At 39.1% G+C, this 461,373-nt stretch carries 456 protein-coding genes, 1 other RNA gene, 17 pseudogenes, 4 riboswitches and 2 other annotated features (1 of these 480 cut by a window edge); of the genes and pseudogenes, 369 read left to right on the top strand and 105 right to left on the bottom strand.

Annotated features, from left to right (window positions below; translation table 11 throughout):
• From PB1_RS13675 to PB1_RS13640, 8 genes are all read left to right on the top strand, one after another.
• Positions 1-822, top strand: the 3' portion of a protein-coding gene (locus tag PB1_RS13675; RefSeq protein ID WP_004437718.1) for a polyprenyl synthetase family protein. 72 nt of this gene lie to the left of the window's left edge; only the last 822 of its 894 coding nucleotides appear in the window; the start codon falls outside the window, past its left edge; the stop codon is at positions 820-822.
• A gap of 197 nt (positions 823-1,019) precedes the next feature.
• Complete coding sequence (dxs, locus tag PB1_RS13670; protein WP_004437713.1) at positions 1,020-2,915, top strand: 1-deoxy-D-xylulose-5-phosphate synthase; 1,896 nt, start codon at positions 1,020-1,022, stop codon at positions 2,913-2,915.
• Positions 2,916-2,918: 3 nt separating this feature from the next.
• Positions 2,919-3,761 carry a TlyA family RNA methyltransferase gene (locus tag PB1_RS13665; protein WP_004437710.1) on the top strand — a complete coding sequence of 281 codons (843 nt, stop codon included), beginning with the start codon at positions 2,919-2,921 and terminating at the stop codon, positions 3,759-3,761.
• 301 nt (positions 3,762-4,062) lie between these two features.
• Positions 4,063-4,512 (top strand): transcriptional regulator AhrC/ArgR, encoded by a 450-nt coding sequence (gene ahrC / locus PB1_RS13660; RefSeq protein WP_004437708.1) that lies wholly within the window; start codon positions 4,063-4,065, stop codon positions 4,510-4,512.
• 16 nt (positions 4,513-4,528) lie between these two features.
• Positions 4,529-6,217: a DNA repair protein RecN gene (gene recN, locus PB1_RS13655; RefSeq protein WP_004437705.1), complete on the top strand. Its 1,689-nt coding sequence runs from the start codon at positions 4,529-4,531 to the stop codon at positions 6,215-6,217.
• A 115-nt stretch (positions 6,218-6,332) separates the two neighbouring features.
• Positions 6,333-7,631, top strand: a complete 1,299-nt coding sequence (spoIVB, locus tag PB1_RS13650; protein WP_004437702.1) for a SpoIVB peptidase — start codon at positions 6,333-6,335, stop codon at positions 7,629-7,631.
• 290 nt (positions 7,632-7,921) lie between these two features.
• Positions 7,922-8,713: a sporulation transcription factor Spo0A gene (gene spo0A / locus PB1_RS13645; protein ID WP_004437700.1), complete on the top strand. Its 792-nt coding sequence runs from the start codon at positions 7,922-7,924 to the stop codon at positions 8,711-8,713.
• 152 nt (positions 8,714-8,865) lie between these two features.
• Positions 8,866-9,603 (top strand): glycerophosphodiester phosphodiesterase, encoded by a 738-nt coding sequence (locus tag PB1_RS13640; RefSeq protein ID WP_004437696.1) that lies wholly within the window; start codon positions 8,866-8,868, stop codon positions 9,601-9,603.
• Positions 9,604-9,661: 58 nt separating this feature from the next.
• On the opposite strand, the gene PB1_RS13635 is transcribed toward PB1_RS13640, so the two are convergent.
• Positions 9,662-9,919 (bottom strand): DUF2627 domain-containing protein, encoded by a 258-nt coding sequence (locus PB1_RS13635; RefSeq protein ID WP_004437694.1) that lies wholly within the window; start codon positions 9,917-9,919, stop codon positions 9,662-9,664.
• Positions 9,920-10,163: 244 nt separating this feature from the next.
• On the opposite strand from PB1_RS13635, the gene PB1_RS13630 reads away from it, so the two are divergent.
• From PB1_RS13630 to PB1_RS13575, 12 genes are all read left to right on the top strand, one after another.
• Positions 10,164-12,236 (top strand): sigma-54 interaction domain-containing protein, encoded by a 2,073-nt coding sequence (locus PB1_RS13630; RefSeq protein WP_004437691.1) that lies wholly within the window; start codon positions 10,164-10,166, stop codon positions 12,234-12,236.
• Positions 12,237-12,369: 133 nt separating this feature from the next.
• Positions 12,370-13,272 carry a phosphate butyryltransferase gene (gene yqiS, locus PB1_RS13625; RefSeq protein WP_004437688.1) on the top strand — a complete coding sequence of 301 codons (903 nt, stop codon included), beginning with the start codon at positions 12,370-12,372 and terminating at the stop codon, positions 13,270-13,272.
• A 30-nt stretch (positions 13,273-13,302) separates the two neighbouring features.
• Entirely contained in the window at positions 13,303-14,400 is a 1,098-nt protein-coding gene (bcd, locus tag PB1_RS13620; protein WP_004437685.1) for a branched-chain amino acid dehydrogenase, read from the top strand.
• A gap of 137 nt (positions 14,401-14,537) precedes the next feature.
• Positions 14,538-15,647 (top strand): butyrate kinase, encoded by a 1,110-nt coding sequence (gene buk / locus PB1_RS13615; protein WP_004437681.1) that lies wholly within the window; start codon positions 14,538-14,540, stop codon positions 15,645-15,647.
• Between the two features lie 14 nt (positions 15,648-15,661).
• A complete protein-coding gene (gene lpdA / locus PB1_RS13610) occupies positions 15,662-17,083 on the top strand; it encodes a dihydrolipoyl dehydrogenase (protein WP_004437679.1) in 1,422 nt (473 codons plus the stop codon).
• A gap of 84 nt (positions 17,084-17,167) precedes the next feature.
• Positions 17,168-18,163 (top strand): thiamine pyrophosphate-dependent dehydrogenase E1 component subunit alpha, encoded by a 996-nt coding sequence (locus PB1_RS13605; RefSeq protein WP_004437675.1) that lies wholly within the window; start codon positions 17,168-17,170, stop codon positions 18,161-18,163.
• A gap of 12 nt (positions 18,164-18,175) precedes the next feature.
• Complete coding sequence (locus tag PB1_RS13600; RefSeq protein WP_004437671.1) at positions 18,176-19,159, top strand: alpha-ketoacid dehydrogenase subunit beta; 984 nt, start codon at positions 18,176-18,178, stop codon at positions 19,157-19,159.
• A 40-nt stretch (positions 19,160-19,199) separates the two neighbouring features.
• Positions 19,200-20,507 (top strand): dihydrolipoamide acetyltransferase family protein, encoded by a 1,308-nt coding sequence (locus tag PB1_RS13595; protein WP_004437667.1) that lies wholly within the window; start codon positions 19,200-19,202, stop codon positions 20,505-20,507.
• Positions 20,508-20,823: 316 nt separating this feature from the next.
• A complete protein-coding gene (locus PB1_RS13590; RefSeq protein WP_004437664.1) occupies positions 20,824-22,704 on the top strand; it encodes a methylmalonyl-CoA mutase subunit beta in 1,881 nt (626 codons plus the stop codon).
• Positions 22,694-24,892 carry a methylmalonyl-CoA mutase gene (gene scpA / locus PB1_RS13585; RefSeq protein WP_004437659.1) on the top strand — a complete coding sequence of 733 codons (2,199 nt, stop codon included), beginning with the start codon at positions 22,694-22,696 and terminating at the stop codon, positions 24,890-24,892. Before PB1_RS13590 ends, scpA begins: the two co-directional genes overlap by 11 nt.
• Positions 24,889-26,016, top strand: a complete 1,128-nt coding sequence (gene meaB, locus PB1_RS13580) for a methylmalonyl Co-A mutase-associated GTPase MeaB (RefSeq protein WP_004437657.1) — start codon at positions 24,889-24,891, stop codon at positions 26,014-26,016. The genes scpA and meaB overlap by 4 nt, the downstream gene beginning before the upstream one ends.
• 310 nt (positions 26,017-26,326) lie before the next feature.
• Complete coding sequence (locus PB1_RS13575) at positions 26,327-26,764, top strand: BrxA/BrxB family bacilliredoxin (protein ID WP_004437654.1); 438 nt, start codon at positions 26,327-26,329, stop codon at positions 26,762-26,764.
• A gap of 113 nt (positions 26,765-26,877) precedes the next feature.
• Here the strand turns inward: PB1_RS13575 and PB1_RS13570 are convergent, their stop codons facing one another.
• The gene (locus PB1_RS13570) at positions 26,878-28,029 is read right to left on the bottom strand and encodes an iron-containing alcohol dehydrogenase (RefSeq protein WP_004437651.1); all 1,152 of its coding nucleotides are present in this window, start codon (positions 28,027-28,029) and stop codon (positions 26,878-26,880) included.
• A gap of 156 nt (positions 28,030-28,185) precedes the next feature.
• Between PB1_RS13570 and PB1_RS13565 the strand changes: the two are divergent.
• Positions 28,186-28,641 (top strand): annotated as a pseudogene (locus PB1_RS13565) (transporter substrate-binding domain-containing protein); the annotation flags it as partial.
• A 101-nt stretch (positions 28,642-28,742) separates the two neighbouring features.
• Here PB1_RS13565 and prli42 read toward each other — a convergent pair.
• Positions 28,743-28,838 carry a stressosome-associated protein Prli42 gene (gene prli42 / locus PB1_RS17565; RefSeq protein ID WP_174269860.1) on the bottom strand — a complete coding sequence of 32 codons (96 nt, stop codon included), beginning with the start codon at positions 28,836-28,838 and terminating at the stop codon, positions 28,743-28,745.
• A gap of 169 nt (positions 28,839-29,007) precedes the next feature.
• Here prli42 and mce point away from each other — a divergent pair, with 169 nt between their 5' ends.
• The 7 genes from mce to PB1_RS13530 all read left to right on the top strand — a co-directional run bounded on the left by mce (position 29,008) and on the right by PB1_RS13530 (position 36,744).
• Complete coding sequence (gene mce, locus PB1_RS13560; protein WP_004437646.1) at positions 29,008-29,430, top strand: methylmalonyl-CoA epimerase; 423 nt, start codon at positions 29,008-29,010, stop codon at positions 29,428-29,430.
• A complete protein-coding gene (locus tag PB1_RS13555) occupies positions 29,423-30,973 on the top strand; it encodes an acyl-CoA carboxylase subunit beta (protein ID WP_004437643.1) in 1,551 nt (516 codons plus the stop codon). The genes mce and PB1_RS13555 overlap by 8 nt, the downstream gene beginning before the upstream one ends.
• A gap of 65 nt (positions 30,974-31,038) precedes the next feature.
• On the top strand, positions 31,039-32,157 hold the full coding sequence (locus tag PB1_RS13550) for a M20/M25/M40 family metallo-hydrolase (protein WP_004437640.1): 1,119 nt from the start codon (positions 31,039-31,041) through the stop codon (positions 32,155-32,157).
• 143 nt (positions 32,158-32,300) lie between these two features.
• Complete coding sequence (locus tag PB1_RS13545; RefSeq protein ID WP_004437636.1) at positions 32,301-32,786, top strand: chemotaxis protein CheW; 486 nt, start codon at positions 32,301-32,303, stop codon at positions 32,784-32,786.
• A 115-nt stretch (positions 32,787-32,901) separates the two neighbouring features.
• Complete coding sequence (locus PB1_RS13540) at positions 32,902-34,185, top strand: DNA polymerase IV (RefSeq protein ID WP_004437633.1); 1,284 nt, start codon at positions 32,902-32,904, stop codon at positions 34,183-34,185.
• A gap of 122 nt (positions 34,186-34,307) precedes the next feature.
• Positions 34,308-35,717, top strand: a complete 1,410-nt coding sequence (gndA, locus tag PB1_RS13535; protein WP_004437630.1) for an NADP-dependent phosphogluconate dehydrogenase — start codon at positions 34,308-34,310, stop codon at positions 35,715-35,717.
• 109 nt (positions 35,718-35,826) lie between these two features.
• Positions 35,827-36,744, top strand: a complete 918-nt coding sequence (locus tag PB1_RS13530) for a DUF1002 domain-containing protein (protein ID WP_004437628.1) — start codon at positions 35,827-35,829, stop codon at positions 36,742-36,744.
• Between the two features lie 146 nt (positions 36,745-36,890).
• Here PB1_RS13530 and zwf read toward each other — a convergent pair whose 3' ends face one another.
• Positions 36,891-38,390: a glucose-6-phosphate dehydrogenase gene (zwf, locus tag PB1_RS13525; RefSeq protein WP_004437625.1), complete on the bottom strand. Its 1,500-nt coding sequence runs from the start codon at positions 38,388-38,390 to the stop codon at positions 36,891-36,893.
• Positions 38,391-38,652: 262 nt separating this feature from the next.
• Here zwf and rnz point away from each other — a divergent pair, with 262 nt between their 5' ends.
• Positions 38,653-39,585 carry a ribonuclease Z gene (gene rnz / locus PB1_RS13520; RefSeq protein WP_034645662.1) on the top strand — a complete coding sequence of 311 codons (933 nt, stop codon included), beginning with the start codon at positions 38,653-38,655 and terminating at the stop codon, positions 39,583-39,585.
• A 464-nt stretch (positions 39,586-40,049) separates the two neighbouring features.
• Here the strand turns inward: rnz and namA are convergent, their stop codons facing one another.
• Together namA and proC are read right to left on the bottom strand one after the other, a co-directional pair.
• Entirely contained in the window at positions 40,050-41,069 is a 1,020-nt protein-coding gene (namA, locus tag PB1_RS13515) for an NADPH dehydrogenase NamA (protein WP_004437620.1), read from the bottom strand.
• A gap of 262 nt (positions 41,070-41,331) precedes the next feature.
• Entirely contained in the window at positions 41,332-42,168 is an 837-nt protein-coding gene (gene proC, locus PB1_RS13510; protein ID WP_004437618.1) for a pyrroline-5-carboxylate reductase, read from the bottom strand.
• A 526-nt stretch (positions 42,169-42,694) separates the two neighbouring features.
• Between proC and PB1_RS13505 the strand changes: the two genes are divergently transcribed.
• Together PB1_RS13505 and PB1_RS13500 are read left to right on the top strand one after the other, a co-directional pair.
• Complete coding sequence (locus tag PB1_RS13505; RefSeq protein WP_004437615.1) at positions 42,695-43,657, top strand: MBL fold metallo-hydrolase; 963 nt, start codon at positions 42,695-42,697, stop codon at positions 43,655-43,657.
• 14 nt (positions 43,658-43,671) lie between these two features.
• Entirely contained in the window at positions 43,672-44,463 is a 792-nt protein-coding gene (locus PB1_RS13500; RefSeq protein WP_004437612.1) for an SDR family NAD(P)-dependent oxidoreductase, read from the top strand.
• 254 nt (positions 44,464-44,717) lie between these two features.
• Here the strand turns inward: PB1_RS13500 and PB1_RS13495 are convergent, their stop codons facing one another.
• A complete protein-coding gene (locus PB1_RS13495; protein ID WP_034645367.1) occupies positions 44,718-44,912 on the bottom strand; it encodes a YqzH family protein in 195 nt (64 codons plus the stop codon).
• A 174-nt stretch (positions 44,913-45,086) separates the two neighbouring features.
• Here PB1_RS13495 and PB1_RS13490 point away from each other — a divergent pair, with 174 nt between their 5' ends.
• The 5 genes from PB1_RS13490 to PB1_RS13470 all read left to right on the top strand — a co-directional run bounded on the left by PB1_RS13490 (position 45,087) and on the right by PB1_RS13470 (position 49,852).
• On the top strand, positions 45,087-46,346 hold the full coding sequence (locus PB1_RS13490) for a Y-family DNA polymerase (RefSeq protein WP_004437607.1): 1,260 nt from the start codon (positions 45,087-45,089) through the stop codon (positions 46,344-46,346).
• A 26-nt stretch (positions 46,347-46,372) separates the two neighbouring features.
• On the top strand, positions 46,373-46,708 hold the full coding sequence (locus PB1_RS13485; protein WP_004437604.1) for a YolD-like family protein: 336 nt from the start codon (positions 46,373-46,375) through the stop codon (positions 46,706-46,708).
• A 75-nt stretch (positions 46,709-46,783) separates the two neighbouring features.
• Positions 46,784-47,110 (top strand): iron-sulfur cluster biosynthesis family protein, encoded by a 327-nt coding sequence (locus PB1_RS13480; RefSeq protein WP_004437601.1) that lies wholly within the window; start codon positions 46,784-46,786, stop codon positions 47,108-47,110.
• Positions 47,111-47,480: 370 nt separating this feature from the next.
• Positions 47,481-48,812 carry a cytochrome ubiquinol oxidase subunit I gene (locus PB1_RS13475; RefSeq protein ID WP_004437599.1) on the top strand — a complete coding sequence of 444 codons (1,332 nt, stop codon included), beginning with the start codon at positions 47,481-47,483 and terminating at the stop codon, positions 48,810-48,812.
• A 23-nt stretch (positions 48,813-48,835) separates the two neighbouring features.
• On the top strand, positions 48,836-49,852 hold the full coding sequence (locus tag PB1_RS13470) for a cytochrome d ubiquinol oxidase subunit II (protein ID WP_004437597.1): 1,017 nt from the start codon (positions 48,836-48,838) through the stop codon (positions 49,850-49,852).
• 210 nt (positions 49,853-50,062) lie between these two features.
• Here PB1_RS13470 and PB1_RS13465 read toward each other — a convergent pair whose 3' ends face one another.
• The 5 genes from PB1_RS13465 to PB1_RS13450 form a co-directional block, all read right to left on the bottom strand.
• Positions 50,063-51,475, bottom strand: coding sequence for a glycoside hydrolase family 18 protein (locus PB1_RS13465; RefSeq protein WP_004437595.1), 1,413 nt, complete (start codon positions 51,473-51,475; stop codon positions 50,063-50,065).
• 195 nt (positions 51,476-51,670) lie between these two features.
• A complete protein-coding gene (locus PB1_RS16620) occupies positions 51,671-52,648 on the bottom strand; it encodes a polysaccharide deacetylase family protein (protein WP_004437593.1) in 978 nt (325 codons plus the stop codon).
• Between the two features lie 719 nt (positions 52,649-53,367).
• Positions 53,368-54,306, bottom strand: coding sequence for an alpha/beta hydrolase (locus tag PB1_RS13455; protein ID WP_004437588.1), 939 nt, complete (start codon positions 54,304-54,306; stop codon positions 53,368-53,370).
• Between the two features lie 214 nt (positions 54,307-54,520).
• Positions 54,521-54,652: a hypothetical protein gene (locus PB1_RS18345; protein ID WP_004437586.1), complete on the bottom strand. Its 132-nt coding sequence runs from the start codon at positions 54,650-54,652 to the stop codon at positions 54,521-54,523.
• A 76-nt stretch (positions 54,653-54,728) separates the two neighbouring features.
• The gene (locus PB1_RS13450) at positions 54,729-55,634 is read right to left on the bottom strand and encodes a hydroxymethylglutaryl-CoA lyase (protein ID WP_004437584.1); all 906 of its coding nucleotides are present in this window, start codon (positions 55,632-55,634) and stop codon (positions 54,729-54,731) included.
• A 207-nt stretch (positions 55,635-55,841) separates the two neighbouring features.
• Here PB1_RS13450 and PB1_RS13445 point away from each other — a divergent pair, with 207 nt between their 5' ends.
• From PB1_RS13445 to PB1_RS13435, 3 genes and pseudogenes are all read left to right on the top strand, one after another.
• The gene (locus PB1_RS13445; RefSeq protein ID WP_004437582.1) at positions 55,842-56,531 is read left to right on the top strand and encodes a CoA transferase subunit A; all 690 of its coding nucleotides are present in this window, start codon (positions 55,842-55,844) and stop codon (positions 56,529-56,531) included.
• 22 nt (positions 56,532-56,553) lie between these two features.
• Positions 56,554-57,224, top strand: a pseudogene (locus tag PB1_RS13440) (3-oxoacid CoA-transferase subunit B).
• Between the two features lie 578 nt (positions 57,225-57,802).
• Positions 57,803-58,252, top strand: a complete 450-nt coding sequence (locus PB1_RS13435) for a hypothetical protein (RefSeq protein WP_004437577.1) — start codon at positions 57,803-57,805, stop codon at positions 58,250-58,252.
• Between the two features lie 105 nt (positions 58,253-58,357).
• On the opposite strand, the gene PB1_RS13430 is transcribed toward PB1_RS13435, so the two are convergent.
• Positions 58,358-58,798, bottom strand: coding sequence for an RrF2 family transcriptional regulator (locus PB1_RS13430; RefSeq protein WP_004437575.1), 441 nt, complete (start codon positions 58,796-58,798; stop codon positions 58,358-58,360).
• A 271-nt stretch (positions 58,799-59,069) separates the two neighbouring features.
• On the opposite strand from PB1_RS13430, the gene hmpA reads away from it, so the two are divergent.
• Together hmpA and PB1_RS13420 are read left to right on the top strand one after the other, a co-directional pair.
• On the top strand, positions 59,070-60,266 hold the full coding sequence (gene hmpA / locus PB1_RS13425; RefSeq protein WP_004437569.1) for an NO-inducible flavohemoprotein: 1,197 nt from the start codon (positions 59,070-59,072) through the stop codon (positions 60,264-60,266).
• A 187-nt stretch (positions 60,267-60,453) separates the two neighbouring features.
• Positions 60,454-60,699, top strand: coding sequence for a YqkE family protein (locus tag PB1_RS13420; protein ID WP_004437565.1), 246 nt, complete (start codon positions 60,454-60,456; stop codon positions 60,697-60,699).
• 491 nt (positions 60,700-61,190) lie between these two features.
• Here the strand turns inward: PB1_RS13420 and PB1_RS13415 are convergent, their stop codons facing one another.
• Complete coding sequence (locus PB1_RS13415; protein WP_004437563.1) at positions 61,191-62,114, bottom strand: aldo/keto reductase; 924 nt, start codon at positions 62,112-62,114, stop codon at positions 61,191-61,193.
• 275 nt (positions 62,115-62,389) lie between these two features.
• On the opposite strand from PB1_RS13415, the gene PB1_RS13410 reads away from it, so the two are divergent.
• The 17 genes from PB1_RS13410 to PB1_RS13330 all read left to right on the top strand — a co-directional run bounded on the left by PB1_RS13410 (position 62,390) and on the right by PB1_RS13330 (position 77,869).
• The gene (locus PB1_RS13410) at positions 62,390-62,947 is read left to right on the top strand and encodes an NUDIX domain-containing protein (protein WP_004437560.1); all 558 of its coding nucleotides are present in this window, start codon (positions 62,390-62,392) and stop codon (positions 62,945-62,947) included.
• Positions 62,944-64,107: an endonuclease Q family protein gene (locus PB1_RS13405; RefSeq protein WP_004437558.1), complete on the top strand. Its 1,164-nt coding sequence runs from the start codon at positions 62,944-62,946 to the stop codon at positions 64,105-64,107. Before PB1_RS13410 ends, PB1_RS13405 begins: the two co-directional genes overlap by 4 nt.
• 183 nt (positions 64,108-64,290) lie before the next feature.
• Positions 64,291-64,932, top strand: coding sequence for a stage II sporulation protein M (spoIIM, locus tag PB1_RS13400; RefSeq protein WP_004437555.1), 642 nt, complete (start codon positions 64,291-64,293; stop codon positions 64,930-64,932).
• Positions 64,933-65,108: 176 nt separating this feature from the next.
• On the top strand, positions 65,109-65,564 hold the full coding sequence (fur, locus tag PB1_RS13395) for a ferric iron uptake transcriptional regulator (protein ID WP_004437552.1): 456 nt from the start codon (positions 65,109-65,111) through the stop codon (positions 65,562-65,564).
• 130 nt (positions 65,565-65,694) lie between these two features.
• Positions 65,695-65,922, top strand: a complete 228-nt coding sequence (locus tag PB1_RS13390; RefSeq protein WP_004437550.1) for a YqzK family protein — start codon at positions 65,695-65,697, stop codon at positions 65,920-65,922.
• Between the two features lie 7 nt (positions 65,923-65,929).
• Positions 65,930-66,823: a site-specific tyrosine recombinase XerD gene (xerD, locus tag PB1_RS13385; RefSeq protein ID WP_004437547.1), complete on the top strand. Its 894-nt coding sequence runs from the start codon at positions 65,930-65,932 to the stop codon at positions 66,821-66,823.
• Positions 66,824-67,015: 192 nt separating this feature from the next.
• Positions 67,016-68,200 (top strand): phosphopentomutase, encoded by a 1,185-nt coding sequence (gene deoB, locus PB1_RS13380; RefSeq protein ID WP_004437545.1) that lies wholly within the window; start codon positions 67,016-67,018, stop codon positions 68,198-68,200.
• Between the two features lie 45 nt (positions 68,201-68,245).
• Positions 68,246-69,550 (top strand): pyrimidine-nucleoside phosphorylase, encoded by a 1,305-nt coding sequence (locus PB1_RS13375; RefSeq protein WP_004437543.1) that lies wholly within the window; start codon positions 68,246-68,248, stop codon positions 69,548-69,550.
• A 123-nt stretch (positions 69,551-69,673) separates the two neighbouring features.
• On the top strand, positions 69,674-70,843 hold the full coding sequence (locus PB1_RS13370; RefSeq protein ID WP_004437540.1) for a D-alanyl-D-alanine carboxypeptidase family protein: 1,170 nt from the start codon (positions 69,674-69,676) through the stop codon (positions 70,841-70,843).
• A gap of 251 nt (positions 70,844-71,094) precedes the next feature.
• On the top strand, positions 71,095-71,445 hold the full coding sequence (gene spoIIAA, locus PB1_RS13365) for an anti-sigma F factor antagonist (protein ID WP_004437538.1): 351 nt from the start codon (positions 71,095-71,097) through the stop codon (positions 71,443-71,445).
• Positions 71,446-71,447: 2 nt separating this feature from the next.
• Positions 71,448-71,888, top strand: coding sequence for an anti-sigma F factor (gene spoIIAB, locus PB1_RS13360; protein ID WP_004437536.1), 441 nt, complete (start codon positions 71,448-71,450; stop codon positions 71,886-71,888).
• Positions 71,889-71,900: 12 nt separating this feature from the next.
• A complete protein-coding gene (gene sigF / locus PB1_RS13355) occupies positions 71,901-72,659 on the top strand; it encodes an RNA polymerase sporulation sigma factor SigF (protein ID WP_004437534.1) in 759 nt (252 codons plus the stop codon).
• Positions 72,660-72,808: 149 nt separating this feature from the next.
• Positions 72,809-73,429, top strand: a complete 621-nt coding sequence (locus tag PB1_RS13350) for a stage V sporulation protein AA (protein WP_004437531.1) — start codon at positions 72,809-72,811, stop codon at positions 73,427-73,429.
• Positions 73,419-73,841, top strand: coding sequence for a stage V sporulation protein AB (locus PB1_RS13345; protein ID WP_004437528.1), 423 nt, complete (start codon positions 73,419-73,421; stop codon positions 73,839-73,841). Before PB1_RS13350 ends, PB1_RS13345 begins: the two co-directional genes overlap by 11 nt.
• Positions 73,842-73,904: 63 nt before the next feature.
• Positions 73,905-75,380: a spore germination protein gene (locus tag PB1_RS13340; protein ID WP_004437526.1), complete on the top strand. Its 1,476-nt coding sequence runs from the start codon at positions 73,905-73,907 to the stop codon at positions 75,378-75,380.
• Between the two features lie 411 nt (positions 75,381-75,791).
• The gene (gene lysA / locus PB1_RS13335; RefSeq protein ID WP_004437524.1) at positions 75,792-77,111 is read left to right on the top strand and encodes a diaminopimelate decarboxylase; all 1,320 of its coding nucleotides are present in this window, start codon (positions 75,792-75,794) and stop codon (positions 77,109-77,111) included.
• Positions 77,112-77,497: 386 nt separating this feature from the next.
• Positions 77,498-77,869 carry a GNAT family N-acetyltransferase gene (locus tag PB1_RS13330; protein WP_004437521.1) on the top strand — a complete coding sequence of 124 codons (372 nt, stop codon included), beginning with the start codon at positions 77,498-77,500 and terminating at the stop codon, positions 77,867-77,869.
• 43 nt (positions 77,870-77,912) lie between these two features.
• On the opposite strand, the gene PB1_RS13325 is transcribed toward PB1_RS13330, so the two are convergent.
• Together PB1_RS13325 and PB1_RS13320 are read right to left on the bottom strand one after the other, a co-directional pair.
• Entirely contained in the window at positions 77,913-78,461 is a 549-nt protein-coding gene (locus PB1_RS13325) for a DUF309 domain-containing protein (protein WP_034645652.1), read from the bottom strand.
• Positions 78,462-78,573: 112 nt separating this feature from the next.
• Positions 78,574-78,669: a YjcZ family sporulation protein gene (locus tag PB1_RS13320; protein WP_004437515.1), complete on the bottom strand. Its 96-nt coding sequence runs from the start codon at positions 78,667-78,669 to the stop codon at positions 78,574-78,576.
• Between the two features lie 200 nt (positions 78,670-78,869).
• Here PB1_RS13320 and PB1_RS13315 point away from each other — a divergent pair, with 200 nt between their 5' ends.
• From PB1_RS13315 to PB1_RS13240, 17 genes are all read left to right on the top strand, one after another.
• A complete protein-coding gene (locus PB1_RS13315) occupies positions 78,870-79,637 on the top strand; it encodes a segregation/condensation protein A (RefSeq protein ID WP_004437511.1) in 768 nt (255 codons plus the stop codon).
• On the top strand, positions 79,624-80,208 hold the full coding sequence (scpB, locus tag PB1_RS13310; protein WP_004437509.1) for an SMC-Scp complex subunit ScpB: 585 nt from the start codon (positions 79,624-79,626) through the stop codon (positions 80,206-80,208). The genes PB1_RS13315 and scpB overlap by 14 nt, the downstream gene beginning before the upstream one ends.
• Positions 80,209-80,411: 203 nt before the next feature.
• Positions 80,412-80,900: a YpuI family protein gene (locus PB1_RS13305; protein WP_034645649.1), complete on the top strand. Its 489-nt coding sequence runs from the start codon at positions 80,412-80,414 to the stop codon at positions 80,898-80,900.
• A gap of 138 nt (positions 80,901-81,038) precedes the next feature.
• Positions 81,039-81,929 (top strand): superoxide dismutase, encoded by an 891-nt coding sequence (locus PB1_RS13300; RefSeq protein WP_004437505.1) that lies wholly within the window; start codon positions 81,039-81,041, stop codon positions 81,927-81,929.
• Positions 81,930-82,046: 117 nt separating this feature from the next.
• Positions 82,047-83,195 (top strand): D-alanyl-D-alanine carboxypeptidase family protein, encoded by a 1,149-nt coding sequence (locus PB1_RS13295; RefSeq protein ID WP_004437502.1) that lies wholly within the window; start codon positions 82,047-82,049, stop codon positions 83,193-83,195.
• Positions 83,188-83,775, top strand: coding sequence for a nucleoside recognition domain-containing protein (locus tag PB1_RS13290; protein ID WP_004437498.1), 588 nt, complete (start codon positions 83,188-83,190; stop codon positions 83,773-83,775). The genes PB1_RS13295 and PB1_RS13290 overlap by 8 nt, the downstream gene beginning before the upstream one ends.
• Positions 83,776-83,780: 5 nt before the next feature.
• Positions 83,781-84,314, top strand: coding sequence for a spore maturation protein (locus PB1_RS13285; protein ID WP_004437495.1), 534 nt, complete (start codon positions 83,781-83,783; stop codon positions 84,312-84,314).
• A gap of 236 nt (positions 84,315-84,550) precedes the next feature.
• A complete protein-coding gene (gene rluB, locus PB1_RS13280; RefSeq protein WP_004437492.1) occupies positions 84,551-85,270 on the top strand; it encodes a 23S rRNA pseudouridine(2605) synthase RluB in 720 nt (239 codons plus the stop codon).
• A 184-nt stretch (positions 85,271-85,454) separates the two neighbouring features.
• Positions 85,455-85,979, top strand: a complete 525-nt coding sequence (gene resA / locus PB1_RS13275) for a thiol-disulfide oxidoreductase ResA (RefSeq protein ID WP_004437490.1) — start codon at positions 85,455-85,457, stop codon at positions 85,977-85,979.
• A gap of 19 nt (positions 85,980-85,998) precedes the next feature.
• Positions 85,999-87,627, top strand: coding sequence for a cytochrome c biogenesis protein ResB (gene resB / locus PB1_RS13270; protein WP_004437487.1), 1,629 nt, complete (start codon positions 85,999-86,001; stop codon positions 87,625-87,627).
• 11 nt (positions 87,628-87,638) lie between these two features.
• Positions 87,639-88,820, top strand: coding sequence for a c-type cytochrome biogenesis protein CcsB (gene ccsB, locus PB1_RS13265; protein ID WP_004437485.1), 1,182 nt, complete (start codon positions 87,639-87,641; stop codon positions 88,818-88,820).
• Positions 88,821-88,920: 100 nt separating this feature from the next.
• Positions 88,921-89,637, top strand: a complete 717-nt coding sequence (locus tag PB1_RS13260; RefSeq protein WP_004437481.1) for a response regulator transcription factor — start codon at positions 88,921-88,923, stop codon at positions 89,635-89,637.
• The gene (locus tag PB1_RS13255; RefSeq protein ID WP_004437478.1) at positions 89,634-91,418 is read left to right on the top strand and encodes an ATP-binding protein; all 1,785 of its coding nucleotides are present in this window, start codon (positions 89,634-89,636) and stop codon (positions 91,416-91,418) included. Before PB1_RS13260 ends, PB1_RS13255 begins: the two co-directional genes overlap by 4 nt.
• Positions 91,419-91,664: 246 nt before the next feature.
• On the top strand, positions 91,665-92,216 hold the full coding sequence (gene sigX / locus PB1_RS13250) for an RNA polymerase sigma factor SigX (RefSeq protein WP_004437475.1): 552 nt from the start codon (positions 91,665-91,667) through the stop codon (positions 92,214-92,216).
• Positions 92,191-93,420, top strand: coding sequence for a hypothetical protein (locus PB1_RS13245; protein ID WP_004437473.1), 1,230 nt, complete (start codon positions 92,191-92,193; stop codon positions 93,418-93,420). Before sigX ends, PB1_RS13245 begins: the two co-directional genes overlap by 26 nt.
• A 252-nt stretch (positions 93,421-93,672) precedes the next feature.
• A complete protein-coding gene (locus tag PB1_RS18340) occupies positions 93,673-93,804 on the top strand; it encodes a hypothetical protein (RefSeq protein WP_004437470.1) in 132 nt (43 codons plus the stop codon).
• A gap of 176 nt (positions 93,805-93,980) precedes the next feature.
• Positions 93,981-94,793, top strand: a complete 813-nt coding sequence (locus PB1_RS13240; protein ID WP_004437467.1) for a histidinol-phosphatase — start codon at positions 93,981-93,983, stop codon at positions 94,791-94,793.
• Between the two features lie 61 nt (positions 94,794-94,854).
• On the opposite strand, the gene serA is transcribed toward PB1_RS13240, so the two are convergent.
• On the bottom strand, positions 94,855-96,429 hold the full coding sequence (gene serA / locus PB1_RS13235; protein ID WP_004437464.1) for a phosphoglycerate dehydrogenase: 1,575 nt from the start codon (positions 96,427-96,429) through the stop codon (positions 94,855-94,857).
• A 286-nt stretch (positions 96,430-96,715) separates the two neighbouring features.
• A riboswitch (FMN riboswitch) is annotated at positions 96,716-96,856 on the top strand.
• A 254-nt stretch (positions 96,857-97,110) separates the two neighbouring features.
• Between serA and PB1_RS13230 the strand changes: the two genes are divergently transcribed.
• Positions 97,111-97,692 (top strand): ECF transporter S component, encoded by a 582-nt coding sequence (locus PB1_RS13230; RefSeq protein ID WP_004437462.1) that lies wholly within the window; start codon positions 97,111-97,113, stop codon positions 97,690-97,692.
• Between the two features lie 174 nt (positions 97,693-97,866).
• Here the strand turns inward: PB1_RS13230 and PB1_RS13225 are convergent, their stop codons facing one another.
• Positions 97,867-98,115 (bottom strand): 4Fe-4S domain-containing protein, encoded by a 249-nt coding sequence (locus PB1_RS13225; RefSeq protein ID WP_004437461.1) that lies wholly within the window; start codon positions 98,113-98,115, stop codon positions 97,867-97,869.
• 268 nt (positions 98,116-98,383) lie between these two features.
• On the opposite strand from PB1_RS13225, the gene PB1_RS13220 reads away from it, so the two are divergent.
• From PB1_RS13220 to rpsA, 19 genes and pseudogenes are all read left to right on the top strand, one after another.
• Positions 98,384-99,475, top strand: coding sequence for a YpbB family protein (locus PB1_RS13220; protein WP_238533134.1), 1,092 nt, complete (start codon positions 98,384-98,386; stop codon positions 99,473-99,475).
• A complete protein-coding gene (locus PB1_RS13215) occupies positions 99,466-100,959 on the top strand; it encodes a RecQ family ATP-dependent DNA helicase (protein ID WP_004437455.1) in 1,494 nt (497 codons plus the stop codon). Before PB1_RS13220 ends, PB1_RS13215 begins: the two co-directional genes overlap by 10 nt.
• A gap of 13 nt (positions 100,960-100,972) precedes the next feature.
• A complete protein-coding gene (locus PB1_RS13210) occupies positions 100,973-101,578 on the top strand; it encodes a CPBP family intramembrane glutamic endopeptidase (RefSeq protein WP_004437453.1) in 606 nt (201 codons plus the stop codon).
• Positions 101,571-102,215, top strand: coding sequence for a LysM peptidoglycan-binding domain-containing protein (locus PB1_RS13205; protein ID WP_004437449.1), 645 nt, complete (start codon positions 101,571-101,573; stop codon positions 102,213-102,215). Before PB1_RS13210 ends, PB1_RS13205 begins: the two co-directional genes overlap by 8 nt.
• A 114-nt stretch (positions 102,216-102,329) precedes the next feature.
• Positions 102,330-102,788, top strand: coding sequence for a YpbF family protein (locus PB1_RS13200; protein WP_004437447.1), 459 nt, complete (start codon positions 102,330-102,332; stop codon positions 102,786-102,788).
• Between the two features lie 195 nt (positions 102,789-102,983).
• Positions 102,984-103,382, top strand: coding sequence for a hypothetical protein (locus PB1_RS13195; protein ID WP_004437446.1), 399 nt, complete (start codon positions 102,984-102,986; stop codon positions 103,380-103,382).
• 72 nt (positions 103,383-103,454) lie between these two features.
• Positions 103,455-103,595: pseudogene (locus PB1_RS18215) on the top strand (metallophosphoesterase); the annotation flags it as partial.
• A 153-nt stretch (positions 103,596-103,748) separates the two neighbouring features.
• On the top strand, positions 103,749-104,336 hold the full coding sequence (locus PB1_RS13190) for a genetic competence negative regulator (protein WP_004437444.1): 588 nt from the start codon (positions 103,749-103,751) through the stop codon (positions 104,334-104,336).
• A gap of 334 nt (positions 104,337-104,670) precedes the next feature.
• The gene (locus PB1_RS13185; RefSeq protein WP_004437441.1) at positions 104,671-105,948 is read left to right on the top strand and encodes a Glu/Leu/Phe/Val family dehydrogenase; all 1,278 of its coding nucleotides are present in this window, start codon (positions 104,671-104,673) and stop codon (positions 105,946-105,948) included.
• Positions 105,949-106,091: 143 nt separating this feature from the next.
• The gene (locus PB1_RS13180) at positions 106,092-107,069 is read left to right on the top strand and encodes a YpdA family putative bacillithiol disulfide reductase (RefSeq protein ID WP_004437437.1); all 978 of its coding nucleotides are present in this window, start codon (positions 106,092-106,094) and stop codon (positions 107,067-107,069) included.
• A gap of 4 nt (positions 107,070-107,073) precedes the next feature.
• Positions 107,074-108,036, top strand: coding sequence for an asparaginase (locus PB1_RS13175; RefSeq protein WP_004437432.1), 963 nt, complete (start codon positions 107,074-107,076; stop codon positions 108,034-108,036).
• 216 nt (positions 108,037-108,252) lie between these two features.
• The gene (prsW, locus tag PB1_RS13170) at positions 108,253-108,975 is read left to right on the top strand and encodes a glutamic-type intramembrane protease PrsW (protein WP_004437430.1); all 723 of its coding nucleotides are present in this window, start codon (positions 108,253-108,255) and stop codon (positions 108,973-108,975) included.
• A gap of 63 nt (positions 108,976-109,038) precedes the next feature.
• Entirely contained in the window at positions 109,039-109,875 is an 837-nt protein-coding gene (gene sleB, locus PB1_RS13165) for a spore cortex-lytic enzyme (RefSeq protein ID WP_004437428.1), read from the top strand.
• 12 nt (positions 109,876-109,887) lie between these two features.
• The gene (gene ypeB, locus PB1_RS13160; RefSeq protein WP_004437425.1) at positions 109,888-111,237 is read left to right on the top strand and encodes a germination protein YpeB; all 1,350 of its coding nucleotides are present in this window, start codon (positions 109,888-109,890) and stop codon (positions 111,235-111,237) included.
• A gap of 223 nt (positions 111,238-111,460) precedes the next feature.
• Entirely contained in the window at positions 111,461-112,123 is a 663-nt protein-coding gene (locus PB1_RS13155; protein WP_004437422.1) for a flagellar brake protein, read from the top strand.
• A gap of 61 nt (positions 112,124-112,184) precedes the next feature.
• Complete coding sequence (locus PB1_RS13150; RefSeq protein WP_004437420.1) at positions 112,185-112,364, top strand: YpfB family protein; 180 nt, start codon at positions 112,185-112,187, stop codon at positions 112,362-112,364.
• Positions 112,365-112,476: 112 nt separating this feature from the next.
• A complete protein-coding gene (gene cmk, locus PB1_RS13145) occupies positions 112,477-113,157 on the top strand; it encodes a (d)CMP kinase (RefSeq protein ID WP_004437416.1) in 681 nt (226 codons plus the stop codon).
• Entirely contained in the window at positions 113,154-113,735 is a 582-nt protein-coding gene (locus PB1_RS13140) for a lysophospholipid acyltransferase family protein (RefSeq protein ID WP_004437413.1), read from the top strand. Before cmk ends, PB1_RS13140 begins: the two co-directional genes overlap by 4 nt.
• Before the next feature lie 155 nt (positions 113,736-113,890).
• The gene (gene rpsA, locus PB1_RS13135; RefSeq protein WP_004437410.1) at positions 113,891-115,030 is read left to right on the top strand and encodes a 30S ribosomal protein S1; all 1,140 of its coding nucleotides are present in this window, start codon (positions 113,891-113,893) and stop codon (positions 115,028-115,030) included.
• Between the two features lie 263 nt (positions 115,031-115,293).
• Here rpsA and PB1_RS17160 read toward each other — a convergent pair whose 3' ends face one another.
• Complete coding sequence (locus tag PB1_RS17160) at positions 115,294-115,437, bottom strand: YpzI family protein (protein ID WP_004437404.1); 144 nt, start codon at positions 115,435-115,437, stop codon at positions 115,294-115,296.
• A gap of 107 nt (positions 115,438-115,544) precedes the next feature.
• Here PB1_RS17160 and PB1_RS13130 point away from each other — a divergent pair, with 107 nt between their 5' ends.
• From PB1_RS13130 to PB1_RS12975, 32 genes are all read left to right on the top strand, one after another.
• Entirely contained in the window at positions 115,545-116,153 is a 609-nt protein-coding gene (locus PB1_RS13130) for a YphA family membrane protein (protein WP_004437400.1), read from the top strand.
• Positions 116,150-117,040 carry a YIEGIA family protein gene (locus tag PB1_RS13125; RefSeq protein WP_004437397.1) on the top strand — a complete coding sequence of 297 codons (891 nt, stop codon included), beginning with the start codon at positions 116,150-116,152 and terminating at the stop codon, positions 117,038-117,040. The genes PB1_RS13130 and PB1_RS13125 overlap by 4 nt, the downstream gene beginning before the upstream one ends.
• Positions 117,041-117,042: 2 nt before the next feature.
• A complete protein-coding gene (locus PB1_RS13120) occupies positions 117,043-117,228 on the top strand; it encodes a capping complex subunit for YIEGIA (protein ID WP_034645356.1) in 186 nt (61 codons plus the stop codon).
• 162 nt (positions 117,229-117,390) lie between these two features.
• Positions 117,391-118,701 carry a ribosome biogenesis GTPase Der gene (gene der / locus PB1_RS13115; protein ID WP_004437392.1) on the top strand — a complete coding sequence of 437 codons (1,311 nt, stop codon included), beginning with the start codon at positions 117,391-117,393 and terminating at the stop codon, positions 118,699-118,701.
• A 20-nt stretch (positions 118,702-118,721) separates the two neighbouring features.
• The gene (locus PB1_RS13110; RefSeq protein ID WP_004437389.1) at positions 118,722-119,768 is read left to right on the top strand and encodes an NAD(P)H-dependent glycerol-3-phosphate dehydrogenase; all 1,047 of its coding nucleotides are present in this window, start codon (positions 118,722-118,724) and stop codon (positions 119,766-119,768) included.
• Between the two features lie 255 nt (positions 119,769-120,023).
• Positions 120,024-120,224, top strand: coding sequence for a DUF2768 domain-containing protein (locus PB1_RS13105; RefSeq protein WP_004437384.1), 201 nt, complete (start codon positions 120,024-120,026; stop codon positions 120,222-120,224).
• A 26-nt stretch (positions 120,225-120,250) separates the two neighbouring features.
• Complete coding sequence (locus PB1_RS13100; RefSeq protein WP_004437383.1) at positions 120,251-120,961, top strand: hypothetical protein; 711 nt, start codon at positions 120,251-120,253, stop codon at positions 120,959-120,961.
• 250 nt (positions 120,962-121,211) lie between these two features.
• A complete protein-coding gene (gene spoIVA, locus PB1_RS13095; RefSeq protein ID WP_004437380.1) occupies positions 121,212-122,690 on the top strand; it encodes a stage IV sporulation protein A in 1,479 nt (492 codons plus the stop codon).
• A 338-nt stretch (positions 122,691-123,028) separates the two neighbouring features.
• The gene (locus PB1_RS13090; RefSeq protein ID WP_004437377.1) at positions 123,029-123,301 is read left to right on the top strand and encodes an HU family DNA-binding protein; all 273 of its coding nucleotides are present in this window, start codon (positions 123,029-123,031) and stop codon (positions 123,299-123,301) included.
• Positions 123,302-123,582: 281 nt separating this feature from the next.
• Complete coding sequence (gene folE, locus PB1_RS13085) at positions 123,583-124,149, top strand: GTP cyclohydrolase I FolE (protein WP_004437373.1); 567 nt, start codon at positions 123,583-123,585, stop codon at positions 124,147-124,149.
• Between the two features lie 44 nt (positions 124,150-124,193).
• Complete coding sequence (gene mtrB, locus PB1_RS13080; RefSeq protein WP_162139928.1) at positions 124,194-124,448, top strand: trp RNA-binding attenuation protein MtrB; 255 nt, start codon at positions 124,194-124,196, stop codon at positions 124,446-124,448.
• 194 nt (positions 124,449-124,642) lie between these two features.
• Positions 124,643-125,482, top strand: a complete 840-nt coding sequence (locus PB1_RS13075) for a heptaprenyl diphosphate synthase component 1 (protein ID WP_004437368.1) — start codon at positions 124,643-124,645, stop codon at positions 125,480-125,482.
• 7 nt (positions 125,483-125,489) lie between these two features.
• Complete coding sequence (gene menG, locus PB1_RS13070; protein WP_004437366.1) at positions 125,490-126,200, top strand: demethylmenaquinone methyltransferase; 711 nt, start codon at positions 125,490-125,492, stop codon at positions 126,198-126,200.
• A 92-nt stretch (positions 126,201-126,292) separates the two neighbouring features.
• Entirely contained in the window at positions 126,293-127,255 is a 963-nt protein-coding gene (gene hepT / locus PB1_RS13065; RefSeq protein ID WP_004437361.1) for a heptaprenyl diphosphate synthase component II, read from the top strand.
• Positions 127,256-127,349: 94 nt separating this feature from the next.
• The gene (gene ndk, locus PB1_RS13060) at positions 127,350-127,796 is read left to right on the top strand and encodes a nucleoside-diphosphate kinase (protein WP_004437358.1); all 447 of its coding nucleotides are present in this window, start codon (positions 127,350-127,352) and stop codon (positions 127,794-127,796) included.
• A gap of 162 nt (positions 127,797-127,958) precedes the next feature.
• Positions 127,959-128,735: a CheR family methyltransferase gene (locus PB1_RS13055; RefSeq protein ID WP_004437355.1), complete on the top strand. Its 777-nt coding sequence runs from the start codon at positions 127,959-127,961 to the stop codon at positions 128,733-128,735.
• A gap of 179 nt (positions 128,736-128,914) precedes the next feature.
• Positions 128,915-130,084 carry a chorismate synthase gene (aroC, locus tag PB1_RS13050; RefSeq protein WP_004437353.1) on the top strand — a complete coding sequence of 390 codons (1,170 nt, stop codon included), beginning with the start codon at positions 128,915-128,917 and terminating at the stop codon, positions 130,082-130,084.
• The gene (gene aroB / locus PB1_RS13045; RefSeq protein ID WP_004437351.1) at positions 130,084-131,172 is read left to right on the top strand and encodes a 3-dehydroquinate synthase; all 1,089 of its coding nucleotides are present in this window, start codon (positions 130,084-130,086) and stop codon (positions 131,170-131,172) included. Before aroC ends, aroB begins: the two co-directional genes overlap by 1 nt.
• On the top strand, positions 131,173-131,535 hold the full coding sequence (gene aroH / locus PB1_RS13040) for a chorismate mutase (RefSeq protein ID WP_004437349.1): 363 nt from the start codon (positions 131,173-131,175) through the stop codon (positions 131,533-131,535).
• 158 nt (positions 131,536-131,693) lie between these two features.
• A complete protein-coding gene (hisC, locus tag PB1_RS13035) occupies positions 131,694-132,791 on the top strand; it encodes a histidinol-phosphate transaminase (protein ID WP_004437347.1) in 1,098 nt (365 codons plus the stop codon).
• A gap of 19 nt (positions 132,792-132,810) precedes the next feature.
• The gene (locus PB1_RS13030) at positions 132,811-133,917 is read left to right on the top strand and encodes a prephenate dehydrogenase (protein ID WP_004437344.1); all 1,107 of its coding nucleotides are present in this window, start codon (positions 132,811-132,813) and stop codon (positions 133,915-133,917) included.
• Positions 133,918-133,970: 53 nt separating this feature from the next.
• Positions 133,971-135,233: a 3-phosphoshikimate 1-carboxyvinyltransferase gene (gene aroA, locus PB1_RS13025; RefSeq protein WP_034645641.1), complete on the top strand. Its 1,263-nt coding sequence runs from the start codon at positions 133,971-133,973 to the stop codon at positions 135,231-135,233.
• Between the two features lie 127 nt (positions 135,234-135,360).
• A complete protein-coding gene (locus PB1_RS13020; RefSeq protein WP_004437340.1) occupies positions 135,361-136,263 on the top strand; it encodes a hypothetical protein in 903 nt (300 codons plus the stop codon).
• A 13-nt stretch (positions 136,264-136,276) separates the two neighbouring features.
• Positions 136,277-137,539, top strand: coding sequence for a tetratricopeptide repeat protein (locus PB1_RS13015; protein WP_004437339.1), 1,263 nt, complete (start codon positions 136,277-136,279; stop codon positions 137,537-137,539).
• A gap of 44 nt (positions 137,540-137,583) precedes the next feature.
• Positions 137,584-138,132, top strand: coding sequence for a ReoY family proteolytic degradation factor (locus PB1_RS13010; protein ID WP_004437336.1), 549 nt, complete (start codon positions 137,584-137,586; stop codon positions 138,130-138,132).
• 173 nt (positions 138,133-138,305) lie between these two features.
• Complete coding sequence (locus tag PB1_RS13005; RefSeq protein WP_004437335.1) at positions 138,306-138,770, top strand: YpiF family protein; 465 nt, start codon at positions 138,306-138,308, stop codon at positions 138,768-138,770.
• A 148-nt stretch (positions 138,771-138,918) separates the two neighbouring features.
• Complete coding sequence (locus PB1_RS13000) at positions 138,919-139,425, top strand: Rieske (2Fe-2S) protein (protein WP_034645351.1); 507 nt, start codon at positions 138,919-138,921, stop codon at positions 139,423-139,425.
• A 3-nt stretch (positions 139,426-139,428) separates the two neighbouring features.
• The gene (gene qcrB, locus PB1_RS12995; protein WP_004437331.1) at positions 139,429-140,103 is read left to right on the top strand and encodes a menaquinol-cytochrome c reductase cytochrome b subunit; all 675 of its coding nucleotides are present in this window, start codon (positions 139,429-139,431) and stop codon (positions 140,101-140,103) included.
• 60 nt (positions 140,104-140,163) lie between these two features.
• The gene (locus PB1_RS12990; RefSeq protein WP_004437330.1) at positions 140,164-140,931 is read left to right on the top strand and encodes a menaquinol-cytochrome c reductase cytochrome b/c subunit; all 768 of its coding nucleotides are present in this window, start codon (positions 140,164-140,166) and stop codon (positions 140,929-140,931) included.
• 82 nt (positions 140,932-141,013) lie between these two features.
• A complete protein-coding gene (lhaT, locus tag PB1_RS12985) occupies positions 141,014-141,610 on the top strand; it encodes a lipoprotein heptaprenylglyceryl N-acetyltransferase LhaT (protein WP_004437327.1) in 597 nt (198 codons plus the stop codon).
• Between the two features lie 76 nt (positions 141,611-141,686).
• Positions 141,687-142,481 (top strand): sporulation protein YpjB, encoded by a 795-nt coding sequence (gene ypjB / locus PB1_RS12980; RefSeq protein ID WP_004437326.1) that lies wholly within the window; start codon positions 141,687-141,689, stop codon positions 142,479-142,481.
• A 122-nt stretch (positions 142,482-142,603) separates the two neighbouring features.
• On the top strand, positions 142,604-143,278 hold the full coding sequence (locus PB1_RS12975; RefSeq protein ID WP_004437324.1) for a zinc metallopeptidase: 675 nt from the start codon (positions 142,604-142,606) through the stop codon (positions 143,276-143,278).
• Between the two features lie 30 nt (positions 143,279-143,308).
• On the opposite strand, the gene PB1_RS12970 is transcribed toward PB1_RS12975, so the two are convergent.
• Complete coding sequence (locus PB1_RS12970) at positions 143,309-144,181, bottom strand: YitT family protein (RefSeq protein ID WP_004437322.1); 873 nt, start codon at positions 144,179-144,181, stop codon at positions 143,309-143,311.
• A 216-nt stretch (positions 144,182-144,397) separates the two neighbouring features.
• Between PB1_RS12970 and PB1_RS12965 the strand changes: the two genes are divergently transcribed.
• From PB1_RS12965 to PB1_RS12885, 18 genes are all read left to right on the top strand, one after another.
• Positions 144,398-144,730: a nucleotide pyrophosphohydrolase gene (locus tag PB1_RS12965; RefSeq protein ID WP_004437320.1), complete on the top strand. Its 333-nt coding sequence runs from the start codon at positions 144,398-144,400 to the stop codon at positions 144,728-144,730.
• 18 nt (positions 144,731-144,748) lie between these two features.
• Entirely contained in the window at positions 144,749-145,549 is an 801-nt protein-coding gene (gene dapB / locus PB1_RS12960) for a 4-hydroxy-tetrahydrodipicolinate reductase (protein WP_004437318.1), read from the top strand.
• 15 nt (positions 145,550-145,564) lie between these two features.
• On the top strand, positions 145,565-145,972 hold the full coding sequence (gene mgsA, locus PB1_RS12955; protein WP_004437311.1) for a methylglyoxal synthase: 408 nt from the start codon (positions 145,565-145,567) through the stop codon (positions 145,970-145,972).
• Position 145,973: 1 nt separating this feature from the next.
• Positions 145,974-146,690: a bacillithiol biosynthesis deacetylase BshB1 gene (gene bshB1, locus PB1_RS12950; RefSeq protein ID WP_004437309.1), complete on the top strand. Its 717-nt coding sequence runs from the start codon at positions 145,974-145,976 to the stop codon at positions 146,688-146,690.
• Positions 146,687-147,841, top strand: a complete 1,155-nt coding sequence (gene bshA, locus PB1_RS12945; protein WP_004437308.1) for an N-acetyl-alpha-D-glucosaminyl L-malate synthase BshA — start codon at positions 146,687-146,689, stop codon at positions 147,839-147,841. The genes bshB1 and bshA overlap by 4 nt, the downstream gene beginning before the upstream one ends.
• Positions 147,825-149,021 carry a CCA tRNA nucleotidyltransferase gene (locus PB1_RS12940; protein ID WP_004437307.1) on the top strand — a complete coding sequence of 399 codons (1,197 nt, stop codon included), beginning with the start codon at positions 147,825-147,827 and terminating at the stop codon, positions 149,019-149,021. Before bshA ends, PB1_RS12940 begins: the two co-directional genes overlap by 17 nt.
• A complete protein-coding gene (locus PB1_RS12935; RefSeq protein WP_004437306.1) occupies positions 149,006-149,998 on the top strand; it encodes a biotin--[acetyl-CoA-carboxylase] ligase in 993 nt (330 codons plus the stop codon). The genes PB1_RS12940 and PB1_RS12935 overlap by 16 nt, the downstream gene beginning before the upstream one ends.
• Before the next feature lie 227 nt (positions 149,999-150,225).
• Positions 150,226-151,059: a 3-methyl-2-oxobutanoate hydroxymethyltransferase gene (gene panB, locus PB1_RS12930; RefSeq protein ID WP_004437305.1), complete on the top strand. Its 834-nt coding sequence runs from the start codon at positions 150,226-150,228 to the stop codon at positions 151,057-151,059.
• Positions 151,059-151,910 (top strand): pantoate--beta-alanine ligase, encoded by an 852-nt coding sequence (gene panC, locus PB1_RS12925; RefSeq protein ID WP_004437304.1) that lies wholly within the window; start codon positions 151,059-151,061, stop codon positions 151,908-151,910. Before panB ends, panC begins: the two co-directional genes overlap by 1 nt.
• Before the next feature lie 12 nt (positions 151,911-151,922).
• A complete protein-coding gene (panD, locus tag PB1_RS12920) occupies positions 151,923-152,306 on the top strand; it encodes an aspartate 1-decarboxylase (RefSeq protein ID WP_004437303.1) in 384 nt (127 codons plus the stop codon).
• Between the two features lie 132 nt (positions 152,307-152,438).
• Positions 152,439-155,249 (top strand): ATP-dependent DNA helicase DinG, encoded by a 2,811-nt coding sequence (gene dinG / locus PB1_RS12915; protein WP_004437302.1) that lies wholly within the window; start codon positions 152,439-152,441, stop codon positions 155,247-155,249.
• A gap of 195 nt (positions 155,250-155,444) precedes the next feature.
• Positions 155,445-155,615 carry a YpmA family protein gene (locus PB1_RS17155; RefSeq protein WP_004435220.1) on the top strand — a complete coding sequence of 57 codons (171 nt, stop codon included), beginning with the start codon at positions 155,445-155,447 and terminating at the stop codon, positions 155,613-155,615.
• Between the two features lie 12 nt (positions 155,616-155,627).
• Positions 155,628-156,101 (top strand): cell wall elongation regulator TseB-like domain-containing protein, encoded by a 474-nt coding sequence (locus PB1_RS12910; RefSeq protein WP_004437301.1) that lies wholly within the window; start codon positions 155,628-155,630, stop codon positions 156,099-156,101.
• Between the two features lie 24 nt (positions 156,102-156,125).
• Positions 156,126-157,319: a pyridoxal phosphate-dependent aminotransferase gene (locus PB1_RS12905; protein WP_034645637.1), complete on the top strand. Its 1,194-nt coding sequence runs from the start codon at positions 156,126-156,128 to the stop codon at positions 157,317-157,319.
• Positions 157,320-157,473: 154 nt separating this feature from the next.
• Positions 157,474-158,769: an asparagine--tRNA ligase gene (gene asnS, locus PB1_RS12900; protein ID WP_004437298.1), complete on the top strand. Its 1,296-nt coding sequence runs from the start codon at positions 157,474-157,476 to the stop codon at positions 158,767-158,769.
• Between the two features lie 133 nt (positions 158,770-158,902).
• Positions 158,903-159,607: a DnaD domain-containing protein gene (locus tag PB1_RS12895; protein WP_004437296.1), complete on the top strand. Its 705-nt coding sequence runs from the start codon at positions 158,903-158,905 to the stop codon at positions 159,605-159,607.
• A gap of 47 nt (positions 159,608-159,654) precedes the next feature.
• On the top strand, positions 159,655-160,311 hold the full coding sequence (gene nth, locus PB1_RS12890; protein ID WP_004437294.1) for an endonuclease III: 657 nt from the start codon (positions 159,655-159,657) through the stop codon (positions 160,309-160,311).
• The gene (locus PB1_RS12885) at positions 160,308-160,826 is read left to right on the top strand and encodes a YpoC family protein (RefSeq protein WP_004437291.1); all 519 of its coding nucleotides are present in this window, start codon (positions 160,308-160,310) and stop codon (positions 160,824-160,826) included. Before nth ends, PB1_RS12885 begins: the two co-directional genes overlap by 4 nt.
• Before the next feature lie 27 nt (positions 160,827-160,853).
• Here the strand turns inward: PB1_RS12885 and PB1_RS12880 are convergent, their stop codons facing one another.
• Both PB1_RS12880 and recU read right to left on the bottom strand, forming a co-directional pair.
• Positions 160,854-163,658, bottom strand: coding sequence for a PBP1A family penicillin-binding protein (locus tag PB1_RS12880; protein WP_004437288.1), 2,805 nt, complete (start codon positions 163,656-163,658; stop codon positions 160,854-160,856).
• A 44-nt stretch (positions 163,659-163,702) separates the two neighbouring features.
• Positions 163,703-164,308, bottom strand: coding sequence for a Holliday junction resolvase RecU (gene recU, locus PB1_RS12875; protein ID WP_004437284.1), 606 nt, complete (start codon positions 164,306-164,308; stop codon positions 163,703-163,705).
• 118 nt (positions 164,309-164,426) lie between these two features.
• Between recU and PB1_RS12870 the strand changes: the two genes are divergently transcribed.
• The 3 genes from PB1_RS12870 to PB1_RS12860 all read left to right on the top strand — a co-directional run bounded on the left by PB1_RS12870 (position 164,427) and on the right by PB1_RS12860 (position 166,303).
• Entirely contained in the window at positions 164,427-165,425 is a 999-nt protein-coding gene (locus PB1_RS12870; protein ID WP_004437280.1) for a DUF2515 domain-containing protein, read from the top strand.
• 163 nt (positions 165,426-165,588) lie between these two features.
• Entirely contained in the window at positions 165,589-165,849 is a 261-nt protein-coding gene (locus PB1_RS12865) for a hypothetical protein (protein ID WP_004437277.1), read from the top strand.
• A gap of 88 nt (positions 165,850-165,937) precedes the next feature.
• A complete protein-coding gene (locus tag PB1_RS12860; protein WP_004437275.1) occupies positions 165,938-166,303 on the top strand; it encodes a YppE family protein in 366 nt (121 codons plus the stop codon).
• Positions 166,304-166,382: 79 nt separating this feature from the next.
• Here the strand turns inward: PB1_RS12860 and PB1_RS12855 are convergent, their stop codons facing one another.
• Positions 166,383-166,592, bottom strand: coding sequence for a YppF family protein (locus PB1_RS12855; RefSeq protein ID WP_004437273.1), 210 nt, complete (start codon positions 166,590-166,592; stop codon positions 166,383-166,385).
• Positions 166,593-166,978: 386 nt separating this feature from the next.
• Between PB1_RS12855 and PB1_RS12850 the strand changes: the two genes are divergently transcribed.
• Positions 166,979-167,515, top strand: a complete 537-nt coding sequence (locus PB1_RS12850; protein ID WP_004437270.1) for a YppG family protein — start codon at positions 166,979-166,981, stop codon at positions 167,513-167,515.
• 167 nt (positions 167,516-167,682) lie between these two features.
• Here the strand turns inward: PB1_RS12850 and PB1_RS12845 are convergent, their stop codons facing one another.
• Positions 167,683-168,156: an Hsp20/alpha crystallin family protein gene (locus tag PB1_RS12845; RefSeq protein WP_004437269.1), complete on the bottom strand. Its 474-nt coding sequence runs from the start codon at positions 168,154-168,156 to the stop codon at positions 167,683-167,685.
• A 195-nt stretch (positions 168,157-168,351) separates the two neighbouring features.
• Here PB1_RS12845 and hcp point away from each other — a divergent pair, with 195 nt between their 5' ends.
• Positions 168,352-169,638, top strand: coding sequence for a hydroxylamine reductase (hcp, locus tag PB1_RS12840; RefSeq protein ID WP_004437264.1), 1,287 nt, complete (start codon positions 168,352-168,354; stop codon positions 169,636-169,638).
• A gap of 57 nt (positions 169,639-169,695) precedes the next feature.
• Here hcp and PB1_RS12835 read toward each other — a convergent pair.
• Positions 169,696-170,388, bottom strand: a pseudogene (locus PB1_RS12835) (Crp/Fnr family transcriptional regulator).
• 189 nt (positions 170,389-170,577) lie between these two features.
• Here PB1_RS12835 and PB1_RS12830 point away from each other — a divergent pair.
• The 7 genes from PB1_RS12830 to PB1_RS12805 all read left to right on the top strand — a co-directional run bounded on the left by PB1_RS12830 (position 170,578) and on the right by PB1_RS12805 (position 179,245).
• A complete protein-coding gene (locus PB1_RS12830) occupies positions 170,578-172,881 on the top strand; it encodes a DEAD/DEAH box helicase (RefSeq protein ID WP_004437255.1) in 2,304 nt (767 codons plus the stop codon).
• A complete protein-coding gene (locus tag PB1_RS12825) occupies positions 172,871-174,139 on the top strand; it encodes a ribonuclease H-like domain-containing protein (protein ID WP_004437253.1) in 1,269 nt (422 codons plus the stop codon). The genes PB1_RS12830 and PB1_RS12825 overlap by 11 nt, the downstream gene beginning before the upstream one ends.
• Positions 174,140-174,499: 360 nt before the next feature.
• On the top strand, positions 174,500-174,859 hold the full coding sequence (locus tag PB1_RS12820) for a spore coat protein (RefSeq protein WP_004437251.1): 360 nt from the start codon (positions 174,500-174,502) through the stop codon (positions 174,857-174,859).
• Between the two features lie 271 nt (positions 174,860-175,130).
• A complete protein-coding gene (gpsB, locus tag PB1_RS12815) occupies positions 175,131-175,433 on the top strand; it encodes a cell division regulator GpsB (protein ID WP_004435170.1) in 303 nt (100 codons plus the stop codon).
• Positions 175,434-175,514: 81 nt separating this feature from the next.
• Positions 175,515-175,913: RNase P RNA component class B (rnpB, locus tag PB1_RS17150), an RNA gene on the top strand.
• Positions 175,914-176,025: 112 nt separating this feature from the next.
• Positions 176,026-178,098 carry a sensor domain-containing protein gene (locus PB1_RS12810; protein WP_004437248.1) on the top strand — a complete coding sequence of 691 codons (2,073 nt, stop codon included), beginning with the start codon at positions 176,026-176,028 and terminating at the stop codon, positions 178,096-178,098.
• Between the two features lie 13 nt (positions 178,099-178,111).
• Positions 178,112-179,245, top strand: a complete 1,134-nt coding sequence (locus PB1_RS12805) for a THUMP domain-containing class I SAM-dependent RNA methyltransferase (RefSeq protein WP_004437245.1) — start codon at positions 178,112-178,114, stop codon at positions 179,243-179,245.
• Positions 179,246-179,388: 143 nt separating this feature from the next.
• On the opposite strand, the gene PB1_RS12800 is transcribed toward PB1_RS12805, so the two are convergent.
• On the bottom strand, positions 179,389-180,594 hold the full coding sequence (locus PB1_RS12800; protein WP_004437242.1) for a nitrate/nitrite transporter: 1,206 nt from the start codon (positions 180,592-180,594) through the stop codon (positions 179,389-179,391).
• Between the two features lie 296 nt (positions 180,595-180,890).
• On the opposite strand from PB1_RS12800, the gene nirB (PB1_RS12795) reads away from it, so the two are divergent.
• The 12 genes from nirB (PB1_RS12795) (at position 180,891) to PB1_RS12755 (ending at position 196,477) form a co-directional block, all read left to right on the top strand.
• The gene (gene nirB, locus PB1_RS12795; protein WP_004437240.1) at positions 180,891-183,251 is read left to right on the top strand and encodes a nitrite reductase large subunit NirB; all 2,361 of its coding nucleotides are present in this window, start codon (positions 180,891-180,893) and stop codon (positions 183,249-183,251) included.
• A 44-nt stretch (positions 183,252-183,295) separates the two neighbouring features.
• Complete coding sequence (gene nasC, locus PB1_RS12790) at positions 183,296-185,440, top strand: assimilatory nitrate reductase catalytic subunit NasC (RefSeq protein WP_004437237.1); 2,145 nt, start codon at positions 183,296-183,298, stop codon at positions 185,438-185,440.
• Between the two features lie 224 nt (positions 185,441-185,664).
• Entirely contained in the window at positions 185,665-188,079 is a 2,415-nt protein-coding gene (gene nirB, locus PB1_RS12785; RefSeq protein WP_004437236.1) for a nitrite reductase large subunit NirB, read from the top strand.
• A 39-nt stretch (positions 188,080-188,118) separates the two neighbouring features.
• Positions 188,119-188,445 (top strand): nitrite reductase small subunit NirD, encoded by a 327-nt coding sequence (nirD, locus tag PB1_RS12780; RefSeq protein WP_004437235.1) that lies wholly within the window; start codon positions 188,119-188,121, stop codon positions 188,443-188,445.
• A gap of 129 nt (positions 188,446-188,574) precedes the next feature.
• The gene (gene cobA, locus PB1_RS12775) at positions 188,575-189,354 is read left to right on the top strand and encodes a uroporphyrinogen-III C-methyltransferase (RefSeq protein ID WP_003351043.1); all 780 of its coding nucleotides are present in this window, start codon (positions 188,575-188,577) and stop codon (positions 189,352-189,354) included.
• Positions 189,354-189,509, top strand: coding sequence for a hypothetical protein (locus PB1_RS18205; RefSeq protein WP_004437231.1), 156 nt, complete (start codon positions 189,354-189,356; stop codon positions 189,507-189,509). Before cobA ends, PB1_RS18205 begins: the two co-directional genes overlap by 1 nt.
• Positions 189,496-189,657 carry a hypothetical protein gene (locus PB1_RS18200; protein ID WP_004437228.1) on the top strand — a complete coding sequence of 54 codons (162 nt, stop codon included), beginning with the start codon at positions 189,496-189,498 and terminating at the stop codon, positions 189,655-189,657. The genes PB1_RS18205 and PB1_RS18200 overlap by 14 nt, the downstream gene beginning before the upstream one ends.
• Complete coding sequence (locus PB1_RS18630; RefSeq protein ID WP_004437226.1) at positions 189,638-189,718, top strand: NAD(P)-dependent oxidoreductase; 81 nt, start codon at positions 189,638-189,640, stop codon at positions 189,716-189,718. The genes PB1_RS18200 and PB1_RS18630 overlap by 20 nt, the downstream gene beginning before the upstream one ends.
• 328 nt (positions 189,719-190,046) lie before the next feature.
• The gene (locus tag PB1_RS12770; protein WP_004437224.1) at positions 190,047-191,396 is read left to right on the top strand and encodes a glucose-6-phosphate isomerase; all 1,350 of its coding nucleotides are present in this window, start codon (positions 190,047-190,049) and stop codon (positions 191,394-191,396) included.
• Positions 191,397-191,740: 344 nt separating this feature from the next.
• A complete protein-coding gene (locus PB1_RS12765) occupies positions 191,741-193,660 on the top strand; it encodes an ATP-dependent DNA helicase (RefSeq protein WP_004437223.1) in 1,920 nt (639 codons plus the stop codon).
• Positions 193,661-193,801: 141 nt separating this feature from the next.
• Positions 193,802-195,313: a carboxypeptidase M32 gene (locus tag PB1_RS12760; protein WP_004437222.1), complete on the top strand. Its 1,512-nt coding sequence runs from the start codon at positions 193,802-193,804 to the stop codon at positions 195,311-195,313.
• 222 nt (positions 195,314-195,535) lie between these two features.
• A complete protein-coding gene (locus tag PB1_RS12755) occupies positions 195,536-196,477 on the top strand; it encodes a DMT family transporter (RefSeq protein WP_004437221.1) in 942 nt (313 codons plus the stop codon).
• Between the two features lie 22 nt (positions 196,478-196,499).
• Here the strand turns inward: PB1_RS12755 and PB1_RS12750 are convergent, their stop codons facing one another.
• The 3 genes from PB1_RS12750 to PB1_RS12740 are packed head-to-tail and all read right to left on the bottom strand — an operon-like array spanning position 196,500 to position 198,805.
• Positions 196,500-198,155, bottom strand: coding sequence for a b(o/a)3-type cytochrome-c oxidase subunit 1 (locus tag PB1_RS12750; protein ID WP_004437220.1), 1,656 nt, complete (start codon positions 198,153-198,155; stop codon positions 196,500-196,502).
• On the bottom strand, positions 198,155-198,631 hold the full coding sequence (locus PB1_RS12745) for a cytochrome c oxidase subunit II (RefSeq protein ID WP_004437219.1): 477 nt from the start codon (positions 198,629-198,631) through the stop codon (positions 198,155-198,157). The genes PB1_RS12750 and PB1_RS12745 overlap by 1 nt, the downstream gene beginning before the upstream one ends.
• A gap of 24 nt (positions 198,632-198,655) precedes the next feature.
• A complete protein-coding gene (locus tag PB1_RS12740; RefSeq protein ID WP_004437217.1) occupies positions 198,656-198,805 on the bottom strand; it encodes a cytochrome c oxidase subunit 2A in 150 nt (49 codons plus the stop codon).
• 419 nt (positions 198,806-199,224) lie between these two features.
• Positions 199,225-199,326, top strand: a riboswitch (purine riboswitch).
• A 130-nt stretch (positions 199,327-199,456) separates the two neighbouring features.
• Between PB1_RS12740 and PB1_RS12735 the strand changes: the two genes are divergently transcribed.
• The 8 genes from PB1_RS12735 (at position 199,457) to PB1_RS12700 (ending at position 209,225) form a co-directional block, all read left to right on the top strand.
• Positions 199,457-200,053, top strand: coding sequence for a xanthine phosphoribosyltransferase (locus PB1_RS12735; protein WP_004437215.1), 597 nt, complete (start codon positions 199,457-199,459; stop codon positions 200,051-200,053).
• On the top strand, positions 200,050-201,363 hold the full coding sequence (locus PB1_RS12730) for a nucleobase:cation symporter-2 family protein (protein WP_004437213.1): 1,314 nt from the start codon (positions 200,050-200,052) through the stop codon (positions 201,361-201,363). The genes PB1_RS12735 and PB1_RS12730 overlap by 4 nt, the downstream gene beginning before the upstream one ends.
• Positions 201,364-201,477: 114 nt before the next feature.
• Positions 201,478-201,648, top strand: coding sequence for a hypothetical protein (locus PB1_RS17840; protein WP_004437212.1), 171 nt, complete (start codon positions 201,478-201,480; stop codon positions 201,646-201,648).
• Between the two features lie 515 nt (positions 201,649-202,163).
• A complete protein-coding gene (locus tag PB1_RS12720; RefSeq protein WP_004437208.1) occupies positions 202,164-203,249 on the top strand; it encodes a type III polyketide synthase in 1,086 nt (361 codons plus the stop codon).
• Positions 203,249-203,812 (top strand): isoprenylcysteine carboxyl methyltransferase family protein, encoded by a 564-nt coding sequence (locus PB1_RS12715; RefSeq protein ID WP_004437207.1) that lies wholly within the window; start codon positions 203,249-203,251, stop codon positions 203,810-203,812. Before PB1_RS12720 ends, PB1_RS12715 begins: the two co-directional genes overlap by 1 nt.
• 355 nt (positions 203,813-204,167) lie before the next feature.
• Positions 204,168-207,839: a dynamin family protein gene (locus tag PB1_RS12710; RefSeq protein WP_004437197.1), complete on the top strand. Its 3,672-nt coding sequence runs from the start codon at positions 204,168-204,170 to the stop codon at positions 207,837-207,839.
• A gap of 209 nt (positions 207,840-208,048) precedes the next feature.
• Positions 208,049-208,240 (top strand): hypothetical protein, encoded by a 192-nt coding sequence (locus PB1_RS12705; protein ID WP_004437194.1) that lies wholly within the window; start codon positions 208,049-208,051, stop codon positions 208,238-208,240.
• A gap of 100 nt (positions 208,241-208,340) precedes the next feature.
• Positions 208,341-209,225 carry a 5'-3' exonuclease gene (locus tag PB1_RS12700; RefSeq protein WP_004437192.1) on the top strand — a complete coding sequence of 295 codons (885 nt, stop codon included), beginning with the start codon at positions 208,341-208,343 and terminating at the stop codon, positions 209,223-209,225.
• Positions 209,226-209,601: 376 nt separating this feature from the next.
• Here the strand turns inward: PB1_RS12700 and sspL are convergent, their stop codons facing one another.
• Positions 209,602-209,739: a small, acid-soluble spore protein L gene (gene sspL, locus PB1_RS12695; protein WP_004437190.1), complete on the bottom strand. Its 138-nt coding sequence runs from the start codon at positions 209,737-209,739 to the stop codon at positions 209,602-209,604.
• Between the two features lie 147 nt (positions 209,740-209,886).
• Between sspL and PB1_RS12690 the strand changes: the two genes are divergently transcribed.
• Both PB1_RS12690 and PB1_RS12685 read left to right on the top strand, forming a co-directional pair.
• Positions 209,887-210,354 carry a divergent PAP2 family protein gene (locus PB1_RS12690; protein ID WP_004437183.1) on the top strand — a complete coding sequence of 156 codons (468 nt, stop codon included), beginning with the start codon at positions 209,887-209,889 and terminating at the stop codon, positions 210,352-210,354.
• A gap of 192 nt (positions 210,355-210,546) precedes the next feature.
• The gene (locus tag PB1_RS12685; RefSeq protein WP_004437182.1) at positions 210,547-210,828 is read left to right on the top strand and encodes a DUF6123 family protein; all 282 of its coding nucleotides are present in this window, start codon (positions 210,547-210,549) and stop codon (positions 210,826-210,828) included.
• Between the two features lie 355 nt (positions 210,829-211,183).
• Here the strand turns inward: PB1_RS12685 and PB1_RS12680 are convergent, their stop codons facing one another.
• Positions 211,184-212,107: a DMT family transporter gene (locus PB1_RS12680; RefSeq protein ID WP_004437180.1), complete on the bottom strand. Its 924-nt coding sequence runs from the start codon at positions 212,105-212,107 to the stop codon at positions 211,184-211,186.
• A gap of 7 nt (positions 212,108-212,114) precedes the next feature.
• Positions 212,115-212,516 (bottom strand): reverse transcriptase-like protein, encoded by a 402-nt coding sequence (locus PB1_RS12675; protein WP_004437179.1) that lies wholly within the window; start codon positions 212,514-212,516, stop codon positions 212,115-212,117.
• 136 nt (positions 212,517-212,652) lie between these two features.
• Between PB1_RS12675 and PB1_RS12670 the strand changes: the two genes are divergently transcribed.
• Both PB1_RS12670 and PB1_RS12665 read left to right on the top strand, forming a co-directional pair.
• Positions 212,653-213,309: a reverse transcriptase-like protein gene (locus PB1_RS12670; RefSeq protein ID WP_004437176.1), complete on the top strand. Its 657-nt coding sequence runs from the start codon at positions 212,653-212,655 to the stop codon at positions 213,307-213,309.
• A 17-nt stretch (positions 213,310-213,326) separates the two neighbouring features.
• A complete protein-coding gene (locus PB1_RS12665) occupies positions 213,327-213,512 on the top strand; it encodes a zinc-finger domain-containing protein (RefSeq protein ID WP_004437174.1) in 186 nt (61 codons plus the stop codon).
• Positions 213,513-213,618: 106 nt separating this feature from the next.
• Here PB1_RS12665 and cspD read toward each other — a convergent pair whose 3' ends face one another.
• Positions 213,619-213,819 carry a cold-shock protein CspD gene (gene cspD, locus PB1_RS12660; protein WP_004437171.1) on the bottom strand — a complete coding sequence of 67 codons (201 nt, stop codon included), beginning with the start codon at positions 213,817-213,819 and terminating at the stop codon, positions 213,619-213,621.
• Positions 213,820-214,076: 257 nt separating this feature from the next.
• Here cspD and PB1_RS12655 point away from each other — a divergent pair, with 257 nt between their 5' ends.
• The 12 genes from PB1_RS12655 to PB1_RS12600 all read left to right on the top strand — a co-directional run bounded on the left by PB1_RS12655 (position 214,077) and on the right by PB1_RS12600 (position 226,419).
• Positions 214,077-214,361, top strand: coding sequence for a hypothetical protein (locus PB1_RS12655; protein ID WP_004437168.1), 285 nt, complete (start codon positions 214,077-214,079; stop codon positions 214,359-214,361).
• A 201-nt stretch (positions 214,362-214,562) separates the two neighbouring features.
• On the top strand, positions 214,563-215,489 hold the full coding sequence (locus PB1_RS12650) for a metal ABC transporter solute-binding protein, Zn/Mn family (RefSeq protein WP_004437167.1): 927 nt from the start codon (positions 214,563-214,565) through the stop codon (positions 215,487-215,489).
• 14 nt (positions 215,490-215,503) lie between these two features.
• Entirely contained in the window at positions 215,504-216,253 is a 750-nt protein-coding gene (locus PB1_RS12645; RefSeq protein WP_004437165.1) for a metal ABC transporter ATP-binding protein, read from the top strand.
• Between the two features lie 10 nt (positions 216,254-216,263).
• Positions 216,264-217,196 (top strand): metal ABC transporter permease, encoded by a 933-nt coding sequence (locus PB1_RS12640; RefSeq protein WP_004437163.1) that lies wholly within the window; start codon positions 216,264-216,266, stop codon positions 217,194-217,196.
• Complete coding sequence (locus tag PB1_RS12635; protein ID WP_004437161.1) at positions 217,186-218,067, top strand: metal ABC transporter permease; 882 nt, start codon at positions 217,186-217,188, stop codon at positions 218,065-218,067. The genes PB1_RS12640 and PB1_RS12635 overlap by 11 nt, the downstream gene beginning before the upstream one ends.
• A gap of 166 nt (positions 218,068-218,233) precedes the next feature.
• Positions 218,234-218,593: a hypothetical protein gene (locus PB1_RS18195; protein WP_004437159.1), complete on the top strand. Its 360-nt coding sequence runs from the start codon at positions 218,234-218,236 to the stop codon at positions 218,591-218,593.
• A gap of 317 nt (positions 218,594-218,910) precedes the next feature.
• A complete protein-coding gene (locus tag PB1_RS12625) occupies positions 218,911-219,423 on the top strand; it encodes a hypothetical protein (protein WP_004437157.1) in 513 nt (170 codons plus the stop codon).
• 573 nt (positions 219,424-219,996) lie between these two features.
• Entirely contained in the window at positions 219,997-221,382 is a 1,386-nt protein-coding gene (locus tag PB1_RS12620) for an FAD-binding oxidoreductase (RefSeq protein ID WP_004437154.1), read from the top strand.
• 259 nt (positions 221,383-221,641) lie between these two features.
• Positions 221,642-223,813 carry a DNA topoisomerase III gene (locus PB1_RS12615; protein WP_004437152.1) on the top strand — a complete coding sequence of 724 codons (2,172 nt, stop codon included), beginning with the start codon at positions 221,642-221,644 and terminating at the stop codon, positions 223,811-223,813.
• A gap of 381 nt (positions 223,814-224,194) precedes the next feature.
• Positions 224,195-224,962: an NRDE family protein gene (locus tag PB1_RS12610; RefSeq protein ID WP_004437151.1), complete on the top strand. Its 768-nt coding sequence runs from the start codon at positions 224,195-224,197 to the stop codon at positions 224,960-224,962.
• Between the two features lie 93 nt (positions 224,963-225,055).
• Entirely contained in the window at positions 225,056-225,475 is a 420-nt protein-coding gene (mntR, locus tag PB1_RS12605) for a transcriptional regulator MntR (protein ID WP_004437148.1), read from the top strand.
• Between the two features lie 251 nt (positions 225,476-225,726).
• Positions 225,727-226,419: an AIM24 family protein gene (locus tag PB1_RS12600; RefSeq protein ID WP_004437145.1), complete on the top strand. Its 693-nt coding sequence runs from the start codon at positions 225,727-225,729 to the stop codon at positions 226,417-226,419.
• Between the two features lie 120 nt (positions 226,420-226,539).
• Here PB1_RS12600 and PB1_RS12595 read toward each other — a convergent pair whose 3' ends face one another.
• Both PB1_RS12595 and metA read right to left on the bottom strand, forming a co-directional pair.
• Positions 226,540-227,667 (bottom strand): MGDG synthase family glycosyltransferase, encoded by a 1,128-nt coding sequence (locus PB1_RS12595; protein ID WP_004437143.1) that lies wholly within the window; start codon positions 227,665-227,667, stop codon positions 226,540-226,542.
• A gap of 174 nt (positions 227,668-227,841) precedes the next feature.
• Complete coding sequence (metA, locus tag PB1_RS12590; protein WP_004437142.1) at positions 227,842-228,750, bottom strand: homoserine O-acetyltransferase MetA; 909 nt, start codon at positions 228,748-228,750, stop codon at positions 227,842-227,844.
• Between the two features lie 176 nt (positions 228,751-228,926).
• Here metA and PB1_RS12585 point away from each other — a divergent pair, with 176 nt between their 5' ends.
• The 21 genes from PB1_RS12585 (at position 228,927) to PB1_RS12485 (ending at position 249,709) form a co-directional block, all read left to right on the top strand.
• Positions 228,927-230,615, top strand: a complete 1,689-nt coding sequence (locus PB1_RS12585; protein WP_004437140.1) for a formate--tetrahydrofolate ligase — start codon at positions 228,927-228,929, stop codon at positions 230,613-230,615.
• 38 nt (positions 230,616-230,653) lie between these two features.
• Complete coding sequence (locus PB1_RS12580) at positions 230,654-231,184, top strand: hypothetical protein (RefSeq protein WP_004437138.1); 531 nt, start codon at positions 230,654-230,656, stop codon at positions 231,182-231,184.
• A 440-nt stretch (positions 231,185-231,624) separates the two neighbouring features.
• A complete protein-coding gene (locus PB1_RS12575) occupies positions 231,625-232,473 on the top strand; it encodes a DegV family protein (RefSeq protein ID WP_004437136.1) in 849 nt (282 codons plus the stop codon).
• A gap of 81 nt (positions 232,474-232,554) precedes the next feature.
• Positions 232,555-233,202, top strand: coding sequence for an HD domain-containing protein (locus PB1_RS12570; RefSeq protein ID WP_004437135.1), 648 nt, complete (start codon positions 232,555-232,557; stop codon positions 233,200-233,202).
• The gene (locus PB1_RS12565) at positions 233,199-235,082 is read left to right on the top strand and encodes an ABC-F family ATP-binding cassette domain-containing protein (protein ID WP_004437133.1); all 1,884 of its coding nucleotides are present in this window, start codon (positions 233,199-233,201) and stop codon (positions 235,080-235,082) included. The genes PB1_RS12570 and PB1_RS12565 overlap by 4 nt, the downstream gene beginning before the upstream one ends.
• Before the next feature lie 133 nt (positions 235,083-235,215).
• Positions 235,216-236,370 (top strand): conserved virulence factor C family protein, encoded by a 1,155-nt coding sequence (locus PB1_RS12560; RefSeq protein ID WP_004437132.1) that lies wholly within the window; start codon positions 235,216-235,218, stop codon positions 236,368-236,370.
• A 295-nt stretch (positions 236,371-236,665) separates the two neighbouring features.
• Entirely contained in the window at positions 236,666-238,378 is a 1,713-nt protein-coding gene (gene ilvD, locus PB1_RS12555; RefSeq protein WP_004437130.1) for a dihydroxy-acid dehydratase, read from the top strand.
• Positions 238,379-238,456: 78 nt separating this feature from the next.
• Positions 238,457-238,891, top strand: coding sequence for a BrxA/BrxB family bacilliredoxin (locus PB1_RS12550; RefSeq protein WP_004437129.1), 435 nt, complete (start codon positions 238,457-238,459; stop codon positions 238,889-238,891).
• 92 nt (positions 238,892-238,983) lie between these two features.
• Positions 238,984-239,760 carry a class I SAM-dependent methyltransferase gene (locus tag PB1_RS12545; RefSeq protein ID WP_004437127.1) on the top strand — a complete coding sequence of 259 codons (777 nt, stop codon included), beginning with the start codon at positions 238,984-238,986 and terminating at the stop codon, positions 239,758-239,760.
• Between the two features lie 457 nt (positions 239,761-240,217).
• Complete coding sequence (locus tag PB1_RS12540; RefSeq protein WP_034645343.1) at positions 240,218-240,826, top strand: YpjP family protein; 609 nt, start codon at positions 240,218-240,220, stop codon at positions 240,824-240,826.
• Between the two features lie 215 nt (positions 240,827-241,041).
• Positions 241,042-241,842, top strand: a complete 801-nt coding sequence (locus tag PB1_RS12535) for a TerC family protein (RefSeq protein WP_004437124.1) — start codon at positions 241,042-241,044, stop codon at positions 241,840-241,842.
• Between the two features lie 482 nt (positions 241,843-242,324).
• The gene (locus tag PB1_RS12530) at positions 242,325-243,026 is read left to right on the top strand and encodes an anthrax toxin lethal factor-related metalloendopeptidase (RefSeq protein ID WP_004437123.1); all 702 of its coding nucleotides are present in this window, start codon (positions 242,325-242,327) and stop codon (positions 243,024-243,026) included.
• Positions 243,027-243,129: 103 nt separating this feature from the next.
• Complete coding sequence (locus PB1_RS12525; RefSeq protein ID WP_004437121.1) at positions 243,130-243,924, top strand: thymidylate synthase; 795 nt, start codon at positions 243,130-243,132, stop codon at positions 243,922-243,924.
• Positions 243,921-244,406 (top strand): dihydrofolate reductase, encoded by a 486-nt coding sequence (locus PB1_RS12520; RefSeq protein ID WP_004437119.1) that lies wholly within the window; start codon positions 243,921-243,923, stop codon positions 244,404-244,406. The genes PB1_RS12525 and PB1_RS12520 overlap by 4 nt, the downstream gene beginning before the upstream one ends.
• A 237-nt stretch (positions 244,407-244,643) precedes the next feature.
• Positions 244,644-245,912, top strand: a complete 1,269-nt coding sequence (gene ilvA, locus PB1_RS12515; RefSeq protein ID WP_004437117.1) for a threonine ammonia-lyase IlvA — start codon at positions 244,644-244,646, stop codon at positions 245,910-245,912.
• A gap of 145 nt (positions 245,913-246,057) precedes the next feature.
• The gene (gene tatA / locus PB1_RS12510) at positions 246,058-246,249 is read left to right on the top strand and encodes a twin-arginine translocase TatA/TatE family subunit (protein WP_004437115.1); all 192 of its coding nucleotides are present in this window, start codon (positions 246,058-246,060) and stop codon (positions 246,247-246,249) included.
• A gap of 67 nt (positions 246,250-246,316) precedes the next feature.
• Complete coding sequence (gene tatC / locus PB1_RS12505) at positions 246,317-247,063, top strand: twin-arginine translocase subunit TatC (protein WP_004437113.1); 747 nt, start codon at positions 246,317-246,319, stop codon at positions 247,061-247,063.
• A 151-nt stretch (positions 247,064-247,214) separates the two neighbouring features.
• Positions 247,215-247,466: a DUF2535 family protein gene (locus tag PB1_RS12500; RefSeq protein ID WP_004437111.1), complete on the top strand. Its 252-nt coding sequence runs from the start codon at positions 247,215-247,217 to the stop codon at positions 247,464-247,466.
• A gap of 146 nt (positions 247,467-247,612) precedes the next feature.
• Positions 247,613-248,191 carry an SCO family protein gene (locus tag PB1_RS12495; protein ID WP_004437109.1) on the top strand — a complete coding sequence of 193 codons (579 nt, stop codon included), beginning with the start codon at positions 247,613-247,615 and terminating at the stop codon, positions 248,189-248,191.
• Between the two features lie 100 nt (positions 248,192-248,291).
• The gene (locus tag PB1_RS12490) at positions 248,292-249,125 is read left to right on the top strand and encodes an SGNH/GDSL hydrolase family protein (protein WP_004437108.1); all 834 of its coding nucleotides are present in this window, start codon (positions 248,292-248,294) and stop codon (positions 249,123-249,125) included.
• Between the two features lie 5 nt (positions 249,126-249,130).
• Positions 249,131-249,709, top strand: coding sequence for a YpmS family protein (locus PB1_RS12485; protein WP_004437106.1), 579 nt, complete (start codon positions 249,131-249,133; stop codon positions 249,707-249,709).
• 102 nt (positions 249,710-249,811) lie between these two features.
• On the opposite strand, the gene PB1_RS12480 is transcribed toward PB1_RS12485, so the two are convergent.
• Positions 249,812-251,185, bottom strand: a complete 1,374-nt coding sequence (locus PB1_RS12480; protein ID WP_004437105.1) for an RsmF rRNA methyltransferase first C-terminal domain-containing protein — start codon at positions 251,183-251,185, stop codon at positions 249,812-249,814.
• Positions 251,186-251,398: 213 nt separating this feature from the next.
• Here PB1_RS12480 and msrA point away from each other — a divergent pair.
• A pseudogene (gene msrA, locus PB1_RS18190) lies at positions 251,399-251,932 on the top strand (peptide-methionine (S)-S-oxide reductase MsrA); the annotation flags it as partial.
• Between the two features lie 15 nt (positions 251,933-251,947).
• Complete coding sequence (msrB, locus tag PB1_RS18185; protein WP_238533143.1) at positions 251,948-252,373, top strand: peptide-methionine (R)-S-oxide reductase MsrB; 426 nt, start codon at positions 251,948-251,950, stop codon at positions 252,371-252,373.
• A gap of 114 nt (positions 252,374-252,487) precedes the next feature.
• Here the strand turns inward: msrB and PB1_RS12470 are convergent, their stop codons facing one another.
• Together PB1_RS12470 and PB1_RS12465 are read right to left on the bottom strand one after the other, a co-directional pair.
• A complete protein-coding gene (locus PB1_RS12470) occupies positions 252,488-253,078 on the bottom strand; it encodes a DUF502 domain-containing protein (RefSeq protein ID WP_004437102.1) in 591 nt (196 codons plus the stop codon).
• Positions 253,079-253,191: 113 nt separating this feature from the next.
• Positions 253,192-254,277, bottom strand: coding sequence for an SGNH/GDSL hydrolase family protein (locus PB1_RS12465; protein WP_004437101.1), 1,086 nt, complete (start codon positions 254,275-254,277; stop codon positions 253,192-253,194).
• A gap of 196 nt (positions 254,278-254,473) precedes the next feature.
• On the opposite strand from PB1_RS12465, the gene PB1_RS17135 reads away from it, so the two are divergent.
• Positions 254,474-254,638: a YjcZ family sporulation protein gene (locus PB1_RS17135; protein ID WP_004437098.1), complete on the top strand. Its 165-nt coding sequence runs from the start codon at positions 254,474-254,476 to the stop codon at positions 254,636-254,638.
• A 224-nt stretch (positions 254,639-254,862) separates the two neighbouring features.
• On the top strand, positions 254,863-256,329 hold the full coding sequence (locus PB1_RS12460) for an NAD(P)/FAD-dependent oxidoreductase (RefSeq protein ID WP_004437097.1): 1,467 nt from the start codon (positions 254,863-254,865) through the stop codon (positions 256,327-256,329).
• A gap of 233 nt (positions 256,330-256,562) precedes the next feature.
• Here PB1_RS12460 and PB1_RS12455 read toward each other — a convergent pair whose 3' ends face one another.
• Entirely contained in the window at positions 256,563-256,853 is a 291-nt protein-coding gene (locus tag PB1_RS12455) for a restriction endonuclease subunit S domain-containing protein (RefSeq protein WP_004437096.1), read from the bottom strand.
• Positions 256,854-257,515: 662 nt separating this feature from the next.
• Between PB1_RS12455 and PB1_RS12450 the strand changes: the two genes are divergently transcribed.
• From PB1_RS12450 to PB1_RS12405, 10 genes are all read left to right on the top strand, one after another.
• Positions 257,516-258,871, top strand: a complete 1,356-nt coding sequence (locus tag PB1_RS12450; RefSeq protein WP_004437091.1) for an aspartate aminotransferase family protein — start codon at positions 257,516-257,518, stop codon at positions 258,869-258,871.
• The gene (locus tag PB1_RS12445; protein WP_004437089.1) at positions 258,872-259,570 is read left to right on the top strand and encodes a CoA transferase subunit A; all 699 of its coding nucleotides are present in this window, start codon (positions 258,872-258,874) and stop codon (positions 259,568-259,570) included.
• Positions 259,549-260,208, top strand: coding sequence for a 3-oxoacid CoA-transferase subunit B (locus PB1_RS12440; RefSeq protein WP_004437087.1), 660 nt, complete (start codon positions 259,549-259,551; stop codon positions 260,206-260,208). The genes PB1_RS12445 and PB1_RS12440 overlap by 22 nt, the downstream gene beginning before the upstream one ends.
• A 191-nt stretch (positions 260,209-260,399) precedes the next feature.
• Entirely contained in the window at positions 260,400-261,656 is a 1,257-nt protein-coding gene (locus tag PB1_RS12435; protein ID WP_034645338.1) for a peptidase, read from the top strand.
• A 44-nt stretch (positions 261,657-261,700) separates the two neighbouring features.
• A complete protein-coding gene (gene ablB / locus PB1_RS12430) occupies positions 261,701-262,555 on the top strand; it encodes a putative beta-lysine N-acetyltransferase (RefSeq protein WP_034645633.1) in 855 nt (284 codons plus the stop codon).
• A gap of 75 nt (positions 262,556-262,630) precedes the next feature.
• On the top strand, positions 262,631-264,034 hold the full coding sequence (locus PB1_RS12425; RefSeq protein ID WP_004437082.1) for a sigma-54 interaction domain-containing protein: 1,404 nt from the start codon (positions 262,631-262,633) through the stop codon (positions 264,032-264,034).
• 111 nt (positions 264,035-264,145) lie between these two features.
• A complete protein-coding gene (gene kamA, locus PB1_RS12420) occupies positions 264,146-265,573 on the top strand; it encodes a lysine 2,3-aminomutase (RefSeq protein WP_004437079.1) in 1,428 nt (475 codons plus the stop codon).
• A 39-nt stretch (positions 265,574-265,612) separates the two neighbouring features.
• A complete protein-coding gene (locus PB1_RS12415; RefSeq protein WP_004437077.1) occupies positions 265,613-265,897 on the top strand; it encodes a YokU family protein in 285 nt (94 codons plus the stop codon).
• Positions 265,898-266,104: 207 nt separating this feature from the next.
• Positions 266,105-266,326 (top strand): YozE family protein, encoded by a 222-nt coding sequence (locus PB1_RS12410; RefSeq protein ID WP_004437075.1) that lies wholly within the window; start codon positions 266,105-266,107, stop codon positions 266,324-266,326.
• A gap of 246 nt (positions 266,327-266,572) precedes the next feature.
• Positions 266,573-267,259: a hypothetical protein gene (locus PB1_RS12405; protein WP_034645629.1), complete on the top strand. Its 687-nt coding sequence runs from the start codon at positions 266,573-266,575 to the stop codon at positions 267,257-267,259.
• A gap of 10 nt (positions 267,260-267,269) precedes the next feature.
• On the opposite strand, the gene PB1_RS17835 is transcribed toward PB1_RS12405, so the two are convergent.
• Complete coding sequence (locus tag PB1_RS17835; protein ID WP_004437073.1) at positions 267,270-267,440, bottom strand: hypothetical protein; 171 nt, start codon at positions 267,438-267,440, stop codon at positions 267,270-267,272.
• A gap of 142 nt (positions 267,441-267,582) precedes the next feature.
• On the opposite strand from PB1_RS17835, the gene PB1_RS17130 reads away from it, so the two are divergent.
• The 3 genes from PB1_RS17130 to PB1_RS12395 all read left to right on the top strand — a co-directional run bounded on the left by PB1_RS17130 (position 267,583) and on the right by PB1_RS12395 (position 269,352).
• The gene (locus tag PB1_RS17130) at positions 267,583-267,756 is read left to right on the top strand and encodes a YozD family protein (RefSeq protein ID WP_004437071.1); all 174 of its coding nucleotides are present in this window, start codon (positions 267,583-267,585) and stop codon (positions 267,754-267,756) included.
• Positions 267,757-268,064: 308 nt separating this feature from the next.
• Complete coding sequence (locus PB1_RS12400; RefSeq protein WP_004437070.1) at positions 268,065-268,835, top strand: sporulation protein; 771 nt, start codon at positions 268,065-268,067, stop codon at positions 268,833-268,835.
• A 208-nt stretch (positions 268,836-269,043) separates the two neighbouring features.
• On the top strand, positions 269,044-269,352 hold the full coding sequence (locus tag PB1_RS12395; RefSeq protein ID WP_004437068.1) for a hypothetical protein: 309 nt from the start codon (positions 269,044-269,046) through the stop codon (positions 269,350-269,352).
• A gap of 199 nt (positions 269,353-269,551) precedes the next feature.
• Here PB1_RS12395 and PB1_RS17830 read toward each other — a convergent pair whose 3' ends face one another.
• Positions 269,552-269,695: a hypothetical protein gene (locus PB1_RS17830; protein WP_004437066.1), complete on the bottom strand. Its 144-nt coding sequence runs from the start codon at positions 269,693-269,695 to the stop codon at positions 269,552-269,554.
• 14 nt (positions 269,696-269,709) lie between these two features.
• Positions 269,710-269,832 (bottom strand): hypothetical protein, encoded by a 123-nt coding sequence (locus tag PB1_RS18335; RefSeq protein ID WP_004437064.1) that lies wholly within the window; start codon positions 269,830-269,832, stop codon positions 269,710-269,712.
• A gap of 156 nt (positions 269,833-269,988) precedes the next feature.
• On the opposite strand from PB1_RS18335, the gene deoD reads away from it, so the two are divergent.
• From deoD to PB1_RS12360, 7 genes are all read left to right on the top strand, one after another.
• Positions 269,989-270,693 carry a purine-nucleoside phosphorylase gene (gene deoD, locus PB1_RS12390; RefSeq protein ID WP_004437061.1) on the top strand — a complete coding sequence of 235 codons (705 nt, stop codon included), beginning with the start codon at positions 269,989-269,991 and terminating at the stop codon, positions 270,691-270,693.
• 150 nt (positions 270,694-270,843) lie between these two features.
• Positions 270,844-271,692, top strand: coding sequence for a D-Ala-D-Ala carboxypeptidase VanY (locus tag PB1_RS12385; RefSeq protein WP_004437059.1), 849 nt, complete (start codon positions 270,844-270,846; stop codon positions 271,690-271,692).
• Between the two features lie 95 nt (positions 271,693-271,787).
• Positions 271,788-273,257, top strand: a complete 1,470-nt coding sequence (locus PB1_RS12380) for a lmo1851 family serine protease (RefSeq protein WP_274413139.1) — start codon at positions 271,788-271,790, stop codon at positions 273,255-273,257.
• 144 nt (positions 273,258-273,401) lie between these two features.
• Entirely contained in the window at positions 273,402-274,406 is a 1,005-nt protein-coding gene (locus PB1_RS12375; RefSeq protein ID WP_004437054.1) for an LCP family protein, read from the top strand.
• A gap of 165 nt (positions 274,407-274,571) precedes the next feature.
• Positions 274,572-274,949 (top strand): hypothetical protein, encoded by a 378-nt coding sequence (locus PB1_RS12370; RefSeq protein ID WP_004437052.1) that lies wholly within the window; start codon positions 274,572-274,574, stop codon positions 274,947-274,949.
• A 14-nt stretch (positions 274,950-274,963) separates the two neighbouring features.
• Positions 274,964-275,377, top strand: coding sequence for a MarR family winged helix-turn-helix transcriptional regulator (locus PB1_RS12365; RefSeq protein WP_238533133.1), 414 nt, complete (start codon positions 274,964-274,966; stop codon positions 275,375-275,377).
• A 72-nt stretch (positions 275,378-275,449) separates the two neighbouring features.
• Complete coding sequence (locus PB1_RS12360) at positions 275,450-276,274, top strand: hypothetical protein (RefSeq protein WP_004437048.1); 825 nt, start codon at positions 275,450-275,452, stop codon at positions 276,272-276,274.
• Between the two features lie 150 nt (positions 276,275-276,424).
• Here the strand turns inward: PB1_RS12360 and PB1_RS12355 are convergent, their stop codons facing one another.
• Complete coding sequence (locus PB1_RS12355) at positions 276,425-276,667, bottom strand: hypothetical protein (protein ID WP_004437046.1); 243 nt, start codon at positions 276,665-276,667, stop codon at positions 276,425-276,427.
• Between the two features lie 94 nt (positions 276,668-276,761).
• Between PB1_RS12355 and PB1_RS12350 the strand changes: the two genes are divergently transcribed.
• From PB1_RS12350 to PB1_RS12305, 11 genes are all read left to right on the top strand, one after another.
• Positions 276,762-277,025 carry a hypothetical protein gene (locus PB1_RS12350; protein WP_004437044.1) on the top strand — a complete coding sequence of 88 codons (264 nt, stop codon included), beginning with the start codon at positions 276,762-276,764 and terminating at the stop codon, positions 277,023-277,025.
• A gap of 214 nt (positions 277,026-277,239) precedes the next feature.
• Positions 277,240-278,133, top strand: coding sequence for a YncE family protein (locus tag PB1_RS12345; protein WP_004437043.1), 894 nt, complete (start codon positions 277,240-277,242; stop codon positions 278,131-278,133).
• Positions 278,130-278,810 (top strand): response regulator transcription factor, encoded by a 681-nt coding sequence (locus PB1_RS12340; RefSeq protein WP_004437040.1) that lies wholly within the window; start codon positions 278,130-278,132, stop codon positions 278,808-278,810. The genes PB1_RS12345 and PB1_RS12340 overlap by 4 nt, the downstream gene beginning before the upstream one ends.
• On the top strand, positions 278,807-280,210 hold the full coding sequence (locus PB1_RS12335; protein ID WP_004437038.1) for a sensor histidine kinase: 1,404 nt from the start codon (positions 278,807-278,809) through the stop codon (positions 280,208-280,210). Before PB1_RS12340 ends, PB1_RS12335 begins: the two co-directional genes overlap by 4 nt.
• A gap of 34 nt (positions 280,211-280,244) precedes the next feature.
• Positions 280,245-280,715 (top strand): FixH family protein, encoded by a 471-nt coding sequence (locus tag PB1_RS12330; protein ID WP_004437037.1) that lies wholly within the window; start codon positions 280,245-280,247, stop codon positions 280,713-280,715.
• A gap of 169 nt (positions 280,716-280,884) precedes the next feature.
• On the top strand, positions 280,885-281,349 hold the full coding sequence (locus tag PB1_RS18180; protein WP_004437034.1) for a hypothetical protein: 465 nt from the start codon (positions 280,885-280,887) through the stop codon (positions 281,347-281,349).
• Positions 281,350-281,356: 7 nt separating this feature from the next.
• Positions 281,357-281,707: a hypothetical protein gene (locus PB1_RS18175; protein WP_004437032.1), complete on the top strand. Its 351-nt coding sequence runs from the start codon at positions 281,357-281,359 to the stop codon at positions 281,705-281,707.
• Positions 281,708-282,105: 398 nt separating this feature from the next.
• Positions 282,106-282,324, top strand: a complete 219-nt coding sequence (locus PB1_RS12320) for a DUF1659 domain-containing protein (RefSeq protein WP_004437030.1) — start codon at positions 282,106-282,108, stop codon at positions 282,322-282,324.
• Positions 282,325-282,359: 35 nt separating this feature from the next.
• Complete coding sequence (locus PB1_RS12315; RefSeq protein WP_004437029.1) at positions 282,360-282,578, top strand: DUF2922 domain-containing protein; 219 nt, start codon at positions 282,360-282,362, stop codon at positions 282,576-282,578.
• Between the two features lie 66 nt (positions 282,579-282,644).
• The gene (locus PB1_RS12310; protein ID WP_004437028.1) at positions 282,645-282,788 is read left to right on the top strand and encodes a YvrJ family protein; all 144 of its coding nucleotides are present in this window, start codon (positions 282,645-282,647) and stop codon (positions 282,786-282,788) included.
• Positions 282,789-283,303: 515 nt separating this feature from the next.
• Positions 283,304-284,011: a CAP domain-containing protein gene (locus tag PB1_RS12305; RefSeq protein ID WP_004437026.1), complete on the top strand. Its 708-nt coding sequence runs from the start codon at positions 283,304-283,306 to the stop codon at positions 284,009-284,011.
• Positions 284,012-284,064: 53 nt separating this feature from the next.
• Here PB1_RS12305 and PB1_RS12300 read toward each other — a convergent pair whose 3' ends face one another.
• Positions 284,065-284,547 (bottom strand): Hsp20/alpha crystallin family protein, encoded by a 483-nt coding sequence (locus PB1_RS12300; protein WP_034645329.1) that lies wholly within the window; start codon positions 284,545-284,547, stop codon positions 284,065-284,067.
• 166 nt (positions 284,548-284,713) lie between these two features.
• Here PB1_RS12300 and PB1_RS12295 point away from each other — a divergent pair, with 166 nt between their 5' ends.
• Complete coding sequence (locus PB1_RS12295; RefSeq protein ID WP_004437021.1) at positions 284,714-285,487, top strand: SDR family oxidoreductase; 774 nt, start codon at positions 284,714-284,716, stop codon at positions 285,485-285,487.
• 85 nt (positions 285,488-285,572) lie between these two features.
• Here the strand turns inward: PB1_RS12295 and PB1_RS12290 are convergent, their stop codons facing one another.
• The 4 genes from PB1_RS12290 to PB1_RS12275 all read right to left on the bottom strand — a co-directional run bounded on the left by PB1_RS12290 (position 285,573) and on the right by PB1_RS12275 (position 290,074).
• A complete protein-coding gene (locus tag PB1_RS12290) occupies positions 285,573-286,934 on the bottom strand; it encodes an MATE family efflux transporter (RefSeq protein WP_004437020.1) in 1,362 nt (453 codons plus the stop codon).
• 230 nt (positions 286,935-287,164) lie between these two features.
• Positions 287,165-287,725, bottom strand: coding sequence for a GNAT family N-acetyltransferase (locus PB1_RS12285; protein WP_004437017.1), 561 nt, complete (start codon positions 287,723-287,725; stop codon positions 287,165-287,167).
• A 306-nt stretch (positions 287,726-288,031) separates the two neighbouring features.
• Entirely contained in the window at positions 288,032-289,159 is a 1,128-nt protein-coding gene (locus tag PB1_RS12280) for an amidohydrolase (protein WP_004437016.1), read from the bottom strand.
• Positions 289,160-289,294: 135 nt separating this feature from the next.
• Positions 289,295-290,074, bottom strand: coding sequence for an undecaprenyl-diphosphate phosphatase (locus PB1_RS12275; RefSeq protein ID WP_004437015.1), 780 nt, complete (start codon positions 290,072-290,074; stop codon positions 289,295-289,297).
• A gap of 189 nt (positions 290,075-290,263) precedes the next feature.
• Between PB1_RS12275 and PB1_RS12270 the strand changes: the two genes are divergently transcribed.
• Positions 290,264-290,596: a DUF4870 domain-containing protein gene (locus tag PB1_RS12270; RefSeq protein WP_004437013.1), complete on the top strand. Its 333-nt coding sequence runs from the start codon at positions 290,264-290,266 to the stop codon at positions 290,594-290,596.
• Between the two features lie 95 nt (positions 290,597-290,691).
• Here the strand turns inward: PB1_RS12270 and PB1_RS12265 are convergent, their stop codons facing one another.
• Positions 290,692-291,186 (bottom strand): CBO0543 family protein, encoded by a 495-nt coding sequence (locus PB1_RS12265; RefSeq protein WP_004437011.1) that lies wholly within the window; start codon positions 291,184-291,186, stop codon positions 290,692-290,694.
• 280 nt (positions 291,187-291,466) lie between these two features.
• Here PB1_RS12265 and PB1_RS12260 point away from each other — a divergent pair, with 280 nt between their 5' ends.
• From PB1_RS12260 to dapF, 10 genes are all read left to right on the top strand, one after another.
• Positions 291,467-292,204, top strand: a complete 738-nt coding sequence (locus PB1_RS12260; protein WP_004437008.1) for a hypothetical protein — start codon at positions 291,467-291,469, stop codon at positions 292,202-292,204.
• Between the two features lie 12 nt (positions 292,205-292,216).
• On the top strand, positions 292,217-293,926 hold the full coding sequence (locus PB1_RS12255; RefSeq protein ID WP_004437007.1) for a GMC family oxidoreductase N-terminal domain-containing protein: 1,710 nt from the start codon (positions 292,217-292,219) through the stop codon (positions 293,924-293,926).
• A 343-nt stretch (positions 293,927-294,269) separates the two neighbouring features.
• The gene (locus tag PB1_RS12250) at positions 294,270-295,061 is read left to right on the top strand and encodes a hypothetical protein (RefSeq protein ID WP_004437005.1); all 792 of its coding nucleotides are present in this window, start codon (positions 294,270-294,272) and stop codon (positions 295,059-295,061) included.
• 261 nt (positions 295,062-295,322) lie between these two features.
• Positions 295,323-295,889: a redoxin domain-containing protein gene (locus tag PB1_RS12245; RefSeq protein ID WP_004437003.1), complete on the top strand. Its 567-nt coding sequence runs from the start codon at positions 295,323-295,325 to the stop codon at positions 295,887-295,889.
• Positions 295,890-295,996: 107 nt separating this feature from the next.
• A riboswitch (FMN riboswitch) is annotated at positions 295,997-296,145 on the top strand.
• Positions 296,146-296,298: 153 nt separating this feature from the next.
• Entirely contained in the window at positions 296,299-297,414 is a 1,116-nt protein-coding gene (gene ribD / locus PB1_RS12240) for a bifunctional diaminohydroxyphosphoribosylaminopyrimidine deaminase/5-amino-6-(5-phosphoribosylamino)uracil reductase RibD (RefSeq protein WP_004437002.1), read from the top strand.
• On the top strand, positions 297,399-298,049 hold the full coding sequence (ribE, locus tag PB1_RS12235) for a riboflavin synthase (protein ID WP_004437000.1): 651 nt from the start codon (positions 297,399-297,401) through the stop codon (positions 298,047-298,049). The genes ribD and ribE overlap by 16 nt, the downstream gene beginning before the upstream one ends.
• Positions 298,050-298,067: 18 nt before the next feature.
• A complete protein-coding gene (locus PB1_RS12230) occupies positions 298,068-299,261 on the top strand; it encodes a bifunctional 3,4-dihydroxy-2-butanone-4-phosphate synthase/GTP cyclohydrolase II (RefSeq protein WP_004436999.1) in 1,194 nt (397 codons plus the stop codon).
• An 18-nt stretch (positions 299,262-299,279) separates the two neighbouring features.
• The gene (ribH, locus tag PB1_RS12225) at positions 299,280-299,747 is read left to right on the top strand and encodes a 6,7-dimethyl-8-ribityllumazine synthase (RefSeq protein WP_004436997.1); all 468 of its coding nucleotides are present in this window, start codon (positions 299,280-299,282) and stop codon (positions 299,745-299,747) included.
• A 35-nt stretch (positions 299,748-299,782) separates the two neighbouring features.
• Positions 299,783-300,592: a HipA family kinase gene (locus tag PB1_RS12220; RefSeq protein WP_004436995.1), complete on the top strand. Its 810-nt coding sequence runs from the start codon at positions 299,783-299,785 to the stop codon at positions 300,590-300,592.
• 58 nt (positions 300,593-300,650) lie between these two features.
• A complete protein-coding gene (gene dapF, locus PB1_RS12215; RefSeq protein ID WP_004436993.1) occupies positions 300,651-301,634 on the top strand; it encodes a diaminopimelate epimerase in 984 nt (327 codons plus the stop codon).
• A gap of 122 nt (positions 301,635-301,756) precedes the next feature.
• Here dapF and PB1_RS12210 read toward each other — a convergent pair whose 3' ends face one another.
• The gene (locus PB1_RS12210) at positions 301,757-303,583 is read right to left on the bottom strand and encodes a DNA ligase D (RefSeq protein ID WP_034645323.1); all 1,827 of its coding nucleotides are present in this window, start codon (positions 303,581-303,583) and stop codon (positions 301,757-301,759) included.
• 287 nt (positions 303,584-303,870) lie between these two features.
• Here PB1_RS12210 and ku point away from each other — a divergent pair, with 287 nt between their 5' ends.
• The 4 genes from ku (at position 303,871) to PB1_RS12190 (ending at position 307,218) form a co-directional block, all read left to right on the top strand.
• Positions 303,871-304,701, top strand: coding sequence for a non-homologous end joining protein Ku (gene ku / locus PB1_RS12205; protein WP_004436989.1), 831 nt, complete (start codon positions 303,871-303,873; stop codon positions 304,699-304,701).
• Positions 304,702-304,853: 152 nt separating this feature from the next.
• On the top strand, positions 304,854-306,509 hold the full coding sequence (locus tag PB1_RS12200) for a glycerol-3-phosphate dehydrogenase/oxidase (RefSeq protein WP_004436987.1): 1,656 nt from the start codon (positions 304,854-304,856) through the stop codon (positions 306,507-306,509).
• Positions 306,510-306,624: 115 nt separating this feature from the next.
• Positions 306,625-306,825, top strand: a complete 201-nt coding sequence (locus PB1_RS12195; RefSeq protein WP_004436986.1) for a cold-shock protein — start codon at positions 306,625-306,627, stop codon at positions 306,823-306,825.
• Positions 306,826-307,014: 189 nt separating this feature from the next.
• A complete protein-coding gene (locus PB1_RS12190; RefSeq protein WP_004436984.1) occupies positions 307,015-307,218 on the top strand; it encodes a cold-shock protein in 204 nt (67 codons plus the stop codon).
• Between the two features lie 323 nt (positions 307,219-307,541).
• Here the strand turns inward: PB1_RS12190 and PB1_RS12185 are convergent, their stop codons facing one another.
• Positions 307,542-308,771 (bottom strand): IS110 family RNA-guided transposase, encoded by a 1,230-nt coding sequence (locus PB1_RS12185; protein WP_003351428.1) that lies wholly within the window; start codon positions 308,769-308,771, stop codon positions 307,542-307,544.
• 432 nt (positions 308,772-309,203) lie between these two features.
• Between PB1_RS12185 and PB1_RS12180 the strand changes: the two genes are divergently transcribed.
• Positions 309,204-309,485 carry a YkvA family protein gene (locus PB1_RS12180; RefSeq protein ID WP_004436982.1) on the top strand — a complete coding sequence of 94 codons (282 nt, stop codon included), beginning with the start codon at positions 309,204-309,206 and terminating at the stop codon, positions 309,483-309,485.
• 217 nt (positions 309,486-309,702) lie between these two features.
• Here the strand turns inward: PB1_RS12180 and PB1_RS12175 are convergent, their stop codons facing one another.
• Positions 309,703-309,882: an H-type small acid-soluble spore protein gene (locus PB1_RS12175; protein WP_004436981.1), complete on the bottom strand. Its 180-nt coding sequence runs from the start codon at positions 309,880-309,882 to the stop codon at positions 309,703-309,705.
• Positions 309,883-309,947: 65 nt separating this feature from the next.
• Positions 309,948-310,583, bottom strand: coding sequence for a DUF421 domain-containing protein (locus tag PB1_RS12170; RefSeq protein WP_004436979.1), 636 nt, complete (start codon positions 310,581-310,583; stop codon positions 309,948-309,950).
• 215 nt (positions 310,584-310,798) lie between these two features.
• Here PB1_RS12170 and PB1_RS12165 point away from each other — a divergent pair, with 215 nt between their 5' ends.
• The 7 genes from PB1_RS12165 to PB1_RS12135 all read left to right on the top strand — a co-directional run bounded on the left by PB1_RS12165 (position 310,799) and on the right by PB1_RS12135 (position 317,292).
• On the top strand, positions 310,799-312,571 hold the full coding sequence (locus tag PB1_RS12165; protein ID WP_004436977.1) for a SulP family inorganic anion transporter: 1,773 nt from the start codon (positions 310,799-310,801) through the stop codon (positions 312,569-312,571).
• 13 nt (positions 312,572-312,584) lie between these two features.
• Positions 312,585-312,938, top strand: coding sequence for an ArsR/SmtB family transcription factor (locus PB1_RS12160; protein ID WP_004436975.1), 354 nt, complete (start codon positions 312,585-312,587; stop codon positions 312,936-312,938).
• Between the two features lie 702 nt (positions 312,939-313,640).
• Complete coding sequence (locus tag PB1_RS12155; RefSeq protein ID WP_004436970.1) at positions 313,641-314,192, top strand: OsmC family protein; 552 nt, start codon at positions 313,641-313,643, stop codon at positions 314,190-314,192.
• Between the two features lie 85 nt (positions 314,193-314,277).
• Positions 314,278-314,553: a VOC family protein gene (locus PB1_RS12150; RefSeq protein WP_004436968.1), complete on the top strand. Its 276-nt coding sequence runs from the start codon at positions 314,278-314,280 to the stop codon at positions 314,551-314,553.
• A gap of 188 nt (positions 314,554-314,741) precedes the next feature.
• Positions 314,742-315,734, top strand: coding sequence for an aliphatic sulfonate ABC transporter substrate-binding protein (locus PB1_RS12145; protein ID WP_004436966.1), 993 nt, complete (start codon positions 314,742-314,744; stop codon positions 315,732-315,734).
• Between the two features lie 14 nt (positions 315,735-315,748).
• Positions 315,749-316,516 (top strand): ABC transporter permease subunit, encoded by a 768-nt coding sequence (locus PB1_RS12140; RefSeq protein ID WP_004436964.1) that lies wholly within the window; start codon positions 315,749-315,751, stop codon positions 316,514-316,516.
• Between the two features lie 20 nt (positions 316,517-316,536).
• A complete protein-coding gene (locus PB1_RS12135; RefSeq protein WP_004436962.1) occupies positions 316,537-317,292 on the top strand; it encodes an ATP-binding cassette domain-containing protein in 756 nt (251 codons plus the stop codon).
• A gap of 342 nt (positions 317,293-317,634) precedes the next feature.
• Here the strand turns inward: PB1_RS12135 and PB1_RS12130 are convergent, their stop codons facing one another.
• Positions 317,635-318,219 (bottom strand): DJ-1/PfpI family protein, encoded by a 585-nt coding sequence (locus tag PB1_RS12130; protein ID WP_004436961.1) that lies wholly within the window; start codon positions 318,217-318,219, stop codon positions 317,635-317,637.
• A 185-nt stretch (positions 318,220-318,404) separates the two neighbouring features.
• On the opposite strand from PB1_RS12130, the gene PB1_RS12125 reads away from it, so the two are divergent.
• The gene (locus tag PB1_RS12125; protein WP_004436959.1) at positions 318,405-318,902 is read left to right on the top strand and encodes a GNAT family N-acetyltransferase; all 498 of its coding nucleotides are present in this window, start codon (positions 318,405-318,407) and stop codon (positions 318,900-318,902) included.
• A 470-nt stretch (positions 318,903-319,372) separates the two neighbouring features.
• Here the strand turns inward: PB1_RS12125 and PB1_RS12120 are convergent, their stop codons facing one another.
• Entirely contained in the window at positions 319,373-321,190 is a 1,818-nt protein-coding gene (locus PB1_RS12120) for an ABC transporter substrate-binding protein (RefSeq protein ID WP_004436954.1), read from the bottom strand.
• Positions 321,191-321,629: 439 nt separating this feature from the next.
• Here PB1_RS12120 and PB1_RS12115 point away from each other — a divergent pair, with 439 nt between their 5' ends.
• From PB1_RS12115 to PB1_RS12085, 6 genes are all read left to right on the top strand, one after another.
• A complete protein-coding gene (locus tag PB1_RS12115; RefSeq protein WP_004436951.1) occupies positions 321,630-322,583 on the top strand; it encodes an alpha/beta hydrolase in 954 nt (317 codons plus the stop codon).
• 643 nt (positions 322,584-323,226) lie between these two features.
• Positions 323,227-323,883, top strand: coding sequence for a DUF2306 domain-containing protein (locus PB1_RS12105; protein ID WP_004436946.1), 657 nt, complete (start codon positions 323,227-323,229; stop codon positions 323,881-323,883).
• A gap of 93 nt (positions 323,884-323,976) precedes the next feature.
• Positions 323,977-324,756: a CPBP family intramembrane glutamic endopeptidase gene (locus tag PB1_RS12100; protein ID WP_004436944.1), complete on the top strand. Its 780-nt coding sequence runs from the start codon at positions 323,977-323,979 to the stop codon at positions 324,754-324,756.
• Positions 324,757-324,994: 238 nt separating this feature from the next.
• Entirely contained in the window at positions 324,995-325,465 is a 471-nt protein-coding gene (locus PB1_RS12095; protein ID WP_004436942.1) for an SAM-dependent methyltransferase, read from the top strand.
• A gap of 341 nt (positions 325,466-325,806) precedes the next feature.
• Entirely contained in the window at positions 325,807-326,055 is a 249-nt protein-coding gene (locus PB1_RS12090) for a hypothetical protein (RefSeq protein ID WP_004436939.1), read from the top strand.
• Positions 326,052-326,363 (top strand): aspartyl protease family protein, encoded by a 312-nt coding sequence (locus PB1_RS12085; protein ID WP_004436938.1) that lies wholly within the window; start codon positions 326,052-326,054, stop codon positions 326,361-326,363. Before PB1_RS12090 ends, PB1_RS12085 begins: the two co-directional genes overlap by 4 nt.
• An 87-nt stretch (positions 326,364-326,450) precedes the next feature.
• Here PB1_RS12085 and PB1_RS12080 read toward each other — a convergent pair whose 3' ends face one another.
• The 7 genes and pseudogenes from PB1_RS12080 to PB1_RS12055 form a co-directional block, all read right to left on the bottom strand.
• Entirely contained in the window at positions 326,451-326,645 is a 195-nt protein-coding gene (locus tag PB1_RS12080) for a hypothetical protein (RefSeq protein ID WP_004436935.1), read from the bottom strand.
• A 132-nt stretch (positions 326,646-326,777) separates the two neighbouring features.
• Positions 326,778-327,086 (bottom strand): annotated as a pseudogene (locus tag PB1_RS18170) (AGE family epimerase/isomerase).
• 421 nt (positions 327,087-327,507) lie between these two features.
• A complete protein-coding gene (locus tag PB1_RS12075) occupies positions 327,508-328,299 on the bottom strand; it encodes an ExeA family protein (protein WP_003350381.1) in 792 nt (263 codons plus the stop codon).
• A pseudogene (locus PB1_RS12070) lies at positions 328,299-329,588 on the bottom strand (transposase); the annotation flags it as partial. The gene PB1_RS12075 and the pseudogene PB1_RS12070, both read right to left, overlap by 1 nt.
• A 132-nt stretch (positions 329,589-329,720) precedes the next feature.
• On the bottom strand, positions 329,721-329,906 hold the full coding sequence (locus PB1_RS12065) for a hypothetical protein (RefSeq protein WP_004436931.1): 186 nt from the start codon (positions 329,904-329,906) through the stop codon (positions 329,721-329,723).
• 162 nt (positions 329,907-330,068) lie between these two features.
• Complete coding sequence (locus PB1_RS18625) at positions 330,069-330,662, bottom strand: DUF6431 domain-containing protein (protein ID WP_420796280.1); 594 nt, start codon at positions 330,660-330,662, stop codon at positions 330,069-330,071.
• Positions 330,598-330,930: a hypothetical protein gene (locus tag PB1_RS12055; RefSeq protein WP_004436926.1), complete on the bottom strand. Its 333-nt coding sequence runs from the start codon at positions 330,928-330,930 to the stop codon at positions 330,598-330,600. Before PB1_RS12055 ends, PB1_RS18625 begins: the two co-directional genes overlap by 65 nt.
• Positions 330,931-331,219: 289 nt before the next feature.
• Here PB1_RS12055 and PB1_RS17555 point away from each other — a divergent pair, with 289 nt between their 5' ends.
• From PB1_RS17555 to PB1_RS12040, 3 genes are all read left to right on the top strand, one after another.
• Entirely contained in the window at positions 331,220-331,378 is a 159-nt protein-coding gene (locus PB1_RS17555) for a hypothetical protein (RefSeq protein WP_004436923.1), read from the top strand.
• 326 nt (positions 331,379-331,704) lie between these two features.
• Positions 331,705-332,046, top strand: coding sequence for a darcynin family protein (locus tag PB1_RS12045; protein WP_004436917.1), 342 nt, complete (start codon positions 331,705-331,707; stop codon positions 332,044-332,046).
• A gap of 310 nt (positions 332,047-332,356) precedes the next feature.
• The gene (locus tag PB1_RS12040) at positions 332,357-332,611 is read left to right on the top strand and encodes a hypothetical protein (RefSeq protein WP_004436915.1); all 255 of its coding nucleotides are present in this window, start codon (positions 332,357-332,359) and stop codon (positions 332,609-332,611) included.
• Positions 332,612-333,318: 707 nt separating this feature from the next.
• On the opposite strand, the gene PB1_RS18620 is transcribed toward PB1_RS12040, so the two are convergent.
• The gene (locus PB1_RS18620; RefSeq protein WP_238533141.1) at positions 333,319-333,438 is read right to left on the bottom strand and encodes a hypothetical protein; all 120 of its coding nucleotides are present in this window, start codon (positions 333,436-333,438) and stop codon (positions 333,319-333,321) included.
• A gap of 229 nt (positions 333,439-333,667) precedes the next feature.
• Here PB1_RS18620 and PB1_RS12035 point away from each other — a divergent pair, with 229 nt between their 5' ends.
• From PB1_RS12035 to PB1_RS17115, 10 genes are all read left to right on the top strand, one after another.
• Positions 333,668-335,134, top strand: coding sequence for an alkaline phosphatase family protein (locus PB1_RS12035; RefSeq protein WP_004436911.1), 1,467 nt, complete (start codon positions 333,668-333,670; stop codon positions 335,132-335,134).
• Between the two features lie 132 nt (positions 335,135-335,266).
• Positions 335,267-335,890 (top strand): GDSL-type esterase/lipase family protein, encoded by a 624-nt coding sequence (locus tag PB1_RS12030; RefSeq protein WP_004436909.1) that lies wholly within the window; start codon positions 335,267-335,269, stop codon positions 335,888-335,890.
• Between the two features lie 85 nt (positions 335,891-335,975).
• Positions 335,976-337,091 carry an MGDG synthase family glycosyltransferase gene (locus PB1_RS12025; RefSeq protein WP_004436907.1) on the top strand — a complete coding sequence of 372 codons (1,116 nt, stop codon included), beginning with the start codon at positions 335,976-335,978 and terminating at the stop codon, positions 337,089-337,091.
• 544 nt (positions 337,092-337,635) lie between these two features.
• Positions 337,636-338,826 (top strand): glycosyl hydrolase family 18 protein, encoded by a 1,191-nt coding sequence (locus tag PB1_RS12020; RefSeq protein ID WP_004436903.1) that lies wholly within the window; start codon positions 337,636-337,638, stop codon positions 338,824-338,826.
• A 186-nt stretch (positions 338,827-339,012) separates the two neighbouring features.
• Positions 339,013-341,070, top strand: coding sequence for a thioredoxin domain-containing protein (locus PB1_RS12015; RefSeq protein ID WP_004436901.1), 2,058 nt, complete (start codon positions 339,013-339,015; stop codon positions 341,068-341,070).
• Between the two features lie 547 nt (positions 341,071-341,617).
• Positions 341,618-342,052, top strand: coding sequence for an Rrf2 family transcriptional regulator (locus tag PB1_RS12010; RefSeq protein ID WP_004436899.1), 435 nt, complete (start codon positions 341,618-341,620; stop codon positions 342,050-342,052).
• A gap of 219 nt (positions 342,053-342,271) precedes the next feature.
• The gene (locus PB1_RS12005; protein WP_004436898.1) at positions 342,272-342,667 is read left to right on the top strand and encodes a DoxX family protein; all 396 of its coding nucleotides are present in this window, start codon (positions 342,272-342,274) and stop codon (positions 342,665-342,667) included.
• A gap of 117 nt (positions 342,668-342,784) precedes the next feature.
• Positions 342,785-343,210 carry a DoxX family protein gene (locus PB1_RS12000; RefSeq protein WP_004436896.1) on the top strand — a complete coding sequence of 142 codons (426 nt, stop codon included), beginning with the start codon at positions 342,785-342,787 and terminating at the stop codon, positions 343,208-343,210.
• Positions 343,211-343,634: 424 nt separating this feature from the next.
• Entirely contained in the window at positions 343,635-344,549 is a 915-nt protein-coding gene (gene pfkB / locus PB1_RS11995; RefSeq protein WP_004436894.1) for a 1-phosphofructokinase, read from the top strand.
• Positions 344,550-344,699: 150 nt separating this feature from the next.
• The gene (locus PB1_RS17115) at positions 344,700-344,942 is read left to right on the top strand and encodes an AzlD domain-containing protein (protein ID WP_238533132.1); all 243 of its coding nucleotides are present in this window, start codon (positions 344,700-344,702) and stop codon (positions 344,940-344,942) included.
• Between the two features lie 241 nt (positions 344,943-345,183).
• Here PB1_RS17115 and PB1_RS11990 read toward each other — a convergent pair whose 3' ends face one another.
• Positions 345,184-345,687, bottom strand: a complete 504-nt coding sequence (locus PB1_RS11990) for a hypothetical protein (RefSeq protein ID WP_004436892.1) — start codon at positions 345,685-345,687, stop codon at positions 345,184-345,186.
• Between the two features lie 324 nt (positions 345,688-346,011).
• Here PB1_RS11990 and PB1_RS11985 point away from each other — a divergent pair.
• The 3 genes and pseudogenes from PB1_RS11985 to PB1_RS11980 all read left to right on the top strand — a co-directional run bounded on the left by PB1_RS11985 (position 346,012) and on the right by PB1_RS11980 (position 348,463).
• A pseudogene (locus PB1_RS11985) lies at positions 346,012-346,828 on the top strand (DUF2935 domain-containing protein).
• A 318-nt stretch (positions 346,829-347,146) separates the two neighbouring features.
• On the top strand, positions 347,147-347,230 hold the full coding sequence (locus PB1_RS18615) for a putative holin-like toxin (protein ID WP_420796301.1): 84 nt from the start codon (positions 347,147-347,149) through the stop codon (positions 347,228-347,230).
• A gap of 465 nt (positions 347,231-347,695) precedes the next feature.
• Complete coding sequence (locus PB1_RS11980; RefSeq protein ID WP_004436890.1) at positions 347,696-348,463, top strand: alpha/beta fold hydrolase; 768 nt, start codon at positions 347,696-347,698, stop codon at positions 348,461-348,463.
• Positions 348,464-348,722: 259 nt separating this feature from the next.
• On the opposite strand, the gene PB1_RS11975 is transcribed toward PB1_RS11980, so the two are convergent.
• Positions 348,723-349,988, bottom strand: coding sequence for a bacillibactin exporter BcbE (locus tag PB1_RS11975; RefSeq protein ID WP_004436888.1), 1,266 nt, complete (start codon positions 349,986-349,988; stop codon positions 348,723-348,725).
• Positions 349,989-350,134: 146 nt separating this feature from the next.
• Between PB1_RS11975 and PB1_RS17550 the strand changes: the two genes are divergently transcribed.
• From PB1_RS17550 to trpA, 9 genes are all read left to right on the top strand, one after another.
• Positions 350,135-350,293, top strand: coding sequence for a hypothetical protein (locus tag PB1_RS17550; RefSeq protein WP_004436886.1), 159 nt, complete (start codon positions 350,135-350,137; stop codon positions 350,291-350,293).
• On the top strand, positions 350,259-350,393 hold the full coding sequence (locus PB1_RS18610; RefSeq protein WP_081485637.1) for a 3-alpha domain-containing protein: 135 nt from the start codon (positions 350,259-350,261) through the stop codon (positions 350,391-350,393). Before PB1_RS17550 ends, PB1_RS18610 begins: the two co-directional genes overlap by 35 nt.
• A gap of 61 nt (positions 350,394-350,454) precedes the next feature.
• Positions 350,455-350,708 (top strand) — a binding site (T-box leader).
• 201 nt (positions 350,709-350,909) lie between these two features.
• Positions 350,910-351,385: a binding site (T-box leader), on the top strand.
• 74 nt (positions 351,386-351,459) lie between these two features.
• The gene (trpE, locus tag PB1_RS11960; RefSeq protein ID WP_034645613.1) at positions 351,460-352,845 is read left to right on the top strand and encodes an anthranilate synthase component I; all 1,386 of its coding nucleotides are present in this window, start codon (positions 351,460-351,462) and stop codon (positions 352,843-352,845) included.
• On the top strand, positions 352,842-353,453 hold the full coding sequence (locus PB1_RS11955) for an anthranilate synthase component II (protein WP_004436878.1): 612 nt from the start codon (positions 352,842-352,844) through the stop codon (positions 353,451-353,453). Before trpE ends, PB1_RS11955 begins: the two co-directional genes overlap by 4 nt.
• On the top strand, positions 353,425-354,450 hold the full coding sequence (gene trpD / locus PB1_RS11950; RefSeq protein ID WP_004436876.1) for an anthranilate phosphoribosyltransferase: 1,026 nt from the start codon (positions 353,425-353,427) through the stop codon (positions 354,448-354,450). Before PB1_RS11955 ends, trpD begins: the two co-directional genes overlap by 29 nt.
• On the top strand, positions 354,451-355,239 hold the full coding sequence (gene trpC / locus PB1_RS11945; protein ID WP_004436875.1) for an indole-3-glycerol phosphate synthase TrpC: 789 nt from the start codon (positions 354,451-354,453) through the stop codon (positions 355,237-355,239).
• Positions 355,236-355,856 carry a phosphoribosylanthranilate isomerase gene (locus PB1_RS11940; RefSeq protein ID WP_004436874.1) on the top strand — a complete coding sequence of 207 codons (621 nt, stop codon included), beginning with the start codon at positions 355,236-355,238 and terminating at the stop codon, positions 355,854-355,856. Before trpC ends, PB1_RS11940 begins: the two co-directional genes overlap by 4 nt.
• Positions 355,856-357,061, top strand: coding sequence for a tryptophan synthase subunit beta (trpB, locus tag PB1_RS11935; protein ID WP_004436872.1), 1,206 nt, complete (start codon positions 355,856-355,858; stop codon positions 357,059-357,061). Before PB1_RS11940 ends, trpB begins: the two co-directional genes overlap by 1 nt.
• The gene (gene trpA, locus PB1_RS11930) at positions 357,058-357,840 is read left to right on the top strand and encodes a tryptophan synthase subunit alpha (RefSeq protein WP_004436870.1); all 783 of its coding nucleotides are present in this window, start codon (positions 357,058-357,060) and stop codon (positions 357,838-357,840) included. Before trpB ends, trpA begins: the two co-directional genes overlap by 4 nt.
• A gap of 100 nt (positions 357,841-357,940) precedes the next feature.
• Here the strand turns inward: trpA and PB1_RS17105 are convergent, their stop codons facing one another.
• From PB1_RS17105 to PB1_RS17905, 3 genes are all read right to left on the bottom strand, one after another.
• A complete protein-coding gene (locus PB1_RS17105; protein WP_081485627.1) occupies positions 357,941-358,138 on the bottom strand; it encodes a hypothetical protein in 198 nt (65 codons plus the stop codon).
• A 182-nt stretch (positions 358,139-358,320) separates the two neighbouring features.
• Positions 358,321-358,422 (bottom strand): YjcZ family sporulation protein, encoded by a 102-nt coding sequence (locus PB1_RS17100; RefSeq protein ID WP_081485626.1) that lies wholly within the window; start codon positions 358,420-358,422, stop codon positions 358,321-358,323.
• A 93-nt stretch (positions 358,423-358,515) separates the two neighbouring features.
• On the bottom strand, positions 358,516-358,656 hold the full coding sequence (locus tag PB1_RS17905) for a YjcZ family sporulation protein (RefSeq protein ID WP_004436869.1): 141 nt from the start codon (positions 358,654-358,656) through the stop codon (positions 358,516-358,518).
• Between the two features lie 522 nt (positions 358,657-359,178).
• Between PB1_RS17905 and cdaS the strand changes: the two genes are divergently transcribed.
• The 9 genes from cdaS (at position 359,179) to PB1_RS17825 (ending at position 367,278) form a co-directional block, all read left to right on the top strand.
• A complete protein-coding gene (gene cdaS / locus PB1_RS11925; protein WP_004436867.1) occupies positions 359,179-359,778 on the top strand; it encodes a sporulation-specific diadenylate cyclase CdaS in 600 nt (199 codons plus the stop codon).
• A gap of 180 nt (positions 359,779-359,958) precedes the next feature.
• The gene (locus PB1_RS11920) at positions 359,959-361,110 is read left to right on the top strand and encodes a glycerate kinase (RefSeq protein ID WP_004436865.1); all 1,152 of its coding nucleotides are present in this window, start codon (positions 359,959-359,961) and stop codon (positions 361,108-361,110) included.
• 249 nt (positions 361,111-361,359) lie between these two features.
• A complete protein-coding gene (locus PB1_RS11915; RefSeq protein WP_004436864.1) occupies positions 361,360-361,701 on the top strand; it encodes a hypothetical protein in 342 nt (113 codons plus the stop codon).
• Between the two features lie 353 nt (positions 361,702-362,054).
• The gene (locus PB1_RS11910) at positions 362,055-362,888 is read left to right on the top strand and encodes a glycerophosphodiester phosphodiesterase (protein ID WP_004436863.1); all 834 of its coding nucleotides are present in this window, start codon (positions 362,055-362,057) and stop codon (positions 362,886-362,888) included.
• A 397-nt stretch (positions 362,889-363,285) separates the two neighbouring features.
• Positions 363,286-365,058 (top strand): ABC transporter ATP-binding protein, encoded by a 1,773-nt coding sequence (locus PB1_RS11905; protein WP_004436858.1) that lies wholly within the window; start codon positions 363,286-363,288, stop codon positions 365,056-365,058.
• 47 nt (positions 365,059-365,105) lie between these two features.
• Positions 365,106-365,990, top strand: a complete 885-nt coding sequence (locus PB1_RS11900; RefSeq protein WP_004436856.1) for a hypothetical protein — start codon at positions 365,106-365,108, stop codon at positions 365,988-365,990.
• A gap of 158 nt (positions 365,991-366,148) precedes the next feature.
• On the top strand, positions 366,149-366,835 hold the full coding sequence (locus PB1_RS11895; RefSeq protein WP_004436854.1) for a response regulator transcription factor: 687 nt from the start codon (positions 366,149-366,151) through the stop codon (positions 366,833-366,835).
• A complete protein-coding gene (locus PB1_RS11890; protein ID WP_004436850.1) occupies positions 366,792-367,121 on the top strand; it encodes a DUF1700 domain-containing protein in 330 nt (109 codons plus the stop codon). Before PB1_RS11895 ends, PB1_RS11890 begins: the two co-directional genes overlap by 44 nt.
• Positions 367,114-367,278: a hypothetical protein gene (locus tag PB1_RS17825; protein WP_004436849.1), complete on the top strand. Its 165-nt coding sequence runs from the start codon at positions 367,114-367,116 to the stop codon at positions 367,276-367,278. Before PB1_RS11890 ends, PB1_RS17825 begins: the two co-directional genes overlap by 8 nt.
• Positions 367,279-367,348: 70 nt before the next feature.
• Here PB1_RS17825 and PB1_RS11885 read toward each other — a convergent pair whose 3' ends face one another.
• The 4 genes and pseudogenes from PB1_RS11885 to PB1_RS11870 form a co-directional block, all read right to left on the bottom strand.
• On the bottom strand, positions 367,349-367,951 hold the full coding sequence (locus PB1_RS11885) for a response regulator transcription factor (RefSeq protein ID WP_004436847.1): 603 nt from the start codon (positions 367,949-367,951) through the stop codon (positions 367,349-367,351).
• A pseudogene (locus tag PB1_RS11880) lies at positions 367,948-369,101 on the bottom strand (sensor histidine kinase). Before PB1_RS11880 ends, PB1_RS11885 begins: the two are co-directional and overlap by 4 nt.
• Before the next feature lie 7 nt (positions 369,102-369,108).
• A pseudogene (locus PB1_RS11875) lies at positions 369,109-369,845 on the bottom strand (ABC transporter permease).
• Positions 369,845-370,750: an ABC transporter ATP-binding protein gene (locus tag PB1_RS11870; RefSeq protein ID WP_034645610.1), complete on the bottom strand. Its 906-nt coding sequence runs from the start codon at positions 370,748-370,750 to the stop codon at positions 369,845-369,847. The pseudogene PB1_RS11875 and the gene PB1_RS11870 overlap by 1 nt, the downstream one beginning before the upstream one ends.
• A gap of 268 nt (positions 370,751-371,018) precedes the next feature.
• A riboswitch (TPP riboswitch) is annotated at positions 371,019-371,128 on the top strand.
• Positions 371,129-371,231: 103 nt separating this feature from the next.
• Between PB1_RS11870 and PB1_RS11865 the strand changes: the two genes are divergently transcribed.
• The 11 genes from PB1_RS11865 (at position 371,232) to PB1_RS11815 (ending at position 381,150) form a co-directional block, all read left to right on the top strand.
• Positions 371,232-372,224, top strand: a complete 993-nt coding sequence (locus PB1_RS11865) for an ABC transporter substrate-binding protein (protein ID WP_004436840.1) — start codon at positions 371,232-371,234, stop codon at positions 372,222-372,224.
• Positions 372,225-372,236: 12 nt separating this feature from the next.
• Positions 372,237-372,527, top strand: coding sequence for a thiamine-binding protein (locus PB1_RS11860; protein ID WP_004436839.1), 291 nt, complete (start codon positions 372,237-372,239; stop codon positions 372,525-372,527).
• Complete coding sequence (locus PB1_RS11855) at positions 372,527-373,294, top strand: ABC transporter permease (protein WP_004436837.1); 768 nt, start codon at positions 372,527-372,529, stop codon at positions 373,292-373,294. Before PB1_RS11860 ends, PB1_RS11855 begins: the two co-directional genes overlap by 1 nt.
• Positions 373,291-374,046 carry an ABC transporter ATP-binding protein gene (locus PB1_RS11850; protein ID WP_004436835.1) on the top strand — a complete coding sequence of 252 codons (756 nt, stop codon included), beginning with the start codon at positions 373,291-373,293 and terminating at the stop codon, positions 374,044-374,046. Before PB1_RS11855 ends, PB1_RS11850 begins: the two co-directional genes overlap by 4 nt.
• Positions 374,030-374,818: a TatD family hydrolase gene (locus PB1_RS11845; protein WP_004436834.1), complete on the top strand. Its 789-nt coding sequence runs from the start codon at positions 374,030-374,032 to the stop codon at positions 374,816-374,818. The genes PB1_RS11850 and PB1_RS11845 overlap by 17 nt, the downstream gene beginning before the upstream one ends.
• Before the next feature lie 93 nt (positions 374,819-374,911).
• Positions 374,912-375,661 (top strand): Cof-type HAD-IIB family hydrolase, encoded by a 750-nt coding sequence (locus tag PB1_RS11840; RefSeq protein WP_004436832.1) that lies wholly within the window; start codon positions 374,912-374,914, stop codon positions 375,659-375,661.
• Positions 375,662-375,963: 302 nt separating this feature from the next.
• Positions 375,964-376,230, top strand: a complete 267-nt coding sequence (locus PB1_RS11835; RefSeq protein WP_004436831.1) for a phage holin — start codon at positions 375,964-375,966, stop codon at positions 376,228-376,230.
• 169 nt (positions 376,231-376,399) lie between these two features.
• Positions 376,400-376,591 carry a hypothetical protein gene (locus tag PB1_RS11830; RefSeq protein ID WP_004436828.1) on the top strand — a complete coding sequence of 64 codons (192 nt, stop codon included), beginning with the start codon at positions 376,400-376,402 and terminating at the stop codon, positions 376,589-376,591.
• Between the two features lie 309 nt (positions 376,592-376,900).
• Positions 376,901-377,884: a Gfo/Idh/MocA family protein gene (locus tag PB1_RS11825; protein WP_004436827.1), complete on the top strand. Its 984-nt coding sequence runs from the start codon at positions 376,901-376,903 to the stop codon at positions 377,882-377,884.
• Positions 377,885-378,086: 202 nt separating this feature from the next.
• Positions 378,087-379,715: an MDR family MFS transporter gene (locus PB1_RS11820; RefSeq protein WP_004436826.1), complete on the top strand. Its 1,629-nt coding sequence runs from the start codon at positions 378,087-378,089 to the stop codon at positions 379,713-379,715.
• Positions 379,716-380,196: 481 nt separating this feature from the next.
• Complete coding sequence (locus PB1_RS11815; protein ID WP_004436825.1) at positions 380,197-381,150, top strand: MBL fold metallo-hydrolase; 954 nt, start codon at positions 380,197-380,199, stop codon at positions 381,148-381,150.
• A gap of 79 nt (positions 381,151-381,229) precedes the next feature.
• Here the strand turns inward: PB1_RS11815 and PB1_RS11810 are convergent, their stop codons facing one another.
• On the bottom strand, positions 381,230-381,511 hold the full coding sequence (locus PB1_RS11810; RefSeq protein ID WP_004436823.1) for an AbrB/MazE/SpoVT family DNA-binding domain-containing protein: 282 nt from the start codon (positions 381,509-381,511) through the stop codon (positions 381,230-381,232).
• A gap of 371 nt (positions 381,512-381,882) precedes the next feature.
• On the opposite strand from PB1_RS11810, the gene PB1_RS11805 reads away from it, so the two are divergent.
• The 5 genes from PB1_RS11805 (at position 381,883) to PB1_RS11785 (ending at position 385,932) form a co-directional block, all read left to right on the top strand.
• Positions 381,883-382,338 carry a PTS sugar transporter subunit IIA gene (locus PB1_RS11805; protein ID WP_004436822.1) on the top strand — a complete coding sequence of 152 codons (456 nt, stop codon included), beginning with the start codon at positions 381,883-381,885 and terminating at the stop codon, positions 382,336-382,338.
• Positions 382,339-382,377: 39 nt separating this feature from the next.
• Positions 382,378-382,659: a PTS sugar transporter subunit IIB gene (locus PB1_RS11800; protein WP_004436820.1), complete on the top strand. Its 282-nt coding sequence runs from the start codon at positions 382,378-382,380 to the stop codon at positions 382,657-382,659.
• Between the two features lie 23 nt (positions 382,660-382,682).
• Positions 382,683-384,053, top strand: coding sequence for a PTS ascorbate transporter subunit IIC (locus PB1_RS11795; protein ID WP_004436818.1), 1,371 nt, complete (start codon positions 382,683-382,685; stop codon positions 384,051-384,053).
• A 126-nt stretch (positions 384,054-384,179) separates the two neighbouring features.
• On the top strand, positions 384,180-384,812 hold the full coding sequence (locus tag PB1_RS11790; protein WP_004436816.1) for a TetR/AcrR family transcriptional regulator: 633 nt from the start codon (positions 384,180-384,182) through the stop codon (positions 384,810-384,812).
• A gap of 190 nt (positions 384,813-385,002) precedes the next feature.
• Complete coding sequence (locus tag PB1_RS11785; RefSeq protein ID WP_004436814.1) at positions 385,003-385,932, top strand: NAD-dependent epimerase/dehydratase family protein; 930 nt, start codon at positions 385,003-385,005, stop codon at positions 385,930-385,932.
• Between the two features lie 98 nt (positions 385,933-386,030).
• Here the strand turns inward: PB1_RS11785 and PB1_RS11780 are convergent.
• From PB1_RS11780 to PB1_RS11775, 3 genes and pseudogenes are all read right to left on the bottom strand, one after another.
• Positions 386,031-386,378: pseudogene (locus tag PB1_RS11780) on the bottom strand (Dps family protein); the annotation flags it as partial.
• A 12-nt stretch (positions 386,379-386,390) separates the two neighbouring features.
• Positions 386,391-386,519 carry a hypothetical protein gene (locus PB1_RS18330; protein ID WP_004436810.1) on the bottom strand — a complete coding sequence of 43 codons (129 nt, stop codon included), beginning with the start codon at positions 386,517-386,519 and terminating at the stop codon, positions 386,391-386,393.
• 225 nt (positions 386,520-386,744) lie between these two features.
• Positions 386,745-387,902: an iron-containing alcohol dehydrogenase gene (locus PB1_RS11775; protein ID WP_004436809.1), complete on the bottom strand. Its 1,158-nt coding sequence runs from the start codon at positions 387,900-387,902 to the stop codon at positions 386,745-386,747.
• A 500-nt stretch (positions 387,903-388,402) separates the two neighbouring features.
• Between PB1_RS11775 and PB1_RS11770 the strand changes: the two are divergent.
• Positions 388,403-388,839 (top strand): annotated as a pseudogene (locus PB1_RS11770) (GNAT family N-acetyltransferase).
• 195 nt (positions 388,840-389,034) lie between these two features.
• On the opposite strand, the gene PB1_RS11765 reads toward PB1_RS11770, so the two are convergent.
• The 4 genes from PB1_RS11765 to PB1_RS11750 form a co-directional block, all read right to left on the bottom strand.
• On the bottom strand, positions 389,035-389,247 hold the full coding sequence (locus PB1_RS11765) for a hypothetical protein (RefSeq protein ID WP_004436805.1): 213 nt from the start codon (positions 389,245-389,247) through the stop codon (positions 389,035-389,037).
• 187 nt (positions 389,248-389,434) lie between these two features.
• Positions 389,435-390,604 (bottom strand): ZIP family metal transporter, encoded by a 1,170-nt coding sequence (locus PB1_RS11760; RefSeq protein ID WP_004436803.1) that lies wholly within the window; start codon positions 390,602-390,604, stop codon positions 389,435-389,437.
• 14 nt (positions 390,605-390,618) lie between these two features.
• Positions 390,619-391,482: a multicopper oxidase domain-containing protein gene (locus tag PB1_RS11755; RefSeq protein WP_004436801.1), complete on the bottom strand. Its 864-nt coding sequence runs from the start codon at positions 391,480-391,482 to the stop codon at positions 390,619-390,621.
• 464 nt (positions 391,483-391,946) lie between these two features.
• Positions 391,947-392,285, bottom strand: coding sequence for a hypothetical protein (locus PB1_RS11750; RefSeq protein WP_004436799.1), 339 nt, complete (start codon positions 392,283-392,285; stop codon positions 391,947-391,949).
• Positions 392,286-392,802: 517 nt separating this feature from the next.
• On the opposite strand from PB1_RS11750, the gene PB1_RS11745 reads away from it, so the two are divergent.
• The gene (locus PB1_RS11745; RefSeq protein WP_004436797.1) at positions 392,803-393,726 is read left to right on the top strand and encodes a cation diffusion facilitator family transporter; all 924 of its coding nucleotides are present in this window, start codon (positions 392,803-392,805) and stop codon (positions 393,724-393,726) included.
• Here the strand turns inward: PB1_RS11745 and PB1_RS11740 are convergent.
• Complete coding sequence (locus tag PB1_RS11740) at positions 393,723-394,043, bottom strand: ArsR/SmtB family transcription factor (RefSeq protein ID WP_004436795.1); 321 nt, start codon at positions 394,041-394,043, stop codon at positions 393,723-393,725. The genes PB1_RS11745 and PB1_RS11740 overlap by 4 nt on opposite strands.
• 177 nt (positions 394,044-394,220) lie before the next feature.
• On the opposite strand from PB1_RS11740, the gene PB1_RS11735 reads away from it, so the two are divergent.
• Positions 394,221-394,958, top strand: a complete 738-nt coding sequence (locus PB1_RS11735) for a ZIP family metal transporter (RefSeq protein ID WP_004436793.1) — start codon at positions 394,221-394,223, stop codon at positions 394,956-394,958.
• A gap of 226 nt (positions 394,959-395,184) precedes the next feature.
• On the opposite strand, the gene PB1_RS11730 is transcribed toward PB1_RS11735, so the two are convergent.
• Positions 395,185-397,146, bottom strand: a complete 1,962-nt coding sequence (locus PB1_RS11730) for a hypothetical protein (RefSeq protein WP_004436792.1) — start codon at positions 397,144-397,146, stop codon at positions 395,185-395,187.
• Positions 397,147-397,650: 504 nt separating this feature from the next.
• On the opposite strand from PB1_RS11730, the gene PB1_RS11725 reads away from it, so the two are divergent.
• Positions 397,651-398,913 (top strand): Nramp family divalent metal transporter, encoded by a 1,263-nt coding sequence (locus PB1_RS11725; protein ID WP_162139930.1) that lies wholly within the window; start codon positions 397,651-397,653, stop codon positions 398,911-398,913.
• A 137-nt stretch (positions 398,914-399,050) separates the two neighbouring features.
• Here the strand turns inward: PB1_RS11725 and PB1_RS18160 are convergent, their stop codons facing one another.
• The gene (locus PB1_RS18160; RefSeq protein ID WP_337999024.1) at positions 399,051-399,530 is read right to left on the bottom strand and encodes a PCYCGC motif-containing (lipo)protein; all 480 of its coding nucleotides are present in this window, start codon (positions 399,528-399,530) and stop codon (positions 399,051-399,053) included.
• A gap of 214 nt (positions 399,531-399,744) precedes the next feature.
• Here PB1_RS18160 and PB1_RS11715 point away from each other — a divergent pair, with 214 nt between their 5' ends.
• The gene (locus PB1_RS11715; protein WP_004436786.1) at positions 399,745-400,113 is read left to right on the top strand and encodes an ArsR/SmtB family transcription factor; all 369 of its coding nucleotides are present in this window, start codon (positions 399,745-399,747) and stop codon (positions 400,111-400,113) included.
• Positions 400,106-402,244 carry a heavy metal translocating P-type ATPase gene (locus PB1_RS11710; RefSeq protein WP_081485623.1) on the top strand — a complete coding sequence of 713 codons (2,139 nt, stop codon included), beginning with the start codon at positions 400,106-400,108 and terminating at the stop codon, positions 402,242-402,244. The genes PB1_RS11715 and PB1_RS11710 overlap by 8 nt, the downstream gene beginning before the upstream one ends.
• A gap of 338 nt (positions 402,245-402,582) precedes the next feature.
• On the opposite strand, the gene PB1_RS11705 is transcribed toward PB1_RS11710, so the two are convergent.
• Positions 402,583-403,086, bottom strand: coding sequence for a DinB family protein (locus PB1_RS11705; RefSeq protein ID WP_004436782.1), 504 nt, complete (start codon positions 403,084-403,086; stop codon positions 402,583-402,585).
• A gap of 222 nt (positions 403,087-403,308) precedes the next feature.
• Between PB1_RS11705 and PB1_RS11700 the strand changes: the two genes are divergently transcribed.
• From PB1_RS11700 to merA, 6 genes are all read left to right on the top strand, one after another.
• A complete protein-coding gene (locus tag PB1_RS11700; protein WP_174269865.1) occupies positions 403,309-403,641 on the top strand; it encodes an ArsR/SmtB family transcription factor in 333 nt (110 codons plus the stop codon).
• Positions 403,642-403,661: 20 nt separating this feature from the next.
• Entirely contained in the window at positions 403,662-404,957 is a 1,296-nt protein-coding gene (locus PB1_RS11695) for an arsenic transporter (RefSeq protein WP_004436779.1), read from the top strand.
• A gap of 47 nt (positions 404,958-405,004) precedes the next feature.
• Positions 405,005-405,424: an arsenate reductase (thioredoxin) gene (arsC, locus tag PB1_RS11690; RefSeq protein WP_004436778.1), complete on the top strand. Its 420-nt coding sequence runs from the start codon at positions 405,005-405,007 to the stop codon at positions 405,422-405,424.
• A gap of 55 nt (positions 405,425-405,479) precedes the next feature.
• Positions 405,480-406,397, top strand: coding sequence for a membrane protein (locus tag PB1_RS11685; RefSeq protein WP_004436777.1), 918 nt, complete (start codon positions 405,480-405,482; stop codon positions 406,395-406,397).
• Between the two features lie 216 nt (positions 406,398-406,613).
• Positions 406,614-407,015, top strand: a complete 402-nt coding sequence (gene merR / locus PB1_RS11680) for an Hg(II)-responsive transcriptional regulator (RefSeq protein WP_004436775.1) — start codon at positions 406,614-406,616, stop codon at positions 407,013-407,015.
• Positions 407,016-407,044: 29 nt separating this feature from the next.
• Positions 407,045-408,685 (top strand): mercury(II) reductase, encoded by a 1,641-nt coding sequence (gene merA / locus PB1_RS11675; protein WP_004436773.1) that lies wholly within the window; start codon positions 407,045-407,047, stop codon positions 408,683-408,685.
• Between the two features lie 314 nt (positions 408,686-408,999).
• Here the strand turns inward: merA and PB1_RS11670 are convergent, their stop codons facing one another.
• The 3 genes from PB1_RS11670 to PB1_RS11660 form a co-directional block, all read right to left on the bottom strand.
• Positions 409,000-409,299 carry a hypothetical protein gene (locus tag PB1_RS11670; RefSeq protein ID WP_004436771.1) on the bottom strand — a complete coding sequence of 100 codons (300 nt, stop codon included), beginning with the start codon at positions 409,297-409,299 and terminating at the stop codon, positions 409,000-409,002.
• A gap of 210 nt (positions 409,300-409,509) precedes the next feature.
• Entirely contained in the window at positions 409,510-410,196 is a 687-nt protein-coding gene (locus PB1_RS11665; RefSeq protein ID WP_004436770.1) for a response regulator transcription factor, read from the bottom strand.
• Positions 410,193-411,569 (bottom strand): sensor histidine kinase, encoded by a 1,377-nt coding sequence (locus tag PB1_RS11660; protein WP_004436768.1) that lies wholly within the window; start codon positions 411,567-411,569, stop codon positions 410,193-410,195. The genes PB1_RS11665 and PB1_RS11660 overlap by 4 nt, the downstream gene beginning before the upstream one ends.
• 489 nt (positions 411,570-412,058) lie before the next feature.
• On the opposite strand from PB1_RS11660, the pseudogene PB1_RS17080 reads away from it, so the two are divergent.
• A pseudogene (locus tag PB1_RS17080) lies at positions 412,059-412,286 on the top strand (C39 family peptidase); the annotation flags it as partial.
• Between the two features lie 25 nt (positions 412,287-412,311).
• On the opposite strand, the gene PB1_RS18325 reads toward PB1_RS17080, so the two are convergent.
• The gene (locus PB1_RS18325; RefSeq protein ID WP_004436764.1) at positions 412,312-412,440 is read right to left on the bottom strand and encodes a hypothetical protein; all 129 of its coding nucleotides are present in this window, start codon (positions 412,438-412,440) and stop codon (positions 412,312-412,314) included.
• 548 nt (positions 412,441-412,988) lie between these two features.
• Here PB1_RS18325 and PB1_RS11650 point away from each other — a divergent pair.
• From PB1_RS11650 to PB1_RS11640, 3 genes are all read left to right on the top strand, one after another.
• A complete protein-coding gene (locus tag PB1_RS11650; protein ID WP_004436762.1) occupies positions 412,989-413,348 on the top strand; it encodes a P-II family nitrogen regulator in 360 nt (119 codons plus the stop codon).
• A 5-nt stretch (positions 413,349-413,353) separates the two neighbouring features.
• Positions 413,354-414,670: an ammonium transporter gene (locus PB1_RS11645; RefSeq protein ID WP_004436760.1), complete on the top strand. Its 1,317-nt coding sequence runs from the start codon at positions 413,354-413,356 to the stop codon at positions 414,668-414,670.
• A 389-nt stretch (positions 414,671-415,059) separates the two neighbouring features.
• A complete protein-coding gene (locus tag PB1_RS11640) occupies positions 415,060-416,070 on the top strand; it encodes a F510_1955 family glycosylhydrolase (RefSeq protein ID WP_004436757.1) in 1,011 nt (336 codons plus the stop codon).
• A 67-nt stretch (positions 416,071-416,137) separates the two neighbouring features.
• Here PB1_RS11640 and PB1_RS11635 read toward each other — a convergent pair whose 3' ends face one another.
• The gene (locus PB1_RS11635) at positions 416,138-417,766 is read right to left on the bottom strand and encodes a multicopper oxidase family protein (RefSeq protein WP_004436756.1); all 1,629 of its coding nucleotides are present in this window, start codon (positions 417,764-417,766) and stop codon (positions 416,138-416,140) included.
• Positions 417,767-418,263: 497 nt separating this feature from the next.
• On the opposite strand from PB1_RS11635, the gene PB1_RS11630 reads away from it, so the two are divergent.
• The 3 genes from PB1_RS11630 to PB1_RS11620 all read left to right on the top strand — a co-directional run bounded on the left by PB1_RS11630 (position 418,264) and on the right by PB1_RS11620 (position 421,320).
• Positions 418,264-418,608, top strand: a complete 345-nt coding sequence (locus tag PB1_RS11630; protein ID WP_004436752.1) for a metal-sensitive transcriptional regulator — start codon at positions 418,264-418,266, stop codon at positions 418,606-418,608.
• A gap of 15 nt (positions 418,609-418,623) precedes the next feature.
• Positions 418,624-418,830, top strand: coding sequence for a copper chaperone CopZ (copZ, locus tag PB1_RS11625; RefSeq protein ID WP_004436751.1), 207 nt, complete (start codon positions 418,624-418,626; stop codon positions 418,828-418,830).
• A 75-nt stretch (positions 418,831-418,905) separates the two neighbouring features.
• Complete coding sequence (locus tag PB1_RS11620) at positions 418,906-421,320, top strand: heavy metal translocating P-type ATPase (protein ID WP_004436749.1); 2,415 nt, start codon at positions 418,906-418,908, stop codon at positions 421,318-421,320.
• Between the two features lie 646 nt (positions 421,321-421,966).
• Here the strand turns inward: PB1_RS11620 and qoxD are convergent.
• Genes qoxD through qoxA form a run of 4 tightly spaced genes read right to left on the bottom strand, consistent with a single transcriptional unit; the run spans position 421,967 to position 425,851 of the window.
• A complete protein-coding gene (gene qoxD, locus PB1_RS11610) occupies positions 421,967-422,272 on the bottom strand; it encodes a cytochrome aa3 quinol oxidase subunit IV (protein ID WP_004436746.1) in 306 nt (101 codons plus the stop codon).
• A 1-nt stretch (position 422,273) separates the two neighbouring features.
• Entirely contained in the window at positions 422,274-422,879 is a 606-nt protein-coding gene (gene qoxC, locus PB1_RS11605; RefSeq protein ID WP_004436744.1) for a cytochrome aa3 quinol oxidase subunit III, read from the bottom strand.
• The gene (gene qoxB, locus PB1_RS11600) at positions 422,869-424,845 is read right to left on the bottom strand and encodes a cytochrome aa3 quinol oxidase subunit I (protein WP_004436742.1); all 1,977 of its coding nucleotides are present in this window, start codon (positions 424,843-424,845) and stop codon (positions 422,869-422,871) included. The genes qoxC and qoxB overlap by 11 nt, the downstream gene beginning before the upstream one ends.
• A complete protein-coding gene (qoxA, locus tag PB1_RS11595) occupies positions 424,835-425,851 on the bottom strand; it encodes a cytochrome aa3 quinol oxidase subunit II (protein ID WP_004436741.1) in 1,017 nt (338 codons plus the stop codon). The genes qoxB and qoxA overlap by 11 nt, the downstream gene beginning before the upstream one ends.
• Before the next feature lie 354 nt (positions 425,852-426,205).
• Here qoxA and PB1_RS11590 point away from each other — a divergent pair, with 354 nt between their 5' ends.
• Both PB1_RS11590 and PB1_RS11580 read left to right on the top strand, forming a co-directional pair.
• A complete protein-coding gene (locus PB1_RS11590) occupies positions 426,206-426,547 on the top strand; it encodes a metal-sensitive transcriptional regulator (protein ID WP_004436739.1) in 342 nt (113 codons plus the stop codon).
• A 186-nt stretch (positions 426,548-426,733) separates the two neighbouring features.
• On the top strand, positions 426,734-427,885 hold the full coding sequence (locus PB1_RS11580) for a cation:proton antiporter (RefSeq protein ID WP_004436734.1): 1,152 nt from the start codon (positions 426,734-426,736) through the stop codon (positions 427,883-427,885).
• 502 nt (positions 427,886-428,387) lie between these two features.
• Here the strand turns inward: PB1_RS11580 and PB1_RS11575 are convergent.
• On the bottom strand, positions 428,388-429,740 hold the full coding sequence (locus PB1_RS11575; protein ID WP_004436733.1) for an amino acid permease: 1,353 nt from the start codon (positions 429,738-429,740) through the stop codon (positions 428,388-428,390).
• A 498-nt stretch (positions 429,741-430,238) separates the two neighbouring features.
• Between PB1_RS11575 and PB1_RS11570 the strand changes: the two genes are divergently transcribed.
• Complete coding sequence (locus PB1_RS11570) at positions 430,239-431,654, top strand: amino acid permease (protein WP_004436731.1); 1,416 nt, start codon at positions 430,239-430,241, stop codon at positions 431,652-431,654.
• A 140-nt stretch (positions 431,655-431,794) separates the two neighbouring features.
• Here the strand turns inward: PB1_RS11570 and PB1_RS11565 are convergent, their stop codons facing one another.
• Positions 431,795-432,043 carry a hypothetical protein gene (locus PB1_RS11565; protein ID WP_004436729.1) on the bottom strand — a complete coding sequence of 83 codons (249 nt, stop codon included), beginning with the start codon at positions 432,041-432,043 and terminating at the stop codon, positions 431,795-431,797.
• Positions 432,044-432,248: 205 nt separating this feature from the next.
• Between PB1_RS11565 and PB1_RS11560 the strand changes: the two genes are divergently transcribed.
• From PB1_RS11560 to PB1_RS11505, 13 genes and pseudogenes are all read left to right on the top strand, one after another.
• Positions 432,249-432,980 carry a DsbA family oxidoreductase gene (locus PB1_RS11560; protein WP_004436727.1) on the top strand — a complete coding sequence of 244 codons (732 nt, stop codon included), beginning with the start codon at positions 432,249-432,251 and terminating at the stop codon, positions 432,978-432,980.
• Between the two features lie 246 nt (positions 432,981-433,226).
• Entirely contained in the window at positions 433,227-434,141 is a 915-nt protein-coding gene (locus PB1_RS11555) for a nucleoside hydrolase (RefSeq protein ID WP_004436725.1), read from the top strand.
• Positions 434,142-434,647: 506 nt separating this feature from the next.
• A pseudogene (locus PB1_RS17075) lies at positions 434,648-434,839 on the top strand (heterocycloanthracin/sonorensin family bacteriocin); the annotation flags it as partial.
• Positions 434,775-434,978, top strand: a complete 204-nt coding sequence (locus tag PB1_RS18605) for a hypothetical protein (RefSeq protein ID WP_004436724.1) — start codon at positions 434,775-434,777, stop codon at positions 434,976-434,978. The pseudogene PB1_RS17075 and the gene PB1_RS18605, both read left to right, overlap by 65 nt.
• Before the next feature lie 138 nt (positions 434,979-435,116).
• A complete protein-coding gene (locus tag PB1_RS11545; RefSeq protein WP_004436722.1) occupies positions 435,117-437,081 on the top strand; it encodes a putative thiazole-containing bacteriocin maturation protein in 1,965 nt (654 codons plus the stop codon).
• The gene (locus PB1_RS11540; protein WP_004436721.1) at positions 437,078-439,024 is read left to right on the top strand and encodes a TOMM precursor leader peptide-binding protein; all 1,947 of its coding nucleotides are present in this window, start codon (positions 437,078-437,080) and stop codon (positions 439,022-439,024) included. Before PB1_RS11545 ends, PB1_RS11540 begins: the two co-directional genes overlap by 4 nt.
• Positions 439,025-439,046: 22 nt before the next feature.
• Positions 439,047-440,621, top strand: coding sequence for a SagB family peptide dehydrogenase (locus PB1_RS11535; RefSeq protein ID WP_004436719.1), 1,575 nt, complete (start codon positions 439,047-439,049; stop codon positions 440,619-440,621).
• 396 nt (positions 440,622-441,017) lie between these two features.
• Positions 441,018-442,040 carry a LacI family DNA-binding transcriptional regulator gene (locus PB1_RS11530; RefSeq protein WP_004436715.1) on the top strand — a complete coding sequence of 341 codons (1,023 nt, stop codon included), beginning with the start codon at positions 441,018-441,020 and terminating at the stop codon, positions 442,038-442,040.
• 140 nt (positions 442,041-442,180) lie between these two features.
• Positions 442,181-442,852, top strand: coding sequence for a deoxyribose-phosphate aldolase (gene deoC / locus PB1_RS11525; protein ID WP_155816431.1), 672 nt, complete (start codon positions 442,181-442,183; stop codon positions 442,850-442,852).
• 52 nt (positions 442,853-442,904) lie between these two features.
• Entirely contained in the window at positions 442,905-444,197 is a 1,293-nt protein-coding gene (gene fucP / locus PB1_RS11520; protein WP_004436711.1) for an L-fucose:H+ symporter permease, read from the top strand.
• 129 nt (positions 444,198-444,326) lie between these two features.
• Positions 444,327-445,340, top strand: coding sequence for an aldose 1-epimerase family protein (locus PB1_RS11515; protein ID WP_004436709.1), 1,014 nt, complete (start codon positions 444,327-444,329; stop codon positions 445,338-445,340).
• 12 nt (positions 445,341-445,352) lie between these two features.
• A complete protein-coding gene (gene rbsK, locus PB1_RS11510; RefSeq protein WP_004436708.1) occupies positions 445,353-446,273 on the top strand; it encodes a ribokinase in 921 nt (306 codons plus the stop codon).
• Positions 446,274-447,002: 729 nt separating this feature from the next.
• A complete protein-coding gene (locus PB1_RS11505; RefSeq protein ID WP_034645299.1) occupies positions 447,003-448,640 on the top strand; it encodes a hypothetical protein in 1,638 nt (545 codons plus the stop codon).
• Positions 448,641-449,416: 776 nt separating this feature from the next.
• Here the strand turns inward: PB1_RS11505 and tnpC are convergent.
• From tnpC to PB1_RS18600, 4 genes and pseudogenes are all read right to left on the bottom strand, one after another.
• Positions 449,417-450,999 (bottom strand): annotated as a pseudogene (tnpC, locus tag PB1_RS11500) (IS66 family transposase).
• A 78-nt stretch (positions 451,000-451,077) separates the two neighbouring features.
• Entirely contained in the window at positions 451,078-451,419 is a 342-nt protein-coding gene (gene tnpB / locus PB1_RS11495) for an IS66 family insertion sequence element accessory protein TnpB (protein ID WP_274413072.1), read from the bottom strand.
• An 8-nt stretch (positions 451,420-451,427) separates the two neighbouring features.
• The gene (tnpA, locus tag PB1_RS11490; protein WP_003350562.1) at positions 451,428-451,754 is read right to left on the bottom strand and encodes an IS66 family insertion sequence element accessory protein TnpA; all 327 of its coding nucleotides are present in this window, start codon (positions 451,752-451,754) and stop codon (positions 451,428-451,430) included.
• 405 nt (positions 451,755-452,159) lie between these two features.
• Positions 452,160-452,303: pseudogene (locus PB1_RS18600) on the bottom strand (DEAD/DEAH box helicase family protein); the annotation flags it as partial.
• Positions 452,304-452,497: 194 nt separating this feature from the next.
• Here PB1_RS18600 and PB1_RS11480 point away from each other — a divergent pair.
• Positions 452,498-452,728, top strand: a complete 231-nt coding sequence (locus PB1_RS11480) for a UPF0236 family transposase-like protein (RefSeq protein WP_004436694.1) — start codon at positions 452,498-452,500, stop codon at positions 452,726-452,728.
• A 184-nt stretch (positions 452,729-452,912) separates the two neighbouring features.
• Here the strand turns inward: PB1_RS11480 and PB1_RS11475 are convergent, their stop codons facing one another.
• Positions 452,913-454,115, bottom strand: coding sequence for a DNA cytosine methyltransferase (locus tag PB1_RS11475; protein ID WP_004436692.1), 1,203 nt, complete (start codon positions 454,113-454,115; stop codon positions 452,913-452,915).
• A 693-nt stretch (positions 454,116-454,808) separates the two neighbouring features.
• Between PB1_RS11475 and PB1_RS11470 the strand changes: the two genes are divergently transcribed.
• From PB1_RS11470 to PB1_RS17920, 3 genes are read left to right on the top strand one after another with little or no spacing between them, the layout of a single operon-like run.
• Positions 454,809-455,645 carry a hypothetical protein gene (locus PB1_RS11470; protein ID WP_004436690.1) on the top strand — a complete coding sequence of 279 codons (837 nt, stop codon included), beginning with the start codon at positions 454,809-454,811 and terminating at the stop codon, positions 455,643-455,645.
• A gap of 1 nt (position 455,646) precedes the next feature.
• Positions 455,647-456,105, top strand: a complete 459-nt coding sequence (locus PB1_RS17925; RefSeq protein WP_202946740.1) for a DUF262 domain-containing protein — start codon at positions 455,647-455,649, stop codon at positions 456,103-456,105.
• 33 nt (positions 456,106-456,138) lie between these two features.
• Complete coding sequence (locus tag PB1_RS17920; protein ID WP_202946739.1) at positions 456,139-456,723, top strand: hypothetical protein; 585 nt, start codon at positions 456,139-456,141, stop codon at positions 456,721-456,723.
• Positions 456,724-457,191: 468 nt separating this feature from the next.
• On the opposite strand, the gene istB (PB1_RS11460) is transcribed toward PB1_RS17920, so the two are convergent.
• From istB (PB1_RS11460) to PB1_RS17725, 5 genes and pseudogenes are all read right to left on the bottom strand, one after another.
• Complete coding sequence (gene istB / locus PB1_RS11460) at positions 457,192-457,914, bottom strand: IS21-like element helper ATPase IstB (RefSeq protein WP_004436687.1); 723 nt, start codon at positions 457,912-457,914, stop codon at positions 457,192-457,194.
• Entirely contained in the window at positions 457,911-458,168 is a 258-nt protein-coding gene (locus tag PB1_RS11455; protein ID WP_004436686.1) for a hypothetical protein, read from the bottom strand. Before PB1_RS11455 ends, istB (PB1_RS11460) begins: the two co-directional genes overlap by 4 nt.
• Positions 458,169-458,192: 24 nt before the next feature.
• Positions 458,193-458,963, bottom strand: coding sequence for an IS21-like element helper ATPase IstB (istB, locus tag PB1_RS11450; protein ID WP_004436685.1), 771 nt, complete (start codon positions 458,961-458,963; stop codon positions 458,193-458,195).
• A pseudogene (gene istA, locus PB1_RS11445) lies at positions 458,963-460,557 on the bottom strand (IS21 family transposase). The gene istB (PB1_RS11450) and the pseudogene istA overlap by 1 nt, the downstream one beginning before the upstream one ends.
• 39 nt (positions 460,558-460,596) lie before the next feature.
• Positions 460,597-461,058 carry a Mu transposase domain-containing protein gene (locus PB1_RS17725; protein ID WP_004436683.1) on the bottom strand — a complete coding sequence of 154 codons (462 nt, stop codon included), beginning with the start codon at positions 461,056-461,058 and terminating at the stop codon, positions 460,597-460,599.
• Positions 461,059-461,373 lie beyond the last annotated feature (315 nt).

Raw genomic sequence — 461,373 nt, 5'->3', positions numbered from 1 at the left:
ATTGAACGTCTCAATGCTCCATCCATTATAAAGGAATCAATGCTTTACTCGCTTGAGGCAGGCGGAAAGCGGATCAGGCCATTATTATTGTTTGCTACTCTCCATGCATTAGGCCATGACAGCAAAAAGGGGTTGAATACTGCAGCAGCAATCGAAATGATCCATACGTACTCCCTTATTCATGACGATTTGCCAAGTATGGATAATGATGATTTTCGCCGCGGAAAACCTACAAACCATAAAGTATTTGGAGAAGCATTCGCGGTATTGGCCGGGGATGCCCTTTTGACATACAGTTTTCAAATGATCAGTGAAACTCCGGAAGAATATGCTGCAGCTGACACAAAGCTGAATCTTATAAGAGAGCTTTCAAAAGCAGCCGGGGCAGAAGGTATGGTCGGCGGACAAGCTGCCGATATTGAAGGGGAAGGAAAACAGCTTGATTTGAGCCAGTTAGAGTATATTCATCATCATAAAACGGGAAAGCTTTTGGCATACAGTGTTTTAGCAGGTGCAATGCTTGCAGGGGCAAATGATGAACAAATGAAAGATCTGTCACAGTTTGCTTTTCACTTAGGGCTTGCTTTTCAAATTCGCGACGATATTCTCGATTTAGAAGGGCAGGAGGAATTAATCGGCAAGCCGGTTGGAAGCGATGCAAATAATCAAAAAAGCACATATCCTTCCCTTTTATCCATGGAGGGGGCAAAAGAAGCGCTTACAGACCATATTGGCAAAGCGAAGGCTTATTTGAAAAGCTCAAGCCTTTCTACCTCATTGCTTGTAGAAATCACCGAACTTGTCGCTGCAAGAGACCATTAAATGATCATCATTTGATGACATAAAACTTTTATGGTATAATAAGATAAAATATTGTGTTCATTGCCGTTATCACGTTTGTGTTAGCGGCTATTTTTTAAATAAAATCAATGGAAGCAAGGGAAATCCTTGCTTTTCTTGAGGAAAACAAGAATGATAAATGACAGTGATAAAAGAACATGAAAGTGAGTGATCCGTCAATGGATCTATTATCAATTAAAGACCCTTCCTTTTTAAAGGAGCTCTCAAATAAAGAATTGGAAGTGCTTAGTAAGGAAATCAGGCAATTCTTAATCGAAAAATTGTCAGTAACCGGAGGCCATATCGGACCGAATCTTGGTGTTGTAGAATTAACTATTGCTTTGCATAAATGCTTTGACAGTCCAAAAGATAAAATAATTTGGGATGTCGGGCATCAATCGTATGTACATAAAATTTTGACAGGCCGTGCCAGTCAGTTCGATACCCTCAGGCAATATAAAGGGCTGAGCGGTTTTCCGAAAAGAAATGAAAGCGTTCATGACATTTGGGAAACGGGACATAGTTCAACGTCTCTGTCTGCAGCTATGGGAATGGCTATTGCGAGAGATCTTAAAAAGGAAAAATCGTATATCGTTCCTGTCATAGGCGATGGAGCGCTGACAGGCGGAATGGCTTTGGAAGCATTAAACCATATCGGCCATGAAAAAAAAGACATGATTGTTATTCTGAATGATAATGAAATGTCGATTGCTCCAAATGTGGGAGCCTTACATAATATTTTAGGAAGGCTTCGAACTGCCGGCAAATACCATTGGGTAAAAGATGAGCTGGAAATGCTATTAAAAAAGATTCCTGCTGTCGGAGGCAAGCTAGCATCGACTGCTGAAAGAATAAAAGACAGTTTAAAATATATGCTTGTTTCGGGAATCTTTTTTGAAGAACTCGGTTTTACATATTTTGGACCGGTCGACGGACATAGCTTTGAGGATTTATTTGAAAACTTGAACTATGCGAAGAAAACGGATGGACCTGTCTTACTCCACGTCATCACGAAAAAAGGAAAAGGTTACTATCCTGCTGAGAATGATAGATCAGGGACATGGCATGGGACAGGTCCTTATAAAATTGAAACAGGCGACTTTTTAAAACCTGTTAATGCTCCGCCTGCCTGGAGCGAGCTCGTCAGTGAAACTGTCCGAAAAATAGCTCGGAAAGATGAACGAGTTGTTGCGATTACTCCTGCAATGCCTGTAGGTTCTAAATTGGAAGGGTTTGCCGGTGAGTTTCCGGACCGCATGTATGATGTCGGGATTGCCGAGCAGCACGCGGCAACGGTTGCAGCAGGATTGGCTGTGGAAAATATGAAGCCATTTTTGGCGATTTATTCAACCTTTTTGCAAAGAGCATATGACCAGGTTGTCCATGATATATGCCGCCAGAACTTGAATGTTTTTATTGGCATTGACCGGGCAGGATTGGTCGGAGCGGACGGCGAAACACACCAAGGTGTCTATGACATTGCATTTTTAAGGCATTTGCCAAATCTTGTGCTCATGATGCCTAAGGATGAAAATGAAGGGCAGCATATGGTGAATACTGCCTTAAAATATGATGACGGCCCGATCGCCATGCGTTTTCCGCGAGGGAACGGGATCGGCGTTCCGATGGATGAAAAGCTGCGTACGATTCCGATTGGAACATGGGAAGTTTTACGGGAAGGTAAAGATGCCGCTATCTTTACTTTTGGAACAACAATTCCAATGGCAATGGAAGCAGCAGTTTTAATGGAAAAGCAAGGAATTGCCGTAAAGGTTGTCAATGCCCGATTTATAAAACCGCTTGATGAAAAAATGCTCCATGCCATCTTAAATGAAAACATTCCAATTATTACGGTTGAAGAAGCTGTATTACAAGGCGGATTCGGAAGCGCTGTTCTTGAATTTGCCCATGACCATGGTTTTCATGAAGCAAAAATTGACCGGATGGGAATTCCTGATCAATTTATTGAACATGGCAGCGTAAATAAGCTTCTGGAAGAAATCGGACTGACGACTGAAAATCTCGTCTTAAAATTGAAAACAATGGTTAGAAAGAAACAAAAAAGGGCTCAATGAAAAATGAAAAGTAAAAAAGAACGATTAGACGTATTATTAGTTGAAAGAGGGCTTTTTGAAACAAGAGAAAAAGCGAAAAGAGCGATCATGGCCGGTCTCGTATACAGCAATGAAACCCGCCTTGAAAAACCGGGCGAAAAAGTAAGCTCTGATATTCATCTGACTTTGAAGGGAAATGTCCTTCCTTATGTGAGCAGAGGCGGACTAAAGCTTGAAAAAGCATTAAAAGAGTTCAATATTGACGTACGCGGGAAGGTCATGATCGACATCGGTGCTTCTACAGGTGGATTTACTGATTGCGCTTTGCAACACGGGGTTAAATTAACATATGCATTAGATGTCGGCTACAACCAGCTTGCATGGAAACTTCGCCAAGATGAACGAGTGATTGTGATGGAGCGAACAAACTTCCGCTATGTTACACCTGCAGATCTTAAAGAGGAAATGCCTGATTTTGCAACAATTGATGTATCTTTTATCTCATTGAAACTTATTTTGCCAGTGCTGAAGACTTTGCTTGTTCCAAATAGTGATGTAATTGCCCTTGTAAAGCCTCAGTTTGAAGCCGGCAAAGAACAAGTAGGAAAAAAAGGAATCGTTAGAGATCCAAAAGTACATGAAAACGTGCTGGAACAAATAATTGATTTCTCTCTCGGACTCGGCTTTCATGTCAAAAATCTTTCCTTTTCACCGATTACAGGCGGAGATGGGAATATCGAATTTTTGCTCCATTTGTATTGGGAAGGTGAAAAGGATCGCGGTGAAAACTTTTTATCAGTTTTACCGGCCGATGTTGTACAACATGCACATCAAGAATTAAAATCGAAAAAAACAAACGAGGAATAAGCACAACGCTTATTCCTTTTTTAAAAGGATTTTTTGCAAACTTTTCAGCTGTTGCATTAAAAGGAACATTTGTTCTATAATGAAAAAGAAAATCTACGGGATTGCTTTTTTCCGTGATTACACGCTTCGCTTGATGAGTCAAAACATCCGGCAACTCACGGGTATTTAAAGTTAACAACCTTTTAGAAATTAGTAGAAAAGAGCATAAAAGAAATGTACAAGAATTCGGAATTCGGCTAACATAATAGTAGCTATATACAAAAATTGTCGATGTTTGATCCTTACTAGAGGTGATTTTGAAATGACTAAAGGACAGCGCCATATCAAAATTAGAGAAATTATTGCCAATAATGACATAGAGACTCAGGACGAGCTTGTAGACCAATTGAAAAAAGCAGGTTTTAACGTCACCCAGGCAACAGTATCCCGGGACATAAAAGAGCTTCACTTAGTAAAAGTTCCTTTAATGGATGGAAGATATAAATATAGTCTGCCTGCTGATCAGAGATTCAATCCATTACAGAAGTTAAAACGTGCTCTTATGGATGCTTTTGTAAAAATTGATGCAGCAGGACATCTTCTTGTCATGAAAACTCTTCCGGGAAACGCAATGGCAATCGGAGCATTAATCGACAACCTTGATTGGGAAGATATTTTAGGAACGATTTGCGGTGACGATACAATCTTAATTATTTGCAGAACACCTGAAGATACAGAAATCGTTTCAAATCGATTTCTTGAAATGCTCTAATATGAGGTGACGATTCTTGCTAAGCGAACTATCCATTCGAAATTTTGCCATTATTGAATCCCTCTCAATATCTTTTGAAAAGGGCTTAACCGTTTTAACGGGAGAGACGGGGGCTGGTAAATCGATTATCATCGATGCAATTCATTTGTTAGTCGGCGGTAGAGGGTCTTCCGAATTTGTCCGCCATGGAGAGGATAAAGCAGAAATCGAAGGGCTTTTTCTTTTGGATGATGAAAGCCATCCGTGTTATGAAAAAGCAAGAGAATTCGGCATTGAGATTGAAGAAGGAATGATTGTTTTGCGGCGGGATATTTCCAAGAATGGAAAAAGTGTATGCCGAATAAACGGGAAACTGGTGACGATTTCTGCATTGCGGGAAATTGGAAGCACCTTAATTGATATTCACAGCCAGCATGAACATCAGGAATTAATGGACGAAACAATGCATTTGCCTTTGCTTGATCAATTTGGAGCAGAGGAAATTTTCCCTGCTGTTAAGGAATACCAAGAAGTTTACCGGGCATATGAAAAAACAATGAAAAAACTGAAAAGCCTGAATGAAAATGAACAGCAAATGGCTCACAGACTTGATTTAATCCAATTTCAATTAGAGGAAATTCAAGCTGCCGATCTCAAACTGAATGAAGATGAAGAGCTTTATGAAGAAAAAAGAAGGCTCAGCAATTTTGAACGAATATATGAAGCCATGCAATTAAGCTATTCAGCACTTCAAGGAGAACAAAAAGGATTGGATTGGATCGGCCTTGTAATGAGCCATCTTGAAGATGCGGCTGAATTGAATCCTGCTTATAAGGACCTTTTCGAAACGGTTTCCAACTGTTATTATGCGCTTGAAGATGTTTCCCATACACTTAGGAACGAACTTGAATTGCTTGAATTTGATCCTGAGCGGTTGAATGAAATCGAAGACAGGCTGAATGAAATTAACGCGCTCAAACGTAAATACGGGAAAACAATTGCTGAAGTACTTGAATATGCAGCAACGATTGAAGAAGAGATTGAAACACTGCAAAACAAAGAAACACATATCGGGCAATTGGAAAAAGACCTAGCTTCATTAAGAAAAGATTTATTAGTTGAAGCGAAAAATGTAACAGAACTGCGAAAGAAATATGCAAAAAAACTGACGAAACTGATTCACCAGGAATTAAAAGACCTTTACATGGCCAAAACTGTTTTTGAGGTAAAAATCGAATCGGATGAAAGCAATTTTACGAAAAAAGGCATAGATAATGCTGAATTTCATATTTCCACTAATCCCGGCGAGCCATTAAAGCCATTGTCAAAGGTCGCGTCAGGTGGCGAGCTTTCAAGAATTATGCTGGCGTTAAAGAGCATATTCTCGAAACACCAAGGTGTTACTTCAATCATTTTTGATGAAGTGGATACAGGTGTGAGCGGAAGGGTTGCCCAGGCGATCGCAGAAAAAATATACAAAGTTTCTATCGGCTCTCAAGTGCTTTGCATTTCCCATCTTCCTCAAGTAGCCGCAATGGCGGATACTCATTTGTTTATTGCAAAAGTAACGAAGGGTGGAAGAACCATTACTTCGGTAACTCCTTTATCAGATGCTGAAAAAATTAAGGAAATCGGCAGAATGATCTCGGGTGTTGAAATTACGGATTTAACGAAAAAGCATGCAGAAGAATTATTGTTGCTCGCCAACCAAATAAAAACAACTTGAAAAGCTATCCATTCCCGGATAGCTTTTTTATGGTTCCAGCGGTTATAAATGAGTTGTAAGCAGGCAAAATTAAAGATGTAGCCATTTTGAAGTATGTGGACTAGAAGCGAGGAGAGTGAAGGTTTTGAAATATGAACTGCTGAAAAAAATAATTGGTGGAATTCTCCTTGTTTCATTAGTAGCCATCGGGTTTTCGAAACCGATGCAGGAATATGTAAATATTCCGCAAAAGATAACTCTTTTTGAAGGGCAGCATTTCAGTCTGCCTAAGGCTGTCAATGTTTCAGCTTCTTTGTCTGCTGATAATAAAAGTATTGCACTTGAACAAAACCGGCATTCATTATCCCTTCAGGCAAATAGTCCTGGAAAAAATGAAATGATGTTAGAAATAGCCGGTTTTCCCATTAAACAGGTCGATGTAGATGTATTAAAGGATTTTAGAGTAATTCCTGGAGGACAATCAATTGGAATTAAGTTGAATACTGTTGGTGTTTTAGTGGTAGGGCACCATCAGATTGATACAGAGGAAGGAAAAGTTTCTCCCGGTGAAATTGCAGGCATTAAAGTCGGGGATATTATTACAGAAATTGATGGCAAACGTATTGAGAAAATGGCAGACGTTGCTCCGCTAGTGCAAAAAACAGGCAATGAAGGAAAGCCTTTAGATATTGTAATTAATCGAGAAAATCAAATAATCAAAACAAAGTTGAAGCCCATGAAAGACAAAAAAGAAAAAACATATAAGCTGGGGCTTTATATACGTGATTCAGCTGCGGGGATAGGGACAATGACTTTTTATCAACCTGAATCAAAAAAATACGGTGCTTTAGGGCATGTCATTTCTGACATGGACACAAAAAAGCCAATTGTCGTCGAGGATGGGCAAATTGTCCGTTCAACTGTCACTTCAATTGAAAAAGGGAGCAACGGAGATCCGGGAGAAAAGCTGGCACGGTTTTCAACTGACCGCGAAGTTATTGGAAATATAAGCAGAAACAGTCCGTTTGGGATTTTTGGAAAACTAAACAAAGAATTAAAAAATGGAGTATTGGATAAACCTCTTCCAATCGCATTATCACATCAAGTGAAAGAAGGTCCTGCACAAATTTTAACGGTTGTAAATGATGATGAAGTTAACCTCTTCGATATTGAAATTGTCAGTACAATTCCGCAAAAATTTCCGGCAACAAAAGGGATGGTTATTAAAGTAACTGATCCAAAGCTTCTTGAAAAAACAGGCGGAATCGTTCAAGGAATGAGCGGAAGCCCGATTATTCAAAATGGCAAACTTGTTGGAGCAGTTACCCATGTCTTTGTAAATGATCCAACTTCAGGTTATGGAGTCCATATTGAATGGATGTTAAATGAAGCAGGAATCGATATATATGAAAAACCTCGAGAAAAAGCTTCATAAATGTTTTGGACGCAAAAATAGGCGGAATTCCGCCTATTTTTGTCGTTTTCAAATATGGTAAAATATAATTAAAGATTTTTCGACAAAAGCAAAAATAATTAAATGTCAAATAGCGAAATACGTCGAAAATAAAAGAAATTTAAAGAAAAAATAAGGTTAAGGTCCTTTTTTTAGAAAATATAAAAAAACAAGAGGAATTTTAATTGCATTGTCGAAATTGTCATTTAGAATAAAAAATAAGATAAGATAGGAAAAGAGACCATTAAGTGGAATCAGGGAGGAAACAAAAATTGAAAGAAATTAAAGTCTGTGTCGTGGATGACAATAGAGAACTTGTAGGTTTGCTTGAAGAATATATATCTTCGCAAGATGATATGGAAGTAGTCGGTGTGGCACATAACGGACAGGAATGCTTGGATTTGCTTGAAGAAACGGATCCTGATGTACTTGTTTTAGATATCATTATGCCTCATTTAGACGGGCTGGCTGTGCTCGAAAGACTTCGAACATTGAAAAAGAATCCTCTTCCAAATGTAATCATGCTGACAGCCTTCGGCCAGGAAGATGTAACAAAAAAAGCAGTAGACCTTGGAGCATCCTATTTTATTCTAAAACCGTTTGATATGGAAAATCTGGCTAATCACATTCGCCAAGTAAATGGGAAATCTAACACACTTATACGAAAATCTTCTGCACCAAGTCACCGCCCTCAAACTGAGCAAAAACCAAAAAACCTGGAAGCAAGCATTACAAGTATCATACACGAAATTGGTGTTCCTGCGCATATTAAGGGATATTTATACTTGCGGGAAGCCATTTCTATGGTCTTTAATGATATTGAACTGCTTGGTTCAATTACAAAAGTGCTTTATCCGGATATCGCAAAAAAATACAATACAACAGCCAGCCGTGTTGAAAGAGCAATCCGTCATGCGATTGAAGTTGCTTGGAGCCGCGGCAATATTGATTCAATTTCATCTCTTTTCGGCTATACAGTAAGCATGTCAAAAGCAAAACCTACAAATTCTGAATTCATTGCGATGGTAGCTGACAAGTTAAGGTTGGAACATCGAGCTTCTTGAGAAGAATTGTTTAATCATTTGAAATTATTGATTCTATTTTCTTTGAGGCTGACCCAAAATCAAAAAAGCGAAGCACTTATCGGTCAGCCTTTTTTCAATGGAAAAGCATAAAGTATGAAAACCGCGTCATTATTTAGAAGGAGCAGGTAACAATGACAATGATTTTTGCGCATCGCGGCTATTCTGCAAAATTTCCTGAAAATACGATGCAGGCATTCATTGAAGCGGAGAAAGCGGGAGCAGATGCTTTGGAAATAGATGTTCAGCTTACAAAAGATGGAGAAGTCGTCATTATACATGATGAGAAGGTTGACAGAGTAACAAACGGCCAAGGATATGTAAAGGAATTCACTTATAAGGAATTGAGAAAGCTCGATGCCGGTTTTCATAAGAAAACTACAGCCAAAATGGAACCTATTCCTTCGCTGGAGGAACTCTTAGAGTGGATGACAACTAATCGGCTTATTTGCAATATTGAGCTTAAGAACAATTTTTTTCCTTATGAGGGAATAGAAGAGAAAGTAATAAAAATGGTGAGAAAATATAATCTTTCGAACCGGATTATTATTTCTTCATTCAATCATTACAGCATTGTTTACAGCTACCGGCTTGCTCCGGAAATTGAAATTGCACCATTATACTCAGAGAACCTTTATATGCCATGGGTTTATGCCAAATCGATTCGTGCGAAAGGAATCCATCCAAAACTCATTACAGCAACAGATGAAGTGATTCTAGCGAGCATTGAAAATGGAATACAGATAAGGCCATATACGGTAAATAAGGAGGATGATATGAAGCGGTTGTTTTCGATTCGATGTTCGGCTCTAATTACCGATGAACCAAAAAAGGCAATGAAAATACGGCAGCAGATTCAATCCGCTATCTGATTTGGCGTAAAACTGACAAAAGAAAAGGGCCGATCCTTTAAACGAAAGGGTCGTCCCTTTATTTTTTCGCGCCACAACCAGATTGCCTCTGAAATCTTTTCTGTACTTTATTTCTTTTCCTGTCCCGGTGCAAAATAAAACCTGCCACAAACCCCAAACCTGCCAGAAAAAGAAGCAGCCCGGCTAAAAATTGCAGCCAGAGAAACGGAAAGGGAGTCTGCAAAATACCAAACACCATATCCCTCATCAATTTTATACCGATGGCTGCGAAAATACCCGGAATCAGCAATATGAGTAATGCTATTATTCTGCTCATAAATAATCCCTTCAATCTTTGTCTATTTTCACGAAATATAAAATTCAAGCACTGTATACAATTTGAATGGAATTTGTCGCAATATTTTGGTTCTAATCGCGGCGCATTTACTCCTTTTGTTTCTTACGAAAATGATAAATCATCTTTGGAATTTGTCAAGGAAGATAAATAACCTTAAAATGAATTTGAAAAATGTTGCAGGGCAAATATGAAAATTATTTCATAAAAGATGGAGTGGAACCATATGCAAACAGCGATGATCGTTGGAGCAGGCAAAGGCGGAATTGCCATTTTAAAAATATTAAAAGAAACAGCCATCCTCGATGTAAAAGTGATTGTTGACAATAATCCTGATGCACCAGGAATATTAATTGCAAAACGTGAAGGGATTAAAACAGGGACAGATTGGCGTGATTACATTTCTGAAAAGGTTGACATCATTTTTGAAGTGACTGGAAAAAAAGAAGTATTCACAGCTTTAAGGGATGCTAGAAGCAAAGATACAATTCTTATTCCGGGAAGCGTTGCTTTTCTCATTGCAAAACTTTTCGAAGAAAAAGAAGAATATATTGAAAAATTCCGTAATGAAAATTATAAACATGATTTGATTTTTAATTCAACCGATGATGGAATGGTAGGAATTGATAATCAATGCAAAATAATTTTATTTAACAAAAGTGCGGAAAAAATAATTGGAATTCCACAAGCGGAAGCAAAGGGGAAACATATTTATGAGGTAATTCCGACTAGCCTGCTTCCAAGGGTATTAGAAACAAGAAGAATTGAAGCGAATCAGGAACTGATATTGGAAAATGGTTTGAAAATAATTACAACTCGAATACCAATTGTTGATGAAAATGATCAATTGATCGGCGCATTTTCTGTTTTCAAAGATATTACCGAAGTTGTCAATCTTGCAGAAGAAGTAACAAATCTTAAAGAAATTCAAACAATGCTTCAAGCGATTATTCATTCAAGCGATGATGCAATCTCTGTAGTTGATGAAAAAGGCAGGGGAATCTTAATTAATCCTGCTTATACAAGGATAACAGGCTTAACGGAAGAGCAGGTGATCGGAAAACCTGCTACTGCAGATATTTCCGAAGGGGAAAGCATGCATATGAAAGTGCTGAAAACTAGAAGAGCAGTACGCGGAGTTGCCATGCGCGTTGGCCCGATGAAAAAAGAAGTTGTTGTAAATGTTGCGCCTATTATTGTCGATGGAAAGCTTAAAGGAAGCGTCGGTGTTATCCATGATATGTCGGAAATCCAAAACTTGAACAGGGAGCTTAACCGGGCCCGGCAAATCATCCGAACGTTAGAAGCAAAATACTCGTTTGAAGATATTATAGGGCAATCAGAGGAAATGAAAATTGCTATTGAACAAGCAAAATTGGGTGCAAAAACACCGGCTACCGTCCTTTTAAGAGGCGAGTCAGGTACGGGAAAAGAACTGTTTGCCCATGCAATCCATAATGCAAGTGACCGAAAATATAATAAATTTATCCGAGTCAATTGTGCTGCTTTATCAGAGTCGTTGTTGGAAAGTGAATTATTCGGCTATGAAGAAGGAGCTTTTTCCGGAGCAAAGCGCGGCGGAAAAAGAGGTTTTTTTGAAGAAGCAAACAACGGCAGCATTTTTCTTGATGAAATTGGAGAACTTAGTGCAAATACACAGGCAAAGCTCCTGAGAGTGCTTCAGGAAAATGAAATTGTTCGCGTTGGCGGTACAAAATCAATTCCGATTAATGTTCGTGTCATCGCTGCCACGAATGTAAATCTAGAAAAAGCCATTGCGAAAGGAACTTTTAGGGAAGACTTATACTACCGGCTTAATCGGATGCCGATCCATATTCCTCCTCTCAGAAGAAGAAAAGAAGATATCCCGCTTTTATGCGTACGGCTTATTCAAAAAATCAATCAGGATTACGGACGCAACGTAGAAAGCATTTCCGAACGTGCGATGGAACAATTGATGGCTTACGATTGGCCGGGCAATGTGAGGGAGCTTGAGAATGTTCTTGGAAGAGCGATGATCTTTCTTTACTATTCGGAAACGGAAATTGATTTATTCCACCTTCCGGAGTTGAAAGGTAAGCCGACTGACGAAACAAGAGTACCAGAACCAGCACATCAAGAGCTTTTTGAGGGATCTCTGAACGAGCAGCTTGAAAAATATGAAGAAAAAATCATCAGGCATGTACTGATTAAATGTAATGGCAATAAGACACAAGCTGCAAAAACTCTTGGAATTTCCGTTCGTAACTTGTATTACAAATTGGAGAAGTATCGTATTGAAAATAATAGCATGCAATAAATTTCATAGTGAGAAAAAAATTGCATGAATAAAAAGTGGTAAATAAAGCGTTTTCATTTCGAAAAATTGGCACGTTTCTTGCATAATTAGTATAATGAGTGCTGCGTCTATGTGAAAGGGGTTTTAGCTCATAATGAAATTGGATACGCTGATCGAAAAAGCAACCCAATCAAAAAAACAAATGGTAGCAGTTGCTGCAGCTGATGATGAAGAAGTCATCGAAGCAGTTTCTATGGCACTTGAGCAAAATTTGGCTGATTTTTTGCTGTTTGGAGATAAAGAAAAAATCCTCAAATTTATGAATAAAAACTATTCTGGTATGGAAAAAAATGAGAATCTCAAAATTATTCATGCGAATACGAATGAACTTGCAGCTGAACATGCTGTAAAAGCTGTAAAGCTAAATGAAGCGAACGTGTTAATGAAGGGTAATATTCCGACAGCAACAATTTTAAAAGCGGTGTTGAACAAGGAATTTGGTTTGCGAACAGGAAATGTGCTTTCACATGTAGCAGTTTTTGAAGTGCCCGGTTATAACCGATTTACAATTGTCACTGATGCAGCCATGAATATCGCTCCAGACCTTGAGCAAAAAGCAAAAATTATAAACAATGCTGTTATGGTGGCAAAAGGGATAGGGATTGAGATGCCAAAAGTAGCCCCGCTGGCAGCTGTTGAAATGGTAAACCCTTCTATGCAAGCGACGCTTGATGCTGCTTTGCTGACCCAAATGAACCGCAGGGGACAAATCAGCGGTTGCATTATTGACGGACCTCTCGCGTTGGATAATGCAGTTTCAAAATATGCAGCAGAACATAAAGGAATTGGCGGGGATGTTGCAGGACAGGCTGATATTTTATTAGTTCCGACAATTGAAGTTGGAAATGTACTTTATAAGTCATTAATTTATTTTGCAAATGCAAAAGTCGGTGCTATTATTGCAGGTGCAAAGGCCCCAATTGTTTTAACTTCAAGAGCAGATAGTGCCGAAAGCAAACTATATTCACTTGCATTGGCTCTATGCTCTGCAAAATAGAATACGCGAGCGCGGTGGAGGAAATTTACAATGAAGATTTTTCAATATTTAGAGAAATATGATTATGAACAACTAGTTTTTTGCCAAGACAAACAATCAGGATTAAAAGCCATAATTGCGATCCATGATACAACGCTTGGACCGGCTTTAGGCGGCACACGCATGTGGACTTATGATTCAGAAGAAGAAGCAATTGAAGATGCGCTGCGATTAGCACGAGGAATGACATATAAAAACGCTGCTGCCGGCTTGAATCTTGGCGGAGGAAAAACAGTAATTATCGGCGACCCTCGAAAAGATAAGAACGAAGAAATGTTCCGAGCATTTGGCCGTTATATCCAAGGGTTAAATGGCCGTTATATCACAGCTGAGGATGTTGGCACCACTGTTGCAGACATGGATCTTATTCATGAAGAAACCGATTATGTAACAGGCATTTCACCGGCATTCGGATCTTCCGGAAATCCATCGCCTGTAACAGCATACGGAGTTTACCGAGGTATGAAAGCCGCAGCTAAAGAAGCTTTTGGAACAGATTCATTAGAAGGAAAAGTAATTGCTGTTCAAGGTGTTGGAAACGTCGCATATAACCTGTGCCGCCACCTTCACGAAGAAGGTGCACAATTAATCGTGACTGATATCAATAAGGAAGCAGTTCAACGTGCAGTCGAAGAATTTGGCGCCAAATCGGTTGAGCCAAATGAAATTTATGGAGTTGAATGTGATATTTATTCACCATGCGCTCTAGGCGGCGTCATTAACGATGAAACAATTCCTCAAATTAAAGCAAAAGTTATTGCAGGTGCAGCCAATAACCAATTAAAAGATGCTCGCCACGGAGATATCATTCACGAAATGGGAATTATCTATGCTCCAGATTATGTTATCAATGCCGGCGGAGTAATCAATGTTGCCGATGAGCTTTACGGCTACAATCGTGACCGTGCGATGAAAAAAGTGGAAATGATCTACAACAATATTGAAAGAGTTATTGAAATTGCAAAACGTGATAGTATACCAACATACAGGGCTGCAGACCGCATGGCAGAAGAGCGGATTGAAAGAATGCGCAATTCACGCAGTCAATTTCTGCAAAATGGCCATCACATATTAAGCCGCCGTAAATAAAAATTTTATGGAAAAACGCTGGATGAGATTTCAGCGTCTTTCCCTATTTATTTTCATATACCTTAATAAGGAATTAATATTAATGAAATTTTTTTAATTCATACAGTGTTTGTTCTATTTAATTGGAGGTTACGACGTTGCAAGAAAAAACATATCGGATTCTTGTCATCAATCCTGGTTCTACATCAACGAAAATAGGAGTTTTCGATAATGAGATGTCCGTTTTTGAAAAAATAATTCGACATGATGCAGAAATGATCAATTCTAGTGATGAAATTATTTCTCAATATGAATTTCGAAAAAAAACCATTCTTGAATCACTGGATAACGAAGGCATTAATATTTCAAAGATAAGTGCCGTATGCGGTCGAGGCGGTTTGTTAAGGCCAATAGAGGGAGGTACATATGCCGTAAATGAACAAATGATATCTGATCTTCGTGAAGGCTATGCGGGACAGCATGCTTCCAACCTTGGCGGAATTTTGGCATACGAGATTGCTTCAGGCTTAAACGTTCCTGCTTTTATTGTGGACCCAGTAGTCGTAGATGAACTTGACCCGATTGCCCGAATTTCCGGATTTCCACTTATTGAAAGAAAAAGCATCTTCCATGCGCTTAACCAAAAATCGGTAGCGCGAAGAGTTGCTAAAGAATTAGGAAAGAAATATGAAGAATTGAATCTGATTGTTGCACATTTGGGAGGCGGTATAACTGTCGGCGCCCATAAAGAGGGAAGAGTGATTGATGTTAATAACGGTCTTGACGGGGATGGCCCGTTCAGCCCTGAACGGACCGGCACCGTGCCTGCAGGAGATTTGGTCAACCTTTGTTTCTCCGGTGTCTATTATAGGGAAGAAATCATGAAAAAACTTGTCGGACAGGGCGGCCTTGCTGCATATCTTGGTACAAAGGACGCGGTAAAAGTGGAAAAAATGATCGAACAAGGCGATAAAAAAGCAGAACTCATTTATTTTGCAATGGCGTACCAAGTTGCAAAGGAAATCGGCGCTGCAAGTGCAGTTTTAGCCGGTAAAGTACATGCAATTATTTTAACGGGCGGTCTTGCATTCGGGAAACAATTTGTAAATACAATCAGTGAACGTATTAATTGGATCGCGGATGTAATTGTCCATCCAGGTGAAAATGAACTGCAAGCATTGGCAGAAGGAGCTTTGCGGGTATTGCGCGAAGAAGAAGAAGTAAAGGAATATCCAGGAAAATTAAAACATGCAGAGCTCGTAAATTAGAGGAGGAATGATAAGTGGCTCAAGAATATGATTTAGTGATCCTTGGCGGCGGTACCGGTGGTTATGTTGCAGCCATTCGCGCCTCACAGCTCGGCCTTAAAACAGCCGTTATTGAGAAAGAAAAGTTGGGAGGAACTTGCTTGCATAAAGGATGTATTCCGAGTAAGGCTCTTCTCAGAAGCGCAGAAGTATTTGCGACTGCGAAGCGCGGAGAAGAATTTGGCGTCATGGCGAAAGAAGTCAGCATTAACTTCGGCAAAGTACAGGAGCGGAAAAATAAGATAGTTGGCCAGCTTTATCAAGGAGTCCAGCATCTGATGAAGCAGGGGAAAATCGATGTTTACAAAGGTACTGGCCGAATTTTGGGACCGTCTATTTTTTCACCAATGCCAGGTACAATTTCCGTTGAGATGAACAATGGGGAAGAAAATGAAATTGTTATTCCTAAAAATGTAATCATTGCAACCGGATCGCGACCACGTACTCTTCCAGGATTAGAACCGGACAGAGAGTTTGTTTTAACTTCTGATGAAGCTCTTGAAATGGAATTTCTCCCTAAATCGATCATTATTTTGGGCGGAGGTATCATCGGTATTGAGTGGGCATCCATGCTTTCAGACTTCGGTGTTGATGTAACGGTTATAGAGTATGCGGAACGTATTATTCCAACTGAAGATAAAGAGATTTCTAGAGAAATGCATCGCCAGATGAAAAGGAAAGGCGTAAAAATTGCAACAAGTGCCAAAGTTCTCCCTGAAACTCTTCAAAAAGGCGGAGGGGTAATCATTTCCGCCGAAGTAAAAGGCGTGCAAAAAGAATTTAAAGCAGAAAAAATTCTCGTTTCTGTTGGGCGCCTGGCAAATGTTGAAGGAATAGGACTTGAAAATACAGAAATACAAGTTGAAAATGGCTGTATTGCAGTGAATGAATACTTTCAAACGAAAGAATCTCATATTTATGCAATTGGCGATTGTATCGGCGGCCTGCAGCTTGCCCATGTTGCAGCCCGTGAAGGAATTGTTGCTGTTGAGCACATTGCCGGCCAAAATCCATCTCGTATTGATTATAGTCTTGTGTCAAAATGCATTTACAGTAATCCGGAAGCAGCAAGCGTAGGTTTTTCGGAAGATGAAGCTAAAGAAAAAGGCTACAAAGTTAAAGTGGGCAAATTCTCTTTCCGTGCAATTGGAAAGGCGCTTGTATTCGGGGAATCAGATGGCTTTGTTAAAATTGTCGCAGATGAAGAAACAGATGATATCCTTGGAGTTCATATGATTGGTCCACACGTAACAGACATGATTTCTGAAGCAGGATTGGCGCGCGTCCTAGATGCATCCCCTTGGGAAGTTGCCCATACAATACACCCGCATCCAACATTATCAGAAGCGATCGGAGAAGCCGCACTCGCAGTAGACGGAAAAGCAATCCATTCTTGATTTGTGGGGTCAGGCCCGCTCCGCGTTAAAGCGTTAAAGCAATGTGGGCCAGATCCCGGATATTGATTTAGGAGGTTAAGTGAAATGGCTGAAAATCGGCATAATGTTTTAGGTTTAAGCGATGATAATGTGTTGGAAATGTATGAAACTATGCTTTTGGCGCGCCGTATTGATGAACGCATGTGGCTTTTAAACCGTGCTGGAAAAATTCCTTTCGTCATTTCTTGCCAAGGTCAAGAGGCAGCACAAGTTGGTGCAGCGTTTGCACTTGACCGTGAAAAGGACTATGTCTTGCCTTATTATCGTGATATGGGTATTGTTTTAACTTTTGGTATGACTGCAAAAGAATTGATGCTTTCCGGATTTGCAAAAGCTGAAGATCCTAACTCCGGTGGCCGCCAAATGCCCGGGCATTTCAGCAAAAGGAAAAACCGCATTGTGACAGGTTCATCTCCGGTTACAACGCAAGTTCCCCATGCTGTTGGGATCGCATTGGCAGGACGTATGGAAGGGAAAGATCTCGTTGCATTAGTAAGCTTTGGTGAAGGCTCGTCGAACCAGGGAGACTTCCATGAGGGTGCAAACTTTGCGGGAGTTCATAAATTGCCAGTTATTTTCATGTGCGAAAACAACAAATATGCTATTTCTGTTCCATATGAAAAACAAGTAGCTTGCGAAAAGGTATCCGACCGTGCGATCGGTTATGGAATGCCCGGCTTTACTGTGGACGGAAACAATCCTCTCGAAGTTTATAAAGCTGTTAAAGAAGCGGCAGACCGCGGACGCCGCGGTGAGGGACCTACATTAATTGAGGCGATTACCTATCGTTTAACCCCTCATTCTTCAGACGATGATGACCGTAGTTATCGTGCTCCTGATGAGGTAGCGGCAGCAAAAACGAAGGATCCGATTATTACTTTTGGAGCTTACTTAAAAGAAGTCGGAGTAATGACCGATGATTTGGAAAAAGAAGTTAATGACCGTGTTATGAAAATAGTAAATGAAGCGACAGACTATGCTGAGAATGCGCCGTATGCGGAACCGGAACACGCGTTGAAACATGTTTATGCTGAGAAGTAAGGGGGAACGAACATGGCGGTAATTTCCTATATTGATGCAGTAACAATGGCAATCCGTGAAGAGATGGAAAGAGATCCGAAAGTCTTCGTATTAGGTGAAGATGTTGGAAAAAAAGGCGGAGTTTTTAAGGCAACTCAATGTCTCTATGAAATATTCGGTGAAGAACGGGTAATTGATGCTCCTCTTGCAGAATCGGCAATCGCTGGTGTTGGAATCGGAGCGGCTATGTATGGCATGCGGCCGATTGCTGAAATGCAATTTGCAGATTTTATTATGCCTGCAGTTAATCAAATAATTTCTGAGGCTGCTAAAATCCGCTATCGTTCAAACAACGATTGGAACTGTCCAATTGTCATTCGAGCTCCTTATGGCGGCGGGGTTCACGGCGCTCTTTACCATTCACAATCGGTTGAGGCAATATTTGCAAACCAGCCGGGCCTGAAAATTGTCATGCCTTCCACACCGTACGATGTGAAAGGTTTATTAAAAGCAGCAATTCGTGATGATGACCCGGTATTATTCTTTGAACATAAACGTGCATACCGCCTGATCAAAGGCGAAGTGCCTGAAGATGATTATGTACTTCCAATCGGCAAAGCTGATGTTAAACGCGAAGGAGAAGACATTACTGTGATAACATACGGTTTATGTGTTCATTTTGCGCTTCAGGCTGCAGAAAGATTGGCGAAAGAAGGCATTTCCGCTCACATTCTGGATTTAAGAACCGTTTATCCTCTTGATAAAGAAGCGATTATTGAGGCAGCTTCAAAAACCGGCAAAGTCCTTTTAGTTACAGAAGACAATAAAGAAGGAAGCATCATTAGTGAAGTTTCCGCAATTATTGCAGAAAACTGCTTATTTGATCTAGATGCGCCGATTAAACGACTTGCAGGTCCGGATATACCGGCGATGCCGTATGCGCCGACAATGGAAAAATTTTTTATGGTTAATCCTGATAAAGTTGAAAAAGCAATGCGCGAACTTGCAGAGTTTTAAAAAGAGCACAGAAATGCAACTCAAAAAGGAGGTTTAACCATTGACTATAGAACAAATCAAAATGCCTCAGCTTGGAGAAAGTATAACAGAAGGAACGGTTAGTAAATGGTTAGTTTCTGTTGGAGATAAGGTAAACAAATACGACCCGCTTGCGGAAGTGATGACTGATAAAGTAACTGCAGAAGTTCCATCTTCTTTTACAGGAACGATTAAAGAACTGATTGCTGCTGAAGGAGATACATTACAAGTAAGCGAAATAATTTGTACGATTGAAGTAGAAGGCGGATATTCAGATGAAGCTAAGGAATCAAATGAAGGGAAAGGTGAAGAAAAACCGAAGCAAGGAGCATTTATCACCGCAGGATATGAAAATAAAGCCCGCTATTCACCGGCTGTCCTTAAGCTTTCTCAAGAACATGGCATTGATCTTTCCAAGGTTAAAGGAACGGGTGCAGGAGGCAGGATTACCCGTAAAGATCTGAAAAAATTAATTGAATCTGGAAATACTCCAAGTCTAGTCAATAAACCAGCAGCTGGCCAAGATGAGCCTGCTCAAGCAGCACAACAGAGAGTATCAGAATATCCGGATTTGAAACAACCAGCTGATAAGCCAGCAGCACCGGCTTCTAACATTTCGACAGTTCCAGGCGATATTGAAATTCCAGTTACAGGCGTACGCAAAGCGATAGCAGCCAATATGGTCCGCAGCAAACATGAAATTCCGCATGCCTGGACAATGATCGAGGTCGATGTAACAAACCTTGTTGAGTACCGCAACTCCATTAAAGAAGAATTTAAAAAGAAAGAAGGCTTTAATTTAACTTACTTTTCCTTTTTCGTGAAAGCAGCTGCCCAGGCTCTTAAAGAGTTTCCGCAAATCAACTCGATGTGGGCAGGGGATAAAATCGTTCAAAAGAAAGACATTAATATTTCAATCGCGGTTGCTAGAGACGACGCTTTGTATGTTCCGGTTATTAAACATGCTGATGAGAAGACGATTAAAGGGATTGCCCGCGAAATATCCGAACTTGCGGCAAAGGCTAGGGCAGGCAAGCTGAAATCAGAAGAAATGCAAGGGGGAACATTTACTGTCAACAATACAGGTTCGTTTGGTTCAGTCCAGTCTATGGGAATTATTAATTATCCTCAGGCAGCATTGCTTCAAGTTGAATCCATCATAAAACGTCCGGTTGTTATGAACAATGGTATGATTGCTGTTCGTGATATGGTGAATTTGTGTATGTCCCTTGATCATCGGGTGGTTGACGGTTTGATTTGCGGAAAATTCATGCAGCGCGTAAAAGAGATTCTTGAAAATATATCCAAAGAAAATACCTCGATTTATTAATCTATCTGATTTGAAAGAGGGTGTCTCATAAGGGTCTGACCCTTGGACTTTTGAGGCAGCCTCTTTTTCTAAAATATAAACTGTCTTTTACGCATTAACGCATCACCGCAGTGCGGGTCAGGCCCTCAACGCTTTAACGCTTTACCGTAGTGCGGGCCTGTCCCTCAATCCTTTAAAGTGTTAAAGTGGTCGTTGCGGCTTTCAAGTTTATATACTAAAATAATAATTGTACATAAATAATTTGAATTTTACTACAGTTTTTTGGCCTCGTCTATACTAGAAGGGAGGGAATGCTGCCGGATACTGGCAGCGCAAGATGACAATCAACGAAATGAAAAATGAACAATTTCCGGCTTTCTCAATAGATGAATGGAAAGAGGCAGCAGAAAAAAATTTAAAAGGAAAACTGCTAGATTCACTTTCAAGATGCACATATGAAAACATTAAATTGAAACCGCTTTACTCGGCAGAGGATGAGGTCGATTGGGAAACATCCCAATTTCCCGGCTTCCCGGACTACAGAAGAGGGATCTATTCTCTTGGTTATAACCAGTCTGAATGGTACGTCGCCCAGACGATTCAATATAAAAATATAGATGAATTGAAAACAAGTCTTTCGTCTTCGCTGGATAAAGGGCAGACATCCATTTCTTTTGAAGTTCAAACAGACACGGCAGGTCGCCTTAAGGAAATCATCGGTAATATTTATGAAAAAAATCCTTTCAGCGTAAATGCAAAATTATTTCAATATGTTTTTATTGAGGCCCTTCTCGATATTGCAGGAGATTCCGCAGAAAAAATTACAGGCTTTACAGGAATGGATCCTATCGCTGTTTTAGCAGAACAAGGGACTCTGCCAATAAAGATAAGCGAGCTTTACGACCAATGGGCAGAACTTATAAAAAAAGCTGATCAAAACATGCCTCATTTAAAAACAATCCTCGTTGATACGACTCCGTATCATAATGGAGGAGCTAGTGCTGTTCAAGAACTTGCCGCCGGCCTATCTGCCGCCGTATTCCACATCCAGGAACTGCTTGACCGGAAACTTTCCTTGGAAAAAATTTTATATAAGATCGTATTTAAATTTTCCATAGGGGCAAATTTTTTTATGGAAATAGCGAAACTTCGCGCTGCGAGGATGATTTGGAACAAAATAACAGAGGCGTATGGTGCATTGCCTGAAAACCGAAAAATGATTATTGCTGCTGAAACTTCAAAATTTACGAAAACGGCATATGATCCGTATGTGAATTTGCTCCGCAGCGGAAATGAGGCATTTGCTGCTGTACTCGGCGGAATCCAATACTTGCATGTAAGCCCGTATAATGAACCGGAAAACAATTTTTCGTCTTTTTCAGACAGAATTGCACGAAATACACAGCTGATTTTAAAAGAAGAAGCCCATCTGAATAAAACGGTGGATCCGGCCGGAGGTTCATGGTATGTAGAACATCTAACCAATGAACTTGCAGAAAAATCGTGGGAGCTTTTTCTGCAAATTGAAGATCACGGCGGGATTTTTGAAGCGCTGAAATCCGGGTGGCTACAACAGCAAATAAGCGAAATTCGTGAAAAAAGGCAGATGGATGTTTATACAAGAAAACAAAGCATTATCGGTACAAATATATATGCCAACCTTGATGATAAGCCACTCCAGTTGCCTGAAGAGCCTGAAAATGTTTCAGCAACAGACATAAAAGAAACGGTGGAGCCAATCCCGCAAATCCGTTTATCGGAGCCATTCGAAAAACTCCGCCGCCGCTCAGAGCAACTGGCTGATCAATTGGGAAGAAAGCCGGCGATTGGATTGATTTGCCTCGGTGCGCTAAAACAGCACAAAGCACGGGCAGATTTTATTACAGGATTTATTGCCCCAGGAGGGATTGAAGGAAAGCAAAGCGGAGAAATCAATTCGACCGAACAAGCTTTTTCTTTTATTAAGGAAACAGGTTTTGAGCACTATTGTTTATGCGGCAGCAATGAACAGTATGCGGAAACAGGTATGGAACTTGTCCGGGAAATTAAGAAACTTTTCCCATCCATTAAGCTTTTCTTAGCCTGCCTGCCGGATGTAGGCGGGGAGAAAGATTGGCGTTCCAGCGGCATCGACGAGTTTATCCATGTAAAAAGCAATTGTTACAAAGTCGTTTCTGGCATTTTAGAGGAAATGGAGGCGAGAATGCATGAAGAATAAACCTGACTTTAAAAAAATTTCCCTTTTTGAAAATCAATCCATTCCTACAGAGCAGGAATGGAAAGCAAAAGCGGAAGAAGAAATCGGGCGATCCATAGAAGATTTGCTTTTCGAAACAAATGAGCAAATAAGAATTAAACCATTGTACACGAAAGCAGATCGAAACGGGCTTAAGCATTTAGACGATAAACCGGGGCTGCCTCCCTATACGCGCGGTCCATATCCGACCATGTATGTAAACAGGCCATGGACTGTCCGCCAATATGCAGGTTTTTCAACAGCTGAAGAAAGCAATGCTTTTTACCGCCGCAATCTGGCGATGGGGCAAAAGGGGCTGTCCGTAGCTTTTGATTTGGCAACCCACCGCGGCTATGATTCAGATCATCCCCGTGTAGTCGGTGATGTCGGAAAAGCAGGAGTAGCCATCGATTCCATTCTGGACATAAAGACGTTGTTTGATGGAATTCCTCTCGATCAAATGTCTGTATCAATGACAATGAACGGTGCCGTTCTGCCGATAATGGCTTTTTATATTGTGACTGCGGAAGAGCAGGGGGTAAGCCAGGAAAAGCTTTCGGGAACGATCCAAAACGATATTTTAAAGGAATATATGGTCCGCAATACATATATTTATCCGCCTGAAATGTCGATGAAAATTATTGCCGATATTTTTGAATATACGTCAAACTATATGCCAAAGTTTAACAGCATCAGTATTTCAGGCTACCATATGCAAGAGGCGGGAGCACCGGCTGATATCGAATTGGCTTATACACTTGCAGACGGGCTTGAATATGTGAGAACCGGTTTAAAAGCCGGGATTGAAATCGACTCATTTGCTCCGAGGCTGTCATTCTTCTGGGCAATCGGGATGAATTATTTTATGGAAGTTGCGAAAATGAGGGCAGCCCGCCATATTTGGGCAAAAATGATGAAATCGTTCAATCCGAAAAACCCGAAATCAATGGCGCTTAGAACGCACTCGCAAACTTCGGGCTGGAGTCTTACAGAACAGGATCCTTTCAATAATGTAGTCAGAACGCTGATTGAAGCCCATGCTGCAGCAATGGGTCATACACAGTCTCTTCATACGAATGCTCTTGATGAGGCAATAGCGCTGCCGACTGATTTTTCAGCTAGGATTGCCCGCAATACGCAGCTGTATTTGCAGGAAGAAACCGGGATTACGAACGTAATTGATCCATGGGGTGGATCTTATTATGTTGAAGCCTTAACAAATAAGCTGATCGAACGGACGTGGGAACATATTGAAGAAATCGAAAATCTCGGCGGAATGGCGAAAGCAATTGAAACAGGGCTGCCAAAAATGCGAATTGAGGAAGCTGCGGCCAGACGACAAGCCCAAATCGATTCAAGAAAAGAAACGATCATTGGTGTTAACCGATACCGCCTTGAAAAAGAGGATCCAATTGAAATATTAGATATTGATAACACAGCAGTGCGGTTGAGGCAAATTGAGAAGCTGAAACAATTGAAGGCAACCCGTAATGAACAAAAAGTGCAAGAAGCACTTCAGGCAATTACGGATTCAGCGAGGTCCGGAAAAGGCAATTTGCTGGAGCTTTCTGTACAGGCGGCGAGAGCAAGGGCTACATTAGGGGAAATCTCCTATGCGATTGAAAAAGTAGCAAGCCGGCATAAGGCTGTGATTCGCTCCGTCAGCGGCATTTACAGTTCGAACTTTTCAAATGAGGAAGAAATAGCTGAAGTTAAAAAGATGACCGATGAATTTTTAGAAAATGAAGGCAGAAGACCGAGAATATTAATTGCAAAGATGGGCCAAGACGGACATGACAGAGGAGCAAAAGTCATTTCCACCGCATTTGCGGATCTTGGATTTGATGTTGACATCGGACCGCTATTTCAAACACCGGAAGAAACTGCTTTGCAGGCAGTTGAAAATGATGTTCACGTAGTCGGGATCAGTTCATTGGCCGCGGGGCACAAAACACTTCTGCCGCAATTGGTTGCCGAATTGAAAAAGCTCTGCAGAGAAGATATTCTCGTTGTTGTAGGAGGAGTCATTCCGGCGCAAGACTATCAATATCTTTATGATCATGGAGCAGCTGCTATTTTCGGGCCGGGGACGGTTATACCTGTTGCAGCCCGAAAAATAATAAAAGCAATATATGAACAGCTCGGCTATGAGGAAGTGGCAAATGAATGAGCAGAGATATGAAGCCTAAATGGTCTGATCCTGAACGCCCGGACGCATTTTCTTCTTACGTTCGCAAAGGTGTAGAAACGGAGGCGGAAGCGGCTGTTTTTCAAAAAAGCGGCCGTTTCCAAAAAAAAGGTTCCGGCGGCCCGACTGTTGCAGAGTTAACAAAAGGAGTGCTGGAAGGAAACAGAGGTTTGCTTGCCCGAGCGATTACATTAATTGAAAGCAATGCTGAACGGCATTTTTCACAAGCTCAGGAGCTTCTCCAAAATCTTCTTCCCTATACGGGAAAATCGATTCGCATCGGAATTACGGGTGTTCCAGGAGCAGGAAAAAGTACGTTTATCGAATCGTTCGGAACCTTCCTTTGTGAACAAGACTACCGTGTTGCCGTCCTTGCGGTCGATCCAAGTTCAAGTTTAACCGGGGGAAGCATACTCGGGGACAAAACAAGAATGGAAAAGCTTGCAAGGAATCCGCGTGCTTTTATCCGTCCTTCACCTTCGGGCGGAAAACTCGGAGGCGTTCATCGCAAAACAAGAGAAACAATGCTCTTATGCGAAGCTGCCGGTTTTGATGTAATTCTTGTCGAGACAGTCGGAGTTGGACAGAGTGAAGTCATTGTCAGGGATATGGTCGATTTCTTTATGCTTTTAGTGTTAACAGGAGCTGGTGACGAGCTTCAAGGAATGAAAAAGGGCATCATGGAACTTGCAGATGCGGTAATTGTTAATAAAGCAGATGGACTAAATAAGAAAGAAGCGGAAAAAGCAAAAGAAGAATATAACCGTATTTTGCATATTCTTCAGCCCGCCACGAAAGGCTGGGAAACAAAAGCATACACTTGTTCAGCACTTTACAGTACCGGGATTGCCGAAATTTGGAATGAAATCGAAAAATTCAAAAAACAGACGAAACAATCCTGCGTTTTCGATGACAGGCGCAGAAAGCAAACGAAGGAATGGATTTATTCGATGATTTCAGATCAGCTCCATTACAGCTTTTTTCGTCATCCAGACATAAAAAAACAGCTTCCGAAAATCGAAAATGAAGTAATTTCCGGGGATCGGACTGTTGCTTCTGCTGTGGAAGAATTATTTAAGATTTTTAAACAATCGGAACATAAATAGATCTGTGTTTTACAGCTCTTTTTTCAAATATTTGCAAAAAAAGCGGCTGACTCAAAAGGGTCTGACTCGCTCCAACAATGACAATATAAAGTATGTTTTTTAGTGTTTGTCAATATATTGTATTGGAGAGGTCTGACCCATTACTTTTGAGTCAGCTTCAAAAAACTAGGGAATATTGGGGATCCAGCTGTATTTATCTTTTACTCTTTGTTCGCTTCGTTAAACTTTTATCAGGCAAATTTCTTTGTCTGAATGGAAAACGTGGTATATTGTAAGTAACCCTATATTATTACTTATAAGGAGCGATCGTATGAACATCGATTTTAATTTATTTATGAATGATGTTGTTCGCCAGGCCCGCCAAGAAATTGTAGATGCCGGTTATACAGAATTAAAAACGCCGGAGGAAGTTGAGGCTTCATTTGCGAAGAAAGGGACTACTTTAGTGATGGTAAATTCCGTATGCGGCTGCGCCGGCGGAATTGCTCGTCCTGCTGCTCGTCATGCTTTACACTATGATAAACGGCCTGACCATTTAGTTACGGTTTTTGCCGGCCAAGATAAGGAAGCAACTGAGAAAGCGAGAAGCTATTTTACAGGTTATCCGCCATCCTCTCCTTCATTTGCTTTACTAAAAGACGGGAAAATTTGCACAATGATCGAACGTCATGAAATTGAAGGACATGAGCCAATGGAAGTTGTGATAAAATTACAAAAAGCATTTGATGAATATTGTGAAGAAGTATAGTTCTTAAGCTCCGGTTGTCCGGGGTTTTTTTATTAATCTATGTCTACTGTTTAGTCTAGAAATCACGAAAAAGCGTCTCTTGAAATTCAAGAGACGCTTTTCCAAAATGATTATTACAGAGCGTTTTTGATGATTTGTTGAATGTCTTGAACCGTAGGGACACGAGGGTTGTCTAGAGTACATACATCTTGCATTGCGTTGTTTGCTAATAATTCGATATCTTCTTCTTTTACGCCCATTGCTTTATAGCCTGATGGAATACCGAAGTTTCTGTTGTAGCGTTCAAGCGCTGCAATTGTTCTTTCTGCAGCAGATGCAGTGCTTAAGCCAGAAACATTCTCGCCTAAAAGCTCAGCAATGTGTGCGAAGCGTTCAGTACGAGCAATTAAGTTGAATTGGCAAACATGTGGCATTACAACTGAGTTACAGATTCCGTGTTGTAATTTGTAAACTCCACCTACTTGGTGAGAAATAGAGTGTACTAATCCTAAACCTCCGTTATTAAATGCCACTCCTGCCATGTATTGTGCATAAGCCATTGCTTCACGTGCTTCGATGTCTTCTCCATTTGCAACCGCTTTTGGTAAGTATTCATTAATGAGTTTCATTGCTTGAATCGCAAATGCATCAGTAACTGGTGTAGCACGTTTTGCAACATATGCTTCAATTGCATGGGATAATGCATCCATACCAGTTGCTATTGTTAATCCAGCTGGTTTTTTCACCATTAATTCTGGGTCAACAATTGCTACAGTTGGTGTAATTTTTTCATCAATAACCGGCATTTTTACTTTACGTGCAGAGTCTGTAATAACCGCAAGAGATGTTGTTTCACTTCCAGTACCAGCTGTTGTAGTGATTGCAATCTGTGGAACGACTTGTTTTTCTACACTATTTACACCTTGATAGTCGTTGATTCTTCCGCCGTTTGCTGCAACTAAGCCGATTCCTTTTGCTGTATCGTGAGAGCTGCCCCCACCGATAGAAACAAGTGCATCACATTTTTCTTGTTTGAATACCTCTACGCCTTCATGAACTTGTGTATCTGCTGGATCTGGTTGAGCTTTAGGAAAAATTACAACATCAAGGCCAGCTTCACGAATGTTTTTAGCAACTTCTTCTGACAAACCTGTGCTGTGAAGGAATGCGTCTGTAACGATAAGTGCTTTCGTAGCTCCAATAGCTTTTAGTCTTGCACCTACTTCCTTTACAGCGCCTCGTCCAAATACAGTGGATGATGGAATGAAAAATTTTGTTTTAGTCATTTTTTCTACCTCCTATTTTATGTAATTGCTTACAATGCTAGTTTAAATCCTAATATATGTGTTTGTCAATATAGTTTTTGTAAAATTCTCATTTTTCTAAATAATTTTTTTTCAAGGAGCAAGATTGCTTGATTGTAGGATAGAGTATTTGCTAGCATAATCGGGTTTGACGTTGATCTGGCAAAAGCGATTGCCGGAAAACTTGGATATGTAGTAAAGGTGAAGGATATCGAATTCAGCGGTCTTGTTCAAGCGTTAAAATCAGGCCAGGTAGACTTTGTTTTAGCAGGGATGACACCAACAGAAGACCGTAGAAAGAATGTTGATTTCAGTGATATCTATTATAATGAGAAACATATGATCGTACCAAAAAAACAGCGGCATTGAAAGTATAGAAGATTTATAAGGAAAAACTGTTGGTGTTTAATTAGGATCTATTCAAGAAGGAAAAGCGGAAGAAATCAGAAAAAAAGTAGAAATTAAAATTGAAAACCACATCGACCGTGTTTTGTTCCTTGACGGAGGAATTTTAGTTGAGGATGCCCCTCCTGAAGATTTTTTAACAATCCAAAGAGCAAGCGTGCCGAGGGTTTCTTGGAAAAAATACTTTAGTTCAATTAGGTTATACTAATAAAGGACTGTTCACAACGAACAGTTTTTTATTATTTCCATGCTATTTCTATTCATTGGAAGACTATCAGAAAATCGTTATGTTAAAAGAACATTGAAAGGCCTGTAATGAGAGTTGAAGCAAGCATGATGAAAATCATCAAATAAACAATCAGTTTTCTCATTTTTCGATTAGACAAAACAATCATCCTCCAGAAAATCAATAAATTCTCTGTCTATATATTACTAGGAATTGCAAAATCGAACAACCGCTCAGTTTTTGAAAGATTTTCGACATTTTTTTAGTATAATTAGTATAATAAATAATAAAAACATTTTTAATAGAGTAAATTTTATGGAGGGGAGCAGATGATTAAAAAAGTTGATCATATAGGGATTGCTGTAAAATCTTTAGTTAAAACGCTTTCATTTTATACGGAAGTTCTTCGCCTTGAACTGCTTGGGATCGAAGAAATAGAAAGCGAAAAAGTAAAAGTTGCATTCCTGAAAGCTGGTGAAACAAAGCTTGAATTATTAGAACCTACTGCGAAAGACAGCCCGGTCGCAAAATTTATCGAAAAGCGCGGAGAGGGGATCCATCATGTTGCTCTCGGTGTTGAATCCATTCAGGAGCGAATTAATGAAATAAAGAGTAAAGGGATCACGATGATTAATGACCGGCCAAAAACAGGGGCAGGCGGGGCTCTTGTCGCTTTTATGCACCCAAAATCAACAGGCGGCGTATTGTATGAATTTTGCGAAAAGAAAGGATTGAACGAGCAGCATGGCTGATATTTACGAAAAGATAAATGAATTGTACGACCGCCGCCGCGAAGTCGAAATGGGCGGGGGCGATGAAAAAATCGAAAGGCAGCATGAAAAAGGAAAATTAACAGCCCGTGAAAGAATCGATCTTTTAGTAGATCCGGGAACGTTTGTGGAGTTAAATCCGTTTATTGAACACCGCTCGACTGATTTTGGCCTTGATAAACAAAAAGGACCCGGAGACGGAGTGGTAACAGGCTACGGTAAAGTAAACGGACGCCCGGTTTTTTTATTTTCACAAGATTTTACCGTTTTTGGCGGAGCTTTAGGGGAAATGCATGCTAAGAAAATTGCACATGTGATGGATTTGGCAGCAAAAAATGGTGCACCGTTTATCGGGTTAAATGATTCAGGGGGGGCGCGAATTCAGGAGGGTGTCGTTTCCTTAGACGGATACGGACATATTTTTTACCGCAATGTGATTTATTCCGGTGTCATTCCGCAAATTTCAGTTATAATGGGCCCTTGTGCCGGAGGAGCTGTTTATTCGCCGGCAATTACAGATTTTGTATTTATGGTTGAAAAAACAAGCCAGATGTTCATTACCGGGCCAAAAGTAATTGAAACAGTGACAGGGGAAAAGATCTCTGCCGAGGATCTTGGGGGTGCGAGAGTTCACAATTCAATCAGCGGAAACGCCCATTTCAGTGCAGAAAAGGAAGAAGAAGTTATTGAGATGGTTCGCAAGTTTTTAAGTTACCTTCCGCAAAATAATGAAGAAAAACCGCCGAGATTAAAAGCGGAAAATTCGGATGATTACCGCCCGGATTTAACCGATGTCATTCCTTTTGACGCGGTCCGGCCATATGACGTAAGAAGTGTGATCAACCAAGTTGCAGATGAAAACTCTTTCATGGAAATACACAAAGATTTTGCGAAAAATATCGTTGTCGGTTTTGCTCGAATTAAGGGAGAAGTTGTAGGCCTTGTATGCAATCAGCCGAAGTTCATGGCCGGCGGGCTTGATATTGACAGTTCTGATAAAGCGGCCAGATTTATTCGATTCTGCGATTCTTTTAACATTCCAATCATTACGTTTGAAGATGTGACCGGCTTTTTTCCGGGCGTTAAACAGGAACATGGCGGGATAATTCGCCACGGGGCAAAGATTTTGTATGCTTATTCAGAAGCAACGGTCCCGAAGCTGACCGTTATTTTGCGGAAAGCTTATGGAGGAGCCTATGTTGCATTAAACAGTAAAGCGATCGGAGCTGACTTGGTGTTCGCTTGGCCAAATGCGGAAATCGCCGTGATGGGTCCTCAAGGTGCGGCGAATATTATTTTTGCTAAAGAAATTCAAAACAGTGAGAATCCGGAACAAACTCGGCGGCAAAAAATTGAGGAATACCGGGAGAAATTTGCAAATCCATATGTCGCGGCGAAAATGGGAATGGTCGATGATGTCATCGATCCGCGTGAGACAAGAATCAAGCTGATTCAGGCTCTTGAAATGCTGAGAAACAAAAAAGAATCCCGCCCGCGCAAAAAACATGGCAACATTCCGCTATAATTGCCTGATTGATTCAATAATAGGTATACTGAATTAGTGAGCAAATTTCAGGGGGTATACAATGCATGATTAATCAGGAACGATTATTGAATGAGTTTTTGGAATTGGTCCAAATTGATTCAGAAACAAAATATGAAGCGGAAATAGCAAAAGTTCTAAAGGAAAAGTTTACGGAATTAGGACTGGATGTTTATGAAGACGATACAACTGCACAGACGGGCCATGGTGCCGGCAACTTGATTTGTACGCTGCGGGGCACAAAAGACGGTGTGGATCCAATCTATTTTACTTCCCATATGGATACAGTTGTTCCGGGAAAGGGTGTCAAACCTTCGATTAAAGATGGATATGTTGTGACTGACGGTACAACGATTTTAGGTGCTGATGATAAAGCCGGACTGGCAGTCATGCTTGAAACAATACGGGTATTAAAGGAACGAAACATTCCGCACGGCACGATCCAATTTATTATCACTGTCGGTGAAGAATCAGGTTTAGTGGGGGCAAAAGCGCTTGATTCATCGTTAGTGAAAGCGAAATATGGTTATGCGCTTGACAGCGACGGGAAAGTTGGCAATATTGTCGTTGCTGCACCAACCCAAGCAAAGATTTCAGCCGTTATCTTAGGGAAAACTGCTCACGCCGGCGTAGCTCCTGAAAAAGGCGTCTCCGCTATTACGATTGCTGCAAAGGCCATTGCGAAAATGCCGCTTGGGCGAATTGATGAAGAAACAACTGCAAATATCGGCCGTTTTGAAGGCGGAACTCAAACGAATATTGTTTGTGACCGGGTAAATATTTTAGCTGAAGCTCGCTCACTCGTGCCTGAAAAAATGGAAGAACAAGTTCGGAAAATGAAAGAAGCATTTGAAAGGACTGCAGAGGAAATGGGCGGTAAAGCGGAAATTGAAGTTCAAGTCATGTATCCGGGATTCAAGTTCGGCGAAGGTGACCATGTTGTGGAAATTGCACGAAAAGCGGCTTCAAAAATTGGCAGGAGCTGTGAGTTGTTGAAGAGCGGCGGGGGAAGTGATGCAAATGTCATTGCCGGATTTGGCGTTCCGACTGTTAACCTTGCAGTCGGCTATGAAGATATTCATACAACCAACGAAAAAATGCCAATTGAAGAGCTCAACAAGCTGGCTGAGATGGTGATTGCTATCATAGAGGAAGTCGCGGCATAATTTAAACTATTGGAGAGGACCACATGAGGTTCTCTTTTTTTCTCGAAAAAATCGGAGCTGCCTCATAGACAAAGCAGTCCTATTGTTTGTAAGATGACTATAGGGAAAAAAATGGCTGGGGAAGAAAGAAGGTGAGTTTAAAAATGAGCGAAATAAACAAGGCCGTTGTCTTTCGGGTTGGCAGCGAAGAATATGCATTTCCAATTCAGTATGTCATTTCAATTGAAAAAATGGAGAGAACAACTCCAATTCCACATTTGCCCGAATATGTAAAAGGAATTGTGAAAGTCAGAGGAGAGTTGATCCCAGTTGTTGATTTTGAAAATATCTTATATAACCGCCAATTAGTAATCAATGAAGGAACGAGATTAATCGTTTTACATACACCGGAGATGTCTCTCGGCGTTCTCGTGAATGAAGCAAAGGAAATTGCTGAAATCCCTTCAGACAATCTGAAGCAAATTGGTTTAATTGCCTATCAAAAAACAAGTTATTTTACCGGTGTAGCCAACCTTGACAAGCGCTTAATAACCGTTATCGACCCTTTAAAACTCATTCAATCGCTTGAAGGAATCCGTGAGATACAAGAATATATGAAAACACAAGCAAGACCTGAACAGCATTCTTAGTACTGCTGTTCTTTTTATTCTATTTTATACTCGGAGTCTTTTTCCGCACCATTTTTCATATATCATTGATTCTTTTGGTAAAATAACAATAGAACATTTGTTAGGAAGTGCAGGAATGAAAGAAATGGTTCCGAAAAAAGGGCGAGTGATTCTGCATGTTGATATGAATAGTTTTTATGCCTCCGTCGAAATGGCATTTGACCCTTCCTTAAAAGGCAAACCCCTTGCCATTGCGGGAGACGTGGAAGAAAGAAGGGGAATTATCGTAACTTGCAGCTATGAAGCCAGAAAATTCGGGGTAAAAACGGCCATGCCTTTATGGGAAGCTAAGAAACTTTGCCCGCAGCTTATTGTGATGAAGCCTAACTTTGAGCGATATCGTGCTGCTTCCATTAGAATATTTGAAATTATGCGCCAATATTCCGATCTCGTTGAACCTGTTTCGATTGATGAAGGTTATATGGATATTACTGAAAGCGATGAGTTTGGAACGCCGATTGAAATTGCCAGAACGATCCAAAAGAGATTACTCGAACAGCTTGATCTTCCGTGCAGCATCGGGATTTCACCAAATAAATTTCTCGCCAAAATGGCCTCCGATATGAAAAAGCCCCTTGGGATCACGATACTCCGCAAGCGAGATGTTCCGAATGTCCTCTGGCCCCTTGATGTTGGACAAATGCACGGCGTCGGCAAAAAAACGGCAGAAAAGCTTGCGAAAATCGGGATCAGAACAATCGGTGATTTAGCAAATGCGAACGAGATCCAACTTAAAAATCTTCTTGGGATAAACGGTGCAAGATTAAAGGAGCGGGCAAACGGCAATGACAGGCGTTTAGTAGACCCGGAATCTGTGTCTGATTTTAAAAGTGTCGGGAATTCAACGACTCTGCCGAAAGATATCTCCAATCAGCAAGTTTTGTTTCAAGTCTTTGATGGATTGGCGGAAAAAGTTGCAGCCCGATTAAAAAGGAAAAAGGTTTTAGCTGCTAATATTTCCATTACCATCCGGTATAAGGATCGAAAAACAATCACAAGAAGCAAAAAATTGAGAAATCCTGTCAGCCAAAAGGATGAAATTAGTCAGGCGGCAAAAACTCTGTTCCTCAAACATTGGAACGGAGATCCAGTCAGACTGTTAGGGATCACCGGTACGGATTTGCAGGAAAAAGGGTATGCAGTTAAGCAGCTTGATCTATTTTCATTTGAAAAAGAGGCAAAAAAAGAGCCGCTGATCCATGCTCTTGAAAAACTTCGCGAAAAATACGGAAAGCATATTATTGAAAATGCCGGTGCAAAAGCAGATATCGATATAAAATCAAAAATAGGAACTGATACAAGTTTTAACAAGGACTTTCTTCAAACTTTTACAAATGGAGAAAAAAATAAAAAACAATAAGGGGGGAGCGTTTTCTCCAAAGAAAGGTTTCATTGGTTGCAACTTATTTTGAAAATTGCTAAAGTAAAAGTGGATTTTTCAAAACATTAGGTAATTTTATTACAAGAAGGGACGTTAGAAAAATGACGAAACAGCAAATTGGTGTAATCGGTTTAGCTGTAATGGGGAAAAACCTCGCGTTGAACATTGAAAGCAAAGGCTATACAGTGTCTGTTTACAATCGTTCCCGTGAGAAAACCGATAATATGCTAGCCGAAACAAAAGGAAAAAATATTGTTGGTACATATTCGATTGAAGAATTTGTTCATTCGCTCGAAAAACCAAGAAAAATTTTAATAATGGTTCAAGCCGGTGCAGGAACAGACGCAATAATCGAACAATTGAAGCCGCACCTTGATAAAGGTGATATTTTAATTGACTGCGGAAATGCTTTCTTCGTTGATACACAGCGCCGTAATAAAGAATTAAGCGAACATGGAATTCATTTTATCGGTACGGGTGTTTCCGGCGGGGAAGAAGGTGCTCTGAACGGTCCGTCCATCATGCCCGGCGGTCAAAAAGAAGCATATGATTTAGTGGCTCCAATTTTTAAAGACATTGCTGCAAAAGTCAATGGTGAACCTTGTACAACATACATTGGCCCTGATGGTGCCGGCCATTATGTGAAAATGGTTCATAACGGAATCGAATACGGAGATATGCAGCTTATTTCGGAATCTTATTTCCTTTTAAAGCATGTACTCGGATTAAATGCCCAAGAATTGCATGAAGTATATGCCGAATGGAATAAAGGTGAACTTGACAGCTATTTGATTGAAATAACAGCTGATATTTTTACAAAAATAGATGGAGAAACAGGCAAGCCGATTGTTGATGTTATTTTAGATACAGCCGGACAAAAAGGAACCGGCAAATGGACAAGCCAGAGCGCCCTTGATTTAGGAGTACCGCTTCCTATTATTACGGAATCAGTGTTCGCACGATTTATCTCTGCGATGAAAGAAGAACGTGTTGCAGCTAGCAAGCAGCTTCGCGGTCCAAGTGCCAAGACATTTACAGGGGATAAAGAAGTGTTCATCGAATCAGTCCGGAAAGCTCTGTACATGAGCAAAATTTGTTCCTATGCGCAAGGATTCGCGCAAATGAGGGCGGCATCTGATGAGTATAATTGGGATCTCAAATATGGAGAAATTGCGATGATTTTCCGCGGCGGCTGCATCATCCGCGCGCAATTCTTGCAAAAAATCAAAGAAGCATACGACCGTGACCAAGGCCTAAAAAATCTTCTTCTTGACCCATACTTCAAAGAGATTGTCGAAAGCTATCAAGATGCACTTCGCGAAATTATCAGCGTTGCTGTTCAAAACGGTATCCCGGTTCCCGGTTTTTCTGCGGCATTGTCTTACTATGACAGCTACCGAATGGAGACACTGCCTGCCAACCTCATTCAGGCGCAGCGCGACTATTTCGGTGCTCACACTTACCGGCGCATTGATAAAGAAGGAAGCTTCCATACTGATTGGATGAAGTAATAGGAAATAGCAGCGCATCATTTGTGGTGTGCTGTTTTTTTGTAACTTTTTTCTGTCTAAACCAGTCAATAAATATAGAATTCTTATTAAAGAAAAGGAGATTGCTAAAATGTTTAAACGTTTTATGAAATGGGGAGTAGTCGCAGCAATATTCACTTTTGTCTTTAGTTTGGGAAACATGGCTTATGCCGCAAACGGGGACAGCGATGAAGAAAGCATTAATGAAAAATTCGGCCTTCCCATTGTTGTTTACGGTGAAGCATTATCCGTTGCTCAAAAAGAAGAGGTTAGAAAACTATTAGGTGTTAAAGATACAAGCAAAGTAAAAGAGATTACCGTAACAGGCAAGGATCTTGTCACTTATATTAATGGAGACCCTCATTCCAATATGTATTCATCAGCAAAAATTACAAGAAAGGAAAAAGGTGAGGGTCTTCTTGTTAAACAAGTTACACCGGAAAACATTACGGAAGTAACAAATGAAATGTATGCCAATGCCTTGTTGACGGCGGGGATTGAAGATGCAGTTGTTGAAGTCGCTTCCCCGGTGAAAGTAAGCGGACACTCCGCTCTCGTTGGAATTTATAAAGCATATGATAACGGGGAAGGAACGGAGTTGAATAAAGAGCGTACGGAAGTGGCGAATGAAGAATTAAGCCTTGCCACAAACCTGGCTAAGAAAGAAGGGCTCGACCAGGACAAAGTAAGTGAGCTTTTAACAGAAATTAAAAAGGAAATTGCAAAACAAAATCCGGCGACTAAAGAAGAGATCGAACAAATTATTGATGAAAAAATAAATACGCTTGAAATCCAATTAAGCCCGGAAGACCGTCAGCTGCTCATTGATCTTTTTGAAAAAATGCGCAATCTTAACATTAATTTTGATAACGTCCAATTACAGCTCGATGACTTGACAAAAGACATCCACAAACGAATTGAAGAGACGGTCGGAGACAAAGGCTTTTTAGATGCCGTTTCTAATTTCTTTAAAGAACTGATAGAAACGATAAAAAGTATATTTTCCTAAGCAAGGGGATTTTTCCCTTGTTTTTTTGTTTAAAAATGGTAAAGAGGTGTCTCATAAGGGTCTGACCCCATGTTCATTATGTCCTATATATTGTGTTATGGGGTCTGATCCTTTGGTTTAAGACAGCCTCTTTTATTTAAAAAACATTAACATATTTCTACATCAAAATCTGTGACCGGCCACCAGAAGAAGCCGTCTTTCTCCAACAGCTCGGCTGCCGCTTTTGGACCCATTGTACCGGCTTCATAGTTAGGGAAGCTCGCCTCTTTTGTATTCTCCCATACTTCAGAAATTTTATCGGTAAAGCTCCATGATAAGGCCACTTCGTCCCAATGGGTAAAGTTTGTAGCATCACCGCGCAGGCAGTCATACAAAAGCTTTTCGTAAGCTTCAGGGGTGTTCATTCCGTCGGCTCCTTTATTCGAAAAGTTTAATTTTACCGGAGTAGTCTCCATATTTTGTCCCGCTTTTTTTCCGTTTAAATGAAGGGTAATTCCTTCTTCAGGTTGAATATGGATAACGAGCAAATTCGGGTTTAAAGTTTGATCCGTTTGATAATACAAATTCATCGGAATATCTTTAAACTGGATAACAATCTTTGTCGATTTTGCTTTCATCCGCTTTCCGGTTCGAATATAAAAAGGAACTCCGGCCCAGCGGAAATTATCGATTATCAATTTGCCTGCTACATACGTTTCCGTATTTGATTCTTTATCCACCATCGGTTCTTCCCTGTATCCCGGCACCGTTTCTCCATTAATTTTGCCGCTTCCGTATTGGCCTCTGACAAAATAGTCATTGACTTCTTCAGCTTTCAACTGGCGCAAAGCCCGCAGCACTTTTACTTTTTCAGAGCGGATTTCGTCTGTCGTTAAGCGGATCGGCGGTTCCATCGCTAAAAGTGCGACCATCTGCAGCATGTGGTTTTGGACCATATCTCTTAAAGCGCCGCTTTTCTCGTAATAGCGGCCGCGCTCCTCAACACCAAGAATTTCACTTGATGTTATTTGAATATTTGCAATATATCTGTTGTTCCATAGCGGTTCAAAAATCGCATTCGCAAATCGGATCTCTTCAATATTTTGAACCATTTCCTTACCGAGGTAATGATCGATCCTGTAAATCTCCTTTTCTGAAAAAGCAGTTCGAATCTGCTTGTTCAGTGCTTTGGCAGACTCGAGATCATGACCGAACGGTTTTTCAATCACGAGGCGTTTGAAGCCTCTAACATTTGTGATTCCGTCTTTTTTCAAATGTTCAGCAATTGTCCCAAAAAACTCTGGCGCCATTGCAAGATAAAAGATTCTGTTTCCTTCCAAGCCATAATTTCTGTCAAGTTCCTCAGCCAACTGATTTAAGGCAGTATAGGAACTTGAGTCAGTTACGTCATGTGAATGATAGTAAAATCTTGAAATAAAATCATTGACATCTGACGGATTAACATTCGATGTATCGATCGAATTTTTCACGGTTGTTTGAAAATCGTTGGCGGAAAGCGGCCTTCTTGCCACGCCGATCACTGCAAACCGTTCCAGTTTCTTTTTTGTATACAAGTTATAAAGGGATGGGAACAATTTTCGTTTTGCCAAATCTCCTGTTGCTCCGAAGATCATAATAAGTGCAGTAGGTTTTCCGTTCTGTTTCACGATTTATGGACCTCTCTTTTATTTTTTCGAAATATGTACAAAAACTAAAGACTATTCAAGTATAAAATTTTATAGGTTTCATGCTCACTTAGCAAATGTTTCTTACCTGATTAGTTTTTCTACTTTTAGTTGGAACTATGCAATTCCAGCTGCTTTCTTTATAAGTGTGGTATAGTTGAATGTAACAAAAATCTTCGTATCCGATGTCATGAAGTGCTTTGGTTTTATCTATATTCGGCAGTTTTTGAAAGGATTGAAGGAAATGGATGTTTTTTTCTTAGGGACAGGTGCCGGCGTTCCTGCCAAGTTAAGAAATGTCACTTCTATTGCTTTAAAGCTGTTAGAAGAGCGGGGCGCCATATGGCTGTTTGATTGCGGGGAGGCAACACAGCATCAAATCTTGCATACGTCAATTAAACCGAGAAGAATTGAAAAAATATTTATAACCCATCTTCACGGCGACCATATTTACGGCTTGCCGGGTCTGCTTTCAAGCAGGTCATTTCAAGGCGGTGAAACAGAGGTTGTTTTATACGGGCCGAAAGGGTTAAAGGAATATGTGTACATAAGTTTATCTGTAAGCCAGACGTTTTTAAAATATCCGCTGAAAATCGTTGAAATAGAAGAAGGTGTTGTTTTTGAAGATGATCAATTTACCGTAGAAACCCGGCTGCTTGATCATGGAATACCATCTTACGGATACCGGATTATCGAAAAAGACAGGCCAGGAACACTATTGGCAGATAAACTGATAAAGGCCGGCATCAAACCGGGGCCTGTTTACAAGAAGATAAAAAATGGCGAATCTGTTGTTCTTGATGATGGAACGGTACTTGAGGCGGCCGATTTTCTCGGTCCCCCCCAAAAAGGGAGAGTCGTTTCCATCCTTGGAGATACAAGAGTATGTGAAAATGCTGTCCAATTAGCGAGAGATGCCGATTTGCTGGTTCACGAAGCTACATTTTCAAAAGGCGAAGAAAGAATGGCATACGAGTATTTTCATTCGACCACTCGCCAGGCTGCAGAAACGGCAGTAAAAGCAAATGTCAAGAAATTATGTTTAACACATATCAGTTCAAGGTATAACCGGGACGATTGGCTTGAATTAGTCAAGGAGGCAAAGGAAATTTTTCACGACACTGAGATTGCCGAAGATTTTAAAGAAATTCATATCCTTTCTAAAAAGGAGAGTTGAAGCGGATATCTAGTGAAAAGGTTAGGGAACATGGCGCCCTAACCTTTTGTTTGGTTTAATGCAGGAATGCCTTGGTAAATCAGACAAATGTTTTTGGATTTGTTAAGCTCTCTTAATGGAGATTTTATCTTAAGAAGTTTTTGATGATAAATTTCATTCTCTGTAACAAGATTAAGGGAGGTTATAAACCATTATTTTGAGATTTGAGCCTTTATTTTAATTTATGAGCCTTTATTTTGAAATATGAGCCCTTATTTTAATTTAAGAGCCTTCATTTTAAGATATGAGCCTTTATCTCGATTTATGAGCCGTCAATCTAATATATGAGCCTGTAATTTCGTTTATGAGCCGAGAATCACATTTATGAGTTTCCATTCCAATTTAGTAAATAAGAAAAGCCGGGTTTGCCCGGTCCTTTTCTTATTCTGATTCAGCGCTTGGATGGATTCATCAATATTTTTAAATTAAATCCAACCCCGCTCATATTGCTTTGGTGCTTCAATTTCAACACCAAGCTCTTTTGCGGCGGTTCTTGGCCAATATGGGTTTCTTAGCAGTTCCCGGGCGAGAAAAATAAAATCAGCACGGTCATTTTGCAGAATTTCCTCGGCTTGAAGGCCGGAAGTGATTAACCCGACAGTTCCTGTCAAAATGTCGGCTTGTTGTTTAATTTTTTCGGCAAACGGAACTTGATAACCCGGATAAACCTTTATGCGCGCGGGAACAAGGCCGCCTGAGCTGACATCAATAAGGTCGACTCCCTGTTTTTTCATCCATTGGCTTATCACAACATAATCGTCTATTGATAAGCCTTCATCATGATAATCGCTTGCAGACACTCTGACGAAAAGAGGGCCGCCCCAAACGGATTTTACTTCATCAATGACTTCACTTAAAAAGCGGTAACGGTTTTCCGGCGAACCTCCATATTCATCCGTACGTTGATTGGATAAAGGCGATAAAAATTCATTGATCAGGTAACCATGGGCTGCATGTATTTCAATTACATCAAATCCCGCTTTTTTTGCACGCTCTGCTCCCTTTTTAAACGCATGAATAGTCTCTTTTATTTCTGCTGTTGTCATTTCTTTTGGCGTTTTCATTTGTTCGTTGAACGGGATGGCAGACGGCGCAACGATTTCTCCTTCTACCGTAGATTTTCGTCCGGCATGTGCGATTTGGATCCCGGTTTTCGCACCATGCTCTTTTATTAAATCTGTTAACTTCTTCAGCCCGTCAATATGGTCATCGCTCCAAATCCCCAAATCCTGAGCAGAAATTCGGCCTTGTGGAGTAACGGCAGTGGCTTCTACCATTATTAGCCCGACTTGCCCGACCGCTCGGCTTACGTAGTGTGTATAATGCCAATTTTGGACTTTGCCGTCCTGATTGTGGCTGGAATACATGCACATAGGCGACATAACGATTCGATTTTTAAATGTTGTGTTTTTGATCGTAAATGGTGAAAACAGCTTTGCTTCCAAACGAATTGCCTCCATTCCTTTTCGTATATTTTAAGTATAGCAGTGCTGTATTGAAATAGGAAAAGAACAGCTCAACCGTTTTTCGCAAGTTGTTTAATCGGTATTTTGTTCTCTTTCAAACTTTTTTATCTCGCATTAACGGGCTGCAAGCTCCCCGCTTCGTGGATTAGAGGATTCAAAAAAGCTAAAGTGGGGGATGAAAGAATCCCCCACTGAAGGAAGTTGCTTTATTTGTCAAGGACTTTACTTATCGTAAATGTGACTACTGCTTTACTGTTACTGCTTCCTTTAACATGCTCCCAAGGCGTTTTGAATGGGCGGTTGCTTCTTTAATGCAGGATATAAAAGCATGCTGAACATTGTGGGCCTCAAGAACTTTAATGCCGGCTTCTGTTGTTCCGCCCGGACTAGTTACTTCCCGGCGCAGCTGCTCCGGCGATTTTGATGATTTCGTCAGCATTTCCGCTGCTCCGAGCAGCGTTTGCACAATTAATTGTTTTGCAACTTCTTTTTCAAGTCCAATTTCAACAGCGCTTTTTTCCATCGCTTCGACAAAATAATAAATATAAGCCGGGCCGCTTCCGGACAGGCCGGTTACTGCATCAAGTTGTTCTTCTTCAACAAAAGTTGTCAGCCCGATTGTTTCAAACATTTGTTTTACGATTTTCTTTTGTTGATCCGTAACCATTTTATTAACAGCTATAGCGGTTGCAGATTTCCCGATTGCTGCAGATGTATTCGGCATCGCTCTTACGATTGCCAGGGATTTGCCGGAAAGTTCTTCAATACTGGAAATCGATATTCCTGCCAAAACGGAGATAATCAGCATATCTTCTGTTAAGTAATCTTTAATACGGGTAATGGCTTCTGCAGCGTCTTTCGGCTTCATCGCTAATATTACTGCATCTGCATTTCTGAACAATTCTTCTGAATTGTAAGAGGTATTCACGCCATAATCCCGGTTCATGCGGTTTAGCTTGTTGTCATCTTTTCGATTTGTCACCCATATTCCGTTCTTCTCTATCAGGTTGCTCTTCAGCATTCCCGAGATCATTGCTTCCGCCATCGAACCTGATCCGACAAAAGTAAGCTTCTTCATTTTGTTCCCTCCTGTATCTTTTATTTCAACATTCTGGATTTTTTGAAAACAAAAAAGACCTTGCATCCGTAAAGGACGAAAGGTCTATCTTCCGTGGTACCACCTTCATTCACCTTTTCAACGGTAACAAGTCTGGTTAATAGAAAAGGTGCAGCTCTGATCCGATAACGCCGGATATGCGTTTAGGTTTGCCTAACAGCTCGTAAGGTAGGTTCAATGGTCAAGAGGGCGGTGAAGCCTTTCAGCCGATGAGCTTCACTCTCTTTCGCCGTTTTCCATCTACTGGCCTTACTCATTGCTTCGTTACATAATAGTTTTAATTGTGATTATGCAAGAAAACATCCTTATCTGTCAAGTAGGACCTTGCACTATTTTTTAAATTATCTTAAAAAAAGTTATGTGAAAATAATGACAATTTACAAAAAGAGCGATAAACTAATTAATGTATTTTAGAATATGCACGACTGGATGCTTTTATACAAATAATGGACTTATACAAATATAACAATTTAAGGAGTTTAAAACAATGACTGAATGGAAGAGCGGAATTGCAAAGATTACCTTGCCGACGCCATTTGCGGTCGGTGACGTTAATGTTTTCTTGATAAAAGGGGATCGGCTGACCCTTGTTGATGTCGGTCCGAAAACTGAATCAGCATGGGAAGCATTGAAAAGCCAGCTCAATGATTTGAAATTAAATCCAGAAGATATTGAACAAGTTATTTTGACGCATCACCACCCGGACCACTCTGGTTTGCTTGACTGCTTTCCGCCGTCATTGGATGTATACGGCCACTATTTAAACGAGAGATGGATAAACAGGAATCAATCCTTTCTTGAGGAGCATGATGACTTTTATCGAAAGCTTTTTGCCGAATTTGGCATTCCCGAAAAGTTCTTTTCTTTTATTGATATAATGAAAAAGTCACTGAAATTTTCATGCAACAGGTCTCTCACCGGAACGCTGACCGAAGGCGGAAATCCGCCCGGCCTGGACAATTGGGAAGTACTTGAAACACCGGGCCATGCACAGAGCCATATTGCGCTATGGCGCAAAAAAGACGGGGTTTTAATTGGCGGAGACTTATTATTGGCATCGATTTCCCCGAATCCTTTGCTTGAGCCCCCGCTGCCAGGCATGACCGAGCGTCCAAAGCCTCAGCTTCAATATAATAATTCGATAAAACGGCTGTTTGATCTTCCGATTGAACGGATGTATACGGGACATGGCACGGATATTACGGACGTTCATCAATTGGTGGAAAAAAGACTGGAGCGCCAGCATGAAAGGGCGATGCAAGTAAAAAAATGGCTTGAAAAAGAAGAGTTGACTGTGTTTCAGATTTGCAAGCGTCTATTCCCGGCCGTTTATGAACGGGAATTACCGCTCACAATTTCAGAGACTATCGCCCAGCTTGACTATTTAGACTCATTAGGTGAGATTGATATTATGAAAGACAATCAAACTTATATTTTTAAAGATAAATGAGGTGACCTGAAGCATTGGAAAGATTAAAAGGCAAAAACATCATCATTACCGGGGCATCAGGAGGAATTGGCGCGGAAATTGCCGCGCTTTGTGCCGAACGGGGAGCAAATCTGGTCTTGCTTGCCCGAAGCATTGATAAACTGGAAATTTTGAAGAAAAAGCTTGAAGATCAGCACTGTGTCCAAGTTTATGTTTATAAGCTAGACGTGTCCGATACTGATCAAATTCAGGAAATATTCCAAAAAATATTCGAAGAAATCGGCCGGGTCGATGTTTTAATTAATAATGCGGGGTTTGGAATTTTCCGTGAAGCACATAAAATGACGATCGATGAAATGAAAGGGATGTTCAATGTCAATGTGATCGGGCTGATGGCTTGCACAAGCATGGTGCTTCCGAAAATGAGGGGGCAGCGTTCCGGCCATATCATCAACATTGCCTCCCAAGCCGGAAAAATTGCTACGCCGAAATCAAGTGTTTATTCAGCAACGAAACATGCTGTTCTTGGGTTTTCAAACAGTTTGCGGATGGAGCTTGCCGATTATCATGTGTATGTGACCTCAGTCAATCCGGGGCCGATTGCGACCAACTTTTTTCAAATTGCCGATGAGAAAGGTACATACGTTCAGAATGTCAAGAGAATTATGCTTCAGCCTGAATATGTAGCCAGAAAAGTCGTTGACAAAATTTTTACCCCTGTCAGGGAAATTAACCTTCCCCGCTGGATGAATGCGGGAAGCATATTTTATACGTTATTTCCGCGGTTATTTGAGAGGCTCGGCAAGAAAGCATTTAATCAAAAATAGGGAAACAAAAAATATTTTTTACGGGTTCCGGCGCGATAACGGCGACTTTTCGGATATATCGACCACTTTCCCGTTTATATCGACCACTTTTCGGATATATCGACCACTTTCCCGTGTATATCGACCACTTTTTCAGATATAACGGCCATTTCCCGTATGCGACCCATATACTGATTATGAGAAACCGCTGCTGGCGATTTCTTCACTTTTATTCGATTTTTTTGCGAATAAAAGTGAAGAAATGCCTCCTCATCTCACTCTGTTAAGTATTCATAAACAACATCATTGACGATTGTATACAAATTACCAAGCGGCTCCTCTTCTATCAAATCCATCACTTTTTGATAAAGCTGTTCGCATTCTTTTTCGCTTAACGGAAGCGACTCGCGGTTATGCCCGTATTGCTTGAAACAATTTTCGATCATTTTTATCACAAATTTTTTCTCCATTGCTTGCACCTCAAGTTCGATTATACCGCTTCCCGGAAAAAGTGCCACACTGGCAAGAAAGCCGATTTCAAGAAATTCGTCGTAAAATTTCCATTGAAATCGAACGCATATTCGATTAATGTATGGGTATAATGATATAGAACTGATGTTCGATTATTTTAGGAGGACGGGATCATGGTTGATTACAGCAAGATGCCGCACAATAAAATTTTATGCATTGATATGAAAAGCTTTTATGCAAGCTGTTCCGCTGTCATGCTTGGTCTTGATCCGCTTGAATGTTACTTGGCTGTTGTCGGGAATGTAGAACGGGAGGGAAGTGTCGTTCTTGCCGCATCTCCCCGGCTGAAAAAGGAATTCGGCGTTAAGACCGGTTCCCGGTTGTTTGAAATTCCCGATGATCCTCGTATCCAACTAGTAGAGCCGAAAATGGCGACGTATTTGCGGATTTCCACTGAAATTACCCGCGTATTTCACCGTTACGTCCCGAAAGAAGCGATTCATACTTACAGTGTCGATGAGAGTTTTATCCAAGTAGACGGCGTTGTTGATCTCTGGGGTGATCCGATGACCATTGCGAAAAAAATCAGGGATGACCTAAAACGGGAGTTTCAGCTGCCGTGCGCGATTGGCATCGGTCCCAACATGCTTATGGCAAAGCTGTGTCTTGATCTTGAAGCGAAAAAACATGGGATTGCCGAATGGACGTATGATGATGTGCCAAAAAAACTGTGGAACGTTTCCCCGCTCCGGGAAATGTGGGGAATCGGCAGGCGCGTCGAGAAAACGCTCAACAGCATGGGAATTTTCACAGTCGGGCAATTGGCCCGCTACGATTTGAAATCACTTGAAAAAAAATTCGGAATCATGGGGAACCAGCTTTATTATCATGCATGGGGAGTCGATCTTTCCGATATCGGGGCGCCGATTATGGAAGGGCAGATCAGTTTTGGAAAAAGCCAGATCCTATTGCGTGACTACAAGGAAGAGCATGAAATTAAAGCTGTCATATTGGAAATGTGTGAAGAGGTGGCGAGAAGAGCCCGAAACCACAAAAAGGCGGGAAGAACGATCAGCTTTGGCCTCGGCTACAGCCAGGATGAATTCGGCGGCGGCTTTTACCGATTCCGGACGGTTAAGCAGCCGACAAACGTAACAATGGATCTTTACCGGGTTTGTCTGGAGCTTTTTCATGAATTTTATGAAGGAAAAACGGTTCGAAAAATTTCTATTTCGCTTGGAAACATCGTTGATGATAATCAAATGCAGCTCAGCCTGTTTGATTTAAACGGCTGGAAAAAGCACGAACTCGGTTATGCTGTCGACCGTATTCGAAGCCGGTTTGGATCAGGGGCATTGCTGCGGGCTGTTTCCTATACGGAAGCCGGAACAGCAAGACACCGGGCGACTCTCGTTGGCGGCCATAAAATGTAAATGAACTGGAGTGAGGTGGAGAAACGATGATACGGGACCGGGGAAGGATAAAATGGACATCGATGATGCTTCCTGAACATGTAAAGCTGCTCAGAGACTGGGCAAAGGAAGATATGTACGAGAACAAAATCGAGCCTGATGAACAGCAGCTTGAAGTGATGAATGAAGTGATGGCAGAAGCAATGGAGTTTGGAAAAAGCGTGGCAATTACGTATTACAGGGGACGGAAGTATCAGCTCGTCATCGGCACTATTCATTATTGGGATGAAACAGCCAAAAAACTCCATGTGGTCGACCGCTTTGAAGAAGTGCACCAGATTGAAATTTCAAGTATTGCTAATGTCCGGTTTGCAGATGAGTAGAAAAGCGAGGTGGAAAAAGAAAAGCGGAGCTCAAAATGCTATAATAAGGTCATACAACAAGGAAGGAGCATTCAAGTGGAAATCACATTAACAGAAGAGGCTGCCAGTAAACTAGATGAGAAAACGGCGGGAAAAACAGGTTATTTAAAGCTAAAATACGATACAAACGGGTGCGGCTGCGCAGTAAACGGTGTAACGGCTCTTTGGTTCGTCAGCGAAACAGACAGTGACGACGAAGAGATTGTCACAAACAGCAGGAGTATTTTTGTAGAGAAGTCGGCAAAAGTTTTGCTGGATGAAAAAATGAAAATTGATTTTTTAGAAAGTGCCAATTGTTTTCAATTAAAAAGTTCGGGCGAGATCATAAACGGAAGAATGAGCTTTATTGATAAAACAATATAATAAAAATAAGATCAGGCGGGGCTGGCTTAAAAGGATCTGACTCCCTCCAAAATTGACAATATATAGAATGTCTTTATTACTGTTTGTCTATATTGTATTGGAGGGATCTGACTCTCAGCCCCGTTTTTTTGTGTGTCGAACAATATCAACAGGCGAGTGAAATGCACCTTATATTAAACCCTTATGCGATATTCTGATGAGTCCGGGGTAAGGTACTCTGTCCAAGACGTAATCCTGACTTTATGAATGTTTGTTACAAAAAATTCGTGAAATCTGTCACAAAGTGTTCAAAGCTTGGTAGCTCATAAGGGAAAACACGCTTTATACTATGAATATAGTGAAAACGATTAAATGGAGAGGTGTGGAGCATATGGAATTTGATAATGTCATGCTAAGCCGCATATTAACTACTTTAACGTTATCCTTCCACATTATTTTCGCAACAATTGGGGTTGGCATCCCTTTAATGGTTTCGATTGCGGAATTTATTGGAATTAAAAAGAACGATTCCCATTATTTACTTCTTGCCAGACGCTGGACACGCGGGTTTGTCATCACGGTAGCGATCGGAGTAGTTACCGGAACATGTATTGGTTTGCAGCTTTCGCTCTTATGGCCGAGCTTTATGAAGATTGCGGGACAAGCGATTAGTTTACCTTTATTTATGGAAACATTCGCCTTCTTCTTTGAAGCCATTTTCTTAGGAATTTATTTATATACGTGGGATCGGTTTAAAAACCCGCTTTATCATTGGATGTTATCAATTCCTATTGTGCTCGGAGCCTCAATGTCTGCATTCTTTATTACGACTGTCAATGCGTTTATGAACACACCGCAAGGCTTCCAAATAGTAAATGGTGTCATTAAGACGTTAGACCCCATCGAAGCCATGTTTAATCCGGCAACACCAACGAAAACCTTTCACGTGTTGGCAACTGCTTACGTGACATCTGCTTTCATACTTGCCACGATTGGAGCATTCCAAATTTTAAGAGGAAAAAATACAGAGTATACGAGAAAAGCTTTGCACTTAACAGTTGCATCAGCCTTTATTTTCGCCATACTGACAGGAATCGCAGGCGACTTGTCCGCGAAGTTCCTGGCAAAGTACCAGCCTGAAAAATTAGCTGCGATTGAATGGCACTTTGAAACGGAAAAAGGAGCCGATCTTGTTTTATTCGGTGTATTAGATGAAGAAAAACAAGAGGTTAAATATGCCATTCATTTGCCGAAGATGTTAAGCTTTTTATCTTTCAGCAATTTTGACGGGGAAGTAATAGGATTAAATGAGTTTCCAAAAGATGAAATTCCTCCACTATATATACACTATTTGTTTGATATTAAAGTAATGTTTGCTATGTTTATGGTCCTTATATCTTTCTTATATGTTGTTTTTTCCAAATGGAAAAAAGAATGGATGCATCATAAGTGGCTGCTGCGTGCGATTGTTCTTTGCGGCCCTTTAGCGATGATTTCCATTGAACTAGGTTGGTTTTTGGCGGAAGTTGGCCGTCAGCCGTGGATTTTAAGAGGATATATGAAAGTATCGGAAGCAGCAACAACCTCCAACGGAGTAGGAGAGATGTTGTGGCTGTTCTTTGGCTTATATGCACTGCTAGCCATAGTTTGTACAATTGTGCTTCGCAAAATGTTTATCAACAACCCGGCTGAAGCAGAGCTTGAATATCGATTCCGCGATTAATCCGGGAAAGGAGGATTCTTAAGATGGAAATTCAACTGGTAGGTATAACTGTTCTTTGGCTGTTTCTTTATGGGTACTTAATTGTTGCTTCCGTTGATTTTGGTGCTGGTTTTTTTGCATATTATGGAAAAATCACAAAACAAGATCATATTATGAATAAGCTTATCAGCCGTTACTTATCACCTGTATGGGAAGTAACGAACGTATTTTTTGTCTTTTTCTTTGTCGGAATTGTCGGATTCTTTCCTGATACAGCATATTATTTTGGAACAGCCTTGCTTGTACCGGGAAGTATTTCACTCGTTTTATTAGCGATTCGCGGTTCTTTTTATGCATTCAATAACTACGGAGCAAAAGATAATAACATTTATATGTTTTTATATGGAGCAACAGGTCTGCTGATTCCTGCCTCGTTATCAACTGCTCTGACGATTTCGGAAGGAGGTTTTATTGAAAAAAGAGGAGACAAATTGGTTTTCTTAGCTAAAGAATTATTTACAAATCCTTATTCTTGGAGTGTCGTCATTTTGGCGATTGTGTCGGTCTTATTTATAAGTGCAAGCTTCCTTACGTATTATGCGGACAGAGCAGATGACCATAAGGCGCTTGAGCTTTTGCGCGGATTTGCCCTTTTTTGGAGCCTGCCGACGATTTTGGCAAGTTTCTTAGTGTTTGTTACGTTAAGACAACATAATTTCACTCACTTTGAAAATATTCTCGATCGTTACTGGTGGATGTTTGTGCTTTCTTTGATTTGTTTCATCATTGCATCTATGTTGATCTGGATGCGCCGAAATTACGGGACGGCCTTTATCTTCGTAATGTTTCAATTTTTCTTCGCGTTCTTTGGCTATGGGGCATCCCACTTGCCGCATCTTTTATACCCTTATGTCACCGTTTACAGCGGCTATACGAATGAGACAATGGGGATTGCGCTTGTTATCGCATTTATTTTAGGTTTATTGCTTTTAATCCCATCGATTATTTTGCTGATGCGTTTATTCTTGTTTGATGCAGACTATGTTAAAGGGAAAAGATGATCCCATTATTTACATTTAGATGAGTATTATTGATAAAAAAATTGAGAAATGAACAGGCAGGCCATCGAAAAATGGGCCTGCTTTTTTTAATTGTATGATGGTTTGAAACGCCGGAGATAGGAAAAGGTAGCAAATTGATATTGCTGACAAAAATGTTCAGCCAGAGTTCGACAGTAAATAAGCACTTTTATATGTCTGTTTCAAAATATATTAACTTAATTTCCGTATCCGAAAATTGTCTTCAAGTAAGATCCAATTTTGCGGGAATGGATAACCGATTACCCAATAGCTAATTCCACGCAAACCGTAATCTTTCACTGCATCAAATTTTGCTTGGGCGCTGCGTGCATCTTCAAACCAAACTTCATGAGTACGTCCTTGTTCATCTACATACCGATAAAATGGGGATTGGGTTGTACGGTCATACTGAATTACAGCGCCGTGTTGCACTGCCCTGCGAACAGCTTCCTGCATATCAAATGTTTCTGCTTCCTGGCCCTGAACGTGGGGAAGAAGCCAGTCGCGAGCATACAACTGGAAGCCCATAAAAATTTTATTTCTTGGAATGACAGTTACGGCATAATCCAAAACACGTTTGATTTGATTAAGAGGAGATATCGACTGTGGAGGTCCTAATCTATATCCCCATTCGTATGTCATTAGAATGACAAAGTCGACAATCCTTCCATGAGCAGCATAGTCGTGTGCTTCATATAAAAGTCCTTTTTGTTCGGAACTTGTTTTAGGCGCAAGTGCAGTGGAAACGAAATAGCCTTCTTGATGCAATCGGTCAACTGCACGCTGCAGAAATTGATTATACAACTCGCGATCGGCTGGATAAATATTCTCAAAATCAACGTTTAAGCCGCGATAGCCTTTATTTCTCATTGTGTTAACAATATTGGTTAATAACCGATTTTGCAACTCTGAACTTGAAAGGATTGTATGAGCCAGTCGTGACCCCGGATCTCTATAGGTAAAATTTGTAATAGACATCATTGGAACAACTCGTTCAGCCAGAGAGGCTTGAATGATCGGCGTGTCATTAATCGCATCTAGACCGCCGTCTGTTCTCATGATGTAAGCAAAAGGGGATGCGTAGGTTAAATGATCACCAACTTCACGAACATTTCTAGCTCCTTCTTCCCCAATGTTGATAGTATATGCATTTACATCGATGACTTGTTTAGGAAAAGGAATCGTTAACGCCATTCCCGGATAAATAAGATCAGGATTTTGAATTTGGTTTGTTCTGATTATTTCCTGAACGGTTGTCCCATACCGTTGAGCAATTTGCCGTAAGCTTTCTCCGGGTTGAACGGTATGCACACGAGCCGGAATGTATAAAACCAATCCCGGATAGATCCTAGAAGGGTCGCTAATTTGGTTTGCTTGAACAATGGCTCCGACTGAAACCCCATATCTTTGCGCAATTTGCCATAACGTTTCCCGGGCTCGAACGGTGTGCTGACGAGCAGCTACAGGAATTACTAGGGACAGGCCTATAAGTAATCGATTAGGATCAGGTAGTTTGTTTGCATCGACAATTTGTGAAATACTCACACCATAACGATTAGCTATCTGCCATAACGTCTCCCCTCTTTGAACAACATGAATAATCATAAGTAATAAGAACCTCCCCGATTAGGTCATATCCCTAATGTATGCTGAACATATACATTATGAAACTGTGAACTAGAAAAATGCCTTGGGAGGAATTTGTCCGTTTAAATAAGAAGTATTATTAAGGCAAACAAAAAGTAAAAAAAGAAGGATAAAAATATCCTCCTTCATTTTTACTATTTGGTTTGATCAATTCTATTTTCCTATTAATTCATTAACTGTTACAAACTCATAACCCTGTGCACGTAATTCGTCAATCATTTGAGGTAATGCCTCAACAGTTCCGTCTAATTTACCCGGGACGCGGAAGTTGTGTTGGAGAACAATGCCCCCCGGAACCACATTTCGGTGTACTCTTGATAAAATTTCTTCAGAAGACGCTCCGCTCCAATCAATTGTATCGATTGTCCACATAATTGTTCGATATCCAAGATTATAAAGCTTCTCTGCCTGTTCGTCTTTTAAAAAGCCGTACGGTGGACGGAATAAATTTGGTTTATATCCTGTAATTTTCTCGATTTCTACGGAAGTTGATTCTACATCATTTATCAATTGCGATTCTGTGAAATTGCCTAGTTTCCCGTGATCCCAACTATGATTTCCAATGACGTGGCCTTCTTTGTAAATTTGTTTAAGCAATTCAGGAAAAGCTTTTGCCTGCTGCCCTACCACGAAAAAGGTGGCTTTGACACCTTTTTGCCGCAAAATCTCCAATATTTGCGGAGTGTAAATGTCTTCAGGACCATCGTCAAAAGTAAGGGCAATCCTTTTTTTGCTTGAATTTCCCATGTAAATCATTCTTGTCTGGGTTTTATCCGGAATATTTACAACTTGTCCGGGAAAAATCCGGGCAGGATCTTTGATTTGCGGGTTTGCAAGTTTCAGTTCGGACATAGAAACACCGAGCTTAACCGAAATTTTATAGAATGTATCACCTGAAATCACTTTATAAGTACTAGAAGCCGGAACTTCTAATTTTTCTCCCGGTTTTATTGCCGTGTACGTCAATTTGTTCAGGTTTACTAATTTTTCTACTGTTGTTCCATATTTTGAAGCAATTTTCCATAATGTATCCCCTGGTTGTACTGTATAAGTTGCAGCCTCCGCTAGATTTCCAAAAAGAAAAACACATACCAAGGAAAGCAATACCAATCTAGTAATTTTTTTAAACATACGTTCACCTCCAATGTTAGGGTCACACTGCCTCTAATTATAGAGGTGATATTAAATAGTTACATTAATTAAATTATGGTAAATTACTTGTTGCTACCTAAATCATGAATTCTCCGGGAAGAGGTCGTTCCTAGAATACAAGAATTCGATGAGAAAAGAATTATATTTTCCAGTATTTTGATAATATTCATTATTTGAAAATTAAAGTATAATTTTTTTCAATTATCCGGATAATACATAACTACAGAAGGGAAGAGCACAGGATATGTCTTCAGCATTTCGATCGTTCTATCGTCATGTTGCACTGTTTTTGTCATTTTATCTTATTTTTAGTTTCATAGTGTCCAATTTTGCAAATGCAGCAGGAAATCATTAACAAAAGGGATATTCGACTAAGGCTGGTTCACGAATTGGGAAAGAAAGACTACGGATGCAGGAAGCGGACCGATTACCTACGTTGATGAAGACAGCACCCGCCATATTTTTAGAGAAAAAATTGGAGGCGGATACGAAGCTGGCGGCGGCGTATACTTGCTTTAGTCAAGAACAGTGATGGCACATATACGATAACGGAAACGGACGGCACGAAAACAACCTTTAACAATAATGGCAAAATCATCTCGATTGTGGACACAAATTTTTCAAGGAGCCCTATGCCCTTGAGGTCGCTTCGGTCCTGCCAATGAATATGCTTTTAAATATGATTATTTCTTTCCTTTTTAATAAGACAAGTATTCCGTTGTCGGATATTTTCGATGAACAAATTCCTGCAAAAATTCATCAATCATCTTTTCATACTCTTCCTTATTCTCATTAAAAGATTGGGCATGAACACCGTTTGCGGCCATGAAAAGCTTTTTCGGCCCTTTTTTTCGTTCATACAGTGTTTCTGTCATCGTTGGCAGTATAAAGTCGTCTTTCTTGCTATGAATAAATAAGACCGGATTTTTTATATTTTCAATAACCGATATTGGCGAAACTTCCCCGATGGAATATTTATCGCGTACCCGCAAAAACAGATCAGCAACAGGCAAAAACAGCTTCGAAGGGAGCTTGAATTCCATTTTTAGCCGGTAGGCGAGCTGTTCCTTAAAATCGGAGAACGGGCAATCAGCAATGTAGAAATTGGCACCGTCTTCAAGCATTCCGGCATACAAAAGCATCGTTGCGGCCCCCATTGATTCCCCGTGAATTCCAAGAAGAATTTCAGGTCCTTTTTCTGATTTCAGCCAATCAACAACAGCTTTTAGATCAAACTTTTCGTAGTGGCCGAAGCTGGTCGTTTTTCCGCCGGATTCTCCATGGCGGCGATGGTCATAGATGAGGACATTAAATCCCCGTTCTAAAAATAGATTCATGTACTTGATCGAATTTATTTTGTTTTCCGTTACTCCATGGCTGATGATCATATATTGATTTGTATAGTATGGTTCTACCAAAACTGCTTTAATGAAGTAGCCGAAAGGGGAAGAGATCAATATTTCCCGTTTTGGCAATTTTTCATATTCAGACAGGTTTAGCCGACCGGCTTTTTTTTCCCGGTCAAGAATGAACGTATCCTCTTTCTTTTTTATGTACATCAGGCGGTTTGTAAAATAAACGCCGATTGATGATAGAAAAATAAGAAAAGAGAAAAGGAAACGGAATGCCTTTTTCAAAGACGATCCCTCCGCAAATGTAGTCTTCTTTATTTTACCATTTTTCAGGCGGATAAAACATAATAATTCTAAAACGAAAAAGAGACTGACTCATAGGCAAAGGGTCAGACCCCTCCAATACAACATATAGACAAACTGATAAAACCATTCTATATATTGTGATTGTTGGAGGGAGCCAGACCCTTATGAGTCAGCCTCTTATTGCGCGCATTTTTTATTGTTTAGCATTCTGCCGTTTTGTCGGGTGGATTGCTTTTTCAAGTTCTTCTGCAGCGATTGTTTGTTTTACTGTATCAGCGACAGGCTTTCCCTTTTGGCTGTAACCTTTTTCTCTTTTATCGGTCATCGTCATTCTCCCTTCAAGTTCGTCTTCACTTTATAAGATGAGTTAACTCATGAATGCTTATTCATCAAAAATTTATTTATTCAGGTTGAGTGTTAAGCCAGTAATAGGTGCTTTCAATCGGGCGGGAAAGATGAGGCCGGATAATTTCAATCGCGTGCAGAATTTTTTCTAGATCAATGCCGGTCCGGATACCCATCCGCTCAAGCATGTAAACAACATCCTCTGTTGCTGCATTTCCCGCCGCACCGGGTGCAAAGGGACATCCACCCAGACCTCCGGCAGATGTATCAAAACGGGAAATCCCTGCCTGCATCGCAGCGAAAATATTCGTTAAGGCCATATTCCGCGTATCATGAAAGTGGGCTGTCAGAAAAGTGTCTGGAAACGCTTTCGTTAATTTTGAAAATAAAGAATAAGACTCATGGGGAGCCGCCATGCCGATCGTATCTGCTACGCTCAGCTCGTCAGCACCTGCAGCAACAAACTCTTCGCAAAGCTTGATTGTGTCCTCTTCAGAAATTTTTCCTTCATAAGGGCAGTAAAAGGCTGTTGAAATACAAGCACGGACAAAATATCCTTTCTCTTTCAGCTCTTTAATCATCGGGTTTACTTCATTCATACTTTCCTTCGTAGTTTTATTAATATTTTTTTGATTAAAGCTGTTGGAGACCCCGACGAACAAAGCGACTGCCTTGCAGCCGGTCATATATACACGGTCAATCCCCTTCCGGTTTGGTGCAAGCACAATGTTTCTTGTTTCATCATCAAGACACTCTTCCACAATTTCGCCCGCATCACTCATTTGCGGAACCCATTTCGGAGAGACGAAAGAAGTAAGTTCCATTTCTTTCAAGCCGGCAAGCCTTAAAGCGTTAATAAACTCCTTTTTTGCGTCAGTAGGTATAAAATTTTTTTCATTTTGAAGCCCGTCTCTCGGTCCAACTTCAATAATTGTTACATGTTCGGGCAAATGCAGCGTCATGTTTCACCCTCCTGTTCTCATAAATTATTTTAGAGGGAATAAATTTAAAAAAGCAAGAATAATAAAAATTTTCGCAAAATTAATGTGAAATGAAAGTGCTGGAGTAGACCAGAAGATTATGTGAATCGGTCCTGTTTTAGAGACAATTATAGAAATATAGTAAACTTTATTAAAATTAGGAAGCGTTTTCAATAGGAGTGAATGCGAATGAAGAAAATATGCACATCCTTCCATGAGGCAGTAGCTGACATTCATGACGGCGCCACACTTATGGTCGGCGGTTTCGGTCTTTGCGGAATACCGGAAAACCTTATCCTGGCCCTGGTTGAAAAAGGTGTGAAAAACTTAACGGTCATTTCAAATAACTGCGGCGTAGACGATTGGGGACTTGGACTTCTTTTGAAAAACAAACAAATCAAGAAAATGGTCGGTTCTTATGTGGGGGAAAATAAAGAATTTGAGCGGCAAGTATTGAACGGTGAGGTCGAAGTTGAATTAATTCCTCAGGGAACACTTGCGGAAAAAATCCGGGCAGGCGGAGCGGGAATTCCGGCGTTTTTCACCCCGGCTGGTGTCGGCACTCCGATTGCGGAAGGAAAAGAAACAAGAGTGTTTAACGGAAAAGAATATCTTCTTGAAGAAGCGCTTACTGCAGATTTTAGTCTTGTCCGCGCCTGGAAAGGAGACAAAATGGGAAATTTGATTTATCACAAAACGGCAAGAAACTTTAATCCAATGATCGCGGCAGCAGGAAAAGTGACAATCGCAGAAGTTGAAACACTTTATGAAACAGGGGAACTTGATCCGAATTTCATTCATACGCCAAGCATTTACGTTCAGGTATTGATTGAAGGAGAACAGGAGAAGCGGATTGAACGGCTTACAGTAAAAAAATAGTTTTTATGAAAGGAGAGAAAACATGAGCAAAGACAAAGCGGCTGTTCGTGAAAGGATTGCCAGACGAGTGGCAAAAAAGAAATTGAAAATGGCTTTTATGTGAACCTTGGAATTGGAATGCCGACTCTTGTAGCCAACTATATTTCGAAAAATAAGGAAGTTGTGCTTCAGTCGGAAAACGGCCTTCTTGGCATTGGTCCGTATCCTGAAGAAAATGAAGTCGATCCTGACTTGATTAACGCCGGAAAAGAAACCGTAACGGCAATCCCGGGTGCTTCGTATTTTGACAGTGCCGAATCGTTTGCCATGATTCGCGGAGGGCATATTCATCTCGCCATCCTCGGAGGAATGGAAGTTTCCGAGAGAGGCGATCTCGCCAATTGGATGATACCCGGCAAAATGATCAAAGGAATGGGCGGGGCAATGGATCTTGTCCATGGAGCGCAAAAGATTATTGTGATCATGGAGCACTCGAATAAAAACGGCGATTCTAAAATTTTGAAAGAGTGCAGTTTGCCTCTTACAGGAAAGGGAGTTGTAGACCGGATAATTACAGAGCGGGCCGTTATCGATGTAACAGAATCCGGTCTGAAGCTTGTAGAAGCGGCAAAAGGCTTCACAATTGAAGATATTGTAAATTCAACCGAACCTGAATTGATCATCGATGAAACGGTTTTGACTGACGCTTTCTAGTATTTTTTTATGTAAAAGGCAGGGTGTAATAATCCTGCCTTTTTGTTTTAGTCTTTAAAGTAGCTAAAGAGAAAAATAACCGCTCCTAAGCTATTTTGTCTTATAAGGTTTATTTAACAATACCCATCTCATGTGGTCTTCCCACTTCCCATTCCTTTAGAAATTCTTTATTCCTTTGGTAATAATTTAATACTGTCAAAGCAAAGGTTTCATCTAGTTTCATATAATCTCATAAAAAAGTCTCCCGCAATATTAGTATATCACGTTCTACTACCGGTTCATTTTTTTTCTAGAGTTATTAATCATTAGCTTTACTATATAACATAACACTTTCCTTTTTTACCTACCAATTAATGTAAAAGCAGTTAATTTCTTTTTTTGAATTAATATGCCAGTATCGCCCCTCATTAATTTCGCTTTTCCTTTTTTCTTTTACGAAAGAAATAAATAATAACAGCAAAATTTTAATAAGAGTTAAATTGATATTTTATGAATTTTGAATTTTCTTACCTAATTAAAGGAATTTATAAGGAATTACAGAATAACTATTGATCATTCTTGTAGTTAAAAGGAGGTATTTGGATATTAAAAAATGGATTGTAAACTTCTTGGTATTTTCCTTTTTCACTTTGCTATTGATTGGTTGCCGCAGTGATTTAAAACAACTAACGAGAGTCGATGTTCAAGAAGTGAAATCAGACGGAAGTTATAGCCAAGCTGTAATGATTACAGATAAAGACACGGTGAATATGTTAAATAAGATATTTGAAAAAATTGAATGGGAACAATATGTAGAGGCAAAGATGTCGAGAAAAGAAGATGTAAAAGCTATTCTTTTCTTTGAGATTGACGAAAATATGCTTGAGAAATTGGTTGAATATTTGATATGGTTCAATCAGGAAAATGGAACAGCAACCATTATTAGTTCCGATGAAACAGAAAACTTTGGAATTTTAGACAAAGATCATGCCAAGGAACTAAAAAAGGTATTATTTAATTCAATAAAAGAGCATGGAATTGGTAGTTAAAAGAAAGCAAAAGCGTACATCTTCAATACTGTACGCTTGATTTCTTAGTATAGTCAGGTGTTGTTATGGCGGCGATGTAAATTTCCCTCCGATTTTTTCTATAATTTACGTTTTAGAACGTAAAAGCTGCTGGAGCTCGTCTTTGTTTTGAGTCAGATCTTCTAATGTATACCCTTTTAAGACAGTGATGAATGCTTGAAGTGCTTCATAAAAAGCATGTTTTAATTTACAAGAGGGTGAGATGAGACATTGATTTCCCTCGCGATGAAAACACTCTACCACGTGAAAATCTTCCTCTGTGTGGGTTACGACTTCCCCGATATTGATGTCGCGGGGATGCTTTGCAAGTCGTATGCCGCCGTTGCGTCCCCGGATCGTCTCTATAAGACCAAGCTTTCCGAGCTCATGAATAACTTTCATTAAATGATTTTTTGAGATGTGATAGGCTTCTGCAATCTCTTTAATATTGCTTAATTCATGATCTTTTTTTAATGCCAGATATAATAAAACACGAATCGAGTAATCCGTATAATTTGTTAATCTCATTTCACTAACCCCTGGTTCATTTAAGGTATCCTTATCATAGCATTTTTTCCTAACTATTAGTAAGGTTTACGCTCTCCTAATGAGAAATAAGCTGCTAATAAATATATTAACTTTGGCAAAGAATTAAGAAAAGCAGCCGCTGTTTTCATCATAATCACATTAGAAATTGTGACATTTTTTTTAAAGATGTATATAAAATATATCTTTTTACTTCAAATTCTTTTACTATAAAGATGTATTTAAAATGCATATTTAAAAAGGATGAGTGAAAATGTTAAGTGCGAAAACGATTGAAATTATAAAAAGTACTGTTCCTGTATTGGAAAAACATGGTGAAGAAATTACAAAGCGTTTTTATGCGACGATGTTAAAGGCGCATCCGGAACTTTTAAATATTTTTAACCATACGAATCAAAAAATAGGCAGACAGCAATCAGCATTAGCTAATGCGGTTTATGCATTTGCGGTTTATATTGACCAGATTGAAAAAATCATGCCTGATGTGAAACTAATTGCTCATAAACATCGCAGCCTCGGAATTAAACCGGAGCATTATCCAATCGTAGGAAAATATTTAATTTTAGCGATCAAAGATGTATTAAAAGATGCAGCTACAGATGAAATCATTCAAGCTTGGACAGAAGCATACGGTGTTCTGGCAGATACATTTATTTCTATTGAGAAAGAGATGTATGAAGAAGTAGAAAGCAAAGAAGGCGGATGGAGAGATTTCAAAGAATTTTATGTTGCAAACAAAATAAAAGAAAGTGATGTTATTACATCCTTTTATCTAAAACCAAAAGACAGTTCAAAGGTAGCTTCTTTCATGCCGGGTCAGTATATTAGTGTCCGCGTCAAAATACCGAGCAGCGAGTATACACAAATTCGCCAATACAGTTTATCTGATGCTCCGAATGGAGAGTATTATCGCATTTCGGTTAAGCGCGAAGCAGAAGAACACAAACCAAAGGGAGTAGTTTCTAATTACCTGCATAACTTTGTAAATGAGGGAGATACAATTGAAGTAAGTGTTCCTGCAGGTGACTTTGTTTTAAATATGGAGAGTAAAAAGCCTCTTGTACTTATCAGCGGCGGAGTAGGGATTACACCATTAATAAGTATGTTAAAGGTTGCTTCAAAAGAACAGCCGGAACGTGATATCACATTTATCCATGCAGCAAGAAATGGACAATATCATGCTCTTCGTGAAGAAGCATCTTCATTAGGTGCAAAAGTTCTTTTCTGCTATTCCGAACCGACTGAAGAAGATAAGCTTGCGCAAAACTTTGATAAAGAGGGATACATTACGTCTGAATGGCTGAAAGAAGTAATTGAAAACAAAGATGCTGATTACTATATGTGCGGACCTGTTCCATTTATGAAAGCCATTTATCAAGCATTAGTAGATATTGGCGTGAAAAAAGAAGCAATTCATTACGAATTCTTCGGGCCAAGTATGAAACTATAACATAAAAGATTTTGCTCCTCTAAGAGAAGAATCGAAAAAGAGCTTACAGTGTACACTGTGAGCTCTTTTTAATCATATTTAATGTGCAATATATATGACAAACAACTTTTGTGAGTATCTCCCTGTCATTTTTTATAAACATGATGATATAATATTTTTCAAATTATTTGGTAGTGAGGAATGAGGAATGAAAAGACAACCATCCAATCATAAACCGAAAAAAGATGAAAGCATGGTTACGTTAGGCGATATGCTGAATCAAGATTTGATGAAGCAATTAAAAGAAAAACAAAAAGAACTGAAGGCAGAAGAAGAACGAAGACAGAAAGAAGAAGAACAAAGAAAAAGGGAAGAACGGCGCCAGCGGGAAAAAAATAAATCATTTGAAGAACTGCTTTCAGAAAGCAATTTAAACTGGAAGGACTTTAAATAATGTTGAACCTATGAAAAGAGAGGAAGTGGTTCATTTATTGAAAAGTGGCTCATAAATGTTTAAAACTGGCTTATAATTTATTAAAAGTGGCGCATAAACCAATGATAAAAGGCACATTTAATCTGAAAATTGCCAGGCTGAACCCGAATCTATCGTCAGGCTTGGCATTTTTAGTCTATCGACACCTTCGTAATTCGTTTTAATGTAGGTTATGAGCCCTTATTTTGAAATATGATCCTTTATTTCTAAATATGAGCCGTTATTTTAATATATGAGCCCTTATTTCAAAATATGAGCCTTTGTTTCATTTTATGAGCCATCGATCTGATATAAGCTTTAACCTTCACCAAAACTTGAGGATATTATACATTTGTTTCATTTTATGAGCCAACAATATGAAACTAAGAGACTATCATTTCATTCATGAGCCGTCGAACCGATTCTATTTCAATCTAAATATTATAAAAGAAAACCAAGTTCTTTTTTTAACATTATCGATGTTGATCATACTTGTTTAGTTTTGTTAAAGATTGGATTAGCTCCACTTCCTCCTGTGAAAGCGGCTCGCTCATGACAGCACGCACATTTTCTCTTACTTGCTGCACGGAGCTGGCGCCGGCAATGACCGCAGCGACGGCAGGATGGGACAGATCGTATTGTAAGGCGATTTCAGTAAGAGGACGGGAACCCGCAGCCTTTTCTTTTAAAGCTGTCAGGACTTGTTCTAATTCTTGATAACTGTAGTCCAAATATCCATTTTCTTTCACTGATTTTGAAGCTTTTTCAAGCATTTTGCCGCTTAGCAAGCCTTTTGCAACAGGTCCCCGAGCAACTACGCTTATTTGATGGTTATTTAATAGTGAAAGCGCCTCTTCTTCAGGACGGCGGTCCAAAATGCTGTACTGCATCATAACGGAAACAATATTTGACCTTTTCACATACTCCCGGATTACATTCGGGCGTATTGATGAAATTCCGTAATATCGGATAATCCCTTCCGCTTTTAATTCTTCGAAAGCTTCGATTGTCTCATCAATCGGATCGTCAATTGTTCCGCCGTGGAGCTGGAAAAGGTCAATATAATCAGTCCCAAGCCGTTTTAAGCTTCGCTTCGCAGCTTCTTTTATGTACTCTTTTGAAGGATCCCATCTCCAGCTCGTTTTGTCGTCATTCCAGCGATTTCCTGCTTTTGTTGCAATGATCACTTTTTCACGGACGTCTTTTAATGATTGACCGACGATTTTTTCATTCTCGCCGAAATCATACAAATCGGCTGTATCAAAATAATTGACGCCCTCCTCAAGGGCAGCCTCAATTATTTCTCTTGCTGCTTTTTGGTCCGTTCCAAGGGACATGCATCCAAGACCGAGTTTGCTCACCATCAAGTCTGATCTTCCCAGCTGTTTTTTTTCCAAAAAAATTCACCTCGTTTCATATCTTTTATTTCATTTTATCGAACAATCCGAAACAACCACAAATGAATTGGCTTTTTTGGTTGGTTTAGAAGAGATAAAATAATCTTCAGACAATTGGAATTTATTTTAATATTTTTACGCTATTTTCTCAAGCTTTTCCTGCCGTCTCAAACTTTTTTAATTTGAACTTATATTTTTTATTCTATACTCCATTAACTAATGTATGGTAAAATGTATGGACACAAAATTTATGAATAGAAAAGGAGTGTAGATAAATGGGAAAATTATTTGAGGAAAAAACGATAAAAACAGAACAAATTTTTTCGGGAAGAGTTGTCAAATTGCAAGTAGACGATGTTGAGCTACCAAACGGACAAACATCAAAGCGGGAAATTGTTAGGCATCCTGGTGCTGTAGCTGTAATCGCAGTAACAAATGAAAATAAAATCGTGATGGTGGAACAATACCGGAAGCCACTAGAAAAATCAATAGTTGAAATTCCTGCCGGTAAACTGGAAAAAGGTGAAGATCCGCGTATTACCGCATTGCGCGAGTTAGAAGAGGAAACGGGATATCAATGCGAACAGATGGAATGGTTGATCTCTTTTGCGACCTCTCCTGGTTTTGCGGATGAAATTATTCATTTATATGTAGCAAAAGGACTGTCCAAAAAGGAAAATGCAGCAGGACTGGATGAGGATGAGTTTGTCGATCTTATTGAACTGACACTTGAGGAAGCGCTTCAATATATAAAAGAACAGAGAATCTACGATTCAAAAACTGTAATTGCCGTTCAATATTTGCAGCTTCAAGAGGCTCTCAAAAATAAATGAACCTTTTTTATGTAGATCTGCATATCCATATAGGCAGAACACAATCCGGGAAAGCCGTTAAAATAACCGGTGCAAAATCACTGACATTTACAAACATGATCACGCATGCGAGAGACGAAAAAGGACTTAACATGATCGGTGTCATCGACTGCCATTCACCTGAGGTTTTGGAGGAAATGCACTCATTATTAGAGCAAGGTTATTTGACAGAATATTCGGACGGCGGATTGATGTATGACGGCATGGCCATAATCCCAGGTTCGGAATTGGAAGTTTTTGATGCGAATTGTAAAGGACCAATCCATGTGCTTTGCTTTTTTTCAGGATGGAATGCCATGAGCATTTTCTCAAGATGGCTGAAACATCATGTGAAAAACATAAATCTCAGCTCACAAAGAATTTATGTATCGGGAAAAGAATTGCAGCATAAAGTAAAAGAACTGGGCGGGCTGTTTATTCCCGCCCATGTTTTTACCCCTTTTAAAAGCCTTTATGGAAGCGGTGTCGAGCGATCTTTGGCAGAAGCGTTTTACCCCGACTTGATCGATGGAATTGAACTTGGCTTGAGTGCTGATACATCAATGGCAGACCAACTTGGAGAATTGCACGAATATCCGTTTCTCACAAACTCTGATGCTCATTCCCTCGGCAAAATCGCTCGGGAATATCAGATTATTCAAATGAATGATCCTTCATTTGCAGAGCTGAGGAAAGCATTACAAGGTGAAGGAAAACGAAAGATCATTGCAAATTACGGGATGGATCCTCTACTTGGAAAATACCACCAAACGGTCTGTGCTAAATGTTTTTCATCTGTTGATATTGAAAGCAAAAGGTGCAGTCATTGCGGTCATTCTAAAATAATAAAAGGGGTATCCGACCGGATTCATGAATTGAAAACAGCAAAAACAGGTCCTAAAGGCAGACCACCATACATACACCAAGTACCGCTTGAATTCATTCCGGGTCTTGGTCTAAAATTGCGGGCAAAACTTCTCGGCCATTTTGGTACAGAAATGGCAATTCTTCATGAAGTTCCTTTTTCTGCTCTAAAGGAAGTCGTCCCGGAAAAAATCGCAACATTTATAATGAAAGCCCGTGCCGGAGAATTAACTTTACAAGCAGGCGGTGGAGGAAAGTACGGTAGGATATCCGAATAGCTCAAAAAAAAGGTTTTAACGCTTTAAAGGATTGAGGGCCAGACCCGCGCTGCGTTAACGCGATAAAGCGTTGAGGGCCAGACCCCCGTTGAAGAAACATGCCCAAAATTTCCTCATAGTTTAGGTTATACATTTGATAGACAAGCATATGAATTTAATAACCGATTAATAGGAGGAAGGGCAATGAAGAAAAAAATGTACCAGAACGCTGCTGCCATCCATTTTCGCGAGCATTCCTCAATTTATTTATTTATCATAGTTTTGTTCTTGATGGGGGTTATTTTTGGTGCAATCGTTGTCAATAGCTTAAGTTTCAGTCAAAAAGAAGATTTATTTTATTATTTGTCACAGTTTTTTGACCAGGTTTCCGATGGCAAGGTGGCGGAAGCAAATGATTTATTTTTCCAAAGCTTTTTTCATAACAGTAAATTTATCGGGTTAATATGGGTGCTTGGAATATCCATTATTGGTCTGCCTGTCATCTTAATTTTATTATTTATAAAAGGATTGGTCATTGGATTTACTGTCGGCTTTCTCGTAAACCAAATGGGATGGGATGGTTTCATCCTTTCATTTCTTTCCGTTCTTCCGCAAAATTTGATTATAATTCCGATCTTTATTATTACTGCAACACTGTCGGTTAGCTTTTCTTTAAAAATGATTCGCAGGCAATTTCTTAAAAAAATCACCCCGCCTGTTATGCCGTTATTTGGCCGATATGTCCTTGCATTTTTCCTGGCTGTCGTACTCATTTCAGCTGCAGCAGGGATTGAAGCATATATTTCTCCTGTTTTGATGAAGGCGATTGTAAGTTCAGGAAAATGAACAAATAGATGGAACTGCTCTTTGCCGGGCAGTTCTTTTGTTTATATATATGTAATATATTTTATAATTACTCTTAAATAAAAAGAATTATTTTTTCTTATTTATAATTATTTTATTTTGAATCTATCTTTCTATCTGTTATAATGATAATGACAGTGCAAGGGAGGGCCTTCGGAATGGAAACCAGAATCGATAGAATAAAAAAACAGTTGCATACGTCAAGCTATAAATTAACGCCTCAGCGTGAAGCGACAGTCCGTGTTTTGCTTGAACACGAAGAGGATCATTTGAGCGCGGAAGATGTATACCTCCTCGTTAAAGAGAAGTCGCCTGAAATCGGTCTTGCTACTGTATACCGCACATTGGAACTTCTGACGGAGTTGAAAATAGTCGACAAAATAAATTTTGGCGACGGTGTTTCCCGGTATGATTTACGCCAGGAGGGTGCTGACCATTTCCATCACCACTTAGTATGTATTGAATGCGGAGCCGTAGATGAAATTCAGGAAGATTTACTTGAAGATGTAGAAGCAATAGTAGAGAGGGATTGGAAATTTAAAATTAAAGACCATCGCTTAACATTTCACGGCATTTGTCATCGATGCCAAGAAAAAGAAAATAAACAAGAATAAAGCCTTTTCTAATATGGAAAAGGTTTTCTTATTTTTCAGTTAAAGCAACCGACACCTCAAAAAACAGGTATAATTCTTGTCCAATTTGGCATACCTTTTACTATTAGATTGATGTTTTGGAGGATCGGTTATGAAATCTTGGCTGAAGCTCGTTTTTCAAACGGTTAAAGTGTTTATTTTGTTCACAGGATGCACAATTCTTTTTTATTATGGTATTATGTGGATAAATCAAGAATATCAAAATTATCACCGCTACGATGAACCGAAAGGAGCGGCAGTCAAGGTTTCCGGTTATGAATCGGGCAAGGACGCTTCCTGGCTGGACCGCTTGAAACTTTTTTATTTAAATGGGGAGTAATGAATATATGGAAGACCGTTTGAAAGACTTTATGCATTTCCTCATTGTAGAAAAAGGTTTGGCTAAAAATACGATTGTTTCTTATGAACGGGATTTGAAAAGTTATTTAAAATACTTAAAAAACATTGAAACAATTACAGATTTGAATCTTGTACAGCGAACACATATTGTTCATTTTCTCAAGTATTTAAAAGACCAAGGCAAATCTTCGAAAACTCTTGCAAGGCATGTGGCATCTGTCCGGGCTTTTCATCAGTTTTTGCTGAGGGAAAAAGCGGCAGACCATGACCCAACTGTACATATTGAATCTCCGCAACTTGAGCGAAAACTGCCGAAAGTATTGACCCTCGAAGAAGTTGAAACATTGCTTAATGCGCCTCGGCTGGACAACCATTATGGGCTTAGAGACAAAGCAATGCTGGAATTGCTGTATGCAACAGGCATCCGTGTCAGTGAGTTAATTGGCCTTAATGTTGGAGATATCCACTTGACAATGGGATTTGTCCGCTGTATTGGAAAAGGAAACAAAGAAAGAATCGTTCCGCTCGGAAGAACGGCAGCTAAAGCGATTGAGAGCTATTTGAATAACGGACGAAGAAAATTTATGACAAAAAAGAGTACAGAGGAAGCTTTATTTTTGAACCATCATGGAAAACGGTTAACGAGGCAAGGTTTTTGGAAAATATTAAAACGTCTGGCAAATGAAGCGGGAATCGAAAAAGAATTGACTCCCCATACACTGCGTCATTCATTTGCTACCCATCTTCTTGAAAACGGTGCTGATCTTCGTGCAGTTCAGGAAATGCTCGGGCATGCGGATATTTCTACAACGCAGATCTATACCCATGTGACAAAAACAAGATTGAAAGATGTTTATAGCCAATTCCATCCACGCGCATAGGAGATTCATAGAATTTCAAAAAGCTGCCTTAAAATTTGGCAGCTTTTTATATCTTTATCTTTCGGTTATTTGTAAAATAAATATTATGAGATCAGACTTCCGACGAATATAACATGGTTAATCGATAAATAAGAGGGAAACATTACTTATATTGAATTTCATGTGACGTATTCAGAATAAGGAGGAAAATAAATGGATTCATTTACATATAAACGAATATTCTTAATTGTCATGGACTCGGTCGGCATCGGAGAAGCACCCGATGCTGAAAAGTTTGATGATAAAGGTGCTGATACGCTAGGCCACATAGCTGAAAAAATGGGCGGCCTCAATATGCCGAACATGGGTAAGCTCGGGCTTGGCAATATAAGAGAAATTAAAGGGATTGAAAAAGCGGAAAAACCTCTTGCGTATTACACAAAAATGAAGGAAGCATCAAGCGGCAAGGACACAATGACAGGACATTGGGAAATAATGGGATTGTATATTTCTACACCGTTCAAAGTATTTCCTGATGGTTTTCCTGCTGAACTAATTTCTGAGCTGGAATCGCGTACAGGAAGGAAAGTAATTGGAAATAAACCGGCAAGCGGAACAGAAATTATTGAAGAACTTGGCGAAGAACATATGAAAACCGGGTCATTAATCGTCTATACTTCTGCAGATTCCGTACTTCAAATTGCAGCTCATGAAGAAATCATCCCAATTGAGGAGCAATACAAAATTTGCAAAATCGCCAGGGAGCTCACTCTGGATGAAAAATACATGGTCGGACGGGTAATCGCAAGACCTTTCGTAGGAGAGCCGGGCAGCTTTAAAAGAACATCCAATCGTCATGATTATGCGCTGAAACCTTTCGGCCGCACGGCCATGAATGAATTAAAGGACTCCGGATTTGATGTGATTGCGATCGGAAAGATATCAGATATTTATGACGGAGAGGGCGTTACAACATCATTGCGGACTGGTTCAAATATGGATGGAATGGATAAGCTTCTCCAATCATTTGATATGGATTTTACAGGACTGAGCTTCCTAAATTTAGTTGATTTTGATGCAATTTACGGGCATCGCCGCGATCCGATAGGATATGGAAAAGCGCTTGAAGAATTTGATGCAAGACTCCCTGAAGTATTTTCGAAAATGAAGGAAGATGATTTATTAATTATTACAGCTGACCATGGGAATGATCCCGTTCATAAAGGGACTGATCATACCCGTGAATATGTGCCGCTTCTCGTTTATTCAAAACAATTTGCGGAAGGAAAAGAGCTGCCTGTTCGTGAGACGTTTGCAGATATCGGCGCAACGGTAGCTGATAATTTTCATGTAAAAATGCCGAACTACGGAACAAGTTTTCTCGGTGATTTAAAATAATGAAAGAAATAGGGAAATAAGGTTCGGAAGAAGTGGTGATGAACGATGAGAATGGTTGATTTAATTGAAAAAAAACGCGACGGAAAAGAACTGACGACAGAGGAAATTCAGTTTATTATTAAAGGTTATACAGATGGATCGATTCCTGACTATCAAATGAGTGCATTGACAATGGCCGTGTACTTTCAAGGCATGACGGAAAGAGAACGAGCTGATTTAACGCTGGCAATGGCGGAATCAGGAGATCAAATCGATCTTTCGAAAATAGAAGGAATTAAAGTTGATAAACATTCAACAGGGGGAGTCGGTGATACGACAACGCTTGTTCTTGGGCCTCTTGTAGCATCTGTCGGTGTACCTGTTGCGAAAATGTCCGGCCGCGGACTTGGACATACCGGGGGAACGATTGATAAGCTGGAATCAGTTCCGGGCTTTCACGCAGAAATTGATAACCAAGAATTTATTGATCTCGTCAATAAGAACAAAATAGCTGTCATCGCCCAAAGCGGGAACTTAACTCCGGCTGATAAAAAACTTTACGCTTTAAGAGATGTAACCGCAACAGTCGATAGCATTCCTCTTATTGCAAGCTCGATTATGAGCAAAAAAATCGCCGCAGGTGCAGACTGCATTGTATTAGATGTGAAAACAGGTGCGGGAGCTTTTATGAAAACGCTTGAAGATTCCCGGGAACTGGCAAGGGCAATGGTCCGGATCGGCAACAATGTCGGCCGGAAGACAATGGCTGTTATTTCGGATATGAGCCAGCCGCTCGGTTTGGCGATCGGAAATGCATTGGAGGTAAAAGAAGCAATTGATACGCTGAAAGGGGAGGGGCCGGAAGATTTGACGGAACTTTGCCTGACTCTCGGAAGCCATATCGTCCTCCTTGCCAAAAAAGCCAATTCATTGACGGAAGCAAGGCAAATGCTCGAGAAAGCAATAGAGGACTGCTCTGCGCTTGAATCGTTAAAAAGATTCTTAAGCTCTCAAGGGGGAGATGCATCGGTGGTGGATGACCCATCGAAGCTTCCGCAAGCAAAATACACTTTTGAACTTGAGGCGAAAGAAGACGGTTTTGTGTCAGAAATCGTTGCTGATGAAGTAGGAACAGCAGCCATGCTTCTCGGTGCAGGCAGAACTACAAAAGAATCTTCCATTGATTTGGCAGTAGGCCTCGTCCTTCGCAAAAAAATTGGCGACCATGTGAAAAAAGGAGAATCATTGGTCACAATCCACAGCAATTTTGAAAATATAAACGAAATAAAAGAAAAATTATATGTAAACATCAAAATAACGCCTGAAATAATGAACCCGCCAAAATTGATTCATGAAGTAATTACTGAATAAGAATTTATGGAAAAAAACCAGGGAAATTGGCATCCCTGGCTTTTTTATTTTAATCAAGGAAATAATTGTATAAAAATGTTTCTAATGGAAAAAATGGAGTTATAAAGAATGGAGGGTTATGCCATGAAACGAATATTCTCTATGATGGTTATCTCATTTTTAATGTTTTCCGCTTTTTCAACCATTGCTTTTGCGGAAGAGAAAAACAATGTACAGCTAGTTGATAACGTCCGGTCTGCTATATTAATTGAACGGGATACTGGAACAGTATTGTTTGAGAAAAATATTCATGAAAAATTGCCGCCTGCCAGCATGACTAAGGTAATGACAATGTTGTTAATTATGGAGGCTATAGACGAAGGAAAACTAAAAATGAATGAGAAAATCCGGACAAGTGAATATGCATCCTCAATGGGAGGTTCGCAAATATTTCTTGAACCGGGTGAAGAAATGACTACCGAGCAAATGCTCCAAGGAATCGCAATCGCTTCAGGAAACGATGCCTCTGTTGCAATGGCAGAAAGGATTGCAGGATCGGAAGAAGCATTCGTCGATATGATGAATAAAAAAGCAAAGGAATTAGGCTTGAAAAATACAAAATTCCAAAATGCAACAGGCTTGCCTGCGAAGGATCATTACAGTACAGCATATGATATGGCCATGATGGCAAAAGAACTTTTGAAGTATGATCAAATAACGAAATTTACGGGTACATATGAAGGATACTTGCGTGAAAACACGGATAAAAAATTTTGGCTGGTAAACACAAATAAGCTCGTTCGTTTTTATCCGGGAGTAGACGGGTTGAAGACCGGTTTTACTAATGAAGCAAAATATTGTTTGACGGCAACTGCCAAAAAAGACGGCATGCGCGTGATTGCTGTTGTTTTTGGTTCTCCAACTTCTAAGGAAAGAAATGCACAAGTAACGAAATTGCTTGATTATGCTTTCAGCCAGTATGAAACACATCCGATGTACAAACGGCAGCATATCATGGGTAAGGCAAAAGTAAGCAAAGGAAGTATGAAAACAGTAGAAGCTGTGACAAGTGAACCAATTTCACTGTTAACGAAAAAAGGCGAAAACATTAAGAGCGTTAAAAAGGAAGTTGCCATTAATGACAATATAAAGGCTCCAGTCAAGATAGGAGACGAAATAGGTTCAATTAAACTAATCAAAGATGGGAAAGTTCTTGTCGAGAGTCCACTTGTTGCGAATAAAAACGTTGAAAAAGCTACATGGTGGCAGCTTTTTAAACGGTCATTTGGAATGTTCACAAATTCCGGCGTTTAATGTTGTCGAATTCAGCCTAAATAATTCTACTTTTAGCGAATTCTAACTAGTTTTGTATTAAAGGAAGGATATAAAACATTCAATCGCGAATGACTCACTATAAGGTGGCGGCACTTTCATAAGCAGAAAAGAAATATATGCTAATGATAGTCGTTAAACAACCTGTCGGGTTAATGGCCGTAATTTTTTCTTCATACAACGGGGAAAAAGCGCGGTCAGTTAAACTTGATACCAGAAAAGGAGGCCGTATAGTGAGTCTTAACATTGAAATGGAAGTGAAGAATGACGTTCTTTGCATTCGCTTAAGCGGAGAGCTTGACCACCATACTGCAGATCATCTTCGTGAACGAGCAGCAAAAGCAATTGAGGAGTATCAAATTCGTCATATTGTCTTAAACTTGGAGCACCTCTCCTTTATGGACAGTTCGGGGCTTGGAGTCATTCTCGGGAGATATAAACAAATCAAACAAAACCACGGCGAAATGATTGTTTGTGCAATTTCCCCATCTATTGAAAGATTATTCGACATGTCCGGCTTTTTTAAAATTATTCGGTTGGAGCCGACGGAAGAATATGCTTTGCAAAGATTGGGGGTTGCCTGACAATGAAAAATGAAATGCATTTGCAATTCAGTGCTTTAAGTCAAAATGAATCATTTGCGAGAGTAGCTGTAGCAGCTTTTATCGCCCAGCTTGATCCGACAATGGATGAATTGACTGAAATTAAAACGGTTGTTTCAGAAGCTGTTACGAATGCGATTATTCATGGGTATGAAAATGATCCGAAAGGGATAGTTTATATTTCTGTGTTCATTGAAGACAGAATTGTTGAGATGACAATAAAGGATGAAGGGGTAGGCATTAAGGATATTGAAGAGGCTAGACAGCCTCTATTCACGACAAAGCCTGAATTGGAGAGATCAGGCATGGGATTTACCATAATGGAAAATTTTATGGATGAGGTTGAGGTTCATTCGCAGCCTGGCAGTGGAACGGAAATCCGTTTGAGAAAGCTTTTATCAAAGAGCAAAATGCTATGCAATTAAGGAGTCTTGCTTATGGATGTGGAGGTCAAAAACGGTAATAGTCAAACCTACCTTAAAGACAATGAAGTCAAGGAATTAATAAAAAAGAGCCAGGCAGGAGATCAGGCATCCAGGGATTTGATTGTTCAAAATAATACGCGCCTCGTTTGGTCTGTCGTGCAAAGGTTTTTAAATCGAGGCTATGAACCCGATGATTTATTTCAAATAGGATGCATTGGCCTGCTCAAGTCGGTTGATAAATTTGATCTTTCCTATGATGTAAAGTTTTCTACTTACGCAGTTCCGATGATCATTGGAGAAATTCAAAGATTTATACGTGACGACGGAACTGTCAAGGTCAGCAGGTCTCTTAAAGAAATAGGAAACCGTATCCGTAAAGCAAAGGATGAACTATCAAAGAGACTGGGGCGAATTCCGACAATCACAGAATTATCCGATTATTTGGAAATCGCGCCGGAGGATATTATCCTTGCCCAGGAAGCGATCCGAACTCCTGCTTCAATACATGAAACTGTGTATGAAAACGATGGGGATCCAATCACCTTATTGGACCAAATTGATGATGGAGATGAAGGAACGTGGTTTGACAAAATCGCTTTAAGAGAAGCAATCCGCGAACTGGATGAACGGGAAAGACTAATCGTTTACCTAAGGTATTATAAAGATCAAACGCAGTCAGAAGTAGCAGCAAGACTCGGCATATCACAAGTGCAAGTATCAAGGCTGGAGAAAAAAATCCTTCAGCAAATGAAAGACCGTATGGAAGATTAATTCCATACGGTTTTTTGCTTATTGACATTATTTTTATATGTATCATGATTTATCAAATATTTCCTTACAGAGCAATTTTTGGCCTTCATGAAAAAAAGCAAGAAACTAATACTATTTATGAGGAAATTCATGTGTGGGAAGTGATTGTAATGGAAAATACGATCTACATTCGCATGAGAAGCCGAATTCAAGCCAATCCGGAACAATCCGTATTTCTAAAAGATATTGCCCAAATTATTGCGGATGAAACGCTGATCGGCAGGCTGGAACAAATTCAGATTTACCAAATCACAAAAGAAGACAGAAATATGATTGTAATCGACGTGATGAAAGTAATCTCATACATTAAAGAAGAATGTGGCAACTTGGAAGTTCAGACGATAGGACCGACACAAACAATTATTGAAGTGATCTATAAAAAAAGCGGGGTATCTGTTCCGCTTTTTGCGTTAATCTGGTTTTTGTTATTTTTCGGGTCCGCATTGGCGATCATGAATTTTCATGAAGATGTCAGCATGCAAAGCGTTCATCAGAAGATTTTTTCCATCATAACCGGCAAAGAAGTAAAGAAGCCATTATTATTTCAAATACCTTATTCAATTGGATTAGGACTTGGAATGATCCTTTTTTTCAATCACATATTTAAGAAGCGAATCAATGAAGAACCAAGCCCTTTAGAAGTGGAAATGTTTAATTACCAGCAAAATTTGGATCAATACGTCATTATGTACGAAAATAAAGAAAATCAAAAGAAATTAAATGATTATTAATAGTCTTTTTGTTATTATTATCGGCTTTGCTGGTGGTTTAACAGTGGGGGCTGGATTCGTAGCGTTCTTAACAGTTCTCGGAATTATTCCGAGGCTAACACAGCTTTCAAAAACTATGAATATGATTCGCTTTTACGAATGGGCGGTTGTGATTGGCGCCGTGTCTGGAGCACTCGCTACATTAAGAGATCCTTGTTTCTCGCTTGCAGCTTTCTTTTTGATTCCGCTTGGTCTTGCGGGAGGGATTTTTATTGGTTTGCTTGCTGCTGCATTGACCGAGGTATTAAATGTATTTCCTATTCTGGCTAAAAGAGTGGGGGTTCAAGAAAAGATTATTTCTCTCTTGATGGCAATCGTTTTCGGTAAAGTATTCGGGTCTTTATTCCAATGGATATATTTTGTCGACCGGTAGCTTTGCAAAACAAGATTAAAATGAGAAAAGCGGTTGATCTAATTTTGGAAAGGAATGTATTTCATGACAAAAAGGGAAGAAGTTAAAAAGCCGTTGCCTGGGTCCGTTGATCAAATTGAAAATTATATGAAACAGCATATCGGTCTTGGCGAAAGTTTTGATCTTGGTGTCAGGAAACTGAAACTCTTACGAAAAGATGTCCATATCTACTATGTGAACGGTCTTTGCGATACCCAATTTATTATTGAAATTGTTGAAGAGCTTGTTGCGATCAATGATCAGGAAAAAATGTCAACCAACCTTTTCAGAATTATTGAAAATCGCCTTGTCCATCAATCAGTTCAACCGATAAAAACTCTTGATGATTTAGTCCTTCAGGTTCTTTCTGGATTGATCGTTGTTGTTGTAGATGGAGAAAAAACGGGTTTTGTCATCGATGTCCGAAGCTATCCGGGCCGCCAGCCGGAAGAACCGGACACTGAAAAGGTTGTGCGCGGGTCGCGCGATGGATATGTTGAAAATATTATTGTCAATACGGCCCTTACAAGAAGAAGAATCCGAGATGGAAGACTTCGTTTTGAAATCTATAAAATCGGCGAAAGATCAAAAACAGACATCGCAATTGGTTACATCAAAGATATTGCAAGTCCGGATCTAATAAATATTATACGCAAAGAAATTCAGGCAATAAAGATAGATGGCCTTACGATGGCAGATAAAACCGTTGAAGAATTTCTGCTGAAGCAAGGATATAATCCTTATCCACTTGTCAGATATACAGAGAGAGCGGACGTCGCTGCGACTCATTTATTGGAAGGACACGTTCTTATTTTCGTTGATACATCACCAAGTGTTATTATTACTCCTACGACGTATTTTCATCATTTGCAGCACGCTGAGGAATACAGGCAATCCCCTGCGGTAGGAACTATGTTAAGATGGATTCGATTTATAGGGGTTATCGCATCATTGTTCCTGCTCCCATTATGGTTATTATTTGTATTAGAACCGTCTATGCTTCCTGAAAAGATCGCATATGTAGGACCAAATGAACATAGCAACATTCCGGTTGTTGTACAATTATTCATTGCTGATATTGGAGTGGAGTTTTTAAGAATTGCCGCCATTCATACGCCGACTCCTTTATCAACGGCTATGGGTTTAATTGCCGCTGTTTTGATCGGTCAGATTGCGATTGATGTCGGCCTTTTTGTACCGGAAGTGATTTTGTATATTTCTGTAGCTTCTATTGGAACCTTTTCAACACCAAGCTATGAATTAAGTATAGCCAATAAAATGGTTAGACTGTTTCTTTTAATTGCAGTTGCGATGTTTCATGCACCCGGCCTGATAATTGGAATTACAGCTTTTATTCTTTTCTTAGCAAATATTCGTTCATTAAATACTCCTTATTTATGGCCATTGCTCCCATTTAATCCAAAGGCGTTTTTACACATCCTTTTTCGCCGGGCTGTTCCCGGGTCAAAAATACGTCCAAGCATCATTCATACAAAAAATCGTTACCGACAACCGACGTAAGAAAAGCGGAAGCATGATGATAATTGAAAAGAAAATGTGCATAAGTTTTAAACTCCCAACCCCTAACATGGAAATAACTTTCATTATAAAACAGAACCAACACAATAAGGCGGTGTGAGCGAAGCCAAGCTCTAAATATTTACGAAGCTAAACAAGTATCTTGCTAAAGATAAGTTGCCATTTCTATCTTTGTTAGCGTAGCTCCGCCCCTTTTCCATAGAAAAAAGTATTAATTGCGAATTTTCTCTTCTTATGGTAAGTTTGTTTTTATTAAAGACTCTATTAAAGGATAGAAACAAAAAGATACTTTACTTGAAAGATGCTGTCTATTTGTTTATATTCTTAATAATTAATTTCCAAATTAATATTCGGGAATCGACATATCGAAAGATAAGGGGAATGGGAGCTGAAATGTATTTTCATGGCACAACAAAAGTAAATGGTAAGGGACATCTTGAAATCGGCGGAGTGGACACAATCGAACTTGCACAAAAGTATGGAACTCCTTTGTATGTATACGACGTTGCGTTAATTCGCGAGCGGGCAAGAGGATTTAAAAATACTTTTGATGAGCTGGGTGTGAAAGCTCAAGTTGCTTATGCAAGCAAAGCATTTTCAACAGTAGCAATGATTCAGCTTGCAGAAGAGGAAGGCTTGTCACTGGATGTTGTCTCAGGCGGAGAACTTTATACAGCATTGACCGCAGGTTTCCCTGTCAACAAGATTCATTTTCATGGCAATAATAAAAGCAAGGTCGAACTGGAAATGGCATTGGAGCACCAAATAGGCTGCATCGTTGTGGATAATTTCCATGAACTGGAGCTTATTGATTCCATTTGTTCCGAGATGAATCGAAAGACAAACATACTATTAAGAGTGACGCCCGGTATTGAGGCTCATACGCATGACTATATTTTAACGGGACAGGAGGACTCTAAATTTGGGTTTGACCTTCAAAACGGCCAGGCTGAAAATGCACTTCAAATTGCATTAAATTCACACTTTATGGATGTTTTAGGGGTTCATTGCCATATTGGTTCACAAATTTTTGAGACTACCGGATTTGTTTTGGCAGCAAAAAAGATCTATGAAAAATTAAAGGACTGGAAGGAAAGGCTGTCATATGAGCCAAAAGTATTAAATCTAGGTGGCGGATTTGGTATCCGCTATACAGAAGAAGATGATCCGATTCCGGCCTCACAATATGTAAAAGAAATTATTGCGGAAGTAAAGAAACAAGTTTCTGCCTGTTCCATGAATATGCCGGAGATTTGGATTGAACCGGGACGTTCACTCGTTGGCGACGCTGGAACAACTTTATATGAGATCGGTTCAAGAAAAGATGTCCCTCACGTCCGGAATTATTTGGCTGTAGACGGAGGTATGAGTGATAATATTCGTCCCGCCTTATACCAGGCTAAATATGAAGCGGTATTGGCAAATAAACCACTTGCGAAACAGGAGGAAACTGTTTCTATCGCCGGCAAGTGTTGTGAATCCGGAGATATGCTTATTTGGGATTTGCCTCTTCCTAAAGCGGATAGTCAAGATATACTTGCTGTCTTCTGTACCGGAGCATATGGTTATTCAATGGCAAATAACTATAACCGGATTCCAAGGCCGGCCGTAGTATTTGTTGAGAACGGGGAATCAAGGCTTGTTGTGAGACGTGAAACATTTGAGGATCTTGTCCGCTATGATCTGCCCTTAAAAGAAAAAGTAAGAAATTGAGCTGCCGGTTCTCGGCAGCTTAATTTCTTACTGAAAGATGGATTATTATTGCATTTTAGTGTAGAATAATGGACAGCTTATGTATCATTACAGGCTGGGAGGAAGCGTTTCGTTTATGAAAAAAAGCAATTGGTTATTGTTTTCTTTTATTCTTGCCTTATCTTTAATATGGGGTTGTTACTACTGGTTCTTCCTTGCGCCATCACAATGATATAAAATAAACTTGATAAAAAATTGAAGAAATGACATTATTTTTGTATGATAAGGACAATTACAAGACACATCATAACAAAATCCAACATATAATAAATGTCAAAGTTGAACAAATGAAATACAATTTTAAATACGGTCGAACAAAAGTTCGAATTCATTAATGAGGGGTCATTATGTTAATACGTTATAAGAAAGCATTTGAAAAAATAGCAATGGGCCTTTTATCCTTTATGCCTAATGAGAAGGATTTGAAGAAACTTCAGCAAACGATGAAGCAGTATGAAAACGATAAAGGCCGCCAGTTGTTTCTGTGGAAGGAAGGGGAAGATATTATCGGACTTATAGGTGTACTCGTGGTTAATGATTATGAAGTCGAAATACACCATATATCCGTAAACCCTTCACACCGTCATCAAGGAATCGGCAAAAGTATGGTAAAGGCATTAAAAGACTTTTACCCAGAAAAAGAATTGATACCAAATGAATATACAGCATCTTTCATGCATAAATGTGATATTAGTCTTCAGAATGAGGATGGCTCATAAGGGTCTGGCTTTCTCTGGCAATGAACATATAAGGAATGGTTAATTAGTTGTTTGGAGGTGTCTGACCCTCAGCCTCTTTTTTTTGTCGATTTAGCTTGGCGATTTCCCGTTCTTTTATGACCGAACTCCTGTCTCTTAACAAATGTCTGTTTATAAGAAATTCATTCGTTAAATCACTGCTCTTGCACCAGATAAAACCTTTTCTATTGCACTCTTTAACACAGGCGGCCTGTAATAATTCATCGACTATAGGAAGATTATAGCTTCTGTACGTTTTTTTGGATTTAATGTTTTCTAAGTGCTTTGAAAGAATTGTTATAAGTTTGCCGGAATCAATGCCAAGCTGAGACAATTCATTTTTCTTTTTTTTAAAGATTTTTAAGGATTTTTCAAGCGTCCGACAGGCTCCGCTGAAATTATTGCGTCTATGATGATAATTGGCTACTGCCATTAAAATCAATCCAACCCAAACGGAGCCTTTATCCCCTTTTGTAACTTTTTTCCAATATCCCTCTAATATTTCATGGCATTCAAAATAGTCTCGATCTCCATGAAAATGAGTAAGAAATTGAATATACTCTTTTGAATACATATATTCACTCCCTTGCAAAGGTACATATAAGTTTAACACATTCCAATCCGGGAATGAAAAAGAAAATGCCCGGATTTGCCCGGACATTTTTTGTTCGCTTCCGCTTATCTATTTAAAACCAAGAAGCACCGACAATAATTAGCAGAATAAACAAAACAACGATTAATGCAAAACCATTTCTAAAGCCGTAGCCTTTTCCATCAGACATAGATATACCTCCTGTTGGGTCTATTTCTTTATTCAGTGACATCATATGTTTGTCATGGATAATTTGTATGGGCGGATGGATGAAAAAATCACGAGAGAGCGATTTATAGATCAAATTTCTATTGGACAACATTAGCCTATCCTCTATACTAATAATAGCCGCAGCTGTTTGCTGCAAATTACGATTTTGGTGGGTAATTTATGCAATATAAAGTAAAGATTGATGCTTTTGAAGGACCGCTTGATTTGCTCCTTCATCTCATTAATCGGCTTGAAATTGATATTTATGATATTCCGGTAGCAGATATAACAGAACAGTATCTTTTGTACATACATACGATGAAGGAACTCGAGCTTGATATTGCCAGCGAATATTTAGTTATGGCTGCCACTCTGCTTGCGATCAAAAGTAAAATGCTTCTCCCAAAACATGAAGAGGAACAGTTTGGTGACAATTTTGAAATGAGCATGGAAGAAGATCCAAGGGATGAACTTGTAGAGAAACTGATCGAATATCAAAAATATAAAGAGGCGGCAAAATCGTTAAAGGAACTTGAGACAGAGCGGGGCCTGATGTTTACAAAAGCTCCAAGCGATTTATCGGAGTATATAAAAGAAGCGGCTAACGAAAAACTGGATCTTAATGTCACTATTTACGATCTGGGTAGTGCCTTTCAAAAACTTTTGCGAAGAAAAAAAATCCAAAAACCTCTGGCAACGAAAATTTCCAAGCAGGAAATTTCCATTGAAAAAAGGATGGCAGAAATCATGGAGGATTTACACCATTTCAAAGGGCGAAAAAGTTTTTTTGACCTGTTCCCTTCCCTGGAAAAGGAGCATATCGTCGTAACATTTTTGGCTATTCTTGAATTAATAAAACGGAATGAAATAAATGTGGAACAGGAGCAAAATTTTGCAGAGATTTTTGTTTTTTCAATGGAAGGAGTAGAAACGGTTGGAAAACATTAATTGGAAAGGAATTGTTGAAAGCCTTTTATTTGCCGCAGGGGATGAAGGGCTTTCTTTAAAGCAAATTGCAGATGCTCTTGAAGTAGAGGAACAGAAAGCTCAAGGAATTCTTAATGAATTGAAGAAGGAATATGAGGAAAATAACTCAAGAGGAATTATGCTTGTACCGCTGGCAGGAACCTATCAGCTAGTAACGAAAAAAGAAAATGCGGTTTATTTAAAAAAGCTTGTGGAATCAAAAGGCAGTGCCTATCTTTCTCAGGCAGCACTAGAAACTTTGGCAATCATCGCATATAAACAGCCAATTACCAGAGCTGAAATTGAAGAAATTCGCGGTGTGAAAACAGAGCGTCCGATTCAGACTTTGACAGCAAAGGCACTGATCAAAGAAGTTGGAAGATCGGAAGGGACAGGAAGAGCAATTTTATATGGAACAACAAAGGAATTTTTAAATTATTTTGGATTAAAAAGCATTGAAGATCTTCCTCCTCTTTCCAAAAATGTAGAGGAAAATTTGGCACAAGGAGAAGCAGACTTGTTTTTTGAAAAGTTTCAAGAAATAGATTCTTGACTTTTCTGACATATTTGAAGCAATTTTATGATAAAATATATTTAACTATTAAGGACGCTTCATCCTATGAAAATTTAGACATCGCAATTCTCCCCGATGTTTTCGGGTCAATGGAAAATAAACGGGGTTTCAAACTGCGTTCTTTGCTTGAATTTATCGTTCAGCCGCAACAATTTTTTTCTTTGATATTCGGGGGTGCAAAGATGGGGAATACGATTGTTAAAAATCAGGTTGAAGAAGTAAAGAACTTTTTGGAAAAAACGGTGTCAGAATTGGAGCAGTTTCTAAATGAGACGACCCTGTCAAGATTAGAAAGAGAGTTCCCGGGCGACGCAGAATATTATAAGGTCATCCTTTCCCATTTTCGTAAATTGCTTGTCCATTGCGAAGAAGGTTTGGATGCATGCAAGGTCATCATCAATAGCGAACCTTTTTCAAAAGGAGCCGCTGAAAAAATTCTTTATCGGATTTATCATCAATGTATTGAAGAATTTTTCTCTCCTAAAAACGACGTCTGGTATGAAGACAGCCGATCTGCCTATACCGGTAAAAATTCAATTAAAATGCGGAAAGAGGTACCTGACAGCATAAGCGCAGTTCTAAAAGGTCTTGAAGGAGATTTTCAGCGAATTCGGGAAGAACTGGAGTATTATGAGACCGATTATCGGACAAAAATGATTCAGTCGAAATAACGAACTTGGTAAAGGGTCTGACTCATAAGGGTCTGACCCTTGCTTTTTAGTCAGCCCATTTCTAAAAAAGAATAAAGAATGTTTTTTTCACCCGCTTCATACGATGAAAAAGTAACGACTAGGAAAGCGGGGATTCGGATGAGCAGTTTTGAAGATTATGTAAAAAACGTGTTTGCATGGAATCATCAATTGAGAGAATTTTTGGAATCAGAACAAGTTGCCAAAGATGAAGAGATCTGGTCGAGACTTGATACGTTCACAGAAATTATTGAGGGGATTCGCAACCCGCTTTCACCGGAAGAACTTGCTCGTCTCCAGTTACAGGTTGAAGAGCTGCACGATGAGATGGAACGCTATTTTGCTGAACGGCGGCAGGTTGGATCGAACTGGATCCGCGAACCGTCTGTTGCAATCGGAAAACATCAATTGCCTCCTTTGCCTTACCAATATAACGCTTTAGAACCATATATTTCAGAAGAGATCATGAGACTTCATCATGATAAACACCACCGCTCTTATGTTGAAGGATTGAACAAAGCTGAAACGGCGCTGCAAAAAGCAAGAGAATCTGGGGATTTTTCTCTTGTAAAACACTGGTCAAGAGAACTTGCCTTTCACGGTTCAGGACATTACTTGCATACGGTTTTCTGGAATAATATGACTCCAAACGGAGGTGGAAGGCCCAGAGGAAAACTGCTCTCGGAAATTGAAAATTATTTTGGAAGTTATGAAGCTTTCAAAAAGCAATTTTCTGAAGCTGCGAAACAAGTAGAAGGTGTTGGCTGGGCACTTCTTGTTTGGTCTCCGAGGTCGAGGCATTTGGAAATTCTTCAATCCGAGCTTCATATGCTATTAACCCAATGGGATACCATTCCACTGTTGGTTCTTGATGTTTGGGAGCATGCCTATTATTTGCAATATGAAAACAGACGTGCAGAGTATGTTGAAAATTGGTGGAAAATTGTAAACTGGCGCAATGTCGAAGAGCGGTTTGATAAAGCTGAAAAATTAAAATGGAGACCATTTTAACCATATTAATTTACAAAATGAACGAAAACCTATAAGAGGGTTTTCGTTTTTTATGCATTTCATAACTGGACAAGGCATAGACTTGTACAAACAATTTAAAGAGACGAGGTTTATAGAATGATCGGAAAGTGGAAACGAGCAATCTGTTTTCTCATAACGTCTTTGCTATGGTTAAATATCCCGCAGAAAATTGAAGCTTCTGTTTCTGTTAGTGCTTCCTCGGCCATTTTGGTTGAGCAGGATTCTGGCAGGATTTTATATGAGAAAGATGCTTTTACGAAGAGGAGAATTGCCAGTATTACAAAAATCATGACTGCCATTCTTGCGATCGAGTCAGGTAAGCTTGATGAAACCGTTAAAGTTTCGGAGCGGGCAGTAAGAGCAGAAGGATCTTCGATTTTTTTAAAACCGGGTGAAAAGATTAAATTAGAAGATTTAGTGTACGGATTAATGCTGAGATCTGGCAATGACGCAGCGGTAGCAATAGCCGAACATGTTGGAGGAAGCATTGAAGGGTTTGTCTATTTAATGAACAAAAAAGCGGAAGAAATTGGTATGTCAAATACTCATTTCGCTAATCCGCACGGGCTTGATGACCATGAGGATCATTATTCTACTGCATATGATATGGCATTATTAACAAGGTATGCCATGATGAACAACAAATACCGGGAAATATCCGGGACAAAGATTTACCGAGCTCCAAACCCGGATGAAAGCTGGGATCGGATATGGCGAAATAAAAATCGTCTGTTAACGGAGATGTATGAGTATTGTACAGGGGGAAAAACAGGTTATACGAAACGAGCAAAGAGAACACTCGTTACAACCGCCGAAAAGGATGGAATGAATCTGATTGCTGTTACTTTAAATGGGCCGGATGATTGGAATGACCATATCCAAATGTATGAAATGGCGTTTAACTTATATAAATTAGCTGAAATTTTACCGAAAGGTACTGTAAAAGGCGTGAGAAATTCATTTTATAAGAATAATTTATACTTAAATCATCGGGTTGTGTTTCCGGTAACTGAAGAGGAAAAAGACAAGGTAAGAGTAGAATATAAATTAATCAAACCTGATAAAAAATGGGGAAAGGAATGCGGCGTCCCTTACATAGCCGGCAAGGCGATTGTATATTTAGATGAAAAAATCGTGTCAAGCCAGCCAATATATTATCGCATTCCGGAAAAGAAAGATGAATCGTTTTTTGATTTTTTCCGCAATATATTCACTTCAGTTATAGGTGTTAAAAGCAATGGTTAACTATATCTGGGTATTTATGATGGTAATCGGAATTGTCTTTGGCATGATAAATGGAACTATGAATGAAGTCAATGAAGCAATATTTAAGGGAGCAAAGGAAGCTGTCACACTTTGCATTGGACTTATAAGCATTCTTGTGTTTTGGCTAGGCATGATGAGGATTGCCCAAGATTCGGGACTGTTAGTTAAACTGTCTTTGCTCTTTCGGCCTCTAGTCAAACGATTATTCCCGGAAGTTCCTCCCGATCATCCTGCAATGGGTTATATCCTTTCGAACATGATCGCAAACATGTTCGGACTTGGTAATGCAGCAACGCCGTTGGGCATTAAAGCGATGGAACAATTAAAAGAATTAAATGGGGGTAAAAACAGTGCGAGCCGATCCATGATTACCTTTTTGGCCATAAACACCTCGAGTATCACTTTGATCCCGACAACTGTGATCGCCATTCGCATGAATTATCATTCTCTGAATCCGACAGATATCGTCGGACCGACATTAGTTGCAACATGTTGTTCTGCAGTGGGAGCTGTTTTGATTGACCGTTATTTTTATTATCGGCGAAGCCGTAAAGGATGAATGTGATGGAAATTATATCAGTCATTTCGCTCTGGATTATTCCGGTGCTCATCGGATCAATCTTAATTTATGGAACATACAAGCAAGTTCCTACTTACGAAAGTTTTGTAGAAGGCGGGAAAGAAGGGATCAAAATTGCTGTATCCATTATTCCGTTTTTGGTCGGAATGCTCGTGGCCATATCGGTCTTCCGTGCATCCGGAGCACTTGAATTCCTGATGAACTTAATCAGGCCGGGAATAAAGGCAATCGGAATTCCGCCTGAAATTGTTCCCCTTGCCATCATCCGGCCTATATCCGGGAACGCGGCGTTAGGAATGACAAGCGACTTAATTGCAGCATACGGTCCTGATTCTTTTATTGGAAGGCTTGCTGCAGTTGTACAGGGAAGTACAGATACGACCTTTTATGTTTTGACTGTTTATTTTGGCGCGGTCGGCATAAAAAAAATGGGCGATGCTTTGAAAGTTGGATTGCTGGCTGACCTCATCGGTTTTGCAGCAGCATTTGCCGTTGTGACGTTTATTTTTGGAAAATAATAAGACAAGAAAAAGGGATGGCTCATAAGGGTCTGACTTCCTCCGACAAAGACAATAGATAGAATGTTTTGCTAGTGTTTGTCTATATGTTGTAATAGAAGGGTCTGGCCTTTGATTTTAAGCCAGTCCCTTTTTTATTGCCATTAAAAGCGGGAACACTTTGATTTCAAGCTAAATTGTGTCATAATTCATAAGGATAAAACGAAATTTGCTGACCATTCAAAGAGGTGACAGAAATGGAAAGGCTTCAAAAAGTAATTGCTCATGCAGGTGTCGCTTCAAGGCGAAAGGCAGAAGAGCTGATTCTTCAAGGAAAAGTGAAAGTGAACGGAAAAGTGGTGAAAGAATTAGGGGTAAAGGTCAGCCCCTCTGATAAAGTAGAAGTGAATGAAATACCAATCGAGAAAGAAGAGCCGGTTTATTTTCTTTTTTATAAACCGAGGGGAGTGCTTTCCAGTGTAAGAGATGATAAAAAAAGAAAAGTAGTGACGGATTTTTTTCCGGATATAAAGCAGCGGGTCTATCCTGTCGGCAGGCTGGATTATGATACATCAGGACTATTGCTTTTGACAAATGACGGGGAGTTCGCCAACCTCCTCATGCACCCCCGAAATGAAATCGAAAAAGTGTACGTCGCAAAGACGAAGGGAATACCATCGAAAGAAAAACTAAAAAGCTTGGAGAAGGGCATTCATCTAGAAGATGGAAAAACTGCCCCTGCAAAAACAAAACTGTTATCGCTTGATAAAAGAAAGCAAACAGCTATTATTGAAATCACGATACATGAAGGTCGCAACAGGCAGGTGCGCAGAATGTTTGAAGCGATCGGACATTCAGTCCTAAAACTTAAACGCGAACGCTACGGTTTTCTGACGCTCCAAGGTTTAAAAGCCGGGGATATAAGGGAACTGACTCCCCATGAGGTTAAACAGCTTAGAGCTCTTGCACAAAAATAAACGAAAGGAAAGTTCAAATAACTTTCACACTTCTATTTTAATTATTAACAAAGTGTGTACCATGATTAATGTTATAATAATCTGAAGAATGTCACAAAAAAGGGATTTATGTCTTTAGCGCGCCTATCCAAGCAACACTTTTCCGTATGCGTTTGCACAAAAGAATTCGGAGGGTAATGGTATCATGAAAAAACAACGTTTGATTATTCGAACTTTGATTTTAATTGTATTAGGGGCTGCTGTTGCCTATACAATTTATGCAAACTTTAAAAAAGATGAAATTGAAAAAGTAGCGATTGGTGAAAGAGCGCCCGATTTTGAGTTAACAGATTTAAACGGGGAAAAACACCGTCTTTCCGATTATGAGGGACAAGGCGTGTTTTTGAATTTTTGGGGGACGTGGTGTAAACCGTGCGAAAAAGAAATGCCATATATTAACAATCAATATGAAAAATTCAAAAAACAGGGTGTTCAAGTATTAGCAGTAAACGTAGGTGAATCAGATTTTGCTGTGAAGAAATTTGCAGAAAAATATAAGTTGGATTTTCCGATTGTGATCGATGAAAGCGGGGATGTCCAAACTGCATTTAGAATAAATCCGCTTCCGGCAACTTTCCTGATAGATAAGGAAGGAAAAGTCATTAAATATCACAAAGGGGAACTAACCGAAGAAATGGTTAACGATTTTATGGAGCAAATAAAACCATAAGTTACAGGGAGTTTTTATTATGAATCAAGTAAAATGTGAATGCGGGCACGTAAATCCGCACGGCACCGTATTATGCGAAGCCTGCGGAAAAGTACTCGAGGAGCAAGAGAATGATAAAACACTTGTCGATATGCGTTATGAGGGAAGCGCAAGGCGGTCACAAACCTATAATAAATCGATCATCGATAAAGTTTGGAATTTTTTTTCATCAGTAAAAGTCGGGGTTTGGCTCATTGTTATTACTTTAATTGCTTCAGCACTTGGCACGATTTTGCCACAGGAAATGTACATTCCACCGGTTATGCCTGCCGCAGAATACTATAAAGACCAATACGGCTGGTTTGGAAAATTATATTATGATCTTGGATTCCATAATTTATATAGTTCATGGTGGTATCTTGCTTTAATAGCCTCAATCGGAATTTCACTCGTTATCTGCAGCCTGGACAGGGTAGTTCCGTTGTATCGCGCTCTCAAAAATCAGCGAGTTACAAGACATGAAGGATTTTTAAAGCGTCAGCGGTTGTTCGGAATTACGGATGCTTCAGCTGTTAACGATAAAAATTTAGAGAAAGTAAAGGCTCGGCTGAAAAAAAGACGATACAATATCAGAGAAGAAAACGGTAATATTCTTGCTGAAAAAGGACGTTTTTCCCGTTGGGGTCCGTATGTCAATCATGTTGGATTAATCATTTTTTTAATTGGCGCTATGCTCCGGTTTGTCCCCGGCATGTATGTTGACGAGGTCCTCTGGATCCGTGAAGGGGAAACAAAGGTCATCCCTGAAACGAACGGAGAGTATTATTTATACAACGATAAATTTAAGGTAGAAGTTTATGATAAGGAAAAAGATAATGAAGTATTTAAAGAAGCGATCGACCGGGCCGGTATGGTTGTAAAAAATTATCAATCCAATGTTACCCTTTACAAGAAAAAGGGTAATACAGTGGCGGGGGAAAAGCCTGAACTTGAAAAAGTAAAAGATTATGGAATTCGTGTAAATAAGCCGTTGAAGTTTGAAAAATTTGCTGTCTATCAAGTTGACTACAAGTTAGATGAATTAAACAAGATGACATTTAAGTTAATTAACAAACAGACAAAAAAGGAATACGGAACAGTTATAATTGATTTGTATGACCCTAAAACTAAATATGATCTTGGAAATGGATATTCCGTTGAGCTATTAAGCTATTTTCCTGATTTTGAATTTGACGAGAACAATGAGCCTGTAACGAAGTCAAGGATTCCCAACAATCCCGCTTTCGTTTTTAAAATGTTCACTCCCGATAAGCTTGAAGGAGAAGTCAGTTTTGTTGCAATTCAACAAACGATTGAGCCATTTGGAAATAATGAATATAAAATGGCATTTAGCGGGGTTGAAACAAAAAATGTTTCAGGATTAACGGTCCGAAAAGATTTAACTCTCTGGATAATTAGCCTTGGCGGTGTTATTTTTATGATAGGCGTCGTACAGGGAGCATACTGGAACCACCGCCGGATATGGATTCGAAAAATTGGTGATGAAGTATGGGCAGCTGCTCATACAAATAAAAACTGGCACGGTCTTAAAAGAGAAATACAAACGGTATTTGCTGACACTGGAATAAAGGAACCGGAAGATCAGCTGCAATCCGATAATAAAAATTAGGAGGGAACCAGGTGGCAGCACTCAGCTCTAATTTGCTTTATACTGCATTTATACTTTATTTAGTCGCTATCGTGTTTTTCGCTGGCTCTATTAAAGATAAAAAATCTGTTGAAAAGGGTACTAACCGCTGGGCGAAAATTGGCCTCGGGATAACGATGATCGGTTTTCTTTCCCAATTAGGATATTTTATAGCAAGATGGATTGCGGCAGGTCACGCTCCTGTCAGCAACCTGTTCGAGTTTACAACCTTTTTTGGGATGTGCCTTGTACTCGCATTTATCGTTATATATTTCATTTATAGAACATCTCTTTTAGGGGTATTTACACTTCCTGTGGCAGTACTGATTATTGCCTATGCAAGCATGTTTCCAAGGGATATTTCTCCGTTGATTCCAGCGCTGCAAAGCGACTGGCTTCATATTCATGTAACGACTGCTGCGCTCGGCGAAGCAATTCTGGCTATAAGTTTTGCAGCAGGACTGATCTATTTAATTAAGTCAGTTGATCAGTCGAAAGGAAGCAAGAGGACGTTTTGGCTCGAAGTTGTATTGTTTGGATTAATCGTTACACTCGGATTTGTTGCTGTATCGACTGCTTTTTCGATTGCAGATTATAAAGCTGCATTTCATTGGATCGATAAAAATGGAAAGGAAACAACAATCGATTATACAATTCCTGCAATTACCGGACCGAACGAAGGCGAACTTGTCACAAAGGGCAAGTTTGAACCGCTTGTTGAAATGCCTGCTTTTATTAACGCAAAAAAATTAAACACAGTGATTTGGTCGTGTGGAGCGGGAATTGTCTTATATGGTTTGCTCCGCTTAATTTTGCGGCGGCGGATTGCTGCAGCTTTACAGCCGCTCGTTAAAAATGTTAATTTAGACCTCGTTGATGAAATCGGATACCGTTCTGTGTTGATCGGTTTTCCGGTGTTTACACTCGGTGCCTTGATTTTTGCGATGATTTGGGCGCAAATAGCTTGGACAAGATTTTGGGGCTGGGATCCGAAAGAAGTTTGGGCTCTTATTACATGGTTGTTTTATGCAGCATTTCTCCATCTTCGCCTTTCAAAAGGCTGGCATGGTGAAAAGTCCGCTTGGCTTGCTGTAATCGGGTTTGTCATCATCATGTTTAATCTTATCGCAGTTAACCTTGTTATTGCCGGACTGCATTCTTACGCAGGCACTTAAAGGCAATTCGCTGTTAGAAAGTCTTCACATTCACCGGGGTGGGGGCTTCTTTGCAATATCATAACGCTACTAATAAAACTGTCTGTAAGGGGATATGGATATGGAAAAAGATGTTAAGATCTTAGTAGTTGATGATGAGGAAAGAATCAGACGTCTGTTGAAAATGTATTTGGAGAGGGAGAATTATATAATTGAGGAAGCGGAAGACGGCAATGAAGCATTAGCGAAAGCACTCGGAAGTGAATATGATCTCATAATTCTTGACCTGATGATGCCAGGAAAAGACGGAATTGAAGTATGCAAGGAATTAAGGGAGAAAAAAGCTACACCTGTTATCATGTTAACAGCAAAAGGAGAAGAAGTGAACAGGGTTCAGGGCTTTGAAGTTGGCACAGACGACTATATTGTAAAGCCTTTCAGCCCTCGGGAAGTAGTTCTCAGGGTTAAAGCATTGCTGCGCAGATCATCTAATACAAGCTACTTAAAAACAGACACGACAACGAAAGATATTATTGTATTCCCTCATTTGACGATAGATAACGATGCACACCGCGTTCTTGCAGATGGAAAAGAAGTCAGCTTGACACCAAAGGAATATGAATTATTACACTTTCTGGCAAAATCACCTGATAAAGTATTTGACAGGGAACAGCTTTTAAAAGAAGTATGGCATTATGAGTTTTTCGGAGATTTAAGAACAGTAGACACGCACGTAAAAAGATTGCGTGAAAAATTGAATAAAGTATCTGAACAGGCAGCGAAGATGATTGTTACAGTGTGGGGAGTAGGCTATAAGTTTGAGGTTGTCAATGAATGATGTTGTGGCGGAGTGTAGTTGGCAAGCTATGGATCACCATTATTTTTCTAGTTTCTTTTGTTTTATTTATTCTGACAGTCATGCTTCTTGGCTATTTTGAAAACTATCATATCGAAGAAACGGAAAAAGGATTAACGGAAACAGCAAACAGAATTTCTCAAGTTCTTGAAGAACATGCTCCTGAAGAATTTGAAATAAGCCTTGAAATCTCTTGGAAAATGATAGATGAAGTGACTAAGGCAGTGGTTGTAAGGGATAAAGACCATGCTTACTTTTCTCCTAATACTGAATCTGGACAACATTTGCCGTTAAATGTTTTCTTGAATGAAAAAAATTTATCACCGGTATTTCATGGAAAAAAATTCGTCAAGAGCATTTATTCTCCACCGAAGAAAGGTAAAGAGGATGATGAAGAGACGCAAATTTTAATTATCGGTGTCCCGATTCAGTTTGATAGTGAAAAAGGCGCTGTCTTTATTTACCAATCTTTAGAAGTTATGCAAGAGACCACCCGTACAACGACAAAGTTTATTTTTCTTGCGGCAGGAGTTGCGTTTGTTTTAATAACTAGCTTTGCGTTTTTCCTCATAACAAGAATAACATCTCCATTGAGAAAAATGCGGGAAGCCGCTTTTGAGGTGGCTCGCGGAAAGTTTGATACAAAAGTTCCGATCATGACCCATGATGAAATCGGTGAACTTGCGACTGCCTTTAACCAGATGGGTAGACAGTTAAAGTTTAATATGAATGCTTTAAGCCAGGAAAAAGAACAGTTAGCCAGCATATTAAGCAGTATGGCAGACGGAGTTATTACCTTTAATCGCGACGGTACGATCTTGATCACTAATCCGCCGGCAGAGCGTTTCTTGCAAAATTGGTATTTTGAACAAGATGAAACCCATTCTAATAAAGAGGCAGTTCCCTCAGAGGTAATGGAGCTATTTCAACTGGCGGTTAATACTGAAAAAGAGCAAGTTCGAGAAATTTCAATTCAGGGCCGTTTCTGGGTTATTATTGTGAGTCCGCTTTATAACAATGAGTATATTAGAGGCGCTGTAGCAGTTATCAGGGATATGACAGAAGAGCGTAAACTGGATAAACTCAGAAATGATTTTATTGCAAATGTTTCACATGAATTGAGGACTCCAATTTCGATGATGCAGGGGTACAGTGAAGCCATCGTTGATGACATGGCAAGTACGGACGAAGAGAAAAAAGAAATGGCAAAAGTTATCTATGATGAATCATTGCGAATGGGACGCCTCGTTAATGAATTATTGGATCTTGCAAGAATGGAAGCAGGGCATTTCCAACTTACGATTGAAGAAGTAGTAATTGAGCCGTACATTCAAAGGATTATCCGGAAGTTTCAAGGTTTGGCTAAAGAAAAGAATATTCATTTAAGCTTCAAATTAAACAACGAACAAACAACATACCGTTTTGATCCCGACCGAATCGAACAAGTCTTAACAAATTTAATCGACAATGCGATCAGGCATACCCCTAATAAAGGATCTGTAACAGTTGCAGTAGATGCTGATGAACAGGGTCTGCACGTTGAAGTAAGCGATTCAGGTTCTGGTATTCCGGAAGAAGACTTGCCGTTTGTATTCGAGCGATTTTATAAAGCGGATAAAGCCAGAAAGCGCGGATCCGGTACAGGACTCGGACTTTCGATCGCAAAACATATAATCAATGCTCATAAAGGCCATATATCTGTTCGAAGCAAACTTGGCCACGGTACGACATTTTCCTTTTTGATTCCACGAAATATCGAATAAATTCTTGTTTTGTGACGATTAGTCTTGATCCACGGGAAACATTGCAAAAATTTTTATCAGCCTCTGTCATTAAGGCAGGGGTTGTTCTTATTTCTTTGAAAGAACAAATGGTGAAACACTCTAAAAAAATCATGAGGAAAGAATTACCTTTAGGCTCTTTCTTTTTCACTTGAAAAAGTCTATATTTATAGATGTAACTTTTTATACATAGATTTCGACTATTATTTCAAACGGGGAGGAGAATCGATGGACTCCGTTTTTGAAGAACTCTATTCCAAATATCATCAGGATGTTTTTCAATTCTTATATTATATGGTAAAAAATCGTGAACTAGCTGAAGATCTTGTTCAGGAGGTTTATATAAGAGTACTAAAGTCATATAAACGGTTTGAAGGGAAAAGCAGTGAAAAAACATGGCTCTTTTCTATCGCCAGAAATGTAGCGATTGATTTTTTTCGAAAACAAAAGGGATGGAAACAACGGTTATTGGAGAAATTCGATTGGTCAACGCAGCAAGTCAAAGACGAACATCCAATACCCGAAGAAGTCGCTTTGCAAAATGAAGAAATCCGATCTCTATATGATTGTCTCGATAAATGTTCAGTTGATCAGAAAATGGTCATCGTTATGCGCTATCTTCATGAATTATCCATAGCGGAAACAGCTGAAGCTTTAGGCTGGACTGAAAGCAAAGTAAAAACGACACAGCACAGGGCATTGAAAATATTGAAGAAAGAAATGGAACAATTAGCCGAAAAGGAGGTGGCAATTTGTGAAAAAGTCAGTGTGGACCGATAAAGAACTCGAAGAATTACTTCTGCAGCTGCCGAAAATATCCGATAATCGAGATCCGCGCGACATCTATCAAAATATTGCCCTGAAGGCTAAAAAGAGGAAAAGACAGATGTGGATAATGCCCAGTCTTGCTGCTGCAGCCGCTGTGATTCTATTTATTATTCTTGCTCCTAACTTAATAAATTGGCAGGAGCCGTCACAACAATACATGAGTCTGAATTCAGCCACTTCAAATGAAAACATGGAAATGGCCCGAAATGATAATACTGCAGCTATTGAGGATAAGAGTAAAGATGTTTCTTTCCAGGAAGACAATCCTGTAAAATTTGAAGCCGATGAGAATAATCCTTCCAGTGAAAAGACATTGGCGGATGATGTTGAACGAACTGCAGTATACGAGGAAGATTTACAAGGAAAAGAGCTGCTGACTTATGCGATTCCGGATGCAAATGGCCAAAATATTGTTCCGGTCAGTGTTCTTGTTCAAAAAGAAGACAATAAAACTTGGTTTGATCAATTTAAGGAAACAATGGCCGATCTGAAAGAAGAAGAATGGGGCCTTAGTGAATATTACCCTTTGCATGCAAATCTTGCTTATGACTCTCTGAAAAAGGTCTTAAATGTCGATGTTCCCCGAGATCATCAATATGGATTCGGTTCAGCAAGTGAAATTATGTTTAAAAGCTCCCTTTTAAGCTCTTTTGTTGACGGTGACAAAGTAGAAAAGATCACATTCACAACCGAGAATGAAAAGGGAATTGTTTTAGGAAATGATGAAATTACAGAGCTAGTTGTTGAAAAATCAAGCACCCCTGCACACGGTTATTTGTTTTTATACCCGGCTAAAGGAAAAAAACCTTTCATTGTTCCTACACCGGATGAGTATGAAACAATTAATGAAGCGTATGCGGCAATGAGAAAAGAATTGGAAACTCACCAGCTTAAACCTTCACTTTCAGAAGGACTGCAATTTGAAAAAGTGGTACCTGATAATAATGGCACTTTATCTATTTTTCTTACTAAATCCACTAATGCAACTGATTTACAGGAAATGGTGTTTTCCATTGAAGCGATTTTACTTACGGCAAAAAATTTCGGTTTTAAAGCTGTCAAGGTTGAAAATCCTCCTGTTAAAAATATAGGACCGTTTGATTTGTCAAAAGAACTTCAAGTTCCGGTCGCGGCAAATAAGCTCTCAATTGAATAACAATGAGACTGTCTCATAAGGGTCTGACCCCAAACGTATTTATCAATATATAGCACTTTTATCCAACTTGTTATGGGACCATTGGGCTTTTGAGACAGCCTCATTTCTTTTCCTTTTTTTCATAAAATTGATGGAATGCTCCAAATACTAACAAAAGTGCTTTATGTGAATACTCCCAACCTTACAATCGTTCTAACAGAGTACAAGCTGTCATATTGTAATTGGGAGAGTACATTCGTTAGGAGGAAAAACATGCTGGATTACATAAAGAGGTTTTTAATTGCGGGAATAATCGCTTTTTTTGTAAGCTTATTATTTCTGGGAGGAAAACTGGCCCACGCAGATATGATGGAAGATGGAGCGCTGACATCGCACTGGTTATAGCCTGCTGAAGGAACTTTAACAGATCTATTTGGGACGAGACAAGGTTTACATAATGTTTGAGAGAAGATACTATCAGAAAAAAGTTTGATAATCTATTTTCTTTTTTTTAAAATTCTTGCTGCTTATCCTTTTTAAAAGTATAATGAGTAAAAAAATTGGGAGAGGAATTAGAACATATGCTGACAGATTATCATAATCATTTGGAAAGAGGAACGCTTACCCTCGACTATTTAAAAAAATTCACTGGTACGGCGAAAGAAAAGGGCATCGAACATTTCGGCATTTCCGAACATGCCTACCATTTTTATCAAACAGCAGATATTTTACAGAACCCATGGGTAAATGAGCGTAGATATTATGATATGGAAGATTATGTAAAACTTTTTTATCAAGCATGGAACGAGGGAATTGATGTAAAAATGTCAATTGAAATGGATTATACGCCCGGAAAGCATTCGGAAATGGAAAAGTTCATAAAACAATACGAGTTTGATTATGTGATCGGTTCCATTCATTGGATTGATGATTTTGGAATTGACCTTGCAGAGTACAGAACCGAATGGGATAAAAGGGATTTGTATGATATTTATGAAAAATATTTTGATCAAGTAATTACACTTGCTCAATCGAATTTGTTTGATATTGTAGGTCATCTCGACCTTGTTAAAATTTTTAAGTATGTTCCGGAAAATGAAGAGTTCTTGCTGGAACAATATGATAGGGCGACGACTGCTTTGGCTGAATCTAAGACTTGTGTGGAAATCAGTACAGCCGGTCTTAGAAAGCCGGTCGGGGAGTTGTACCCGGATCCGAGATTATTAAAAATGTGTTTTCAGAAAGGAATTCCGATTGTTTTATCTTCTGATGCCCATGTTCCGGAGCATGTTGGCGCAGATTTTGACCAAGCTGTTCGTTTTGCGAAAGAGACGGGCTATCAGACAATCATGACGTTTTCAAAAGGAGAAAGAATAGAATATCCACTAGGATAACAATAGAGAGGGGCTGACTCATAGCATATGAATCAGCCTTATGTATTTAATAGCTTGTTGATTAGAGTATGATTGGATTAATGGATACTATATCATCAAGTTCCTGCAACAATTTAACTTTCTCATCATCAAGCGGTTTGTCACAAGATAAGACCATAATCGCTTCCCCACCGGCCTCTTTTCGGCCGACCTGCATCGTTGCAATATTAATATGATGGTCACCAAGAATTTTTCCGACCCTCCCGATTACTCCCGGTCTGTCTATATGCTGAATATAGAGGAGATTTCCATCAGGGAAAAAGTCTATATTAAAATCATTTATATATACAATTCTTGGTCCATAATTTTCAATAAAGGTTCCTCTTATTGAATAATCATGATCATCGCCCTTAATTGTGACAGAAATGCAGTTCGAATAACCGAATGTATTCGAAGAAATTTTTTCTCCGACTGTAACTCCACGTTCCTTTGCTGTAATCATAGCATTAACTTCATTTACATTTGCATCTATACGGTTTTTAAAAAACCCTGAAAGTAATGCTTTTGTTAAGTAGGAAGTCTCAAGATCGACAACAGAACCTGAATAAGTAACAGATATTTCATTTACGCCTTCTTTGACGCATTGAGACAGCATCGATCCTATCTGTTTGGCCAAATGATGGAACGGCCGGATTTTTTCATATATATCTTTTGACATAGCCGGCAGGTTAATTGAGTTTAAAACTGGTTTGTCTTCAAAGAACATCTTAACTTCTTTCGCAACCTGGGTCGCAACATTTAGCTGAGCTTCTTTCGTTGAGGCGCCAAGATGCGGAGTAACAATCACATTGTCAAATTTAAATAAAGGATTTTCCCCTGGCGGCTCTGTTTCAAAAACGTCCAGAGCTGCACCGGCAACATGCCCGTTTGCTATAAACTTGGCAAGTGCCTTTTCGTCAATAATGCCGCCTCTGGCACAGTTCAGGAGAAAAACACCCTTCTTTGTTTTGCTTAATGTTTGTTCATTTATTAGCCCTTTTGTTTTAGGAGTTAAAGGTGTATGCACGGTGATGATATCAGCATTCATTAATACGTCATCGATTGAACCTGATATTATTCCCATTTGTTGTGCACGTTCTTTTGTTAAAAATGGATCAAATACATGCACGGACATGCCAAAAGCTTTTGCCCGTTTGGCAATTTCTGATCCAATCCTGCCCAAGCCGACAATGCCAAGTGTTTTTCCAAATAGCTCAGTGCCAACAAACGCATTCCTTTTCCATTCCAAATTTTTAACCGATTGATGAGCCTGAGGGATTTTTCTCATCAATGAAGCCATCATCGCAAAAGTATGCTCAGCAGCTGAAATCGTATTCCCGTCTGGAGCATTCACCACAATGATTCCCCGCTTTGTGGCAGCCTGTACATCAATATTGTCAACTCCTACACCTGCACGGGCTATAATCTTTAATGACGGCATTTTTTCCATAAGTTCTTCCTCTACTTTTGTAGCACTTCGTACTAATAGAGCCTCAACTTTGTCGAGAGGAACTTCCGGATCGTCAACTTTCTTCTGGATGATTTCGGCATCTTCCATTTCAAGCAATGGCGCAAGCCCTTCCTCACTGATTGCGTCTGATACTAAAATATAGTGCATTTCCATACCACCTGTCTATGTTTTGAAGAACAATTTTCTGCTATTTTACAAGACGAACATTTATCTGTCAATTTAAAATATTGTTCCGTTTTATATTGTAAACTTTTTAAAGCTTGAATGGACAATATTTACTATTTTTTTAAATATTTTTAAAGTATGTAAAAGCTAATGATTTTATAATTATTAAGAAAGAATGTTCGGCTTTTAATGAAGATCGAATGATAATGTCACAATACTTCCCAAAAAGAACTTTTTTCAGTATAATAAGTTTTGAAAAAATAATATGATCTATCTTCGGGGCAGGGTGTAATTCCCGACCGGCGGTGATGAGGCATTCTCTAAGCCCGCGAGCCTAATTGATATGATTTAGGCAGGATTTGGTGAGATTCCAAAGCCGACAGTATAGTCTGGATGGGAGAAGATGGAGGTTCTGCGGACGTTCAAAAAATAAAGGAAATTGAACGTTTATTAAGTGTGCCTTCCAATGAGGCTGTCTCAAAGCCTAAGGGTCAGACCCCATAACACAATATATAGGACATAATTTTGGATAAATGTGCTATATATTGATAAATGCACATGGGGTCAGACCCTTATGAGACAGCCTCTTTCATTTTAACGGGCTGCATTAAATGCTGAACCTTTCTTCCTTCAATGAGATGGATCTCAAAAGGAGAGAGGAACATGAAAAAATTAAACACGAAGACTATAGTTACGGTGGGAATGCTAAGTACGATTGCATATGTTTTGATGCTTTTGAATTTTCCGATTCCGCCATTTCCAAGTTTTTTATTGATCGATTTCAGTGATATTCCTGCAATGATTGCTGCACTTGTTTTTGGACCGGCTGCCGGGATACTTGTTGAATTAATAAAAAATATTCTGGATTATTTGATGAAAGGGAGCCCGACAGGCGTACCTGTAGGACATATTGCGAATTTCGCTGCCGGAATCATTTTCATCTTGCCGACCTGGTTTGTCTATAACAAACTTAAAACAAAAAAAGGCATGACAATTGCTTTGGTGACCGGAACAATTGTAATGTCTGTCCTTATGAGTGTTTTAAATTATTTTGTCATTTTGCCGGCATATACATTTTTCTTGAACGCACCTGCAATGTCTGCTCCTGAAACGAGACAATTGATTGTTACGGCTATTCTGCCATTTAATATTATAAAAGGCTTCCTTTTGTCAATCGTCTTTATGCTGATCTTCTCACGCCTGCAATCGTTGATCGGCAAGCAAAATGTATATGAAAGTATTTAACAATAGAGGCTGAATCATAAGCAAAGGGTTAGACCCCTCAATACAATATATAGACAATCAATTGTCTTTGTCGGAGGGTGTCAGCCTCTTATTATGAGTCAGCCTCTTTTTAATGAAAAACCCCTTCTAAAAGAAGGGGTGCCAGTAACTTAACTATAAAAATTCATCAAATTTTTATTCGAATTTTGTTGGGTCGCCATCGAATGGCTCGTCTGCAACTTTAATGGAGTCAGTTGGACAGCCTTCGAAAGCATCCATCATATCATCGATCAAAACATCAGGGATTTCTACGATGCCTTGGTTATCATCGAGAGTTACAAATGCAATGCCGTCGTCATCATAATCATAAATATCCGGCGCTGCAGCTCCACATGCACCACATGCGATACATGTTTCTTTGTCAACAATTGTATATTTTGCCATGATAAAACCTCCCAGTCAATAAACGAGTTATTCTATCGTCATCCATTTGAAATAATGGAGCCGTATTCCTCATCCCTATTGTAAAACTGTGTAAAGAACTTTTCAATAGAAAATCTATTGAGAATCCTTATCATAACAGGGTTTTTTCATTTATACCTTTCTTGATAAAACATTAATCATATTCATGTTAAAATAAATGAACATAAAAAGCATCAAAAAAACTTTCTTACAATATTATTACCATCATGATGCGGAAAAGTTATGAAACATGAATTATGGAAGGATAGGTGATGAAATGACGGCCACCTGCCTGGAATTAATCATTTTATATTGCTTAAAGAAAATTAACGGTGAGAGAACGATTTATTCAATTTATCATCTCTTAAAAGGGAAAAAATCATCCCAGACCATACAGGATACCCACTTGTTTCAGCTTTATCCATTCTTTCAAGCTTTTCCATCTATTACAAGGATTGAGATTGAAGAAATGGTTCGAAAATTTGAAAAAGAAGGCTGGATTGAAAAAAAGAATGACCAATATTTTTTCTTAACGGAAAAAGGAAGAGACATGCTTGATGAAGAACTTCATAGAAAACCCTTCCCCGAATTTTTAAACGGGTGGAAGTATCACAATGTCACGGAACTTTTTTGGGAGCGCCTGTCCTTATTTGTGCAAGTTTGTTCAAATTTAATCAATCGAAAGCCGGATTATGTTCCCGTTCAAAAGAAAAAAGAAACTCTTTACTGGCTCAAGAATTTTATAGCGAAACAAGAAAAAGATCGATTCCTTCTTGCTGAACAGCTTTACAATGAGTTAACAGCTTATTTCGAAGCATATCATCAAATCGAGCCTGCCATCCTTGTCATTAGGTTCACTGGATATAACAGAATCGGGTTAACGGAACACCAGGCAGCTGAAAAACTGGGAATGGAACATACATATTACCGCGTGTCTTTCTTAAACCTTCTACACTATATGATTGAAACGATTACAAAAAGCCCGGCCCGGTTTCCGTTATTACATTCCCTTATACAGAAGGCAGGCAAATTCATACCCCTTACTAATTCGGCAAAAAAGACGTATGAACTTCTTAATACCGGTATGCCGTTGGAAAGAATAGCTCAAGTACGAAATCTAAAAAGGAGCACAATAGAGGACCATATTGTGGAAATTGCTTTAAATATGAAAGATTTTGATATCAGTCCTTATGTAGATCGCTCAAAACAAACAAACATAATAAAAGCTGCAGAAAAAGTTTCATCGAAGCAGTTGAAGCACATCCGTACACAAGCGGGAAATGCAAGTTATTTTGAAATTCGGTTAGTCCTTGCGAAATATGGTGATCAAAAATGCAACTAAATGAATTACTCAAGGAATATTTCCATTTCAACTCCTTTAAACCGGGGCAAAAGGAGACGATTACCTCTGTTTTAGAAGGTAAAGATACGCTGGCTATGCTTCCGACAGGTACTGGAAAATCATTATGTTACCAGCTTCCCGCTTATATATTGCCTGGTCAGGTAGTCATCGTCTCTCCTTTATTATCACTTATGCAGGATCAGGTTGAACAAATGATGAGGCGAGGGGAAAAGAGTGTTGTTGCTCTGAATTCATTTCTCTCACCGCTTGAAAGGAGAGACGCTCTTTCTGGACTGGAAAAATATAGGTTTATCTTTGTTTCTCCTGAAATGTTGAAAATGGAACATATTATTAAACGATTACAAATGATCGATATATCCTTATTTGTTGTGGATGAGGCCCACTGCATCTCTCAATGGGGATATGATTTCAGACCGGATTATCTTACACTTGGAGAAATAAGGGGAAAATTAGGGAATCCTCTCACTCTAGCTTTAACAGCCACTGCAACAAAAGAAGTCAGAAAGGACATTAAAGATTCCTTGCGTATACAAAATTGCAATGAATTCATTTATTCTGTTGACCGCCCAAATATCGCTTTAGCGGTTGAAAAAGTCGAAGATCTCAAAGAAAAGAATGAACGTGTATTAGAGATTGCAAGGGAATTACAAGGCCCGGGAATCATTTATTTTTCATCGAAAAAAATGGCCGAACAAATGGTTTCTTTCTTAAAGGAGAAAAATATCGGGAATATTGCGGCTTATCATGGAGGCATGGACCAGGAGAATCGGATTTTGATTCAGCAGCAATTTATTCATAATCAACTTGATATCATTTGTGCTACAAGCGCATTTGGCATGGGGATCAACAAAGAAAATATCCGATTTATTATCCATTATCATATGCCTCTCCAGCTTGAATCCTATCTTCAGGAAATTGGCCGCGCGGGGCGTGATGGAAAAGAAAGTATAGCGATTTTATTATATTCCCCGGGTGATGAACAACTTGCATTTCAGCTGGCAGAAGGCGAATTGCCGGAAGAAATCCAAATCGATCGCTTGCTTTCCTGGCAAAAATCGAACCCGGACAATCGTTCAAATTTTGCTGAATATGAGAATGAAATCAGCATGGTTTGCGGGTTTAACGAAATTCAGTGGCGTATCGTTCATCACTTTTTAGACCGGATCGATTTTTCTTTCAATGGATGGGAAACTGAATTTATTCATTTTAAGAGATTTATAGCAGATCGCGGTTCGATGAAAAGGAAAAAAGTTTGGGAAATGAGAAATTGGATCGAGGCGGATACGTGCCGGAGAGACTTGATCTTGAAATATTTTAATGAAACACCGACAATGAAAGCAGATCATTGCTGTGATGTATGCGGAATTCATTACAATCAATTTTTTAAACTGCACAAAGAAAAATCTCTTGCAAATTCTTCTTTTGACTGGAAAAATTATTTAGCAGAGATTCTTTTAAAATAAGTGAGCGGATGATATGAAAAATAGGTATAAAGATTTAATTAGCGGACTTGACACGAAAGAACTGATTTTTCATTTATATGCTACGCAAATATTACTATTAACGATATCAGTCATTTTAGGTATGATATTGTTTGACAGCTTTTCTGCATTTTTCGACTTATTTCATTTTGCTGATTTTAATATTTTATTAGTCGGCGGCACAGCCGGACTGATGATTGTTTTCATAGATTTGCTGTTAATGAAGCTGTTGCCTTCTTCCTATTATAATGATGGCGGGCTCAATGAACGGATTTTCGCCGGAAAGTCGGTTCCGCATATTGCTTGGATTGCAGCTTGTATTGCAATAAGTGAAGAATTATTATTTCGCGGAATAATTCAAACCCATTTTGGGCTCGTTGTTTCAAGTGTTATTTTCGCACTCGTTCACTACCGTTATTTATTTAATTGGTTTTTATTTTTGAATATTGCAATACTAAGCTTTTTTATCGGTTTCATTTTTGGATGGACAGATAATTTACTCGTCACAATCTTTATGCATTTCTTAATCGATTTTCTATTAGGTGTATGGATAATGGTTAAGAAAAAACAGAATGAACAGGAAGGGATATTCCATGAATAGAGAAGATCCTTACAGAGATCAAGCTGAAAAGCTGAGACAAAGAATTGAGCGGGTTCCAATTGAAAATGAAGAAAAATCGGGAAAACTTCCGCCTCGCAGTGAAATTCACCGCAATAAAAAGAAGAAAAATAAATGGAAGCTGAAATATCCGGTCATCCGTCTCCTTGTCTTGTTTTTTATCCTATTGCCAATTACGATTTATAGCGCTTATACATATTTGGAAGGACAAAAATTTTCAGGAAAGAAAGAAGTAATTGGCAATGGTGCTGAAGGATATGAACCGATTGAATTAGAAATAAGAAAAGATCCTTTGAATCCAAATACGGAAAAGGAAACAAAGAAAAGCTCGCTTAACAATGCAGATCATGAAGAAGAGAAGAAAATCGCTTTAAGTGATTCCATAATAAAAAGTCATTCTTCATCTGCTGAAAATGCAGCAGCGGTGCTTGAAGGAAATAAAGATTCTGGACCGAAGACAATCATTTATCATACTGTTCAACCAAATGAAACTTTATTCCGGATTGCGATAAAATACTATAATTCAAAAGCAGGAATTGATATCATTCGAGATGCGAATGGAATTCAAGGAAACGAAATACAAGCAGGGCAAGTATTGGAAATTCCGCTGGAAAAATGAGGGTGAGGGTCCGGCTCCTCTGTTGGGGGGGCTGGCCCTTTTTTTCTAAAAATCATATCTATCCGGACAGGTTCATACAATTTTAATATAGAAAAAGGTGAAGGGGGAGGATGAATGGAGCCGCCAATCTTGATGCTTGATGATCGGACGGATCAAGCAACGAAAGAAATGCTTGAGAGCGTTGTAAAACGGAAACGAAAATTTGACAGCTATAAAAATAGGCATTTATTTGTAATGTGGTTAACGATCGCTCTTGGTTTTTTCTTTTTTATCTATTTGTACTACACGGTAATGCAGCCATATTCTTATTCTTTTGCAGCAATGTTTTCTGCGTTTGTGAATAAATCTGTAAATTTTTATTTCCTTGTCATCTTCGTCGGCATTTATGGATTGATGAATTTATTAAGGGAGAAAAGAGAGAAAGCAGAAAAAGAATTTCATGCATTAAGGTGTGAAATTATAGATAAAAGCAAAGATTTATGGAAAAAAGAAGATGAATGGAAAAACCGCCATATAGTATTTGAAATGATGAAAAAAAAATATGATATTAACTTATACCATGAGAATAAATAGGAGGATGCATCTTGACTGCTGCTTTCTCTTATTTATTATCCAGATTAAATCCACCGGTCTTACGAAGAAAGAGCAATGCAAGACGCCCATATTCATAACTTGTTAACATTCTCTCCTTAAAATGAATTTGTCTACTAAAACAGTGAGCAAATTCTAAAAATCCCCCTCATACAAATGTTATGGGAGGGATTCTTTATGTTGAAGAAATTGATTCAATTAGGACTGGGTTTCATATGCGGCTATTTATTTATTAATTGGATGCCGATTCAATATCCTTTTCTTATTTCTGATTTTTTTTCTGAGTTCGTTTTGGATCCGCTTGAATTTTTAGTGGCTGCCATAGCATTTCTTATCGGATTAATCGCAAATGGGTATCTGTTCCGGGAAGGAATCGAAAAAACATTTGCTTTTATCCGCAGAAAGAATGTTTCTTTTTATGAAATAGCAGTTAATTACAGTGTCATATTCAGTTTTTTAATAATGACACGTTATGGGATTTGGCAGACGATTGTCCTTTTTTGTTTTTCTCTTCTATATGGTATGATTTCCATAGATTATAAAAATACCATACTTGCTAAAAATAATAAATTGTAAATTGGGGGCACTATGGAGTTTCTTATTATCCTTTTTTTTTGCTTTTTTCCCTTCTTTATATGATAAAAGAAATTTAGTCCATATGAAAAAGGAAAAGTAAAGAAACTGAAACAAACAACTGTTTTAATAAGCAACGGCTATGGAACAACTCTTCTGCCACTGCGTTTAAGGGCGAAATCTGAAACGCATCTAATTTCACTAAAAAATGGTTAAAGCATATTAAGTTTACACAAAACTTCAATAAATATATAATCATGATAAACAACATGACTCAAGGGGCGTATGAGCTAAGGAAGACAATTCACCAACAATCAAATTATTCATAAACTAAAACAAGAGCTTTTGTTCACGGCAGGGGGCATGATCATGCGCTTGGAACGGTTAACTTATAATAAAATAAAAATCTTTCTTACTTTTGACGATTTAACTGATCGAGGTTTGACAAAGGAAGATATTTGGAAAGATTCCTTGAAATGGCAACAACTTTTCCACGATATGCTTGAAGAGGCAAGCAACGAGTTTGGTTTTGAAATTCATGGTTCAGTAGCTGTAGAGGTTTTCTCTCTTCATGCACAAGGAATGGTTATGATTGTTACGATGGAGGAGCAGGATGAGGAAGAGGAATCTTTAGGAGACGGATTCATTGAAATGCAAGTGACAGCTGTCGATGGTAATGAAGGTGTTTTATTTGAGTTCGAAAATATTGAAGAAATTATTCAGTTGGCGATCCGTCTTTTTTCCATGAATATATTTGGCGGAAATTTATATTCGATGAATGGTCGCTATTTTCTGTTGATGAATAATATTTCTTCAGCAGATTTGAATAAAACGATCTCCATATTAGCTGAATATGGTTCTTCATCAATCATCAGCATTCACCGGCTTTTAGAATATGGGAAAGAAATTATAAAGGATAAGGCGGTAGAGACCTTCGTTCATTTTTTTTCGAAATGATGAGAACGGGAAATGCCGTCTCTTTTTTTATTTTCTCCTGCATCTTTTCTGTGTAAGAAAATACTTAATTTAAGGAAAGCTATATATTAAGAAATTCATTTTTTCTGTAAACGGCACTTTCAATAATCGTACTACTCGTTTTTCAATAAAGTGTGAACATAAGAAAATTATCGGTAAATTACTTAAACAAAGGGATTGAAAGCGAGTTTATTAAGTAATCAAAAAATGCGGATAAGTGCTGTATTTTTATCTTGCATAAAATAACCAAAAGTGTATACTATGTCATGAAAGCGGACAACATCCGTGAATAGTGATATCTTTAGGAGGTTTACAAATGGTAGCCGAGAAAGGTACTGAAAATATAAATAGGGAGGACAAACATGACGTCTTAAAGTCAACTCAAACTGTCATTCATAGGGCTTTGGAAAAGCTTGGTTATCCCGAAGAAGTTTACGAGCTCCTTAAAGAACCTTTACGCATGATGACAGTTAAAATTCCGGTTCGTATGGATGACGGTTCTGTAAAAGTCTTTACTGGCTACCGGGCCCAGCATAATGATGCGGTTGGTCCAACTAAAGGAGGTATTCGCTTCCATCCAAATGTAACTGAGAAAGAAGTTAAAGCACTTTCGATTTGGATGAGCTTAAAGTGCGGGATCGTGGATTTGCCTTACGGGGGAGGAAAAGGCGGTATTGTTTGTGATCCAAGAAACATGTCGTTCCGCGAATTGGAGCGGTTAAGCCGAGGTTACGTCCGGGCAATCAGCCAGATTGTTGGGCCGACGAAAGACATTCCTGCACCGGATGTATTTACAAATTCGCAAATTATGGCATGGATGATGGATGAGTACAGCCGGATTGACGAGTTTAATTCTCCGGGGTTTATCACGGGTAAACCGCTTGTGCTTGGAGGCTCACACGGCCGTGAAACTGCAACGGCAAAAGGTGTTACAATTTGTATCCGTGAAGCAGCAAAGAAGAAAGGAATCAATCTTGTTGGTGCCCGCGTCGTTGTACAGGGCTTTGGCAATGCCGGAAGCTTCTTATCAAAATTTATGCATGATGTCGGTGCAAAAGTAGTCGGCATTTCTGATGCTTATGGGGCATTGTATGATCCGAACGGCCTTGATATTGATTATTTGCTTGACCGCCGCGACAGTTTTGGAACGGTTACAAAATTGTTTAATAATACAATTACGAATAAAGAACTTTTGGAATTGGATTGCGATATTTTAGTACCTGCCGCTATAGAGAACCAAATTACTGAAGAAAATGCACACAATATCCGTGCTAGTATCGTGGTTGAGGCAGCAAATGGTCCGACAACGTTAGAAGCAACCCAAATTTTGACAGAACGGGGCATTTTGCTTGTTCCTGACGTTCTCGCTTCTGCAGGCGGAGTGACGGTTTCTTATTTCGAATGGGTCCAAAATAATCAAGGCTATTACTGGACTGAAGAAGAAGTCGAAGAAAAATTAGAAAAAGTAATGGTCAAAGCTTTTAATAATATATATGAAACTGCTCAAACACGCAGAGTTGACATGCGCCTTGCAGCATATATGGTCGGTGTTCGCAAGATGGCAGAAGCTAGCAGGTTCAGAGGCTGGGTTTAATAATTGAATAGAAAATAGAAGTTTCTTTTATAAATTTGATTCTTCATTGAAACTTGAACGAGAATCTCCTATCATTAATTGATGGGAGTTTTTTTAATTAAAAAGTTCATTTGCTCGAATTTTTTGTTAAGGAGTGAACATAGATGAAATACGAAGACGCAATTATTGTTGGAGCAGGACCTTGCGGGCTTGCTGCTGCCATTTCTCTAAAAGAAATCGGCAAAAATCCGCTTATTATTGAAAAAGGGAACATCGTAAATGCCATTTACAATTACCCAACTCATCAAACTTTTTTTAGCACAAGTGAAAAACTTGAAATCGGCAATGTTCCATTCATTACAGAAAACTATAAGCCTAAACGAATTCAAGCACTTGCCTACTATCGGGAAGTGGTAAAACGGAAAAATTTAAGGGTTCATTCCTTTGAAAAGGTTACCTCAATTTCCAAACAAGACAACGGCATGTATATTGTTCAATCAGAAAAGAGCATGTATACGGTTCCTTATGTTATTATTGCAACCGGTTATTATGATCACCCAAACTACATAAATGTTCCGGGTGAAGATTTGCCAAAGGTATCCCATTATTTCAAAGAGGCGCATCCGTATTTCGATCAGGATGTTGTTGTCATTGGCGGGAAAAATTCAAGTGTTGATGCCGCTCTTGAACTCGTTAAGGCAGGTGCTAGAGTAACTGTCCTTTACCGTGGAGAAAGCTATTCTCCGAGCATTAAACCATGGATATTGCCTGAATTTGACTCACTCGTTCGAAAGGAAATCATCAAAATGGAGTTCCGGGCTCATGTAAAACAAATTACTGAACAAACGGTTGTGTATGAAAAAGATGGCAAGGAATATGAAATTAAAAATGATTTTGTCTTTGCTATGACCGGCTATCATCCGGATCATGGGTTTTTAAGGGCAATCGGCGTTGAGATTGACGGAGAAACTGGCAGGCCTGTATATGATTTAGAGACAATGGAGACGAATATAAAAGGTATTTTTATTGCAGGAGTCATTGCGGCCGGGAACGATGCAAATGAAATTTTTATCGAAAATGGAAGGTTTCATGGTGGACAAATTGCAAAAGCTATTTTGAATCGAGAAAAAGAGGGAAGATGAACATATGAAAAAAGTTGCGTTGCTTTCGACTGGAGGGACGATTGCAAGCAAAAAAACGGAGAGCGGGCTGCTGTCGTCCGGTGAATTGTCAGGTGAAGAACTAGCCAGTCTGTGTCGTTTGCCCTCTGATATTGAAATTGAAATACACAGTGTTTTTCAGCTTCCGAGCATGCATATCGGGTTTGATAAACTCATTGTCTTGAAAAAGAAAATTGAAGAAGTTTTTAAAGATAAAACTGTGTGCGGGGTTGTTGTTACTCATGGTACAGATTCGTTGGAAGAAACGGCTTACTTTTTGGATTTAACGGTAACTGACAGCCGACGGGTTGTCGTTACCGGTTCACAACGTTCTCCGGACGATTTAGGAACAGATGTCTATTCAAATCTTCGCAATTCGATCTATGTTGCAGTTGACGAAAGTTTAGAAAATGTTGGAACGGTGATTGTTTTTAATGAACGAATTTGGTCGGCCAAATATGCAAAGAAAGTACATGCCTCAAACCTTCAAGGTTTCGAATCGTTCGGATACGGATATTTAGGCATCATTGATAATGATGTCGTCAGTGTCTATCAAAAGCCGCTGATTCGGGATTGTTATGAAATCGGGGATAAGCTTCCTGAAGTGGATATTATTAAATGTTATGCCGGTGCAGACGGGAAATTTATCCGCCATGCAGTAGATTGCGGGGTGCAAGGGATTGTTCTTGAAGGGGTCGGAAGAGGACAGGTTTCTCCATTGATGGTAGATGATATTGATTATGCTATTAAAAAAGGTGTGAAAGTTGTAGTTACGACGAGTGCTGAAGAAGGGCAGGTTCATACTTCATACGACTATAGGGGCAGTGCATATGATCTAAAACTGCGCGGAGCCGTCCTTGGTAAGGATTATGACTCTAAAAAAGCAAGAATCAAACTTGCAGTGTTAATGTCAGCGGGAGAGGACATCGAAAAAGGATTTCGAATCTAGCACGCGATCTTTATAGAGGGTCAGGCCCGCACCGCGTTAAAGCGTTAATGCATTGAGGGTCAGGCCCGCAGTGCGTTAAAGCGTTAATGCTTTGAGGGTCAGGCCCGCAGTGCGTTAAAGCGTTAAATTCTTCTTTTCCGATAATGGAAAATTGCATTTTCTTTCGGCTTATAACATGGTACGATTAAGGAAACGGATTGAAATGAGTGACAGCTAATGCTGGGAATATTATCTGCCGGGTTTGCTCCCGGTTTGGCATTGTTAAGCTATTTCTATTTAAAAGACGAATACGAAACTGAACCCCTTTCTATGGTTTTCAAAACTTTTATATTTGGGGCTATACTTGTGTTTCCAATTTCATTTATCCAGTATGTATTGGATACGGAACATCTTATACAATCAGGAATAATAGAAGCTTTTCTTTCAACAAGTTTGCTTGAAGAATTTTTTAAATGGTTCATCTTGTTTTTCACAGTATATCAGCATGTCGCTTTTGACGAGCCATATGACGGGATTGTATACGGTGCATCTGTTTCTCTTGGTTTTGCCACCGCAGAAAACATCTTATACCTTGTATCAAATGGACTTCAACATGCTCTTGGAAGAGCGCTTTTGCCTGTATCAAGCCATGCTTTGTTCGGGGTCATAATGGGATATTACATTGGCAAAGGAAAATTCTCGGGAAATTCGAAGTCTAAATGGATTTTATTGTCACTCGGACTCCCTCTTATTTTGCATGGAATTTATGACTATATTTTGATTTCTCAAAAAGACTGGCTGGTATTAATGTTTCCTTTTATGATTTTCTTGTGGTGGCTAGGCTTGCGAAAAGTGAAAAATGCTCATGCATTAAGTACAAAACATTTTGAAGCACAAATAAAAGTACAAAAAAACTCTTCATTTATGAAAAATGAAGAGTTTTTTCTTTATATTGAATAAAAATCCAGTAGCTACAAAATATATGGTTAATGCAATATGAATTACATCTGGGGGTAACAAACAATGAATAAAAAGCTACTGGCAATGAGGCTGTTTGCTATTTTCTCCGCTTGTGTACTTCTGTTTCCTTTAGAAGGAAACAATCATGCGGACGCCTTCTCAAACCAGGTTATCCAGCATGGCGCTGTCGGAGATGATGTAATCGAATTACAAGCCCGTCTTCAATATTTAGGTTTTTATAACGGAAAAATAGACGGGGTATTCGGGTGGAGCACGTATTGGGCTCTAAGAAATTTTCAATATGAGTTTGGCCTCCCGATAGACGGCTTGGCAGGGACGGCAACGAAACAAAAACTCATCAAAGCATCGAGGTATAATGAGCAATTTGTAAAGGAGCAAATCAAAAAAGGCAATAAATTTTCCCATTATGGAGGAGTATCGCTCGAAAAACAAAAAAAGCCTTCCGGGGGCAGACAGGCGAACCGGAGAGGCGGGGATGCCGCGAGGGCGCAAAGAGTAACTGCAACAAACACGCCAAATGGTTTTTCATCAAATGATATTCAATTAATGGCCAATGCCGTTTACGGTGAAGCAAGAGGTGAACCATATGTTGGACAAGTTGCAGTTGCAGCAGTTATTTTAAATCGTTTGGAATCCCCTTCGTTTCCGAATACAATTTCAGGGATCATTTTTGAACCTGGTGCATTTACGGCTGTAGCCGACGGGCAAATCTGGCTGACGCCTAATGAAACGGCAAGGAGAGCAGTTCTAGATGCAATTAATGGCTGGGATCCGACCGGCAATGCCCTCTATTATTTTAATCCTGATACAGCTACTAGTGCATGGATTTGGTCGCGGCCTCAAATAAAACAGATCGGAAAACATATTTTCTGTAAATAGGGGTGATGAACTTTGCTTAGAGGAATATTAATAGGTGTCTTAGTGGTAGGAATAGCAGGTACAGCCTACTGGGGATATCAGGAGCATCGGGAGAAAAATGCCATTCTCTTAAATGCTGAAAACAATTATCAGCGAGCCTTTCATGATTTGACATATCAATTAGACCTTTTGCATGATGAAATTGGAACGACATTGGCTATGAACTCAAAAAAATCACTTTCTCCGGCTCTTGCTGAAGTCTGGAGAATTACATCTGCTGCTCACAGCAATGTCGGCCAATTACCGCTGACGCTTCTGCCTTTTAATAAAACAGAAGAGTTTCTCGCCAAGATTGGCGATTTTAGTTACAGAACTGCTGTAAGAGATTTGGAAAAGGAACCGTTATCAGATAAAGAGTATAAAACACTTCAAAATCTATATAAACAATCGGCAGACATTCAAAATGAACTGCGGAAAGTACAGCATCTTGTGCTTAAAAATAACCTTCGCTGGATGGACGTTGAATTGGCGCTTGCTACGGGAAAGGAAGCAGCTGACAATACGATTATCGATGGCTTTAAAACAGTTGAAAAAACTGTTGAAGGGTATTCAGAAACGGATTTTGGTCCCGCTTTCGTCAATTTGCAAAAAAGGGACGAGAACTATAAGTATCTTGAAGGAAAAAATATCTCAAAAAATGAAGCGGTGAAAATTGCAAAGAAATATGCTTCTCTTGGAAATGATGTAAATGTAAAAGTCTCAGAGAACGGAAAAGGCTCTGGATATGGATTTTACAGTGTAACGATACAAGATCGGAAAAATAATATTGAAGCCAGCATGGACATTACGAAAAAAGGCGGATATCCAATTTGGTTTATTTTATCAAGGGATGTTAATAAACAGAAAATAAGCTTAAATGAGGCAAGCAATCGAGCGATTAATTTCTTAAAAGAAAATGAGTTTAAGAATATGGATCTTTTTGAAAGCGCCCAATATGACAATGTTGGTGTATTTACATTTGTCGCAAAACAGGATGATGTTAGAATCTATCCAGACAGCATTAAAATGAAGATTGCGCTTGATAATGGAAAAGTCATTGGTTTTTCGGCAGAGGATTATTTAAAATCGCATCATACAAGGAAACTTCCAACTCCTGCACAATCTATTGCAAATGCGAGAACAAAGATCAATCCGAACGTTAAAATAATGGAAGAAGGTAAGGCTGTCATTATGAATGACTTGAACCAGGAAGTTCTCTGTTATGAATTTCTCGGGACTTTAGGTGATGACACGTACCGAATTTTCATTAACTCGGAGAGCGGTGTTGAGGAGAAAGTGGAAAAATTAAAGAATTCCGAACCAATCTATGAAGATGTTGTTTAAAAGAAAGCGGCCCAAAAGGATCATTCACATCCTTTTGGGTCTTTGATTTTAATAATTTTTTTCTTTATTTAAGCCAAGCTTTCTGATTATAATGAAAAAGAACAATCCATTTAAGGGGGCCAGACCCTCAATGGTTTAACGCGTTAACGCGGTGCGGGTCTGGCCCTCAATGGTTTAACTCGTTAAAGATTTTTATTATTATACAGAGGAAGAGTGACGCATCGTGTTAAAAATTGGCGATACTTTAATGCTTGAACCAAAGTATTCGAACGTTATCGAAACATATAAATGCAAAATTGCAGATTTGATAGGCAGCGATTTATACATTGATTATCCGGTTAATACGATCACAAAACGGCCCGTTTTTTTGCTTGACGGAACACAATTAAAAGTCACATTCGTCGGAGATGACGGTTCCGTATATTTGTTTGAATCTGAAATTAAGGGGAAGGTTAAGCAAAATATACCAATGCTAATATTATCCTACCCTGGCAACGAATATTTGATAAAGATACAGCGCCGCCAGTATGTGCGGGTAGAAACTCCTGTAGATGTCGCTGTTTATCCGTTGAACGGGGAATTTCAGCCGTTTACTGCCCTCACTGAAGATATTAGTGCCGGAGGGGCTGCAGCAATTTTGACAGGAAAAAGCGAATTGTTAAGGGAAGGCATGATTGTAGAGGCGACTTTTGTTCTTCCGTTTCAGAGCGGAGAATACCATTATAAGACTTTTAGGAGCCGTATTGTCCGTATTGCAGATGTAAGTGAAGATAGAAAAAAAATTTCTTTGCAATTCACGGAAATCACCGGACAGGATCGGCAGCTCCTGATTCGTTTTTGTTTTGAAAGGCAGTTGGATATAAAGAAAAAAGGATTAATTGGTTAATGAATAAATAAATCTTATCGCTCCCATAATAAGAATAAGTATTATCGATAGGAGCGGATTAATGAAGACGTTTGAAAGGATTCTTATGAAAGTAATTGTTATTCAATTAATCTGTTTGCTTTTAGTACAGCTGTTTTTTCATAAACTAAATATTTTTCCAGAATTAAAGCAAATAACACAATATGAAGGCGTCAGTGAAAACAATTTTACACAAATACTTGAAACGTTTCAGGGACAGTAAAAACAGGCAGGTATCACCTGCTTTTTTATATTTTTAAAAACAATGTTCTTGGTCAAGTATTTCGATTAATTGTGGTAAAATAAAGTGAAACATCTTGAGTGTAGGAGGAAGTATGGACAAAAGGATTTCAATTGCTATTGACGGGCCTGCGGCTGCAGGAAAAAGTACAGTTGCCAAAATTGTGGCAGAAAAGCTGTCATATTTATATATCGATACCGGTGCAATGTATCGTGCATTAACTTATAAAGCGATTCAGCAAAAGGTGGATATCCAGAATGAAGCAGAGTTGATGGATTTGCTGCTTGACACAACGATTGAATTAGTTCAGGAGGAAAAAGGGCAGCTAGTTTTTCTTGATGGAGAAAATGTTACTGATGAAATTCGGACAAGCGAGGTGACAAACTCCGTCTCTATCGTTGCAAAACATAGAAAAGTGCGTGAAGAAATGGTGAAAAGGCAGCAGAAGCTGGCTTCCGGTGGAGGAGTAGTCATGGACGGGCGCGACATTGGAACGCATGTACTTCCACATGCTGAGGTGAAAATTTTTCTTTTAGCAAGCGTAGAGGAAAGGGCCCAAAGGCGCCATCAGGAAAATCTTCAAAAAGGATTTTCTTCAAATTTGGAGAAATTAAAAGAAGAAATTGCTAAACGTGATAAAATTGATTCAGAACGGGAAGTGGCTCCTCTAAGAAAAGCAGATGATGCTTTCGAGATTGATACAACTTCCCTATCGATTGAACAAGTGGTGGACAAAATCATGGCATTGGTAGAAGAAAGGATCGGGTCAATTTGACGTTTTACAGTTTTGCAAAAGCGATTGTATCTTGGATTTTAAAGCCTATCTACCGAATTCAAGTAATTGGCATAGAGCATTTTCCCAAAGATGGAGGAGTGCTTCTTTGCGCGAATCATCTCGATAATCTGGATCCTCCAGTTGTCGGAATAACCGCTCCTCGACCGGTGCATTTTATGGCAAAAGCCGAGCTTTTTTCTGTTCCGGTGTTAGGGAGAATCGTGGGAAATTTAAACGCATTTCCTGTTAAAAGGGGAATGAGCGATCGCGAAGCCTTGCGAAAAGGTCTGTCAATCTTAAAAGAACGAAAAGTTTTAGGACTTTTTCCTGAGGGATCAAGAAGCAAGACAGGCGAATTAGGCCAAGGCCTGGCAGGGGCAGGTTTCTTTGCTCTCCGGTCGGATGCCCATGTTGTTCCTTGTGCAATTATCGGTCCATATAAACCTTTTAAGAGATTAAAAGTAATTTACGGAAAGCCGATTGATTTTAAAAATCTGCGTGAAAATAAAGCAACGGCGGAACAAGCCACTGAATTAATTATGGAAGAAATCCGCAAACTGATAAATGAGCATAAGTAAGTATTCATGCTTGACAAAAAAAACTATTTGTAAGAAGTTAGTAAGAAGAGGTTTTAGAAAAATTCTTTGAACTCAATCTTGTTTTTAAAATGTGGTGATTCCATCACATTGCTTATATTCATTTGAGCAGTGACTGGATTAAGGAGGAGTTACATATGTCAGAAGATATGAATCAAGTAGAAGCAACAATTTTTCAAGTAGGAGTCAAGGTAAAAGGAAAAGTAATAAAAGTAGAAGAAAAACATGTCCTTGTCAGCGTTGAAAACAGCAAGCTTGATGGCATCATTCCAATCAGTGAGCTTTCAAGCCTTCACGTTGAAAAAGCGGAAGATGTTGTTTCCGACTTAGATGAACTTGAACTTGAAGTAATAAAAGTAGAAGAAGAAGCATTAATTCTTTCAAAAAGGAAGATTGATGCGGAAAAAGCATGGGATGACCTTGAGAAAAAATTTGAAAGCGGAGAAATTTTCGAAGCTGAAATTAAGGATGTTGTAAAAGGCGGTCTTGTCGTAGACTTGGGAGTACGCGGATTTGTACCCGCCTCTCTAGTTGAAGACCACTTTGTTGAGGACTTTTCTGATTATAAAGGAAAAACACTAACTTTCAAAATTGTAGAGCTTGATAAAGAAAAAAATCGTTTAATTCTTTCACACCGCGCAGTAGTCGAAGAAGAAAAAATCAGACAAAAACAAAGCCTGCTGGAATCTTTACAGCCTGGTCAAGTATTGGAAGGAACAATTCAAAGGATAACAGATTTTGGAGCATTTGTAGATATCGGCGGTATTGACGGCCTCGTTCATATTTCGCAATTATCCCATCAGCATGTTGAAAAACCATCTGATGTTGTTGAAGAAGGCCAGAAAGTAAATGTGAAAGTACTAAGCGTAGATCGCGATAAAGACCGTATATCCCTTTCAATCAAAGAAACTCTTCCTGGTCCATGGACAAATATCTCAGAAAAGGCACCTAAAGGAAGTATACTTGAAGGTACAGTAAAGCGCCTTATTTCTTATGGTGCTTTCGTAGAAGTATTTCCGGGTGTGGAAGGACTTGTACACATTTCGCAAATTTCTCATAAACATATTGGAACACCACATGAAGTTTTAAAAGAGGGTCAAACGGTACAAGTGAAAGTGCTTGATGTGAATGAAGAGCAGCAACGGCTTTCATTAAGTATCAAAGAGCTGCAGGAAAGAGAACAGGCAGCACCGGCTGATTACGAACTTCCTGAAGAATCAAAAGGATTTCAGCTTGGTGAAGTAATCGGTGATAAATTAAAAAATCTCAAAAACTAATGGTGATTTAACTTGTCAAGACCAAAAAGGAAATGGGATCATATAAAATACGCACTAAAAACAGGTCAGAAGCGGCTTTCCGGTTTTGATGATATTTAATTTGTCCACCAAAGCTTGCCGGATATTTCCTTGGAAGGATTGTCATATCGGGGGCAACCCATCACTGGCTTTCTGAACGGGGAATTAATACAAAAAAATACAGCCAATACAGGAATTAAAGAGCTCCGCTAATTAGCGGCAGCTCTTTTTTGCTATCATTATATTTAGCTATATTTCCCGTCGTTTAAAGATCGCGCTTCTTCTGGGCTTTGCAATTTTGATGCACCTGGATAGTGTAGAGCCTGGTCACGGTCCGATTCCACTCTGCCGCTTTTTCTAAGACGTTTTTCCTGCCGGTCTTTACCCACCATACCACCTCCTATCCTTTAACATAATTCACACAGGAAAGTTTATACCCGGAAAGTTTAAGGTACATAATATTTTGTCATAATGGTAATGATAGGAGGTAGTATAATTGGATGGGGCTTTCTTTTATTGGTTTTGCTGGCTTATATGGGTGGCGGCCACTTTTTTATTGGATAATAAAAATAAATATCGTTATACCGTATCAAAAAGGCTGCTTGTCATCATAATCTTGTCTCCTATTCACTTTTCTGTCTTTCACTTTCAAGTTTACGCAGCAGTTGTTTTCATTTTTTTCTCAATCATGATGGATATTTCAAGACTGAGAAACGGGACAATTCTTTATTTTTTTATATCTTCTTTTATTATAATGCTTGCTTATGTCAGTTTCCTTATGTTTGAGTTATACGATCCGGTATGGGTAATTATAAATCGTGATTGGCTGCTCGCTTTTATTTTAATATATTTAACTATTGTGCTTCAGTCTGATGTTCGGATGAGAATGTATACAATGCTGGCGGGCATTGTACAAGGAGAACTGCTTTATGCATTTGTCTTGCGTCAAAATGGATTAATTTACCCGATCGGGTCACTGGAATTTCTTGATCTTGCAACATTGGCAGTTGCCATTCTGCTATTGTGGAGCGGCCTCAAATTTACGGCAGCTTATTTTAACACTTATTTTAACCATTTTGAAAAGGAGAAACATAAATCATCATGAATGAATATACACTGCCTATTATATTTGGAGTGATCGTCGGGACACTGACAAGAATCTACTTGCTGAGGACTGATTACCGGCAATATCCGACTTACTTGCATGGCAAAATTATTCATATTGCATTGGGATTTATTGCTGCAGGGCTGGGAACGGTAGCAGTACCTGCCATGCTAGAAGAAGAGTATACAGCAATAACGTTTTTGACGCTTGCTGCATCTCAGTTTCGGGAAGTACGCAATATGGAAAGAAATACATTGACCGAACTTGACAGCTATGAACTTGTCCCGAGGGGAAAGACATATATTGAGGGGATTGCGATCGCGTTTGAAAGCAGAAATTATCTTGTCATTTTTACATCTCTCATAAGTACGTTTGCATATATTTTTTTAAATATTTGGGCGGGAATTGCAGCAGCAGCTGTTGCATTCATCATATCAAAGTATTTGATGGCCGGGGGACAGCTAAAAGACATTGTCGATATTGACTATGTTGAACCAAAGTTTGAAGGGGCAGGATTGTATGTGGATAACATTTATATTATGAATATCGGTTTGCCTGAACGCCGGGAAGAGGTCCTCCGCTATGGTATGGGATTTATTTTAAAGCCTAAAAACTTCAATGCCCGGTCTACAATTGCCAACCTCGGACAGCGTCAGGCGATACTTCATGACGTCTCAAATGCGCTTGGTGTATACCGCGATTCCGGCACGCCTGCACTTGTTCCGCTGGCAAAAAGAGACTTGAATGACGGAAGGGTTGGGATTTTCATATTGCCGCAGGAAAAGAATGTGGAAAAAGCTTTAAAGATCATCGGATTAGTTCCAACCCTCGAAAATGCAATCAGAATGCCGACAGAGAGATATAAAGCTAAGGAAGGCAGGGGTTAGGCATGATGCTCGAAAAATTTATTCTTGCAGTTGTGACAACAGATCCAAATAAAGTTCCAAGCGGAGCGGCTGTTTTCCATTGTGAATCAAAAAAAGAAATGGAACAAGTATGTACGAATTTAGAAGCAATCTTAGACGGCATTGCCCATGCAGTTACAGAAGAACTTTTCATTATTGTAAAACATTGACAAATATTCCATAGTTTTAAGTTTCCATTGCTTGTTATCAATCTCTTTGTTAAACTTATGAAGTTAGACCCTTCTAGCATCTGAAGGGTTCTTTCTTATGTTTATTAAGAAAAAAATCAAATGAAACAAACATTTTAATTTATATATGAAAGGATGAAATGCATGGCGAAACCAGTTGTAGCCATTGTTGGCCGTCCTAATGTAGGAAAATCAACAATTTTTAACCGTATTGCCGGCGAGCGGATATCGATAGTCGAAGATATACCGGGTGTAACCCGTGACCGGATTTATAGTTCAGCTGAATGGTTAACACACGATTTCAATATCATCGATACGGGTGGCATTGATATCGGAGATGAGCCTTTTCTTGAACAAATCCGCCAACAAGCTGAAATTGCAATTGATGAAGCAGATGTCATCATTTTTATCACAAACGGACGGGAAGGGGTTACCGCGGCAGACGAAGAAGTTGCGAAAATCCTGTATAAATCGAAAAAGCCTGTTGTTCTTGCCGTAAATAAAGTCGATAATCCTGAAATGCGCGATCAAATTTATGATTTTTATTCTCTTGGTTTTGGCGAACCGATTCCAATTTCCGGCACCCATGGACTTGGATTGGGAGATTTACTCGATGAAGTAGCAAAACACTTTCCGAGCAGGCACGATGAGGATTATGAAGAGGATGTTATTAAGTTTAGTTTAATTGGCCGGCCAAATGTGGGCAAATCTTCACTTGTAAATGCTTTACTGGGGGAAGAACGCGTAATCGTAAGTGATATTGCCGGTACAACAAGAGATGCAATTGATTCCCATTACACGTATAACGGACAGAAATACGTCATAATTGATACAGCTGGAATGCGCAAAAAAGGGAAGGTTTATGAAACAACTGAAAAATACAGTGTTTTAAGAGCATTAAGAGCAATTGAACGATCAGACGTTGTTCTTGTTGTATTGAATGGGGAAGAAGGGATTATTGAACAGGATAAGCGGATTGCAGGATATGCACACGAAGCAGGCCGGGCAGTTGTTATTGTCGTTAATAAGTGGGATGCAGTTGAGAAAGATGAAAAAACGATGAATGAGTTTGAAAAAAATATTCGCGATCATTTTCAGTTTTTGGATTATGCTCCGATCGTCTTCTTATCAGCTAAAACAAAAAAAAGACTGCACACATTATTGCCAATGATTAATATGGCAAGTGAAAATCATGCACTCCGCGTTGAAACTAGCGTACTGAACGATGTCATCATGGATGCGGTGGCCATGAATCCAACGCCGACAGACAAAGGCAGAAGGCTGAAAATCTATTATACTACTCAAGTAGCTGTAAAGCCTCCGACATTTGTCGTTTTTGTTAATGATCCGGAGCTGATGCATTTTTCTTATGAGAGATTTCTCGAGAATCGAATCAGGGATGCATTTGGTTTTGAAGGTACACCAATCAAAATTTATGCGAGAGAAAGAAAATAAGGTAAAGGTTGTGGTATGAAATGGAACGGCAAAGAGAAAAAGTAGCTGTGATCGGAGCAGGAAGCTGGGGAACAGCTCTAGCGATGGTACTTGCCGATAACGGTCACGAAGTCAGGATTTGGGGACATAAGCATTCTCAAATAGAAGAAATCAATCGGGAGCATACAAATCAAAAATATTTGCCTGGCATATACTTGCCGGAATCTATTATCGGATTTTCTTCTCTCAAAGAAGTTTTGAAAGATATTGAAGTGATGATTTTAGCCGTACCAACAAAAGCGATCAGGGAAGTTCTCGGGAAACTAAGGGATATTCAAGAAACACCGTTAACAATTGTCCACGTCAGCAAAGGAATTGAGCCGGATACATTGCTTCGCATATCAGAAATGATTGAAGAGGAAATGCCTGACACTCATTTAAAAGATGTTGTTGTTCTTTCCGGGCCGAGCCATGCTGAAGAAGTAAGCCTCCGGCATCCTACGACTGTAACTGTTTCTTCTAAAAATATGAATGCTGCAGAAAAAATTCAAGATTTATTTATGAATCAAAATTTCCGGGTATATACAAATCCGGACATGATCGGCGTTGAGATAGGAGGAGCACTTAAGAATATTATTGCACTCGCAGCCGGAATTTCAGACGGAATCGGCTATGGCGATAATGCAAAGGCTGCTTTGATCACAAGAGGCCTTGCAGAAATAGCCCGGCTCGGTACAAAAATGGGTGCCAATCCGTTAACATTTTCAGGCCTGGCCGGAATTGGCGATTTAATTGTTACATGTACAAGTGTTCATTCCCGAAATTGGCGAGCCGGGAACCTTCTCGGGAAAGGGAAGAATCTTGAAGAGGTATTAAATAATATGGGAATGGTTGTTGAGGGGGTTCCCACTACTAAGGCGGCCCATCAGCTTGCAAGAAAATACAGCGTCAAAATGCCGATTTCCGACGCTTTATTTAATGTTTTATTTAATGGTGTGAACCCAAAAGATGCAGTAGATACGTTAATGGCCAGGGTAAAAACGCACGAAATGGAAGATTTGGTAAATGTTCTTGACTTAAAAGAATAACAACGCGGACTTAGACAAAATATTATTTCTTAATATATAGGCATTAGAGGATGCGATTGTATTGCAATTCGCATACTATGCAACGAAGCAAACTGGTAAATTGAACTGGGTATTTGGGTATTTTAGTCGAAATAGGCTGAAATAAAGGTGCTGCCCCTCCCTTTATTTCAGTCATTTTTTTGTCTCTAAATGAATGATGTTGTTTTTTGGTTTTACACCTATGATATAATACATACCTGTAAAGGAGTGGTTAATATGTCACCTGCTTTAATGAAAATGTGGATTTCCTTTGGTGCAATGGGTTTTATGGTTTTATCTATTATCTTTATTTATTTCAGCCGGTATAAATTAAAAGGCGTGTTTCGATTCATAACTGCACTGATTGCGTATGTTTTATTGATACTTTCGGGAATCATTATTTTTTTAATCGTGTTCAGCGGGCCTGCCAGTGAATAATACATATATTAAAGGATTGATGTTTTGTGAAAAAAGGTATGCTTTGTTCCTTGATAGTCATTTTTTCTGCGATACTCTCAGGCTGCATGTATCCGAAAGAAAAGCTTGCTGAAAATCAAGTGCCGTATGATGATCAAGTGCAATCCGTACAAAGTGCCGTTGATCGCTTTCAGAAAGATAATGGCGGAATATTGCCAATAAAAACAAGAGATTCATCAACACCAATTTATCAAAAATATCCGATTGATTTCCAAAAAATTGTGTCGAAATATATAGCAGAACCTCCGGGCAACAGCTATGAAAGCGGGGGGGTTTTTCAATATGTCCTTGTGGATGTCGAAACAAATCCAACGGTGAAAATATTCGATCTAAGAATCGCAGAAACTATTAGAGAAATAAATTTGCGGATTAAAGCATCGGGGTATCCTCCATATAAAGAAAAATTAGCAGAAAATGTGTATTCTATTGATTTCAAGAAACTGGGCTATAAGGAAGAACCGGTTGCTACAAGTCCATATTCAAATCAAAATTTGCCTTTCATTGTAACCGGAAATGCCGAAGTAATTGTTGATTATCGGAGTGACTTATATAAAATGCTGCAATCGACAAAACATTCTTATAAACCGGGTGATGATATTCGGGAATTATTAGTGAAGAATTCCGTTTTTGTGCCGGCATATTCGCTGCCTTATACAATTGATCCAAAAACAAATGAACCAATCTTTTTGGTGAAATAGTCATAACCCTTCTTCTGCAAAATATAATGTAAGGAGAAGGGTTTTTCTCTTTTTAAATCTTTAAATCATTTGAAATTAACGAAAGAAAATAATCGATTTATGTAAAATTGATAAGAGTTTCTGATAAGGAGGCAAAAAATTTTAGAAAACAGGCATATCATAATAGGACAACATCATAAACATATAATGTCAAAAAATTAGCAAAGATGGATAATATTATCCCACTAACTCATTCGGGAGGGGAGATCACTTGGAAAAGGTAGATATTTTTAAAGATATTGCCGAGCGGACAGGCGGCGATATTTATTTAGGTGTTGTAGGCGCAGTTAGAACAGGTAAATCTACTTTTATAAAAAAATTCATGGAACTTGTAGTTTTACCAAATATAAGCAATGAAGCAGACCGTGCCCGGACACAGGATGAACTTCCGCAAAGCGCAGCCGGTAAAACCATTATGACAACAGAACCAAAATTCGTTCCAAACCAGGCCGCAACCGTTCATGTTGATGAAGGTTTGGATGTAAATATCCGTCTTGTTGACTGCGTCGGCTATACAGTACCCGGAGCGAAAGGGTATGAAGATGAAAACGGGCCGCGCATGATTACGACTCCATGGTATGAAGAGCCGATTCCATTCCATGAAGCAGCAGAAATTGGAACAAGAAAAGTGATACAGGAGCATTCGACGATCGGTGTCGTTATTACAACGGACGGCACAATTGGCGAAATTCCGCGAGAAAATTATATTGAAGCGGAAGAGAGGGTAATTGAAGAACTGAAAGAGGTAGGCAAACCGTTTATCATTGTCATAAACAGTGCCCAGCCTTACCATCGAAACACAGAAGCACTCCGCAGCCAATTAATTGAAAAATACGATATACCTGTACTGGCAATGAGTGTAGAAAGCATGCGTGAAAGTGATGTCTTAAATGTTCTTCGCGAAGCTTTATACGAATTCCCTGTGCTAGAAGTGAATGTGAATCTTCCCAGCTGGGTAATGGTCTTGCGTGAAAACCATTGGTTGCGTCAAAACTATCAAGAAGCTGTCAAGGAAACGGTTAAAGATATTAAGAGATTAAGAGATGTGGACCGGGTTGTACATCAGTTCAGCGACTTTGAATTCATTGACCGTGCAAGCCTTGCCGGAATAGAAATGGGGCAGGGAGTTGCTGAAATTGATTTATTCGCCCCGGATGATTTATATGATGAAATCTTAAAAGAAATCGTCGGGGTTGAAATCCGAGGAAAAGATCATTTGCTCGAACTTATGCAGGATTTTGCCTATGCAAAAGCGGAGTATGACCAAATCTCTGATGCTTTAAAAATGGTAAAACAAACCGGCTATGGAATTGCCGCTCCGTCCATAACAGATATGAGCCTTGATGAGCCGCAAATCATCCGCCAAGGACCACGGTTCGGTGTTCGCCTGAAAGCTGTAGCTCCATCCATTCATATGATTAAGGTCGATGTAGAATCTGAATTTGCACCGATCATTGGATCGGAAAAGCAAAGCGAAGAATTGGTCCGTTATTTAATGCAAGATTTTGAGGAAGACCCGCTGTCCATCTGGAATTCAGATATTTTCGGCCGAAGTTTGAACTCAATCGTCAGAGAAGGAATTCAGGCAAAACTTTCGTTAATGCCTGAGAATGCCCGATACAAATTAAAGGAAACTCTCGAGAGAATCATAAACGAAGGCTCAGGCGGACTAATAGCCATCATATTATAGGAATAAGACTCCTCTAGGGAGTCTTTTTTGTTATCGGTCTTTACAAAAATGTTTCGAAAAAGAAAACATTACCATTATTTCATGAATATTTCTTGATATGCGCAAATGAATATGATAATCTTTTAACAGAATTCATGTTGTGGGGGGCTCTAACCCTTATGATTAAAGGGTTTTTGCCAAAAATTGATTGAAAACTGGCTCGTAATCATTTAATATAAGGGCTAAGTTAAACAAATATATTCCACAATGTATAGAATTCGGTAATTTTGTTTAGAAATGTAGGTAAGAGACTTACTTTTACTGAATTTACCTTGATTTTTTGGGAGGAGGTGAAAGGCATGAATAAGACAGAACTAATTAATGCAGTTGCAGAAGCTGCTGAGTTATCTAAAAAGGACGCTACTAAAGCAGTTGATGCTGTTTTTGATGCAATCTTAGATGCTTTAAAGAATGGTGATAAAGTACAATTAATCGGTTTCGGAAACTTTGAAGTACGTGAGCGCGCTGCCCGTAAAGGCCGGAATCCTCAAACCGGAGAAGAAATCGAAATTGCTGCCAGCAAAGTACCTGCTTTCAAACCAGGTAAAGCGCTTAAAGATGCCGTCAAATAATTACATACAAGTGCTTAAAACTATGCTTAGCAAAAGGCTGCGGAATTCCGTGGCCTTTTGTATTTTTAATCTACTCTTGCTTAGAATCGCCTAGTTCTTCCCAGGGCTAAAATGGGCGGCTCGCGCAATAGGTTAAGCTACTAATAAATCTTCTATTTTGCTTGTACTGAAATGGTTATGCTAATATAGATGGTAATGACAAAATTAAAAGCGGAGCAGTAGAATTAAAGCTGGGTTCGCTTGCAAATTATTGTATTGAATTAAAAGTAGGAGGATATGTGATGTCGAACTTCAATCGTGCCCAAATTGAAGAAGCGGTGCGTTTAATATTAGAAGCTATCGGAGAAGACCCGAATCGTGAAGGTTTGCTTGATACTCCAAAACGTGTAGCAAAAATGTACGAGGAGGTGTTTGCCGGTTTAAATAAAGATCCAAAAGAATATTTTGAAACAGTTTTTGGAGAAGAACATGAAGAATTAGTGCTTGTTAAAGATATTCCTTTCTATTCCATGTGTGAACATCATCTTGTTCCATTCTTCGGACATGCACACGTTGCTTATATTCCAAGAAATGGGAAAGTAACCGGTCTGAGCAAACTTGCGAGAGCTGTTGAAGCAGTTGCCAGAAGGCCGCAGCTGCAGGAGCGGATTACTTCGACGATTGCCGACACAATAATGGAAAAGCTTGACCCTCATGGAGTAATGATAGTTGTAGAAGCGGAACATATGTGCATGACAATGAGGGGAGTAAAAAAACCGGGATCGAAAACGGTCACTTCTGCTGTGCGCGGAATTTTACAAAACGATGCACGTGCAAGGGCTGAAGTGCTCTCTTTAATCAAGAATTAATTTCATAAATAATATAAGCTCTAATAGCTTTATCATTTTCGACAATGATTGTAGGGGTGAAGAAAATAGAAAAGAAGAGCAGCTTTCAAAACGGGGAATTTGTTGTTATAAAGGCATTGGATGACGGTGTAAACGTGATCGGCTTAACAAGAGGAACTGACACGAGATTCCATCATTCAGAGAAGTTAGACAAAGGTGAAGTAATGATCGCCCAATTTACTGAGCATACTTCAGCAATCAAAATCAGAGGGCGCGCAAAAATTATGACTTCCAACGGGGAAATTGAAAGCGGGAATTAATATCTGATTTTAATAATTAATGTTAAACATAATTAACAATTTCGAAAGTTTTTTATTTTCTGAAACCACAAACACAATTTTTTTTATGGTATAATTGTCTCTGCTTTTAATGTATGATGATTGGGTAAATGCTTATCTATTTCAATAAATTGCGAACTGTCTTTATATGGATATACATAAATTGGGAAGCAAGGGTGATTGAATTGCAAGACATACAAATAAAACTGACAAAAATTAAAGAGCAGATTATGCAAAACGTCTCACATCCATATTTGCTGAAATATATTCAAGCTCCCACGGTCGATGAAGATAAGCTGCTCTTGCTTGTTTCCCTTATGGAACATTTGAATATATCAAATGATGAGATGGAAAGTTATGTCTTAACAACGATGCTTATTCAAATTGCCCTTGATACCCATGAACATGTAACGGAAAACAAAAACAAGGAAGATACTTATCACAGCTTGAAAAATCGCCAGCTTACTGTTTTAGCTGGTGATTATTACAGCGGTCTATATTACAAGCATTTATCAGAAATAAACAGTATTGGTGTAATCAGGACATTGGCAGCAGGGATAAAGGATGTAAACGAGCACAAAATTTCCGTCTACCAAAAGGATTCTGACGGTATTGATAAATTAATGAACAGTATAAAGATGATTGAGTCCTCTTTGTTTGAAAAACTGACAGAGTATTTTCAAGCGGATGTCTGGGATGAATATGCCTCAAACCTGTTATTTTTAAAACGTCTTATCAATGAGAAAAAGAAATTTTTACATGCAGAGGCATCTATATTATTTGAGGGATTAAAAAAACTTGTATTTCCAAAAAATGATCAGTATTTGTCAGAATTATCCAATGAGCAGCAGCGGTTCTTATTGCTGATTTGTGATCGTTACATTGAATTTGCGAAGCATTTAATTGAAAAAGGAATTAAAAAATTACCTTTCCTGAATGAACTTTTGAAGGAAAGAACATTATTTATTTTGAACCAGCATCATACGCTGGCGAAAACTTTTGTGGAAGAAGGGTAAGAATAACATGCATCAATCTAAAGAAGAGCGTGTTCATCATGTCTTTGAAAAAATCTATCAAAATTACGACAAGATGAATTCTGTTATCAGTTTTCAACAGCATAAAAGATGGCGTAAAGACACGATGAAAAGAATGAATGTCCAAAATGGCAGCAAAGCTCTGGATGTATGTTGCGGCACGGGGGATTGGACGATTCCCCTTGCTGAAGCTGTCGGCCCCGAAGGCGAAGTTATCGGCCTTGATTTCAGCAAAAATATGCTTAAGATTGCGGAAGAAAAAGTCAGCAGCAAAAATTTAAATCAAGTTTCACTTATCCACGGAAACGCAATGGAGCTTCCGTTCCCTGACCAATCCTTTGATTATGTTACAATTGGCTTCGGCCTAAGAAATGTCCCTGATTATATGCAAGTGTTAAAAGAAATGAACCGGGTGTTAAAACCCGGAGGTATGGCAGTCTGCCTCGAAACTTCACAGCCGACATTGTTTGGTTTTAAACAGCTGTATTATTTTTATTTCCGGTTTATAATGCCGTTCTTCGGAAAAATTTTTGCGAAAAGCTATGATGAGTATTCCTGGCTTCAGGAATCCGCACGCGAGTTCCCTGGAATGAAAGAACTTGCAGAAATGTTTCAAGAAGCGGGCTTTATAAAAGTACATTATAAGCCATACAGCGGAGGGGTAGCCGCTGTTCATTTTGGATCAAAAAGAGATGCCTGACCCATTACCGAGCGGCCGGGCATTGATATTTTTTAATGCCTTATTTAATCAGGTAACAGAAAATGACAGGAAATTAAAGCTGGGTGGATACAATGAAATTAAAAATGATGTATTCATTTTTGAATTCGGATTTAAATATCGTTGAAAAAGAGCTGGAGGAGACAATACAGTCAAAGTCCCCTTTATTGCGTCAAGCATCCCTGCATTTATTGCAGGCCGGGGGGAAAAGAATTCGCCCAGTTTTTGTGTTGTTGGCAGGAAAGTTTGGAAATTATGATATCAATGTAATCAAAAATGTTGCTGTTGCTCTTGAACTGCTTCATTCGGCTACACTGGTACATGACGACGTAATTGACGATGCCGAACTCAGGAGAGGAAAACCGACGATAAAAGCAAAATGGGATAACCGGATTGCCATGTATACGGGAGACTATATTTTAGCCCGATCTCTTGAATTAATGACAAAAATCGAGAACCCTCTCGCCCATAAAATACTTTCGCATACGATTGTTGAAGTTTGCATTGGGGAAATTCAACAAATTAAAGATAAATACAGATTTAACCAGAATTTAAGAGACTATTTGCGGCGCATCAAAAGAAAAACGGCTTTGTTAATAGCTTCCAGCTGTCAATTGGGAGCGATTGCGGCCGGAGTAGATGAAGAAATCCATAAAAAGCTTTTTCGCTTTGGCTATTTTGTTGGCATGTCCTTCCAAATAACCGATGATGTGCTTGATTTTACCGGGACAGAAAAAGACCTAGGCAAACCCGCAGGCGGGGATTTGTTGCAGGGAAATATTACACTGCCGGTTTTATTTGCAATGAAAGACGAGAATATCCGAAAAAAAATTGAAAGAGTACATGAAAGTATGGACCGTGAAGAGCTTAATGAGTTATTGTCGATTATTAAAAATTCGGGTGCGATTGAAAGCTCTTTAGCAGTAAGCGACCGTTATTTGGAAAAAGCATTGTTAATTTTAAAAGAACTGCCTGACAATAGAGCGAAAAAAGCACTGCGGGATATAGCGAAATTCATTGGAAAACGTAAATTTTAGAAGTTGCGGAATTGTCTAAACAATGGTAATATTTTTCATGGTATTGTCAAATTGCGGACAATCTATTATACATAACTTTTTTAGGAGTGAGCATATGGAAAAGACATTCTTAATGGTCAAACCAGATGGCGTACAGCGCAACTTGATCGGAGAAATTGTTGCCCGTTTTGAAAAAAAAGGTTTCCAATTAGTTGGAGCAAAACTAATGAGCATTTCAAAAGAACTTGCTGAGAAGCATTACGGTGAGCATAAGGAGCGTCCATTCTTTGGAGAGCTTGTCGACTTTATTACTTCCGGACCGGTTTTTGCCATGGTATGGAAAGGAGAGAATGTGATTGCAACTGCACGCCAAATGATGGGATCGACAAACCCGAAAGATGCAGCACCAGGAACAATCCGGGGTGATTTTGGCCTGACGGTAGGAAAGAATGTTATTCACGGTTCTGATTCGCCAGAAAGTGCACAACGTGAAATTGCCTTATTCTTCAATGAATCAGAATTAGTGGAATACTCAAAACTAGTAAACGAATGGATTTATTAATAAATCTGACGTTCGGCAACCCGAGCGTCTTTTTTGTATCCGCTTCCAGTAAAGGTTATTTTGTAAAAAATTTGTGGAAAAAATGCTTCATTGCCCATTGTTTTCCGTTATACTAAATTTGTTAAACAGATATTTTTTGATATGGCTAGAGGAGAATTACTAATGTCTCAAGATTACCTGGAATTTATCAGCAACATTAAAAGGAAAACAGGGATCGACTTAGCTTTATATAAAGAAACACAAATGAAAAGAAGGCTGACTTCCCTTTATGAGAAAAAAGGATATAACTCATTCCATGAATTTTTCCTTGCAATGAATAAAGACTGTCAGCTGATGAATGAATTTTTGGATAGAATGACGATTAATGTTACTGAATTCTATCGAAATCGAACGAGATGGGAAGTACTTGAAAAGCAGATATTGCCGAAGCTTCTTAATCGCAATAGAAGGTTGAAAATATGGAGTGCGGCTTGTTCAACAGGTGAGGAGCCGTATACGATCGCCATGATTATGTCGAATTTTTTGCCTCTCCGGCAAGTTCATATTTTGGCAACGGACATTGATAAGAATGCAATAGCCAAAGCGAAAATTGGAGTATATCCAGAAAGGTCTTTAAATGAAATTCCTCCGGAAATGAAAAAAAAGTATTTCACTAAAAGCCAAGATTTTTTCCATGTTTCCGATGAATTAAAGAAAACAGTCACTTTTAAGAAACATAATTTACTAAAAGACCCGTTTGGAGGACCGTACGACCTGATCATTTGCCGAAATGTATTAATTTATTTTACAGAAGAAGCGAAAAATGAGCTTTATAAAAAATTTAGTGCAGCTTTAAATCCCGGGGGAATCTTTTTTGTTGGAAGTACTGAACAAATTTTTAACCCGGGACAATATAATTTTGAAATAGAAGATACATTCTTCTACAGGAAAATGGAATAAATTTAAGGGCCGCTTGCAAACAGGGCCTTTTTTCTTTCCACATTTTTTAACAATGAAACCAATCATTATCAAAGGATAATAAAATTATTTTAATAATTTTGAATGATTGACTATTTTTATTTTTAAGCATGTGTTATATTTGTACATAATCCTTTAACGAGTTGAAGGGGGAAAGTATAATGAGATATTTAACAGCTGGCGAATCCCATGGACCTCAGCTTACAACGATTATAGAAGGATTGCCATCAGGGATGCCTTTAGTTGCAGAGGATATTAATATTGAACTCGCCCGAAGGCAGAAAGGCTATGGGAGAGGCCGGAGAATGCAAATTGAAAAGGATACAGTGGAAATACTTGGCGGGGTTCGGCACGGATATACGCTAGGTTCACCTGTAGCACTGGTTGTCAAAAACGATGACTGGCAGCATTGGACAAAGATAATGGGCCAGGAACCTCTTAGTGATCATGAAGAGGAAATCAAGCGGAAAATTTCTCGCCCCCGTCCCGGACATGCAGATTTGAATGGAGGTATTAAATACGGTCACAGGGATATGCGAAATGTATTAGAGCGTTCCTCAGCGCGGGAGACGACTGTACGGGTAGCAGCCGGGGCTGTTGCAAAAAAATTATTGTCTTTACTTGGAATTGAAGTTGCTTCACACGTGATTGAAATCGGAGGAATTAAAGCTGAAAACTCTTCATACAGCTCTATTGCGGATTTAAAAGAGAGATCAGAAGATTCGCCTGTCAGGTGTCTTGATGATGAAGCTGCCAAAAAAATGATGGCAGCGATTGATGAGGCAAAACAAAATGGCGACTCGATCGGAGGAGTTGTAGAAGTAATTGTGGAAGGGATGCCTGTCGGTGTAGGAAGCTATGTACATTATGACCGAAAGTTGGATGCCAAACTTGCGGCAGCCATTGTCAGCATTAATGCATTTAAAGGAGTCGAGTTTGGCATCGGCTTCGAAGCTGCCAGGAAACCCGGAAGTGAAGTTCATGATGAGATTGAATGGAACAGCAGCCAAGGGTACATACGGAAGACAAACAGGCTCGGCGGATTTGAAGGAGGAATGACAACCGGTATGCCAATAGTTGTCCGGGGGGTCATGAAGCCGATTCCTACCTTATATAAGCCGCTTCAAAGTGTGGACATTGAAACGAAAGAACCGTTTTCTGCGAGTATCGAGAGATCTGACAGCTGTGCAGTGCCGGCAGCCGCAGTAGTCGCCGAAAATGTTGTTGCTTGGGAACTTGCGGCAGCCATTGTCGAACAATTTTATGCAGACCGTTTTGATGCATTATTAGAATCAGTGAACCGCCATAGAGAATATGCGAGGGAGTTTTAATGGAAACGATATGGATTCGAACACAATCAAGGCAGTATCCGGTGTTTGTCGGTCAGAATGTAATAGAAACACTGCCTTCTTTTATTCACGATCATTTTTCCTATGCAACTTCGCTCTTGATTATAACAGATGAAACCGTTGGAGGACTTTTTCTTCCCCGGATGACTTCGCTGCTTAAAGATTTCCATCCTGAAACTTATGTCGTACCTGCCGGGGAAAAAGCAAAAACTTTTGATATATATTACAGCTGTTTAACTTTTGCACTCGAAAAAAAGCTTGATCGAAAGTCGCTAATCATTGCTTTTGGCGGAGGAGCCGTTGGTGATTTGGCAGGTTTTGTTGCTGCAACATTTATGAGAGGAATTCCTTTTATTCAAGTCCCGACAACGATCCTTGCACATGACAGTGCGGTAGGAGGGAAGGTAGCAATCAATCATCCGCTTGGCAAAAACATGATCGGAGTTTTCTTTCAGCCGGAGGCTGTGTTTTATGACATCGAATTTTTGTCAACTCTTCCTCCTGAAGAAAAAAGGTCTGGCTTTGCTGAAGTTGTTAAACACGGCCTTATAAAAGATAAAGAACTATTTGAGTGGCTTCAAGCCAATATAAAGTCGCTTGAAAATGTTTCGAATAACGACTTGCAATTTATGCTATCCAGAGGGATTAAAGTAAAAGAATCGATCGTTTCAGAGGACGAAAAGGAAACTGGGATAAGAGCATTCTTGAACTTAGGGCATACTCTTGGACACGCCATTGAAGCGGAAATAGGCTATGGAAAAATCACACATGGTGAAGCAGTTATCATCGGAATTTGTTTTGCTCTTCAATTGAGTAAAAGAGAGCTCGGTTTTTCATATAAAAAAGATGAATTCATGCAATGGTTAAGGGCTTTAGGCTATAAGACAGACTTCCCGAATCATCTTTCTGCAAAAAAATTGTTAAATCGGATGAAAATGGACAAAAAAACCGTTAGACAAAAAATCAGGTTTGTTTTACTGGAACAAGTTGGCCGACCGGTCTTAAAAGAGTTGGAAGATGAACGATTAATGGCTCATCTTGAACATTTTCGGGCAGGGGGTGGTGTGTAAATGATCAGAGGATTAAGAGGTGCAATCACAGTTAATGAAAACACGGAAGAGGAGATCATTTCAGCAACAGAAAGGCTTTTACGTCAGATGATTGAAAAGAATCGTATTCAGCCTGATGATGTTGCTTCGGTTTTTTTTTCTGTTACAGATGAAATTTCGGCTGTGTTTCCGGCAAAGGCTTTGCGCCATTTGGAAGGCTGGACGTATGTTCCTGTTATGTGTATGAGAGAAATACCTGTTCCATCAGCTTTGTCACATTGCATCCGGGTAATGATGCATGTAAATACTGATAAGGCTCAAGATGAAATGATTCATATTTACTTAGAGGGTGCAGTTCATTTGCGGCCCGATTTAAAAAAGTAATGGCAAATACTATTGAGATTTCGTTTTTTACATAAAACTCCATAAAAAAATTGAAAAATACCTCTCGATACTACTTATTTAGAATATGACTATTTCTAAAATTAATTTTATACTTTAATTATGATAATATACAAAAGTGTTTAGAAGAGGTGAATTTGATGAAATGGAAAGAGCAATTATTAACTCTTGCTCCCTATCAGCCTGGAAAATCGATAGATGAAGTAAAAAGACAATACGGCCTTGAGAAAATTGTTAAGCTTGCTTCAAATGAAAATCCTTTTGGATGTTCAGTAAAAGTGGCTGAAGCTTTAAAAAATGCGCCCGTTTCTTTTGCGATCTATCCTGATGGTTATGCCACTGATTTAAGAAATAGCCTTGCAGCATTCTATAAAGTAGCACCTGAGCAATTAATTCTTGGGAACGGTTCGGATAATCTTATTCAAATCATCTCAAGAGCAATTTTGGGAAAAGGCGTGAATACGGTCATGGCCGTTCCAACCTTCTCTCAGTATAAACATAATGCGGTTATTGAAGGTGCTGAAATAAGGGAAGTTCCTTTAGCAAATGGACATCATGATTTAGAAGGAATGTTGTCAAGAATCGATGCGAATACCGGAGTCGTCTGGGTCTGCAACCCTGACAATCCGACTGGAACGTATATTCCAAAAGATAAACTTTACGCATTTTTAGAAATGGTTCCGAAGGATGTTTTGGTTGTCCTTGATGAAGCTTACAATGAATATGTAGTAGCAGATGAAGGTTATCATGTCAATGAACTAGTTTCACAGTTTGAAAATGTAATTGTTTTAAGGACGTTCTCCAAAATATACGGCCTTGCAAGTTTGCGGATTGGATACGGAATTGCGGCTTCTGATACCATACGGGCATTGGAGCCGGCAAGAGAGCCGTTCAATGTGAATACAATTGCCCAGAAAGCTGCCACTCTTGCATTGGAAGATCAAGAGTTTATTCAATTTTGCAAACAAAAAAACAGAGAGGGGCTTGAGCAGTTTTATCAATTTTGCCGGGAAAGCAATCTTGATTACTATCCTTCTCAAACAAATTTTATATTAATTGACTTTAAGACTGACGGGAATGAAGTCTTTCAATTTTTATTGGAAAAAGGGTATATCGTTCGATCAGGAAAACCTCTCGGATTTCCGACATCAGTTAGGGTGACAGTCGGATCGAAAGAACAAAACGAAGGCGTTGTTGAAGCCATGAAGCAGTTCTTAACAATAAAAACTCTATCATAAATCAAAAGGCGGTGATTTCTTGGAAGGCCGCGCATTTATTATAGGCTTAGGATTAATTGGCGGTTCGATCGCTCTTTGCATTAAAGATAAGCATCCGGAGTCAATGGTCATTGGTTATGATATAAGCCAAAAACAAAGCAAGCTGGCAAAAATGCTCGATGTAGTAGATGAAACAGCGGAAACTATCGAAGAAGGAGCGAAGAGCGCGGACTTGATTGTGATTGCTACACCGGTGACTCAGGCAGAAGAGATTATCTCCGCTTTGGCCCGAATGGATTTGAAAAATGGAGTCATTATTACTGATACTGGAAGCACGAAAGAAGAAATTGTTAAAAAAGCATCCTGTTTAAAGGATAAGGGCTATACTTTTATTGGCGGACATCCAATGGCAGGTTCTCATAAAAGCGGTGTGACTGCCGCAAAAAAGATCCTTTTTGAAAATGCCTTTTATTTATTAACGCCCGACAAAGATACTCCCGAGGAAGAAGTAACGAAAATAAAAGAGTGGCTGAGCGGAACAAATGCAAAATTTCTTATTCTCCCGCCCGCTCAGCACGACTACTTAACTGGTGTAGTCAGTCATTTCCCGCATATTATTGCTGCGTCCCTAGTTCATCAGGCTTACCGGTCAAGCAGAAATCAAGAGTTAATTCCCCGGCTTGCAGCCGGGGGGTTTCGCGATATTACCAGGATTGCTTCCAGCAGCCCGGCTATGTGGAGAGACATTTTGCTCCATAATCGATCCATTCTTCTTAGATTGCTTGATGAGTGGCAGGAAGAAATGGAGAGAGTAAAAAAGATGCTTCTGGAATGCAGGCATGAAAGAATATTTGATTATTTTTTAAGCGCCAAACAATTTCGCGATGAATTGCCGAAAAAAGAGAAAGGGGCTATCCCGGCATTTTATGATTTATTTGTTGATGTCCCTGACTATCCCGGCGTTATTTCGGAGATCACCGGTTATTTAGCGCAAGAGGAGATAAGCATTACAAATATACGCATATTAGAAACGCGAGAAGAAATTTACGGAGTCCTTGTTATTAGTTTTCAAACAGAGGAAGATAGGATGAGGGCGGAAAAATGCATTAGGCATTATACCGATTACGAAACTTCAATCGGTATTTAATTTTCTTACCAGAGGAGGGTCAAGAAGTGGGAGCACGCCGTTTAGACAAAAGCATGAGCGGTTTGAAAGGTACCGTGAAAGTGCCGGGTGATAAATCGATATCTCACCGGTCTGTTATGTTCGGAGCGATAGCAAAAGGTACAACTTCCGTAACGAATTTTCTTTTAGGTGAAGACTGCCTGAGTACGATTGCATGTTTTCGCAAGCTCGGTGTTTCCATAGAACAAAAAGGGAATCAATTGCAAATAGTTGGAAACGGTTTTGATGGGTTGATGGAGCCTGCTGACGTCCTTGATGTAGGTAATTCAGGGACAACTATACGCTTATTGCTGGGGATTTTAGCCGGAAGACCTTTTCATGCTGCACTGATAGGAGATGAATCAATCGGGAGAAGACCGATGACAAGGGTTACGAAACCTTTGGCAATGATGGGCGCACACATTGATGGCCGCAGCTGCGGAGAGTTTACTCCTCTGTCAATCAGAGGCGGAAACTTAACGGGCATAGATTATCAGTTACCTGTAGCAAGTGCGCAAGTGAAATCGTCGATATTGCTCGCCGGCCTCCAAGCAGAAGGTACAACGACTGTAGTTGAACCGTCGAAATCGAGAGACCATACCGAAAGGATGATTCGCCAATTTGGCGGAGAAGTGGAAGAAAGCGGACTAACTATTAGGATAAGAGGCAGCCAGAGCTTAACTGCGTCAAAAGTAGAGGTGCCGGGTGACATTTCATCAGCAGCTTTCTTTATGGCAGCCGCCGCGATTACGCCTAACAGTGAACTGTTGCTTAAGGACGTTGGGTTAAATCCGACGCGGACGGGAATAATTGATGTTTTGAAAGAAATGGGGGCAGATATAACCGTAATGCCTAAAGATTCAGAGGGATTTGAACCTTTAGGTGATATTATCATCAAAACATCAAACTTAAAGGGTGTCGAAATAAAAGGGGATATCTTGCCCCGCCTTATTGATGAAATCCCGATTATCGCCCTATTGGCTACTCAGGCAGAAGGAACGACGGTTATTAAGGACGCCCATGAATTGAAAGTGAAAGAAACAAATCGTATTGATACAGTTGTAGGGGAACTTTCCAAGCTTGGAGCATCAATTGAAGCGACAGACGATGGCATGATCATCCACGGAAAATTGCAGTTGGAAGGCGGCATTGTTTCCTCCCATGGCGACCACCGGATTGGAATGATGCTTGCAGTAGCTGCTCTTATTTGCAAAGAAGAAGTATTTCTCGAAAGAGACGAGGCAATTTCTGTTTCCTATCCCGGATTTTTTAGAGATTTACATAGTGTAATGAAATAAGGAGGGTCTGGCCCTAAAGGTAAAATGTTGTACCTTATGGGTCAGCCTTTCTTATTTTCAACGAAAATAAAGTCATATTTTCATAAAATGAACATAGCTTGTCATAAGACCGTAAAGAGGTGGTTTTATGACATATATTATTTCAAATGCAAATCTGTTATTTAATGGGAAGTTGCAAAAAATTTCTTTTCTCGTGAAAAGATCACAAGTGGTGTCGGTTAAAAATAATTTTAACAAATTCCGCTTTATGCAAATGGATTTAGGTCAATATTTAATGACTCCCTCTTATGTTTTTTTTGATCAAAACCTTCCTGTCAAACAGCCCTTCCCGGAAATGAAGGAGTATTTTATTAACCATTTTATTTTGAAAGGCTGTACGACTGTTTTTACGTTAGAATCCATCTCCTATGAATATGAATTAATTAATAAAGTGAAACGAATGAAGGCTAAGCTTGCTGGTAGTCCGATCGACTTCGTTTTAGGGGTTAAAATACCGTTAAACCTTCTGACCGTAACATTTATTAGACACTGCAAAAAAGAAAAGATTCCGGCTTTATTTATTGAAATAACGAAAATCGATGAGCTCTTTACCATCCCTTGGGGCTGGATCCGCGAAGCAATGTTTCCTTACAACAGTCCGCTTATTCCAGTTTTTCAAATTGAAAACACCAGGGACAGAAAACAGGCAAAATTCATCTGGTCTCAGCTGATGAAGCAGGAAAAGTTACCTTTTATCGATGAAGAACTAACAGAACATGAGCCTCTTCCGGTCTCTGTCCTAAAAAAAACAGGCATTTATCCATTAAAATCCTATTTACATCAAGGTGGGGAAGTCAGTTATAATTTATATTTAAACAGCCGGAAAATCACGATGATTGAAGAATTGGATTTGTTTCATTATCATAATGATAGACTGCTTGTAACGGTTCACAAGGGAAATGTTATTCGTGCAGGCAGCAATGTATTTTATCGGCCGGGGTTTGGTGAAGATGTTACCGTAAAAACTCCGTCATACTTTATTTCCGGTTAGAAAGGATTTGTAAATGAGTAAAGTTGAAAGAATTATCTCTTTAATAGAAAACAGTCAACATAAAGAAGCATTAAATCTTTACAAAGAAATATTGAACACAGGGTCTGACGAAGAAAAATTTATCCTTTCAGAAGAATTGTTTCAATTCGGTTTCTTGGAAGAAGTAAAATTATTGCTTGAGAATCTGCTGGAAACATACGGTGATGAAGGCGAACTTCTTGTCATGCTGGCTGAAGTGTATTTAGAACTGGGGGATGAGGAAAAGGCGATTCTGTTGCTTGAAAAAATTAGCGCGGAAGATCCAAGTTATCCGCAATCTCTTTTACTTCTTGCAGATTTGTATCAAATGAATTGCCTTTACGAAGTAAGCGAGCAAAAATTGCTGAAGGCGAAACGCATTCTGCCGGATGAGGTTGTTATTGATTTTGCCCTCGGAGAGCTGTATGCAGAAGAAGGAAAATTTAATGAAGCAATAAAGGCTTATGAAGCTGTTTTAAAATCGGAAACGGAAATTGCCGGTGTAAATATTCACCGCCGTATAGCCGAGATGTTAAGTTCTTCAGGAGCATTTGAAGAGGCGCTTCCATATTATGAAAAAGCTCTTGATGAGAAACTTGAAATTGATACCCTTTTCGGCTATGCTTTTACAGCGCTTCAAGCCGGTTTTAATAAAACGGCCATTGAAAAGTTTTTAGAATTAAAAGAATTGGACCCTGAGTATCACTCATTATATTTGTATTTGGCAAAAGCGTACGAAAGAGAAGAAGATCTTGAAAACAGTTTGAAAGCAGTAAAAGAAGGAATTAAATATGATGAATACAATAAAGATCTATTTTTTTACGGCGGGAAATTGGCGTTAAAGCTCGCTGATGAAGAAGAAGCTGAAAAGCTGTTAAGAAAAGCGCTTGCCCTAGATCCCGGCTTTACCGAGGCCGCATTGACTCTGAATAAGCTGTTGTTAAAACAAAGCCGATATGAAGAAGTCCTTGAAATTGCAAGATCTCTGGAAGCCCAAGGGGAAGAGGAGCCGCAAATCATTTGGGATGAAGCTGTAGCACTTCAGAATCTTGAAGATTATTCACAGGCATTAAACAAATATGAACTCGCATATACTTTTTTTAGGAATCATCCAGATTTTTTAACTGATTACGGATATTTTTTAATGGAAGAAGGTAAACGAGCTGAAGCTGTCGAAATTTTTAGTGAATTAGCAAAAAATGATCCAACCAATGAGGAGTACCTCGATATTTTGGATCGCCTTTCAGATGAATATTAAACATTTCTTTCTGAAAAAGTAATCATGCAGAGGAGGGAATTAATATGACGGCCCCTGTTTCTGTCAACGAGAAGAAAGATTTTATTCGCTGGTTTTTAAACCATTATCAACTAAAAAGAAGAGAGTGCGTATGGATCTTAAACTACTTAATGAGCCATGATCAGCTTATGGAAAAGGTTCATTTTGTGGAGCAGGCACAATTTTGTCCTAGAGGGCTTGTAATGTCCACACACTGTGTAGATGAAGTGCCATTCCGCTTCTATAAAGAAAACGTCATGACAACAGATGCGGAGAAATCATTCCATGATATCCGTTTGAACCGGGACGAGGAAATATACATTCAATTAAATTTCCATGCATCTTATAAGGCCCCTCAGTATGCAGCAGTAATGGAAGAAAACCCGTATATGCCGAAAAAACTTCAAATAACAGAAAAAGACAGGATCATTGCAGAGCGCTTCCTTTTGGAAAGCATTCAGCGCTTTCAGGAGGAAAAGCTGCTCCAGCTGATTGATAAAGCTCTTGATGAGCAGGATGAAGAAGCGTTTCGACAGCTTACGGCACAATTAAAAATGATGAAAAAACAATCATAACGAGAGGCTGGCTCATAAGGGTCTGACTCCCTCCAACAATGTCAATATATTGTATTGGAGGGGTCTGACCCTTTGCTTTTGAGCCAACCCTTTTTTTATTTGAATTTCATTTTATCTTCGTTTATGAAATGGTATGATTAAAAAGGAATTTGGTGAAGATTGGAGTGTGGACGATGAAATGGATCCCGCAAGACATTGATCAGTATTTGCAGGCAAAAGAATATGTCGATACGGCTGTTTTGCCCCTTTTGCCTGTTTCGTTTGATGCGGATATAAAACAAACTGCTTCGATGACTGAATTTATTACACTATTAAGCATTCAGCTGGAAAGGCAGTTTAAAGGCAGGCTGTTGCTTCTTCCCGGTTTTTCGTATTTAAAAAGCGTTGAAGAGGACAAGCTTGTGGAAAATTTAAGAGTTTGGGAAACAGAAATTCTTCAAAAAGGGTTTAAATATTTTTTTTATGTAACATCGGATTCGCAATGGAAAACGAGTGAAAAAGCTTTAAATGGGTCGTTAATCTGGATCCCTTCATTGCCGCTAGAGAATATGGATGAACAATATAAAAAGTCAATTTTAGAAGATCAGGTCAAACAATTGTTAAATGTTTTTATTCAAAAATGGCGGGAAAATGAATAAGTGGGAGTATTGTTGTACACTTGCTTTTTTTTAGGTACAGTACTATATTGACCTTGTGTAATTAATGATATATCATTGTTATGTCCTAGTTTTATATGTGTTGAAATATGTCCGTTGGACTGATTTTCATGATAGAGGGGGGAAAAGCATGAGCAAGCATCGAGTTTCCAGGCGTCAATTCCTGAGTTATACGCTTACCGGTGTAGGCGGTTTCATGGCTGCAGGAATGTTAATGCCAATGGTTCGTTTTGCTGTTGATCCAGTCCTGCAAGACAAAGGCGGCGGGGATTTCGTGCCAACTGACAAAAAAGTAGACGAAATTACAACTGAACCAACACGTGTAGACTTCACATTCACACAGAAGGATGCCTGGTATGAATCTGAAGTAACGAATACAGCTTGGGTTTATAAGGACGAGAAAGGTGAAATTGTTGCACTTTCTCCTGTTTGTAAACACTTAGGCTGTACTGTTGACTGGAATACGGACAAGTCTAATCCAAACCATTTCTTCTGTCCGTGCCACTATGGTTTATACACGAAAGACGGTACAAACGTTCCAGGCACGCCGCCGACAGCACCGCTGGATGTGTATGAATATCGTGTAAAGGATGGATATTTGCAAATCGGGAAAGCAAAACCGCGGAAGGGGGCGTAATGATTGTTAAACAAAATATATGATTGGGTCGATGAACGTTTAGATATTACGCCTTTGTGGCGTGATATTGCAGACCATGAAGTTCCGGAGCATGTAAACCCTGCACACCATTTTTCAGCATTTGTTTACTGTTTCGGCGGATTAACATTCTTCGTAGTTGTGATTCAAATCCTTTCTGGTATGTTTTTAACAATGTATTACGTACCAGATATTAAGAATGCTTGGCAATCTGTATACTATCTTCAAAATGAAGTAGCATTCGGTCAGATTGTCCGCGGAATGCACCATTGGGGAGCAAGTTTAGTTATCGTAATGATGTTTTTACATACGCTTCGCGTATTTTTCCAAGGAGCTTATAAGAAACCCCGAGAATTAAACTGGATCGTCGGAGTATTAATTTTCTTCGTTATGTTAGGTTTAGGTTTTACAGGATATTTGCTTCCTTGGGATATGAAAGCTTTGTTTGCGACAAAAGTAGGTCTGCAGATTGCGGAATCCGTTCCGCTTATCGGTACATGGGTGAAAGTTTTGCTTGCCGGTGATGAGAGCATCGTCGGAGCCCAAACGCTTACCAGATTCTTTGCGATTCACGTATTTTTCTTGCCGGCTGCATTGCTCGGTTTAATGGCTGCGCACTTTATCATGATCCGCAGACAAGGTATTTCCGGTCCTTTGTAAGCCGATCAAGCAACGTTAAAAAGATTGTCCGATGTTTTGAAAAAGGAGGGGGATTGCTCGATGCATCGTGGAAAAGGTATGAAGTTCGTAGGAGACTCCCGTGTTCCTGCGGAACGCAAGCCTAACATTCCGAAAGATTATTCGGAATACCCTGGAAAGACTGAGGCTTTCTGGCCTAACTTTCTTCTGAAAGAATGGATGGTAGGTGCAGTTTTCCTCGTCGGCTTTTTGTGTCTGACAGTCGCTCACCCTTCTCCGTTAGAAAGGGTGGCAGATCCGACTGATACAGCTTATATCCCATTGCCAGACTGGTATTTCTTATTTTTATACCAATTATTAAAATACACATATGCTTCAGGTCCTTATAATGTTATTGGCGCGATTGTCATTCCCGGGCTTGCTTTCGGTTCGTTGTTGTTGGCGCCGTTTATTGACCGGGGGCCTGAACGCCGTCCGACTAAACGTCCTTTAGCAACAGGATTTATGCTGTTGGCTTTAGCTTCGATCATTTTCTTGACTTGGCAAGCTGTTGCACATCACGACTGGGAAGCGGCAGAGCAGCAAGGAAAGATTGTAGCTGAAGCAGATATTGACAAGGAAGCGGAAGGATACAAAATTTACGAAGCTCAAGGCTGTATTAACTGTCATGGAGCTGAATTATCAGGCGGTGCCGGTGCTCCTGCACTAATTGATACCGAATTGAAACCTGAAGAGGTGGCTGACATTGCCAAAAACGGAAAAGGAAAAATGCCGCCTGGTATGTTCAAAGGCACTGATGAAGAACTGAAAAAACTTGCAGAATTCATCTCTAGCATTAAAAGCAAATAATCAATGAAAAAAGCTGGCTTTTCGCCAGCTTTTTTTAATATGATAATATTGTATCATACATATTGAAATGAGGAAAAAATTGATGAAGTGGATTTATCCGTTTATTGCTAGCAGGGCTTTTTTATGGTGTTTGCTTCTCATCAACATTGCGGGAACGATTTATGGCTACCATTGGTACAAGTGGCAGCTTGTTGATACGCCTGCGATCTTCGTGCCATTTGTTCCGGACAGTCCGACAGCCAGCTTGTTTTTTGTTTTTGTACTAATCGCTTTTCTTTTGAACAAGAACTGGCCATTATTCGAGGCACTTGCAATTGTCACTTTGCTTAAATACGGAATTTGGGCAGTTATTATGAATTTATTGGTTTTTACCGTAAAAGGAGAACTCGATTTTGAATCGTACATGTTAATTTTTTCCCATCTGGGAATGGCAATTCAAGGAGTTTTATATGCTCCGTTTTACCGGATCAAAATGCTCCATTTAATTATTACTGGAATTTGGGTGCTGCACAATGAAATCATTGACTATGTGTTTTTACAAATGCCTCGTTATCCTGTTTTGCATCTATACTTGCAAGAAATAGGGTACTTTACGTTTTGGCTCAGTATTGCATCACTGTTCCTTGCTTATTATTATTGTGTAAGGCCCGGCAGATTTACTTTAGAATTAAATTCATAATCGATGATTGATAATTTCTGGTCTAACCTTGTCCAAGCCCACATACATTTTATTAGATATTGTAGGGGGGACAAGAATGAGAGCAATTGCTGCCATAGTCATGCTGGCTGTTTTCCTGCTGGCACCATTCACAGTATTCGCAGAACAAACGCCGCCTATAGATAAGCTTGATGAAATTTCAGATGAAGCTTTGCAAATGGTAAAATTAAGAAGATATGACGATGCAAAAATAATACTGGAGTATTTTTCAAAACAGTTTTTAACGTTTACTATTAAGGAAAAATCATTATCGATGGATGAGTTGAGAATTATAACGGTTGCTCATAAAGATGCCCTGGAAGCAACCGTCAGTGCAGCAATGCCATATGAAGAGAGAATAAATCGTGTTACTAAGTTCCGGCTTGTTGTTGATGCTGTTACTTCCACCCATCAGCCTTTATGGGCAGAAATGGAAGGACCGATTATGTCGGCATTTAACAGTGTGAAACAATCTGTATATAATGGGGACAATGAACATTTTCACTCTAATCTGAATTCATTTTTATCTCTTTATGAAGTCATCTATCCGAGCATGAGACTTGATATTCCGCCTGAAAGAATGGAAAAAGTTGATGCCAGAGTTAATTTCATTGATCAATTCCGCCCACAAGTGCTTTCACAGGCTTCAAGCCAACAGGAGCTTGAGGCGTTGCAATTAGATTTGCAAAAGATTTTTGATGAGATGAACGAAGATGAAGCAGATCCGTCCCTCTGGTGGGTAATGATTTCAACCGGAAGCATTATTATACTAACATTGTCTTACGTTGGTTGGAGAAAATATAGAGGCGACCGTGAAAAGGAAAGGAACAGGTCAAGAGAGCTAAAAGATTGACCCTTAACAACACATTTATTACAATAAAATTAGAAGCAGGGATTAACATTTTTCAAAGTTTATTTGCTGTTTAGGCGGGATCTATCTGCATTAGGATCAAAAGTTAAAAATGGAGGTTGAAAATGTATCTACTTTACTTCGCTGTCATTATACTTGTACCTCTCTTGGCGCAGCTGAAAGTGAGCGGAGCTTATAAAAAATATTCGCGCGTTCCTTCGTCATCGCAGATGAGAGGTGCTGAAGTAGCGAGAAAGATTTTAGACGCGAACGGACTGTATCATGTTGGTGTCGAGGAAACAGGAGGATATTTAAGTGACCATTATGATCCTCGCACTAAAACGGTTAGATTATCTTCCGCCAACTATCATGGGCATTCCGTTGCAGCAGCTGCGATTGCTGCACACGAAGTGGGCCATGCAATTCAGGACCAGCAAGATTACGCATTTTTGCGTTTCCGCCATGCGCTTGTCCCTGTTGCAAATATCGGTTCAAATTTTGCCTGGATTCTTATTATGATTGGTATTTTTGCTCAATTGAGCGGAATGTTGCTTTTAGGAATTATTTTTATGGCATCAGCCGTGCTTTTCCAGGTTGTTACTCTTCCGGTTGAGTTTAATGCTTCCAACAGGGCAATGGATCAAGTCGTTTCCCTTGGCGTTATTCGGAATGATGAAGAACGGGAAACGAGAAAAGTATTGAATGCAGCGGCTTTAACATATGTTGCCGCAGCAGCAGTTGCAGTACTTGAACTAGTTCGCTTAGTATTGATTTTTACAGGAATGACGAGAGAGGAATAAGATAAGGCTGACTCATAAGGGTCAGCCTCTTTATCTTACCAGCGGCATTTTATTTTCATCAAGTGTAAAGCCTTCACCTAGTACATCATGAACAACGCTGACTGATACAAATGCGTGCGGATCAACGGAAGTAATCACATTTTTCAGCTTTACGATTTCATTTTTTGCAACTACACAATAGAGTACTTCCCGTTCTTTCTTCGTAAATGAACCGTACCCTTTTAACACAGTAACTCCCCGATCCATTTCTTTCAATATTCTGTCGGCAATTTCTTCATTGTGATCAGAGATAATCATTGCACCTCTGGCTGAGTAAGCGCCCTCTTGCATAAAATCGATCACACGGGCTCCTACAAATACTGCCACTAATGTATACATAGCTTCCTGATACGTTAAGTAGAAGACGAGCGATAAGGTAATAACAACAGCATCGAACAAAAACATCGTTTTCCCCATGCTCCAGCCGATGTATTTGTGGGCCAGCCTGGCAATAATATCGACGCCTCCTGTTGTGCCGCCAAATCGGAAGATGATTCCGAGGCCTATTCCGATGAATACGCCCGCAAACAGGGCGGCAAGCACCATGTCATTATTAAGCGGCATATGCACCGGAAAACGCTGAAAAATCCAGAGAAAAACTGAAACGCTGATCGTCCCGATAATCGTATATAAAAACACATTTCTCCCGAGAAGCTTCCAACCAATAAAAAAAAGAGGAATGTTTAATATTAAATTTGTATATGAAGGATCCAAATCAAACAGGAAAAATAATAATAAGGTGATACCGGTAAATCCGCCTTCGGCCAAATTATTTTGCATATTAAAATTAACAATCCCAAAAGAAAAAATTGCTGCTCCCAGTAAAATGAAGAGGATATTATTAAGTTTCAATCCAAAAACCAATATACATTCCTCCTTGATCCCGTATGTTCTACAAACAAAGTGTATTTAATTATATAAAATATCATTTCTATTAGCAATGATATCCAAAATTCTTCCGGTATCAAAAGAGTGTATCATGTGAAATCAAAAATATTTGTAAAAGGGGCATGTTTAGGCTAACATGTAAGAAGAAAATTACGATATACTGATTGAACTGTTTAAAGTTGAGGTGAAAAAATGGGCAATTCAAAAACTTTGAAAGACGTTCAGGCGGAAGTTGATGCTTATATCGGGCAATTTAAAGAAGGATATTTCAGCCCGTTGGCGCTGCTCGCCAGAATGACAGAAGAATTGGGGGAACTCGCCCGGGAAGTTAATCATTATTACGGGGAAAAACCAAAGAAGGCAACAGAGAAAGAACGGACAATCGAGGAAGAATTAGGGGATATGCTGTTTGTTCTCATTTGTTTTGCAAACTCTTTACATATTGATTTAGAAGAAGCCCATAACCTTGTTATGAACAAATTTCAAATCCGCGATAAAGATCGCTGGACAAGAATCGAAGAGTAAGTAAAGGAGAATAAAAAAATGGAAATTGTAAAAATTGTTGTAGCAGGCCCGCGCGGACGAATGGGGCGGGAAGCAGTCCATCTTGTCGGGAGAACAGAAAATTTCGAGTTGGCAGCAGTGCTGGATAATAAGAATGACGGAAAAAATCTTTCCGAATTGGAAGGTTTTCAAGGATTTGATGCCCCTGTGTATACAAATATTGAAAAATGTTTTCAAGATACCGGCGCAGATGTCTTAATCGATTTGACGACTCCTGAAGTAGGCTACTATCATACAAAAACGGCTCTCGAATATGGAGTGCGGCCTGTAGTTGGGACGACGGGTTTTACGAAAGATCAATTAAAAGAAATTGAAGAAATTTGCGAAGAAAAGAAACTTGGCTGCATTATAGCGCCAAATTTTGCGGTTGGGGCTGTATTAATGATGAAATTTTCACAAATGGCAGCCAAGTATTTTCAAGATATTGAAATTATTGAACTGCATCATGATCAAAAATTGGATGCACCGTCCGGAACAGCTGTCAAAACAGCTGAGATGATTGCGGAAGTGAGAGAAGCAAAGAAGCAGGGTCATCCAAATGAAAAAGAAACGATCATCGGTGCAAGGGGTGCGGATTATGAAGGAATGCATATTCATTCTGTTCGTTTGCCGGGATTAATTGCCCATCAGCAGGTGATGTTTGGATCAGACGGGCAAACATTGACGATCCGCCACGATTCGTATAACCGGGCATCTTTCATGTCTGGCGTAAAGCATGCCGTTGAGACGGTTTTAAAAATTGATACGTTTGTTTACGGATTAGAAAATATTATTGAATAGAGATGGGGTGGGATGGTGAATATTGCATTAATTGCCCATGATAAAAAGAAAGATGATCTAGTCAGTTTTGTTACCGCGTATCAAGATATTTTTTCCAAGCACAATTTATTTGCTACCGGAACAACTGGGCTGAGAATTTATGAAGCAACCGGACTTTCAATTGAACGCTTCCAGTCAGGCCCGCTTGGAGGAGATCAAGAAATTGGCGCTATGATTGCAAAAAATAAAATGGACATGGTTTTCTTCTTTCGCGATCCGTTAACCGCACAACCTCATGAACCGGATGTGTCTGCGCTAGTCCGCCTTTGTGATGTCTATTCTATCCCGCTTGCCACGAATATGGGAACAGCTGAAATACTGATCAAAGGCCTTGAACGCGGAGATTTAGAATGGCGAAAAATAGTGAAGGAAAACGGTGAATAGAATGGAATTGCAGTATTTGGATATACTGGCATTTGGAGCCCATGCAGATGATGTAGAAATCGGGATGGGAGGTACGATTGCAAAATATGCAAGTAAAGGGTACAAAATTGGAATATGTGATTTAACAAAAGCTGAACTGTCTTCCAATGGAACGGTTGAAATCCGGCAGGCAGAAGCGAACAGGGCAGCTGAAATTCTTGGGACAAGTGTGAGAGAAACATTAGATATCCCGGACAGAGGGCTTTTTCTTTCTGAAACATACATAACGAAAGTGGCGGATGTCATCCGCCGCTACCGCCCGAAAATTGTATTTGCTCCTTATTTTGAAGACCGCCACCCCGACCATAGTAATTGTGCCCGCCTTGTTAAAGAGGCGGTTTTTTCAGCAGGAATCAAAAAGTTTAAAACTAAAGCAGTTCCTGAACCTCATAAAGTGGCCAATATTTATTTCTATATGATTAACGGGTTTCATGTTCCTGATTTTGTCATCGATATTTCTGCATTTATCGACAAAAAAATTGCAGCACTTCAAGCGTACGAAAGCCAATTTGTAAAAACGAAAGAAAGTTTTGAGACGCCACTTGTAAACGGATATATTGAAGCGGTTAAAGCTAGAGAAAAAATGTTTGGCAAAGAGGCAGGGGCAGATTTTGCCGAAGGGTTCAAAACTGCAAAGCCTTTTCTTGTAAATTATGATTTAATAGGGGATAAAAAATGAGAAAACTAAAAATTGGAATTACTTGCTATCCAACCGTTGGGGGTTCAGGTGTGGTTGCAACAGAATTAGGCAAGCTTTTGGCGGAGCGCGGACACGAGATCCATTTTATCTCTTCCGGGCTTCCTTTCCGCCTGAAAAAAATGTACCACAATATTTATTTTCATCAAGTGGAAGTAAATCAATACTCGGTATTCCAATATCCGCCATATGATATAGCTCTTGCAAGTAAAATGGCGGAAGTCGTTAATAGAGAACAATTAGATTTGCTTCATGTTCATTATGCGATTCCCCATGCGGTCTGTGCGATTTTAGCGAAACAAATGTGCGAAAAAGAATTAAAAATTGTAACTACACTCCATGGAACGGATATTACTGTTCTTGGATATGATCCTTCCTTGGCGGATGCAATTAAGTTTGGAATCGAAAAATCGGATGCTGTTACAGCCGTATCCCATTCTTTAAAAGAACAAACATACGATTTATTAAAGCCGAATAAAAAGATTGAAACCGTTTATAACTTTGTAGACGAACGGGTATATCAAAAGGTTGATTCGAACCATTTGCGGATGGAATACGGTATTCAGCCAAATGAAAAAGTATTGATTCATGTTTCTAATTTCAGGTCGGTAAAGCGTGTTCCTGATGTTGTAAAAACATTTGCCAGAGTTGCCGAAAAATTGCCTGCGAAGCTGCTCCTTGTTGGCGACGGGCCTGAAATGACAGTTGTAAGCAAGCTGGTGATGGATCTCGGATTAAATGACAAGGTCCTTTTTCTAGGCAAACAGGAAAACCTTCAAGAACTTTATTCGATAAGCGATCTGAAGCTGCTTTTATCTACGAAGGAAAGCTTTGGGCTTGTTGCTCTTGAAGCAATGGCCTGCGGGGTTCCTTGCATCGGAACTAATGTCGGAGGCATTCCTGAAGTCATTAAAGACGGATATACGGGATTTATTTGTGAACTTGGAAGCATCGATGAATATTTTGAAAAGGCGATGCAAATATTGACAAACTCCGACCTGCACAAGAGGTTTTCAAATCATTCAATTGAAACGGTAAAACAGAAATTCAATGCAGAACTGGCAGTCTCTTATTATGAAGAGATCTATTTTAATCTACTGAATACAGGTGAAAATGATGAATCCCGTATTTGAGAAAGCAAAACCTGTCCTTGAAAAAATTGAGAATGCCGGTTTTGAGGCATATTTTGTCGGAGGCTGTGTAAGAGATTATCTCCTCGAAAAGCCGATCGAAGATGTGGATATTGCAACATCGGCAACACCGGACGAAGTAAAAAAGATCTTCCCGAAAACAGTCGATGTAGGAATTGAGCACGGAACAATACTTGTTATTTTTAATGGAACACCATATGAAGTAACAACTTTTCGTACGGAAGAGAAATATGAGGATTTTAGGAGGCCTGCAGGCGTTACGTTCATTCGGTCATTAAATGAAGATTTGAAGCGGCGCGATTTTACAATGAATGCAATCGCAATGGACAAGGATGGAAAATTAATTGATCCTTTTGACGGTCAAAAAGATATTCGCGAAAAACGGATTAAAACGGTCGGCATCCCGCAAGAAAGACTCAGCGAGGATGCTTTACGAATGATGAGAGCGATCCGTTTTGTCAGCCAGCTGTCATTCTCCCTTGAAGAATCAACAAAAAAGGCACTGACAGAAAATAAACGTTTATTAAAGGAAATTGCCGTTGAAAGAAAAGCTGTAGAGTTTGAGAAACTGCTAAAGGGTGTAAATCGGAGAGAGGCTTTACAGTTAATAATCGAAACAGAGTTGTTCATGTATCTTCCTGGACTTGAAAATTGTCGGAACGATTTAGAACAAATGCTTCAAGATCCGTTTGATCGTCTTTCCGCTTTGGAAATGTGGGTGCTGTTAATATACAGGCTCGGATTGAAAAACCGATTTATTGAAGAATTCTTAAGAAAATGGAAGCTCCCTGTAAAGAAAATAAAAATGATACAGAAAATTGTTCATTATGTATTTGCTAGGCTGGATTCAGAATGGACGAACAGAGAGCTTTTCGAAGCGAAGAAAGAAGTTATTTTTCATACAGAAAATGTGCTAAATGTAATAACCGGAAATTATTCTTCTTCAGCGGAAAAATGGATTGGAGCCTATGACAGGCTTCCTATTAAAGACAGGTCCGAGTTGCAAGCCACGGGCAGTGAGCTTATGAAGTGGCTGGATCGAAAAGGCGGACCATGGGTAAAAGAGCTATTTCAAAAAATTGAAGATGCAGTGCTTAACGGGGAGCTTCTTAATCAGAAAGAAAAGATAAAGGAGTGGGTAATCAAGTGCAATCAGAATTGAGAAAGAAACTGCTTGATGCCTTTACACGTGCAGATGGAGAATTCTTATCCGGCCAGTATTTAGCAGATTTAATTGGCTGTTCGAGGACAGCAGTTTGGAAACATATCGAAGATCTCAGGAAAGAGGGATTTATTCTTGAAGCGGTCAGAAGAAAAGGTTACCGGATTATTAAAACTCCTGAAAATATAACGCCGGACGAGATCAGGCTTGGATTAAAGACTGATTTTCTTGGCCAGCAAATCCATTACGAAGAAAGTGTCGATTCAACCCAGAAAATCGCACATCGGCTTTCCTATGATGGAGCACCCGAAGGAACAGTCGTTCTCGCTGAAGAACAGTTGTCAGGGCGGGGAAGAATGGACCGGAAATGGTATTCACCAAAATACACCGGAATTTGGATGAGTGTAATCTTGAGGCCAAATATTTTGCCTACGAAAGCGCCGCAGCTTACTCTTTTGACAGCTGTTGCGGTCGTTAAAGCAATTGAGGAAGTTACTGCTTTATCGCCGAAAATTAAATGGCCGAATGATATTTTAATAAACGGCAAAAAAGTAACCGGAATTTTGACAGAGCTGCAAGCAGAAGCAGACAGAGTCAAAACGATCATCATCGGCATCGGCATGAATGTAAATCAAAAGGTGAACGATTTTCCTGAAAATATTCGTTCAATTGCTACTTCCCTATCAATTGAAAAAGGCGAGTACATTTCAAGGCCTGCTATAATAAGAGCGGTACTTTCCAACATTGAAAAATTTTATTTGCTTTATTTGGAAAAAGGATTTTATCCGATCAAGCTTTTGTGGGAAAGCTACGCGGTCAGCATTGGCAAAAAGATATTCGCCAGAACATTGTCCGGCAATATTTCCGGACGAGCTTTAGGGATTACCGATGACGGCGTTTTAATGATTGAAGATGAAAACGGCGCAGTTCATCATGTTTTCTCTGCTGATATCGATTTATTCGGAAAAATATTATAATGGCCGCTGAGTCGCTGTTTTGTTATAATCACACTGGGCAGTATCTCGACAAGAACTGCACCAAATTCTATTTTTTTAAAAACATATTTCTGCCTAGATCCGTTAAGGACCGGGACAGAGGGATGAAACAATATTTGATTTGCTCGTAACGGGATCCTTCTGCCTAAAAAAGGATCCTTTTTGCATTGTTTTATCGCCTCTTTTCCAAATCATAAGGAGGAGAACAGATGAAGCAAACAACTGATTTTATTAAAATGAAAAACGCAAATGAAAAAATTGTTATGCTGACGGCTTATGACTACCCTTCTGCAAAACAAGCCGAAAAAGCTGAAGTAGATATGATTCTGGTCGGTGACTCTTTAGGAATGGTTGTACTTGGATACGAATCTACCATACCTGTTACACTAGAGGATATGATCCATCACGCCAAAGCCGTAAAAAAAGGAGCACCGAATACGTTTATCGTCGTAGATATGCCATTTATGAGTTATCATTTGTCTGTTCGTGATACACTTATAAATGGTGCCAGGCTTATACAAGAAACGGGAGCCCATGCAGTCAAACTTGAAGGAGCCGATGATGTTGCGGAAAAGATTAAAGCGTTGACAGGAGCCGGTATTCCGGTTGTCGCACACCTCGGGCTGACACCGCAATCTGTCGGTGTTCTCGGCGGCTACAAAGTTCAAGGAAAAAGTGCGGAGGCTGCCCGAAAATTAATTGAGGATGCCAAAAAGGTAGAAGAGGCGGGAGCATTTGCGCTCGTTTTGGAATGTATTCCGAAACAGCTGGCAGAAGAAATTTCATGCATGCTTACAATCCCTGCCATTGGAATTGGAGCAGGTCCGGAGTGCGACGGACAGGTTCTTGTTTATCATGATGTGTTAACCTATGGCGTGGAGAAAGTGCCGAAATTTGCAAAACAATATGCGAATGTTAATGAACTTGTGCAAACAGGCCTCAGCGCATACGTTACTGAAGTAAGATCAGGCGCGTTCCCTGAGGAAAACCACAGTTTTTCAATGAAAAAAGAAGAGCTGGGAGCACTTTATGGAGGAAAATGATGAAAGTTATAACGAGAATTGCCGAAATGCAAAAACAAATCATTCAAGAAAGAAACAATCAAAAATCAATCGGCTTTGTTCCAACGATGGGGTATTTACATGAAGGACATATGTCTTTGCTTAAGAGAGCAAGACAAGAGAATGATATCGTTGTTTTGAGTGTGTTCGTGAATCCGCTCCAATTTGGGCCATCTGAAGATCTTGATGCATATCCGAGAGATTTTGAACACGATAAGAAAGTAGCAGAAGACTGTGAAGTCGATTACTTTTTTTACCCGGATGAGGACGAAATGTTTCCAAGCACACCATCTGTTAAAGTCATTGTCCAAGACCGTACGGAAGTTCTTTGCGGAAGATCGCGTCCGGGCCATTTCGATGGGGTAGCTACAGTGCTTACAAAGCTGTTTAACATTGTATTTCCCGACCGTGCTTACTTCGGTATGAAAGATGCGCAGCAGGTTGCTGTCGTAGAGGGACTAATTCATAATTTTCATTTCCCGATTAAGTTAGTGGCTGCTGAAACCGTTCGAGAAGCGGACGGCTTGGCAAAAAGCTCAAGAAACGTCAACTTGCTTCCGGAAGAGAGGAAACAGGCTCCGGCTTTATATGAAAGTTTAAAATTGGCGGAACATATGATCAACGAAGGAGTCAGGAATCCGGAGAGAATTATCTCTTCGATGGCTCAGCATATTTCCCGCCAAACATCAGGAATTATTGACTATATTGAAATTTACTCATATCCGGATTTAAAGCCATTAACACAGATTCAGGGGAAAATCATTATTGCTCTTGCTGTTAAGTTTTCCCGGGCACGTTTAATCGATAATATCATCGTTACTGTAAATGAATAGGAGGAAGAAGAAATGTTTCGCACCATGATGAATGCAAAAATCCATCGTGCCAGAGTAACAGAGGCAAATCTAAATTATGTAGGAAGCATTACAATAGATGAAGATATTCTGGATGCTGTAGGAATGGTTCCAAATGAAAAAGTGCAAATTGTAAATAATAACAACGGAGCCCGCTTTGAAACGTATATTATTCCCGGAAAAAGAGGAAGCGGAGTTGTTTGTTTAAACGGGGCAGCCGCCCGTCTAGTTCAGGAAGGCGATGTTGTAATTATTATTTCCTATGTAATGGTTCATGAAGAGAAAGTAAAGTCGCATAAACCGAAAGTGGCCATAATGGATGAAAACAATAAAATTGTCGAACTGCTTCACGCTGAACCGGAAAAAACAATTTTCTAACCCCCTTTGCTGCAGGGGGTTTTCTTCTTGATTTTCGTGTGAAAGAAAATACAATTGACTGAGCAAGCGATCTTTTACTTTTTCCTGATTTATGGTACCGTAGCTTTGATTGAATAATTGAGGTGTTTCATTATGAATCAACATAAATTCGCAGTTATTGATTTGGAGACAATCGGCAATGCTCCAAAAAGAGGAGACAGGATCATTCAGTTTGCGGCGGTTGTAATCGAGAATGGAAAAATTATTGAACAATACTCGTCTTTTATAAATCCCGAACAACAGATTCCGCCTTTTATCGAAGAGCTTACGGGAATCAACGATGAAATGGTTAAGGATGCTCCGCTTTTCTCGGAAATAGCTCCCAAAATATTAACAATGCTTGATGACGCTTATTTTGTAGCACATAACGTTCTTTTTGATTTGTCGTTTCTGCAGGAAGAACTTATTCATGCAGGATATGAAGGTTTTTTCGGGCCTGTTCTCGATACGGTTGAACTTGCCAGAATTCTGCTGCCTACTGCTGACAGCTATAAACTATCGGATTTAGCTCTAAAGGAGAAATTATCCCATGACCGTCCCCATCAAGCTGACAGTGATGCTTACGTTACAGCGGAGCTTCTGTTAATTTTACTTGACAAGCTTCAAAAAATACCGTTATGCACAATGCGTCAGCTTTATAAGCTTTCTGATGGACTTAAAAGTGATTTACATATGCTGCTCGGAGATATGATAATGAATAAGGAACAAACAATTGAGGTTTTGCCTGAATCAATTGAAATCTTTCGCGGTATTGCCTTAAAAAAGAAAAAGAATCTTCCGAAGAATGTTTCAATTCCATCTCAAATAGAGTATCCTGTTGATATTGAAAGTAAAGAAGCCCTCTTTCAAAAAGCGTTTCAAGTATTTGAAAAACGAACCGGGCAGTTTCAAATGATGGATGCTGTTTACCGTTCTTTATTAAATCAGCAGCATTCATTAATTGAGGCAGGTACAGGAGTAGGAAAATCAATCGCTTATCTTATTCCGGCTGCTATATTTTCAAGGCTGAAAAATAAGCCAGTTGTTATCAGCACATATACAACCCAGCTCCAAGAACAGCTTTTAACACGGGACATCCCACTATTAAATAAGATGTTCAGCTTTCCGGTAAAAACTGTTCTTTTAAAAGGAAGAAATCACTATTTAAGCCTTTATAAATTTGAGCTATCTTTAAAAGAAGAGGATGATAATTACGATACGTGCTTAACAAAAATGCAAATTCTCATATGGCTGTTGGAAACGGAAACGGGCGATTATGAAGAACTGAACTTATCAAGCGGGGGAAGACTTTTTTGGAATCAAATTAAGAATGATGAGACTTCATTTCTTCAAGGGAAGGCATGGTTTTCTCATGACTATTATTTAAGAGCGCGAAATGAAGCGCAAACAGCTGATCTCATAATTACCAATCACGCTCTTCTTCTTTCTGATGCAGCATCAGAACAACCGATTCTTCCTGATTATCATTTTGCGATTATTGATGAAGGCCATCTGTTTGAAAAAGCTGCAGGCAAACAGTTTGGCATTTCACTTGACTATTTGGCAATCAGGCATTTGCTGGGCAGGCTTGGTACTTATGAGCAGAAACAACTGTTTTATAGGTTCGAACAGCTGTTGAATGACCTTAATTGGGCTTCCGGCGATATCGTTCATACGTTTGTAGTCAACCAAACGATATTAGATTTATCGTTTGAATTTGATGAGTTATTTAAAATAATCAGTTTTTATGCAGAAAAAAAAACAAAGGATAGAGACTTAACCTTTAACAAAATAAAATACCGGATAACGAACTTTGAGTCCGGGAAGGAATGGATCGCTTTACAAGCGGTTACTGAGCGAATTTTATTTTTATTAAAAGACTTGCTTTGCCTTTTTGAAAAACGGTTAAATGTCATTAAACAATTGAAAGATAAGCTCTCCGTTGAACATAAAGGGATGCTTGAAGATATGGCTTCTGTATTGAAAGAGTTGAAGGAAATCAAAGATGCCGTTAAGCACCTGTTTATTATCCAGCAGCCGGAGTATGTTATATGGATTGAGACGGACGTAAGAGCTTTTCAAAATGCTACTGCTGTTTATGCTCAGCCTATTCATGTTTCTTCTTATTTGAAGCGGCAGTTTTTCGATGTTAAAAAGAGTGTAGTCATTACATCCGCAACGTTAACCGTAAATAACTCATTCAAATTTATCGTAAGAGAGCTTGGTATTGAAAACCATGATTATCATACAGAAATAATTCCTTCGCCATTTCGTTATTCTGAACAAGTTCAACTAGTTATACCTGAAGATCTTCCCGAAATAAATGCGGTTTCCGCGGAAGAATATACCGCCTCGATTACTGAGCAAATCATTTCAATTGCGGAAGCGACAAAAGGAAGAATGCTTATATTGTTTACAGCTTATGACATGCTGAAAAAAACGTATGAATTGATGAAAGAAAGCGGGTTTTTAGAGGAATATGTTTTAATTGCCCAAGGGATCTCAGGCGGAAGCAGGACAAGGCTTACACGAAATTTTCAGCGATTTGACAAAGCAATCCTGTTTGGAACGAATAGTTTTTGGGAAGGTGTTGATATTCCCGGAGAAGACTTGTCATGCTTGATTATTGTTAGGCTTCCTTTTTTTCCTCCTGATGAACCGGTCATTCAAGCAAAATGCGAAGCGATTAAAAAGAATGGCGGCAATCCATTTTTCGACCATTCCTTGCCGGAAGCAGTGATCCGCTTTAAACAAGGGTTTGGCAGGCTGATACGATCTGAACAGGACCGGGGAATTATTGTCGTATTTGACAGAAGAATAATTACAACAAGATATGGAAAAACGTTCTTAAATTCAATTCCAAAAATACCTGTCAAGAAAAGCAATATCGATGAGCTGGTTCAGTTCATTCACAGCTGGCTTTAAAACTTGGTGGGGTCAGACCCCTCCAAATAACTAGAAATTTTTTTAAAACATGCATGTAATGTTATCATTAGAGGTTTCTTCCTGTTATAATTGGTTTTGAGAGTCAGCTGTGAAGTAATTTCACTGTTTTTGCCTTGTGTCTGTTTGAATGATATAATCAACCAATTTTGCAGTGCTTTTAGGAGGAATTCCAGAATGGAAAGTAAAATTGAAATATTATCGACAGTTAAAGTCCAGAGCAGTCCGGATTTGTATAAAATAGTCGATACATTAAACAGGACGCTCAAAGGGGAAAATTTAATGTTCGGTCTTGCGCTTGATAAGGATGATCAAAATACAGCCGTATTTACAATCTATCGTACATAGAGAAGTGATTAGATGAAAAAGTTGATTTATATCAGCTCTGTTGCAGTCATCATTATTTTAGGATTTTTCATAGTTGTTTATTTAAATGCTTTCAAGCCGGTTAAGGCCGCCGAAGAAAAAGCGGTAATGATTGCCAAAAAAGAAACGGATTTGAAAAGTGTAAGAGATTTTTCATTATATAATGGGCTCGAACCATATTATGTTATATGGGGTAAAGACAGCAATGGTGAAAACATTATCGTTTGGATTTCTGAAAAAGCTAGAAAAGTCATTGTTAAAAAAGAAAAGGACGGTATTTCAAAAAAAGATGCAATCAGGAAACTAAAAGAGGAAAAAAATCCTAAAGAAATACTGGAAGTTCGTCTTGGAATGTTAAAAAACAGGCCTTCGTGGGAAATATATTATCTTTCAGATAATGATTTAATAAATTATTACTATGTGGATTTTGAAACAGGAGAATGGCTTACAAAAATAGAAAATTTATAAATTTTAGGAGGAAATAGCATGGAGATCAATCTAGCACAAAGAGTAAAAGCACTGACACCTTCCTCAACGCTTGCAATTACTGCAAAGGCAAAAGAATTAAGAGCACAAGGCCACGATATTATTGGACTCGGAGCAGGGGAGCCTGATTTTAATACTCCTCAGTATATTATTGATGCAGCAGCAAAGTCAATGAATGAAGGCCATACAAAATATACCCCTTCCGCAGGTCTTCCTGCATTAAGAAAAGCAATTGCTGAAAAAATCAAGCGAGACCAGGGGATTGACTATGACACAAGCGAAATCATTGTCACCGTTGGGGGAAAGCATGCACTGTACACTCTATTTCAAGTCATTCTTGATGAAGGAGACGAAGTCATCATTCCGACTCCTTACTGGGTCAGCTATCCTGAGCAAGTCAAATTAGCCGGCGGGGTACCAGTTTTCGTTGAAGGTTCAGAAGAAAACGAATTTAAGATTACACCTTCCCAATTGGAACAAGCTATTTCTGACCGCACAAAGGCAGTTGTCATCAATTCACCAAGCAACCCAACCGGTATGGTATATACAAAAGAAGAATTGCTTGAATTAGGAAAAGTATGTATTGATCATAATATTTTAATTATTTCCGACGAAATTTATGAAAAGCTTGTTTATGGAAACAATAAGCATTTTTCGATCGCCCAGTTGTCACCTGAGTTAAAAGAACAAACGATTATCATTAACGGTTTAGCGAAATCACATTCGATGACAGGATGGAGAATTGGTTTCGCAGCAGGAAACAAAGAAATTATTACCGCGATGACCAATCTTGCAAGCCACAGCACTTCAAATCCGACAACTACAGCGCAATACGGAGCCATTGCAGCTTATACAGGAACTATGGAATCTGTTGAAGAGATGCGAAAAGCATTCGAGGAGCGTTTAAACGTTATTTATGATAAGCTCATAGAAATTCCCGGTTTTACTTGTATAAAACCACAAGGAGCCTTTTATTTATTTCCTAATGTAAAAAAAGCAGCCCAATTAACCGGATATGAGAATACAGATGAATTTGCAGAAGCTCTATTAGAAGAGGCAAAAGTAGCTGTTATTCCTGGTTCAGGTTTCGGAGCGCCTGATAACATCCGGTTATCGTATGCAACTTCTCTTGAGTTGCTTGAACAGGCAGTTGAAAGAATGAAGCAATTTGTTGAAAGCAAAATGATAGTAACAAAATAATCGGATGCAAACCAGAAATACAGTCGTTCGTTTTGTCAGGGCTCTCATGGAAATATTGAGGGCCCTGTTATGTTGCTTCTTAATAAGGCGAACGTTATAATAAAATTCGGTGCAGAGAGAAGAGTTTTTTCATCTTTTTGGAGGGAACATAATCGTGACTAAAACAACAATTTCAGAAGTTCATAAATTTGTTGGCAATGAAGTAACAATTGGTGCTTGGCTTGCTAATAAAAGATCAAGCGGAAAAATTGCCTTTCTACAACTCCGTGATGGTACAGGTTTTATTCAGGGAGTAGTTGTAAAGAGTGAAGTGCCTGAGGATGTATTTCAAACTGCGAAATCCATTACTCAGGAATCATCAATGTATGTAACAGGTGTTGTTCAAAAAGATGATCGTTCACCTCTTGGTTATGAACTGCTTGTAAAAAACGTTGAAGTAATTCATCAGGCTGTTGATTATCCAATCACTCCTAAAGAACACGGCACAGAATTTTTGATGGATAACCGCCATCTTTGGCTCCGTTCAAGGCGCCAGCACGCTATTATGAAAATCCGCAATGAAATTATCAGGGGAACATATGAATTTTTCAATAACAATGGGTTTGTTAAAGTAGATCCGCCGATTTTAACGGGAAGTGCACCAGAAGGTACTACTGAGCTTTTTGCTACAAAATATTTTGATGAAAATGCCTATCTTTCTCAAAGCGGGCAGCTTTATATGGAAGCAGCAGCGATGGCGCTCGGAAAGGTTTTTTCTTTCGGACCGACATTCCGTGCGGAAAAATCAAAAACCCGCCGGCATTTAATTGAATTCTGGATGATCGAACCGGAAATGGCTTTTTACGAGTTTGAAGACAATTTAAAAGTTCAAGAAGAATATGTTTCTCATATCGTCCAATCTGTTTTAGCAAATTGTAAGCTTGAATTAAAAACACTCGGCCGTGACATAAGCAAGCTTGGAAATATTAAAGCTCCATTCCCGAGAATCACATATGATGAGGCCATCAATTTATTGCACGAAAAAGGCTTTGATGATATTCAATGGGGAGATGATTTCGGTGCACCGCATGAAACAGCGATTGCTGAAAGCTTTGACAAACCTGTGTTTATTACCCATTATCCAACTTCGTTGAAGCCTTTTTACATGCAGCCTGATCCAAACCGGAATGATGTCGTGTTATGTGCCGACTTAATTGCACCGGAAGGATACGGCGAGATTATAGGAGGATCAGAACGTATCCACGATTATAATTTGTTAAACCAAAGAATTGAGGAGCATAACCTGGATCCGGCTGCTTACAAATGGTATCTCGAGCTGCGCAAATATGGTTCGGTGCCGCATTCCGGATTCGGTCTCGGCCTTGAAAGAACGGTTGCATGGATTTCCGGGGTTGAACACGTACGTGAAACGATTCCTTTTCCTCGTTTGTTAAATCGTTTATATCCATAATAGTAGAGAGTCCGCATTATTGCGGGCTTTCATGCTTTTTTTCGCGGAAATAACAAACGAAAGCACTTTCCATATGAGGTGTTCACTTACTTGTACGATTTGTCCATGATATACTGAAAGAGAGGTGTCATCAATGAAAGAAAATTTAATAGCTTGGCTTAAAGAAGGCAGTATTACGATACCTGCCGCTTTGTTAAGCCATTATAAAAAAATGAAATTAAACGAACAAGAATTAACATTACTGCTGCACGTCATTTCCTTTTTAGAAAAAGGGAATGAATTTCCCACACCTGATGAACTATCAGCCCGCATGACCATTTCCGCGGCTGAATGTACCGACATGCTGCGAGGCTTAATTCAAAAAGGCTTTATTTTAATTATTGACGGGTATTCTAAGGATGGAATCCGCTTTGAGAAATATTCATTGCAGCCACTTTGGGAAAAACTGATTGAGCAGTTTTTAATAGAACAAAAAAAACAAAAACTGGAAAATCAACACCAGGAAGAAACAGACTTATATACAATCTTTGAAAGGGAATTTGGCCGGCCGCTGTCCCCGTTTGAAATTGAAACGTTGACAATGTGGCTGGATGATGATCATCATGATCCGGTTATTATTAAAGCTGCTCTCAGAGAAGCGGTTATTTCCGGGAAGCTAAACTTTCGATATATCGACCGAATCTTATTTGATTGGAAGAAAAACGGAATTAAAACGATTGAGCAGGCAAAAAGCTACGGCAGAAAGTTCAGGCAATTTCAGTCTCAGAGAATGGAACAGCAGAATGAACAGCCGGAAAAAACGAAAACCATCCCGTTTTATAACTGGCTTGAACAATAGGGGAAATGTCATTTTTTTTGTAATACTTTTTTGTTAGGTGAGAATCAATGTTAAATAACAGTCAAATACGATATTGTTTGGATAAAATGGCGGAAATGTTCCCAAATGCACACGGTGAGCTGAATCATAGCAATCCTTTTGAATTGCTTATAGCTGTTCTTCTTTCAGCACAATGTACAGACGCTCTAGTAAATAAGGTTACGAAAAATCTGTTTAAGAAGTATAAGACACCTGAAGATTATTTAAATGTTCCTTTAGAAGAGCTTCAAAATGATATTCGTTCGATCGGGCTGTACAGAAACAAGGCAAAAAACATTCAAAAGCTTTGCAGAATGCTTATCGATGAATATGGGGGAATGGTACCGACAGACCGAGATGAGTTGACTAAGCTTCCCGGAGTAGGCAGAAAAACGGCCAATGTTGTTGTTTCCGTAGCTTTTGGAGTGCCTGCCATTGCTGTTGATACCCATGTGGAACGAGTGAGTAAGCGGCTGGGCATTTGCCGGTGGAAAGATTCCGTTTTGGAAGTTGAAAAGACTTTAATGAAAAAAGTTCCAAAAGAAGAATGGTCGATTACCCACCATCGAATGATCTTTTTCGGCCGATACCATTGCAAAGCACAAAATCCACAATGTGAAGTTTGTCCGCTTCTCGATTTGTGCAGGGAAGGAAAGAAAAGAATGAAAAGGAAGGATCAATCGTGAACAGCATCGAAAAAGAGATTAAGATTCCGTCTGAATTAAAGAGTCCTTTCTTTTTTCCGATAGAGAAAGTGATGTGGAAGGGAGAGTACGCCAATCAGCTGAATCCTGAAATTCCATTTGTTTATGAAGCAGCTTATTTTTCGGGAATAGATGCGATAAAGCCATGGGACGATGCTGAACAATATGTTCCCGTAATTTTTAACGAATGGAAGAAAGTAAAGCAAAATCTGTTTGAGTTTTATGAAAAAAGAGACAGCAGAGGAGCCGAACAGCATATGAAAAAGGGAGTCGGTTTATTCCTTGAGGCTGTTTATTGGAGCAATCATGTTCCTGTTAAGCTTAACGGGATGAGTTTTGAAAAGTTAAAAGTTAAACCCATTAATGCGGATGAAAGGCTTCTGTTCATTATGAACCGGCCCGGACTTTATCATTCGTTCAAACAGTTATCAGAACTAATGGCTGAACAGGAAAAACAATTTGTGAAACATATGGCTTTCAAAAAAGTTCGAGCGTAGTGCTCGAACTTTTTTGATAGATAATATTTACCTGTTTCTGAAAAATCCTCCTGTTGATTGAGCGGTATTTCCAGTTTGTCCGGTTCCATTGGAGCCGGTTCCTCCTGAACTGCCAACGTTTCCAGCACCATTGTTGCCGGAGCCGTCACCACCGCCGGTGCTTCCAGAGCCGTCACCGCCATTGCCGCCGTTGCCGTCGCCGCCATTGCCACCGGAGCCGTTGCCGCCATTGCCGCCGTTGCCGTCGCCGCCGTTGCCGCCGTTGCCGCCGGCACCGTCACCGCCGGTATTACCGTCTCCGGATTCGTCTCCGGCATTATCATCTTCGGAGCCATTGCCTCCCTGGTTGTTTCCGGAACCCGGCTGACCGTTTCCATTATTTCCGGAATTATCTCCTTGGTCTCCGTTGTTTTGGCCATCACTATTTTCGCTGTTTTCTCCGAATGGATCGGGAACCTGAACTGCTGCACTTCCCGGATCGCTTCGCTGATCTCCTTTCACGGCAATGACACTAAATTTATAAATGCCCCCCGGAACCGGGTTAGAAATACGGAGACTTTTTTCTCCAGTAACCGTTAATTGCTGTTCAGGTCCTTCATTGATTGATACATTTACTTCAAATTGTACACCTTCGTTGTCACCTTTAAAGTCATAATCCCAAGACAGGACTATTTCATTTGTTGCTTCTTCATACATTGCTTGGACATTTCCAGGTGCTGCAAGCTTATAAAACTTCTCGGAAACTTGGCTTGGCGCATGGCCTTTCACAGCAAATTCGTAAAGTACTTGGTCTTCAGGTGTATATTCACTTGCCAGTTTTGCAGGAACGGTGCCTTTTTCGATTCTTACTTGTTCCACACTGTTTGGCATTTCAAAATCAGGCGTTTCGACATTGCTTGAAACGTGCTCCATTAAGTTCTTAAACAAGTATTGGGCAATCTTTTGATTTTCGCCTGCCGGTATATAATTTTCCATCTGATCTTTATAGCCTGTCCAGACAGCTGCAGTATACTTGGTCGTATAACCGACAAACCAGGAATCCGGAACCGCCCCGTCAGGAATGCTATATTTTTCTCTGTCCGCCTGAGAATAGTTTGTAGTACCGGTTTTTCCGGCGACAGGCAAACCTGGAATATCTGCACGTGTTCCTGTTCCGTAAGAATCCTTCACAACACTCTTCAGCATGTCTGTAATCATAAAAGCGGTATAGTCATTCATGGCTACTTTAGGTTCAGGTGCTGTATCAATTTTTGTTCCGTCGCGAAATTCGATTGCTCTAATGGCATGTGGCTCCGTATAAAAACCGTTGTTTCCGAATGCACTGAATGCACCGGCCATTTGCAATGGAGAAACACCTTTATCCTTGTTCCCAAGACCGCCGATCGCATAGGATTCATAAATTTCTTTCAAAGGAATTCCTAATCGATTTGCAAAATCCTTTGCTTTTTCCAACCCAACTTCCTGCAATGCTTTCAAGGCAGGAACATTTCGGGAGCGGGATAAAGCTTCACGCATTGTCATCGGTCCCATATGTCTGTGATCCCAGTTATTAATAGGAGTGCGTTCCGGATCTGAGTACGTATACGGTTCATCAACTAACGTATGATACGTGCCCCATTTCAAATATTCAATCGCTGGCCCATAGTCGAGTATTGGTTTAATGGTTGAACCAGGCTGGCGTCTTGTGTCAATAGCATAGTTAAATCCTCGTTTTACTTTTTGATTCCGGCCGCCGCCAATTGCCCTGATTTCACCAGTTTTTGTATCTAAGAGTGCAATACCTGCCTGAAACTCATCATCAGGGAACTGAACAATTTCATTTGAATTCAGCATTTCTTCAACATATGTCTGTGCATCCTGATCAAGTGTCGTATAGATGTGCAATCCGTCTGAAAATATATCAAAATCGCCGTATTTTTCAACTTCATCAATGACAGCGTCGACAAACGCATCGAAAGGCTTGTCATTTTTCTGGCGCTTTTCTTCTTTTACAAGTGTTGATTCAACAGGAACTTTTTGAGCTTTCTCCATCTCTTCTTTCGAAATAAATCCGTGCTGATGCATGAGTGAAAGAACTATATTGCGGCGCTTTTCCGCCTTGTCCGGATGTTCAAAAGGATTATAGTTATTAGGACTTTGCGGCATTCCCGCGAGTAACGCTGCTTCATGAATTTCCAAGTCTTTAAGATCGTCTTTTCCAAAGTAAACCTTTGCAGCAGTCGCGATACCATGGACGTTCTCGGACATATAAATTTTGTTGACATACATTTCAAATATTTCTTGTTTTGTATATTTTCGTTCGAGCTGGAAGGCAAGCCATGCTTCTTGGGCCTTCCGCTTTAATGTTTTGTCAAAAGTCAAGAATGAATTCTTTACGACCTGCTGTGTAATCGTACTCGCTCCTTCGGATCCAAACCCATCCTTGATGTTGGCGACAACGGCGCCGGCTAATCGGATCAGATCTACTCCGTGATGCTTATAAAAGCGGACGTCTTCAGTTGCTAAAACTGCATTTTCAACAAGTTTTGGAATATCTTCGTATTCAACATAATCTCTTTTTTCCGAACCGACTTCGGCAATAATTTTATTATCCATATCATAGATCTTTGAAGAAATAGGGTCCTTTAGCAGCTTTTCATTCAGCTTCGGCGCATCTTTAATCATATAAGCAAAGGTTGCTACACCTGACAACATACCGATAATACCAAGGACAATTAAAGCCAGAAAAATTTTTTTAAAGGTTCCAGAAGGGCTCTTCTTGCCTTTATTTTTTTTCTTGGCTGCAAGCTGCTGCCTACGGCGCTCCTCCCTTGTCTGGTATTTTTCTGCCATATTAAATCCTTCCTTTCTAAGTTCATTCAGGATTGTTGAAACATTCATGTAAGACTATAAACATAATCTATTATTTTAATATAGTCAATTCGGGGGCGAAATCCAATAGGTACATAGTGCCCGAACTTTTCTATCTCATCCTTCGTGATCGATTTTCTTCCTCCATTGGCCATCCTTTCCCAAAACTCAAGAAGATGTTCAGCTTTAAGAAAATAAACTTCATCAGTAGATGAAAACCTGAGAATAACAAAACAAATTCCGCCATGCTTTAAAACATTTTTCATATGGTGAATTTGATGTTCATGAAAATTTTTTAAAGGAAAGGAAGTCTTATAACGGGTTTCTTTTGCTTCAAAATCAATATATTTCCCCTTATAGACACCGTTGTAATCGGTAGTAGACGGCTGCTTGAAATATGCTTCCTTAATAACTGCCGCGCTTCTTTGCGGGTAATCAACATGAACAATTTGCACAGGAGTAGGCTTCTTGTGAATAACAGCTATGTTATTAATTAAATAATATTTATTTGTTTCATTTAAGTCTTCTTCGAGAGTCATTCCCCTGTTGCTATAGGTTACATTTTTTCCTTTTTTTATGCTTTCGGTCTGTTTCGGATTATAACGTTTTCCATTCGGATAGTGAAAATTCATGTAAGCCACCTCACAAACTACTACCTATCATACCAAATCTTCACACCCTTTGGTTGAATAAAAACATAAATCCTTCACAGACTAAACATAGCATATGTTTTGCCATAAGGAGAGGCTGATGACAGAAAATAGCTTTTATCAAATGAATCCCGGACGTACGATTAGCGAACAGGATCTTATAAAGCTGATTACTATTGAAACGAATAAAAATAATGTAGATAACATTTCCAGAACAAATGCATACTTTAAATTTTTCTTGAATTATCCCGAAATTAAATGGGCATTTTTGGCGAGCATGGTTTCACGAAATGCCGGCTGGAATATGTGCGACTTGGAAGGGAAATGGTTTCCAAATATATTAAGTAAACAAGTCAGGAAAGAACTCTTTTTAACATATGAGCGTGCAAATTGGCTTATCTTTAAGGATGCTTTTCCCCAGCTTTTGCTCTACCATTATTCGACGAAAATAAATCGTCCAATGTTTCATTTAAGGAGTTTTTTTCAAATCTCTGCGTTCATGGAACATGAATGGTTAACATTTTGGAAAGAAAAAAATAAAAATAGATTGATGATTGCTCTCATTATTAATGAACAAAATGTGATCCAAAAACCCGTGATCGAGCATCCCGTCTATAAACGGTTGGTGTTTCATTCTTTTCTGTTTTTTTTTCAAGATTGGCTTCACTTTAATTCCGTCCTTTTTCCGACTTGCAGCGGCCAGCTTTATGGCGCAAGTGTGAATGGTTTTCGCAATGTCAGCAAAAGAATTGACCTCGGAAAGAGGCTTTCGGATATTCTGTTTTCTCCTGAATTGTTTCCGTTATTTTTTCAGTTCGCTAAAGTTACTCCGCATACAGGTTCAAGATATGATTATGAGCAGTATTTTATTCAAGAAAAGGAAAGAGACACGCCAATATTGCGGGAAACATATCCGGTCATCAACAACCAGTTGGACGGGTTCAGCGATTGGTTTCAAAATGGTCATTTGAAAAAGAAATGGCTTCATCCTCATATTCACCATCGCCATCCAATTCTAATCACCGATTGGTATTTGAAAAAACAAAAACAGCTGCACTGTCTCATTGCTTTTAAAAATCTTTTTTTCAATAGTAAGTGAGGAAGGCGTGTTTTTTTATTTTCAATTGTGTCGAAAAAAAGAGCAAAGATAAAGAGTTTTGCACTTTCTTTGCCGAATTAATTCTAGTTTTGTCAATAGTGGAGGAAGAACAAATACAAGAGCGAATTAGGTAGTTAAGAAACGGGAGGAGGTAATTGTTATCATGAAGGAGCCGAATGTTCAAAAAAGAGAGCTTTTATTGAGATTAAGCGAATTATATGACAATCTTGAGGAATTAGATTCTGTTCTTCATATCTCGATAACAGAATACAAAAGAACTATTCAGGAGGAGCATTTAAAGACATTATCCGTTTGTGAGGAAAGACTTCTTGCTATGGAAACAAAGTTCGATATGGTTGAAATAATGGAGCAAAAAAGATCGGGCGTGAAAGGTTCAGGCGGAATACTTGAGCTCGGATATTAAAATCAAATAAAATAAATAAATAGAAAAGACGTGGTCGGTAGCTTTAATAATGGCTACTTTTTTTATTTTTTTATAAGGAGAAGAAAAAATGAGTGACTATAAAGAGCTTTATGACTATACAAAAGCCGTTTTAGAGGCGGTAGAAAAAGCATATGCTCGTTTTGAGGAGATAAAAGAGTCGAAAACCGACGCTGATTTCTATCAAGAAGTGAAGCCTTTTGCGGATGAAACTGCAAAATTAAATAACCAATGGAAGAAAGCTGCGATCGATTGGATTACGAAAGAAACCCCCAGAAATTTTCATATAAAACAGATTGAAATCTGCTCGGAAAATATCGAGATGATTTCGATTCAAGCGTTCTATTCAACAACGAGCCGAAAGCGGTTCATCGATCATTTTCAGTCAGTACGTTTTCTTTTGACAGGAATATTAATGCAACTAGAAAGCAACTAAAAAAGGGTCCGACTCATTGCTTTTGAGCCAGACCCATTGCTTCGTTTTATTAATACGCTTACATTAATACGCTTACATTTTAGGCGTTTTCGATGAGGGAGTCGTTGTTCAAAGAATCAGGTATCGTTGCGCCTAAAGCTTCAAGCTCACGAACAAGATTGCGATATTCAGTAATGGAAATTTCATTATGGATGTACGCTTTTTTCGCAAAATCCAATAATTGATTTACATTTTCTGTAATATAATCACGTGTTTGACCAAATTTCATTTTTAGCTCGTGAATGTTCATGTTCAATTCCTCCTTCATCTTAATCCCCTTTTGTATTATTTTATCATAGATAATGAAAAATTCTTATTTTTTGAAAAATCAAAATTTATGACAATATCCTACTCCTTTCGAAAAAAACGAACATGAGTTTTAAACTCCCAATCCTAACATGGAAATAGCTTTGATTATAAAACAGAACCAACATAATAAGGAGGTATGAGTGAAGCAAAGCTCTAACTATTTATAAAACTAAATAAGTATCTAGCTAAAGATAAGTTGGCATTTCTATTTTTGTTTGCGTAGCTCTTCCCCTTTTCCACAAAATAGGGAAGAACTTCCTCCGCTTTCACCTATCTCTCGAAATAGCATAAAATGTAGCAGTGAAATATTTAAGGAGGACGTTCGCCATGTTTGGCCGAAAAAAGAGACCAGCCTATGAAATAATTTTTCCGTTTTGGCAAGGACAAATTGGATATCCCTACTATTTTCCTGTACCGGGCATCGACTTTTCGACCCGGCGGATTGTTCCAATCACGGGTTTAAATCAGCCGATGTACTGGAACCCTTACGCCCACCAGCAACAATTTGTACCGGCAATGAATCCGATGCATCCTTCATACGGGAATCTCCAGAATAACGCAAATCCATACAATGGACAGCAAAGCTACTCGAACATCCTTTTTCAAAACCCATTGCAGCCGGCAGAAGAGGGCTATTCACAGCCTTATTCACAGCAAATAAATCCATATCCTGTAAATCCTTATCCGAAATTTCAGTTTATGGCAAAGCAGCCTTCAGGAGTACAATCGATTATGAATTCCTTTAAAAACCAGGATGGAACGATTGATTTTAACAAAATGATCAATACAACAAGTCAAATGATGAATGCAGTATCCCAAGTCTCTTCGATGATAAAAGGGCTTGGAGGAATGTTTAAGGCATAATATTACTTAATTTATATTCAAAAAATAGTAAGTTAAGACTAAAGTAATAAGTATTAAAGGCTTTTACATTGCCGATATATGTACAATGTAAAAGCCTTTGGTCAAATAAATTTGTTTAATTCATTATTTGGCATCCTTGCACGTTTTTGTGCGGATGCCTTTTTGATCTATTCAGCGTCAATTATGATTTGCTTTCCTTTGAGCTTCGGAACCCGGATTTCTAACAATCCGTTCTTATAGGAGGCTTTGACATTCTTTTCGTTGACAGGCTGATCAAAGCCGATCGTTCTGCTTGTTCGCTGAAATGATTGTCTTTTTCGGTATGATTTGGCAGTTTCGTTTTGTTCTGTTATTGTTTCATCCCTGTTAACGGAAATTGTTAAAAAATTGCCTAATACATTAATATCAATTTGTTCTTTTTTTACCCCCGGCAATTCAGCTGTCACGATATGTTCTCTGTCCGTTTCTGTTACATCTACAGGAAAAGAGGAAAGAGGAAAAGGGGACTTGAAAAATTCATCAATGGATTGCAGGAAACCTTTGACAGGCTTTTCGTTGAAGAAATCATTCATTGACTTTATTATTTCTCCGAATGGTTCCTGCCTGTTCCGTTTAGGGTCGCTTGGAAGATTTGAAGACATAGGGAATCTCCTCTCTTTAACAGAATTATTTACAATATTTTATGTTTTGATTAGAACAAGGGTTCCATCAATTATGTTCACAAAAATTTGAACGATTTATGACAAAATGCACCGATGTGACGTCCATCACAGGCCCATGTAAAAAATGATTGTATGTTAGAACTGTGTAATAAATTGAGGGAGGGGATTTGCTTTATGTTCTGCCATCAGTGTGAACAAACTCCGGCTGGAGGATGTAAAATTGTCGGTGTTTGCGGAAAAGATGAAACAATAGCAAGCCTTCAGGATACGATTATTTTTAGACTGAAAGGTATTGCCGCTTATCGTACTCATGCGAATCAACTCGGATATACCGACTCATTCGTTGATGCCACTACTCATGAAGCGCTTTATATGACCTTAACAAACTCCAATTTTAATTTGCAGGAGCACATTGATATGGCCATGAAAGTAGGCCAGTCAGCAGTGCGGATCATGGAAGTGCTTGATAAGGCCCATACGGAGAGGCTCGGTATTCCTCAGCCGATCCGGGTGTCACAAAATAAGATTGAAGGAAATTGCATTGTGGTGACAGGCCATAATTTATTTGCGCTCGAAAAACTTCTAAAGCAAACTGAAGGTAAAGGAATAAATATTTATACCCACTCAGAAATGCTGCCGGCGCACGGATATCCGGAGTTAAAAAAATTTCCTCATTTAAAAGGTAATATTGGCAAGGCATGGTACGATCAAAGAAGATTATTTGAAAAATTCCCCGGTGCAATTCTTGCGACAACAAACTGTGTTATGCCTATTAAGGGCACATACGCGGATCGCATGTTCTCTTATGAAGTGGCCGGTCTTGAAAGCGTTCAAAAAATTATCAATGATGACTTTACACCATTAATTAACAGAGCATTAGAGCTTCCTGAAGCAAATATAGAATCAGAAGAAACACTATTAACAGGATTTCACCATGAAACAGTTTTAGGATTGGCACCAGAAGTAATTGCTGCTGTAAAGGAAGGAAAAATTAAACGATTCTTTGTGATTGCCGGATGTGATGCCCCTGGAAAAGGAGGAGAGTATTACAGGGAACTGGCAACATCTTTGCCGCCTGAAACTGTCATTTTAACAACCTCTTGCGGAAAATTTCGATTCAATGATGTTGATTATGGAACAGTTCCGGGGACGGATATTCCGAGATATATTGATCTTGGACAGTGCAACAATTCAATTTCTACAGTAAAAATTGCAAAAGCGTTAGCCGATGCGGTTGAATGTCCAATCAATGAGTTGCCGGTTAGCATCGTCCTTTCTTGGTTCGAGCAAAAGGCTGTCGCCATTTTGCTAGGATTGTTCAGTCTCGGAATTAAAGATATTCGCATAGGGCCTAAACCGCCTGAGTTTATCTCTGAAGGAGTTATGAAGGTCCTTCAAGACGCATTTGGATTAAAATTAATCGGTACTGCCCAAGAAGATATGAAAGAAATGCTTCAATAAATGAATTGTAAAAATAGAAAAAAACCCGCGGTTTGAGTACAACTGCGGGTTTTTCAATCATAATATTTCTTCTAATAGCCGTTCAGGGGTTAAAATCATGTTTCCGTTTACGTCCATTTCTATTAAATTTACTTTTTTCATTTTGGTCAGTGTGCGGCTTACTGTTTCTCTTGTCGTACCAATCATATTTGCCAGGTCTTTATTCGTAAATTCTGCTTTTAATAATAAGCTGCCGTTGCCTAAATCTACACCATGTTCTTTGGCAAGCCTGATAAGAAGTTTGATGATTTGTTCGTATGTATTATTCAATATTAGTTCTTCTAGCCGTTTTTGGAGGTCCACAATTTTTTCGCCAAGAATGTTAAATACTTTAATGCATAATTTAGGGTTTTCGATAAGCACATTTTCAAAACCGGATATCGGCACAACCACCAGTGTTGATTTTTCAATTACTTCTGCAAAGGCAGGGTATTCACCTTTACGGAAAAAACCGACATGGGGAAACATATCACCTTTTTTCAGGATTGCGATGATTTGTTCTTTTCCATGTATATCTGTTTTGTAAATTTTAATTTTTCCATCAAGAATAAAATATACGTTTTCGAGTGGTTCTCCTTGCATAAAGACATGGCTGCCTTTATTTCATTCTCTCGATAAAGAAACAGAAACAATTTTTCCAATTTCCTGTACATTTAGTTCCCTAAAAAGATCAAAAGCAAAAAGCGCGGTTGTTATTTCCTCATTTTTCATGTTTTCACCTCAAAAGATTGAACTATTAAATAAAGTGTAACAAATGATTATGTTTTAGGGAATGATAACCGATCATCCCAAGCTGTAAAGAAGAAATATTATGTAAAAATTGGCAAATACATAAAAGCGGATAATTCTCTTTTATAACGAACGTCTATTCGCTACAATAGATGGTATGAGGTGAGTGAGTTGAACGTTCGGAAAAATTTACAAGATATACTGTCGATTTTTAAAAATAACGATGACTTCAGGAAAAACATTGTCCACTGGCACACGATTGAAGAAAGAGAAGCCAAGACAGTCGAATTGCCTGAAGGAATCCATCCGTCCTTAAGACAAGCACTTGCGAATAGAGGAATTTACAAGCTATACACCCATCAAAAATCAGCCTTTAATGCTGTCATGGAAAACAAAAGCATTGTTGCTGTCACTCCGACTGCTTCCGGAAAAACATTGTGTTATAACTTGCCGGTTCTCGAGACTATCATCAATGATCCGAATGCGAGAGCTTTATATATCTTCCCGACAAAAGCGCTCGCGCAAGACCAAAAAAGCGAAATCAATGAGTTGATTCAGGAAACAGGGTTGAGTATCAACAGTTATACATATGACGGTGATACTCCATCAAATATACGCCAAAAAGTCCGGAAAGCCGGGCACATTGTCATAACGAACCCTGATATGCTCCATTCAGCTATCCTTCCTCATCATACAAAATGGGTTTCTTTATTTGAAAACTTAAAATATGTCGTGATCGATGAACTTCATATTTACAGAGGAATATTCGGCAGCCATGTTGCCAATGTCATCCGGCGCCTTCGAAGGATTTGCCGGTTCTACGGAACAGATCCGATTTTTATTTGCACATCAGCAACAATTGCCAATCCGCTTGAACTTGCTGAAACGCTTACTGAAAAGAAAATGGTGCTGATTGACAATAACGGTGCTCCAAGCGGAAGAAAGCATTTTCTATTTTACAATCCTCCGGTTGTCAACAAGCCTTTAAACATTCGAAGAAGCGCTACCCTTGAAGCACGCAAGCTTGCAGGAGAGTTTTTGAAAAACAAAATTCAAACAATTGTGTTTGCACGAAGCAGGGTGCGGGTTGAAATTTTGCTTACATATTTGCAGAACCTTGTGAAGCATCAATTAGGGAAAAAATCGATCAGGGGATATCGAGGCGGATATTTGCCTGCCGAGCGGAGGGAAATTGAAAAAGGTCTTCGTTCAGGTGAAATCTATGGGGTTGTCAGTACGAATGCCCTTGAATTAGGCGTTGATATTGGGCAGCTTCAAGTGTGCATTATGACAGGCTATCCCGGTACAATTGCAAGCGCCTGGCAGCAGGCGGGAAGGGCCGGCAGAAGGCACGGAGAGTCACTTGTTATCATTGTTGCGAGTTCAAGCCCTTTAGATCAATATATTATCCAAAATCCGGATTATTTCTTTAATAAAAGCCCCGAAACGGCCAGAATCAATCCGGATAATCTCATTATTTTAGTCGATCATATGAAATGTGCAGCATTTGAATTGCCGTTTAAGCAAGGAGAGAAATTCGGCACAGCCGAAACAGAGGATATTTTGGAATTTCTAGCGGAAGAACGAGTGTTGTTTCAAAACGGTGATAAATGGTACTGGATGAACGACTCGTTCCCGGCCCACAATATTAGCTTGCGGTCGGCATCACAGGAAAATGTTGTGATCATTGACCAGTCAAATGTGGCGAATGTGAAAGTGATCGGTGAAATGGACCGTTTTTCAGCGATGACATTATTGCATGAAGAGGCCATTTACTTGCATCAAGGAATACAATATCAAGTCGAAAAGCTTGATTGGGAAGAAAAGAAAGCATATGTAAGGGAAGTAAATGTCGATTATTTTACAGATGCGAATCTTGCCGTACAGCTGAAAGTCCTAGAAGTAGATAAAACGAGGAACGACAACGAAACAGAAGTTGCGTTCGGCGATGTGAGCGTCCTCGCGATGGCGACGATTTTTAAAAAAATAAAATTCGAAACCCATGAAAATATCGGATCGGGGCCTATTCATCTTCCCGAGGAAGAACTTCATACGAGCTCAGCCTGGATCTCCCTTCAAAAAGAGTTGAAAGATATGGGACAGGACCGGCTTGAACAGGGGTTAATCGGTGCAGCCCATGCCTTAAAACATATCGCTCCATTGTTCGTGATGTGTGACCCTCAGGATATTCATGTTGTTCCGCAAGTAAAGGCGGCACATAATGAAAAGCCAACCATTTTCTTTTATGACCGTTATCCGGGCGGAATCGGCTTAAGCGAAAAAATTTACGAGGGAATGGAAACAGTCCTTAAGGAAACAAAACAAATGGTTCAAACTTGCCGTTGCGAACATGGCTGTCCATCATGCATTGGTATAGAGAGCGAAAGCGACACAGTGAAAAATGATGTTTTGAAATTATTGGACATATTAATTCCAGGTGCTGTACCACAAGGGATGAGAAATCATGATAATTAAAAATAAATTAAACCGGCTCAAATCCCATCTTGTGAGGGAAGAAAAATCGATTCATATTGAAAAACAAAATGTAATGGAAATTCCTTTTTTAGATGAGTGGAAAAAGGAAAATGCATTGCCATTTTTTTTCGATAACAGTTATTGCTTTGTACGCGAAGTCGTCTATCCTCTTTCATATCAGCATGGAAAATATCGCTTCAGTGATTTTATTGAAGCCGTCCATGCATGGAATCATTCAGACATTTCCCATCCGCTTTCAGCGGCTGGATATGAACCGGGCGATCTTTTCTTTTTTGATACGGAAACAACGGGCCTTGGCGGAGGTGCGGGCAATACCATTTTTTTGCTGGGACATGCGAGTGTTTCAGGATTGAATATTATTTTGAAACAGCATATTCTTCCCCACCCGGGAGCGGAAATCCCGTTGTATCAAAGCTTTTTGGAAAATGTAGATTATATGACGCTAGTAACGTACAACGGGAAATCTTTTGACTGGCCTCAAGTAAAAACAAGGCATACATTAATCAGGGAGCATGTGCCTAAGCTTCCTCCTTTCGGGCATTTTGATCTGTATCATGCGTCCAGAAGAATATGGAAACATAAACTCGATAATATAAAATTATCGACAGTTGAAAAAGAAATACTAGAAATAGAAAGAAAAGATGATATTCCGGGTTTCCTTGCACCAATGATTTATTTTGATTTTGTGGAAAGAAAAAATCCTGAAGGTATGTTTGGAATATTGAAGCACAATGAACGGGATATTCTGTCTTTAATTACACTGTATACCCACCTTTCCTTTCAATTGCTCGGGCTCGACGCCAATCAAACGAGTAAAGAAACTTTTGAAGTTGGAAGATGGTATTCTGCACTGGGGGAATCAAAGGCTGCCCGGAGCGTATTTTCACAGCTTGCAAATCTTTCGGGACAAGAAGCAATTCCTGCCAAGCTTGCCTTGGCATACGAGCAAAAAAAGCAGAAGAACTGGGATGAAGCTTTGCCACTCTTTAATGAAGTTTGTAAGCATGGAAATAAAAAGGCACAAAAAGAAGCATTCATTGAGGCGGCAAAGCTGCTTGAACATTGGAAAAAAGATTATGATCAAGCCCTTAATTATGCAGAAAAAGCCAAGAAGATTCATGAAGAGCAATTAAAAGTATTACGGGTAAAAAGCGACTCTTTTTTAATGGAAATAAATAGAAGGATCACAAGATTATCGAAAAAAATAACAGCACATAGAGACAATCAAAAACAGTAATTTAGTCTTTTAAGTTGTAACAAATTTTTAACATTTTTCTGCCGAAAACGGCTTTTTTCCAGTTGTCTGTACTTATTGAAAAGAGTAAAATGTAAAATTGAATGGAATGTTTCAAACGGAAAATTTTTGTGAGGCTGATCGCAGTGTATAGAACTCTACTATTTTTGTTTTTCCTAGTAATCTGTTTAACTGCATTTATATTTACTACACTAAAAGATAGTTTTTATACATTTTTATAAACCGTTTTTATTTGAAGAATATGCCTAAACTTTAAGAAATTAGGTTTTTTTACTAGTACAAGAACCTCCAATCCTACATAGGCTGTTAATGTAGTAAGTCTTTAGGAAAGGAGAAAACGATATGTATTGCAAACCAAGTCATGTATTGCCTGCAATTGTTCATCCTACAAAATGCTGCGTAGATCATAATTTCGTTAATAATGTGGTTCCCCATATCCATCCGACTCATACAACAACGGTAAACCACATTAATTACCAACACCAGCATTACTTCCCGCATTCGCAGTCGGTCGTGAATGAAGTAACCAATCAACAATTCTTTAATCCTCCATACCCTGTGGCTGGTCCATTCGGTCCTCGGCCAAGACCAGGTGCAGTAGCCGGAGCGTTTGATTATCCTGGATATGGACCTGGCATGGGACCAGATGCAGTAGCCGGTGAGTATTTTCCGGGTGCACAAAAACCGCCAAATTGGAGATAATAAGAAAACAAGGGCTGAAACGGCCCTTGTTTACTTACATACATATTTTGCGATATAATTTCATATCATGTATTTGTATGCAAGCAACTATGACTCGCTGACTAATTATTAAGCGTAAATGTAAATTGAAATTTGACTCACAAGCCGTTAAAGAGGAAGAACAGTTAAAAATGAAGCGCTTCAATCGATAACATTTGAAAGTAAATTGACAATTATGCATATTTTTGAAAGAATATTATGTAACGATTGGCGAAATATTGAGGTGAGTGTCATGCTGTCTGATAAAATTAAGTTAACAGCAAAGGATATTTTGGAAAAAGAATTTAAAACAGCAATGCGCGGTTATAAGCAGGAAGATGTTGATAAGTTTTTAGATATAATTATAAAAGATTATGAAACCTTTCATCAAGAAATTGAAGATTTAAAGCAGGAAAACTTGAGGTTGAAAAAACAGTTGGAAGAATCTTCAAAACGCCAAAACACACAGGCGGTTGCCGGTACAACGAACTTTGATATTTTAAAACGCCTCTCTAACCTTGAAAAACATGTGTTTGGCAACAAATTGTACGATTGATAATCGTTGGGCTATTTTCTATTTGAAAACCATTGATATTGATGCCTGTATTACATATAATATCATTTGAAGTCATTAATAGCGTTCGGGTAATCGCTGTAACTGGCTTTTCAGTTGCAGAGGAAAGTCCATGCTCGCACGAGCTGAGATGCTTGTAGTGTTCGTGCCTAGCGAAATCATAAGCTAGGGCAGTTGGGCCGTACGGGCTCGGCTGACGGCTGGGAAAATGCCTAAGTCCTGCAGGATATGGCATGAGTACCTATAAAAGTGCCACAGTGACGCAGCCTTTTCAGAAATGAAAAGGGTGGAACGAGGTAAACCCCGCGAGCGAGAAACCCAAATAATGGTAGGGGCACCTTCTCTGAGGAAATGAACAAGGAGAAGGACAGATTGAAGATTCAATCTGTAGATAGATGATTACCGCCGGAGTACGAGACGAAAGTCGTGATAGTACAATGGTACAGAACATGGCTTACAGAACGTTATTAATGGAAAAAGTATGATAAACAAAGGCTCTCCTCTGTTAAGGAGAGCTTTTCTTATATTGTTTTCTTAATATGCTTTAAAGTATGTCTAATTGGGGACTGGGGGCATGAAATTTCAAATGTTAAACGAAAAGAACGAAAAAGAAGTTGAATCGCTGGCAGACATTGTATTTCGAAGGATGCACGAGGGTATTTTCGTCTTGGATCCATTTTTTCAAATACTTTATATTAACCCATGGGGACAAAATGTTACCGAATACAGCGAGGATGAATTACGTGGCACTGATTTCTCCAGTTTATTTGTAAACATAAACGATTATAAGAGTATAAAAAACCATTTGCTCAGTGAAGGATTATGGAAAGGTGAAATCTTGAAAAAACGGAAAAGCGGAGAAATTTATCAGGAATGGATGGATGCCAGTGCTGTCTGCAATGAGGCCGGTAAGCTTATTAACTGCGTGATTGTCTTTAGAGATTTAACAAAGCAGAAAAAATCGCAAAGCGAAATTCGTTTAGCAGCAAAAGTGCTTGAAAACATAAGTGAAGGTGTGATGGTAACGGACCAACATGGTCAAATACTTTCCGTAAATCCTGCTTTTGAGATTGTGACCGGTTATCATGAAGAAGAAGTAATTGGCAAAAACCCAAATCTGCTGCAATCAGGTATTCATGATCAAAAATTTTATGAAAAAATGTGGAAAGATATTATTGAAAAGGGAAATTGGAAAGGAGAGATATGGAATAAGCGAAAAAACGGCGAAAATTATCCGGAGTGGCTGACAATTAGCACGATTAAGGATGAAAACGGAAACGTGACAAATTACGTTGGAGTTTTTTCAGATATTACGGACCGAAAGGAAACAGAGGAGCAGCTGCGTTATCTTGCCCATCAAGATTCATTGACTGGTGTGAACAATCGTTACTCTTTACTAAAAAGGCTCGAAGAATTATTGAACACTGCTCAAAAATACAACCAGCAGCTTGCTGTCCTATTCCTGGATTTGGACCGTTTCAAGCATATTAATGACACACTTGGACATAATTACGGTGATTTGCTCTTAAAAAATGTTGCTGCAAGGTTAATGGGGCTATTAAGGAATAAAGACATAATTGCCAGATTGGGCGGAGATGAATTTGTTATTGTCCTTCCTAATATTAAACATCCAAAAGATGCAGCCAAATATGCGGAAGAAATTATTCATTCACTTAGAGAACCATTTATGCTTGAACAACATGAAGCTTATATATCAACAAGTATTGGAATAAGCCTTTTTCCGTTTGATGGGGCAAATGTAGAAAACTTATTAGTGAACGCCGATAAAGCGATGTATCAGGCAAAAGAGCGCGGAAAAAATCAATTTGAGTTTTACCATAAGGAAATGCATAGCAATCTACCAATAAAAATGAAAATGGAAAACTATTTGAGAAAAGCCCTCGACAGAAATGAGTTTTTCCTTGAATATCAACCGCAAGTGGAAACAAGAACTGGTATAATTTCCGGGGTTGAAGCTCTGCTCCGCTGGGATCAACCTGAATTGGACAGAGTGTCTCCCGGCGATTTTATTCCGTTAGCAGAAGATACAGGTTTGATTATCCCGATCAGTGAATGGGTCATCGGAACAGCATTTGAAGAAATCAAAAAGCTGCATGTAAATGGTTATCCAAATCTTAAAGTTTCAATAAATATTTCAGCTCAACATTTTGCTCAGGACAGATTCTCAAACTCTATCGAAAAAATGGTTCAATTGTTTAATGTTAATCCATACTGTGTTGAACTTGAATTAACCGAACGGGTTATCATGCCAAATGCTCCTGAAACAATAAAAAAACTGGTTAAACTGAAACAGCTCGGGATTAAATTGTCGGTTGATGATTTCGGAACTGGTTATTCATCTCTTAGTTATTTGAATAAATTCCCTATTAATACATTAAAAATAGACAAAAGCTTTATAAAAAACATTCATAAATATAAAGAGGATTCTTCTATCGTGAAAGCAATCATAACAATGGCTAAACAGCTGAAGATGATTACTGTGGCCGAAGGTGTTGAAAATCAGAAACAGTTTGATTTTTTACTTACGGAAGGATGCGATCAAGTCCAGGGATTTTACATAACGAAACCACTCAGATTTGAACAACTTAAAAAATTTTTGGAAGAATGGGATCCTGAATTATTGTAACAAGGGGGAAAATATGGACAATTATCAATTAATTGCAACTTCTGCAATGGGGCTTGAAGCACTGGTTGCAAAAGAAGTAAGGGATTTAGGCTATGAATGTCAAGTGGAAAACGGAAAGATCAGTTTTTCCGGTGATGAAAAGGCGATCGCCCGCACAAATTTATGGCTGAGAACTGCGGATCGGATTAAATTAAAAGTTGGAGAATTTAAAGCAACCAGCTTTGATGAATTATTTGAGAAAACGAAAGCACTTCCATGGGAAAAATATTTGCCGGAAGATGCTCAGTTTCCGGTCATCGGGAAGTCGGTTAAATCGAAATTGTTTAGTGTTTCTGATTGCCAGGCCATCGTCAAAAAAGCGGTTGTTGATCGATTGAATTTGACTTATAAACGAACATCCCGGTTTGAAGAAACCGGTGCGCTTTTTCGGATTGAAGTGGCTCTGCTGAAAGATATTGCAACGATCACGATCGATACGAGCGGAAGCGGGCTCCATAAACGCGGCTACCGTGCCGCACAGGGCGATGCTCCATTAAAGGAGACTCTTGCAGCGACATTGGTTATGCTGACGAACTGGACGCCTGACCGACCGTTTGTCGATCCGTTTTGCGGATCGGGCACGATTTCAATTGAAGCGGCTTTGATCGCGCAAAATATTGCACCGGGATTTAATCGCGAATTTGTCTCTGAAACATGGAATTGGATGCCTAATAAAATATGGAAAGATGTCAGAACTGAGGCGGAGGACCTTGCGAATTACGACCAGCCCCTGGATATTACCGGATCGGATATTGATCATCGCATGATCAAAATTGCCGAGGAAAATGCGTTTGAAGCAGGACTTGGCGATTTAATCCATTTTAAACAAATGCAAGTGACGGACTTTACAACAAAAAAGGAATACGGAGTCATCGTTGGGAATCCGCCTTATGGAGAAAGGCTCGGCGAGAAAAAAGCAGTTGAGCAAATGTACAGGGAAATGGGACAGACATTCGCTCCTTTAGAAACATGGTCTATTTATATGTTAACTTCCCACCCTGATTTCGAGAAGTTTTACGGAAAGCAGGCAACGAAAAAGCGCAAACTGTTTAACGGCTTCATAAGGTCCGATTATTACCAATATTGGGGGAAAAGACCGCCGCGCTGATTCAAAAGGAAAGGGTCAGACCCCTCCAATGCATTCGATTTATTAGTATTATTGGAGGGAGTCATCCCTTTTGAACGTATCGAATTAAAGACAGTTAAAGAGAAAAATGATTGTTTGAAAACTATAAAATTTTACAAATGTGACTATATTTTTACTGTTTCTCCTTTTATGTTCCAAGATTTGCGCCAAGAAAAACTGGCAAGAATCAAAACTCCTAATGCAAGTAATGCAATAAATGAAAGGATTAGGAATCCTGATGCATATGTACCTGTCAATTGTTTCAATGTACCTAAAATGTTTGGCAGAAAGAATCCGCCAATACCCCCCGCAGCTCCAACAATTCCGGTTACCATACCGATTTCTTTTTGAAAGCGCTGCGGCACTAACTGGAAGACTGCACCATTGCCCATACCAAGACACATCATTCCAATAAATAGTAATGCTGTAATATACATTATGGAAGGCAACTGGCTAACTCCCAACATACATAAGGAGACAATGATTAATAGAATTGAAAGGATTCGAGTCCCTCCAAAACGATCAGCTATAAAGCCTCCAACAGGTCGAAAGAAGCTTCCTGCTGCGACGCATAATGTAACAAAATCACCCGCCTGAATCTTTGATAAATGATATTGATCGACAAAGAAAATACTGAGAAAGCTCGACAAACCGACAAAACCTCCAAATGTTACGCTATAAAGTAAACAGAAATACCATGTATCTTTATGGCCAAAAACTTTAAAGTAATTGACTAATGGTTGTGGTTTTGGTTGAGATGGAGCGTCCTTCGCAAGGAAAATAAAGAGTATAAGCACCAATAATAAAGGGATCAATGCAAATCCCATCACACTATGCCAGCCAAAATTTTCAGCCAACCGAGGTCCGAATAACGTTGCAAACAGTGTTCCGCTATTTCCGGCTCCGGCAATCCCCATGGCCAAACCCTGTAAATGAGGAGGATACCATCGGCTGGCCATTGGTAATGCTACTGCAAAACTGGCCCCGGCTACGCCTAGTAAAATACCAATAGCATAAAGTTCTGTTAATGATCGTCCAGCTGCAAATCCCCAAATAAGCGGAACCATTGTAATTAACATCCCCGTAATTGCTGTTTTCTTGGGACCAATTCGATCCGTTAAAATACCGAGGATCATACGGAAAAAGGAACCCGAAAGTATGGGAATAGCCACAACCAATCCTTTTTGTGCCGGCGTAAGTCCAAAATCCTGAGAAATAAAAACCCCGAGTGCTCCGAGCATTACCCAGATCATAAAGCTAACATCAAAATATAAAAATGCTGAGAAAAGTGTTGATAGATGACCGCTTGTTTTTAGTTCAGATAGTTTCATGGTTAACTCCTTTCAAAACTGATTTTTAAATATAGTCTGTCAATACATGATGGTCTGGCGTTTTCTTTTTTTTCACAAAACAACCGGTTATTTGTGATTAAATGAAATTATAAAAAGAAAATCTAAACTAAAAAAGATTTATGTAAGAAAAAATGACGCAAAAAATTATTAAAAATTCCCGAAATGAAATTATGTAAGATTATATGACACAAATAATTTCTGAATTTACATTTTATGAAATAATAAAAAATATACACTAGCTTGCACCATTTTTATGATTTACTGGGGGTTAAAATATGGATAAACAAAAATTGGTATTGGTAGGAAATGGGATGGCGGGTGTTCGCTGTATTGAGGAAATTTTAAAATATGATTCAAATACATTTGAGGTAACTGTCTTCGGCAGCGAGCCCCACGTTAATTATAACCGGATTTTATTGTCATCAGTATTACAAGGAAGGACATCTTTAAGAGAAATTACTATTCATGATCATGATTGGTATATCAAAAATAATATTTCGCTTTTTACAGGGGAAACAGTTGTGAAAATTGATAAGGAAAAAAAAGTAATCAAAACAGATCATAATCGTGAAGTTTTCTATGACAAGCTTATACTGGCGACAGGTTCTCTGCCTTTCGTCCTTTCCATTCCTGGAGTTGAAAAAAAAGGGGTGGTTACATTCCGGACAATTGATGATTGTCAGAAAATTATTGAAGCTTCTAAACGTTATAAAAAGGCAGTCGTAATAGGAGGCGGACTATTGGGATTAGAGGCTGCCAGTGGATTAGTAAAATTGGGTATGAACGTGGATGTAGTTCATAATTCCAAATTTATTATGCAGAAACAGCTTGATCCGACTGGATCAAAAATGCTCCAAAAAGTGTTGGAACAAGAAGGTATGAACTTTCTTCTCGGAAAAGATGTAAAAGAGATTTATGGAACCTTTCGGGTAGAAAGTATACGGTTTGAAGATGGAACGGAAGTACAAGCTGACTTGGTTGTCATGGCCACAGGGATTAAGCCAAACATTCAATTAGCAAAAGAAAGCGATATTGATACAAACCGGGGCATCATTGTAGATGACTATATGAAAACAAATTCACCAGATATATATGCTGTTGGTGAATGTGCCGAACATCGAGGAATTGTATATGGGCTTGTTCAACCGCTTTATGAACAGGCAAAAGCGTTAGCGAAGCACCTTTGCGGAATCAGCGGTGAGGGTTACAAGGGATCTGTCCAATTTACAAAGTTAAAAATTTCCGGCGTCGATGTTTTTTCAGCAGGGATAATTGATGACGGTAAAACAACTAAGGCAATTAAAATCTTTGATGAACTAAATGGTGTATATAAAAATGTTGTGTTCCAAAAAAATAAAGTGGTAGGTGCCATTCTATTTGGAGACACAAGGGACAGTACAAAATTGCTGGACCTAATGCTTAAGAAGAAAGATGTAGCCAATATCGAAAAGGTCGTCCTCCTTCAAACTCCGGAGGATAGTTCGAAGTCAATTGCTTCTATGGCACAAAATGAAATGGTATGCAACTGTAACGGAGTATCAAAAGGCGCTATTATCGAGGCTATTCAAAAAGGGGGATTAAAAACGGTTGAACAAGTAAAACAGTTTACGAAAGCTACAAGTTCTTGCGGCGGTTGCAAACCATTAGTTTCAGAACTCTTATCATATATACAGAGTAATGAATTTGATGAAACTTCTGAACAAAAATCAATGTGTTCTTGTACCGTATTAACAGAAGACGAGATTGTATACGAGATCCAGATGAGAAATCTATTATCTGTTCAGGAAGTAATGGAGGAGCTTAATTGGAAAAATGAGAAAGGATGTTCAATTTGTTATCCTGCCATACAATATTATTTAGGAATGATATACCCAGAATATGAGAATAAACAAGAGACTTATTTTGTTAATGAAAAAATGAGTGCGTCGGTCCAAAGTAATGGTACGTACTCTATTGTTCCTCAAATGTACGGCGGCTTGACGAATCCACAAGAATTAAGAAAGATTGCGGATGTTGCGGAGAAATATCGCATACCTGACATTGCAATCACGAGTGAACAGCGGATTCAATTAAGCGGTATAAGAGAAGACGAAATCGTAAATGTGTGTAATGAGTTAAACATGCGATTATGTTCTGCATATGGACACAAAGTTCAAAATGTTAAGACTTGTCTTGGAGAACATATTTGTCAATGTGATCAACAGCCGTCCCTTCAAATGGCTGTCAGCTTGGATGAGAAAACAGAATTTTTAAGCACACCATATCGTGTAAAAATAGCCGTTTCCGCTTGCATGCATAATGGTGCAGATTGTACTGCAAAAGATATCGGAGTAGTTGGGATTTATCGAGGATGGGAGATTTACGTCGGTGGAAGGAGCGGGCACGATGTACGCGCCGGACAATTATTATGCATCGCGGGAACGGTAGAAGAAGCTACGGAAATGATTTGCGGTTTTATTCAATATTATCGTGAATCAGCATATTATTTGGAGCGGATTTGGCAATGGATTGAAAGAGTGGGTTTAATTCATGTTAGAGAAGTATTGTTTGAGAAAGAACTACGCAAACAATTACTTGAACAATTGGAAGAGGATGTTTCTAAGAAAAAAAACCTGTACGAGAAAAGTTATTCCTAATGAATTTTTGGTGCATAAAAAATTTAAGAAAAGGATGAAGCGCCTTGACTGATTTATTTTTAAAATATTTTCGTTCGAAACAACAGGAAGTACAATTCGAAAAAATATATGATTCACAATGTCCGTTTTGCAGCATGCAATGCAAAATGCAGTTAATCGAACAAACGATTGTAACAAAGAAAAAATATCGTGCCGTAGGAAAAGATAACCCAACATCCGAGGGCCGATTATGTATAAAAGGAATGAATGCACACCAGCATTCCTTCAATCACGATCGAATTAAATATCCATTATTAAAAGTGAATGGTGAGTTTGTTCGGATTTCTTGGAAACAAGCATTAGACCATATAAAAGAAAATTTTACTAGAATTCAAGCTGAAGATGGACTGAATGCATTAGCTGTATATGGAAGTGCATCCATTACGAACGAGGAAGCATATTTACTCGGAAAATTTGCTCGTGTTGCCCTTAAAACAAAATATATTGATTATAACGGCCGTTTGTGTATGTCGGCAGCAGCTTCGGCTGCAAGCCAAACCTTTGGTATGGATCGGGGATTGACGAATACATTAAAAGAAATTCCATTTTCACGTGTAATTATTTTAGCAGGAACAAATATTGCTGAATGTCAGCCGACGATCATGCCGTATTTTGAAAAAGCGAAGGAAAACGGTTCCTATATTATTGTCATTGACCCTCGTGAAACAGCAACTGCGAAAATAGCGGATTTACATTTGAAAGTAAAGCCCGGAACGGATGCAGCTTTAGCAAACGGTATATTGAAAGTAATCATTGAAGAAAACTTTATTGATGAAACATTTATTCAAGAACGTGCTGTTGGATTTGCAGAGGTTAAAGACTATGTTTCTTCGCTAAATCTTGAAGAAATTGCAGAAATAACAGGTATATCAAGTGAACTGATTCGAACAGCTGCGATTAAATTCGGGCAAGAAGAAACTGGAATGATTTTTACGGCAAGGGGAGTCGAACAACAGACAAACGGTACTGCAACTGTCCGAAATTTCCTAAATATTCTGATCGCAACCGGAAAGATTGGAAAAGCTTCTTGTGGTTTTGGCGCCATTACCGGGCAAGGGAATGGTCAAGGAGCTCGAGAGCATGGGCAAAAGGCAGATCAGCTGCCGGGATACCGCAGTATAGAAAATGAAGAACATCGGGCATATATTGCAAGTGTATGGGGGATAAATCCAGAAGACCTGCCAAGAAAAGGCGTGTCAGCCTATGAAATGATTGAGAAAATCGATAAAGGTGAAATAACAGGCATGTTTCTTATGTGTTCTAATCCGATTGTCTCGAGTCCAAATGCCAATTTTGTAGAAAGGGCACTAAAAAAGTTAAAGTTCCTTGTTGCGGTTGATATGTTCATTTCGGAAACTGCCAGATTAGCAGATTTAATCTTACCAACCTCGTCTTATTTGGAAGATGAAGGAACGATGACCAATCTTGAGGGGAGAGTTACTCTGAGAGAGGCTAGTCGTCCTTGTCCGGGAGAAGTGAAACATGACTGGCAAATTATTTGTGAAATAGCAGATGCCCTTGGTAAAGGAAAATATTTTTCCTATTCAAGCGCTGAAGACATATTTAATGAGTTACGAGTAGCGAGTCGAGGTGGTATTGCTGACTATTACGGTATAACGTATGACCGTTTAAGAAAAGAAAGAGGCATCTTGTGGCCTTGTCCACATCCTGACCATAAAGGAACGAAAATGCTGTTTGAAACAGCTTTTGCGCACCCTGATGGTAAGGCGAAAATGGCTGTTGTTAAAAATGATCCTGTTGTTTCAAAAGAAAAGCCAAGCAATGAGTTCCCGTTGTACTTAACTACAGGAAGAGTGATGTCCCATTATTTGACAGGCGTGCAAACGAGAAAGAGTGCATCATTAGCAGCCAGAAACGTTGAATCATATATGGAAATACATCCTGAAACAGCATTGAAATACAACATTAAAGATCATGCATTAGTTGAAATTGAGTCAAGACGAGGAAAGATTGTCGTAAGAAGTCGATGGTCAGAAAAGATTAGAAAAGATACAATTTTTGTTCCAATTCATTGGGCGGATTCTCAAAACGTTAATCTATTGATCTCAGATGAATTAGATCCTGCTTGTAAAATGCCGGGCTTTAAAGTCAGTGCAGTAAGAATAAAACCTCTTTTGCCTACAAGTTAAAAGGAATGCAGAATTCTCAAATTATATTTCTAAAATATTCAAATAATTTTAAAAACAAAATTAGCCAAATAAAGGATAAAACAAGACACGCTTAGTTCCGAGTGTGTCTTTTATTTTGCAGAATTTTTAAATAAAAAATAATGTAAGAAAACCTTACATAAAAATTATATATATTTTTTTGTTGTGATATAGTTTAAAAAACTTATTAAGAGGAGGAACTTCGGTTGATAAAAAAAGAGTTAGTGCTTGTAGGAAATGGAATGGCGGGTGTAAAAGCTATCGAAGAGATATTAAAAATATCAAAGGGTCAATTTGAGATTACGATTTTCGGACGTGAACCCCATCCGAATTATAATAGAATCCTTCTTACAAAGGTATTACAGGGGGATACAGAAATAAAGGATATTACTATAAATGATTGGGATTGGTATGAAAAGAACAACATTCGGCTATATACAGGGGAGACGGTCGTTAAAGTAGATTCTGAGAAAAAAGAAGTTGTTACAGATTCAGGAAGAACGAAATCTTATGATGAACTCATTATCGCCACAGGATCGCTTCCAACCATGCTTCCAATTCCGGGAGTTGAAAAAGAAGGGGTGGTTCCATTCCGAACAATGGATGATTGTCAAAAAATTATTGAAATTTCTAAGCTTTATAAAAAGGCAGTCGTAATCGGCGGCGGACTATTAGGTTTAGAGGCTGCCAGTGGATTAGCAAAGTTGGGGATGAAAGTGGATGTAGTCCATAAATCGGAATATATTATGCAGAAACAGCTTGATCCAACTGGATCAAAAATGCTCCAAAAAGAGTTGGAACAGCTAGGTATCAACTTTCTTCTGGGAAAAGATACAAAAGAGATTTTTGGAACCTCTCGGGTAAAGGGCATACAGTTTAAAGATGGAACAAAGCTTGAAGCAGATTTAGTAGTAATGGCTGTTGGTATTCGTCCAAATATTGAATTGGCTAAACAATCCGGCCTTGCTGTAAACCGCGGGATTATTGTAAACGATTATTTACAGACTAGCATTCCACATATTTATGCAGTTGGAGAATGTGCAGAGCATGAAGGAATTGCATATGGTTTAGTTTCACCACTATTCGAGCAAGCAAAAGTATTAGCCGAACATATTTGCGGGGTCGAAGCTAAACCTTATAAAGGATCCGTTTTATCCACACAGTTAAAAGTGTCAGGTATCGAAGTGTTTTCTGCCGGTGATTTTAAAGAGGGCGGAGATAAAAAAGCCATTAAAATATTTGATGAACAAGATCGTATCTATAAGAAAATTGTTTTACGAGGCAGCCAAATTGTTGGTGCTGTTCTGTTTGGTGATACAAAAGAAGGAAATCGCCTGTTTTCCATGATTAAAAAGGGAGAGGACATTTCTCATACTACAAAAGTAACAATCTTGCAGCCGGTAGGAGAAGAGGTAAGCGAAAGTTTAGTTGCCAGCATGAGTACGGAAGAAATTATATGTGGATGTAACGGGGTCTCAAAAGGGGCCATTATCCAAGCGATTCATGAACACGGTTGTTCTTCAGTTGATGAAATAAAGGCTTGTACAAGTGCATCTCGTTCCTGTGGAGGCTGTAAGCCACTTGTTGCAGATCTCTTAAAATATACACTCGGATCCGAGTTTGATGCTGACGCTCAGAAAGAGGCAATTTGCGGCTGTACTACATTATCAAAAGATGAAGTTGTCGAAGAAATTCGATCTAAAGGATTGACCCATGTAAAAGAAGTGATGAATGTTCTTAAATGGCGGAACGAGGAAGGCTGTTCAAAATGCCGTCCTGCAATCAATTATTATTTAGGGATGGTTAATCCAACAGAATACGAAGATGAAAAAGAATCCAGATTTGTTAATGAACGTATGCATGCCAATATACAAAAAGACGGAACATACTCTGTTGTCCCTCGTATGTACGGTGGTGTGACCAATTCGATGGAATTAAGACGCATTGCAGACGTTGTCGATAAATTTCAAATACCTTTAGTTAAAGTAACCGGGGGACAACGTATAGATTTGTTGGGAGTGAAAAAAGAAGATTTACCGAAAGTATGGGAAGAACTAGGGATGCCATCCGGTTTTGCTTATGGAAAATCGGTACGTACAGTTAAAACATGTGTGGGTGAGCAGTTCTGCCGGTTTGGAACCCAAGATTCTATTTCATTAGGGATCGCACTGGAAAAGAAATTTGAAGGCTTATACACTCCTCATAAAATTAAGATGGCTGTTTCTGCATGTCCAAGAAACTGTGCTGAATCAGGAATAAAAGATCTCGGCGTTGTTGGAATAGAAGGAGGATGGGAAATTTACGTCGGGGGCAATGGCGGTACACATTTGCGGGCAGCAGATCTATTAACTAAAGTAAAAACAGCTGAAGAAGTGATAGAAATCGCCGGTGCTTTTTTGCAATATTATCGTGAAACGGCAAACTATTTAGAACGTACATCCGCATGGGTGGAACGTGTTGGTTTATCGCATATTCAATCCATACTTGATGATAAGAATAAACGGAAAGAGTTAAATGCTCGAATGGATGAGGCATTATCAGTATACAAAGATCCTTGGAAAGAAATTGTTGAAAATAAAAAATTAAAAGAGGAACTGTTTGAAAATGTTGTCATGTCATAATCTTCAAAGGAAGAAAATGTATAGGAGGAAATTGAACATATGGTGAATAAAAGCATTGCAAAAGTAAAGGTAGGTCCTGTTTTGTACCTGCCGGAACGATTAGGGAAAACCATCCGAATTGAAGATAAAGAAATTGCCGTATTTAAATTGTCAAATGGAAAAATACGAGCGGTTGAAAATCGCTGTCCTCATAAAGGAGGGGTTTTGGCAGAAGGTATAGTCAGCGGTGAGTTTGTATTTTGTCCGATGCATGATAGGAAAATATGCTTAGAGGATGGAAAAGTCCAAGAGCCGGATACAGGATGCGTCAGAACGTATGAAACAATAGTAGAAGATGGAGAAGTCTATTTGCTTTTCGAACAGTAAAAATGTTTAAACTGCTACGCATTTTTGATACGACCAAATAGAAAGAAAATTTCATAATTTGAAAAAAATCGAGAGGGAATGGCTTTTCGTTTTTAGAAACAGCTTAAGCAAGAGGGAAGGATGAAGAAAATGGGGAAAGTTTACTTGGTTGGTGCAGGACCTGGTGATCCTGAGCTTATTACATTAAAAGGATTGAGATGTATCCAAGAAGCAGATGTTATTTTATACGATCGATTAATAAATAATGAATTGCTGAACTATGCCAAACCGAATGCGGAATTGATTTACTGCGGTAAGCTGCCAGGTTTTCATTTGCTGCAGCAAGAGACAATCAACCATTTTCTTGTGAAGTATGCAAAAAAAGGAAATATTGTGACGAGATTGAAAGGCGGGGACCCATTCGTTTTTGGAAGGGGCGGAGAAGAGGCGGAAGATCTTGTGAAAAATGGGGTACAGTTTGAAATCGTACCGGGAATCACAGCGGGAATAGCAGCGCCGGCATATGCTGGCATTCCCGTTACACATCGCGAGTACGGCTCATCATTTGCCTTCATTACAGGCCACCGAAAAAGCGGTGAAGAAGACAGCCATAAGTGGGATGCACTTGCAAAAGGGATCGATACTCTCGCCATCTATATGGGGGTAAAAAATCTTCCTTACATCCAGCAAAAGCTGCTTGAACATGGGAAAAATCCAAATACGCCGGTAGCATTCATTCATTGGGGAACGTTCCGCGAACAAAAAACGGTCGTAAGCACTCTTGAATTTGCCGCAGAAACAGCCGTAAAGCAAAAAATTGAAAATCCTACTCTTATTATTATTGGAGAGGTTGTCAAGATGCGGGAGAAAATCAGTTGGTTCGAGCAGCTGAATATCGATGAAAAACTGCTTGTAAACGAGGGAGTATAATGGAAGCTATTCTTTATATATGTCATGGAAGCAGGGTGAAAAAAGCGTGTGAGCAGGCCATTGATTTTATAAAAAAATGTATGGATCAAAATCCTGAAAAAAAAATTCATCATCCCATATCTGCTCTTTACAAGAATTTTAATGAATACCATTGAAAAAACCATTAATGCCCGCTTCGCTGATGGACAAAAGGAATATATATTATGCGATTATCTCGGATACCACCCGTTGATCGGAAACATATTGAAGGAACGTTTTACTGAACTTTCGGGAGGAATTGAAAATGTATCCTATTATGCTTGATATGAACAATAAACTATGTGTTGTCATTGGCGGCGGTAAAATTGCTTATCGAAAAGTTTGAGGGGTCTGACCCCTTGTTTATGAGTTAGCCCCTTTTTTTTGTGCTTCTTGCATGGGTGTAATCTATTTAACATCTCGAAAACCTATGTGCTTATATGCAGGAAAACAAATACTATTTCTTTGTCGTTTTCTTCAGAAAACAATTTACTTTTAACTTCAAAAAAACCATGTCATGTAATTTAAAAATAATAGTACGTTTCAAATACATGTAACAATACATAAAATTTTCTATTTTTGGTTTAAAGGATTGATCCATTATCAAGACTGGATGTTGTTAAATAAGCATTCGATAAGGTGAAGTTGTAAATAATTTATTCGGAGGGTCAGATATGACGCACGTTCGCTTTGATTTCTCGAAAGCCATTGAGTTTTTTCGTGAACATGAACTTACATACTTGAGAGATATGGTAAAAGCAGCTCATCATTCGCTGCATGAAAAAACCGGAACAGGGAGCGATTTTTTAGGCTGGATTGATCTGCCGTTTGATTATGATAAAGAAGAGTTTATCCGAATTCAAAAAGCGGCAGAAAAAATAAAAAATGATTCAGATGTATTATTAGTAATCGGTATCGGCGGTTCGTACTTAGGTGCCCGCGCAGCAATTGAAATGCTGCAGCACAGCTTTTATAACGTTCTGCCGAAAGAAAAACGAAGCACACCGCAAATTTTGTTTGTCGGAAATAATATCAGTTCAACATATATGAAAGACATGATGGACCTGTTAGAAGGCAAAGATTTCTCCATCAATGTCATCTCCAAATCAGGCACGACCACGGAACCGGCGATTGCATTTCGGATTTTCCGCAACTTGCTTCAGGAAAAGTATGGGGTGGAAGTGGCGCGAAAACGTATTTATGCAACAACAGATAAAGCAAAAGGTGCACTAAAAACACTTGCCAATAAAGAAGGATATGAGTCATTTGTTATTCCTGATGATATAGGCGGCCGTTACTCCGTATTAACTGCTGTAGGTTTGCTTCCTATTGCAGTCAGTGGCGCCGATATTGAAGCAATGATGAAAGGGGCAGCCCGTGCACGGGAGGCCTTCGGAAAATCGGAGCTCGAAGAAAACCCTGCCTATCAGTATGCTGCAATAAGAAACATTCTTTACAATAAAGGCAAAACAATTGAAATGCTCATTACCTACGAACCTGGCCTTCAATATTTTGCAGAATGGTGGAAACAATTATTTGGCGAAAGCGAAGGGAAAGACCTAAAAGGAATATTCCCGGCTTCGGCAAATTTCTCTACGGACCTTCACTCATTAGGTCAATATATTCAAGAAGGCCGCCGAGATTTATTTGAAACCATTATAAAAGTTGAAAAGCCGCGGCATGAATTGACGATTGAAGAAGAAGCAAACGACTTGGACGGCTTGAATTACCTTGCCGGCAAAACAGTTGATTTCGTTAATAACAAAGCATTTGAAGGAACATTGCTTGCCCATACAGATGGAGGAGTGCCGAACCTTGTTGTTTCCATTCCGCAATTAGATGAGTATACATTCGGCTATTTAGTGTACTTCTTTGAAAAGGCATGCGCAATGAGCGGATATTTGCTTGGAGTTAATCCATTTGATCAGCCCGGAGTTGAAGCATATAAAGCAAATATGTTTGCCTTGCTCGGAAAACCGGGCTTTGAAGAGAAAAAAGAAGAGCTTGAAAAACGCCTGAAATAACGAAAATAGAGAGGCTGATTTAGAAGGTCATTGTCTAACGACTGTTTATTATTTTCATTCATCGTGTTGGCTGATATGCCATGGTGCTTTCTTCTATTTTTAATATATGAGCCTTAATTCTGATATATGAGCCTTTTGTCAATAAATGATCCTTCGCTCACATTAATAAGCTTTTATTCCATATTTGACCAAACGAAAATCCACTCCATTTTTTTGCTGAATCATTCTACTTGACTCTGCTAGTTCATAAGCTAAAATGAATGATGTCTGTTTAATACATTCATTTAAGAAATTGAAAGCGTCTTTACAAAGGCGCTTTCCTTTTCTATTTGCGGGGGAATAATATGAAAAGCCGATTGCCTTTTACGATATCTAAGACAGAGTCATTTTTTCAAAAATTGAATGAGTGGATCGGAGATGTATTTTACGACATCCTTCCGGAAGCCGGATTTGAACTGAGGGATGAACAAGTTTATATGGCATTCCAGCTTGAAAAAGCTTTTAAAGAAAAGAAGGTGATTTTTGCCGAAGCCGGGGTTGGAACGGGAAAAACGATCGTCTATCTCTTATACGCCATCGCGTATGCCCGTTACACGAATAAGACGGCGATTATTGCTTGTGCAGATGATACATTGATTGAGCAGCTAGTCAAGAAGGAAGGGGATATCGCGAAATTAGAAAAAGCATTATCCCTTAATATTGATGTACGGCTTGCAAAGTCGAGAGATCAGTATTTGTGCTTAAATAAACTGGATCATGTTTATCTTCAAGAAGAGGAATATACTGATGTTTATGAAAGGCTTCCTGCGTTTATTAATGGAGATTCATCGATGCAGTCTTTCCATCATTATGGTGACCGGAAAGATTACCCTGAGCTGACGGATGAGCAATGGGATAAAGTAGCGTGGGATCCTCTTCAAGATTGTTTCAGCTGCGTGAGGCGGCATCGGTGCGGGCAAACTCTTCATCGTGAATATTATCGCGGAGCTCGAGACTTAATCATCTGTTCACACGATTTTTATATGGAACATATTTGGACGAAAGAGTCGAGAAAACGCGAAGGTCAGCTTCCGCTTTTGCCGGATGCCTGTGCAGTCGTTTTTGATGAAGGCCATCTTCTCGAGTTTGCGGCTCAAAAAGCGTTAACATACCGGTTAACCGAACAAACATTAGAAAGTCTTTTGACAAGATTATCACCGAATGATATTAGAGAAAAAACGTTAATGAAAATAGAAGAAGTGATCTTTCAAAGTGAAACGTTTTTTGATGTGTTAACAAGCGCTTCTTCGAAAGTAGCCGGATCTGATAAACAAGTGATCGAGAAAACCCAATCCGTTTTTGAGCGTGGAAAAAGGCTTCTTAAAACCATTCATGACCTGGAAGAAGAATTAGTGTTTGAAAGTGAAATGTTTACGATCAACGACTATGATTTAAAAATAGTTGAAGAATACTTGGAACAAATCACGTACTCTCTGTCCCTTTTTCTGAAATATACAAAAGGGATTTCATGGTTTGAAAAGAACAGCGAAGAAAAAACACTCGTCATTATGCCAAAAATGGTTAAAGAGATTATGAGGGAAGAAGTATTTTCTCAAAATATACCGTTTATTTTTTCTTCAGCGACGCTATCTGAAAATCAATCTTTTGAATATATGGCAAGAAGTCTTGGCATTGATAAATACTTATCTTTTTCAGTTGCTTCGCCTTTTGACTATAATCAAAATATGAAGATTTTTTTGAAGAAATTTCCATCAGACGATCTATCGGAAAAGTTGGTTTATACACTGAAGGATATAAAGAAGACAAACGGGAAAACCCTTGTATTATTTAATGATTTAAACCACTTGTCAGAGTTTAAGAAGTTTGCAGGAGAGTCTGCACCTTTTCCAATTTACTATGAAGGTGATGCAGAAATCAGTAATCTCGTTTCCAAGTTTCAAAATGAAGAAGAATCCGTACTTTGTTCCACCCATCTTTGGGAAGGGCTGGATATTCCCGGAAGATCTTTGGAAAATGTCATTATTTTTTCGCTTCCATTTCCGCCGAAAGATCCTGTCTTCACTGCGAAAAGTGAAGAATCAGACAATCCTTTTTGGGAAGTCGACATTCCTTACATGCTGCTGCGCTTAAGACAAGGGGTCGGAAGGCTGATTAGGAGCCGTTATGATAAGGGTCACGTTCACATTTTGATAAATAAGGAAGAAAATAATGAAGTGATTGAGCAAGTGAAAAGAGTTTTGCCAACGGATGTCATTGAAATTTGAATGTTAGAGGATGATGGTCATTGTATATGCCCTCATCCCCTTTTTTTTTCGGAAAACGAAATTTTACTGTAAATAAAAGCCTATTTATCAGAAAAATATGATAAAATTTAAAAGCAGGCTTATTTTAGGAGGAATTTTTGCATGAGTGAAGCATTAAGACTTTTAGAATATGAATTTTTAGAATATGTAAAGAAAATGAGTGCTTTTTCGGAAGCGCTTTCCCTGATTTATTGGGATCTTCGAACAGGAGCTCCAAAAAAGGGAGCAGATCAGCGTTCAGAAGTGATCGGAATACTTTCATCGGAAGTTTTTAAAATGTCTACTTCGGAAGAAATGGCAGCATACATAGTAAAATTGTCATCAGCAAAAGATTTATCAGAAGTGACGAAAAAGACGTTGGAAGAATGTAAAAAAGAATATGACCGCAATCGAAAAATCCCTGCAGAAGAATATAAAGAATATGTCATTTTGCAGTCAAAGGCTGAATGTATTTGGGAAGAGGCAAAAGCAAAATCTGATTTTGAGTTATTCCGCCCATACCTTGAAAAGCTGGTTGAAATGAATAAAAGATTTATTGGGTATTGGGGCTATACAGGTAATAAATATAATACGCTTCTAGATTTATACGAACCGGGTGTAACCGTAGACATACTTGACCGTGTTTTCACTAAATTACGCGAAAAAATTGTTCCGTTGATTAAGGCAATTTTCGAATCTCCAAATAAACCAAAAACGGACTTCCTATTTAAAAGATTTCCAAAAGAAAAGCAGCGCGAATTTAGTCTCGAGATACTTAAACAAATGGGTTATAATTTTGACGCCGGACGGTTGGATGAAACCGTTCATCCATTCGCTATCGGCTTAAACCCGGGTGATGTGAGAGTTACGGCAAAATATGATGAAAACGATTTCCGTACTGCTGTTTTCGGAACGATTCATGAAGGCGGACACGCTTTGTATGAACAAAATATTTCTTCCAGCTTAATTGGTACGCCGCTTTGTACAGGAACATCGATGGGAATACATGAATCTCAATCATTGTTTTATGAGAATTTTGTCGGGCGGCATTATTCTTTCTGGAAGAAAAACTATGATTTATTGAAAAAATACGCAAATGGCCAATTCGACGATGTGGAACTGGATGAGTTTTATCGGGCGATCAATGAATCAAAACCGTCGCTTATCCGAATTGAAGCAGATGAATTAACGTATCCGCTGCATGTCATCATTCGGTACGAGATTGAAAAGGGATTGTTTAATGATGAGATCAATGTGAGAGACCTCCCGCAAATTTGGAATGATAAATATGAGGAATATTTAGGAATCCGTCCGGATAGTGATGCGAATGGCGTACTTCAGGATGTTCACTGGTCAGGAGGAAGCTTCGGCTATTTCCCTTCGTATGCTTTAGGCTATATGTATGCAGCACAGTTTAAACAAACAATGCTGAAGGAATTGCCGAACTATGACGAACTTCTTGAATCAGGAAATTTGCTTCCTATTAAAGAATGGTTTACTGAAAAAGTCCATCAATTTGGTAAAATGAAAAAACCTTTGGAAATATTGCAAGATGTTACCGGAGAAGGGTTAAACGCTAAATATTTAATTGATTATTTGTATGAAAAGTATCAGAAAGTATACCAATTAAGCTAGTAAAATTGAGGCTGTCTTATAAGGGTCTGACCCCATGTGCATTTATCAATATATAACACATTTATCCAACATTATGTACAATATATTGTGTTATGGGTCTGACCCTTATGTTTTTGCGACAGCCACGCAACCTTGTTACTTAAAAAGTTTGGCAAGGTTTTTTTTATGTAAATTCGAGTTATACAATCGAAGCGATAAATTACTTGGAAAACGGAGAGGAAAATGAGAAACTATCTGCCTTATTTATGCATTGCCTGTGGTGCTGCATTATGGGGGCTGATTGCTTTTTTTGTAAGAGGCCTTTCAAGCTTTGGATTCACGGCAATGGAAATTGTAGCCATTAGGGTGACTGCTGCAGCAATTTTGCTATTGGTTATAGGACTTATAAAATTTTCAAGCCAAATAAAAATTTCAATGAAAGATTTGCCGATGTTTTTTGGAACGGGAATTTTAAGTATCGTCTTTTTTAATTGGTGTTATTTTACAGCAATTGATTATATGCCCATTTCACTAGCCGTTATATTGCTTTACACGTCAACGGCTTTTGTTGCTGTCCTATCGTTTATTTTTTTGAAGGAATCGTTGAAGGTTAAAAAGATAACAGCAGTGATCGGAACGATGACAGGTTGCGTTCTTATTGCAGGGCTAACCGGTGAATCGCAGCAAACAATATCGATTTGGGCTCTGTTGATAGGACTTGGATCAGGGCTTGGCTATGCATTATATAGTATTTTCGGGAAATTTGCATTACGAAAATATTCCCCGTTTACAGTAACACTATATACTTTTGTTGTTGCAGATATCGTCTTGTTTCCGATTGTTCGTTTATGGGAGAAAAGTGAACGGTTATTGGATTTTAACGTGTTGGTCTATGCCACCGGGCTTGGATTTATTCCAACTGTTCTTGCCTATATCTTATATACATGGGGACTGGAAAGAACTGAAAGCAGCAAGGCGGCAGTTATCGCTACTGTCGAGCCAATTGTGGCAACAATTCTTGGAGTTGTTTTTTATCATGAAGAATTAACATGGCTGCAAATTGGAGGTTCTTTATTGATTCTTGCATCAGTAATCGTTGTCAACCTTCCTGCCGGAAACGGAAATTTAATAACAGCAGGGAAGGACGGTTCAGAAAACAAAAAACCTGCCTCAGCCAAAAATTGAGGCAGGTTCTGCAAGTTATCTATTACCAGAATTTATAACCTTTTGATCCCGGAGGAGCATTTTGAATGATATCTATAAGCGGAATTGTGTACGCGAATAAAATCAGGGCAGCTGTAACGCCGAGCCATAATTTCCAATTTTCCAATACCATTGGCGTTTTTTCAGCTTCTTCAGCAACTTCTCCAACAGGGAATTCCTGCTCGCCTTTTGGTGCAAAGAATGCAAGGTTAATAAAGATGTAAAGCATCAGGATAATGGACAGGAACAAGATCGTACCGCCAACTGCCTGTGCAATTTGATATGGAATCCATTCCAAAGCTTTCTGAGAATCACCATAAGTTGAGAATGCTGAACGTCTTGGTGCTCCAAGAAGACCGGCAGCATGCATTGCACCTGACATAAAGGTCATCCCGATTGCCCAAAGGACACCTTGTACGATCGCAAGCTTATTCATTTTTTTAGTAAGTGTCCGTCCGGTTAAATGCGGTATTAGCCAGTACGAAATACCGAAGTATGTTAAAATAACAGCCGTTGCAATTGTTAAATGGAAGTGTCCTGTTACCCAAATCGTATTATGGACGACTTGATTCATCTGGTGGGAAGCATTGACGATACCGCCTGCACCCCCAGGAATAAATGCCAGCATTCCAATAAACGGCACGACAAAGCGTGCGTCTCCCCATGGAAGCTTCTTAATCCAACCGAATAATCCGGCAGCACCTTTTGAGCGCCCGTAATTTTCAAATGTTGCAAATAAAGAGAAAGCAGTCATTAAAGACGGAATTGCAACCAAGAATGTTAAAATAACCTGCAAGAATTTCCAGCCTGGGTCAATCCCTGGTTCAACTAATTGATGGTGGAAACCAACCGGGATTGAGAAAAGCAATAATAATATGAAAGATAATCGAGCCAATGAATCAGAGAAAATTTTTCCGCCAATAACTTTTGGAATAACGACATACCATGCCATATACGCAGGCAGCAGCCAGAAGTATACGAGCGGATGCCCAAAGTACCAGAAAAGAGTACGAGTGAGTAATACATTTACTGTATCAATTAAGCCTAAAGACCAAGGAAGCAATTGAGTCAGTACACTGATCGCAACTCCGAGGGTTGCAATAATCCACAATAAGGTGTTTACTAATGCCATAAATGTAAGAAGAGGACTTGGTTTGCCAGGGTTGGCTTTTCTCCACTTTACATATGACATAATGACGACCACTCCGCCAAGCCAACTTCCTACAATTACAAGAGTAAGCCCGAGATAGAAAATAGCATGAGCCTGCAGAGGTGCATAGAATGTATAAAGTACAGATGCTTTATTCAGTAATATCATAACAGCAGCCATTACTGTACCGGTTGTCATTAACAAGAAACCGGTCCATCCGATGTTCCGCTGGCCGTTTGACAGCGTACCGGAAGTACGGCTGACAGCTGCTATCTGAAATCCAGTAATAAAGAAAGTAGTTAAGACAAGTCCTAAAACAACACCATGAACGGTCAATATTTGATAGTAGCCGATTCCGGCAGGCAATTCAAATTTACCTGAACGAACTAACGTTTGTAATAATCCGCATAGTCCGCCAATTGCTAATGCAATAAATGCCACATAAAAATGGGCCATTGCCAATTTGCCATCACGGCGGTCAACCTTTAAATAAGCTGATGGGCTATTCATTATTCAACCACCTCAATTTTTGAAGTCATCATATGGTGACCGACACCACAGTATTCATTGCATACAAGCGTATATTCTCCCGCTTTATCAAAGGTTGTGACTATTTCTGATATATATCCGGGTTCAAGCATCATGTTGATGTTTGTTCCGGCAATTTCAAATCCGTGGACAACATCTTTTGTGGTAGCGATCACTTTTACTTTTGCCCCTTTTGGAACTTGTACTTGACCTGGATTATAATTGAAAGCAGAAGCAACAAATACAAGTTCATAGTCCCAATCTTTTCCTTCCACTTTCTTTAGTCCGGGCTTATTAAATGGGGCTGTCTCGTCTACCTTTTCCGGATCGATGGTCGCCAGACAGCTTGGCGGTTGATTGCCCAAATAGAAAGCACTTACACCAACGGTCGACAAGAATACGATTAACATCCCGACACCAAATATTAGCCAAATTTTTTCGAACTTATGAAGATGCATGGCTTTTTAGCTCCTCTCTAACGATTAAAAACGCTCTAAATATAGGAAATAGACCCCTAACCAAGTAACAACAATGAAAAAACCGAGCAAGAAAACGGAAGCTAATGTTCCCTTTAATGTAGTGCTCTCTTCATTTTTAGTTTCTGTTTTTTTGGCAAGTTGCGGTTCTGCCATTGTATATCCCTCCTTTCTGGAAATTGGAATAAATACATGATTTCACTTTCATAATACAAAACAATTTTGAAACTTCCATATGGTTTTAATATGTTCACAAAGTATTCATTCCTTATGTAATTACTATGTTAATAGTGAAAAATTGAAATATCAGTGATTAAAGTCACATATAGAGGTTTGAAAATGTGAAGAAAATGTGAAGATTGTAATAGGAGATGTTTTACGATAGACGATATTAGGAAGAAAAAGGGATTCATTTTTTGTTTCAATTATTAAGCTCATTAAAAAATGGAAACCAAATTTTTGTTTTAAAATACTGTAATTTTTCTCTATTTGGCTGTGTGATAAATCCGAATATTTTTTTATTTTTTCGGAAATATTCGTTTATTGATTTATCATTCATTGATGTTATAATGTTAGTAATTTCATATGCATTCACTCATATAATGGCGGGGATATGGCCCGCGAGTCTCTACCGGAACACCGTAAATGTTTCGACTATGGGTGAGCAATGGAGAGAACGCTATTAATCAGCGTCATTTTTATTACCTCCAATGCAGAAGCCTGGAGGTCATTGCTTCACTCATTTTTTTGAGGAATGCAATGATCTTCAGGCTTTATGCTTTTAGCCATTATGAAAAGGAGGAGAACATGGATTTACTAAAGAAAAAGATTCGGGATGAAGGTGTCATTCTTTCAAATTCGGTCTTAAAAGTGGATTCTTTTCTTAATCATCAAATTGATCCTGTTTTAATGAAAGAAATAGGGAGAGAATTTGCCCGGCTGTTTCAAAACGAAAAGATTACGAAAGTTTTAACAGTTGAGTCTTCAGGAATTGCACCGGGACTAATGACTGCTATACAGCTCGGGGTGCCGGTTGTATTTGCAAGAAAAAGAAAGTCTCTTACATTAGCGGACGATTTGCTTACTGCCTCTGTTTACTCGTTTACAAAGCAAGAAACAAATGAAATATCTGTTTCTCGAAAATATGTCACATCAGATGACAAAGTTTTGATTATTGATGATTTTTTAGCAAATGGCCAGGCAGCTTTAGGTTTGGCGGAAATTGTCCAAAAAGCCGGGGCAAAAGTAGCCGGTTTTGGAATCGTCATTGAAAAGTCTTTTCAGAAAGGAAGCGAATTATTGCGGTCTAAAGGATTTAGGGTGGAGTCTCTTGCAAGAATTGATTCGCTTGAAGACGGGTTAGTCCAATTTATTGAAAATGAATCGGAGGTAGTAAATGTATGAAACCGAACATGTTCAAAATCGCTTCACTCGGAATACAGCATGTTCTTGCAATGTATGCCGGTGCCGTTGTTGTGCCGTTAATCGTCGGCGGAGCATTAGGACTTACAAGTGAACAGTTAACGTATTTAGTTTCCATAGATATTTTAATGTGCGGAATTGCGACGATTCTTCAAGTTTGGAAAAATAAATTTTTCGGGATTGGTTTGCCGGTTGTTTTAGGCTGTACATTCACTGCTGTTGGACCAATGATCGCCATCGGCGGGCAATACGGAATTTCAGCGATTTATGGATCAATCTTAGTTTCCGGAATATTTGTTTTTTTAATTTCTCAATATTTTGGCAAGCTTGTGAAATTTTTTCCGCCTGTTGTTACCGGATCGGTTGTAACTATTATTGGAATCACACTGATCCCGGTTGCGATGAACAATATGGCCGGGGGGCAGGGCAGCAAAGATTTCGGGTCACTCTCTAATATTGCACTGGCATTTGGAACATTGCTTTTTATTATTGCTATTTATCGCTTTTTTACAGGTTTTATTCGTTCGATTTCCATCTTGCTCGGGCTGTTGGCCGGAACGCTAGTTGCTTTTTTAATGGGAAAAGTGGATTTTACAGCTGTCGGAGAGGCTTCGTGGTTCCATATGGCAAAACCGTTTTACTTTGGTATGCCGACATTTGAATTGACGGCAATTTTAACGATGATTTTAGTTGCGATCGTGAGCTTGGTTGAATCTACTGGGGTTTATTTTGCCTTAGGCGATATTTGCAATCGCAAATTATCTGAGAAGGATCTTGCAAATGGCTACAGGGCTGAAGGCCTTGCGATTATACTCGGTGCCTTATTTAATGCGTTTCCATATACAACCTATTCCCAAAATGTCGGCCTCGTTCAGCTGTCCGGAGTGAAAGGAAAACAAGTGATTTATACAACAGGCGCTTTTCTTGTTGTCCTAGGACTTGTTCCTAAAATTGGCGCGCTTACAACCGTCATTCCACCGGCTGTCCTCGGCGGTGCCATGGTGGCAATGTTTGGCATGGTCATGGCTTACGGCATCAAAATGTTAAGCAAGGTAGATTTTACGTCACAGGAGAATTTGCTTATTATTGCCTGCTCTGTAGGAATGGGGCTGGGTGTTACAGCCGTACCGGATTTGTTTGCGAAAATGCCTGAAAGCTTACGCATTTTGACGGACAACGGAATTGTAGCAGGCAGTTTAACTGCGATTTTCCTAAATATCGTTTTTAACTTGCTGCCGAAAAGAAAACCGGCACAGTTTTCTGGAAAAATAAGTGGACAGGAAGCTTCATAATGTACAACATATCTTTGAAAAGAGTTTGGAGAAATCCAGGCTCTTTTTTTAAACAAGAATGAAATTATGGAAATGGACGAATACTAGCACAAAACTAAAAAAGGAGGATTTGCCTTGGGAAAATGGAATGAGGAAGCTGCACCTAACAATAATTTGCCATCAAATACCATCCGGGACTCAAAAATAGCCGGCAAGAATCAGCGGGTTGGCCATGAATTCTCTGAAGAATTGGCAGATGGCGGTGAACGAAATAAAACCATCGCCCGCCAGCAATCAAAGATGTAAGATTATTTTTTCGGAAAAGGTGTTCTTTGTCACAATCCCGATTTGCTTTAAATAAAATAAAGCAAGATTGACTAGCAGGGGAAGAGTGAACAAAGAATGAAAAAGTATTATTGTGATCGTTGCCGCCGTTTATACAATGAAAAGCAAATTTGTACATCATGCGGATTGTTGGCTTCAAACTCAATCTGGATCGAAGTCCAAAAACATAATGAAAAAAATCAGTAAAGATGGCATAGGATTTTCCATTGCATTTCTTCATTTATTGAGAAATGGAAAGATAAATAGCCCCGTCCATATGATACTGGAAATGATTGAGAGTGATATTTTGGCGTGCAAAGTATATAATAAGATTGCACAACAACTCCTTCAAAACGAATTGCTTCCTCCTAATGGGGGAAGCTTTTTTTCTTTTCAAAAATCGAAGTTCTTATCGTGTGTTTCGATTGTTTGATTGTATACTCTTCACTTTAATGGAAAAAGTAACTTTACATGATCCTAAAGGAGAGTAAGAAACAATGCCGATCATTTTGTCTGTAGCAGAAGCGATTCCGCCTTACGTCATTGAACAGCAGCAAGCGATGGAATTTGCGGGTGAGCTTTTTTCGGATTCGTTCAGAGACATTGAGAGGCTGTTAAAAGCTTTTCAAAACGGACAGATAGAAAAGCGCCATTTCGTAAAAGAGCTCGAATGGTTCAAGGGCAGCAGAACATTCGAGGAAAAAAACAATGCTTATGTTGAGGAAGCAGTAAAATTAGGTGTGGAAGCAATAAAGAAATGTTTAACAAGTTCTACTTTCTTAACAAACGAAATTCCTTATGAAGAAATTGATGCGATCATTACTGTTTCAACAACCGGTATTGCAACACCGAGTATTGAAGCAAGAATTATGAATATCCTTCCATTTTCCTCATACACGAAAAGGATACCAATCTTTGGTCTAGGGTGTGCCGGAGGAGCTGCCGGATTATCAAGGGCTTTTGAATACTGTCTTGCTTTTCCGAAAGCAAAGGTTCTTGTTTTATCAATTGAATTATGCAGTTTAACATTTCAAAGAAACGACCGTTCCAAAAGCAATTTAATCGGAACTTCCTTATTTGCTGACGGCGTAGCTTGTGCTGTCGTATGCGGCAGTGAGTCGGATCTATCGAAATATCAAAAGCGGGCTTCATCTCCAAACATTTTTGCCACTCAATCGTCGACAATGAAAAACACTCTTGATGTAATGGGGTGGGATGTCAAGAATGATGGACTGTTTGTTGTTTTTTCAAAAGATATTCCAACGAAGATTGAGACTTGGCTAAAACCAAATGTAGAAAAACTGACCCGTGAGTGGAATATCGGATTAAATGACATTGATCATTTCATTGCCCATCCCGGAGGCAAAAAAGTGCTGGAAGCGTATGTGAAAGAACTTAATCTTCCTGAAGATATGACAAAAGATTCTCTCGAAATATTAAAGGAATATGGGAATATGTCTTCGGCAACCATCATATATGTGTTACGGAGGATTATGGAAAAAGCGAATAAAGGTGAAATAGGCTTGGCTGCCGCTCTTGGGCCGGGATTCAGCTCTGAATTACTGTTAATGAGGTGGGTATAATGGCATTCTGGCTATTCATTTCAGTGATCATCATTCAACGATTACTCGAATTAATAGTGGCGAAACAAAATGAAAAGTGGATGAAAAGTCAAGGAGCTGTTGAATTCGGCCAAAAACATTACCCAATAATCGTAATTGTGCATATTCTATTCTTCTTCGCATTGATAATAGAGGTACAATATTTTCATAAAGACATCTCGCCCCTTTGGACATTGTTATTAGTTGCTTTTCTTGCTGCACAGGCCATTCGCATATGGGCGCTGTTATCACTCGGGAGATTCTGGAACACAAAAATTCTTGTCCTGCCGGGAGCATCAGTCGTAAAAAAAGGACCTTATAAATTTTTGAAACATCCGAATTATTGTGTAGTGGCGCTTGAATTTATCATCATACCTTTAATGTTTCAAGCTTATTTTACTGCGATCCTTTTTTCATTGTTAAATACTTTCGTCTTATCGGTTCGCATACCCGCCGAAGAGAAAGCGCTTAAGAAATTGACAGAATACGAACTTTCTTTTAAAAGGAAAAATCGATTCATTCCAAATAATGCTAATAAATTGTGAAAAATTGAACCTTCATATTGAAAATGATTATCGTTCATGATAAAATTCTAATTGAATTTGAAAGTTATTCTCACTATCATTTTCCAAGGATGGTGTTACATATGGTGACTCTATTTGTTGTTTCTACGGTTGTTGTTTATGGTTTTGTTATGAAATATGTTCTTCAAAATGTGACCAAACCTGCCCAGTCAACAAAATAATATCATTTTTGTTATGCTTACCGCCCGGGGAACCTCCCGGGCTGTTTTGTTATAAACTGTTAAATGGAAAATCAACAAAGACTTATATGAAAGTATAGAAAAATCGTTTACAATGGAATCAATATTGAAATGTTCAGATAAGGGGTATTTTATTTATGATTAAGACAATTATTCAGCAAGATCTGCCGCTTATTGAAAAAATCACTGCCTTATATACATTTTTCAAAGAAAATAATGACCTTGAAAATGAACAAAAAGTAAAGCAACTTGCAAAAAAATGGAAAGAAAAAGAATTTTCAATAGGATTTTGCGGCCATTTCTCGGCTGGAAAATCAAGCATGATCAATGCGTTAATCGGTGAAAATCTGCTTCCATCGAGTCCGATTCCGACGAGTGCAAATGTCGTAAAAATTAAATCAGGAAAGGATTATGCGAAGGTTTATTTTAAACACGGAAAACCTCGGCTATATCCGGCTCCTTACGATTTAGACAAATTGAAAGCGTATGCAAAAAATGGGGACGAAATCCAATCAATTGTCATCAGTCATTCTAAAGCGAATTTCCCTGAAGACACGGTAGTTATGGATACTCCCGGGATTGATTCTACAGATGATGGACACCATATTGCGACCGAATCTGCCCTTCATTTGGCAGACATTATCTTTTATGTGATGGATTACAATCATGTTCAATCCGAATTGAATTTTTTATTTACAAAAGCGCTTTCGGAAGCAGGGAAAGAAGTCTATTTGGTCATCAATCAAATTGACAAACATAGAGAAGAAGAATTAAGTTTTGCAACTTTCAAGGAAAGTGTGCAGGAGTCGTTTGCTTCTTGGGGTGTGAAACCTGCAGGAATTTTTTATACAAGCTTAAAAAACAGAGAACATGCAGCGAACCAATTTTCAATGCTTCAAAATTTGTTGAAGGAAAAAATTTCAAAAAGACATGATCTTTTACCGATAACCATCTTTCATTCACTAAAAAAAATTGCAGATGATCACTATGCGTATTTGGCTGCCCGTGATGAAGAAGAGATCGAGGCCAACAAGCAAATCTTAGAAGTGTTGACAGAAGACGAACAAAAAAATGTAACCGAAAAACTGGAAGAGCTCAAAAAGCAATTAGATGAAATCGATACAGCTGCTTCCAAAGTAAAAGAGCGCCTGCTAACTGAATTGAACGAAATACTAAGAAATGCGTATCTCATGCCTTACCAGACGAGAGAGCTTGCCGAAAAATATTTGGAGTCCCTCCAGCCGGATTTTAAAGTTGGCTTGTTTTTTACGAAACAAAAAACGGAAGAAGCCCGGAATGAACGGCTTGAACAATTTTACAGCGATCTTTCTAAAAAGGTTAAGACCCAGCTGGAATGGCATTTGCGCGAATTGATTCTGAATTCTTTAAAGAATGAAGGAGTCTTACATCCGGAGCTTGCCGAAAAAGCCCAAAACTTTGCGGTCCCATTCCCGACCGAGTTATTAAAGTCGGCCGTAAAACCAGGGGCGAGGCTGTCAGGGGAATATGTTTTAAATTATACAAATGAAGTAGCTGAGTTATTAAAAAAAGCAGCGAAGCAAGAAATCTTTCCTTTAATCGAAAGTTTTAGCAGCTTTCTTCAAGTGAAAAATGCTGACGCAAAAAGTAAGCTGCAAGCAGAATTCAATCAATTGCAAAAATTTGCTGACGCGAAAAGAAATCTGGATGCCATACAGGAAAAGCAGATGTCTGCCCGTTTTGCCATGGAAGGGATTTTAATGGGCAGCAATGAAATAAACGTGGATTATGATACCATCCTTTCTCTTCTTTCATTTGAGGAGGAAGAGCCTGAAATGATAACAGATGTGAAAGACGATTCTTCTGAGCAGAACAAGAAGAGATGGACTGCCTGGAATAAAGGCGATTCCGATGATTCAATTAAACAAGGAAGACTGGAAACGCTTTCTGATTCCAATTTTGAAAAATTAGCAAGAAAACTAAGGTTAACAGGAGAGAAAATCAGCTCTATACCCGGCATGAAGAAAATGAGCGGCGAGCTTCTTCGCAAAGCAGAACGCCTTGAAAACCAGCAATTTACCGTTGCTTTGTTCGGTGCATTCAGCGCAGGAAAATCTTCGTTTGCCAATGCCTTAATTGGAACAGATTTGCTTCCGGTTTCGCCAAACCCGACAACGGCTGCCATCAATAAAATTAAGCCTGTTGACAAAAAACATCCGCATGGCACTGTGATTGTCAAATTAAAAGAATCCGCCGCGCTTTTTGAAGAAGTTCAGCGGTCGCTGCATTTCTTTGGATACGATGTGAAAGATTTTCATGAAGGAATGGCTTCTATTAAAAAAATAGTTGGAAAAGAAGTTGTTTCGGATGCTGCCGGAAAAATGCATTTTGCTTTTCTGTCTGCATTTTGCAAAGGCTTTGAACTTTTTCATAACCGCCTCGGCGAAATTGTTCGAACCGATTTGAAAGAATTTCGCGAGTTTGTAGCCAATGAAGAAAAATCGTGTTTTGTTGAAGAGATTGAAGTTTTCATTGATAGTCCGTTAACAAGGGAAGGCATTACCTTGGTGGATACGCCCGGTGCTGATTCCATCAATGCACGCCATACCGGAGTCGCTTTTAACTATATTAAAAATTCGGATGCGATTTTGTTTGTCACTTACTATAACCACGCTTTCTCAAAAGCAGACCGGGAATTTCTCATTCAATTGGGCCGGGTGAAAGAGACATTTGAACTTGATAAAATGTTTTTTATTGTCAATGCGATTGACCTTGCCAATAATGAGGAGGAAATGGCTTCTGTTATGGAATATGTACAAGATCAGCTTGTACAGTACGGCATTCGCCGGCCGAATTTGTTCCCGGTTTCAAGCTTGCTCGCTTTAAAGGAAAAAACACTGCAGCTAGAGACTGAAGAATCTCGAATAAACGTTTTTGAAAAGGCTTTCTATTCCTTTATTTGTGGAGATTTAATGAAAATTGCTGAATCGTCAGCCGAGGCAGATCTTGTCCGCGCTTCCGACCTTCTCCGCGGGCTTATTGCTTCCGCGATGGAAGACGAATCGGCAAAAAAACAAAAATATGAAAAAGTGAAAGCGGAAAAAGAGCGCTTGCTCGCTTTTCTTCAATCTCAATCTCTGGACTTTTTGACAAAACAGCTGATCCAGGAAGCGGATGAATTAGTTTTTTATATAAAACAAAGGGTGTTTTTCCGATTCGGCGATTTTTTCAAAGAAGCATTTAATCCGTCAGTGCTAAAGGATGATGGCAGAAATATAAAGAAGGCTCTGCAAACTTCCTTGGAAGAATTGCTTGAAAGCATCGGATTTGATTTTGCTCAGGAAATGAGAGCGACATCGTTAAGAATTGAGGCGTTTATTACAAAAATCCTTAAAAACTTCTATTCTGCCCTTACACAAGAATTGGCCGCCAAAAGCGAAGAGGGTATTGCGTTCTCGCAATTTGAAGCGCCGGAGTTTACCGGAATTGAGTTTCACAATGCTTTTAAAGAACTCGACAGAGGCATGTTCAAAAAAGCTTTAGGCCAAGTAAAGAATCTGAAATCTTTTTTCGAAAAAAACGAAAAGCGCTTTCTGGCAGAAGAGTTGGAAGGAATCCTTCAAGAACTTGCCGAAAAGTATTTACAAGCAGAAAGCAGCCGTTTGAAGGAACATTATATAAAGCTTCTGAGCCTTCACTTTGACAATCTGCTTCACAATTTGGCAGAGCAGACGGAAGAATACTGCAACGGATTGATGACTGCCCTCGGCGAAGGAATTCCGATTGATCAATTAAAAGAAATTGAAAAACAAATGAATTCTTTTTCATAAGGGTTTGGATCGAATGAAGGATTAGCTGAAAGAATTGGAAAAACGCTATGACATTGAGATCGGTCGTGAATGTCAATAAACACACATTCTATTTAGAGGAACAAAAAAAATTGCTTGAATACTCGCAAAATCAAATAAAGGAATGAATCTAACGGGAATTTTAAATGTTTGCTTTGGGAGCTTTTACAGGTGAAGGCGGGAGAGAATGAATGAATCCATTTCACGCATGTGCAACATGTATCCATTTTCATGCCGAAAGAACGGGGAAAGAGAAGAATATGAAATATCATTGTATAAGGCTCGGGTATGAAACGCAGCCAAATTATCAATTCAATTGCTGGACTCCGAAAGAACATGTGAAAAAACTTATGGAAAAACGAAAGAAGGAAAGGGGCCTTTAAAAAATATTGTATGGAATTAAAGGCTTTATGAAACAATCTTCCTTTATCCAATGCTATAATGAGAATTGTGACTTTACAATCGGAGGGACAAAGTATACAAATGAAAAAGCCATTATTTATGATGGTAGACGGCATGGCGCTATTATTTCGTTCGTTTTATGCTACAGCCGTTGCCGGTCAATTTATGATAAATTCTAAAGACATTCCAACAAACGGCGTATACGGATTTATCAAACACTTTTTTACAGCGGTGAATAAATTTCATCCGACACACGTGGCAGTTTGCTGGGATATGGGTAGCAAAACATTTCGTACGGAGCTTTTTGAAGGATATAAGGCGAACCGTTCAGAGCCTCCGGTTGAATTGCTCCCACAATTTGATCTTGCAAAAGAGATCGTGGAAGCTTTTAATGTGCCAAATATCGGCCTCGAAGGTTTTGAAGCGGATGACTGTATTGGAACGCTGGCAATACAAAGCTGTCAAGATGCGGATGTTCTTATTCTTACCGGGGATCAAGATATATTGCAGCTGATTGACGAAAATATTTCAGTCGCGCTGTTAAAAAAAGGTTTCGGAAATTATCATGTTTATACGAAAGAGTTATTTTTTGAGGAAAAAGGCATTTATCCACAACAGATGATTGATCTCAAAGCCTTGATGGGAGACTCAAGTGATAATTATCCTGGAGTAAGAGGGATCGGCGAGAAAACAGCTTTAAAGCTTGTGCAGCAATTTCAAAATGTTGAAGGGATTGTTTCCAATCTTAAGAACTTGTCAAAAGCACAGAGAACGAAAATCGAACAGGACCTTGAAATGATGTACTTAAGCAGACAGCTGGCCGAAATTAAGTGCGATGCCCCGGTGTCTTGCAGCCTCAATGATGCATTATTTCAAATCGACCGGCAAAAAGTGATTGAAAAATTTAAAGAACTTGAATTTAGAGGGCTGCACAGGTATTTAGAGATTGAAAAAGAATATGCTTGAGAAAAATATGAGCCGTTATTTTGATTTATGAGCCTTCGTTTTGTTTTATGCGCCTTCGTTTCGAAATATGAGCCTTCGTTTTGTTTTATACGCCTTTATTTCGAAATATGAGCCTTCGTTCCGATAAATGAGCCTTCATTTAAAATTATGAGCCGTCGATCACATTTATGAGCTTTTCATTCCAATATATTAAAAAGAGACCGGGTATTCGTGAACGATCCACTTTACTGGGAACAGTCATGTGCCCGGTTTTTTTATATGAGGCTGTCTCATAAGGATCTGACCCCATGTGCATTTATCAATATTTAGCACACATATACAACATTATGGGGTCTGACCCTTAGGATTGAGACAGCCTTTACCTGTTTTAATTTTTCTATTTCGTATTTTTCTTTTTGGCAGCATTTTCTAATTTGCTTTTCGGATCTTCATCAAACTCTGCATCCTGTCCATACCCTTGAGGAGTTACTCCCGGTGCTCTTGTTCCTCTGTTTCTGTTGTGTTTTTTGCTCATTCGAAGATACCTCCACACTTTAATGGTTGAATTTTACATGAATTAGTAATCATCTTAATTTACCCAAAAATAGAGGACATTACTTTTATCATAACCAAAAAGAATAAATTCACTCGGCTTTTTTCAAACTAACAAAGAGGTGAAGGTATGAATAAAGGGGTTTACATTGCATTGCTCAGTATTGGACTGGCTCAGGTGTTAAAAATTCCAATTTATTTTGTAAAAAACAAAGTATGGAAGCCCGAGCTCTTTTTTCAAACGGGCGGTATGCCAAGTTCCCATTCGGCAGGGGTTTCGTCATTAACAACGTATATTGCATTAAAAAGAGGAATGCCGACGATTGATTTTGCCTTGTCCCTTATTTATGGGTTAATTGTTATGTATGATGCACAGGGAATTAGGCGCCAGACTGGCGAGCTGACGTTGAAAGTAAATGACCTAGGGGAATTAGTTGAGAAAATCCATAAAGATGAAAGTGTAAAATTTGAAGAAAAGTCGCCGAAAAAATTGAAAGAAATGCTTGGCCATAAACCGGAAGAAGTTATAGGAGGTGCTCTCCTCGGAGTTCTTGTCGGCACAATCGGCTATTTTTTGACGAAAAACAAAAAGCATTAATCTTAAATACCCAATCCTAAAAATTTTGAAAGTTAATCAACAAAATAAGGCGGTGAAAGCAAAGCCTAAAGCAGGTTGAAATTTCTATTTTTGTTCGTGCCGCTCTGCCCCTTTTCCACAAAAAAACGATAGAAACTTGTCGAAATTTAAAGTAAAATTAGTTAGGGAAAATTACAGATCCGGGGGATAGGGATGGAAAAGTCAGTGCGGACAGTGAAAGATTATTTGCACTATTTGCAAACAAAAGGCTTTCGAATTAGGGAGGATGCTGTTGGATTTATTTATTTTGGAAAAAATTATACAAATGCATCTGATGAACTTACAAACACGGCAATCGAACTAACCATAAAAGCGCAAAAGGAATTTGACGGAAGTTTCTATATCTCTTTACTTGAGACATTAATCGCAAACAAAATTAAAAACCGGCACGAAGCGATTCAATTTGTGAAGGAAAACCATTTAATCGTGATTTGAACTGGTAAAAAGAGGGCTGACCTTTTTTGGATCAAATTAAGGCCAGTCCCTTTACGATTTTAAAGTAAAACCAGCTTTTTTTGTTTATAGATAATGGGATTACTCGCTCTGATATATGATTAGATAAGGTTATGAGCTTTTATTTCGAGAAATGAGCCTTTATTCTGATATATAAGCCTTCGTTTCGAAATTTGAGCCCTTATTTGGATTTATGAGCCTTCGCTGCGAGAAATGAGCCTTTATTTCGATATATGAGCCTTCGATTCGATATATGGCCGTCGACCTCATTTATGAGCTTTCATTCCAAGATATGAACAAAAAGTACCTGGTTTCAGTTCGGTATTACTCAAATTTATTACGCAGCGTGTTTCCGCTTAAACTTACCAAGAAACACACCTTTTTTTACTGGAAGTTCAGCAATCACCATTCCTGAAAAGATAAGGATACAACCGATGATCGCAGAGTATGACAAGCGTTCTCCTGCCCAGATAAATGCTGTGACAGCGGCAAAAACAGGCTCCATGGCAAAAATAAGTGCGACTCTCGTTGGCGTTGTAAATTTTTGAAAATTCGTTTGTGCAAAAAACGCAAGGGCCGTTGCAAAAACAGAAGTGATAATCAGTCCAGCAAGGACTTTTTCTGATAACACGACATCAGGCTGAAAAGCATTCTGCCAATTTTCAAATCCAATTGCAAATATGGACGACAAAATGGCTACCGTTGAAATTTGCACAACCGTCAACAGCAAGGATGGATAGTTATTGCTAAACTTTCCTGTAAAAATAATATGCAAAGCAAACCCGATCGCACAAATAAAAACAAAACCATCACCAATATTTAACTTTGAGGTGTCCGTCATTGTAAGCAAATACAAGCCGGCAGTGGCGATAAATACACCGACAACGGCATTTATGCCGGGCCGCTGTTTTAACAGAAAAATCGCAAACATTGGAACCATTACGACACTTAAACCTGTAATGAATCCGGCCTTAGATGAAGATGTATAAAGAAGACCGACTGTTTGAAATGCATATCCGATAAACAACAAAACGCCTAATAACATTCCTGATAAAAGCATTTTTCGATTAAAATAGCGAATTTGTTTTCTTTCAAATAAAAGCAGCCAGCCTCCTAACAGAACCGCAGCAGCAAAAAAACGGATCCCATTAAATGAAAAAGGCGCTAAAAAAGAAATGGCATTCTGTACAAGGACGAAAGTGGATCCCCAAATGAAAGCAACGAAGAGGAGGCTAACATCAGCAAAAAATGTTTTTTTCATAGTACGATCAAACTTCCTTCCAGCTATTTTTTCGAACAGCCATCCGCGCTAAATGATCAGCCGTTTTGTTTTCGCTGCTCGGGATCCATTTCATGAAAAATAAATCAAATTGTTCAGAGAGCTTTAATGCCTTTTTTAATAAAGGTGCATAATTTTTGTTTTTTACAAATTCTTTTTCAATGGCTCTGTTGACTAATTCAGAATCAGTGCGAAATGAAACCGTTCTGTATCCTTTTTCAATGCAGATTTCCATCGCCTTAATAAATGCATGGAACTCTGCTTCATGATTTGTCATCGTTCCGAGCGGGATTGAGTATCTTTCTACATTCCCGAGCGCTTTAATAAATATTCCGGCTCCGCTTGGCCCGGGGGTGCCGGCACTTGCTCCGTCAATATAGACTTCAATCAAAATGATTCCTCCCATAATTATCAAAAAATATAAAAAAGTGTATCATAAAAGAGTCGCGGTTAAAATAAAAAGTGAGTAAATGAGCCTTATTTACACAATATAGTATAATAAAAGATTAGAAAAAGGGCTGAAAAAAATGAAATTTCAATTGGAATGGAAATATAAATTAAAAAGTAAGGAAACGATATTGTTTATTTCTGATTTGCTGGATGGAGATCTCGCAATTAAGGCCGGAGAAGAGATTGAAAAAACAGGAAAAGCAGCAGAATTAGTTTTTTATGATGAGCTCGGGTCATCATGGAAGATGAAGGAAATAAAAAAATTAACTGCCAAAATTGAAGAAGAACCACATGATGTTGTCGTTTATTTTGATGGCGGATTTCATAAAGAATTGAATCAGGCCGGTCTTGGAGCAGTCATTTATTATAAGCAAGGCAAGAAAAAATACCGAATCCGTGCAAACCAATTGTTTGATGAGATGGAAACAAACAATGAAGCTGAATACGCGGCGCTTTATTTTACGTTAACTATTCTTGAAGAGCTTGGCGTTCACCATCTCCCTTGCGAGTTTATTGGTGATTCACAAGGTGTGTTGAAGCAGCTTGAAGGGGAATGGCCATGTTATGAGGATGTTTTAAACAAATGGCTTGACCGGATCGAAAACAAGCTGAAAGAGCTTGGAATTGAACCGCGTTATACCGTTGTTTCCCGAAAAGAAAACAAAGAAGCCGATAAACTGGCAAGCCAGGCTTTAGAAGGAAAAATGATAAACAGTAAAATGCAAATACTTTAGATTTGGAGTTGAATGGTGTGAAAAAATTGGATCGTGAAGCATTGTTGGCAGAAGTGGAAGAACTTATGAATTATTACTGCAAAGATTGTTTTTTATATAAACACCATCGGAAAGAAAAAGGTAAAAGGTATGCCCATCGGTTTTGCATAACACAATGCACGGTGGGAGAAAAAATCAAAGCTGTTGGCGAGAAATTGTCATGATATTATGTACGGCATTAAAAAAGAGGCTGATCAACAAAGGGGTCAAACCCCCTCTATCACAGAGGAAGTTAGACCCTTATTAGTCAGCCTCTATTATTTATTAGAATTAAAGTTTTACAACATTAGCAGCTTGAGGTCCGCGGTTTCCTTCAACGATTTCAAAAGAAACTTCCTGGCCTTCTTCTAAGCTTTTGAAACCTTCGCCTTGAATTGCGCTGAAATGAACGAATACATCGTCTCCGCCTTCAACTTCAATAAATCCATAACCTTTTTCATTGTTGAACCATTTTACTTTACCGTTTTGCATTTTACACTTTCCTCCTAAACCTTAGAGACACAAAACGTGTCCACGTAAAATAATATCATACGACAGAATATATTCCGGAGACGGAAATTTATTCAGCCAAATGATGTCTTTAATATACACGAAAACAATATAAAGCGTCAATAATTGTGAGAATTTTTTTACGAAAGCGCAACTAATTTAAAAAAATTTGCAATACATAAAAACATGTTTTATTCATATCTTTTATTAATATCTCCAACAAAACAAAGGGTGAGGAAATGTACCGATTTTCAATAGGTAATGAAGATTGGATTGTAAATTTCTCTCCTCACATAATGATCGAAACAGAGGAGCGGGAAGCGATTGTCAATTCCTTGCTTAAAATGGGTGCCGTCCTGCAAAGTTTTTCACATGGAGACTCTTTTCTTATCTTTAATAAACAGCTTGAAGTTGCAGTGTTTCGGGTCGAAAAAATCCCTTCGCTCATCTTGACAATTGTCACAATCGTTTCAAATGATAAATGGTACATCCAGAAAAATGGAACGATCAGGTCTTACAAATAAAAAATAAATAATCATTTACATCGGCTTAGGCCGATTTTTTTATGTTTTCAGATTTTTTTATTGACAAAAGTTATGATTGCACTAAAATGTTCACTATAGGAAACTTTTTGGTGTTAGTATAAAAAGAATGAACGAAGTTAAAAAGTTGGGCATATGTTAGAAATGTGCCAAAATCTCAAATTTACAAAAGAGGTGAAGACAATGAAAAAGATATTTGCAATGTTGTTAATGGCAGCCTTTTTCTTATTTGCTGGCTGTTCGGAAAGTACGTCGAAACATTCTGAAGACGGAGAAAAACTGACAGTAACCGTAACGACCGGCCAAATTGCAGATGGCGTAAAAAATATCGGAGGAAATAAAGTAAAGGTACAAAGCCTGATGGGTCCGGGTACAGATCCCCATTTATATAAAGCCACCCAGGGGGATATAAAGAAGCTCCAGGAAGCGGACATTATTTTTTATAACGGCCTTCACCTCGAAGGGAAAATGCTTGACATTTTTGAAAAAATGAATGACAAAATTCCGACATATGCGATTGCTGAGAACATTGATGAAAAAGATTTATTAAAAAATGCGGCTGATAAAAAAGCGGTCGACCCCCACGTTTGGTTTGACATAAGCCTTTGGAAACAAGCATTGGAAACCGTAAAGGACGGATTAATAAAAGCAGATCCGGAAAATAAATCCTTCTATGAGAAAAACGCTGATGCTTATTTTAAAAAACTTGATGAATTACATGCGTTTGCCAAGGAAGAAATGGCAAAAATACCTGCCGAACAACGAGTTTTGGTTACTGCCCATGACGCATTCGGCTATTTTGGTGCAGCTTACAACATGGAAGTAATGGGTTTGCAAGGGTTGAGCACTGATGCGGAGTATGGACTGAGTGATGTTCAAAAGCTTGTGAATACACTTGTCGAGCGCAATATTAAAGCTGTATTTGTGGAATCGAGTATTTCAGAAAGATCGATAAATGCCGTCATTCAAGGGGCCAAGAAAAAAGGTCATACCGTCAAAATTGGCGGAGAGCTTTACTCTGATGCAATGGGAGAAGAAGGGACAGACGAAGGAACATATATCGGCATGTACCGCCATAATATCAAAACAATTGTGGACGCACTTAAATAAGGAGAGGAAAAAGGATGAAGCCTCTAAAAGTAAAGAACTTAACAGTTGCCTATCAAAAGAAAACTGTACTTAAGGATGTTAATTTTGAAGCTCCGGACGGGAAACTAATTGGCATAATCGGTCCTAATGGAGCCGGAAAATCTACTTTCATCAAAGCAACACTAGGTTTAATTCCAAAGGTTTCAGGTGAAATTGAAATTTATGGGAAACAATACCGTCCGAAAGACAGACTAGTCGGGTATGTTCCGCAGCGCGGTTCGGTCGATTGGGATTTTCCAACAAATGTGCTTGATGTCGTGTTAATGGGCCGCTACGGATATATAGGATGGTTTAAAAGGCCCGGAAAAAAAGACATTTCACTCGCAAGAGAATGTTTAAGAAAAGTTGGAATGGAGAATTATGAAGACCGGCAAATAAGCCAGCTTTCCGGAGGACAGCAGCAAAGAGTGTTTTTGGCGAGAGCCCTTCTTCAGGATGCAAGAATTTATTTTATGGATGAACCATTTGCCGGAGTTGATGCAGCGACAGAAAAAGCAATTATCGCTCTGTTAAATGAATTAAAAAAACAAGGAAAAACAGTGCTTGTCGTTCATCACGACTTGCAAACCGTCAAGGAATATTTTGACTGGGTGATGCTGTTGAATACGAAGACAATCGCAGCGGGCCCGACGGAAATAGTTTTTACGATAGAAAATCTTTATCGGACATATGGGGGAAGATTAGCTTTCCTTGAAAAGGATAAGCTTATGGCTGAACAAATGTGAGGTGAGAAGCATGAAAGAGATAACCGCTATGATTCTTTTCGATGCAAATATGCAATGGGTCCTTCTTGGAACGATGCTTCTAGGCATTGCCAGCGGAGTACTTGGAAGTTTTGCTCTGCTTAGAAAGCAAAGTTTAGTCGGTGATGCAGTGGCTCATGCAGCTTTACCGGGAATTTGCATAGCATTCCTGCTTACTGGAGAAAAATCGATGACAGCCTTGCTGATTGGTGCAACGATTTCGGGGCTTTTGGCAGCATATTGTATTCAAATCATTACTTCAAGCACGGTCTTAAAAGAGGATACAGCAATTTGTCTCGTTCTTTCGGTATTCTTTGGCTTCGGGATTGTGCTTTTGACAAAAGTATCACAAACTGCTTCAGGCAATAAAAGCGGTCTTGACTATTTTATTTTCGGCCAGGCGGCATCATTAACAGGAAATGATGTCATGCTGATGACCGGAGCTGCAGCAGTCTTAATCATCGTGACAGCTCTTCTTTTTAAAGAATTAAAAGTTTTAACATTCGATCCTGATTTTGCAAAAGGACTTGGACTCCCGACAAGGCTTCTAAACTTTACCTTTTTATCCCTTTTAGTTGCTGCTGTTGTAGTCGGAATTCAAGCGGTCGGCGTTATTTTAATGGCATCCATGCTGATTACTCCTGCTATTGCAGCCCGTTACTGGACGAATTCGCTTGGAAAAATGATTGTGATCTCAGGATTTTTTGGGGCATTGTCAGGAATTTCAGGCACAATTATGAGCACTTTGGGAGAAGGCTTGCCGACAGGACCATTCATCGTCGTTACAGCAACATTTCTCTTCCTTGTTTCGATGATGTTTGCTCCGGAAAGAGGTCTTGTAACAAAAGGGCTAAAAATGATGCTGTTTAACAGGCAAATAAGGAAAGAACTCCACTTGAAGGGCAGGGAATCTCATGAACTATGAATTGTGGATTCTAATTGTCGGATCTCTTGTCGGAGTAAATTGCGGCATCACTGGCTGCTTCCTCATTTTGCGAAAACTGGCCATGCTGGCAGACGCGATTAGCCATACTGTATTGCTGGGGATTGTCGCGGCATTTCTGGTCAGCCAGAGTATGAACGGGTTTTATATGTTGATCGGGGCTGCTGCAGTCGGGTTGTTGACGGCATTTTTCGTTCAGCTTTTACACAGCAGCGGAATTCAAGAGGACGCCTCAATCGGTGTTGTGTTTACCTTTTTGTTTGCAGTCGGTGTCATTCTTATCACAATTTTTGCCGATAATGTTCATTTAGATGTTGACCATGCGCTTATGGGAGAAATTACGTTTGTACCGTGGGACTTGGTGAAGATCGGCTTTCTTCCTGAAGTGCCAAAGGCATTTCTGATGCTGGGGACAGTTTTCATCATTAATCTCATCTTCATTCTCTTATTTTATAAAGAACTTAAAATTACAACATTTGATCCGCAAATGGCAGCAGCCATTGGTATTCCGGTTTTATTGATTCACTATTTGTTAATGGGAATGGTTTCTGTAACAACAGTTGCATCATTTGACAGTGTCGGCGCCATTCTTGTTGTGGCGATGCTGATTGCCCCGGGCGCATCCGCATACCTTTTAACTGACAAGCTTAGCGTCATGCTTGTTCTCAGTGCGGTCATTGGCGTGTTCTCGGCAATTATTGGCTATTATGCGGCCAGCTGGCTGGACGTTTCGATATCAGGCAGTATGGCAACAGTAAATGGACTGATCTTCTTTGTTGTTTTCTTGTTCGCTCCCCGAAAAGGAATTATTTCTAAGAAATTATCAGTGAACTCTACCCCACATCAAAGCTAACCACAGCTGGGGGGAGTTCACTTTTTTTGCCAATTCTTAATAAAAACACGAAAAAGAGGCCCCAATCCCATGTATTTCGCCTGCTCGGAATGGATTTCGAATATTAACCAGTCATCTACATAGAATAAAGCTTTGATAGTGAATATACAAAAAGGGAATGGGAAAAATGATTATTCCAAAAGAGGTTTTGAAAAAATTTGATGAGATGTACAGGGAATTAGTTCTCGCTGATGAAAAAGATCATGAAATTTGGTTTGAATATGTGTTTTTATCCTGGCAATGGTGGCTTTGTATTGCACTTACAATTATTCCATGGATTTTATGGTGGAAATTTAGAAAAAAAGAAAGCACTAACCGTTTAATATTAGGGGCATTTTATATCATGACGATTTCTTTGATCCTGGATTCTTTCGGAACGGAATTAGGTTTTTGGGATTACAGATATGAACCTGTCCCATTTTTACCGTCGTTTTTGCCTTGGGATTTAAGTTTTCTCCAGTGCTCTTTCTTTTTCTTGTACAAATAAAAACAAATATTCCGCCTATGATCAAGGCTATTTTATATGGGGTCTTAGGTGCATTTATTGGTGAACCATTTTTTGAATGGTTAGGGTTTTATAAATCAATAAACTGGAATCCCTTTTTTTCTTTTCCTATTTATATTTTTAAATTTTTGATTGGTTATTACCTTGTTTCAGGCAAAAATTTTGAGCCTTTATTAGAAAAGAGATAGGCAAAGAGCAATTTGAAAGTAAATAAATCGCTGTCATTGGTATTATTTTTTATTATTTGGAAATAATATTTACCCTCTTAATTATCACTTGATGTTTAGAAAGGTTCAACTATGGAAGCTAGAAAACTTCATGAGTATAAATCACCAATTACAGCTTTATTATGGTCAGTATTGATGTGCGGTTTCGGTCAGTTCTACAACGAACAATATATTTTTGGTACGGTGCTTTTGTTGTGTGAAGGTATGGTCAATGTGCTTTCTAAATTAAATGTGTCGATTCTTCATTCTTTTCATGGAAATTTCCAAATGGCTCATGATGTTGTCAGTTATCAATGGGGAATTTTTTATCCATCTATTTATGGTTTTTCAATGTGGCAAGCCTATAACAAAGCAATCACCATAAATTATCAGCGAAAAGGAAAAGAGCCGCCAAAAAAAACATATTTAACCGGATTTTGTTTAGGATTAGCACTTGGTATGAATATTGGCGTTATTTGGCAACCTCACTTTCTTCATACCGACCGATTAATTGAAATATTTATTAGCCCCGTATTTAACGGAATGCTTTTAGGAGTTATTGGCGGCATAACAGGACATTTACTTGAAAAAAACATAAAAAGCTAGTATGAGGCTGTCTCAAACCTCCATGGCATATCAGCCACCACGATGAATGAAAATGTTTTCGACCTTTGACCCGCCAATTTATAATGAAATTAGCAGGTCAAAGGTCGTTGCTTTTTTGCTTTTTACCGGACATTTTCGTATAAAAAGCCTAAGGGTCAGACTCCATAACACAATATATAGGACATAATGTTGGATAAATGTGCTATATATTGATAAATGCACATGGGGTCAGACCCTTATGAGACAGCCTCATTTTTTGTGGAAAAGGGGCGGAGCTACGCTAACAAAATTAGAAATGCCAACTTATCATTTGCAAGATATTTGTTTAGCTTTGTAAATATTTAGAGCTTTGCTTCGCTCACACCGACTTATTATGTTGGTTCTGTTTTATAATGAAAGCTATTTCCATGTTAGGGTTGGGAGTTTTAAACTCATTCCCGTTTTTTATTAAAAATCTTTCTAAAGGCGGAAATTATTAAGTCTGAATATTTAGAATTTGTATTGTTTTTGCCTAGATAGCAGGCTAAGATACTTATATAGATGAGAGACTGGAATCAATGGAGGACGATATATATGATTTTGCATGAGGAATTGCAAAAAATATTATCGAAAGACCAGATAACCGTTAATGAAACAATTTTAGAGCAGCACAGCAAAGATGAATCATACCATACACCTCATCTTCCTGATGTGGTCGTTTTTCCTGAATCAACAGAGGATGTAAGCAAGGTGATGAAATTTGCGAGCACGAATAAAATTCCGGTTGTCCCGTTTGGTTTGGGGACCAGCCTCGAGGGGCACGTCATTCCTTATCAAGGGGGAATCTCCCTCGATTTTCAAAGAATGAACAAAGTTTTAGAAGTGCGGCCGAGGGATTTTCTTGTCAGAGTCCAACCGGGTGTTACACGTTCCCAAGTCAATAAGGAACTGAAAAAATACGGGCTATTCTTCCCGGTAGACCCGGGAGCAGACGCTACGTTAGGAGGAATGGCCGCAACGAATGCAAGCGGAACAACTTCGGTTCGTTATGGTGTCATGCGGGATCAAGTGAAAGATCTTGAAGTAGTTTTAGCGGACGGAGAGATCATTCGCACCGGCGGACTTTCAGCTAAATCGTCTTCCGGATATAACTTGACCGGACTGTTCGTAGGTTCAGAAGGCACGCTCGGTATTTTTACCGAACTGGTGCTGAGGGTGCATGGAATTCCTGAGGAAATTGTGGCGGCACGAGCTTCCTTTCCGACTGTAGAACAGGCGGTCAATACGGCTGTCTCCATTCTTGGAGCGGGCATCCCTGTCGCCAGGGTAGAACTTGTGGATGCACGCTCGATTCGTCAGATTAACCGGCAGTTTGACAGAGATTACAAGGAAGAGCCTACACTGTTTTTAGAGTTCCACGGGAATCAAGCAGGTGTTGTACAGGATGTTGAACTCGCCAAGGAGCTGGCCGTTCAGGAAGAATGCAGTGAATGGGCGTTTGAGACAGAGACGAAAGCACGTGTCCAATTATGGGAAGCCCGCCACAATCTCGCTTATGCTTTCCTGCATGGATCGCCAGGTAAAAAGATGATGGTTACAGATGTTTGCGTCCCACTTACCGAACTTGCAGATGCAGTGAAATTTGCCAGGTACGAGCTGGATGAATCAGGATTAGACGGTGCGCTGCTCGGCCACATTGGGGATGGAAATTATCATGCTTTAGTGATGTTTAATCCGGAAGATGCCGGCGAAATGTCCCGAGCGGAAAAGTTTAATGCCAGATTGGTGGAATATGCATTGAGCCGGGGAGGAACGTGCACCGGAGAACACGGGGTTGGAGTTGGGAAAAGAAAATACCAGATACAGGAACATGGTTCTGCTGTTAACATTATGACCCGCATTAAACAATCCCTTGATCCGTTAAATATTTTAAACCCTGGAAAGGTTCTGCCAAATCCGCAACCATCAGAAAAACTGTAGAAATAATAAAAGGAAATTTGAGCCATTACCGTTAAGGAAGTCGTCTCTTTTTTTATGGAGAGATAAAACACGTTTTATTGGATATAACTTAAAATTTTTTGCTCAATTTTTATTCATCTATGGTAAAATTTAAATAGGAACATATATTCTCTTTAATTAGGGAACCCAAAGCTCGCCATTTCAACGGCGATTCAGTTCATGGGGCTGGCTCAAAAGCAAAGGGTCAGACCCTGGAAAGTTTAGAGTTTAGGAGATTAATATGAAGTTAATCATTGCAGAAAAGCCCGATCAAGGTTTAAAATTGGCAGCTCCTTTCTCTTTTAAGAAAAAGGATGGTTATTTAGAAATAGCACCCAATCATATTTTTCCTAACGGTGCGTTATTGACTTGGGCAATTGGCCATTTATGTGAGCTCGTTCCACCCGAAGACTATGATCAAAAGTGGAAGAAATGGTCGCTGGAAACGCTGCCCATTATCCCGGATCGCTTTCAACATCGTGTAGTAAAAGCGAAGTGGAAACAGTTTAAAATTATAAAAGAACTCGTTCTTCGAAAGGATGTCTCTGAAATTATTATCGGGGGCGACGCGGAAAGGGAAGGAGAAGCGATTATCAGAATTATCCTTTCCCAGTGTAAAAATAATAAAAAAATGAAGCGTCTTTGGATTTCTTCTTTAACTCCAAAGGCTGTGATCAAAGGATTTGAAAATTTATTGGATGAATCGGAAACAAGAAACATATATTATGAAGCCCTCAGCAGAGCTTGTGCAGATTGGCTTGTCGGAATGAATGCTTCACGTGCTTATACACTTTTGCTTCAACAAAAAGGCATTTCGGATGTGTTTTCGACAGGACGTGTACAAACGCCGACACTTGCGCTTATTGTAAAAAGGGAAAAAGAAATTGAAAACTTTCAATCAGAACCTTATTGGGAAGCGGCCGCCATTTTTCATATGAACGGAAAACGATATAAGGGCAAGTGGCATAAAAATGGAGAAACACGATTGAGAGAAAAAGAAATGGCTGAAAAAATTGCTCAGTTTTGTGAAGGGAAGCCGGCTGAAATCCAATCGGTTGAAAAAGAACGTAAAGAGTTTCAACCCCCGTATTTCTTTAATCTATCATCTTTACAGGCAACAGCAAATAAAAGGTATAAATACCCTCCGCAAAAAACACTGGATATTGCGCAAAAATTATATCTAAAAGGAATTATTTCATATCCCCGAAGCGACTCAAATTTTGTAACTAAAGAAGAAGCAGCAATGATTCCAGAAATTCTTCAAAAATTAAGCCGGTTAGAACAATATAATAAATTTTTCCCCCTGCCTGTAGATTCGATCATGAATAATAAACGCTACGTTAATGAAAAAAAAGTCACAGATCATTATGCGATTATACCAACGGAACAGGTAACAGACCCGGCAACATTATCCAGTGATGAGCAAAACATCTATAACTTGATCGTAGAGCGTTTAATTGCTGCGCATTACGATAAAGCAATTTTTGATTATACAACCATTCACACATTAGTAGATGGCCGGGCTGCTTTTATCTCTAAAGGAAAAGAGCAGATTCAAGAAGGCTGGCGCAAAGTGATTTATAGCGGGCAAAATGAAAAGAGTATTGAAGACGATGAACAAGATTTGCCGTCCTTACAAGAAGGAGAACAAGGAATCGTTCAAAAAGTAATCGTTAAGGAAGGGAAGACGCAACCACCTAAACGATATACAGAAGGCCAGCTTATTACATTAATGAAAACGGCAGGTAAACATTTGGAAGATGAGGAACTTGTCAAAGTGTTAAATCAAACCGAAGGGTTAGGAACAGAGGCAACACGTGCAGGAATTATCGGTGTTTTGAAAGATCGAAAATACATTGAGGTTAAGAAAAACCAAGTGTTTGCCACGAATAAAGGAAAAGTGCTGATTAAGTCTATAGGCGAAAGCATATTGGCTTCACCTGAAATGACAGCGAAATGGGAACAACGTTTGCATGAAATAGGAGAAGGAAAGGCATCGCCTAAAGAATTTATAGAACAGGCGAAAAAGCTGGCAATAAAGTTAATTGAAGATGCGAAAAAACAAAGTAAAACTTGGAAGTTTGAAGGATATGATTTAGAAGAATTCAAGAAGCAGAATAAAGGAAAAAAGAAAACAACAACAGGAACAAAAATAGGAAAATGCAAGAAGTGTGAAGGGGATGTAGTTGACAAAGGAACTTTTTATGGCTGCTCAAATTACTCGGCGACGAAGTGTGACTTTACAATTTCCAAGAAAATTTTAGGCAAGACGATATCACAGGCTAATATAAAGAAACTGCTTAAAGACGGAAAAACTGAACTGATTAAAGGATTCAAAAAAGGTGAGAAAACATTCGATGCAAAGTTAGAATGGTCGGAAAATAAGCTGAAATTTCTGCTTGAACAAAAATGAGAGGTTGAGTCATAAGGGTTTGACCTCCTCTGTATTGGAGGGGTCTGACCCTTTGTTTTTTAATACGGAAGTAAAAGCATCTACAGATACTGGACTCAGTTATATAACACTTTAAATTTTGATATACCAATGGTTATTGATATAATTTAGCGATGAACAAGAGGCTGTCTCATAAGGGTCTGACCTCATGTGCATTTATCAATATATAGCACATTTATCCAACATTATGTCCTATATATTGTTATGGGGTCTGCCCCTTAGGCTTTTAAGACAGCCTCTTTTCAAAATATCTTTGTTGAGGCGTTTTCAAATGGTTTTTCTTCAATCTTTTTATCACTTGATGCGTTATACTTGTATAGTTTATATTGGGGGTTAATTAACGTGTGCCTTATTTTGTTTGCTTATCGTGTTCATCCTGATTACCCACTCATTTTGGCTGCCAACCGCGATGAGTTTTACGAACGTCCAACAGCTCCTGCGGCATTTTGGGATGATCATCCTTTTGTGCTGGCCGGACGCGATTTGGAGAAAGGGGGTACGTGGATGGGAGTTACCCGGACCGGGCGCTTCGCTGCGATTACAAATTACCGCGCTCCCGGACATGACCGTCCGGACGCCAAATCACGCGGTTTTCTCGTCAGCGACTATCTAACCGGTACAGATAAACCGAAGGAATATCTCGAAAAAGTACAGCAAGATCGTGGACTTTACAATGGCTTCAACTTGCTGGTGGGGGATACTGAATCACTTTATTATTATTCACCGATCCTTGACGAAATCAGCAAAGTTGCACCGGCCATCCACGGCCTAAGCAACGCGGTGTTGGATACGCCATGGCCTAAAATTAAAAAAGGGAAAGAAAAACTAACAAAAGCAATAAGCTATAAAATCATTGACGAAGCACTTTTGTTGTCAATTTTGTCCGACTCTGAAGAAGCACCGGAAGAAGAGCTGCCTGACACCGGGGTAGGGAAAGAGTGGGAAAAAATGTTATCTCCGATATTTATCAAGAGCAGCCAATACGGAACAAGAGCTTCTACCATTTTGATGATTGATCACGATAACAATATTGTGTTTAACGAAAAATCACTTCTGCCTGAATTACGGCAATGGAAACAATCCCGCTTTACGTTTTCCGCCGAGGACTAAAAGACATGGAAAAGAAAGCTGGATTGCCTTGTTTCTGTTTTGTATATATAGTAAACTCTTATTGATGATCGTTTAATAATGGGAGGGTACCGGATGCCGACACCAAGTATGGAGGATTATATTGAACAAATTTATATATTAATTGAAGAAAAAGGATATGCAAGAGTTTCGGATATTGCCGAAGCGCTGTCCGTCCATTCCTCCTCAGTCACAAAAATGATTCAAAAACTTGATAAAGATGAATATCTTGTATATGAAAAATATAGAGGCCTTATTTTAACGCCAAAAGGGAAAAAAATCGGAAAGCGCCTTGTATATAGACATGAGCTTCTTGAACAGCTATTGCGTATCATCGGTGTGAAAGAAGAACACATTTACCAAGATGTTGAAGGAATTGAACATCATCTTAGCTGGGACGCAATTGACCGAATCGGCGACCTGGTCCAATATTTCGAAGAAGATGAAAGCAGAATTGAAGCATTAAGAGCAATTCAAAAAATGAACGATAATTAAAAGAGGCTGGCTCATAAGGGTCTGACTCCCTCGATCGGAGGGGTCAGACCCTTTGCTTATGGGCCAGCCTCTTCGTTTTCGCTAATATTTATTAAACTCATAGTTTTGCACCCTACCAATTTTGACAATCAAAAAGGAATAAAAATATTTTTCTGGAAATGATCGTTAATGAAACGATTCAGCGGGGCAAAACGTACTAATATACAAAAGAGCAGGTGAGACAAACCAAATATAGAAAGGGAGAATTGAAAGTGAGAAGGTATTCCATCGAGGATTTTGTTAACGAAACGAAGCAGCATGACAAAGGGGAAGGCGTGTTTGAGCTTGAAACACCAAGAATACTTGAAATAAATCTGAACGGTCAAATATGGGCAAAAGCGGGAGCGATGGTTTCCTATCGGGGAAACATAAAGTTTGAACGGGAAGGAATTTTTGAACATGGCCTTGGAAAAATGTTCAAAAAAGCATTAACCGGTGAAGGTACTTCGTTAATGAAAGCAACCGGAAACGGAAAGCTGTATGTTGCAGATCAAGGAAAGAAAATTTCAATTTTATATTTGCAGAACGAATCGATTTTTGTAAACGGCAACGACCTATTAGCATTTGAGCCCTCCATTAATTGGGATATTAAACTTATGAAAAGAGTCGCAGGAATGATCTCCGGAGGGTTATTTAACGTCCGCCTTGAAGGCCGGGGGATGGTCGCGATTACGTCCCACTATGAACCTTTGACTCTGTTGGTTACTCCTGATAATCCGGTTTATACCGACCCAAACGCAACGGTCGCATGGTCAGGTACGCTTGTGCCTGAGTTTGTGACAGATATTTCGTATAAAACCTTCCTTGGAAGAGGAAGCGGAGAATCGATTCAAATGAAATTTTCAGGAAACGGCTTTGTCGTCGTCCAGCCGTTTGAGGAAATTTACCTAACACAGCAATCGTAACAAATATCGAGGCTGACTCAAATGCAAAGGGTCAGACCCCTCAAAGACAAACACTGATAAAACCATTCAATATTTTGTCTTTGCCGGAGGGGGTCAGACCCTTCTTGTATCATCTTTGTTTTATAGCGTTATAACGCAATTTTCCTCCATTTGCTGAATGGCATAATCAACAATGGTTTTTGTGGAAAATGGCTGGTAAATTTCATTTAGAGAGTTTTTCATTTTAATAACGAGTGATTCATCCCGGAAAAGCCTTTGTATATGATCGAATGTTTCTTTATTTGAATAGGAAATAAGGGCCGCACCCTTTTCTGCAAAATACTTTGCATTCTCCGCTTCCTGTCCCGGCACCGGTTTGTAAAGGATTAATGGAATTTGTAACGCGGCTGATTCCGTCAACGTAAGCCCGCCGGGCTTTGTCACTAAACAGTTGGAGACGATAAAAATTTCATGAATTTCTTCGACATATCGAAACAGACGGATGGAATCAGGAAATCGTGAAACAAGCGGGGAAAGTTTTTCGTATAACTTTTCATTTCTTCCGCATACCACTAAGATCTGATAAGCGGGGTTTTGTAAAAGAGTTTCACAAAGCTCTTTAACATTTTTCAAAACTCCATCAGCGCCCGCAAGAATAGTAATGACCTTTTTATGAGAAGATATTTTGTATTTTCGATAAACCTTTTTCCTGTTTAAATCCATTTCAAAAGAAGAGCGAATAGGAATTCCGCTGACTGTGATGCGTTGTTCCTCTATATTTTTGGCGAGCAATGACAACTTGACGGATTTTGATGCGACAAAATAATGGTCAATTAAAGGATTGGTCCAATAAGGGTGAGCACAATAATCCGTAATGACGGTATAAACCGGGATGGAAGATTTTGATTTCTTGATGAGAAAAGGTGCTGTATGAAGCGGAAAAGTTGTGATGACAAACGACGGGTTATATAGAGCGATCAGCTCCAATAAACGCTTGCGCCCCAAGTATTTGGAGAACTGGACAAGTCCTTTCGAATGGAGCTTATTTGTTCCATAATAAAACCATTTATAAAAGGAAGGTCCATACGTAAAACTTTTTAGAAGTAAAGATTGTGTTAAATTTGTAAAAGCAGGATAAGATTCACCAAACAAATCGGAAACGACCGATTCAAAACCTTTCCTGTTTATTTCTTGAGCAATTACTTTTGCTGCCTGTAAATGGCCACTTCCGTAACGGGCTGTAAGAATAAGAGCGGATGGACGCTTCAAGTGAAATCCCCCTAGCAATTACTTTTTTTCAGAATATCATGTTTTTGTATAGGAAATATGAAGAAATATTCATGAATTGTAAAGGATATTAGAAAGTTTTATAACTTGTTTAAGGATAATGGAACATCCTAAAACAAAAAACAGGCGCAAGACTTTCTCTCACGCCTGATTTTGTTAATCCCATTCGTAAGGTGTTTCTTGGTAGACGTAGTAATTTAACCAATTGGAGAATAATAGATGTGCATGGGAACGCCAGCGGTTAACCGGCGGCAATGATGGATCATCGTTCGGGAAATAGTTTTCAGGCACATGAATATCAAGTCCCTTTTTAATATCGCGGCGGTATTCTTGGCTCAATGTCTCGGCATCATACTCAAGGTGCCCGGTAATCATAATTTGCTTACCGTTATTTGCACTCATAATAAATGGCCCTGCTTCGTCTGATGCAGAAAGTAATTTTATGTTGTCCGAATTCATGATTTCTTCTATCGAAACGTCCGTATAGCGGGAATGAGGAGCGACAAATACATCATCGAAGCCTCTTAACAGCTTTTCCGTTCTATCTAAAACCTTATGTCTGAAGACTCCGGAACATTTTCTCGGAAGTTCAAATTTACCGATTCCAAAGTGATAGTATAAAGCAGCCTGTGCACCCCAGCAAATATGCAAGGTGGAAGTCACACTCTCAACCGACCAATCCATGATTTCCTTCAACTCTTCCCAATAATCCACCTCTTCAAAAGGAAGTAGTTCAACCGGTGCCCCGGTTATGATCATCCCGTCGAATTTTCTTTCCTTGATGTCCGAAAAGGTTTTGTAAAACATTTCCAAATGCAAAGCACTCGTATTTTTTGATATATGCGTTGCAGTCTTCAAAAAAGTAACATTTACCTGCAAAGGCGTATTTCCCAAAAGCCTGAGAAGCTGTGCTTCCGTTTTTTCTTTTTCAGGCATTAAGTTTAAAATTAAAATATTTAACGGCCTTATATCCTGGCGGTTGGCACGGTCTTCATCCATAACAAAAATATTTTCAGCTTCAAGAATTTCCCGTGCAGGAAGAAGCTTCGGTATTTTAATCGGCAATCGCGTATCCTCCTTCGTTTGAATTTTCAATTATTTCTATTATAACTACCAATCATTTAGTCAGCAATGATGTAAACTTATTTTAAGAAAAAAGTGAATATTTTTCTCTTAGAAAGCCCATTCCGGTGTTACAATAATGGGGGAAACTATTCAAATGTTTTCAGGGGGAAATTGACATGGAAATTAAAACAGAATTTAAGTCAGACATTGAAATTGCCCAGATGGCAAAACTGAAACCGATACGTGAAATAGCAGAAAAAATCGGTCTAACTGAAGATGATATTGAATTATATGGGAAGTATAAAGCAAAGCTATCCTTTGATACATTAAATAAATTGAAAACAAAAGAAAATGGGAAAATTATTTTGGTAACTTCGATAAATCCTACTCCGGCCGGGGAAGGGAAATCAACGGTGACTGTCGGGCTTGCTGATGCTTTTAACAAGATCGGCAAAAAGGCGATGATCGCTTTGCGCGAACCTTCACTTGGTCCAACTATGGGAATTAAAGGAGGAGCAACCGGGGGCGGCTTTGCCCAAGTACTTCCGATGGAAGACATCAATTTGCATTTCACTGGCGACCTTCACGCGATAACGACAGCGAACAATGCACTGGCAGCATTAATTGATAACCATCTGCAGCAAGGCAATGAACTGCGGATTGACCAGCGAAGGATTGTATGGAAGCGTGCTCTTGACTTAAATGACCGTGCGCTGCGAAAGGTTGTGATTGGATTAGGCGGCCCTGTACAAGGAGTGCCGCGCGAAGATGGCTTTGATATTACGGTTGCATCTGAAATCATGGCTGTTTTATGCTTGGCTGAAGACCTCGAGGATTTAAAGAGAAGGCTTTCAAGAATGGTCATTGCCTATAATTACGATAAACAGCCGGTAACTGTTGGAGATTTAGGGGTTGAGGGGGCATTGGCTTTATTATTGAAGGAAGCTGTAAAACCAAACCTCGTTCAAACAATTGAACATACTCCGGCGTTAATTCATGGCGGACCGTTTGCCAACATCGCCCATGGCTGCAACAGTGTGATTGCGACAACTGCAGCATTAAAGCTTGCGGATTATGTCGTCACCGAAGCAGGATTTGGCGCGGATTTAGGTGCGGAAAAGTTCTTGAATATTAAGGCAAGAAGTGCAGGATTTCATCCGGAAGCTGTCGTCATTGTTGCCACGATTCGCGCCTTAAAAATGCATGGCGGTCTCTTAAAATCCGAATTAAAAAAAGAAGATATCGGCGCATTGACTCAAGGATTCGCCAATTTAAAGAAACATATTGAAACAATTAAAAGCTTTGGTCTCCCTTATGTTGTGGCCATCAACAAGTTTCATTCCGATACAGATCTCGAAATTCAAACACTTCTTAACTTGTGCAGAACGGAAAATATTCCTGTGTCATTAACGGAAGTATGGGAAAAAGGCGGTGCAGGCGGAGTAGATTTGGCGCAGACCGTATTACGAGTAATCGAAGAAAAAGAAGCGAATTTCTCTCCTTTATACGATCTTTCGGAACCGTTGGAAGAGAAAATCCGTACCATTGTGCAAAAAGTATATGGAGGGAAAGACGTTGAATTTTCTCCTAAAGCGAAAAAGCAGCTTATCGAATTTGAAGCAAATGGCTGGGGCAATTTGCCTGTGTGCATGGCGAAAACCCAGTACTCTTTGACAGACGATCCCGGAAAGCTCGGACGGCCAACTGATTTTACAATAACCGTTCGCGAGTTAAAGCCATCAATCGGTGCCGGGTTCATTGTTGCCTTAACCGGAGAAGTAATGACAATGCCGGGCTTGCCAAAACAGCCCGCAGCCTTAAACATGGACGTGGATGAAAACGGAAGAGCTGTCGGATTGTTTTAGCCAATTGTGCCTGTCAAGGCGAAATGTGGAGTGATACAATGTTTGATCCTACTGCTTTTGAAAATATGAAAGTTGTAATCGAAGGTGCTGTGTATGACCGCGATCTTAGCGGAGAAATACGCGTTATCGATCGAAATGATTTGATAAACACGGCCAAGCTTTCCAGAGAATTTAACATTTCTTTTATCGATGCTGGAGAAATTCAAGCGCAAAAAATAATTGCAAAATTCATAATGAAGGCAGAGCTTGAAAATCTGGCTGCAGAACTGCTTCCTGCAGCCCAATCAGTCAAGCTTTCCGGCTCCAATGTTATGATCGTTTTTATCGCCGAGCATGAAAATGACACGGAGATCAATAAGAAAATATTGAAGACGGTCAAGGAAATTTGGGGAGAAAATAGAACCGTCACACAAAAAATCATTATATATCCGTCTGCAGACAACAAATCGATTAAAAGTGAAACGACTGTTTCTTTTAATCGATTGATTAGTGAAGAACAAATTGATGATCTGGCAGAAATGATCCCTTTCATGATACGAACTTTAAAAAAATTGGCTGCAATTGTATAATGAACAAGGTTGATGCGATGGCTTTCACAATGATTGGATGTCAGCAAATTTACATAAAATATTAGGAGATCTTGAAAAATTTTTAAAAACGGATGGCCTTGCCGTAATTGGCAAGGTTTTTTATTATAGGAGATTAACGAGGAAGCAGCGATGAACTTATTTTTGCGATCCGAGGATTCTAATTGAAGTCAAAAAATAGTGGTAAAACGGTATTTTTGATATTATATGAACCTTTATTTTAATATATGAGTCGTCGTTCTGAAATATAAGCCTTCATTTTCATATATGATCCTTTAAATTGATAAATTAGTCGTCGTTTTGATAAATGAGTCCTTATTTTCATATATGAGCCTTCAATCTAGTTAATAAGTCCTTTGAAGTGTACAAATCTTTTTCTTTTTTTACAAAGAAGAATATATAAATATAAAGGGTGAGATTTAATGTCACGGGTTGCCTGGGTCACAGACAGCACTGCTTATATTGACGAAGAACTAAAAAACCATCCCGATGTTTACACGATTCCAATGACGATTCTTCTCGATGAAGAGGAATTTTTAGATGGCATTGATCTTTCGCCGCATCAGCTGTTTGAAAGGCTGAAATCGTTAAAAACACCGCCGAAAACCTCTCAGCCATCGGTTGGAGCTTTTCAAAAGCTTTATACAAGTCTGTCGGAAAAATATGATTCCATCATTTCCGTACATGTATCTTCAAACTTAAGCGGAACCGTTTCTTCAAGTGAACAAGCGGCCCAAATGGTTGATATTCCTGTAATAACAATTGATTCAAAAATCCTTACCTATCCTTTGTCTGCTCTTATCAAAATTGGTATAAGCTGTATTGAGTCAGGGTTAAGCATACAGGAAACGAAAAAAAGAATGGAACAGGTCGCCGGCAGCAATGAAACATACGTCCTGATCGGAAGTCTTGAACAGCTTCATCGCAGCGGAAGAATGTCGGGAGTGCAATTTTTGCTTGGAAGCATGCTGAGTATCAAGCCGATCATTACAATTGAAAACGGCAGCCTCCATGTAAAAGAAAAAGCGAGAAGCGAAAAAAAAGCAAAGGAAAAGATTGCTTTATACTTGCGAGAATCCCTGGAGAAGCATTCGTTTAAAGAAGTATATATATTATACGGGCTTCATGAAGATCCGGCGAAATCATGGCTATCCGAGCTTGAGGAAGAGTTCCCTGACATCCGGTTCATTTGCTGCCCGCTCGGAGCTACCATCGGTGTCCACGCAGGAGAACATACTCTTGGAATCAGCTGGTTCCGGGATTTGAAATAGTGCTGTCAAGGCACTTTTTCTTTTTTACGGCTCTCTTTCTTTCATGCTAAAATTAATTTTGGGATGAAAGAAGGTGTCTTTATGAAAGAGGAAATAATGAAAAGAACAGAAGCATTCGTCAAACAGATGATGGGCCGGGATTCAACGGGCCATGACTGGCATCATGTTGACCGCGTAAGGAGGAATGCTTTAAATATTTCAAAAAAAGAACAATCCGGTGATCCGTTTATTATTGAGATGGCTGCGCTTCTCCACGACATCCCGGATGATAAATTGAATAACAGTCATGAAGAAGGCCGGCATAAACTTGCAGGCTTCATGGATGTGCTTGATTTGCCTCCGGCGGTTAAAAAGCATATTACGGAGATTATTTTTTCGATCTCTTTTAAAGGCGGAAAAGGCCCGAAGCTTTCTTCAGCTGAAGCTAAAATTGTTCAGGATGCAGACAGGCTTGATGCCATTGGGGCGATCGGCATTGCCAGGGCTTTTGCATTTGGCGGAAAAAAAGGCCAGCCAATATTTGATCCGAGCCTTTCCGTACGTGATAACATGACGGTTGAAGAATACCGAAATGGTGAATCTTCTTCTATTCATCATTTTTATGAAAAGCTTCTTCAAATAAAAGACAGCTTACATACAGCAACAGCCAAAGAAATGGCAAAGGAACGCCATCAATTTATGGAAGCATTTCTCACTCAATTTTACAGCGAATGGAATGGTCAAGCATGAAAATGATTTCGATTGAACAAGTATCAAAAACATACGGAGAGAAACAGTTGTTTCGCGACATTTCCTTTACGATTGCGGAAAAAGAGAGAGTAGGCTTAATTGGCGTGAACGGTACAGGGAAATCATCTTTGCTGAAAATTGTCGCCGGAGTTGACATTCCGGATTCAGGCAAAATCATCTGTGCAAAGGATTATAAAATCTCTTATTTAGCTCAGAAACCGGAATTAAACCCTGAATTGACCGTTTTGGGACAAGTTTTTGAAGGTGATGCTCCTGTATACCAATTATTGAGGAAATATGAACAAGCGCTATTAGAACTAACTCATTCGCCAAATAATCAAACACTTCAAGAACGAGTGTTTGAATATCAGCGGAAAATCGATTCGATGGATGCATGGGATACAAGCACAAACGCGAAATCAATTTTAACAAAACTTGGAATTGATGATGTTAATAAAAAGATTGGAGAACTATCAGGAGGGCAAAAGAAACGGGTAGCTCTTGCCCAAGTTTTGATTCAAGAACCCGACCTGGTTATCCTCGATGAGCCTACAAACCATCTTGACTACGAATCTGTCAAATGGCTCGAAGAATACTTGGCAAGATACAATGGAGCTCTTTTGCTTGTCACTCATGACCGTTATTTCCTTGACCGGGTAACAAACCGCATTTTTGAATTGGATGGAGGAAATTTATACAGCTATAAAGGGAATTATGCTGCTTTTCTCGAAGCGAAAGCAATCCGTGAAGAAAACGAAGCAGCTAGCGTTGAAAAAAGAAAGAATCTTTACCGCCGTGAACTTGAGTGGATCAGGAGAGGAGCAAAAGCAAGATCAACAAAACAAAAAGCAAGAATTCAGCGTTTTGAAAAATTGGATGAACAGCTGTCAAATGTAAAAAGCACTGAAAAGCTGGATATTGCGTTAAGCGGAAGCAGGCTTGGAAAACAAGTATTTGAACTGAAATCTGCTTCAAAATCTTATGAAAATCAAATCATTTTAAAAGATTTTAACTTGCTTGTCAAACCCGGTGACAGAATCGGAATTATCGGCCGGAACGGCACCGGGAAATCCACGCTTCTGAATATTCTTGCCGGAAAGATTCCGCTCGATCACGGGGAATTCATTGCCGGCCAAACGGTCAAAACCGCTTTTTACACGCAAGAAAGCGAGGACATGGATGAATACAAGCGGATGATTGAATATTTGAAAGAAACCGCTCAAGTAGTCCAAACATCTGACGGAAAAACGATTTCCGCTGCCCAGATGCTTGAACGATTTCTTTTTCCCATGCATACCCACGGAACGCCGATCAGAAAATTGTCCGGCGGGGAAAAACGCCGGCTCTACTTATTGAAAATCCTGATGGAAGAACCAAATGTCCTCCTTCTGGATGAACCGACCAATGATCTTGATACGCAAACATTGACGGTTCTTGAAGATTATTTAGATGATTTTCCCGGCGTTGTGATAACTGTATCCCATGACCGCTATTTCCTTGATAAAGTTGCCGAACAGCTTCTCGTATTAAAAGGCGATGGAATCATTGAGTCTTTTTACGGAAACTATACCGAGTATTTGGAAAAACAGTCAGCCACAGCAAACCCTAAACAACCTAAAAAACAAGAGAAGACGCCGGTTCAAGAAAAACCGAAGAAGAAAAGAATGAGTTTTAAGGAGAAAAAAGAGTGGGAAGAGATTGATGATCATATCGAAAAAATCGAATCCCGCCTGCGTGAAATTTCAGAGGAAATGGCGTATACAGGCAGCGATTTTGAAAAAGCTCAGAAGCTAGTGGAAGAAGAAGCGGAGCTCAATGAAAAACTCGAACATTTAATAGAGCGGTGGACTTATTTGTCAGAACTCGCGGAAAATGAATAAAAAACAATTTCGTGCCCGGTGAATTCACCGGGTTTCTTTTTTTAAGCCAAAAAGGGCACAAAATGTGAATCGTTCATATTCGTATGTTAAAATGAATAATCAATGTGATTATGTTGAAAAAGGATGAAGCTAGATGAAAATCATTGCAATCGAACCTACTCCAAGTCCAAATACGATGAAAATCATATTGGATGAAGAACTTCCTATGGGGAAGAGGAACAATTATAAAAAAGAAACGAGTGAAGGTGCGCCGGAAGTCATCCGGAACATACTCGAAATTGAAGGTGTCAAGAGCGTTTATCATGTAGCAGATTTTTTAGCCGTTGAAAGAAATGCGAAATATGACTGGAAAACTATTTTGCCACAAGTAAGAGAAGCTTTTGGGGAAGACCAAGATGACGTAAGCGCAGCAGAATCAGCCATTAATGATCATTTTGGTGAAATTAAAGTGCTTGTTCAAATGTATAAGGGAATCCCGATGCAAATAAAATTAACGGACGGAACGGAAGAAAGACGGTACGGATTGCCGGAAATGTTCATAAATGCAGTAAAACGCGCACAGGACCCGAATGATAATATTGTGATTGAACGGAAGTGGAAAGAATTTGGTGTCCGCTACGGAGATTTCGATCAGATTGGCCATGATGTTAAAGAGGAATTAATGGCAGCCTATCCCGATGAAAGGCTTGAAGCGCTTGTAAAAGCAGCGAAAGATCCTGAAAGAAAAAATCAATCAAAACAAATTCGGGAAAGGAAGAAAGTTTCCCTTGACGATTTAAACGATCCCGATTGGAGAAAACGATATCAACTGCTTGAACAAATGGATGACCCGACAATCGATGATCTTCCGATTTTGGAAAAAGCACTTCATGACGAAAAGGCGTCGATTAGAAGGCTCGCAGTTGTTTATCTTGGAATGATTGAAGATAAAAGAGTTCTGCCGTTGCTTTATAAAGGTTTAAAAGATAAAACGGTTACGGTAAGGAGGACGGCAGGAGATTGCTTGTCCGATTTAGGATTTGAAGAAGCAATGGACGAAATGGTGGAAGCGTTGAAAGATGGGAGCAAGCTTGTCCGCTGGCGGGCAGCCATGTTTTTGTATGAAGCAGGCGATGAAAGGGCACTTCCTGCTTTAAAAGCTGCTGAGGATGATCCTGAATTCGAAGTTGGCATGCAAGTAAAACTTGCGATCGCCCGGATTGAAGGCGGCGAGGAAGCGAAGGGATCAGTCTGGAAGCAAATGACCGAAGCAAGAAAACAAGATAGCCAAACAAACAAAAAGGATTAACCTTCAAAGGTTAGTCTTTTTTTGAATTTACCGCTAAAATTCATTATTATTGCGATTTTTTCAATATAACTGCGACAAATTTGATATATCAGCTATTTTTTCAAAATAGCGGCGATTATCAAATTGGAGCCGAATTTTATATTTTTGCCGCGATTATTGCGTTTTACTGATAATACTGCAGATAAAATTGAAAGCGCTTTAATTTAATTGAAAACATTAAAATTTTGCAAAATTATTGAAAATATTTGTGAAAAGGTCTATATTTGAAAGAAAATAAAATTCGGAGGAAGATCAGATGACTAGAGACTTAAGAATTCGCAGCCATGTAATCAGTGATGATGAAAGAAGAGCTCCGAACCGTGCAATGCTTCGGGCAGTTGGATTTGCCGATGAGGATTTCCAAAAACCGATGATCGGGATTGCCAGTACATGGAGCGAGGTAACCCCTTGCAACATACATATTAATGAACTAGCCTTTAAAGCGAAACAAGGAGCAAAGGATGCAGGCGGTGCGCCGCTTGTATTTAATACGATTACCGTTTCGGACGGGATTTCAATGGGAACAGAGGGAATGAGATATTCTCTGCCGAGCCGTGATCTCATTGCCGATTCAATTGAAACGGTTGTAGGTGCTGAAAATTTAGATGGTTTTGTCGCAATCGGTGGCTGTGATAAAAACATGCCCGGCTGTTTGATGGCAATAGCGAGAATGAATTTGCCTTCTTTGTTTGTATATGGAGGAACAATCAGACCAGGAAAATTAAATGGAAAAGATATTGATATCGTTTCCGCATTTGAAGGTGTCGGCCAATATAATAAAGGAGACATCGACAAGGAAGGCCTGCATAAGATTGAATGCCATGCATGTCCCGGCGCCGGTTCTTGCGGGGGAATGTATACTGCCAATACTATGGCAAGCGCGATTGAAGCACTCGGTATGAGCTTGCCGGGAAGTTCTTCAAACCCTGCAGAAACAGATGAGAAACGATATGATTGTTATGAAGCGGGACGAGCTGTTTACCGTTTGCTTGAACAAGATATTCGCCCACGCGATATTTTAACGAAAAAAGCATTTGAAAATGCGATTACCGTTGTAATGGCTCTAGGCGGATCAACAAATGCGATTTTACATTTAATGGCGATTGCCCATGCTGCTGAAGTTGATCTTTCACTTGAAGATTTCAACCGGATTCAGAAAAAAGTTCCTCATATCGCTGACTTGAAACCGAGCGGCAAATACGTTATGCAGGACTTGCATGAGGCTGGTGGAGTTCAGGCAGTAATGAAAATGCTGCTTGAAGCTGGCCTGTTACATGGAGACTGCTTGACAGTTACCGGAAAAACATTGGCAGAAAACCTTGCTGAAGCCCCTGACTTGAAAGAAGGCCAAAAAATCATTTATCCGCTTGATAAGCCGCTCAAGGAAAAAGGCCCTCTTGTCGTTTTAAAAGGGAACCTTGCACCTGCCGGTGCTGTAGCAAAAGTTTCGGGCTTGAAAGTAACACGGCATACCGGACCTGCGAAAGTATTTAATGACGAAGAATCAGCAACGAAAGCCGTTTTAAACGGAGAAATTCAACCTGGCGATGTATTAGTCATCCGCTATGAAGGGCCTAAAGGCGGTCCGGGAATGCCTGAAATGCTCTCTATTTCCGGAATTCTTGTCGGAAAAGGCCTTGGCGAAAGCGTAGCGCTTTTAACAGACGGCCGTTTCTCAGGAGGAACCCATGGCCTTGTAGTGGGCCATATTGCTCCGGAGGCCCAAGTCGGCGGTCCAATTGCCTTTATTCAAAACGGTGACATGATCACAATTGACAGTGAAACGCAGGAGCTTTCCGTTGCCTTAACGGAGAGTGAATTGGAAGAACGAAAACGAAACTGGGAGCCGCCGGCGCTGCCATCCAGAGGAGCATTGGCGAAATATGCTAGACTCGTTTCATGTGCATCCAGAGGTGCAGTGACTGATTACTTTGAAGATGCACCGGCAAAAGAAACTTTAAAGCTCTAAACCCGAATGTAAAATTGCAATGTAAGCAGTAATTATAGTATGCTTACTTTGCAAACATAGAAAGGGAGGGGTAACCATATGTCAATGGCATATGAAGAATATATGAAGCAATTGGTAAAACCGATGCGTGAGGAACTCGTGCAGGCTGGATTTAAAGAACTTCTTACAGTTAATGAAGTAGAAGAATTTATGGAGAACGCTGAAGGCACTGCACTTGTCTTTGTAAATTCAGTATGTGGTTGTGCAGCCGGACTTGCCCGCCCTGCAGCAACGCAAGCAGTATTGCGGAGTGAAAAAAAACCGGATCATTTAGTTACAGTTTTTGCCGGACAGGATAAAGAAGCAACCGCAAAAATGCGAGAATACTTCACTGGCTATGAACCTTCTTCTCCGTCAATGGCTCTTTTAAAAGGAAAAGAAGTTGTTCATTTTATTCCGCGCCATGATATAGAAGATCATCCAATGGAAGAGATAATGGAAAACCTTTTAGCCGCATTTGAACAACATTGTTAACGGCAAAAAAATATGATTTGAATGAAAGGGATGTCCGAAAGGCGTCCTTTTTCTTTTTACGCTTCTAAAAAAACATATATACAGGTGAAAACATGTTTGTAACGACTGCAGGACGAACAAACGAGGCAATGATTGAGCAGGCAAAACAAATTGCAAAAGAATTGCAAGTGAAATATGTAGAAAGGAAAAAGCGTTCTATACAATCAATTCAACTCATATTGCAAGATGATTGTATCGTAGTTGGGAAAGAACGTCTTGAATTATATCCTTTTTGGGAAAAAGATCCTTTCTTTTTTCATCCGAATTCGGCAATGTTTCGAATTAAACGGATGTTAAAAGGGGAGCATGATCCATTTCTTGAAGCAGCACAATTAGAGCCGGGAATGGGCTTTCTTGATTGTACACTCGGTCTTGCTTCCGACAGTATTATTGCAAGCTTCGCTGTCGGGGAAAAAGGTGAGGTGACAGGAGTTGAAGCCAATCCATATTTAGCTTATATCGTAGAAAAAGGTTTAAGCAAGTGGAATTCTGGTCTTGAGACGATGGATTTAGCAATGAAAAGAATCAATGTCGTCTCCAGTTTTGCAAAAAGATATTTGCAATCTCTTGCAGATGAAAGCTATGATGTCATCTATTTTGATCCGATGTTTGAAGAGAATATTCTGGAATCAGATGGAATTCAGGCACTGACGAAATTTGCAGTTTATCATGATCTGGATACAGAATTAATGAATGAAGCGATGAGGGTTGCAAGAAAACGGATTGTGTTAAAAGATCATTTTAGAAGTACGCGGTTTGAAAAGTTCGGCTTTCATGTTTATAAGAGGAAAACGGCTAAATTTCATTTTGGAGTACTTGAGAAACAGTAAAGCGTGAATGCGTGAGGGCGAGGCCCTCACTGCGTTAATGCGTTAATACGTTAATTGATTGCGGGCCAGACCCCTGTATTAGTCCGCGATTGCCAGATAAACAAAATAGCCCATCATTAAAAGGCAGCCGATAACGATTGCTAAACTCCAGTCCATAAAAAAAACCCCCTTTGTCTATTAACAGTAGTAGTTCCAAAATTATGACTTTTCTAAGAAGAATGATTTTATTTTTATTTTAACCTTTATGAAAAAAAATGAAACACTTTCACCCATTTTTACGTAATAAAAAGTATGATAGATTGGAAAAGAAGCAGGCATTATATGCTGGTCAGACTTTCAATGAACAACAGCATGGCTGACCACATGAATGCCATTTATTAAAAAGGCAATTAAAAAACGTATCCCCGGCATCTTTACTCAAATTTCAGCAACTAATCCAAGAAAGGTGTTGACCATTATGCCTAAATGGCTTCGAAAATCACTCGTTGTACTTGTAACTATATTAACGTTTGGAATGATTACCCCGTCTCCGGATTTTTTATATGACAATGTAAACGCACAAAAGCATCCTAAGCGTGATACATATGAATCCGACTCTGCAGAAAAATTGGATGAAACTTCCGCAGAAGAAAGCAATTTTGAGGAAGCACCATCATTCAAGGATGTATTTATACAAAATATGATGAAGGAAGCAGAGGAACAATCATACAGAAAATTCGGACCAAGAATCAAGCCGGTCATTGAGGATGAATTTAAAGAATTGGTTCTTCCCAACATTGAAAAAGCAATTGCATCGGTTGCTGCCCAGTATCCGAAAGAACAATTATCTTGTCTTGAAGTTACGGAAGCTCCAGGAGGAGGCGCTTCAGAGAAAATTTTCCATATCGTGGATGGCCGGACGAAAACAGATTTGATCCGTTTTCATGTAAGAAGGGACCATCCGCCACTTGAAGGGTACTGGTTTAATTTTCATTACCATACACACCTTGACAATTTCCAGGCCCATCACCATCTGGGGTCTATTTATTGGGATAAAAACACGCCGCCAAAGTGGAAAAGTGTGTAGAGCAGAATTGAAAAAAAACTTTTTTTATGAAAAAATGTATCTATGAGTTTTTAAAACTATTAATTAGAGGCTGACTAAAAAGTAAAGGGCCAGACCCCTCCAAGACAGCATATAGACAAGCTCTAATAGAACCATTCTATATGTCGGAGGGAGCCGGGCCCATATGAGTCAGCCCCTTTCTATGCTTTGATTTACAACCGGGAGGAAAAACATTAATGTCATTATTAGAAGGTATTATTCAAACATATTCCCAATTTTTTGACAGGGATATGTGGGTAAAAGTCTTAACAGACCCTGTCAGCTTGGGGTTAATTGGAACACTTGTCATCCTCGAAGGATTATTGTCAGCCGACAACGCATTGGTGCTCGCAGTAATGGTAAAACATTTGCCAATGGAGAAACGGAGAAAAGCGCTTTTCTATGGATTGTTGGGAGCGTATACTTTCCGGTTCATTGCAATCGGCTTAGGTGTATTTTTAATTAAACTTTGGTGGGTTAAGGTACTTGGTGCATCGTATTTAGCCTGGTTATCGATAAAATATTTTATGGATAAGAAAAAAGCCGATGAACATGAGCCAGAAGTAGTTAAAGGTATAAATAAAAACGGTTTGCTGATTCGGTTGTTTGGTACTTTCTGGGGAACAGTAATATCGGTAGAATTAATGGATATTGCCTTTTCTGTCGACAGCGTTTTGGCTGCATTCGGCATCAGCCAGGAGATCTGGATCCTGTTATTGGGCGGAATGTTTGGTATCTTAATGATGCGCGGAGTAGCCGGTATATTTATAAAACTGATTGACAGAGTGCCTGAGCTTGAAACTGCTGCATATGTGCTGATTTTCATTATTGCTGCAAAAATGATAGCTGGAGTATTCGGCTTCCATTTAGACCATATTTACTTCTTGATTCTTCTGTTAATTACATTTGGCATCACCTTTGTCTTTCACAACTTGAAAAAGAAAAAAGGTACAGCTGAACATAAAAAAGAGAAGGGGGCCAGACCCCTGCTAAAGTAGGGGTCTGGCCCCTTAACGCGTTTGTTTAAACCACTTTCGTAAAATCAAAAACAAGATGGTTCCAAAAAAAAATAAGACTAGGCAAAATGTCAATGCGGAAAAAAACGAGTGAAAAATTTTCATAAGAAAAATGGTAAAGAAAACAGAGTAGATCAATAAATCAACGATGATAAAATAACTTGATAGCATTGTTGATTGAACGGCTTCCAACTCGGAGGACAGGTGCTTTGGAGACGTTCTTCCGTATAAAAACCTCACTGATTTCACCTTCTTGAGTTCCATACTTAACTATATGCACGGACAAGAATAAAGATGAAAGGGGTTTCGCGTGCGCAACGGCAATTTTCCCAATACTTCCTGAATTTCTCAAAGACTAGCGAATTCTGTATGCAAATCTCGTATGCTATAATATGATTAATATTTTTCGATTTTTCTATAGTTCCTATTAACTAGCTTCCAAGATTTGCAGAAGGATGATTTTTATGCGCAAGTGGTTTTTAATGGTTTCCGTTGTCTCTGTTTCCCTTGCATTATTGGGAAATTCCCCTTCTCCAATTGACATTATTAAATTAAAAAATTTTTCAAGCCATTCAATCCTCAAGGATCAATTGAACCTCCAATCTCCCGATATTCTCGGTGACATGATTTTGCTGCCGGAGGGATCGTTTGACCAGAAAGAAGCGGCTTCAATCATCTCTCACATCGATAATCTCCCTGCATCTATGCTGAAAAAAGCAGCCCAAAAAGGGATTACAATAAAATTATTTGAAGGCAAGCTGACTGACAATCCTACTGCACAACATTTGCGCGGCATGATTCCCCGGGGTTACAGAAATGGGACAACATGGGATGAGGTGCCCGGAATAGGAGGGGCGAAGACAGTTTTAGTGAAGATTGGCTCAAGTGAAAAAGGAAAAGGGCACGGTTCGGTCAATCTCGAACTTCATGAACTTGCACATTCAATCGACCGGTATGTATATAATGAAATTCGAAACGATGAATCTTTTTTAAGAATATGGGAACTAGAAAGAAATAATTTATTCCCCGGGAGAGCCTACTTTTTGACATTTCCTGAAGAATATTTTGCAGAAGCATTTGCAATGTTTTTCCTTGGCGGAGAATATAAGCAGGAATTAATACAAAAAGCTCCCGCAACTTACCGATTTATTAAGAATTTAGATTAATGATTTCAGAGCAGGAAATCCTCTGGTTCAATATAAATTAAGATTAAGTTACAATAAGAAAGACACACAAGGCAAGTATTTCGTGAAAAAAGAGGTGGTATCGTTGAAGCAATATTTGCAGCTTTGCGAGCATGTTTTAAATAATGGAATAGTGAAAGATGATCGCACCGGAACCGGAACGATCAGCACGTTCGGCTATCAAATGAGGTTTGACTTGCAGGATGGCTTTCCACTGTTAACAACAAAAAAACTTCATGTAAAATCAATTATCCATGAATTGCTCTGGTTTTTGAAAGGTGATACAAATGTCAAATATCTTCAGGAAAATGGGGTGCGGATATGGAACGAATGGGCCGATGAAAATGGTGATCTTGGTCCGGTGTACGGACATCAATGGCGGTCTTGGACCGGAGCAGACGGCCAAACGATTGACCAAATCAGCGAGCTTATTGATCAAATTAAAAACAATCCGGACTCCAGAAGACTGATCGTCAGTGCCTGGAATGTGGCCGATCTTCCGAAAATGGCGCTTCCGCCTTGCCATTGTTTGTTTCAGTTTTATGTAGCAGACGGGAAGCTTTCCTGCCAGCTTTATCAGCGTTCGGCAGATGTTTTCCTCGGAGTTCCATTTAATATCGCTTCCTATGCATTATTGACATTAATGATTGCTAAAGTTTGCGGCCTTGAACCCGGTGAATTTATACATACGTTTGGGGATGTCCATATTTACCGCAACCATATTGAACAAGTAAAACTTCAATTAACAAGGGATCCCCGTCCGCTTCCAAAAATGAAAATAGCGAGGGATGTAAACGATATCTTTGATTTCCGCTACGAAGATTTTGTTCTTGATGGTTATGATCCGCACCCTCATATTAAAGGGGTTGTCAGTGTATGATTTCTTTAATATGGGCTATGGATGAAAACCGGGTGATCGGAAAAGATAATAAACTCCCGTGGCACCTGCCGGAAGACTTAAAATTTTTTAAACGGGTGACGATGGGCCATCCAATTGCGATGGGCCGAAAAACGCACGATTCGATCGGCAGGAATCTCCCAGGAAGAGAAAATATTGTCATTACAAGACAAAAGGATTTTCAATGTGACGGATGTACAGTTCTTCATTCCGTTCAAGAGCTTGTCGATTATGCAGCTGAAAAAAATGAAGAAGTTTTCGTTATCGGCGGAGCGGAAATTTTTAAACAGATATTACCTTTTGCAGACCGGCTTTATTTGACGCAAATTCGTAACAAATTTAAGGGGGACACATTCTTCCCTGAGCTTAATATGGAAGATTGGGAACTTATAACACAAGAAAAAGGAATAAAAGATGAAAAAAATCCTTACGATTATGAATTTCTAATTTATTATCGAAAATAAACCGAAGAAGCAGCTGGACTTTCGGCTGTTTTTTCTTTCAGCTTAAAAAGTTGAGGTTAGAAAAAGGCTATTGGCGGTTGATGACCAAAATTGGCGGATAAAAAGCATTTTCAAATGGTGAAGATCTGGTGTATGATCGTTCAAAAAAACAAAAAATTTAAAATATTTATCTTGAAAGTGCATAGATACATGGTATAATGTACAAATCATAAAGGTTAAGAGAGAAGAGGATGAAATATGGAACAGAAAGTGTTGAAAAAGAAATGGGTACATGTTGAGGATATTTTGATCGCCTACCAGCATCTTAAAGATATCGTCGCTCATACACCGCTTCAAAAAAATGAACGATTATCGGAAAAGTACGAGTGCAATATATATTTAAAAAGGGAAGATCTTCAGCATGTGCGGTCCTTTAAACTGCGTGGAGCTTATTACTCAATGAAAACACTAAGCGAAAAAAAATTAGCAAATGGTGTTGTATGTGCTAGTGCCGGCAATCATGCCCAGGGAGTTGCCTATGCCTGCCGGCAGCTTGGGGTCAACGGAAAAATCTTTATGCCGTCAACAACCCCAAGACAAAAAGTCAGCCAAGTGGAAATGTTCGGCCGAGGGAATGTGGAAATCATTCTTGTCGGCGATACATTTGATGATTCCTATAACGAAGCAGTTCTATGCGCAGAAAAGGAAAACCGCACATTTATCCATCCATTTGATGATGAAACCGTCATTGCCGGCCAAGGCACTGTTGCGGTAGAAATATTAAATGATTGTGAAGAGCCGATTGATTTTGTATTTGCCAGCATTGGCGGCGGCGGACTTATGTCGGGCTTAAGCACATATATTAAAAGTATTTCTCCTCTTACAAAACTAATTGGTGTAGAGCCTGAGGGAGCACCGGCAATGAAAAAGTCAGTATCATTGGGAGCTGTCACCACTCTTGAAGATATTGATAAATTCGTTGATGGCGCAGCGGTAAAATCTGTTGGTGAAAAAACGCTGGATATTTGCCGTGAACTTGTTGATGACATTTTGCTAGTGCCGGAGGGAAAAGTTTGTTCGGCCATTTTGGAAATGTATAATGAGCATGCGATTGTAGCTGAACCGGCCGGAGCATTGCCAATCGCGGCATTGGATTTTTACAAAGACGAAATAAAAGGAAAAACGGTTGTCTGCGTGATCAGCGGAGGCAATAACGATATTGGGCGGATGCAGGAAATAAAAGAACGCTCCCTTCAATATGAAGGATTGCTTTATTACTTCATCGTAAATTTTCCGCAGCGTGCAGGGGCCTTGCGGGAATTTTTGGATGAAGTTCTCGGACCTACTGATGATATTACAAGATTTGAATATACAAAGAAAAATAATAAAGAAAATGGGCCGGCTCTCGTGGGGATCGAACTGAAGCATAGAGAAGACTACCATGATTTAATTTTGCGAATGAAAAAAAAGGGATTTCCGTTTCAGGAAATTAATAAAGACAGCAACTTGTATCATTTGCTCGTTTAGTGTACTATATAAACGATTACATTAACCCAAAATCAATGAAATTTATGAAGATCTTATGAACTTTTTCTTTAATTAACTGAAGCTTTATGAAAAAATAATATAATCATGGTAGATTCACAATGCTGACTGAAAGGGATGTATTTATATGTCAAATATCGGTGTACCAGGTTTAATACTTATACTTGTTCTGGCGTTAATTATTTTTGGTCCGAAAAAACTTCCGGAAATTGGCCGTGCTTTTGGACAAACATTGCGAGAATTTAAAAAATCAACACGTGATTTGACAAACGATGTCATGGAAGAATTTGAAGATGGCAAAAAGAAAGAACTGAAATAAGGTGTAGAAGTTTCTGCACCTTTTCTTTATTTTTTATTCTCAAGCAGAGAATAGGCAGGAGATTGGTATGGAAGACAAGGAATTAAATGTAGTCGAGCACTTAGAAGAATTGCGAAAGCGCCTGATTATAACCGTTGCGTCATTTTTGGTCTTTTTTATCGTTAGTTTTATCTATGTAAAGGATATTTATAAATGGCTCGTCCGCGACCTGGAAGCAAAATTAATCGTTTTAGGTCCAAGCGATGTCATTTGGGTCTACTTTATGCTGGCTACAGTCATGGCTGTTGCTGCAACGATCCCGGTATTCGCCTTCGAGGCATGGCTGTTTGTAAGACCGGCATTGAAGCCGAATGAAAGAAAAGTTACCCTGACTTATATTCCGGCATTATTTTTTCTATTTATTGCAGGTCTTTGTTTCGGTTATTTTGTCATCTTCCCGACTGTCTTGAACTTTTTGGTCGAGTTGACCGGAGATCTGATGGAAACAAATTTTACCGCGGAAAAATACTTCCGCTTTCTTATGCACATGACTTTGCCGTTTGGTGTTCTTTTTGAGCTTCCGGTCGTCGTTATGTTCCTGACATCTCTCGGCATTATTAATCCGTACGTTTTGCAAAAAGTACGCAAATATGCATACTTTGTTTTAGTTATTATTTCAGTTGTTATTACACCTCCTGACTTTATGTCGGATTTCTTAGTGTCGATCCCATTATTATTCCTTTACGAAATCAGCATCAACTTATCCAAAATCGTTTACAAACGCAAATTGAAAAAAGAACAGGAATGGAACGAAGAATATGGTGAGGAAGTATAAGGTCATGGTATGAAAAAAACATACGGAAGTAACATATTTTTTCCAATTTTTTCTTCACAAATATTTTTCTTCTTTTTCTCATATTCAGACACATTTCGAGCGGGAAATAGGGTATAATATAATCAAACGGGTGAAAAAGAGGATTGATATTTTGTTATTTAAAAGCCTGGAGTTCAAAAATGTTGTTGGACAGAAGGTAAAAGTCATTGATATTCCTGTATTGGAGGAAGATAACCCTTTTTATTTAATAATCCAAGTCCGTTTGCAAACGTTTATTACAACACTTTACCACGAGAGAAAGGCAAGAAAGTGCTATTCATTCAGGAACCATTTAAAGCGAGTGCTGAAATGGCCTGTTTATGAACAAATTTTCAATTCGACAGAATTAAAGAATAATGCTTAAAACATTCTGAGTATCGGGGCGCCGGTACTCTTTTTATGTGTTTCAAGTCGAGTTTCACAAGTTTGTTAAATATTTTTCTTTCTTCTTTCATAATCGTTTGCTAGAATAAATCTCAAGTATATAAGAATAGCAGGTGAATGTAATTTATGAATCGAAAGTTGATGGGCTTGACAGTACTTATTTTCGTACTGATCCTTTCTGCGTGCGGTCAAAATAAAATAGAGAACCCGATCAATAGACCCCTTAAAGATTTTAATTTCACAAACCAAAATGGAGAACCTTTTGGTTTAAAAGATCTTGAAGGAAAAGTTTGGATTGCGGATTTTATCTTTACGAATTGTGCGGATGTTTGCCCTCCGATGACTTTTAACATGGCAAAACTGCAAAAAAAGGTGAAAGAAAAAGGAATTGAGAAGATAGAATTTGTTTCGTTCAGCGTCGATCCGGCTGTTGATGATCCTGAAACTTTGAAAAAGTATGGCGAAAAGTACCACGCCGATCAAAGTAACTGGCATTTTCTAACAGGATATAAGCAGGAAGAAATTGAAAAATTTGCGCTTGACAATTTTAAAGCGTTAGTAAAAAAACCGGAGCAGGGCGATCAGGTGATTCATGGAACAAGCTTCTACCTAATTGACAAGAATGGAAATGTGATGAAAGAATATTCAGGTTTAAATGAAGTACCTTACGATGAAATAATAAGTGATATAAAAGCACTACAATAGGCCGGAAGAAGGCCTATTTTTTTCTGTACAGATGCATTTTTCCTTTGATGATTCCTAATCATGTTATAATAAAGGATAAAATTATGAGGCAGGTGATTTGATGAAAAAGGTGCTAACCTTTCTTTTTATCTGCTTTTTTCTTTTCGTTATTTGCAATTATTCTCCTTTTCCCGGAACCGAAAGGGTTAATTCTATTAAACAAACCGGAATTAGTTTAAAACAAGAACTTCCCGAAGAATTCTTTCCAAAGGATATTCAAGTTGTATCTATCGGAGATTCTTTGACAGAAGGTGTCGGCGACAGTACGGGGCGTGGCGGTTATTTGCCTTATCTTGAAAAAATGCTTGAAAAAAAGAAGTCCATCAACAATGCCGAATTTTATAATTTTGGAGTAAGAGGACATAAAACGTCACAGCTGTTAGAACGGCTGGAAACAATTGAAGTGAAGAAAGCTGTTAAAGAGGCTGATATTGTTGTCATTACGATCGGCGGCAATGACGTCATGAAAGTGGTCCGGGAAAATTTTTCGGATTTAAGGCTAAAGGATTTTGAAGGGGAAAAAGAATTGTATAAGGACCGATTAAATAAAATTATTTTTAGGATTAAAACGCTTAATCCGGACAGCACCGTTTTGCTGCTTGGACTGTACAATCCATTCTTTAAATGGTTTTCTGATATTAAAGAAATGAATTTAGTCATTTCTGACTGGAACAATACAAGCAAAACGATTCTTTCACAATATGACAAAGCTTATTTTGTTGAGGTAGCAGATATTTTCATGGAATCGCCGGAGAATTTACTGCATAAGGATTATTTTCATCCAAATGATATAGGGTATAAACTAATTGCAGAAAGAATGTTCCAAACCCTTGAAAGCCAGGGATTTGAGGAGCTCACTAAAGAAAGGATCACTGCGAAAAAAGAGGAGAACTAGATAAGATGAAAAACAAATGGAAAATAGTGTTTTTTCTTTTGCTTGGGATCAATATTGTGTTTGTTGCTGTTTTATTTTTTCTCATTAACTTGCCTTCTGATAATAAGGAAACAGAAATGGCAAGAGTGGATAATGGCGAGGATGTGAAGTTTGTTATTGATACTAATAAAGAAGATTTGAACAAAGTCATTAATCATTATCTTAAAAAAGAAGGGTTAACCGGTCCTGTCGATTACAAGGTTTTGCTCAGGGACGAAGTGGAATTATACGGAACGATGCCTGTTTTCGGCAGGGATCTTGAGTTGAAATTAACATTTGAACCGGAAGCTTTAAAGAACGGTAATCTCGTTTTAAAGCAAAAATCGATTTCCATCGGCCAGCTGCAGCTGCCGGTTTCCTACGTTCTAAATATTGTCCGCGACAGCTATCATCTTCCCGATTGGGTAACAATTGTTCCAAATGACGAAATGGTTTATGTAGCTCTTCAAAAATTGAAGCTGAAAAGCGATATTAAAGTGAAAGTAAATAAATTCGATTTGAAAGAAGACGATATTCAATTCACATTGGTAGTTCCAACTAAGTAAAAAAAGGGCAAGGCTCTTACGGATTTTCTACCGTATTTTGCCTGCCCTCTTTAACCTTCATTTACGGGCGGTAAACATTTCGCTGATGGTAGTTTCACTTAATTATGCCCCCTGTATTCGAAGGCCTTTTGGATAGAAATTCTTTAATGTTCCTTTTGCTTCTTTTCCCCATCCAAGCGGGAAGCCGTCTATCGTAATCAGCATCCAGCCCCTGTCTCCTTCGCTGGAAAAAGTTTCTCCTTTTACGTAACGAAGCCAATTGTCACTTTCATCTGTAAGAGAAAATGTATGGACAGCCTCTTCCTGCTTTAGCGCCAGGGCAAGTGCATGGTTCGGCTCAAAGCGGTTTTTCTTCAATTCCCCTAAGTGAAGGCCGGCACGGAGAACTTTTAAACCCGACAAATCAAAGCAGTCTTCCGGAAGGGAATAAAGTTTGTGATTAAACAAAAATAAATTTTCGAAAGGGATTCGGGATAAACTTTCTTTCACAAACTTAAAGTAATCAGACACCTGATTTTTTGTGACATTGCTAAAGGCCTGCTTTACACGTACCGGGGTTCCGGTCCCGTTTTTGCGCAGCTTTGCTGCGAAATGCCCTTCACCTTTCAGGTGGTGCGGCCAAAGTCTTGCTGTATGCGCTAATTCACTATTTTTCGTTTTTGACCATGCGGGATTGCCATTATCTACTCCTGGTGGTTTTTGTATATCGATCAATTCCATATCCGGATATTTTTCTATAAAATATTCAATCACTTGTTCATTTTCTTCGGGAGAAAACGTGCATGTCGAATAAACGAGAACACCGCCTTCTTTCAGCATTTTATAAGCTGAGTCCATTATCTTTCTTTGCTGTAAAGCACAGGCTTCAACATGCTGTTCGCTCCAAAACTCAATTGCCTCTTCATCTTTTCGGAACATTCCTTCCCCGGAGCATGGGGCATCGACAAGAATTTTATCGAAGTAGCCGGGGAATCTTTCTGCCAATTTCTCCGGTGTTTCATTTGTCACAACCGTATTTGTAATGCCGAGGCGTTCAATGTTTTCGGACAGTGCTTTGGCGCGCTTTGGATGAATTTCATTAGCCAAAAGCAAGCCTTTATTATTCATTAACCCGGCTAACTGGGTCGTCTTTCCGCCTGGTGCAGCACATAAATCAAGAACTTTTTCAGTCCCTTTAGGATCGAGCTGTTCGGCGACAAACATGGCGCTCGGCTCTTGAATATAGTACAAACCTGCGGCGTGATAAGGATGTTTTCCGGGCTGATCTATGTCTGGGTCATAATAATAGCCGTTTTGAACAAATGGAATTTTTTGCAGGGAAAAAGGAGAAAGACGCTCCCATTGTTCAGAAGATATTTTTATTGGATTTATCCTTAATCCGCTTGCTTTTTCATTCGTGTATGTATGAAAAAATGCTTCAGCTTCGTTATCAAGAAGACCGGACATTTTCGCAATAAAATTTTCAGGTAGTTTCACAAACAAGCTCCTTTCCTATCGCTCGGCCATGCCGGCATCAACACTACATGAAAATATCTTCACGATTCTCCGGCGAAAAGTCAAGCCGTGATCTATTTCTCCTATAAAAACGTTTGACACAATCGTTAAGAGGTTTTTTTTGCATACGCCTCCGTTTTTCTATATGCTATAAATACAGAGATGAATGCTGATTGAAACGAGGTGCATTTTGTTATGTCAGAAAAAAATTATGAGCTTGCAACGTTTGCCGGAGGTTGTTTCTGGTGCATGGTCAAGCCTTTTGATGAACAGCCGGGAATTATTCAAATCGTATCCGGATATACCGGAGGAGAGACTGAAAATCCCACTTATGAAGAGGTTTGCTCAGGTACGACAGGACATTTTGAGGCCGTTCAGATTACATTTGATCCGGAAGTTTTCCCATATGAAAAACTGCTTGAAATCTATTGGCAGCAAATTGATCCTACCGATCCGGGCGGCCAGTTTTATGACAGGGGAACATCCTATCAAACTGCCATTTTTTATCACGACGACAAGCAAAAACAGTTAGCAGAGCATTCAAAACAGCAGCTTGAGGAAAGCGGACGGTTTAACAAGCCGATTGTGACAAAAATCTTGCCGGCCAAGCCGTTTTATCATGCGGAAGATTATCATCAAGATTTTTACAAAAAGAATCCGATCAGGTATGAAGCGTATAATAAAGCGTCGGGCAGGGAAGACTTTATCCGAAAGCATTGGCGAGATAAGATGATTAATAAAGATATGAACGAGCTAAAAAAGAAATTGACTCCAATGCAGTTTGAAGTTACACAGAACAATGGTACAGAGCCGCCTTTTCACAATGAATACTGGAATGAAACAAGGGATGGAATTTATGTCGATATCGTATCCGGTAAGCCATTGTTCAGTTCAAAGGATAAATATGATGCCGGCTGCGGCTGGCCAAGTTTTACAAAACCGATTGATGAAGAGGAAATCGCAGAAAAATTGGATTTGAGCCATAATATGGTACGGACTGAAGTGCGCAGTAAAAGCGCTGATTCTCATTTGGGCCATGTCTTCAATGACGGACCGGGGCCGTCCGGCTTGCGATACTGCATTAATTCAGCTGCATTAAGATTTATCCCGAAGGAAAAATTGGAAGAAGAGGGCTACGGCGAATATTTGTCTTTATTTGAAGACAATTAATAATTTGAGGCTGTCTCATAAGGGTCTGACCCCATGTGCATTTTATCAATATATAGCATATTTATCCAATATTATGTCCTATATATTGCGTTATGGGGTCTGACCCTTATACAATTATCCAGCTTGATTTACTTTTTTTGAAGTCATGCCGCCGGAAAGGATAAACTTCATGGCATCTTCCGGCTTTACATCAATTATTTCAATCTCTTCTTTCGGAATTAAAAATGTAAATCCAGCGACTTGAAAGGTTTGCGGTATATAAACAGCTGTGTAATCTTTTAATGGATCATAAAAAGATTCAAGGTTTTCAGCGGTGATGAACCCAATGCTTTTCATTTCTGTTCCCGGAACGGTTATAAGTGCGACTTTTGAAAAAGATTTTTTTTCGCCGAGAAAAGAGTGGATTGTATCTTTAATAACGGAATAAATCGTTTTTACTATCGGAATTTTTTCAAGCAGCCGGTCAATTAATTTGATGATAGTTCCCGTTAAAAATTTCGTAGACAACCAGCCTAAAACTGTTATCAAAACAAGCGTTGCAAGCAGGCCGATTCCGGGAATGTAATCCTCTTTTAAATACGGCTTCAGTACGTTCCCGAGCAAGCTGTCTAAAAAAAGAAATGTCTTAAAGACAACATAAATAACAAGGATAATCGGAACAATCGTCAGAATCCCGTTAATAAAATTTCGAAAAATACTCTTCATCATTTTCTATCTCCTGTTTTCGTTTTATAGATAATTAGATATATACACTTTTTTTCTGGCAATATCAAATATTTTTTGAAGGAAGGAAGCATTAAAAGACTTCCATTGTCTTCCTATTGATCTGCGACAATAATCGAAGAAATTTTAACATCTGTCTTCTTGGAAACATTATTTCGCGACTTTTCACCGGTTGCGACAAATTTTACACGGTTCGGTCCTTCGTTTAAATCACTGGCAATATACAAATGCCTTATCTTTTCCAGAGGCCACCAAGTAGATATGGTTGTATAATACTCATCATTAAGATAAACATCCACTAACCCGCCTTGCTCGTTTTGCAGGACGGTCACTCCAAGAAAAGGTCCTTTGAATTCATATTCAATGAAATCATTTTTACCAGTGCTGAACAAAAACCCCTGATGATAATAAAATCCATTTTTCTCTTTGAAAGATCTAATACTTTGAAGCTTGCTGTCGACATGTTCAAATAACGGCGGAGGGAATATCGGCTTTATTTCTTTTTTAAACATGTTTTTTTCCAGTGTTTTAAATACTTCTTTCGCATACAGCTTATATCCTTTTCCGTTTGGATGGATGAAATCGGTTGTTAATTCGGCGGTTGAGAATGTTGATTGCTTGAACGGAACTCTCATATCAATGTTGGTTGCGCCATAATGTTTAGAAATTCTTCTGATTGCTTCAGCAAACGGCTCAGCGTTTAAACAGCTTTCAGTAAAAGTGAAAATTTCTGCAGAAGGATAATGCTTTTTTACTTGCCTGATCAGTTTTTCATAAAAGTAAGCGAATTGGCGGGAATTCATATATTTGCGGTCATTTTCGCCAAACACAATAAAAGCTAAATCGATTTGCTCAGGAAGAACTGCTTCTTGAAACTTATAAATTCCTTCGAAAGCAGTAGCTCCGCTTTGTACAACAGAATATCTCTTTGCGCTGCTTCCGTATTTATTTTTAATGAATCCCTCAAGCTGATTAAACCAGGTTTTGCTTTTATTTTCTGCACCGGAACCTCTTCCTATGCTGTCGCCTATGATCAGGTAATGATAGGTTTCTTCGTTGGAAAGCTTCTCGTAAATCGTCAAACTTTTAGAGAGTTCGGCTTTCGTCAAATTTTCTGCCAGATATAAGATCAAAAACATAACAATCAGCGGCCCGAGAGCAAAAATCATTTTTGTCTTCATCCATGCAGCGCCCCCTGTAGCAAACAGTTAAACTTCACCTTAAATATAACTTAAAACAAAATTGCTAAAAAGATTCACTTTTTTGAAACAAGTTATCTTATGTATTTTTCATAAAAAATGGGCGAAAACACATGCAGGTCAAGTACACAATTCATAATGTAAAAGGGAATTGCCAACAAAAAAAGGAGTGATGTCCATGTATTACGGCTATGACAGCTGTGGTTACACTTCACCTGTTGCAACAGGACCTGCCTACTGTTACCCTGTTGCAGGTGCCGGATGCCATAATTCATTTGCGATAATTGTTGTGTTGTTCATTCTTTTGATTATCATCGGCGCCAGCTGTTTTGGAAAATGGTAAAAAAATTGAATAAAGAAATAGGATTGTCTCATTTTTATCGAGACAATCCTTTTTTATTTGAAAATAGTCTGATTTTTTTTGTAAAATAATAAAAAACGAACATTAAAATTATATATAGCGATAATAGTTCGTAAAAAAATGTTGACGATGATTATAGTTTCTGTTATAGTAACCAATGGTAAAAGAAAAACCGAAAATAAAGGGATGCATGGGGGTATAAACCTGTGAAAGAAAATTATGATGTAATCGTTGTCGGCGCTGGTCCGGCCGGAATTTTTACATGTTATGAACTGACTTTAAAAATGCCTGAAGCAAACGTTTTGCTTGTTGATAAAGGACATAATATATATAGGAGAAATTGCCCGATCCTTCAAAAGAAAATTGAAAAATGCCCGCCGCCGGCAGGAAAAAAAGACTTTGCAGGATGCTTGCCTGCCTGCTCGATCACCAATGGTTTCGGGGGAGCAGGTGCGTACTCAGACGGAAAATTTAACATTACAAGTGAATTCGGCGGCTGGATGACGGACTATCTTCCAGACTCAAAAGTAATTGAGTTGATTAAATATGTGGATGAAATCAACTTGCAGCACGGTGCAACAACAAATATTACCGATCCTATGACAGACAAAGTAAAAGAGATTGAGCGCTGCGCCTATGCAGCCGGATTAAAGCTGCTGAGAGCACAAGTGCGCCATTTAGGCACAGAACGCAACCTGGAGATATTAAAAAGCATCTTCGAATACTTAAAAGAAAAAATTGACATGGCTTTTAAAACAGAAGTAGAGGATTTATTAACGGAGAAAACAGCGGAAGGCTGGAAAGTGAACGGGATCCAGCTTAAAAATGGCGAGAAGATTACCGCAGAAAAAGTAGTCATTGCCCCTGGCCGAGACGGTTCCAAATGGCTGACTCAGTTGTTAAAATCACGCCGGTTGAAAATGATCAACAATCAGGTTGATATTGGAGTTCGTGTAGAGACTTCCGATATCGTCATGGAAGAAATTAATGATCATTTGTATGAAGGAAAATTTGTATTTAATACATCGGTTGGAACAAAAGTGCGAACTTTTTGCAGCAATCCTTCCGGACATGTCGTGGTCGAGAATCATTCAGGAATTATGCTGGCAAATGGCCACGCTTATAGAGACCCGAAATTGGGAAGCAAAAATACGAACTTTGCACTTCTCGTTTCCCATACCTTTTCTGAACCATTTGATAAGCCGAATGAATATGCACATGAAATTTCCCGCTTGGCAAACAGCTTATCAAACGGTGGAATTATTGTACAAAAGTACGGAGATCTTTTAAAAGGAAGAAGATCAACCGAGAAAAGAATTAAAGAAGGCTTCATTGAACCTACGCTAAAAGAAGCCGTTCCTGGTGATCTTGGCCTTGTTTTGCCGTATAACACGTTAAAAAGCTTAATCGAAATGACAGAAGCATTAAACCACGTTACCCCTGGCATTGCATCTGAACATACTTTGTTCTATGGTGTAGAAGCGAAATTTTATTCTGCTCGCCCGAAATTAAATGACCGGTTTGAAACGGAGATCAGCGGCCTGTATGTTGGAGGAGACGGAGCAGGGATTACGAGAGGGCTGGCGCAGGCAAGTGCATGCGGTGTCTGGATTGCCCGGGATATAATGGAAAAAATGAAGCAATCAGAACGCAAAGAGCCGGCATTCGTATAATAGAACAAATTGGAAATAGAGGTCACTCCCTTAATGAATGGGGGTGATTTTTACACTTTAATTAATGAGCAAGATTTTGAAATAACATAAGACTTTCTGGTAGAAACATTGAAGCTTTTCCCGCATTTCCTAAACATTTTGTTTCCGTACAATGGTTAAAAAAGACAAAAACCAGTAGTAGAGATGATTTCAGTGGACGTTACTATGAACACTCGCAGAAATTTTTGAGGGGGTTAAAGCTGAAGATGAATTTTTAATTTTGCAAGCTCCCTTTCATTTCTCACGGCTTTTTCCCAAATATGATCCTGGTCGGCTTGCATATCTTTTAGTTTTGCCATAATTTCATCCCTCATCGATTTTTGATTGTTCTCAAGCTTGTCAAGTCTTTCTTCCACCTTGTCGAGCCTGTTCTCCACTCTGTCCAGCTTTTCGACCATTTGATTTTGTTTATCATTGATGTTCCCGACCATGGAAATTAATGTGGAGAGCATTTCTTCCATTTTGTCCAAACGATCTTTTGCCATCTTTTTCACCTCCCTGTAAAGTAGTATAACTCATTTCACGTTCTTTAGAAATGTATTTCCGTTATAGGAGTTAAGAAGCTTGCATATGAAAAGAAATGGGTAAAATAAATTATTCAAAGCAGAACCGTTCCAATATTATTCAAGAGCATTATACTGTTCAATCATCTTGTTCAGTAATATAATGTCATGCCTCGATTAATCGAGTTGCAGTGATTTAGCATATTAAGAGAAACAGTCTCTTGGCAAAATAATGTAAAAGGATGCATTGAAACCAATTCTGTCATCCTGTAATGGAGAATGACCATGAATTGGTGACCGAGAAAATGTCTGTACAGATTCAATGGAAACGTATTTGCGAGGTGCATCAAATATTTATTCACCTGCTGTTACAAGCTTTTTGCCAATCATGTTAAGTGAACAAAATGGAGATCCATTGGTACAAGCTGTAATTGAAAATAAAGCAGCACTATAGCTAAGCGTTACCGCGTTAAAGCAACGCGGGCCTGACCCTCACCACGTTAAAGTGTTAAAGTGTTAAACAGTCACCTTCCCGGTGGCTTTTTTTTCTTTGTTTATGAAAGATTCAATCTTCCATTTCATACAATTTAGTAATTGTTCTATTTTCTTGGAAATGTTTCTAGTATGAATGGAGTGGAAAGGGCATGGATCCGTCTTTTTTAATTAAGCCTTTTTTGGATGCACAATATCCTATGATTGATTATGGCAAAGGTGTGTTTTTATATGATAAGCAAGGGAAAAAATATTTAGATGCGTGCTCGGGTGCTGTCACAGCCAATATTGGCCACGGGGTGGAAGAAATTATTGATGCGTTGCTTGAACAAGCGAAAAAGATTTCATTCGTTTATCGGTCCCAATTTACAAGTGAAGCAGCCGAACATTTAGCGAAAAAGATTGCTGAAAACTCAATTGGCGACTTAAAATGGTGTTTTTTTGTGAACAGCGGTTCTGAAGCAACAGAAACAGCAATGAAAATTGCGATCCAATATTGGCAGGAAAAAGGAATTCACACAAAAACAAAAGTATTATCAAGATGGCTCAGCTACCATGGAATTACCCTCGGAGCGCTTTCGATGTCGGGACATACAGCCAGAAGAGCGAGGTTCGTTCCGCTGCTCGAAGATTTTCCAACGATTCACCCTCCTTATTGCTACCGGTGCCCATACGATCTGACAGCTCCCGAATGTAAATATTTATGTGCAAAAGAGCTTGAAACTGCCATCCGCCGAATTGGTGCTGACCAAATCGCTGCTTTTATTGCAGAGCCCGTTATTGGAGCGGCAGGCGGTGCGATCACGCCTCCAAAAGATTATTACAAAGTGATCAAAGAAATTTGTGAGAAAAATGATATTCTTTTTATTGCAGATGAAGTGATGACCGGGTTTGGAAGAACGGGAAAAATGTTTGCATGCGAACATTGGGGGATTATTCCGGATATAATCGCCCTGGGGAAAGGGATGGGAGCCGGGTACGCGCCAATTGCCGCAGCACTCGTGAGTGAAAAAATCATCAACCTAATTGTAAACGGTTCCAAAATAATTATGAGCGGCCACACATTTAGCGCCAATCCCCAATCTTGTGCAGTGTCGCTTGCAGTTCTTGACTATATTGAAAAAAATAAATTGATCGAAGGGGTAGAAGGGAAAAGCGTCTACTTATATAAAAAGCTGAAAAAGCTTCAAAAAAAATTCCCCTTTATAGGAGACGTTCGTGGAAAAGGTTTACTAATAGGGCTTGAATTTGTCCTAAATTCACAAAAAACCCCTTTTCCTCGGAACATCAGACTGACACAGACGCTGATCGAAATTGCCCAGGAAAACGGTTTGCTGCTGTATCCGGCTGCTGCCGGGACAGATGGTATAAATGGAGATGCCATTCTCATTGCACCGCCACTTACGATTACTAAGCGGGAAATTGATGAACTGGTTAGGCTACTTCAAATTTCCCTTGATCGTTTGAATCAAAAAGTTCTGCAGCCGTTTATGGAAGGGGGCGTTTAAATGGAAAACCCTTTCGGTAAAATTACGACGCTTGAGAAAGTTTTAGAGCATTTTTATGATGGCATGACCGTCATGTTTGGCGGTTTCGGCGGGGTCGGCTCACCGCCGACATTAATTGACGGAATTCTCGACAAAGGAGTTAAGAACTTAACATTAATCGGGAATGATACAGGATTTCCCCATATCGGGATCGGAAAAATTGTCAGTCAAGGGCGTGCAAGGAAAGTGATTGCATCTCATATAGGTTCAAATCCAATCGCCGGTAAAATGATGAATGAAGGTGAATTGGAAGTAGAATTTTCGCCGCAAGGAACGCTGGCTGAACGGATCCGTGCCGGCGGGGTAGGACTAGCGGGAGTATTAACCGATATTGGGATGGATAATGAGCTGGTCACAAAAGACAAAGAAAAGGTCATGATAAATGGAAAGGAATTTTTGGTAGAAACGGCTCTGACAGCGGAAGTCTCAATTGTTTTTGCCAAAAAAGCAGATCCGTACGGAAATTTAATTTATGACAAAAGTGCCCGGAACACAAATCCACTCGTCGCAATGGCTGGTGACATCACAATTGTTGAGGCTGAAGAAATCGTTCCTTTAGGGAGTCTTCATCCGGAAGAAATTGTTACGCCGGGAGTGTTTGTCGATTTTATTATACCTTCCGGAGGGGTGAATTGGAAATGGGCATGGGAACGGACATAAGAAACCGGATTGCAAAGAGGGCAGCGAAGGAAATAAAAAATGGTATGGTTGTAAATCTGGGGATTGGCATTCCTTCATTAATTCCTGATCATTTGCCGGATGACATCCACGTCATGTTCCATGCAGAAAACGGCATCGTCGGAATGGGTCCATCCCCGCAAAAAGGTTTGGAAGACGAAAATTTATGCAACGCCGGAGGATTTCCCGTTTCTATTATTCCGGGCGCATCCTATTGCGACAGCGCCGTTGCCTTTGGAATGATCAGGAAAGGAAGAATAGATATGACTGTTCTCGGAGCATTGCAGGTGAGCAGCCAAGGCGATCTTTCAAATTGGATAGTACCCGGGAAAAAGGTTCCGGGAATGGGAGGAGCAATGGACCTCGCCCAAAAAGCCAAAAAAGTCATCGTCGTGATGAACCATACGGATAAAAACGGGCAGCCCAAAATCGTGGAAACATGTACACTTCCATTAACCTCGCGTCAATGCATCGATTTGATTATTACCGAAATGGCAGTATTTCAAGTGGAAAAAGAACATTTGCTGCTAACCGAAGTTTTTTCTCCTTTTACAATTGATGATGTCCGACGCCATACAGGCTGTTTGTTTAAAATCAGTGAGCAACTCATACAATTCTAGCTGAATTATCTATTTCATGAAGGTAGTGTCAAAAGTTCTATTAAAACTCAGTTTTGGAGGGATGTGTTCTAGCGAAAATAGAGGAAATACCGCCGCAATCGCTCTTGACAAACACGTCAATGGTTTAATTTTGAACCAACAAGGGCGAAGGGAACAAAAGAAGGCACACCAAAGAAGAAAGGAAGGCAAATATGGAAGAGAAGATAAAGCTGTGGTTAAAAGAAAATCGAGTGAAAGGCATCAAATTGCTGCAAAAACTCGTACAGGAAGACAGCATGAGAGGAAATGAAAGCCGTGCGCAAGCCGTCATCATCGAAAAATGCAGGCGGCTCGGATTTTCGCTAGATATTTGGGAAATAGGTGAAGAGAAATTGCTGAACCATCCCGTTTTTTGCTCCGACCGGAAGGATTTTTCGGGAAATCCTAATGTGGTTGGAGTATTAAAAGGGAGCGGTGGAGGAAAGTCAATCATCTTAAACAGTCATATCGACGTTGTTCCGCCTGGAGACCGAAATGACTGGAAAGACGATCCTTTTAGCGGGCACATTGAAGAAGGAAAGCTTTATGGCAGAGGCGCAACCGATATGAAAGGCGGCACAGTCGCCATGCTTCTTGCATTGGAGGCCATTATTTCTTCGGGAATAAAGCTAAAAGGAGATGTTATTTTTCAAAGTGTCATTGAAGAAGAGAGCGGAGGGGCAGGAACACTTGCTGCCGTTTTACGAGGATATAAAGCCGACGGGGCGATTATTCCCGAACCGACAAACATGAAACTGTTTACTAAACAGCAAGGATCGATGTGGTTCCGCATTACAGTGAAAGGAAGATCTGCACACGGCGGAACGAGATATGAAGGTGTCAATGCGATTGAAAAATCAATGGCAGTTATTAAAAAGCTGGAGGAACTTGAAAACAAGAGAAATAAACGAATAACAGATCCTCTTTATAAAGACATTCCAATTCCGATCCCGATTAATATCGGAAAAATTCAAAGCGGAGAGTGGCCGTCATCAGTTCCTGATCTGGCCGTAATAGAGGGAAGAATGGGTGTTGCACCAGCGGAAACGTTGGAACATACCAAAAAAGAAATGATTGCTAGTCTTGAAGAATTGGCTGAAACCGATTCATGGTTTGCTGATCATCCTTTAACGATTGAATGGTTTGGAGGAAAGTGGCTGCCCGGAAACCTCGAAGCCGATCATCCCCTTATTTCAGTCATCTCTGAAAGCTTTGAGAATGTAAAAAAATCAAAACCTGTGATTGAAGCCTCTCCATGGGGAACAGACGGAGGCATTCTGTCAAATGTCGGCCAAACTCCGGTAGTTGTTTTTGGTCCTGGAGTGACAAAGGCAGCGCATGACGTAAATGAATACATTGTTTTAGAGAATATGTTTGAAGCGGCTGAGATTATTGCCTTAACTCTGCTTAAATGGTGCGAAGTCAATTAAGAAAAGACAATGGGGATAGAAAGGAGAGAAAGGGGGTGCGGGCTTTGAACGATACGTCCCATGTTTTAACACTTAACGGAGATCATTATTCTCTTGAGGTTTATGTTGACCCGTTTAACAAACGGCTCAGAGTGGATGATTATGCAGGCAATATTTTAAAAGTGATTCAAAAAGCAGAAACACTTTCCGAAGAAAAAAAGGCTGAAAAATTAATCTTTAAAGCAAGACGTGAAGATTTTACGAAGCTGCTAAAATCTTGTTTTCAACTTGAAGCGGTCATTGACCGTTACTTTCTTGGATCTGATGCTTATGTTTTTGCAAAATATTTTACAAATGAACGAAAAAGATCAGACAATTGGATAAAAGAAGATCAAATCGTCCAAAATGTCACTTCTTTGGACCGGCAGATACAGCAAGTGACGCCTCCGAAGGAATATGTCCTTCAAAAAGCCGGAGAAACCGATGCAATGGAACTTGCGGAGTTGTATAAAGCTGTATTTGAAGTGTATCCTACGCCATTGGATAACCCGGAATATATTAAGAAAACAATGAGGGATGGAACGGTGTATTATTGCTTTCGCTTCCATGGAAACATTGTCAGTGCCGCTTCCGCTGAAGTTCAGACTTTTTACAAAAATGCGGAATTGGCGGATTGCGCTACGCATAAAGAACATCGCAAACACGGATTAATGAAAATTTTGCTTCAAAGACTTGAAGAAGAGTTGAAATCAAACGGAATCTTCCACGTCTATACAATTGCAAGAGCACTTTCGTTCGGAATGAATGCTGCATTTCATCAGCTTGGCTACACGTACAGGGGAAGGTTGATAAACAATTGTTATATATTCGATAAGCTAGAAGACATGAATGTTTGGTGCAAAAATTTGTCTATTTCGTAAAGTGCTGGTTTTTCGGCAGCAAAATGACTAATATTCGGCACTGTCTCATATGTATGTATTGGGATGGTGAAGAAAATGCAAGGAATGAATATGACGAAAGAAGTTCTTGCGGCAATCTTAAAAAGTATTGATGAAGGAATACACGTTGTCAACATTGAGGGAATAACGACCTTTTATAACGAGGTAGCGGCAAAGCATGACGGCCTCGAAGTGGAAGAAGTCATTGGCAAGCCTCTGCTCGAAATTTTTCCATCTTTAGATGAAAAAACAAGTACTTTGTTAAAAGTAATAAAAACAAAAAAACCAATCTATAACCAGACGCAAAGTTATGTAAATATGCATGGAAAAAGAATTGAAACAATCAATACGACATTGCCGATCATTGTGGACGGAAAAATGATTGGCGCCGTTGAAATTGCCAAAGACTATTCAAGGCTAAAGCTATTGTCGGAACGGCTCCTTGATTTGCAGAAAGAGATTAAAAGACCCTCCGAAAAAAAGCAAGAAAGAAAAAACGTAAAGTTTACATTTGAAAATTTACTGACGAAAAACCCCGAGTTTCAAAAAGTGAAAGACGAAGCATTAAAACTGGCAAGCTCGGACTCTCCTATTCTTGTATATGGCGAAAGCGGCACGGGAAAGGAATTGTTTGTCCAAGGCATTCATCATGCTTCAAGGCGGGCTAAGGGGCCCTTTATCGCTCAAAACTGTGCCGCGATTCCGGAAACGCTTCTTGAAAGTGTTTTATTCGGCACGGCAAAAGGCAGTTATACGGGGGCTGTTGACAGACCCGGTCTTTTTGAATTAGCGGATGGGGGAACATTATTCCTTGATGAACTTCATACCATGCCGATCGAGCTTCAAGCGAAACTGCTCCGGGTGCTCGAAGAAGGCTCGCTTAGAAGGATCGGCGGGGCGAACACGATACATGTTAATACCCGGGTTATTGCAGCCATGAATATTCATCCTCGGCTTGCTGTGGAAAAAGAAAAACTTCGACCGGATCTATTTTACAGGTTAAATGTGCTGGCCTTTGAGCTCCTTCCATTAAGGGAAAGGAAGGAAGATATCATCTATTTAACAGAGCACTTTATTGATTACTATAACGACATGCTGAATAAAGCGGTAAAAGGTGTCGATGAGGAAGTGATAAAGTTGTTTTCCTCATATCATTGGCCGGGAAATGTACGTGAATTGAAGCATGCAGTTGAATATATGATGAATATTTGTGAAGGCGATGATCTTGCCTATGATGACCTCCCTGCTATGTTAAAACAGCAGATGAACAAGCTCAACAACCATTCTTTTGAAAAAGGATATTCATTGCGCGAAAACGTGAAACAGCTGGAAATGGACCTTATAAAAAGAGCGATGAAACATGCAGCAGGCAATATTAAACAGGCTGCTCGATTGCTCGGTATTCCCCGGCAAACTTTACAATATAAACTGCAAAAATATTCTCTTACAGGTGCTGAATAATCGGCATTTTTATTTTGAAAATCTCCGGATGAAAACACATTCCTCCCGGATTCATCAAGTTGGCATAAAACTTGCATGTGTTAATAGTAAAGTGGATTGGGAGGAAAGAAAATGAAACAAACTTTATATAAACCGAAAAGGCATTGGAAAGAAATTGAACTATGGAAGGATGTTACTGATGAACAGTGGAATGATTGGATTTGGCAGCTTACAAACACGATCAGGACGCTTGATGATTTAAAAAAGGTTATTAATCTTACTCCTGATGAAGAAGAAGGAGTTCAAATATCAACGAAAACAATCCCGTTAAATATTACCCCATATTATGCTTCCTTGATGAATCCCGATGATCCGCGCTGCCCGATTAGAATGCAGTCCGTACCTATTTCGAAGGAAATCTATAAAACGAAGTATGATTTAGAAGATCCATTGCACGAAGATGAAGATTCCCCTGCTCCGGGTTTGACCCACCGCTATCCGGACCGCGTTTTGTTTTTGGTAACGAATCAATGTTCCATGTACTGCCGCTACTGTACAAGGAGAAGGTTTTCCGGACAAATCGGCATGGGCGTGCCCAAAAAGCAGCTTGATGCAGCGATTGATTACATCAAGCGGACGTCTGAAGTTAGAGACGTCCTCATTTCCGGAGGTGATGGACTTCTTATAAATGATCATATCCTCGAATATATTTTAAAAAATTTGCGCGCGATTAATCATGTGGAAATTATTCGCATTGGTACGAGGGCACCTGTAGTTTTTCCGCAGCGGATTACCGAAAACCTTTGCAGCATTCTAAAAAAATACCATCCAATTTGGCTGAATACACACTTTAATACATCCATTGAAATAACAGAGGAATCAAAAAAAGCATGTGAAATGCTGGTTGATTCCGGAGTTCCGGTCGGCAATCAAGCGGTTATTTTGGCAGGAATAAATGATAGTGTGCCGATTATGAAGAAATTGATGCATGACCTTGTAAAGATTCGTGTACGTCCTTACTATATTTACCAGTGTGACTTATCCGAAGGAATCGGCCATTTCCGTGCACCGGTTTCAAAAGGATTGGAAATTATCGAAGGGTTAAGAGGCCATACCAGTGGATATGCGGTTCCAACATTTGTCGTCGATGCACCCGGAGGAGGGGGAAAAATCGCACTGCAGCCGAATTATTTAATCTCGCAAAGCGCCGAAAAAGTTGTCCTCCGCAATTTCGAAGGTGTGATTTCGACATATCCGGAACCGGAAAATTATGTTCCCGGCCGTGCAGAAGCTTATTTTAAAGAGATTTATCCGGATATGGAAGAGAAACGGTCTCATCATGGAATCGCCGGATTAATGAATGACGTCCAGTTCAATCTTGTTCCGGAAGGGCTTAGCCGGCTGAATCGAAGAAAGAGCTATGAACAAGATCCTCTTCATACTTCATTGAAAGACAAGCGGGAAAAGAGAGATGAATTAAAGGAGAAAAAATTCCTTTCCCAACAAGCAAATTATAGACAAAAAAGCGGAGAAAGCAATCCAAATGAAGATACAAATTAAAAGTTTGACGGAAAAAAATTAATGATGGGAGGGGCCGGAATGGAAGAAAATTGCTTATGGTGCAACAGTAACAAAATTTCCCGGGATACAACGAAAGTTTATTGGGAACTTCCGGATGGAACAAAGGCGATTGAAATCAGCGAAACTCCGTCAATTTTCTGCCATAATTGTCATATGGTGTACCAGTCGGAAGATATCGTAAAAGAAATTGAGAACCAATTGTTTATCATTAACACCCGTCTTCTCGGAAAAACGGTTACTTATCAAGAATTGATGAACATGCCGAAACTGTTAAAAAGAAATTATTTCGATTTTTCATCTTAAAAATTTTTGAATAAGAGCTCGACATGTCCCAACCCGGATAGGGTTGTTTTTTGTTACCGAAACTTATATATTATGTTGGACGAAAGGGCGGGGAATCGTTTATAGTATACACCATAAAAGTTATCAAAATTTCACAATTTTTTATTTTCATCATATGATTTGGTAAAGTCTTCGACATGATAAATTTTTTACGGGCAGGAGTTAAAAATGGCAAAATCTTTTTATCATTTTCTTATGAAATATCGTCATCCGGAGCCGAAAGACGATATTAGCATATTTGCAAACAATGCATATGAAGATCACAGCTTTCCGAAAGGATCTGCAGATTACGATGAAATTAGTTCGTATTTAGAATTGAATGGCCACTATTTGAACAGTATGTCTACATTTGATGAAGCGTGGGAATTATACGTATTGTCAGAAGGATAGAGGTTTGAATGAATTATTAAAAGAAAATAGGTCTAACCCTGTAAAACAGCATCAGCGTTTGTGAAAGGTGTAATAGTAGGCAAATTAAATAAGAGTTTATACTAGTTCGATGAACTTCCAACATCACATCGCCTTTTAAAAAAAAGAGGCGATTTTTTCATGCTTTTTATAAATGGCGATTTATTTCTGCTCGCATATATTATTGTTAAGAATTATTCACGACTAATCATTGAGAGGATGGAGGACATGGACAAACGTAAAAAACCAAAATATAAGATCGGTGATACAGTCGTGATCACAATATATGGAACGGTTGGCAAAGTAACAGATGTAAAATACTTAAGCGGAGTTTATGTTTATGAAATTAATAACAGCGAAGGATTATATTTGGAATCCAGCTTGCAAAAGCTTTCTGAATATGAAGGAGAAATAATTGAAAAAGAACATATTGATATAGATTATAAGTATTTGTTTGGCGACCTTGTACATGTACAAGGGTTCGGAACTGAATTATTTAAGGTCGTCGGTTTCCGGACAGAAATATGGCGATACAAAGATAATGCATGGGAAGACGTAATATACGAATTATCGAGGGTCAGTGATGGAGAATGGCTGGAAGCCGGTGAGGATGAACTGACACTTGTGGCTGACGCAGATAGTGCGGATATTTTTATCCAAAAGCTCGGTCTGTTATCATACGTGAATAAACACCATGACCCTCATGCTCAAAAAAAGACGGAAATGAAAAATTCGTTTCGCAAAGCCGAAAAGGAATACTTAAAGAAAAAACACGAACGAAAAGAATTGATCGACGGCTTACTTGATATTTATAACGATTACCGCACTTTATACGAAATGTTTCACGACAAAGAATATGAACAAGTGATGCGGGTTGTGATTCGAAAGCTGAAAATGATCGTAAATAAAGATTGAAAAGCAACGCTCAGGACAATGAATGAAATTTTATGAATACGTAAAAAAGAAAAGGCAAACCTAGCAAAATGGTGATCTTAAAAAGAAGATCAGTCATTTTTCCAAAAGCTGCGATTAGTATACTGTCTTCATGATTAACATCTTCCCTTAATTTTTCCGTCCAATCCCTCAAATGCGCCATAGAAAAACCCCCAATGTAAGATCTTTAATTCATTCTTATGCTTGTCTGATTGAAAAATGCTTATTAAGGAAAGATTTTTAATTACAAGGCCTGCATGAAAGATGAATGAGCAGCATACATTTTGTAAAAAGGGGGGGCGATGATGAGAGAAATCGAAGTATTTATCGATACGGAGGAGATTGCAGAATTTTTCTTTCAGGAGCTTTTGAAAAGGGGATTCGTTCCCTCTAATGAGGAACTGGAGGAACTCGCAGATATAACCTTCGACTACTTGGTAGAAAAGTGCATTATTGATGAAGAGATTGAAGATTTTTGAAGAGTCTGTCTCATAAGGGTCTGACCCCATGTGCATTTATCAATATATAGTACATTTATCCAACGTTATGTCCTATATATTGTGTTATGGGGTCTGACCCTTAGGCTTTTTATACGGTGTCTTATCTAGAAGACTCATCTATCGTGGTGGCTGATATGCCATGGAGGTTTGAGACAGCCTCTCAAGTTTTTTTTGGAAAAAATCTATCATGTAAAAAAATTATTATAGAAAGTTCTCAAGGTTAGATGAAACTTTCCGATAGAAAGTCCGTAAATACATATTGAAAAAGAATGAAGAGGTGAATGAGGGTGTCAATTTTTAAGAAAGTTTTTGCCAGTATCGGGATTGGAGCTGCCGCTGTAGACACAAAGCTTGAAAAAGACACGCTTACGGCTGGTGAAGAAGTATGGGGAGAAGTTGAAATTAAAGGCGGGAGCACCGAGCAGAAAATCGATGAAATATATCTGAGTCTTTATACAACTTTTATAAAAGAAGTGGATGACAAAAAATTTACGGATACAGCTCTTATTGATCGTTTTCGTCTTACAGAATCATTTACGATTAATCCAAATCAAACAAAAATAGTTCCTTTTTCTTTTAAGCTTCCGGACGATACCCCAATTACAGCAGGAAAAACTAAAATATGGATTTCAACAGGCCTTGATATTAAGAATGCGGTTGATCCGACAGATAAGGATTTTATTAAAGTGCTTCCTAACCCGGTTATGAATGCTGTTTTTCAAGCAGTTTCAAACCTTGGTTTCAGGCTGCACGAAGCAGAATGTGAAGAAGCTTCGTACCGTTTGCGCCGGCGTTTGCCGATTATTCAGCAATTTGAATTCGTCCCTGTTTCCGGACCGTTCAAGGGCCGTTTGGACGAACTGGAACTTGTCTTTTTCCCTGCATCAGGCGGTGCAATGGATTTAATCATGCAAGTTGACAGGCGTGCGAGAGGGCTGGGAGGTTTTCTCGCAGAAGCGCTGGAAATGGATGAAACCAATGTAAGGATAACCGTATCGCCGGCCGATATGCCGAACATGCAGCAAAAAATTTCTTCTGTTATTCAAAGATTTTCGTAAATTGAATAGAACTTAAGCGATGGAGCAATGCTGCATCGTTTTTTTTTTTTGCACTTTATGCGTCGATCGCAAATTTCGAGAAAAAAACTTTGATAAAAATCACTTATCGACAAAAATAGAATTTTTTAGATAAAGGAATCGACAAAGGCAAACTCTAACTATTCTAACTATAATGATAAATATTTGATTAAGATTTGGAGGGGAAAGGATGATAAAACAACTTGTGAGAAAAAGGCAAAAAGAGTACGATGTGACAATTTTTCAGACACCAATATTTAGACAATATAAAGGGTACAGACAAGTTTACCGGTTAACTGTTGAGAGCACAAACCACGAAAGCTGTCTAAACGAGACATTCAGGCTTTTCAATGTTCCGGATGCCATTCCCTCGGATTTTAATGGAAGATTTTTAGGCACAGGTGATATTTTATTAATTGATGAAGGGTTAAAGGGGCAGCATTATTACCAGCTGAAGCCGGGTGGCTGGCAAAAAATAAATCGGATTCATATTCGATAAGGTCCGACCCAAAAGGCAAAAAAACCTTTTGGGTCAGTTTTTGGTTGAATCATTGAATTTATCGACCACTTTCCATAGTTTATCGACCAGTTTTCGAATATATCGACCACTTTTCATAGTTTATCGACCACTTTTCGAATATATCGTCCACTTTCTACGATATATCGACTACTCCCATGATTTACCAACAAAATCTTATTTATTGATGATTCCCCGGCCCGTTTTTTCTTCCGGTTGCTGTTTGTTCTTTTGCATGTGCTTCATGTTCGGCTACAATCACTTCAGCAGGGATATGATTATTTTTCTTAGGCGAGTTAATACGATTCCGATGTTTTTTTCCCATCGTGTTCCTCCATTTTATAGTTTTTCTCTGTCGCTTTTTGATGAAGCAGGTTTTGTCCTGCTTCTCGAGGACGGATTTGTTTGATTGGCGTGCTCTACAGCCTGTTCAAGCTTTTTGCTCATTTTTTGCTTTGGCATGATTGAACCCTCCTTTGATAATAGCTTCTCCTAAATGACTTATCTCATGCCGTCAGGTAAGATTTTTCAGCTTGACAAGAATATGATATAGTGTGAATTGATGATGGTTTATAGCGGTAATACGGTAATACTTCATAAAATTGGAGGTTATGGGAAATGAGCATACATATTGGCGCAAAAGAAAATGAAATAGCACAAACAGTGCTTTTGCCTGGAGACCCTTTAAGGGCAAAATATATAGCCGAAACTTTTCTGGAAAATGCCCGTTGTTATAATGAAGTTCGAAATATGTTTGGGTACACTGGCACATATAAAGGTAAACAAGTTTCTGTTCAAGGAACAGGCATGGGTGTTCCTTCCATTTCTATCTATATTAATGAGTTGATGCAAAGCTATAACGTACAAAATTTGATTCGCGTCGGAACATGCGGAGCGATTCAAAAAGATGTGAAAGTCCGGGATGTCATTTTGGCGATGAGTGCATCGACCGATTCGCAAATGAACCGAATTACATTTGGAGGCGTCGACTATGCACCGACAGCAAACTTTGAATTATTAAAGAACGCATACGAAGTTGGAGTCGAAAAAGGATTAAATTTAAAAGTCGGGAATGTATTAACAGCGGATATGTTTTATAATGATAATGCAGAGCATGAAAAATGGGCAAAATATCAAATTTTAGCAATTGAAATGGAAACTGCAGCTCTTTATACTCTTGCTGCAAAATTCGGACGAAAAGCATTATCTGTTCTGACAGTCAGCGACCATATTTTAACTGGTGAAGAAACAACTGCCGAGGAAAGACAGACAACTTTCAACGATATGATTGAAGTGGCATTGGAAGCTGCTGTGAAGATGTAAATAACTGCTTGATGCGATTGGAAAAGATGCCTGAAATATGAGGCATCTTTTCCCCTTTTTTTGGCATTTTCAAACTTTTAGATTTCTTGACGAGTCATGTTAAAATAAGTATTGCATGATTTTCAATGACTAACTAGACAGGTGGATGATATGAAAAAAACAATTTTAATTTTAGGAACCTGTATTTTATTGGCTGGATGCAGCAAGTTGGAAGAGAATATTCCTTTTTTAAAAAAAATGGACGACACAGCAGAAGAACAGAATAATCAACTGAATGATGAGATTGGCAACAAAGGTGGAAACAATCACACCGGAAACAAAAATTCTTCAAACCCCGGACAATTAGACGATTCAATTACTCTTAAGGCTAAGTATTTTAATCAGGTTAAACAAGTAGATGGAAAGTATGTGATTCAAAATCCGGCAAATGTTTTGGCGCTTGTAAACCACCAATTTGGCCTCCCGAGTACATATGCCCCAAACGATTTAGTTAGACCGAAAGTTGCGTTTTCATTTGGAAATCAAAATATTGAAAAAAGTTATTTGCGTAAAAAAGCTGCCGCTGCGCTAGAAAAAATGTTCGCAGAAGCAAAAAAACAAAATATTGAATTATATGCCGTATCCGGCTACCGTTCCTACGAGAGGCAGGAAGAATTATTTCATGCTGAGATTAACCGAGTCGGCAAGGAAAAAGCAGTTCAGGCAGTTGCCGTTCCCGGTACAAGTGAGCATCAGACCGGACTAGCTGTCGACATTTCGAGCAAAAGCGTAAACCTGGATTTAACAGAACAATTTGGAACAACACCGGAAGGAAAATGGCTTGTTAAAAATGCTCATAAGTTTGGATTCATCCTTCGCTATCCAAAAGATAAAGAGTCAATAACCGGCTATCAGTACGAACCGTGGCACTTTCGCTATGTTGGAACGAAAGCAGCAAAAGTAATTTATGAGAAGAATTTAACATTGGAAGAGTATTTTGACATCGTTGAAAAAATTTAGGGTTTAAAGATTATATGTTTCTTTGTAAAACTATTAATTAAAATGTTATTCTAATCATTAAGATGAACGATTTTTTGATGGTTATGAAAGTGGTGATGGATTTGGATCAAGAAAAAACGAGTCGAGAAACGAGTGAAAATCAATCCGGATTTATTCAAATCAAGAAGTTCCATTTTGTCATGCTGTTGTTTTTCACTGTGTTATTAACTGCAGGAATTACAACACTTGCCCTGGCATTCAAGGATGAGAAAGCAATGACCGTCGGTGCAGAAAGAAGAGAGTTTGATAAGTTGTTTACAGCATATGATACGCTTAAAGAATCCTATTATAAAGAAGTTGATAAGCAGCAGCTTATAGACGGTGCAATAAACGGAATGCTTGAATCACTTGGAGACCCTTATTCAGACTATATGAATGAGGAAGAAGCAGAAAGTTTTCATCAAAGTATTTCTTCATCTTTTGAAGGGATAGGTGCTGAAATCCAGGAAAAAGATGGACAAATTGTTATCGTTTCGCCGTTAAAAGGCTCTCCTGCAGAAAAAGCAGGATTAAAACCGAATGACATTGTCGTTTCTGTAAACGGGAAAAGCCTTCAAGGCATGAGTTCCACGGAAGCAGTAACATTAATCAGGGGCAAAAAAGGAACAAAGGTTGAATTAATCATTAAACGCCCCGGGATTGATGAACCGATCAAAATGCCGATTGTTCGGGATACAATTCCGCTTGAGACCGTTTATGGCGAAATGCTGGAAGATGGGATTGCAAAAGTACAAATAACGAGTTTTTCGGAAAATACAGCGAAAGAGCTCATCGATGTTTTGAATAATTTGCAAAAGCAAGGAATGAAAGGCCTTGTGTTGGATTTAAGGCAAAATCCAGGAGGACTTTTAGATCAGGCTGTGAAAATTTCAAGCCTGTTCGTTCCAGAAGGAAAAGTTCTCTTTAAAATCGAAGACAGAAACGGAAATATCCAAGAGCAGAAAGCATCAAATAATAATAATCCGGATATCCCGCTTGTTGTCATCATTGACCAGGGAAGTGCCAGCGCTTCAGAAATTTTTGCCGCTGCTGTCAAGGAATCTGCAAATGTGCCGCTGGTCGGACAAAAGTCGTTTGGTAAAGGAACCGTACAGAGAGCCCAGGATTTTTCTGACGGGTCGAATATGAAAATTACAACGGAGAAATGGCTCACACCAAAAGGCAACTGGATCCATGAAAAAGGAATAAAGCCTGATTATGAAGTTGCCCTGCCTGAATATGCTTCTTTGCCTTACATTAATCCTGACCTGAAACTGAAGCTATCATCAGCGTCTACACAAGTAAAGGCAGCACAAAAAATGTTGAAAGCTCTCGGCTATGATCCGGGCCGTGAAGATGGATTTTTTGATGAAAAAACAAAACAGGCTGTCATCTTGTTTCAGAAAGCCGAAAAACTTGAAGCAAATGGAATATTGACCGGCCAATCAACATTGACATTGATGGAGCGGCTCAGGGAAAAAATTGAAAAGAATGATACCCAAGTACAAAAAGCTGTTGAAGTTTTAAAACAACAAATGAGGTCTTAAACAAAGAGGCTGACTTATAAGGGTTTGACACCTTCCAACAATGACAATATATAGAATGGTTTTCTTACTGTTTGTCTATATATTGTTTAGGTGTCTGACCCTTTTTGTTTTGCTGTCGAATAGAATAATCGGGATTGCCCAACAATGAAAGTAAGCCATGATATTGAGGTGAATGGTGTAATGGCGCGAAAATGTTTTACGATAATAATGATGTTAATTCTTATAACCGGCTGCCAGTTTGGCAAGTTTTCAAGGCAGCAAGAAGAGAACATAAATTCCGGTATTACAAAAAAGAAAACAGTCGAAGAAAATTCTTATTTGCAAAACGAAACAGACAGCGATCTATCTGTTCCGTATTTCTCCACTTTTCGTCTGTATCAAGAAAATAAAAATATTTTGTTGATAGGGATTGACAGCCGCGGGGAAAGAAAATCACGATCAGACGCCATTATGATTGCCCGATATGAACCGAAAGAGCGATCATTAAAACTGGCATCGATTATGAGGGACAGTTATGTTCAAATCCCAGGATATATAAATTACCGCAGTAAACTTAACCATGCGTACTATTTGGGTGGTCCAAAATTATTGAAAGATACAATTGAACATAATTTTGGAGTAGACATCGACAATGTTGTAACAGTCGATTTTAAGGGGTTTATTAAGCTGATGGATACCCTTGCCCCAAATGGAATCGAGGTAAATATAACAAGGGAAATGGCAGATGGCATGGACTTATCTATTAAGCCGGGCCGACAAATCCTCCGGGGAGAAGATTTGCTCTCTTACGTCCGGTTTCGCCATGACAGTGAGAACGATTTTGGACGTGTCAATCGTCAGCAGGAAATATTAGTTTCCTTAAAAAACCAAGCAGTTGAACAGCTCCGTTCTGTTGAAGGAATCACTAAACTGCCAAAAATCATTTCGGAAACGTTTCAATACGTTGAGACAGATCTTCAGCTTGAAGATATGTTATCACTGGGAGCAACAGCTGCCTTAAAACCGGTAAAAGACGTAAAAACATTAAGAATTCCTGTTGCAGATGGATTTACCAATAAAACTTATGAACATGCCGGTGCAGTGTTACAATTAGACTACAAAGAAAACGTTGAAGCAATTCAGCAATTTTTTAACGAAAAAAGTGGCTGACTCATAAAAACAAAGGGTCAGCCCCTTCCTTTTGTACAATACACGATGCCGATTTGATCTTTCTCCTGCAAAATATCATATAGTTTGTAACCACACAGGAAATCCTATAAAATGTGACTTTAGAAGAAGGGTTCGCTTCAATAGGAGGTAGAGTGAGGTGATAACTTGAGGCAAATCTTTCAACTGGATGACAAATTAAGAACAGAAATCATGGAATTTGAAAAAAGCTGCGAGGAAATTTGCCGGAGTCAGCAGAAAAAATTTGAAGACTTGTTCAACAAGAAAAGGAAACGATTGACAGTTGAACTTATACGTGAAAAAAAAGGAAAAATAGCTGCCGCAAACGACATTTTTGAAGAAAATTATGAGTCATATATAGAAACAGGCATTGAGGAAGATGGAGAATATTTTCCGGATGCTTATATTCCAGTTTGGAAATGCTTGAAGAAGTGTAATAATAAATATAGGTTGCAGTGCAAGGATGAAATGAAATGGCAGAAGTCAAAAAGAGCTAATAATTTGTCGGCTTTTAATGGAATGTGAAAGGATCGATCATTTTGAAACAAAGTCAGATGGTTGAACTTGAGAAACTGTTGCGGACAGTTTATCGAAAGTTGAGGCAGGAAATAAATACTATCATCGGAAGAGAGGTTAGTCTCAATGAATTTATGGTCTTAAAATATTTATATTTTTCTGACCATGCCAAAGCTTCTGATCTCTCGAAAGAATTGAATGTATCAGCAAGCCATATCACTTCCGTTACGGATTCGCTTGTAAAAAAGGGGCTGATTATTAGACGGAGGTCTGATCAAGACAGAAGAATTGTTGAAATGGTTTTGACAGATTCCGGAAAACTGCTCGTTCAGGATCTTGAAGAAAAAAAATCAGCTTATTTGCAGTCAAAATTCAGCCAATTCAGCGAGCGGGAACTTGCTGACTTTATCCGGTTATTTCGAAAATTAAATGAGTAAAAGTTTGAATCGTTTCTCCCCATTCAGGAAAAACTCTAAAAAGAATTTTGAAGCAAGGATTGAGTGGGGCGAATGAAAAATTTTTTCATATTTGGATTCATCATTGTGATGCTGGCTTTTCAGCCTTCTTCCGTGTTTGCAGATAAAAAACAGCCAGTCGAAATGCTTTCGTGGAAAGAAGCTAAGGAACTGATACCTAAATATAGCGAGTTCATTGTTCACGACTTAGAAACTGGAATTGAGTTTAAAGTGCAAAGAAGAGCGGGGAGCGCTCATGCCGATGTGCAGCCGCTAACTCCAAAAGACACAAAATTAATGAAAAAAATATACAATGGAAAATGGAGCTGGAAACGAAGGGCGATTATCGTCAAACATGGAAAAAGGAGAATTGCAGCTTCCATGCACGGGATGCCGCATGGGGCGGGAGCATTGGAAAATAATTTTCCCGGGCATTTTTGCATTCATTTTTACGGAAGCACGACACATCGTACAAGTCACATGGATTTATCTCATAAATTAATGATTCTAAAAGCGGCAGGCAGGCTTCAAGCTTACTTATCAGGCGCCAGTCCCAATGATGTGATATGCGCCTATATTGCCGGATTTAAACAGCAGGATGAAAAAGTCGTAAAAACCATATCTCTGCAAAAGATAGAATGGAAAAATATCCTTCCTATGATTGAAAATGCTGCCCTTTGCCGCATGCCTGTTTTATATGCTGAAGATGTAAAAGATGAATTGGCTTTATCAGTCCCTGTGGAAGTGGAATGGTTTGTAAAAGGCGAAGGAAAAAGCAAGTTCAAAGGATTGATTTATTTGGTTCGCTTTTCTCCATATGGTCCATGGAAAATTGATTCGATAACTTTCCTTGCTGAAAACCAATTTATCTCTTTATAGGCTGTCGTTTCGGACGTTTAAGGGGGCTGTCTCAAAAGCCTAAGGGTCAGACCCCATAACACAATATATAGGACATAGTGTTGGATAAATGTGCTATATATTGATAAATGCACATGGGGTCAGACCCTTATGAGACAGCCCCTACCTGCATTATTTTTTTTCTCCAAACTTGATAAACGTTTTTTCATCCTCTACAAGGCCGCAAGCTCCGCATTGAACTTTATATTCCGGGCCATTGTACGGAATATGAAAAGGATCAAGGTTTTCATTGGAGAATTCCTGAATCACTTCGCCTGTATGAGGGTCCATTTTAACCGAACGAGGAACCTGATTGATGATGTTAAAGCGGCTGCGGTTCGTTTTGCAATTTGGGCAACGGTATGGCGTACTCAAATATGATTCTCCTTTCATTAAGAGTTTTAGTCTATTTTTTGCAATATAGCTTTTAATTATGTAAAAATACGACATAGGGTTAGGAGGGATTAAAATGAATTACGACTATTTATTAAATCAATATAGATCCATTTGGAATAATCGTCTGCTCCAATCAGATTTAAGCAGTAAAGAAATCCTCAATGAAGCGATTAAGAGAGAATTATTGGATGAAAACTCTCATCCAAGGGCAAGAAGGCCGGTTCATGAAAAATTCTATTTGGCAGTAAAAAGAATGGCGGAATCTCCGCTAAAAGATGAAGATAAACTGGCGTTAATTACACTACATATTCAAGCGATGGAAATGATTAAACAGTAAAAAGGCTCCTTATAGGGAGCTCTTTTCTCATATATTAATGAAAAAGATTCAAAGAGATTTCACAGTTTTAACACAAAAATCCTATATAATGAGACAAGAATATGAATGATGACCGGTGAAATATATGAAATTACTGTTTCAAGTGGCAATCGTAATAATGTTATGTATACTAACTTCGTGTTCGGACAATTCCTTTCAGAAGGTTCCGAAAGATGTGTCACTATTGGTAAGCGTCAACATCAAAGACAATTCAATTTCGTTTATTGATCTATTTTCTAATAAAGAAATTGAGCGGTGGAAGATGGAAAAGCCTTATATTGGCGGAGTCATCTTACCTGATGGTGATACACTGCTCCTATATGGCAAACAAAGCGATACAGTCGATCTTTATTCCTTGTCGAAAGGGAAATTAATCAACCAATGGGAAACAGGTGAAGGAATTGTTGCCGCAAAAGTTTTAAAAAATGGAAAAGAAATTGCGTTTGCAGATCAAAATCAAGATGCCGTCAGATTTTTTACTCTTGACGGAGAAGAGAAAAAATCGGTTCGAGTTAGTAAAAGCCCTTTAACAACCATAGAGGGAGCAAAAGAACAAAAGCTTTATGTTATCAGCTTCAACCATAAGGACTTAACGGTCATCGATTTACATAAAACAAGCGTCAGCGAGCATTTTCCGATTCATCCCTCAGCCGCTGTCGGGGCTTTGCTAAGGGAAGAAAAGGATGAAATCTGGATTGGCGGACATGGCGAAGGTTCTCAAACCGAAAAAAATATATATATATACAATGTGCATACGGGAAGGCTGTTAAGAACGATTCACGCCCCGTTGATGCCTGTGAATTTTCTGGAAGTTGATGATTTCACATATGTGTTGAGCCATGGAACAAATACACTTTATAAAATGAATGCGAAAGGCCATTTAGAAAAGCAAATAAAAGTCGGTGCAAATCCATTTGTAATGGAAACTTTTAAGGATGACCTTTTAATCGCAGGCTATGACAGCAATGATATTCATATCGTAGATAAAGACAATTTAACGATTAAGGAAACAATAAAAGTAGGGAAAGGGCCGTTCACACTGATTTTGAGGGAGAGACACGGACAATGAGCAACATTCGCATATTAGTGATTGACGACGAAGTTGATATGAGAAATTTGCTTCATATGTACCTTGAAAATTCTGGCTTTCGCTGTATAGAAGCATCAAACGGGACGGAAGGGCTTCAAGCTGTCAAAACGTTTTCACCTGATCTCGTTATCCTCGATATTATGATGACTGATGAAGACGGCTTTCAAGTTTGTGAAAAAATAAGAGAATACTCTTACGTACCAATTATATTTTTATCAGCCAAAGGGGAAGAATGGGATAAAGTAAAAGCATTGCAGCTTGGCGGGGATGATTATATTGTCAAGCCGTTCAGCCCCGGAGAATTGATTGCGAGAATCCAAGCAGTTATTCGGAGAGCCGGAAATGTCATGAGTGAACAGGAAAAAATGACGATAGGCCCGATTACAATTGATAAAAAAGCCAGGCGTGTGACAGCATCCGGAAAAGATGTACCATTAACTTTAAAAGAGTATGAATTGTTGTTGTTCTTATGCTCTCATCCGTCACAGGCATTTTGCAGGGAACAATTGCTTGAACATGTATGGGGCATTGAATACGAAGGAAGTTTAAGAACCGTTGATACTCATATTAAAACATTAAGAATGAAACTTGGTGCACCCGATTGTATTCAAACGGTCTGGGGGATTGGATATAAATTTGAGGTGCCCGGCAAATGAGGTTTTTTAACGGAAGTCTTGTTAAAAAACTATGGTTTACAATTACGGCGGCCATTCTCATTACGATTTTTTATTCCTATTTTTTATCCTACTTTTTTTACGAACGGCTTTATGTTGACAACGTGGAGAAGTCTCTTGTGGAAGAAGGGAAGCGGCTTGCTCTCGACTATAAGGGCGGACCGTTGCCGGAACAATTAATCGAGAAAATTGAATGGTATAGCACGAAAACAAATTATGAAGTGTTAGTCGTTAACAATCCGAGAGAGCTGAGCGCGTGTCTTCCGTTTGAAATCGATTATCAAACACTTATAGGGGAGGAAGAGCGGGAACAGCTTTTAAAAGGGAAACCTGTTAAAAAGTCCGGTTATGAGGAAAGATTTGACAGGAAGATACTTGCAGTGATCATCCCGCTAATTGATCAAAACCGGCTTGAAGGAATTATTTATTTATATGTGCCACTGGCAAAAATATCAGAGCTGACGAATGATTTTGTTTTTGTTTGGATCATTGCGGGGTCGGTATTTGCCCTGGTTGCTGTCCTGTTAGGAACGAAATGGATTGGAAGATTGACAAGACCGTTAATCGAAATGAAAGAAGCGGCCAACAGAGTGTCACAGGGGGATTATTCCGCAAGAATTCATCTTCAGTCCAATGATGAAGTCGGGCAGCTTGCCAATGCATTTAATCATATGTCAGCCTCGATTCAGAAAGAGGATGAGCGAAAAAAAGAATTTATCGCCAATGTTTCACATGAGCTGCGTACTCCAATCAGCTACGTTAAGGGATACAGTGAAGCGATTGTATCAGGAATTGTTAAGAATGAGGAAGAAATGAATAAGTATCTGCAGCTCATCCATCGGGAAGCAGGCAGAATGGAACGCCTTGTGTATGATTTATTGGATCTTTCCAAACTGGATGCCGAAGAATATAAGCTTAATAAATTGCCGATTCCGCTTGCACAAGTTATCGAAGACGCCATCCAAAAATATTTGCCGATTTTAAAGGAAAAAGGAATTCAATTACATACTAATCTTGATCCGGATCTCATCATAAACGGCGACGCAGAGAGAATGGAACAAATTGTTCAAAATTTAATCGATAACTCGATCTGCTATACAGAGAAAGGAGGGACTATTTCCGTTTCATTAATGGCTGATCCCGAAGGCTGCAAATTGGAAATAGCCGATACGGGGACAGGAATCCCTCCGGAGGATTTGAAGAAAGTAACACAGCGGTTTTATCGTGTGAATAAAGGAAGGTCGCGGAATGATGGCGGAACCGGACTCGGGCTTGCAATCGTAGAGAAACTCGTTCATCTCCATAATGGAAAACTGACAATTACAAGTGATATCGGGAAAGGCACGACTGTCGCAATTGTGCTGCCTTCCTTAAAGATATAAACTCATAAAAATTTGCGAAAGTAGGGATTTGACGATGAAAAAAGCGGTGCTAATCTTTTCAATTGTATTTGCATTTATTTTAGCCGGATGTTCAAACAACAATCAGAAAAAAACGGAAGAAGAGCCTCAATTTTTGGATGTCAAACTTTCAGTAAATCCTGAAAAGGCAAATGTAAATGAGCCCGTTACTTTTGAAGCAAAAGTAACATACGGAGATGAAGAAGTAACCGATGCAGATGATGTGAAATTTGAAATTTGGCGGGCTCATGATAAAAATCATGAAAAAATCGAAGTAAAACATGCTGAAAACGGCATTTACCGTCTTGAAAAAAGTTTTGACAGGGAAGGAACATATTATATTGTTTCCCATGTGACAGCGAGAAACATGCATAATATGCCGAAAGCTGAATTTGTCGTCGGACGGCCCAGCGAACCGGAGGAAGATTCAAATCATTCGATGGAAATGGAACATGGTACGGAAAATGGCGAAAGTCATAATCATTAACTGGAAAGCGGCCGACATGGCCGTTTTTTTTTTTTTTTTTGAAGTTTATTGGTCATGGCCATGTCCTTTTGCCTTCTTTCTTTATATATAACGAGTGGAAAGAAGTTGGGGCAGCAAAAACAACAATTAAATTGAAAGTGTATGCCCCAAAAAGAAAGGGGCATTTTTCATGCAGTCGGGGAGAATTGAAAATTTTAAAGATCTATCGCAGTTTCGTGATTTGAAGGATTTCAATAATCATTTTGAACAGTGGATGACAGATTTGAAAGATCAGTTTACGAAAAGTGAAACGATCGCACTAAAAAGGCTTGTACGTTTTTCTGCAAAGATTCCAGGGGTTTGCAATGCGAAAATTCAAACGATTGTATCTGCAACCCATCAACATTCTGAAATGGGCGGCATTAGCCGTTCCACTTTTGAACGTATGTTAAGAAAAGCGAAAAAGTTTGGCTTAATTCATGTTATTCATACTCAATCCCAAAATGGCAGACAAGCCCACAGCATTTATGTCTTTCAAAAATACCCGACAAAGCAAGACGCGTCATCTATTTTAAATGATGCAGCAGATGCGGAATCAATTGAAGTACCAAATAAGAAACCATCAAAGAATGAAACTATCAATCTAAAAAAATAAACGTAAAATGGCGCTAAACTCTTCATTCGTCAGTAATAAAATCCCATCTGCTTTTACAAACCTTGTGAAATGTTTCTATGATGATGCCTGGACGATCGAGGAATTTTACAAAGTTGTTCGAGTGAGCACTCGATGGCTTTCTTATTACAAAGAAGAGGACAAGCTTGAATTGGCAGTAAAAGCGTTTAAGCAGTTGGTACGGAATATTAAACTGAAAAAGACAAGGATTAAAAACGTTTTCGGCTATTATTGGGGGATTTGCAATAAAATGTTGGATGAGGAGTACTTTGAAATAGTTAAAGAAGGCCTAACCGGCTCCGGATTATGTTCACGGGAAGGTTATGAGCTTTTATTTTGATAAATGGGCCGTTATTTGATTTTATGAGCAGTCATTTTGATAAATGAGCCTTTATTTTCATATTTGAGCCGTCGTTACGATATATGAGCCTTTATTTTTATATTTGAGCCGTCATTTCGATATATGAGCTTTCATAAGAAAATATGAGCCGTTATTTGGATTTTTGAGCCCTTATTTCGAAAAATGAGCTTTTATATGAAATATGAGCCATCGTTTCGAAATAAGAGTCCTCATTCCGAGAAATGGCTTTTATATGAAAAATGAGCCGTTATCCGAATATATGAATGTTTATTCAGATAAGAGAGCCTTTGTTTCATAGTTTTTCAAATTTGCTAGACATCACCATGTCCTTTCACCTTCTTCCTATTATATATAAAGTTTGAAAGGAGGTGAATGGGATGGCACAGGAAATATTGACGGAGTCAAGGCTTCGGCTTATTTTTGAAACCGGTATTGATGAGAAAGGCAAGCCGATTCTTAAAACAAAAACATTTAGCAATATTACAAAATCGGCAACGGCTGACCAGCTTCATCAGGCTGCTCAAGCAATCGCGGCACTTAGCGCCGATCTGCTAAGCGGGGTGGAACGGAGCGACAGTTCTCAAATCATCGGTTAATTTGAAAAAAATAACATGAAAAGGGGGTGGCAAGAATGGCAAAAATACTGGAGCTTGAATTTGTAACAGATACTGGAAAAAACGCACGTTTGTCCATTGACAATCCGAAAGAACCGGTTAATTCGAATACAGTCAAACAGTCGATGGCACAAATTATCGCGTCAAACATATTTGTATCAACGAACGGCAGCTTGTCAGCCATTAAGGGGGCAAGAGTCATTGAACGAAATGTAACCGAGTATGAAATCTCTTAATAGACAAAAGAGCCGGATTCATGCCAGAATCCGGCTTTTTGTCTAAAAAAGAAAGGAGAAGGTACGATGGAACAGGTCATTCCATTCATAAGTGATGTCGGCTTTCCGATTGTTGTCACTTTGTACTTGCTTCACAGGATTGAAGCAAAGCTCGACGTTGTCATCCAATCGATTCAAAGCCTGCCTGACCGATTGCATGAAAGCCAATGAATCGACAAAATCGTCTCCAGGAGAAAAAATCCAAATATACATGAAATTTACTTTATTCACCATGAATAGATGGCTGATTGCGATAAGGCGGGCAGCCGCACCTTTTGGAATTTATTCATTTAAAAGACCTCCGCTCTAAATATGTGGAGGTTTTATTAATTATATTAATTTCATTTTCACTTTTGTAAAATGAACGTAACAAATGTAAAACAAATCTTCTTTTCAAAAACTTGTCAACACAAATCTATTAGTATATGTTTGGCAACAAAGATAAAGCTTTTCCAATAGTAGAAATTTGATCCACTGAATGAAGATTCGCCGACATTTTTAAAAAACCTTTTATTCATAAAGGTTACAGCGTTAATTATAATAATTATTTTATTGTATTTTTCCAAAACTGCTTCCGAAACTATGAAAATGTTAATTTCTCCCTCTATTATTACAAAAATCGTATGTTAAGATGAATTTGCAAGTTAAACAACACCAGAAAACAAACAACAGGGAGGATTTCATAGATGAAGAAAAAAATGATCTTTTCAGTAGCAGCTGCAGCAGCATTATTAATGTCAAATCCGGCAGCAAATAAGGCGGATGCCGCATCAAATTGCCCAACACCAGTTCAATCAAAAGTTTTTTATCAAACTGGTAATCTCAATAATGAGCAATTAAACGCAATTCTTCAAAAATACCTTCAGAACTACAACATTCAATGGAATGCACCAGAAAACAAGCCGTTACAGCAACAGCCTGCCAAAGTGCAACAGCCGGCTGGTCAAACTCAACAGCCTGCAAAAGCACCAGCACAACAACCTGCACAAAAACAAGCAACACCTGCAACTTCTCAATTAAGTGCTTTTGAACAAAAAGTTGTAGAGCTTACAAACAAAGAACGTGCAAAATATGGTATTCCAGCATTAAAAATTGATGGACAATTGAGCAAAGTGGCCCGCGAAAAATCAAGAGACATGCAGGCAAAAGGCTACTTTAGCCACAATAGCCCAACTTACGGTTCTCCATTTGATATGATGAAGAAATTCGGTATCACATATCGTACTGCAGGCGAAAACATTGCAATGGGTCAACGTTCACCTGAAGAAGTAGTACAAGCTTGGATGAACAGTGACGGCCACCGCAGAAATATCCTTAACTCAAGCTTTACACACATCGGAGTAGGCTATGTTGCAAACGGCAACTACTGGACTCAAATGTTTATCGGAAAATAATAATTCTTTGAAGAACAGCCATGATTCACCGGCTGTTCTTTTTATAATGACTTTTAATGAAAATTTTTGATATCAATTTCTGAAAACTGCATGTCGATACTTTTAGGTATTTTTATTTCTAACATGCCGTCTTTATGGCTTGCAGTAGCCCCTTTCTTTTTTACGAGTGCAGGCAATGTTAATGTGTGCTTGTCATTTGAATTCGGAATATGCTCAATAATTATTTGATTGGAAGTATGATACAGCCTCATTTTCTTCAGCCAATCTTCTTCTTTTATTTGGATCCTTACATAAATATGATCATGGGTTTCAAATACAGACGATCGGAGCTGATCCGTATTTGTAGAAGCATTTGCAAATCCATCTCCTGTATGAAGGTTATTGAGGAAATCAGAAGGATTAACCATTCCCTGCATATTTTGCGGCAGCATCTTACTCATCATATCTTTAATATATTTTTCAATTTCTTCAGGCTTCATTTGCTGCATTAAATTTTTCATTTCTTTGTTGAATGGAAATAGATTCCAGGGAAACATCATTTTCACCCTTTCAAAACAATCGTTTGCCGTATACATTCCTTTTTTCTTTAATTTATGCACGAAAAAGCCTGACCGTTAAGCGAACTTCTTATTATTTGCAAATAGGTCTGGAAATTTCATATAGTAGGGGTAAGGAAAAATAAAAATAGAGCGGGGTATCTTTGTGAAAGGAAAAACTGCTTTAATAACGGGAGGAGCTTCCGGGATTGGAAGACGGACAGCAGCAGAACTGGCTGAAAAAGGGGTTAATTTAATTATTAACTACCGGACAAGCGAGGAACGGGCCGTTGCATTAGCGAGACAATTGACTGAAACGTACGGGACGAAAAACATTACGCTTAAGGGAGACATTTCAAAAAGGGATGAATGTGAAAACTTAATTATTGAAGCTTTTAAGGTGTTTGACAGTGTGGATATTCTCATCCATAATGCAGGTCCGTACATACATGAACGGAAGAAATTGACGGAATATTCATTCGAGGAATGGGACCATTTAATTCATGGAAATTTAAGCGCAGTATTTTATTTATCGAAATTTATTATACCTAAAATGAGGGGAAACAAATGGGGAAGAATCATTACCATCGGTTTTGACCGTGCAGAAACAGCTCCTGGTTGGATTTTTCGGTCGGCATTTGCTGCAGCAAAGACCGGTCTAACGTCTTTAACAAAGACAATTGCTCTCGAAGAAGCTGACAACGGTATTACGGCGAATATGGTCTGCCCGGGAGACATAGTCGGTGAATGGAAGGAAAAAGACATCGAGGACGCGATCAATGTTGCTGATTCTTTTACCCCGGTTGGGAGACCGGGAACAGGGGAAGATATCGCAAGAGTTATATCTTTTCTGGCAGATGAAAAGTCAAGTTTTATTACTGGAAGTATTATTTCCGTAACCGGAGGGAAAGATGTTCTCAGCAAAATTTATTATGAATAATCAGTGGTTAGAAGGGGAAAATTTCAATATCAAAAAAAAACCGGCTGTGTTCATGCAGCCGGTTTTTCAGTATAAGTATAATCGATTATCCTTGATTGATTGGTTTAAACTTTTTCAGCTGAATATAGTAAAGCCTGCTTCCCAGGCAAGCAGCACCTGCAGCCAAGCCGCTGATTAAACCGATCCAGTAGCCGAATGCTCCCGAGTCAGTATGATTGGCTAAATAATAGCCCAACGGAAGTCCAATGATCCAAAAAGCGACAAGCGTTATGATAAATGTAATGTTTACATCCTTATAGCCCCTTAAAGCACCTTGGACAGGAGTCTGGATTGCGTCTGAGAGCTGGAAAAACATTGCATACAAAAGGAAATGGGCTGTTAATTTTAAAACATTCGGATCATTAGTATAGATTTCAGCAATGTCATATCTAAAAAGAAACAATACTAGCCCGCAAACAAAAGCCATTAAGACAGCTAAGAAAACACCGAGCCAGCTGTATTCTTTCGCGTCTTTGTACCGCTCAGCTCCTACTTCAAAACCTACAACGATCGTAAGTGCCATCGAGATGCTGAGCGGAACCATGTATAATAATGATGCAAAATTGAGTGCTGATTGATGGGATGCGATCGTCGTCGTGTCAAATTTGCTCATGAAGAGAGTGACGGCTGCAAATATGCTTGTTTCAAAGAAAATGGAAAATCCGATCGGAACGCCAATTTTTAAGATTTCCTTCCATTTGCTCAGAGAAATGTTATAAAGCCGGCGGAATACAGCAAAACCGGAAAAAGGTTCGTATTTTATGATAATAAAAACAGCAATGAAAGTAATTAACCAATACGTGATCGCCGAAGCATAGCCTGCCCCCACTCCGCCAAGTTCCGGAAAACCGAATTTTCCATATATCAATAAGTAGTTAAAAACGGCATTAATCGGCAAAGCGGTTAAGGTTACAATCATTGTTACTCTTGTTTTTCCGAGTGCATCGATAAAAGAACGGAGCACGTTATACACAAACAAGGGCACCATGCCAAAACTTAATGCAAATAAGAATTCTCGGGCTATTTCTCTGACATCATTTTCAAGGTTCATTCCTTTCAGGACAGGATTTAATATAAAAGCGCCAACTGTATAAACAATGAGAGCCATAAATACGGCCAAATAAACTCCTTGAATAACAGAAAAGGATACTTCTTTTTTGTTATTCGCTCCGACAAGCTGGGATACGATCGGGGTAATGGCCAGCAAAATTCCGCTCAGCCCTGTAAAAACGGGTACCCAAAGAGAAGAGCCGATAGCTACTCCCGCCAGATCTTTCGGGCTGTAATGGCCGGCCATCGTCGTATCAAAGAAAGTCATTAAATACATGCTCAGCTGGGTGATTAATATCGGGATTAAGATGTTAATTAGCTGCATTAATTTTTGTTTTTTGGTAAAGGTTTGGTTCATTTTTCCGTCCTCTTTTTCTTTTCGTATACCGAAAGAATTATAACACATCTTTTCGAAAAGAAATCGAATTTTGAACCGAAAGCGGGCCAGACCCTCAACACATTAACGCTTTAAAGCAGAGCGGGCCAGACCCTCAACACATTAACGCTTTAAAGTGGAGCGGGCCTGTCCCTCAGTGTTTTAAAGCATTAAAAACGCTCCGGGTATCCGGAGCGTAAATATTTTTTAAATTATGCTTCCATCAATTGTGACGATTCTTGGTGAGGTGTGCTACTTCGCATTACGTGAAGGGTATATTGGTCTTTCGGTATTTCGAATAAATTGTAAATATTCCCCACTGCATTAAATTGTTCAAACAGTGATTTTCTTGTTTCATTTGCAGGAATCACATAAGGAAGTTTTTCCGCTGCTTTTTGAGAGCGAACGTTTTCTTTTCGAATCCGCATAAAAATCGTTTCGATCCCAAGTTCATAAAAGAGCTCTTCAAAAAACGCATCTTTAGCCATCTTGTTATATCCTTTTCCATGGTAGGGTTTTCCCAGCCATGTTCCTAAAAAACCGGCATTATCTTCAATATCAAACAAGCTTATCGTCCCAATTGGAGTGCCCCATTCGTCAAGAATCGTCCGTGAAATGATTTCACCGCGTTCTTCTGCTTCAATTGTCTGTTTTGTAATAAAAAGATACTCTTCATATGAAGATGCTTTTTGACGCACAAACGGGAAGACATCCGGGTGCGTCATAAGATCGTACAAAGCATGGCAATCCTGCAGATCTCGCTTCTTGAGCATTTTTATCCCTCCAATATGAGGACAGTCCAACCCCATGCCAAATGAGGATTTGGCCCACCCTCGAAATTTTTTGTAATGCTGCTAAAAAATTTCGGGGTGGGAATCGAACCCACTAGAACCAGGTAACCTGGTGGCGCACCATTTGCCTTCCCTAGATCATAAGTTATGTTCTTTATTATTGTAGTAAAATAATTGCTTCGAATTAAAAACATCTTACTGAACGTATAATACTAAAAATAAATCAAAAAGGAAATGGGTATTTTGTTAATTTTTTGTGGATATTTCTTAACAAATTTCAACAATAATTTAACTTTCTTGATAAACAAAATTCCCATTTATCATTGTCCATTTTGGTTTTGCAAGAAAATGAAATGGATGATGGTTCCATAATACGAGATCTGCATCTTTTCCTTCTTCAATGCTGCCGAGACGGTCATCAACGCGCAAGTTCCGGGCAGCAGTAAGCGTAATTCCTTCAAGGGCTTTTTGTTCGGATAATCCTTCGCGGACAGCGACAGCGGCACATAAATTTAAATATTGAATGGGCGTATATGGATGGTCTGTCGTAATTGATACTTCAACACCATGGTTCGTAAGCTCCTGATATGTTTTCCAATTTTTGTTTTTCAGCTCTACCTTTGATCTTCTGGTCAATGTCGGTCCAACAGAAACCTTTAAATTTAATCCGGCTAGCTCTTCGGCGACAAGATGTCCTTCTGTACAATGTTCGATTCGAAGATCCAGGTTAAATTCTTCTGCAAATCTGACAGCCGAAATAATATCATCTGCACGGTGGGCATGAATTCTAACAGGAATTTCCCGTCTTAAAGCTTTAATGAGAGGGGCAATCCGCAGTGAGTCTGGATCTTCTGCTTTTTTTGCTTCATAAAATACTTCGCGCAACTTTCCCATAATGCCCATTCTTGTTATCGATTCTTTATTGCCATGACTGTGAATCCTTTTTGGATTTTCCCCTAGTGCAATTTTTAATCCGGCTGTCTCTTGAATTACCATCTTTTTAATATTTTTTCCTGCTGTTTTTATAACAGAAGTTGTTCCGCCGATTACATTAGCACTTCCGGGCATGACATGAACTGTTGTGATCCCGTATTTAACAGCGTCAGAAAAAGCTGGATCAAATGGATATACACCATCAATTGCCCTAACATGGGGACTCATTGTTTCTATCGTTTCATTGGCATCATTTCCAGCCCAGCCAGTTCCCTCATCATACAGACCTAAATGTGTATGGACATCAATAAAGCCCGGAAACAAATATTGTTGATGGCAATCAATAATTTTCACATCACTGTCTGTTATAAGATTAGTGCCGATTTTTGCTATTTTTCCTTTTTCAATTAGAACATCACCGTTTTGGATCGGTGATGATGAAATCGGATAAACCATTGCATTTTTTAATAATAGCTTTGTCATTAGTACCTTTCCTTGTGATCATTATTTTTCATTCTATCTATTTTATAATTCCGTGATCAAGATGGGAATGTTCTTCGAAAAAAATGCTCACACATACGCCTGACCAACATTTCTGCTTTCTAACTTAATATGAATTTAAAAAATATGGAAGAACTGGAGAAATAGAACCGTGAACCCGAGAATCCATACATATACTGCGAAAATTTTTAAGGATTTCGTTTTGAGAAAATTGATCATCCATACTACCGCCGCATAGCCAAATAGCGCCGATGTGATCGTTGCAACGAGCAGGCTGCCGAGCGAAACCGCTTCAATATGACCGCTTGCCATTTTTGCACATTGGAGAACAATTCCCCCGGCAATGGCCGGAATCGACAATAAAAAAGAAAAATAAGCTGCGGTTTCACGGTCTAATTTTCGAAACAGGCCTGCTGCAATCGTTAACCCGGAACGTGAAACAGCAGGAAAGATGGCCAAAGCTTGAAAAGATCCGATAAAAAGAGCATCGCCAAATCCAATGCTTTCCATTCTTTTTGAACCGTTTTTCATTCCATCTGCCAACCAAAGAATAAATCCTGTGAACAAAAATTCCCAACCGACTGTAATGCCTGTTTTTGAAATCGAATCAAATAAATGGCTGAATAAAAAGCCGACAACCACGGCAGGAATTGTTCCAACGATCAGCAGCATGGAAAGATTTCCAAAAGGATTTTTTATTATTTTTTTTAATTCGTCTTTATAAATGACAAATACTGCAAGCAATGTTCCGACATGAAGCATCGTATCAAGAAACAGCCCCGCTTCATCAAGCCCGAACAGATGCCTTCCTAAGTATAAATGACCGGTGCTCGAGATAGGCAAAAATTCTGTTAATCCTTGTATGATTCCTAGAATCAATGCTTCCAGTTTCGACATCATCATGATTCACCCTTTTATCAATTCAGTCTATATCCATATTCCATATTTATTCTAGTTGTCCAAAACAAGAACATGGAATTGGATTTTTGAAAGATGCGGCAGGAAAATGAAAATTGCGAAACTTTTCAATAAACTGTACGTAAATAAAGTAAGAACTTAGATTATTTGTTAATGGAGGAAGGATAAATGGAAGGAAAAATACCTGCAAATGAGGAAAGACTGTTGGCTGCAGCGATCTATGTAAGCAGCTTTTTTACAACTTTTATCGGACCGTTGATTATTTGGTTATTAAAGAAGAATGAATCGTCTTTTGTGGATTATCATGGAAGGGAATATTTAAATTTTTTGATTTCATACGGGGTTTATTCTATCATCAGCCTGCTGCTTATGCTTGTCTTAATCGGATTTTTGACGATATGGATTATTGGGATCTTAACGGTTGTCTTTACGATCGTTGCGGCAATTAAAGCTTATGAAGGGAAGGAATACCGAATTCCGTTTGTATTTAGAATTTTATAAATAATAATCATGCCCGGTGCAAGCTTCTGCACCGGGTTTTGATTTTTTTATCATGCAAAGGCCCTCCGTCCCTGTTTCATCCATATGAACGTTAGTTAATCATTTATTGATTGTAAATTATTTCTTTTTTTATTTAAAAATCTTATCCAAGCAATGAATGCTCGTGATGACCAGAACGTCGCTGTAAGAAGCGCTAAAGTATGAAACCAGCTCCAGCGCCTGCTGTATTTTATTAGTTGAGTATTTTTTGCAAGCCAATAATGTATGACAGTCATAGGTCCACTTAAAATAAAAACGCTTAAAATTGTTTTCAACGGTTTCAATTTATTTGTAAATTGGCTGTAAATCACACATAACAATGGGAATAATAAATAATCAAATACAATATTTGTGTTAAAAGCATTTGGAAAATATCTTACTGGGTATTTCACTATTTTTTTGTTTGCTACTGGCAAATCAGTCAAGGTAGAAAGGAGTGTTTTGAATAAATAAACAAGAAACCAATCTTTTATTGATCCTTTACGAAATAATAAAGACCAGCCTGCGATCCCCATACCTGTTAATATGTGTAATATAGTTTTATCTTTCATAAGCAATACCTCCTTTTGACGTTATTGTGTCTTGCTTTTTTATTTTTTATTAATAAATTGTTTTGTTAGCTATACGAACAAAACGATCTGATCCGCTTAACTGCCGGTTGCAATGGTCATAAAAAACGAAGTGTACAGGTACAGGGAAAAATAGGCGATCATCATTGTAACAATGTATCAAAAAGGCAATGAGAACAAATAATAATTTATATAATTCGGATATTGCGAGCCGAATGGATAGTCTATAAATACCTTTGAAAATAGGGAGGAAAGATACATTATGGATAAACTAGAAGAAAATCCGATATCCGGCCATCATCAGGGAGCACAATTTTTTGAACAAATAAAAAATATGATGACGAATCTCGTATCTGCTGAGCAACCTTCTTCGTCTGTATCCACCGCGGTCAATTTACCTGTACAATTAACCGAAGCTGTCAGCATTCCTCATATAAAAGCTACCTTTATGGCGTTTGCGGATGCGATGATCCCATCAACATTAGGGGCTTTGGATTTGCGGCTTGACGAATACATCGTTTGGACATTGGAGCATTATGTTTCAATCCAGGGAGACTGGAGTGTGAAAACCGTCCCATTGGCTGCTCAAACTGCGCAAATATTGGATATAGCTGCTTTTCAACTGATCGTTTCCGGAAAGGTGAAAGTACCTCCCGATTTTTCTACTTATCCGGATGGCGGTCCATTTGCAGCCCTTTCACCTGTCGATCGGTTTGAAGCTATCAGTTTATTGGACAACATTCAAGTGGATCTGGAAGTTCTTCCCTATCCATTTCGAAACAATGCAGGATTGGTTAAGAATGTCGTAAGTTCTCTCCATCAAATGGTTATGTTTGGCTATTATTCAGAATGGTTTTCTTTTGGATCTACACGATTAGCTTATCCAGAAAATTACCGGTTGGAAAGACATCGCTTTATATGGGAGAGACTGAATTATCCGGGTCCATCATTTGGTTATCGGGCACTTCGAGGATTTTTGGTTGATAAATTTTCAGAATAGGGGTGGTGAACAATGAGACTAGATGCGGATGTAATTATTATTGGCGCCGGTGGAGGAGGAGCGGTTGCAGCTAAGGAATTAGGAGAATTAGGAATCAAAGTTGTCGTCCTTGAAGCAGGTCCTTGGTATGGGAATAAAAAATGGGCCAATCCCAATCAAGAACGCGGATCTGTCAGCAGCTGCGATGTGGATGACTTGGATATTAATCTCTTGCGCCAACAATATACAAAGCATGAACATACGATGAATTCTTTTGAATTTGGCCGTTTTCGCTGGGGGCCTGCGGATCGGCGCCGCCCGCCGTGGCACCGGAATGTCCCTAAAAACGGTCTGATTTGGCAATCCGCCGGCGTTGGCGGGTCAACACAACATTACTGGGCAAACTCGCCGCGTGCTTATTCAATGGCTATTGATGATGTATGGCCAATATCCTACCGGGAATTGATACCCTACTATGAAAAGGTAGAAGATACATTGCCGGTTCGGCCTGCTCCCACTTCTGCAAAAGAGGAATTGTTTTATTACGGTGCAAAAAAAGCCGGTTGGTCAATGCTGAATACGTTAAATCCTACTTCTCCCGGTTACCGCCCTCAGCCAAATGCAATCCTGAACCCAAATGAACGGTTAATGGATGAAAATACCAGTCTTGATGAATTATCAAAAATGGAGGGATGTACGCTTTCCGGCCATTGTATGAATGGTTGTCCACATGGACCATCGATTGATAAAGTGGCCAAACGCTCGACCAACATAAGTTATGTTCCTCTTGCCTTAAAAACCAAAAATGTAGAAATTCGGCCCAATACATATACAATCAAGATTTTGACGGAAAATCATTTCAAAGAAGGGATTCGTGCAATTGGAGTTCAGTATAGAGATACATGGACAGGCGAGTCAGGAGAATTATACGCGAAAGTGATTGTAATGGCAGCCGGTTCTATAGAAAGTCCAAGACTATGGCTAAATTCAGAACTGCCGCAAAATTCGTGGGTTGGACGGGGATTAACCAACCATTATTGGGATTGGATAACCGGTGTATTTGATGAAAAGGATCTCTTAAGTATATTGGGACAGCATAATGTGAATCCGTTTGTTGGTCCTACATCAGGGGGACGATTTGATTATCCGGGATTGGGATGTATACAGCCATCCGGACTCAGCCCAGGCTTATTTTCTTCCTTAACTTTCGGGTTCAGCGAAAGCGGATATCATTTTGCACAGAATTCATCGTCTGCAAACCCTTGGGATCTGCAAGGACGAGTGGTAGGAAATGAATTATTAGAATGGATGTACAATTACAAAAACACGTTAAGCATAATGATTCTCACCGATGACCAGCCCAATAAAATGAATGGTGTGACCATACATCCTGCAGTAAAAGATGAACATGGCCCAATTCCGGTTGTACGGTATACTGCGAGTAAAAAAGATAAGCAGAAGAGAAATCAGTTGGCCAAAATTGCAGCCGATATTCTTCGCCAAGCGGGAGCGAAAAAGATTATCCGCTCCGATTGGCCGTCTCACTTATTTGCTCATCTTGAATCTACGATGCGAATGGGTTTTGTTGTGGACAGTAATTGTGAAGCATATCAAGTTAAACGGCTTTTTATCGCCGACAATAGCGCCCATTTTAACGGGATTGGAGGACCGAATCCTACGTTGACGACTCAAGCTCTGGCTACAAGAACAGCTGAAAAAATTGCAATCAAATATTTTAGTTGATGCCTTTTCATATAAGAGGTCTATCATTTCCCGCACAAGGCTGATCCAAAATAAAGACCCGGGATATCTCATTTGTCTACAATATTTCGTAACTGCAGACGAGCGCCGGGGACTTATGGTCAGCCTTTTTTAGTTATTCATTTATTAGTGTGAGCAAAAAACAGCCAAGGAATCTCTTCTTACTTGTACTCCCAATATACCTCTGCATAACAGGTTTGCACTGAATGAACCTTTTTCAAATCAAAGTTGATCAATTTATCATTTTTCAACCCTCATGTTTTCCTAGTTGGATTAATAGACTGTTAATAGGCCTTTATTTGATTTCCTTAAGGGAGAAAAATTAATGGATATACAACAATATTACAAGAAATATGCTGAAGTATCATTGAATGCAAGCTTGGCTACTTGTATCCCGCCGTTTGTTTTTTTAATAATATGGCTTGTTGTAGATCATAAACTGCCAATACTGGTGATGACACTTCCATTTATCATTTATAGTTTCTTTTGTTATCAAAATTATTTAATTGGGATAAAAAGATTTCAAGAAGTTACGGATTTTTCCTTGGAATCAAACAATTCAGAATCCTTCTTTGAGACAGATCATATGCTGATTGTTTATTTGCCCGCCCCATCTTTGAGAATGTTATTGTATGCCCCGAGCGGCAAATTATTAGGAGAAGTGAAAGACTTGCGGTTTTGGCATTGGAGATGGTTTTTGCCTTATTTTTTGGACAGGCTGTTTCCTGGCAAGTACGGTTTGTATAATGAAAAAGGAGAATTAGCGGCACGCATACATGTTGAAAGCGGGAAAGAAGAACTTATCAAAATCTATGAAAACGAAGAATTATTAGGTCTTTATTTTAGAAAAAAACGAAAGAAAGGCAAATTTACCTTTAAAGATGGGAAGAGAATGTTCTGTGCGATCCGTTCGGAATTGAATGAAGAGATGCATTTTTATGATCAATCAGGGAAGGATGTTTGTGAATATAAAAAAGGCTGGATGCCGCTTGAATGGGGAAAATATTTCAGAGATCCAAACACACCGATTATTTCTTTTCATCACCTGGCAACCAAGGAAGAAAAAATTGCTGTCATCAGTTTCCTGGTCCGACAATACAGATATCGGAATCATTAACTTTAATTCCGCGTTTTTCAGAAATATAGTATGATGGAAATGTTAATGCTCGTTAAAATTGAAACCGGGTTGACAAATCATGGAAAGTGGTCGATAAATTCGGAAAGTGGTCGATAAATTCGGAAAGTGGTCGATAAATCATCATAAGTGGTCGATAAATCACCATAACTGGTCGATAAATCATGAAAAGTGGTCGATAAATTCGAAAAACTCGTTCATAAAACAATCTATCATTTTATCAACAAACGAGGTGCCTCAATAATGAAGAAATGGCTAATCGCCGCCGCAGCTGCTGTTCTTCTATTATTTACAATAGATCAAACATTCTTTCGCGAGAAAAGCCAAAGTCCAAAAATTGAGAAATATGAGAAGATCGAAAACCCGGATCAGCTCCCGGAAGGAACAGACGTCGGCAAAAAGGCTCTAAATTTTACCCTTGCTGATATAAATGGAAAGGAAATTCAGCTTGCTGATTATAAGGGAAAAAGAGTCCTCATAAACTTTTGGGGAAGCTGGTGTCCACCGTGCAAAAAAGAGATGCCGCATTTGCAAAAGTTATATGAAAAATATAAAGACGAAAACTTTATTATTATAGCAGTTAATTCAACAGTTACTGAAAAAAGAAAAGAGGACGCTGTTCGTTTTGTTGAGAGGCATAGACTTACTTTTCCGGTTCCAATGGATGAAAAGAATCAAGTATCATCCATGTATGATGTTTTATCGTACCCAACAAGTTTTTTTGTTGATTCAGATGGGGTCATTCGAAGCAGGATTATTGGTGAAATGAATGAACGATTTATTGAAAAAGAAATAAAGAGACTCCCTTAAATTCAGGAGTGTCTCTTGTAATTTAATTCGAAAAAAATTATTATTGCATAAACTTTTTATTTTAATATAGACCCATAATATGTTAGAATAGCTTTAAAATCGAATATTTTTTCCTTCGGGGTCAGGTGAAATTCCTAACCGGCGGTGATAGAGGCAGTCCTCTTTAGCCCGTGACCCGTTTTCGATTATTTCGGAAACGGTGGATTTGGTGAAATTCCAAAGCCGACAGTTAAAGTCTGGATGGGAGAAGGAAGTATTGCGTTAAAAATCTCCTTTTTAACGCTTTTTTAGGCATGCGTATTTTGGCCCCGTACATGTTCGTGTACGGGGATTTCGTTTTTATGGAAAATGAGTGGTGGCATTTCCGGACTCTGGCTATATATAAATTAAGGAGGAATGGTTTTCAGGCATGCAGGATTATGAGTATATGAAATTGGCGCTTTCCATGGCGCGTGCTGCGGTCGGCCAAACAAGCCCCAATCCTAGCGTGGGGGCGGTTGTTGTAAAAAATGGCGAGATTCTCGGAATGGGCGCTCATCTTAAAGCAGGGACTCCGCATGCAGAAGTACACGCCATTCGCACAGCAGGCGAAAATGCACGGGGTGCGGATCTGTATGTAACACTTGAACCGTGCAGCCATTATGGAAAAACCCCGCCATGTACCGAGCTGATTATCTCAGCAGGAATCAAAAGAGTTGTCGTTGCCACTTTAGATCCCAACCCGCTCGTTGCCGGAAGTGGAATCAAGCAATTGCGGCAGGCCGGAATTGAGGTAGAAGTGGGTGTCGGCAAAGAAGAAGCGGATAATATAAATGAACCGTTTTTTCATTATATTCAAACAGGAAAGCCATTTGTCACATTAAAAGCAGCTGTCACATTAGATGGAAAAACAGCAGCAAAAACAGGTGACAGCAAATGGATTACATCCACTCAAGCCAGAAGTGATGTTCACCAATTACGCCATGAACACGACGCGATTCTCGTCGGTATTCAAACCGTCCTAAAAGATAATCCTCTCTTAACCACCAGACTGCCCCGAGGCGGAAAAAATCCCATTCGAATTATATTAGATACACATCTGCGAATTCCACTTGATGCAAATGTGATAAAAGATAAGACTGCTAAAACGATCATCATAACCGGAAATGAACTCGATCAGCAAAAAGCCGGCAAACTGCAAGAGTTAGGAGCAGAAGTTGTTCCGCTATCGACCGGCCGGATTGATATTAACGAGCTTTTAACAGTGCTTGGTAAAAGGCGGATCATGTCCGTGCTTGTAGAAGGCGGTTCAAAGGTTCATGCTTCCTTTATGAAAACTGGAGCATATCAGCAAGTGATTTTTTATGTGGCTCCGAAAATAATCGGAGGCATGGATGCAATTCCGGCAATTGGCGGTGAAGGGCTGGACTTTGTTCGGGATGCTGAAAAGCTGGAGTTTACTTCTGTAGAGCGTATCGGTCCGGATCTTAAAATAACCGCAAAACCGGCAAGAACGGAAGGTGATAACAAATGTTTACAGGAATAGTTGAAGAAATAGGAAAGGTGCAAAGGATCACCCGGAGCGGGGAAGCTTTACGATTAGTCCTTGAGGGCAAAAAAGTCCTGGAAGATGTAAAGCTTGGAGACAGCATTGCCGTAAGCGGCGTTTGCCTTACTGTAACCGATTATACTTCGTTCTCTTTTTCCGTTGATGTTATGCCGGAAACGTATCATTCCACAACCCTTGCCGAATTGAAAACAGGATCAAGCGTAAACCTTGAAAGAGCGATGGGAGCGAATGGACGTTTTGGCGGGCACTTTGTTACGGGCCATGTGGATGGAACCGGAATGATTCTCCGTAAAGAGAAAAAGGACAATGCAGTTTATGTGGATATTGAAGTGCCGCCTTCAGGAACGGTATATACAATGTTAAAAGGTTCAATAGCCATTGATGGAACATCGCTAACGATTTTTGGAATAAAAGATAACGTAATAACGGTTTCATTAATTCCACACACATATAGTGAAACCGTGCTTGGTTTGAAAGAGCCGGGGGCGAAGGTGAACATCGAATTCGATATGCTGGCAAAATACATCCATTCATTTATGGAAAGGAAAAACGGGCAGGATAAGAACAGCAAGGTCACACTTGATCTTTTAAGAGAAAACGGCTTTATGTAAATGAAAGGTGGAAACAGAATGTTCCATAAAATCGAAGAAGCGCTGGAAGACTTGAAACAAGGAAAAGTCGTAATTGTTTGCGATGATGAGGACAGGGAAAATGAAGGCGATTTTGTCGCCCTTGCCGAACATGCAGCCCCGGAAGTCATTAATTTTATGGCAAAAGAGGGAAGGGGGCTTATTTGTGTACCTGTCACAGAGGAATTGGCCTCAAAATTAGAATTGAATCCAATGAGTGATGTCAATACGGATACACATGGAACGGCCTTTACGATCAGTATTGACCACATTGATACAACAACAGGAATCAGTGCTTTTGAACGCTCATTGACAGTTCAAAAGATGCTTGAGGAAAATGCGTCGCCATTTGATTTTAAACGGCCCGGCCATATTTTTCCGCTTGTTGCCAAAGAAGGCGGTGTGTTAAGAAGGGCCGGCCATACGGAAGCAGCTGTAGATTTAGCAAGACTGTGCAACGCCAAGCCTGCCGGAGTCATTTGCGAAATAATGAATGAAGACGGCACGATGGCACGTGTGCCTCAGTTAGAGGAAATTGCAGAAAAATTCGGCTTGAAAATAATTACGATCCAGGATTTAATCCAGTATCGCCTTGATCATGATTCACTTGTAAAAAGAGAAGTACAAATCCAATTGCCGACCGAATTTGGCAGTTTTTCAGTAGTCGGCTATACAAACGTACTGGATGGAAAAGAGCATATCGCTGTAATAAAAGGCGAAATCGATGGAAATGAACCGATTCTTGTAAGAGTTCATTCGGAATGCTTAACAGGAGATGTTTTTGGTTCTTATCGGTGTGATTGCGGTCCGCAGCTTGAGGCAGCTCTTCGGCAAATCGAGCAAGAAGGTAAAGGGGTACTTCTTTATATGAGGCAGGAAGGGAGAGGAATAGGCCTTATCAATAAATTGAAAGCTTATAAACTTCAGGAAGAAGGCTATGACACTGTGGAAGCAAACCATAAGCTTGGTTTTCAGGCCGATCTCCGCGACTATGGAATTGGAGCCCAAATGCTCCGTGATCTTGGCGTCAGGAAGATGAGGCTGTTAACGAATAACCCGAGGAAAATTGCCGGTCTAAAAGGATATGGGCTCGAAGTGACGGAAAGGGTCCCAATCCAAATGCCGGTAAAGGCAGAAAACGAGCGATATTTGCAAACAAAGCAGGCAAAGCTTGGTCATTTACTTAAATTATAGCGAGGAGAGAAGAAGAAAATGAAAAAAGTACTGGAAGGCAATTTAATTGGAACAGGTCTTAAAATTGCGATTGTTGCAGGAAGATTTAATGAATTCATTACAAGTAAGCTATTAAGTGGTGCTGAAGATGCATTGCACCGCCATGGAGTAAATGAAGATGATATAACAGTCGCATGGGTGCCGGGGGCGTTTGAAATTCCGCTGGTGGCAAAAAAACTTGCCGAAAGCGGTCAATTTAATGCCGTCATTACACTGGGCACAGTCATCCGCGGTGCAACGCCTCACTTTGAATATGTAAGCGGAGAAGTAGCGAAAGGGGTAGCGGCGGCCAGCTTGAATAGCGGGGTTCCGATTATTTTTGGCGTATTAACGACTGAAACGATTGAACAAGCGATCGAACGCGCCGGAACAAAAGCAGGCAATAAAGGCTGGGAAGCTGCAGTCGGAGCGATCGAAATGGCAAATCTAGTAAGACAACTCGGATAATATGAAAAAAACTAATTAACAAAGAGGAACATCGGATGAAAATAGTTGAAGTAATCCGAAGCGGCTCTTCGCTTCCGGTAGTCGGCGAGGATGCAAAAGGGCAAAAATGGTTTATCAAATTAATAGGGGCAGGAGACGGAACTTTTTCTTCCATCAACGAGTGGGTGGCAAATAGACTCGGTCTTCTGCTCGGTCTCCCTGTTTTAAAACCTGAAACGATCGAAATAAATGGCAGTGAAAATATCCAGTTATTAGACGATGAAGGGAAAGATTTATGGAAAAAGAGCATTGGGGAAAATATCGCCTTTCCTTTTATTTTGCAATCGGATAGAAAGATTTCTTTTTCCGAAAAGGAACGGGAAGAAATTTTTTTGTATGATTGTTTGTTACTAAACGTTGACCGCTACGAAAAGAATCAAAATTTGCTTTATGGTGAATCGAAAACATATGCGACAGATTATGGTTCATCACTTATGCTGAGGGGATTGCTGGAAGGAAAAGATTATTGTAAAAAAGAGACAATTTTGTTGTTAAAACGTAATCCTTTTTACAAAAAAGGAATCAAACCCGATCATTTTTTTCAAAAACTCCGGTCCATTAAATGGGAAGATGCAAATTCAATAATTGAAAGAATACCATCAAGCTGGATGGAGAAGGCAGGTTCAAAGAAAAAGGAGTTAGCTGACAGATTGTTTGCTTTGCTTCAAGATAGTGACAATTTAAAGCTGATCCTGTCCATCCTTGATTCAACAGACATCGCAGAAAGCGACAACAGAAATAAAGCAAGATTAAACCGAATGAAATTTGAGACCAAATTAAGAACGATTAGAAAAAATGGATTTTGAATGAAATTGATGTTTATGGAAATCTAAGGATATTGTTTTTATGTGGAGGTTTTATTCATTGAATATTGTAATTCTAAAGGTTCATGGTTCAGGCAATGATTTTTTATTAATAGATGAAATTTCAAACGACTATTCTTTTACAGAAGAAGAACGGTCAAAACTGGCTGTTGCACTGTGCGATCGTAAAACGGATCTTGGAGCGGATGGAATTTTATTTGTCCAAAAAGGAGACAATGCTGACGCGAGAATGCGCATATTTAACGCGGACGGGTCAGAAGCGTCCATGTGCGGAAACGGATTGCGCTGTGTAGCCCGTTATGTTTGTGAGCTCTACGGCAAAGAAGAAGCTTTAATCAATACAATGAAAGCAGATCTTCCGGTAAAAAAGCAAAAAGATATTTTTCCGAATGTTCCTACCTACCAGGTGGAGATTTCTCCGGTTTCGTTTCAATTAAACGATTTGCCGCTTGTATTGGACCAAAATACATTGCTGAATGAAAAAATTCCTGCACTTTCAAACGAATTGGTGTTTTCCGCACTTGCCGTACCAAATCCGCATCTCGTTTCGATCGTAGACAAGGATCAAATTCATTCAGAAGTACAAAAACATATTAGTGAATATGTGAACGGCCCAAATGAACTTTTCCCTGATGGCGTAAATGTAAGCTTTGTCATGCCGCTTGAAAAGGGGCAAATATATGTCCGTACGTTTGAACGCGGGGTAGGATTTACAAACGCATGCGGCACGGCGATGTCTGCTTCAAGCCTTGTTACATGTTTGAACGGATTCAATTCTGTTGAAGAACCGATTGAAGTGTACAACAATGGCGGAAAGGTCCGCTGTGTTGTTCACCAACAGGACGGAGCTTATACGATTGATTTGATCGGCAATGCGACATATGTGTATAGAGCTGAAATTCATGTTGATGTGAATCAGCCGGAATCTTTCACCGTCGGTGAGAAACAAGATTTTGCGGAAGAACAAATACAATATGACAAATTAGGCTGTCATGTAAAAGAACATTTAAGCAAATTTTTATAAGAGGCTGACTCGCAAAGCGGTCAGACCCCTCCGATACAGTATATTGACAAAATATATTAAAACCATTCTGTATATTGTCATAGTTAGAAGGTGTCAGACCCTTATGGGCCAGCCTCTTTTTATCATTTTCGTTTTAGGAAATCGAGAACAGGCTGAAATCTTTGCAATTCTTTTGCCTTGAAAAAAGTTTGAAACGGATCTCCGCTGTCTTTCAAACGTTTTAAAATTGAGGTTACTTGAAAGGACTCTATTGACAGGTTCTCATTTACTTCTTCCCAAAAGAGCGGAGCAGCTACAGTCGCTTTTGAGTTGCCGCGGGGTGAATACGGGGCAATGATCGTTTTGCCTTCCGCATGTTGGACATAGTCCACGTACAGCCGATTTCCGCGCTTTTTTTTCATTCTTTCCGTTGTAAAGGAACCCGGATCCTTCGAAACAAGATAATCGGCAACAAAAGACGTAAACAGTCTTGTATCCTCATAGGAATAACGGTTATCCGGCAAAGGGACGTACACTTGAAGACCTTTGTTTCCGGATGTCTTAATAAAGCTGATCAGCTCCAGATGGTCCAGCACCTCTTTTATATTAATGGCCGCTTTTATTGCTAAAGGAAATGCATCTTTTGATGGCGGATCCAAATCAAAAACGATTTCGCTCGGACCTTGGCTTGTGATCGTTTGGAAAGGAATATGGAATTCAAAGGCAAGCTGGTTTCCAAGCCATAAAAATGATTTAAGATTGTTGCATACGATATATTGGATGCCTTCTTCTTCGTGAGTGTCGACAAAATCCGGAGCATAATCCGGGCAATTTTTTTGATAAAAAGCTTCGCCAAAAATTCCATGTGGATAGCGGATTACCGTCAATAGCCTGTCCTTTAAAAATGGAAGCATATAAGGGGAAATTTCCCGTAAGTAGTGAAGATAGTCCATCTTTTGAATGGGGGGAGTTTCCCATAATGGTTTTTCAGGATGAGTAATTTCTACTTCAACAGGGAGATTTTTCTGTTGTAATAGAAATTTCTCATATGTACAGTCTTCCGGTAAAAGCTCGAAACGGAAGCGGTTAAAATGAGGTTCTCTCATTTGTTCCTCATACATTTCCAGGTACTTCACTTCAACGCAAATGGCCGGATCGACGTAAATAAACTGTTTGTCTTCACCGGTCATATTCTCTTTTATGATCTGAAAAAGTGCTTGCTTTTCATCAGGTTTTAGTCCAAAAAGAAACTGCCCGATTGGGTAAATTTTTTTGTCCTTATAAACTGCTGCGTAAAAATAGCCGTTCGATTTTTCATATGCCGTTATAAAACAAGAAACATATTTCCAATTTTTATATTTCAGCCACGTTGTTGTCCTTTTTCCTTCTTCCCAGCGGCTTTTCAACTGTTTTGCAACAATCCCTTCCCCGTCATAAATGACAATGTTTTCCCAAATGGTGTGAAAGTTGTTATTTGCCGGTATGAACTGTACAAGTCTTTCATCATTTTCATCGGGAGCGAGGGGAAGTCCTGTTTTTTCAAAAAAATCAAACAGCATTTGTTTTCTTTCTTGGTAGTCAATATTTCTTACTTGTTTGCCTTTTAATTTCAAGACATCAAAAATAAGCAGGCGACAGGGAGCTTTTCGTGCTTTTTCAATGATTCGCTGCTGAGATCTCATCCTGCCGCGAACTTGGATGGCAGCGAAATTTGCTTTGTATGGATTTTTAAGAAAAACAAGTTCGCCGTCAAGAGTACAAGGCAGGTAAGGTGATAAGTGATCCAAGGAGTTTTTTAAAAAATGTTCAATTTCCGGAAAAAGAGGAAGAAGATCTTTTCCGTTTCGGCTTGTAAGCGAAACGGTTTCGCCCACTTCCAAAATCGCCCGGAAACCGTCATATTTCACTTCAAACAGCCAATCATCTCCTTTTGGGACATCAAAGGTGAGAGTAGGCAGCATCGGTTTCAATCCGAACACTCATCCTTTCTCGTTTTATGGGTTCTCTTATAGCTTTAACTTTTATCGGACAAAGTATGTTAAAACTTTAACTTCGTCCTAATTTAGTCTGAAATTCGGCTGAACGGGAGTAAATGCGTCTTGAACGGGAGTAAATCACTGCCGAAAGGGAGTAAACGCCAGTCTAACGAGAGTAAAAGCACTTTGAAAATTATTCTTTTTCCAAATATTTAAATGCATGGTCTTTATCAATTCATACAAATTAAGTATAGATCAATGACTGAATGGAGAAATGGAACATGCATACAATTTGGAAAGGCAGCATAAGCTTTGGACTTGTAAATATCCCGATTAAACTTCATGCAGCAACAGAAGACAAGGACGTTAAACTGCGCAACCTTCATAAAGAATGCAAATCGCCAATAAAATATGAAAAAGTTTGTCCTGTCTGTGATGTGGAAGTAAAAAATGAAGACATCGTAAAGGCTTACGAATACACAAAAGGAAAATTTGTTGTTCTTGATGAAGAAGATTTGGAAAATTTGAAAAGGGAAAATGAAGACAAAGCAGTGGAAATCATTGACTTTGTAAAAATGGAACAAATCGACCCGATTTACTATGACAGAAGCTATTATATGTCACCAGGTGATGGCGGGGGAAAAGCTTATTCATTACTGCGCAAGGCGCTTGAAGAATCGGAAAAAGTCGGCATCGCCAAAATCATCATCAGGTCAAAAGAGCAGCTCGCCGTTATCCGGGTTTATGAAAATACGCTTGTTATGGAAACGATCCATTATCCGGATGAAGTAAGATCTGCAGCCGACGTTCCGAATGTGCCGGCAGAAAATAAAGTAACGAAGAAAGAAATTGATACGGCCATTTTATTAATTGACCAGCTGACAACGGATTTTCAACCAGAAAAATATACGGATGACTACCGGACGGCATTACTTGAATTAATTGAAGCGAAACGTACAGGAAAAGAAGTCGTGACACCGGCAGAAAAAGAACCTGTTTCGAATGTAACGGATCTCATGGCTGCATTGCAGGCTTCCATTGACAGGACAAAACCGAAAAAGACGGAAACAAGGAAAAAACGCACTGCCACAAAAACAAAGAGAGAAGCGTAATACGATTTCGCCAAATTTTTTTTAAAAATCTTGACTTGAAGTAAATATTTGAGCAGGAGAAACGGAGAGACCACATATCATTATCGTAGACCGGTAATGTTTATTTGGTCTCTCTTTCTTTTTTGTCTTCATCACTGCAAGGAGGTAGCTTAATGAATTTCTCAAATACAAACAGGAAAAAAATAGTCGAATATCTAAAAGATAGAGAATTCGATTTGCTTGTGATTGGCGGTGGAATCACAGGAGCAGGGATCGCTCTTGATGCGGCAACGAGAGGGATGGCTGCAGCATTGGTAGAAATGCAGGATTTTGGCGCCGGAACATCGAGCAGGTCGACAAAACTTATTCATGGAGGCCTTCGATACTTGAAGCAATTTGAAGTAAAATTGGTCGCGGAAGTTGGCAAAGAACGGGCAATTGTATATGAAAACGGGCCTCATGTGACAACCCCGGAATGGATGCTGCTTCCCATTTATAAAGGAGGAACGTCCGGCAAATTCAGCATTTCAGTCGGCCTCAGCCTTTATGACTTTTTAGCGGGGGTAAAGAAAAGCGAACGAAGAAAAATGCTCAATATTAATGAAACAGTAGAGAAAGAACCTCTTATTAAGAAAGAAGGGCTAAAAGGCAGCGGGTATTACGTCGAATATCGCACAGATGATGCAAGATTAACGATCGAAGTGATGAAAAAGGCTGTTGAAAAAGGGGCTGCTGCTTTGAACTATACAAAGGCGGAAAAATTCCTTTACGAAAATGGTAATGTTAGAGGGGCAGTGATCATTGATCATTTGTCTGGTGAACGCTATGAAATCCGCGCTAAAAAAGTAGTCAATGCAGCTGGTCCATGGGTCGACGAAGTCCGTGAAAAAGACGGTTCAAAAACAGGCAAAACGTTAAAACATACAAAAGGAGTTCATATCGTCATCGACAAATCCAAATTTCCACTAAAACAGGCTGTTTATTTTGATGCGCCTGATGGAAGAATGGTATTTGCAATTCCCCGCGGCGGTAAGGCATACGTAGGTACGACAGACACCTTTTACGATGCCGATCTTGCGTCTCCGATTATAACGTCTGCAGACAGGAAGTACCTCATTAACGCGATTCATTATATGTTTCCGCAAACGAACATTTCGGAAGAAGATATTGAATCGAGCTGGGCAGGAGTGCGTCCTTTAATCCATGAGGAAGGAAAAGATCCATCTGAGATTTCCCGTAGAGATGAAATTTGGGAATCTGAATCTGGATTAATTACAATCGCCGGAGGGAAACTGACTGGCTATCGGAAAATGGCTGAAATTGTTGTTGACTTAGTTTCAGGGAAACTTCAAAAAGAGACCGGTGTTTCATACAAGGAATGCCAAACGAAAAACTTGGCGATATCCGGAGGAGATGTCGGCGGATCAAGCTTTTTCAGCAAGTATATTGCTGAACAAATAACCAATGGGATCAAAAATGGACTCACAAATGAAGAAGCAAAATTTTTGATATCGATGTACGGGTCAAATGCACCGATATTATTTGACATCTCCGGAAAGCAAAAAACGCTAGCCGATCAATATGAATTGCCTCTTGCATTGTTCGCTCAATTGCAATATGCACTCGAACATGAAATGGCAGCAACCCCGGTGGATTTTTTTTACCGAAGAACAGGAATGCTTTTGTTTAATATTGCCGGTGTCCGGAAATGGAAAGATGAAGCTGTAAATTATATGGCAGACTATTTTGAATGGGACGAACAAACAACATTGAATAGAAAGGAAGAATTAGAAAAGGAAATAAAAAAAGCATCTGTACCGGACTGCTGAATGAAATCAATTCAAGTACTGGCCGCAATCGCGGTAAAATCGAAAAAAAAGGGTATAAGAATTTGTTCTTTTGGCAATACTTATAAACGTTATTATTGAAATCAGGAGGAATCCAATGGCAACTGGCAGAGTAAAATGGTTTAATTCCGAGAAAGGTTTTGGATTTATTGAAGTTGATGGCGGAGATGACGTCTTTGTACATTATTCAGCCATTCAAGGTGAAGGATTCAAAACTTTGGAAGAAGGACAAAGTGTTACATTTGATATTGAACAGGGACAACGCGGACCTCAAGCCGTCAATGTCCAGAAATCATGAAGGAAGAAACTAAAAGAGTCCCAATGGGGCTCTTTTTTTGGTCAAAAAAGTAAAGTTACTGTATACTATAATTGTACAGTATTTTTACTTTGGACTGAAAAAATAACATTTTCATAAAAAATGGCTCTAATATTTGCAGTCGGAGCATATAATGGATGTGTTTTAGTCCTACAAAAGGAGGGCTTTCTAATGGCTTTCGGAAGAAGAAATGATGAAGAGATTGTCACGGAAGAAACAAAGATATGGGAATGCACATCCGATGAGTGCAAAGGTTGGATGAGAGACAATTTTAAAAGCAGTGAAAAACCTTTATGCCCCCTTTGCAAAAGTGAAATGAAAGAGACGACTAAAATGCTCCAAGTTGTCCATAACTACAACAAAAATCTAGTGTGACGATTTCCGAGGCTGACTCAAAAGCAAAGGGTCAGACCCCCTCCAAGTCGGAGGGAGTCAGACCCTTATGAGTCAGCCCCTTTTTATATGCAAAAAGCTTGAAAGCAACAAACGCATTATTTAAAAGAAAATAGGGGATGATATATAGTATTGTTTCTTGCAGGAACCTGTTTAAAGTCCTGCGGTAATATGTCAAGCACCAAAATCAATGGAATTGGAAATTCTAAACCGTAAAAGTTCTAAAAAAGGCAATACTAAAGAAACCCAGTAAAATTTATTACATTTACTGGAAATAATAGAAGGATTTAGGGTCTTGTTACTCCCTATTTATCCACCTTCCTTCTAGGCGTGTAAATTTGGTCGTTACGTAGCAGCGCATCGACCAAACGCACAAGTTTTCTTGCAGTTAAGACGAGTGCTCTTTTATGTTGGTGCTTTGGAACCTCATGATACTTTTTCAGGTAGTATGCCCGAAATTCAGGTTCAAGTCGTTGTACCGAGTTGGCAGCTTCAACTAGGTAGTAACGAAGATAATGATTCCCTGATCGTATCATGTTTGTTTCCTCTGCCTGAAACTTTCCTGATTGATGCTTGGACCATGTTAACCCGGCATATTTCGCTAATGATGCTTGATTATCAAAGCGTTCAATTTGTCCAATTTCAGCTAATATTCCGGCACAATAAACGGGTCCGATACCAGGAATCGACTGTAAGGTGTTTGGAATGCCATCTAGTAGCTTTCGAATAGCTTTATCCAATTCCTTGATCTGCTTGGTAATACTGCGAATGGACTCAATGGAAGTTGCCAACAAAAGGTCAATCGAGTCTTCTACACACTTGGATAAACGATAAGAAGATCTGGCTGCCTTTTGAATGGACTTGGCTATACATTCGGCATCAGTAAAGCGATTTTTGCCCTTTTCCTGAAGATAATGCGCAAGTTCCTGGATATCCATGGAGCTGATTTCATCCAGGCTATACTTTTCGAGTAACAGCTCCATCATGGCGTTCCCAAACACGGAGCTTTCCACTTCAGCCGTAAAGGAACTGCACTTGTAAAAAAGGTGTTGGAGGAAATACTGTTTTTCACGAGTTAAATTGTGAACGAGATGATATCTCATTCTCGTTAATCTTTGAAGGGCAATATATTGTTCCTGCATGACAGCCGAAAGTCGAAGGCGCCCGAAACGGAGTCGATCCGCAATAATCCAGGCATCGATATGGTCTGTTTTATCGAGATCCGTATAAGACTCCTTAAACTTCTTAATTAGTTTTGGGTTAATCGTAAACACTTTCGTTTTAAACTTTTTCAAGGATTCATCTTCATGAAAGAACATGGATGGATGCCAACTGTAAACAGATGTTGCTTCCATTCCAATTTGAATCTCTTGAATCAAGTTTTTTTGGGCAATATCTACAATTTGATTTCGTAGATAAGATGCCCCGGTTAAATTGTTTTCAACAGTTTGAGAAGATAATGTTTCACCATCTAAATTCATGACACAAGCTTTCATATCTTGAGAGCTGACGTCTATTCCGACAAATAACTTCATGGGAGAAACCTCCTTTCATTTTAGGATCAGTGGGAAGGACTCTTCGGGATGTCCCCAGCGCACTTGTTGATCAATCACCCTCGCGTATGAGAACTCGCTCTGATCCATGAGCTGCCTGGAAGCTGCCACTTCCAGCATGGGTTGCCAGAGGGAACAGCCTGCGGGTTAGAAGTTCAAACAAGAGCTGGAGAAACAGACTTTATTAAGTAGTCAAAGCTACAGGAGGGAGAAGGATTTCCCCAAATGATCCTTAAAACCATTATCTAGGGACATCACGAAAAGTCCACCCCTAAAATGGAAATTCTTCAGATAGTGGTGGGCTAGCCCACCACTATCTGAACTAGCTCCTATGAAGTTATGAATGAACAGAAATCTAACTGGAAAATACCTCAAAAGAGAATTCTAAAAATACTATACGAGGAGGGTTTTTCGTTGAAATTCTGGAAGAGACTAAAGTTTGTTTTAAATGTGCGCAGGTCATTTCCATTTTTAATGGATTTTTTTCTTTCAAAAGAAGTGGCAATATCAAAAAAGATGATTTCCGTATTATTGGTAGCGGGCTATTTTTTCTTTCCATTTGATTTAATCCCTGACTTTTTTTCATTTATTGGGGTTGTTGATGACATCACAGTGTTAACATTCATTTTGCAGCAAATCGTAAAAATGGCACCAGAATCGCTTAAAGAAAAATACAATTTAAAAAATAAACCGTAAGAGGGGGGTTCCAAATTGTTTTAGTCGCTTCTCATTGCTTATCAAGGAAAGTTAATGAGCTTATGATTCGATTAATAAGCCCTTATTTTGATTTATGAGTCTTTATTTCGATTATTGAGCCGTCGTTCCGGTATATGAACCGTCGGACACAATAGTGATCTTCCATTTCAATTTAGCAAATAAGAAGGACCGGGCAGATGCCCGGTTTTTCAATCGTTTATTCTTCTTTTAGCTCTGTAATATCCACTACTGTTCTTTCTTCTAAAGGACCACGCAGATGGACGGTAGCCGTTCGCCCGTCTTCATTAAGCTGATCGATCCATACTGATGCACCATTATACGTTACCTCAATATCAGCAGGAGAAGACAAAATTTGCTTAACTCGTTTGACATCCATTCGTATTCACTCCCTCAATAAAGTCACTATATTTTTTGAATTGTACGGTGATTTTATGCCCTTTCTTATTCATTATCTGTTTTTTTGTCAATATAGATGCTCCCGTCACTTTGCAATTCCGCAAAAAACACATCTTCTAATTTATGGATTCCTTGTAATAGCAATTGTTGATTCAACCATTCTTCACTTAAATTCAGTTCCTGAAGATTTTTCTTAACAACTTCGCCGTCAACGATCAGCTCAGTCGGTAAATACAGCCGGGAACTGGATGTAATTTTTAAATCTTTCTTTGTGACAGGTTCAAGTTCGACTTTTTTCAGCACACTCAATTGTCCGTTAGGTTCCAGGATTGCGTAATCAACATCTTTGACGGAAAATATGTTTTTTAACCTAAGAAGCATGCTTAAGTCATCCATGTTTAATTTGTTGGATGCCATTGCTTTTTCAAGAATCTTTCCGTTTTTTATCACAATCGTTGGTTCTCCATCAAGCAAGACTCTTGCTTTGGAAGATTTTAAACTGATGAACTCTAGTGTGAAGGTTAATAAAGCCCATAGAATCAAACCTGTGACTCCGTCAATTAATTTAATATCTCGGTGAACAACCATATCTCCGGCAATATTCCCTAAAGCAATCCCGGTGATATATGTAAAAAAAGTCATTTGACTTAATTGTTTTTTTCCGAGGACATGTGTTAACAAAAATAAGACAAAGAAACCGAGCAGAAGTAGTGATTATTGTTTCCATTTTCATCCTCTGTATCTTGTATTTATACATAATGTTTGCGAATTCCCTTCAGGCTAAACAGCTTGGTTTAAAAAAATTATAATTTGCTTTGACAGATCAAAAAATAGATATTAATATTATATGTATATTCAAAAATTCAAATATAGAAAATTGAGGAGAAGGGGTATTTGTGAGACAATTGTCATTAGGGAGATATCACGGTTATAGTTTTCAGAATTTTCGGAAGGATTTACTTTCAGGTGTAATTGTCGGTATTATTGCTATTCCGCTTGGCATGGCCTTTGCTATTGCGTCAGGAGTGAAGCCTGAGTATGGCATCTATACGACAATCATTGCGGGAATTTTGATTTCACTTCTCGGCGGTTCCAAGTATCAAATTGGAGGTCCAACCGGAGCCTTTATTCCCATTCTGTTAGGAATAGTCATGACGTACGGTTATGAAAATTTATTAATTGCTGGATTTTTAGCCGGTGTTATGTTATTTCTAATGGGGGTGCTTAGACTCGGCTCATTAATAAAGTTTATTCCACGCCCTGTGACAATAGGTTTTACGTCGGGGATCGCAGTGATTATTTTTACAGGCCAGCTTGCCAACTTTTTTGGACTTACAGGAATCGAAAAGCATGAGGATTTCTTGTCCAATATGAAAGAGATTTTCGAGAATTTGGATACGATGAACTTTTATAGCGTAATCACAGCAATTGTATCACTTACTCTCATATTGCTTACACCTAAAATATTTCCTAGAGTTCCCGGACCATTAATTGGATTAATTGTGTCAAGTATCGTTGCCTCAATGTTCTTTGCAGGAAAAGTAGCGACAATCGGTTCTACTTTTGGTGAAATTCCGAGCGGTTTGCCTGAATTTCAAATACCTGAAATAACAACTGAAAAAATAATACAATTGCTTCGTCCGGCCTTTGTTATCGCCATGCTTGGCGGAATAGAGTCATTGCTCTCCGCTGTTGTTGCTGATGGAATGACAGGAAGTAAACATAACAGCAATCGCGAGCTGATCGGGCAAGGGATCGCCAATATGATAACGCCTTTATTCGGCGGTATACCTGCGACAGGAGCCATTGCAAGAACGGCAACGAATATAAAAAATGGTGCGGCTTCACCAATGTCCGGTGTCATTCACGGTCTAATTGTTTTCGCAGTGTTATTGCTTTTTGCTCCATATGCTTCCGATATTCCGCTTGCAAGTATGGCCCCCATTTTAATGGTTGTGGCGTGGAATATGAGTGAACGAAATGAGTTCGTCCATATTCTTAAAACAAAGACAAGTGATTCTTTAATTTTGGTTATTACATTTTTTCTCACTGTATTTGCAAACCTTACTATCGCTGTTGAGGTGGGATTGATTTTAGCTGTAATCCTGTTTGTTAAACGAATGAGTGAAATTCTTACAGTTGCTAAAGTGCTTCCAGATCCATTAGATTCAAGTAAGAAAGTAAGCCCGCACTTGGTAAGCAAGGGGAATGACTGTCCTCAAATCAGTATCTTTACAGTGGAAGGTCCTCTTTTCTTTGGAGCGGCACAAATGTTTGAATCGTACATATTGGATACGATTAACCACCGTCCCAAAGTATTGATTTTACGAATGGGAAAAGTACCCTATATGGATACAACAGGAGAAGCAAATTTTGCAAGCATTGTCCGGCATTTTCAAAAAAGGGGGGGCATCATCCTTATCTCAGGCATCCAAAACCAACCGAAAGAAGTCCTGAAAAAAACAAGACTTTATGAGGAGATTGGGGAAGAAAATTTCTTTGACCATACAGGAGAAGCAATTGATTTTGCCTTAGCTCATTTGGATTATAAAAAGTGCATCGGATGTAATCATTTCGCATTCCAAGAATGTACAGCGCTTTCAAATTCTGAATGGGAATCGGAAAAGAGAAGAGGCATAGCATTTACGGGTTTGGCTCACAAATCCTGATAGGGAGGACATAATGGATCTAGATTTACAACAATTTAAAGCTGATTTTTTCAAAGCTCTCGCCCATCCGTTAAGGATAAGAATTTTAGAACTGTTAGCGGAAGGCGAGAAAAATGTCAATGAGCTGCAAACGCTTATTGGCACAGAAGGATCAGCTGTATCTCAGCAACTAAGTGTATTACGTTCAAAAAACATCGTAAATGGAACGAAAGATGGCAATCGAGTGTTGTACTCTCTTCGCGACCCAATGATTATTGACTTATTGAATATTGCCAGACAAATTTTTAACAACCATCTCATCGATACAATATCGATGTTGGATAAAATCAATGACGATAAGAGTAAGGAATTAGAAGTGGAAGAATAGTACCTGGCCGGGGCTGTTTTTCCCGGCAACTCTTGATTTTGACCGTCAATATGGCGGTCTTTTTTTGTGGAAAAGGGGCTGATTTACGTAAACAAAAATAGAAATGCCAACCTCCTTGTGGAAGAGGCAAAGAATAAAGTTCACGAATTGCCTGCTGTAATGAAAGATATTTGGGAGAAAATGATAAAATTAACCCTTATTTTAAATTTCTAATAAATATGTATTGATTTTTTTAATAATTGCTGATATTATTTAATCAAAAACCAAGTATTTCAATCGGATATTATTATTATGGTGTCGACCAGACTACTGGAGATTCAACCTCACTTTAATGTGTGGTGAATCTCTTTTTTTGTTGCAAGAGGAGGTGAACATATTCATATAAATCGGATATCGTTTCATAAAAAATCCATAAAATATTTTTTATTATGAGAAATTAATCATAGAGGAAACCTCTATAAAACGAATTCGCATTTGCCCAAGAAGTATTTAATCATGCCGTTTTTATGGATGCAGGAAAAGTTATCGAAGAGGCAGTCCAAGCATTATGTTTAATAATCCTAGGGAAGAATGAACTAAGTTTCCGAGTAGAAGCAATGGTGAACTAGTATATTTAAAAATTCATAGATTATTTTGATAAAACATTAATTAGTTTCTAAAGATATAAATGATAATAAAACTTAAAATAATAGGAGTGATTTTATGTCAACTTTAAAAGAATATCTTGTTCAAAAGCGTGAAGCAGGATTAAAATTGCAAGAGCATTATGAAAAGCATCCTGAATCTGCAGTCGAACCAATAAAAGCAAGAGTTAAAGCAAAGGGACGAAGTGGAGTTCGTGAGATTAGAATTCGTGATTTTCAAATTATTAGTGACAGCCCCGAAAATTTTGCCGGATACAGTCTTGGACCTACTTCCCCGGAAATACAGTTGGGAGTCTTGGGAAGCTGCTTAACACATATTACATTAATTCAAGCTTCATTGTTGCAAATATCGATAGATTCATTAGAAGTAGAAATAACGGGGATACAAAATCATCTAGCTGGTAAAGAAGGATTCGAAGATGTACCAATTTACCCTCATAATATTCGCTACAAACTTTTTATTCAGTCAGAGGAGTCGCCAGAAACCATAGCAAAGCTTCATGAGGAAGTGGAAAAAGTATGTCCAATACTAAATTTATTGAAAAACCCTCAACAGATCGAAGGGGAAGTCATTCATACAAACCAATCTTCGGAAAAAATACGAGCTTAAATAATATTCGGGACTCTTTAATAGAGGAAAAGGTGTCTCCGTAGCTTCTTTCCCATTGTATGTTTGAAGTACTGGAGGAGTAGTAATGAGTTTTGCGTTTGATCATTTAGTCCATTTTGTAGAAGAACCAGAAGAAGCAATTGCCATTCTAAAAGAAAATGGGATATACGCCGTTGAAGGAGGAGTGCACGAAAACTGTGGTACATACAATGCACTTAGTTACTTTGATTTAAGTTATATAGAATTTCTTAGTACATATGATAGAAAACTAGTTGAGCAAACCGAGCATCCGAAACACAGTTTAATGGAAACCGTTGTGAATGACAGGTTCACAGAAGGGTTTTCGCGGGTTGCAATTTGAAGTACTGAAGAAGAGAGGGGAAAGACCATTTCAAGTTAATTTTTCCAGTGATAGAAGTGATGTAACGTTTGAATTATTGGTTCGAATTTATAAGATTAAAAAGCTTTACTTGTGATGAATACATCACTATTTTATTTTACTTTAAATCCTAGTAATCCTATATACTATCTAAGAATGGAGGAGAAAAAATGAGAAAAAAACGAAATATAAGTCAGTTTTTGATTTTTATTCTTGCAATTGCATTTATGCTGGCAGGGTGCGGCTCCGCCGATAATTCTAAAAAAGCACCAAGTGAAGAAACAAAAGGCAAGACAGATAAAATAATTCGTGTAGGATATCAAAAAGGAAATACTATAAATATATTAAAAGAAAGCGGCATCTTGGAAAAAAAACTTGAGAAAGATGGATATAAAGTAGAATGGAAAGAATTTAGCCACGGTTATGGATTATTAGAGGGTCTTTTTGCAGGGAACATTGATTTTGGCCATGCAGCGGATGGACCTGGAATATTTGCTCAAGCTAGTGACAAGCCATTAGTTTATGCTGGAGCTGACTTGCCAAATCCAGAAGGAGTTGGTGTTCTAGTACATAAAGAGTCCGGCATAAAGTCAATAAAAGAATTGAAAGGGAAAAAGATTGGTGCTTTAAAAGGTGGAAATCATCATTATTTGGCTATTCTTGCATTGAAAGATGCCGGTTTGAGCGTTGATGATGTTGAGTGGGTATTTTTTAAAGAAGCAGCTGAAGCTCGTGCTGCATTTGAAACAAAAAGAATTGATGCACTCGCATCATACGATCCATTTTTGGCAGCTGCTGAAATTGATCTAAATACGATTAACTTAACGGAAGGTAAAGATTATGGTTATCCTAATAGAACGTTTTATTATGCGAACGTAGATTTTAATAAAGAACATCCTGAATTAGTGGATCTTATTTTAGAAGCGATAGATGAGTCTGATAAATGGGCAAATGAAAACAAGCCAGAAGTAGTTAAACTGCTTTCAAAGATGATAGGGATTGATGAAAAAATTATTGACAAAGCAATAAATCGCCGTAAATACGGTGTTGATCGCATCAATGAAGAAATCATTGCTGCCCAGCAGAAGCAGGCGGATATATATTATGAAATCGGCTTAATCCCTAAAAAAGTAGATGTTTCTAAAGATATGCCAATTAAATAAGAGGGGAGAATTTTATGAAGAATAAAGTATTATTACAAATCATACCTTGGATCATTCCTTTTTTATTTATTGTTGGATGGCATATTGTTTCAACGAATGAATGGATTTCAACTAAACTGCTTCCTGCTCCGCTCACAATCTTAAAGAGTGCATATCATTTAGTTGTTTCTGGAGAATTGATCTATCATATGCAAGTAAGTGTGACTAGAGCGCTCGTTGGCTTACTAATTGGAGGAGGGTTGGGATTTATTCTAGGTGTTGCGAATGGGGTATCTAAATATTTATACCTTTTTACGGACACTTCAATACAAATGATTCGTAATATTCCAAACCTGGCACTTGTACCACTTATTATTATCTGGTTTGGCATAGATGAAGGGGCAAAAATCTTTCTCGTTTCCATCGGTGTCATGTTTCCAGTCTATATTAATACACTACATGGCCTTAAAAATATTGATCCAGGGTTTATTGAAATGGGAAGGATGTACGGATTAAAAGGATGGAATCTTTTTAAAGAAATCTTATTGCCAGGTGCATTACCTTCTGTTTTTGTAGGTTTGCGCTATGCGTTAGGTATTATGTGGATTACCTTAATTGTCGCTGAAACAATAGCGACAACGAGAGGTGTTGGTTATTTGGCTATGACAGCTCAACAATTTATGCAATCAGATATTATCATTATTACGATTATATTGTATGCACTATTCGGGAAATTAGCTGATTTACTTGCACGATTTGGTGAACGGAAAGTACTTCGCTGGCATAAGAGTTATAATCGTTAAATATATGGAGGGATTTCATAGTGGGTGTACCTTCATTAACTATTGAAGAGGTCAATAGAGCTCAGGGTGTTCATATAAAATTAGAGAACATTGAAAAAACTTTTGGAGAAAAAACTGTATTAAAAAATCTTTCTCTTGAAATCAAATCAGGAGAGTTTGTTGCAATCGTTGGAAAAAGCGGGAGTGGGAAAAGTACACTCTTACGATTGGTCGCAGGCTTAGAAGAGCCGAATGCCGGCCAAATTACCTTTAATGGGTTACCTATTAAAGAATCTAATACAAGTGCTACTATGATGTATCAAGATTCTCGGCTTTTACCTTGGAAAACGGTATTAAATAATGTTGGTCTTGGCTTAAAAGAAAACTGGAAAGAAAAAGCTGAACAAACTTTGGATAATGTCGGTTTACTTCCTTATAAAAATCAATGGCCATCAACACTTTCAGGCGGGCAACAGCAACGCGTTGCTCTTGCCCGAGCGTTAGTGCACGACCCGTCTTTATTATTATTAGATGAACCATTGAGTGCTTTAGATGCTTTAACTCGTATGGAAATGCAAAATTTAATTGAAAAACTCTGGCTTGAACAGGGTTTTACAGCATTGCTCGTAACACATGACGTTCGGGAAGCTGTAAAATTAGGAGATCGCATTATCTTAATCGAGGACGGAAATATCACGTTAGATATTAAGAACACTGCCAAAAGACCACGTGAATTTTCTGATGTTTCTTTGACGTTATTAGAGAAAAATATTTTGGACAAAATCATGAACTCATAAACTACTATACTGAAAAAGGAGCAAAATAAAGGATTCTTCTGAACTGAAGGATTATGTACATTAATGTATCGAATTATCTCTTTTCATCATGATTGTGAATACTTCAATTTATGGCATTCAGCTGGTTTTAAGCCGCTTCCTCAGTCTCTGGGAAAGCGGCTGTTTTTAATTATACTTGTCATCGCTTCAGTAACTATTAATCTATCATGAGCCGTCTCAGTTGATATCTGCTATTTGTGACGAAATTGGCTTAGAAGAGACGATCAACGTACAGTTTTATTGGGACAAAGTTTAATGCCATTTATCACCTGGTACCCGATTTAAAGCCTTAGTACGGAGCAATTAGTCTAAATTGTATTGCCCTACTTTGTAATACGGATAGTCCATTTGTTTTTGAATACTTAGAACAGCATCCGCACCTCCAAGCAGTTCACAAATGTATAATCCGAGATCTATCGCTGTTGCTACCCCACCGCCAGTAATAATATTACCGTCCTTAACAATTCGGTTCTCTATGACCTCTAAACAATAAGGCCGAAGCAAATCATATGCAGCGGGATGAGTCGTAGCTTTCTTCCCATTCAGAAAACCAGCAACCCCAAACAGTAAGGAACCTGTACAAACTGACACTTTATAATTTGCATTTCTACCCGTTTTCAACCATTCTATAAATTCAGAATCATGCAATAATTGACGAGTACCAAATCCCCCGGGGACATATAGCAAATCATACTGGGATAAATCAGGAGAGACTTCTTTAATCTTGAATGTAATTCCCCGATCGTCACTAATTTCATCTTTCGTTCCACACAAGTTCCAGCTTAAATCCTCATTAAAGCCCATTGTTTTCAAGCGTGTTACTGAGTCATAAAAACCAATAAAATCAAGAGTTGTCATTTTGTCGAAAAGAATAAATGCAACTTTCATAGAAAGCCCTCCACAAATACAAAATATTAACTATTTTATTATTTTTAGTTTTAAATTACCATACTTGTCCACTCCTGATATCAAAACTTCCCTCTTTTATTAGGCCAGGGGCGGGTTGATTTAAAAAAGGGTTATAATGATTTGCATTGAATTATCTATTATATATTCGTATGGGAGAGAATTATATGCAAATTAGACACATTACATCTGATGATGCAGAAAAGTTTGTAAATCTGATTTTGCAAGTTGAAAGTGAATCGGATTTTATGCTTTTTGAGGCTAATGAAAGAAAAGTTACTCCAGAACAGCAACGAAGCCAAATTGAAGCGATGCAGAAAAAGGGAAATTCTACAATACTTGTAGCGGAAGTAGAGGGTAACCTCGTTGGTTACTTGGTTGCAATAGGTGGACGTGCAAGACGAAACAAGCATACTGTATATCTTGTGGTAGGTATATTAGACCAATATAGAGGTAAAGGTATAGGAAATAAATTATTTACCGAGTTAGAAAATTGGGCAAGAGAACATAAAATTCACCGTTTGGAATTATCAGTGATTACAAGCAACCGTGCAGCACTATCTTTGTACAGTAAAATGGGGTTTCAAAAAGAAGGAATTAAAAAGGATTCGCTTCTTGTTAATGGGCAATATGTTGACGAGTATTACATGTCAAAGCTCTTATAAGTTGTTATATTCACACATGAAAATTTATAATGCTCAAATGTAAATTGTCATGTTATTTCAGATTGTGAATTTCATATGATTTAAGAACGGATAATCTAATAAACGGTAAAGCACGGCTGAACAAGAAGTGGTGGGCGTGATAGGTTATTTGCCTTGCAAAACAAGTATTTCCGTTGCGTCTTTCTCTGGAGAGTATGCCCACAGAGTCACCTTGTCATTTGTACATTTAAATAATAACATGGGTAGGGTGATGATGGAATGCGGTACATGATGATTGTTTTGTTGGAGTTCTAACCTTTTTGGCTGGCGTTGTCCGAGAAAAACGCAGGAAGTATGCTGCTTCTTTACAGGAGATTATTCAAAAATACACGAATACAATAGTACATCTGGAATTGTCGTTTGGAGCCGCTTTGTTGCGGCTCCGAGATGAGCAACTGCTTTTAAATGATTAATGACATTCTTTAGCATGACTAGGTAGAAGTCAAAAAACGAACTGCCTCGTTTGGCTGGTACCACAAGTCCTTGAAATCGACCCAGCCATTGGTAGTTATCTGTACCCCCCGAAGCGAGGGATGGAAAGATGTTTCCAGCTTCATGTGAACAAGGAAGGATAAAGCAAAATTATGCTTTAGGATTTGTTCGATTGAGTCCAAGATTCTTTCCCGCTTTTCATTTGTTGATTCCGAAAGCACCTGAGAGACCTTCACGTCCACAACAGAGGCAAGTTCCGGGCCCATGTGGTTCCGAATAAAGCTGAAAGGAGATTGCAAAGCTTCAAGCAAAGAGAGTTGCGGGTGACTCAGATTTGCTTCGTAGAGAATCATATCGGCCTCTTTTATTGTCTCCGGGAGGAGAAGGTCCCTCCATTCCACAATTTTCACTTCAAGTTGAATCCCATTTTTGCCAAACTGTTTCTGAATCCAATATGCATCGGGTACATGCCGTTCATAGACATACAGTGTTAAGGTATCCCCTTTGTAGTCGGACCGCCTTAACAATTTCCGTGCTTTCTCCTCGTCAAATTCCTTGTCTTCATAAGAAGGAGGGCGTTTTAATTGAAACCCGTTCGAAGGGTATAATCGGTTACCCCCCAAATCCTCCACCAGTTGTTTCCGGTTAAGAAACCGGTGAATTGCCTCTCTCAGTCTCTCGTCCTGAAGAGGTCCTGACTTCACTTGATTCAGGGTCAGCAATTTGCTTCCGGGATAGAAGTCCTCTGTTTCGATCCAAGAGGGTACTTGCTGCTTAGGGGATTCGCCTGTATTGACAACTACATGCGGTTCCATTAGAAAGCCCAGATCTTCCGATTGGACCGCCACATTGAAAATTTCAATCCGGTCCAAGTATGGACGACCTTTGAAATAGTGACGAAAGGCTTCCAGAATACAGAAGTCATCTGTTTGCCTTTCAACTCGGAAGGGGCCTGTCCCTATAGGAAAGGGTGCTAAGGCAGTGGATTCACAAGCCTCCAGTGCAACAATCGAAGTAGGAGGAAAACTCAAAATCTGCAAAAAAAGATGATTGGGTCTTCTCAACCGGATTGCGACTGTATGCGAATCTAGCGCTTCCAAAGACTCCACATCCCTAAGCAACCAAGCTTGGGAATTGTGCTCGTCAGAAGTTTGCAATCTGTGCAAAGAGCTTATCACATCATAAGCTGTTAGATCATGTCCGTTGTGAAACTGTATACCCTTACGCAAGTACAAAACCCATCGGGAGCAATCGACATTCGATTCCCAATGGTGCGCAAGATGGGGAAGTATTCTCCCGGAACTTTGATTGTACTGTACCAAGGTGTCAAAGACTTGGGTCACAATGTGAACGTCAAAAGCGTAGTAGGCATAAGCCGGATCCAAGGTGTTCATCTTTCTGTGAATGGGGAAACGGAGGATTTCAGATTTATGTTGGCTGTTGTGTTCCACACTGTACCCGAAATATCCGGACAGCCAGGAAATCAGACGATTTTTAGTGGAACTTCCTTCCCCGTACTGTCGAATCAATTCCATTGCCTTGTCCAAGGTCCCTTTTTGAATGAGACGTGTTGCTTCCATAAAGAGTATTTCTTCCCCGGGAACACAGAAAGTTAGGGTAGACAGGTTGCCTCGGCCCCGTCCCGGGATGAACTCGATCCACTTGTTGGTGGATAACTTCGCAAGAATGAGTTTCACATTACGAGGGGTACAATAGAGAATTTGAGAAAGCTCCTCCATTGAGACGCGAACCGGTACCTGTTCCGGAATCTTGGGATAGGCTTTGCGTAAGGTAAGATACTCAATCGCTGCCTGCATTCAGGTCCATCCTCCCTGCAAGTACTGCAAAAAGTAGAAATTTCATTTCGTTTCTCTGCCCTTTTTTTGTTAGATCAGGATCTTACAATTAAGATATCAGATCTTAATCGGAAGGGGAAGAAAGAAAGTCGGTCGTGGTTACATCCAGACAGGCCTCCATTATGGCGAAACCGGTCGTTCGTGATTCTATTGGTTTGTTGGCTGTCGTCCTTTCCTCGACAGGAATTGGAGGTCTCCTAGGAAGTTAAGTGGTCAACCGGCTTCACTTTGAACTGCAATTGGACCTTCTGCTCGGAGGATCTGTAATTCTTAATGAGATTGCCTATTGAAGTAACGAATGTACATTACTATGGAGGAGAAAGAAGCAACAATAGCCTATTGATGTTGCAATGTAAGGTGATACTATTTCAAGCAACTTTGGTTGGAGGATGGAATAACTATGAGATTTACTGAACAGGAAGTTTTGATACCGAGTAAATTTATGCTGGCAGGTACATTAACGATTCCACAAGGGGATGAAGAAACCTATCCTGTCGTGGTTATGGTTCATGGTAGCGGAAAAGTAGATCGGAATGAAGATGCAAAAAACCTTCGCATAAATGCTTTTGCTGAATTAAGCAGCTTAGCGGCGGAACAGGGATTTGCTACCCTTAGATATGACAAGCGGGGAATTGGAAAAAGCGGAGGTAATTATTATGAAACTGGACTTTTCGATTTAATTGAAGATGCTGTATCTGTAGTTGAATTTGCCAGACAACACCCAAGAATCAATTCGGAGAAAATTATACTTCTTGGGCATAGTGAAGGATGTCTGATCGTGCCTGCTGTGAATCAGAAAGTGCAGGTTCAAGGCATGATTCTCATTGCCGGCTCAGCTGAACCATTATCTATGACTACTGCATGGCAAAGGGAGCAACTAATTGAGGATATGAGGGCAGAAAAAGGCTTTTCGGGCTGGTTAATTCGCCCACTTAAGGTCGATAAAAAGATCGTAGAAATGAATGAAGAATTGGTACAAAAAATAACAGAAACCGATAAGGCGGTTATCCGATACAAAGGCAAAAAGGTTAACGCAAAATGGAACCGGGAGCATCATGGGTATGATGTTAGAGAACTGTTAAAAGATGTAACTTGTCCTGTCCTAGCGATAACGGGGACAAAGGATGTACAAGTGAAGCCGGAACAAGTGAAAGAGATTTGTGACTTGGTGCAAGGTGAGTGTAAATATCACCTTATCGAGGATATGACCCATATACTAAGGAAAACAGATGCAGAACATCGTATAGGTGTTATTTTAAAAGACTACAAAAAACAAGTGAAAAGACCAGTGGATCAAGAATTAAAAGAGATCATTAAGGGATGGCTGAACAAATATTCGCAGCTTCCGAATTAGAGTGTCTGAACACGGATAATTGCATTTTTTAAAAAAGGGGAAATAGACTTTGGAGACTTTCACGTTAATAACAGACTACAAACATGATCCAATGATATTCACCTAAGAAATTTGCAAAAATTAGACCCCAAAAACATAAATGACTTAAATTTTATCAATGAGTTTTGCTTTGGAAAGAATTCCCGCATCCAGAATTTTTGGAGTGGATCATTCGCAAGGAGTTTTGATGTTCCATTGTATAAATGTTTTTAGTAATGATCTCTACTATTTAAAAGATGAGAACGTGATTCTTATTTTTAGAACTGAAAACGATAGACTTCATATCTATGATGTAATTAGTAAGAAAGAGATAGATATAAATAGTGTCTTAACAAAACTTTCCCAAAAAAATTTACATGAGGTGGTTTTCCATTTTACGCCTGACTTTAAAGAGATCGAAACGGAGCCTAGGGAATCTGTGCCTGACGAAGTGCTGTTCATCCGAACGAATGACTCGATAAATTTTCCCCGATATTTCAAACACCCTATAACTTCACAGGCATAGAATAAGTGAAAATCTTTCACTTCATGGAAAAAAAATAATATGAAATTCCGGTAACTGTTCCAGTAAGGGGGCTGAGTTAGAATCAAGGGAGGGAATCAAATGCAGTCATTGAGCAAAAAAGTGTCTTTCGGTATCGTTTTTTTACTTGGGTTTCTGTTTGTTTTATCTGTATTTATACGATATTTTATTTTAGATCCAGTCAGATCAAATGCTACGCTGATTGAATTGGGATTTGAAATGTATGATTTCCATTTTAAACCATGGAACTACGCATTGTATTTACATATTCTCACTGCTGCTTTATCACTTTTTATAGGACCGTTTCAGTTTATAAAAACATTTCGTTATCGTCAGATGAGATTGCATCGAATTATGGGCAAAATATATGTCATTTCTATTTTGACAAGTGGAGTGTTCGGCCTATACTTATCATATTTTGCATTTGGTGGGATTGTTGCAAAATTAGGTTTTTTATTCCTGGATCTGTCCTGGCTTTATACTACTTATTTCGCTTATAAGTACATTCGAAACAAGCGGATTAAGCAACATAAAGAATGGATGTATCGAAGTTATGCTGTCACTTTTGCAGCAGTTACATTTCGCATTTGGTCAGCGGTGATAGGTTTTTCGTTGGATGATTTTACATTTGGTTATGTGGTGTCAACATGGTTGTCCTGGATCGGAAATTTAATAGTTGTTGAGCTTTATATTCAAAAGAGTTCAAAAAATAGTTCAAATAACATTAGTTTGACATAGAAGAACGCTGTCCATTCTTTGACTCGAAGGACCTTGATATCGTATATGTGTGTTCTCTTTGGAAGACAAAGAGTAAATGGAAGGAGCAAAAAAATGAAACAACAAAAAAACATTGGCTTAGCATTCCTTTTTTTCCTGTTGTCAGTATTGGCAGGAATTGCTTTCATTCCCTATCAGATGGAGATAATAGGGCACATTTTAGCCGATTCTATAGACGGAGCTCCCTTTTCCATCCCTGTTGTTTTGGGTATTGGTACTTTGCAAACAGGACTGTTGATATTCTTCGCCAGTTTCGTGGGATTGAGGTTGGGACCTAAAGTGGGTTTAGATGTTCCTATCTTCCGAACCTGGTTCTACAAGTCTAAACTTCCAGCGCTATCAAAAAAATGGGTAGTGGTTTCCGTATTGGGAAGCTTTATTGGAGCCACTTTGGTTGTCTTGTTAGATAAACTGATATTCTCACCTGTTATCCCCAACCTTACAGAGATGAAATCAGTTGTTTGGTGGAAAGGCATTCTTGCTATGTTTTACGGGGGAATTGTAGAAGAAATTCTTGTTCGATTGTTCTTAATGACACTGGTAGTGTGGATACTCGCTAGACTCTTTTCCAAAAATACAGAAAACATACCTTCTTCGTTCTATTGGATCGGGATGATTGTGGCTTCATTGTTGTTCGGAGCGCTGCATTTACCTTTCGCCGCCATTGTGTTTGGGCAATTAACTACCGCCTTGGTTGTAAGAACTCTAATTGGGAATGGTGTTTTGGGAATGTTGTTCGGTTATCTTTATTGGAAAAAAGGATTGGAATACGCAGTCATTTCTCATATGACAGCAGATGTCTTTCTCATCGTAATATTACCTTATGTTTTTTGATTGAGACCTTGCGAATGCACGTGGACAACAACAAAAAGCTACCGCTGGTGCATCCTTTTAAACTGGGGAATCTTCAAGTTGGGAGATTATTTCAACCCTGGAGTGGAATAAGCGAATAGGTAATGACTATGGCTGTTTTGTTCTAACGGCGTTTAATAATGAATGATTTTGTGTAAGCTGTGCCCAAACCGGGTTATGTTACAGGAGAACACAATTTTATATAGAGGAGATTAATAAAATGATAGAACAAATCTTACTAACTCCAATCGGGAAAGTTATTTCAGGTAGAATAGATATCAAAGATGATTATTGGGGATCTGAAGTAGCAACGATTGAACTTGATTCATCACAATTTACTGAAGAGGTATTAGATGGTTTAGAAGAATTCTCGCATGTTGATATCCTATATCATTTTCATTTATTAGATTCTTCTAAAATTCAGAAAGGTGCACGGCATCCGAGGAATAAGCAGGAATATCCTAAGGTAGGAATATTTAGCCAAAGAAGGAAGAATCGTCCAAATCGAATTGGAGTGTCAACTTGCAAACTACTTAGAGTTGATGGTCTTAAAATAACGGTTCAAGCACTTGATGCAATCGAAGGAACTCCTATCATTGATATTAAACCTTATATGCAAGAATTTGGACCGCGTGAAATAGTAAAACAGCCAAACTGGTCAAAAGAATTAATGAAAGAATATTTTTTATAAAATAGTGTTTCAAGGAGGGGAGTTAGATGGATTTCAAGGGCTTTTTCTTCGGAAGCGGGATTATATCGTAATAGTTGAGCCCATCTACTAATGAGTTCTTTTTATTTCAATAAAGCGTTTTGGTAATAAACACTTTATGCTCTTCTGTACAAAAAGAAAAAATCCCCACAAAAACTTGACTCAGTCACACCGAAAAAGCGGTTTGAGGAATATGAGCATCCTTAGGTATAATATTACTACTAACTGGATGTAGTATATTAAGTGTCGATAAGTGAGCGTATTGTTCACTAATACAATTAAATTAGAATTGGAAGAAACATATGGAAAACGAGGTGAATCTAATGAAATGGCAAGAAATACGTGAAATTTACCCTAATCAATACGTATTGTTATCTGTGATTAGTGCCCATACGGTTGGAAATAAAAAGATTATCGATGATGTTGCTTTAATTCGTCCTATTAAAGATTCACAAGAAGCGACCACGGAACTGTTAAAAGCAAAAAAAGTTACAATTGTTTCTCATACAGAAAATGAAGAGCTTGTCATTGAAGTAAGAAGACCATCTGCAATAAGAGGGTTAGGCAGATGAAGTTGTTCTATGAGAACGGACTAATTCTTACCTCAGTTGAATTGAGATTTAAAGGAAAAACAAGATGGATTGACAGTGTAGCTATTGATACAGGTGCTTCTCTTTCGATTTTAGTTGTAGATAAAGTAGATGACATTGGAATATATTTTGAACCCGGCGATAAATTAGTGAGTATTGTTGGAATTGGCGGAGAGGAATATTGCTTTTCGAAAAAAATAGACGCTATTAAACTAGGTGATAAAAGTTTTAGCAATGTTTGCATTGATTTCGGAAATTTGAACGGTTTTGATATTAATGGATTTGTTTAGATTTATTAAAAAAAGGGGAATTTATCATTGATCTTAAAAGGTTAGAGTTAAGAAGTGAGTAAATCCTTTCCGCTCGAGACATTTCTATTATGTATTTATTTGTAAATTCCTCCCATAGTTTATTGTTAAAATTTTATATTTTGTTTCTTTTTTTCCTTTAAGTTTGTAGTTGTGCAAGCTAGCATAATACATGATATCAACTTTAACATCGTTATACATGGCATTCGAATTATCTGTACAATGTGGCGCACGGCTACCCCCATCACTCCATACAAAATACATTTATATCTCCTAAAGACTTATCCCTCCTAAATAGGTTCAGCATATGAAGTCACAGGTAATGAGCGTTATTTGAATAGAGCACATCGTATTTTTTATTCCGTCATGTTCAAACTGCTCCCTCAATCAGGTAATTTAATCTTGGAACATTATGAAATAAAGTTCAAGAACTTCAAAAATTTCCTCTATTATTTTTCCTGCATCGGAAATGCCTGCTTTATAGGATGTTGAAGCAGTAAACAGTGCAAAGGCATGACCATATGCTTGTTTCGTTGAATCTTCAATATTTTGTCACTTAAGGTTCCAGTAATATCCTCCATGTTCTTGATCACGTTGATGATTTTGCAGGAACTTCAGACCGTGCTCTGCCAGCTGTTTATAGTTTTTTGAATGATTCAGCATAAAAGCAATGCTGAAAATACAAACAAATCTTGATAAACCCACAAGATACTATGCTTCATGATCACAAATTGTTCCATCATCATGATAGCAGTTTATATAGCCTCCCGCCTCGTTATCAATACAGCGTGGAGCATAAAAATTTAACCGTATCATGTCCGCAGACACCTTCGATGTCGGATTGTTTGCCAGTGGCAATGACATGGCAAGTGAATATCAGTCACCCACAATGCCACTGGCAGTTGTAATGGTCTAATTCTATGTCGATATCGACCTACTAGAATAACAAATTCTTTAGCTCTTTTTTTAGTAGTGTAATTAATAATTAATTTTAGTAGTGTATCCCTTTGTTCCTCAATTCAGAAATTTCATCATCTAAGTACTTCGATTACAGCCTCCATTTCTGCAATGCCATCCTGCAGTTGTACAAAATACTCTTCAAGTCTCTTCAATGCCCATCCCTCTTTTAAAGATCGTTTATCACCCGATGAATGTGTGATTCACCCACAATTTTATGTCCCTGAACAAAGGCATCCAACAAGCTTTGGCTACACAGGGTATTGATTTTCCTTGGAACCCCATGACTGAAGTTGAAAATCGCTTGGATGGCCTCTTCTGAAAAAATTTCTTGAGGGGTTTCTACCGCATCCAGCTGATGACGAATATATGCATATGTTTCCTTTTCAGTTAACCCACTTAGTTGATATCTCATCTGGATCCGTTGGTCGATTGCCTCCAGATGTTTGGACTTGAGTTGGTTTCTTAAACTTGGCTGTCCCACGATAATGAGAGCTAATGGAGACATTGAATCTTCCCGGAAATTAAGGATAAAGCGCAATTCCTGCAACATCGATTCAGAAAAATGATGAGCCTCATCCAGAATCACGACGGGAATCTTTTTTTCATTTTCATAAATATCGAGCATTAATGATTGGTACTGCCGTTTGACATCGGTTGACCGAAAGGCAGGCTGTATGCCAAAGTCCTGTAGGACTTCCCTGTAAAAGAGCTTTGGAGTCAGAGCAGAATCACAGATGTACAAATACCGATATTGCATGGGATCCAATTGATGGATTAGAGCTCGAACCGCGGTTGATTTCCCCATCCCGGCCTCTCCTGTCAACAGGCAGAACTGCCTGTGGCGAGCCGTGTACTCCAGCCGGGCTGCAGCCTCTGTGTGACTGGAAGCTACAAATAACTGACTTGGTGAAATTTCACGAGTGAATGGGACATCCTTCATTTCGAAAAATTCTAACATCAGGCCTGCCCCCCTGACTGTTTTTCTTTCCACTGCACAAAACTAGGTGTACCTAGCTGTTTACGCTTTTCCTCTTCTTGCCTCTGTTTTAGTTGTTCCAGGAAGCTGGAGACATATGTGGAAGAAGAGTCGTCAACCGATTCATCCGGCAGTTTAGAATGGCTTTGACTTAGGAGTTCTGCTGGTTTGGCATCATCAAAACGCTGCCCATCTTTCCAAACTTGTATGTACGAAAGGTCAAACGGATTGTAGCGGATTTGAATCTTTTTCCCCCGCAAAGATGAATCGACATCATACATGTTTCCTTCCAACTCTATTACGGCGGTTTTGCGCACTGTGCGTTCCTCTTCCCACAGGAAAATTTCCCTTAACATTTCTGCGGGGATCAGACGGTGATTTTCCTGGTTGGCTTCAAACCGTTTTCTAGGTGTCTGTTTTGTACTTCGATGAACCCGGTTATCGTAGGCTTCCAACCACGAACGAAGATACTCGTTTAACTGCTTCAGCGTAGTAAGCTTTCCTTGATTGATTAAAAGGTTGGCTTCGCCTGTAAAACTGGAATCTACATATTGAAAAAACTTCTCAATTTTACCCTTTGATTCCGGCGAATAAGGCTTCGCGTGGATCAGCTTAGTGCCCATACGGGCACAAATCACTTTGAATTGTTTGGCATTGTATACGGAACCATTATCACAGAAGAAAAGATGAGGGGCTCCATACTTTAAGACGGCTTTTTGAACACACCTTTCTAATCTGGGGTACCGTTCCTCAAAAAAGAATTCCGCATGCATGATACGCCGGCTATGATCATCGATAATGGCAATCAGGTAGGCCTTCTTGCGTTTTTCAGGATTTTTTGGATCCGGCAAATAAAGGGTGTGCTGGGTGTCAGCCTGCCAACAATCATTTGGTGCTTCATGTTCAAAATGCCGGAACTCTTTCTTTACTGCGTGATGAAGATCTCTCTTACTCAAGCCCTGTTCCTGAAAATATCGGGAAAGAGTACGGGGTTTCAGGAATCCAACCGGCACCTTCCCCTCTAGCTCAAGGATGCGGATAATTTGTTCCACACTTCGGCTTGGAAGCTCTTTCCTGAGTTCAATGGCACGCTTCAGTACCTCGGGATCCTGTTTCCGAAGGCTGCCTTTCTTTTCCCTGACCTGAGGTTTCAGGGCTTCAAAACCTCCTTGTTCATATGCCTGGAGGTATCTTTCGAGGGATCGAATACTGATGGTCGTCTTCTCACTGCCTGGAATCGTATAGCGTTGTTTGGCTATTTCCCGCAATAGTGTTTATTGCAAAATAAAAGTGCAGAGAGTTGCAGAGAATTTGGTCTGTACCAACTTTACATGGAGAGGTGGGCATGATAGCCTTGTTCGGTGAAGCCAGCCCTTAAAATAGCTGGCTTTCTGGCTTCGAAGTCATGCCCACAGAGGCTCCATGTCAAGTTGCAATTCTCTGCATTCCCCGTTGCAAAACTCTGTATTTTTCGATTGAAAAAAACACAATAGGGCATACCTCTCCCCGGGCTGTAATTTCCGCTGAACCACTTGGGCAATTAACCCAAATCGGAAAGCGGCAATGTCATTACGCAGGTTTTCATTCATTCTCTTTTTCTCCTTTTTCCACAAAATAGGTAAATGATAAAACAAACTCTATTTTCCTCTCATTTTTCTTTCCAGAAAAGGGACATATTTTGTGGAGCAAGGAAATGGATATTCATCCTCAAATTTACAAATTGTCCGCCAGTTGAAAAGACAGACCACTGATTAAATCCGGATAGGGGATTGGCGGAAATGTATGGATGAAAAAAGTTTCCCTGGCCCGGGAATGGATCGATCCTCCCCAAAAAAGGAGGAAACCAGGATAAGGAATTCTTCAGCCGAACCAATTCCTTTACGATAAAGGGCTAGCAACCCGTCTCCATCCTGGTAGTATTCAGCCATCCTCTTCCGTTCATTCTTCCACCATTTCAAAAAACGGGCGAAATATTTGGCTTTCCACCTGTATAGTGTTTTTTGGGAGACAACGGAAACTTCTTCAGTAGACAGGCGCTCCGGAAGGAGGACCAAAGGGAGGCCGGAAAAGATCCACCGAAGAAGGAATTCAATGATGTGATTGGCAAATCGTCCCCATGGAACAATAAAGCAAGGTATCAATGAAAAAGTCTTCTTACAGTCAGGGCACCTTCTACGCATAATCGGAATCTCATGAGATCTCGTTTTAAAGTGCACCGTCCTCTTATATTTTCCATGCTTTCTAGTTCGCCTTCCGCAGCAGGGACATAAGATTTCAAGTTCACTCGTTTCTATAGTGGAAATATATCTCTTGATTGAGACAAAACATTCTAGTATGATAGGCATAGTGTGAGAGGGTCGTTTGTTCTCCGGGCCGGCAAGCAGGGAGGAACAAATAACCTTTTCCTTTATAGTTATAGTTTAAAGAGCCGACAGCTTCTCTGACCATTGTACCATAGTCAAAGAAGCTGTCGGCTCTTTCTTTGTACATAATCTGACAAAATAAGTGGTGAAAATCTCCTGTAGTGCGACAATAGATCAGGCGCTCAACAGTATCAATAATATGCTGCTTAAGAAACTTTTGCTCTTTGAAATTTGGTGTGCCTATATCCATGTGATACCACCTTACTAAATAGAATTTGGTTTACGGTATGCTGTGTTTACAAGAAATATACTTAATAAGATAACTCCAGATTGTAACCTGCACCCCTTAAAGTAGATGTTGAAAAAACCCTCAGTTGGGCAACAGTGAACTTAAGGGGTGATTTTTTATTGCACATTGGGACGATAATGCGACATAGATGGATAGTTGTTTCAAAGATTCCAGAAATATATATCCCAAAAATTAGGAATATTTGTTATACTCTAATATAGTACAATTAATTAATAGGGAGAGAGAATCATTGAAATGGAAAATGTTTTTAAAAATCGCCTTAGCTTTTTCAATTATTTTTAATATTATAGTTCCTATCGCATATAATGCTGAGGCAGCTACATCGTATTCTGCAACAGTAAATGCTTCAAAGTTAAATGTAAGGGATAAACCATCTACTAATGATTGATTTTATTCATTCCAGATTTAGTAACAATAAGGCGTATACCTGTGCACAAATTAAGAAAGTTTTTTGGAACAACCAACAATACCGGTTATGATTCTATTCATGGGGAATTTTTTATAATTTATAAATTAGGAAAATACCTTCTATATTTCGTATCGGAGCCAGATAAGTATGAAGAGGTTCAAAAATTAAATGATAATGTTAAATTTCATCAAATTTCTGTACGATTGGACTATTCCGCACGTTAGTTTATTAAGTAATTGAAAAAGCCGACACATTGATGTTGTCTTATTTTTTAAAATAATTACATGGTTAAGGGTGTTGATAAAATGCGGTATATGATGATTGTTTTGTTGGAGTTCTACCCTTCTTGGCTCGCGTTGCCTCGAGAGGAACGCAGGAAGTATGCTTCTTCTTTACAGGAGATTATTCAAAAATACAGTCAGCACGTTAAGGTGCGTTTTTTTGATGCAGATGCATTACCAGGGAAGGGTTTTACTGATTTTGTAGTATGTGAGACGGAGGACTTGCGTCAATATCATTACATGTGGGAGGAAATCAGAGATTCGTCAACTTATACCAAAGGATATATGAAAATCAAAGATGTCGTCATGGGAATGGAAAATGCTTTTCAATCGTTCGAGTCTGAAGTGCTTAAGATGGACGAATAGGCTGGTCAAGAGATTAAACTACTCCTACCTAAAATCATAACAATTTTTTAGGTAGGAGAATCCAAAAAAGGACTGCTTAACATACGTTTTAACAGACCATTGCCCTTTCAAATAGGCAATGGTTATCTTTTGGGTATTCCTATAATGGCATAATTTTCAACTTGTCATTGGTGCCGCATTTGTAAAAACATCCCACCTTTTTAATCCATTTAATTCAAATAAATCCCACAATTATTATAACTCCCTTGAATATAAAACGAACAACTAATACAATAAAAATAAATAATTAAAAATTTGGCTGGTGATATCAGTGGAAAGAGTTAAAGATGAGTGGGAACCAACACGCCAAGCTGAGATTGACGCACAGAAAGAAGAGCTCATTTCTAATGAGGAAATTCTAGAAATTATAAGAGAGGCTGAACAGACTACAGGAATGAACCTCGATCAATATAAAAAAGCAATTACAGAACGGAAAATAAAAAATTATTCAATAGTCCAGTTGAGAATGTGGGAACAAGTGGAACAGCTAAAAAAGGAAGCTCGAAAAAACAAGACTGGTTTATGAAGGTACACCTGATGAATACACAAAATATATTCGTCAGGTGTTTTTTCGTTTTGCTTCTCATTTTGAAAATGTGTGGAAAGGGTGGGGAATCTAAAGAAAAGTAGAATTTCTTATTCACAATGGCAAATCTCAGTTGGAGGCTATTCAATTGTAGATCAACAATAGGAAAAAAAGCTGGACCCTTGAAACTCAAACATTTCTTTTAGTTGTTCCCAGATCCTTTTAGCTTTTTGGTGAAACTTCTTTTTCTTTTTCAATTCCTACTCAAAACCCACTTGTTAATAATAGACTTTACCGGCCTTAAAACAGGTGATGCTCTAGTTTGTGGCTGTTTCGACTTTTCGTTAAAATCCGGCCATTGCTTGCATTTTTTAAAGTCGACCGGGAGGAACGTCCCGATATCGATTCCATTTATATGAACATCCTGGAATGTTCGTTTATGCATATTTAGGAAATCAATTGTTTAGTTCTGTTCAAACATTTGTGTTGAGTCTTGCGATTTACTTAGGATTTATTCTTGTTGTTTTTTTGATTTACCGTTGGTGGTTGAAAGGAAAAACAAAGGTTGCCTTGAAATAGGAGATACAACATGATTAAATAGAGCAGCAGTTCACCTGCTGCTCTTTTTCCTTCAGCCATACGTATTCTCTTTTTTTAATTCCTGTATTACTACAGGATAGGAAGGGTTTTTTTCAATGTTGTGACACTTATCTGGGAACCATACGAAAAAGCCAAGGCTTTCTTGAAAAGCGCTTGGCTGCTTGTTTACCCCTTGATTCACTTAGATAAAAATTAATGGTGTTACCTTCGGAAATCCACTGTACGATACAGGTATATCCTTTCCCTTTGATTTTTGCATATATTTTATCAACTATCCAAGAATTATAGGTTTTTTAGAATATTCCCCAATGTCGTGATAAGAGTACTAAAAAAGTCTGTTTTCGGATTGTAGTAGTTATGCTAGTATTCCCCCATTATTGGATCGTGAACATTTCATAATATCCTTGTTTTTGTACCATACTGTACTTGTCTAATAAAACGAAGGGTAAGATAACCATGAAGAAAGTAATTTTACTTCTTGTTGATTCATTAATGCCTGGCGTACTGGAAGATTGCATGCAGCAGAGAACAGTTCCAGCACTTCAGTTTTTAGTGGATCGGGGAAGATATTGGTCTAATTGCATTACAAGTTTTCCTACTATGACAGCCTCCGTTGACAGCTCATTGGTAACAGGCGTATATCCTGATGTTCATCGGGTTCCTGGACTTATTTGGTTTGATCCCGGAGAAAAAGAAATCATTAATTATGTTAACGGTTGGAAGTGTGTAAGGAAACTCGGTCTTTCAAATTGTACGAAAAATGTTCTTTACAACCTCAATGAGAAACATTTAAGCAAACAAGTGTCCACTATTTTTGAGGAACTAGCAATGAGAGGCAGAACATCAGGTTCCATTAATGCAATGGTTCACAGGGGTGTTAAAAAACATCGTGTCCGGCTACCTTTTTTACTCAACCTGTCGACAAGGTTTCGCTTTCAAGAAAATATTTCCGGTCCTGATATCATGACATTAGGGGCAATGGTTCAAACAGATCTACAAGAGATCCCAAAGCAAATACAAGGATTTAAACAATTGTATGGGATTAACGATAATTATGCCATCTCGGCAGTAAAATCACTTATTCGATCCGGAAATATCCCGGAATTTTTGCTCGTATATCTTCCGGATAACGATCATCGAGTACATAAGAAAAACCCCAATCATGCAGAGGAATCCTTGATTCAAGTGGACAAGTGCATACAGCAGATTTTAAATACGTTTAGTTCTTGGGATGAAGCACTCAGTCAGTTTATATTTATTGTCACCAGCGACCATGGCCAAACGCGAATAGGAAATGGAAAAGAGTTTAACATTGATCTTGACAGCCTTCTTGACCACTTTAAAGTTCTTCAATTAGGAGAAGATGTGAAAGACCATGATATTGTAGTTTGCAACAACGAACGGATGGCTTATATTTATACCCTGAAGCCAGAAATGGAAGAACAAATTTTACGTCGATTATTGTCGGAATCACGAATTGATATTATCGCAACAAAGGAGAATGGAGGGATCCGGGTAAAAGAAGGTGGATCAGGCAGAGAGGTCTATTTTAAACAGAATGGACAATACAGAGATATTTATGGTTCAACATGGATAATTAATGGAGAATGGGAAGTCCTGGATTTGCGTCTCAACGATGGGCTAGTGGATTATGGTGATTATCCTGATGCACTTTCGAGATTATATGGGGCCATGTATTCTCAGGAGATTCCTGTGATTGTGGTTACAACCCGACCAAGATATGAATTTAAAAGCCGGTTTTATCCCGTTCATTTAGATGGCGGAAGCCACGGTTCTTTGCACAAGTATGATTCAACAATTCCTCTTATCATAACCGGAACAGAACATCGAATTAAAGAACCGCCTCGGTTAATCGATTTAAAGCACTTTATTATTAACATTTTTGAAAGTTCTCCAAAATAATAGCATCCGGATAGAGGTAATTATCGTATGAAATATACCAAAAACTCCCTTAAAATCGATCAATAAAAAATAAATTATGATCAAAAATATAAAAATAATTTTACAAATTTTTTCGTATAAAAGGAGGAACAAATGGAGAATCGAGTTTTTTATATTGCCCTTGGAGATTCTCTTACTGAGGGAGTAGGAGCTTCTACACACGAGCAGTCATTTACGGCCCGTTTTTTTCAAGCCATAAAACAAACAAAAGAATGCCAATACATGAATTTTGGTAAATCAGGGCGCAGCAGCGGAGAATTGCTTCAATTTCTTACCGATTCCAAAATACACGATTTATTAAAGAGAGCAACTCATATTACGATTACAACAGGCGGAATCGATATGATTCGTGCCTATGAGAATAACGCTAATTTTTTAGAATACGTTCGAACGGTTCAAACGTTAAAGCAGAACTTGAGACACATATTACACAATATAACCGAAACGAATCCAAACCCACAAATATTGTTAATGGGCCTTTATAATCCTGGTGCTATGGACCACAAATTATATAAGACAGCCAATAAATTGATTCGAAGAATAAATAAATCATACGAAGAAACGGCAAAACATTTTGGTGCACATACCATTAATCCTATGGATTCTTTTTTAAACAAACCTCACCTATTGGCAGATGAAGTTCATCCCAATGATTTAGGCTATAAGGTTATAACAGATTTGTTTCTAAATAAACAAAAGTTTGCAGTCCCTACGTGACATAACGTCTAAATTGAAAAAGAATGTAAGATTCTTCACGAACCATAGCTTCAGCAAATTCAATAACTAGTAAGGGGGTGTAATCGTGAACAAAAAAGTATTGATTCTATCAGAATCCATTGGCAGTGGTCATACGATAGCCGCTGAAGGGTTAAAGCAAGGAATTTCTCATTTGGCCCCTTCAATTCAAACAAAAATTTTAGAAGTAGGGCAGACACTTCATCCTCTTACGACAAAGCTGCTGCTTAATTCTTACCTTAAAATAATTATTCGCTCACCTTCATTATGGAGAAAAATGTATGACCATAAACAAAACAAACCTTTTTCCAATTGGAAGAAATTTATTATTTATCAATTGTTTCACCGCCAAATTGAGGTTCTTCTTGATCAGGAAAAACCTCACCTTATCATTTGCACCCATCCATTTACTAGTTCATCAATATCCCGGCTAAAGAGGATGGGTTATCCATTCATTCTTTGCTCGGTGATCACCGATTTTCATGTTCACGGGGCATGGGTTCATTCAGAGGTAGATGTCTATTTGGTTTCAAGTGAAGATGTATCTAATCAATTAATAAAAATGGGAATTCCCAGTAGTCGTATTGTGGTAACAGGCTTGCCAATAAGGCCGAATTTTTGGATCAAGAAAAACAAACAGGAAATGCGAAAAAAATTAAAATTAAATAATATTCCTACTGTTATTCTTATGGGAGGAGGATTAGGATTAGGCGGAATACAGCAGCTTGCCTATGCTCTTTTGAAATGGAAAGAAAAAATTCAGGTCATAATATGCACTGGAAATAACGAAACACTAAGAAGTTCTTTGTTAAGGGATACAAAATTCCATCATCCTCATGTATATATTTTAGGGTTTATTGATCTCATTGACGAGTGGATGGATGCGGCTGATTTACTCATTACAAAACCGGGTGGATTAACTTGTTTTGAGGCATTAACAAAGGGGTTGCCTATGTATATATATGAACCAATTCCGGGTCACGAAGAAAAAAATTGTGATTTTTTAGTAAATAATTATTTAGCAATTAAAATTGATGACACCAATAATATCGACATTTTGATTGAAAATTTACTCTTTTCTTCCCGAGAAATAGAGTTTTTACATAATAAAATGAGGGAATTTCAACAAAAAATAGATCCATTAGCAAGTGCAAAATTTATTGTTAAATGTCTTATTCCTTAAAATATTTCGCTAGTTGATGTGACCTAAACTAAATTGAAGTTAATCTTAGTAATTTGAGTAATAACGTTCCCTCCTTGTTATAGTTTATAGTTTTTGGTTCTGGTGCAAAAAGACTCAGACAGCAAAACTACTTTGAATATTACCTACTTAATGTAAACTCTCACTTGTTATTATCCAAAAATCGGCTCTCTTTTTCAAATTCCTCCAGAAAATTAACTGTATCAATAATATGCTGCTTTAGAAACTTTTGATCTTTGAAATTTGGTATGCCTATATCCATGTGAAACCACCTTACTATATAGAAATTGGTTTACGGTATGCTGGGTTTACATGAATTATGCTTAATAAAATAACTCCAGATTGAATGGTTGATATTGTTTTGAGGTAGGTTTTTATTTTCAATCAAGGTAATGCTGGTACTAAATATAAATATGGTTCTCCGCTGCACTCTGCTGAATCTAAATACCATGATTTAAGTGAAAAACACTAGAATATTCATCCTCTTGTTTAGGAAGTATAAGAAAAAACAAGAGGAGATGTTGTCATGAGAAAATTTGTAATTTTGCTCTGCCTTTCTCTCGTTCTTTCTGGATGCGGAAATGGAAACGATAATAAACAGGGCGCTTCTGGAGATAAACAACAACAAGGCGCAACAGCGCAGAATAAAGGAGATAACTCGGCTGTTCGTATTCAGCATAGCCAATCTCCGGCAAAACGGATTCAAGAGGTCAACCCGGCAAAGACGGCCCACGATAGAAGACCAATTAACTCAATTGGATTTCTTGAGCCGATCACTCCACAGCAATCCGTTTCAGATTTAAAAGGGGTTAGCCAGCATTTATCGTATGTAGCTTTTTTCAGTTACCGAGTCAACGCTGATGGAAGTCTTGTACCAATTAAAGACACTGAAGCACTTTCGGCTACTAAAAAATCCGGTGCGATTCCAATGATGGTCATTACTAATTTTGCAGAAGGAAACTTTTCACCGGATATTGCTCATCGCATCTTTACAGATAAAACAGCCTCTAACAGCTTGATCAAAGGTGTTATTCAAACGATGAAAGCAAAAGGTTACGAAGCCTTAAATATCGATTTTGAACATATTCGGGAAAGGGACCGTGAGTTGTATAACGGCTTTCTCGAAACGATCTTGCCACAGGTTCGCAAAGCCGGTTTTGCTGTTTCAACTGCATTAGCCCCAAAAACGAGCGATGAACAAAGAGGGCCATGGCATGGAGCCCATGATTATAAGAGGCATGGAGAGTTAGCGGATTTCGTCATTCTTATGACCTATGAATGGGGATGGTCCGGCGGCCCGCCAATGGCAGTGTCACCTGTACCGCAAGTCCGCAAAGTGCTTGATTATGCCGTTTCCGTGATTCCGCGGAACAAAATTGTGATGGGTGCCCCATTGTATGGTTACGATTGGACTTTACCTTACAAAAAAGGCGGCAAATTCGCAAAACGAATCGCCCCGGAGGAAGCAGCCGACCTGGCAGCGAGAAAAGGAGCTGAAATACATTATGACAACGAGTCACAGGCCCCTTGGTTTAATTACACTGATGAGCAAAACAAAAAACATGTTGTTTGGTTTGAAAATGAACAGAGCATGCAGGCAAAGTATAATCTCGTAAAAGAATACGGGCTAAATGGTGTGGCCTACTGGGTGCTTGGTGAGCCTTTCCCTCAAAATTGGAAATTGCTTGAAGATCAGTTTATCATTCAAAGACACTAAGCGGAAAAAAGGAAAAAATGTTGGAAGAGTCTCCTGGCTGGAGACTCTTTGTTGTTAAACCTTTTAATTAAAATTGAACCTTTAAGGCTTTCTTTAACATTAAGAGAATTTTTTATTTGAATTTGTGGTAAGGTAATTATGTAAATTTTACTAACCAAAAAATTCATTAGGAAAGAGGGTGGTCATATGCCAACTAATAAGACACCCAATAGATTAATCGCCGAAAAGTCACCTTATCTGCTTCAACACGCCCATAATCCAGTCGATTGGTATCCATGGGGAGAAGAAGCGTTTCAAAAAGCAAGAACAGAGAACAAACCTGTTTTTGTTAGTATTGGCTATTCAACTTGCCATTGGTGCCACGTCATGGAACGTGAATCATTCGAAGATGAAGAGGTTGCACGGCTTCTAAATGAGAGATTCGTTTCCATTAAAGTCGACCGGGAGGAACGTCCGGATATCGATTCCATTTATATGAACATTTGCCAGATGATGAACGGCCACGGCGGCTGGCCGTTAAGCGTGTTTATGACACCGGATCAGAAGCCGTTTTTTGCAGGGACATATTTTCCAAAAGAAAGCCGCTATGGTGTCCCGGGGTTTAAAGAAGTGATCACTCAATTGCATGACCAATATATGAAAAATCGTGATCAAATTGAAAAGATTGCATCTGATGCGGCGGAAGCTTTGAAACATTCGGCAAGGGAATCAAGCGCGGAATTGCCTTCAGCGGATGTTTTACATAAAACGTATCAGCAGCTTGCCGGCAGCTTTAACAGCTTTTACGGCGGATTTGGAGATGCCCCGAAGTTTCCGATTCCGCATAATCTTATGTTTTTGCTGAAGTATTATAAATGGACCGGCAAAGAAATGGCGTTGAAAATGGTTGAAAAGACGCTCGTTTCAATGGCGAATGGCGGTATTTATGATCATATTGGGTTCGGTTTTGCCAGATATTCGGTCGATGTGATGTGGCTCGTTCCCCATTTTGAAAAAATGCTCTATGATAATGCATTGCTTCTCTATACGTATTCCGAAGCTTATCAAGTGACAAAAAACAGTAAATATAAGGAAATTGCTGAGCAAATCATTGAGTTTATCACGAGAGAAATGACTAATGAAGAAGGTGCCTTCTTTTCGGCCATTGATGCTGACAGCGAAGGGGAAGAAGGGAAATATTATGTTTGGTCGAAAGAGGAAATTTTAGATGTCCTCGGTGATAAAGATGGGGAATTTTTCTGCAGAGTTTATGATATTACGTCTGGTGGAAACTTTGAAGGGAAAAATATTCCGAACCTCATCCATACAAACATTGTGAAAACCGTTGCTGAAGCCGGGTTGAATCTAGAAGAAGGCAAGGCGAAGCTTGAAGAATCCCGTCAAAAACTTTTTGAAAAACGACAAGAGCGGGTCTATCCACATCTTGATGATAAAATTTTGACCTCGTGGAATGCGTTGATGATTGCCGGACTGGCAAAAGCAGGACAGGCATTTCAAAATAAAAATCATGTTGAAAAGGCAGAAAAAGCATTGCGGTTTATTGAGGAAAAGTTAGTGGTGAATGGGGAGCTAATGGCCAGATACCGTGACGGCGAATCGAAGTTCCGCGCATATCTCGATGACTGGGCATTTCTTTTATGGGCGTTATTGGAGCTGTATGAAGCAACTTTCTCAATGGAATATTTGGACAAAGCACGAAATACTGCCGAAAAGATGAAAAAGCATTTTTGGGATGAACAGGATGGCGGTTTTTATTTTACAAGAAGCGACGGGGAAGCATTAATCGTCCGCGAAAAACAAGTGTATGACGGGGCTCTGCCGTCCGGGAACAGTGTAGCGGCTGTCAGCCTTCTTCGGCTTGGCCATTTTACGGGTGAGACGAAATGGTTTGATGTAGTGGACGACATGCAACGTTTCTTCAAACATGACGTAGAATCATATGGACCAGGCCATACATTTTTTCTGCAAAGCCTGCTCTTGAAAGAGTTTCCAATGCGTGAAGTGATTATCGTCGGCACACCGGAAAAGTGCAGTAAATTAGCCGGTATCATTCAGAAAGCTTATACTCCGGAACTCGCTCCGTTAACTTCAAATAATCAAGAAGAATTGGAAAAAATTTATGAGAGAGGCTATGCAGCAACCGATTCTGATTTAACTGTTTATATTTGTGAAAACTTTACGTGCCAAAAACCTTTGAATGATTTGAAAGATGTGTTGAAAGAACTTAAGATCGCAAATGATTGAGGGAGTGTTTTTCCCTCAATCATTTTTAAAAGAAAGGAAAATAAAAAGTTTATCATTCAACAAGGCGTTTCTGCGTTTAGAGCATAAGACCGAATCTAGCCATTTTAAACGTCTTTGTGCTTTTTTGCAATTCGTATTTGGTTTGTCTTATCAAAACGGGGCGTTTACACAATTCATTCTATTTTGAATGGATTTTTTTAGGGATTTTATCGTAAAACAGCCGTTTTTAGATAAAAGCTGAGAGTTTATTCGCTCTGATCCATGATCAAGCGAAGGATATGAGCCTTTATTTTAATATATGAGCCTTGATTTTGATATATGAGCCTTTATTTCGATTTATGAGCCTTCGATCTGATAAATGAGTCTATATTTTCGTTTATAAGCCGTTGATCTAATATTTGAGCCTTCATATCGATTTGTGAGCCGCGTTCATAATTATGAGCTTCCATTTCTTAAAATGTAAATAAGAAGGGCTTTCCCGGTTTCTTTTTAACTTGACTTTTTAACATATTGTAACTATAATGGTTACAACAAGGGAGTGAAAGTAATGAAAATCAGCAGCCGTTTTACGGTAGCGGTTCATATTCTATCATTGCTGGCATTAGAAAAAAATAAAGTTTGTACTTCCGAATGGATTGCCGGAAGTGTTAATACGAATCCTGTCGTTATTCGCAGAGTACTGGGAATGCTTAAGAAGGCAAAACTCGTTAACGTTAGAGCGGGTGCCGGCGGGGCAAGCCTCACAAAAAGCCTGAATAAGATTACACTCTTGGATGTATATCGGGCTGTCGATGTAGTCGAAGAAGGAGAACTGTTTCAATTTCATGAAAACCCGAATCCGAATTGTCCGGTCGGATCAAGTATTCAACCTGTTCTTGAACTTGTTTTACTTAGGGCACAAAATGCGATGGAAAAAGTGCTTGAAGAAATAACGATGGAGGAAATAACGGCCGGCATTGTTAAAAAAATAAAATCTAATTAAAAGTATTTTTTTTAAACTGGATGTAACAATTGTTGTTACAACACAATTCACTCTCATTTTTAATGAAAGGAGGGATACGTAAGAGGCTTAATTGCGCCAGCAGTAATGGCAAAAAAGAATTTGACATTTTTAGGAGTAACAGCTATAATTATCTTGAATTAAAGATAATTGAATAACAATATCTCGAAATAAAAATAAAATACGAAAGGATGGAGAGAAATGAATGCAGGAATTTTAATTATTCGGCTAGTAATTGGACTTACTTTTATGGGACATGGAGCTCAAAAATTGTTTGGCTGGTTCGGCGGCCACGGTTTGAAAGGCACAGGCGGATTTTTTGAATCAATTGGAATCAAACCGGGATATCAGATGGCATTATTAGCAGGACTAGCTGAATTTTTAGGCGGAATTTTATTTGCTATTGGGCTGTTCACTCCACTTGCAGCTGCATTAATTGCCGGAACAATGTTAGTGGCAATTGTAAAAGTTCATGGTTCTAACGGTTTTTGGGCTTCGCAAAACGGTTACGAATTTAATCTTGTATTGCTAGCTGCAGCAATTGGGGTTGCACTAATCGGAGCAGGAAGCTATTCAATTGACGCCATCATTTTTTAATCATCATTTTTTATGAACTTAAACGGGATGCAGGGCGGCTGAATTTGTTGCTGCAGGGATAAGAGATTTAATTGCTCTGCTAATATTGAATAATGATATTTAATGGAGGATTTTGTAATGGAAAACAGATTTGAAATAGGATCGTTCTTACTAAGAATCACGGCAGGTGCGGTTTTCGCCGTCCATGGTTTTGCGAAATTTTCCGGCGGAATCGAAAATACGGCAGGATGGTTTAGCAGCATTGGCTTGCCAGGTTTCCTTGCTTATGGTATTGCTTTAATCGAATTAATCGGGGGAATCTGCCTCATAATAGGTCTGGGAACGAGAATCTTTTCAAGTCTGCTGGCGATTGTAATGATCGGAGCGATTGTAAAAGTGAAACTGGCTGCAGGCTTTATGGGCAATGGACAAGGAGCCGGCTGGGAATTAGATCTCGCTCTTTTAGCCATTACTTTATCTCTTGCAATCAGTGGAAGCAGTCTTCTTTCTATCGGAGAATGGATTTTTAATAGAAAAGAAAGTGACATGACAATCGGGAAGTAGTTTCTCAATTTTGCCCTCTGCTTTCAAGTAGAGGGTTTTATTATTCAAAAAAATTCGCTCACATCGAGCGAATCTTTAATAGAAAAAGAGACCAATAAAACATTTGTGAAGAAAACGATATATAGTATGTTTTTAACATGCTTAATACTATATATTGAAAAATATTCTATCATATATATTAAGCAAGATCAATAATAATCATGAAAAAATTATACTGGTCAAAAAATTTTTAAAACATTTATAATCGCTCATAAAATGAAATTTTTTCAACGAAAATAATTGATTGCCGCAATCGTTTTCAGTAAGATTTGATCAAAAGATAAATTAGAAACGTCATCAATGAATCATGTAACTTTAAGAACGTATTTGACTGGTGGTTTTACGAAGCATATAGAAACAAAACAACAATTAAGGTCGTGACATTATGATTTATACTTTGACATTAAATCCGTCCGTTGATTATATCGTCCAATTGGAAGAGGTTAAGATTGGAGAATTAAACCGGTCTAAAAGCGAGGCGAAATTCCCCGGCGGAAAAGGGATAAATGTTTCCCGAGTTTTAAAAGAAATGGGAGTGACAACTAGAGCCCTCGGCTTTATTGGCGGTTTCACCGGAAAATACATTGAAGATTATTTGCAAAATGAAAAAATAGAAACCGATTTTGTAATAATTAAAGAAGATACGCGAATCAATATCAAGGTTAAAACAAAGAAAGAAACAGAAATCAATGCAAAAGGCCCTCACATTTCTGAAAGTGACTTTCAAGCCCTCAAAGAAAAAATCAATCATCTGACAGAAGGAGACTTCCTTATTTTAGCGGGGAGCATTCCAGCGACCATGCCGGAAACAACCTACGAGGAGCTTGTAAAAATCTGTTTCAAAAATGGAACCGGGTTTGTTGTTGATGCCGAAGGAGACTTGCTTAAGAAAGTTCTTCCATACAAGCCGTTCCTCATTAAGCCAAACCATCATGAACTTGGTGAACTTTTTGATACAAAAATTATTTCTTCAGAAAAAGCGATCGAATATGGGAAAAAGCTTTTGGATATGGGCGCCCAAAATGTGATTGTTTCACTGGCAGAAAAAGGAGCAGTTTTTGTCAATGAAGGTTTCGCTTTAATTGCAGATGTGCCGAAAGGGGAAGCGAAAAGTTCGGTTGGAGCGGGAGACTCGATGGTTGCCGGTTTTCTTGCAAAATACGAAGAAACAAAAGACGTAAAAGAATCGTTTCGATACAGTGTTGCAGCCGGAAGTGCAACCGCTTTTTCAATTGGGTTATGCACTTCTGATAAAGTCGAAAAATTATTGCCTCACATTTCAATTAAAAAAATGTGCTGACGGCAGAAGTAATTAAAAAGCGACAGCTGTAATTGCCGCTGTCGAAGCAAAAGGTGAGTAGAAGCGCTTAAGGGGAACATTTCATTTAAACTCGGCAAGAGTATAAGTAGAAATATTGGTTTTTCAAGATTTTTATTTTACAGACTTGAAGTGTTGATTATAACAGTTTGTGGTACAGGGATAGTTACATTAGTCTCCAGAGTATTACCTCTGATATTTTTAAGCAGGATTGAATTTCCCAAGAGTTTTTTAACATGGCTTAGTTTCGTTCCAGTAACTGTAATGACAGCTTTACTGGCAGAAAATATTTTATTTGATGACGAACGACTGTCCCTCATGGCAAATAGGACATCTGTGACTTTTTTTGGTTTAGCATATCTTTTGTGGAGATAACGAAGCTTTTGGGATTAATTATGGCTCGAAATTGTGGTTTATAAGCCTTTAAATCGAATTATGAGCTTTTATTTTGAAATATGAGCCTTTAATTTGATATTTGAGCCTTTATTTTGAAATATAAGCCTTTAATTTGATTTATGAGCCTTTATTCGAAAATATAAGCCGTTAATCTCATTTATGAGCCTTCAATCAAATATATGATCCTCAACATTAGCCGCTCTAGTCTTTCATAAAATGATTACCTTTCTAAATAAGATTTTTCAAGTGAATAATCAAAAAAGATAATAAGAAATGCAATGATAAGAATCGATAAACCGTATGTCAATAGCGGTCTTTTTGTGTGCAGTTTTATGAAACCGTACATAATAAAATAAAAGGGGAGTTCCATCCAAAAATGATATTTTTTATTATATCCAAATAGCCCGAAACGAACCAACAGCCATTCGAATAGTAGGGAGACAAACACCCATTTCAAATAATAGGTCCATTTCTTTTTTTTCTCAGTCGGAAAAAAAACAAGATAAAGCAAAAGTATGGAGGGAAGGAGTACAAAAGTGTCAGTGATATCTTTCCATAGTGTTGAAGGTACATGAAACCATAATCGGTCACTACCCATAATGACATATGAAAGAAGATTCATCGAGGATCCGTATAACAGAGTTGACAGGTATTTCTCCCAGTGCCTCCACGCTCCAGAAATAAAAACAATAAAAACAAGTAAAATCAGAGTAATGATATACAAGCCCATTTCCCCTCTGCAATCACATCTTTGGTATTAACCTTATTTTTACCTGAAAAGTAATCATTTATGTTTGGAAGGAGTGGCTTGTTTCCTAAATTCTTAGTTACAGTCATAAAAACGGAAATTGCTTGATATGATTTTATGAATGGCTCTTTTCGCAGATATTGTTGCTAATGCATATGAAGGGAACGTTTGTTCTATATTAAATATGGAATTCTATAGGATTTTCTGTTTTGCTGTGAATGCACGCTGCGCTTGATGGGAACAGACATCATGGAACTCACGGATTTTCTAAAAGCAACAATCTGTTAGAAAAAGAGCGTAATGAATACAGGTGAAAGGGGAGATTATGTGGTTTCCGGCTATGAGCAGACTGCAAAGTACGAACATGGTTTTTGGCTGCAAATTTTGGGAGATCATGCGAGGTTTATACATGAATCACTTGCCCCGAAAGAGAAAGCTGCAATAGAAGCGGCAGAATATTTTAAAAATACATTTGACCGCTTGCTCGAGCGGGTAGAATCTATTGATTTAATTCAATTAAGTGAAAAAGCAGAGGGGGAAGTAAAAAAATTCCGGGAATTTAAACTTGATTTGATCCGGAGGCATTTACAGGGGAAAATTTCAATACACCTTTCGCCAACTTTTATTAACCATATGGTGAACGAGCTGGACGAATACGCAAGAATATTGGGATACTTGCAAAAAAGGGAAATTCCTCCTGTTTTTCACGAACTTCATCATCATCTAATTTGGCTTCTTGATGCAGCGGGACACGCAGGAGCCATTGAAGATAATATGGATCACGTGGAAAAAAGATTAAAAAAGAAAAGTAAGGAATATACGAAAAGAATTTTATCTAAAGGCTGTTGAAATGACAAGTTTTTTGCGGACAAATCTTACTTCATTTCCTGCCCTTGATCGATTCAACAAAGAAGCGTCACTTGAAATACGGCTGTTTATGAATTTTCTTCAGGAACTCGAAGAACTTGAGCTTAGCGCACAGGCTCTCGGCACTTTTGCTCCGCTCATGGCAGACCATATGTTCCGGGAAGAATGCTATTATTTATCAAAGCTGGCTGAATCTGCTGGAATCGAAAAACCGGATTGCGACCCGGCAAAGCCGAGATTGAAAACGTAGACCCTACAAAGTGGGTCATTTTTTTGGCATGAAACACTTTCGGATTTTCGAAAATATCGACCACTTTTCCTGATTTATCGACCACTTTTCGGAAAATATCGACCACTTTTCCTTGTTTATCGCCCATTTTTTTAATATATCAACCACTTTCCAGGAAATAAGATAGGACCTTTTTCTGGAAAACATAGGAGTAATGACTCAATTTTACTAGTTTCGAACACATGTTCTATTAAGTGGACGAAAATATGATATACTATAGAAGCGATAGTTCGTTTCGCAAGGGCGGTCGGCTAGCCCCGTGAAAGGGGGTGAGGCCTTTTGACAGTTTTTGAAGCGATGACGTTGATGATTTCTTTTGCAATTCTGATCATCGCTGTTTTAACTTTCAACCAAAAAAAATAGACCTCCCTTGACCGCAAATTGAGGGAGAGGTCTATCTTGTTTCGTAGGCCGATCCTCTGTGGGAACGACTATGGCAGTGACCGCCGGTGCTGCAACACCTGCGGTCATTTTCTATTTCAATTGTTTTTATATTGTTCCTTTCTTCCCCTAAAGAATACCATATAAATTAGAGAATGTCACGGATTAATGAATGGCTGTATGAATATAAGACGAGATTGGAATAGTATGCAATGAATGCCGAATTTTTAGGATGTAACAACATGACAAAACGCAACTGGAAAACAAAATCGGACTTCAAAGTGTAAAAAGTATCACCGATCGCGATTTTGCCGGTCGATTAAAACCGGCCGACAAAAAAGCTGAAAAAACACGGCCAAAATAATAGAAATGTGAACGAATGGGGCAGAATAATACTGCTTTTTTTAAAGTATATTCCGAAAAAATTGCTGAAAGGAACTGAAAGTTATGCCCTATTTTTCCTGTGGAGAAAATAATATTTTCTTTGAAGATATCGGTTCAGGTGTTCCGATTGTTTTTGTTCACCCGCCTGCGATGGGGCGGAAAGTTTTTTATTATCAAAAAAAGCTTTCAAAGCATTTTCGTGTTTTGCTGCCTGATTTAAGAGGGCACGGGGACACAACAGGCCCGGCTGGAAAAGTTTCGATCCCCGGATTAGCCGGTGAAATTAAAAGCTTGTTGGATTTTCTGGGGATTGAACGTGCCGCCGTTTGCGGTTATTCATCCGGGGGAATTGTTGCACAGGAATTTGCTCTTCAAAATCCGGATCGGACACTCGCACTTATTCTTTCCGGAGGGTTTCCGCAAGTAATGTCTCCGGCCTTTAAGTATGAACATCTTATTGGGATGTATTTAGTAAAGTATGCTCCCGGATTTTTGAGGTACATAATCGCGACGAGCCATACGGACAATAAGGAATTGAGGGATGACATTTTGCATCATATGGAAAAAGCTGACCGGAAAACTTGGTTCGATTTTTATGCACAATCTCTACGCTATTCCTGCCTGGACCGCCTTCATAATTTGCAGGCCCCTTTACTTTTGTTATACGGTTCAAGAGATATTGTAAATCAACATGTTCGCGCCTACAAAATGCATACGAATTGCCAAATTGCGATAATTTCGAAAGTATCCCATCAGCTGCCAACGAAGAAATGGGAACTGTTCAATCAATTGATAACAGGTTTTTTATCGGAAAAAGTTCTTGCAGATTAAAATAGTTCAATTGTGAGGCTGTCTCATATGGGTCTGACCCCATGTTCGTTTCTCAATATATAGCACATTTATCCAATATTATGTCCTATATATTGTACTAGGAGTATGACCCTTTGGCTTTTTATACGAAAATGTCCGGTAAAAAGCAAAAAAAGCAACGACCTTTGTCCCGCTAATTTCATTAAAAATTGCAGGTCAAAGGTCGAAAACATTTTCATTCATCGTGGTGGCTGATATGCCATGGAAGTTTGAGACGGCCTCATTTGCCCGCTCTTTCATTTTCAGGTTTGATCGCCAAAAATGTGGCAAGTGCGGCTAGAATGCTTAAGCTGCTTAACAAAAAAAATAAAGTCTGTTCGGCATTCCTCATGAGAATGGCAATGGCCGGAGGGCCTGCCGCAACCCCGACAAACCGCATCGAACTGTATATCGATGTGATTGTTCCTCTTTGATCTTTCTCAATTCCTTCTGTTATCAATGCATCAAGACATGGAAGCACTGCTCCGATTCCAATTCCGCTTAAGAAAAACATTGAAATAATAATCCATAACGCTCTAGAAAAGCTTAAAAAGGCAATCGAGGTTCCCAACAGCAAGGTTCCCCCAAATGTAATCCATTTCATAAGCACTTTATTTTCTTTAATATTTTTTCCGGTAATGAAAGATGAAAGGCAGAGTGCTCCGAGAGGAACGGCTAAAAGCAGCCCTTTCCTGACATTTACAATCTCATAGTTCTTTTCCAATACTTCTGATAAATAAAATAGCACTCCAAATAGGACAAACATTAAAATAGCACCAATCAAGAAAATTGCACATAGCCAGCGACGGTTGTTTATAAAAATATTTTTCACTTTTTGAAAAAAAATGTTAAAGCGTACCGGATCTTCTTTTGATTTTGGCGTTTTAACAAGGAATAACATAAGCAGTATAGAAATTGCACAAAAAAAAGGAAATGCAAAAAATGGCATAAACCATATAAACCCGGCCAAAAATGAACCTAAAATAGGGCTTAGAACTTTCCCGAGTGTGTTCGAAGTTTCAATCAGGCCAAGTGAACTGCTGACTTCGTCTTCACTCTTAAACAAATCCCCGACAAGCGGCATAACAATCGGGGCAGCCCCTGCAGCACCAACTCCCTGCAATGCCCGGCCGACGAGAATAAACCAGTAACCTTCATTAATCTGCCACGATGCCCAGCCGGAAATAATCCCTCCAATACCAGAAATTAATAGGCTTGGAATAATTACTTTTTTGCGGCCGATATGATCTGACAAAAAACCGGCAATTGGTATGAGAAAAATTGCAACAACTGAATAGACAGTTATGATCAAGCTCGACTGGAAAGAAGAAATATTTAACTTTCTTTCCATCACCGGCAATACAGGAAAAAGCATTGAATTCCCAAGAGTCATAATGAGGGGAATCGATGATAGCGACATGAGTGCCAAGCGCTTTTGAAAATTTTGTTTAGACCGATTTGACTTTTCTTTTGTCATTCCTTCTGGGAGCTTTTCCAAATGTTCCATCTCTTTAACCTGCCTTTAGAATTCTCTATCCATTACTATTTGCGATTTTTGAAATACTAGAAGACAAAATTATTGGATTTTTGTGGAATTGAAAAACTTTTTAGATAAAATAGAAGAAAGAATCAAAAACAGAGGAGTAGGATTTAGTGAGCAATAGACGATTACGATCTTTGCAGGTTGGTATGCCTAAGGATTACTTTTGGAATGGCAAAGAAGAAATGTCAGGAATCGGCAAGACAGAAATCGATGAAGTTCTGCTAACAAAAGAGGATTTATCGGCGACGGTGTTGCGAATCTTTTCATGATCGAAATAACATCGCCGGTATTGAAAAAATTCTTGAAGTGAAAGAGCTGGCTCCGGTGTGGCGGAAAAAATTAGAAGAATTAGTAATCAGAAAACAATAAATTTTTTAATAAATACTCTTGACATTTTCTTTAATCCTTAATATGATGTAAATCAATATAGGAAACGGCGTTGACGAAGAAGAGTAGCTATTATGGAGACTGCAGAGAGCTGATGGTTGGTGCAAATCAGTGTGGAAGTAATAGCGAATGGGCTTCCGAGCCACAAAACTGAACCTCTTTTACGAGCAGTAGGCTTTGGCGAACGGTCTCATCGTTACAAGAGACAGGTATTCAAGCATGATGCTTTGATACCTATAAAGTGAGCTGAATTTTTTCAGCTAATGAAGGTGGCACCACGGGTTTCTCGTCCTTTACAGGCTTGAAACCCTTTTTGTTTTTCAGAAAACTTGCATACAATTATAATTCCCAACCATAACGTGGAAATAGGTTTTATTATAAAAAATAAGGCAGTGTGAGCGAAGCCAGGCTCTAAAAATTTACAGTGCTTAGAGTTGGTTGGTACTTCTATTCGTTGTTACCGAAGCTCCGCACCCTTTTACTACAAAAAAAGAAAATGGTAAATCGATGAGTAAGAATAGTAAGCTGATGGAACTTCATGACAGAGAGCCGGACCAGGTGAGAGCCGGTATGAAGGATTCAGCTGAATGGGCTTACGAGTGGCAGCCTGAACTTAAGTAGGGCTGCTCGGAATTCCACCGTTAAAAGGATAGGGTATAAAGAATGGCGGAGTTTGCTCGTCTATGGCCGATAAGCAAAAGACATTTTACGAAGAAGTCGTTAGACCCTTGCAAACGGAACTGGCCAAAATGAAAGGCGGAGTTGCTCGTCAAGGATCGAGGCATTTGCAGCAGAAGCCGTTAGACTCTGGAGTAAAATCTCTGCACCTGGCCGGCCATGGCGAACGGAGCTGGACAAAACAAAAAGCGGAGTTTGCACAAAACTCAAGTCCGTCATTCACGTACCCGAAGAGAGGGAGCATTCTAATTGCTCCAAAAGAGGTGGCACCGCGGTCTGACAAAACCGTCCTCTATATGCACAATTCTCGTGCGTATAGAGGACTTTTTTATTTTCACAAAAAAGAAAGGAGCTATGCCCTTTGGAGAAAATGCTCAACATGGATGAATTAATCGTTGTGGAATTGGAAGGAGATACACTGACGCCGATATCGATTTTTCAACGAATATCAGGGAAAAAAAAATTTTTGCTGGAAAGTTCACTGAAGCATGAGAAAACTGGAAGGTATTCGTTTATCGGGGCAGAACCGGCTTTGGAGCTGAAAGGATACGGGGAAAAGACAGAAATTGTAAAAGGAAAGACCAGAAAAATAAAAGACGAAAAACCGCTTGAAGTATTAAAAGCATTCCTCCCGAATAAAGATCAAACGGTGAAAGATATCCCTTTTATCGGCGGAGCGGTAGGATATGTCGCATATGATGCGATTCGTCAATACGAACGCATCGGAGAGGAACTTGACGATGATTTGCAAGTGCCTGATGTACATCTGATGTTTTTCGAAGAAGTGATCGTTTATGACCATTTGGAGCAAAAGGTATTCATTATCGGAACGCCGATTCAGCCGGAAACAACAAGTGAACAGTTCAGAAAAAAAGTTCTTAAACGGAAGGAAGAAGTACTGAATGGTTCAGACATCACTCCCGTTATAAAAGCTTCGATATCGTCCTTTAAGGCTTCCATGAAGAAAGAAGATTTCATTGAAAAAGTAAAAATCGCGAAGAATTACATTCTTGAAGGAGACATTTTTCAGGTTGTTCTGTCGCAGCGTCTGGAAGCAGCAATTGAAGGGGACCCGTTCTCGTTTTACCGGAAACTAAGAATCGATAATCCATCGCCATACATGTACTACCTTGATTTTGAAGACTATGCAGTTGCCGGCGCTTCTCCGGAAAGCATCGTAAAGAAAGTTCAAACGAAAATTACGACAAACCCAATCGCCGGAACACGGCCGCGCGGCAAAAGTGAAGAAGAGGACAAAAGCCTTGAGAAGGAACTAATGGAAGATGAAAAAGAACTTGCCGAACATCGGATGCTTGTTGATCTTGGCCGCAATGACCTTGGCAGGGTTTGTGAATTTGGAAGCATCCAGCTTGAAAAATATATGGAAATTGAAAAATACAAACATGTCATGCACCTTGTTTCTGAAGTTTGCGGAACGTTAAAAAAGCAATTTACACCGGTTGATGCCTTAATTTCTTGCCTTCCGGCCGGTACAGTGTCCGGGGCGCCAAAAATCAGGGCGATGGAAATCATTAATGAGCTTGAAGAAATAAAAAGAGGCGTATATTCAGGAGCGATCGGCTACTTTTCCGCTAATGGAAATATGGACTTTGCACTTGCGATCCGGACGATGCTGGTAAAAAACAACAAGGCTTATATACAGGCAGGTGCGGGGATTGTCCATGATTCGATCCCGGAAAAAGAATACGAAGAAACGCTTCATAAATTAAGAGCATTTTTGGAGGATCAAAAATGATACTGCTAATCGACAATTATGATTCCTTTACGTTTAATTTATATCAATATTTTGGCGAATTAGGTGAAGAATTGAAAGTGGCAAGAAACGACAAGATCAGCATCGAAGAAATTGAAGAAATGAATACTGAGGCGATTATCTTGTCGCCGGGACCGGGAAGGCCTGAAGAGGCGGGAATTTGTGTTGATGTTATCAAAACTTTTTATCAAAAAATTCCGATCCTCGGTATATGCCTGGGCCACCAAGCGATTGGGCATGCGTTTGGAGCAAGGATTGAAAAGGCCGGCAAAGTCATGCATGGAAAAACGTCAAAACTGACTCATACCGGAACGTACTTATTCAAATATCTGCCTCAGCCGGTAGAAGTCATGCGCTATCATTCGTTAGTCATTAAAAACGGCACGCTGCCGGGAGCTTTTAAGGTGCTTGCAAGATCGATGGATGATCACGAAATTATGGCGATAAAACACGAATCCTGCCCTCTTTACGGGCTTCAATTCCATCCGGAATCGGTGGGAACTGAAACAGGGAAGCAAATCATAAACAATTTTTTAAAAAATATCAGGAAGGAGAACAGCCATGAAAGCTTTTCTTCAAAAATTATCTGAAAGAGAATCATTAACTGAAAATGAGATGCAGGAAGCCGTCAGCTTTTTATTTTCCGAAGAAGTTACTGACAGTGAAATTGCCGCTTTCTTGATCGGGTTAAAAACAAAAGGGGAAACCGTAAACGAAATTGCCGGATTAGTAAAGGCGCTCAGGGAACATTCCCTTCCATTTAGAAAGAAAATTCCCAATGTTATGGATAATTGCGGAACGGGCGGCGACGGTTCGAAAAGTTTTAATATCAGCACAACGTCCGCATTTGTATTGGCCGGTGCGGAAATTCCGGTAGCCAAACACGGAAACCGCAGCATTTCAAGCAAGACCGGAAGCGCGGATGTTCTCGAGCATTTAGGGGTAAATATTAATTTGCCGCCGGAACGAACGGAGGAATTAATCGAGGAAATCGGCATAGCTTTTTTGTTTGCGCCGAATGTTCACCCCCGGATCAAACGCATCATGAAAGTACGAAAAGACTTAAGAATTCCAACGATTTTCAACTTAATCGGTCCGCTGACAAATCCAATCGATCTTGAATATCAGTTGCTCGGTATTTACCGCCGCGATCTGATCGGGATGTTTGCAGAAGTTTTAAACGCATTAGGACGAAAACGGGCTGTTGTTTTAAACGGTGCTGGATATATGGATGAAGCTTCTCTTCAAGGAGAAAACCATTTAGTTGTACTTGAAGAAGGGTCCATTCGGAAAATGACTGTACATCCGGAAGAGGTCGGCCTGTCTGTTTACAACAACGAAGCCATCCGCGGCGGCGACGCGAAGGAAAATGCTGAAATTTTAACAAACATACTTAAAGGCGAAAAAGGCGCAAGGCGTGATACCGTTCTCCTTAACGCCGGAATTGGCATTTTTGCCGCAGGAAAAGCGGATTCCATCCAGGAAGGCATTCAATTGGCAAAAGAAAGCATTGATTCCGGAGCGGCGTTTGAGAAGCTGCAGCTGCTTATTGAAAAAAGCAAGGTAATTCAAATAGAGGTGATTTAAGTGGGTACGATTTTAGATAAAATTCTTGATACGAAGAAAGAGGAGATCACAAGGCTGAAAGCGGAAAAGCCCCCCATTGGTCAGCCTTATAAAAAAAGGTCTTTTTTATCAATCCTTGAAAATGCAGAAGAAGTTGCCATCATCGCTGAATTTAAGCGGGCTTCCCCTTCAAAAGGAGACATTAATGCCGGGCTTGATCCGGTTGAACAGGCGAAAGCGTATGAACGTTACGGCGCTGATGCTATTTCCGTGTTGACGGACACTCCTTATTTCAAAGGGTCGTTCAATGATCTTGAGGCAGTTAGGAAAGCAGTCGATGTGCCGATTTTGTGCAAGGATTTTATCATTGATCCGATCCAAATCGACCGGGCATATACGTCCGGTGCAAACATCATTCTTTTGATTGCGGCGGCTCTTTCGGAAACAAGGCTGAAAGATCTTTATAACTATGCAACTGCGAAAGACCTGGAGGTATTAGTTGAAGTTCACAATGAAGAAGAACTGGAAAAAGCTTTAAAGACGGGAACGAAATTAATTGGCGTCAACAATCGGAATTTAAAGACGTTTGAAGTCGACCTTGCCGTTACGGAAAGGCTTGCGCCGAAAGTCAAGCAATCGGGCGCATTTCTCATCAGCGAAAGCGGTATGAAAACGCGGGCGGATGTGGAGAGAGTCGTCGGCTCTGGCGCAAACGGAATTTTGGTCGGAGAAACATTTATGACAGTTGAAAGCCTGGAAAATACGTTGAAGCAAATGAAAGTGCCTCTATTAGGAGTGAAACAATCGTGAAAGTAAAAATTTGCGGCATCACAGACCGTGGGACCGCTCTTGAAGCAGTCAGAGCTGGTGCAGATGCGATTGGCTTTGTTTTTGCCGAAAGCAAGCGGAAAATTTCCCCTAAGAATGCAAAAGAGATCGCTTTAAATCTTCCGGCGGATGTGATGAAAGTCGGCGTGTTTGTGAATGAGGAAAAAGATGTGATTGAGGCAACAGTGGAAGAAGCAGGATTGAACATGATTCAGCTGCATGGGGATGAACCTCCGGAATTTTGCAATGGATTTTCTGTTCCGGTAATAAAAGCCTTAAGCATAGGAACTAGAGATGATTTGCAAAAACTGAACGATTTTCCATGCGACTTTCCATGCGACTACATTCTTCTAGACAGCCCAAAGGGGAAATACCGCGGAGGAAATGGCATGAAGTTTGATTGGCGAATCGCCGAAGGGATTCAATCAGAAAAAAAGATTATTTTAGCCGGGGGATTAACTCCCGACAATGTTTGCACTGCGATTCGGACGGTAAAGCCGTTTATGGTTGATGTCAGCAGCGGTGTCGAAACAGCCGGAAAAAAGGATATCAAAAAAATAGCAGCGTTCATTGAACATGCAAAAGGAGTGAGAATCTAATGACAACCTATACATTACCGGATCACAAAGGGCATTTTGGACCGTACGGCGGCAAGTTTATTCCGGAAACGCTGATGCAGGCCGTCATTGAATTGGAAGATGAATATAAAAAAGCTGAAAAAGACCCGGCTTTTCAACAGCAATTGAAAGATTTACTTAAGGAATATGTTGGAAGGGAAACGCCTTTATACTATGCAGAAAACTTAACAAGGCACGGAAACGGGGCCAAAATTTATTTGAAACGGGAGGATTTAAACCATACCGGAGCCCATAAAATCAACAATACAATCGGCCAGGCACTTCTCGCTCTCCGAATGGGAAAGAAAAAAGTTGTGGCTGAAACAGGGGCCGGCCAGCATGGTGTTGCAACAGCTACGGTATGTGCTTTATTAAATCTCGAATGCGTAATATTTATGGGAGAAGAAGACATAAAACGACAGCAGCTAAATGTGTTTCGCATGGAACTGCTCGGAGCCAAAGTTGTCAGTGTTTCGTCCGGAAGCGGCACATTAAAAGATGCCGTGAATGAAGCGCTTCGATACTGGGTTGCAAACGTCAATGATATTCATTACATTCTGGGGTCTGTGATGGGGCCGCATCCGTTTCCGATGATTGTCCGTGATTTTCAAAGTGTAATTGGGAAGGAAACAAAGGAGCAATTTTTTGCAAAAGAAGGAAGGCTTCCTGAAGCGATTGTTGCTTGTATTGGCGGGGGCAGCAATTCAATGGGCATGTTTTATCCGTTTTTGGAAGATGAGGAAGTTAAATTGTTCGGAGTGGAAGCTGCCGGATTAGGGATTGATACGGGCCGCCATGCGGCATCGCTTACAAAAGGTAAGCCGGGAGTATTGCATGGAGCCTATATGTATTTACTGCAGGACGAAGACGGACAAATCTTGGAGGCTCATTCGATTTCCGCCGGCCTTGATTATCCCGGCGTAGGCCCAGAGCACAGCTATTTAAAAGATACAGGACGTGTCAGCTACGAATCGATCACCGATGAGGAGGCTCTTGAAGCATTTCAGCTGCTTACCCGGTTGGAGGGAATTATACCGGCTCTCGAGAGTTCCCACGCAGTGGCTTATGCATTAAAACTTGCAGCGAAAATGAAGAAAGAAGAAGCGATCGTCGTTTGCTTGTCAGGGCGCGGAGATAAAGATGTCCCGCAAGTTAAAGCAAGATTGGGAAAGGAGCTGGAATCATGAACCGGATTGAAAAAACATTTGCATCCTTAAAAGAAAGAAATGAAAAAGCATTTGTTCCATATATAATGGCCGGGGATGGCGGACTTGATTCGCTGCAAGAAAAAATTGTTTTCTTGGAAAAAGCGGGTGCAACCGCGGTTGAAATCGGAATTCCATTTTCCGACCCTGTTGCCGACGGTCCGACCATACAGCGTGCCGGCATCCGTGCCTTAAAGGAAGGAACCACTTTTCGAGGAGTTTTATCTGCGCTTGCGGAAATTCGCCCCTTTGTTTCGATTCCTCTGATCGTGATGACGTATGTAAATCCTGTCCTTGCCTATGGAATGGGCAAGTTTATTGTAGATGCTAAAAAAGCTGGCGTGGACGGCTGTATTATTCCGGATCTTCCGATTGAAGAAGAAGAACTGATTGCTCGAATGTTGGAAGATTCAGGTATCGAATTGATCCGTCTCGTTACATTAACAAGCCCGCTTGAACGGATAAAAGAAATTGCCGGACGGGCCAGAGGATTTTTATACGCCGTTACAGTAACGGGAATCACCGGAGCCCGTTCAGGTTTTCAAAATGAGCTTGGAGACTATTTAAAACGGGTAAAGAGTGTCAGCAACAAACCGGTTCTTGCCGGTTTTGGCATATCAACACCGGAGCATGTGAAAGAAATGAGTCAGTATTGTGACGGCGTAATCGTCGGTAGCAAAATTATCGAGTTATTTGAACAGGGAGATTTGAAGGGTATTGAAAATTTAATAAAGGCGGCAAATTCTTTTCAATCAGTATAAATAATAAAAACTCGCTTGCTAAATTGGCAAGCGAGTTTTATGAACAAGCTTGCAAAAGATCTTTCTCTCGGGTGAAACATCATTTAAAAGACTTTATTTTTTAGAAAATACGTCGTCTTCGTCTTAAAAGGAAAATGGAAGCGATTAAGAAAAAAGGGATAAATCTCCGCCTAAAGCCGGAGCGGATAAACATACCTCTTGTTTGGTTTACCCCATCTATTACTCCTCGATGAACTCTTCCGTATCGATCCATTACTTCAACTGGTTGTCCATAGTATCTCATAATTAAATTTCCCATTTTATACTTCCTTTCTCAAGCAGGGTACGTACCAGCATATAGAGTATGGAAACTCATTTTTTTCATGTTTGTAGAGTGCTTGCTTAACTTTTTTTTGAAAAACAGAACTTATAATAAAGGACAGATCATTAAAATCTGTCCTTTGTTTTTTCAAGAAATTCAAATTTTTACTTTGCAGCAACTTAATAGATGTTTCTACAAGAACATCCTACAATGATGAGTAAAACAAACAATACAACGATTAACGCAAAAGCGTTTCTAATTCCTCCAAATCCATCACTCATGTTTAACACCTCCAATTCCCTTTGAATAGTCGTTTTTTTAGAATAGTTTGTTTTTTGCTTGCCCCAAATAAAACTACGCGATCTTCTTATCCATTAAAAGAAGCAAAAACAACCTACGATAATTAATAGAACAAACAAAACAACGATCAACGCAAAATTACTGCCGATACCACCGTATCCAGCACCGTCGTAACCATAACCACCGTATCCAGCACCGCAAGATCCCCAGCACATAAAATTTCACCTCCTATTGGAATAATTAAGGAATGCTTTATTAGCAACCTCACTATAAAATATGTTTCAAAAAAGAATTCGGTTGGACAAAGGTCACAAGAATAAGAGAATCAACATTTGCCGGAAATAATCGCATGAATATCACTGATTTACGTAAAAAGATCATGTTAAAAAATGAAAACTCGTTTTCTACCTAAAATTGTTTAAAAATAATTAGCTAAACAATAATGAATAGAAGCGTATGCATTCGCACACGCTTCTACCAATGTGGAGGTGAGACTGCTGCATGGGCGGCGGATTCATGCAGTTGGGTTTTCTCGAGAGACTTCTATCCCTCGTATTATAAGATATGAATAAAGAATAAAAAGGAATGGGACAGGTGTTGATTTAACTTTGGTATTATAAGAAAATGGACGAACATTGTGTTTCAATTTAAAAGAATAATGATCGTGAGACTGATAATATTAATTAAATGTGGGAAAAATGAACAGAGTTTTTATTAAAGGAGAAGGATGAAGACCATTGAAAAGAGATGAAGATCAATTTATAGCTGATCTGACAAAATATATTTTTGAAATTAAGGAAGATCTGACGAAAATTGAAGAAAACCTGAATGATACGGATTGCTGTATTTTATCTAATTTTGAACATTTGGCACGTCTTGTAACGGATATTCAAACAATCGCTTCTTCATATTATTTAAAATCGTATTTAGCGCCTTATACGGATGAGTATATTGCGATTTCTCTTGCTGCACAAAAGCTTTCCGAAAAAAGGCACGGTGCTTTGATTGTTGTTGAAAGGACGGTTCCGGTTGCACCTCTTATCAATAACGGGATTCCAATAGATGCAAAAATCAGCCAGCCTTTGCTTGAAACCATTTTTTATCCCGGTAATCCGATGCATGACGGCGGGACTGTCATCCAAAACAATAGCATCATTTCGGCAGGCAATATTTTGCCGTTATCCAACCAATCATATCAAGGGAGAAAGCTTGGCACCCGCCACCGGGCGGCACTTGGTCTATCAGAACAGACAGACGCACTAATCCTTGTTGTCTCAGAAGAAACAGGAAGGATCTCATTTGCCTTCGAAGGAGCACTTTATGTCGTAAAAACATAATAAAAATGAATTTTTCATCTATCTACAAGAAAAATTTTCCTTATAATCTAAATAACAATTCAAAAATATGAACTTTTCATGCAATATTATACTTAATTAAAAATAAATTCTACTAATAACCCACTTTTATTTTGACTGAAGTTTTAAGTATTAAAATTTTTGGATATGAGGTGTGTCTGCATGAAAGTTGTGATTGCACCGGATTCATTTAAAGAAAGCTTAACGGCTATACAAGTTGCTGACTCAATCGAAAAAGGTTTCCGCACTAGTTTTCCTGACGAGGATATTGTAAAGATCCCGATGGCTGACGGGGGAGAAGGAACGGTTAAGTCTCTTGTAGACGCCACAAATGGAACAATTGTTGAAAAAACAGTAACAGGTCCACTCGGCGAGCCTGTTCAGGCGTTTTTCGGACTACTCGGAAATGGTGGGAAAACGGCCGTCATCGAGATGGCAGCTGCTTCAGGGCTTCATCTTGTACCTGCGGACAAAAGAAATCCCCTCGTTACAACGACTAGAGGTACCGGTGAATTGATTTCTGCCGCTCTTGAACAAGATGTTGAAAAAATCATTATCGGAATCGGCGGCAGCGCTACAAATGATGGAGGTGCCGGTATGGCGCGGGCACTCGGTGCAAAGCTGCTGGATGAAAAAGGTAGTGAAATTGGCGAAGGCGGAGGTTCCTTGGACGAATTAGCATCTATCGATGTATCCGGTATGGATCCCCGTCTCAAATTAGTGAAAATTGAAGTCGCTTGCGATGTAGTTAATCCATTAACAGGTGAAAAAGGTGCTTCGGCAATTTTTGGTCCGCAAAAGGGTGCAACACCGGAAATGGTCAGCCGGCTCGATAAAAATCTCAGCCATTATGCGCGAATAATTGAAAAAGATTTAGGAAAATCAATTGGAGAGGTGCCCGGCTCAGGAGCTGCCGGCGGTCTCGGCGGGGGACTTCTTGCCTTTTTGTCGGCCGAGTTAAAAAGAGGGATTGATATAATAATAGAAGCGACAAACTTTCGTGAACTTGTAAAAGATGCATCACTTGTTATTACCGGGGAAGGAAAAATCGATTCACAAACGATCTCCGGCAAAACGCCGATCGGGGTAGCCAAAACAGCAAAGCAATATGGGGTTCCAGTGCTCGCGTTAGCTGGAAATGTTGCAAGCGACTTCGAGATTTTCCGCGAGCACGGAATTGATGCTGTATTCAGCATTGTTCCAGGTGTAATACCATTATCAGACGCTTTCGAATATGCGGCAGAATATGTGGAAAGAGCCGCAGCCAATATTGCTTCACTTATAAGAATAGCAAAAGGGAAAGATTTCAGCTGAACCAAAACCAATGAAAAAGCGGTTATTGGTTCAATTTTTTTGAAAAAATGAAATTGAAAATAAAGATATACTGTCCGTCCGACAAGTCAACTGATATGTTTTAATCATTTTTGTAGTAACAGAAAAGGAAACCCGCCAAATATAAACCATAAATGAAATGACAATGTAATTGTTCAGAAAACGGGCTGTAAAAAAGCTGCGTTAAAATGGAAACGGGACAAACTATATCATTGGCGGGAAGGTGTTTTCATGGATGAAATGACGAAACAATCGTACATACAGAAATCCCTTGAAGAATGGAAGGAAGATATATCTGAAGTATTGAGCCAGATTGATCAAGAATATGAGGAAGTCAAACAAGAGTTGAAAGTTTATGCATATAAATACGGCATCACAAAGCAAGTAATTCAGTCGACAGTGAACGAAGAAATCATTGAAACGATTCGCCAGCGCTACCATAAACCATTCGAGGAGAAATATGAACAGCTGAAAGAGTCTATCCGTGATTTAGAAGAAAAAAGGCGCGTTTTCCAAATGTTTGTACATAAAATTGACGAAGTCACCCGGAAGGAAACGGCAAGGCCTGTGTGAAAAAATGAATTAAGCTTAATTTGAACCGCCGCCTATATTTCAATGATCGCGGTCTTTTCAGCCCAGAATTGCAGCCCGCACCGGGAATTCACATATGTTATTCAAAAAGTTGTTATACGAAACGGATAATGGCACTTTTATAAGACAGAGTCAACAAGTATAGTTGGCTCTGTATTTTTATTTTTTTTAGCCGGTTGGAGCTTAATAGCATGCAAGGAAATGATCATGGCGTCGACTTTATTCCTAATTTACAAAAGAATCGACGTATCTTAATAAAGATTCCGATTCGTTGTAATCGCTTCTTTATAGTCTCCAATTAATCTTATTAATAGATTGATAAAGGAGATGATATGATGATTGCCAGTTTTGCAACTGCTTCTGCTGCCGCACTTCTTGCTGGTTTGATGATGTCACCGTCCTTTGAAGCGAAATTGAGTTCACTATTTGAAAAAGAGTACAGAATTGAAACGGTTGCTCACCGTGGTGCATCAGGTTATGCGCCGGAAAACACAATAGCTGCGTTTGAGAAAGCGTTTGACATGAATGCTGACTACTTTGAACTGGATGTACAAATGAGCAAAGATGGAGAACTCGTCATTATGCATGATAAGACTGTTAACAGGACAACGAATGGCAAAGGCAAAGTAGGCAAGCTCACTTTAAAAGAGCTGCGGTCACTGGATGCGGGAAGCTGGTTTGGTCCAGAATTTTCAGGAGAACAAATTCCTACCTTACAGGAAGCTTTGGATGCATTCCGAGGCAAAATTGGCATTCTGATTGAACTGAAATTCCCTGAACTTTACCCGGGTATTGAACAAAAGGTTGCAGATACATTAATAGAACGGAACATGCACTCGCCTGCCAATGAAAAAATTATTGTGCAGTCATTTAACTTTGAATCGATCAAAACGTTTCACAAAATCCTTCCGGAAGTGCCGGTCGGTGTCTTGACCTATCGAGCCCAACATCATTCAAATGCAATGCTTCAGGAATTTTCTAGGTATGCAGATTTCGTAAACCCTAATAAGTCATTGGTAAGCAAGAAACTGACTGATCGCATTCATGCTCTTGGAATGAGGACAATGAGCTGGACTGTCCGAAGCAATGATGATATTCGTCGATTGCATAATGCAAAAGTTGATGGAATTATTACTGATTATCCTGATTATGACCCAAGAAGCCGCTAAATTTTCTTGCCTGTCCATTTTGGGCAGGTTTTATTGGCGAGAATAAGCCCTTTTTTCATCGATTGCACCTCTTTTAGCAGATGTTGAAAAACCATTTTGGGCAGCACTGCTTTAAGGGGTTTTTTTATGGCTGAATAAGGTTTATAGTTCCAGGCTTATTAAATGGGATCAAAGTTAAAAGCAATGTCAATGAAAGAACAAGGGACTTATAGAGTAGTTTAAAAGACACGAAAAACAAATGCGGCATCCCGCAAAATAATTGCGGTAGCAGCCCATAAAGATTGCGTTATTTAACTGGTAATAAACAGTAATATTTAATTATAAACAGGAGGGAGGAATCTTTTGTGAAGAAATGATTAGTCTTATATGTCAAAAGAAAATGAGAGGAGTTCTTTAGGTGAATGAGTTTAAACAATTTCTGCCTTTTATAAAAAAAGAAATTAAGCTTTATATGTGGGGATATGTCGGGAGTTTGTTCCGTTTTCTGATCCCCCTCACCGTCCCTTTGATATTAAAATACATTTTCGATCATTTGTTGCAAAACGGAGCATTGTCCAGTGCCGAAAAAATCGGCCAATTGTCATTTATTGCTTTTTCGATGCTTGTTGTTTTTATCTTCATTCGAAAGCCGATGGAATACGTGAGGCAATTCTGCATCCATAAGGCCAATAACAACATCATAAAGGCACTTCGGAAAGAGGCCTTTAATAAAATCCATTCCCTTGATGCAAAGTATTTTGCGGACAATAAAAGCGGCGAAATCGGAACCCGCTTCTTTGATGATATTGAAAAAGTAAGAGGATATTTGACCGCCTTGTTCGGGAACATCTGGATTGAAATGATCGTTTTGGTGTTTGTTACTGCTGTGATGTTGACGTTAAACATCAAACTGGCAATCCTTTCTGTTTTATTGGTCAGCTTTCAATTTATAGTGGCACATTTTCTTTCAAAAAGGTTTAAGAAATCAACGCGCAGCATGATGAATTACCGGTCCGTGTTAAGCGGGTTTATCTTTGAAAAAATACAGGGTGCTTTTCTGTCAAAATTGTTTTCATCCGAGAAACATGACAAAGAAGAACTGGATAAACATTTGGAATATTACGAAGTCCTTACAGATAAGCATGCAAGGTTAAATGCGATCACATTGGCTTCCGTCAACGTTTTAAGTGACATGACTCCTTTCATTGTTGCATTGACCGCCTGTCTTTTTGTTATCGATGGCAGTTTAACCGCCGGCAGTTTAATTGCTTTCTTCGCTTACGTTGATAAAATGAGAAGCCCTGTTGCCGCCTTAGTTCAAGCTTTCCCCGTTATCACGGAAGGAACGGTCGCTTTGCAAAGGATTTTTGATTTCTTCCATATCCCGTCAACGATAAAGGAAAAGGATGACCCTGTTGAATTAAAGGAGTTTTCAGATTCAATCGTGTTTAATCGCGTATCTTTTTCTTACAATGAAAACAGCAAAGTGATCAAAAACATGTCCTTTAAAATAGAAAAAGGCAAAACCTATGCATTTGTCGGAGAGAGCGGAGGAGGCAAGAGTACGGTATTACAGCTTTTAAACAGAATGTATGATGTGGATAGCGGTGAAATTTTGATAGATGGCGTAAATATAAAAGACTATTCCTTATCAAGTCTAAGGAAGCATATTGGAATGGTTACCCAGGATAACTTTTTATACAGTTCTTCTATTAAAGATAATATAAAAATGGCTAAGCTTGACGCAAGCGATGATGAAATCATCTCAGCTTCGATCAAAGCTTTCGCCCATGATTTCATCGCACCGTTGCCTCAAGGATATGATACAGAAATAGGCGAAAGAGGAATAAAGCTTTCCGGAGGCCAAAAACAGCGGATTGCACTTGCCCGTGTATTTTTGAAAGACCCATCACTGATTATCCTGGACGAAGCGACGAGCGCCCTTGATAATGAAAGTGAAAAACTTGTCCAGGAATCAATTAATCGGATTAAAGGGGGTAAAACAATTATTATGATTGCCCACAGGCTTTCAACCATTGTGGATGCCGATACAATTTTTGTGATGAAAAACGGGGAGATCGTCGAAAGCGGCAGCCATCATAGATTACTGGAATTAAATGGTTATTACAAGGAGTTATATTCAAGGCAGCATCCAGCAGAATCAGAAGTGGCGGTGAAGTATGCCATTTAAGGAACTTGATAATATGGAATAATTTTCCTAATAGGAGGGTGAAAGCGATGAAAAAATGGAGTATTGCGGCCGTTCTATATTTGGCTGCAGTAATAGGAGGATATTCAGTGTATGCTAAATGGTTTGCCGATGAAAAACAGACCGAGTCACATGGCCACAATCAATCTGTGTCATATGGAGCATCCACAAGTCAGGAACAAAGTGAGCCACATGGTGAATCCCAGGGCCACAGTGTTCAAGGTGAAGTGAACAAAAGCGGCCATCAGCATGGAAGCGGCACGGCACTTGAGGGCAGCAGCGAGGTAAGTGTGTTTCTTCAATCGGATCAAGATGAGTTAAAGATTTTCTTAAAAGATAAGTCGGGAAATCCAGTGGAAGATTTAGAAGTAAATCATGAGAAGCTGCTTCATCTTATAGTTGTGGATGACCAGCTGCATAAATATTACCACCTGCACCCTGAACAGACAGGCAAAGGTGAATTTACAATTGGGAATAGTCTTCCTGATGGATTTTATAAGGCGTTCGTTGACATTAAGCCGAAAAGTTTAGCTTATCATGTAGCGCCGGTTCCATTTATCGTAGGAAATCCGGGTATGTCAACACATAGCCATGGCCTTCAGCCGGACAAAACATTAAGCAAGAATGTCGATGGCGAAACCGTAAAACTAACTATGAGTTCTTTTAAGGCCAATGAACCGGTAAAGTTAACCTTTGATCTTGATAAAACAAAATTAACCCCTTATCTGGGAGCGATGGGCCATGTGGTCATTCTTGATGAAAATGCCCAGAATTTCCTCCATGTGCATCCGGCAAATGACAAGGATACGGTTTTTGAAACACAGTTCGAAAAGCCTGGCATTTATAAGATATGGGCCGAGTTCAAGCAAAATGGAAAAGTCAGGGCGTTCCCATTTGTAGTGGAGATAAAATAGCGGTCTTTAATAATATGGGTTTAACAAGCATTAAGCAACACGTCCAGAGCCTTTTTGGTCATGTAGAGTTTTATTCAAAGCCGAATTGCGGGTTAAAAGTTACCATGCAAATTCCATTTAACAGCATTGGCGATAAAAAATTTTGAGAGGGTTTTACTATGATAAATATTTTGATTGTCGACGACCATTTATCTATATTTGAAGTTACAAAAATGCTATTGGAGCAGGAACCCGACTTTAATATTTCAATAGAAAACAGTTCTTTGAACGCATTAAATAAAATTGAGCTGCAACATTATGATATTTTGCTGTTTGATTTGTATATGCCTCACTTGAATGGGCTTGAACTAACAAAAAAAGCTTTAGTGTATAACCAGGATTTAATAGTATTGATTTACACCGGTTTTGATATTAAACCACACTTTAATTTATTGGTGGAGGCTGGAGTTTCCGGTTTTTTATCAAAAACTTCTTCAAGAGAAGAATTAGTGATTGGGTTAAGAAGCGCCCTGCGTCAACAGGTTGTCTTGCCGCTTTCGCTTGTAAGAGAACTAAGAAGGCCGGGGATCGTTTCCGGTGGAACCAATTCGCAAGATACGGTAATCCTGACGAAAACAGAAGAAGACATTTTGGCAGAATTGTCAAAGGGTAAAAATACAAGAGAAATGGCTAATTCTTTATCGATGAGCCAACGATCCCTTGAATATTGCTCTACCAAAAGTTTGGGGTTAGGACGAGGGTCGATACAATCGCAAAAGCCAAAAAGTTCGGCCTTATACCAGAAGAGGAGCTGTAGACAATATGTTTCGAACTATATGGACAGTTATTGGTATAGGTTTTGTTAACTTATTCTTTGTTCTTGGTCCTTTATTAGGGCTGCTTGGTCTTTTGGGTGCTGGTTGGATTAGTGGTATAGCCGGGATTTTGAGTCCATTCATAATGTTCGTATGTGCCATTGCTTTTCCCGGAACTTTCGAATGGTTTGATGTATTTGTTTCGATTGCATTTTGTGGCATAGGTTTGTTCATCACAATAGGCATGTATTATATAACGATAGGTGTAAAAAAGTGCTTTCTTCGTTATCTGAAATACAATGCAGCCATATTAAAAGGTGGAATGATGCATGATTAAAAAGCTTTCTTTTATTGCCCTGACATTATTTCTCATTGGTGTAATTGGAAGTGCAGCAACTTTTGGTTCAATGAATAAGAAAGTAACAATTATTGAAAAAAACAGGACCAAAAATGAGAATATTAAATCTATTAAAAGTTTGATATTAGGTCAATAAAGTAGACACAAAAATCTATAAATTTTTAGCAGCTACCTTTAGGGGTTTACTCTAAATATAATTCTGGAGCCTATATCCACCCTTTTTTCTTTGCAATACTGACAGCATCCATACGGTTTTTTGCATTCAATTTTTGAATGATTTCAGAAATATAGTTTCGGAGTGTTCCCGATGATAAATAGAGCGAGGCCGTAATTTCCTTTGTGGTTTTTCCTTCAGCTGCCAGTCGCAAAATTTCCTGTTCTCTTTGGCTGAGCGGGTTTTCTTCCCGGATTGCATCAAACGTTAATTCTGGACTAAAAACCCGCTTTCCGGCCATTACTTTCCGAATTGCATCAGCCAGTTCTTCTATCGAACCATCCTTCAGTAAATAACCATGAACCCCGATTTTCAGCGCCCGTTCAAAATAACCGGGACGGGCGAACGTTGTTAGAATGATCACTTTGCAGGTAACTGAGCGTTTGGACAATTCTTCCGCTACTTCCAGCCCGTTTTTCACCGGCATCTCAATATCCATTAGACACAGATCAGGCTGAAGAATCAGAATGGAATGAAGGGCTTCCTCTCCATTCAATGCTTGGCCGATTACCTTCATATCGTCTTCAAGATCGAACAATGACCCCAATGCTCCGAGAAGCATCGGCTGGTCTTCGGCAATAAACAGGCGGATCATACAGCGGCACCTTCTTTCTCAGCTTTTTGTAAAATCGGGACTGTCATTTCCAGCACGGTTCCGTTATGATTGAAAAGTAATAGAGTCCCGTCAATTAAATCAAGCCGTTCTTTGATTCCGTTTAACCCATTGCCATTACTGATGGCGATCGGCTATACCAATGCCATCGTCCTTTACGATTACTTTAAAATAGTCAGACGTCCGATAAATGGAAATAAAGCAATTTTTTGCGCGACTGTGCTTTACGACATTCGTTGCTGCTTCTCGCAAACACATGCTTAACATGTTTTGTGTAAAGAGGGAAATCTCTTTGTAATCGACTTCCCCATTGTAATGATAAGCAATATCCGCGGCTTTTAAAATTTGTTGAATTTGCATGAGTTCCTCCGCAATAGCGGCAGCTCTCATGTCGGAAACAAGTTCGCGCACTTGTTTTAGTGCGGCGCGGGAGGTGATCTCCATTTCCTTTGCCTCGAACCGGGCCCGCTCCGGATCAATCGCCGTTAACCTTTGGACAAGCTGGCTTTTTAACGTAAGGAGAGACAACGTATGACCGAGCGTATCATGAAGGTCGCGGGCAATACGCAGCCATTCCTCGCGCTTCACCAATTCTTTAATTTGCTGGTTGGCTTGATCGAGCTGTTTCTCCAGTTCCATTCGTTTATTCAAGGAACGGATTCCATACGGCGAGATGAACATAATGACCAAAAATGGAACAAAATACAGTAAATCTTTTGTTGAAAAGTCAAACTGAGCATGAATCAAATGATAAAATATTGGAACTAATTCAACGAAAACTAGACTGATGATCCCCCACTTAAACATTTTTTTATCCTTGTACCAGCCGATAAAATTTGCGGAAAAAAAAACCTAAAAATCAGAAATTTAGGTTATAGAACATGCCGAAAATAAAGATGATCAACAGCTGCAGGGCAAGCCAGCAGGAAAAGCTCTTTCTTTCAGCTGCGAAATACAGTTGGCGGTACGTAACTAAAAAAAGGAAAACCATTATATAGCCAAATACCTGTTTAAAACCTGTCTCACTCATTAAATAAAAGATTGGAAACAAGACATAAATTAGAAAGATATATGGGAAAAAGCCATAACGCCTGGGAAAAATCGAAATTTGCCTGCCCTTAAAGTCAAGCATACCTTCCTCACACCGCTTCTTGTTTTCTTCTAATTATTTAGATATTGTCATGAATACGAGCAAATAGGATACCAATATGAGAAAATTCTTCCATTCAGGCATTCTCCCGCGAACAATTTCCCATGCGCCATTTCCAAAATGATACGAAGGCAGCCATTTTCCAATGTTTTGCATCAATTCAGGCATGACTTCAAGAAGCATCCACAATCCTCCTGTGATCGCCAGTACCATATATAGCACATTGCTGATGGTGGCTGCCGTTTCAACTTTTTTCATCAAGCCGATCAATGTTCCTAAGGCCAGAAAAGGTGTCGAGGCAATTAAAATCCATATTCCACTCATGATCCATTCATATGGAGTTAGGCTAACGTTATTGATAATGGCTCCGGCCGTAAAAATAACTGTAATTGAAAGAATATGAATGACACTTTGGCCGATCATTTGTGCGGCAAAATAAACGCTGTCAGAAAGCGGCGTAATGCGGATAAACGTGGCCCAGCCTTCGGAGCGTGCTTGAACCATGCGAATGCCTAGCGTCATCATTGAAGAACCCATGACACTATAAACCGTCATCGACATTAAATAATGTGCTTGCCAAAGGGCTTTGTCGGGTACATTCGTATTCACGACATTTGTAAAAATATAATAGAAAAGGATAGGCATCATCAATGACCAAAAAAGAAAGTAACGATTCCGCAATACCCTTAATATCTCTGTTTTGCATTGCAACTGCAATACCTTCATTATTTTTTTACCTCCCTGTGTTCGGCGGTTAGCTCCTTAAACGCCTCTTCCAATTTTCCGCGTTCAATTACGATATCACGTGCCCCGATTTTCTCTATGAAAAGAAGTTCTAATACTTTATCTGTGTCATCGGTCTGGACAATGACCCGGTCATTTTTTCGATAAATATTGTCGATGACTGGGTGTTTAAACAGACTAACGAGAGACATTGCCGGATCGACCACAAAAGTAACAGATTTCTTTGAAAGTCTCGCTTTTATTTCTGAAGAGGTTAAGTCTGCAATAATCTCGCCATTTTTAAACAGCAAAATTCGTTGTGCGATATCATCCGCTTCTTGAAGATAATGGGTTGTAAAAATAATGGTCCGCCCTTGGCCGGCGAGTTTTTCAACTGTTTGCCAAAATCGATTTCTTGATGTAATATCCATCCCGACTGTCGGCTCGTCTAATATAATAAGCTCAGGATTTCCAGCAAGTGCTAATGCAAAACTCAGCCGGCGCTTTTGTCCCTCTGATAACTTTTCTGTCATTTTTTTTAAATCCTGTTCCGTTAACCCGGTTAAAGCAATGAGATCGTGTAATGGCAAGGGATGAGGATAATAACTTCGGATTAATTCCAGCAGCTCTTTAACCTTTAAACCCTCCATGACACTGACTTCCTGCAGCATCGTGCTGATCTTCTCACGGACGTTTTTTTCCGGTGGCAGCCGGCCGAATAAACGAATTTCTCCAGCTGTCGGCGTTAACAGCCCCAACATCATCGAAATGGTTGTTGTTTTCCCGGCGCCGTTCGGGCCAAGGATTGCTACTACCTCACCCTTCCCGATGGAAAAGGATATATCATTCACTGCTTTTTTATCCTGAAAGGTCTTTGTTACATTTTTTACACTCACAACTTCATTCATTAACATGTAACACCTCCTGATTACTGATTTCATTGTATAATGCAGGAAAACCATTTTTTAGTCAGAAATGTCATGAAAATCAGATGACAAATGTCATATTTTTAACCGCAATGCGGGTCGAGTTTGCAAAGTATTACCGCGTTAACACTTTAAAGCGCCGCGGGTCTGACCCGCACCACATTACAGCGTTACCGCTTTAAAGCAAGAAGGGGGCCTGGCCCCGTTTCTAGTAATCTGCTATAATTGTTTTGATTTGATAATTTCATAGTATGAAATGTAGGGGGACCGGTGTTGCCGGTTGAGATTTCATCCGTAAGATGATGACCCTTGGAACCTGAACTGGTTCAGACCAGCGGAGGGAACATGAATCTTCTACAGATTGAATGTTTGTTCGTCTGCACGCTCAGGTTCTGGCCTGGGCGCATTTTTTTTGCGTCCTGGCTTGCTTGATTTCATAATTACATAAAGGGGGAACTATCAAATGAAAAAATGGCTTGCATTGCTTTTTTCAGCCATGCTCTTAACGGGCTGCGGTACTGACAAGAATGATTCATCATCAGACAAAAAAGAAAAATCACTTGAAAAGGTGTCGGTCGTGCTCGATTGGACGCCGAACACCAATCACACCGGATTATATGTAGCGAAAGAAAAAGGCTATTTCGAACAGGAAGGATTGGATGTAGAAATAGTTAAGCCGGGTGAGACGGGAGCGGATCAGCTAGTGGCATCCGGAAAATCTGAATTTGGGGTCGGTTACCAGGAAGGAATTACGCAGGCGCGCATCCAGGGAGTTCCGATTGTGTCGATTGCGGCGATCATTCAGCACAACACATCAGGATTTGCATCGCCGGTTGAAAAAAATATCAAATCACCGAAGGATTTTGAAGGAAAGACTTACGGCGGTTGGGGCTCACCGGTTGAAAAGTCAGTGATCAGCTCATTAATGAAAAAAGAAAATGCCGATGTCGAAAAAGTAAAGATTGTAAACATAGGAGATACAGATTTCTTTACCGCCGTAAAAAAGGACATTGATTTTGCATGGATTTATTACGGATGGACAGGCATTGAAGCAGAGCTTCGCGGCGAGAAATTGAACATGGTATATTTAACCGATTACTCCAAAAAACTCGACTATTACACACCGGTGTTAACGACAAACGAAACAATTATTTCGAAAAAACCTGAGATTGTAAAAGCATTTGTGAGCGCCGCATCAAAAGGCTATCAATTTGCGATTAAAAATCCTAAAAAAGCGGCAGATATTTTAATTAAAGCGGAGCCAGACCTTGATCCGGAATTAGTGAAAAAGAGCCAAGAATGGCTGGCATCAAAATATCAGGATGATGCGCCGAGATGGGGCGAACAAAAGCTTGAGGTATGGGAAAATTACGCGTCCTGGATGTATGAAAATGGCTTATTGGAAAAAAAGCTTGATGCCAAAAAAGCATTCACCAATGAATTTTTGCCGGAATAGGGAGGAAACAAGATGGCTGACGCGCTTGTAAGCATTCAAATTTTGCCAAAGACAAAAAATGGGGAAGATGTGATACCGTATGTGGACGAAGCGATAAAAGTGATACATGATTCAGGGGTTGCATATGAGGTGCACCCGCTTGAAACGACAATGGAAGGCGAACTGGACAAGCTATTAAAAGTCATCAAAGATATGAATGAGCGGATGATTGAAATGGGCAGTAAAAATGTCATCTCTCAAGTAAAAATTTTATACCAGCCAGAGGGGATTACAATGAATCAACTGACGGAGAAGTATCGGTAATGAGAGAAGCAATCATAAAAGGATGGAGACCGCTCCTGGTTCTCCTCCTTTTCTTTATCACTTGGGAAATTGGAGTAAAAACGGCCGGAATCCCTAAATGGCTCCTGCCTGCCCCATCCAAAATTGTGGCGGAAGGGGCGGCTGGCTGGTCCAATTTTTATCCGGATGCAGTTTCAACGGTCAAAATCGCCCTTCTCGGTTTTGCAGCCGGGTCCGGCGTCGGCATTTTCACGGCCATTGTTTTGCATCTCGTTCCATTCCTTCGGACATCCGTTTATCCGCTCTTGATTTTATCGCAAAATGTGCCGATTATTGTGCTCGCACCGCTTCTTGTCATATGGTTTGGGTTTGGGCTGCTGCCGAAGATAATCGTCATCACGCTTGTCTGTTTTTTCCCGATCACGATCGCCGCTATGGACGGTTTCAGGCAAACTCCACAGGAACTTAAACATTACATGATGATGGCGGGGGCTACAAAACAGCAGCTGTTTTGGAAGCTGGAGTGGCCGCATTCGCTTCCGTCGATTTTTTCCGGATTAAAAATCTCTGCGACATACAGTGTCATGGGAGCAGTCATATCAGAATGGCTTGGCGCGGAAAAAGGAATTGGCGTTTACATGACGCTGGCTTCCTCCTCGTTTCGCACCGACCGCGTATTTGTCGCGATTTTTACGATTATGTTTCTCAGCCTGCTGTTTTTCCTGCTGATTGTTTTGGCTGAAAAGCGAATTGTTCATTGGCAGGGCAAAGGAGAGGATCAAAGATGAGCCATCTTATTATAAAAGAAGTTTCAAAACGATTTGGCAGAAACGAAATTATTCGTGACCTTACCTTTCGAGTGGGAAAAGAAGAATTTGTTTCAATCATCGGTCCGTCTGGAAGCGGGAAAAGCACCATTTTTCATATGATCGGCGGAATCATCACACCTGATGATGGAACGATACAGCTTGAAAACAAAACGATCAATGGAACAAGGGGAGAAATCAGCTATATGCCGCAAAACCCGTCGCTTTTCCCGTGGAGAACCGTTTTGGAAAACACTGTGCTCAGCCAAGAATTGAAAGGGAAACCGGACAAGGAAAAAGCAAAGAATATGCTCGCAAAAGCAGGATTAGCTTTTTATCTGAATTCTTACCCTCATGAATTATCCGGCGGAATGAAGCAGAGGGTTGCCTTCATTCGTGCATTATTAAGCCCGCAATCCGTTATTTGCCTGGATGAACCGTTTTCTGCGCTGGATGAGCTAACCCGGCTTCATATGCAAAAATGGCTATTGTCGATCTGGGAGGAAAATCGCAAGACAGTCTTGTTTGTCACCCATAACATTGACGAAGCTTTGTTTTTATCAGACAGGATCATCGTACTGTCAAATAAACCGGCGAAAGTGAAAGCTGAATTTCATCTTCCTTTTTCACGGCCAAGAGACGAAAGTATGATGCTTACAGACGATTTTCTGAAATGGAAAAGGGAGATTTTTTACACGTTGCAGGGGAGCAGCCGTGATGGAAAAAATGATTGATGCCCATATCCATCTTGATCAATATAAAGAAGAGGCGATTAAAGAGATCATTGAAAACTCTCCATTTCTTGAAGCGCTAATTTCTGTGTCATTCCATCTTGAATCATGCAAAAAAAATCTCCGGCTTTCAAAAAAATATGATAAAGTCAAACCGGCTTTCGGTTTTCATCCGGAACAGCCGCTTCCCAATGAAAACGAGATTGAAAAACTTGTTGGCTGGATGAATGAACACAAAGACGAGATGGCTGCTGTAGGTGAAGTCGGACTTCCTTATTATTTTCGGAGTGAACAGAAAGTTGCTTCTTACGAAATCGGACGGTATTTGGAGCTTCTCGAACTTTTTATCAAATTGGCTAGAGAGTGGGAAAAACCGATTGTTTTACATGCGGTATATGACGATGCGCCAATTGCCTGTGATCTGCTCGAAAAACATTCGATAGAAAAAGCCCATTTTCATTGGTTTAAAGGCGACAGTAAAACGATCGAAAGAATGATCTCCAATGGCTATTTTATATCCGTAACGCCTGATGTCATTTATGAATATGAGATTCAACAACTTGTGAAAGCTTATCCGCTGGAACGAATCATGATTGAAACAGATGGTCCTTGGCCGTTTGAAGGCCCTTTTAAAGGAAAAATGACTCATCCGGCAATGATGGCAGAATCCGTGAAAGAAATGGCGAAAATCAAAAAGATTCCCGTCAATGACGTGTTTAGCCAATTGCTGAAAAATACAAAAACATTCTATTATATATTGAATGGTGTACAATAAAGAATGATGGGAGAGAATAGGCTGCTCTCTTTTTAACTCACTTGAGTCCGATATAATCAGAGACAATACGAACAAACGGCGGGAGGAAGAAACATGGGAGAGAAAGATTTGGATATTAAGTTGATTGCACTCGATATGGATGGGACTTTGCTTAATGAAAAGTGTGAAGTGCCGGAAGAAAATCGAAAAGCAATTAAAGAAGCAATGGAAAAAGGTATTCATGTCGTGCTCAGTACGGGAAGAAGTTTGTTGACTTGCCGTGATTATGCCCAGTCGCTGGAACTATCATCTTATCTCGTTACAGTGAACGGAAGTGAAATTTGGGGCCCTGACGGCGAGCTTGTAGAAAGAAACTTAATTGATTCCGAACTGATCAAGTGGCTGTGGGACCTTTCACAAACATATAAAACATACTTTTGGGCTGTCAGTACAGACAAAGTTTACAGCAGGGAACTTAGCCCCGAGCTGATCGCTGCATCGAAATGGCTGAAATTCGGCTTTGATGTTGAAGATGACAATGTCCGTGAAATCATTTTGAATGAATTGAAAGCAATGGGCAAATTCGAAATAAGCAATTCAAGCCCTACCAACATCGAAGTCAATCCGATTGGGATAAACAAAGCAAAAGCGATTCGCAAAATATGCAATTTCCTTGGCATTTCGATGGATCATGTAATGGCGTGCGGTGACAGTTTAAACGATATTGCAATGATAAGAGAAGCAGGCCTGGGAATTGGAATGGGAAACGCCCAGGATATCGTAAAAGAAGCAGCTGATGATGTAACTGGAACAAATGACGAAGCCGGAGTAGCTCAAGCGATCCGGAAATGGGTGTTAAATTAATTGTTTATATTTAATTAAAAATCTGAGAGGCTGTCTCAAACCTCCATGGCATATCAGCCACCACGATGAATGAAAATGTTTTCGACCTTTGACCTGCAATTTTTAATGAAATTAGCGGGACAAAGGTCGTTGCTTTTTTTGCTTTTTACCGGACATTTTCGTATAAAAATCCTAAGGGTCAGACCCTTATGAGACAGCCTCTTTAATTTTTTTTGTCTATCTTTTAGTGTAAAAGCATACAACAATTGAGAAGACAAGCATATGTTAGTAGTAAAAAATTACCAGTAAAGGAGAATTGAAACATGATAAACTGGAAGGTTCGTTTTCAAAATAGAATATGGGTCATCTCATTCCTCTCACAAATTATGCTTGTCGCTCAAGTAATTTTATCTGCATTAAATTCCTTGGGAGTAACAGATTTTCAGCTTACAGAAGAAGTGAAAAACGAAGTTCTTACCCTTGCCAATTCCGTTTTTGCTATTTTGTCGATGCTAGGGGTCATTCAGGATCCAACAACAAAAGGATATCAAGATAGCGACAGGGCTATGAAGTATGATAAACCGAAATAATAATAGAAATCGAACAAATTCTGACAAATATATGAACAATGCCAAATCCATGATTGAATGCCTTTACTTAAGCGTTTTCCTTACTTATAATGGCAATCAAGGATAAATAGACAAAGGTGATCTATGATAAAATGATCGCCTAATGAAGTTGCCAAGGAGGATTTAGCGAATGTATTTCGTTTACACATTTATGCTTATAGTTGCAATGGTAGTTTTGTTTTTCTGCGGTTTCTATGTAGCAGAAATTAAAGAAAAATACGGCAAAAATTTATTGATGCTCGTTCCGATTACAATCGCAATGTTTATGTTTCACTTAATTTGGGCGCTGCTAGAAATATCAAAAACCGGCCGATGGAACTGAGTTTGTTTTCTGGGACTTTTTTACTATTGTGAAGATGAAAACATTTCGTATTATATTAAACTTTGAAATTGATAGACTCTGAGATTTGCTTTGAAAGCACGTGGCAAATGAGAAGGGATTCGTATCCAGCAACGAGTTTTTAACAAACAAATAAATATACAAGATAAAGGTTCCGGACAAATCCGGGCTTTTTTTTGTATTAAGTTATTTCTTAAACATTTATGGAAAAATCACTATTATACTGTTACTATGAAGTTGAAAAATTTTCACATGTATCATTTTTGATTTTAGCACAAAGGGGGAAACATTTTGATACGATTTGGGGTTGTCGGAACGAACTGGATTACTGATGAATTTTTAAAAGGAGCAAAAGAAATAGAGGATTTTGCTTTAACGGCTGTTTATTCCAGAACAAAAGAACGGGCCGATGAATTTGCTTTAAAGCATGGGGCAAAATACATTTTCACAGATCACGAAACGATGGCAAAAAGCAATCATATTGATGCCGTATACATTGCAAGCCCTAACTCATTGCATGCTGAACAAGCGATTATTTATTTGAATGCAGGGAAACATGTGCTGTGCGAAAAACCGATCGCATCGAATGCTGCGGAAGCTAAAAAGATGGTTGAGGCGGCAAAAGCTAATAACGTCTTGTTAATGGAAGCATTAAAATCGACTCTCCTTCCGAGCTTTCAAGCAATTCAAGAAAACATACATAAAATCGGAACAATCCGCAGGTATTTTGCGAGTTTTTGCCAGTATTCGTCCCGTTACGATGCTTATAAACAAGGCACGATCCTTAATGCATTTAATCCGGCTTTTTCAAACGGAGCATTAATGGATATTGGCGTTTACTGCATATTTCCCGCCATTGTTCTGTTCGGTAAACCGCTTAGTATAAAGGCGAACGGGCTTATTCTTGAATCGGGAGTTGACGGAGAAGGAAGCATCCTTATGAAATATGAAGACAAAGAAGCCGTCATCATGTTTTCTAAGATCACTAATTCTTTTATTCCGTCTGAAATACAAGGTGAAAATGGAAACATTATTATTGACAAAATACACACACCGACAGATGTGAAAATCCAGTACAGGGACGGAACGATCGAAGACATTTCTCAGCCTCAGGGACACTCGATGTATTATGAAACAAAAGAATTCATACGACTAATTCAAAACGGCGAAAGAGAGTCTTCAATAAATTCATTTGCTAATTCAGTATCCGCTATGGAAGTGATTGATGAAGCACGCAAACAAATTGGCGTCGTATTTCCGGCAGACCAAAAATAAATTGTAAAGGGTCTGGCCCCTACTTTAGTAGGGGTCTGGCCCTTTACTATTGACAAGAAGGAAATTAGGAATTATATTTACTAATACTTAACTAAGTGAAATATTTATATAATTAAGGAACGCAGGCGTTATGAAATTCCTAGTTTTTGAAGATATTAATACAGATTAATCATTGGTAAATGAAGTTGGGGTGAAAAACTGGATGGAACATTTAAGTCACAAAGAAAAAATTGCTATCATGATTGCCATCATTGCAGCGATGTTTTTTGCTGCGGTTAATCAGACGATCGTTGGCAATGCTTTGCCAAAAATCATTTCCGAATTGGGGGGACTTGATTATTACAGCTGGGTTTTTACTATTTACATGCTGACAAGCTCCATTACAACGATTTTAGTAGGTAAACTGTCTGATATATATGGACGGAAACCCTTTCTTATTATCGGAATCATTATTTTTTCTATCGGTGCGTTTCTTGCCGGAACGTCTTCAGATATCTTTCAAATGATTACGTACCGGGGCATTCAAGGGCTGGGAGCCGGGATGATCTTGTCAACAGCGTTTACTGCGGTTGGTGATTTGTTTGCTCCAAGAGAACGCGGCAGGTGGCAAGGCGCGATGAGCGCCGTATTCGGGGTTTCAAGCGTCTTCGGACCGACACTCGGCGGCTATATTGTTGATAATCTTGAGTGGAAATGGGTATTCTGGGTATTCCTTCCGCTCGGAATAGTAGCGCTCGTCCTCATTTGGAAACTGTTCCCTAAAGTTGAAAAAAAGCGGGGGGAAAATGTCGACTACGCGGGTTCTCTTTTCTTAACAGCAACGATTGTATTTGCCTTGCTTGGCTTCTCTTGGGCCGGGACAAAATATGAATGGGATTCAGCACAAATACTTGGACTGTTCGGAGCAACGATTGTTTTCCTTTTCATTTTTATCATTTTTGAAAGAAAAGCAAAGAGTCCAATATTGCCGCTTGACTTGTTTAAGAACGGCGTTTTTTCCATCTCAAATGTGATCGGTTTTGTGATTGGGGTTTCGATGTTTGGGGGCGTCATGTACGTTCCTTACTTTATTCAAGGTGTACTTGGTTTTTCTGCTACACACTCGAGTTTTCTTACGATGGCGATGACATTTGGGCTCGTATTTGCAAGTGCCATCGGCGGCCAAATCATTACAAAAACAGGAAAATACAAAGTTCAAGCCATTGTTGGCCTTTGTATTTCGACTTTAGGTTTATATTTGCTTTCGACAATGGATATGAATACTTCTCAATTCGTACTAGTGTTTTACCTCGTTCTTGTCGGGTTAGGAATCGGGATTGGAATGACTGTCTTTACACTGACCGTTCAAAATGCGGTTGATCAGAGCCTGCTCGGGGTGGCAACGGCCTCGTCCCAACTGTTCCGTTCAATTGGTGGAACAGTCGGAGTAGCGATCATGGGTACATTGTTAAATTCGCGTATGAAAGACAAAATGGAAACCATGATGCAAAACAATGAAACAAATCACATGGCCGCTTCACCTGAACTTGCCGGCAAAATGGAATCATTGCAAAACCCTCAGCTTTTACTGGACCATGAAAAATTAGATCAAGTCAAAAGCATGCTTCCGAAAGAAGCGATTCCATTTTTTGGAAACATGATCCATTCATTACAGGAAGCCTTAACGTACGCACTCTCAGGCGTGTTTCTGTTTGTAACATTAACAATGTTAATAGGAGTGGTCCTAACTTTCTTTTTAAAGGAAATTCCGTTAAGAAGTGCTTCTGACCGTCCTCGGCACGTAAATAAACAAAGGGCAGTGCGTGGAAAATTAAGCAATAATGAAAGCTAATTAATAAAATGATCGAAGGCGGCATTATTTTTTAAAAATTATTGCCGCCTTTATCGCTTTTAATGAGGATCAATGGAATTTATGAGCCTTCATTTTCATTTATGAGCCTTCATTTTGATATATGAGTCTTTATTTCGAATTATGAGCTTTCATTTTGATATATGAGCCTTTATTTCGAATTATGAGCCTTCATTCAGATATATGAGCCTTTATTTCAATTTATGAGCCGTCGATCAAATTTATAAGCTACCATTCTATTATATGAAAAAAGACCGGGTTTTCGGATTCCCGGTTTTTCTTAGTAATAACAACTCTCATTAAGAAAAACTGGTCGAAAAAACCGAAAAGCGGCCGATAACAAATAGATGAGCAAGAATTTCATCGGGAATATGAAGCGTTGATTTTGTCAAAAGTGCTTAGGAGCATTAAAATATTTATAGACATTCATAAAGAGAATGGAAGATTAAGAGGAGATCAAAGAATGAAACGGGTCCGCTACGAAAATTATGATCATGTACAAACTTCAAAGTCCTTTTCAGATATGGTGCGCTGGTCAAGAGAGCGGCGGGCGAAGAAAAAAGATTTATCTGTCAAAATTCCTCAGTCAGCTCAAAAAGAAATCGAGAAATTACAGCAAAATCGGACGCAAATGTCGATCACATGGATTGGCCATTCAACTTTTTTTATCCAAATGAATGGTCTTAATATTTTAACCGACCCGGTATGGGCGAAATGGATGGGCTTCCAAAAACGCTTGACAGAACCCGGAATTCCAATTGCAGAATTGCCAGAGATTGATATTGTTGTTATTTCGCACAGCCATTATGACCACCTCGACTTCGGTTCGATCCGCAAACTGAAAGGTTCACCGGTTTTTTACGTTCCCATCGGCTTAAAATCTGCTTTCACTCGAAGAGGGTATAAAAATGTCATTGAAGCCAACTGGTGGGATACATTTTTGGATGGAACTTTGTCAATATCTTTTGTTCCTGCCCAGCATTGGACAAAACGGTTACTTTGTGATACAAACACTTCCCATTGGGGCGGATGGATTATTGAAAATGGAGAACACTCCGTTTATTTTGCCGGAGACACCGGTTATTTCAGAGGCTTTCAAGAAATTGCCGACCGATTCAAAATTGATATTGTTTTAATGCCGATCGGCGCCTATGAACCGGAATGGTTTATGTCGGTTTCACACATAAATCCCGAAGATGCAATCAAAGCATTTCTTGAGTTGAAAGGCAATGTGTTTATCCCAATGCACTATGGAGCTTACCGTCTTGCCGATGATACCGGACCGGAAGCACTTGAGAGGATGCAGAAGGAATGGGACAGACTGATGCTTGACAAAAAAATGCAAAAAGTGTTAACAATCGGGGAAACATATTGGCCGGAAGAAAATAGACTTCCCAAAATTAGTGAATTCAAATAAAAGCAAGAGGCTGACTCATAATCAAAGGGTCAGACCCCTCTAATAAGGTGTCAGACCTTTATGAGCCAGCCTTTTGAATTTAACTTTCATTAAGCAACTGTTGTAAATCGTTTAGGAGAATTTGAGCGCCTTCACGGCTTAAAATAATTTTTCCATCAGCAAGGGAAATATTATGATCAGAAACTTCCCCAGTTATCATGCAGGCCCTGTAAGGGCTGTACTTCTTCAAAATAATCCTGTCTTCCTCAACGAAAATTTCAAGCGGGTCTTTCTCTTTAATATCAAACGTATTTCGCAACTCTTTCGGAATTACAATACGCCCAAGTTCGTCCACCTTTCTTACAACTCCTGTTGATTTCATAATTAAATCCCCCTTTCTATTTACATTATTTAAAAAAATTACCACTTTTTACTTTTATTATATATTTGTAGTGTAATAGAGTCAACAAAAATACTTGAAGATTAGAAAATACACGATATGGCCGCTGTACATTCCGGGGAATAAATATGCTTCAAAAAGTATAGAAACAAGCTGTATAATGAAATCAAACCTGTAAAGCTATTTTGATACTAGCTTAGTGAAAGAAGTTTTCCATCTTCTTTTTGCAATCGGCAGCACGGTATATCGTCTAAGGGTATAAAAGAAATATATTACTGTATTAAGCTTTAGACAGGAATTTGACAAATTGACCTTTCAAAAAAAGGCAGTCGGATTTAGGGGGGAAACGACCAGTGTTAAGTGATTTATTGACGAAAGAAACAATCCAATTTGCGGATCAGTTATCAGACTGGGAAGAAGCAATTAAAAAAGCAGCCAAACCGCTGCTTTCGAAAGGGGTGATTGAACCTTCATATATAGATGCCATGATCAATAATGTTAAAACAATGGGTCCATATATTATTATCGGCCAGGAAATTGCGATCCCGCATGCACGACCTGAAACGGGAGTGAACAAAGTGGGGATGAGTTTTTTGAAACTTGAACAACCAGTGCATTTTTTGAATGATGAAAAGCACCCTGTTTCATTATTGTTCTGTATTGCGGCAATTGATAATTCCACACATTTAAAAGCACTTTCCCAATTAACAAAACTGTTAAGCAAAAAAGAAAACGTACAAAAATTGAAAGGATTTAATGAAGTCGAAGAGGTTCTTGGACTTATTCAAGAATATTCAAATATTATGTAACTACTAAACTTGGAGAACGATGGAATAGGAGGAATTAATATGAAAATTCTGGCAGTATGCGGCTCAGGCCTGGGAAGCAGCTTTATGCTGGAAATCAATGTTCAAGAAATTCTTAATGAACTTGGGGTTACAGGTATTGAAGTCGGCCATTCCGATTTAAGCTCTGCAACACCTGATATGGCGGATTTGTTTATTGCAGCAAAGGATATCGCTGAAGGAGCTTCCCATTTAGGGGATGTTGTTGTTATTGACAGTATTATTGATATGGATGGACTTCGTGAAAAGTTGAAGGAAGAATTGCAAAGAAGAGGACTGCTTTAAGGATCAGAGAGGGAGAATAGGTGATGGGAGAAAGATTTTTTAAATTGATGATGGACATTTTAAGCCAGCCGGCTATTTTAATCGCAATTATTTCATTAATTGGCCTCATTCTTCAGAAAAAACCGGCTAATGAAATTATAAAAGGAACAACTAAATCATTCCTAGGATTTCTTGTTATAGCGGCTGGAGCTAAAATTCTTGTCGGTTCACTTGAACCATTTGGAAAAATGTTTCAGGAAGCCTTTCATGTAAACGGCGTTGTGCCAATAAATGAAGCAATCGTGGCTATGGCACTGACTGAATACGGATCTGCAACAGCTCTCATCATGTTTTTTGGAATGCTGGCAAATATTTTAGTAGCTAGATTTACCAGATTTAAATACATCTTTTTAACGGGGCACCACACATTGTATATGGCTTGCATGATCGCCATCATTCTTGTTGTATCGGGTTTAAAAGGGGTATCGCTTATTGTTGTTGGTTCTATAACGCTTGGTTTAATAATGGCTGTATTTCCGGCTATGGCCCAGCCTTTTATGAGAAAAATTGTCGGAAATGATAATGTCGGTTTCGGCCATTTTTCAACCGTTGGCTACGTCCTTTCAGGGCTGGTCGGAAAGGTTGTCGGAAAAGGCTCACAATCTACGGAAAACATTAATTTTCCAAAAGGACTTGGATTCTTGCGTGACACATCTGTAACGATTGCGCTGACGATGACGATCTTATATAGTATTATCGCTCTTTTTGCAGGGCCAACTTATGTTGAAAAAGAGCTGAGCGATGGGACTCATTATCTCGTATTCTCGGTAATTCAAGCTGTAACATTTGCAGCAGGTGTATTTGTCATCCTTTCAGGTGTACGTCTGGTTTTAGCAGAAATCGTTCCTGCTTTTAAAGGAATTTCCACGAAGCTAGTGCCAAACTCAAAACCGGCTCTTGATTGTCCGATCGTATTTCCATATGCACCAAATGCAGTTATAATTGGTTTCTTTTGCAGTTTTCTCGGCGGGATTACAGGAATGATCATCCTCGGAGCATTTGGGGCAGTCATTATCCTGCCGGGAGTAGTACCTCACTTCTTTACCGGAGCAACTGCCGGTGTATTTGGTAATGCAACGGGCGGAATCCGCGGAGCAATAATTGGATCGTTTGCAAACGGACTGCTTATCACTTTCCTTCCAGTTTTTTTGCTTCCGGTTTTAGGAGATTTGGGCTTTGCAAACACAACATTCTCAGACAGTGATTTTGGTGTGACAGGTATAATACTCGGCTATATGGCAAATTCTTTTGGGGCTGCTGGTGTTACAATCCTTGTTTTTGGAATCTTATTCATTTCAGTTCTATTTGGCTTCTTCAAAAAATCGAAAAACAACGATAGCCAAATTCAAACATAAACCGCTTTAAATGTACAGTCAAATAAGGCCGCTTTTATTAATACTTGCTTCCCGTATTGTTTGACATTTCAATTTACCGGTGTTAATTTTTAAATTATGGTTAATCAAAAGTAAGGTGGTACTGCAATGAAAGATCATTCGTTACGGGAAATAAAGAAAGCAAGAACAAAAATATCTATTTTACAGGCGGGGCTGGACCTTATCGGCGAAAATACTTTTCGGGAAGTTAATGTGGAGGATATTTGCAAAAAGGCAGAAGTATCAAAAGTTACTTTTTTTAAGTTTTTTCCGCAAAAAGATGACCTGTTAGTCTATTGTATGAGAATATGGCTGTCGCAGCGGTTAATCGATTTGCAGCTTCAACCGAAGAGAGGAATTGCAGCCATTGAGTTTTTATTTAAGAGCATTGCTGAAAGTGCAAAGGTTCGTCCAGGATTAATGTTAAGTTTGATCAGCTTTTTGTCCGAGCAAAAAATGCATCCGCGTATGCCGATTTTAACAGAAACGGAAATTCATTTGCTTTTTCCTGAACACGAGGAGCTTGTCGAGCCGGAAGTGCAAAATCTTGGCGATATTTTCTATAAATATATTGAAGAAGCTAAACAAGACGGTGTCATTATGACAGATAAAACAACAGATGATCTCGTAAAAATATTATTTACGATTTTTTATGGTGCTTACTTAACATCACATATTTATAGTTCCCGTGATTTTATGGATTATTACCGGCTTCATCTAGACTTAATAAAATGTAAATAGGTGAAAATTTTCTTCAAGGGTCTGACTCGAGGGGTCTGACCCTTTTTTATGTCGAAAATTATATGAAAAATTTTCTAAAAAGACAATTGACAAATTTTATTAATTCATGTTAAATAATTAACATAAGTAAACTATTTAATTTGAGTAAACAAAAGGTAAAGATTTAAGAAAAGAAAGTTGAGGGAGAGAGATGAACTATATTTTTGGAACAGGTCCGCTTGGAATGGCCGTTTTACGGGAACTTTTGAACCGCGGGCAAAAGGTGAAGGTCATAAATCGGACAGGAAAAGCAGATATTCCACAAGGAGTGGAAATGATCAAAGGTGACGCACGTGACCGAAATTTTACAAAAGAAATTTGCAAAGATGCAGAAAAAATATTTCATTGTGCAGGTTTACCGTATTCAGATTGGTCCGATCATTTACCTTCGATAATGGATGGATTAATTGAAGCGGCAGCTTTTTCAGGAGCGAAATTAATTTATGCCGATAATCTGTATGCTTATGGTCCGGTTAATGTTGATTATCATGAAGATCTTTCTTATAAGCCAATTGGAGCTAAAACAAAGGTGCGTGCTCAAGTAGCTGAAAACCTTCTTAACAGTCATCAGCAAGGAAAGATTAAGGCAGTAATCGGAAGAGGCCCTGATTTTTTCGGTCCAAGAGCTTTAGTGGCGACATTGGGAAGCAGGGTAATCGGAAATCTATTATTGGGGAAGAAAGCCGAGGCAATCGGGAACATCGATCTCCCTCATACCCACATTTTTATTGAAGATTTTGCACGCGGACTTGTAACCTTGTCAGAAAACGATGGATCACTTGGTCAAGTTTGGCATATTCCGGCTGCTCCCACAGTATCTACAAGAGAATTAATTGAAATGGTTGGCGATGAAATTGGCAAAAAGCCAACATACCGTGTCGCAACTTCACAAATAGTAAATGTTCTTGGACTTTTTGATAAAAACATGCGTGAATTCAAGGAAATGATGTATATGTTCAATAAACCGTTTATTGTCAGCCATGCAAAATTTGCAAAAGCATTTCCGTTTCAAGTGACAGAACATAGAGAAGCCATCCGGAAAACAGTAGACTGGTTCAGAAAATATATCGGGAATATGTAAGTTAATAAGAGCACGTAAATAGATATTACCCCATTTCAAATGGAACGGGTGAAATGGGATTTTTTGTGTGCTCACTGTTTTGGGAACTTGTGGGCAGTTCATTTTTTTAAGTATGCCGTGAAGAACCAGACAAATTTTTCTAAGAAAGCTAATGCATTTGCAATGAGATCAATCGAAAATTCATCCGTTGTTTCCCTTACAAATTCATTGACTTCACGTAAGCAGCGGGTGGTAGATGCAAAATCATTTGCAACAAGATATGCAACTGTAAATGTATCATAAGGCATGCTGGGATCTTCTTCCAGAGTAGCATTGCGGACAAAATCCTTCATCGAGCCAAGCGGGTAGAACCCCAACATTTTAATGCGTTCCGCAATCCGGTCAATTTCCTTGTTAACTTCTTCATAAACCGTATCCAATTCTCTATGAAAATCGAAGAAATCAACACCAACTACGTTCTAATGAAAGTTGTGTATTTTTATTAGTGTAACGTGAAGATTGGCTAAGTAGACATTAAAAGCATCAGCCAGCCTTTCGGCATATTCCTGATCCAAGCCAGTCATGACAGCATGAAGATTATTAGACATTACCCCATCTCCTTTCAGACACGCTTCTAAACCATTTTATGTTGTGGGCTAGACACAGTTCACCGATATTCCGGAAGAATGATTAAAACATACATGGTTTTGTAAAAAGCGAAGAAAACAAGGAGAATTCGGGGTACATTACAAATTCAGCATACGTAAGCTAAAAAAGGCTGTCCCGCAATCAGTTCCACTGACTGTCGGGACAGCCTCTTCATTTTTGTCGAATTACATAGCATTTTTAATAATTTGTATAACTTCTTCCAACTTAGGTTTACGAGGATTTGTTAATGCCGTTGCATCTTTCATCGCATTTTCAGCTAAAGTCACAATGTCTTCTTCTTTAGCACCCAGTTCTTTAAAGCCTCTTGGAATGTTAAGGTCTTTAGCCATTCTTTCGATCGCTTTAATACCTTTTTCAGCTGCTTCGCGAGTACTTAGGCCGGCGACATTTTCACCTAGGAGAGCAGCAATTTCTGCAAAACGTTCCACTTTAGAAATTAAATTAAATCGGCATACATGTGGCAGAAGGATCGCATTGCAAACGCCATGAGGGAAGTTGTAGAATCCGCCAAATTGGTGTGCAATTGCATGAACATAGCCTAAAGAAGCGTTATTAAATGCCATACCAGCTAATGATTGAGCGAAGGCCATTTGCTCACGTGCTTCCATATCTTTGCCATTTGCAAATGCACGTGGCAAGTATTTAGAAATGATTTTGATCGCCTGAATGGCAAGTGCATCTGTAATTGGAGTAGCAGCCGTTGAAACATAAGCTTCAATTGCATGAGTTAATGCATCTAATCCAGTAGCAGCTGTTAAAGACGGAGGCATTCCGACCATTAGTTCTGGGTCGTTGATTGAAAGTGTAGGTGTTACATGTTTATCAACAATCGCCATTTTCACTTTACGTTCAGTATCTGTGATGATTGTAAATCTAGTTAATTCACTGCCTGTACCAGCTGTTGTATTAATCGCAATGAGCGGGACCATTGGTTTTTTTGATTTATCGACACCTTCATAATCGTAAATTGTTCCACCGTTAGCAGCTACTAATGCAATGCCTTTTCCAGCATCATGCGAGCTTCCGCCGCCCAAAGTGACAATGCTGTCACAGTTTTCAGCGTTATACACTTCCAAACCTTCTGCGACGTTTTTATCAGTTGGATTTGGTTCGGCTTTTGGAAAAATTAATACTTCCACACCAGCTTCACGAATGATACTGGCAATTTTTTCAGAAAGACCTAAGCCGTGAAGACCAGCATCTGTAACTAATAAAGCTTTTTTCACGCCAAGGCCAGCTAATCGAGTTCCAACCTCATTAACAGATCCTGGACCAAACAAATTGACTGAAGGTATGTAAAATATACTTTGAGTGTTTGTCATACAAACATCCTCCTCATTTTGATAGTCTATTCATAGAAGCAATTAATAACATTCTCCCAATGAATGTACATTCACGAACATAAATTAGGATACATTTTAAAGCAAATAAGTCGCTGTTAAATATTGTTAAATCACTGGTGAATACTTTGTACTGAGCTTTGCATTTGTTGTAACGTGCTTTGGATTTGAGAAATGCTGATTAAAGATGAGTGATCACTCCTTAGTAGGTTTAATTGATGGTAAGACCCGAAAATTATTATGTGTAGAAATTGAAATAATTATGTTCGATGGGGCACCTCTTACATTCCATTCATGGCTTCTCCCTTTATTTAAACCTTTTTGGACTAGATGACGTAATTTTAGAAACATAAGTCTAAATAAGAATTGCGTTTTCAATTCTGCTGTAATTTTAATAATTGTTATTAAATGTATGGAGTATTCAGTTTAACAGAAAAAATTGATAAACTTAATTTACAAATAATTACGAAAAGGGGTTTATTATGAACACTTTAACAGTTAAAGAACTTCAATCACGTAATGAGATTATTGCAGCATTTCCAGTTATGAGCAGTTGCGAACTCATCTTGATGAAAGTTCTTACCTTGAACTAATAAAGGAGGCGCAAGAAAAAGAAGAATATAAAATGTTCGCTTTATTTGATGGCGATGAAATTGTTGCAGTTGTTGGTTTTCAGCCAATGATAACACTTTATTATGGCAGATTTGTTTGGGTTTGTGACTTGGTTACAGATGCCAATAAGCGTTCAAAAGGGTACGGTGAGAGATTGCTTACATATGTTCATGAATGGGCGAAAGAAAATAATTATGAAAGTGTTGCTTTATCTTCAGGTATACAACGTACAGAAGCACACCGATTTTACGAAAATAAAATGAATTATGATAAAGTAAGTTATGTATTTAAAACTTCTTTAAAGTAAGGTATGAGTAAAATGTTTGTGGTAAAAGAAAATAACCTCTTCAATAGGTGAAGGATGGGGACATCCTTCACCTATTGAAGAGGCCACCAAGCGATAGCGCGGTAGCTGCTAAAAAATTTATAAATTTTTGTGTCTACTTTATTGACCTAATATCATATCTTATCTTCTCCTTTTTTGAACGGTAAGAGTTCTGAATTAGTCCTCCTCCTCATCTTCTTCATCTGCAAATTCAAAATCTGCTTCTGTTCCATCCATATATTCTGCAACAATTTTTACCTCTGCAGTCTTCCCGTTTTTTACTGCATCTAAAATTTTCCGTAAAGCATTTTCTGTTGAAGTATCGGGGGATAGAGAAAAACCATTCGTGAATTCACATTTAATTTTCGCTTTTCTAATTTCGTGTGTCATGATTTTTTTCCTCCATCATTTTTTATTTTAAAAATGTTCACATATAACAATATGCTAATAAGGCCTTATTTATTATATATTCCCTTGAACCTCCCATCCTTCTCAAGGGTGTAAAATGACACAAGATTAAGGATAAAAATTCTATTTGGACAGCACTTGAAGGGACAAACATTCAAAAGTTGCTAGCTTAATATTTAACAAAAAATGCTGTAAAGTACATGATTAACAGTCCAATTGTGAACCCGGAAAGATTTAACCATGAGACGAATGGTTCCCTATAGGTTTTATGGTCTTCAATAAGAATTTTCGTAATGACATAAATCACTTGCAAAATGGCCCCTGCTCCAACTCCTAAGAATAGAGCACCCCAGATTGGCGAGAAAATGAACCCACCAAACCAAGTACCAAGGATCGCAGGTGCACCAGCGACTGTTCCGAGAATCAAAAAGTCCTTTGTTCGTGGTTTGGTTTTTAAAAGTGGAGCAGCTATTCCGATACCTTCTGTAATATTGTGTAGAGTAAACCCAATGATTAAAAATGTTCCTAGTGCGGCTTCTCCCAGAGCAAAGGACGATCCGATTGCCAATCCTTCCCCAAAGTTATGAAGCCCAATTCCAATGGCCATAAGAAGTGCCAATCTGTAAGGTGAGTAGCCATTTGATTCTAGTTTTCTATTCTGATATTGGTCAAATCCGATCAATAGTAAAAAGGTAATTGCAGCTCCTATTATGACGACCATATTCCCTTGAAAGACAGAAGGAGCCTCGGCGCCGATTTCAAATCCGTCAGCAAGTGTTCCAACAAATAGGAACAATAAGAGTCCGACAGTGAGTGCAAGTAAGGCATTAATCCATTTTCGCTTAAAATGCTTCATAAATGGATACCATAATAAACCAAGAGTGATAGGGACAATTCCGACATAAAAACCGATAAATCCATAGTTTAAAAAGTTACTCCAGCTAGCTTCAGGAGTCAGTGTTGCCGCAGCAATTTCTCTTTCGGTTACAATGCCATTTTCAGTGATGATTTTAATGGTATGAGGATCTCCTTCAACCCATGGATAAGAAATTGTTACTTTTCCTTTCTCAAATCGTTTGAGTGTAGGATTAGGGGAAACGCTGAAATTCCAAATAGAATCATCTACAATCACTTGTGAAATCGTAAGCGTTTCTGGACCGGTATTACTTACCGAAAGTTCAAACCCTGAATTTGTTACTTTAATCCTTTCAATATTCAATACTTCGATAGGTGCAGCAGGATCTTGTTCGACACCTGCTCCGTTTTTCAACACCCATGATAATACCCCTATAAACATTACTAAAGGAATTAAACCTGAGATAATCCATTTTTCCTTCATTTTGCCAACCTCCTTTACTCTACTTCAAAAAATCCCATCCATCCCAATTCAGCAAATTCACTGACGTGGGCATGGAACATGTAGCTTCCCTTGTATGGAAATCTCATTTCTAGAATCCCGCGCTCGCCCTGACACTGCATGATCGTATCGGTAAATTGAGCCGGGTTATCATTTCTTCCTGTGGGATAATACGTAAAATAGTTAGCATGAAGATGGAAAGAGTTAATTAAATCAAATTCCGTTAAGTTACTAAGATAAATACGGACTAGCTGGTCTTTTTTTACTTTTATTGGATGATTCATGAATGCGAAGGCATATCCATTAACGGTGTAAAACTCATTTTCACCGTCCAAATCCAAGTCGAACCCATTCATTACCATATTTAACTCTAACGCCGGTTCTCTTGGTGTTTTCGGATCAATAATAAAGTTTCCATACAACCCCTTATGAATATGACGGGCAAGTGGTAATACATGACAATGATATATCTGCAATCCATATGGCTTGGCTTCAAACTCATAAGTGAACTTTTCCCCTGGGTAAATCGCAGTAATTCCATCCATATTTGGCGGATGAATGCCATGAAAGTGAATAGAGTGAGGATGGCTTCCTTTATTTGTAAAATGAAAACGAAGTAAGTCTCCCTCCGTACAACGAAACGTAGGGCCTGGAATGGTTCCGTTATACGTCCACCCTGGAAATTTAATGCCTTTTGCAATTTCAATTTCTTTGTCAATAGCAACAATTTCATATTCTCGCAGGGTCTGGCCGTTAGAAAGTTTGGTTACCTTTCCATAATCAAATTCAGTTAATAGTTTCTCAGCCATTTTGTAACCAGAAGTTTTCGTATTATCGTTCATCATTTGATTATGGTCCATATTATTGTGCCTCTTATTATGCGATTGAGCTTTAACTGGGGAATTAAATGATGTTAATCCATTTAGAAAATAACTCCCTGTCAACCCCAAGGCGCCAGTAGCTCCCAATTTTAATATATCTCGTCTAGATATTTGGTTTTGTTTAGACAATTTTGAACAACCTCTAAAAAGTTTCCTTTGTGCAAAAGTATGATCCTTTTCTAAACTTTATTCCAACGGCTAAATTTTGTCAATATTATTTTAATATTCATAATGGACAAATAATTAAGTTTACAATAAAGTTTGTATTTATAATATAGGGATTGATCATGGGAACCTAAAGTTCGTACAGACTTAATACGTTTCGAAAGGATATTTAATTTTGGATTCACTTGTTCTTAGAATAAAAATGGCTGTCGACAAAGTCGACAGCCATTGGAGAAATAACATTATATCCCTTTTTTAATTTAATGAATAATCCAAATTTACCAATCCCATTTGCTCTCTACTATACCAAATTTCTCCGCAAGCATAAGAAATAGTGTGGTTTGTTTTCCCTCTAAAGCTTCTTTTGTACATTTTGTGTTTGGTTCATAATATGTTTTCTTCACTTTTTTTAATGTCGTTTCCTCTAGCCAGTTGGATGCAATCGATTGCTCAAAACAGATTGGAGCAATGTATGTTTTCGTTCTATGGTCCAGTATCATTCTCGTATCGTCTGATGGAGTTTGTTTAAAAGGTACGAAGAAAAAAACGCCGAGTATGATGATCAGAATAACGATCAAAAAACTTAACCACTTTAACCATTTTATTTTAGTTGACATTTCATTTAACACTCCTAACAGTTACTGCACTTTAACCCCTTTTTAATACTTAATAAAAGATGATCTTTTCAAATCTTATTACAAAAAGTTTAAGAAAAAAAGCGGTAATGTTAAAGTTAAATAAGTTTTCACTTTTTTTATCATGAGAATGTTGAAAAACTGGAGAGAAAGCCTTATATAGGATAAGATCGCAAGAAATTTGGGGGGAACAAATGAAATGAAAGATTTTTGTTTAGGGTTGAATAGTTTAAAACAGGAGCACATTTATAAGGTTCTTTTGTTTATTTATATATTTAATGTGTAAGTGTGTAATGATTTGCTTGTGAATGTTTTATTTATTTTTATAAAATCAAATAATATATGAATTAAGAGCCGGTGGAAGATAAATTGAATAATCCAATAGAAATTGGTATTATCCGGATAAAAAACGGAAAATTGTAAATAAAAGTTGAACTATTCTTGAATATAACACATAATATATATGAGCATATATTCATATAACGAAAGGAAGAAGAATATGGGACATCATCATGGACATTCCCATGGACATGGCCACTCGCATGCACATACAGGGAATAAAAAAGCTTTATTTTTGTCTTTGTTATTAATTTCATCATTCATGGTTGTAGAAGTTATCGGCGGTATTATAACAAATAGTTTGGCTTTGCTTTCAGATGCAGGTCATATGCTTAGCGATGCAGCCGCATTGGGTTTAAGTTTTTTTGCGATTAAACTTGGGGAAAAAAAGGCCTCAGATACAAAAACTTACGGGTATAAGAGATTTGAAATTATTGCAGCTGCATTAAACGGAATTACCCTCATCCTTATTTCTCTTTATATTTTTTATGAAGCGTATCAACGATTTTTTAATCTACCTGAAGTGCAAAGTTTGGGAATGTTAACAATATCATCCATAGGATTATTGGTAAATATTATCGCTGCCTGGATCTTAATGAGAGGGGATAAAGACGAAAACCTTAATGTAAGAAGTGCGTTTCTTCATGTTTTAGGAGACATGCTTGGTTCTGTTGGTGCGATCGTCGCTGCCTTACTTATTTTCTTTTTTGGTTGGGGCATTGCCGACCCAATTGCAAGTGTGATCGTTGCTATACTCATTATCATTAGTGGCTGGAGGGTAACAAAGGATTCCATCCATATTTTGATGGAAGGAACTCCTAAGCAGTTTGAATTGGAAAAATTAAGAGCTTCCCTTTTGGCAATACCAAAGGTAAAAGAAGTTCATGATTTGCATATTTGGTCGATTACTTCCGGTATGCCAATGCTAAGTTGTCACATTTCCATTGAAGGAGATGGAGTACATGATACAGTTTTACATCGTGCACAATCCATCCTCCATGATGATTTCGGAATCGAGCATAGTACGATCCAGGTAGAAAAAGAGGAGCATGGATGTCCGAATCATCATGGAAGCTGTAATTAATGATGATTGGCATGCTCAATCGTTTGTTTTAGAAGATCCATTACATGCTCATCATCACATGAATAAAATAGGGTAGTTCCTTCACGTCTGAATTTTACCAAACGCAGGTTTTTTAAAAAGCGCAGCTGATGCGAAACAGTTGATTGGAGTAAGGATAGCTTTTCAGCGATTTCGTTTACTGAATGTTCCCCTTGGAACAATAAATGCAGAATCCGAATCCGGGTTGGATCAGATAATGCCTTAAAAGTTTGAGAAACAATAAATAAGGTCTCTTCATCAAGTTCCTTTGCATTAGGCTGTTGTTTATCTTTCTCCATAGTTATCATCCTCCTAGTCTTATTATAACGATAGTTGCATTGAAGCAAAATCATGGGCTTTCTACACCCATGATTTTTAGTATCTAATTATTTAGACTAGAGAATTATTAATGAATACATTGATTTTAATTTAAGTGAATATACTTGTACAAACTAACACATATGTGGAGGCCTTTTATGATCGACGAGTTAAAATTCAGTATTTATGTTATGGGATTCATTTTTTTAGGCACCACACTGGGAGGATGGATTACCAAGTATATATCTTCCAATCTAAAGGTAAACAACTTATACATAAATGTATTTTGTGGTGGGTTATTAATAGGGCTGATAGGATTTGACTTACTTCCAGAAACACTTCAATATTTAAATCCTATAGGAGTTTATGCAGGTATATCGCTTGGAGTAATCTTCATGGAAATAATCGACCGATTAGTGCATAAAACGAAACATCGTTACAAGGAAGAAATAGAATCGTTCATTTTGTTATTTATCGCTTTATTTATCCATAGTATTCCAACAGGTGTTGCATTAGGAATGAATCTTCAAAAACCGATTCTAAATCATTCCTTCTTAATAGCTGCCATTGTCCTTCACCACATTCCTGAAGGGGTCATTATGATGGCTTCCATTTTGCACTCAAAAATGAAATTAAAAATATTCTGGTTCTTTTGCTTCATCCTCTCCTTTGCTGTTGGATTAAATACCTTTTGGGGTATCGAATTAAAAATTCAATCTGTAAAATTCTATACGTTATTAAGCGGTGCAGCCATTGGCACTTTAAGTTATGTATCTTTTTATGAAATATTATGGAAGCATTCTTTAGCTTTACCCCTAATAAAAGTGGTGATGACCACCTTGTTAGGGGTCATCTTAATGAAAATGTTTACGATTTTTATGCCAATGATTCATTAATATATATAAGCATTGAGGGAGCTGCCATATGTTTGGCAACGTGGAAAAGTGAGAAAAAAATAAGCAAGGTGCGTAGCAAATAATGATGCGTTTTGCTTAGCAGTTAATAGCGATTCTTTATAACCTCATTTATCGAAGTCCTCAATACATATCTACAACGACTTTCAATATGGTATAAAACTACCTAACTTCAAATAAAGCAGGTATTTTTTGTCATCTTTCTTGCTTAATTTTGTGATACTGAATTCAAAGACAATAAATATTCGATAAGTGCTTTTTGCTCGTCCTTTGAAAAACCAGAGCCGGAATCAACCCAAAATTCATGACCTTTTCCTGTGATTCTAACTACATTTAAATCTTCTGATGATTGATTGGTTTTTATCACCTTTTGTCTTATATTTCGATCAATTAACGCGAGCAAACTATTGTGTGGATCGGCGGATATTCCTTTTAACATTGTCTCAGGTAGACCTGCCTGTTTTAGTGACTTTCCAACAGCAACACCGCCGTCATGTAAATAAGGGGCGCTCCAATAAAGGCCAATTAAGCTTGGCACTTTATAACCACCAGGTGAATCGCCTTTTGCCCAAGCAAGTTTGATTTGTTCAGGATCAAGCTGTTTTGTAGGCACCTTCAATACCTTTGCATTTTTAGCAACAGGGACAGGTGTATCTAGTGAATAGATTGTACTTTCTCCAAATATTTTTTCCGTTTTCTTAAAAGCTCCTGCTCTTGTAGGCTCAGTTCCAATCACTTTTGCTGAAATCACCTTATTGTTGGTCAAATAATTACCTGCGTGGCAGGTGATGCACCCGGCTTTTGCAAACACCCTTCGTCCCTCGGTGACCATTTCCTTATTTACTTTTTTTCGTGGTGTTGGAGGCTCAAGCGTAAGTTGCCAACCTGCTACTGCGTTATTTTGTTCATTCACTTTGTGGCCTGGGGAACTCACGTGCAGTCCATCTGGCGCCACCAACGTAATTTTTGGAAAAGAAGGGGGTTTCTCCATTTGATTAATCCCCGGAACCCCTGGTGTAGGATCAATTTTGGCAAAAAACACAGATGGTTTCTCTCCTCTTTTAGGGTCATATCTATATTTTTGGTCAGCTGCATTTTGTAGAATGGTTCCAATATAAACCTCTGGGTCGATTCCAAAAAGAGCTTGACTAACAGGAGCCTGTGCAAGCGCATCCGAATTTTGCGCATGGACATTATTACTGAACACAGTTAAACCTTTAAACGGACCGGCCATGGCTGCGCCACTCCAACTATATGGATGATCGCCCAATGTAAAGGCATCCGGTATTTGTGTCGGATTACTTTTCATATCAATCGATGAGTCAAAATTTCCTCGCGGCCATTTTATAAATACTTGATCTACCGCAGCTTCTAATTTTTTTGGATCTGGCAGTGGTTCCTTTTTTCCATTTGTCGTAACAACCTTCCGATCAAGATCTTTTAAATAGTTCTTAATACTTTTTATTTCTGAATGAGGGAAATAAGCAGCTGAATTTGTCGCTAAAGCTAAGATAAGGCCGGTATTTAAATCAGGATTCGTAACACCATCCATAACCTCAAGTGTTTTGGGGTGGACGGTTGCATGACAAGCAGCGCAACTAATTCCAACTTTGATTTTACCTTCCGAATATTTCACTGGCATGCCAAGCGGTGCATAAACCCCTTTTGGCACATCGATTCCGGTATCGATTTTATCTCCCTTCTTAAATGTTTTGTCCCCGATTTTTACTGCTTCCGCTAGTTCAACCTGAAGATTCGTTGTTCCTTTTCCTTTCAGTGCAACGATTGCTTTCGCCATATTGGCCACAGTAATCGGTCCATTGACAATCCCTAACACATCCGTTAAAAAGACTTCATTACCAAACGTTTCCTTATAAAAGGTTTCTCTCCCAAGGTTAAGCAGTTTGTTATCGATTTTGACAGCTCCGTTTTCAGCAGATAAATACGCACGACCCTTGGGTGTTTTTAATTGCTTTTCTGCTTCTTCTTTCGAAATCATTTCACCCCAAATATCAAAGGCACCTGTCATCATCCTATTTTCTTTTGACATCACTTTTTCCTTTGAAGGTATGTAGGCGTACTCAGGTTCCATGAATGTGATGATGAAAAAGCCGACCACAACGATAAACAGTAATAGAGCGATAACGGTAAGCAATTTTTTGACTCTCATATTTAGCCTCCCTTCAAAAAATTAGCTTACCCAATTTTTCTTTGTTAATAGGTACATTTCTAAAATTTTGAAAGCTACATAACTTTTTATTGTCGATTTCATCAACACGATTTTTGACAGAAAAAAGCTGGTTCCTTAAGGCGGTAGTTGATAAACTATAATACAAATTCAAGTAAAACTCCTTTGGTGTATATCCATCATTCATTTTCGATTGTATTTATCTTCTCAGATAGGCTTTATTTTTATCTTGACAATGTTCTGGTCCAACAAATATATTATAGACGATACCTAAAAAGTTTCCCTAAGGAAAAAAAGAGGAAAATATATCACTATTTGATAAAATTAATAATTAACGTTTTTTATAACAATATTTTTTTACCTTAAAATTTTCCCTTGGGCAAAACAAATGGTTTAACGACAATCCAATTTATTGGTTTTTAAGAATATAAGATAGGAGGAGTGAATGTTATGAACGGCAACGCTGTTAAACAAGAACATTTTCCCATGGAAAACAAAACTATACAGACTGCTCGTGCTGCTTTAGATGGGCAAACACGGGGTTTGAAAAGATTTTTGCCGTTTTTAGGCCCTGCTTTTATTGCCGCGGTAGCTTATATTGATCCTGGAAACTTTGCAACCAATATTGCATCAGGTTCACAGTATGGATATTTACTTCTTTGGGTGATTCTCGCTTCCAACTTAATGGGTATTCTGATTCAATCATTGTCAGCAAAACTAGGAATTGCTACAGGAAAAAACTTACCTGAAGTTGCTCGTGAACAATTTTCTAAACCTACTTCCATAGGATTATGGATTCAGGCTGAACTCGTTGTCATGGCAACTGATCTCGCCGAGTTTATTGGTGCATCATTAGGATTGAATTTACTTTTTGGTATTCCTTTGTTACCGGCAGCCTTTATTACAGCAGCAAGCTCTTTTGCAATTCTTGAATTACAGAGACGAGGATTTCGGCCACTTGAAGCTGCCATTACTGGTATGGTTTTCATTGTAGTCATTGCGTTTGGAATTCAGGTATTTTATGCAAAACCAGAAGTTAGCCCTCTTCTAAATGGACTTTTTGTACCTCAGTTTCAAGGTGTAGATAGTGTCTTGCTTGCAGCAGGTATCCTTGGAGCAACCGTAATGCCACACGCGATTTACTTACATTCTGCTTTAACTCAGCGAAGGGTTATTGGAAAAACGGACGAAGAACGCCGGAAAATTTTTCGGTTTGAATTTATTGATATCTTGATTGCAATGGCTATTGCGGGCGCAATCAATGCGAGTATGCTAATTATATCCTCTGCTCTGTTCTTTAAAAATAGACTTAACATACAAGATTTAGATGTTGCATTTCAAGAATTAGGAAACCTCGTTAGTCCCTTTTCTGCTATTCTGTTCGGAATTGGTCTTCTGGCAGCCGGTTTATCAAGTTCATCGGTGGGGACTCTGTCTGGTGATATCGTTATGCAAGGGTTTATTAATAGGAGGATACCGTTATACGTAAGAAGGTTGATCACGATGATGCCGGCACTTGCCATTATTGCCATGGGGATTAATCCTACAAAAGCCCTGGTTATAAGTCAGGTTGTTTTATCATTTGGTATTGCATTTGCGCTTATCCCTTTAATTATTTTTACTAGCAATCGTCGTCTGATGGGTGGATTAGTCAATCATCGAATAACCACTGTTATTTCTTGGTTCATTGCCGGATTAATTGTCATATTGAATATATTCCTTCTTTACCAGACCTTCTTTAACAGGTAAATATTGCTTTAATCGAAAAATAGCGAATGAGAGAACCTGTCCATTCGCTTTTTTTCGTTTATAAAATGGAATATTAGGTTATTAAAAATCCCTATTAATTTTCGGAATAAAAAACAAGAGGAAATCTGATGCTACTTTTATCCTTTTGGCATAGGAGTTGGAGTAGGCGGTGTACCTATTCCTTCATATTTTTTATCAATCATTTGGCGAATCTCTTTCAAAGGAGTTCCTTTTTCATACTCTGATTTAGCCTCACGGGCTATGTCTACACAAACCCCTCAGCCAAAGCCCATCGTGTCGAGAGTAGCCACTTGACCTTCAACTTTGTCTACAAAGCAGTCGGTATTACTGGTGTGGCCATCTTCTTCGTAACAGCCGCAATAACAAGGCATATAATCCAAGACCTCTGGATGTTCAACAGCAAATTGATAGGCCTCCAATATTTCCGGACTTTCGGTGACAGATGTAACATCAGACCAATCATTGCTGCCAATCTTATATTGCAGCACCGATTCATTTTGATTCTTATGATCCCCGGTTGTCATTTCCTCAGTATTTGAAGAACAAGCAACCATTATTGTTGCTGAAGCGATGATAGAAAATATCATTTTTCTCATAGTTTTCACCTCTTTTCTTCTATTTCTCTAATATCAACAAAAATACCATCTAGATAATTCGTTATAAGAATATCGAAAATCGTTAATTTCTTCAATGGATGAAAATGCCGCATTTTACAGATTTCAAATTATTATTTTGATTGACAATCAAACAAATATTTGAATATTATATAATCAAACATTTATTTGAACGTTTTACAATGAGGTGGATCGTTTGAAAGAACACGATGTTTGTGAAATATCTTGTGTAGATGAAGAAAAAGTAAATCGTGTGCGTAAAAACCTGGAAAAACAAAAAACGATTGAAATTGCGAAAGTTTTCAAAGCTTTATCTGATGATACACGAATTAAAATTGCGTATGCATTATCAATAGAAGAAGAGCTTTGTGTATGTGATGTTGCTAATATTGTTGGAGCTTCTACCGCTACAGCCTCGCATCATTTAAGACTCTTAAGAAACCTTGGGTTGGCAAAATACCGGAAAGAAGGAAAACTTGTCTTCTACTCGCTTGATGACGATTATGTAAAGCAGTTGATTCAATTGGCCTTTACTCACCAAAAGGAGGTGATGAACCGTGGCTGAAGCAAAAGAACAGCACGTGGAACGACACGTTTACCGAGTACAAGGATTTTCCTGAATTAGCTGTGCCGGAAAGTTCGAACAGAACGTAAAACACCTGGATGGTGTTTTGGATGCAAAAGTCAATTTTGGAGCTTCAAAACTCACGGTTTATGGAAATACAACGATTGAAGAATTAGAAAAAGCAGGAGCTTTTGAAAATCTGAAGGTTTTTCCGGAAAAAGGAGAACAACTTTCTCAAAAGAAGGAACCTTTCTGGAAAGATTATTCAAACATTCTGGTGTCACTGCTTTTTATTGCAATGGGATATCTTTCTCAATTTATGAATGGAGAAGAAAACACTACTACGATATTAGCTTTTTTAACGTCAATTCTTGTTAGCGGATTCTCATTATTCAAAGAAGGGATCAAGAATTTATCCCGATTACAATTTGATATGAAAACCCTTATGACCATCGCGATTATTGGGGCAGCGATCATTGGCGAATGGAGCGAAGGGGCCGTTGTCGTTATCCTGTTTGCCATAAGCGAGGCTTTAGAAACCTATTCAATGGATAAAGCGAGAGCTTCTATTCGGTCTTTAATGGAAATTTCTCCAAAGGAAGCATTAGTCCGACGCAATGGCAAAGAAACAATGATTCATGTTGATGATATTGAGGTTGGTGACATCATAATCGTAAAACCCGGGCAAAAAATCGCCATGGATGGTGCAGTAATAAAAGGGCGATCTTCGGTGAATCAAGCGGCTATAACCGGAGAGTCTGTACCTGTTGAGAAAACGGTGGATGATGAAGTTTTCGCCGGGACATTAAATGAAGAAGGAATATTGGAAGTAAAGGTAACAAAACGTGTGGATGACACAACCATTGCGAAGATTATCCACCTGGTCGAGGAGGCTCAAGCTGAACGAGCACCTTCCCAAGCATTCGTAGACCGGTTTGCCAAGTATTATACGCCTGTAATCATGATAATCGCTGCGCTGGTTGCGATCATTCCTCCGCTTCTTTTCGGCGCAAGCTGGAATGAATGGATTTATCAAGGATTAGCCGTTTTAGTCGTTGGGTGCCCATGTGCATTAGTTGTTTCAACCCCAGTCTCGATTGTGACAGCGATCGGTAATGCAGCCAGAAATGGAGTGCTGATTAAAGGCGGAATCTATCTTGAAGAAACCGGGGCTTTAAAAGCAATTGCCTTTGACAAGACGGGAACGCTGACGAAGGGTATCCCTGTTGTGACAGATTTTAAGAATCTTACGACAATGGAGGATCAACAACTTTTCTCCATTATCGCGGCACTTGAATATCGATCGCAGCACCCACTTGCTTCTGCCATAATGAAAAAAGCAGAAGAAGAGGGCATAGCATTTAAAGAAGTGCAGCTAGATGGTTTCTCATCCATTACCGGGAAAGGAATAAAAGGAACAATTAACGGAGCCGCATATTACATTGGAAGTCCAAATTTGTTTGAAGAAGTCCTGAAAGAAGGTATCGCCCCTCGCATTCGGGAAGAAATAAGGGCTCTTCAGGACCAGGGAAAAACCGTGATGGTATTCGGCACAAATGAAGAAGTTCAAGCTATTGTGGCAGTCGCAGATGAACTCAGAGAAAGCAGCAAAGATGTAATTGAGAAACTTCACTCTCTTGGAATTGAAAAAACGATCATGCTTACCGGCGACAATAAAGGCACTGCAAAGGCAATTGGCGAACAAGTTGGCGTCTCGGATATCCAAGCAGAGTTATTGCCGCAAGATAAATTGGAGTTTATTAAAAAACTTCGAAATGATTATGGTAAAGTCGCCATGGTCGGAGACGGAGTCAATGATGCGCCTGCCTTGGCATCTGCCACAGTAGGTGTCGCCATGAGTGGAGCCGGGACCGATACAGCACTGGAGACAGCTGACATCGCTTTAATGGGGGATGACTTAAGAAAACTTCCGTTTACGGTAAAACTCAGCCGAAAAACCTTGGCAATCATAAAACAAAATATTATTTTTTCCATAGGTGTTAAATTATTGGCCCTTCTGCTTGTCATTCCGGGCTGGCTGACTCTATGGATTGCAATTTTTGCCGATATGGGAGCAACCTTGCTAGTAACATTAAATGGACTGCGTCTTTTAAAGGTTAGGGATAAATAAGAGCGAGGCTGTCTCATAAGGGTCTGACCCCATGTGCATTTATAATATATAGCACATTTATCCAACATTATGTCCTATATATTGTGTTATGGGGTCTGACCCTTAGGCTTTTGAGACAGCCTCGTTTTTAATGTAGTTCGATCCGGTTGGGAATAGCAAGCTCCCATTTTTTAATATTGGCTCTGTTAAATTATAGTGTTAATTTTTATCACATAGGAAACAGACCGAAAAAAATTAGTCTTTTTTTCTGTTAGTCGCAAATGAACATAGGTGTTTAGGCTACTTCTGATGTAAAATAATACTGTCCGTACAGAGCTAAACCTTTTGTTATAACTAATTTACATTTTAGGAGCTTCCATACCTATATTGGCCCATTCCTCTTTTGAAGGACCGTAAATACCGGGAACGTTTAATCCAGCTTGCCTCATAAGAACCGTCATCTGTCCTCGATGGTGGACTTGATGCTGAATCAAAAACAGCAAAAGTAGCCCGTTTGGCATTTGTTGGCCAAAAAAGTCGGTTAGGTCTTTCAGGTTATTGTCGGTCCATTGGGTTTTCATTGCCTGTACAAAGGCAGCACTGGCTTGATGATAGCTTTCAGCAATAAACTGAGCAGAAGCAGGAACGGGCCAATCTTCAGACGGGGCTTCAAACGTTAGTCCTGTATGTGAGGAAATGATGTGAATAGCGGTAACGGTATGCCATGCAATTCGTCCTAATGTCCAGTTCTGTGAAGTAACTTCCTGTTTAAGTGACTCATCAGTAAGATTTTCTAATATTTTTTTAGTTGCCTTTTCCTCGAATCCCCAAGAGCTAAAAAAATGATCTAATGTTTGGAACAAAAAAATCCCTCCTAAGATTTCTAAATAATAGATTCGCTAAATTATTAGAATTACCTTCCGCATATTACGGATTACTTTCCCCATTATATACCATTGCTCTTTAATATTCATTAACAAGTACTACAAGCAGATACGAAATATAAAAGTTGTTGCTTATATAAGTTTATTATTATATGATAATTAATGACATTGGAGGTGACAGGAAAGGTGAACGTAAAATCAATGGTTGAAATCGAGAAAACCGCAACAGTATTGAAATTACTTGGGGATAAGACTCGACTCGCAATGATGAAATTGCTGCAAGAGAATACATATTGTGTATGTGAATTTGTAGCCATTTTTAAAACGAGTCAACCAGCTATCAGCCAACATTTGCGTAAATTGAAGGATGCCGGCCTTGTGAAAGAGAGCCGAAGAGGACAATGGATTTACTATTCTATGAATAAAGAGAGTGATGTTTATGACCTTGTACAAAGCATTCTAAATTATCTTCCAAGTCAAGAGGGACATTTAGAAGAGCTTGAAAAACAAGGGTTGCGCATCTCTTGTGAGTAAAATCAGCGGAGGTTTGTACATTGTTATCTATAATATTGGCATCATTGATTTTTTTGGTGACGCTTATTTTAGTGATATGGCAGCCTAAAAATTTATCCATAGGATGGTCTGCCTGCGGGGGAGCGTTACTGGCCTTGCTTGTAGGTGTTGTTGACGTTCAGGATGTTTTAGATGTTACACAAATTGTATGGAATGCCACCTTAGCATTTATTGCTATTATTATCATTTCATTAATTCTGGATGAGATTGGTTTCTTCGAATGGTCAGCTCTTCATATGGCTAGAGCAGCTAAAGGAAATGGTATACGCATGTTTGTGTACGTTTCGGTTTTGGGTGCTCTTGTGGCAGCATTTTTCGCCAACGATGGGGCAGCTTTAATCTTAACGCCAATCGTCCTTGCCATGGTCAGAGCATTGAATTTTGATGAAAAAAAAGTATTCCCATTTATTATAGCTAGTGGATTTATTGCGGATACAACATCCTTGCCATTGGTAGTAAGCAACTTAGTGAACATTGTTTCAGCTGACTTCTTTGGAATCCAATTCTCGGAATTTGCTTCTCATATGATCGTTCCGAACTTCTTCTCATTGTTTGCAAGTATTGTTGTTTTGTATTTATACTTCCGACGAAATATTCCAAAACAATATGATTTAGACCAGTTGAAAAAGCCTGTAGATGCAATCAGGGATGAAAAAATGTTCCGCTTATCTTGGATTGTTCTCGGTGTATTGCTGATTGGATATTTTATCAGTGAATTCTTCCGTATTCCCGTATCAATTATTGCAGGCATTACAGCAATTTTCTTCTTAATCATGGCCAGAAAAAGCCCTGCGGTTCATACCAAGCAGGTGCTGAAAGGAGCACCTTGGGCTATTGTCTTTTTCTCTATTGGTATGTATGTAGTAGTTTATGGATTGCGAAACGTTGGTTTAACTAACATCCTAGCTGACGTAATCCAAATGGGCGTAGATCAAGGATTGTTTGTTGGAACAATGGCGATGGGCTTTATCGCAGCCATTCTTTCTTCTGTTATGAACAACATGCCAACGGTTATGATTGACGCATTGGCTATTGATGCGACGAATGCAACGGGCACAATGAAGGAAGCGTTGATATACGCAAACGTCATTGGTTCTGATCTAGGACCGAAGATTACACCGATTGGATCCCTGGCAACTCTTCTTTGGTTGCATGTATTGTCTCTTAAAGGAGTGAAAATCTCTTGGGGAACTTACTTTAAAACAGGGATTGTTTTGACAATTCCTACTTTATTCATCACCCTTTTAGGACTTTATTTATGGTTATTGATTGTATAAAACAAATTGTTATAACTTAATTTTTTACAACAAAGGAGACATGAAACATGGAGAAAAAGATAATCTATTTCTTATGTACAGGTAACTCATGCCGCAGCCAAATGGCAGAAGGATGGGCAAAGAAATATTTAGGTGATGAGTGGAATGTATATAGTGCCGGAATTGAGGCTCATGGATTAAATCCAAATGCAGTAAAAGCAATGAAAGAGGTAGGAATCGATATTTCTGACCAAACTTCTGATATCATTAACCCTGAAATCTTAAATAACGCAGATTTAGTCGTGACATTATGCGGGGATGCAGATGATAAATGTCCATCCACTCCTCCTCGTGTGAAACGGGTGCACTGGGGATTTGACGATCCGGCAAAAGCAGAAGGAACAGAAGAAGAAAAGTGGGCAGTGTTCCAACGTGTACGTGATGAAATTGGGGATCGGATCAAACGCTTTGCGGAAACTGGCGAATAAATAAATTTGTCAAAACCAAATCTGGAAATAACACGAATATGAGGAGTGTATAAACTTGGATTCAGCTGTTTCAAAGAAAGTAACAATTTTCTCATATATTATCGCCTTTATATTTATTCTTGCGATGATAACATCTTCGGTAGTATTGAAAGATTCTGAAATTATTTTGCCGGAAATTGCAGCAATGGCGATTGCCATGTGGGTGTACCGGGAAGCGGGATGGATCAGGCAGCCTTCGAAGATTTTTCTCGCTCCGTCTTTCACTGCTGTGATCGGTTTTCTCGTGAATCAATTACACATTTCATTAATAGGAAAAGTAATGCTTACCTTTATTCTATTGATGCTCTTTTTGCGCATCATTCGATCGAATTTGGGGCCATCCATTGCAACGGGTTTACTGCCGGTCGTGACGGATGCTAACGAATGGTCATTTATTGTCTCGGTATTCGTACTTACCTTTATATTGATGATTGGGGTTCTCGCATGTGGATTGAATAAAGGACTTGAGAAGAAAGTCAATATACAGTATAAGTACAAGCTAGTGTACTTAGTAATTGTTTTCGCGTGGATTGGTATATGTTGGTCGGTTGGCTATGAATTGATCGCTATCCCTCCTATTCTCGTTGTTGTCTATGAGTCGCTACAAAAGCCGATGTATAACGGAAAAATGGCTTTAAAACAAGGGTTTGTTCTGACAATATCCGCGACTGTCGGAACACTGTTGTACTTTGCTGTCGATTCGTGGATATTGGTAACGATGTTAGATATGATTTTGATGCTTATTCTTTTACAAATTGTCGGAATCCGTGTCCCGGCGGTGTACGCCTTTCCGCTGCTTCCGTTTGTCTTCCCTGATGACCTCGTAGCGAAGCTGCCGCTAGGGTCGTTGATTACATGTGCATTCTTGTTTGCTTCGGTTTTGGCGTATAAAAAGATAGAAATGATGCATAGTGAAAAAGTAATGGAAATGTGAGGAGAAGGAAAAGAATTTATTTGGTCTAAAGGGTGCCGTTTCGATCCCATGCGGTCATTAACGTATAGTTGCATAACAGATTCTAAATCGTAAAACTTATTGTTAGTAAATCTTCGCAGATTGAAGTCAGCCAGTTTTCTGGTTGACTTTTTTGTTGACAAGCTCTTGACCGTGTACTTAGGTACATAGTTTATACTAAAGGTGAGGTGAAAAGAGATGTATCTTCGTGTTGGAGAATTAGCCGATAAATGCAATGTAAATAAAGAAACCATTAGATATTATGAACGCTTGGGTCTACTGCCAGAACCTTCTCGTTCAAAGTCTGGATACCGTTTATATCCCTATGAGACAGTTGAACGCCTCAAATTTATAAAGCGCATGCAAGACTTGGGTTTTACTTTAAATGAAATAGATAAACTTTTGGGGGTGGTAGATCGAGATGAAGCAAAGTGTAAGGATATGTACGACTTTACGGTTTCTAAATTAGAAGATATACAAGAAAAAATCGCGGATTTGAAAAGAATTGAACAAATGTTAATTAATCTTAAAGAAAGGTGTCCGGAGAATAAGGATATTTATGATTGTCCGATTATTGAATCGTTAATAGAGAATAAGTGATTGTTGTGGATAAAATAGGAGGATGTCTAATGAAAACCTATAAGATTGATATCCAGGGTATGACATGTACAGGTTGTGAAGAACATGTGGCTGAGGCATTAAAAAATATTGGAGCACAAAATATCGATGTTAGTTATCAACGGGGAGAAGCTTGGTTTGAATTACCTAATGATATCGATGTTGAGAGTGCCAAAAGGGCCATTGATGAGGCTAATTATCAACCAGGTAAAGTGGAAGAGGTTGAAGCACAAGAGACAGTAGTTTTAGGGGAAGAAGGAGATTATGACTTTATTATTATTGGTTCCGGCGGCGCCGCTTTTTCTGCTGCCATAAAAGCTGTTGAATATGGCGCAAAAGTAGCGATGATTGAGCGCGGAACGGTTGGCGGTACTTGTGTAAATATTGGCTGTGTACCTTCAAAAACCCTTCTTCGAGCAGGAGAAATGAATCGTATGGCAAAAACCAATCCGTTTATGGGTGTGCATACATTTGCAACTGATGTAGAACTTGCCGCATTAGTAAAACAAAAAAATGAACTTGTAAGTGAGCTTCGCAAACAAAAATATATAGATTTAATTAGTGAATATGGATTTGAGTTGATTAAAGGTGAAGCAAAATTTGTGAACGAAAAAATGATTGAAGTTGACGGAAAGCGACTGACGGCAAAACGATTTTTAATTGCTGCAGGTGCGGCTCCGTCTATTCCGAATATTCCCGGACTTGATGAAGTTGATTATTTAACAAGCACTACCATACTTGAATTAAAAGAGCTTCCAAAACGACTCACTGTTATTGGCTCAGGATATGTTGGAATGGAATTGGGACAATTGTTCCATAACCTGGGCTCTGAAGTGACGCTAATGCAAAGAGGAAACCGATTGCTGAAGGAATACGATCCTGAGATCTCAGACGTCGTGACACAAATGTTAATTGAACAAGGAATTCAATTAGTAACTGGCGCAACGTTTGAACGTGTTGAACAACAAGGAGAAATCAAAAAAGTTTATGTCGAGGTCGATGGCAAAAAGAAAGTGATTGAATCAGAACAACTATTGATTGCTACAGGAAGAAAACCAAATACTGAATCCCTTAATTTGCAAGCAGCTCATGTAGAGGTAGGTTCTCGAGGAGAAGTCGTTATTGATGAATACTTGAGAACAACAAATCCTCGCATATATGCAGCAGGAGATGTCACAATGGGACCACAATTTGTGTACGCAGCTGCTTATCAAGGAGGAATTGCTGCGGATAATGCGATTGGTGGTATGAATCGCAAATTAAATTTAGAAGTGGTTCCAGCTGTCACCTTCACTACTCCATCAATTGCCACTGTGGGTTTGACAGAACAACAGGCAAAGGAAAAAGGAATTCAAGTCAAAACAGCGGTATTACCACTAAATGCTGTTCCTCGGGCTATCGTCAACCGTGAAACCACTGGTGTCTTTAAATTAATTGCAGATGAGAAAACATTGAAAGTATTAGGAGTTCATGTAGTAGCAGAAAATGCAGGAGATGTGATCTATGCAGCTACATTAGCCGTGAAGTTTGGGTTAACTGTAGAAGAACTGCAAGAGACTATGGCACCATATTTAACGATGGCAGAAGGATTAAAATTAGTCGCACTTACTGTCGATAAGGATGTGTCTAAACTTTCTTGCTGTGCAGGATAAGTAACCAAGAGAGAGAACTTCGTGTATAGGACATAGAACTAACGAATAACGAACGCCATTGGAAAAGACAGCGGAATGCAGATGAGGAAAACCCGACATAAAGCATGATGAACTGTTAAGTGAAAAAAGACAGTTAATCCCATCCCCTTCTGAAAGCAGTTTTCTGCTCTGCTTATTTTTCTTATGTACCCTTAATACGATAGCAATCAGCAAATAATATGTACTTTCTCTTGATTTTACAGGGCTTAAAAACTATTATGTCGATTCGTTAACAAAACGAACATACATGATCGTATGTTCGTTAAAAAATCAATCTAAAAATGCTCGTTTATTTCCCATGATTCTACTGTCAAATAAGCGGTTTGAGGATCAAATCCCTTTCCAAGCAAATACGCCATTGCAGCCACTTCTTCAAGTGCATGTTTATAAGAAGTGTGTGCTCCTTCTTTTAAACCATAGGTTACAAAAGGGCTGATTGCTGCTAAAGTAGTATTCTTGAAATGAGGGTATAGCATTTTCTTAGTCACTTGATGGGCCATTATCTCTGAATAAGGGTACTGAGGGAACTGACCATAAGGATTAACTGGATAATAATGTTGTTGATAATGATTCATTAAATTAGACATCCTCTCTCTTTTCATTCTGTTCCATTTTATGCCTAAGAACGAATTAGGTGATTTGTCCAAACGCTATTATTAATAATTAAGGTAGCCGCAGCATATATTTATTTTGCATTTTGTAGTGGCTTCAAAATTGTTTTAAATTAAGAAGCGGGTGCACAGGATTATACGTGAGAAAATATAACGGAAAATGTAGGTGGCAAACTACTTATTATCATCAACTCTCCACTTATAGCCAATTCCCCAAACAGTCAATAAATGTTCATCGATCGGGAAGCCAGCCTTGCGCAATTTTTCTCTAATATTTCGGATATGTGAGTCAATCGTTCTGTCCTCTGTTTCAGCAAGCTGGCCCCATACGCTGGAAAGCAAATGCTCCCGTGTAAACACTTTGTTGGGATTTCGTAAAAATAAACCAATTAAAGCAAATTCCTTAGGAGTTACCTTGATGGAAATTCCTTCATATTTTAATTCAAACGAATTGTGATCCCATATTAAGCCTTTAAAAGCGACTTTATTTTTATTCTGATTTTCGTACCTTCTGATCACTGCTTCAATTCTCGCGAGCAGTTCCTCCTCATTGAATGGTTTTGTTACATAATCATCTGCACCAATTCGTAATCCTTTTACTATATCATTCTTATCATTTCTTGCCGTTAACATTATAATAGGAACATTCGAAAACTCTCTTATTTTTTCACATGTTTCCCACCCGTCCATTTCCGGCATCATCACGTCAAGAATCACAACATCAGCTGATTCTTTTTTAAGATACTCGATTGCTTCCATTCCTGAAGCGCATTTTATACAACGATAGTTATGAGGAGAAATATATAATGACAGGAGATCAAGCATTCTCTGTTCATCATCTACTAATAAAGCTGTCTTCATTCTTTATTCTCCTTTATAATGATCTCAAAACAAGTGCCATTGTTTAAACTGCTTTCTACTGAAATTGTCCCGCCGTGAGCTTCGATTATTTCTTTCACAATCGCCAGTCCTAGCCCTGTTCCTCCTAATGCTCTTGAACGGGATTTATCCACCCGGTAGAAGCGGCCGAAAATATAAGGCAAATCTTCTTTCGGGATCCCTTTTCCTTGGTCTTTAATATAAATATGAATGTTTTGATTTATTTTTTTTACTTCAACCGTTGTTTTGGATTCAGCTTCGGAATATTTCAGTGCATTATCAAGTAAATTATATAATACCTGTTCAAATCGCACCGGATCTGCATCTATAAAGATTTTACTGCTGCAATGCATTTCAAGCTGAACATTGCGGTTGATAAATGCCGGTGATATTTTTTGGTAAATGGCTTGCAACATTTCCGATAAATTGATTTTCTCTTTCATAATCGTAAAAGAATTTTTATCAAACTTGGCTAAATCAAACAAGTCTTTTACGAGAAGGGAGATGCGATCCGCTTCTTCGTAAATAATATTTAAATAAGTTGCTCTTTCTTCTTCTGATATGTTCTTTCTTCTTGAGATGTCCGCATAACCTTTTATATAAGTAAGAGGTGTTCTTAATTCATGAGAAATGCTTGCAAGGAATTCATTTCTTTCTTGTTTTATGTAGTTTAAATCTTTTGCAAGAAGTTGAATTCCTTGGCCAAGTTCCCCAAGTTCATCGTTCCCCAATCGAGGCAGAGTCACCGTAAAGTCGCCTCTGCTAAGTTTTTTTGTTGCTTCTTTCATTTTTATTAAAGGGGTGGTAAGAACTTTTGAAAGTATCAATATAGTGATGATCATAAATAGTATTGTTAATAATCCGGCCAGAAAAAAATGTTCATTTAACCTAGAAATTAATTCCTGTACTTTATCCGTTCTTTTAAACATATACACATAGCCATTGTTTTTTGCATTGATAAAAAAGGGGCTGACTGTTGATAAATATTGTTCTTGTTTCCAGTTGTCTTCGAGGACCATTCCATCTCTCGGAGGTGATAATATTTTTTTTGAAAGCTCTTGTATGATTTCATCATCAATGGTATCAGAACTGGCGATGACTTTCCCATGCTGATCAGTAATTACTACATCTGTATCGGATTGGGATTCCATCAGGACAATATGTTGCAGAGTTTCTTCTTTAAATGATTCTTCCAATACATCCCGATGATTATTGCCTCTTGCCTTAAGTGACATTAATTCCTCATCTACTCGTGAATGAATAATTCCATTATGCAAAAAGAAAAAAAGCACAGTATCGATAATAAATATGCTAATAAAGACTAAAAACCCAACTTTAAGGGAAATCTTTTTCATTTTCACTCTCCTACAATCATTACTTTTTGATGATTCAAGCTGGTTTAACAAACTCTTTTCCGCTTTTTTCTTTTGAGTAAAATGATAAACAATGAGAAAGAAAACACAAGTAAAAGAATTTTCCCACCGAAATCCCATTCAATTATTTGTTTAACGGAGTATGCTTCTATCATCAATGCCGGTAGTTTTCCTAAAGTACTGGCAGCAGAAAAAATAAGTAAATTCGTTTTGCTTAATGCTGCCGCCAGGTTAACGATACCTGATGGCATAAAGGGCAAGATCGGAAGCATTATGATTAATAAAAAAGAATCCATTCCTTTTGTGGTAGTCAGTTGTATGCACTTCATTAGTATGTTTTTAAATGTGCATTTTTTATGAAGTTTATTGTTTTTAACAAGAGGAAATATAAGAAATGAAAGGGGCGACGGAAAAATATTGTGATTGAAACATCAAAATCCTTCGAATATGACTTACAGTAAATTGCCGTAAAGTTCCTTTGAAAAGTGGCAGACACCCCGTGGGGAAGTAAAGATTACCAATAAGGAACACTCTGTGCTGATTACTGGTTACGATGATAAATATATTTATTTTAATGACCCCATTACCGGTGTCAAAAATAAGAAGATCCCGGAGGGGGATTTCAGAGATGCCTGGACGCAAATGGGGAGACAGGCTATTACATATTTGCCCCAAGACTTTCAGACAATAGATTCATAAGAAATGATTTATCCAAATTTTGAACTTAAACGAGAAATCTCTCGGGAACATCATTATGAAGTAAGAACGAAATTTTTGCATTCCTCCATAAAAATTTCATTTTTTGTTTAGCAGAATGGTGGTGATCGTGCTTTTGATTATTATTCTCATCCATATCTTCCGCTTCCTCCTTTTTAATAAATACTTCTCCACATAGTATTGTATATACCTCGATTATTTATAAATTAGATTGTATTTTTATCTGAAATAGAAAAGTACTTCGAATCTCCCAGATACAGTAAAAGCAACTCGTTAGGCATTTGTTGTAAAAAAGTCGGTTTGGGCTCTCGTGTTTTTCTAGGTCCACTGGATTTTTATTGCCTGTACAAAGGTAAAAGGAAAAAAGGAAAATTAATGCAAATGTGAGGAGAAGGAAAAGTATTTATTTGGTCTAAAAGGATTCGATTCCATCCGGGTTTTTCTTGGAAATAACATACAGTAACAAATATAAAAAGCAGTGATTCTCACTATAAAAATCTTACTGCTTTTTTTGAATTTTATTTAGAGTGTTTAAATTCAATCTCAGAATCAGAAACAAAGAAAATCGTATGCACTTTAAATATTCATCATATTTCCTATTTATTGTACTATTGACTTATTGAATTTATTGTTATATTGTATAACATATAATGTTAGAAAACCTCACATGAATAGGTGGTTTAAATGAAAAAACTTGAAGCAATCATTAGACCGGAAAGGCTCACTGATACGATTAAAGGGTTGAGGCAGATCGGAATTACTGGCTTTACCGTGTCCCAGGTAGTAGGGAGAGGGAAACAGAAAGATACTCAAGGTGTCTATCGCGGAAAAAATTATCAAGTGACTCTCCATCCAAAAGTTAAATTGGAAATAATCCTTTCTGATTATATGGTGGAGCCAACGATCAAAAAGATATTTGAATCAGCTAATACCGGAGAAGATGGCGACGGTAAAATTTACGTTTATCCAATTTTGGAAGCTTATAACATTCGAACGGGCAAAGCAGACTTTGATATCGATGATTTACTTAATCAGGAGGGGTGACTTTCATGAAGCTGATGTATTTAAATACAGTTTGGACTGTATTAGCTGCTGCAATGGTGTTGTTTATGGAAGGTGGTTTCAGTTTACTGGAAGCCGGTTTTGTTCGAACCAAAAACGCTGTCAATGTAACAATGAAGATTTTTGTCGATTTAACAGTAGGTGCTTTAGCTTTTTGGCTGGTTGGTTTTGGAGTGATGTTTGGGAAAGATGCATTTGGAATCATTGGAACTACATTATTTGGAAGCCCTGAAAAGATTGCGCTATCTATTGATTTACCAAGTACAGCTTTTGTACTTTTTCAAATGGGTTTTGCGGTAGCTTGCATCTCGATTGTGTCGGGTGCGGTAGCCGAGCGTATGAATTTTAAAGCCTACGTATTAACAGCCGCTCTTATTTGTATCATTATTTATCCACTTTCAGGTCATTGGATTTGGAACAGTGATGGTTGGTTGGCGAAATTAGGAATGAAGGATTTTGCCGGTTCCGCTGCGATACATGCAGTAGGCGGCTTTGCTGCATTTGCAATGGCAAAACTGTTGGGACCTAGAAAAGGGAGATTTAATTCGGATGGCAGTGCCAATGTATTTGCACCTAGTAACATTCCTTTAGCATCAGCCGGTGCATTCATCTTATGGTTTGGCTGGTTTGCTTTTAATGCAGGAAGTACATTAGATGCTTCCAATGCAGCCCTTTCATCGATTGCGATTAATACGATGCTTGCGGGTGCAGCCGGGGGGACCGCTGCATTGTTCCTTACTATGAAAAAATTCGGAAAAGCCGACCCAAGTATGACCATCAATGGCGTGCTGTCCGGCTTGGTTGCGGTGACGGCAGGATGTGCCTATGTCTCTCAATGGAGTGCAATTATCATTGGAGCTATCAGTGGTTTTATTGTGATTTATGCTACTTTATTCGTTGACAATCTAAAAGTTGATGACCCTGTTGGTGCTGTAGCCGTACATGGATTCAATGGTGTATTTGGAACCATTGCGGTCGGGCTGTTTGATACATCACAAGGTCTATTGACGACCGGTGAATTCACCCTGTTCAAAATACAATTATTAGGAGCCGTAATGGTAATTATTTGGGGTCTTATCGGTGGTGCTATTATCGCGAAGATATGTGAAATGACAGTCGGTTTCCGAGTAAGTGAAAGTGAAGAAGAAGAAGGTCTTGATATGTCCTATCACGGGATTCCTGCTTATAACGAATTAGAACGGTTCATGGATTTGCCTGTAAGTTTATATAATTTTGAAGAAACAACAGGCATCACTGTTGCCCCTGTTTATAGCAAGGAAAAAGTTGGCAGTAAAGTAGTTTAATAGGGAAAGGATTTCTACTATGAATGAAAATACCCCTTTAGGCTATATTGATTAAAACTAATGAATTTTTTAAGGAGCCTGTCACAAAGGGATCCTAGATCTCAATGTGACAGGCTCTTTTTATCGTATTTTTCTTTCTGTTTTAAGGCATATATAATATATGCACATTATTAGGATCACTAAGAAGCTTTCTAATCCCTATGCCTCCCATTACCACATGACTGCACAATTTCTGCATTTTTTCGTTGTATTTTAATACAAATTAATAATTCCGGAAGGAGACAAGGAATGAAAAAGATTTTGACTTTACTCTTGTTGGCGGGTTCGGCTTAAATCCATTTTTGTTATATAATTTCATGATAAGTTAATAAAACAGGGAGAGGATTATTTTGAAAAAGTTTTTCTTTTTATTGGCTGTATCGGGATTGGCTTTAAGTATCACTGCATGCAGTCAAAATGATGATAAAGCTGAAAAACAAAACGAGACGACAAACCGGACTGAGCAGGAACAGGGAAAAACAAAGCCCACAGGAGAAACGAATGGGAACATTGCATCAAATAATTTCTTTACCCCATTTGATGGGAAGCTGGAACATATTCATGGGCTGGGATATGCCGGCAACCAAAATGCAGTTTTTTTTGCATCGCATGACGGATTAAAAGTCTATGAAAATGGAAATTGGTATCAGACTAAATCCGAAAATAATGACTATATGGGTTTCAGCGCAGTACAAAAAGGTTTTTATACCAGCGGCCATCCGGGAAAGGATTCACAGCTTCCGAATCCATTAGGCATAAAAAGAAGTTTCGATAATGGGAAAACTCTAGAAAAGTTAGCGCTTGAAGGGGAGACTGATTTTCATGCAATGGGAGTTGGTTATGAGAATAATGTGATATATGTATTAAATCCACAAAAGAATTCCCTCATGGAAGCGAATAAATTATATGTGAGTGAAGATCAAGCGAAAACTTGGAAAGAAATAAGCGCCAAAGGATTAGGCAAAGAAATATTCAGCATTGCTGTTCATCCTAGTAACCCTGATATCGTTGCAATTGCAGGGAAAGAAGACATCTATTTATCAGAGGATAAGGGTGAGAATTTTGAACTGATTACGAAAGGGATGCAAGGAACCGCAGTGTTTTTAACGGAGAATCACCTCTGGTACGGAGGATATAACGATGAGGCCCGTTTAATCAAACGTTCTTTAACGGATGGTTCAGAAGAAGAGATTTCTCTTCCAAAAATGCAACAGGATGCTGTCATGTATTTAGCTCAAAATCCAAAAGATGATAAAGAAATCATTTTCTCTACTTTTAATGGCGATATTTATCAAACAAATGATGGAACGAAATCATGGGATCTTCTTGTAAAAGAAGGAAATTTACAAACTGGAAAGTGATCATAATAATGAATGCGGCTGTAAAAACGGCCGCATTTTTATATGAATAAAAGGGGGTACAAAAATATCATTCAGGTTTATTATTTGCATTTGGGTCCGGAGTAAAGTTAGGCCGATAGCCATCATATTTTACCATAGTCACCATTCCCGCTGAAGCATGGTGCAGATCATGGCAGTGGAAAAGCCAGTTTCCTGGGTTATCAGCTTTAAAAGCAACGACGTATTCATCACCCGGTTTTAAATTAATTGTATCTTTAATGATCGGTGATCCTTTGACGGGTTTGCCGTTTTTACTTAATACTTGGAAGAAATGTCCGTGTAAATGCATAGGATGGTCATCCATCATTGAATTGTTGACTAATTTCACTTTTACTAGGTCGCCTTTTTTAACATTGATCTTTTCAGTGTCAGGGAATGTTTTTCCATTAATGGTGTAAACCATGTTTTTTCCATCCATCATTGTATTAAGGTCCATTGTATATTCTACATCATACTTTTGATCTAATTTAAATTCTCCGTTTTTCGTACCGCCGTAATTTGTAAAAGTAAATTCAGGCAAATTTTTATCCTGATCGGACTGGTCTTTTGATTCAGTATTACCTTCATATTGAATCTTCGCTTTCATACCATCAGTGCCTTCCATATCGCCATGGCATTCGAGGTACCATTCACCGGGGTTGTCAGCAGTAAATTCAATGTCATAGCGTTCACCCGGTGCGATCGATATTAACTGGTCCTTTAATTCTTGTGGTTCATTTAATTCCTGGCCGTCTACTGCCACGACCTTAAATTTATGGCCGTGCAAATGAATTTTGTGTGACATAAAACCGATATTGGCTAAACGAATTCTAATTTTTTCTCCCTCTTTCACTTTAAGAGGCTCCACTAAATCTCCACTTTTTCCGTTAATCGTAAAAATATCATAATTATTCATGCTGTGTCTCATGGACTCACTGTCCATGCCGCTGTCATTGCTGCTTTCTTTCGGATCTGAGCTTTTATTTGAATCCATTCCGCCCATATTGCTGTGATCCATTCCACTCATATTGCCATGATTCATGCCGTTCATTGATGAATCAGCCTCTTTAGGATTACTCATCCACTCATCAAGCATAAGTGTGAAATCTCGGTCATAAGTTTTTTCTTTTGGTTCGACTAAAAAAGAACCGTAAAGCCCTTTATCAAGCTGATTGACACCATCTTGATGGGTATGGTACATATATGTTCCCGGATTGGCGGCAATAAATTCATAGGTAAAAGATTCTCCCGGTTGAACGGCATTTTGTGTTACTCCCGGAATGCCATCCATTTCATTTGGAACGGGAATTCCGTGCCAGTGAATGGAAACCGGGTCTGGAAGTTCATTTTTAAGTGTGATTTTCACTTTTTCTCCTTCTTTCACGCGAATTTGCGAACCGGGAACGGAACCGTTAAATGTCCAGGCTTTTACACTGACCTTATTGTTTAATTGGTGGATCGCTTCTTTTGCGACAATTGTAAATTCATTTCCTGTCAGTGTTTCAAAATTTGTAGTTTTCAGACTATCCATTTGGGTTTCTTCTCCGTTATTTTTTGATTCCCCCACGTTATTCATATTTTCATGATCCATACCACTCATTTTCCCATTTTGAGCAGAAGAACATGCTGCTAATATTAATATTACGAAGGACAATAGCGCTATCAATTTTAGCTTCATAGAAGCACCTCCTTATTTTTTCAACCTCTATCATAGTTGAGAATTTTGCAGAAAATATGGATTTAATTTATCGAATATTTGTATTTAAACAATGAAACATCACTTTTTAAAAAAATTTAAATAAAAAATTATTGATTACTAAGTATTTAAGGTTTTTTACAATAAATAAAATTATAATTCTGAAGATTTTGATGGTTCATAGATGCAAAAAAACGTAACGGATTTTTTCGATATAAGAGTCATAAATCTAAAAAATTACTGGATTCTGCATAGATTTTTGATAAATACTCTTTAGAATATATTTAATAAAGAAGATTCAGAGGTGTAAACTAGATATGGAAAATATACAGCCGCTTGACAGGGATGCGATTGCCAAAGGAAGGAAATATTGTTTTGGAAGCTTGCTGATATTGCAGCAGTTTAATTAATTGAAGAAAACAATTTCCTTTACATACTATACGGGGGTATGATATGATCAGAGTCGAGGAGGGAATCGTATGGTTTTCGAATTAGAAAATAATCCCTTCAAAGAAGAAGAGAGCTGCTGCATCGTTACAAGTGACAGGAAAAGCCATCATTCCGAAAAAGTGAAGAAAAATCTCATTACCCGCTTAAATCGGATTGAAGGACAAATCCGCGGAATAAAAGGTTTAATTGAAAAAGATACGTATTGCGATGATGTAATTACACAAATTTCAGCGACGCAATCAGCTTTAAATAGTGTGGCAAAAATTCTTCTGGAAGGACATTTAAAAAACTGTGTTGTCGATAGAATCCAGGAAGGCGACATGGAAGTTTTAGACGAAGTCCTTATTACAATCCAAAAATTAACGAAGCTGTAAAGGGAGATGACAAGCATGGAAAAAGTAACATTACATGTACAAGGAATGTCTTGCGGTCACTGCGTTAAGGCGGTTGAAGGCAGTGTCGGTGAGCTGAAAGGTGTATCAAATGTAAAGGTCTATCTTGAAAATGGCACTGTAGATGTTGAATACAATGCAGATGAAGTAACTCTTGATCAAATTAAGGAAACAATTGACGATCAAGGTTATGAAGTTGTCTAACTAGTGACGTGCCGGCAGTGCAGCACGCTCTCTTTTTTAAAAAATATACCCTATATAGGTATGAGGTGTTTGGCGATGAGTGAAAAAGTGTTAGAAAGCCAATTTCAAATAACCGGTATGACTTGTGCAGCCTGCGCTACCCGAATTGAAAAAGGTTTAAAGAAAATGGAAGGCGTACAGGATGCCAATGTGAATTTGGCTCTTGAAAAAGCCACCGTAAAGTTTAATCCTTCCGTAATGGGACCGGCTGATATTCAGAAAAAAGTAAGAGATCTTGGCTATGATATTGTAACTGACAAAGCGGAATTGATCCTTACAGGAATGACATGTGCCGCTTGTGCTACAAGGATTGAAAAAGGGCTAAATAAGATGGAAGGGGTTATCAATGCCACTGTTAACCTTGCTCTTGAAAAAGCAGCGGTTGAATATAATCCATCCATTGTTTCGCCTAAAGATATGATTCAAAGGGTGGAAAAACTTGGTTATGGTGCAAGTGTGAAAAGTGAAGATAATGATAAAGAAGCAGTCGATTATCGTTTGAAAGAAATCAAAACTCAACAAGGAAAGTTCATATTTTCTATGATATTATCGCTCCCGCTTCTTTGGTCTATGGTTGGACATTTCAGCTTTACATCGTTTATTTACGTCCCTGAAAGCTTTATGAATCCCTGGGTACAAATGGCACTGGCAACACCTGTTCAGTTTTTTATCGGAAAACAGTTTTATGTCGGTGCATATAAAGCGCTTCGAAACAAAAGTGCCAATATGGATGTACTGGTCGCACTCGGTACGTCTGCCGCTTATTTTTACAGTGTATTCTTAGCCATTCAGACGATTGTTAATAATACTCATTCAGTCGGACTGTATTTTGAAACAAGTGCCATCTTAATTACGTTAATCATTCTTGGAAAATTGTTTGAAGCGAAGGCAAAAGGACGATCTTCAGAAGCAATCAAGAAGCTCATGGGCTTGCAGGCCAAAACGGCAACCGTATTGCGTGATGGAGAGGAAAAAGAAATTCCGCTTGAAGAAGTCGTTGTCGGTGATATTTTGTTAGTTAAACCGGGTGAGAAAGTTCCGGTTGACGGTGAAATTTTGGAGGGACGCACCGCACTTGACGAATCGATGATTACGGGAGAAAGCGTCCCTGTTGATAAAACAGTAGGCGATACGGTAATCGGAGCCACTATCAACAAAAATGGTTTTATTAAAATAAAAGCAACAAAAGTCGGAAAGGATACGGCTCTTGCTCAAATCATTAAAGTAGTTGAAGAAGCTCAAGGCTCAAAAGCGCCAATTCAACGTTTGGCCGACTCGATTTCCGGCGTTTTTGTACCGATTGTTGTCGGAATTGCGGTTGTTACGTTTTTTATCTGGTATTTATGGGTTGCACCCGGGGATTTTCCAGAAGCATTAGAAAAATTAATCGCTGTTCTAGTCATTGCTTGCCCTTGTGCGCTGGGACTTGCAACACCTACCTCCATTATGGCGGGCTCGGGTCGTGCAGCTGAATATGGCATTCTTTTTAAAGGCGGAGAGCACCTTGAAATGACGCACAGGATCGATACCGTCGTGTTAGACAAAACGGGTACGATCACAAACGGTGCCCCTGTTTTGACGGATGTGATAACAGAAATGGACGAAGCGGAATTTTTAACGCTTGTCGGTTCTGCCGAGAAGCAATCTGAACACCCGCTTGCTCAAGCGATCGTAGAAGGGATTAATGAAAAGAATATAAATCTTAAGAATGCTGAGGAGTTCGAAGCAATCCCCGGCTACGGGATAAAAGCAAAGGTTGATGGGAAAGAAGTCCTGATTGGTACTCGTCGTTTGATGAATAAATACAATGTGGAAATTGAATATGCAATGAATCAAATGGACAGTCTTGAAAAACAAGGTAAGACAGCCATGCTTGCGGCGATTAATGGAACATTTGCCGGTATTGTTGCGGTAGCGGACACAATTAAAGAAACTTCAACTGAAGCTGTTAAGCGTTTGAAAGAGATGGGACTTGAAGTCATTATGATTACTGGCGATAACGAGCAGACAGCCCGTGCCATTGCTAAACAGGCAGGGATTGAAAATGTAATTGGGGAAGTACTTCCGGAAGGTAAAGCGGAAGAAGTGAAGAAACTTCAGATGCAGGGCAAAAAAGTAGCAATGGTAGGGGATGGTATTAACGACGCACCTGCACTGGCCGTTGCGGACATCGGGATGGCAATCGGAACAGGAACGGATGTCGCGATGGAAGCAGCTGACATCACACTGATCCGAGGTGACCTGAACAGCATTGCTGATTCAATCTTTATGAGCAAGAAAACGATTCAGAATATTAAGCAAAACCTATTCTGGGCTTTAGCCTATAACTCGCTCGGAATCCCGGTTGCCGCAATCGGTTTCTTGGCACCGTGGCTTGCAGGGGCTGCAATGGCGTTCAGCTCCGTGTCCGTAGTGCTTAACTCACTCCGTTTGCAAAAGGTCAGATTGTAGAAAGAGGTAGGAAATTCTTATAATCTAATACAGACATAAACACAAATTAGATAAAATGAAATCACAAAAAAACCTCATCATGACCGCCTGTCCGTTTTTGGGCAGGTTTTACTCGTTTTTAGTAATAATTACTTACGTTTTTAACATAAAGACAGAAGTCTTCCTTGTTAAAACAGGTATTTACGATAATTATTTTGAACCAAAATCCACTTTGTTACAGTGACCTCTTCAACAATCCACTCATTACCATTCGCCGTTTTATTTACATAATTATCGATAGATAATGAAAGCAGGCAATTTGTGAACATTTTGTGAATAAATTCTGTTAATTTAGAAAAAATATAGTTATAATAAAGGTACGAACAAAAGTAGGAGAGGAGAGAAAAATGATCAAGTTTCTTCCATATATGTACTTGCTGATTGCTATATTTTGTTTTGAAAACGGTTTCTTAAGCATTCAGATGCAAGAGTACCAACATACAATTTTATTGTTATGCTTAGCATTTTTTAATTTGATGTTATATAAGATTTTTCGCAAAGAGGCAAAAAAGCCGCATTTAAAGCTAATACGGAGTGCAAAACAATAACAAAAGGCGGCCACCGCAAGGGTGAACCGCCTTTTGTTTGAGATGGAGCAGGCCATCTATTACATATGATACATATGTCCGGAAGACATTACCCAAATGGAGCCTGCAACTGTTACAACCGCAATAAAAAATGCGTAAATAATATTGATCGTTTGCGCTTTGGCGTCTTCGCCTTCGTTCATATGCATGAACATATACAATTGAAGAACGGCTTGAACAATTGCAAGAGATCCAATAATCCAAATTATCGTCTTCAATGGCAAGGACGTTTTAAGAGCAACACCGGCAGCAGTAAACGTCAACACGAGTGACAATATGAACCCAACGACATGACTGACTGGAAAGCCTTTTGATTTCTTAGCCATATTACGACACCATCCCTGCTAAATAAACAAATGTGAAAATGAAGATCCAAACAACATCAAGAAAATGCCAGTATAGACCGATAATAAATGTTTTCCGGGCTGTTACCGGAGTCAAGCCGCGTTTCAGGAGCTGGATGATAATCAATACAGCCCAGCCGATCCCCATGCTGACGTGCAATCCGTGCGTGCCAAGCAATACGAAAAAGCTTGATAAGAAAGCACTTGTCTGCATCGTTGCACCTTCATGGACGTAATGAATAAACTCTGTTGCTTCCATGAATATAAAGCCTGCACCGAGAAGCAAGGTTAGAATCAGCCATGTTAACAATCCTTTTAGATTGTTTCGGCGCATTTCATAGATCGTAATTCCGCACGTAAAGCTGCTTGTTAAAAGAAGAATGGTCTCCACCATGACATCTTTGATCTTGAAAATATCATGAGGAGTCGGTCCGCCGGCGTACCGAGTGTCAAGGACTCCATAAGTAGCGAACAGCGTCGCAAACAGGACGATCTCCGCACCAAGGAAAATCCAGAAGCCTAAAATGTTCATTCTGTTTTGTTCTGTTTGATATTCTAGAGTCAAGGATGAATCCACTTTAGCCGACATGATTTTTCACCCCTTTATCAGTGTTTCTCCAAGAACGTTCAGTTTTAATAATTTCATCAATATGAACATGATAGCCATCATCATAGTCAAAGGAACGGAAAACAAGACCGGCAAGAATTCCGATTGTTGCAACAGCCGCTGCAATTGTCCATTCGAATACAAGGAAGAAACCGGCAACGCCAAATACGACTCCCATGTAAAAAGGAATCCATGAGTTGCTTGGCATATGAATCTCTTCTAATTCATCCTCATTCAATGTTAAGTCTATATTATTTTTCTTCATGTGCCAGAACGCATCAAGTGAATGAACTTCAGGGATTTTTGCAAAGTTATAGTGCTGCACCGGTGAAGCTGTCATCCATTCTAGTGTTCTTGCATCCCAAGGATCGTGGGACACATTCCTGTCAGCGTACCTTGCACTCCAGTAAATGTTGTAACAAAAAGCAATGAAACCGGCCGCTAAAATGACGGCTCCGATTGCCGAAACAACGAAAAGCGGTGTAAAGCCTGATTCTGCCGAGTACGTATAGGCACGGCGAACCGCTCCTTTTAATCCAAGGAAGAACATCGGCATGAACGTAACATTAAAACCGATTGTAAACAGCCAAAAGTGAACCTTGCCGATTTTTTCATTCAGCATATGGCCGAACATTTTTGGCCACCAGTAATAAAGCCCTGCAAAGACGGCAAAGACAACACCTGGTATTAGCACGTAATGGAAGTGTGCTACAAGGAACAGAGTATTATGATACTGGAAGTCAGCCGCAGCCATACCAAGCATAACCCCTGTCACACCGCCGATGACGAAGCATGGAACGAACGCCAGTGCCCACAGCATAGCGGTTGTAAATTTAATTCGACCTTTGCGCATCGTAAATAGCCAGTTAAACATCTTAACACCGGTCGGAACGGCAATAAGCATCGTTGTAATCGAGAAAACAGAGTTAACAGCCGGTCCGGAGCCCATTGTGTAGAAGTGGTGCACCCAGACGAGCATACTTAATACTGAAATTGCAACAATTGAGAAAACCATCGATTTATAACCGTAAAGACTTTTTCTTGAAAAAGTTGCAATAACCTCTGAGAACATGCCAAAGGCTGGAAGAACCACGATATACACTTCCGGGTGTGCCCATAACCAGAACAAGTTTGCCCAAAGCATGTCAAGACCGCCGCCTGCTAATGTAAAGAAATGTGTTCCGAAAATACGGTCAAATGTCATTAATGCAAGAGCAACCGTAAACATCGGGAATGACGCTACAATAATAATGGAAGTAATAAATACCGTCCATGTAAACATCGGCATTTTCATCAATGTCATGCCTTTAGCCCGCATTTTCAAGATTGTCACGATAAAGTTGATGCCTGTCATCAATGTACCAATTCCGGCAATCTGCAGGGCAACCGCATAATAGTTGTTCCCGATGCCAGGACTGAATTCTTTCCCGGAAAGAGGGAAGTAAGCTGTCCACCCGGCATCAGGTGAACCGCCAATAACAAACGAAATATTAAACAGCATGGCTCCGCTGAAGAAGAGCCAAAAGCTCAGTGCGTTTAACTGCGGGAAAGCAACGTCCCTTGCCCCGATTTGCAGCGGCACAACTACGTTCATCAAACCGATAAGAAGCGGCATCGCCATGAAAAGGATCATAATGACGCCGTGGGTTGTAAAAACTTCATTATAATGTTGGGCATCTAAAAATCCCATTTCAGGCTGTGCTGTTTGGGCTTTCATCAAAAGACCGTCGACTAAACCTCGGAAAAACATTAATACACCGGAAAGAATGTACATAATTCCGATATTTTTATGGTCAACCGTAGTAAGCCATTCTGTCCAAAGCCATTTCCACTTCTTAAAATAAGTGAGTGCTGCGATAATTCCAACCATTGTCAAGACAATCGCGATTTGTGAACCAACAATTAACGGATCCCCGGTAATTAAGATTTCATTCCATTTAATGCCCACTATGTCCACCTCCGTGAGTTTCTTTGTCTACGGTAAGATCGTGATGATTCATATCGCTGGCTTCAAGGTGAGATTGATTCATATGGTGATTTCCTGAGTTCTCAGGATCTTCAAACGTTTTCCCTTGATAACCATGGCCTCTGTAAAGTTCAGGGTTTGTGTACGTTTTTGAGTTCGGGTCAGCATGGTTTACCCATCCAAGGTGCGTATTGGAGTAAGTTAAGCGTCCGAGATGAGTTGGCTCAAGCAATTTTTCGTATTTTGCTTTGGTCAGCTTAGGTGCTTTCTCTTTTACATCTTTTACCCATTTGTCAAATTCTTCTTTCGTTTGGGCCTGGACTTCAAACTCCATTTCCGCAAAACCTTTACCGTTAAAGTTTGAGTTGCGTCCCAAGTAAGATCCAGGATTATCGGCAACAATGTACAATTCTGTTTCCATTTTATTCATTGTATATTTTTGTCCTGATAAAGCCGGAACCCAGAAGGACTGCATAGTCCCTGCAGAAGTAAGCTTGAATTGAACAGGTGTATCTTCAGGGATATTTACGTAATTGACTGTTTCAATACCTTGTTCAGGATAGCTGAAGATCCATTTCCAATCTGCCGAAGTCACATGAATGGTGATCGGATCTTTTTTTTCATATCCTTTTGGAATCTCTTCTAATTGATAAAGCGTTTTCACGGTAGGAATCGTTAAGGCAATCACAATCAAAATCGGTATGGCAGTCCAAATAATCTCCAAAACGGTGCTGCCATGTTCTTCCGGAGGTTCATAATCTTTGTTTTCCGGTCTTTCGCGGTATTTCCAAACAATCCAGCCAAACAGGCCAAATACCACGACAATGACAAGCGCCATAAGAATGAGCGACCAGTTTATGAGCTCGGTTATGCTTCTCGCTGCCGGTCCTTGAGGTTCAAAAACTACCATATTTGTTTCACATCCGCTTAAAAGCAGGAGAAACAGAATGGTAATGAACGAAACTAAAAATCCTCTCTTTGACTTCATTTTGCATCTCCTTTCGAATGAAACGAAGAAACGAACAAATGTCACAAAATATTGCTCAAAAATTCACAAATCTGACAAAAATAAAAGTCGATTTAGTTCATTTCTTCACATCTCGACATAAATAGATAGTAATTATTTTTACTATTATTAATGTATAAATGATATTAACATATCTATTGGTGTAAAATTGTGAAAAGTTTGTTACGAATTACACAAGTTTAAATTCCAGGAAATTGAAATAATCGAGTTATATTAATATCAAGTTATTTCCAATAATCGTTTGAGAACTTTATCACCTTTCTCTTTGCGTACTGTACAGGGATATGATAAAGTTAAAGGAAGGAGGGAATCTGAATGGTTTTTGAATTAGAAAATGATTCCTTGCAAGATGAGTCCTGCTTGACCGTTACAAGTAACAGAAAAAGCCATCATTCCGATAAAGTGAAGAAAAATCTCATTATCCGCTTAAATCGGATTGAAGGACAAATCCGCGGAATTAAAGGGTTAATTGAAAGAGATACGTATTGCGACGATGTGATTACACAAATTTCAGCAACTCAATCAGCTTTAAACAGCGTGGCAAAAATTCTTCTGGAAGGCCATTTAAAAAACTGCGTTTTGGAAAGAATTCAAGAAGGTGACATGGAAGTTTTAGATGAAGTCCTTGTCACGATTCAAAAGTTATTGAAAAAATAAGATGAAGTGACTCTTAATCAAATTAAAGCAACAAAACCTGTTTTAATTGTAAAAAATTTAATTTTATCGACAAACAAAATATTGAGATTAATTGGTGGAGCCTGTCAACAAGGGATAGCTATGTCTATTGTTGACAGGCTCCTTTTGTATTTTTTAGTTTTAGAAATAAAGAAAGGCGGTTTTTAGATGTTCATACTTCAATTAGCGATTATTTTATTTGCATCCAAAATTGCCGGGGACGTAAGCGTAAGATTAGGGCAGCCTTCCGTTCTTGGGAAACTTCTGATTGGAATAATACTCGGACCTTCTGTTTTAGGATTAGTGACGAATACAGATACACTAGCACAGTTTAGTCAAATTGGTGTGATATTGCTTATGTTTATTGCGGGATTAGAAACGGATATTGATGAGTTTAAACGAACTGGAAAAGCTTCCGCCTTTGTTGGTGTTGGCGGGATAATTGTTCCGCTTGTTTCAGGATTTTTGTCCGGAATGATACTAAATCTTACACCTGTCCAATCTTGGTTTTTGGGTTTATTGCTTTCAGCTACCAGTGTAAGCATCTCTGTTCAAGCACTTAAAGAGATGAATCTTTTAAAATCTCGTGAAGGGGCAGCCATTTTGGGAGCAGCCGTTATTGATGATATATTAGTTATTATTGCATTGGCGTTTTTAATGAGTCTTGCCGGCGAAGATGTCAATTTAGGCACGGTTGTATTAAAGAAATTGTTTTTTTTCGCGGGAGCTATCCTTATTGGATGGAAATTAGTTCCTTGGTTTTTGAAAAAGTTTGCATCGATAAAAGTTACGGAAACTGTCATTTCGTCAGCTTTAATTATCTGTTTTGTTTATGCGTTCTTTGCAGAATACACAGGTGTTGCCGCGATTATCGGAGCTTATATAGCAGGAGTTGCGATAAGTTTAACTGATTTCAAACAAGAAGTGTTCGAAAAAATTGAAACCATTAGTTATTCCATTTTTGTTCCTGTATTCTTTACATTTATTGGGATTACTGCTCAGTTTTCTGGTATTGCTGAAAAATTAGGGCTTATCGTTTTATTAAGTATATTAGCTGTTCTAACTAAGTTAATCGGTGCATCAATAGGTGCAAAAGCAGCTGGATTCTCATGGAATAGCTCATTCGGGATAGGGGCGGCAATGGTGTCCCGTGGTGAAGTAGCATTAATTATCGCCGCCATTGGTTTAGAAACGAAGCTATTGAGTCAAGATATGTTTACAGTAATTGTTGCCGTGATACTCGTGACAACTATTGTCACTCCGCCTATGATGAAGTGGATTTTTAACCGGAAAATGCAAACAGGGTTTGGAAGGAGGTAGTTGTAAGAAAAACCGGGTATCCGAAAACCCGGTCTCTTTTAATGTAATAGAATGGAAGCTTAGAAATGTGGGTTGACGGCTCATAAATGAAAATAAAGGCTGATAAATCAGAATGACGGCTCATAAATTGAAATAAAGGCTCATATATCAAAATGACAGCTCATAAATCGAAATAAAGACTCATAAATGAAAATAAAAGCTCATAACTTTCCCTTGATTATAATTCGTAGAGAGTAAACATCTCATTTTTTACTAAAAAAAGCTCCTTTTACGTTAAAATTCCTATAAAAAATGAAGTTTAGAGTGTAAAACTTTGTAAAAAACTTCGTTTTGACACAACAAAGACAAAACGAATTACGAAAAAACCGAAAAGCGATAGAATAATTTGGAAGGATTCAGCTTTATCCCTTGAAAATGCGAAAAACTCCTTGTTGAGTGATCAAATTTTTCCTACCATTCAAAAAAAGAGGTTGCCGAATGAATCGCCAACCTCTTTTATCATTTATATCATCGTTTTTTCTTTTCGGTTTCCAGTAATGAAAGAGAGTGTTGCCAAGATCAATAATATGAAAAGGCAAACGGTAGTACCGATAATATTTTCTTTATTGAAAAGAAAAGAGATGAAGAAAATCAATAAAGAAAAGATGGCAAATATCGTTGTGTATGGGAACCATTTTAGCTGAAAGAATGGTTTCTCTTCATAACGGGAACGTAGCTTTAGTTGAGCGAAACAAATACTCATCCATATTAACATCACTGTAAAACCAGGAATGGACATAAGATAACTAATGACTTGATCAGGAGTCATATACGCTAAGTAAACACCAATCATAAGGCAGATTCCGGTAATCATAATGCCTTTTATCGGTACTCCTTGCTTCGAAATCTTTAATAATCTTTTCGGTGCATCACCGCTTTGAGCCATGGCATAAAGTGTTCTGGAAGTAGCATACATACCGGAGTTTGCAGCCGATAATACAGCTGTTAAAAGGACAAAATTCATGACATGAGCTGCACCGGGAAGTCCTGTTATGCTGAACACTTGAACGAACGGACTATCTTCGCCCGAAACTTTATTCCATGGCATTAAGCCGCAAATAATAAGAATAGGAAGGATATAAAAAAGGATCACTCTCCATACGACACCTTTTATTACTTTCGGTAATACACGTTTGGCATCTTTAGTTTCTGTAACGGCTACACCAATCAATTCTGCTCCGCCATATGAAAACATAACGACTAATAAGGCACCCAAAATTCCTCCCATTCCATGAGGAAAGAACCCGCCGTTTGCAGTGTAATTGGCCAAAGGATCACCAATAGAACTCGGGATGAATCCTAATAAAATAAAAAATCCTAAAATAATAAAAGCGATTAATGCCAATATTTTGATTCCTGCAAACCAAAACTCAAGCTCACCATAGTACTTCACTTGAAACAAATTAATCCCCACGATCACAACTGCACAAAGGAAACTTAAAAGCCATAATGGGGCAGATGGAAACCAAAATTTCAAGAAACTACCTGCTGCTAATATTTCAACAATGGTCACAATAATCCAGTTTATCCAATAAAGCCATCCTACGATAAAGGATACGCGAAACCCGAAAGCTTTATGGATCAGATGTTGAACGTTCAAGTTTGGATAAACAATTGCCATCTCAGCCAACGCGGCCATGACGATAAATAATAACAGTCCGCCTAAAAGATAGGCAAAAACGACACTCGGACCCGCTATATTAAGAGTATCTGAACTTCCTTTAAAAATTCCCGTTCCAATCATGCCACCTAAAGCAATTAACTGGACGTGCCTCGGTAATAAACCTTTCTTTAACTCTTGCTGACTTTTTTCCATGTTGCTCCTGCCTTCCTGTCAAAATTTATGTATAAAAAATTTCGAATATAAGTTAAAAATCCCTACTGGAAATCCAGCAGGGACGAAATCGATCGCGGGTATGACCAGGGTGTTTGCTAGATATTTCATGCTTCTACGTTATAACAGCTTTTTTCCGTCTTTGCCGTCTTTTCTTCAAAAACTTTTTACAGTAAGAATATGATTCAAACTTGCTTATACGTTTATATAAAAACAAATTTTGCTTTATCCCTTTAAAGCTTTATATCAAACAAGTGACAATACTTATTCTAGTGTTTTTTCTTAACGATTGTCAATTGCTTTTATTATATGGAAATAAAAACATGTGATTTGTGTTATAAACCTATTTATCGAAATTTTCTAAATAATACTTTGTTAATTTACCAATTTACTAAACTAAAGTATTATTTTAAGATAACATTATAAAGAGATTATCTTCACAATCTTTTATTGAGTGAAGAAAGAAAGGTGAGTTTTGAATTGAGTAACAAAAAGTGGGGATTATGGATCCTGACAACATTTGTCATAGGAAACATGATAGGTGGCGGAATTTTCATGCTGCCGGCTAATTTAGCACAAGTCTCAAGCCCTATTGGCTCGACTCTCGCATGGGGAGTGACCGGGTTAGGCGTGTTTATGATCGCTCTTGTATTCGGGAATTTAGCTTTGAGACGACCGGATTTAAAGGCAGGACCTCAGAGCTACGCTCAAGCAATGTTTTCTTTGCCAAAAGCAGGGAAAATTGCCGGATATAGTATGGCTTGGGGATACTGGGCTGCCAATTGGGCTGCAACTGCTTCCGTTTTTATTACATTTGCCGGATATTTATCTACTTTCTTTCCTATTATGCAGAGTGTGAAACCGTTGTTCTCGATCGGTTCATTTCAGTTAGAGCTAGGTAAAACGATCACAGTCCTTGTTTGCACGATTATGCTTTGGGGGATACAATTTATTCTCTCTCATAACTTTGATAGTGCGGGAAAAATGAATCTTTTAGCGACGGTCACAAAAATACTTGGATTTGCTTTATTTATTGTTTTGACCATTTTTGTATTTGATGCAGCGAATCTTGGAAACGGGAAAGAATTTGTCGATTCAACCGGGGATCAAGTTTCATTAGGCGGCCAAATCAATGCAGCTGCGATTGCGACTCTTTGGGCATTTATTGGCATCGAATCGGCTGTGATGCTGTCCAACCGTGCAAAATCTCAAAGCGATGTAAGAAAAGCAACCATCATCGGGTTAGTCATCTCCATTCTTATTTATGTTGGAATCACTTTATTAACAATGGGAGCATTAACGCAAGATCAGCTTAGAGAGTCGCAAAAACCTTTAGTGGATGCATTAGAAGCGGCAATTGGAGGTAGCGGTGCTGCCATTATGGCATTACTTGCCCTTATTTCTCTTTTCGGATCAACCGTGGGATGGATTGTTGTAAGTTCGGAAGTACCATACCAGGCAGCCAAGGTACAATTATTTCCGGCACTTTTCGCGAAAACGAACGAAAAAGGAAGTCCTGTCAATTCCTTGACACTAACAAATATCATGACTCAGCTCTTCCTTTTTTCAACGGTATCCCAAACAATTGCAGAAGCCTATAATTTCGCCATTGTCGTTGCTACACTAGCCTACTTAATTCCTTATCTTGTTTCTGCCATCTATCAATTAAAACTAGTCATTACAGGAGAAACATACGATAAAATAAAAGGTTCAAGAATAATGGACGGAGTGATGACAATCCTTGCATTATTTTACTCTCTATGGGTCATTAAAACAGGAACCGGTGACATGAAAACCTTTTTATTAGGGATCGGTTTGTTTATTTTCGGTTTATTGCTATATCCACTCATCATGAAAAACACACCGAAAGTAAGTGAAAAAAAGAAAGCAGCTTAAAAAGAGCTTGAGCCAAAGTTCATCAAACTTTAGCTCTTTGCTTTTTTCAAAGTGTTTTCGTTCTTCACTGATTAATGCTTATTCCATGAGGTCGATCACAAATTTTCATCAAGAGAAATCAATATTTGTTTAAAAAATTTCTACCAGATGAACGCCAATCCGATGATCGCTCCTAAGGCAATTCCAAAAACAAAGCCGGCGCCAAAGCCAAAGCCCCAAGGCATACCGTAACCCCCATAGTTTCGGGGTCTGCCAAACGGACGAAGAAACACTCGGTTTGGAGAAACACGCTCAATAATTCCCCGATGAACACGTCCGTCACGCGTTCTAATTTGCACAGCTCTTCCAATGCCGCGATTACACATATGGTAATAACGTTGAACAGACATTTATCCATACACCTCTCATATACTTGTCAAATTTCTAGCCATTAATAGGTTATGTCCAAACGTTGATGGATGAATAGTTGATGTCACAAGGCGAATGTGGAAAAGCATCCTACCTTTGTAAATGGTACGACTGAGCATTTATGGATGGGTTTCATCATCGGGTGTGCTACTATAGTTAGGAATAATGAATAAATGAGGTGTTGACATGAAAATTGAAGTTTGGTCTGATTTTGTATGTCCGTTTTGTTATATTGGGAAGCGTCGGTTAGAACAGGCGTTGGCTCAAGTTCCGTATAAAGATCAAGTAGAGATTGAATATAAAAGCTTTGAGCTTGATCCGAATGCACCAAAGGATAGTGAAAAGAACATTCACGAATTACTTGCATCGAAATATGGGATGAGTGTTGAACAAGCCAAACAATCGAATGATGGTATCAGACAGCATGCAGCCAGTGTCGGGTTGACATATCACTTTGATACAATGAAGCCGACGAATACATTTGATGCCCACCGGTTGGCTAAATTTGCGAAGACCAAAGGAAAAGAAGCCGAAATCACCGAAAAACTGCTTTATGCGTACTTCACAGAATCTAAGCATATAGGTGATCATGGAACTCTGGCTGATATCGCAGAATCAGTTGGATTAGATCGACAAGAAGCATTAAATGTCCTTCAAGATAAGAATGCTTATGCAAATGACGTACGCATTGACGAAGCAATCGCGCAGCAATATGGCATTCGCGGGGTACCTTATTTTGTCATCAATCAAAAATATGCGATCTCCGGTGCCCAGCCAACTGAAACGTTTGTGAATGCAATTAATAAAGTATGGCAAGAGGAATCCTCTGCACCAAAGTTCCAGGATCTTTCAACAGACAGTGCAGAAGATGCCAGCTGCGTTGATGGAAATTGTGCGATTCCGGGTAGACAGGAGTAGGATTTACGTAATGTAAAGTGACGAGCGTTGCAAAGGAAAACGTGGAAACATTCAATTGATGTGAGAGTGTCCCGAAAGTATAACTTTTGGGGCACTTTTTTGGTTTACTTCAGTAAAAAATGATATAGCTAATTGTGACGAATTAAATTTTTACAAAAGACTAAATTATTCTATAATTTAAGTAAAACGTTCCCAGCTTTAATTATTCGAGAGAGACCAAAAAACTAGGTGTAAAGGGAGATTTGAATGTCTAAACCTATTATTATTGATTGTGATCCCGGGATTGATGATGCTTTGGCCATTCTTCTTGCATTCGCTTCTGAGGAACTGGACGTGAAACTTATTACAACTTGTGCAGGGAATCAAACGATAGAGAAGATTACAAGTAACGCCTTAAAGTTAGTAAGTTTTATCGGCGAGGAACAAATTGAAGTCGCAAAAGGGGCAGACAAGCCTTTACTGCGAGATTTGGTCATTGCACCTGAAGCACACGGCGAGTCAGGGTTTGGGGAAGTAGAATTGGGAGAGCCTATCTGTTCAGTAAGCAAACGTTCGGCATTGGAAGCGATGAGAGATGTGATTTTCACTTCCGATCAAAAAGTGACTATCGTCGCAATTGGACCACTCACCAATGTTGCTCTTTTAGTAAAATCGTATCCGGAGGTCGTTCACAAGATCGAACAACTGTCAATCATGGGAGGGGCTTGTTTTGGAGGAAATTGTACGCCTGTAGCAGAATTCAATATATATGTAGATCCGGAAGCCGCTCAGATTGTTTTTAACTCAGGAATTCCAATTACCATGTTCGGGCTGGACGTCACCCATCAAGTTCCGATGTTTAAGGAGGAAATTGAACGAATTCGCCATATTGGCAATCAAACAGGTAAGATCGTTGCGGGCATGTTGGACTTTTATTTTCGAGACGATCGTGTTGACGCCATTCATGATCCTTGTGCAGTAGCCTATCTTATTGATCCATCGTTATTTACGGTCATGCCTTGCAACGTTGAAGTGGAAACAAAAGGCGAATTTACGAGAGGACAAACTGTAGTAGACAAACAAAATATAACAGGTAAGCAAAAAAATGCGAATGTAGCGTTTGAAGTGGACCGAGAAAGACTGGTAGGGATGATTTATAAGGCGATCAAAAAATTGAAATAAGTAATGTTAAAAAGCTCCTTTACCTATTATCCAAACGGTTGATGATATATAACAGGAGTAATATGGAGAAGAGTGTTTCCTCATTCGGATCATGTGGAGTGCAGTTCACTGCTTGTTAGGAAAGATAAATAAAGGATGTAATAATGAGTTCAGATCCTATCGAATCATCGGTAGGATTTTTTTGTTTAGAATGAATCGTGATGAACCTATCTTAAATGACGCAATTTTAGTTGAGGATTTTTTCGACAATGTCTCGAAAGTTTTTCATTGTACTCTTTCGCCTTATTGATTATATGATCATCCTGTTTCCGTTTTGAATGGTTTTACGAACCCAATAAAAATAGGTATTTGAATCAGTAACAATACCCAATGATCGTTCATATTTTGTTGAGGAAAGTATTCGAAATAGTAATGGATCCACCTATTTCACAGTTGTTTTTGTGATGATGCTCGTTCTGCTCCCACTTTGATGTTGCTCGCCCCTTGTTAAATTATCTTAGGAGGTTATGAAAATGTATGATTTCCAAAACGAACTCCAAACATTGAATATTGGAGATTTCCAGGCGAACGAGGCAGTTCCTTTTGACCCAAACCAGTACTATGTTGATCAGACTAGACAATTCGGTGGTTTTGGTGGTTTTGGTCGTTGTTTTAGTTGTTTTAGATGCTTTAGCTGTTTTAACTGTTTTAACTGTTTTAATTGTTTCCGTTGCTCTAATTGCTTTAATTGCTCACGTTGCTCTAATTGCTCCAATTGCTCTCGTTGCTCTCGTTGCGGCGGCGGTCGTTGCGGCGGTTAATAGTTCTAGTTTCCTAACGGAAACCGTGGTTGCCTAAGGAGAAGAAACCGCCCCTGCATAAGTTGTTGCAGGGGCTCTTCTCTCTAAGATTAAACATAAAGGACAAATTGCAGTACATAAGATTATAGTGGTGATCATGCAGATTTGAGAACAGCAACGGCTAAGGAGGAGCGAAATGACAAATTTGAACCCTTCTATGCGTCTGAAAGTGAAAAGGGACACGTTTTTTCTCCCTGATCCAAACAGCGGTGTGTATTTTCGGAACAACTTATGTTCGTTCCGTATGGAAGGCAGTACGATCGATCAGTGGGTTGAAAAGCTGATACCGATGTTCAACGGGGAGTACACGTTGGGGAAATTGACAGAAGGATTGCCGGGTCCATACCGGGACAGGGTGTATGAAATTGCAGAAGTGCTGTATCGAAATGGGTTTGTTAGAGATGTAAGCCAAGACCGTCCGCATCAATTGTCGGATCAAGTTCTTAAAAAATATGCTTCTCAAATTGAATTTGTGGACAGTTTTGTCGGTTCAGGGGCGTACGGTTTTCAAGCCTATCGCCAATCCAAAGTGTTGGCAGTTGGCTCCGGTCCTTTTTTTGTTTCGCTGGTTTCTTCGTTGATTGAATCCGGATTGCCAAAGTTTCAAGTGCTAATCACAGACTCGGTACCGACCAATCGACGGAGGTTGATGGAACTCGTGGCACATGCCCGTAAAACAGACCCTGAAGTAGCGGTAGAGGAGGTTACACTAAAGACGGAGGGGGAAAGTTCTTGGCGGGAAATTGTGAAACCGTTTGATTCGATTTTGTATGTGTCCGAAGAGGGCGATGTAGAGAAACTGCGGCTTCTTCATAAAGTTTGCAGGGAAGAGAAGAAGGTGTTTCTCCCCGCTATATGCCTGCAACAGGTGGGTCTGGCGGGTCCGTTAGTACATCCGGACTCTGATGGGTGCTGGGATTCTACGTGGTGCCGCATCCACCAATCTGTATTATGCAGAGACCAGCAATTACCCGCCTTCTCTTCCACAGCCGGAGCGATGTTGGCTAATGTGATCGTGTTTGAATTGTTTAAAAAGGTAACAGGAGTAACCGAAGTGGAACAAAAGAATCAATTCTTTCTGCTTGATCTCGATACGTTGGAAGGAAACTGGCATTCGTTCCTGCCTCATCCACTGGTGACCGGACGAACATCAGCTAAATGGGTTGAAGATTTTGATATGCGGCTCGAACAAGGCTTGAGCCAAGGCGAGCCGAGTGAATTGCTTCTTTTCTTCAACCAGTTGACATCAGAGGAATCAGGGATTTTCCATATTTGGGATGAGGGAGATTTAACCCAGCTGCCGTTAGCTCAGTGCCGCGTTCAGGCAGTCGACCCGTTGTCGGAGGGACCGGCTGAGCTGCTGCCGGACATTGTTTGTACAGCTCTGACACATGTGGAGGCACGAAGGGAAGCGGGTCTGGCCGGGATTGAAGCGTATGTGTCACGAATGGCCGGTTTGCTCGTTACGACTCTGCCTCCTCATAAAGAAGTAGAGAAAAGGATGGTAAAACCTCAGGAATTTGTTGGGATTGGAACAGGAGAAACGTTTTCGGAAAGTGTTTGCCGCGGGTTGCAAAAGTGTTTGGACGAGGAGCTGAAAAAGCAACAGGTCAATCAGAAGAATGTTGTTGCTCGGGTACAGCTGGGTACGGTAGAAGATGAACGCTGCCGATTTTATTTGCAGGCACTGACCACGATGCAGGGAGCACCGATAATCGGCTTGGGAGAAGAAGTCTCCGGTTTCCCTGTGGTATGGGTCGGTACGAGGGAAGGCTGGTATGGCAGTGCAGGTTTGAATATCACAATGGCGTTACGGAAAGCGTTGCAACAGGCGCTTATGAAGGCACAAAACCAGGCGGCTAACCTCACGACGCAAGCATTGGAGGCACCGTCCGTGCTTCTGGAAGAAAAAGTTCCGCAAAACTTTGTAATCCCTGCGTGTGAAGAAACGACACAATCCGAGGTTTTACAGTCTGCTATGCAGATCTTGGAACGGAACGGGAAGCGGCTCTTGGTCTTCGAACTAGAGCTGGAACCATTTTTAAAAGAGAAACTGGCAGGGGTGTTTGGTGTTTTGTTGCGAGAGGAGGAATCCAGGTGATTGCTGTCGTGGCGGTTGTTGGAGAAGGGGTATTGGCGGACTACGTGTACGGAGAACTGTCCAGCCAATACAAGGTAATTCGTCAAACCGATTTTGAGGCAGGAATACCGGAAACGGCTGATTTGGCTCTGGTGCTGCACGATGCCTGGAATCCATCTGTTCATAAAAAAGCGGAAGAGGTGTTGCGGCCAACCGGCACCCCTTGGCTGCGAGGTTTCGTTTCATTTGGCGAGGGTGTGGTCGGGCCGCTCGTTCGCCCTGGTACACCGGGATGCTCCCAGTGTGCAGACCTGCGACATCTCATGGCAGGACGCGACCGTAAAGAAACGTGGGAGATACAGCAGAGACTGGAGGCGCGCGAAGGAATGCCGAGTGACGCATGGGCATCGCGCACGGGACTTTTGCAGTTGGCTCACCTGCTCGGGGCAGAGGCACAGAGGGTCTTGCAAGGTGATCAGGCTTATTCGGAAGGACGGGTATATTTAATCAACTTGAAAACACTAAAGAGTTCATGGCATTCCTTTCTTCCCGACCCGTTGTGTCCGGTCTGCGGTGGATTACCCGACGATTCACCGGCGGCGGCCCGAATTTCGCTGCAGCCAAGTCCGAAGATCAGCACCGACAGTTACCGCTGCCGTTCGATGGATGATTTGAGCAAAGTTCTGGTCAAAGACTATCTGGACCAACGGACCGGCTTTTTGAATGGTAAAATGTATGACCTCGTGCCGCCATTTGCCGATGTAAGTGTCAATCTCCCTTTGTTCACGGGGGATGAGGGAGCAGCAGGCCGGACACATTCATACGCAGCAAGTGAGTTGACTGCCATTTTGGAGGGGTTGGAGCGGTACTGCGGTTTGGAGCCCCGCGGCAAACGGACAGTGGTTTATGACAGTTACCGCAATCTGGAAGATCAAGCGCTCAATCCTGTCAAGGTAGGCGTGCACGCTAAGGAACAGTATGTGAGGCCCGGTTTTCCATTTAAACCGTTTAATCCTGATCGCCCAATTCATTGGGTTTGGGGCTATTCGTTTTTGCAAGAGCGTTCGATTCTGGTTCCGGAGCTTCTTGCCTATTACAGTTTGGGCTGCGGACACCAGGGATTTGTCTATGAAACGTCCAACGGATGCGCGTTAGGAGGAAGTTTGGAGGAGGCCATTTTTTACGGTATTTTGGAAGTGGTAGAGCGTGATTCGTTCCTGATGACTTGGTATGCGCAGCTGACTCTCCCGCGGCTTGACCCTTATTCGGCCAACGACCAAGAGCTGCAGCTGATGATCGACCGTGTTCGGGCGGTGGCGGGATATGATCTGTATTTGTTTAACTCGACGATGGAGCACGGAATTCCAAGCGTTTGGGCGATGGCGAAAAACAGGAAGGAAAAGGGATTGAATATTATTTGTGCGGCCGGAGCTCATCCGGACCCGGTTCGGGCGGTGAAAAGTGCGGTTCACGAGTTGGCTGCCATGATGCTGACGCTTGACGAGAAATTTGAAGCGAACCGGGAGGAATATTTGCGAATGCTTCAAGATTCTTCCCTGGTACAGAACATGGATGATCATGGCATGCTGTACGGTTTGCCGGAAGCGGAAGAGCGCCTGCAGTTTTTGCTGGATGATCATCGTCCGTTGCGAACGTTTGACGAGGAATTCAAGTGGAAGACGAGGCATGCAGACCTGACCGATGATCTGAAAGACATTCTTCAGGTGTTTCGTCGATTGAACCTCGATGTGATTGTGGTGGACCAGACGACACCGGAAACGAAACGAAACGGACTGTATTGCGTGAAAGTGCTGATTCCGGGGATGTTGCCGATGACATTCGGACATCACCTTACCCGCATAACAGGGCTGGAGAGGGTGCTGAAGGTACCAATGGAACTCGGGTATGTGAAACAACCGTTGACACTTGAACAACTCAATCCACATCCGCATCCGTTTCCATAATCGGTGACAAGGAGGCAGGAGGATGAATCTAGAGGAATTTCTGCACAATCTACATTTTGACATTGACAAGGTAAGCCCGCCGGACTGGGAAGTGGATTGGGAAGATGCACCGCTTGCGTATAAGCTCTACCGTGGTTTGCCTGTAGTTCCATTGTCTCCGGAAGTACCGCTGACACTTGAAGAACAAGAAGCACCCGTAATGCCTGACCTTTGTGAAATCGGTCATTTTCTCTGGTATGTATTCGGACTTACTCAATTTTCCCAGTCAGTTTTAACCTTGGATTCCACAGAACAAGCGGCAAACCTAATGCAGTCATATCGGCGGTTTGCTCCTTCCGGTGGAGCGCTGTATCCAAACGAATTGTATGTGTATCTGAAGATCGAGGATTTGCCTGCCGGGGTGTACCATTATGATGTGGCACACCACCGCTTAGTATTGTTGCGAGAAGGCAATTTTGATTCATATATAGCCCGGGCTCTCGGCAACCGCTGTGACGTGTCCGCTTGTTTCGGTACTGTTTTTGTATCGACAATGTTTTGGAAAAATTTTTTTAAATACAATAACTTTGCCTACCGTCTGCAAGGGCTGGATGCCGGTGTATTGATTGGACAGTTGCTGGAAGTGGCGAAACGGTTTGGCTTTGCATCGGGGGTGTACTTCCAATTTCTTGATCGGGCCGTCAACCATCTGCTTGGGCTATCCGAACAGGAGGAGAGCGTGTATGCGGTTATCCCGCTATCGGTGGAACCAACAAGCTGGTTTTCAAACGGGAGTGACATAGACGGGATTGCCTCTGCCGCCGAATTGTGCCGAGAGTTGCCGGCGGTTCAGCATAATCACTACGTCCGGTCACGGAGGGTCAAAGAGTATCCGATGTTAACAAAGATGAATAAAGCGTCTATGCTCGAATCAACGCGATCGTTTTGTCAGTTCAGGGCGAAGGAGAGTAAGAATTGTGAGGGTGAAGCGGTAGCTCTGCCTCACGTGGAGCGGTTGTCGTATGATCTGGCGTCGGCCTGCCGTAAGCGATATTCACCGGACATGGATTTCGTTTTGGGAAAGGTAAGTCAACTGCAACTGGCCACTTTGCTGCAGGAGGCGACGGCTTCCTTCTCGTACCGAAATGATTTGGATGGACCACATAAAAACGAGACACGTGTCTCAATATATGGCTGTTTGTATAATGTTGAAGGCATTCCGGATGGTGCTTATCATTATGACAGCACTGCACATGCGTTACGGCAGGTACATCCCGGAGATCATCGGCTCAGGCTGCAATACGGAATGTCTCTGGATAATGTAAATTTGATCCAAGTCCCCCTCTGCCTCCATGTGGCAGGTGACAAGGATTACTTTAAAACCGAACTTGGGTACAGAGGATACCGTATTCAACAAATGGAAGCAGGAATGCTCGTGCAACGATTACTGTTAGCGGCGTCAGCCATCGGGATGGGGGGGCACCCACTCCTCGGGTTTGATGCGAACTTGTGTGATGAAATTTACAAGATGGATCCACTAGGAAAAACCAGCCTAATTCAAATCCCGATCGGTCCCTATCGACCTCGCCCTTGGTTGAGGGGGGGGTTGCATAGTTAGGCATAATAGGTTCACAGATTGCTATAACCTGTATTAAACAACCCCAGAATCAAGTATTATAGAATGTACATTCTTAAAAATCTAAAGCCTCAATTCCTTTTAAGGAGTTGAGGTTGTTTTTATTTTGCACGCCCAGCTAGTTGCAGGGTGCTTGTTGGTGCAAGTCCAACCCGAGTAAGTGCCAAGTGATCGATCTTCTTATTTTTTATTGTTAAACTTTTATTGGAAGCGTATACAAAAAATCTCTTGTTTTTCAACAACAATAATGCTAATATATTTCCAAGAACAAAAATCTAAACGTTTACATAAAATTTTAAGAGATTTTTAAAATAAATTCCTATTAATATGTTTTTTTTATCTAAGAATCTAAACGTTTACATTTTAGGGGTTTTAAAAATGGAATATAAACCAAATATTCAGGATGTTGCAAAGCTTGCCAATGTCTCTATTGCAACAGTCTCTAGGGTGATTAATAACCAGGGTGGTGTTCGTAAAGAAACCGAGGAGAGGATACTAAAGGCTATTAATGAACTTGGCTATATCCGCAATGCTGCAGCTAGAACAATGAAGCGAAAAGAAACCAATACAATCGGCGTAATTGTTCCAGATATTAAAAACCCTTTCTTTCCGCTCGTGATGGCTGGCATTGAACAGAAAGCCCGTGAGAAACAATACTTCACAATCTTAAGTAGTACAAATGAGTCACCCATAGTAGAAAAAGAGATTGTGAAGAATTTTATTGAGCGCGGTGTGGATGGCGTAATTATTACAACTGCCAATGAAAATGGTGACCATCTAAAGCTACTTCAGGAGCAGGGGATTCCGATTGTAGCGGTTGACCGCAGCATCAAAAGTTTTGAAGTAGACACTGTTCTGGTCGATAACGTGAAGGGGGCATACCAGGCGGTTCAGCATCTGATTCTTCAGGGCCATGAGAAAATTGCGATCATTTGCGGACCACAAACTACGACGCCTGGGAGGGACAGGTTCTTGGGCTATAAGAAGGCACTTGAGAACTATAATATTCCTTTGGATGAGCGCTATGTGATTCAAGGGGACTTCGGGGAGCAAAGTGGTTATCTGGCAACTCAGAAACTTTTTGCTCTGGATGATAAGCCGACTGCTATATTTTCTTCAAACAACTTGATGACAATCGGCTGTGTGAAAGCACTGGAGGAGTTGAACTGGAAGCTTGGTAGTGAGGTATCGTTTATTGGCTTTGATGATGTAGATATAGCGACATTCTTAAATCCTAAGCTTAGTGTTGTCTCAAGACCAATGTATGCGCTTGGGGAAATTGCGTTTCAGCTATTGCACGAGCGAATTTGTTTTAAAGAAAATCTCCCAAAGAGGAAATATTTATTGTCTCCTGAACTGAAAATCAGGCAGTCTTGCCGGTTAGTGAAGACTTTATTCTAAATGGTTTGTATGAAAAGCGATGTTCTCAATTTAATGATGAAAAAGGGGCATTAGTGGACATTATCCAACTAGGTGCCCACTAATTCTTCAAAAATTGAGAGCGCTTTTATTTAATAAATCACAATTAAGAATGTGGAGGTATCCAAATGAACACAGCAAAAATGATTGATCACACACTGTTAAAGGCAGAGGCTACACAAGAACAGATTATTAAACTTTGTGCAGAGGCAAAGGAATACGGATTTGCTTCTGTATGTGTAAACCCGGTATGGGTGAAAACAGCAACAGAGGAACTTAAAGGGAGTGATGTAAAGGTTTGTACAGTTATTGGGTTTCCATTAGGAGCCAATACTCCTGAAACAAAAGCGTTTGAGGTAAATAATGCAATTGAGAATGGCGCCACGGAAGTTGACATGGTCATCAACATTGGGGCATTGAAAGATAAAAATGATGAACTGGTAGAGCGAGATATTCGTGCAGTTGTAAATGCAGCAAAAGGAAAAGCCTTAGTGAAGGTCATAATAGAGGCATGTTTATTAACAGATGAAGAGAAAGTTCGCGCATGTGAATTAGCTGTAAAAGCAGGAGCTGACTTTGTTAAAACATCAACTGGCTTTTCAACACACGGGGCAACCGTCGAAGATGTCGCATTAATGAGAAAAACAGTAGGACCAGACATTGGAGTAAAAGCTTCAGGGGGTGTTCGTGATCTTAAAGGTTTAAAAGCGATGGTTGAAGCAGGTGCGAACCGCATTGGTGCAAGCTCTGGCGTGAAGATCATGAACGGTGATGTGGCTGAGAGTGGATACTAATATCATAGGTTAAGAGTTTTAGAAAATTTATAGACACAGAGGGATGTTACTAATGAAAAACAAAAACATAATTCAACTTCCAGATGGGTATTTGAATCGTACACCTATTTTTCAATTTATCCTGTTGTCAATGCTGTTCCCGTTATGGGCGGTAGCGGCCAGCTTAAACGATATTCTAATCACACAGTTCAAGCATGTGTTTGAATTAAGTGATTTTGCAAGCGCTTTCGTACAGAGTGCATTTTATGGCGGCTATTTTCTAGTAGCGATACCTGCTTCCATGGTAATTAAGAAAACGAATTATAAGTTCGCCATTATTACGGGATTGCTTTTCTATATTGCAGGCTGCTCGTTATTTTACCCGGCTTCACATATGGCTACATACACAATGTTTTTATTTGCGATTTTTTCCATTGCGATTGGCTTAGGTTTTCTTGAAACTGCTGCGAACACATACAGTTCAATGATTGGCCCGCGCAAGTATGCGACCCTTCGCTTAAATATCAGCCAGACATTTTATCCTATTGGAGCGATTTCAGGGATTTTGCTAGGGAAATATCTTGTGTTCCAGGAAGGAGCAAGCCTTGAGGCGCAGATGGCAAATATGTCTCCGGCAGAGGCGCATGCTTTCGGGCTAAAGATGCTGCAGCATACTCTTGAGCCATATAAGTATATTATTTTCGTACTTGTGTGTGTACTGATCATGTTTGTTCTTACCAAATTCCCGTCTTGTAAACCGGTTGTCGAAAGTACTAAGGCTTCAGAGAAATCACCTGGCATTGTACAGACACTGAAATATTTAGGTGGCAATAGACGCTTTCGCAAAGGGATTGTTGCCCAATTTTTATACGTAGGAATGCAAGTAACTGTTTGGTCATTTACGATTCGTCTTGCGCTCGACCTTAACCCTGACATCAATGAGCGTACGGCTTCAAACTTCATGGTATTTAGCTTTATCGCCTTTTTTGTAGGTAAGTTTATTGCGAATTTCTTAATGGCTCGCTTCTCGCCTTCTAAGGTATTAATTAGCTATTCTATCATCGGTTCAGCCCTTCTTGCTTATGTTGCATTCGTGCCGAACATGACAGCGGTATACGCGGCAATCGTTGTAAGCGTGCTGTTTGGACCGTGCTGGCCGACGATTTATGCGGAAACACTTGACGTTGTAAAAGATAAGAAATACACAGAGCTGGCCGGAGCAATTCTAGTTATGTCCATTGTCGGCGGAGCTGTTGTACCTGCAGTACAAGGATTTGTATCTGATTTATTCGGTTCTATGCAAATCGCATTCCTAGTACCAATGATATGCTTTATATATGTAGGCTTCTATTTCTTCGGTCAATGAAGAAACAGAAAACTGCGGAAAATTCTGCAGCAGAATCATTGAAATTAGTTCAGTAAGAAAACTTGATCTTACAAGGGCAGTCGATAATCTGGCTGCCCGGTTGTTTGAAATAGGAAAGGGATGGAAAGTATGACAGGGACGATAGAACTGCAACGGGAGTTTTTTAAAGAAAACAGCAAAGTGATTTTTAGAAACGATGAATTCACCGCAAGTTTATTTCGTTATCCATCAGGTATTGAAGCGATTGAGCTGACAAATTCACGGGGAAGAATGGTTGTTCTTCCTTATATGGGCCAGATTATTTGGGATTTGGAATTTGACGGTGTGGATCTTAAAATGAAGAACATGTTCACTCAGCCAAAAAAGGCGGATGGGATTATAGATACATATGGATGCTTTGCTTTCCATTCGGGTTTGATCCGAAATGGCTGCCCGGGACCTGACGACGACCATGAATTGCACGGTGAAATGCCATGTGCCGAGATGGACCAGGTTTGGCTTGAAATAACTGATGAGGGGATTAAAGTATGTGGTAAGACAGAGTATGTAAAAGGATTCGGACACCATTACCTTGCTCGTCCTAGTGTTGAAATGTTTAACGGGGAAGCGTTCATTGAAATCAACATGAATGTGAAAAATCTTTCAGGCACAGAGATGCCGCTTCAGTATATGTGCCACACAAACTATGCTTATCTTGAAAATGCAGTAATGAAGCAGAACATTCCAGACAGTGCTTTTACGCTTAGGGAATCGGTTCCAAATCATGTGAAGCCGACTGAAAAGTGGCTGGAATATAATAAGAAGCTGCTTAGTGGCGAGGAAACACTCACAGTATTAAACCAGCCGGATATGTATGATCCGGAGATTGTGTTTTTTGCAGATGAGCTGGATCGTTATCAGGAAGAAGCTGAGTTTGAAATGGTTTCACCGGATGGAGTTACTTTCTTCACCAGATTTTCAACAGCAGAATTGAATTATGCAACAAGATGGATATTATATAATAGCGACCAGCAGGTAGGGGCGTTTGTGCTGCCTGCGACATGCAGGCCTGAAGGGTTTAATGCTGCCAAAAAGTCAGGAACATTAATTAAGCTCGGTGCAGGGGAAGAAAGATCATTCACGGTTGTAACTGGAAAGAAATAAGGAGGAAAAGACATGGATATAGCAGTAATCGGTTCCAACATGGTGGATCTCATTTCATATATTGATAAAATGCCAAAAGAAGGGGAAACACTTGAGGCGCCAGACTTCAAAATCGGCTGCGGCGGCAAAGGTGCAAACCAGGCAGTGGCAGCTGCTAAATTGGGTTCAAAGGTGATGATGGTAACGAAGGTTGGAGATGACATCTTTGCAGATAACACAATTAAAAACCTGAAAAGCTACGGAATTGACACAGAGTTTACAAGTAAAGTTCCTGGAACCCCAAGCGGTGTTGCTCCGATTTTTGTAGACCCAGAATCAAGAAACCGTATCCTGATTATTAAGGGAGCGAATCAGCACCTTCTGCCTGAGGATGTTGATCGATCAGCAGAGAAGCTTAAAAAGTGTTCACTCATTGTTCTGCAGTTGGAAATCCCGCTCCAGACGGTTTATCATGCGATTGAGTTTGGCAACAAACATGGCATTCCTGTTATTTTGAATCCTGCGCCTGCATCAAAGGACTTAGATTTTAAATATGTTTGCAAAAGTGACTTTTTTATTCCTAATGAAAGTGAACTGGAGATTTTAACAGGTATGCCAGTTGAGAATGAAAAGCAAATCCGAGAGGCAGCATCGACTTTGATTGAAAAAGGCTTGAAAAACGTAATTGTTACAATGGGCAGCCGCGGAGTGATGTGGGTAACGAAGGAGAAAACCCACACTGTTGAATCACATAAAGTTGCGGCTATCGATACAACGGGAGCCGGTGATGCATTCATTGGGTGCTTCGCTCATTTCTTTGTGCAAAATGGCGATGTGCTGAATGCAATTAAAATGGCCACAGCTTTTGCAGCATTAAGTGTTACAAAGCGAGGCACTCAGACCTCCTATCCAAGTGTGGAGGAATTAGAGCAGTTTTTGAAGTTGCGGGTTTAACTAACTTTAGAGAAAATAAGGATAGAGCATTGTCCGAGGACCGCTTCGGCCAATGCTTTTTATTTTGATTTATTCAAGAATTTTTGAACGGTGTTTGTCATAGAGTATTCATTCTGGTTCTGGTGCAAAAATCTTGAACATCTTGCAATTAATCTCCAAAAATTGGATATACTGTAATATTACTTTCAAAAAGGTGCGTAATCAGTATGGAAAAGCGACATTTATTAAAGTGGAAGTATTATACCATTGATTTTTATCTAAGTGAATCAAGAGTTTTCTTCCTGTCTGAAATAATTGATTTCAGCCACTGCTAACATCTCCTTAAATACCTCCCGTTGAAAACTTGTCCAAATAGGAGGGTATGAATTATGGGATTGTTGGCAAGTGGTTTTTTGAATTCGTACAAGCCCTAAGGCCTGCACAATTAATTGCCAAATACTACTTTTTTAGATTCCACAAACATTTTACTTTTTTCGAGTTTAGTATAAGAAACCAATTTTTGTTTTTATTACTATATTTCTAAAATAGAATTATCGATATAATTTTACTAGATATAACACGAGATTAATCTAGTATTTACTATAATGGAACTTTGACAGAGAAAAGAATGAAAGTATATACAATCAAGAAAATGAAGTGTTGTATCATTATTCAATTGATAACGCTTTTTTCCGATTTCTGGGTATCAAAGAAAAGCAATTTGATTATTAACATGCAGCAGGAGGCAAGGTGGAATCAGTGGTCAGCAAAGAACACATTTTGAAAATAATAGACAACGAGATTTCTAAATTGATTCTGTCTTACGAAAAGCAGATCTATGAACTGACAGTAGAAAAGGATCAGCTGCATCATCAGGTGATGGAGCTGGAATTGGAGAATCAAATACTCCGCGAAAAAATGGCGTCAACACGAAAAAAAGAAACAAACGTCGAAATAAGGAAATTCATAGAAAAATTAAGCGGCGGTCTTACATATGACATCATTGATGAATGGTGCCTGTCAACGTCGGCAGATGATGCTATTTTTTTGCTGACTGCCTGCAAGAAGCTTATTGAAAATATGGATAATGAAAAAGTTCATTATATTCTTGATTTACTCGGGCATAATCCGAATCCTTTATTACATGAAGATGAGGAAGTACGAAAGCTCTTCACGGAAATAATCAATCTGGCATTGGCTAGTGATTCAAAAAATTATGAAGCAGAGTTTGATAGTGTATACAGTTTGTTTTTAAACCTGCTGATGACTCTATCAAATACAAAATTAAAGGATTGGATTGTTGGACATTTAAAGCATTTTTACACAGACATTTTAGACAATGTCTTATATTTGAATAATCCCAAAATAATAAATGTATTGTTGAGACTGTTTTTAATATACGGAATGGAGGATGAACTTCGCGAAGCTTTACAGCAAATTGTAGAGGTTGAATGGGAGTTTTTAGACAGCTCCATCAATGAGGAAGAATTTGTTTTCATTTTATGGTATGCCTTCCTTTACAATTTCGATCAGCAGTTGATTGACACGGCGAAGGAAAGTTTGCAGTGGTTTAAAGAAAGTTGTAAGGGGTTGGCTTTATATTTTTGTTTATATGAGAGTGTAAACTTACAACGTTATCCAGATAGTAATACATACAGACAGTGTATTCAAAAATTGAAATCAACAGAAATTCTCACCGAGTTGGAGAAGTCAAAAGTACTACAAAAGGTTGAATCAGTGTTAAAGCCTTTATCGGCAAGGCCTGCTCCGCCTATCATTTATGAGAAAGTAATTGTCATCGATCCTTCATATCTGGATGATTTTATACACCGATATCAATTAAAAAGAACAAAAGTGACTTTGCCGTTGTATAAACAGAAAAATGACAACCTGATTAGCCGCCTGATTGAAACAGAGGCTCATGTAACCCCGGACGGAAATAAAGCATATTTGACGACAGAAGAATTGGATGTAATCCTTCAAGCCAATACGCCTTTAGTTTTAAAAATGAAGAAAGATGAAGGTATTTTACCTGGTGATAAACTGATTTTAGATAAAACTGTTTCATTTCCGTGGCCTGACACTGAATTGAAGGAAAACCAATCCAATCAGGAAACAAAGACACTTAAAGAGCTTAGCGATTTAAAAAAGATGGGCTATCAAATTACCGGATTAAACCGGCAAAAAAGATGGGATATTTTGAGAAAAGCAGTGCCTCAATTAGGGCTTAAGAAGGTTGCCTATACAATTGCATACAATGTTAAGCTTAGAAAAGGCCAAAAAGATGGACTGAAAAAGTATTCATATGCGATATCCGAATGGGAACATGATTTATCAAGGCTAAAAAAGGAATATTACAAAAAGGATTTCACGTGGCCGAATACGTAGATTGCAGAGATTGAATAGATCTATAGACGTCTTACTTGAGGCGATTACTTAATATTTATCTATTTTAATATTACTTCAATCCTCGTTTACTTACATGATGAAGGGAACTGGGCAGTCAGATTTTTGCTTTTATGATAAACCCAAAAAAAAAGCGGCTACCACATAAGCAGCCGCTTTTTTTCTAAAATCTTACTTTATGAAACTATGTAAATAATTTTGCATTGGTTTTTCAAAAACCTCAACATCTTCTATAATTTCTATTGCTGAAAAAGCTGTAAAATGTCTTGTTGAGCAAGGACCTATTCCACCGGTTACATCTATGAAAAACTGTGCTGAATGAATTGTTAGTTGGTCATTTTGGTACTTTAACAAATATCCAATATTACTATCATCACCTAACTTGATATTATTTGTAAAGACAAAATCAGCCGGTGCTCCGTCATCAAAATAGTCTTCCTCTTCAACCTCATCTATTGTTTGGTATACGTTTCCGTCTATACATGCAACGTCCGGATAATCTACACCGCAATTACTAAAGGAAGCAAAAAGGTATTTGCCGTTTAGTAATTCTTGATAAAAATGATCAACACTACTATTTTCATATTCCTCAAAACAAACATCAAAATCAAATTCCTCAATATTTTCTACTGCAAATACAGGAACATTTAAAAAGTTTTTCTCATAATTAGATGTTTCTTCTAAAAATTTATTCAGATCAAATTGTTCGTAAGCGTCAAATAATCCCCACCTACAGTAGATGGGGATTTAGTTATGATTTAAGTATTCTTTTTAAACACACGACAAACTAATGGGATCGTTGATGACCAAGGCATTAATTGATCCAAGGCATCTTTATCTTGGGTTTCCATTTTTGTAGTTTCTCAAAAATATAGGTGAGATAGGCAAATGGATTTAAGTTATTCTCTTTAGCTGTCTCAATAATACTGTATATTGTTGCACTAGCTTGAGCGCCCCGTGTGGTGTTGGCAAACAACCAATTTTTGCGGCCAATGACAAATGGCTTGATCGAACGTTCGCTACGGTTATTATCGATTTCTAACCGACCATCTTTTAAAAAGCCCACTAATTTATCCCATTGGTTCAGGCAATATTGGATTGCCTGGCCAAGGGCGCTTTTTGGAAGGACTTTTGACCTTTGAGTTTTAAGCCATGCTGAAAAAGCCTCCAGTACTGGCTGGCTGCGTTCCAAACGACTATGATAGCGTTCTTCAGGAGTTGAATCCTTTAATTCACGCTCAATCGCAAAAAGTTGGTTACAGAAATGGAGTCCTTCCTTGGCAGCTACCGGAGCCGACTGCTTTGAAGCCGGAAGAGCCTTTAAGGCTTCATCAAACTTACGCCTTGCATGTGCCCAACAACCTACCAGGGTCACATGAGGCAGCCCTTGATAACCGGAGTAGCCATCCACATGAAGGTAGCCCTTGAAACCATTCAGAAACTTACGAGGATGTTCCTTTCCTCGTGTCTGTTGGTATTCATAAAGAGTAATCGGCGGACCTTCTCTTCCTGTACGATAAAGCCACATATAAGAAGTGGATGTTGCCTTTCGACCCGGTTCATGAAGTACCTGTAAAGTGGTTTCATCCGCATGGAGAATCTCCTGCTTGAGTAAATGATCCTTCATCCGATCATAAATCAAACGTAACCACTGATCTGCGCCATAGATCATCCAGTTCGCCATCGTCTGCCGGGATAATGTAAACCCAAATCGCTCAAACTGCTTTTCCTGGCGATAAAGAGGCAGCCCTTCCACATATTTTTGGCTCATCACATACGCCATACTTGAAGGAGAAGCTAAACTGCCCGGATAGACAGGTGCCGGTATAGACGCTGTCACAATCGGGGTATGGATCTCCTCACGTTCACAACGGCGGCAGGCGTAGACATAACGGACATGCTTAACCACTTTTACTTCAGCTGGAATGACTTTGATTTCTTGACGCACTTCCGTGCTCATTTCATGTAAAGATCCACCGCAACACGAACAGACCTGCTCTTCTGCGGAAAGGCGGTATTCAACCGTTTCCGTAGGCAGGTCTTCTAGCATCGTTTCACGTTGGCCGCGTTTTTTACGACGACGGTAGGTAATGGTTTCAGAAGCAGGTTCCTCTAAATTGGAGGCTGCTTCTACCTCTGCTTCATTAAAGAGCGAAAGCTCTAGTTGATCGGAATGTGTTTTTTCACTTGAAGAGCCGAATCGTCTTTTTTGGCTGAGGCGAAACTGTTCCTCATACCATTTTAACTTCGCAGTCAGTTCAGCGACTTGCTTTTCAAGGGATTCACATCGTTTTTGAAGATTTTCAGTTGGTTGGGTGAGTGTTTTCGTTGTCTTTTTCATACTTTATCTATTCGACAAATTATGATCAGTCCCTTTTAAAAATTGGAGTTTTAAATAAAAAAATGAAAAAATATGATTTCATATGACTGTCCTTGCGATAACTTCAGGATGAGCCTGGCGTTGATCAAGTGGAAGTCCATCAAGCAACCAACGGAACTGCCGGCGGCTTATTTTTAACGGTGCATCACTTTCATCCGTTGGCCATTGAAATTTTCCGCGTTCTAAACGTCTATAATAGAGCCAAAATCCGTTGTGCTCCCAATGAAGAATTTTCAATTTATCCCGATTACGGTTACAGAAGACAAAATAGCTAGACGAAAAGGGGTCCAGATCAAACGACTCTTTCACCAACGCAGCCAGGCCATCAATGGACTTGCGCAAATCTGTGCTCCCTCGGGCGAGGTAAACATGCACGATCATTGCTTCGTTCAACACAGCGATCTTAAGGTCCGGACGACATCCGCAAGGAAAGATGGGTCGAAGCCAGGTTTAACCTCTATGGATGCTTGCCCTATATTAATCTGTAAGGATAATGAAGTGTTTTTTGATTCGGCATCTTGTTCATTCATTGTGATTGATACCCATTTAGGTGATGGTGCTGAGATCCGATTTGTGTTTTCAATTTTTTTAAGCCAATATTTTAATTGATGGAGCTTTACATTATTGTCAGCACACCATTTGGATTGGGTCTGTCCACTTGCCCTAAACTTATCGATACGAAGTTCCCATTCTTTTCGCAATTCCGCTCGAGACATCAAAAAACCTCCTCAAATATTGATTTGAAGAGATTATCTCATAGTATCATCTTGGTTAATAGGTGGGTACTATTTTACGGTTACAATTGTTCTAATGATAATGTGAGTTTTTTCATCGGTTTCCTCCTGGTGAAAATATAGAAAATCATATTTATTATATCCAATTTAGTAAATAACTTTAATGAATGTTTTTCAGATTTAGAACGAAATTGGAAGCAGAACTAGTACATCCAGTTAGTCAAGTCATTGGGGCAATGAATAAAAACAAGTGCCGACAATTCCGTTCCCGCCAATCCAATTGTTTGTTAAAATAATCGAGAAAAAGACAATGAAAAAGGAGAATATTGCCGTGAAAAAAACAGTTCGTTCGTTGGTGCGGTCATTTATAATGAGCAAAATGAAAAGAGCGATAAATAGAAGTTTTTTCGGATTAAATTCTTTCACGTCAAATGCGGATAAATATGTTTTACCCGTTCCCGTCGCTGAAATGATGGCACCTTTGTTATTGCTGTTTTTTCTTGTATGCTGAAGATTTTTTAATGCTTTTTCCTACATAGGTATGAGTAAAATGTTTGTGGGCAAAAGAGAATAACTACCTCATAAGGTGAAGGAGGGGACATCCTTCACCTAATGAAGTGGTTACCAAGCGATAGAGCGGTAGATAGAGCAAAAAACAAGAAAAGAGGGTCCTCTTTTTGTACAGTAGAGTTTAACAAGAACTCATACAAAAAAGAGAAACCCTCATGGAACATTCTACCGAATATTGCCCAACTTTTAGAGAGATTGAGAAAGGATTATTTATCTTCCTCCAGCAAACATATGGAGAAATCATGGAAGAGATTTTGGAGAACATTGAATCAATAATTGCGAAACACCAGGATAAAAAGAGATATCAGTTGAAAGATAAACGGGAAGTCCAGATCGATACTTCGTTTGGTCCTATCATCATCAAACGAAAACATTCGATTGTTTAGCAAACCGTAATATTTGTCTACTTGATCGAAATCTTCAATTCGACGGAGCCAAAGGATTTTAGTCTATTATTGGAAGAGTGAGCTTTAGAACTGGCGGCAACTTTCTTAGGAATTATCGTTTGATAAAGTTTAGTCCCTCAGACGTCTAATCTAACAATTCTTATTAAACCCTTGTTTTTTGGATTTACGTAAGTATAGGCTCGATTTTTTGACAACTAGTCGATTGCCAAGACGAATTTAGAAGCGGTAAGTCGCACGTTGTTTTCACCCCCAAAAAGTCTAGAATTGTTTGGGCTATTCCTAATGAAGCAAGGTATGGAACCCCATTACCAATGGTCTTAAATGCATCGGTTAAAGAAATATCAAGGGGGAGTTCATATTCTGGTGGTAATGATTGTATTGCGAGTGCTTCTGCAACGGAAATTCGACGAATCTTGTATGGATGCAAATGTACTTCGTTATTACCGTAAGCGGCTGTTGGTGAATACCTCCATCTGTGAAGACGCTTATGTGATTTTTTGGAATCGTCTCCTTCATCAATTTTTGCAAATTTTGTTTTTCCAGCTCTAGGTTGGAAATACTGCGATGAATTTGGGTGATTCAGCACATCATTCTTTCTAAACCAATATTCAACGGTCAATTCTACTGGTATACCGTCTGGACAAGGAAGTTCAGAATCCGCATTAAAAGGATTGGTTGTAGGCCAAGGATATGACAAGACCTCATTCAAAGGGTATTTAAAATGTGATTTCCACGGAAACAAATCTTCAGGTAGCGATGTGATGTCGCCGAATTTGTAACCCAAATCGTTCAATAATTCCCGTTGAAACCCAATAAGAATAATTCTTTCCCTATGTTGGGGAACCCCATACTCCAAAGAATTTATGAGACGTTCTGTAGTTACATATCCGCTTTGATGTAACTGGTACTTCAATTCTTCATAAAACTCTCGGTGTTTCTTTGTTTTCCAAAGTCCTTTTACATTCTCAAACAAAAAGAATGAAGGCTTTTGTTCACATATTAACGTAACGTATGTAGCCGAAAGTTTCCCGTTGTCTCCCATTCGCCCCCTGTTTTTACCACCAACGGAGAAGTCAGGACAAGGCGGACCACCTATAAAACCAATAATGTCGGTTCCCATCTTGCAATCCTTGATTAAACTTTTTATTTCCGAATTGGCATTATTATCTAATAGGTCGGAAATGTCACCTTCGTAAAATCCGTATTGGGGTTCTGGAATATTAAGAATCTGTCTGGCATGTTTGTATGTTTTCAAAAATGGAGGATGGATTTCATTTACATATGCTATTGGATAGCCAGCCATTTCAAAACCAAGGTCAAGAAAGCCAGCCCCAGAAAAAAAGCTAAATATGCTTGGAGATTTCATACTTACTAACTTCCTTTCATTGTTCTTGCTTCGATGTTTTTTCCTCTTAATCAAGCCACGAAATAATCCAAATAAAACGGATATTTTTTTGTTAATTCACCGGATGAACATCTTCTATTTTATCCCATTCTTCATTCAAATTCATCCATAAAGAAAACGGATTCATCTAATGTTTTTTTATCAGAACCCATTTAGTATACGGTCCTATTGAACGTGAAATATTAACTACTATTGTACATGACGAGACGAATTTTTAAAATAGAACCTTGGAACTTATCAAGCAAAACGGCGGTTGAACATTCTACTTCCCGTATACAGAATTAAATACCAAAGCAAACAAACAAATTTAGAACAAACAGAATTCATGGTTTTTCAATTAAATAGAAGTTGTTAATACTTTAGTTTTACAAAGTTATTTTAGAAAATTATAATAAAATCTATGAATATCGTACCTTATAATATTTTCCATAATATGAACCGACAAGGTGGTAAGGATGGCAAAAAGTTTTTTTATATTATTGGGTAATGGATTTACTATTGACTTTATAAACAATCTAGCGAAAGCAAATGAGATCGATGTAAGAAACCTTTTTTCCCCAAGGAGACTGTGTACCTTGGCCTGCAGATAACGAACCAGGTTTCTTATCTCATAAGAGATGTGCAAATCTCTGGAATCTTGGTGCTAGGCCAAATATGAAGTTGAAAGATGCAGTAAATTTAATTGAAGATATAATTACTTGTGCAAATAAGGCTAGTAATTCCAATACTGCCAACAGGTACTTAGCTTCTTCTTATATTCAGGCTTATCAAGAGTTAACTAATTATTTAAAGTATTTGTTTGTCTACTACAACAAAAAGGTTTCGGATGATGAGATTAAGTCTTTAAAGGAATGGGGATGGTATAAATTATTTAAGAAACTTAACGAGTCCCCAGACTGTGATAAAGTTACAATTGTCACTTACAACTATGACATATGGTTGGAAAGAATACTTGCTAATGCAGATATAAATTTCGAAGTACTAGGGGTAAGTAATGGAAAATACAATCCTAATGAAGCATATAAATTTAACATAATAAAACCACATGGGTCAATTAGTTTCGCATACAGAAAGCCCATTGATGCATCAGCTTTTCAGATAACTTCAAAGACCAGAGAGCTAACAAATGGTAATTTATCTGACTATACAGTTAATTATGATGGCTTAGAGAATGTTTATATGTTTAATGCCATGATCCCACCAGCAGGCGATTCATCTCGTATTGAATCTAGTTGGGCGTATGAACTTAGAAAACTGGCTTTAGAGGAAGCGAAAAGTCTTAACTATGGAGATGAATTTTTATTGTGTGGTATCTCGTACTGGCATGTAGATAGGCAGGAAATAGATGAACTATTAATCAGTATTAATCCTGAAATAAATGTTAAGATGATAAACCCTAACCCACCGACTACCCTAAGTGCTGTGCTAACAAGTTTGTTTGATAATCATATAACTTACAAAAATTCATCGGTTTTAGGGGAGATGTATTAAGATGAGTGAAAAAAGAGCGCTTACTCTTAACAGGTTTTCTAATAATATTACTGTATCGGAGTTCTACGAAAACGAAACACTTGGAAAGTACAACTATGATGTAAAATATCAGAGAAGAAGTGACGCTTGGAGCATCGATAAGCAGGCATTTCTCATTGACAGTATTATGAAGAACTATCCAATACCACCTATTTTTCTACATGCCAAAGTAGATTCTGAAACTGGAAAAACAGTCTACGATGTGATAGATGGGAAGCAGCGGTTGACTTCAATTATTAAATTTATTAATGATGAAATTGAACTACCTGAGAATTTTGGGGATGATGAGTTTGGCAGTGAGGAATTAAATGGGCTTAAATTTAGTGAAATAGATAAAAGCTCAGTCTACAAGAAAAATTTTTGGAAGTATACTATTTCTATTGAATATGTTGATACAGAAGACGAGGAGATTGTGAATTGAATTTTTGACCGACTGAACAGAAATGGAGAACCGTTGAATAAGCAGGAACTTAGGCATGCGAGGTTCAATAATTCACGTTTAATCAATTTAGTTGAGGAGTTGGCAAAACTAGAATTTTGGCAAGAGAGATTAGAAAAACGCTTAAAATTCTCACGAATGGAAAACGATGAATTTATTTCTGAGTTGTTATTTACATTATTAGAGAATAGGATAATAGAATCAAACCCTGATACACTTGATGAATTATATGAAAAATGGCATAAATTGCTTGAAGATGATAAAGAAAAGTGTGAAATTGTAAAAAGCAGGTTCAAACAGCTAACAGACCTAATGGAGTCATTACAGCTAAATTATAAAGAGTTTAAGATTGAGGGGGTTAGTCACTTATACGGTCTGTGGTCATTTGTAAAGTATTGCTCAGATAAAAATGTTGTGCTTAAAGATATAAGGGAGTCATTGCAGACAATGTTCTTTACGATGAAAATTAAGGAACGAGAGACTGACCCTATAAAAGATGAAGCTATAAAGCTTTATAAGCATAGTATGTCACATAGTACTAAGTCAAAAACTCAGCGGCAAAAACGGGTGAAAGCCTTAATTCAATATTGTGACTTATAACATTAGGCTTATACCGTTAGATAATAATACAAAAGACAGGGAGATTGTATAATTTCCCTGTCTTTTGTATTAAAGGATAGAATTAACTAAAGAAAACTTTCATTCACACCCAGCGTGTTTTGGTCACAAATTTGTCATTTAGTTATTACAAACATCTCAATATACTAGCTTGAAACTATATTAAGTTTAGCGATATATCATATAATGCCTTAGCAAAGTTGTGAGAACGGTACCTTGACAGGTTGGAGGTCGTTGATTCGAGTCCATTCGGAATCATCCAGTGAAATCCCTTTATCCACAAGGCTTCAGGGGATGTTTATTTGCTACATACATTCGTTATTTTTGGTGTTCTTGAAGATTTGGAGTATTTTTGGAGTGTTATGTTTTAAACATTTTTCCTCCTTGTGTTTTGCGACTTAAAAATCCAGCATTTTGCAAGATTTTTTTCCAGCACCTTGCTCTTCCATTTTATAGGTTCATATAGGAATTTTTTAATCGATAACTTGGTCCGGTAAATGTAAGTAAATAACTGTGATGTACTAGTCTGTCAATTATTGCAGTTGTCATTCTCTCATCATGAAAAATACTGTTCCATTTGCTAAATTCAAGATTTGTTGTAATGATAATACTTCTTCTCTCATAACACGATGCAAACACCTGGAAAAGAAGCTGCGCTCCTTCCCGGCTAACTGGAATATAGCCCCATTCATCACAAATTAAGAGATCCGCCTTTTCTAGATGACTGATTGTTTTATGCAAGGTACCTACCTGTTTTGATTCGATTAATTCATTCACCAATGCTGCAGTTCGATAGAACTTTACGACTTTTCCTTGATTACACGCTTCCACTCCAAGAGCCGTCGCCAGATGAGTTTTGCCCGTTCCAACACCTCCATACATTATTAGATTTTCTTTTCTATCAATGAATGCTGCCGTTTTGAATTCGTCTATCGAAAGCTTTGCAGGCAGTTCTATTCCTCCGAATTCATATCCTTCAAATGTCTTAAAGGTATCAAAGTTGGCCTGTTTTAATAACCGGTTTTTTCTATTGATTTTTCGATGCTTTACCTCCAATGCAAGGAGCTCTGCCAGAAACTCTTCATGAGTTTCTGCTTGTATGCTCGAATAATGTTCTACTATTCTGTTTCCGAGTTTCAGTTCTTTACAGTATGCCTCAATTCGGCTTCTCATTTCATACCACCACCTAAAAGTTGATCATAACTGGTCCAATTTGCTTCAAAAACCACTTCTTGTTTTAAATGTTCCGAAATCTGAATTTCTGGTAAATCCTCTAATTTCCCAGTTATTCGATACCAGGTGGTTAAAATGCTGTCTGTATCTGTTTGCCCCAGTTTTATACTCTCGACCAATGCCTGTGTTGCGGTTTCAATATCTCCTTCTTCCTTAATGATTTGGGACAGGAGACGTAAGGCTGTAACCGTCAAGTAGTTTTGAACACTTTTTGCTAATTAATTTTGAACACTTTCTTTTCCGAAAATGGTAGTTCGATGCTTAATCCTGTAGCTGTCATTATCATTTAGTTGGATAACTTCTACTCTATGAAGCAATCGATCTAGAATAGCTGTAGTAATTCCTTGATCCCCCATCAATTCTCCCCACTGTTCAGGCCCTTTATTAGAAGTCAAAATAATTGAACTTCTTTCATATAAATGGTTGATCAGGTGAAAGAACAGATTAGCTTCCCGTTGATCCATTGCCATATACATTAAATCATCAATAATGACCAAATCTGATTCTTTTATTCTTTTAAGCTGCATTTGTGACTTTCGAATATATTCTTCGGTTTTTAATAGGTGCACCAGTTCACCCATAGTAGAAAAGGCAACCTTATAACCCTTTTGAATGGCTTCTATTCCTAGTCCAATCCCAATATGGGTTTTCCCTGCCCCTGGAGGCCCTAGTAGAATGAGGTTGTATTGTTGCTCCAGCCAATTAAGTTCTCTCAGTTGGTTTAATTGACGAGTACTTAGGGATTTCTGTTCTTCGACATGAAACTCATCTAACGTCTTAAGATAAGGGAACTTGGCCCATTTCAACCTCTTTTCTACATTTTTTTCTTCTCGCCGTTTTAATTCATACATAAGAAGTTCCTGCAAAAACTCTTGATAGGTCCATGATGATCTCTCGGCATTACGAAGTAATTCTGGCAGCTCATTAGCCGTTTCCACCATCCGAAGATGGCGGAATTGATCTTGTAGAGTATGTACAGTGCTTGTCATTATGAAACGCCTCCTAATATTTTTATATAGTCATCCATTTCCCTAGTTGCTGCTGAGGCTTTTAAAGCGGGGTTATCATTTCTTGATTCTTGAATCGAAGGAGGATTAGGGTTTTTTGCTTGTTTTAGTCGAGTCAAGTGTTGTGCAATATCCCGGAGGTCATTAGCACTCCATAACTGATCTTTGATACAAACAGCTAGGGCTTCCTCTATTTCTGATCGAAAATGGCTGATGGCGTATTGAATGACTTGAAGCTGGTCACGTATATATCTCGGATAACGGCATCCTACCTCATGTATAAAATGCTCTGCCTTTTCTTGATCTTTAAACTGACGAATAATGGTTTCTTTGTAAGCTTGAATTCCTTTTGATCGATCTCTTGTATGTTGGCGATTCTTTATCAATTCTCCTTTTCCATGACATAATAGGTGTTTTGCCAATACTTCTCCTTGCGGTTCTGTTCTTATAATGAGCTCTTCTCCTTGAATTTCTATATATACCGTATTATCTCCCCTTGGACGATAAGTTCCAATTGGAAGGGAATAACGATTGGATTTATATTTTATAACTTTGTCCTTGTGAACAGTCCTTGTTATACTAGAACCAAGGTTGCTTTCGAAAGAAAGCAGGGTGGAGACTGGCTTTAAGTGTTGCTTTTCCAGGGCGTGCACTTCTACCGGTCTCTTTTTCGTTGTATGATGTACATTGTAATTTCCTGTCCTTTTTAACCATGCTAAACACTTCTCGTTCCAAGTCTCTAAATTTAGAAATACTCTATTTTTTGCAAAGTTCATTTTTACATATTTCACTACATTCTCCACTTTTCCTTTGCTCTGAGGGTCTGCCTTTCTACATAAATAGATTCGAAATCCACGCTCTTGCTTGTAAGCTTGAAATTCCCCAGTTAAGATAATATCTCCGGCATTTTCACTTACGGTGATTAAGTGGTCCTGGTCATAAACAATTTCCTCGGGTATTCCTCCAAAGAATTGAACTGCCTTCTCGTGACACCGAATCGTATCTTTTGTTGTAAAAGGCCTATCTAACCATTCCACATATTTGTAACGAGAGTGGGAAAGGACAAAGGTAATGAAATATAATTTGACCTCTTTATTCTCAGGATTCTTCACGGTGGTTTCTCCCCAATCCACCTGCACCTGTTGCCCCATTGGTAATTCCTCCACAGCTTCATGTGTTCGTATACGAACTACTTTAGGGATATGATAGATATCTCTTATTTCACTTACATAGGCTCGGACTGTACTTCCTGCAACATCTAGTGTAGGAAATCGTTCTTTTAGCCAATCTTCCACTTGAGCAGAAGACAGATCTGGATGTTCTTTTAACCAACTGATAATCCGGTCAGATAGGGATCTAGCTTCTTGCTTCTGCTTCCTAAAGATAAAATCCACTCCGAAGCCTCCTCTAAAGTCATATCCAAATATTTATAAACTGTGTTTCTAGAAATCTCTAATTTTTTTGCGATGGCTGCTACTTTAAATCCTTGTCTTTTTAATTGATGTATTTCAACAAACAATAGTAATTTTTCCACCTTTCGTACCCTCCAGCTAAGTAAAAGATATAAATCTATCATAGCTTAGCTGAATAAATATTGGTAAAAAAGTGTTCAATTCTATCTGGCGGAAACTGTTGATTTTAGTTTAGCAGTTACAAAGGCTTCTTTCTTTTTGCTTGTATATGATAAATAATCTTGCCATGGATCCGGCAATTCACGAAAAAACGGCATCTCTTCAAAAGATTTAGGTCTTCTGGCCATCAAATCCAAATAAGGAATCCATTTCATAGATTCTAAGTTCTCTCCGTACAACCTTCGATGCTCGACCACCATATGGTATTCATCATCCAATACGACTATTGTTTCGTATGTAATTTTTAACCACACTTCTTGGGATGCGAGGGAAGGTGAGGTAGAATACCGGTTTTTTTCAAAGCGAACCTTGCCATATTTATCTGCTCTTGCTTTTATCAACCTGTGAACATTAAATGATGTTTTAGGTAATTCCCAAATGGATTTCTTGTCGTCCTCAAACAATGTTGTGATTTGCTTTTCTTTTCGGTAATGTGGTCGTTTCATATCCTCCTCACAGCGAATAAGTAAGGATTGATTAAAGGCGTTCATATCTTTAATGATTGGGATGGGAACCAGGAAATTACGTCGATGATAGCCCACTTTATTTTCGACATGCCCCTTTTCGTGGCCGCTGTTAGGATTACAGAAAATAGGCTGAAAGTTATAATGGAGGGAAAATTTCTCGAACTGCGGTACTAGCTTGCGTTCCCCATTTTTGTAAATACTAATGACAGCTGCCGATAAATTATCAAACCAAATCTTTTTTGGAACGCCCCCAATATATTCAAATATCTGTTTTAACCCCTGAAGAAGACATTC

The organism is Bacillus methanolicus PB1, assembly GCF_000262755.1.
Lineage (GTDB): Bacteria > Bacillota > Bacilli > Bacillales > Cytobacillaceae > Bacillus_Z > Bacillus_Z methanolicus.
Note: the sequence above shows the minus strand (reverse complement) of the source record. Positions and strands in the feature narration are given on the sequence as shown.

Bases quoted from the DNA above. Each gene is read 5' to 3' on its own strand.
- PB1_RS11630 (WP_004436752.1), top strand. From the start codon at position 418,264: ATGGTTTTCGAATTAGAAAATAATCCCTTCAAAGAAGAAGAGAGCTGC.
- sigX (WP_004437475.1), top strand. From the start codon at position 91,665: ATGGACTCCGTTTTTGAAGAACTCTATTCCAAATATCATCAGGATGTT.
- bcd (WP_004437685.1), top strand. From the start codon at position 13,303: ATGAAGATTTTTCAATATTTAGAGAAATATGATTATGAACAACTAGTT.
- PB1_RS12800 (WP_004437242.1), bottom strand. From the start codon at position 180,594: ATGAAACTATCTGAACTAAAAACAAGCGGTCATCTATCAACACTTTTC.
- merA (WP_004436773.1), top strand. From the start codon at position 407,045: ATGAAAACCTATAAGATTGATATCCAGGGTATGACATGTACAGGTTGT.
- PB1_RS13240 (WP_004437467.1), top strand. From the start codon at position 93,981: ATGCTGACAGATTATCATAATCATTTGGAAAGAGGAACGCTTACCCTC.
- PB1_RS17835 (WP_004437073.1), bottom strand. From the start codon at position 267,440: ATGGCGCATTTGAGGGATTGGACGGAAAAATTAAGGGAAGATGTTAAT.
- PB1_RS13120 (WP_034645356.1), top strand. From the start codon at position 117,043: ATGATGCTCGAAAAATTTATTCTTGCAGTTGTGACAACAGATCCAAAT.
- PB1_RS12700 (WP_004437192.1), top strand. From the start codon at position 208,341: ATGAAAAAGCCATTATTTATGATGGTAGACGGCATGGCGCTATTATTT.
- PB1_RS11555 (WP_004436725.1), top strand. From the start codon at position 433,227: ATGTCTAAACCTATTATTATTGATTGTGATCCCGGGATTGATGATGCT.
- istB (WP_004436685.1), bottom strand. From the start codon at position 458,963: ATGACAAGCACTGTACATACTCTACAAGATCAATTCCGCCATCTTCGG.
- PB1_RS13325 (WP_034645652.1), bottom strand. From the start codon at position 78,461: ATGTATTCAAAAGAGTATATTCAATTTCTTACTCATTTTCATGGAGAT.
- PB1_RS11645 (WP_004436760.1), top strand. From the start codon at position 413,354: ATGAAGCTGATGTATTTAAATACAGTTTGGACTGTATTAGCTGCTGCA.
- pfkB (WP_004436894.1), top strand. From the start codon at position 343,635: ATGATTTATACTTTGACATTAAATCCGTCCGTTGATTATATCGTCCAA.
- bshA (WP_004437308.1), top strand. From the start codon at position 146,687: ATGAGAAAACTAAAAATTGGAATTACTTGCTATCCAACCGTTGGGGGT.
- PB1_RS13540 (WP_004437633.1), top strand. From the start codon at position 32,902: ATGAAAGAAATGGTTCCGAAAAAAGGGCGAGTGATTCTGCATGTTGAT.
- resA (WP_004437490.1), top strand. From the start codon at position 85,455: ATGAAAAAACAACGTTTGATTATTCGAACTTTGATTTTAATTGTATTA.
- PB1_RS17135 (WP_004437098.1), top strand. From the start codon at position 254,474: ATGTATTACGGCTATGACAGCTGTGGTTACACTTCACCTGTTGCAACA.
- PB1_RS12760 (WP_004437222.1), top strand. From the start codon at position 193,802: ATGAGTGAAGCATTAAGACTTTTAGAATATGAATTTTTAGAATATGTA.
- kamA (WP_004437079.1), top strand. From the start codon at position 264,146: ATGAAACAAACTTTATATAAACCGAAAAGGCATTGGAAAGAAATTGAA.
- PB1_RS12550 (WP_004437129.1), top strand. From the start codon at position 238,457: ATGTCAATGGCATATGAAGAATATATGAAGCAATTGGTAAAACCGATG.
- PB1_RS17100 (WP_081485626.1), bottom strand. From the start codon at position 358,422: ATGAGTGATGGATTTGGAGGAATTAGAAACGCTTTTGCGTTAATCGTT.
- PB1_RS12575 (WP_004437136.1), top strand. From the start codon at position 231,625: ATGTCACGGGTTGCCTGGGTCACAGACAGCACTGCTTATATTGACGAA.
- PB1_RS12765 (WP_004437223.1), top strand. From the start codon at position 191,741: ATGAAAAGCCGATTGCCTTTTACGATATCTAAGACAGAGTCATTTTTT.
- PB1_RS18335 (WP_004437064.1), bottom strand. From the start codon at position 269,832: ATGCCAAAGCAAAAAATGAGCAAAAAGCTTGAACAGGCTGTAGAGCAC.
- PB1_RS11580 (WP_004436734.1), top strand. From the start codon at position 426,734: ATGTTCATACTTCAATTAGCGATTATTTTATTTGCATCCAAAATTGCC.
- PB1_RS12175 (WP_004436981.1), bottom strand. From the start codon at position 309,882: ATGGATGTCAAACGAGTTAAGCAAATTTTGTCTTCTCCTGCTGATATT.
- PB1_RS11845 (WP_004436834.1), top strand. From the start codon at position 374,030: ATGGAAAAAATGATTGATGCCCATATCCATCTTGATCAATATAAAGAA.
- PB1_RS12770 (WP_004437224.1), top strand. From the start codon at position 190,047: ATGACGCACGTTCGCTTTGATTTCTCGAAAGCCATTGAGTTTTTTCGT.
- mce (WP_004437646.1), top strand. From the start codon at position 29,008: ATGATTAAAAAAGTTGATCATATAGGGATTGCTGTAAAATCTTTAGTT.
- PB1_RS12745 (WP_004437219.1), bottom strand. From the start codon at position 198,631: ATGCATCTTCATAAGTTCGAAAAAATTTGGCTAATATTTGGTGTCGGG.
- PB1_RS12655 (WP_004437168.1), top strand. From the start codon at position 214,077: ATGTACCGATTTTCAATAGGTAATGAAGATTGGATTGTAAATTTCTCT.
- PB1_RS12870 (WP_004437280.1), top strand. From the start codon at position 164,427: ATGACAGAAAATAGCTTTTATCAAATGAATCCCGGACGTACGATTAGC.
- PB1_RS13405 (WP_004437558.1), top strand. From the start codon at position 62,944: ATGAACCTTTTTTATGTAGATCTGCATATCCATATAGGCAGAACACAA.
- PB1_RS11755 (WP_004436801.1), bottom strand. From the start codon at position 391,482: ATGGACCATAATCAAATGATGAACGATAATACGAAAACTTCTGGTTAC.
- PB1_RS11870 (WP_034645610.1), bottom strand. From the start codon at position 370,750: ATGAATGAAGTTGTGAGTGTAAAAAATGTAACAAAGACCTTTCAGGAT.
- gpsB (WP_004435170.1), top strand. From the start codon at position 175,131: ATGCTGTCTGATAAAATTAAGTTAACAGCAAAGGATATTTTGGAAAAA.
- PB1_RS17825 (WP_004436849.1), top strand. From the start codon at position 367,114: ATGATTAAAAAGCTTTCTTTTATTGCCCTGACATTATTTCTCATTGGT.
- PB1_RS13185 (WP_004437441.1), top strand. From the start codon at position 104,671: ATGGTAGCCGAGAAAGGTACTGAAAATATAAATAGGGAGGACAAACAT.
- PB1_RS12650 (WP_004437167.1), top strand. From the start codon at position 214,563: ATGAAAAAGATATTTGCAATGTTGTTAATGGCAGCCTTTTTCTTATTT.
- nirD (WP_004437235.1), top strand. From the start codon at position 188,119: ATGGTGAATAAAAGCATTGCAAAAGTAAAGGTAGGTCCTGTTTTGTAC.
- PB1_RS12560 (WP_004437132.1), top strand. From the start codon at position 235,216: ATGAAAATCATTGCAATCGAACCTACTCCAAGTCCAAATACGATGAAA.
- PB1_RS13470 (WP_004437597.1), top strand. From the start codon at position 48,836: ATGGAAATTCAACTGGTAGGTATAACTGTTCTTTGGCTGTTTCTTTAT.
- PB1_RS12965 (WP_004437320.1), top strand. From the start codon at position 144,398: ATGGGCAATTCAAAAACTTTGAAAGACGTTCAGGCGGAAGTTGATGCT.
- PB1_RS12005 (WP_004436898.1), top strand. From the start codon at position 342,272: ATGAATGCAGGAATTTTAATTATTCGGCTAGTAATTGGACTTACTTTT.
- arsC (WP_004436778.1), top strand. From the start codon at position 405,005: ATGGAGAAAAAGATAATCTATTTCTTATGTACAGGTAACTCATGCCGC.
- PB1_RS12615 (WP_004437152.1), top strand. From the start codon at position 221,642: ATGAAGTTAATCATTGCAGAAAAGCCCGATCAAGGTTTAAAATTGGCA.
- PB1_RS12640 (WP_004437163.1), top strand. From the start codon at position 216,264: ATGAAAGAGATAACCGCTATGATTCTTTTCGATGCAAATATGCAATGG.
- PB1_RS12940 (WP_004437307.1), top strand. From the start codon at position 147,825: ATGAATCCCGTATTTGAGAAAGCAAAACCTGTCCTTGAAAAAATTGAG.
- PB1_RS13390 (WP_004437550.1), top strand. From the start codon at position 65,695: ATGAAATCTTGGCTGAAGCTCGTTTTTCAAACGGTTAAAGTGTTTATT.
- hepT (WP_004437361.1), top strand. From the start codon at position 126,293: ATGAAATTAAAAATGATGTATTCATTTTTGAATTCGGATTTAAATATC.
- ribD (WP_004437002.1), top strand. From the start codon at position 296,299: ATGCAGGATTATGAGTATATGAAATTGGCGCTTTCCATGGCGCGTGCT.
- tnpA (WP_003350562.1), bottom strand. From the start codon at position 451,754: ATGTCTCGAGCGGAATTGCGAAAAGAATGGGAACTTCGTATCGATAAG.
- PB1_RS12860 (WP_004437275.1), top strand. From the start codon at position 165,938: ATGAGTGACTATAAAGAGCTTTATGACTATACAAAAGCCGTTTTAGAG.
- PB1_RS12340 (WP_004437040.1), top strand. From the start codon at position 278,130: ATGAGCAACATTCGCATATTAGTGATTGACGACGAAGTTGATATGAGA.
- PB1_RS12230 (WP_004436999.1), top strand. From the start codon at position 298,068: ATGTTCCATAAAATCGAAGAAGCGCTGGAAGACTTGAAACAAGGAAAA.
- PB1_RS12055 (WP_004436926.1), bottom strand. From the start codon at position 330,930: ATGGATATAGGCACACCAAATTTCAAAGAGCAAAAGTTTCTTAAGCAG.
- PB1_RS12685 (WP_004437182.1), top strand. From the start codon at position 210,547: ATGGAAAAGTCAGTGCGGACAGTGAAAGATTATTTGCACTATTTGCAA.
- PB1_RS17155 (WP_004435220.1), top strand. From the start codon at position 155,445: ATGGAAAGTAAAATTGAAATATTATCGACAGTTAAAGTCCAGAGCAGT.
- deoD (WP_004437061.1), top strand. From the start codon at position 269,989: ATGAGCATACATATTGGCGCAAAAGAAAATGAAATAGCACAAACAGTG.
- PB1_RS11735 (WP_004436793.1), top strand. From the start codon at position 394,221: ATGATCGACGAGTTAAAATTCAGTATTTATGTTATGGGATTCATTTTT.
- PB1_RS12155 (WP_004436970.1), top strand. From the start codon at position 313,641: ATGTCAACTTTAAAAGAATATCTTGTTCAAAAGCGTGAAGCAGGATTA.
- ilvD (WP_004437130.1), top strand. From the start codon at position 236,666: ATGACTAGAGACTTAAGAATTCGCAGCCATGTAATCAGTGATGATGAA.
- PB1_RS12015 (WP_004436901.1), top strand. From the start codon at position 339,013: ATGCCAACTAATAAGACACCCAATAGATTAATCGCCGAAAAGTCACCT.
- PB1_RS12715 (WP_004437207.1), top strand. From the start codon at position 203,249: ATGGCATTCTGGCTATTCATTTCAGTGATCATCATTCAACGATTACTC.
- PB1_RS13350 (WP_004437531.1), top strand. From the start codon at position 72,809: ATGGAAAATACGATCTACATTCGCATGAGAAGCCGAATTCAAGCCAAT.
- PB1_RS11885 (WP_004436847.1), bottom strand. From the start codon at position 367,951: ATGATCCGCCTGTTTATTGCCGAAGACCAGCCGATGCTTCTCGGAGCA.
- cspD (WP_004437171.1), bottom strand. From the start codon at position 213,819: ATGCAAAACGGTAAAGTAAAATGGTTCAACAATGAAAAAGGTTATGGA.
- PB1_RS13330 (WP_004437521.1), top strand. From the start codon at position 77,498: ATGTTAATACGTTATAAGAAAGCATTTGAAAAAATAGCAATGGGCCTT.
- PB1_RS12030 (WP_004436909.1), top strand. From the start codon at position 335,267: ATGGAGAATCGAGTTTTTTATATTGCCCTTGGAGATTCTCTTACTGAG.
- PB1_RS17725 (WP_004436683.1), bottom strand. From the start codon at position 461,058: ATGAAACGACCACATTACCGAAAAGAAAAGCAAATCACAACATTGTTT.
- msrB (WP_238533143.1), top strand. From the start codon at position 251,948: ATGAACGAGCTAAAAAAGAAATTGACTCCAATGCAGTTTGAAGTTACA.
- mntR (WP_004437148.1), top strand. From the start codon at position 225,056: ATGCCGACACCAAGTATGGAGGATTATATTGAACAAATTTATATATTA.
- PB1_RS12285 (WP_004437017.1), bottom strand. From the start codon at position 287,725: ATGCTCAAGAAGCGAGATCTGCAGGATTGCCATGCTTTGTACGATCTT.
- PB1_RS18330 (WP_004436810.1), bottom strand. From the start codon at position 386,519: ATGTCTAATAATCTTCATGCTGTCATGACTGGCTTGGATCAGGAATAT.
- PB1_RS12670 (WP_004437176.1), top strand. From the start codon at position 212,653: ATGAAATTTCAATTGGAATGGAAATATAAATTAAAAAGTAAGGAAACG.
- PB1_RS11920 (WP_004436865.1), top strand. From the start codon at position 359,959: ATGAAAGTTGTGATTGCACCGGATTCATTTAAAGAAAGCTTAACGGCT.
- PB1_RS13635 (WP_004437694.1), bottom strand. From the start codon at position 9,919: ATGAGCAGAATAATAGCATTACTCATATTGCTGATTCCGGGTATTTTC.
- PB1_RS12425 (WP_004437082.1), top strand. From the start codon at position 262,631: ATGCAAGGAATGAATATGACGAAAGAAGTTCTTGCGGCAATCTTAAAA.
- der (WP_004437392.1), top strand. From the start codon at position 117,391: ATGGCGAAACCAGTTGTAGCCATTGTTGGCCGTCCTAATGTAGGAAAA.
- PB1_RS12490 (WP_004437108.1), top strand. From the start codon at position 248,292: ATGAAAAAGGTGCTAACCTTTCTTTTTATCTGCTTTTTTCTTTTCGTT.
- PB1_RS12710 (WP_004437197.1), top strand. From the start codon at position 204,168: ATGATTAAGACAATTATTCAGCAAGATCTGCCGCTTATTGAAAAAATC.
- PB1_RS12150 (WP_004436968.1), top strand. From the start codon at position 314,278: ATGAGTTTTGCGTTTGATCATTTAGTCCATTTTGTAGAAGAACCAGAA.
- PB1_RS17905 (WP_004436869.1), bottom strand. From the start codon at position 358,656: ATGTGCTGGGGATCTTGCGGTGCTGGATACGGTGGTTATGGTTACGAC.
- PB1_RS12140 (WP_004436964.1), top strand. From the start codon at position 315,749: ATGAAGAATAAAGTATTATTACAAATCATACCTTGGATCATTCCTTTT.
- PB1_RS11890 (WP_004436850.1), top strand. From the start codon at position 366,792: ATGTTTCGAACTATATGGACAGTTATTGGTATAGGTTTTGTTAACTTA.
- PB1_RS12705 (WP_004437194.1), top strand. From the start codon at position 208,049: ATGAATCCATTTCACGCATGTGCAACATGTATCCATTTTCATGCCGAA.
- PB1_RS11535 (WP_004436719.1), top strand. From the start codon at position 439,047: ATGAATCTAGAGGAATTTCTGCACAATCTACATTTTGACATTGACAAG.
- PB1_RS13180 (WP_004437437.1), top strand. From the start codon at position 106,092: ATGAAATACGAAGACGCAATTATTGTTGGAGCAGGACCTTGCGGGCTT.
- trpB (WP_004436872.1), top strand. From the start codon at position 355,856: ATGACAACCTATACATTACCGGATCACAAAGGGCATTTTGGACCGTAC.
- deoB (WP_004437545.1), top strand. From the start codon at position 67,016: ATGGATTCATTTACATATAAACGAATATTCTTAATTGTCATGGACTCG.
- PB1_RS12855 (WP_004437273.1), bottom strand. From the start codon at position 166,592: ATGAACATTCACGAGCTAAAAATGAAATTTGGTCAAACACGTGATTAT.
- PB1_RS12820 (WP_004437251.1), top strand. From the start codon at position 174,500: ATGTATTGCAAACCAAGTCATGTATTGCCTGCAATTGTTCATCCTACA.
- PB1_RS11575 (WP_004436733.1), bottom strand. From the start codon at position 429,740: ATGGAAAAAAGTCAGCAAGAGTTAAAGAAAGGTTTATTACCGAGGCAC.
- PB1_RS13125 (WP_004437397.1), top strand. From the start codon at position 116,150: ATGAATGAATATACACTGCCTATTATATTTGGAGTGATCGTCGGGACA.
- PB1_RS11590 (WP_004436739.1), top strand. From the start codon at position 426,206: ATGGTTTTTGAATTAGAAAATGATTCCTTGCAAGATGAGTCCTGCTTG.
- PB1_RS18625 (WP_420796280.1), bottom strand. From the start codon at position 330,662: ATGCCTATCATACTAGAATGTTTTGTCTCAATCAAGAGATATATTTCC.
- PB1_RS12095 (WP_004436942.1), top strand. From the start codon at position 324,995: ATGATAGAACAAATCTTACTAACTCCAATCGGGAAAGTTATTTCAGGT.
- serA (WP_004437464.1), bottom strand. From the start codon at position 96,429: ATGCACTATATTTTAGTATCAGACGCAATCAGTGAGGAAGGGCTTGCG.
- PB1_RS12280 (WP_004437016.1), bottom strand. From the start codon at position 289,159: ATGACAAAGCTATTATTAAAAAATGCAATGGTTTATCCGATTTCATCA.
- PB1_RS12190 (WP_004436984.1), top strand. From the start codon at position 307,015: ATGGCTTTCGGAAGAAGAAATGATGAAGAGATTGTCACGGAAGAAACA.
- PB1_RS12495 (WP_004437109.1), top strand. From the start codon at position 247,613: ATGAATCGAAAGTTGATGGGCTTGACAGTACTTATTTTCGTACTGATC.
- PB1_RS13545 (WP_004437636.1), top strand. From the start codon at position 32,301: ATGAGCGAAATAAACAAGGCCGTTGTCTTTCGGGTTGGCAGCGAAGAA.
- PB1_RS12865 (WP_004437277.1), top strand. From the start codon at position 165,589: ATGAAGGAGCCGAATGTTCAAAAAAGAGAGCTTTTATTGAGATTAAGC.
- PB1_RS13020 (WP_004437340.1), top strand. From the start codon at position 135,361: ATGACATATATTATTTCAAATGCAAATCTGTTATTTAATGGGAAGTTG.
- PB1_RS13345 (WP_004437528.1), top strand. From the start codon at position 73,419: ATGATTATTAATAGTCTTTTTGTTATTATTATCGGCTTTGCTGGTGGT.
- ribH (WP_004436997.1), top strand. From the start codon at position 299,280: ATGAAAAAAGTACTGGAAGGCAATTTAATTGGAACAGGTCTTAAAATT.
- ahrC (WP_004437708.1), top strand. From the start codon at position 4,063: ATGACTAAAGGACAGCGCCATATCAAAATTAGAGAAATTATTGCCAAT.
- qoxD (WP_004436746.1), bottom strand. From the start codon at position 422,272: ATGGCTAAGAAATCAAAAGGCTTTCCAGTCAGTCATGTCGTTGGGTTC.
- rnz (WP_034645662.1), top strand. From the start codon at position 38,653: ATGGATGTTTTTTTCTTAGGGACAGGTGCCGGCGTTCCTGCCAAGTTA.
- PB1_RS12405 (WP_034645629.1), top strand. From the start codon at position 266,573: ATGGACAAACGTAAAAAACCAAAATATAAGATCGGTGATACAGTCGTG.
- PB1_RS13300 (WP_004437505.1), top strand. From the start codon at position 81,039: ATGAGCAGTTTTGAAGATTATGTAAAAAACGTGTTTGCATGGAATCAT.
- PB1_RS13210 (WP_004437453.1), top strand. From the start codon at position 100,973: ATGAAAAATAGGTATAAAGATTTAATTAGCGGACTTGACACGAAAGAA.
- PB1_RS12485 (WP_004437106.1), top strand. From the start codon at position 249,131: ATGAAAAACAAATGGAAAATAGTGTTTTTTCTTTTGCTTGGGATCAAT.
- scpA (WP_004437659.1), top strand. From the start codon at position 22,694: ATGAAGAATAAACCTGACTTTAAAAAAATTTCCCTTTTTGAAAATCAA.
- PB1_RS12120 (WP_004436954.1), bottom strand. From the start codon at position 321,190: ATGCAGGCAGCGATTGAGTATCTTACCTTACGCAAAGCCTATCCCAAG.
- PB1_RS12305 (WP_004437026.1), top strand. From the start codon at position 283,304: ATGAAGAAAAAAATGATCTTTTCAGTAGCAGCTGCAGCAGCATTATTA.
- PB1_RS12380 (WP_274413139.1), top strand. From the start codon at position 271,788: ATGGATTTGGATCAAGAAAAAACGAGTCGAGAAACGAGTGAAAATCAA.
- qoxC (WP_004436744.1), bottom strand. From the start codon at position 422,879: ATGTCGGCTAAAGTGGATTCATCCTTGACTCTAGAATATCAAACAGAA.
- PB1_RS11840 (WP_004436832.1), top strand. From the start codon at position 374,912: ATGGGAGAGAAAGATTTGGATATTAAGTTGATTGCACTCGATATGGAT.
- PB1_RS11975 (WP_004436888.1), bottom strand. From the start codon at position 349,988: ATGGAACATTTGGAAAAGCTCCCAGAAGGAATGACAAAAGAAAAGTCA.
- PB1_RS11850 (WP_004436835.1), top strand. From the start codon at position 373,291: ATGAGCCATCTTATTATAAAAGAAGTTTCAAAACGATTTGGCAGAAAC.
- PB1_RS11635 (WP_004436756.1), bottom strand. From the start codon at position 417,766: ATGAAGCTAAAATTGATAGCGCTATTGTCCTTCGTAATATTAATATTA.
- PB1_RS11760 (WP_004436803.1), bottom strand. From the start codon at position 390,604: ATGAAGGAAAAATGGATTATCTCAGGTTTAATTCCTTTAGTAATGTTT.
- PB1_RS12455 (WP_004437096.1), bottom strand. From the start codon at position 256,853: ATGGCAAAAGATCGTTTGGACAAAATGGAAGAAATGCTCTCCACATTA.
- PB1_RS12375 (WP_004437054.1), top strand. From the start codon at position 273,402: ATGAAAGTAAGCCATGATATTGAGGTGAATGGTGTAATGGCGCGAAAA.
- PB1_RS12540 (WP_034645343.1), top strand. From the start codon at position 240,218: ATGCCTAAATGGCTTCGAAAATCACTCGTTGTACTTGTAACTATATTA.
- tnpB (WP_274413072.1), bottom strand. From the start codon at position 451,419: ATGATCGTGCATGTTTACCTCGCCCGAGGGAGCACAGATTTGCGCAAG.
- PB1_RS13575 (WP_004437654.1), top strand. From the start codon at position 26,327: ATGAACATCGATTTTAATTTATTTATGAATGATGTTGTTCGCCAGGCC.
- PB1_RS12160 (WP_004436975.1), top strand. From the start codon at position 312,585: ATGGATCTAGATTTACAACAATTTAAAGCTGATTTTTTCAAAGCTCTC.
- panB (WP_004437305.1), top strand. From the start codon at position 150,226: ATGAAGCAAACAACTGATTTTATTAAAATGAAAAACGCAAATGAAAAA.
- PB1_RS13375 (WP_004437543.1), top strand. From the start codon at position 68,246: ATGAGAATGGTTGATTTAATTGAAAAAAAACGCGACGGAAAAGAACTG.
- PB1_RS16620 (WP_004437593.1), bottom strand. From the start codon at position 52,648: ATGTTTAAAAAAATTACTAGATTGGTATTGCTTTCCTTGGTATGTGTT.
- PB1_RS11865 (WP_004436840.1), top strand. From the start codon at position 371,232: ATGAAAAAATGGCTTGCATTGCTTTTTTCAGCCATGCTCTTAACGGGC.
- proC (WP_004437618.1), bottom strand. From the start codon at position 42,168: ATGAAGAAGCTTACTTTTGTCGGATCAGGTTCGATGGCGGAAGCAATG.
- PB1_RS12310 (WP_004437028.1), top strand. From the start codon at position 282,645: ATGGAACAGGTCATTCCATTCATAAGTGATGTCGGCTTTCCGATTGTT.
- PB1_RS11910 (WP_004436863.1), top strand. From the start codon at position 362,055: ATGATTGCCAGTTTTGCAACTGCTTCTGCTGCCGCACTTCTTGCTGGT.
- PB1_RS11475 (WP_004436692.1), bottom strand. From the start codon at position 454,115: ATGAAATCTCCAAGCATATTTAGCTTTTTTTCTGGGGCTGGCTTTCTT.
- PB1_RS11750 (WP_004436799.1), bottom strand. From the start codon at position 392,285: ATGTCAACTAAAATAAAATGGTTAAAGTGGTTAAGTTTTTTGATCGTT.
- PB1_RS12975 (WP_004437324.1), top strand. From the start codon at position 142,604: ATGTATCTACTTTACTTCGCTGTCATTATACTTGTACCTCTCTTGGCG.
- yqiS (WP_004437688.1), top strand. From the start codon at position 12,370: ATGAAATTGGATACGCTGATCGAAAAAGCAACCCAATCAAAAAAACAA.
- PB1_RS12255 (WP_004437007.1), top strand. From the start codon at position 292,217: ATGAGACTAGATGCGGATGTAATTATTATTGGCGCCGGTGGAGGAGGA.
- hcp (WP_004437264.1), top strand. From the start codon at position 168,352: ATGTTCTGCCATCAGTGTGAACAAACTCCGGCTGGAGGATGTAAAATT.
- hmpA (WP_004437569.1), top strand. From the start codon at position 59,070: ATGTTAAGTGCGAAAACGATTGAAATTATAAAAAGTACTGTTCCTGTA.
- PB1_RS13465 (WP_004437595.1), bottom strand. From the start codon at position 51,475: ATGATTATTCATGTTGTTCAAAGAGGGGAGACGTTATGGCAGATAGCT.
- PB1_RS11515 (WP_004436709.1), top strand. From the start codon at position 444,327: ATGACAGGGACGATAGAACTGCAACGGGAGTTTTTTAAAGAAAACAGC.
- PB1_RS12250 (WP_004437005.1), top strand. From the start codon at position 294,270: ATGGATATACAACAATATTACAAGAAATATGCTGAAGTATCATTGAAT.
- PB1_RS18325 (WP_004436764.1), bottom strand. From the start codon at position 412,440: ATGGATGAGAATAATAATCAAAAGCACGATCACCACCATTCTGCTAAA.
- PB1_RS13445 (WP_004437582.1), top strand. From the start codon at position 55,842: ATGAAGAAAATATGCACATCCTTCCATGAGGCAGTAGCTGACATTCAT.
- PB1_RS12385 (WP_004437059.1), top strand. From the start codon at position 270,844: ATGAAAAAAACAATTTTAATTTTAGGAACCTGTATTTTATTGGCTGGA.
- mtrB (WP_162139928.1), top strand. From the start codon at position 124,194: ATGATTGTAGGGGTGAAGAAAATAGAAAAGAAGAGCAGCTTTCAAAAC.
- PB1_RS11900 (WP_004436856.1), top strand. From the start codon at position 365,106: ATGAAAAAATGGAGTATTGCGGCCGTTCTATATTTGGCTGCAGTAATA.
- PB1_RS11795 (WP_004436818.1), top strand. From the start codon at position 382,683: ATGGGAGAAAGATTTTTTAAATTGATGATGGACATTTTAAGCCAGCCG.
- PB1_RS13225 (WP_004437461.1), bottom strand. From the start codon at position 98,115: ATGGCAAAATATACAATTGTTGACAAAGAAACATGTATCGCATGTGGT.
- PB1_RS12395 (WP_004437068.1), top strand. From the start codon at position 269,044: ATGATAAAACAACTTGTGAGAAAAAGGCAAAAAGAGTACGATGTGACA.
- PB1_RS12080 (WP_004436935.1), bottom strand. From the start codon at position 326,645: ATGTATTTTGTATGGAGTGATGGGGGTAGCCGTGCGCCACATTGTACA.
- PB1_RS13410 (WP_004437560.1), top strand. From the start codon at position 62,390: ATGGGAAAATTATTTGAGGAAAAAACGATAAAAACAGAACAAATTTTT.
- ilvA (WP_004437117.1), top strand. From the start codon at position 244,644: ATGGAACAGAAAGTGTTGAAAAAGAAATGGGTACATGTTGAGGATATT.
- PB1_RS13150 (WP_004437420.1), top strand. From the start codon at position 112,185: ATGAAGACGTTTGAAAGGATTCTTATGAAAGTAATTGTTATTCAATTA.
- PB1_RS13190 (WP_004437444.1), top strand. From the start codon at position 103,749: ATGCGCTTGGAACGGTTAACTTATAATAAAATAAAAATCTTTCTTACT.
- PB1_RS11665 (WP_004436770.1), bottom strand. From the start codon at position 410,196: ATGAAGACAGCTTTATTAGTAGATGATGAACAGAGAATGCTTGATCTC.
- PB1_RS13370 (WP_004437540.1), top strand. From the start codon at position 69,674: ATGAAACGAATATTCTCTATGATGGTTATCTCATTTTTAATGTTTTCC.
- PB1_RS11730 (WP_004436792.1), bottom strand. From the start codon at position 397,146: ATGAGAGTCAAAAAATTGCTTACCGTTATCGCTCTATTACTGTTTATC.
- PB1_RS12690 (WP_004437183.1), top strand. From the start codon at position 209,887: ATGAATAAAGGGGTTTACATTGCATTGCTCAGTATTGGACTGGCTCAG.
- PB1_RS13590 (WP_004437664.1), top strand. From the start codon at position 20,824: ATGACAATCAACGAAATGAAAAATGAACAATTTCCGGCTTTCTCAATA.
- istB (WP_004436687.1), bottom strand. From the start codon at position 457,914: ATGAGAAGCCGAATTGAGGCATACTGTAAAGAACTGAAACTCGGAAAC.
- nth (WP_004437294.1), top strand. From the start codon at position 159,655: ATGTTAAATAACAGTCAAATACGATATTGTTTGGATAAAATGGCGGAA.
- spoIIM (WP_004437555.1), top strand. From the start codon at position 64,291: ATGAAGAAAAAAATGTACCAGAACGCTGCTGCCATCCATTTTCGCGAG.
- PB1_RS12270 (WP_004437013.1), top strand. From the start codon at position 290,264: ATGGAAGGAAAAATACCTGCAAATGAGGAAAGACTGTTGGCTGCAGCG.
- sspL (WP_004437190.1), bottom strand. From the start codon at position 209,739: ATGAGCAAAAAACACAACAGAAACAGAGGAACAAGAGCACCGGGAGTA.
- PB1_RS12415 (WP_004437077.1), top strand. From the start codon at position 265,613: ATGGAAGAAAATTGCTTATGGTGCAACAGTAACAAAATTTCCCGGGAT.
- PB1_RS13475 (WP_004437599.1), top strand. From the start codon at position 47,481: ATGGAATTTGATAATGTCATGCTAAGCCGCATATTAACTACTTTAACG.
- PB1_RS12720 (WP_004437208.1), top strand. From the start codon at position 202,164: ATGCCGATCATTTTGTCTGTAGCAGAAGCGATTCCGCCTTACGTCATT.
- resB (WP_004437487.1), top strand. From the start codon at position 85,999: ATGAATCAAGTAAAATGTGAATGCGGGCACGTAAATCCGCACGGCACC.
- tatA (WP_004437115.1), top strand. From the start codon at position 246,058: ATGTCAAATATCGGTGTACCAGGTTTAATACTTATACTTGTTCTGGCG.
- PB1_RS12680 (WP_004437180.1), bottom strand. From the start codon at position 212,107: ATGAAAAAAACATTTTTTGCTGATGTTAGCCTCCTCTTCGTTGCTTTC.
- PB1_RS12290 (WP_004437020.1), bottom strand. From the start codon at position 286,934: ATGAACCAAACCTTTACCAAAAAACAAAAATTAATGCAGCTAATTAAC.
- PB1_RS13450 (WP_004437584.1), bottom strand. From the start codon at position 55,634: ATGACGCTGCATTTGCCCGAACATGTAACAATTATTGAAGTTGGACCG.
- PB1_RS13015 (WP_004437339.1), top strand. From the start codon at position 136,277: ATGAGTAAAGTTGAAAGAATTATCTCTTTAATAGAAAACAGTCAACAT.
- PB1_RS13315 (WP_004437511.1), top strand. From the start codon at position 78,870: ATGCAATATAAAGTAAAGATTGATGCTTTTGAAGGACCGCTTGATTTG.
- PB1_RS12435 (WP_034645338.1), top strand. From the start codon at position 260,400: ATGGAAGAGAAGATAAAGCTGTGGTTAAAAGAAAATCGAGTGAAAGGC.
- PB1_RS12895 (WP_004437296.1), top strand. From the start codon at position 158,903: ATGAAAGAAAATTTAATAGCTTGGCTTAAAGAAGGCAGTATTACGATA.
- PB1_RS11860 (WP_004436839.1), top strand. From the start codon at position 372,237: ATGGCTGACGCGCTTGTAAGCATTCAAATTTTGCCAAAGACAAAAAAT.
- PB1_RS12645 (WP_004437165.1), top strand. From the start codon at position 215,504: ATGAAGCCTCTAAAAGTAAAGAACTTAACAGTTGCCTATCAAAAGAAA.
- PB1_RS12130 (WP_004436961.1), bottom strand. From the start codon at position 318,219: ATGAAAGTTGCATTTATTCTTTTCGACAAAATGACAACTCTTGATTTT.
- qoxA (WP_004436741.1), bottom strand. From the start codon at position 425,851: ATGAAGTCAAAGAGAGGATTTTTAGTTTCGTTCATTACCATTCTGTTT.
- PB1_RS11470 (WP_004436690.1), top strand. From the start codon at position 454,809: ATGAAGTTGAAAGATGCAGTAAATTTAATTGAAGATATAATTACTTGT.
- spoIIAB (WP_004437536.1), top strand. From the start codon at position 71,448: ATGAAAAATGAAATGCATTTGCAATTCAGTGCTTTAAGTCAAAATGAA.
- fur (WP_004437552.1), top strand. From the start codon at position 65,109: ATGGAAACCAGAATCGATAGAATAAAAAAACAGTTGCATACGTCAAGC.
- PB1_RS11560 (WP_004436727.1), top strand. From the start codon at position 432,249: ATGAAAATTGAAGTTTGGTCTGATTTTGTATGTCCGTTTTGTTATATT.
- PB1_RS11765 (WP_004436805.1), bottom strand. From the start codon at position 389,247: ATGACACACGAAATTAGAAAAGCGAAAATTAAATGTGAATTCACGAAT.
- PB1_RS11480 (WP_004436694.1), top strand. From the start codon at position 452,498: ATGGAACATTCTACCGAATATTGCCCAACTTTTAGAGAGATTGAGAAA.
- PB1_RS11700 (WP_174269865.1), top strand. From the start codon at position 403,309: ATGGTTGAAATCGAGAAAACCGCAACAGTATTGAAATTACTTGGGGAT.
- PB1_RS13600 (WP_004437671.1), top strand. From the start codon at position 18,176: ATGGCGGTAATTTCCTATATTGATGCAGTAACAATGGCAATCCGTGAA.
- PB1_RS11740 (WP_004436795.1), bottom strand. From the start codon at position 394,043: ATGGAGAAAGATAAACAACAGCCTAATGCAAAGGAACTTGATGAAGAG.
- PB1_RS11915 (WP_004436864.1), top strand. From the start codon at position 361,360: ATGGATGAAATGACGAAACAATCGTACATACAGAAATCCCTTGAAGAA.
- PB1_RS13195 (WP_004437446.1), top strand. From the start codon at position 102,984: ATGTTGAAGAAATTGATTCAATTAGGACTGGGTTTCATATGCGGCTAT.
- PB1_RS12535 (WP_004437124.1), top strand. From the start codon at position 241,042: ATGTCATTATTAGAAGGTATTATTCAAACATATTCCCAATTTTTTGAC.
- PB1_RS12045 (WP_004436917.1), top strand. From the start codon at position 331,705: ATGCGGTATATGATGATTGTTTTGTTGGAGTTCTACCCTTCTTGGCTC.
- bshB1 (WP_004437309.1), top strand. From the start codon at position 145,974: ATGGAATTGCAGTATTTGGATATACTGGCATTTGGAGCCCATGCAGAT.
- PB1_RS11660 (WP_004436768.1), bottom strand. From the start codon at position 411,569: ATGAAAAAGATTTCCCTTAAAGTTGGGTTTTTAGTCTTTATTAGCATA.
- PB1_RS17130 (WP_004437071.1), top strand. From the start codon at position 267,583: ATGAGAGAAATCGAAGTATTTATCGATACGGAGGAGATTGCAGAATTT.
- PB1_RS12410 (WP_004437075.1), top strand. From the start codon at position 266,105: ATGGCAAAATCTTTTTATCATTTTCTTATGAAATATCGTCATCCGGAG.
- PB1_RS12020 (WP_004436903.1), top strand. From the start codon at position 337,636: ATGAGAAAATTTGTAATTTTGCTCTGCCTTTCTCTCGTTCTTTCTGGA.
- PB1_RS12195 (WP_004436986.1), top strand. From the start codon at position 306,625: ATGGCAACTGGCAGAGTAAAATGGTTTAATTCCGAGAAAGGTTTTGGA.
- PB1_RS12635 (WP_004437161.1), top strand. From the start codon at position 217,186: ATGAACTATGAATTGTGGATTCTAATTGTCGGATCTCTTGTCGGAGTA.
- PB1_RS11790 (WP_004436816.1), top strand. From the start codon at position 384,180: ATGAAAGATCATTCGTTACGGGAAATAAAGAAAGCAAGAACAAAAATA.
- dapB (WP_004437318.1), top strand. From the start codon at position 144,749: ATGGAAATTGTAAAAATTGTTGTAGCAGGCCCGCGCGGACGAATGGGG.
- PB1_RS13485 (WP_004437604.1), top strand. From the start codon at position 46,373: ATGATACGGGACCGGGGAAGGATAAAATGGACATCGATGATGCTTCCT.
- PB1_RS13105 (WP_004437384.1), top strand. From the start codon at position 120,024: ATGTCACCTGCTTTAATGAAAATGTGGATTTCCTTTGGTGCAATGGGT.
- PB1_RS18630 (WP_004437226.1), top strand. From the start codon at position 189,638: ATGTATCCTATTATGCTTGATATGAACAATAAACTATGTGTTGTCATT.
- PB1_RS11620 (WP_004436749.1), top strand. From the start codon at position 418,906: ATGAGTGAAAAAGTGTTAGAAAGCCAATTTCAAATAACCGGTATGACT.
- PB1_RS13420 (WP_004437565.1), top strand. From the start codon at position 60,454: ATGAAAAGACAACCATCCAATCATAAACCGAAAAAAGATGAAAGCATG.
- hisC (WP_004437347.1), top strand. From the start codon at position 131,694: ATGAAATGGAAAGAGCAATTATTAACTCTTGCTCCCTATCAGCCTGGA.
- nirB (WP_004437240.1), top strand. From the start codon at position 180,891: ATGGATAAACAAAAATTGGTATTGGTAGGAAATGGGATGGCGGGTGTT.
- PB1_RS12275 (WP_004437015.1), bottom strand. From the start codon at position 290,074: ATGTCGAAACTGGAAGCATTGATTCTAGGAATCATACAAGGATTAACA.
- PB1_RS18340 (WP_004437470.1), top strand. From the start codon at position 93,673: ATGCTGGATTACATAAAGAGGTTTTTAATTGCGGGAATAATCGCTTTT.
- PB1_RS12090 (WP_004436939.1), top strand. From the start codon at position 325,807: ATGAAATGGCAAGAAATACGTGAAATTTACCCTAATCAATACGTATTG.
- PB1_RS12100 (WP_004436944.1), top strand. From the start codon at position 323,977: ATGAAACAACAAAAAAACATTGGCTTAGCATTCCTTTTTTTCCTGTTG.
- PB1_RS12330 (WP_004437037.1), top strand. From the start codon at position 280,245: ATGAAAAAAGCGGTGCTAATCTTTTCAATTGTATTTGCATTTATTTTA.
- PB1_RS13220 (WP_238533134.1), top strand. From the start codon at position 98,384: ATGAATTATGGAAGGATAGGTGATGAAATGACGGCCACCTGCCTGGAA.
- PB1_RS13290 (WP_004437498.1), top strand. From the start codon at position 83,188: ATGGTTAACTATATCTGGGTATTTATGATGGTAATCGGAATTGTCTTT.
- panC (WP_004437304.1), top strand. From the start codon at position 151,059: ATGAAAGTTATAACGAGAATTGCCGAAATGCAAAAACAAATCATTCAA.
- PB1_RS12085 (WP_004436938.1), top strand. From the start codon at position 326,052: ATGAAGTTGTTCTATGAGAACGGACTAATTCTTACCTCAGTTGAATTG.
- PB1_RS13175 (WP_004437432.1), top strand. From the start codon at position 107,074: ATGAAAAAAGTTGCGTTGCTTTCGACTGGAGGGACGATTGCAAGCAAA.
- PB1_RS12105 (WP_004436946.1), top strand. From the start codon at position 323,227: ATGCAGTCATTGAGCAAAAAAGTGTCTTTCGGTATCGTTTTTTTACTT.
- sigF (WP_004437534.1), top strand. From the start codon at position 71,901: ATGGATGTGGAGGTCAAAAACGGTAATAGTCAAACCTACCTTAAAGAC.
- PB1_RS11830 (WP_004436828.1), top strand. From the start codon at position 376,400: ATGTATTTCGTTTACACATTTATGCTTATAGTTGCAATGGTAGTTTTG.
- PB1_RS13090 (WP_004437377.1), top strand. From the start codon at position 123,029: ATGAATAAGACAGAACTAATTAATGCAGTTGCAGAAGCTGCTGAGTTA.
- aroH (WP_004437349.1), top strand. From the start codon at position 131,173: ATGATCAGAGGATTAAGAGGTGCAATCACAGTTAATGAAAACACGGAA.
- PB1_RS13000 (WP_034645351.1), top strand. From the start codon at position 138,919: ATGAGCAAGCATCGAGTTTCCAGGCGTCAATTCCTGAGTTATACGCTT.
- PB1_RS12440 (WP_004437087.1), top strand. From the start codon at position 259,549: ATGGGCATGGGAACGGACATAAGAAACCGGATTGCAAAGAGGGCAGCG.
- PB1_RS13530 (WP_004437628.1), top strand. From the start codon at position 35,827: ATGTTTAAACGTTTTATGAAATGGGGAGTAGTCGCAGCAATATTCACT.
- aroA (WP_034645641.1), top strand. From the start codon at position 133,971: ATGAGCGGTTTGAAAGGTACCGTGAAAGTGCCGGGTGATAAATCGATA.
- PB1_RS13205 (WP_004437449.1), top strand. From the start codon at position 101,571: ATGAATAGAGAAGATCCTTACAGAGATCAAGCTGAAAAGCTGAGACAA.
- PB1_RS11565 (WP_004436729.1), bottom strand. From the start codon at position 432,043: ATGTCTGTTCAACGTTATTACCATATGTGTAATCGCGGCATTGGAAGA.
- PB1_RS18180 (WP_004437034.1), top strand. From the start codon at position 280,885: ATGCAGTCGGGGAGAATTGAAAATTTTAAAGATCTATCGCAGTTTCGT.
- PB1_RS11545 (WP_004436722.1), top strand. From the start codon at position 435,117: ATGACAAATTTGAACCCTTCTATGCGTCTGAAAGTGAAAAGGGACACG.
- PB1_RS13055 (WP_004437355.1), top strand. From the start codon at position 127,959: ATGTCTCAAGATTACCTGGAATTTATCAGCAACATTAAAAGGAAAACA.
- PB1_RS12265 (WP_004437011.1), bottom strand. From the start codon at position 291,186: ATGAAAGATAAAACTATATTACACATATTAACAGGTATGGGGATCGCA.
- PB1_RS12580 (WP_004437138.1), top strand. From the start codon at position 230,654: ATGTTTGATCCTACTGCTTTTGAAAATATGAAAGTTGTAATCGAAGGT.
- PB1_RS12450 (WP_004437091.1), top strand. From the start codon at position 257,516: ATGGATCCGTCTTTTTTAATTAAGCCTTTTTTGGATGCACAATATCCT.
- PB1_RS12185 (WP_003351428.1), bottom strand. From the start codon at position 308,771: ATGAAGTTATTTGTCGGAATAGACGTCAGCTCTCAAGATATGAAAGCT.
- PB1_RS12625 (WP_004437157.1), top strand. From the start codon at position 218,911: ATGGAAGCTAGAAAACTTCATGAGTATAAATCACCAATTACAGCTTTA.
- PB1_RS13285 (WP_004437495.1), top strand. From the start codon at position 83,781: ATGGAAATTATATCAGTCATTTCGCTCTGGATTATTCCGGTGCTCATC.
- gndA (WP_004437630.1), top strand. From the start codon at position 34,308: ATGACGAAACAGCAAATTGGTGTAATCGGTTTAGCTGTAATGGGGAAA.
- PB1_RS11530 (WP_004436715.1), top strand. From the start codon at position 441,018: ATGGAATATAAACCAAATATTCAGGATGTTGCAAAGCTTGCCAATGTC.
- PB1_RS12805 (WP_004437245.1), top strand. From the start codon at position 178,112: ATGGACAATTATCAATTAATTGCAACTTCTGCAATGGGGCTTGAAGCA.
- PB1_RS12000 (WP_004436896.1), top strand. From the start codon at position 342,785: ATGGAAAACAGATTTGAAATAGGATCGTTCTTACTAAGAATCACGGCA.
- PB1_RS11775 (WP_004436809.1), bottom strand. From the start codon at position 387,902: ATGACAAACACTCAAAGTATATTTTACATACCTTCAGTCAATTTGTTT.
- dinG (WP_004437302.1), top strand. From the start codon at position 152,439: ATGAATCAACATAAATTCGCAGTTATTGATTTGGAGACAATCGGCAAT.
- PB1_RS12735 (WP_004437215.1), top strand. From the start codon at position 199,457: ATGGATTTACTAAAGAAAAAGATTCGGGATGAAGGTGTCATTCTTTCA.
- PB1_RS12750 (WP_004437220.1), bottom strand. From the start codon at position 198,155: ATGAATAGCCCATCAGCTTATTTAAAGGTTGACCGCCGTGATGGCAAA.
- PB1_RS12530 (WP_004437123.1), top strand. From the start codon at position 242,325: ATGCGCAAGTGGTTTTTAATGGTTTCCGTTGTCTCTGTTTCCCTTGCA.
- PB1_RS12810 (WP_004437248.1), top strand. From the start codon at position 176,026: ATGAAATTTCAAATGTTAAACGAAAAGAACGAAAAAGAAGTTGAATCG.
- PB1_RS12910 (WP_004437301.1), top strand. From the start codon at position 155,628: ATGAAAAAGTTGATTTATATCAGCTCTGTTGCAGTCATCATTATTTTA.
- PB1_RS12360 (WP_004437048.1), top strand. From the start codon at position 275,450: ATGAAAAATTTTTTCATATTTGGATTCATCATTGTGATGCTGGCTTTT.
- PB1_RS12220 (WP_004436995.1), top strand. From the start codon at position 299,783: ATGAAAATAGTTGAAGTAATCCGAAGCGGCTCTTCGCTTCCGGTAGTC.
- PB1_RS18205 (WP_004437231.1), top strand. From the start codon at position 189,354: ATGGAAGCTATTCTTTATATATGTCATGGAAGCAGGGTGAAAAAAGCG.
- PB1_RS11650 (WP_004436762.1), top strand. From the start codon at position 412,989: ATGAAAAAACTTGAAGCAATCATTAGACCGGAAAGGCTCACTGATACG.
- sleB (WP_004437428.1), top strand. From the start codon at position 109,039: ATGAATAAAAAGCTACTGGCAATGAGGCTGTTTGCTATTTTCTCCGCT.
- PB1_RS17925 (WP_202946740.1), top strand. From the start codon at position 455,647: ATGAGTGAAAAAAGAGCGCTTACTCTTAACAGGTTTTCTAATAATATT.
- PB1_RS13260 (WP_004437481.1), top strand. From the start codon at position 88,921: ATGGAAAAAGATGTTAAGATCTTAGTAGTTGATGATGAGGAAAGAATC.
- ku (WP_004436989.1), top strand. From the start codon at position 303,871: ATGCATACAATTTGGAAAGGCAGCATAAGCTTTGGACTTGTAAATATC.
- PB1_RS12350 (WP_004437044.1), top strand. From the start codon at position 276,762: ATGAATTACGACTATTTATTAAATCAATATAGATCCATTTGGAATAAT.
- PB1_RS13550 (WP_004437640.1), top strand. From the start codon at position 31,039: ATGATTAATCAGGAACGATTATTGAATGAGTTTTTGGAATTGGTCCAA.
- PB1_RS13320 (WP_004437515.1), bottom strand. From the start codon at position 78,669: ATGTCTGATGGAAAAGGCTACGGCTTTAGAAATGGTTTTGCATTAATC.
- PB1_RS12200 (WP_004436987.1), top strand. From the start codon at position 304,854: ATGAATTTCTCAAATACAAACAGGAAAAAAATAGTCGAATATCTAAAA.
- PB1_RS18175 (WP_004437032.1), top strand. From the start codon at position 281,357: ATGGCGCTAAACTCTTCATTCGTCAGTAATAAAATCCCATCTGCTTTT.
- aroC (WP_004437353.1), top strand. From the start codon at position 128,915: ATGAGATATTTAACAGCTGGCGAATCCCATGGACCTCAGCTTACAACG.
- PB1_RS12730 (WP_004437213.1), top strand. From the start codon at position 200,050: ATGAAACCGAACATGTTCAAAATCGCTTCACTCGGAATACAGCATGTT.
- PB1_RS18200 (WP_004437228.1), top strand. From the start codon at position 189,496: ATGAATACCATTGAAAAAACCATTAATGCCCGCTTCGCTGATGGACAA.
- lysA (WP_004437524.1), top strand. From the start codon at position 75,792: ATGTATTTTCATGGCACAACAAAAGTAAATGGTAAGGGACATCTTGAA.
- PB1_RS17105 (WP_081485627.1), bottom strand. From the start codon at position 358,138: ATGGGAAATTTAATTATGAGATACTATGGACAACCAGTTGAAGTAATG.
- PB1_RS13255 (WP_004437478.1), top strand. From the start codon at position 89,634: ATGATGTTGTGGCGGAGTGTAGTTGGCAAGCTATGGATCACCATTATT.
- PB1_RS13490 (WP_004437607.1), top strand. From the start codon at position 45,087: ATGGTTGATTACAGCAAGATGCCGCACAATAAAATTTTATGCATTGAT.
- PB1_RS13495 (WP_034645367.1), bottom strand. From the start codon at position 44,912: ATGGAGAAAAAATTTGTGATAAAAATGATCGAAAATTGTTTCAAGCAA.
- PB1_RS12755 (WP_004437221.1), top strand. From the start codon at position 195,536: ATGAGAAACTATCTGCCTTATTTATGCATTGCCTGTGGTGCTGCATTA.
- ndk (WP_004437358.1), top strand. From the start codon at position 127,350: ATGGAAAAGACATTCTTAATGGTCAAACCAGATGGCGTACAGCGCAAC.
- PB1_RS12315 (WP_004437029.1), top strand. From the start codon at position 282,360: ATGGCAAAAATACTGGAGCTTGAATTTGTAACAGATACTGGAAAAAAC.
- lhaT (WP_004437327.1), top strand. From the start codon at position 141,014: ATGAAGTGGATTTATCCGTTTATTGCTAGCAGGGCTTTTTTATGGTGT.
- PB1_RS18195 (WP_004437159.1), top strand. From the start codon at position 218,234: ATGATTATTCCAAAAGAGGTTTTGAAAAAATTTGATGAGATGTACAGG.
- PB1_RS11855 (WP_004436837.1), top strand. From the start codon at position 372,527: ATGAGAGAAGCAATCATAAAAGGATGGAGACCGCTCCTGGTTCTCCTC.
- PB1_RS13110 (WP_004437389.1), top strand. From the start codon at position 118,722: ATGGAACGGCAAAGAGAAAAAGTAGCTGTGATCGGAGCAGGAAGCTGG.
- rluB (WP_004437492.1), top strand. From the start codon at position 84,551: ATGGAAAGGCTTCAAAAAGTAATTGCTCATGCAGGTGTCGCTTCAAGG.
- rbsK (WP_004436708.1), top strand. From the start codon at position 445,353: ATGGATATAGCAGTAATCGGTTCCAACATGGTGGATCTCATTTCATAT.
- PB1_RS13570 (WP_004437651.1), bottom strand. From the start codon at position 28,029: ATGACTAAAACAAAATTTTTCATTCCATCATCCACTGTATTTGGACGA.
- menG (WP_004437366.1), top strand. From the start codon at position 125,490: ATGCATCAATCTAAAGAAGAGCGTGTTCATCATGTCTTTGAAAAAATC.
- PB1_RS12300 (WP_034645329.1), bottom strand. From the start codon at position 284,547: ATGTTTCCCTGGAATCTATTTCCATTCAACAAAGAAATGAAAAATTTA.
- rpsA (WP_004437410.1), top strand. From the start codon at position 113,891: ATGTCAGAAGATATGAATCAAGTAGAAGCAACAATTTTTCAAGTAGGA.
- PB1_RS11800 (WP_004436820.1), top strand. From the start codon at position 382,378: ATGAAAATTCTGGCAGTATGCGGCTCAGGCCTGGGAAGCAGCTTTATG.
- PB1_RS13295 (WP_004437502.1), top strand. From the start codon at position 82,047: ATGATCGGAAAGTGGAAACGAGCAATCTGTTTTCTCATAACGTCTTTG.
- PB1_RS13230 (WP_004437462.1), top strand. From the start codon at position 97,111: ATGAAAAAATTAAACACGAAGACTATAGTTACGGTGGGAATGCTAAGT.
- copZ (WP_004436751.1), top strand. From the start codon at position 418,624: ATGGAAAAAGTAACATTACATGTACAAGGAATGTCTTGCGGTCACTGC.
- fucP (WP_004436711.1), top strand. From the start codon at position 442,905: ATGAAAAACAAAAACATAATTCAACTTCCAGATGGGTATTTGAATCGT.
- PB1_RS12880 (WP_004437288.1), bottom strand. From the start codon at position 163,658: ATGGCAGAAAAATACCAGACAAGGGAGGAGCGCCGTAGGCAGCAGCTT.
- PB1_RS13505 (WP_004437615.1), top strand. From the start codon at position 42,695: ATGACTGAATGGAAGAGCGGAATTGCAAAGATTACCTTGCCGACGCCA.
- PB1_RS12035 (WP_004436911.1), top strand. From the start codon at position 333,668: ATGAAGAAAGTAATTTTACTTCTTGTTGATTCATTAATGCCTGGCGTA.
- recU (WP_004437284.1), bottom strand. From the start codon at position 164,308: ATGAATTTTCACTATCCGAATGGAAAACGTTATAATCCGAAACAGACC.
- PB1_RS12470 (WP_004437102.1), bottom strand. From the start codon at position 253,078: ATGAAGAGTATTTTTCGAAATTTTATTAACGGGATTCTGACGATTGTT.
- ribE (WP_004437000.1), top strand. From the start codon at position 297,399: ATGTTTACAGGAATAGTTGAAGAAATAGGAAAGGTGCAAAGGATCACC.
- PB1_RS12065 (WP_004436931.1), bottom strand. From the start codon at position 329,906: ATGAATGAAAACCTGCGTAATGACATTGCCGCTTTCCGATTTGGGTTA.
- PB1_RS13555 (WP_004437643.1), top strand. From the start codon at position 29,423: ATGGCTGATATTTACGAAAAGATAAATGAATTGTACGACCGCCGCCGC.
- PB1_RS13215 (WP_004437455.1), top strand. From the start codon at position 99,466: ATGCAACTAAATGAATTACTCAAGGAATATTTCCATTTCAACTCCTTT.
- PB1_RS13640 (WP_004437696.1), top strand. From the start codon at position 8,866: ATGACAATGATTTTTGCGCATCGCGGCTATTCTGCAAAATTTCCTGAA.
- trpA (WP_004436870.1), top strand. From the start codon at position 357,058: ATGAACCGGATTGAAAAAACATTTGCATCCTTAAAAGAAAGAAATGAA.
- folE (WP_004437373.1), top strand. From the start codon at position 123,583: ATGTCGAACTTCAATCGTGCCCAAATTGAAGAAGCGGTGCGTTTAATA.
- PB1_RS12075 (WP_003350381.1), bottom strand. From the start codon at position 328,299: ATGTTAGAATTTTTCGAAATGAAGGATGTCCCATTCACTCGTGAAATT.
- PB1_RS12245 (WP_004437003.1), top strand. From the start codon at position 295,323: ATGAAGAAATGGCTAATCGCCGCCGCAGCTGCTGTTCTTCTATTATTT.
- PB1_RS12335 (WP_004437038.1), top strand. From the start codon at position 278,807: ATGAGGTTTTTTAACGGAAGTCTTGTTAAAAAACTATGGTTTACAATT.
- PB1_RS11725 (WP_162139930.1), top strand. From the start codon at position 397,651: ATGGAAAACAAAACTATACAGACTGCTCGTGCTGCTTTAGATGGGCAA.
- dxs (WP_004437713.1), top strand. From the start codon at position 1,020: ATGGATCTATTATCAATTAAAGACCCTTCCTTTTTAAAGGAGCTCTCA.
- PB1_RS12010 (WP_004436899.1), top strand. From the start codon at position 341,618: ATGAAAATCAGCAGCCGTTTTACGGTAGCGGTTCATATTCTATCATTG.
- PB1_RS11810 (WP_004436823.1), bottom strand. From the start codon at position 381,511: ATGAAATCAACAGGAGTTGTAAGAAAGGTGGACGAACTTGGGCGTATT.
- PB1_RS11835 (WP_004436831.1), top strand. From the start codon at position 375,964: ATGATAAACTGGAAGGTTCGTTTTCAAAATAGAATATGGGTCATCTCA.
- PB1_RS13630 (WP_004437691.1), top strand. From the start codon at position 10,164: ATGCAAACAGCGATGATCGTTGGAGCAGGCAAAGGCGGAATTGCCATT.
- PB1_RS12445 (WP_004437089.1), top strand. From the start codon at position 258,872: ATGGAAAACCCTTTCGGTAAAATTACGACGCTTGAGAAAGTTTTAGAG.
- PB1_RS13665 (WP_004437710.1), top strand. From the start codon at position 2,919: ATGAAAAGTAAAAAAGAACGATTAGACGTATTATTAGTTGAAAGAGGG.
- PB1_RS13340 (WP_004437526.1), top strand. From the start codon at position 73,905: ATGACAAAAAGGGAAGAAGTTAAAAAGCCGTTGCCTGGGTCCGTTGAT.
- PB1_RS12990 (WP_004437330.1), top strand. From the start codon at position 140,164: ATGCATCGTGGAAAAGGTATGAAGTTCGTAGGAGACTCCCGTGTTCCT.
- merR (WP_004436775.1), top strand. From the start codon at position 406,614: ATGTATCTTCGTGTTGGAGAATTAGCCGATAAATGCAATGTAAATAAA.
- PB1_RS12260 (WP_004437008.1), top strand. From the start codon at position 291,467: ATGGATAAACTAGAAGAAAATCCGATATCCGGCCATCATCAGGGAGCA.
- prsW (WP_004437430.1), top strand. From the start codon at position 108,253: ATGCTGGGAATATTATCTGCCGGGTTTGCTCCCGGTTTGGCATTGTTA.
- PB1_RS12145 (WP_004436966.1), top strand. From the start codon at position 314,742: ATGAGAAAAAAACGAAATATAAGTCAGTTTTTGATTTTTATTCTTGCA.
- cmk (WP_004437416.1), top strand. From the start codon at position 112,477: ATGGACAAAAGGATTTCAATTGCTATTGACGGGCCTGCGGCTGCAGGA.
- aroB (WP_004437351.1), top strand. From the start codon at position 130,084: ATGGAAACGATATGGATTCGAACACAATCAAGGCAGTATCCGGTGTTT.
- PB1_RS13605 (WP_004437675.1), top strand. From the start codon at position 17,168: ATGGCTGAAAATCGGCATAATGTTTTAGGTTTAAGCGATGATAATGTG.
- xerD (WP_004437547.1), top strand. From the start codon at position 65,930: ATGGAAGACCGTTTGAAAGACTTTATGCATTTCCTCATTGTAGAAAAA.
- PB1_RS12125 (WP_004436959.1), top strand. From the start codon at position 318,405: ATGCAAATTAGACACATTACATCTGATGATGCAGAAAAGTTTGTAAAT.
- PB1_RS11955 (WP_004436878.1), top strand. From the start codon at position 352,842: ATGATACTGCTAATCGACAATTATGATTCCTTTACGTTTAATTTATAT.
- PB1_RS13010 (WP_004437336.1), top strand. From the start codon at position 137,584: ATGACGGCCCCTGTTTCTGTCAACGAGAAGAAAGATTTTATTCGCTGG.
- PB1_RS13005 (WP_004437335.1), top strand. From the start codon at position 138,306: ATGAAATGGATCCCGCAAGACATTGATCAGTATTTGCAGGCAAAAGAA.
- PB1_RS12565 (WP_004437133.1), top strand. From the start codon at position 233,199: ATGAAAATGATTTCGATTGAACAAGTATCAAAAACATACGGAGAGAAA.
- PB1_RS13200 (WP_004437447.1), top strand. From the start codon at position 102,330: ATGGAGCCGCCAATCTTGATGCTTGATGATCGGACGGATCAAGCAACG.
- PB1_RS12585 (WP_004437140.1), top strand. From the start codon at position 228,927: ATGGAAATTAAAACAGAATTTAAGTCAGACATTGAAATTGCCCAGATG.
- PB1_RS11670 (WP_004436771.1), bottom strand. From the start codon at position 409,299: ATGAATCATTATCAACAACATTATTATCCAGTTAATCCTTATGGTCAG.
- PB1_RS12825 (WP_004437253.1), top strand. From the start codon at position 172,871: ATGATAATTAAAAATAAATTAAACCGGCTCAAATCCCATCTTGTGAGG.
- PB1_RS11745 (WP_004436797.1), top strand. From the start codon at position 392,803: ATGGGACATCATCATGGACATTCCCATGGACATGGCCACTCGCATGCA.
- tatC (WP_004437113.1), top strand. From the start codon at position 246,317: ATGGAAGACAAGGAATTAAATGTAGTCGAGCACTTAGAAGAATTGCGA.
- PB1_RS12845 (WP_004437269.1), bottom strand. From the start codon at position 168,156: ATGTCTTCAAATCTTCCAAGCGACCCTAAACGGAACAGGCAGGAACCA.
- PB1_RS13305 (WP_034645649.1), top strand. From the start codon at position 80,412: ATGGGGAATACGATTGTTAAAAATCAGGTTGAAGAAGTAAAGAACTTT.
- PB1_RS11785 (WP_004436814.1), top strand. From the start codon at position 385,003: ATGAACTATATTTTTGGAACAGGTCCGCTTGGAATGGCCGTTTTACGG.
- PB1_RS12520 (WP_004437119.1), top strand. From the start codon at position 243,921: ATGATTTCTTTAATATGGGCTATGGATGAAAACCGGGTGATCGGAAAA.
- ypjB (WP_004437326.1), top strand. From the start codon at position 141,687: ATGAGAGCAATTGCTGCCATAGTCATGCTGGCTGTTTTCCTGCTGGCA.
- PB1_RS12740 (WP_004437217.1), bottom strand. From the start codon at position 198,805: ATGGCAGAACCGCAACTTGCCAAAAAAACAGAAACTAAAAATGAAGAG.
- PB1_RS11980 (WP_004436890.1), top strand. From the start codon at position 347,696: ATGCCCTATTTTTCCTGTGGAGAAAATAATATTTTCTTTGAAGATATC.
- PB1_RS11820 (WP_004436826.1), top strand. From the start codon at position 378,087: ATGGAACATTTAAGTCACAAAGAAAAAATTGCTATCATGATTGCCATC.
- trpD (WP_004436876.1), top strand. From the start codon at position 353,425: ATGAAAGCTTTTCTTCAAAAATTATCTGAAAGAGAATCATTAACTGAA.
- PB1_RS12320 (WP_004437030.1), top strand. From the start codon at position 282,106: ATGGCACAGGAAATATTGACGGAGTCAAGGCTTCGGCTTATTTTTGAA.
- PB1_RS12620 (WP_004437154.1), top strand. From the start codon at position 219,997: ATGATTTTGCATGAGGAATTGCAAAAAATATTATCGAAAGACCAGATA.
- meaB (WP_004437657.1), top strand. From the start codon at position 24,889: ATGAGCAGAGATATGAAGCCTAAATGGTCTGATCCTGAACGCCCGGAC.
- PB1_RS11815 (WP_004436825.1), top strand. From the start codon at position 380,197: ATGAAACGGGTCCGCTACGAAAATTATGATCATGTACAAACTTCAAAG.
- panD (WP_004437303.1), top strand. From the start codon at position 151,923: ATGTTTCGCACCATGATGAATGCAAAAATCCATCGTGCCAGAGTAACA.
- PB1_RS12115 (WP_004436951.1), top strand. From the start codon at position 321,630: ATGAGATTTACTGAACAGGAAGTTTTGATACCGAGTAAATTTATGCTG.
- PB1_RS12850 (WP_004437270.1), top strand. From the start codon at position 166,979: ATGTTTGGCCGAAAAAAGAGACCAGCCTATGAAATAATTTTTCCGTTT.
- PB1_RS13430 (WP_004437575.1), bottom strand. From the start codon at position 58,798: ATGAGATTAACAAATTATACGGATTACTCGATTCGTGTTTTATTATAT.
- PB1_RS18345 (WP_004437586.1), bottom strand. From the start codon at position 54,652: ATGACCGATAAAAGAGAAAAAGGTTACAGCCAAAAGGGAAAGCCTGTC.
- trpE (WP_034645613.1), top strand. From the start codon at position 351,460: ATGCTCAACATGGATGAATTAATCGTTGTGGAATTGGAAGGAGATACA.
- cobA (WP_003351043.1), top strand. From the start codon at position 188,575: ATGGGGAAAGTTTACTTGGTTGGTGCAGGACCTGGTGATCCTGAGCTT.
- PB1_RS12570 (WP_004437135.1), top strand. From the start codon at position 232,555: ATGAAAGAGGAAATAATGAAAAGAACAGAAGCATTCGTCAAACAGATG.
- PB1_RS12545 (WP_004437127.1), top strand. From the start codon at position 238,984: ATGTTTGTAACGACTGCAGGACGAACAAACGAGGCAATGATTGAGCAG.
- PB1_RS17830 (WP_004437066.1), bottom strand. From the start codon at position 269,695: ATGGGAAAAAAACATCGGAATCGTATTAACTCGCCTAAGAAAAATAAT.
- PB1_RS12465 (WP_004437101.1), bottom strand. From the start codon at position 254,277: ATGAAGACAAAAATGATTTTTGCTCTCGGGCCGCTGATTGTTATGTTT.
- PB1_RS11895 (WP_004436854.1), top strand. From the start codon at position 366,149: ATGATAAATATTTTGATTGTCGACGACCATTTATCTATATTTGAAGTT.